Source organism: Niallia sp. FSL M8-0099, from assembly GCF_038006945.1.
GTDB lineage: Bacteria > Bacillota > Bacilli > Bacillales > Cytobacillaceae > Niallia > Niallia circulans.
The window spans coordinates 1,441,788-1,903,160 of record NZ_JBBOWF010000001.1 but is presented as its reverse complement, the minus strand read 5'-3'; the positions used below and the strand labels follow the sequence as shown (position 1 = coordinate 1,903,160).

Sequence of the window (461,373 nt, the reverse complement as noted above, 5' to 3'; positions counted from 1 at the left end):
TCCTCAGCAGTTATTGTAGAAACATCTGCATCTATTCCTTGTTCCAATTGTTCAGATAATCGTAAAGCCTGTAATTGAACTGCTTCATCGATTAAATTAGTTGCAAATCGTCCATTTCCGTCTGTAGAAACAGTCGGCAGCATATTTTGCAGTAATTGGATTGCATCAGTTGATAATAAATAATCGTATTTACCCGCATATAACTGCATGATTTCAACTAATTCTGCTGCAGAATAATCTTCAAAATGGATAAACTTTTTAAACCTTGACGTTAATCCTGGATTGCTTTGTAATAGAGTATTTGTTTCATTCGGATATCCTGCGAGAATAACAACTAAATTCTCATTGTGCTTTGTCATTTCCATGACTAATGTATCAACGACCTCTTTACCAAAATCCTGACCGCCATTTCCTACTAAGGAATATGCTTCATCGATAAATAGCACCCCGCCAAGCGCTTCTCTTATTTTTTTTCTTGTCTTGATAGCTGATTGACCAACATAGCCGGCAACAAAGTCAGCTCTACTTGTAACAACTAAGTGACCTCTTTTTAATATTCCGCAATCCTTAAGAAACTGGGCGTATAATTTAGCAACAGTAGTTTTACCGGTACCTGGATTTCCCGTGAAGACAGCGTGCAATTGAATAGGCAGATTCTTTTTGGCTTTAGCCTGTCTTAATTGCTGCACTTTAACAAGCGCAATAATTTTTTTTATTTCCTCTTTTACTTTTGATAAACCAATCAATTCATTAAGCTCTTTTGCAGGATCAATTTGTTTGTCCTCTTCTTCACAAACAAAATCAGCTTCTTGCAATAGTGTATATTTAAATATTTCTTGTTCGTTTGCTTTTCGAGAGCCTTTGCTGAATATTGCATCCAGCACAATATTACGAACAGCTCGAGCATTTCCAAAGCTCTCATCAACTTGTTCTCTCTCAAGCCTTTTTAGCAATGCCTTTTTTCCGTCCTCTGTCATGACATAGTCATTCGCAGAAGCAATTCTTTCTCCAATCACCAATAATTCCGATGGTGTATAATCAGGCAAATGAATCATATTAGAAGCAGGAAACCGACTTCTTAAACCATGATTCCCGTCCAAAAATTGGCGCATTTCTTCAGGATATCCCGCTAAAATGACAGCAAATTTACCACCAAATTCTGAACCTGTCATTAAAGATACAAGAGTATCTATTGCTGTTTGGCCATAATCATTTCCAGACTGACCCTCTCTTTTTAGACTATAAGCTTCATCGATAAATAAGACACCGCCAACCGCTTGTTTTACAACAGAACGGACATTTTCCTCTGTTTGGCCCATAAAGCCGCCGATTAATTGAGAACGGTCAGTTTCCACTACTTCAGCGCTTGGCAGTACGCCTAATTCATGATAAATTTTTGCCATCAACCTTGCCAAAGTAGTTTTCCCAGTACCTGGATTTCCAGTAAAGATCATATTCAAGCTTAATTCATCTTGAATATTATAGCCTAGCTTTTTCCGAGATTTTTGATAATGTAAAAATTGATAAAAATCATGAACTCTTTTTTTTACAGCATCTAACCCAATCATTTGCTGCAGTTCTTCTAAAGAGGAAAGAGTCTTGTTGTCTTCCTCATCCTCTTCTACAAATAGGCTTGTCCATTCATCTTTTAATTCAGTCAGTTCTTCAATTAATTTTTTTACACTCTCATAATAAATCGATGTGTGAAAAACACCACTAATAGACTCTTCATACTCTTCAGCTGATTTTAATAACTGAGAAGTTTTCTCCATTACCTTTTGTAATAACTCTTCAATTGCTTCATATTTAGCAACAGCTCCCACATTTTCATATAGGGAGGCATTTTTTTTCTGATTTTGCAGATGGGCAGCTTCCTCATCCATCTGTTCTAAAAACGAGCGGCAATTATTAATATATTGCTCAGCGATTTTTCGTTTGGCGGTCCGATTATCCGTTTCGCGAATATTAGGAAAGACCAGTGAATCCAGTAAGCCGCTGAAATTTTTCCAATCGAATTGGGAAAGGTATTTTTGAGCTGTTTTATTCTCTTCATCCAGCTCAATCGCTTTATTTAGCCAGGCAACTGCGATCGTATCTTCTTGATTGATGTGCATTCTTGATAAGGCAGCAATCGTTAATAACTGAGAGATTTCTTTTCCATTCTCAGCCTCAGTTAATTTTTGTATTTCATTTAAAATTTTCTTTTCATCCTGTACAAATCCATGTTCTTCAAATTCCTTTTCTATCAGGAAAATTTCTGGATATTTTCTATTTGTAATTATTTTCTCGTTATTCAATACATTCACATCTCTTAATAAATTTAATTCCTTATTAATACTAACATATTCCTTCTTTTTCGTTAATGATTATGTACTTTTCACACTGTGTTAATCTAATAACCATTAATATATGCAGGCTGCAATATACTATCCCTGAAAATGTGTAACTCAATTATAAAAAACAAAAAAGCAATAGCCTCAATTAAAAAAGAAGCCATTGCTTTTTATTCTTCTTCCTTTATTCCATTGGAAGGATTTATTCGCCCTTTGTTTGTATTACTTGAGCATGTTGTCCTGATTTATCCTGCATTTGCTTTCCTTTGTTCCCGCCGAAGCTTCTAGATTTAGTTCCAATATGACTCGGTACAAAGTGTTTGCTGTCTTTTTTAGGATTACTCATCATATCATCTCCTTCTACCATAGTTTGTTCAAAAGAACAAGTAGAATTGATGGTAATTTCTACATTAACGAGCTTTTTTCAAATGCTTTCTTTCTAACCGTTCCTCAATTTTTTCAATCGCTTCTCTATCCTTTAGTAATTGCATTTTATTTTCTAATACAAGTTCCTGAAATGAACGTTTACGAGGTTTTCTCATCTTTATTCTCCTTTAATAAGTATTTTGTATTTCCATATTTCCCAAAAAATTAGATAATTATTACAATAAAAAGAAATAATCTTTAAATCTATTTGAAAAGTTTATTTTTTCAGAAAATAAACAAGGCGTGCACTCCTTTGTTACATTTGTAATTATAGTATATGTTATACCCGTTGTAAAGCGCTTACAATGTTAATTTTTTGTGAACTTTACTCTGTTAGTCTTTTGTCATTTCCATCATTTGTTGAAGTGTTAACATAGTGAAGCCCTTTTTAATAATAATTCCATCTTCATTAAGAAAAAACGTTGTGGGAATACTTAGAATGTCATACTGATTTGAAACCATATCGTTATTATCTATTAAGATCGGGAATGTTAAATTTCTTTCCTTCACAAACTGTCTAACTCCCTTTTCATTTCCACCATCCACATTCACCGCTAGAACAAACCAGTGATCTTGCTTTTTTTTAGAAAAAGTTTCTATATCAAGCATTTCTTTTTTACAAGGTGGACACCAAGTTGCCCAAAAATTTATCATGACTGATTTTCCTCTATAATCAGATAAGCGCACTGTCTTTCCATTTAAATCTTTCAGTTTAAAATCTGGTGCTTCCTCCCCAATATTTAAACCAGTGTTTGCTTCTACATTAGTGGACATAATAAAGAAAAAGCTAGAAAAAACCATGAATATAATAATAGTTGTTTTTAGTGACACTATGCCCTCCTCCTCTTATTTGATAAAGTATTTTTTCTAAATTCTATTGTAAACTTACTTATAGATTAACCAATTTATTTATATTTATTAGTTTGAGTGCGTAAAATTAGTTGAATTTATAACAGAAAGATGATTTGCACTCTAGTTATAGTGGCAGTTTTTTTCCCTTAGTAGCTGAGACACAAGAAACCCAACCAAATATAAACCCGAACAATCATATGTAGACCAATAAAAAAGACAGATCCATTCACCATGCGAACAGACCTGCCTCTTATCCTCTATTTCAATTGTTTGCTTTCCAAATCAGTACCATGTGTTAAAAAGATTATTTAAACAAGTAATTATAGCGCTTCAAAAGTCTCTGTTAAAACTGGTACGATTTGTTTTTTACGAGATACGACACCTTTTAATAATGCGCTATTATTTTCTAATGATACATTAAATGCCTTCTCTACTGTTTCTGCTTTATTGCCTAAAGCAACACCAACAGAATCGTTATTTAAAATATCCGTTACGACAAGCAAGAATAAATCTAATCCTTTTTTGTCGATGATTGCTTGAATAGACGTTTCTAATTCAGCTTGTTTGGAAATGACATCATTTGTATCAACTGCATTCACTTGTGCAATTTCTACTTTATATGTACCCATTGTAAATTCTTTTGCATCGATGCTTAGTAATTGTTCAACTGTTTTATCACTTAAATCAGCACCAGCTTTCAGCATGTCTAATCCGTACTGTTCTGCATTTACACCAGCAATTTCTGCTAATTCCTTGGCAGCTTGTACATCTTGGTCTGTGCAAGTTGGTGATTTAAATAATAAGGAATCAGAAATAATAGCTGAAAGCATTAATCCAGCAACTTCTTTCTTGATTTCTACATTATTTTCTTTATACATTTTATTTAATATAGTTGCCGTACAGCCCACTGGTTCCGCTCGGTAATATAAAGGATCACTTGTCTCGAAATTAGCGATACGATGGTGATCAATTACCTCTAAAATCGTTACATCTTTAATGTCTTCCACACTTTGCTGGAATTCATTATGGTCTACCAAGATAACTGAATTAGCTTCTGAAGCTGCCTTTTCAATAAAACGAGGAGCTTCTGTTTTAAAATAATCTAATGCAAACTTTGTTTCTCCACTAACGTCACCAAGACGAACAGCTTCTGCTTCTACTCCAAGTGCCTTTTTTAATTCTGCATACGCAATCGCAGAACAAATAGTATCCGTATCCGGATTTTTATGACCAAATATCAATACTTTTTCCATTTAGCAAATCTCCTTATTACAATAATCTGATGACGTATCCATTCTGTTTCATACATCCTTCTTTATTTTATCATAACTTACCGGAATTTAAAGAAAAGAACATAAAAAAGAATAGGCAATTCCCCTATAGACATTATGAATATTACCCTTAATGCTTGAATAAAAAGAAAAACTGCAAATCAACAACCCGAAAAGGAGGTTATTTGCAGTTTTGGAATCTTCTATTTAACTTGTAAATTAGAATTTATATTGATAGTTTTCAATTTCCCAAGTATGGATTGTTGTTCGGTAGCTATCCCACTCTTCTTTCTTAGCAGCAACATACTCAGTGAATACATGCTCTCCAAGTGTTTTAAGACCAATTTCTCCTGCTTCGAGTTCAGCAATTGCAGCTTCTAATCCACCAGGTAAACTGTCAATTCCAAGTTCTTCACGACGCTCATCTGTCATATGGAAGATATCTTCGTTAATTGGTGCTGGTGCTCTTAAACCTCTTTCCACTCCATCTAAACCTGCTGCAGCAATAACAGCAAATGTTAAATATGGATTAGATGATGGGTCTGGACAACGAAGCTCCACACGAGTAGCCATTCCGCGTTTTGCAGGAATACGAATTAAAGCAGAACGATTAGAGGCAGACCATGCTAAGTAGCAAGGTGCTTCATATCCTGGTACTAAACGCTTATAAGAGTTTACTAGTGGATTGGTAACAGCTACGAAACTCTTAACATTTTCTAAAACACCTGCAATAAATGAATAAGCTGTTTCAGATAATTCTAAATCATCGTTCGCATCATAGAAGCAATTTTCTCCATCTTTAAAGAATGACATATTAACATGCATTCCTGAACCATTAATTCCGAATACTGGTTTTGGCATAAACGTTGCGTGTAAACCATATTGAGAAGCGATTGTTTTCACAACCCATTTATATGTTGTCGCCAAGTCAGCTGCAGTTAATGCATCTGCATATTTGAAGTTAATCTCATGTTGACCTTCTGCTACTTCATGGTGAAGTGCTTCGATAGTGAAGCCCATTGCTCTTAATGTTTTGAAAATTTCAACACGGACTTTTTCTCCTAAATCCTTTGGTGATGGTTCAAAATAGCCGCCTCTATCCCCTAATTCTGTAGTTGGATATCCATTTTCGTCGGTTGCAAATAGGAAGAATTCTAACTCTGGTCCGACAGAAATACTATATCCATTTTCAGCAGCACGCTCCACTGTTTTCTTCAGAACATTACGAGTATCACCTTCAAATAAAGAACCATCAGGATTTGTTACAGAACAAAGGAACCGTGCTTCTGAATATCCTTCTGTTTCAGTCCAAGGCAAAACTGCAAATGTGTTTAAGTCTGGTAATAAATAAGAATCTGATTTGTTAATAGGAGAAAATCCTTTAATGGATGAACCGTCAATCATGATTTTTCCTTCTACAGCATCATCTAATTGTTGAGCAGTAATTGTAATATTTTTTAAAATGCCCTCAATATCCACAAATTGTAGATGTAATAATTCTACATTTTTTTCTTTTACAATACTTTCAATTTTCTCTAATGTAATTCCACTCATGTTAACTTACCTCACAATTCATGTTCTATTATCTAACTTGATTTCATTATAAGAAAAAAAATCTGTTAAAACAATGTTTTTTTTAAATTTTTTAAAAATTTTATTAGGTAGCGTTTACATTTATTTCTTTGTGAATTTTCCTTTTTTCACATATATCATGTTAGATAGTTGCTGTAATTTTTGTCGAATGATGGTCTAATGTAAGATTATTGACCGAAACAGATATTTGCCAATATGGATAGCGATAAGAGAAACTTATTATAAAAATAACAAAATTCCGAATATTCGTTATTTAACTATGTTTTTATCAATCTATCTCTTGTTTTCTCTTATTTTTAGGCATTTTTAATATTTCCCATCACGAAATAAATAGCTTATATTCATAAATAAAGCTTTTAATTAATTTTTGGACGGTGATATGCATGCAATTATTAAAACCTTTTTCCTATAGTAGAAGATTTCCTAACATCGAGGTAATTGGTTCCGCCTTTGTGGGTAATCAGGATAATCTGATCCCCTTATCATTTGGATTTCCGGCACCTGAATCACTTCCGGTTGATAAAATGACCGCTGCTACAGAAGCTGCCATGCAAACACAAGGAAGATATGCATTAGCTTATAGTGGTGGAGCAGGAGTGAATGATATAATTAACTGGATTAAAGAAAGATCAAAGTTACGCGAGATAAAAGCCAAGGAGAATGAAATACTTGTAACTGCAGGCAGTTCACAGGCAATAGATTTAGTCACAAGAACCTTAACCGACCCTGGTGATGAAATATGGGTAGAAGCACCTACATTCTTCGGCGCACTGAAAACATTTCAGTTGGCAGAAACGAAATTAACTTCTTTCCCTATTGATGAAAATGGCTTAAGAGTCGATTTAGTGGAACAGGAATTAAGCGAAAGAGTTAAAAATAATTTACCACTCCCTAAATTAATGTATGTTATACCGAATTTTCAAAATCCCGGAGGAGTTAATCTATCAGTAGACAGAAGAAAACGCCTTGCCGAATTAGCATACGAGTATAATTTCTTTATTATCGAAGATGATGCCTATGTTGAGCTTTCTTTTGATGGAACATTTTCTCCAGCTATTTATTCGTACGGGCCAGAGAGAGTTGTTTACTTAAGTACTTTTTCCAAAATAATCGCCCCTGGTTTACGACTCGGCTGGGCTATTGGCTTAACGGAAATCATCGAAAAGATGCGGATTTTAAAAATCGATGGGTTAACAAGCGTTTATGTTCAAGAGGTAACAAAAAATTTACTTGATCAAATCGATATGGATGAACATATTAGCTATTTAAATTCCCTTTATTTATCGCGTAAAAATGCTATGGTTTCAGCGATAAAACAATATTTTGGTAATGATGTTACCTTTCATGAAGCAAATGGCGGATTTTTCCTTTGGATTACCTTCCCTTGCCATATTGATACAAGTGAATTTATTGATGCTGCAGCATCAGCCGGAGTTTCCTATATCGCTGGTAAGCATTTCTTCTTAAAAGATGAAGGATATAATCATATGCGATTAAGCTTTACATTCTGTCAGGAGGACATCATTGAAGAAGCCATTAAACGACTCGCAAACATTTATTATGAGTATGTAAATAGCAAACAAATAATTGAGGGAGTAAATTAATGATTAAAAGGAAATTAATTCCGAAAATTTATATCCGGAGAACTATTCCACAAAAGTATTTAGATAAAATAAAATCCACTGGAGGAGAATATATAGTAGATCCATGGCAATATGGGGAGCCCGAACCGCCAATAAGCCAAGATATTAGTGATTGCAATATTGTCTTGACTTTGGGATTAACAGATTCATTAGCCATCACTAAACAAGCGCCCTATCTTAAATGGGTGCAGTCTTTAAGTGTTGGCTTAGATGCAATTTTAACAGAGGAAATCAAAAAGAATGATATCGTCATTACGAATACAAAGGGATGTACTTCTGTTCCTATAGCAGAGCATACAATTGCAATGATGACTAGTTTAGCGAGGGGAATTTCTTATATGATTCGGAATCAGTTAAATCGAAGGTGGACATCTACCCCTATAACTGATCTTTCAGGGGCAACCGTTGCGATTATTGGTTATGGGGAGATTGGCAAGCAAATCGCAAAACGTGCTAAAGCACTTGATATGTTTGTGATCGGCTGCAAAAAAAGACCGTCCATACATGCAACTGACGATCCTGCCGATAAAATTGTTGGGCTTGATCAGCTAGAATCAGTGATGGCAGAAGCTGATTTTTTAATTCTAGCTTTACCTTCAACGCCAGAAACGTACCATCTTATTAATAAAGAAAAATTAGAAAGCATGAAAAAAACTAGTTTTTTAATTAATATCGGAAGAGGAAATACAATTGTGGAAGAAGAGCTCATTAATCACTTAAAAGAAAAGAAAATTGCAGGTGCAGCTCTTGATGTCTTCGAAACAGAACCTTTACCACCGCAACATCCTATTTGGCAACTGGAGAATCTGATTATATCACCACATAATGCATATTTTTCTCCCAATACTCTTGAGCGCTACATGGATTTATTCTTGGAAAATATCGAGCGCTTCAAAGAAGGCAAAGAACTTTTGAACGTCGTCGATAAAGAATTAGGTTATTAAAAAATAAGGAAATACAATTACTGCCGATAAACATTTGTTTACCGGCAGATTTAACCAAATATCTTATATTATACTGTTTCAAAGCCCTCTTTTTTCCAAGCGGTAGTTCCACCCTCAATGAAGACTACATCTGTGAAGCCCATTTGCTTTAATAGGTAGGCACCAAGTGACGCTTGTCCTCCAAGACCACATGTAACAATAACTGGACGGTTGCGATCCGCTAATTCTGGATCTCTCAATTCTTCTGGTAATTCCAAATCTGCGCGAATTGGCAGCATTCCTAAAGAGATGTTAACGGAACTAGGAATTAAACCACAAGCACCGGCATCTGCAGCATCTTGAACATCAATTATGTAAGTATTAGGATTTTCTTCGATTTTCTTTTTCGCCTCAACGGAAGAAATACCTTGAACATTTTTTCTAGCCTCTTCTACCATTTTTCCAAAAGTTAATGCCATATCTTCATCACTCCTTTATTATCTAACATATACATAGTAACAAAGTTTATTCTAAATTACTAATGAATCGTTTTCCATACCTTTAGGAGAAAAATCGAGACATTATAATGGTAGAATAATATTCTCCGTTAGTTAATCGTTTATCTTTTTTTAAGACTCCTTCTATTTCAAAGCCAAATCGTTTATATAGTTTAATCGCTTTTTCATTTAATTCTATAACCGATAATGTCATTTTTGTAATATCATTTTCCGCTCCCCAATTTATGGAAGCTTCTAATAAATGGCTACCTATTTGAAATCCCCAATATTCCTTTAAGACAGCAATACCGAATTCCACTTTATGCTTAAGACGCCGCAAGTTAGAACCCTCACAGCGAGAAAAGCCAATAATTTGCCCATCTTCTCTCTCTGCAATTAAAAACAAATGATTTGGCTCTTCGCAATCTGAGCGGATTAAGTGTATAAATTCTTTTTCAGTAAGTACTCCCTCTCCAGGTTCGCGATCTAGAAAAGTTGTTTCTCCATCTATCTGTAACCTAACACTAGCAAGCTGTTCTGCATCACTTTCCTCCGCACTTCTTATTATATAAGGAAGCTTATTCACATCATAGCGTACAGGAATTATTTTCATAAAATAGCTTTCTCCTTAAGTTATAGTTTTTGATTAAGTAAAATGGACTATTAGAGAGAATGACAAAAACTCTCTCTATAAAGAGACTTTTTTACTAACTTGTGAGCAAAGAAATTTACCCAAAGATTAGAAAAATAATGTCAACATTAAATAGAGAGAGTTTTTCTCTTAATCTATTAGTTTTTTAATTTATCACGTAATACCATTGGTAAAATACCACCATGGCGATAATAATCAATCTCTACTTCTGAATCGAAACGTACTAATGCTTCAAATGTGATTTTCTTACCATCTTCCGTAGTAGCTGTAACTTCTAGGAAATCACGTGGTTTAACTGTTTCATCTACATAAACATTGAATGTTTCTTTTCCAGTTAATCCTAAGCTTTCCGCATTCTCGCCTTCTTTAAACTGTAATGGAAGTACTCCCATTAACACTAAGTTAGAACGATGAATTCTTTCGAAGCTTTCTGCGATAACCGTCTTAATGCCTAACAGATTTGTTCCTTTTGCAGCCCAGTCACGAGATGATCCCATTCCGTAATCTTTTCCTGCAATAACCATTAAGCCAGTTCCTTCGTCTTTATACTTCATACATGCATCATAAATGGAGGTAACTTCCCCAGTTGGCCAGTGCGTAGTGAAACCACCCTCTGTACCTGGAGCAATTTGGTTACGAATACGGATATTCGCAAATGTCCCTCTCATCATTACTTCGTGGTTACCACGACGAGAGCCATATGAGTTGAAATCACGTGGCTGTACACCATTATCTTTTAGGTACTTACCTGCAGGAGTATTTACACCAATGGCACCAGCTGGAGAAATATGGTCAGTCGTTACAGAATCACCGAATTTCCCTACAACTCTTAAGCCTTTTAATGGTAATACTTGCTCTGGATCAGGTTTTAAGCCCTCGAAGAATGGCGGGTTTTGAATATAAGTAGAAGTATCATCAAAGCTATATAAAGAATCGCTGCTTGTTTGAATTTCATTCCAGCGTTCGTTATCATCAAATACTCTTTCATATTCTTTATTAAATAGTTCAGGTGTAACTGTACGATGAACTACTTCATTTACTTCTTCTGTAGATGGCCAAATATCCTTGAAGAATACATCATTACCATCCTTATCTTTTCCAATTGGTTCTTTTTGCAAGTCAATATCAACAGTACCAGCAAGAGCATATGCAACAACTAATGGCGGTGAAGCTAAATAGTTTGCTTTTACTAGTGGGTGGATACGTCCTTCAAAGTTACGATTACCAGATAGCACACTTGTTACAAGTAAATCAGAATCCGCAATAGCCTTCTCGATTTCCTCGCGAAGCGGACCAGAGTTACCAATACATGTAGTACATCCATATCCTACAAGGTTGAAACCAATTTGTTCTAAATAAGGAAGAAGACCAGAATCTCTTAAATAGCCAGTAACTACCTTTGAACCTGGTGCTAGAGATGTTTTCACAAACTTCGGTACTTCCATTCCTTTTTCGACTGCTTTTTTCGCAACTAAGCCTGCACCAACTAATACATATGGATTCGATGTATTTGTACAGCTTGTAATTGCGGCGATAGCAACAGAACCTGTTTTCATTGTAGTAGAATCCCCATTTGCAAAGTTCACTACTACTTCTTTATCAAATTCGTCTGCTTTTAAGCCAAACCCTTGGTTTCCTTCTGGAGCTGTTACAGACGCATTGAATACCTCTTTCAATTTAGAAAGTGGAATTAAATCTTGAGGACGCTTTGGACCAGAAAGATTTGGCTCAATTTCTGCTAAGTCAATTTCTACAACATCCGTATAAACCGGTTCTAAGTTTGGATCAAAGAATAAACCGTTTTCCTTACAGTAAGCTTCAACCACATTAATTTGCTCTTCAGAACGCCCAGTTAGTCTCATATAAGCTAAAGATTCATTATCAACTGGGAAGAAACCGCATGTTGCTCCATATTCTGGTGCCATATTCGCAATAGTTGCCCGATCAGCAAGTGGTAATTGCGGCACACCAGGTCCGTAGAATTCAACAAACTTTCCAACTACTCCTTTTGCACGAAGTACTTGCGTTACCTTTAAGGCTAAGTCTGTTGCAGTAGAGCCATTTGGCATTTCGCCAACAAGTTTTACCCCTACAACTTCTGGAACTGGAAAATAAGAAGGTTGTCCTAACATACCTGCTTCCGCTTCGATACCACCAACACCCCAGCCAAGAACACCGATACCATTAATCATCGTTGTATGAGAATCAGTACCTACTAATGTATCAGGGAATGTTTCATACTCGCCTTCAGCTGTTTCATTTACATGTACTACATTTGCTAAATATTCTAAATTCACTTGGTGAACAATACCAGTTGCAGGCGGAACAGCACGATAGTTATCAAATGCCTTTTGCGCCCAGCTTAAAAATTGATATCTTTCTGCATTTCTTTCAAATTCTAATTCCATATTTGCTTTTAATGCATCCGGAGTTCCATATTTATCAACCTGAACACTATGGTCGATAACTAAATCAACTGGTTTCTCTGGATTAATCTTACTAGGATCTCCCCCTAGGTCAGCCATTGCTTTACGTAAAGATGCAAGGTCAACCACCGCTGGAACTCCTGTGAAATCCTGGAGGATTACCCTCGAAGGTTTGAATGGAACATCAATTTCCTTTACCTCATCTGTTCCCCATTTTGCGAGGTTTTCTACATGCTCTTGTTTAATAACAAAATCATCCATTTGTCGCAAAACTGATTCTAGTAATACCTTGATAGAGTACGGTAATTTCGATACTTTACCGATCCCAGCTTTTTCTAATGCTGCTAATTGATAGTAGTGATAACGCTTCCCACCCACTTCAAACGTTTGGCGGGCATTATAAAAATCTTTTGCCATATGTATTACCCCCTCATTGTAATCATATACCAAAAATAGAAAAATAGTCGAACAATTTGATCTCTATTATCTATTTACCATTTATAATTTTAATACAAGGATTGTCATAAGTAAATAATAAGAAAGTTATCAAATACGATAAGTTTATCTTATGGTATTTTTTTCATAGCAAAAAAGTAGACCATCGAAAAAGCTGCAAACTTTCTGATGGTCTACCTTTTTAAATTTCATTTACTTCATCCACAATGCTTTTTAAGTCTCTTTGAAAGCTTTCTAATTGCTGTCTTTGATGCTCAGATGCTACTTCTAGAGCATTCTCTATTTGTTGATAGGTCTCATTAATTTCTTGTTTTAGATGCTTTAGCTGATGTCCATAGTTTGCAGAATCTTTTACGATATCTTGATAAAGATTTTGTGTTTCAAGTAAATTCCGTTGAGCATCTTGAAAAGCTTCTTGTTTATTACTATGATAAGGCATATTCCTATCCTCCTGCTAGTTATATTCGTGGTGCTTACCAATAAGTTGTGCAGTGAATCGTGAAAATATGCGGTATAAATATGTGTATAAAAAAACATCCTATAAAGGATAGTGATGCATTACCTCTTCATGATAATAGAAAGGAGAGAAAAAAAGTGAACAAAAATGACAGCAAAGATATGCACAGAAATGCTCCTAAAGGAAATCAATCTGGTCAGCCAGAGCCACTTAGCGGGAGCAAAAAGGTGAAGAACCGTAACCATTCTAGACAAAAACATAATAATCATCACGATATGTAAGAAAAGTACACTAATTCACTCTACAACATTCTAGTTAACAAAGTAGGTTATTTTAAAAGGTTTTTCAAGTATTTACCCTAATTGATGTATATGTGTGGTCAAATGTGTGGTCAATATGCGGCCACTCATTTGGCCTTTTTAATTAAATAGCCTAACCAACATCAGTCAATAAGGATAAAAATAATGGTAATAAATTTACAAGAACTATCCTAAACTACAATACATCATTAGTCTCTAACCTATTTCTTTTTGGTCGATCATAATCATTAATGTATACTGTTCTTTCAGCAGAAGCAATATTTCAAAGTCCGTTTTTTATCCCTCCTTTTTTTTATTTAAGCAGATATTCCTGATAGTTCATGAAATAGACAAAAAACATCCAAAAAAAATAAAACCCTGCCATTGGCAAGATTTTATTTATATTAGTTATTTAAAGATTGTACATCATACGAATTTTTTCTATTTGCTTAAGTTCATAGTCATACTTTACAAGGTTTAATTCATAAACTAAGATATTAAAAAATTCTTCAGCTCTTTTTAAGACCTCTTGAATAAAAGTTTTATAACCAACAATAAAACCTTTATTTTCAATTTTAAAATCTAACTTGCTTTTATCATTCTTGTAAATGTCCAAGGTGACGTTGATAGGTTGGCTAGGAAAATAAAATTCAGATTTTTCTTCCTCTACTAACTCTTCTATAGAGTTTAACAAATATGCCCATAAAGTAGGTAAGTCATCCCAGTTACTAACCTCAGAAATTATTCTGTAATTATAAGTAATAATTATGCCGCCATCTAATGTAAGTATTCCATCCTCTACTTTCATTTGACTTTTGATATAATTTATAAAATTTTTCTGATCGTCTAATTTTACAATGTATTTTTCTTCATTACTAACTAAATCTTGAAGGTCCGTAACAACTTTTTTTAAAATAAATGAGATTATTAATAATTTTTCCATGTTTTTTCATCCTTTTATTCTTTTGGGATAAAGTTGTTTGATATGACCTTTTGTAATTCCCTTGGTATATTTTACTCCATTAACTTTACCCTCGACTTGAAACATTGTGTTAGCCCCCTTTTTTCCCATGTAGTTCTATTTTGTTTTGCGATAGTTGGTGCTAAGGGGATTTTCTTTATAAGCCTTCCTAAAAGCACAATAAGTGGGCGAATTAAAAATAATAGAATAATGCAAAACTGCCAGTTATGCCAACTAGAGTAGTCATACCAATAAGAACTTATTTAAGAAGATACTTTCGCACTTGCATGATTTATTTCCCTCCAATATTCCTGAACTGCACATCCTTCCTCTCCATCTATTTAAATTGACTGATTTTCAGTAATTAATCCATGAAATAGTTTTATACTAGTAATAAGAATACATATACAAATTTACAATCCTTTTATGTATGATGAATGAGCATCTTAAGAAAAAAGAGACCGAATCCTTGAGGAAACGATCACTCTATATTTGAGAGTACTATTTAGCTAACCCAACACTAGTTTCCGTTGTAAAATTCGGCAGCCAGTCACCATGCGCTTCTATTAACTCGTCACATAAGGAGATGATATCGTCCGTCGATAACTCAGAAGCTGTATGTGGATCAAGCATTGCCGCCTGGTAAATATATTCCTTTTTCAATGTCATTGCTGCTTCAATTGTCAGCAATTGTGTGTTAATATTTGTCCTGTTTAAAGCTGCAAGCTGTTCAGGGAGATCTCCTACATAGGTTGGAGTAATCCCGCTTCGATCAGCAATACAAGGAACCTCTACACATGCTTTTTCCGGCAGATTGCTGATCAATCTTCCTGTATTAAGCACATTGCCACCAAATTTAAAGGGGATATCTGTTTCAATTGCTTCTATAATACGTGATCCATATTCCCGGGAACGAACATGTTCCAAGGCTTTATTGTTAACTAGATCCTCTCTCATTGCAACCCAATCATTAATTTGCTTTTCACAACGACGAGGATATTCATCTAATGGAATATTGAAACGGTCAATTAACTCAGGATAACGCGATTTAATAAAGTACGGATGATATTCAGCATTGTGTTCTGATGACTCTGTTACATAATAACCAAACTTATCCATCAACTCAAACCGAACCATATCACCATGCTTAGTTTTTTGCAATTCACGAGCTCTCCGCTTAATTTCTGGATATAAATCAATTCCATCCTTGCTTATTTCAAGAAGCCAGGCCATATGATTTATACCCGCAATCTTTTCTTTCACTCCTGTTCGGTCCATCCCCAATGCTTCAAATAATTCTTTTGTACAAATTTGCACACTGTGACACAGACCAATTGTTTTAATTGGTGTGAAACGATTCATAACCCCAGTTAACACAGCCATCGGGTTTGTGTAATTTAAGAATAACGCATCAGGACAAACTTCTTCCATGTCTTTTGCAAAATCGAGCATAACTGGAATAGTTCTTAAATTCCTGAATATTCCCCCGATGCCGACTGTATCTGCAATCGTTTGTCGTAAGCCATATTTTTTGGGGATTTCAAAGTCAATTACCGTACTTGGTTTATAGCCGCCTACCTGAACCGCATTGATTACATATTTAGCTCCTCTCAAAGACTCTTTTCGATCCGTATACCCTTTTACTATAATGTTTTTCCCTAGACTTTCCTTCAAATTAGTAAGCATTTGTTCCGAATCCTGCAAACGCTGTTTATCAATATCATATAACGCAAATTCATACCCATCTAAAGCATCAACGAACATACAATCTCCAAGAACATTTTTAGCAAACACGGTACTTCCTGCACCTAGAAATGTAATTTTAGTCATAGTAATCCTATCCTCCCAGCTTTCTTTGATTTATCCTTTTACTGAACCAGATGCTAACCCTTTCACAAAATGCTTTTGTAATAATAGGAACAAGACTACCATTGGCAGAACAGCCATTATCGCTGCTGCCGCTACGAGATTCATTCGATTGGCATTTTCCCCAAAGAATCCAGCTAACGCAACAGTAATTGTCTTTACTTCCTCTGCTTGCAGGAAGAAGATGGCGAATTGATAATCATTCCATATAAAAACACAGGCAATAATTAAAATAGATGCAGTAACTGGCTTTAACAACGGAAAGACAATTCGAAAAAATATGCCAGATGTACTTGCTCCATCTATTCTTGCAGCTTCTTCTAATTCTTTCGGAATAGTGGAGCGAATAAAGCCGGAATACAAGAAAATAGTTAATGGCAGAAAGGATGCAACATTATTCAAGATGGCAATTTCAAGTGTATTCATCATTCCAATGTCTACCACCAGCTTATAAAGTGGTACTAAAGCGGTTAATGGCGGAATTACCATTACAGCGATAAAAAACATAAATACAAACTGATTTAGCTTAGTTCGCCTTCTGGCTAATGGATAAGCTGCTAAAGATCCAAATATAATCAACAATAAAGCACTTACAAAAGTAATAACCGTAGTATTCCAAAGGGCATTTCCGAGACTTGCCATTTCCCAAGCCTCTGAAAAGTTCTCAAAGCTCCACTCCTTTGGGAAAACCCATTTTGAGCTAAAATCCCCCTTCGCCTTGAGCGCTGTTGTAATTAAAATATAGAAAGGGATTAGGTGAAAGGCTGCGACTAGAAGTGCTACTATAGAGAAAAGCCATTTTTGCTTTTTATTTATATAGTCCATTACGCCTCAATCTCCTTCCGCTTGAAGTATATAAGCGCTGTCAAGCTTAAAATTAAAATGATGATCGCCATAAACACTCCTTGTGTTGCTGCATAACCTGCATCTTGACGATTGAAATAGAGATCGTACATAAAAGTAGACATCGATTGTGAAGCATATCCTGGTCCGCCACCAGTTAATGAGATTATTACATCAAACAGCTTCAATCCACCGATGATGTTAATAACTATATTAATAGTTATAGAAGGCATTAACATCGGCAAAGTTATACTTTTAAATTGTTGAAAGCTAGATGCCCCATCCATTTGAGCTGCTTCGTAATAGTCTTTTGATATACTTTGTAATCCAGCAAGATAAATAATCATCGCAATTCCAACAAACTGAAATGTATTAACGAAAACTATCAACCAAATATTAATTTTCGGATCTGCTAATGCATTAATTTTATCAAAACCGAGAAAAACAAGAAGATCATTTAGCGCACCGCCTTGAAAAGCAAAGAAGAAATAAAAGATATATCCCATAATTAGCGGGCTGATTATGACCGGCAAGTAAACGACTGTCCTAGTAAAATTCTTAAAGTGAATACTTCGATTCAGCATAAGTGCGTAACCTAGGCCAATGATATTCTGAAATACAGTACTCCCGACACCATAAAGAAGAGTATTTTTTACAACAAGCCACGTATCCGGATCCTTCAGCATACGTATATACTGGCTGAAGCCAACATAGTCATAGTGTTGAGAAAATCCGTTCCAATTTGTAAAAGAAATCTTGATTCCGTTTAAAAAAGGATAAAAGATAAAAAAACAGATGGCAGCAAGTGCTGGAAGATACATCCACCAAATGGAAGATTCCCGCTTCTTTCTACGGTTCCTTTTCACTTCAATTGAAGAGTTGGTATTCGACTGCCCTTTAGTCTCTACTTTTATCAAAGTAACCATCTCCTAAATTTTAAATTGAGAGGCGAGACGGATAACTGCATTCCCTCCTACCGTATAAACTATTTCTTTTGTTCTAATAGTCTCTTATATTCTACAGCCATCTTTTTTGAAACTTCCTCAGGTGTCATTGTCCCAGATAGTAATTCTTGACCAGCTGCCCCCATTGGATCCCACATGCCACTTGGTAAATACACTCGATCAAAGTAAGGCTCCACTTTATTATCCTTATACTTCTCGTAATCATCAGAGTAATAGTTTTTTGATTCCGTATTTGTCAGCCCTGCCGGAAGCGAAGTACCTTCTGCAATCTCTTTGACAATCTCTGGCTGGGAAATGAAATCTAAGAATTGCTTCGCTTCCTCTTTCACTTTAGAATCTTTCCATACAGCTAATGTATGACGCTCGCCGCCAATCCAACTTGGCTTGTCTCCTTCCTCCATTACTGGCATTGGAATAATACCAAGCTTAACATCTGGATTTAATTCTTCCACCGAAGGTCCAAGCATCCCACCACCAACAATAAAAGCAATTTTATTTTGAGCCATTAAGTCTACCATTTGATGATTTTGAGCCGTTAAGACATCTTCATTTAGGAGACCTTTATCCTGCATTTCCTTTAGTTTTTCGGGTAAAAAAGTATAGTTTGACCAATCAAAGGTGCCGTCCAGCAGCTCTTCCTTATAGTTTTTCTCACCTGTAATTAATAAAGGTGTAGCAAATTGATCAAAAAACTGACCGAATGCAGATTTATCCGCTCCAGCAAACCATAGTGGAGTAACTTCTCCTTTTCCTTTTTCCTTGATTGTTTCAAGTGCTGACATAAATTCATCAAAAGTACTTGGAGGAGTGATTCCATACTTTTCTAAAAGAGTGGCATTGTATGTAAGTCCATCCTTTGCTTGATTAAGAGGATAAGCATATACTTTGCCGGTTTCATCTAGCAAAATTTGATTAAGCGCTGGATCAAGATCTTTCACCCAGTCCATATCTTTCAAATCTTCTACATACTCCCCATAACGATGGAGCGCCCATCCATGAGTGTCGAATAGGTCTGGCATGTCATTAGCAGCCATCTTAACCCTAAGCATGCCCTCATAACCATCCGCAGGATAATTTTCTTTAATATCTATATCTGGATTTTCCTTTTCGAATTTTTCTACAACATTTTGAAGGGTAATTTTATCAGCTTCATTAGTCACTGTTGAATACAGCGTAACGACTGTCCTATCCCCATTTTCTTCGTTTCCACCTGAAGCTTTGCTGCATCCTGCAACAATCATGGTTAAAGCAACCGCAATGACCATCGTTTTCAAAAGCTTATTCAATAAAAACGCCCCCTAAAAAATTCATCTCGATAGCTCCAGGTATATTCACCTAAGTTTCGAGTTTGTTCTCTTGCTGGTTTATAGGAGCATCGATATAATAGAATTATGCTCCCTTTCCTAATTGGAGTTAACTGTTATTTGCCCGTAAAAAAAGTGACTGCCATCACTTTTAAACCTGGCATCAAGCCTTTGGCGCCAGGAGGGCTAATCATCAAAATAAGTTCATTTTCACATCACACACCACCTCCTATAAAGGATAATTCTTTTTTCCGCCACAACTTTCCCTAATTACTAATTCAGTGGGAAGAGTAATGGTTATTGGGAGTTCTCTACCCTTTAAACGATCAAGTAAAAGCCTTACCCCCGTTCTTCCCATTTCCATTGTATGTACTCTAATTGTAGTCAATGGGGTACTCGCAAATTTAGCAGCTTCAATATCGTCAAAACTAATAATTGCTACATCAGAAGGAACGTTAAGATTAACTTCTTGCAAGGCTCTTAAAGCTCCAATCGCCATTGGATCACTGCCGATAAAAAAGGCTTCTGGCAGCTCAGATGTTTGAATAGCCTTTTGCATTAATTCATATCCCTGCGCCATAGTATACTCACCGATAAAGACTGAATCTTCTTCAAATAAGTTTTGTTCCTTCATAAAGCGTTCAAAGGTGGTAAGTCGTTTATCTTCAATAATAAGCTTCTGATTTTTTAAATGTTCTCTTTCCTTTCCCCCAATATAACCAATCCGTTTGTAACCAATATTCACTAGATGCTTTAACGCCTTTTCTGTTGCTCGTTCAAAATTAATACCAACCGAATCATAGAGATCTTCATTAGGCGAATGATTTATATAAACGATATTTTCGACCTGACTAATAGCCTTTAGCGCTGTCTCTTTTACTCTTCCGACAACAATAAGTCCATCTAACTCTTCTATCATCTGGTTGCTTTCTGTTTCATGTAAGCGAAAAGTAACTGTATTGATTCTATTAGATGCAAGTTCCATTTCAATCCCTTGACGGATAGATAGGAAATATGGATCACTAATTTCTTCATCTAATGATTGGGTTAAGATTATTCCGACGCGTTTGAAAGTAGATTTTCTTTGCTTCAATCTTCTTTCTAAGATTGTTTCATAACCAAGCTCTTTGGCAACCCGAATAATTCGTTCTCTTGTTTCCGCTTGAACAGTAAGCGTTCGATCATTATTTAATACTCGTGAAACGGTTGATGCGGATACATTTGACTTATCTGCAATTTCCTTAATAGTTGCCATTTTAAAACCCTCTTTTTGTTCTTATTAGGTCAGTAAAATTTTCTTATAAAATCACTAATAAAATTACCTGCTATATACGAATAATAACACCATATGTAAAGGCTTTCAATAAGAAATTTAACTTTTCTAAAAATTATTTTACTAATCAGCCTATAGAATTATTTATATTTTAAATACACCATTACGTTATTTATTATTTTTTTCAGTAAATATTTTAGTAAAATATCCTTTGCATAGAGATGCTCTTGCTATCCTTTCTATTTCTTTGTTTTATATTTGCAACTTCTCCTAAAAACAACAAAAAAGGAACTGTTCACACAAACGAGTTCCTTTTTTATCTTAAAGTATAGGTAAGTTTAAAGCAGTATGAATGTTTTGCAAATTAAGGTTCACTTGTTCCTTTGGATCCCATGCACGGTACCACCCTTTTTCAGTCATGTATTGGGATAGTTGTTCATGTAAGTCAAGTGCTTCATTTAGATGGCGGACAAGGATTTCTTTTATCTCTGGATGTCCCGTTTCTGTGATGGCCATGGAATAATTTCTAATTCCGCTTTTTGCAGAAATCAATAGATCTGTTGCAATCATTTGATCAGTTAAAGCATCCATGCCTGTAAAATATTCTATAATGGAATTCATCCGTTCTCTCCCCCCATTCTCGGCATTTCTTGCGCTTTCGATAAAATAGTTGAAAATTCCTGTAGCTGCCTTGTTGATATATCCACATCTTGCAGCATTAATTCTTTTAATTGTGGATCGGAAACAAGTGCGCGCATCGTTTTAGCTTTTGTTATGCAAATCGTTTTAAACGTAGCCAGTTCTTGAACTTCTAATACTTCATGTAATACATAATCCATTACATAATCCTGCCTTTCTTATGGTTTTAAGACAACTTTTATACAATTATCCATTTTCGTATCAAAAATTTCATACCCTCGTTTTGCTTCACTCAATGGTAATACATGACTTACGACATCACTCGGATCAATTTTTCCAGTAGAAACTAATTCAAACATATATGGCATGTAATGAATAACAGGAGCTTGTCCAGAACGAATATTGACATTGCGCTGCATGATATCTCCTAAAGGAAAAGCATTATATCTGCCGCCATAAACGCCAGTAATTTGGATGGTACCACATTTACGAACCGCTTGGGCAGCCATCACAAGAGCGCTCATTGTGCCGCCTTGCAGCTTCATGCCGCTCGCTAGGAATTCCATATCGCTCATTTTTCCATCCATGCCAACAGCATCAATCACCACATCGGCACCGCCTTTTGTGAGTTCTTTTAAGTAAGCTCCCACATTTTCAACCTGTTCAAAATTAACAATTTCTACCTTATTTGTACGTTTGGCATGCTGCAGACGATAATCAACATAATCGACAGCAATGACGCGTTTTGCCCCTTTCAGCCATGCGAATTTTTGTGCAAATAATCCAATTGGTCCACACCCAAATACTATGACTGTATCTCCAGCTTTTACACCCGCATTATCTACACTCCAAAATCCAGTTGTCATTGCATCGGCAATAACCGTCAATTTTTCATCAGGTTCTTCACAAGTTTCTGGAATCTTAAAGTGAGTGAAATTTGCAAAAGGAACTCTTAAATACTCTGCTTGCCCGCCTGGATAACCTCCCGCATTCCCTGAATAACCAAAATAGGCACCAACATCTCCATTATCGTTGGAATTGTCACATTGACTTTCTAAATTACTTTTGCAGTACTGGCATTCTCCACAGGCAATATTGAAAGGAATAATAACCCGGTCACCTTTTTTGACTTTCGTCACTTCTGGTCCAACCTCTTCAACTATCCCCATCGGTTCATGGCCAATCACATAATTTTCTTGTAAGTTTGGCATCATTCCATGGATTAAATGTAAATCAGATCCGCATATCGCAGTACTTGTCACTTTAATAATCATATCATCAGGTTTTAAAATCTTTGGATCTTCCACTTCTTTTACTTCCACATTTTTAATCCCTTGGTAAGTTACTGCTTTCATTCTATCTAACCTCCCTATTTAATGCTGATCAGGCGTCCGATCAAACATTCCTTTTCGATTCGTTTCACCAGTAAACAAATGCATATTTCCAATCATAATAGTATTCTTTGCCGAAAGTTGATCTAACTTATATTGTTCACTCATATCATGAGGATGGAACCATTTTTTTTCTATCATTAAATCTGTTATTTCTTGGTGCATCTGGATTGCCTGATTAAGTTGTTTTCGTAACAGTACTCTTAAGTCTGGTGAAGCTGTTTCAGTTAAAGCTGTTGCTATATTTCTCACCCCTTCTTTTGCGCGAATAAGAAAATCAACCGCAAATGTCATATCAGCAAGCTCTGGCATATTTAACGCATTAATGGGATCTAAGTAGTCATTATTCAATGGATAACACCTTCCTCTCCACCTATAATTGGCGTTGGACGCATTTGAGGGATTTCTGTTGCGAATGGCACATTCTTATATACTTCTTGTAGTTCCCTAAGCGCCTGAATAGACTGATTTACATCTTTCTGCATTAAATTCTTAAGCTCTTCATCAAAAACAAGACCTTGCATTAACTTTGATTTTGCTACACAGAGTGTTTTAAAATTTATCACTTCATGTAAATCTAATGATTCATGCGGAGCTAAGCTGTTCCTTTCCATGACCAATTACCTCCTGTCCTAATTTAATTACTTCGCTATTTTCCCCAACTTCTTTTCTTAATTTACTAGCAATTTTTAACGATTTATTTTTTGGAAAAAAACATCTTTATTTACATAAAATTTGAATTATGTACATATTTCCTTTAATGTTATCGTTTCTTTTGCTCATACTAATAAAGCAAACGACTTCTTGAAAGGATTAGGTTATTATGCTAAATAAACAACAAATGTCCCATTTTCAAAAAGTATTAAATGAACAAAAACGTGATTTGGAAATTAGATTTGAACATAATGATAACTTAGATTTGAAAGATGGACATTACCATGAGTCTCTTGGAGAGCTATCCAGTTATGATAATCATCCAGGAGATGAAGGAACGGAGCTTTATGAACGCGAAAAGGATATTGCCCTTGCAGAACATTACCATCATGAATATATGGGGGTGTTAAATGCTTTAAAGGCAATTGATGAAGGAACATACGGAAAATGTGCGGAATGCTCTCAAGATATCCCGATAGAAAGATTGGAAGTTATTCCTACAACGCTTTATTGTAAGGAGCATTCTCCTGATCAGAAAATCTCTGAGAAACGGCCAGTGGAAGAAGAAATATTAATGCCTCCTTTCGGAAAATTCGATATGGATAATAAAGATGAATCTGTCGTATATGATGCCGAGGATTCTTGGCAGGAAGTATCTAGCTGGGGAACATCGGAAACGCCGTCTGATTTTGCTCATCCTGTTTATGACCATTATAATGACGTCTACACAGAAAGTGATGAGAATATTGGCTATGTGGAAGATTACGAGAACTTTGTCGGTGTGGATATAGATGGAAGAAATATAACGGTTTACCCTAATGAACAGCATAAACGCTATGAACAAAGCTTGGATGAAGAAGGAATTATGACTACGTTTGGTGACTTGCCTGCTTACGAGCATGAGCCTTATGTGGAAAATGATGAGTAAAAAATGGGTTGTCTTAAGAAGGTGTAATGCCTTTAGACAACCTTTTTATATTTTCGTCACGCTTTCCTCCTTATAAGAATATATTAAATATACTAAGGAGGATTTTTATGAATGATGATAACTGGTTAAGTTTAATGGATGAATGGCTGAAAAACCATTTTCTTGATCCGTTGACTTCCGTATTAGATGAAACTGAGTTTCGAATTGATGTGTACGAAACGGAGAAAGAATTTATCGTGGAAGCATTATTAGCGAATTGTCACGATAACAGCATCCATCTTTCTGTAACTAAAAATTTGCTTACTATTAAGGCAATAATGCAAGATTCTAATCTCCTCAAAGAAAAACAAAGATTAATTGAATTTCCGGTTTCAATTGATCAAAATCCAGTTTATGCTGTATGCACAAATGAAATTCTGGAAATTTTTATTCAGAAGAAAAAACAGCAAGACAAGAAACTAACATCTACGATTGACATTCAGTTTTTATAAGTTGAATTCTCTTTCATATGTCTTTTTTAAAACATAATATTGGATTCCTTTCGTATGCTTTAAAGCACTTTTGGCATGCTTTTTCGCTACATCCTTTTCCTCTTTTTTTATAGCGATTTCCGCTAATAGTGCTTCTTTCATCCATTTCTTATTTACCCTTGTTATCCATTGCTGGGCATCAGGAAATTGTTGCTCTTCTATATTGATTAAGGCTAAATAATAGGACTTCATTTCCGAATGTTTTATTTTCTCAGCTTCTTCTCTAAGTCCAAGCGTTTTTCCAAAATAAAGAGAAAATAATATCGTGAATATTGGATAATGAGCTTGATATTTTTTTCGTTTCATTAGTTTCCGGTAGCTTACAATTACCCTTTTATCCTCTTTCACACTTAAAGCATGAACAAAGCTATAATAGGGATGCTTGTTATTCTTACTAAAAAGTTTTTCCAATTTCTCAATATTTCTAGTTGCATGAATACGATACCATGTTGTTATTAACATCGTTACAAATACAAGTACATAACAAATAAAGATGTTTAGAAATAGAGGAGATGTAAAATTGTCGAGTACAAAGAAAGTAATAATAGCTACAGCTACTCCGATTATAAATGTTCCAAAAGATACCAAAAATATTCCTCCTCTACATAAACCATGCGTCTGCTAGGTTTATGATTCCTTCTTCTATTTCCTTTTCTTTCAATCCTCCAAACCCTAATAACAGAGGGTAACTCGCCCTTTCCTCGGCAAAATATGGTTTTGTGGAATAAACGTTAATCCCTATTTTTTCTGCTTCTGATAGCAGGATAGCTTCATTTTTCAAAGCTATACGAATAAGCAAATGTAAACCTGCTTTTTCACCAATTATTTCCACCTTATTTCCCATATACCGCTTGATACATTGAATCAAAAAGGTATATTTTCTTTCATATACTTTTCTCATACGCTTAATATGCCGTTCAAATTCTCCTTTTTGGATAAATTTCCCTAAAGCTTGCTGTAATAGCGGAGAGCACGGTTGAGTCTCGTTATACCTTTTCTTTTTCCATTTTTCTAGTAAAACATTAGGTAATACCATATAGCTTATTCTTAATGATGGTAAGAATGATTTAGAAAAAGTCCCCATATATATTACTCGATCATGCTGGTCAATTGCTTTCATACTTGGAATTGGCGAACCTTGAAAACGAAATTCGCTGTCATAATCATCTTCTACTATATACCCGTTCTCCCTTTCTGCCCACTCTAATAGCTCAATCCGCTTTGAAATAGGCATAATTTTCCCGGTTGGAAACTGATGGGAAGGGGTAATATAGACCAAATTACAAGAACTATTTAATAAAGAAGATAAGTCATGTCCATCTGTTTCTGATACTGGAATAGAAGATATAGAAAGCCCTTTTTCCTGGAATACATTGCGCACATCATTATAACCTGGCTCCTCCATCCCTATATGTAATGGGCAATCATTTAAAAGTGATAATACAACTTGGATTAGCTGCTCCGTGCCCGCTGTAATAACAAGCTGATCTGCTGTCGTCTGAATTCCACGTGACCTGTATAAGTATCCAGCCACTTCTTCTCTTAATTCTAATTCTCCCTGCTTATCTCCATAATTCATCCACCCATTTTGCTTGTCCTCCATTATTTCTTTCAGGGTCTTTTTCCAAGCATTTGTTGGAAAATTAGTCTGATCAATATCCCCATAATGAAAATCAACGGAATACTGTCCTGTTTGCTTTAAACTATTTTTATGGTTCCATTGGTTTTGTTCATTTTTATATTCATAACTAGGTAAGGAAACAACCGTATACCCACTTTTCTCTTTACTTTCCACATACCCTTCCAGCCATAATTGCTGGTATGCATCAATAACAGTATTTTTACTTATGTACAAATAACTGGCTAAATATCGAATGGATGGCAATTTTGTGCCCGCTTCTATCTTCCCTGTTAAAATTTCCGCTTTAAAATAATTATATAATTGCATATATACTGGCTCTGTACTTTCTTTATGCAAATGAATAGCCATATTCATACCCTAATTCTCCTTTTTCTCTCTGTTTTGTACCCTTAAAATTTCTGTAAACTGTGCCTATGTAATATACTCATTTCATTTTAAAATGAAGGAACAAGAAATGGAAGGGAATGATTTTGTAGTGCGACAATTATTTTTGGTGGAGGTAGGAGCAAAATGAACATATTCCAAGCAACAAAGAAAGACATCGGAGAAGTAGCTCGCTTATTTAATGAATATCGCATGTTTTATAAACGAGAAGATGATATCGTGAGTGCAGCAAGTTATATAAAGGAACGAATCGAAAACAACGAATCTGTAATCTTCGTTGTTCAAGACGGTGATGATTACATAGGTTTTACTCAACTTTATCCTAGCTATTCCTCTTTATCGATGAAAAGAACGTGGATATTAAATGATTTATATGTTGAAAAAAGAGCAAGAAAAAAAGGAATTGGAGAAATGTTATTACAACAAGTAAAAGAATACGCAAAGAATAGCGGAGCCAAGAGTCTAAGTCTTAGTACAGCTATAGATAATTTATCTGCGCAAAGATTATATGAGAAGAATGGCTATAAAAAAGATACGAAATTTTTTCATTACGAGTTAAATTTGAATAGTTAATCGTTCTTCCGTTTACTTTAGTCTAATAATTATTTTATGCAGAAGCTGTCTAACCAGGTTTCTGCATTTCTATTAGTTGTAGTTTGGCTGATTCCTCCCCTCTTTGGCTGATATTTTTCTGCTTTGGCTGATTTCCTACCCACTTTGGCTGATATTTTTTTACTTTGGCTGATTCCCTACCCACTTTGGCTGATATTTTCCGGTTTTGTCCAGAATCCTCCCCCTTTTGTCCAATAATCTTGCACCACTAAAAAAAATCGTCCTAATTTCCAAAATCTCTTTTAATATTCACGTATTTTTTTCATAAATTAACAAACAATACCAATATAATGATGGTGGAGGTTTGTCTAATGAAAAAAGTACTTTTTACTTTTTTTCTTTTTTGTGGTTTATCTCTTCAAGCATCGCCTGTTGCCGCATCTCCAAGTGAAAAGGAAGTTGAGAGCTTAGCCGATAATTTGGGATGGACAACGGAAGACTTAGAAGAATATTTATCATTTAAAGGATTAAAAATAAGTGATTTTGATAATATACGTGTTTTAAAAAAACAACTTGGAACCCCAATCACGCCGTCTAATCTCAATAAATTACTTGTACAAAATTCGATGACACAGGAAGAATTAGATATTTTATTGGCGGGATTTCATGAAAGTATAGAAGATTTCTGGTTTTTAGAAGACTTAGAAGTAGCGATTGATTTTTATAAAAACCATGAAGATAAGATGCTGCAATTAGAAAAATTTCTCGAGAATATTGGCTTTGATGATAAGGAAAAACAACAATTTTATGGGCATCTAAATAAATTGGACCCTGCTTTTTTAGCTACAAAAGTGGAGGATTGGAAACAGCAATTATCAACTTTTCAAGCTATGGACCAAGAAAGTGAAATAAGCGCAGAAAGAAACCAGGCATTAACGGATTTTTGGAAAGATTTTTTTACAGCAACCTCTTTAAAGCCAGTCATTATTAGCATAGACGATAACGGAAAAAGAAACGCACTTTCCTTGAATGATCTAAATCATAAACAGATGGATGCGACGGTGGCGATTGAATTATACGATCATGAGCAATTTTTAATTGGGGATGCAGTTGTGACATCTGATTTGGTTGCTTCTGTAGATGTTATCGACAAAGTGGTTGAATTGACGGAAGTGACAGAAGGTTTAGCCAATTTATATGCTGCTCAGCTTCCTAATACAGCATCTTCTCTTCCTATTATCCTTTGCATCGGTTATATGCTAGTATTACTAGGGTTGTTGATAACATTTAGGAAAGCTCCCTATGAAAATTAGAAAAAAAATGGGGATTCTCTCTATCTTGATAGGATTGGGAATGATTCTCTATACTTTGTCTTGTTATTTAAAAGTGGAAACTATTACAAAACAACCGTTCCTTGCTAAAGATAGTCATGTAGTTTTCTCTCCAACTCAATTTTTAAAAGAAGGAGAAAAAATGGGAGTCATTCTCATGCCGAAATTAGAGAAAACGATTCCTATTTATGAAGGGGTAAGTGCTGAGGTTTTAACTGAGGGAGCAGGTCATTATCCAAAGAGTGCCTTACCCGGTGAAAACAACAATGTTGTATTGTCAGGACATCGCGACACCTTTTTCCGTTTCCTGAGAGATTTAAAAAAGAATGATTCCCTTATAATCCAAACAATGGAAAAAGAATATGAATATAAAATTACGAAATTCTCCATTGTCTCACCTAATGACCGAACCATTCTTACTCCTAAATCAAGAGCTGTCCTTACACTAACTACCTGTTATCCCTTCTCCTTTATAGGACATGCACCAAAAAGATATGTAGTAACTGCTGCGTTAATACATTCAGAAGAATTCGGAAAAAATAATCGATCAGAATAATTCTCAAACTGGTTAGAGCGATTTTTACATATGAATGTGCCACAAGCTTATTATATCCCAAACAAATCACACGAAGGTTAAAGTGAACCTTCGTGTGATCATGCGGAAATTCCAGGCTATTTCCAAGTCTTTAAAAACACCCTTATTCTATTTTTCCATAAAAGGATTTTTGTAAATATTTTTGGTTGTTTTCCTTGCTTTTGCATTTCATACATACTTGCAATGGTAATTAGAATTGTTCCAGCAATTAATAAATATACCCACCAAGGAAAATTACCCCAATATGGTCTAGTTTGCAATAATACATTTAATATTAATACACCAATGCCAACAAAGAAATAAGATTTATAGCGGAAATAAAATCCTGATAAAATGGATATTACTGCAAGCACACCCAAAATGATGGCATCATAGATAGTATGAGAAAGATAGCCATCCATCGCTAAAAGCAAGGCCGAAATGGTTACGACACCCCATTCAATCTTCCTTAATAGTCCCGACGCATGCTTGACGATTTTCTTTGCGGCAACCATAACGACAAGTACTGGTAACACCTTTAGCTCTGTCTCGATATATTTCTGGATAGAAATAATTGATAGCATAGAATAATATGGCAACATGAGTGTAACCAAGCCGATAAGTTGAGGTACCCATTGAATTTCTTTCCCCACCCTATTTTTCTGGATAAAAACTAGCAATGCGAGTAACACTCCCGGAATAACAATATCCCACTTTAAATTTGTTTCTATTGCGTATAAAGAGAAAATGGTAAGAAAACTTGCTAGGAAATAAAAATCAATCCACTTTTCTCCTTCTTCCTGCCACTTTGTAATGACTGGATATACAATAGTGCTAATAAGCATAAATATAAGACCCCAAACCAGCGTAAAAAGATACCGGTCGATTGGCAGAAAGTCATGCATGAATACTTCATTATTCATAAATAGGAAAACTATTCCAATAAACGAGACAAGATATAGTTTTTCTAGATGGATAACAAGTAGCAGGAGTACAATATATAGAAGGATGACGATGTAAGTAATAATGGTAAAAGGTGAGGCAAACATCCAATATATTATCCCAACTGAACTAAATGGTAAGAAAAAGAAAACAAGTTCTTTCTTTTCTTTTTTCAGAAAATATATCCCGAACAACGCCATCGACATTACCATAAATGCGAGACTATAAGCGTTCCCTCCTGCAAAGCCAAAAGGAAGAGCGGCCGCTAAAAAGAAATAACTAGATAGATAGCTCCCATATCGAAATACCATTTTCACATATTTATTAGCAACTAAATAGACACTTATACTATAAGCAATAAATAAATAGATAAACGGAAGAAAGGAATCATTTTCTATCATTAACCGATCAATGATAATACTTCCGAGAATATAAATATGGGAAATCGTGAGAAATGGAAGCTTGAAAGATGTGTTTTTTAATCCTAAACCCATCATAAACATACCCATCCAGCCATACTTCATAAGTAGTTCAAAAGAAAGCGTATCTGTGTTCCAAATAGAACCTACAAGACTGAAATAGCTAATCAAACTAACGATCCCAATTAACCAGGCAATAAGGATATTTTTTATTTTTCGATACAAATCATAAAAAATAATAATTGATGCTAAATATACACCAGTAGTCACCCATTTATTTAGTGTGAAATATTCCAAAATTAATAGCAACCCAAATCCGTACATGATTTGCCCAATGAAATAGCCGTTTCTTCCCATATTCTTATCCGCTTTTTCATATAAATTACCTGTTAAGATGGTAAAGACACTTCCTAATGCAATCGACAATGGATGGCCTTGCTCTTGGATAAAACGGAAGGATTCTGCTGTTGTAAAATAAACACCAAAAACAGTAAACGGAATTATATAGGAAAGAAGTTGCTGCTGCGTTTTATTTTTTATGAAACGACTGCCGCTATATAGACTTAGGGCAATTCCTGCTATCATAAAAGGTATATACCATTTCCCTAAAAAGATTGCTGTTGATAAAAAGGCTATTAGTACCATCCAGGCAATATTATAAATGGCAGATGGCTTTCTAATATCCTGTAATGGATGCCATTTATTAAAAATACCTAACAAAAATAAAAGCCCTATATTAATCCCGTAGCTAACAAGGAAAAAACTGTCGGGATCTTTTATTAATGGAATTAACAGAGCAGCATTCCATAACGCCAGGTTGATAAAGAGAACTGGCAAATAACGAATAATTACATATGTCAGCCTTTTTGCTAAAAGGATGAATTCTACAGCCAGTAAGAGATACGCAAACACTAAATACAAACTTCCAGCGAGAAACAGTTCCCAATAAAAAAGAATGGTTACGAAAAATGTAGCTAAAGCAATGACAAAGCTTGTAAACTCCCAAACTTTCCCCCACTCTATCTTTCCTTTTAAGATAAAAACAAAAGAAAGAAGGAAAATACTAAAGCAAGCAAAGGCTATTGGCAATAAGTCTTCTAGAATTGGATAGGTAAAAATTCGATAAAGCCCAAAGGCTATAGCGATAGTTATGTAAAAATGATCATGCTTTCGTTTCGTTAATGCTACGGTCATCATAAATAGACTGCTGATTATCAAATAGTAAAAGCCATTTATCACACTGCTCTCAAACAAAAAAGTCATAAATAAAGCAGTTAAGATTAATTGAACTTGAACAATGGGTGTGAGTTCCTTCTGAAAATATTGAATCCATTTCATGTGCTGATACTTTAATAAAACATAGATGGTTATAAATTGATAGATGATCATAAAGAAGAAGAATCCATCTAGTGCTAATGGTAAAAAAGCAAGCAGAAAGGCAATCGTTCCAGTGATGGTCCCAATCGTTAGTATTTTATAAAGACGGGACTTTAAATAAATCGCTAGAGCTGCATATATAGGGAATAATACGAAACCAGCTATTACTCCTAATAAGAAACGTCCCTTGCCATACATAGAAAGATAGTCCCCTGCTAGCTGAAAAAAGCTTATTGACAAAAATCCTATTGGAAGAAAAAGACTCCCCAGGAGAAAGAAAGCAAAGGCTGTATGGTCGATCTTTATTATTTTTTTCGATAACATGGCAAAACCAAAAAATAAGATCGAAACAAAGAAAATAGATACTGCCTTCAACCAACCGGGCATAGAGTCCCAATTACTAGTTGCAACCACTAATCCACCTATTAATAATAGAAAAACTCCTAAATAAAGTAACACCCCTATATTTCGTTCGCGCAGCTGTTCTGGAGTATGTTGTTTCTTTCGTATGGAAGGCTGCTTTTTCTTTTCTTTTTTCTCCATTACTTTTACTTTTACTTTTTCTTCTTTTTCTCCATTTTCTTTTATCGCCTCGTCCTCTAAATACTTTTGGAAACCAGACTTAATATCGGTATAACTCGTTTCTGTTATATATTCCTTCGAATACAATGATTCTACCATCCGATTAAAAAAAATAATCATATTTTTTTGCATTGTATGCATCCTTTCTATAAACACATGCGTTTCATACCTTTTAAACTAATAGTGTAATTTTACAATGAAGTTATTTATTTTTCAATATATTTTATTTTCAAAAAAAGAGGATATTCTTCTTATATAAGCGAATTTATTTTCCATATCGAAATAATTGGAGGAATGGATAGAATGGATGTTATTCAACAATATTTAAAAGAAAAAAGAAAAGACCACTTAGAGGAATTATTCTCCTTTTTATCATTAGAAAGTATTAGTGCCCTTCCAGAACATAAAAAAGATATAGATAGAACCGCAGAATGGTTAGTGAACGCTTTAACAAAAGCTGGATTAGAGAATGCTGCCATTCATCAAACAAGCGGCAATCCTGTCGTTTATGCAGATTGGCTGCATGAGGAAGGGAAGCCGATCGTGTTGGTGTATGGACATTATGATGTTCAGCCAGTTGATCCCCTAGAATTATGGGAATCTCCTCCTTTCGCACCTGAAATTCGCAACGAAAAGCTTTATGCTAGAGGAGCCAGTGATGATAAAGGCCAAGTTTTTATGCATATTAAAGCAATCGAAGCAATTCTTAAAACGACAGGTTCATTACCAGTAAATATTAAATTCTGCATCGAAGGAGAAGAGGAAATTGGCAGTCCAGCTTTGCCGTCTTTTGTAGAAGCAAATAAGAAGTTATTAAGTGCCGATGTCATCGTTATTTCAGATACAGGGATGATGGAAGAAGGAAAACCAACGATTTGCTATGGTTTAAGAGGATTATGCGGGATGGAAATCCATGTGAAAGGCCCAAAAAGCGATCTGCATTCTGGGTTATTTGGAGGAGCAATTCACAATCCTATTACTGCTTTAAGCCACCTCTTAGCAAGTTTTCATGACGATAATGGAGTCATTTCTGTGGAAGGCTTTTATGATCGGGTAATTTCTTTAACAAGGGAGGAAAAAGATGCTTTTGCAGCATTGGAAATCACAGATGAATCAATTATCGAACAAACCGGCTCTCCTTCCCTATTTGGAGAAACAGAGTTCACTACTTTAGAAAGACTTTGGGTACGCCCAACCCTTGAGATAAATGGAATTAAAGGTGGATTTCAAGGAACTGGCGTCAAAACAGTTATCCCTTCTGAAGCGAGTGCAAAAATAACATGTAGACTAGTTCCAGCGCAAGATCCAGATGAAATCGTTGCTTTATTAAAGAAACATATTGAAAAGCATAAGCCAAAAGGAGTGGATGTAACAGTTCAATTATTTGACAAAGGCAATCCCTATGTTACTCCCTTTGATCACAAAGCTATTCAGGCCGCTGGAAGAGCGTATGAAAAAGTATATAAAGTACCTACTTCCTATACACGAGGCGGAGGATCTATTCCTATCGTAGCAGCTTTTGATCAAATTTTACATTTACCAGTTGTCTTAATGGGATTCGGCTTACCAGATGAAAACTTCCATGCTCCAAATGAACATTTTCATCTCAAAAACTATGACAAAGGATTAGAAACAATCTGTCATTACTGGTTCGATCTGGCAGAGGTGTGGTGAAAATAGCGAACTAACACTAAATATCAAAACAGCTCCCATCCCCTTGCTTTTTTAAAGGATAATCCTCCACTAGCATGGATAATGGGAGCTGCTTTATTTAAACTACCAATTTAGCTAATTAATTTCCAACCCTTCGTAGGTTGTATGGTCTATTTTCTCAAAATACTCATTTTGTTTTCCGTTTTCGATATACATAGTCAGTTCATGCATTGCTCTTGTACAAGCTGTGTAAAATAATTCTTTCTCTAATTCGCCTTCATAACTAGAAGCATTATAAAGGATAACTCCATCAAACTCAATTCCTTTTGCTAAATAGGCCGGTATGACAGATACACCTTTTTCATAAGAAGTTGTTCCTTTTTGAATAAAACGAACATCCACTTTTGCTTTAAGTCGTTTATATACTTCCTTACTTTCTTCAATTGTTTTGCAAATGATCGCAATTGTTTTATGGCCTTTTTCCTTCCACTCTTCCATTCGCTTTTGGATGTCCTTTATTTTCTTATCCCCATTTGCCACATTTACGACTGTAGGTTTTTCACCATGGCGATTAAATGGTTCAATTAAATCTCCATTTACAGTCAAGCCTCTTGTAAACTCTATTATTTCCTTTGTTGAACGATAACTTTTCATTAACTCTATTCGTTCTACTTCTCCGCTCTCTTCATTCCTAACAATCTCATTGTGATGATGCGCATAAATAGCTTGGTTAATATCCCCTAAAAGAGTCATTTTACTATATGGAAATAGTTCCTTCAAATAGTTAATTTGGAAATCAGAATAGTCTTGTGCTTCATCAATAAATACTTGGCGAATACCAGACGTAGATTTTTTCCCTTCTAGTTTATCTTTTAGGTAGGCAAAAGGAGTTCCATCTTCATACGCCAGAAAGCTTCGATTGAGATTAGCAATCGTTTGTGTTCCTATCGTTTGCCACTCTTTCTCTGTTAACTCTTTAGGACAAGGTAAATGAAAAATGTTTTTGTAGATTGATGCAATATCAATAAATCGCATTTTTTTTATGGAAGCATAAATTGATTTAAAATATCGATTTACAATAAACTTACGTAAAAACTTTTCCTCTTCCTCGAAATAAGCAAACTCTTGCTCTTTCCCATTTTTCATTTCAGATGCATGGTATGCTTCTAAATATTCCTCTTTATCTAGCAGCTGAATTTCTTCCTCCACCCAAGGCTGCTTTCTTTCTACTTTAGCATGTTTTTTCATTTCTTTTTGTGCCCATTCAATTAATAATTGCATTCGATTGGGAATCGTGATAGTGCTATCCATTTCGTAAAATTTCCTCGTCAGTTCTTCACTAGAGATAAATACTTTTTTCCGAAACATAATATCCTTAAATACAATCCCATCATTCTGAAGATGTTGAAGATATTCATCGATTAGCTCTTTAAATGCAACACTACTTTTATATTGAATACTTATTAATCTTTGCGCTTTTTTTGCCTTGTCTGTTTCTGTTAACAAATACTCTAATTGAGAAAAGGAGTCTTCCACTTGATAAGGTTTGCCAATCCTTGATTGCAAATACTCATAAAAGGTGGACTGACGCATATTCTCTTCTCCCAGCTCTGGCAGTACGGTGGAAACATAACTATTAAATAATGGGTTGGGCGAAAATAGCATAATATTATCCGATTTTAATGTATCTCGGTGTTTATATAATAAATAGGCAACTCGTTGCAAAGCAGCGGAAGTTTTCCCACTTCCAGCAACTCCTTGGACAAGCAAGTATTTACTTTTATCATTTCGAATAATTTGATTTTGTTCCTTTTGGATAGTAGCAACAATTGATTTCATCATGGAGCTGGCATTATTACCAAGCACCTCTAGTAATAACTCATCTCCAATAGTAACACCAGTATCAAATAAGCTAATTAGCTTTCCATCACGGATAATAAATTGTCTTTTTAATAATAATTCCCCATCAACTTTACCACCTGGTGTTTGATAAGACGCTGGTCCTGGTGAATAATCATAATAAACACTAGAAATTGGGGCCCTCCAATCATATATGTAAAACTCTTCATTCTTTTTATCCATGAACGAACGTATGCCAATATATACCGGTTCAGTTTCCTCCCCCTCTTCCTTAAAATCTATCCTACCAAAGTAAGGAGAATCCTTTAATTTATGAAGAACCTTTTGCTGTTTATGGATCTGTCCATATGTTCGCTCACGCTCACCAAGTAGCTCTGCTTGCTGCTTAATACTTGTAAATGTTTCAATGACATCATCTGGTTCATCTAAGTTTACAGTAACATCTTCCCAGAAACTAGAACGCAGCTGGCTTACATCACCGCCAATATGGTTAATATCAGTTTCTAATACTGTTAGCTTCTCTTCAATTTGTTGACGAACAAAATCTATTCGCTTTTGTTCCTGGTCTTTTTCTAGTTCTTCTTTATTGTTCATAGTGTCTCCACCCCTAATCAATTATCTTGACAAGCAGAATCATTTTGTGATATCATTAATATAGAAATAATATAATCTTTTCTAAAAATGAATTCACTAACAGATTCATTTATTTTAACATATCTATCAACAAATTACCATTATTATAAGAATAGACATCCCATATCCTTTACGGATATGGGATTTATTATGTGTTTAGTTATATTTTTGCCATGTTCTTTTTGATTGAAACCTAATCCCTTCTCTCATTTTTAAACAGTGAGAGAAAATGACCTCCTGCATGGTCACAAAATCTAGATAGGCCATAATCCGAATGATGATAAATAGCCTCTCCAGCATAAAGAAAATATTTCTTCCTCTAATGCCAGATAACAAGATATAGCTAAAATAATATAAAATGTCGCTATTTTATTAACAATAAAAAAGTCCCTTCCCACATACTGGAAAGAGACTTTTTAAATGCTTATTCTTCCGGTGATTCTTCTGAATCAGTCTTACTAGTATTACCTTTTATATAATTATAATCCTCACGGTTTATTGGGGTAAATCCATCTGGTTTATGGAATCGCAATAAATCCTTCATCACAATGCTATCAGATGCTTGTAGTTCAGCAGCAGCTGCTTCCGCTTGTTCTTTTCCTTTTTCTGCATCCACTAACTCGCCGTTAGCATCATAATAGTTATCACCTATTTTTGTTAGTGTAGGAGAAACAAAGTCACCGTTTCTAAATGGAACTGTTTCACGATGCTGCTCAGAAAGTAAATCAGAACCAACTTGTAAATAGTCCTTTGTATCAATACCAAGAAGATGCATTAACGTTGGCATTACATCTACTTCGCCGCCGTATTTGCTTACGACATTCCCTTCAACACCTGGTACATGAATAAATAATGGTACACGTTGTAACTGCGTGTTCATAAATGGTGTGATTTCCTCTTCACCAAGTACTTGGGCCATTGCTTTATTATGATTTTCAGAAATTCCATAATGGTCACCATACATAACAATTACTGAATTATCATATAATCCTGATTCTTTAAGTTCTTTAAAGAATAAACGGATTGATTCATCTAAATAATGAGCAGATTGGAAGTAATGGTTAACAGCATTGTCACCAAAGTCACCTGCTGGGAAGTCCGTATCTCCCTCATCCATTTCAAATGGATGGTGATTAGATAGCGTAATGAACTTTGTATAGAATGGTTGCTTTAACCCTTCAAGCAGAGGCATACTCTGTTCAAAGAACGGTATATCCTTCATACCATAGTTTTTTGTATTTTCTTCTGACATATCATAATACTCTGCGTCAAAGAATTTATCATATCCAATCGTTTTATACATTTCATTACGATTCCAGAATGTTTTATAATTCCCATGAAATGCAGCGGATGTATAACCTTCCCCTTTTAGAATAGCTGGTGCTGATTGTAATGTATTTTGCGCTTTGTTTACAAAAACAGCTCCTTGGGACATTCCGTATAGAGAATTTTCCATCATAAATTCCGCATCAGATGTTTTTCCTTGTCCTGTTTGGTGGAAGAAATTATCAAAATAAAATGTATTGTCATCTTTAATGAGTGAATTTAAAAATGGTGTTACTTCTTCTCCATTTAATTTGTAATTAATAATAAAGCTTTGTAGGGACTCTAATGAAACGTAAATAACGTTTTTGCCCTTTGCAACTCCGAAGTATTTGTCATTTGGTTCTGCATAATTAGCACTAATAAAGTTTTGTACTTCCGTAATGTCGCTGCTGTCTGCCAATGCTCTTTGACTTTCCGAACGAGCATTTTGGACGATATCATATATAGTGAAGTTATATGCACCTAAATATTTCACTAAATAGTTTCTATCAAATGAACGACTTAATAATTGCGGGCGGTCTGCCTCCGCTAAACCTAAATTAATAACAAATGTCAAAATAGCTAGTGCAAAAACTGATTTTGCTGCTTTTCTATTTTTTTGTATCGTAGGTTTATATGCTTTTGTTGCAAGTAATACGATTAAAATAATAACATCAAGGAAATAAAGTATATCATAAGGTTTAAGTAACGATAAAATACTGTCACTTAATTGACCACCATTTACTTTCACCTGCATTACTACTGGAACTGTTATAAAGTCAGTAAAGAAGCGATAATAGACTATGTTTGCATATAATAAAGCTGACATTAATGCCGTATTTATCGTAATATAAATAGGCTGTGCTTTCCCTTTAACAAATAAAGCAAGTCCAATAAAGAGCAACGCAGAGCTCAATGGATTAATAAATAGTAGAAATTCCTGCATAGGCCCTTGGACACCAATGCTAAACTCTACCTTATAACCAATATACGTTTTCAACCAAAATAAAATTATGGCGATTAAAAAGAAAGAAGAATGTTTTGTTAAAAATTTGCGAAATAATTCTACTGTACCTTTCAATCCCGTTCACCTCAATTCAAATAATTAACAATTTTTAATATAATGTTTATTTTCCCTTAATAAGTGCTACCTTATCTACATATGATACTGCTCTTCCTTTTGTTCATCTCTTTATGAAGTAGCAGATGATGAAATGACGTAATCCATTATAACACATCATTTTTATAATGGTCATTTCTTTTTCTTCCTATTAATGTAAATTTCATTAATTGGATTTCAAATCAACCCCATCTTACATTAAATGAATGAATATTGCCAGCGATATCTATATTTATACGAAAAAAAGAAAGAAAAGCACATGTTTTGTGTTTTTTCGACAAGAATGTATATTAACATTTCTTTTACAAAAAGAAAATGGTAAATACTCACAACTCTTTCTTACTACCCTAAGATTGAGTCAGTTAAACAGCGGATAAGCATATTTAATCTTTCTATTATTAATAGTATAATGATTAGGATATTAAAAGGAGGAATTCTACTTGGTACAAATTAATCAAAAAGAGTATTTCGATTTATTAGAGCAAATATTGAATGTTACAAGTCCTTCAGGTAACACAGAAACCATTATTCAATTAATGGAAAAATACTTACATAGCACAAATATTTCAACTTATCGAAATAATAAAGGGGGATTAATTGCAACTATTCCAGGCAAAATCTCAGAAAAGCAGCGGATGCTGACTGCCCATGTTGATACACTTGGTGCTATGGTAAAAGAAATTAAAGCAAATGGTCGACTTCGCTTAGATTTAATTGGCGGATTTACGTATAACAGCATTGAAGGAGAAAATTGTGTAATTGAAACTTCTTCTGGCAAGACATATACAGGCACTATTCTCCTTCATCAAGCATCTGTTCATGTATATAAGGAAGCAAGAACTGCTGAGCGTAATCAAGCCAATATGGAAGTTAGAATTGATGAAATCGTAAAAAACCAAGAAGATGTAAAAAAACTAGGCATTTCTGTTGGCGATTTTGTTTCTTTTTATCCACGTGTGGAGATTACCCCATCTGGATTCATTAAATCAAGGCATTTAGATGATAAAGCTAGTGTGGCAATTCTGTTATTACTAATGAAAAAAATGACAGAGAATAATATCGAACTTCCGTATACAACTAATTTCCTTCTTTCCAATAATGAGGAAATTGGCTATGGAGGCAATTCCAATATTCCAACCGAAACAATCGAATATATGGCTGTTGATATGGGAGCAATGGGAGACGGACAATCTACAGACGAATATACTGTCTCCATCTGTGTGAAAGATGGTAGCGGACCATATCATTATGCCTTACGAAAACATCTTGTTCAATTAGCTGAAAAACACGAGGTTCCCTATCAACTAGATATTTATCCATATTATGGATCAGATGCATCTGCAGCAATACGATCTGGTCATGATATTAAACATGCATTAATCGGACCAGGTATCGATTCCTCTCATGCATACGAACGTACTCACTTTTCGTCTATTAAGGCAACAGGTCAATTGATTTATCATTATCTGTTAAGTGATTTAGTCTAATTTTCTATCCAACTATCAATGGGCTGTAAGACGTTCACGTTATGAGATTGTAAGGCGTCCAGATAGATAGCAGTAGTGCAACTATCCATACATAGTGGTTTCTTAATAGAAAAAAGAGGATGACATCTTTTATTATGAGTCACCCTCTTTTTTGTTATTCAGGCCTTTTCCCTTTTTGCAATTCCTCTATTGTTAAACCAAAATCCATTTGTAAATGGGGATAATCTTTAAAGTTTGCCCAATCGCCACCCCATTGAAAACCTAAAGATTTTGCTATTTCTACCACTTCTGACCAATCACTTTTGCCATTACCGTTTCCATCATATTTCATATCCCAAATAACAACTCCATTAATATCCATAAGGGCAAAATCAATAGCTAGTCCATAATTATGATATGACTGTCCCCCCTTTGCATTTGTGACAATAGAACCTTCGCTCGTTCTACCCTGCTCATATAAGCGATCCTGTTCCTCTACACTTCTGAAGTCCTCTGTGATAACTACCCGAATTCCAATATCACCAGCTTTTTTAACAAGAATATCCTTCTTCTCATTTACAACCGGGTTTAATTCAACAGGCATTGGAACATCCCTATAATCAGGCTGGTTTAATTTCCAATATAATAGAAGAATAGAGAAAAAAATCAATATAATAAATAAGCTTCTTCCATGCTTCTTTCTTTTTTTTCTCAAAATACCGCTCCCAGCTTCAAAAGTTATTATTAGGTTTTACACCAAAATGTATTTCTTTATCGTAAATATTCAAATCGCGTAGTACTTCCCGTTTGCCCAGCGATTACCTCGAGCCTGATTTCCATTCGATCTTTCAATTCTGGAACATGGGAAATCACCCCAACTAATCGACCTGAATTTTGAATGTCCATCAATGTTTCAATTGCTTGATCCAAGGATTCTGGGTCTAATGTACCGAAACCTTCGTCAATAAACATTGTTTCAAGGGAAATACCGCCAGCAAAGTTTTGCACAACATCACACAATCCTAATGCTAGGGCTAGTGAAGCTTTAAAACTTTCTCCGCCTGACAGTGTTTTTACATGTCTTTCTTGACCAGTATATTGGTCAAATACGAGTAACTCTAAACCACTTTGGACATTTCCTTTTGATCGGTCACTCTTGCGGACAAGCTGATATCGACCGCTCGTCATTTTATTTAACCTGCTATTTGCTTGAAGCAATATTTCATCCAGGAAAGAAGCTAGTACATAGCGTTCAAAAGTAATTCGCTGAGCATTTTGTCCTCGGGAAATATCATATAAGTGGCCGACAAGTTTATACTGATTTTCTAGATCCTTTACTTGTCGATTTATTTCAATCACCTGATTATATATTTCTTTATTTTCTTTCTGCTTTATTAACATATTTGTATGTTCTTCCTGCAATTTATCTGCTTCTTCAATAATTGTCTTAAGTTTGTTTTGAAGATCTTCCGTGTTCGGAATGGTAATATCTTTAAGCGTCTCTTCTAAATCCCTTAATCGATCGGAAACAGACCGACATTCTTCTCGGTAAGCTTGGACTGATGCTTTTAACTTTTCCACTTCCTTTTCCAACAATTTACTATCTGAATAAGAGCGATAGGTTGAAAATCCTTGCTTTGTCATGCTTTCTAAAAAAATCTCTCTTTCTGTCTGCAAGCTATCAGTTAGCTGTTTGATTTGTTTTTGTACGCTTTCAAACCGAACGGATTCTTTTTGCCAATTTTCTTTCGTCATCTGTACTTTTTCTTGCGCTAACTTAAATTGAGCTTCTAACTTCTCTAACTGAAGCGAACTTTCCTTCCATACTGTTTTATACTGTGATAGAACACGCAGTTCAGCTGGAATGACATCTTTCATATTTTTCCATGTCGTATTATGTTCCGTATATTGGATAGTAGTATCTCGCATCGCCACTGCAATTTTTTCAAGCTCAGATTGCAATTCCTGATACTCGCGCTCAGCACTAACAAGAGATTGTTCCATCTTATCTCTTTCTGTCAATTGTTCCTCAAGTCTCTTCTGTTCGGTCTCAATTCTGTGAAGTTCGCTTTTAATCGTATTTACTGCTATCGTACTCTCTTCATTAGTAAAAGCTGGGTAAACATCTTTCACTTTCATTAGCTTATTTTGGGCATCTTCCGCTAATAATTTCCATTGCGTATTTGCTTCAAGCCAAGCCGCTTCTGCTTTTGCTTTTTCCTTTTCTATTGCTTCAAAATCCTTTTTCGCATTCTTACGGTCTTCCTCCGTCGCATTATCATCGTGATTCCTATTTATTGCCGGATCAGGATGATGTACACTTCCACATACCGGACAAGCCTCATCTTGCTTTAAGCTGCTCGCTAAAATAGATGATTGATTAATAAGCCATTTTTTTTCTAGCTCTTCTACTAATCCTTTTGCATCTTCTACTCTTCTTAATGTATTATCTAGCAATTTTTTCTTTGCTTCTGCATCTGCCTTTTGTCTCATCCCGCGATTAAGTACTTCTAAATAATCATTCATTTTCTCTAAAATAGATTGTAAATTCCGAAGCTTGTCTTTGTTTTCTAGCAGCATTTCCTTTATCCCGTCTAACTGCTTTAAACGTTCTTTCATATTTTGTATCCTTACTTCTTTCTCTTTTCGTTGAGTTTGAAGTAATTTTTCCTTGTCACCTATACTATCTAAATCTTTTTTTATCGTTCTTAGTTTTCCTTCTACTTCCGCGAAACGAAAGACATCCTTCTCCATATTTTTTAAATCGACAAGATAGTCAGCTAACTGTTTACGTTCTACTTCTTTGTCAACCTCTTGTTTAAGTTGTTTTTCTGCCTCCGTTAATTGAATATTAAGCTTTTCCAAGTTGAATTGAATTGTTTTCTCTTCCAAATTTCTGTCATCGATTTGTTTTTTTAAATGGTGGCAAATTTCTTCCTGCTGGGCAAGAAGTGCTGCTTTTTGCGCCTTATTAATTTTATTTTCTTTTTCTGTATATTCCTTCTGTTGACTATTTAGTTCATTTAAACGAGCAGCAAGCTCTTCTTTAAGCTTTATTTGTTTTAATATAGATTCCGCTTCATATAAATGTTGCTTCAAACTATCTCGTTCTTTGTTTTTTCGGTCCAATTTTTTCTGTATTTTTTCTATCTCTGCTCCCATTAATACAATTTCCTGTTCTAACAGGGGAAGAATCGCTACATCATTTTCTCGATCTGATTCCAATTGAGTGATGAGATCCTGATGATAAACTGCCGTTATTTTCGATAAAGCATTAGTACGTAACAGGACTTTTTGTTCCACTTCTTTTTTTAGTGCTTGTGCTTGTTCCCTTAATTTCTCTTCAATCCGCTTATACATTTCCGTATGGAATAATCGCTGTAATATATTTTCTTTTTCTTTGCTATCGGAAGTAAGTAATCTACGAAATTCTCCTTGCGGGATCATGAGAATTTGCCGAAACTGATTGCTGTCAATTTGCATAATCTCCTTAACTTTTTCATCGACATCACGGATAGAGGAGGCAACAAGTTGTTCATTTCCCTCTGCATCAAACGTATATAATTCTGCCTTAGCACCGATAGTTGTATATCCATCTCCTCTTTCCTTTTTCTTCTCTTGCTGAGGTGATCTTGTAATTAAATATCGCTTTTCTTTTAACTTAAATTCAAAACTGACTTCTGTTAACAAGGAGTCTTCAGCAAACTGGCTTCTTAATTCTGGACCATTGCGGTCTTCTCCACTTGCTTTCCCGTATATCGCATAACTAATTCCGTCAAAAATCGTTGTTTTCCCAGATCCAGTTTTTCCAGAAATAACAAACATAGTACGATTTCCTAAAACAGTAAAATCAATGACTTCTTTTCGTGCATATGGTCCAAATGCTTGCATCGTTAGCTTTAACGGTCTCATTTAGCACCCTCCTCTCTTAGAACCTGATTAATAACCGAAGTCATCCATTCCTGTTTTTCTTGCGTAAAATCAGCTGTTGTCATTTCTTCATAAAAAGAAGCAAATAACTCTAGTTCGTTTTTTTGAACTTCTTTTTGAACTTGTAAAATACTCTTTTCTTTCCGGTCTTTGTTTTCTATTTTTCTTTCTAAATGAAGGACATTCGGATAGACTTGTCGTAATTTTTGTATCGGATCAAGAATTGCCCCTTCATCAAGTAATGTAATTTTTAGATAATCATCTACTTTTTGCTGCTGATAATAGGAAACGTCTAGCAATTCTTCTAAGTGGCCTTCTAATTCTCGCATATCTCTTTTCGGCATAAGCGTTTGATAATTTTGTGTGAAATTCCCTTTTTCATCTATTTCAATAATAGATACTGACTTCTTTTGATTTGCCTCGGAAAAAGAGTATTTCATTAGTGATCCTGAGTACTTTACAGTTGGATGATGAATAGCATCTGGACTATGTAAATGACCCAATGCTGTATAAGAGAAGGGCGCAAATAATTCCGCACCGACACATCCAGATCCGCCTACAGATAATATTCTCTCAGAATCTGTTGTTTTTCCGCCAAGTACAAAACTATGCCCTATGAATACATTTGGCTCATTTACATTTAAATTACTTTCAATCTTGCCGATGATTGCTTTCATAGCATCATGATGATTAAGGATAGTATCGTCCGCTAATAATTTTCTTACCACTACTGGCTCACAGTATGGCACTAAATAAAAATTCACTCCTGAAAATGAAATCGGAATAAAGCTATTTTCTATTTTACCGTTTAAATAAAAACGATTCTTCTGATACCAAGAGCTACCAAAAGATAATCTTTCTGCACTATCATGATTACCGGAAATAGCAAGAATCGGAGTATTTAACTCGACATTAATAAAATATAATACTTCATCCAATAGATTCACTGCATCAGTCGGAGGAATCGAGCGATCATATAAATCACCAGCAATAATAACTGCATCTGGTTTTTCTTTCTCCACTAGTTCCATAAATTGTGCTAGCATAAATCTTTGGTCCTCTGTCATGTATAAACCATGCACTAATTTTCCTAAATGCCAATCGGCTGTATGAATAAATTTCATCACATTCACCTCTATGTTTGAAAAAACTACTTACACTTTTTTTGTATATTCATTATAAATAAAAGAATATATTCTTTTATTATAACAAACTATGAAAAGATGAGGATGTGGGAGAAGGAGTAAATCAATTATTTCTATAAAAGGAGTCATTATTCGTTTGACAGATTATCAAAAGAAAAAGGCCAAACCAATTTTTTGGTTTGACCTTTTATATATGAAGAATAGCTATCCTTATATTTTAGTAACGTTAGCTGCTTGAGGTCCACGAGCACCTTCAACAACTTCAAATGATACGTCTTGGCCTTCTTCTAGAGATTTAAAGCCTTCTACTTGAATCGCTGAGTAGTGTACAAATACGTCATTGCCATCTTCAGCTTCAATGAATCCAAACCCTTTTTCTGCATTAAACCATTTTACTTTACCGTTTTTCATGTAAAAAAATCCTCCTAAAAAAGCTTGCTAGCTTCATCTTTAAATTACCATTTTCACGCATAAGCATTTGGCTATTAATCTCTCATTTTAAGTTGTTGATTGAATAAATAACATACTAAATACGTCAATAACGGTTAATGTAAATTTAACATTTTTAACTATTATTGTCAATAGAAAACCCTTTCATTTTTCGGATAATTATAATTTCGGGTCATTTTTTAAGCGATTTACTACTTTTTGATTAATTCTGGTAAACTCTGAATAGATTTTATCATTATATCTAGCTTTGTTTCGATACGATTCAGCAGATAAAAGCTGATAACTATCGGAAACCCTACTTGGCTTATAAATGATATAACCTCATCCACTCTAAACGCCTCCCAATAAAGTTACCTATTACGTTTTAGGTGTATCAATTATTCCCAGCGTAATAGGTAAACTGTTAACTTGCTATTTATACGTTAAATTTCATAATCTGTAATCTTTCTTTCCACTAGTCGAATTCCTTTTACCGCCGTTAAATCACCGTTATTTGAAGTAAAAACTTTGGATGCAATAATACTTTGCATGACAGATAATATTTCTTCAGACTTAACTGGTTCAATCGGACTTTCAAGGGATAATTTTGAACTTTTACCATTATTCGTTTCAAATGTTATCTCTAGTGTTTTTGCCATTATGATTTCTCCTTTCTATTTTTTTCTCTAATGTGTAAATCACTAAGCTTCTACTTCTACAATTTCTGAAATATCATTTCGTTCAACTGAATATAAAGAATAGGTCACTAATGATGTCAGTCCTTGTGCAGCTGCGTAAATTTGTTCTGGAGTAGCTGTTTCATTTAAATTTCTAAACGTCTTTATTACAAGATTCGGATCCCCATTTTCTTTCATCCCATTTAGAAAAGCCAACTTTAAACTTGCTTCATTCCAAAGTGCCTGTGCCATTGCCTCTCACCTCCTTTCAACTATTACATAGAGAGAAAAAGACAAAAAAGACAGTTGTTTTTTTACAAGCATGCTAATAGTACTTTCTGAAATGAGAATGGTTATGTAAACAATCAGATTTTCTCATCAGTGCATATGATAATCATGTAAAATAAAGGAGGGAAGATACTTTGGAATGGTTACAGGGTTTTCTACTAGAACATTATTATATATTAGTACCTGTCCTATGGATTATTGGCTATGCGCTTAAACAAACCCCCATTATCTCTGATTGGTTGATCATTTGGATTCTTCTTCTAACCTCCATTTCCTTAGCTGCTTTTGCTTATGGAATGACATTTGAAGCTATAACAAATGGAATTATCGCAACAGGCGTATCTGTATTTGGACACCAGCTTGTAAAACAGACGATTTTTAAGGATAAATCCAAATAGTAATGATGACAAATTAAAGTAGGACTGCTCGATGAAGGGATCTATCACGATAAGAGTCGATTTCCTTTTGGCTACTGCAAAAGAATAATCGACTCTATCATTTAAATTTTTGAATCGTTGAATCCACTTATTGTGTTATAAAAAATTAATATAAATTTACATATTATAATTGGAGTGGTCTAGTCTAGTTGAAGAAAGTTTATATTATAAGACATTGTGAGGCTGAAGGCCAGCTGTCAGAAGCACACCTTACGGATAAAGGATTTAAACAAGCAATAGAAATATCTAATTTTTTTGCTGAAATTAATATCGACCGTATTATTTCGAGTCCTTATAAGCGTGCTATTCAATCGATACAGCCACTTGCAACGCGATTAAATCTGGAGATAGAGATTAATAGAAAATTAACAGAACGTGTATTAAGCACTGAAAGTCTTTCTGACTGGTTAGATAAATTAAAAGCAACATTTGAAGATATTGAGTTAACATTTGAAGGTGGAGAGTCCAGTCAGGAAGCAATGAAACGAATAGTAAATATTGTAGAAGACGTTTTTAACAGTGAATCTGAAAATACACTTATTGTTACACATGGGAATCTAATGTCATTACTTTTAAATTTTTATAATAAAAATTTCGGGTTTGAGGATTGGCAAAATCTTAGTAATCCTGACATATACCTTTTAAAAAATGTCGGTAATAAAGTAATTTATGAACGTTTATGGAAATAAAAAATAGCATAAGTTCAGGTAGATTATGAATCTTATCATCTGCTTTTGATTAGCCCAAAACCGCGACAAATGTAAGAAACTTGCTGCTGTCTATTAATTCAATCACCTTTATTATTTCTAATCTTTGTATATGTATTGACCTCTTTCTCCATCTCTTTTAGCTAAAAAACTAGCTGGATATGTAATCATCCAGCTAGTTTTTGTGTATATGTTAATTAGTTGTACTTAAATTCTTTGTTAATTTTTTATAGTTAATAAACATGGCAATTCTCCATGGAACAATCATACAAAAAGCAAGCATCCAAAACATGCCTCCTAATGGGCCAACATCGATGGAACTACTTAGAATAAACTTGGCCACAATTCTAATTGCTAAAAGTCCAAATAATATATAGATAAATGCTTTTGAATTAATTAAATATATATCATTATCTTTTATTTCAAATTTTGTTGTTTTAATTAATAAAAAAGAAAACAAGATTCCAGCAATGGCTGCTTCTAAAATTTCTTGTCCACTAATACGAAAGTATGGAAAAATAAACATTAAAGCTCCAGTACTCATAAAAAAAGGCGGCAATATAATTTTCTTTGGTGAAACTGGCTTTTTAGCCGCTTTCATTCTCATAACCATAAAAAAGACGCCCATAAACACTGCGATACATGTTGAAATTATGACAGAAGTCATAGAAAAACCCCTTTACTAACCTTTTATCAATGCTTTAGAATACTTTTAATCTTACCATTAAGATAAGTACGCTGTCTATTTATATAAGTAGACACAAAGAAAAACGGATACGATTATATCATATCCTCTAAAAGCATTTACTATATTTGTTATTTTAAAACTCGATTTATTGCATCTAATACTCGGGTATCATCAAAAGGCTTCACGATAAAATCCTTCGCACCAGCTTCAATTGCTTCTACCACCATTTTTTGCTGGCCCATTGCTGAACACATAATAATTTTTGCCTGGGGAAATTCTTTCTTAATTTCTTTAACTGCGTCTAATCCGTTCATCTCTGGCATTGTAATATCCATTGTGACCAAATCTGGATCCAATTCACGGTATAATCTTATTGCTTCCTTCCCGTTTTCCCCTTCTCCAACAACTTCATGATTCGCTCTAGTTAAAATGTTTGAGAGTGTTAATCTCATAAACTTTGCATCATCCACAATCAATATTCGAGCCATCTTACTTCCTCCTCAACAACCGAAAACACCATATCTAATAGGTAAATAAATTAATAATACCTATCCAATATAGCGAATCTTTATCATAATTTCAATGTATTTCGGCATTATTCTTTACAAATCATGGGATAAAATTATGTAATTCATCCTATTATAAATATCATACTATTGTGCTTATAGAGTATTATAGCGTGGAAAAATGATTAAAAACCTTGAAAATCACCAAAAATTGGTGAGATAACACGTGTTAACCATTTCATTCCGTCTACAAACAATAATATTCCCATCACAATCATAAAAAAACCGCCAATTTTCGTCCACTGCACACTATACTTTTTAAGCATATTCCAATGAGAAATAAAAAAGGATAAAAAAATAAATGGGAGTGCAAATCCGATAATATATGCACCTAAATAAAGTAAGCTTGTTTCTGGATGCAGGCTTGCTAAAGATAGAACTGCTGCTAGAATCGGTCCGTTGCAGGGAGTCCACCCTGCCGCAAAACTTAATCCAATCAAAATAGATCCTAGATAACCAGTTGGTCTTGTCTTAAAAGAAAACCGATATTCTTTCATTAACCATTTAGGCTTTATTAATCCAATGATAGTAAGACCAAAGAATATGATGATAAGTGAACCAATTTTTCTTATCTCTTCTTGATATACTTTAAAATATTCTCCGATCAAGGAGGAACCAAAACCAAGGGCGATAAAAATAATCGAAAACCCTAAAAGAAATAGAATTGTATGTAGAAAACTAGCATTATTAAGTATTTTCCCCTCCTTTAACTCCCCGCTAGACATTCCGGTAATATAGGATAAATAGGCAGGATATAATGGTAAACAGCATGGAGAAATAAAACTCAAAAAACCTGCGCCTAATGCAATAAAAAAATTTATATCTACCACTATTTATCGCTCCTCTCTCCAATTCCTATAACTATATGCTTGTACAGTCTATTTATGTATCTTTGCGATATTTTTGCATTTACTTCCAAAAATAGATATAATTAAGTAAATTAATTTCCACTATTAACATTTATTAAATAACAGAATTTAGACGGAAAGGAAAATTAACCATGCTAAAAAAGCAATTGCTTACTCAAATTGAATTAAAGCGTACAGAGCTTATTGAGATTGCTATGAAACATGGTTTTTCATCTTCCTCAGCCATTATATGCAGTCAAGAATTAGATGTATTACTAAATAAATATAATGAAATAAATCTCAAAAATGAGTTTCCTGCTTTCCGAGAATCAAAAAAACAATGGAATATGTAAAAGAGAAAGAAACAAAAAAACCGAAGTTCACTGCTAAATTAGCGAACTTCGGTTTAATTTTGTACTGCTAAAGCGAAACCAAATATCTATGTTAGTTCCACTTTATCTTCTACTGTCTCTTCAATAGAATCGGCAGCTCCATTTTGTAGTAGATACATTTTATAATACAATCCTTTTTGTTGCAGAAGTTGTTGATGGTTACCCTTTTCCACAATGTTTCCTTTGTGAAGCACTAAGATTAAATCTGCATCTTGAATGGTAGAAAGGCGATGAGCGATGGCGATGGTTGTTCTGCCTTTACGCATTTTCGATAATGCAAGTTGAATAGCTTCTTCCGTTTCTGTATCAATATTGGCTGTTGCTTCATCCAATATTAGTACTTTCGGATTTGTCAAAATGGTTCTCGCAAATGCAATAAGCTGGCGCTGTCCACTTGAAAAAGCAGAACCTCTTTCTACCACTTTATGATTATATTGATCTTCTAGCTTTTCAATGAATTGATTAGCTTGCACAAACTTAGCTGCTTCGATAACTTCTTTCTCCGTTACTTCCTTATTATATAAACGAATATTATCTGTTACTGTTCCATAAAATAGGAATGGATCTTGAAGTACTAACCCCATTTTTTCCCTAAGTTCTCTTTTACTGAAAGACTTTAATGATTTGCCGTCAATCAGAATTTCCCCTTTTCCAAAATCGTAAAACCGCATAAGTAGATTGACAATAGAACTCTTTCCACTTCCTGTATGTCCTACTAATGCAACAGTTTCCCCTTCTTTAGCCGTAAATGAAATGTTTTTCAACACATCTTGTTTCCCATCATAAGAAAAGGTGACATCCTTAAATTCTATCACACCATTTTCAATTTTATTTTTGCTATCAGAAACGAGAGTTGGCTCCATATCTTCTTCATCTAATACGGTAAATACGCGAAAGGCAGATACAATTGCTTGTTGATAAAGTGATAGGCGCATCATCATATTATTGACTGGCTCAAAAAAACGATCTAAATAACTTACAAAGGCATATAATACCCCAATTTCAATCGGATTGTTAAAAGAAGATATTCCAAAATAGCTTAAAACAAGAATAAGCCCAAGTACGTAAACAAGGTCAATGGCAGGTCTGAGGAGTAACCCTTCTAACTTGATATTACGCATTCCTGCTTGATAGTGCTTAGTATTAATATCATCGAACTCATTTTTCAATCTTCTTTCTTGTCTAAATACTTGGATTATATTCATTCCTTGTAAAGATTCACTAAGTTTTGCATTTAATTGGCTTAATCGTTCTCTTATATCTTGGTAGAAGCTTGAGCTATATTTCCGATACGTATAAATAATAAATCCTAAGATTGGCAGTAAAATTAAACAGATTGCCCCAAGCTTAACATTCAAAACAAACATAGCAATAATAATACCGAAAATCATAAATCCGCTTTGAATAAAAGTCGCAAGGACACTGACAAACATATCTTTAATTGCTTCTGTATCATTTGTTACTCTGGAGACGATACTTCCAGCGGGTATTTTGTCAAAATAGCGGAGTCCAAGTGTATGAATCTTCGAAAATATATCAACTCGAAGCTGTTGAATAATATATAAAGCAATTTCTTGAAACTTATATAATTGAAAATACATAATGACTACATTCATTATTTGGATAAAAATATAGGTAATTCCCAAAACAGTTAATGGCTGAACCGCTAAATTTCTTGGTGTTAAGTAATCATCTATAAAGACTTTAATTAAGTAGGGGCCTGCTAATTCGCCCAATGTCGATAAAATTAAGAGGCCGAATGCAATCATAACCGCTTTTTTATGTGGTTTTATATAACCTAGTAATCGAAATAATACTTTTCTTTGCTGTTCACTTGTGAGTTTAATTGTTTTATCCATTTGTATCCCCCATGCTTACCATTACTTCTAAAGCCTGGCGATGGTACATTTCTTTATACCAGCCGCTTTCCTTTACAAGCTGTTGATGGTTCCCGCTTTGAATAATTTCCCCTTCATCTAATACGATAATAAGGTCGGCATGTTCAATAGCGCTTAGTCGATGGGAAGTGATAATCGTTGTTTTGCCTTCCCTATTTTCCTTTAGGGCTGTCAAAATATTTTCTTCCGTTTTTGCATCCACTGCTGATAAAGAATCATCTAAAATAAGTATTTCCGGATTCATCAGGAGTGCTCTCGCAATCGAAATACGTTGTTTCTGCCCCCCAGATAAAGATACTCCTCTTTCACCAACTACCGTATTATAACCGTCTGTGAATCCAAGAATATCATCATGAATATTTGCTAATACAGCGGCCTGATGGATTTCTTCCTCTGAAATATTGGGATTAGTAAAGGCAATATTCTCGCGGATACTGGCAGAAAATAGAAAGTGTTCCTGTGGTACATATCCAATGGACACTCGCAATGCATCCAAATCTATTTCTTTTATTTCTGTTCCATTAATCATAATTCTTCCGTCATAATGATCATATTCTCGAAATAACAATTTTAAAAGCGTCGTTTTTCCAGCTCCTGTTTTGCCGACAATCCCTAATGTCTGCCCTCTTTTTAAACAAAAGTGAATATTTTTCAGAACATCGATTTTATGGTTATAAGAGAAAGATTTTAAATCATACACAATATCCCCAGCTGGCGCCGTTGTGATAGCTGTAGGCTTATTGATAATATCGACCTTGGTTTCCAATAATGCCGTAACTCGGTCATATGAAGCTCTCCCTCTCTCCATAATATTAAAAAGCCATCCAAACGCAAGCATTGGCCATATTAACAGACCAAGATAAGTAGTAAAAGAAACGAGCTGTCCTAAACTAAGTTCTCCAGTAATAACATACCGGGATCCAAATACAATTGCCAAAAAGAAAGAAATACTGACAATAATAGATATTGTAGGATCGTATAGGGCATCGACCCTAGCTACTTTAATATTTTTATCAACTACCTCAAGTGAGGACCTGCGAAAGTCTTCGACATCTTCTTTGTCTTGCCCAAAGGTTTTTAGGACTTTTATTCCAGAAATGCTTTCTTGCGTTTTATCATTTAACGATGAAAAAGCAGCCTGGGCTTGATGAAAGTACTTATGTATTAAAGAACCATAATAGCTTGTTAATACAGCCATTAACGGCATTGGCAATAAACATATAAGGGTAAGCTTCCAGCTGATCGTTGTAGCCATTGCAATAATAACAAAGCCACCTGTTGCCAATGAATCTACTAAAGTGAGCACCCCTTGCCCTGCTGTCTGTTGAATCGCCTGTATATCATTTGTTGCATGTGCCATTAAATCTCCAGTACGATTTCGCTGATAGAAAGACTGAGACATTTTTGTAAAATGACTATACAGCTGATTTCTCAATAATCTTCCTAGCTTTACAGCGGACCCGAATATCATTACCCGCCAATAATAACGAAGTACATACATTGCTAATGCCGAAACAATTAAAACGCCTATCCACTGTAAGAAATTGCTCCAATTTAATGTTCTGCCTTGAATATGATCAACGACTATCCCAACTATTTTCGGAGGTATCAACTGAAGGATTGCAACTAAAATCAACAGAAAGACCCCACCAACATAGGATTTCTTCTCCTGTATAAAATACCATTTTAAATTTAAAAAAACTTTCAAACCATACACACCCTCTTATCTATTGGCAACTAAATATGTAAAAATACCCTTCACTAGTTTAGCAAAATATTTAGGAACTGGAAAGAAATTTTATTATATTTTCAAAATATTTAATGGAGTGAAAATATTAGTTCATCTTCCCAGCATTTATTGGTGTTGCTGACATAACACCTCTTATTTTGCTTGAATGGCTTTCTTCTAAATTATTCGCCTCCTTCCCCCCTTTGCGAATATACGTTCGTATACATCTTAAGTTTAATATCGTCATAAGTTATCTGTCAACTATAACAGAACTTTCGTTCGAATATTTCGAAACTGATCTACTGAATTTTTTATTTCCCTGACGGAAATTTCAGAATTTATGATATAATTTAAAGGATATTGTTTTAGATTGATTTTTCAAATTGTATAAAAGGTGGCGTTCATTATGATGAATAGAAAATTGATGATAGTTAACAAAATCCAAGGGGAAACGCCTAATTAATAATAGGATGGATTCCCGATTTTGAGAGGGGAAAAGAATTGAATCCTGTAGATGTAAAGCTTGTTAGCTTAAATGAAAATAATTGGTATAGATGTTGTGAATTGAAAGTTTCCGAGGAACAAGAAAAATATATCGAACCAAATGCTATTTCCATCGCCCAGTCCAAGTTTGAACCTACTTTACAACCATATGCCATCTATTTTGCGGAGAAAATAGTAGGTTTCTTAATGTTTAACACTGTAAAAGAGGAACTAGATGGTCATTGGATATACAGAATAATGGTTGACAGAGAATATCAAGGAAAAGGCATTGGCCAAGCAGCTACTCTATTAATGATAGATGAAATGAAGAAACTAGTCACTGTAGAAAAAATTGCCGTTGGCTACCATCCTGAAAATAAATCTGCACATCACTTATATTCCCGTTTAGGTTTTCAAGATTTAGGGAACAGATTCGGCAAAGAAATGGCTGTTATCAAAAATATTGTGATTAAATGAAGGCATAGCTGATATATATGTAATCCCACAGAATTAAAGCCGAACAATTACAATTTTTTTGTGATTGTTCGGCATATTTAATCACTTAAAAAGCGCAATTTCCAGCTGCAATAGAGCAAGGCTGTCTTCATTAGGTATCTTTCACATGATTGATGAATCTACTGAACTTTTTGTCATATTTTGCGGTTTCCGGGGAAATGATAAGTTGATTCCATCATGTCTTGTCGTCCTCTGCCTTGAAATTTTGTCTTCTTTTTATTGAATTTTTATCAAAATACAAATAAACCACTTTCTTCATATTTAATCAGAAAAAAGTGGTTTAGAAATTTTGAAGAGAATTACCATTTATTTATAAATAATGACAGAATCCTCTCTTCTCAAAACAGAAAAATAGGCTTGCTTTAAAGCTTGTCCTATTATTTCCCTTGTTGTTTGTTCATTGCTGCCATCATTTGGTTGATCTTCTTTTGCGAAGGTTTCATAAAAAATCAATTATAATCTATAAAAATGTTGATATACCAAGGTTTTATTATCTATTCAATTCTACTAATCTATTATGAAAAATATACCACGATTAATATAGCTTGCCCATAGAGACCTTAAAAAACTGACTAACTTTTATTTATTTTTCTTTTTAACAAGAAATAGACGGTATTGTAATTTTGATAACATCTTCAGAATTTTATTCTCGTGTCCTTAAAAAGCATTCCCTATATCTTTTAACATATTCAATATTAACGGACTGATTTGAATCAATACATAACCTAATCCAACATTCATTATCAAACTCCATCCCTTCTCACTCTTTCCAAGCATAAAAAAGAAACATCCACCTACAATAATTACTGAAGCAACTGAAATAGATAGCGCAACTAGGACATCAACTAACGGATCTAAAGCATGTGCTAGTGCTTCCATTGCAGTATGACCAGCAAAGGCAGATTTAGCTAATAATAAAAGGATTGAGATGGAAGTGCCTACTCGCCTAACTACCTTCCTAAATCACTTTTTTCACTACTTTTTTTGGATGCGTAGTATTTATCTTTTTTTGTAATTTCTACTCATAAAGTCGCTAAAAGCGATAGTCTCCATTATAATCTTTCCCTTTAAGTAACCTCGATTCAAAATTGAATCCGGCTGATTTCTAATAGTTACTTTTATAATTATAAGTTGACATCTTTTTTTGTTAAGTGTCCATATTAACATTTAAAACATACTTTATCCTTAGTTTTTTTTTTACATTATTTTCAAAATAAAAAGCCCTTAATGGGCTAAAAGGTTAAAATCCCTGTTTAATTGCAATCTTCCTATTTTATAAATTAACATATAAATTAATAGTCTTCTTCCTCAGCGTCATTAGAGTACATTTCTCTATCAGCTTGTATCCACTTAATAATATCTTTCTTGTTTTTCGGGTAAGACTTCTCTAGCTCCTTGTATTCCTCTAGAATATCATGTCCCTTTTTGGTTAATCTCGCTGGCTTCAAAGAGAAAAACGTATCCATTCTAAGTACTCTTTCAACATATCCTCCTTTTTCCAAATCAAATATAAAATTTTCAAATTCTCTCTGCTTAAAACCATAGTCTTCTGCAGTCGGTAAAGATGCACCTTTATCAATTTCTCTTAATACACTATAAATAACTCTCATAGAATATCCCTCCTATATTTAAAATACCCCTCACAATTTAAGAAAATATCTACTAGTATTTTACAATATATGTTAATATAATTACAAAAGTTTCTTAGTAAATATTACCAATTTCGGAGGACGTAATGAAGAATAAAAGTATAAAATTCCTTTTAGTAACCATATCTATAGTTTTTTAATGTTTCTCTTTATTACCATCAAGTATTTCCGCAAACGAAAATCAAATCCGGAATAATACGGTTCCAGTTAGCAATCAATTAAAAATTACTTTTGGAACTATTGACAAAGAAACATCCTCTTTAATCTTAGGAGAACAAATTACTCCACTCTCATTGAATGGCTATTTAGATGATTTGATATTATCAAGTGATGATATTAACGCATCTTATGAATTAGTTTCTCTTGAGCCAAGTGAATTACAAGAAATAAAAAATCTCAATCCTAAATTTAAACCAACCAATGGTTTACTATTAAACTATACTGATTTGGAAGGCAATATCCAACAAGTAAAATACTATCTATCTACTTAGTTAATAGAAGCTCCAATTAATTCTGATGTCAGTTTGTTCGCAGTAGATACAATTTTTGATATTGCTAGTTTTCTTTATCTTTAAAAGAATACAAGAAGAACAAAACTTTTTGGAATGGTTTTTGGGTAGTTGCTGATGGAGCCGCTGTTGTATTCCCAGGTATACCTGCTGTAAGTGGCGTTAAGAGAATGATAGAAGGTAGCACTACTGTACTTAAACCTGCGCTATCTAAAGGTATAAGAAAATATAGCACTCTACAAAATATTTCTGCTCCTAAAAATTATAAAGGAAAAGGATGGGAAAGACATCATATTTTTGAAAAGAGATTTGCTAGTAAATTAGGTACAAGTAGTGGTAAAATGTTAGCTATTTTCATACCAAAATACAATTATCACTACCAAATCACTCAAAGAATGAGTAAGAAGATTCCTTGGTATACCGCTCCACGAAAGACTAAAAAGCAAATTATACAAGCACATATTGACGCTTACGGTGAATTATGGGCAGAAAGTGGTTTTGCTGATGAATATTGGGAATTCTTATATAAATTTTCTAAGTATAAACAATATGATTAATTAATATTTTCAAGCTGACTTTAGAGTGAATAAAATTCTAAAGTCAGCCATTTCAATATAAGATAAAAGTCTATTGACGATTAATAAAAGACAATGAAATTCAATTGTCTTAAATAGTGTATTAAAATCATCATGCATCTTTAGGTTGAGCATCTAATTTGTTATTCATAGAGATAAGTAAATTAACTAATGTACTTGCAGTGATATATATACTCATTCAAAACATCTACCAAAAACAAAATAAAACCACCTCTCTGCTGTGAACTGCACCCCAATTGTTAGACACAAACTAACAGTTGGAGGTGCAGTTTTTATATGTCTAAATTTAATATAGAGGAAAAAATAGAAGCAGTTATTCGTTATCTACAGGGAACGGAGGGGGTAAAATTTATTGCGAAATCCATAGGGGTACATCATACAGTCTTATTAAATTGGATAAAACAATATGAATATCATGGTGCCGATGCTTTAATAAAACCCTATACATCTTATACAACACAGTTTAAACTAGACGTACTGAATTATATGAGAGAGACAGGGACGTCTATAAGGGAAACTGCTGCAATATTTAACATTGCAACACATAGTACCATTCTAAAATGGCAAAAAGGTTTTGAATTACATGGAATTGACGCCCTGAAACCAACACAAAAGGGGCGCCCACCAATGAAAAAGGAAACGAATAAACCTCAACCAGTAGAAGGGTCTGAAGAAGCATTACGAGCTGAAAATGAACGTTTACGGATGGAGAATGCTTACTTAAAAAAGTTACATGCCTTAATTCAAGAAAAGGAAAAACTACAGAACAGGACAAAGCGCAAATAATTTATGAATTAAGGCAAGAATTTAAAGTGATTGATCTAGTAAAGGTCGCTGGTATTGCGCGTAGTACGTATTACTATTGGGTAAAACAAATGGATCGCCCAGATAAATATAAGGAAGTTAAAGAGTTAATTCAGGAGATTTTTGATGAACATCAGGGACGATATGGATATCGTCGGATCACATTAGAATTACATAACCGAGGCATCAAAATAAATCATAAAACAGTCCGCCGTCTTATGAATGAGATGGGATTAAAGTGTCTTGTGCGTATGAAAAAATATCGTTCCTACCGTGGGCAAGTAGGGAAAATAGCCCCAAATATTTTGGAACGTGATTTTAAAGCATCGAAACCAAACGAAAAGTGGGTAACGGATGTAACAGAATTCCATCTACACGGGGAGAAGCTATATTTGTCCCCCGTTCTAGATTTATTCAACGGAGAAATCATCGCTTATAACATAGAAAAGCGTCCTGTTTATCTACTTGTTTCGAAAATGCTGGACAAAGCTTTTGAGCATTTGAAAGAGGGTGACACCCCTATCCTCCATTCGGATCAAGGTTGGCAGTATCAAATGAAGAAGTACCAACATGCTTTAAAGAAACATGAGATTACTCAAAGTATGTCACGTAAGGGGAATTGTTTAGATAACGCAGTCATGGAGAATTTCTTTGGCTTATTAAAGTCTGAATTACTCTATTTAAAAGAATTTGAGAGTATGGAGCATTTTAAAGAAGAATTAGAGAATTACATTCACTACTATAACCACAAACGGATTAAGACAAAATTAAAAGGCATGAGTCCGGTGCAATATCGAACTCATGCCCTAGTAGCTGCCTAAATCCCGTGTCTAACTTTTTGGGTTCAGATCACTGAAGTTTTCATACAGATTAGTGGTTTCGAATAGATAATAAGAAAAATCAACCACTTCCATTCAAATTGATAGATGAAAAATTCACTCTACAACCTTGGAATCAGAAAAAAGTGGTTTAGAAATTTTGATGAGAATTACCATTTATTTATAAATAATGACAGAATCCTCTCTTCTCAAAACAGAAAAATAGGCTTGCTTTAAAGCTTGTCCTATTATTTCCCTTGTTGTTTGTTCATTGCTGTCATCATTTGATTGATTTTCTTTTGAGAAGGTTTCATTCCCATTTGCATCATCATCATTTTTAACATTTGTTCATTAATTGGTGGGTTTTTCTTTAAGTAGTTCATCATGTATTTACGCGCAATAAAAAATCCGATAACGATACCGGCGATTAGTGCTACGACAATACTTAACCAAGCGTACCAAGGCATATCTTTTTTCCTCCTTCATGTTGTCTATACTTTAGTGTACTAGACCAGATAATATTATACAATATCTGTTACAGAATTTCTCCATTTTAGACAAAATTTCTTTCCTTAATTGGTTTTAACCAGCCAAATCGGCCATTTTCCACATCAATTGCTAAGAAAGAAGGTTCGTATTTCCGAATAATTTCAAAGAAAATGGATTCCGCATCATAGTAACCCTTTGCTTCTATAAATAAAGAATTATCTTTTATCGTTAATGTTGCACTGCTTAAATTTCCGTTTTCAATATAAAAAGTACCATCTTTATATTGGAAGCTCTTGTTTCTCTGTAAAGCGGAGTATAGTTGATTTTCGATCATCCATCTAGAAATAGGAAGCGTAATAAAATCCACTTGTTTTTGCAGTATCTCCTTTAATGGTCCATCGTTTGTTTTAGTATGGTCCGAAAATAAATTGTAAAACAAACGTTCTCTACCATTATAGTGAATAGCGATTTTTTCTTTAATTAAATACAATTGATATCTTCTCATACTGAATCTTCACCAACCTGTCCACTTCTTTTCCTTCTATTATAAAGAAGGATATCTCCAAGATGTGTCTCAAGGTGTTAAAAAAACAGACTTATTTTGTCGAACGAAGAAAATAGGATGGAATGGAAAATGCAATCCCCCCATTGGTTGGTGAAGAATCCTTTTCCAGCCATCCTTGACGAGTTAACTTTCTAGTAATGATTTTAACCGTTTGACCACATTGGACACTGTAAATCCATATTCCTCTAGTACTTTATTTCCTGGCGCAGATGCTCCAAATGTTTCGATTGAAAGAACATCTCCTTCCTCTCCAACATATTTATGCCAGCCGAGAGAACTTCCCATTTCGATTGCTAATCTTTTCTTTACGTTTTTTGGAATAACGGCCTCTTTATATTCTTTAGATTGCTGTTCAAAGCGGTCCCATGCTGGTAAACTGACAACAGAAATATTGATTCCGTCTTTTTCTAATTCTTTTTGTGCTTCAACTGCTAAGCCAACTTCTGAACCTGCTGCTATTAATAATGCATCAGGGGTTTCCGTTTTAGAAGGAGAAATAATATATCCACCTTTCGATACACCTTCGTATGCATTATCTTTTGTCCCTTTAATAGTCGGTAAATTTTGTCTAGTTAAGACTAAAGCAGTTGGCTTATTTGTAGACTCAAGTGCAATTTTCCAAGCAGCAGCTGTTTCGTTTCCATCCGCTGGACGAATGACAGAAAGATTAGGCATTGCTCTTAAAGAAGCTAATTGCTCAACAGGTTCATGAGTTGGTCCATCTTCACCTACCGCAATACTATCATGTGTGAAAACATACGTTACTGGTAGTCCCATCAAAGCAGCGAGACGGATCGCAGGTCTTAAATAATCAGAGAATACAAAGAAAGTACCACCAAATATTTTTAATCCCCCATGAAGGGCAATTCCATTCAAAGCTGCGCCCATCGCAAATTCTCTAACGCCAAACCATATGTTTCTTCCTTCAGGCGTTTCAGGAGTAAAATCCTTTCCTCCCTTAATCATTGTATTATTACTTCCAGCTAAATCGGCAGATCCTCCAAGTAAAAATGGCAGCTCTTTTGAAATGCTATTGATTACTTCTCCGGAAGAGGCACGACTTGCTAGACTGCTGCCTTCCTCATATACAGGTATTTGACGATCCCAACCTTGTGGTAAAGTATCTGCTAGAGCAGTTTTTAATTGTTCAGCTAGTTCCGGAAATTCCTTTTCATAATTTGCAAAAAGTTCTTTCCATTCCTGTTCTTTTTTCTCACCATTCATTAAGACTTTTTCTTTAAAATGATTATAAACTTCCTCTGGTACATAAAAGTCTTCATCAAACGTCCAATTATAGGCTTCCTTCGTTAATTTTAACTCCTCAGCACCAAGTGGAGCTCCATGAACTAATGATTTTCCAGCTTTATTTGGTGCACCAAAACCAATAATCGTTTTCACTTCAATTAATGTAGGTTTTGATTGATCTTTCTTTGCTTCTTCTATTGCTTTTGCAATTTGGTCAGTATCATTACCATCATCGACACGAATATATTGCCATCCATACGCTTTAAATCGCTGTTCTACACTTTCGGAAAACGATTTGTCCAAATCACCATCTAAAGAAATATCGTTGGAATCATATAGCACAACTAATTTCCCTAACTGTAAATGTCCAGCTAGAGAAGCCGCTTCTGCAGATACTCCTTCCATTAAGTCCCCATCACCACAAATACTGTATGTAAAGTGATCGACAATTGGATAATTATTTTTATTATATACACCTGCCAAATGTTTTTCTGCAAGTGCCATACCAACGGCCATCGCAATTCCTTGTCCTAAGGGTCCAGTTGTAGCATCCACTCCTGCGGTATGTCCATACTCTGGATGTCCTGGTGTTTTGCTTCCCCACTGTCTAAACCCCTTTAAATCATCAAGGGATAAATCATAGCCTGATAAATGTAATAAGCTATATAGTAAAGCAGAGCCATGTCCTGCAGATAAAACAAAGCGGTCTCGATTAAACCACTCTGGATTTTTAGGGTTATGATTCATAAAAGATGTCCATAAAGTATAAGCCATCGGTGCTGCACCCATCGGCATTCCTGGATGGCCTGATTTAGCTTTTTCGATTGTGTCAATAGAAAGTGTTCTAATTGAAGCAATAGATAAATGATCTAATTTTGTATTCAATGTTCAACATCCTCTCATTTTCTTGATTTTAGTAGCCAATATGATTCTTTTTCTATATATGTACACTAGAAAGAAGCACCACTATATAATTTCGACATTTATTTTGTATTTTACCCATAAATTCCTTTAGAAAACATAAAAAAACCTTAACATATAAATGTTAAGGCTAGAGTTAAAGGGAAAAATTAGTGTAATTTCTTTTTATTTTGAATATCTTTAATCTTTTGAGGTGTTACATCCGTTCCATTTGGATCAAGAATTTTTACATTTTCAATTGTATTTACCATAGTTGAACGAAAATTTTTTAAATAATCTGCGCGTAATTTTGTTTGTTCTTTTGCTTCTTCAAGCGTTAAGCCTGTTTCCTTTTTCTTTTTTGCAAGTTCATTTATACGATCAAGTTTATTTTTAGGATACATATTATACTCCTTTTATTAAATTTTTCATGATTGTGTGATAAGATAACTTGTCTTACCATAGTCAATAACGCACTAACTGTGTGTTTTAATTTAAGCTGTAATAAAATAAAAAAGCCCAGTTTACTTGTAACTGGCTTGATGAAATCCATTATAACATAAATAAAAGCAGTTTCCTATTGAAAAGACTGACATGAAGATTTCTGCATTACTTTTCTTTTCTTTGCTCTATATAGTCTTGATATCTCCTATGAATAGTAGCTTTAGAAAAGCTATAGCCTAATCCTTTTAATGTAGAAGTTATTTCTGCAAAAGTTAACCCATTTTGCTTTAATTTCACCACTTCTTCAATAGGAACATCTATCTTCTGCCTTCCTGAATGATCTCCTAAGTTTTTTAAGTTTCTATCTGGGCGATATCCATTTTCTACAGCTCTTTTCATTCCTCTTTTTATTTTTAAATTATGTATCTTTCGCTGATATTCTTCTACAATACTTACAATTTTTAATACCATTTCATCTGCTTCAGAAAGTGTAAGTTCTCCAGAAGAGGAAACACTATAAACTTTAATATTTTCCTTTAATATACAATGTAAAATCGCTATTCTAGCATTTCCCCTGCCTAATCTTGTCTCATCTTGTATAAGAATAGACGAAATATCCTTTTCCTTTATCCGCGATAAAAGGTCCAATAATCCTTCTCTATCTAAATCGTATCCACTTGCTCTTTCGGAGATTATTTCTTTCACTTCAAAGCCCATTTTACTTGCCAATTGTAATAATTCCTCTTCCTGTCGCTCAAGAGAAGTAGTCTGTTCTTCTTTATCTGTACTTACTCGACAATAGATAATCGCATTCTTTTCCTTATTCATTACTATTATTAGTCCTTTTCTATTATTCTGATGCCAACATTAGTTGATGATCCTCTTCACGTACTGGGATGAGTATTTCTTTTCCTGCCGAAATACTATTTGCAGAGATATTGTTTTGTTGTTCTACCCATTTAATAAATTGTTTTTTTGACATATTATAAGAGCCTGCATATTCATTAGATATTTCCCAGAGAGTTTCCCCATTTTTCACAGTAACGGATACATATTTGCTAGAATCTGCTTCACCCGTATTAATTACAATTATAATACACGCTATAAAACCACAAATTAAAAGAATAATAGTATATGAATATTTTTCCCACAATTTAGACATCTATAATTCCACCTTTTTTTAGAATGTATGTTCGTTTATGAATCTAGTTTAATACGAACAAACGTTTCCTGTCAACAATAAAATAGAACTTATGTTTGTATCCTATTCTTAAACATGCTATAATTATGACAAGAATAAAATAACGAGGTGCATATAATGCAGAAGCTTTCAAAGAGGCAATTAGACATACTAGAATACATAAAAGAAGAAGTAAAGCTAAAAGGATATCCCCCTTCTGTACGTGAGATTGCAGAAGCTGTTGGTCTTGCATCGAGCTCTACGGTTCATGGCCACTTGGCAAGATTAGAAAGTAAAGGATTAATTCGTCGAGATCCAACGAAACCTAGAGCGATTGAGATTTTGGATCTTGAAGAAAGCAATATACCAAAATATAATATTATTAATGTGCCTGTGGTCGGAAAAGTAACAGCGGGTATGCCTATTACAGCAATTGAAAATGTAGAAGAATATTTTCCACTGCCTGAAAGATTAGCACCTAGTGACGAACAAATATTCATGCTCGAAGTTATGGGAGAAAGTATGATTGAGGCTGGAATCTTAGATGGTGATTATGTAATTGTAAGGCAGCAGCATTCAGCTAATAACGGAGATATAGTAGTGGCAATGACAGAGGAAGATGAAGCTACTGTTAAAAGATTCTTTAAAGAACGCGATTTTATTCGCCTTCAGCCAGAGAATAGCACAATGGAACCGATTATCCTGCGAAATGTAAGCATTCTTGGAAAAGTAATTGGTGTATATCGTCATATTCAATAATATTTAAAAGTAGAATGGAAGACTGGAAATAGAGAAGGTTTATCACTATGTGGTAAGCCTTCTTTAACTATGTAATTCCCTTAAAAGCTACTAAATCCTTCTCATATTAAAATTCTAAAACATGTTATTGTGATTATATTGCGCGATTATCCTTTTAGCTAATAAATAAAAGAAATTTGCATCTATTATCCCTACTTTATGTTCAAATAATTTATTTTTGTTCTATCACTCCCAATCTTTACATACATCCACCCACTCCACTGCATTTCCGTAGATATAAAGTTCTTCATTGGTTAATTCAATAGCTGAATTGCTGCTGCCGCAAGCTGGAAAGACCGTACTAAATCGCTTCAATGATTCATCCAAATAGACAGGTAAATCTTCCGTTAAACCAAAAGGACAAACACCGCCTACAGCATGACCAGTTTTTTCTAAAACTTCTTCTGGTGAGAGCATCCTTGGTTTTTCCGAAAAAGCTTGTTTAAATTTTTTATTATCAATTTTGGCATCACCTGCTGCAACAATTAATATCGCATTATTGTCCTTACGAAATGACAATGTTTTTGCAATTCTTTGTGGTTCTACCCCTAATGTTTCAGCAGCCTCTAAAACAGTTGCACTAGATGTTGTAAATATTCGTATATCTTTCTCTCTATTCCATTTACTTAAATATGCTTGTACATTTTCTAACGACAATGATGGCCACCCCTTAAAATTTTCTTAATATTATAAATATATCACTTAACTGTTCTCAGCTCAAATACTGTCACCCTTATAAAATAAAAAAGAGTCCTCTAACTAACAAAGGACACTTTATATATTGTGTGGCCACAATATAATATAAATGGATTAGAAAGTAATTAGTTTTTTTAATTCCTTAAACCCAATAATATAGCTTGCTGCAATTAGCGCATTAATAAAGAGGATATAAAATAACCCAATAATATAGACTTTGTATTTTTTCCACTTTTTTTTCACGTCTTACCCCACCTTTATAGCTATTAATATCCTCTTTATTGGTAAATTTATGTATACAAAAATAATACTAATAAAAATTTTTCCTATACTCATACTAATTTTATAAATTCTACTTTAAATCAAGGATAAAAAGTGGTGACATACATGTTTAGTTTTATCTTACACTATCCCAGCAATATTGAAATCGAACAAGAAAAAGAAAAATTAACCCACCTTTCCATCGATCATTGGTTGCAGCATGACTTTTTATCGCCGAACTGGTGGATTCTATTTCTCGCAACCATTATTCCTTATTTTATTTGGTGGAAACTCGTGGATAAAAATCGTTTTTTTGAAATTTTTTCTTATGGAATGGTGTGTGCCACTTTTTGCATGCTCCTTGATGTTATTGGTACTGAGTTTATGCTATGGAGCTATCCAGACAAAATTATCCCCATTATCACCCCTCTAATTCCTGCTAATTTGGTCATCATTCCGATATCAGCTATGATTGTCTATCAATATTTTAGTAATTGGAAACACTTTATGTTAGCAACTTTAGGTTGGTCGATTCTATTTTCTTATATTATTGAACCATTATTTATACTGCGAAAAATGTTTGAATTAGGAGAACATTGGTCCCATACAAGATCCTTTATTGGTTTTATCATACTTGGATTTATCTTGAAAAGTATTTTTGAAAAAATAAAGAAGACACTTCCTAATTAGCCTTTTCTTTTTCATCACATATAATTTTCATTTTTTCGCAAACTAACAAAAGTAATAACCCAAAAAGGAGTGAACAATGATGAAAGATCCTAATGGAAAAGATACAAACCTGCAAGATCGATTAGGTCTAGATGAAGATGAACAAGAAATGAATGGTTTATATGGTATGGCGGAAACAAAAGAAGAAGACGTGCGTCATAACTCGAATACTCAATTAAAACAATAAGTAAAAATGCCCCTGCAGCATACATATTAGGACTACAGGGGTATTTAAACTTATGTTTTCTTTCTTTCTATCGCTTTTAACATTGCAGTTTCAATTTCTTCATAACTTGTACAGCGACATATATTCGATTCTAGCCATTCTTTTATTTTTTCTTTATTAGGATTTTTTTCATTTAGTAGCAGTGCATGGCCGTTCATAATAAAACCTGATGTACAATACCCGCATTGGAAAGCAAATTCCTCGATAAATGTTTGCTGAAGAGGACTATTCTCTAACCCTTCGATTGTTACTACTTCCTTTCCGACTGCTTCCATTGCAAGCATTAAACACGATTTCATCGCCATTTGATCGACCATAATAGTACAAGCTCCACAATCTCCATTGAAACAGCCAGGCTTAGATCCAGTTAAAAATAGATCTTCCCTTAATACAGCTAGCAAAGTTTTATTTGGAGGAATGACTACTAAATGATTTTGCCTGTTGACACGCAGCTTCATCGTCTGCAAATTAGGTTCTTTCTCTCCCATCAATCTACCTCCAGTCGTGCTATTACTTTTTCTAAAAGATCTGTAAGAACAAATATACGGTACTCCTCTGATCCTTCCACATCATTTAAAATGGGAGCAGGCAGATGATTTACGATTTGATCGATACGTTCTTGCCGACTAAGCATTCGATTATTCATTATGTTTTCTAATGTAATGGAACGGAACGGATATGGGCATAAGCCACTAAAGGCCATTCGAATTTCACCATCTATTTCTAAAGCAGCAATTGTAATTAACGGATAACCGGTTTCCCATTGCTGTCTCACTTTAATGGCAATATACTCACGAGATATGTACCTTTTTTCAATAAATGCCTGCACAAATAATTCTCCATTTTTAAGCTGTAATTGCTCATGAAAAACATCATGAATATATTCTGTTCTCAATCCATTTTTGCCAGCAAGCACTAGAATGCTGTCTGTCAAAAGGAACGGTAAAACAGCCTCTCGATAAAAAATAGCACCGCAAATATTCCCCCCGACTGTTATCTTATTTCTCGCTGTATGATCGGCAATTTCTTTGCAGATATCTGTTAATAATGGAAAATGATTTTGATCCTCTATTTCAGTTAGAGTGAGACAGGAACCATAAACAAGATAGTCTTCTTTCAGCTGATGAACAAGGCAAGCTGGAATATCTTTAATATCAATGGCTACATCAATACTTAACTGTTGAATTCTTTGTAATGTAAGGATTTCTGTACCACCAGCGTAATAAGCAGGTTGTCGATTTTCCATCTTGGTTTTGGCAAATTGCGCTAATGCTTGATCGATAGTTGAAGTCTTCCAAAATTCAAAACCCATGTGCTCCCTCCTTTGTCTGTCGCCAGATGGATTCTGGAGTCAAAGGCAACCGGGTCAATTCATGATTAACTGCTTTGGAAAGCGCATTTGCTATTGCTGCAGGAATACCAATCAAACCATGTTCTCCTGCCCCTCTTGCTCCAAAGGGCCCTTCTAAATGAGGAGTTTTAATGATTGCTACCTCATAATTGGGATGTTCGCCAAACCTTAGTGGTCGATAGGTTCGTAATTGCAGATTAAGAAGCCTGCCATTCTTATCAAAGTAAAATGCCTCCCTTCCTGCCCATGCAATCCCCATACTCATTGCTCCTTTTATTTGTCCCAGCGCTCCTTTGTAGTTCAATACTTCGCCTATATCCATAACGGTTATCGCTTTAAGAATTTTGTAGCGAAATGTTTTTGTGTCTATCTCTATTACGACACCTTGTGCTGCGACCGCCCATTCAGGACCAGGATTCCCTGCACCAGTTTCAGGGTCTAAATTCGTTAATCCAGTAAGTGAATAGCTTCCATTTGCAATAATTTGCCCACCTATAGAATTGCCATCTGGATAGGTGTATCCATATACTATATCTTTAAACGGCACTAATTTTTGGGGATTATCTCGTAGATATACTGTTTCATTAGCAACCTCTATGTCATCTTCTGAAGCCCTTAATACAATTGCGCCCATTTTTTTCAGTTGGCGAATAGCATCATCTGCTGCAGCCATTACTGCTCTGCCGGCCATTAACGTACCTCTGCTTGCTACTGTCTTCCAATGTTCTGGTTCTGTTTGTGTATCTACGGTCATTCTTACATGAATTCTCTCCACCTTCATTTTCATCTTCTCTGCTAAAATTTGTGCCAAGACCGTTTTTGTTCCCGTACCTATTTCCACTAATCCGGACATAAGATTGATGCTCCCATCGGAATTAAAGGTAAGAATAACACCTGAACTGACGCTAGGACCAATAGTTGAATTTTTCCAGGTGCATGCGATTCCTTTTGCACGTACTTTATTAGGGGAAATTTCTTCTAATTGTCCTTTTTCCCAATCCATTAATTCATGTAATCGATCAATGCATTTTTCAATATTTCCAACTTTACTGCTTGTTAATAACACTTGTGTTGGTGTGGTATCACCAGGGCGGATTGCATTTATTCTGCGAAACCGAAGAGGATCCATCCTCACTTTTTTTGCCAGCATATCCATTGCTCTTTCAAAAGCAAAATGTACCTCTCCATGACTGAAGCCTCTATAAGGAGCAGGATAAGGATGATTGGTATATACACATAAAGCATCACACCAAACATTCTCTATGTTATAAGGTCCTGTACAATCAACTGCCCCAGCTGTACTAAGGTGTGGTGATTTATCAGCATACGCTCCCCCATCAAATACATATTTCAGTTTTGCAGCGGTTAGTTTTCCGTCCTCTGTACAAGCGAGTTGTATGGTTGCTTCTAGACCGATATGTACTGGTGAAACTGCAAAATCTTCTTCTCTTGTATTAAATAGACGTACTTTTCGCCCGCCGACTGCTCTTGATGCAATAAAAGCAAATATTTCAAGCTGTACAGATGCTTTGCCACCATAGCCACCACCAACAAAGGGAGTTTCTACAACGACCTTTCCTGTTTCCACCTTGAAATCCCTGCTGATAATCTTTTTCACCATATAAGGGGCTTGAGAGCTGGTTACAATTCGGACAATCCCGCTTTCCAAAATTTCACAGAGAGCGGCCCTTGTCTCCATTGCGGCATGATCTGATAAAGGAATGGAAAAATGAGATTCTATTTTGACTTCCCCTTCCTGCAGACCAGCCTGAATATCCCCTTTTCTGATTTTAGTATGATTGATAATATTCGTTCCTTCTACCGGGTATATTCCTTCGTCTTTTGTATAATCAAGCAAATTTTCATGAACAAGTGGCGCGTTTTCTTCTAAACCCTGTAACGGAGAATTTACCACTGGAAGAGGGTCGTATTCAATGTGGATAAGCTGTGCTGCTTTTTTGGCAATAGAAATATTTTCCGCTACAACTAGCGCAATGACTTCCCCGTAATAACGTACTTTATTGAATGCAAGGGCAGGTCGATCAATTACTTCCTCCCCAATTAAAGGAAGATTATCTCCGAGAATAATCGCTCGTACGCCATCTAGCCTTTGTGCTTTCTCTATTTCAATAGAGCGAATATTTGCATGAGCATACGAGCTTTTCACCATTTCCACATGTAAAGCATCACTCGCTAGGTAATCAGCGGTATACCTTGCTCTCCCTGTTACTTTTTCGAGGGATTCTTTTCGAAAAACACTTTTTCCAATATACGTCACAGTGCCCCTCCTCTTCTTTTCCCCGATATTATTCTAGAATAGATTTTATGAGATCATTCAAACAAAAAAAGACACGGTCAATTATATACAAATCTCTATATGTATATGATTTTATTTTCAAAATATAGATGGTGTAAGCAAAAAACAGGAAATTTTTATGAAGGGTTGAGGTAAATCCGTTAACCATCCCTCTTGTCTACTGAAGAAAATAAACAAATAGAGAACAGTCTATAAATTTAGTAATGGTTAATGAGGAGATAGCTACTATATAATAGTTAAGTGGTTCAAACAATATAATTGAGTACTTTTTTATTCTGTAAGAAAATTTCATCATAAATGAAAGAATAAACAAAGTAACCGGAATACACATAAAAAAATTGCCCAACAAGACGTAAGAGCCTGCAAGCATAAAGCAATCGTGGCTGACACGATCCTTCTGTATTCCGGCTGCGAATCACACCGCCATTATCTTTGCAAAATCTATTTAAGCAGATAAATGAAATTAAATTCGTCCTTTTCGGAAAACTATTTAGATTCAAAGAATCCCTTGTTTACAGAGTGTAAGCTTTCCTACTATCTTCTTAATCCCACCCCATCTTTTTACATAAATTGATAATGTGAGCAAGATGGTGACGACCATGCCAGGCGTACGTTCCCACTAATAATTCAATCGACTGCTTTCCATTTTCAGGATGAAAAAATTCTTTTTTCCTGTCTTCTGTAGAAAGAATGGCTCGCAGTAAATATGTCCATCTTTCATGAAGGGAAGAAAGTAATTGGAGCGAGATAGAAATAGGTAGTGCAGAATCGGAGAGCTCTGCCCATTGTGCTTCTTCATACGGTTTAATCGTTGGCTCTTTTTCTGTTAAAGTTAACTTTGTTCTGATATATGCATTCATATGGCTATCTGCTACATGGTGTACCACTTGACGAATTGTCCAGCCACCATCTCGATATGGAGTATCTAACTGCTCCTCCTTTAAAGACTCAACTGCATTTGCAAGTTTATCAGGATACTCCTCCAATTCTGAAAGCCATTGTTGTAAGACTTCTTCGGTAATTTCATCTTGCCATTCAAATAAGCCAATTGGATATTTTTCATCCATATTTTATTCCTCCTCATCGACGTTTTAATTTTGGAATAGCTTATTTCTCCAAAAATAGTAAGATAGAATCTATCTTTGGCTCATATCCAATTTCCATGTAAATCTTATTGGACGTAGGATTTGTTATATCCGTATAGAGACTCGTAGAGGAAAACCCAGAGGATAATAATCGTTGTGTAAGCTCTGCAACACAATTTGATGCATACCCTCTTTTTCGGAATTCCTTTGGTGTATAAACAAAATTTATCGTTATATTATTTTTCGTCGGTCTGCTTGCATTAGCCATGCTGACTACCTGATTATCTACTTCCCAGAAAGCAAGCCGGTTGCTTTCAATTAGTTCTTCTGCCCGTTTAGCAGCTTGGTCGATTTCCAGCGGCTGATTGACCGAAGCTGCGAAATCGTAAACCCATTGCTGGATGATGGCCTGATCACTTTTATCCGCCCATCTAAAAATACCAGTTTGATCTGCCTTTTTCTTTAATTCCTTCAATTGATAAATACGTTGATCCATCCCAAGGACAACTTTTAAGCTGCGCAAAGAGGCAATATGCATCGCTATTTCTTCTACAATTGCTTTATCTCCAATTAACCCTGGAATTTCGGTGATGCTTTCATGAATCAACTTGCTGATAAGTGGTAAATCATTAGGCGAGATCCTTTCAAACACAGCGACTATGATTTGTTTTGGATGTGTCTGCAATAACATAAGAATAGGTTGTTCATTATCATATAAGCCGGCCATTACAGTTGGCTTCATATCCTGATTAGCATTCATTAAAATTCCAAGAGGCAACCCATTTACTGCTTCATCTTTTTCTAAATGAGGAATCATCACTTTCTTGAAATCTTCTAAATCATAAAACTTCTGTACTAGATACATAGCTGTTCTACTCCTATCATGAATATTTTAAGGGATAAAAAATTACGACTGACTTACTTCAATGAACGTTTTAATGGCTGGCGGGGTGTATGTAGTGAATTGATCAAGTAATTGTTTTGGATTAGCATCCACTATCGCTATGGAACGGTATTGCTCTTGCAAAAATTCCGCATCCGCCATATGATTAATTAATCCCACAAGAGGATCATAATAATGATTAATATTCAAAATCCCTAAAGGTTTTTTATGTAATCCAAGCTGAGCCCAAGTAAATATCTCAAAAAATTCTTCCATTGTTCCTGCCCCGCCAGGAAGAGTAATAAAGCCATCTGCAAGCTCTGTCATTTTCGCTTTTCGTTCATGCATGGACTTAACAATAATCAACTCACTTAAAGCTGGATGTGCTATCTCTTTTTCTTGCAAAAAGTCTGGAAGCACACCAATTACTTTTCCTCCTGCTTCCACCACACTGTCTGCAATGGCTCCCATTAAACCTACGCATGATCCACCATATACAAGTTCTAATTTTCTTCTTGCTAATTCCTTCCCTAACGCAATTGCTTCTTCCATATATATTGGAGAAGCACCTGTACTTGAACCACAGAACACAGCAATTCTTTTCATCTTGATCCCTCCATTTTGAGAATCGTGCAATTTTCTATTCACTACCTTAGTTCAACTAATTGATAAGAATGTTGAAAATGGAAAATTTTTCTCCTTCCTATTATTCTAACTGGATTATCGGCTTAAAAGAAGTCTTATTTTTACTAATTTCCTAATATATTTTTATGATTTTACTTAGATTCATAGCACAGAATAAACAGAAACCTAGTTTTTCAAAAAAAAAAATGAAAAAATAAGTTTATTTGCTTTCAAAATTGGGTAAGTGGAAAAGAAACCATATATAAGTATACCTAATATCAAGGAGGTTTATAATGGCAGAAGGGAAGGTTTTGTATAAAGGCAGAGTGTTCAAAGTTTTATTTTGCTATGATACAGGTTATTGGGAAATTAGGGATATTTATAATGTTTTTAAAGTTGAACTTGTACATAATTCACAGCTTACAAAGTTAGAAGATGTCTGCACACAATAGTTTAATTTTTTTTGATGAAATTAGTACAGTTTTATATTTAGATATAATAGTAAGCGCTATCTAGTTATCTCCCCCTAGATAAATCCCTTTTTAGGGTTATTGATCATTTTACATATTTAACGTTTTTTAATGAACTTGTCCACACCATAGTCGGTTACTTTCATATCATATAGTAAATCTATAGATGGAGGTGACTGATATGTCTGAATATGGAGGCGGATCTGGAAGAAACTTTGCTTTAATCGTCGTATTATTTATTTTATTAATTATCATCGGTGCATCTTATGTAGGCGGTTATTAATAAAGATTGCGAAAGGGCTCAAGAATTGGTATATGTGTGCATGGATATGGCCTTTTTCTTCAATTAAGCAATATATGACTAACACAGCCTTCCATAACCACATAATGTTAGCCTCTTCTTGAGGCTTTTTTGCTTTTATGGAGAATATCTATTCTATTATTTATCAGCTGCAAGTTCTTTAATGAAAATGCCTTTTGTTTTTCCTATGTGATTCTTGTCCATTCACTCTTATACATGCTTACATAATATATATTGTAACTAGTAGAAGGAGGTGGCATAAATGTCAGAATATTACGGCGGTGGCAGCGGTTACGGAAGTAACTTCGCTTTAATAGTTGTCTTGTTCATCTTGTTAATTATCGTTGGAGCTTCCTTTTTAGGAAGTTATTAATCCGTAAAAAGAAAGCACGCTTTGTGCTTTCTTTTTCTATGTTCTTCTTTTTGAAATACAAACCCTCTATATACAAAAAGAGCACCTATTTTCAACAGGTGCCCTTTTCTCCTTACCATTAGAAGAATCTTCTTCTTGGTCTGCAATTATTTGAGTTATTGATATCAGATCCACAATCAAAATCTTGTACTACTGTTTCGTTTACTTGTCTTTCTGTTACAGGGAAAAAGTTTTCATTACGGACTACCGTTCTATTTACATTGATGATTTCTGTTGGATGAATATTACGGATTCTGCGTTTATTTGTTGTTGTACGTACAACCGTTTTAGTTGGATGGATGATATCTTCTACTGGGGAAACACGATTAGAACATTTATTGCAATGTTTGTTATGAGCTGAACCACCAACATTATTATTATGACGACCCATTCTCTATCACTCCTTTCAATTATTGAATTTCACTTACAATATATACTATGGAAGGAAACAATGCTTGTTCGAGCTTTTATACTATTCTTTGTCAAAATATGCAGAACTACTAAGAATAAAGTCTATTACTAGAAACGCGGATAATATGTATAGTAAATATGAATATTTTTAATAAAGCCAAACACATAGAAATCGGAGCATTTTATAATATTAGCAAACAAAGCTTATGATCCACTAATTAGAGCAAAAGCTTATAGTTTCACAATCTAATATAATAGATACCCATTTTTATAGACAGAACGATACAAAGCTGAAATATCTTTACTGGCTCCTACATCCATGCCCAAAATTCATTTTTATCTAGTTCATAAAATAAAAAGCAATCTCCTCAAGAGAAAGCTTCTAAGCATACAATGGATATGTCTTTTTAACAAAGGAGGCTGCTAAGATGGAATCCAACTTGAAAATGCGTGGCTGCTTCTTTTTTAGACAATAGGCCTTTATGTATGTGTCTGTGACTCCATACACCAGAATCGTACGCTGGGAGACAGCATTATCCTTTTTCACATAGATAATCTCAATTGGTCTTTTTTCTTTCCGCGCTTTTTCTAATTGCTTTACCATCGTTAACTCCTCCTTCTTTCTTATTATACAAGAACATTTGTTCTTAATCAAGTTATTTACGAACGAATGTTCTTATTAATAAACTTTTTACTCTTCCAGCGAACATTGTATTATCTTTACTGTTAGAAACTCATTTTAATGAAGACAACCAACTTTCCACATAACAAAGAATAAGATAAAGCAAAATCATGTTGTATGTTTTTTATATTTTTCAAAATGAAGGCGCTTAATATTTATTAATAAACTCCCAAAGAATTTACCCTTCTTTCTTAAGAAGTTAATTTACATCGAACGCTTATTCCATAAAATATAGCTTATTTTCCAATATAATGTAAGACTGTCGGAATACTAAATGAGAACAAAATAATTAAGCAAAAAAGTGTGCTGATTAACAAATAGCTATTTGCAAACTTCCCAGACAAAGTAACCCCTTTCAGTTTTGAAAATAGGACAACTATTAAAAAGATTAAGATAGGTAAAAATGAAAATATTACTGCTGCTAATAATGCAGCAGCTAATTGAAAAAACACTAATCCACTCATATATGTAAAAAGCACCTCCTCTTTTTCCATGATTACACTCGTACTATATGATAGATAATACGATTTATTACTTGTTTTCATGAGAACAAGGTTTTCTAACAAAGAAAAGAATAGCCGTTTCTCTTCCCTCTGATACCGTTTACAAAACTAATTATATAATTTCTAATTTCCTCTTATTTACTTATTATCTATCTAATTTATTATACCATTGTACTAAAGAAATTTTTGAAACTTACTCCCTTTTATAATGGAATAATAAACGCCTATTTCTAATATTTAGAGGTTTGTCTAGAGCCGGAAATAATTATTATGATTTTATTGTCATGAGACTACCTCTAGTTAAAATAGCTTTAATTAGGAGGTGTTTCCATTGATTAAATTATTTAGAAAACGATGGATGCTCTTTGATCAAGTAGTGAAACCTTATAAACCTTATGTTACGGTTGATTATGGTGTCATATCTGTATCTCCAAATGACATTATCGGACTTTCTACACCCGTTAACCAAGTAAAGAACAGCGATAAAATTAAAGATCTTCGAAATTCACTGGAACAAAAGGGCTGGCATGATGAATGTCCTGCCGATTTACATTTATATAGGCTTCCGAATGGGAAATATACTGTTGCTTCAGACGGGAATCACCGTACCTATTTAGCCAATCAACTGGAAATACCAAAAATAAAAGCACTGGTTTCACTCCTTATTCCAGAAGGCTATATCCCAGAAAATATCAAAGCAAAAATCGAGGAATATGAACAGAAGGAAAAGGCATACCGTATAGAAGCGGAAAAGCTTCGTAAATCATTGCAAAGTCTTGGAGAAAAACAGAAAAAAGCAAAAGAAGAATTCGCTTATAAAAACTTCTGCAAACTAATAGATGATATGTATAGTAAACGACAATATACGCTCCTTGCATTTGCCCGTTTTTTAAATTTAGTACCAAATGAAGCAGCGGACTAATCCGCTGCTCTTGTGATTACTTCCCTTTGTACTCTTCTTGGTAGACAAAGAGACTATACACAGACCATATTAATAGTCTCCTTAAACTATTATGCTTTTACAGCATCATGATGATGATGGTGATGTTTTTCTTTGTGGTGTTTACCAATAGTGATACTATATTCTGCATTAAAAGGAATATTTAAAATAGTAACAGTTAAATCAACACCGAAAATTGTAAATGGCATAAATTTCACCCCTTTATTAAAAAAATACCTCCAAGCAATCAATTATTTTAATTGCTTGTCCTTTCCCTATATAATATGAAAAGGTGAGACAAATGATTGTGCTATTAATAATTTTTCTATAAAGTAAACCATAAAAAAGACAACTTTATAAAGAAATCAGCAGAACCGCCTTTACTTAAATGTAGTTTCTTGATTTCCCTTATAATTAGTTTATATTGCTCTAATTCGGATGAATATACAAAAATTACCAATTAAAGGAGATTGCAAGGATGGAACCGTTAAGAAAATGAAGTAAGGATAACTTATTTACTGCATACTATTCTGCTGTAAAACTTAAATTATCAAATGAATTTGTAAAAATATTAAAAAATGAAATCACAAAAAGAGACCTCTCTATACATTAAAAAAGATGAATGGTACTTACTTTAATAAGAAGTATCATTTTTTATTATCTTCCTTTCTCTCCAATCTTAATTTGTAAAGATTTGTGTATTTAATAAAATGAAGCAAATATCGGATAAAATAACAGAATAATGTGATAATAATAAAAAGGAGGGATATAACGGCAAATAAGGGGCTCTCCCTTGAGACTGGCACAAGGATTTCAACCATACAAAAGAGAAAGTGGGTTGAAATCATCCGCTGGCTGAATACACAACGCTACCATGAAAATACTTTGGAACCGTAGCCCTCTTCCGCTTTTGTCCAAGCTCTTTTTTCTCTTTCATTGCAGTATTACCATTCATCAAATGATAACTTATTCAGCTGTTAACCCTATCAGCCTCCACCCTCATTAACGTCTTATCCTTTTCCAAATACCAATGTACTTTTTTCAAGAAATATAGTTTTTATACTTTTATTTCTTTCTCATAACAGACTTGTTATAATAAAAAAAGATTCATATGAAGGGACTGAATTATGCACAGATATCAATATATAACCCCAAACTAAACTTTATAAAATGGAGGGAAAAATATTGATTACAGAATTACACACTACAAGACTATTATTAAGAAAAATGAGAGCCTCAGATTCAACTAGTTTATTTCCGATTTGGTCGGATCCTGAAGTGACAAAATTTATGAATATCGACAGTTACACAGAGGAAAGTCAAGCTAAAGAAATGATTTTTTTCTTAGATGAGCTATCAAAGGAAGATAAAGCAATTCGCTACGCCATCATTGAGCTGGAATCAAACCAAATTATCGGCTCTTGCGGCTTTAATTCTATTGATTTTGAGAATGAGAAAGCGGAAATAGGATACGAATTAAGCAAACTCTATTGGGGACAAGGATATGCCAAAGAAGCAATTTCATGTTTAATTCAATCTGCTTTTACTGATTTACACCTAAATAGAATAGAAGCTAAAATTGAACCTGATAATATTAATTCAATCAAACTTATAGAAAAATTATCTTTCACTTACGAAGGAACTTTAAGAAAAGCGGAAAAGGCTAAGAATCGTTTTATTGATCTTAGGTTGTATTCACTTTTAGCTACAGATTAATCAAATTCCTTCAAAAGCAGAGTGATATATCATGCTCAGCTTTTGAAGGATCATTTATGTTTCTTCTGCTTTCAAACTTCTTTTAGCCAATAAGCAATGGCCCCTAAAAAGAGGCTTACTTTATTTTCTTCCCATATTATTACTGTAACAACCGTTATATATCCCTTGAACTTTTATTTTTTGAAGAAAATTTCCTAGTAAGCCATTGTTCCACATCCTCATAATAGGCTAAAAATTGATTAGTCAACTTTAATTTTGGTAAAGTCACATATACTAAAACGGATGACATTGCCGCAATGATTGCCCCTACCAAAACATCCATTGGATAATGAACACCTACCCATATACGCGATACCCCGACAATAAAAGCAAGCATAACCCATATCAACCAAAGCCCTCTTTTAAATAAATAAAAGGATAGACAAATGGAAAAAAATAAAATTGTATGATCGCTTGGAAAAGAATTATCCACAGCCTTTTCAATCAATTTATTTACATGTAATAACTCTTCAAAAGGTTGATAATTTGAATGTAGTATTCCAGCTATTTTCCCTCCAATTTCTGCAAATATGAAACTAACCATGGCGCAAAATACCATCATCCTATTTTTCTTCTTGCTATTGAACCAAAGCATCAAAGTTACAATAGCTAAGCAATACACCATATACTCGGCAATGAATATCATCGGTATATTCAAAAAAGTGTATTGCTTTCCTAAATCATTAATGTACCTAAATAAATGAATATTAACCTCTAAAAAAATCATATCTACCATAATCCTCTCTTTTGATATACTATGACTTTAATTTAAGGTAATATATAAATTTTCTCCTTCAAATTAGATAACATTGTGCTTTATAAACGAACAGTACTGTAATTTAAGTGTGACAATTATGTTAGATTTATACTGAATTATTCAAAAGAGAGTAAACAAAGGACATTATTTTCCAGCTGCAGATTGATCTTTTTCCTCCTTTGAATGAAACACAGCAAGTATTACATATAATAAAAAAGACTTGATTATAAAAATACCAAGTCATAAAGGATCGAATATAAGCATATAGACACCAAGGTGATTTGTCTCATGAGAAGACAACAGAAAAGCTACATATTTTTATTGATGACTGAAATTGTCCTCAATCCACATGGAGGAACTGCAAAAATCTTGAAAGTGGTATAAAATCCTCTTTGGAGTTTCTTTGCATGTAAAAAGCATCCCCTGGATGCTTTTTATACTTTAAATCCTATTTACTATTTCTGAATATTTTTTAAATAATTCTTCAATTTCTTCTGGCCTTACATCATCTCCAAAAAAATCTGCCTGTTTCACATGTAAGGCTATTAACTCCATAATCATATCGTACTTATTTCTTCCAGTAGTTTTTAACTCCATCTTTGCACCTCCCTCCCTTTCATTATTAAAGAAAAGAAATTAATGGACAATCTATATATTTCGTCATTTTTCGACATAAATCTTCTTACCTATTTTTTAAGGTTGATTCCAAAAGGTGCTCGCAATTAATGGGGAAGCTGCAGTATGTTACGATTAAAAAGATAGTGGGGAATTGATACGATTTCTTGTATAAAACAATTATATATGCATTTCACATTTTTATTTTTCTTTGCTACCTCATTCGGTTATCTTATGTAATACTGGGAAAGTAGCTGTCTTTGTATACTCTAATCTTTTTTTATGTTAGGGTAAAGCTATCATTAAAACTAAATTTCATATATCAATTATTTAATTAAGGACATGAATTTATTTTTTTTGAAATAAAAAACAAAGGATGATTTGTTGAATAAAATAATAACGTTCCGCCAAAAGGTAATATACAATGGTAGAATTCACTTTTGCTTTTCAGATTTTGATGAAAATGGGCTCATAGAAATAATTGATCCTAAAACGAAATCCATTTTCTTAACACAACTTGAATGTCTTATATATAGGGTAAAATAAGCTATCCATTTAACTTGATTGTTTTTTCATGCTCTTACACTTCCTTTTCCTTGCTAACATTTTTCAAATGTACTGTTTCCCTTGCCTTTTTTCTAATATTAATGTTTTTGCTGAAAGTGAATCTTGGCTTGTAGTATTTGCTGCTACTTCCTTTACAAGTCAGCATCATCATTCAGATTATTAGATATAGGAAAAATAAAGAAGTATTATATGGATAAGAGGATACTGAATTTCCTAACTGAATCTATTTCACTTCTTCTTTTTCCACAAAGAAGGATGTGTTCCTAAACAAATTCTAGCTTTCTCCGACCTTACTAATAATACTTATAAATGGACAGTAAGACAAGTTAAGGTAGTAAACTAACAAACAAAAGCCCTAACGAAAGGTTGCTTGCTTATCTAATTCTTTATTTTCTAATAAATTAATACATTGATGCTTATTAATCTCATAAATAGCCTCTTTTTGTTCTGCTTCTGTCTGACAAAACCCATTTTCATTTTAGACAAACATTTTCTGGAACAAATTAACATAAGATATCTAAAAGTAAAAGGAGGTAAACTATGTCTTCTGAAGTTATTACAGGGCTTGACGGTCCAATATATCACGGCACTACATTTTTTCAAGCTGGTCCTTGGAATCAGCCTTTGCATTGCCAGAATAATATGTGTCATGTTCACTATTCCCACGGAGTTATCAATTTGAAATATCCCCCTTATCATTCAACTACTTATCCTTATCCACAATTTCTAGGATCTTACGTTCCAGGTGTACCAGGTTTTACTTCGCCTTTTCATGCTCATTCTAGAAATAATATTTATTCATTCATTGAGAAGGCAATTGATGGTGAGTATTCTGCCATTTCTTGTTATCAGCATCTGATTAACCTAGCACCATCTAAAGAAATCAAGGAAAGAATTACGGAAATTAGAAATGATGAAATGCGACACTTCAGAACTTTTTCGAATTTATATACACAATTGACGGGGAAGAACCATCAACCTAAAATGATTGAAAATTGCCCAAATCAGTTTAACGCTGGAATAGACTTTGCATTTAAAGATGAACAAGAGACCGTTGATTTTTACTTAGAGACTGCCTCCAAAACTGATAATCTAAAAATTAAAGAAGCATTTATCAGAGCAGCCCATGATGAACAAAATCATGCAGTTTGGTTTCTTTATTTTTTAAATAAACGCGTAAGCTAGGATAATCACCTAGCTTTTTTATTGGATTGGCAAACTATCCTTTTAATTTTCCGTCTTAATAAAATTTCGTCTATTCCATCTAAAAAAGCCTTGGTATAAAAATACCAAGGCTTTTATCATTAATACATTTCCATATACTGGTCGCGCTCCCATGGGTGCACTTGGACACGGAACATATACTATCTCATAATAGTGGGCAAAAGTTCATATAAATACAGAAGTTTTACGCTTTCCTTTTTATCTCATAATAGATAATATAAAAGATGTTAAAAGTGAAGTAGATAGAGTAATCGTGGAAAATAACCATTATCGTTATCCGTGGGGATTAAATAAAATGACCCCGGTACAATACCGGGACCATCTAATTGCTGCTTAGCACTTTTTTAAACTGTCTATAAAATGGGGACAGTTCAATTAGGAACGCTTTTATATTTTTATTTTAGTTTCATATTAGCCAAAACAAAATAATTGTCATACCAAACTGCCTTACTATCTGTTTTAATTTCAAGCTTTTTAACACCTTTAACGGATATAGACATATTAATTGGTAAGTCACCCGCATTAAAGTTATACTCTTTGATTAATTTACCATCACCATAAAATGCAATATGGCCAGGAATTTGACCACCATCTTGTAAACCTAGCATACCAGAGATAGATGAGTACTTCCCTTGAAGGTTAAAGTCATATACGTTGCTCTCGTTATCGTTTGCAACATAGAATGCATAACCTTTGGAATATTTATTCCCTCCTGTTTTTAAAGCCCAATCTTCATTGGTATATGAGCTACCAGTTTGATGATATGGTTCCTCAAAAACATCAGACATATAAACTCCATTTGTACCTTCACCTAAGTACCAAGTTTTCACTTTACTATTATAAGAAGTACCAACATTATACATTGAACCTAATAGTTGAACAGGAGCGTAAGGTACACCATTGTAGTTAACTAAGACAGGAACCGATTTACTTGATATTGTTGTATTACCGCTTTTGGTATTACCAAGATAACTTAACTTAGCGTCAAGAGGTTGAATTACTTTAGCCTTTAGGCTTTTAATTTCTTTATCACGAGATGCTACCTTATCTTTTTGGCTTTTTATTTCTTTATCTTTACTTGATATAGTTGATTTTAACCTTTTTATTTCTTTATCCTTAGAAGCTACATTACCCTTTTGTTTTTTTATTTCTTTATCCCTGCTGGAAACTTTTGATTTTAAATCCTTTATTTCTTTGTCTTTTGAAGAGACTTGTTTTTTCAACTTGCTATTTTCCGCTTTTAAATCTTTAACTTGCTTTTCTAATGATGACTTTGAAGCTGCATCTACAGTGCTACTAAATGTAACAAATGTACCCAATGTGAGTACAAATGCCATTAGAAACATTAATACTTTTCTGTTTTTCACTAATTCTCCCCCTTTATGTATATATACCTATGACTAAAGTATTATATTATATCCATTCTATAAAATCAACCATATTTTTCTATAAAAATACATATCCTAGCAAGCTAAAAAAACCCCCTAATGAGGAACGCTTCTCTTTGAATATTTACTTAATGATATAAATTTAATATGTATAAATGCAAACAATTTAAACTTAATAGAAAATAATTGTTTGTATTTTTTTAATTTTATTGAAACATTTTTTCATCTTTCGTATTTATCACTATCTTACATAAAAGGATGGTTAAGAATACTTATGTCATATTTACAATTTAGTGAGGTTTTTATAAAAAATATTCGAGAGCAATTGAATGCAGACTTCTTTGTCTCAAAGGACTTCGTGATAGAAACTAATTATTTTTCACCTAAAGCAAAACATCTTTACATAATTTATAAGTATCAGAAAAATTATGAATTTACGCTACGCTATTTTTTGGGTAATGATTCATTTTCCATCACAATGCAGCTTGGTGATATTATCTTGAAAGCATATTGAGAAGAGCCGAGTTACCTCAAATACCGATTCATGCCCTTAGGGATACTCATGCAGTTTTATTATTAGAAGCTGGGGCAACTATTGAATATGTACAAAAAAGACTTGGTCATAAAAACTACCAAGTCACTGTTGATACCTATTCACATATATCTAAAAAGATTGAAGAAAATTCTTTATCCAAGTTTGAAAATCATATGAATAATGTCCTCGGAAAAATTTAATTTCATGGGCGTTTTATGGGCGCTAGTTATTCTTCCCAATAACTAACCATTTCCACCCATGAAATAATCTAGCTAAATCCCTTATGAATAAAGGTTTTTCCCAATTAATACATTTCCATATACTGGTCGCGCTCCCATGGGTGCACTTGGACACGGAACATATCCCATTCAATCTCTTTTGCTTCTACAAAGTGATCAAAGATATGCTCTCCTAGAGCGTCAATCATTGTTTCATTTTGCTTTAGCTCATCTAATGCTTGCGCTAATGTTGATGGTAAATCAACAATGCCTTCCGCAATTCTTTCTTCTTTGCTCATAATGTAGATATTTCGATCTACTGGAGCAGGAGGAGTCATTTGGTTTTCGATTCCGTCTAAACCTGCTTTTAATAAAGCTGCCATTGCTAAGTATGGGTTAGCAGCTGGATCTACACTACGTACTTCTACACGAGTGCTTAAGCCACGTGAAGCTGGAATACGCATTAGTGGAGAACGGTTTCTAGCAGACCATGCAACATAGCAAGGTGCTTCGTAACCAGGCACTAGACGCTTATATGAGTTTACAGTCGGGTTAGTAATGGCGGTAAAGCTAGTAGCATGTTTACCAATACCAGCGATAAATTGCAATGCTGTTTCGCTTAATTCTAATTCACCTTTTGGATCATAGAAAACATTTTCGCCATTTTTGAATAGAGAAAGGTTGCAGTGCATACCTGAACCATTCACACCAAATAATGGTTTTGGCATAAATGTCGCATGAAGACCATGCTTACGAGCAATGGTTTTAACAACTAATTTAAATGTTTGAATTTGATCACAAGCTGTAATTGCATCCGCGTATTTAAAGTCAATTTCATGCTGTCCTGGTGCTACTTCATGGTGAGATGCTTCAATTTCAAAGCCCATCTCTTCCAATTCTAACACGATATCACGACGACAGTTTTCGCCTAAGTCTGTTGGTGCTAAATCGAAGTAACCACCATTATCATTAAGTTCTAAAGAAGGTGCGCCTTTTTCATCCAATTTGAATAAGAAAAATTCCGGCTCAGGCCCAAGATTGAAATCAGTGAATCCCAGCTCTTCCATCTCTTTCAAGACTCTTCTAAGATTATTACGAGGATCTCCTTCAAATGGTGTTCCATCTGGATTATAAATATCACAAATCAAACGTGCCACTTTTCCTTTTTCTGCAGTCCATGGGAATACAACCCAAGTGTTTAGATCAGGATACAGGTACATATCGGATTCTTCTATACGTACAAAACCTTCGATAGAAGAACCATCAAACATCATTTTATTATCCAAAGCCTTATCTAACTGACTAATTGGAATTTCCACGTTTTTGATTGTTCCTAGGATATCCGTGAACTGTAAACGGATAAATTTCACATTACTTTCACTTGCAAACCTTTTGATATCTTCTTTAGTGTAATTTTTAGCCACGACTATTCCTCCACTCCCTACTTTTCTTCTTATCTATTTTTGAAAATAACGAGACATGTCTCCTTGTCTCATAGAGGGACGATGAGTATCATTAAAGCGACCTGCATTTAATAATTCTTTGCGCAATAATTTACGCAAATCCTCATCCGATAATTCTCTGCGTGCTTTTTCTGCTTCTTTCTTTACTTCATCTGTCAGCACTTGTTTTTCTTGAACAGAGAATATTTGTTTAATTCCAGCAAGGTTTACTCCTTGATCAATTAGATCTTTAATCTCCAATAACTTATCAATATCCGATAATGAAAAAAGTCTTCTATTGCCATCCGATCTTGCTGGAGCCACTAATTCGTGTTCTTCATAGTAACGAATTTGTCGAGCGGATAGCTCTGTTAATTGCATGACAATACTTATTGGAAAAAGAGGCATCGATCGACGAATTTGACTACCAGACATGGCATTCGGCTCCTTTAAAATGATTTAATCCCCTTCATTATATGATTGGGGAAAAAAGATGTCAACTAATGTTACAATTTCTTCCCAACCGATGTAACGGATTGTTATACTCAAATAGTAATCAGTTTTTGTTCTAATAATCGATTAATGGCAATACATATAGCAATTTTAACATGCGAGTATGTTAATCCCCCTTGAACGTAAGCAACATATGGAGGCCGGATAGGTCCATCTGCCGTTAATTCAATACTTGCACCTTGAATAAAAGTCCCAGCTGCCATGATGACATCATCTTCATATCCTGGCATGTAATTAGGATATGCCGTTACGTGGGAGTTTATCGGCGAAGCATATTGAATCGCTTGGCAAAAAGCAATCATTTTGTCTTTATCATCAAATTGAACAGATTGAATAAGGTCTGTTCTTTTGGCATTCCAGCTGGGCGAAGAATTCATCCCCAATTTCTCCAGCATAGCTGCTGTGAAAATTGCTCCTTTTAAGCTTTGCCCAACAACATGTGGGGCAAGAAAGAAACCTTGATACATTTCTTGTAAACTGTAAAGAGAAGCTCCTGCCTCTGCACCAATACCTGGAGATGTCATGCGATAAGAACAAGCTTTAACGAATTCCTCTTTTCCGACAATGTAACCACCTGTTTTAGCAATTCCCCCACCAGGGTTTTTGATTAAAGAACCTGCCATTAAATCAGCGCCGACATGGCACGGCTCCATATCTTCCACAAATTCCCCGTAGCAATTATCAACAAATACAACCACATCACTTTTTATTTCTTTAACAAAAGCAATCATCTTTTCAATTTCTTCAATGGCAAAGGAAGGTCTCGTTGCATAGCCCTTTGAACGCTGTATACCAATCATTTTCGTATTTGCATGAATAGACGCAGCGATTTTTTCATAATATGGCTGTCCATCTGGAAGTAAATCAACACTGTTGTAGTCGATATTAAACTCACGCAGTGACCCTGTCCCTTCCCCTCTTAACCCAACAATTTCTTCTAATGTGTCATACGGTTTCCCTGTAATATATAGAAGCTCATCGCCTGGTCGAAGGATTCCAAATAGCGCTGTACTGATAGCATGTGTTCCTGAAATAATTTGCGGTCTCACTAAACCAGCTTCCCCGCCAAATACTTCTGCATAAATACTTTCCAATGTATCACGGCCAATATCATCATATCCATACCCAGTGGACGGAATAAAATGTGATTCACTTACCTTGTGATTTTGAAAGCTTGCTAAGACACGAAATTGATTGGAATCAATTCTTTTATCGATTGATTGATGTACTTCCTTTATTTGTTGTTCCACTTCCATTACTAATGATTCTAGCTGTGTTCCATATGTTAACTGCATATACATTTATTTCTCCCATTCCTCTTTTTCTATCGACTTTTTATAGTTTAAAATAGCATGTTCTTTAAACGCATACCCTTTACACAAATAGTTTTGCGTTTCTTCATCAAAAATTAAGCTGCGCAGGACTGTTTCATTTTTTAGCTGCGACAATAATTTCCCATTATTACTTTCAACCGTTGTTTCATAATATTCCATGTTTTCCATCATCATTTGTTCAATTGTCTGCTTCAGCTGTTCCCGATCTTCTTTATTAAAAGCACTGATTAAAATACTTTCTGTTTTGGATGTAGGGACAAATTTTGGATGCACTAAATCTTTTTTATTATAGACCGTTAAATGCGGAATTGCGGGTATTTCCAAATCTTCAAGTAATTTATGTACGGTTTCCTCATGCTGATAATATTCCTCATTAGAGCTATCCACAACGTGAAGCAATAAATCTGCTTCTCGTACCTCTTCTAAAGTAGAACGGAAAGCAGCAACTAATGTTGTTGGCAAATCTTGAATAAATCCTACTGTATCCGTAATCAGTGCTGAAAATCCGCTTGGCAGTATAATTTTGCGTGTCATTGGATCTAAAGTTGCAAACAAAATATCTTCTTCAAATGAATCTGCTTCCGAAAGGCGATTAAATAGTGTCGATTTCCCGGCATTTGTATATCCAACTAAAGCAATTTGGAATGCTCGGTTTTTCTTTCTTCTCTCCCGATAGCGATCGCGATGCTCGACAATCACACTTAATTGCGTTTTAATATCGTCAATTCTTCGTCTAATGTGCCTTCTATCTGACTCAAGCTTTGTTTCACCTGGACCTCTTGTCCCAATCCCCGCTCCTAGTCTTGATAATTGCAGACCTTGTCCGCCCAAACGCGGTAATAAGTATTGTAATTGAGCAAGCTCTACTTGAAGCTTTCCTTCTTTCGATCTTGCTCGGGATGCGAAAATATCTAAAATAAGTTGTGTGCGATCAATAATTCTAGCGTCCAAATTTTTAGATACATTGCGCACCTGACTTGGCGATAACTCATCATTAAAAATGATTAAGTCTGCTTCTAACTCCTCTGCAAGCATTTCTAGCTCTTCTACTTTTCCTTTGCCAATATATGTAGAAGGATGAATTCGTTCTCGCATTTGCGTCAGCGTTGCGACAACTACTCCGTTTGCTGTTTTCGTTAAATTCGCAAGTTCTTCCATCGAATATGCAAATCTGGCAGCGTCATTTTGTGTCTCGCAGCCGACCAGGATTACTTTTTCTTTTTCTATTTTAGTTTCTTTCAAGTATGTAAACCTTCTTTCCATGTCGAACTTTATCTATTATAGCAAACAAACTGCGTTTCTTCTATTTGCTCCTTATAAGGTTACCCAAAAGATGTCTTAGTAAAAATGCCTTTTTGAAAAAACACAGAAAAAAGGCTATTCTACGAGAATTTCTACTTTGTAGAATAACCGGCTATCCTTATTTTTCATGGGAGCTTAACATTAAATCATTACTTCTTAGTGTCATAAGTTCGTATTTATCATAATTGCTTTCTAATAGCAGCCTCATCGCTTGCGCTCTTATCGATTTTTCGATGATATTACGAATATAGCGGCCATTCGAAAAGCTTTTTGGATGCTGGACGTTTCGTACATATGAAAGATGTTCTTTTAGTTTTTTTTCTGCCTCATGACTTAAGGCATATTCCCTTTCTTTTAACATTCGATCAGCAATTTCCATTAATTGATCTGTCGTATAATCGGGAAAGTCAATGACTAGCGGGAACCTGGAGTGAAGGCCAGGATTTAACGAGAGAAAAAAATCCATCTCTCTAGAATAGCCTGCTAATATTAATATAAAGTCATGCTGTTTATCCTCCATATGCTTGACTAATGTATCAATTGCTTCTTTTCCGAAATCCTTCTCTCCACCTCGACCTAAAGAATAGGCTTCATCAATAAATAAAATACCGCCCATCGCTTTTTTTACGAGATCCCTTGTTTTTTGTGCTGTATGTCCGATATATTCACCAACTAAATCAGCACGCTCGGCTTCAATTAAATGCCCTTTTGATAAGACATTCATTTTTTGAAAAAGCTTGCCAATCAACCTCGCAACCGTTGTTTTTCCAGTCCCTGGATTACCTTTAAACATCATATGCAATGCTTGTTTGCCTGTTTTCAGGCCACTTTCTTCTCTTTTTTTATTTACATAAATCCATGCGTATATCTCTTTTATCATTTTTTTCATTTCATCCATGCCAACAAGGCTTCCTAATTCCGCTTCAATTTCCCTAAGTGCTTCATGTTCACTCGGAACATTTCTGGGGATTGACTCAGCTTCTGGCTTTTCCTTTGGAAGAACCTTCTTTTTCTGTGAATTGATTACTACGCTGATCTGTCCATTATTCTTCATCCGGATTGGATGCTCCAAAAGCCACACCTCCTCTTAAAACAAAACGCTCAAACACTTGCCCATCAAAAGCATTATTTATGACTATTTATAAGCATTTACATCGATTCATACTGTTTGCTACTATTCCCCATTGTTAATGTATATTCAGAACCTTTGCTATTCATTAAACTATTTTAGATTATTTTTTAAGTCCTTTCGAGGAGACTTCTGGTGAGTCCATATATGGAGAAGGTTATTATGCTAAAATAAAGAAATATTTCAAATATTATGTTAAATGATAAAGGAGATTAAATGGCTAGCATATTTTTAACTTCAAACGGTTTTTTTACCGATACAATTAAAGCTGAATTCTTATCCGTACAAAATCAGAGCAGTTATTTTAGGACCTTGTATCAAGAGGTGCATCATTTCTCACCAGAATTATATAGAATGAAATGGAGTAACTTCAGGGCTTGGGGGTTAACTGATAGAGCTATCTTTCCTCATTATGTTCGAGAAGATATTTATAGAGACAATAGTGGTAAGAGCATGGAGGATCGTTTGAAGGAATTTGAAAGAGATACAAACAGCACTATTACTAGGTTAAAAGACAACCAATATATTCTTTTTCATATATAAGCAAAATCTCCATCAGCGGGCGCTTCCTTCCTTTCCACTGATGGTGACTTTTACAATGGATTCAGCCTATCTTTAATCTTCCATAACCTCGATTAATTCACGGTATATATCCACAAAATAATTCTCTAATAAATCTTCTAGTTTACCAGAAAGCTGATTATATTCCTCATCAGCCTTTGTATTTAACGAATAGAATGCTTCTTCAGGTATTTCTCCATTTTCTAATGCTTGAAAAAGATTCCATAATTTCTCTCCATACTTTTCTTCGATTAACGCATAAGCATCAGCGTTTATGTCTTTCAATATTCTTATCAGTTCTGCAAAGTATTGGTGTCCACCGACCTCTTCTATATACCAAGAAAACCAATGGAATAATCCTTCATGTCCTCCGCTTTCCATTTCCGAATAATAATTGTAAACCATATATACCTTATTGGCCGTTTCATTTTCTGCTGGAAAATTATATTCTGCCATTATAGACACCATTACATTCCAAATATCATGATTATTCATTAATTCAGTTTTTTTTATTTTCTGTAACAATGATATCTCTCCCTTTAGTCATATATTATAGATACATCAATAAAAAACAGACTAAACCTATATTTGATCTAGTCTGTTTCTCATTAAGCTATTCCATATTCATTTCCTTGTAAATGCCTATGTATTCCTATCTTTGACTTGAATGAAACAATAGGAATTTGAATTGTTCTATAATATCTTTTTTACTGAACTTGTGTGCCTTCTAAATCAATCTGTACATTTTTTTGTGGGGCAAACGTAGAAATCGCATGCTTATAAACTAACTGCTGCTTACCTTCTGATTCAAATAATACAGTGAAATTATCGAAACCTTTTATAAATCCACGTATTTGGAATCCGTTTAATAAGAATACCGTTACGTTTGTGCCATCCTTACGTAATTGATTTAAAAATTGATCTTGAATATTAACTGATTGCTTCATGAAAATCCTCCTCTTTTCTCTCTACTATTATGTATTCGATTTAATCTCTAGCATTCCTTCTAAATAAGACGAAATTTCCTGTATTTTTTTTGTAATGTCATTTGTTTTGACGGTATCTGTCATATCATACCATTGTACATTCATTTTATTGCGAAACCAAGTTAATTGCCTTTTGGCATATCTTCTTGAATTTTGTTTTAACTCTTCAATCGATTCATTTAAGCTTAGAAGTCCATCGTAATACTTATAGATTTCCTTATAGCCGATTGCCTGAATGGACTGACAGTCTCTTATGCCCTGATGATAAAAATGCTCCACTTCCTCTAACAATCCATTATCAAGCATTTGATCGACTCTTTTGTTAATTCGCTCATAAAGAATTTCTCTATCCATTGTCAGACCAATTAATGCAGCATCATAGAGCGCCTCTTGCTTCTGCTCTTTTTGGATTTCAGACATTTTTCTGCCAGTAACATGAAAGACCTCGAGTGCTCTAATTACACGTCGTACATTATGGTGGTGGATAGCAGCTGCAGCCTCAGGATCTATTTCCTTCAATCTGTCATGAATCCTTAAGCTTCCTTCTCTCTGTGCCATTTCTTCCAGTTTCATCCGAAAAGCTGGATCTGAAGCTGTTTCCTGAAACTGATAATCATATAAAACCGCTTGAATATACAACCCAGTTCCGCCAACAATAAACGGCAACTTTCCTCTTGCTGTAATCTCTGTTATTTTTTTGCGCACAAGCTCCTGAAATTGGGCGACGGAAAAACTCTCGTCTGGTTCTACAATATCAATTAAATGGTGCGGAACCCCCTGCATTTCTTCGGGAGAAATTTTTGCTGTCGCAATATCCATCCCCTTATATATTTGCATGGAATCTCCGCTAATGATTTCTCCGTCGTATTTTTTCGCCAGTTTAACGCTAAGATTGGTCTTTCCTACAGCAGTAGGTCCAATTAGCACCACAACTTTTTCCTTAATTGTCAAATGATTCAACTGCCTTTTGCCAACATTTAGCCATATCATATATAAGCTATTATTATTATTTTATCACATTCCTCCGTGCAGTTTAACCTGTAAGCATTATTACCAATCCTTTATGAAATATACAGAATTTTATCAATCAATCTTTATTTTTTTCTTCTCTTCTAAATAAACAGTTATATTATATGGATTGTTATGTATCATTTGGTTTATTTCTTCGCTATGAAAAAATTGATTGATGGAACGTATAATCTCTTGAGCAGCATCTTTCTTAATTCTTTATCCTCCACTACAAAAAATGTATATATTTCAATAGCTATTTTCTTTCTCTGAGGAATCGATACTACATCTTTCTATATGAAAATTTACTCCTCATAAGAATCCTTCCTCCAAACAAGGAGTTATATTTAACCATCTTTTATTACGTTCGACTCTTTCTTTATGATAATTGGAAACTGTCAAAGGAACTCTATAATTATACTTTTTTAAGATTGACTATACTCTCTTTATATCAGTCTGTTCTGTTACAAGTTCAATGGTGTTGGGAAAAGATATAATCAGATTCTGTTAATTCCCATTTTCAGAAAAATTCTCTGGAAAAAGTTTTATCCTTTTATTTGGCTTCTGTAAATACTTAATAAGCTTCTTCCTCCTCCCCAATTGAACGATGTAGGATATCTTGTTTTTTCATTCTTACATGCTTCGTCCAATACACCAACATAAACTTCCAATTCTACAAAATTAATTGCTTAAAGTTTCTCAATTTATTCAATAAGATCCCCTCCCTAACTATTTTGTGTCAAGCATCTAATTCTACTTCTTTTCTATTATCTCCATAGATTTTTATAATATAGGGAGCATGGTTAAAGAGTTTCTGAATGTCTTCATGTTGGAAAAAGATTTGTATAGATCTTTTTAACTCTTTGGCAGTTTCGATGTTTTTCGCTCGATCTTCATCTGTTGTGAAGGCTAATTCTGTAAATATATCGAATTTCAATTGCTCATCTTCATATGTTGGATACACATCATATACTTTATATTTTTCCTCCTTAAATATATAGGCTTCCAAAAGAGCTGGAGCAATATCCCACATTGCTTTTTCGATTTTTACAACGTCTGCACTAACCTTTCCAATTGAGAAATTCCATTCACTATCAAATTTTTTCATAATATTTTTGATTTCTTCCTTTATCATTGCTTCTTCTTCTTTTGGAATAGATTCAGATAAAAGGATTTCCGTTGATTCGCCAGATGAATAGGTTTGTTTATAATAATAGGTATTTGATGCAAGTAATTCGAATATTTCTTGTTCCATTTCCATCTGTTTATTCTCTGCCTTTTGTTCATCTGTTTGTTCTAGTTCTACTTCATTCAATTGGTTCATCTCTTCATACTTTATTTCGTAATCTAGGTCCCTATCCTTTAAATAAGATTCGATGAACATTGTTACCTCTTCTTTCTTTTCTAAACTCTCTGCTGTGCTAAATTGGACATATAAAATATTAGTTTCCCTTTCTGGATTGGTATAAATATCGGTATAGCCTTTTTGTTGAATCTCCCTTCCTAGCTGTAACACTCCTCCCTCCTTATAAATTTTATAAATATCCGGTCCGAGACTGACTCTCGTCTTTCCTAACGTTTTTTGATTAATGGATCCATTAGCAAGTAAAATAAATATCATAAGGATTAGGAATAGTGTCTTTCGCTTACCATTAATGCTTGATTCTATGTATTGGTTTTTCTCTTCAAAACGGAAAGAATCCAGTAAGTTTTTATTCACGAGTTTTATATCTTCTTTTATAACTGCTTCCACTTGTTCAATCGGTATTAACTTGCCATTATTTGTCCATACAAGTATGGCATCATAAATAATTACTTTCACTTTTCTCTCAGAGATATGTAGATTTCGCGCTATTTTTTTATAAGAAAAACCGTAGTAATACTTTAGTAAAAAAGCAACTCGGGCATTTACCTCAAGCAAACCTAATCGATTTAAGAGAGTACTAAAATCTAAGAATTTCTCATAAAATTGATTAGTGCGATTGTATTTAATATATTCCTTGATTATTGGTTTTGCCCATAAACGCTCAAAATGGTGAAAGGACCACTTACCCTTCACTTGATCTACCGCTCTATTTAACAATTGTTCTGCTAGTGCTCTATTTCCAGTTAATAAAAATGCTAGAAGATACCATTCATTTATATAGGCTTGTATATATTTCTTCCATTGTCTATGGCGTCTATTCAGGGTATGTTCCACCTTTCGTCATTCTCCATATATTACCTATATTTTAAAGGAAGATAGAATGCTTGTCATTAACAACTGTTTGAAAATTCAACTTACTTGGATTTGTTATTGAGATATGTAAAGGCATCTAAACTTAAGCACCAAAAAACTGCCTTTATTTTACAAAGCAGTTTTTTGCGTAAAACTTAGGATAATTCCAACATTCTATCCAATGCTATTTTTGCGTTAGACGCTGTAGGCTCTTCGACAATAATTCGATTCCTTTCAAAATTGTCTTCAATTGATTCTAAGCACCATACGAAATGAGGCAAATCAATCCGATTCATTGTTAAACAAGCACACATATATGGATTAAGGGAAATAATTTCTTTATCCGGGTGCTCTTTCATAATCCGATTAACTAAGTTCATTTCCGTACCAATAGCAAAAGCACTTCCAGGTTCTGCATTTTCGATTACATCAATAATATAATTGGTTGAACCAGCTAAGTCAGCTGCCGCGACAACTTCTCTGCTGCACTCTGGATGGACAATAATTTTCATGTAAGGATATTGTTTTCTAACTTGCTTGACATTGTTTACGGTAAAATTTTCATGCACAGAACAATGACCTTTCCAGAGTATTACTTTAATATCTTCTATCACGCCTTCATAAACAAGTTCATTTTTGGCCGGATCCCAAATGGCCATCTGTTCTAAAGGAACCCCTAAATTATAGGCAGTATTTCTTCCAAGATGCTGATCTGGTAAAAATAGTAATTTTTCCTTTTTTGTAAAGGCCCAGGATACCATTTTTTCAGCATTAGAAGAGGTTACGGTTGCTCCCCCATTTTCTCCGACAAAGGCTTTAATGGCTGCTGTTGAATTTACATAGGTTAGTGGTATGATCGTGTCTCCGAATAATTCCTGCAGCTTGGTCCATGCTCGATTAGTCTGATAAATATCGGCCATATCCGCCATCGAGCAGCCCGCCCGCATATCTGGCAAGTAGACTTTCTGCTTCACTGTAGTAAGGATATCAGCTGTTTCTGCCATGAAATGAACCCCACAAAAGACAATAAACTCTGCTTCAGTATTTTCAGCCGCAACTTGCGCTAGCTTTAAGCTATCCCCTGTAGCATCGGAAAATTGAATGACTTCATCCTTTTGATAATGATGACCTGGAATAAATAGTTTTTTGCCTAATCGATTCTTTACACAAACAGCTCTCTCTTCTAATTCCGCGTTTGTCATGGCTAAGTATTTCTTTGGTATTGTATTCGATGCTTGCAGCCCCTCTAAAAGATTCATTTTCCTCTCCCCTTTTTATCTTTAATCAAAGCTTACTTTCACACTAATATCTAACGCTTTCACCGAATGGGTTAAAAATCCTAATGAAATATAATCCACTCCACACTCTCGATAGGAAGCAAGATTTTCTAACGTAATTCCTCCAGATGCTTCTGTTGTGACAGTTTCTGGTACATGAGTAATCCACTCCACGATTTCTTCAGGCTTTCGATTGTCAAACATAATCACATCAGCGCCAGCAGCTAAAGCTTCAAACATTTGTTCCTTTGTTTCCGTTTCAACTTCTACCTTCACCATATGGCCAATTGACTGTTTAACCGCTTTTACAGCATTAGCGATCGAACCGGCAAAGGCAATATGATTATCTTTAATCAACACCGCATCATACAATCCAAAGCGATGATTATGTCCTCCGCCAACTGTTACTGCATATTTTTCTAACATTCTTAATCCTGGGGTCGTTTTTCTTGTATCACTTATTTTTGTATAGCCACTATTTAATGTTTCTACTGCTTCACGTGTTTTTGTGGCGATACCACTCATTCTTTGGACAAGATTTAAAGTAACTCGCTCTCCTTTTAATAAATCACGAATCTTTCCTTTTACTGTCGCCAATTTTTGACCTGCTTCCATTCGGTCGCCATCATGGATAAGCATTCTGACTTCTGTGGCAGGATTTAAAACCTGGAATCCTGCCTGAATAATCTCTTCCCCGCAAAAAACTCCATTATCTTTCGCTAAAAATACGATTTCTCCTTGCTGCTCTTGTGGAAAAATCGCATCTGTTGTCACATCACGTTCACCGATATCTTCTATAAAAAATGCTTCCAGTAGTTTCTGCAATTTTAATTGGTTCATTTTGATTCTCCTTTGTTTGTTCTCGATTCATACAGACCTTTTTCTTCATCCATTCATTCTTTTCCATAGGATAATCAGAACGAAAGTGGCCCCCTCTGCTTTCTTTTCTTTCCAACGCAGATTTTGTAATTAGAAAAGCAGTTAAAAGCATAAAGTACTTTTCTATCTCCTCGACTGACTTATTTTCTAAAGAGATCTGTTCCAGATTGGTTATTCCGAAACCTTCAAGCCATTCAAGATGCATCTGTAAGTGGATTCCATTACGGACAATGCCTGCATACTCCATCATTCGATTCTGAATCTCTCCTCTTTCTGGCAAAATCGGAAAGAAATTTGCCTTCTTTTCTTCGGTTTTGCATTGAAACATTTTCGCTTTTATTTTTGTTTTTTTTTGAAGGAGTGTCGCAAGGCTTTTCCCCATATATAAACCCTCTAAGAGAGAATTGCTGGCTAAACGGTTCGCTCCATGAAAACCTGTACAAGCTGCCTCACCAATTGCATAAAGATTATTGATATTTGTTCTTCCATGCAGGTCTGTATCAATTCCTCCCATTAAAAAATGACTCCCTGGCGCAACCGGAAGCAACCCTTTCTGCAAATCAATGCCCGCTTCTCGACACATATTTGCAATCGTAGGAAATCTTTCTTGGAAATTTGCAATCATTGAAATATCTAAATAAACTGGTTCCCCACTTGATAAATACTGATAAATTGTTTGGGAGACGATATGCCGTGGCGCTAAGTCTTTATATGGATGGACATGTTCCATCACGTACTCACCAGAAGCTGTAACTAATCTTGCTCCATCTCCTCTGACAGCTTCTGAAATCAGTCCAATCGTTTTTCCGTTGACATAAAGCAGGGTAGGATGAAATTGTATAAACTCCATATCGCTAATATTTGCCCCAGCTAAATAAGCAAGCGCAATTCCATCTCCCATAATGGTGGAAGCACTACTCGCATAGGTGTAAAGATTTCCACAGCCTCCTGTTGCAATAACAGTATGAGCGCTATAAAATTCTGTTCGCGTGCCATCTGCTAAAATCCCTTTTGCGCCAAAGCATTGTTTAGTATTAGTATTTACCATTAATTCATAGACAAAAACATTTTCAATGATTTTAATATTATTAGTCTTCGTTTTCACTAAATACTGCATCAGTTGTTTTCCCGTAGTATCGCCGCCACTGTGAACTATTCTGTTTTCCGAATGAGCACCCTCCATTCCTAATGCAAGATTTCCTGCCATATCCTCATCAAATGCGCATCCACCCTGCCGTAAATCATTTATTAAGAAGGGTGCTGCATTTGTAATTTCCGCTACTACTTCAGGATTATTGTGAAAGCGTCCAGCTTCTAAAGTATCAAGTGCGTGCTTTCTATAATCATCTGAATCTCCCATGCTTGCAGCAATTCCACCTTGAGCTAAATAAGAATTGCTGATTTCGATATTAGATTTTGTGAGAATAATCACATTGAAGTCAGTTGAAAGCTTTTTAGCTAGCTGCAAGCTAGCGATTCCACTACCGATAATCAATACATCTATGGCCATTTTTCACCATCCTATTTTACAAGTGTCTTGACACCTATATTTACATAGATTTAAAATTATGGCAAGGGTTTTTTGGAAAGACTTTTAGCTTTGAATCTGAATCCTGTAAACTACTGATCTTTTTGGAGGAATTTTTGATGAAATATTTTGACTATGCAGCAACTACTTCTTTAGATCCCGATGCTGCTTCTACTTATGTCGAGGTTGCTTGTAAATACTTTGGGAATTCGAATAGTCTTCATGATATGGGAGATACAGCTAGTAGAATCGTAGAGAATTGCCGTGATGAATGGGGAAGATTAATAAACGTAGATAAAAATGGCATATACTTCACAAGCGGCGGTACAGAAAGTAATTTTCTTATTTTGCACAGCTTACTAATGGGAACAAAAAAGGAAGGAAAACACCTAATTACATCAACAGCAGAGCATGCTTCTATACATAGTGCGATGCATGTCTTAGCTGACAAAGGCTATGAAATTACATATTTGCCATTATCAAAAACTGGCTTAATCGATACTCGGTTACTAGAAGAAACAATTCGTCCTGATACCGTGCTTGTTTCTATCCAACATGTAAATTCTGAGATTGGTGCAATCCAGCCTATAAAAGAAATCAGCACGATTTGTAAAAGATACCACATCCTTTTTCATAGTGATATGGTGCAAAGTTTTGGAAAAATAGAGGTTAAAGAAGTAACCCCTTATGTCGATGCATTATCCCTCTCAAGCCATAAATTTTATGGACCAAAAGGCGTCGGTATTGCCTATATTAATCCGAATGTTCCTTGGATTCCAATAGTATTAAATGGCAGCCACGAAAATGGCTTTCGCTCTGGCACAGTTAACACAGCTGGGATTGCAAGTATGACTGTCGCTGCCCAAAAGGCATGTTCTACAATTTCGAAAAACGAAACGAAGCTTTCTAAGTTCCGAAAATTATTTACGAAGATGATTCCGAAAGAATCCGTTACTATTTTTGAATGCACGGATCAATATCCAGGAATTATCGGATTACGAGCTAAAGGGATAGAAGGTCAATGGCTAATGCTTGAATGCAATCGTCGTGGATTTGCCATTTCAACTGGGAGTGCGTGCCAGGTCGGAAAACAAGCCCCTTCCAAAACAATGGAGGCATTTGGATTAGCAGTTCAAGAGGCAAAAGAGTTTGTTCGGATATCGATGGGCAAAGACACCAAGGAAGATGATGTAAGGGATTTGGCCAATACGATTAAACAACTTGCAATAAAGAGTTCACTTCCTAAGTAACCTTTTAATGGAAAGCCATACCCCCTGATATGTTAGGCTTTCCATTGCTTAACGAAATTATTTCTTCAGAATTAAGAAAGAATCTTTGTCATGATATAGTCAGATTGTTCTTCATTCCCCATATAAAAAGAGTGAGCACCAGTCTGAACAAAACCAAACTTTTGATAGAATCTAATGGCTTTTTTATTTTTTTCCCATACACCAAGCCAGATTTTTTTTTTGGATTCCTTCTTAGCAATATCAATAGCTTTATTCATTAGAACTTGTCCAAGACCATGTTTTTGAAATTTCCCTTTTATATAGATTCTTTCTATTTCTAGTGAGTCTTCTCCCATTTGTTCAGATTGTGCGTCCATCCTATTTATCTTTAAATATCCAGCTAGTTCTTTATTTAAATAGACAAAATAGAATTGTGAAGAGAGATTGGACAATTCCTTTTTCAGTTGCTCTAAGTTAAAAGCTTTTTCCAAATAATCTTTCATATTTTCTGGTGAATTTTGATTCCTGAAAGTCTCATCAAAAGTTTCCAAGCTAATATCTTGCAGTTTATGTATATCAGCGATTGTACATTTTTCAATATAAGTCTCCATAGAATACCTGCTCTCCTTCCGTCTTAATAATTGCGCTTATTGCCTTTTTTTACATATTCCCAGTCTTTTTCTATATTTTTTCTTACTCTTAGAAGGAGGGTGAACAAGATATCCACCTCCTCTTTAGACAATCCAGCTAATGCTATTTCATTTGAATAATCATTTTCGCTTTTGATATATGGATACACTTTTTCTCCTTTTTCTGTTGGAAATAGTCTTTTTATTTTCTTGTTATGTGGATCATCTTCTTTTGTAATGAATCCATTAATCTCCAATTTTTTAATTGCTCTTGCAGCCGTTGTTCGATCTACTTTAATCATTTCAGCTAACTTCTCTTGAATGATACCGGGATTTTCAAAAATTCTTACAAGGTATAAATATTGCCCCCTTGTAAGATTATATTCTTTAAATTCGATATTACTAATTGAATCTAGCGCTCTTCCAATCATTCCAATCTCTCGAAGAATTTCTTTCACCTTTCCAACCCTCAATCCTTTTTGTTGTATTTACAATAAAAATAATTAAGTTTATTTTAATCCTTTTTTGCTGTATTTGCAATAAAATAATTAAGAATTAATTACTTTTTATGCACTTTATATAAAGATGCTTATGCAAAAAATCAGTTGGCTCTATAGAGTCAACTGATTTTTAGACTTTAGACAAATTTTTGTATTTTAGAAATAGAATGATAAATTAGCATAGTTATCATTCTCCTTGAATGGTGGAATATTGCTTGCAGCGGGCCTAGTCCATAAATTAAACACTCTCAAGGAATACATGCAATATCAATTCTGCTTTCAAATATATTTTTGTTGAAAACTTTCCTTTATTCATTAATAGTTAAAAAGTAGATTCTGGATGATTAGGTTTCTCCTCAAATACATTATTATTAAGATATTTATGAAAAAACCACTCTCCTATTCCTATTACTACAGCTGATAGAATTGCTGCAACACTCAGGTTATTATCATCTGCAAACATGGATTTACCCATTAAATAAATGATAAGAACCGTCAATATTGCATCTGAAACTGTCGCTATTATGTTACGCTTTACAAATGCTGCATCATCGCCGATTTTTCTAAAGATGAACAAATCACCAATAATGTAAGCAGCAATCGTCAGAACAATGCTGATCCAAAGCGTATTGCCAAATTCCCCATCAAAGATTCCAGTAAGAATAATCCCTAATACTAAGAGGATCATTATTAGCTTAATAACAATCGCCTTCAAATGATTCATCTACATCCCTCCGTGATTTTTATACCTAATAAATACCACGGAAATTTTATGTTAATCCTCTAAGAAAAGAATTTATTATGGTAAATTCTAGAACAGTCTATTAACTTTATCCTATTTATCGCTTCTTTAACATTTTTTTAATTCTTACATAAAAATGGCGCAACTATGAAATATTAATATAATATCAAAAAAATAAAATTGTATTTGATATATGCACTTGTTGGAGGAGTTTTTATGAAGAAAATCAGTCATGATGTAGAACTAACCACAGCTGAAATAGCGAACCTTTGGACTCAATACATAAATGATTCTTTATCCATATGTATTCTTACCCATTCAATTGAAAAGGCAAAAGACAAAGACATTAAAGAAGTACTTAACTTTTCCCTTAGTCTTGCTGAATCCCATATTACTAAAATTACTGATTTCTTTACTAAAGAGAACTTTCCCATTCCCAAAGGTTTTTCAGTGGAGGAAGATGTTAATTTAAATGCTCCTTCTATCTTTACTGACGCTTTTATTATAGCGTATTTACATGTTATGACCTTACTGGGATTAACTGGATATGCAGGTGCCGTTTCTACATCATCAAGAGATGACCAGTTAGATTACTTTATTCAATGCAACAAGGAAACGATGGAGTTACATAAACGAATCGTTTCCATCATGTTAAATAAAGGATTCTATAGTAAAACCGCTAGAATTAATACACCAGAGCAAGTCAAATTTGTCGATGACCAGAGTTATTTAGCTGGATGGTTTGGGAAAAAACGACCATTAAATGCGATTGAAATAAGTGGTATGAGTTTTAACATGAAAAAAGACATAGTAAAAACCGTTTTAGAATTAGGATTTGCTCAAGTTTGCCAAACAAAAGAAATTCAAAAATATTTTGAAAGAGGTAAAAAAATTTGTTTGAACCACTTCACTACTTTTAATACTATCCTTAGAAAGGAAGACTTATCTTCTCCGAAAACATGGGTGTCGGAAGTAACAAATTCCACCGTTCCCCCTTTTTCTGATAAATTAATGTTATACCATATTGTTACATTGGTTTCTTCTGCAGTTGGCTATTATGGTGCTGGCTTATCTGTTTCTCAAAGGAGAGATATCGCCGCAGAATATACGAAATTCATGGCTGAAGTGGGTTTATACGCCGAAGATGGATGTGAATTATTAATAAAGTATGGATGGCTAGAGCAACCTCCGTTAGCTGATAACAGACAGACTTTAGCAAATAATAAAGAATAATTCTTACTGCTAGATTTACTAGTTAGGAAAAAAATATATGGAGCATAGTCTCACAGGCTTTGCTCTATTTTTAAGATCCATTTGAAGATTGCTCTTTATTTCATTTCCTCTTTAATACTTTGAGTCAAGCATTTACTAATATTATCTATTTACATAGATATATCTTTCATCAATGTTTACTTACTCCTTTTCAAATCCTGTTTTTCTATTAATTGTAGAAATTTATTCTTCGTTTCTGGATGATAAGTAATAATTTCACCATTATATATAACTGTAAATACGCCGAAGGGTGTTGGAGACTGATGTTGTACCATTTCATTATCGTTCATTTCAAGTACTGTTACATTTAAGCCGTGCTCATCTGCTGCAGCTTGTAAATTATCAACTGCATCCTGCGTGAACGGACATTGGTTTGATTTGAACACCGTAATCCCATTATCATATTCGTTTGCTAGTTGCGGCCAATCAATAAAGCTAGGTTTCCGATCATTTTGAAAAGCATAAGCCATTAATTCAAAATCCCCTTTTTTATCCACTTGATTGAAGCCTTTTTTTTCAAAGATAGTTTTGTCTGGTAACCAGCTTTTCTTACTAGTGACTATTGTAATACCATCTAAATGTAATTCTCTCGCATCCGTTATACATTCCTCTAAGAGCTTGCTACCATAGCCCTTTCCTTTGCTCTTGCCAACGATCCAGAAGCAATGAATCACCATATATTTCTTGGCATTTATCGCTCGCCAAGTAAATTCACCGGGAATATATTCAATAAACCCTCTTTGTCGACCGTCTTCTAGAAGGATTTTTACTTTTAACCCATCTTTAAACCGTTCCTTCAGCCATGCTAGTTTATTTTGATACCCTTTTGATTTTGGTTTGCTTCTCATACAAAAAAATCCGTATTCATCCACGTTTTCAGCATTTACATTCAAGATTTCAAACATCGTCTCTCCTCCGTATCTTTTAAATGGAATGTTCATCAACTATAGACATTCTCCTACAGATTGCTTAATGCTTCTTATAATCCATTTTTCTTCCCTAATACTTTCCCCATAATCATAAAAGGATCCTCAGTCTTATTCAGTATGAATGCATTCTTAATAACAGTCCATCCTAAGCCAGTGTATAAACTTTGTGCCGCTGTATTCGTTACTTGTGTCGTTAATACAGCTGTTTTATTGTCTACACCAAGCAACAAATCTCTTATTAATTTACTTCCAAATCCTCTTTTTCGATGCAAGGGATGAATAACTAATTCAACTACTTCAAAGCAATCTTTCAACCAAAAATCGTATTCTTCCTGACTGAGCTCATTAGAAAGCAGTGTATGATAGTATTGTTCTGGTAAAGATATATATCCATATACAAACCCTATTAGTCTCCCTTCTGCTGAAATTATCCTATTCCCCCTAAATCCTTTATACTTAATGTGTCTTACTAAAGGTTCCTTAATAGATTTATTCCATACACTTTTATACAGCTCTTCCATTTGTTCTATTATGATGTTATCTTTCTCTATTGATAACACCCGAACCATTTTGTCGCACCTCCCTCCTTGCTATAGTTTCATTTTCAGCCCTTCATGTGTTGCTTGAAAGCCTAATCGTTCATAAAAACGCAAGGCATCTGGTCTTTGTTTGTCAGTCGTAAGCTGAATTAAATGACAGCCTCTTTCTTTGGCACGCTCGATTGCCCAGTTAATTAGTTGAGTACCTACCCCTTTTCCTCTTACAGAAGAGGCAGTTCTTACCCCTTCAATAGTCGCTCGCCATCCTCCTTGATGGGTAATATATGGAGTAAATGTAATTTGTTGAACCCCAACTACTTCATTTCCAAAACATGCTACCACTAATTCATTATTGGGATCTTCTGCAATAGCTTGAAACGCTTGCAGATAACTGGCAGGTAGTGGCTGTTCATAACGCTCTCGCTTACTGCCTAAAACATCATCAGCAAGCATAGCTACAATCTGATCTAAATCTTGTAATACTGCTAACCTAAACTCTAATGACTCCGTCACTTTATTTCCCCCTTTAGTAAAAAACTATTTCGATAGTTCTCAATTGTTTATCCAGTCGTTTGAAAAGCTAATAGACCTAACGACTATAATATAAAGGACAGTAATTTACTTTTCAGCTCCTATTTTAGATTAAAGCCACTCTGCAAACCAAGCCACATAGTATGCTGCTGGTAAAAAGATTATTTGTGCTACTATGGTACCGATAAATTTAGAACTAACCATTGTTAATGAGTAACTTTTCAAATAGATGTAGTCCGTTTGTTTTTTCATGACGCGATCGGCTAACACAGACGCCTTTGGATCAATAAATAAGGTCAGAATGATGGTGGCAATCCCGTTTATTACCCCTGAGGACATTAAAGCTGCCTGAGAAACTTTTGCAGGAACTAACATGGAAGCATATATGGAGGATATGACACCCGTCGTAAATATAGCTGAAATAATGACATTTAATACAAATAAACGCTTTGGAACTGTGTTTAAGGTAATTCCTCTAAAATAGGAAATTCTCGGTAATTTGAGACATTTTACAAGCTTTTTCCAATTGTTTTTCTTGAATAATTTAGAAAAAAGAGCTAGCATGGACCCTCTTTCATTTGCTAATTGAACAATGGCTCGTGAAAAAATATTAATAAATGTTGGAAACAACAGGATTCCAAATAATACTCCCAATGATGTTACTCCTATCAAAATTCGATATTGCGCCGCAATAAAAGTTAATTTGTCTGCCCCTTTGGGAACTTCTGCTATCAATTTTGCTGTTAATGGCTGTTGAAACATAGTGGAAAATCGCGAAACAATAACCATTGTGCTAAATAACGATATAGCAGTAGCAATTAACCTTACTCTCGTACCAGATATTCTTGTTGAATAGGCCAATGTTTCTACCATTGTAATCACTAATAGTAAAATAGAAATAATGATGACCTTTGACGTTATTAATTCCATAAAAACTCCTTTAATTTTTATTCTAGCTACATTATAACTCTTTTTCTGAAATTAACTAGAAATATTTACTAAAGTTGATTTTACATTAAGTAGATGTTGTTATTGCAATAAAAGGACACCAATAGAAGTGTCCTTTTCTTTATATGTATTTATTTTAAAGGCTATTTTGCTGTAACTTTACGATATACAATATAATTCGCAGTGTTCAAAATAATTGTTACAGAAAGTAGAACTGCAGTCGCAACCACTACCCCACCTGTTGTGTCCATCATTGCACTCCAATCCTCCATTTTTACAAGATAATAGCTATAGATAATCTGAAAAGAGATAGAAATCGCACAAGCACTCATGCTAAGAAAACAAATCATTAGCCCATTTCTCTGAACTTTCTCTTTATTTCCCATTAAGTTTGTAGCCGGCAATATCCAAGCAATTAAACCAAGCACCAGGCTCCCAATATTCAGTAAACCCATTATATTTTAGTGCCTCCTTATTATATACTTTTCATATTTAAAAGCCCTAGAAGTATATTCCTTTATTCAGTGTATAGATAACTCTTTATCCTAAAACTAAATTACTTCCTTATTTGATATCATTTTTTAACCATTTAAACCATCTTCCATGTCCGTCTGTTTCTGCAATGGTATTTTCACTCTTCTTACCGGCCATATAATAATCTAAGTGTAAGTATCTATCTTGAATATTATTATAAAGATGAAATACTTCTCTGTGCTTCCCGATTTCTTCCACGCTTTGTAACAGAAGCTCCTTCCCTTCTCTTGGTATTTGATTCGCTACATGGGTATGAAAGATGCAAATGGCACTGCCCTCTGGAATAGTTTCGGCATAATATGGCAGCATGCTTACTCCATCACCGCTCACTACGTTCAAAGCACCTTCTCTTCTGTAATCTGCCGCTTTTTCAAATAAGAATAATCTCTCTCTATGTTCTGGCCATATCAATGCTTTTAGCCATAATTCTTCGTCTTTGTCATGTAAATCTATCGTATGTAAATCAAAACCAATCCTTGCCGTAACAGGAGGAGAAGTTTTCAATAAGAATGGCATATTTTCTCCTATTACAGTCGCAGTAATTGGCAGTTCTGACTCTGAATTTCCATACCATTCTTTACCGTATGAATAGGCATACTTATCCCACTGAAGCTGAAATCCTGCACTAGTGCCTATTTCGATTAACGCTAGCGGTTTCTTTGCTAGATTATATATCATACAAAAAGCAGGATAAAGGTAAGAACATCTTCTCACCTCATTCGTTTGGACTAACTTCGTTTGGAGAATCCATATAATCTCCTTTTGATATTTGAGGCAGAAATCTTTAAAAATAGGAAACGCAGCCTTAGCTGTTTTGGGATTCTCTGTGATACTAGGGTAATAATCTTTTAGCGAGTGATTGGTCCCCTTTAACAGTAGGTAGTGAACTGCACCAAATAATAGATTTGGGACAGGCTGCCCCTCTCTAGCACATTTAGCAATATTAAGAAGCGTTTTATCCATTGCAATTTGTTTTGACAAAAGTTCGTAAATGAAGCTTGATCCCTTACATTCCTTTTCTGCAAAGGTTAAAAATGTTTGAGTCAGCATTTCATTAGTTTGCATTCTCCTAATCATCCCCTCATATGAATTGTACTCTCCCCTGTTTAATGCTGTATGTGCTTAAATGCTTAAAAATTTTCTCTACTTATTATATGTAGTTTGGCTGATTTCCACCTTGCTTTGGCTGATAAATTCGGTGTTTGGCTGATTTCCCTCTTACTTTGGCTGATAATTTCGGCGTTTGGCTGATTTCCTTCATACTTTGGCTGATAATTTCGGCGTTTGGCTGATTTCCCTCTTACTTTGGCTGATAATTTCCTAGTTTGGCTGATTCTCCTTTTACTTTGGCTGATAATTTCGGCGTTTGGCTGATTTCCCTCTTACTTTGGCTGATAATTTCCCAATTGGGCTGATTCTCCTCTTACTTTGGCTGATAATTTCCTAGTTTGGCTGATTCTCCTCTTACTTTGGCTGATAATTTCGGCGTTTGGCTGATTCTCCTTTTACTTTGGCTGATAATTTCCTAGTTTGGCTGATTTCCCTCTTACTTCGGCTGATAATTTCCCAGTTTGGCTGATTCTCCTCTTACTTTGGCTGATAATTTCCTAGTTTGGCTGATTCCCCTCTTACTTTGGCTGATAATTTCCTAGTTTGGCTGATTCTCCTCTTACTTTGGCTGATAATTTCCTAGTTTGGCTGATTTTCCTCTTACTTTGGCTGATAATTTCCTAGTTTGGCTGATTTCTTTCATACTTTGGCTGATAATTTCGGCGTTTGGCTGATTCTCCTCTTACTTTGGCTGATAATTTCCTAGTTTGGCTGATTTCCCTCTTATTTTGGCTGATAATTTCGTTATTCAGCTGATTCCCTTCATATTATGGCTGATATTATATACTTCTCTATTTAATTGAGAGCCTATTAATTTATTCAACATAACTCCCCATTATAATTTCAACTCCAAATATCTAGAATTCTCATATTAAATAGAAATAAAGCATAGTAGACTGCTTATCGCCACCAATTAAAAAGATTTATTGATATTCAACTTCTTTATTACTCGTATTGCTCGTTCCCCAAAGAGATGAATAATTAAATTAGACTTAACACTTAGACAAAAATAAATACTTATTCCCACAACCATACAAACAATCACTATAATACATGCGTCTAACTTAGCTTGAGTTGATAAAAATAAAGTTAATAGCATATAGGTAATTAGTGTTCCAATAAACATAACGAGTGTAAAGAATCCGATTTGCAGTACTCTATTGATTACTAATTTTAAAGAATAGCCAGCAAACTTTTTTATTGCATAAAAATTAATAATAATTGCCACTAAATATCCTATGCTTGTTGCTATTACTGCCCCACTTGTTGCAAAAATTTTGATAAGTGGTATGTTCAGACATAATTTCACAATCAAACCTACCAACAAACTTATAATAGTATATTTTTGCTTATTTATTCCTTGAAGGACCGCTGCTGTAATAGAGAAAAGGGAAAAGAGAATAGCTACCGGAGCATATATTCTTAATATGTCTGTACCAAGTTCTTTATGATGATAAAATAAGGTATAGACCGGTTCGGCAAGCAGCGAAAGACCTACAACAGCAGGTAATGTAAAGAATAGAACAATCTGAATTGTTTGATTCACTTGTTGAACTAAACTGACATGATCTTTTTCTGTATATGCTTTCGTAATAGCAGGCACTAACGTTAATGAAAAAGCAGTTGCTAAAGAGACTGGAATAATGACAAGTTTATGAGTATTTAAAGTCAAAACACCAAATGCAGTTACTACTTGATCTTTTAAGCCAATAGATTCCATTGCACCTTTGAAAGTAAGTTCATCAATAAACTGGAATAATGGATTTGCAAGACCTACAAAAATAAAAGGGATCGCATATACGATAATCTCTTTGTATATTTCCTTAAGGGAAACATCAATAGCTCCTTTATTTTCTAAAAGAAGCTTATTAAGATGGGGTTTTCTTTTGGACCAATACCATAATAAGACTACTAAACTTCCAACTGCCCCTATAAATGCCGCAAAGGTTGCTACACTGACAGCAGTAACTAAACTTCCTTTTAAGAGATTTAATATAATATAGGCACCAGAAAGCATAAAAATAACTCGCACAATCTGCTCAACTACTTGAGAAACTGCCGAAGGTCCCATTGATTGATGCCCTTGAAAAAAACCTCTAATCAAACTCATAAATGGAACAATCAGTAATCCAAAGCTAACCGCACGAATAACAGTTGTCCCATCTTGAACACTTACATCGGCGTTATCTGGAATGCTAGCTGCTGCTAAAATGGGCGCAAAGAAATATAAAATAACAAATGCGACAATTCCAGTACAACTCATCATAATAAGCCCAGATTTAAATAATTTTCTCCCTACTGCATACTCCTCTAGAGAATTATATTTAGAAACAAACTTTGCCACTGCTAATGGCAAGCCAGCAGTGGCTATACTGATAAAAATAGAATAAGGGATATAAGCCATTGAGTATAAAGCATTTCCTTTTTCCCCTACTATATGATAAAAAGGAATAACATAGAGCATGCCAAGAACTTTTGAGATAATTGTTCCTAGCGTTAAAAGAAATGTTCCTCTTAGAAGTTTTGATGATTCCATTAAATCCATCCTTTTAAATATCTTTTCAAATAAATAAACCTTTAAAATTAAGTTTAAGTGGCATTAACCCCACTATAATTCTTATTTTTCTGAAATTCCATTTGCCAACAACAAAAAATATGTCCAAATGGTTATTGGAATCATCAAAATAATATTAGATAGAATACTAAAAATTTTTATGCTTTTATTATTAGATTGTATACCTATAATAAGTGAAACAAGTAGACCTAAGTCAATTAATAAATATAAGGATATTGGTATCCACAGAGTTAAATTAGACCCCCTTACAAAAAGAAAAACTGCAATTGAGGCTAAGAATAAGAATAATGTTAAAATAAGGGATATAAATTCTTTCTTATTTTTTTGTGACAAGTTTTCCCCTCCTTTATTAATAGATTATAAAGTACTCATTGAAAAAAGACCAATATATGGTAATAAAATATGATGCAAATTAAATAAGATATAGAGCGTTTAAAAAGTGATGGAATTAATCGCCCTTAGAAGAACTCCTCTTGGTGCTGCAATAACTATGAAGTAAAAAATGTCTAGAAGATTGAGCTTAATAATTGCTTCGTTTTTTTATCCTATCATATTACCTGCAGGATATAATTTTTCGATTGTCTTACGAAAACTGTTTATTACTTCTCTCCCAGATGCTAAAATATGGTAACAACTATGTAGTGCTTTCAACAAATATCCGGCATGATGCTGAGTTTATAAAATTAGCAGATTAATAAGTACATCTTCTATATCCTCATACATAACAAGAGATTAACTTATTGCATTTGAAGGGAGTATATATGAATAAATGGGCTAGAAAACTATTAAATACCTCTAGGGGAAAATTCGAAATTTTTATTAAAGGGCAAGGTGAACCTCTTTGTATAACCCATCACTATGCAGAATTTAATGAGACAGGAGATTATTTTGCAGAATCCTTTGTCGATACGCATGAAGTATTTCTTGTTAATCTCAGAGAAGCAGGTAGCTCCGATAAGGCTACTCAACCGTATGAACTAGGGTTACTAGAGTCTATCTTCGACTTAGAAGCAATACGGGAAGCATTAGGATTTAAAAAATGGAACTTGGCAGGACATTCCACTGGGGGTATTCTAGGAGTTATTTATGGGATATATTGCTCTAACAGTTTGAGAAAACTTGTTTTAGTAGGAGCTGCTGCAAGAGAATCCTGACTGTATATACAATGATAAACATCCATCCTTTAAGAAAATGCAAGATTTGATGGAAAAGATAAAACAATCTGATTTATCAATTACAGAAAAGATGAGAATTACGAAAGAACGAACAAAGTTATCCTTATATACTCCTGAAAACTATGGAGAGTATTTTTCCCTTCCCATTCAAAAGAAAATATCCTCGATTAGACTGAACTATTTTAGCCGGGAAGTGCAACTTTTTGATGTTACTAGGAAGCTTAAGCTGATTTCAACTCCAACATTAATCATATGTGGAAAATTCGATGTTCAGTGCCCTCTTTCCTATTCGCTTGAAATGAATGAGTGCATTCCTCATTCGAAATTATTGATATTTAATCAAAGCAATCATTATCCGTTTCTAGAAGAAGCTTCACGATTTAAGGATGAAATAGATGCATTTATGGGGGGAATTTCATGCAATTAAAGAAGATAGATATTGATATGATCGCTCGCTCGTTGCTTACTTCTCTGATCTCCGCTATTTGCGTTAGTACGATTTACCTTATTAGTTCTTCTTATTTTAGTTTGTTGGGAATACTAATATTTAGTTTTATTTTCTTTTGCTTTTATTTGGTTATCGCGTCGCCGCTGCAAATTTTGCTAAATCAAAGACCAAAGAAATTTAGTATTCTCTACCTCGCGATCTATAATATTTTTTCTGGGGTTGTCACATGGATTGTTGCCATGTTTTTTGATATGAAAGATCCTTTCCATTCTTCCATCTTTTATTTTCTATTTATTTTGTGTGCATCTCTTTTTTGGATAGTTGATTCTCTGTTACTTCAGAAAAAAGCGGAATAAATATTGAAATCTGGTGTAAGAAATAAGGAGGAAACCGATGAAAAACTCATTACAAATAATAGCAGAAGCTTCTTATTCATTAAATTTTTTGGTTTATGTTCAAAATATCTTTCTCAACCAAAATAAAAATAAGGATAATTGGAAATTCCCCTATCTCCTAACAACTTGTGAGTTTCGAAAGGATTTTTTATTACAGTATCGCGGCTTATGGACTAAGATAACGAAAAGTATTTCTGAGAATAGAGATATTGACCAGGATATTTTCTATAATGAAAAACACTTATTTTATCATGAATTGTGTGATGTTACTGTCGATAATCTAACTGCTTTTAATCAAATATATGATTCCTTTTTCACTTGGTGGACAAGTCTAGCAGGTGGATTTTCCATTGAAAGGGCTATGGGCGAAACAATAGAGCATATCTATCATGATGTTTCAACTAAACTATTAGAAGAAAAAATCATCCCCAAAAAACCATTACATATTAACTTTATTTATGATAATTCTATAATAGAAGATTTAACCGCTTTTTCCTATTTCGCTGTATTATCAATAAATGATTGTATACTTCATTATAAAGAGGCCGTTGCTCGAATTAAGATTTGTGTAGATTAATTAGCTTCTATAATGGATTCAAAGTTATTTTTCATTTATAGAAGCCTTAACTTAATAACAAACTACCTACTTCTTCCCAGTCCTTCACTCTCGTTATTCGTTCGTGCTTACACATTTGATTGTATGGCTTATCAAGTAGCAATACATCTATTCCACTATTTGCAATAGAAAATGCATGGGCAGGGTTGTCTTCAATAAATAGAGTGACATTATGAATTAAAGCACATTCAGGCTTACCATTTATATATTCTGAAGCGCATACTATATCATCTATGGGCAACTTATTTTTAACAACCCAAAGTTCCGCTGAATTCATCCAAGCTTTTGACCTGCCCGTCATGATTGATAGTTTTGAAGTTTTGCTTAGTTCACTAAGTACATCAATTAAAAATGGATATGGTTTAGCTGAATGCAGTTCCTTTTGATTGTTTGTAAAAAAATCTACAAATGCTTCAAAGGAATATCCATATAAATCCGAAACTCCGTACTCTACCATTTCTTCGTAATCCAAATTTTTGTTATGTATTTTATTTAAAAGTTTTACAATCGATTTTCTCATATCAACAAGTGTATCATCAAAATCTATTCCAATATGGTTCATATAGCCCCTCGCTTTTTATGTCTTTCTCTTAAAATATTTTTTAGAACACCTAGTATATATTGCTTTATTTTTAGCACTAAACCCCCAAAAAACGCGGAACTTTTACTCTTTCTCTATATAGTTCTTGGACCATTTTCTGTTTTTTTAATTTCTCTTCCTTGTCTCGCTTCATCCCTTTTATAACTTATACGCTTCTCGACTTAAAATATCATTCCATTTAGCGTGGTTCTATTCTTTCATTAACTTTTCTATAATGAAAGGCAATTCTCCTAAATCATCTACAATTAAATCTGCTTCGGCATTTCTCCAATGCAAATCCTTCTTCCAAATCCCTTTCATCCCTACTTTTTTCGCAGCAAGCACATCATTTTCTGGATGGTCTCCTACAAATATAGCTTCGTTTGCCTGCACATTCAGTATGTTTAAAGCTTTATTAAATATCCTAGGATCCGGCTTTTTTATCCCTTCCCATTCGGAAACCAAAATGACATCAAAATATTTTTCTATCTGCAAAGACTTCAAATTATCCATTTGAAATTGTCCAAAGCCATTGGTTATCATTCCTAAAAGAAGATTCTGGCTCTTTAATCCCTCCAACATCTTCTTAAGATTGGGAAAAGGCATGCAGTGATTTTTAAATTGGCTAAGATAATCTTGTAAGAGCTCTTCCCATGTTATCTCCTTAACCTCAAATTCAGCTGCTAATTGTTGATATACCTTATCCTTCCAAACATAGCCGCGTTGATCCAATTCAATAAATCTCTTTATATATGTATCTTTGGGAATATGGCCAAGCTCTATATTTAATCTATCATATTGACAATCCACAAACATTTCTATTGATGCATCTCTATTTAATAAGGTACCATCTAAATCAAATATAATCGCTTTAATCATGGTTAATTGTCGATCCCCCTCCCTAATGTTAAAATTTTTTCTCTGTACTAAATTCATTTTTTTAAACGATTCTCCTTTTCAATTACATTATTTGTTAAAATAAAGAAAGTGAAGAGATTGGAGGAAGACAACATGCTTAAAAGAAAAGTAGTATCAGCTATTCTGACTTTATTTTTATCCACTTTTGTATTACTGTTTTTCTTCCATTAGACCTATTTTTTACTGAACCGGTTAATCAAGATATTGATTTAAAAGAAAATCTTATAAGCTATACTCTCTTTTTCAGCTTAGGTTTACTTCTATATGGCCTTCCGATCTCCATCTTAATAGAGAAAATAACAAGCAAACTTCCTCAAGGCAGGCTCGCATTTAGCTTTATATTATATGTTTTCTTTGGTTTTCTACCTTTCTTTTTTCTTTGGATTTTCACTATTTACTCCTTAAGTATATCTATTATGTTCTTGCTTATGGATGAATTAATAAGACGATTTAGAGAAGAAAAAAATCGTATCATAAACAATGTTTATTAGTTATCGATAAATCCTTTAAAAGGAGGAGCAAACACTTGAAGAAAAAAGCGCTTATTTTCTTTACAACCGTGACTTGGTTAATGATACTATGCCCTTTTGCTCTATTAGGATATATCAACTATCAAAAATATCAAGAAGAGGACATACTAGAAATTGATACTACCTTGACAAAAGCAAGCTATCACTTTACCACTTTTGTGACTTTTAGAGATGAACCGAACCAAAAATATGAATATATACGTATTGATAAGGAAATTAGACAAGCTTCCCCCAATCCTAATGAAGAGGAGGAACATTTATATAAATACCTTGATTTTAACAAATATAATTAGTTAAAATTCAAATTTTCCCATCTCTTACACTGTTTTGCTGGAGAATGTTTTGTATTAGAGTAAAAGGGATTAGTTCGATATGTAACTTCCATTATTGATAATGTTCGTTGTATTTTCCTTCTTCATAAATTTCTCTTGCGCCAAGAGCTGTCCATTCTTGGGGTGTTAAATCTGGATGTAAATCTAAATAGGATCTCATCATTTGATAACCCACATTGTAACCATAATTATAAGGCAATCCATTCCCGCCCGATATTATTTCTGCTGCCCTGTAGGGATCTTCTTGGAATAAATCTGGTTCAATTTGATTCCAATCATCCTTATTAAAATTGTAATTAATAGTAGTTAGAGAAATATCTGGATATACAAGCTTTTCAAATATTACTGCTTTCCCTTCAAGAATTAAGTTATCCAATACGGTATGAGAGTGAGAATTATTAAAGTACATTTCCGTCCACACACTATGATGATATTCGTGAGCAATTCCTGCTTTAAGAGTTTCCTCATTAAAAAGTTCATTGTATAATACACTGATTTTTCCTGCTCCCTCTGTAAACATTAAAGTTGTACTCTTAGTTGCCTCTGTAGGATAAATACATATATTCGTTTTTTGATTTGATGGTATATAATTAGAAGATTTTATTAAACTTTCCTCAATGGCTGAATTTATAGCCTTCACATCCATTGTTTGAATGATATTATTAACTTCTTCTCTATTTTCTGGTGCTTTAACAGTCTCTGTGAAATACTCTGCATCCTGATAACATGCCTCATAAATAGGATTAATTACTTCCTCTTCAAACACCTGACTTTCTGACATATTTACATCCTCTTTTATTCTTTTTTCGAAGTTCTCATATAGTTTATATACGTGAATTATATGGTACGATTGACCAGTTTCAGGATGTTGAAATGAGTATGTAAGTCCTTCTTTTACCTTTTTTTCTTGTTCTACTATCTCATTTTGTTGACATGACGATAATAAGAAAATAGTAAACATCAAATAATATTTAATTCCCCGCAAAGTTACACCTTGCCTCCCATAGATTTTTCATAATTTATACGTTCTAAGCACGTAAAAGTTCCCGAACATTCTAATAATTCTTCATAGAAAAGGAGAAGAAAATAGAAAGGACTACCGAGAAGAGAAATAGAAGATAATTTTTTAAACCCTCCTCTACTTATTTTGATAGAATATACTACTAAGCAGTTAGATACTTATATAGGAGTAAAACTATTTGTCCAATGTAAAAACGAATTCAAGACCAGTTGGCTTTCTTTTGAGAGGCTCATTGTATTCCTTGAATATTAATTTAATGTTTGACATATTATCAGGTAAGGGCGGTGTTACAATGAATTCAAATGATATATGCCCACCGGAAGCTCCACCATGATCGTTTCGACAGTCGTAATCAATATGAGTGCCATCGATGGAAAGTTCTATAAATATAAAATGGTGCATATCTCCAGGCTTCTCTTCGGAGACGTCCTTATCAATATTCAAGTGAACTACACTGGCATTTTCATATTGACGAATAAATGGTACTGAATAGAAAACGTTATTATCTTCATACGATTTTAAAACTGGTTTATTTTTCAGAAATCCTTTAGGTACTTCTATTGGTTTATACATATCCTCTCTTGGTAAGTGGCTAAAAACATCATTTAAAAAATCCCCATTCAAATTATATTTTTTAGACCAAATAGCAATATGCTGCGAAGTTGGATCTCCAGGATCACTTGATATTATTTTTCTTTGACTTATTAATTCACATATTTTTTCATCAATTGACTCCACACGTTTATCATAATAGTTACCATAGGATTCAAGTGTCATTTTGTACTCTCCTATACTCACGTTTTTATTTCCAATATAACACATTATAGGAAATATTTTAAATTGAATAACAAATCACTTATAGTGTCAATTTTATTAGTCTTTCATTTTTTTTATTTTTTTGTTAGCAAAAAGCAACCGAATTATATAACCCAAAGATGGGAGAATAGAATAAGAATAATTTGTCCTAGAAATTATAAGAGAGAACTATAGAATCACCTAAAATTCTGCAGCAATTCTATTAAGTTCAGCAGGATTCTTTATAATAAGTCAATGGCCACAATTTACAATCTCCATTAATCTAGCATGTGGAATAAAACCTAGAAGCAGCTGCTTTATTTTAATTGGTGTTAATAATTATCTAAATAATTTCAAATACCCTTTTAAAAGGGTTCTTATAATAGGAGACACAGTTATTGATTGTTTTACAACGTGATTCTTATTCTGTAAATAGTTTTTAATTTGTTTTCTTCTATTAGGAACCATATTTAATGGTAAATGATGTATATTTACCCATGCAACTTTTTCTGTTTCTGGTCCTTCTTCTATTAGATTTCCTCCTTTCACTTCCCCCAAGAATAAATACTGCATATCATTGAATTGCGGTTGGAAATATTCCCCGATTTTCCGTTTAATTTGAATAATGTATCCAGTTTCTTCTTCTGTTTCTCGAATGGCACAGTCTTCTAATGTTTCGTCCTTTTCCCATCTACCTCCAGGCAAATCCCAAATTGGAACATCCTTCCGTTTCGTCAATAAGACTTGTCCCTTGTCATTTATTACTATCGTAAAGCAACCTGATGTTTTTGCCATTTTCCTATCCTCTCAACCTTTTTCTTTTAAATAATTTTAACAGATTTTTCTAAAAATACGAACTACGAGTCTATATAAATAGGAAAAGGATAATAATAGTTTCCCAAGAAGTTTTAGGATTCAAATTATTTAGATAGCTTTCTTTTTGAGCCTAGTTATTTATTTCATAAAAACAAAAGCCATTAATCATTGTGTTTCAACAATGATTAATGACTTCCTGGTAGAATACTTAGTGATGTACTATAAATGTAAAATATAAGCGAGTATTATTTCTGTACAATAGGAAAAGTAACGGTAACTTCTGTTCCTTTTCCTTCCTCACTCTTAAAATGAATGGTTCCATCATACTTTTCGATAATATTATAGCAAATCATTAAACCAAGCCCAGTTCCTTTCGCTTTTAAGGAATAGAAAGGCGTTCCTATCTGCTCTAATTGTTCTTCGTTCATCCCTGTACCGTTATCGATAATTACAATTTTTAATTCGTCTAATTCCCCTATTAATTTTACATGGATGGTATCACCAGGCTGGGAGGCTTCAATCGCATTTTTCAATAAATTTACGAATAGTTGTTTAAATTCCATGATATTACATTGAATCTTATAGTCTGTTTCACTTTCTAATTCAATATGTATCGTATCATTCATTGCATATGAATTCAGTAAGTCCATAACTGTATGAAGAGCTAGTTTAACGGAAATAATCTCTGTCTTCGTTTCGCTTGGTTTAGCTAATGATAAAAAATCTGAAATAACTGTCTCAGCTGCTTCTAGCTCATCTAACATCAGCTTATATTGTTTTTTTATATGTTCAGGTATTTCCTTATCCTTTTCATGAAGCTGGATAAATCCTTTTACTACCGTAATAGGATTGCGAATTTCATGTGCAACAGCTGCCGCAAGCTGTCCAGTTGTCCGCAGCTTTTCAGCTTGCTTAACTTGAACATAATATAGCTCTTGATCCTTCATTCTTTTTTGAAAAAGCAGGAAAAGAAATAGCAGCAAAAGCTGTGTCCCCAAGAAATTAGTGATAACTCCTATAAAATCCAAATAGCTATAACTATGTATGCCAGGGGTATTATTCATCATCAAATAAATAATTACGCATAACATAATAGTAATGTTCCCTAACAATGTAATATAAAATAATCTTATATGTAAAAATAAGACAGGAATAACTGGGATAAAACAAATCAGCAATATCAAAGCAAATCTGTCAGGAAACCGTAAATACATAAAGAAAAAGTAGGCAGACATCAAAAAAATAATCGTTGCTCTAAAATTTAATGTATCTTTTTTGGGAAAAATGACTAGTAGAATAGAAATACTTACAACGAATAAACATTGCAAGATTAAAGACATCGAAATAATTTGATCATCCTCTATGTAAACTATCACTATCCCTGCGCTCATTAATATGATGAATAAGCCAATAATCATACGATAAAGCTTTATACTAGGTAAAAATTCATTGTCAATCATTAAAACAGTCCTCACATTAATATTAAATTGTAGGTTATTTAAATGCTCCTGAAAAATGGTACATCATAATCATAACTGAAGTTTTTATAGTACACAATTTGTAATCTTTATTCACTAAGACGTTCAATTTCTTGTCAAACGAAGGGCAAGCTTTTTATACTCACTACTATGTAAAAGTCTATTTTACCTTATTGTTCCAACTTTTTGTAGTCTAATCTGACTATTCCTTTTTGTTAATTCTATATTATTGCCGTGATTATCATTTATTTAAAAATTCCCATGGTTCATTTATTAGCATAATTCGATCATTGTTTCCATTTAAAAGAATTCAAAAGACCACCTAAGAAATCACATTAGATGGTCTACTAAAATACATATGGAAAAATGTGTACATTTATAGTTAATTACTTTCTGCTTTTAAATTACTCGACAATATCGCAAGGAAGTGTAACTCTCTCCTTCTACATTGCCGTATGTATCTTGTTCTTTCTTAAAAATAAATCCTTTCGCTTCATAGAATGGGATTCCTTTTTGATTACCTTTCGCTACTGACACCCATTGCTCACTTGCTGCGAACTCTTCCTTCTGCTGTTTTGTGAGAACATCTAATAATTTTGTACCAATGCCTTCATTCCGTCTATCCGGACTGATGTAAAAAACAAACACTTCGCCAGCGGTATCATTTATCATGCCACCACCGATGGCACCAACTACTTCATCATTATCAATGGCAACAAAATAGCCTCCCCATTCTCTACTTGTTTCCGTAACTTCCCTGTGAATTCTTTCCCGATTATAAAACGTTGAAATAATTCTAGTAATATATTCTTTTGAACAGAGATCTTCATATGTTGCCCAGTAGCCATCCCTGCAAACCTTCGCAATTCCTTCTACATCTTTCGGTTCCGCTTTTCTAACTTCAATCACAATCTCACCCCCTGTTATTTATATTATGTAACACCCATTAACACAAAGGTCGGGAAATTGTATTTTCTATCCATCTGGATCTGCCTCAACAACTTCACATTCACGATTAATAGGTCCTTGGACAATTCTACAGTCTGCTTTCTTAATGGCAGACACAGAAAGTTCTATAGTATCAACCTGTAACTAAATGATTTTCCTCTATTACTTTATATTTTCATATTTCTTTCCATATTAGGATTATAAACTTGCAGCCATTTTTCCGTGATACTTATCATCCATTCTCCCAATTCATTTAAAAAATTTATAATAACTTCTGAATTACTTATTGGATTAACAGCATACTCCAGTGCTTGTTTCATTTCGGATTCTTTGCTTGGAAAATGTTCAGAAAATAGTTTATATGCCGGGTACAGATCCCTTGTGTATTTGTTTTCTTCCACTAGAACCAGTGCTAGTCCTGCCCTAACAATGATTTTCATTATCCATCTGCAGCAATCCAATACATCTTCAACATCTTCGTTCCCAGTAAGTTCTTCTTTTGCTTGTTGAATTTGACTTCTTAAATTCACAAGATGTTCATTGGCAAGTGTTTTGTCTGCTTTATAGTTAGGTAAAAAAACACTTATATCTTTTCCGTAAACACAAATGCTATGAGTTTTTATCATAAACGGGATTATTGAAAAGTTAGTAGTCTCTAAAATATTTTCAATAAAATAGAAACTAAGTTCAACGCCATCAACTTCTTTAAAGTTTTCATTTAAAGCTTGTTCTGCCTTATCCACCCAATTTAAGTCAATGGCATCAATATTTTTATTGGTAATAGCTATCGTATCCAAATCTGATACATTATCTATTCCTAATCCGCGAGGAATAGAACCCCTAATATACACACTATGTAAATGTTCTCCTAAATAAGATTGATATGTTTCTATTACCGCATCTATAATATATTTAAATTCAGGTTTTATGGCATTTATACTCGAATCATTTATGATATGGCCTCTTGAATCTGTCCGACAAAAATGCCCAATATTTTTAATTTCTATCAATAATCTCTCCTTTAAAAGAATTTCATGATTCTTCCAATTAAATTATGATACTATTATATTAACAGATTTTTCTAAACTCGGACTAGGAGTATTGCTTATGAAAATTATCATATTAGGGTCAACTGGATTTTTAGGATTTTCCTTATTTGCACTTGCCTCATCCATCTCTGATTTTTCTGTTTACGGAACTTCCCGTTTTCCAAATGCCCATTCACATATTTTACAACTGGACATAAATAACAAACATCAAGTAACACAACTAATGAACCATATTGATCCTGATGTTGTTATTTGGTCTTTGATGGATGGAGAAAATGAAATGCAGCTTATTGAAATTGGGCTCAACAATATATTAACTGCCATTCCCCCAAAAACAAAATTAATATATTTGTCAACAGATGCTGTTTTTGTCGACGGCAAAGGTAACTATTCTGAAACAGATCTACCAGGATTTTTACCTAACGAAGCACCGTTATCTACATATATAAATGCCAAACACGTAGGGGAAGAATTGCTCCTGACAAATCATACAAACCATATAATTATTCGTACAGGTCCTATTTATGGAAAAAATGCTAATCAAGATATTGAAGCCAGAACAAAACGTCTCATTCATGAGATTAAAAAGTATGGATATGCGAATACCCCTGCCAATACGTTCAAAACGTTTGTTCATATTGATGATTTATCAAAAGCAATAATCGAAATCATCAATATGAATTTAACAGGCGTTTTACACGTTGGTCCAATACAGAAAGAAAGCTATTATTCTTTTTATGTCAAAAGATTATCGCAACTTGGATTTGCAACTACCAATCTTCTGCCCTTTTCCATTAACAAGTACGAAAAAGCTTTTCATGCTTTTGATACTTCTTTAAATACCCAAAAAGCCGCTAGCTTACTGAAAACATACTTTCGCAATGTTGAGGAGCAAAGCGGTATAGAATAGAAAGGAAGACAAATTAAAAAATAATCTTTTTAAAAATTATTAGATAAACTGTCATTTATTTTTTATAGAATAAAGTCCAACAATTTCTAGAAAATAATGGAGGTTTTATAAAATGAAATTTTTCTTAAAGTTACATGTTATTAGTATGCTATATGCTCTTATATTTTTTGTTCCGATCGAACTAATGTTAAATGTTTACAGGATAAACAGACTGACCAATTGGGAATTTGGAACGATAAATATGATAACTGGTACTGCCATTATTGTTGAATTTGTTATTGGTACAATACTAATCATTCTTTTAACGAAAAAGTGGTTGGATGGGCGAAAGGCAAGTTTTTGGACTATCCTTCTTTGGCTGCCATATCTTGTACTTTTGGTTTATCTATTTGCTGTTTTATTTCCAATGACTCATGGTGAAGATGAGCCTAACCCAGTTACTGGTCTTTTAGCAATAGGAGGATTGATGATTTATCCTTTTTATATATTAATACTTAATTTTTCACTTTATAAAAGGTGAAAACAACAATTAGACTCTTTAGTTCAAAATGCACCATTGTATTTCAACAAAGCGTATAAATGAAAAAATAGCAATTATTCATTTAAGTCAATGGATGTTCAAAATAAGCGATTTCCTTGCTATTAGCATATTATCTCCAACTTTTTTGCAGCTTCCGAATGTAAACAATTTGTCCAATGTGGTAGGCGTTATGAGTAGACAAATTTCCTAGAACTTGCCACCACTTTGCCTTCTCCGGGAAACCAATTACATCATTATCTACCTTTTCTTGCGTCAGTAGGTCTTGCCATTGAAGCAGAACAGCTAAGAGGGACTTTTTTAAGTCAGCAAACGTTTTATTTTCTGGAATAATAAAGCTTTCATTATTATCATTTATGGAAGCAACAGCATTTACATGAGATTCTTTGTATCTCGTTTGCCAAGTTTCATTCCAGTAAAGAAGATGTTGGACAATTTCTGCAATACTATTACTTTCTTCATTAGGTTTCCAAAACGCTTCTTCCTCTGTTAAATTTACAACTGATTCAGAAAACGGTACATACCAGCTAGGATCGTTCGCATTTGCTAACAATTGATCTTCCAAAACGTCTTTAGCAAGAGACATAACCAATCACACTCCTTCTTATTATAAATATTCTATTTCGACGACCTTCTGAAAACTCCTGTATTATTACATTATATATACAATTTTATTCCAATAAATTACGAGTACATTTGCTCCCATTTACTCAAATACATTTTTTCTGATTGATCAATTTCTTTTGGTAATCTTGTGATAAACTCCAAATGGTTCCCATCTGGGTCATCAAAGTAAATCATAGCGTGAGCTTGGCTCGGTACAACTACAGGTTCTTCTGTACCTTGATGAAATTCATCTCTTACTTCAATTCCTCGTTCCTTTAACCAAACTTTTGCTTTTTTCATATCGTCTAAATCAACATAAAAAGCAATATGCCTCAATGAAACGTGATATGGTATTTTTGATTCCGGTCCCTCCCATAAACCAATCCAACTTTTTCCTTCCTCAATCCAAAAGAATGCTGCTTTTTCATATCTCTTATATAATTTTAAACCTAATTTTTTATAAAATTCGATTGAAATTTTTAAATCTTTGACAGGTAGATGTGCTTCATATAATCCTTTTATCAATTTCTTTCCCCTTTAATGTTTTTGTTTAATATTTCATCTATCATTTTATTTTCTTCCACTTTGCCCCATTGTATTTCTAGGTCTTTGTTCCTGAATCACATTACAACCGTTCTATATTTTTAGATTATGCATCCAAACTAGTTATCTAAGTCCATAATTTGGGTCAAAGTCCACTACATACTTATCCGTTTCAGCATTAATTTATTGGTTTTGTTCCTCCGAACAGTTAATTATTGTACAATTTATACCTATTCTTAATTCCTACAATGAATTATTATAAGCAGTAAGACATAATAAAGGAGAGAATAATGACTACTATACAAAAGATAAATCAAATCGGAGTACCAGTTAAAGACATTAATAGAGCAGTAAAGTTTTACAAGGCTCTTGATCTTCCCTTACTTTTTTCAACAGATACAATGGCATTTTTCGATTGTAATGGAACAAGAATTCTACTCAGTTTACCTGAAAAAGAAGAGTTTGCTTATCCAAGTTCTGTCCTTTACTTTCAAGTCGAAAACATAAAGAAAACCTATGAAAAATTTACAAATGAGGGAATATCCTTTGTCGACGAACCACATATTGTGGCAAAGATAAGTGGAATGGAAACTTGGATGACTTTCTTTAAAGATACAGAAGGCAATACGCATGCATTTATTAGTGAAGTGGAAGCTAAATAAATTAGCTTCAATGGATACCAAATTTTTTCGGTATCCATTATTCATTTATAATAAAGTTTTTTATTAGCTAAGCTGTCCCTTTTGTGACATAGAGCAGTCCTCTCCTTATTTGAGGAAGGGACGCAAAACTTAGTTGAATATATAAATTACTTCCAAGTTTCATCTAATTTATCTGAATAGAAATTTATAGCTCTTTTATAACTTAGTAATTCAGTGTCATTTGTCGTATTAATTAAACACTTTAGTATCAGCTCCATCGCTTTACTATGTTCTTTTAAATTGTATAAGGTCATGGAATAAAATACTTGAATTGCATGATTATCTGGGAATAATTCCATTCCTTTTAGGAATACGTCTTTTGAATTTTCATATTCTCCTAAAGCTCTATATGTACTCCCTAATCCCAATATAGCACCTTCCATATCCTTAGAAGGTAATCCTATTTTTATAGCATTTTCGTAATATGGCACCGCCTTTTCTTCTTCTCCCAATATATCAAAGCTCCAGGCATATTGATAATTATATATAGCATCCTCTGGGAAATCCCTTACCAATTCACTAAGCACTTCGTTAGATTCTTTAAAATTACCATTCTTCCGTAGATCTAAAGCTTTATTAAGTTTGATATTCATCACATACATCTCCAATTCTTTTCCTCTACGTCTTTTATCCTAACGCAGTTCTATTAGTAATTCTATTTGAATCATTAAATTCCTTCCTTCGCTACACCATTTGTTCTATGAAGAAAAATAAACTGAAATGGAGTATTCAACAAGAAAAATCATTCTAAGGAGTACTTGAAATGGCCTTTATTGAAAGAGAAAAATGGATATTGCTTGATGGTAATTCTAGTATTAAAAGTACTAGGTCTCAAAAAGGTCCACTTCCCACCTATAGGAAGGATTAATGAGAAGAAATATTGATTTAATTTATGTGGGTTAGGAGAATGTACTACGGATGTGTTTAGACATGGAAAAGGAAAAAATATCATTACATTCGTTTATGATATAGAAAATCTACTAAAATTGGGAAAATAGAACTTTTTCATGATGGAATGTTATTTATATTTAACTAAACAAAATTTCAAGTTAAATACAACAGATAATTTTAGCTTGCATAGAAACTTTTGCACTAATAATCATATAGTTTAAGAGCAGATTTTATTTGTTTAAAATGATGTAGATCGTGTTCCATTAATCCTTTTAAGTACTCATAAAGTGTTAGTTTAGATTGATTAATCTGTAATTCAATTAACCAATTATCATCAGATATGTTGCTTAACTGATTAATTAACTCGTATCGAATATGTATGCATTTTTTAAAGGTACTCTCTATATCTTCGGTTCTAGCAATTAATGCAGATTGAGAGTTTAAATCATCAGCTTTAGAACCTTTTGGCAAATCTTTAGCTGATAATAAATATGGAATTCTGTATTGAAAAACAAATTCATCCCAAGCATAAAAGTGGCCTATGATTTCTATGACAGACCATTTTCCTTCTCCAATTGGTTTTCTAAGCAGATTTTCATTAAAATTTTCTAATTTTTGTATAAATCCTATAAATTTCTGTTGATGCTCTAAAATTTCTAATTTCTGTTTTAGCAATTGTACCACCCCATATATTTATTCGCATTTATTTGCGAGAACCTCGAATAAATATTTCAAAGTCCCAAAATCTTCTTTTGGTAACATTTCATAAAAGAATGCTATTTAAAAATAAGGCTCGATTATTGAATAACCGATAAAAATCCTTCATGAACTTGCCCCTTTAGATGAATATCAACATTGTTTAATAAATCAATGTTTCTTTAAGAAGTTTAGCATTTCATTGAAAGCTTGTTGGGATGATTTCTCATTAAATTTTATAGAGTATGGGTCGCTAAATCCGTGATGTCCAATATATTTATGTACTTCTATATTCTTTTTATCTAAATTTAAAATTAACTCATCCACATTAAATGATTGCTCCTCTTGAGGAAAGAATAAAATTATAGGACATAGTGGTACTATTTTCGTGAAATTCCTTATTCTCGAACCATAGTATCCCACAACCCCATCAAGACAATCTTCCTCGCTGCACAACCAAGCAATCGTTGCCCCTACACTAAATCCAATAATATATATTTTTTGATATTTATTTTTAACACCTGCTAATAAATTCTTTATTTTATCTGCAGCATCGGAGAATCCTACAGTCTCCATAAAATTGTGATAGGCAATTTTCTCCTCAGAATAATCAAATGGTTGTTCTCGTTCTAATAAGTTTGGGCAGATTACATCAAAATCCTGTTTTGATAATATATCACAAAAATTCTTTATATGTTGATTAATGCCATAGATTTCATGTATGACAATAATTAAATTATCTGATTTTCTCAGTATTTGAAGCATTTTTATTTCTCCTCAAAGGTAATCTTCAATTATATAACCAATAGAGATTAAATCATTTCTTATTCAACTATCCTCCCTCAATAAACAAACACTTATCTCTTAATACGCAGCTATTCTCACTAATACTATATAACTTATTTAGCCTGATAAATTGGGGTTATTAAGGTTCTCGGAAACCATACAGAGCAACAAATGTTACAAATAGACTAGTTAATATCATTGAAATACTAAAAAGAAATAATAAAATTCTATACTTATTCTTTTCTGCGAAAATAGCAAACAAGAAACCTATAATATTGTATAGATTTAGTAAAACAATAAAGGGATATCCCTTAGTTCCAAAAGATAAAGCGGTAAGAAGCTTTTCATCATTTTGTGACAACGAAATAAACAGAAGAAATCCTAATAATGTGGAAATTACAGACAAAATCGAAAAGAATTTTCTCATTTTCCTCCTCCAAATATTTCTCTTAATGACTAAAAGTAAATTTTTTACATAGGTTATATTTAGTATAACATACTGCCATTATTTCCAAAGACACTATGTTTGCTTCTATTTAATCTAACTCTGCGGTAAGTTCTTCTACCAGTGCTTTTTAATGAAAAAATGATTGAAAGTCTGAGTTTTATCTTTTGTTGTAAATATAATTAGCATATATGCCAGTAAGATATTCAAACTCAACAGTTAACTATCTCTATCCCTCACATAAGTCACGTCAAGTGGTCTTTCTTAAATTTGTTCAAAAGTTTTGATATGTTTTTCTAATAAACATTCATTGGTTCCATTTTTGATTTAAATTTATCAAAGGCTCTGTCATCTGTTGAAAAAATATCATTCTTCTTGCAGATATAAACAATTGCAAGGAGTGAATTAGCCAAATTGTAAATTTATCAGCCAAAACTAGGAGCTTATCAGCCAAACTTTAATTTTATCAGCCAAAGCTAGGGGCTTATCAGCCAAACTTCATTTTTTTCAGCCAAAACTAGGAGCTTATCAGCCAAACTTTAATTTTATCAGCCAAAACTGGGGGCTTATCAGCCAAACTTCATTTTTTTCAGCCAAAGTTAAGTGGGAATCAGCCAAACTTTAATTTTATCAGCCAAAATTAGGAGCTTATCAAGCCAAACTTTAATTTTATCAGCCAAAACTAGGGGCTTATCAGCCAAACTTTGATTTTATCAGCCAAAAATGGGGGCTTATCAGCCAAACTACATATATCCTGAACTTATTTCTTCCACACCTCGTTATTACTATATAAATATCCTCACCTTTAGTTTCTACATAGTTTAAGAGAATGATCTATGTTACTATTTATTGGTAAACACCATTAAATGGAGATGAGGTAAGTATGATTACTGTTAGAGATATGAATAGATTAGATATAGATTCCATCCGGGAAATTGCTGCTGTCACTTGGAAAAATACATATAGTGAAATCATTCCAGAAGGAATACAAGCGAAAGTTTTAAATGATGCTTATTCAGATGGTGAAATGGATAAACGACTTAACTCTTCTCTAACGCTTGTTGCAGAAAGTAAGGATGAAATTACAGGATATGCATTTTTTTCAGGAGATTTATACAAGAAGGATATATACTTAGAGTCCCTCTATATCCATCCAAATTTCCAAGGGCAAGGAATCGGCAGACAATTATTGAACATAGGAGTTAATAAATTCTCTGATCCTTGGACTCTCTCGTTAACGGTTTATAAAGGAAATCCTAATATATCATTTTATGAAAAAGAAGGATTTAAGATTACCAAGGAAAATAATGGGGATTTCTACGGGCATCCAATGATTTTCACTGTAATGACAAAAGATTTAAAAAATCATTGTTCTTAATAAGAGTAGAGGAAGGTCTTTTAACTTGTTCTTTTGTTTTTGCTTTAGATGGTACAAAAAAGTTAAAATCAATGCTAAAACTACCAAAATAGTTATGAAAAATACGCTTACCTGAGCATAAAAGGGCTAATTTATAATAACTTTCTAAAAATTATGCAACATTTAAATTTATTGGTAATAACCCTCGTTTTTGTTTGAATATATTGTAAAATATATTACTGCGATAAGTGACTGGTGACTAAAAATGGATGGTTGTCCCTGCTTATGGTAGGTATTTGTATTATATTATCCTTATTTCTCAACACCAAAAATGCAGGGATTTTCTTCTTGCTTTTCCTTATTTTATCTCTAACAGGCATTATCTTGGCTATTTTTTCAAAAAAATGGAGCAATATTATCCTTGGAGTGCTTCTAAATGGGGCAGCAGGTGTTTTTTTTACATTAGTAGCATTTGCAGTAGGATTTGGTGAGGCTTAAAACCTCCATTCCATTTTTTACTCCAATAGATAGCTTTCAATTAAAGCATCTTTTGGACTTACACTTTTGATAAAGGATATTTCCTGTTCCGTAACATTGGGAACAAAAATCTCTGTTCCCCAATGACTGGAATGTAATACCCTCGTTTTACCATTCATTAAATTTACAGTAAACCATTTTAACGCTCCAGCTTTATTTGAAATATATTGAGTGAAAGCAGCTGTGTTCTTCCCGTGGAAAATCGTTAATTTATCCTCTTGAATTATGTCCGTATCAAGATAAAATTGGGATTTAATTTCTTCTATTGTGGTTGTTTCTTCATTCCAACAATGAATTTCAATACTATCTGCTTTTTGTAAAAAGTACTTCATTATTTGGCGCCAATAACTATTTGGTTCTAAGGAGCTATTTTGTTCTGTATTTAATGGGAAATGCATGATAATGTTTTTTTGCAATAATTTCCCCTCCTTTCTTATTTAACTGGAAACACCCTTCCAAAAAACTTCCCATAAAGCTTCTAGCTTATCATCTACTCTTTTTTCCGAATTAAAATAAACTATTTCTACCATAATTGCCATGATGATTCCTGTAAATGCTAGGTTAAATGTGTTAGTATCTTTTACATAAATTTGGCTATGTTCGATCCATTTGCTGCTTTTTTGAGCAATTAGTTCTTCTTGAAATTGCTCTGCTTCAAAAACCTCTTTTTGGATGACATCATATAAATGTAAGGGTGGGAAAAATCCCATTCTTAGCCAAAACTTCAACATTTCATTCTCTTGGAACAATTCTTTTGTGTATAGTAAATATTCGTAAAGAAAAGTTTCAGGATTATGACAGTCTTCTTTTTCGAAATAATACGCTTTGCGTGTTATTTCTTCTGCTTTTGCTTCCCTTAATACTTCAAGAAATAATTCATCTTTCCCTTTAAAATGAGAATAAATAGAGGCTTTCTTTATCCCAGCTTCCTCTGCAATTTCTGAAAGAGAAGCTCCTTCAAACCCATTTTGCAAAAAGAACTTAATTGCCGCTTTTTTTATTTCTTCTTTTTTCATCGGACTCTCTCCTTTACGAGATTAGTTTTAAACCAACAGCTGCAACAAGTATCATAGAAATAAATAAAATTCTTTTGCCATCCTTTGGTTCTCCATATACAAACATCCCTAATAGAGCAGAACCAACTGTACCAATTCCAGTCCATACGCCATATGCCGTTCCCATTGATATAGTTTTCATCGCATAGGATAACAACGCAAAGCTACACATAAATCCAATGACTAAATAAAGAAGTGCATCCCATTTTTTCATCGTTAACCGTTTAATATTAATAACGCCAATTATCTCACAACAACCTGCTGCAATTAAAGCTAACCATGCCATTTATTATTCAAGCCTCCTCCTGATTTGCTGCTTCATCTGTAACCATTTTCAAGCCAATTACCCCAATTAATAATACAAGCATCAAAATTATTTTTGCTATATTAATCGGTTCATTAAATAAAACTATTTCTGCGATCACTGTCCCTGCAGTTCCCAATCCTGTAAATACAGCGTAAACTGTTCCAATTGGCAAATATCTTGTCGTATATATCATTAGATAAAAACTAATGACAATTGCTATTATGGTTCCACTCCATTCCCAAAAACTTGATGCATGTTTTAAGCCAGAAACCCACGCAACCTCCACGATTCCAGCACTAAAAACCATCATCCAATATTTATTCAAATTAATTACCTCCCTTATACATAACTACCAACCGTTCGGTAGTTAATTTTGTCACACATTAGTCTCTACGTCAAGACAACACCTGAAAAAGTTTTCTCCAGTAAGGATTCAGTTGTAATTTGCTAAACTGTCAAATTGATTAACATAAAAGGAAGATGGGTGTTAGATTATATTTCTTTCATAGTTTCATGTGGGAAGATCTATTTGTTAATCCAAACAAAAAAGAGAAATTATGTGTGCTAATTTCTCTTTCGGGGTTTTTCACTTAGTATTATGCATTATCTTATCCAATTCACTTACTAATAATTTTTTTCAATGCAGATAGTTCTTCATCATTTACTTTCAAATTCTCAGCATACATTTGCTCTCTAGGTGTCCACACCATACTGGGTGAGTTGGATTAGGTTTTTGTTCGCTGCTTGGGAAAATGTGCCAGTGCATGTGAGGATCGCCATTTCCTAAAAGCTCATAATTATATACTGCTTCTGATACTCTACTCATTTCGGCAAGAAACTTATCTTTAAAATCACTATTCAACTCATTCTTATGTTCTTTACAAAGGAACAATATATCGGCCTAATCACCAATAACTATATAACCTGTTTCCAGTTCTTTGACGAAATACTTATTGGTTCCTTTTTTAATCATTTCTATCCGGTTACCTATTAAACAACTTCCACTAAAGTACCTCCGTTTAATTACAAAAAAAATCATAATTGTTGATAGTAAACTTGATTTCTTTATCTCTATGTGGATAATTGCTTTCTCTTCCAGTAAATATAATTATATTTAGCTACTTCGTTTTTTAATGGTATATAACAAGGTTCCTATCAACATTCCCAAAGATACTCCTGCTCCGTAGCTGCCTATTGCTATAAATACATGCCCTGCAATCATAGCAAATGTACCTAATAAGGAACCAGCTAATAATCCAAAAATCATTCCATATATTAAATAGTTTTCCAATTTGGGATGTTTATTCCCTTTGTTAGTAGGCATATTTGTCCCCTTTGTCAAAGGCATTTTCTTCTTGAATGTTCACCTTTTTCGAGCTCTATTTTTACTATCTTTTAGTCATTTTGGTGGTTGGCTATTTTTTGTATTTATTAGAAAATATGAGCTTCCGCCCGTAATAATGCCACCTCCAACAGTGAACGCTGTACCAATCATCACCCAATTTGCGGATAGAAAAGCAGATACGTAAATTCCAGTCATAAATAGGAATATGCCAATGATTATCAAGATCGTAACTTTATTCATTTCATCCCCCCTATTAGTTAACTTAGTTTCTTTGTTTGAAATCCATTCAAAACATGATTTTTACTATATTTATACATACGTTTATGGGGCCATTTAGTTTCGCTAAGTTATATATGTATAAATATTTATTAATTAGGAATGCGGCCTTCCTTCAAATTCCTATTTAATGCATCATAATCCTTCTTTTTAAAAGAAACAGCTATGCTAGCTACTCTCCTCGAGTTCGGAAAGAGCATTAATTGTTGATGAAACTTTATTCCCAATGGTCCTATTATTTGGTATATCAAGTTCAATATGAAAAAACAGTCGGAATCTACGCCATCTTTTAAATGATTTTTAATATTTATCACAACAAAGTTGTCTATGATTTCAAATCTCGGTTTTCGGGGAGAAATATTATTTAGTTTGCAGAGCTTCTTTATTGCTAATTTAAAAATGTCTGTTTGTTCTTCATTTTCTATCATTAAAGATTCTCCTTAACGTTTACTATATATAGTAAACAATGAAAGATTTTAATACAGATAACTTTCTTGCAGCTTAACACTGTAATACCGCATGGCTTTAGGAACCCCTTCTAGTTCAAATATCCCTTTTAATACTAATCGGATTAATCGATATTCGAAGTAAATATCTCCGATTCTTTGATTGAGATTTCCAATAATCTCTCCCTATATGCCGCGCAGATTTTATAAAATCTGCGTTATTCTGTTCTTTATGTAATATTTTAGCTGTTTTTATTATATAATTATCGTAATAGTCTTCTGCAACATTATCAATTTTCTTATCCGCCCAGATTCTTAAATTTTTATTCTGTTGGGATATTTGCTTCCACTCATTTATGTACTTAACTCGTGTACTCATTGTAAGTGGCTGTTTCTGGTTATTTTTTTGATAAATGGCTTGTAACTCCTCAGATGAAAACAAGCCAGTATGTATTGCATAGTCCTTTGCATCCGATTTGAAAGCTATCTCTTCATAAGATTCCAGAGGATTAATTAAGAAAATATCATTCGTTTTATTTTGTAATAAAGAAATAACAAAGCGTTGTGCCGTTTGTTCATCAGCATTTTCGCCTGCCCAAATGAAGATATGGGCATGTTCTTTAATATTCTTTACTTCTAAAATTGTTTTATAGAATCTTCTCTTATAGCTTAATAAGTAATTCTCATCATAATTAATATGGTTTATTAACCATTTGTGCCTAAGTGCGAGCCCCATTTCCTCCTCTATCTTCCATAAAGGTCCAAAGGAAAAATCATCTGAAAAACAGATAACTTTTTCCTCATCCTGCACTCCCATTTCTTTAAGTGCCATTCTTAAACTGCCAGCAGCAGACTCACCAAAAGCAATATGTACAACCTTATAATCCCTTTTATTTTCAATCTTTGGTTGAATTGTTTTAGCCTGTAAATAATTTTGATAAGTTCTTCTTAAACTTTTCGCAAGTTCCTCATCTGGCTGTTCTTCCACACTTATTTGTAGCAGAATAAGAAATAACAATGACCTTACTTCTTCTTCACTTGTATTCTCAACGTATTCTTTTAATTTATGAATCATAATTTTTCCCCTTTTGACTAGTTAAAATAGTTTTGTATTTTCAGTTACTTCTCTTCCCTTTTTCATCAACAGATAAGATATTAATATTAGCCTCTCCAAAACCCCTAAAAGGATATCTCTATTGGAGAAACTACTGTTTTTTACAATATCATAAAGCCTGTCCACTCTATCATTAGTCATTTGCACTGCGCCCCACTTATCGGGCGCGTATACTTTTTAATTTCTAATATACTTTATTATTATCTTTCTATACCAATAATAACATAATATTCCAACTATTGAATTATTTATAAACAAAAAATATGGCAAGTTAGAGCTTAATCAAACATCTATTATATTCACTAAGGAAATGAGGAAAAGGGATTATACTTGCTTTATGCTGGTTATTAAAATCAATGGAGAATTATTAAAAATACAGTATTAGGATCTATTTATTTACTTTGGCTGCAAGCCTAGTGGGGCATGTACGTTACAGTAAAAGTAAAGGTACGGTCATTCCCCCACTTAACCTTATATGGACTTGGCTTTAAATTTCTATTGTTTCATTGCATGATTATTCCTATTTGTCACAAATAAAAATGTAAAAACAATTTGACATTTACAGAACGAATGATAAAATGAAAATGTCAAATACTTTTTACTTTTTTAAAAAAAGGAGATTGAATGATGAATTGGATAGTTGCTTTATCACTTATTATTTTTGCAATCTGTACTCTATTAATTGTGACGAATCTGGTGTCATTACCAAAATTAGGAGACGAAAGAGCAATTTACATTAAAATGAGAGCACAATCATACACTTTTGTAGTTGTAATCGGTATTTTATTGTTAGAGATTATTGAGTCTATCTATGTAACAACTTGGACGAACAGCCATTATGAGGGGATGAAACCATTTAGTTTACTTGTTACAATTTCAGTTATATATTTAATTTCATTACTATTATCTAAGAGGAAATATGGTGGATAAATGAAAAATCGTATTAGAGAATTAAGAAAATCGTCAAAATTATCTCAAGAAGAATTAGCAAAACTATGTAATGTGACAAGACAAACGATAAATGCAATTGAAAATGATAAATATGATCCCACTTTACAATTAGCATTTAGCCTAGCCTCTGCATTGGCTACCACGGTAGACGAACTTTTTATATACGACACTGTTAGCAAATAATGAGGCAGTTATAAAGAATAAAAACCCAAATTGATATTATGATATGCTCCCCTTTAGGTAGACAATGTTAAAAAAACTACAGTACGCTGTAGATAAACATTTACTTAAAGGGGATTTTTCTATGTCTAGAAAAAATAATACGTATTCAAATGATTTGAAATTAGAAATTGTACAAGCCTATTTAACAGGCAATGAGAGTATGCAAAAAATTGCGGATCGTTATGAAATTCGTAATGTTTCTCAAGTGAAGGCTTGGGTTAAGAAATTCAAAGAAGTAGGCTCAATTGAAGCCTTTGAACGCCTTCCATCGGTAGGTTCTGGCGCAAAAGGTGTGAAGAATCCACTAAAAGGTAAAAGAATTCATTTTAAGCATGTAGAAGAAGAACGTGATTATTATAAGGCTCAGGTTGAATACCTAAAAAAGCAGTATCCAAATCTGTAAACGGAGGAATGCCTACTTTCCCAGATCGTTATCACATTATCGAAGAAATGAAAGATCGTTATCCAATTACTTGGCTCACTGAAATGGCAAAAGTAGAACGTTCAGGCTATTATAAGTGGCTCAAAAATGGCAAGGTATCATTACGTAAACAGGATGATATCCTTTTAAAGGAGCTCATTTTAGCGATTCATCAAACGCATAAAATGTATGGTTACCCCCATATGAAAATCGCTTTACGAGATAAAGGATTTCATGTAAATCATAAGAAAGTTTATCGGTTAATGACTGAGCTGGGTATTCAATCGATTATCCGTAAAAAGCGTAGAGTATGGGGAAATCGTATATCGCGTGTATTTGATAATGTGTTAGAGCGCCAATTTAAAGAGCGTGTAGAAAATGAGGTACTCGTGACAGATATTACGTATCTACCAACGAAAGGTGGTTTTCTCTACTTATCGGCTGTGCAAGATTTATATAACAACGAAATTGTTGCTTGGAAGATTAGCGAACGTAACGATTTAGAACTAGTCATGGATACGCTACAGGAATTGACGGCAAAAAGAAATGTGTATCGAAGCATCATTCACTCCGACCAAGGCTTTCAATACACATCAATTAAATATCATCAAACAGTAGAACAACTTGGCATGATAGGCAGTCATTCTCGTAAAGGAAACTGCCACGATAATGCTTGTATAGAGTCATTCTTCTCTCACTTTAAAAGTGAGTGTTTGTATCTGTTACACGATAATTCGGAAGTAGCAGTGAGACAAGCTGTTGAACAATACATCTATTTCTATAACTTCCAACGCTTCCAAAAACGACTCAACCACCTGGCACCGATAGAATATCGACACCAGATGGCTGCTTAGTCTTTTTAAAGCTGTCTACTTGACAGGGGTAAGTCCAATTCGGGTTTTTATTCTTTAAATGAAAGAAGATAAATAGAAGTTATGCGCAGTCTGATTAAGTGTCTTTATTTTCTTTTATAAAAAATTGATAATAACCTTTTACGCAAAGAGATTTTCTACATTATTATATAATTTAAATACCATCACTCGTTCACCTGTACGTGAGCTTAAGTCTGTATGAAAGCTTTTTACTTCCTCTCCAGTAATGGTTAATATACATTTTTTTAGTTCTTCAACACCTGATTCCACTAATTCGGAGCGTGTTTTCTTAATGGTTAATAGTCCTTCTTTTGTTTCACACACCGTATATTCCGCTGGTGTTAGAATGCCCTGCAAATTCACTATGATCATATCGCGTAATATATCAGTTTTAACAGATAAGGATCCCCGACCAAGAAAATCCTTTTCCCATTGTGTTATTGCTTTACTTATTTCTGCTTCACAAGCACCTTTTGTTAATTTCATTTTATTATGCATCCCCTATTAAACAGATAAAAACTTATTTTTCTATATTTGTCTTTCAAGATGATTTAACACTTGTATATCATTAAGCTAAATACAAATCGGTTTAAACCTCTTTCATATAAAAGAATATATACTAATCTGATTTGCAGCACCATCAGCATTAGCATATTTTAACCTTTTTAAGCAGTTTTATTTGTATTTATTTCCACAACAGAAGACTTTCCATCTTGATGATTAATCAGTAGACCTCTCACTTTTACTGTTGGCGGCACTAATGGATGATGACAAATCATCTTAACACAATTTTTGATATTGTCACCAGTATTTTGTTTTCCATTTAGCCATTCATTAATCGTTTCACCAGTAAATTCAGGCATGCTATTTTGAAGAAGATAATCCAATGTCTGGATTCTTGACTTAAATTGTCCTTCTAGAGAAATAAAACGATTGACCTCATTGCTTGTTCCGACAACAAAAATTTCTTCTACATTTTCCTGAAAGACAGCAATAATAATTGACCTCATTATATCTCCAAAAGGATTAGAGATAACAGGACCAAAGCATTTTATAGTCAGCATGTTTTCTGGCTGTATATTGGTTTCCTCTTTTATAATAGATTCCAATCCATCTCCAACATCCATCAAAAATAACACTTTTTTTGTTTTATCTAAAATCATCTCGTACCCTCCTTTGTTATGGAAACCGTTCTTTACCAATTCTCCCAATGGCCTTCTGGGCTAATACTTGCTAAACGGACCCAGCCATTCTGAACTTTTTCTTGAAATGCAGCATTATTTTGCAATAATCGCTCAACATAATTTTTGGGTGCCTGAATTATAATCAGTAAGCGAAGCGGTGAATGATATGCAGCTTGATCTGATTGCATAACAGACTGCCACGGTAAGCCCGTTAACAAGTCACTCGCATTCCCCTGCATAACACCAAGACCTGCTGTTACGGTTTGTGTTGCCTTATTGCCACTTCCATAATAATGAGGAGCTACCGTTGATGCGTAATATTCTAGATTTATCCATTGTGTGACCGTTCCTGGACCTGAAATAATATTATCTAAGATTTCTCCGCTTTCATCCTTCTGCCATTTATAATTATGAAGAAAGACTCTGCCTTCCAAGTCACAGCCATTTGTTAAATCACGTTGACCAATTATAAAAGCTGCATTACCAGCTAAGCCCCATTCAGGACGAATCACACTCCAATCCTCTGCTAGTTGATGGGCCTCAGACTGAGGATTTTTGCGTTGGGATGAGAAATGCGGTATTTTAGCTAAACGCTCTGTATTTGCCTGTTTGCTTACTCTTGGCAAAATGGCTTTAATCCGATGAAAAGCTTCTTGTGCTGATTTAGAAAGTTCTGGAATGTAAATCCAGTCTAATTCATCAACGGTTGTATTATGCTCAGCAGCTGCGAAAACCGTTTCTTTAGGAATGTCTATTCCTTCTAAGGACAATGCTTTTCTTACTTCAGGCAGGTTACACAAAGTTGCTAAGACTCTCGCGTTGAATCCACCTGAAGCCCCGCCACAGGCACCACAATCAAGAGAAGATGCATAAGGGTTATTTGTACTATGGCTTCCATGTCCACATATAACAACTAATGGGCTGAAATTCTCTGTTATCCCCATCATTTTTAATGCTTGTCGGGCATAATTAACTTTCTCTTCCTCGGTAAACCCAATTGGAATCCCGTTCTCTGTTTGATGAACATGATTAAGAACCAGTTTTGTATTTGGTTTACGTACCCAATTTTTGCGTAGATTATGAATGAAGCGATCGGCACTTTTTGGGACAAAACTGCGTGCTGCCATTTGGAGACTTAGCCAAGGACCACTTAATTCTGGTAATAGTAAGTTTGCAAGTAAATTCTGTTTCATCGATTTGAAAGTATCGCTAAAGGAATGAACGGTCTGCTGACGGTGTTGAAAGGCTTTAAGTTCATTCTCATCTGTACTCTCCATGATTTTATGCAATGGCTTTTGCATAATTGGCAAGGATGGGTGACTGTGTTCGCTTCCTAATTTATTCGTGGCTATCGGTACTCCAAAGAAACCAGCCATTCCTATTGTTTCAAATGGTCCCTCTTTTTCAAGCTGACGACGAAATGGCTCGGAGCGAACATCTATACAGAATACAAATTGTGCTAATGTTGTTGCTTTATCGTTTGTACTAAATTGTTTCGCACTAATTTTTTGACTTAATTGTTCAGCATGTGTTTGCTCCCAAGCTTCCAGCCAGAGTTTTCTGCAAAGCTTCTCATCAAATTTTGCTGCAAATAACAAGTATTCTTGTTGTTGTGCACTAGACAACTGAGACCATTCCTCTAATGAAAGACTGCCCCAATGAATCAACGCTGCTAAAAGACCATCTATGGACTGATTATTTTCGTAGCTTTTCGGAATAAAAGGAAGCTGTGGATTGATAAGCACCCATTCTAAGGAAATTCTTACTGCTAAATATTCGGTTAGCAGGCTATTTTCCTCACTCGATTGTTTAGAACGCCAGAGCATCATTCCTGCCCATCCAGGCAAAGATAGTAAATGTGCTTCAAGATATTTCTGTTTTTCTGGTTCAGGAATAGAAAGAGCATTTAAGCCTTTATTCAAGGCTATTTCTGCCTCTTTTGGCCACTTTTTTAAACTTTCACGTTGTTTTTTTGTAAGGGCAGGATCATAACTAATCAGCCGGCGCCAAGAACGATAAAAACCTTCCTCTCGATGGGGCATTGTCCAGGCAGCCTGCGACTCATCAAGATATAATTTACACCACTTAATAACATGGTAATCGAGTATATTGATTAAACTTTCCTTATCTTTACTTTCTAGATGAGAACTGATTGGCTGCACAGAAGAATAATGGAATGAATCTGAATGTTGCTCCCTATATTCTTCTGCTTTTTTCTTTAATTCATGAGATGAGAGCAGGCTGGATGGAATGGGTTCCAAATTTAATGCCGCATGGCAAAAACGCTCTGCCACATCTTGTGGGATATTAAAGGAATTGGATGCAAGCCATTGCTTTAGCTTCTGCTTAACAAATGCTTCCTTAATTTCTCCCTTTTTTTTCGCTGAAAGGATCATAGAGGCACTAGGATAAATATCAACATCACGAGTCTGTTTTAACCAATCTGCCACTTGATCAAAAGTTTTTTTTTCAAGACCCATCCACGGATGACGGGCTGCAAACGTAGAAATTGGCCACAGCGGTGCAATTACTTTGCTGGCAGCTTCAACATAACTCTTAATATCACCTTCTACAAAATCATCTGGCATATTTTTTTTATTTGAACTAGCTTTTGTTAATACAGATGGAATACTCAACGCTCATTACCTCCTTTATGGTAATTGTTGTTTTAGATAGCTCGGATGACTTTCTACTGCTTTTGGCTTTGCTTCTCCTAATCGCACTAACCAAAGATATAGGACAGTACAAAAGATGGACGAACGATTTCTAGAAGCGATCGCCCCTATCGCAGCGCCAACTAATAAAAGACAACCAACGATAATGACAACAGCTAATGGCGGCTGAGAACCTTTGAAAACAGCAGTCTGTAATATGTCATAGAAAAAATGATGGATAAAAGAATAAATAGCAGCGGTTCCCCCTACAAAAATTAAACCAACAATCCGGCCGATGCGCCCTTCTCCAAAAGCAACAAGCTGTCGCCAAGAAATAGAAACAGACCAAACTAAAATTAACGAACTAATTATTTGATAGCCTTCTCTTGGTGCTTGGAGCCAAAAAACTAGCCCCACAGTAATGCTTAAAATCCACCCTGCTATCGTCCATAAAAAAGCAGGCTGTTTTTTTCTGTAATTAGACTCTTCCTTACGTCGCACTGCTGAACCCGACTGTAAAAATAGTGTCGCTTTGAATAAACCATGTAAAATAAGATGGATAATGGCAGCAACATATGCGCCTAAGGCACACTGAATGAGCATGAAGCCCATTTGCCCAATCGTCGAACCAACTAACTGACGTTTATAGTCAACTTGTACTAAACTAATTCCAGTACCAACCAAGACAGATATCCCGGCAAATAATAGTAATAGAAGAGTTGGAGCTAAATCACCATTAAATAATGGGGAAAAACGAGTAAGCATGATTCCGCCTGCATTGACAATTCCTGCATGCATTATCGCTGAAACAGGTGTTGGTGCCACAACAGACTCTACTAACCATCTTTGGAATGGCCATTGAGCTGCTGGAATGATAACCGCTAGGACAATCAATAAATTAATTCCAGTTCTTTCCCATGCTGAAATTCCAACTGAATTTTCAATCGATAGAGCGGTTGATAATTGCCAAGAACCAGTACTGTGAGACAGCCAGATTGCTGCCAATAACAAGGACACCCAACCGATTAAAAAATGATAACCAGATACTTTAGAAGCCTCAGCAGCCACTTTCCAGCCATTATTTAATCTTATAAGCAAGGTTAATCCTGCAAGCGTTGCTCCCCAGAATAGAACCAGCAGTCGAAGATCTCCACTTAGCCAAGCAATGGAAGCGGCAGTTGTGGTAAAAGTGAAAAGGGTAAAATATTTGCGATAAGATCGATCTCCCATTAAATAGCGGATTGAAAAACGTTGAACAATTAAACCGATGGCAAGGACAAAAAAAGTCATCAGCCAAGCCAAGGAATCCATATGAAAAGGACCTGCATTTTCTATTCCATTCGGATTCATAAGTGCGATTAATGCGATCAAAGGCGGAAAAGACACTATCCAGATATGAACCCTTACATAGCTTAATGGCACTTTTGGATGCAAAAATAATAGTCCACTCAGCATCGAAACAATAATCATCATAAAAAACACTAACAGTAATGATGGCATACTGTGCAAAAGAAACATTTTAAAAACTCCTTTAACTAACTTACTTCAAAAAACCTTTAATTTTGCCAATAAAAAAGCCGACAATCTTTTAAATTCACCATGATCTGCAATCATGAGAAAGTAAAAAATTGTCGGCTTCCCTTCAACTAATTACATCGAATTGTTTGAAGAGCTACCTCTATATGGTTTTATATTTTCATTTAATTTATAAAAGACATTCATACAATAATTTAGGTTACTTATTTATCAAATCACTTTTGCTTATTTTATTAAGTTACTTTTTCATTCAGTCAATATCATTATTAAAAGAATGCTAAAGTCTTAATTTTTAAGCGAAAATTAACTTATAACTAAGTACGAAACTAACTATAAGATATGCTAAATTTTTATATTTGTCAATAAGAAAGCCTAATCTCCAAAGAAAAATCAAATTAGTTTATAGCAGATGGGAAAAAATTTTTTCAATCACTAAAAATGACTTCTCATTCAAATGGCCATTTATTATCTTCTACCAGCTAAATAATACTTAACACTTTCATTCATTAGTAATTTGATACATAATTAGTATAGTCTATAATTTCCCGAAAGGATCGGTATCATGCTCCGAATCGAACTTATTTGTCACGAAATCAAACGTTTAATGGATGATTATTATAAATGTGAAAATGCCCAACTTAAAAAGCAAATACATAGTGATATTAAACTTTTAAGCAACGTTCTCTATCTTAGCGACCTGCCAGATGAGTATCATGAAGCAGTGCAGGAAAAGAGAGAAACCATTTAGCCTATGCCTACATATTTTGAAATTCACTTTATACTGCTGGAAATAAACAAAGAAGCATCTTGATTCATAAAAATATGATTACCTTGATAAAATGTTTTCCTTTTCATTGAATGAAAACCAACTTCCGACAATATTTCATTTAATTCTTCTTCTGTAAAACCGTTATGTACTTTAGGATGGTTTATTTTATCATTTTTATCAAAGTCGATGATAATTAATTTGCCATCCTGATTTAATATTTGGAATAACGCTTGTAATATCTTCTTTGTATTTGGGATATGAAGAAGAACTAAAGACATTAAAATAACATCTGCCTTAAAATTCGGGGTGTCTTGCGTAAAATCAGAATATAGTATATCTGCATTCGTAATTCCTCTATTAGCTATTTTTGCTTGGGCAGCCTCCAGCATCTGTTCGGATGAATCCACTAACAAAATCGAAGCTACCAAATCCGTTAACTCTAGACTAACGAGACCAGTGCCGCTCCCATAGTCCATTAAAGATTGAGGTGTACTGTTTGCTAATTCTCTTCTTACTTCCTTCACAATCACATTAGCTAGGTTTCTTCGATCTTCTGTATCATATCTTTTGGCCAGCTGTTCAAAAACATTCGCTTCCATTTTCCACTCTCCTAATTTGAGATTAGCTATTATATCAACTATCTAATATCTAATGTCTATTATTTAATTTAACTCGTACGATAAGAATGCTCAATCTTCTTTACTTCTACTCGTTAAAGAGATTGACGATGAAGAAATTTTATCCTTAAAAATTGGCACATTTACCATAAGCAGCAGGCGAATATAGAGGAATTACAAACTATATAACCTTGAGAATTTTCCAAAGTTTGTAAGCATAGTGACTTATTTATTTGATGGTTTAGCATATTTATTTGTTTTAACATCTATTATAATGATGATTGCTTTTTAATAAAAGAAATAGGGATAAATTCACCCTATTTCTATGTTTCCTATTATTTATTTTCATGGCAGCTTTTTTGTCCTATAAATCTTTCTGATCCACATTCAGCTCAATTAAATTACCATCTGGATCAGCACAGAATATTTGAGCAAATCCGCTTATTCCATAAGGTTTTTCTAAAAATTCCACATTATGTTTCTTTAACCAACTACGGGTATCATAATAATTTTCAACTCGGAGAGCAAAATGCCCTTCCCGACTGTTTAGCGATTTATCTTTGCGAATCGTCTGCGATGTTGGATAAACAATTAAATGAAGTTGCTGATCCTGTATTTTGTACCATGCACCAGGAAAATCAAAATTTGGACGGGGAAGTTCTTCTAGACACAATATTTCCCCATAAAAATGTTTGGCTTTTACTAAATCGGTTACGGTAAGACTTACATGATGAAGGGATTTGTATTTAATCAAGCAGTTCACTTCCTTTTTGTTATTTATAAAACGAAATGATGGTTCATTCTTATCTAATGCTTTGTTCGATAATTGATTTCATTCATAATTATATATCAACTAAAAAAGGACTGCGACACGATTCCTCTAAATAAGTATATACCGGAAAGAATAAAAGTTAGAATAGAAATTACTAAATTATTTAACTACATAATTCTATGCTCCTATTCATTAAACCCATTTTAAAAATCCACTGTAAACATCACGTTGTTATTCATCAGATATTATCAGCTTCTTTGTATTCACATTATATATTTTATAGCCAATCTCCCACTTCTTGTCTTTCGTTACAGTCAAAGTACAGTAATACGGCACATTCTTGCCATATGCATCAAGGTCTGGAATATTGTCAAAGCTATACACTTCGCCTGTATCTTGCATTTCGAATCTAGCTTCGGCATAACGGCGTGTGCCATCTATTTCAATAGTACATTCCCCAATTACTTCAACGTATTCTTTTAACAATATGTATTTTAAACTTGGAAAAGTTATCAATAAAAGAAAGACACCAACTGATAAAACCACTAACGTCTTCCCCATTATTATTAAAGAATAATTTCTATCCTTGTACATTTGTACGATATAAATAACTGAAATCAATAGAAAGATGATTCCTAACGATAGCATCAAGAAATACATAATCATTCACTAACCCCTCACTTTATATCCTTATACGAAAATAAAGAGGTATAGTTTCATCCATTTATTTTTCCACTAAACAAAAAAGATCAGACCTCATTATGAGTATCTGATACTTTTGTTCAGCCTTATTTCGCTTTTTGCTTTACTTCCAAATGGAAAGAATAAATTTCACTTGGTCCAATTAAACGAAAGCCTTTCCCCTGTACATAGTCAAACTTTAAGTCTTCATTAATATGCTTAATCGTTAATGGATCTAAATAAATCGTTAAACCATTATCCTCAAATGCCTTATCCTCTTCGTGTGGAAAATCAACTGCTAAGTCAAAATTGTAAACATAGCTGCAGCCGCCACTAAAAATGGTACTTAATCGATAAACTGCACCCTCAGGAACTTCATAGCTGCGGAATTTCTCAACAGCTGCATCGGTGATTGTGACCTTCATCATGCCATCTCCTGCCTTTTGTTACTTTCCTATATATACTATTCCTATATAAGAATGGAAATAAACTTACTTTCAGCTTAACGGATGACAAGGTTTCTTGCAAAAATTCTGCTTTCCGCAGCTAGAAATGAACGGAGAAGAATCGTATTAAAAATACTTCTTTATCCTTTTTACAATCCGTAAATGATACATGGGCAGACACTATTCTGCACAGGTTAAATGGATACTTGCGAATTATCATTATCTAGACAAATCGTACAGGTCAGCCAATTGTCATTACATATGAAGAGATAGGCCATCTACTGCCAAAGCAGCTTCTCCTAATACTTCTGATAAAGTTGGATGGGCATGAACGGTATGGGCAATTTCCCAAGGCGTTGCTTCGAGCATTTGACCTAATGCAGCCTCGCCAATTAAATCAGTAGCATGTGGACCAATAATCGTTATCCCAAGAATATCATCTGTATTCTTATCGGCAATTATCTTTGTGAACCCTTCTTTTTCTCCATGAACAAGTGCTTTTCCAATTGCTTGGAACGGAAAATATCCAACTTTGACTTCATATCCTCTTGCTTTAGCTGCTGCTTCAGATATCCCTACACTTGCAATTTCAGGTGCGGTATAAATACATCGAGGTATTTGTTCATATGAAATCAAATATGTTTCTTCCCCAACAATTGTATCTACTGCAAGAATACCCTCATGCATGGCAACATGGGCTAATTGAAGTGTTGGGATACAATCTCCAATCGCAAATATTTTATGATCATGTGTACGACAATTTTTATCTACAACGATTGCGCCTTTTTCCAGTTTAACTGCAGTATTTTCTAAACCAATTCCCTCCACTACAGGACTTCTTCCAACGGAGACAAGCAGTTTTTCTGCAGAAAAGATATCTTTTTTTCCATTTACTTCGGCACTGATTTGCACCCCTTTTTCTGTTAATCGACAGCCTTTTGCATCAACTAAAGCATTGGTTACAATCTGTACTTTTTTCTTCGTATAAATTTTTTGTAATTCTTGTGAAATGTCCTCATCTTCTGTTGGGACAATTCGCGGGCTATATTCTAAAACTGTAACTTTTACACCGAAATCATTTAGTAAAGAGGCCCATTCCATGCCAATGACCCCTCCACCAACGATGATGATACTCTTAGGTAATTCTTTTAGTGACAGCGCCCCGTCTGATGAAAGAATTTGCTTCTCATCAAAGGGTAAGCCTGGCAGGGATCTTGGCTTTGAACCTGTTGCGATAATAGTACTTTTTGCTTCAATACTTGTTTCTTTTCCTCCTCGATCAGTGATCTTTAAAATGGAATTAGAATGAAAGAAACCGGTCCCTTCATAGACATCAATTTTTCCTTTTTGCATCAATCCTTTTATTCCAGCTTCTAATTGGCGCACAATCATTTCTTTTCTTTTTTGCGCTTTTGGAAAATTCACCGCTATATTTCCACTTACGTCTACCCCGAAGCTTGCAGCATTTTTAAATGTAGAAAATACTTCTGCTGTACGCAATAATGCTTTACTTGGAATACATCCACGGTGAAGACAAGTTCCACCAAGCTTATCCTTTTCTATTACTGCAACTGTCTTTCCTTTTTGGGAGGCACGTATTGCTGCTACATACCCTCCCGTACCTCCACCTAGGACTACGACATCATATTTTTTCATTCTTGATTCCCTTCCTTCTACAGAGAGGCAACAGAAAAATGGTGAGCTATTGCCGACGTTTAGTATCCATGCTTCGAACCAAAGCAATCATATTGAATTTGTCTTTTAAGTTAGCAGCACGATCACAGAAAAAAATCGCACTGCTCCGCTTCTTAAATTTTCTCAAACACTCAATAAATGGTGCTATCTAACATGGAATAGAGCTACATTCATTTTTCATTTGCACGCCTATCTACTTTTTACACTCTTTTCATCTATAAAACTAGTAAATATGGATGCTCTAGATAATAAATAACACGGTTCAAGAAATCTCCTGCTGGTGCTCCATCAAGCACTTGGTGATCAAAGGTTAAGCTTAAAGGCAATTTTTTCACTGTTTTTACGGTTTCATTTTCTAGTGTTACTTCCTCAATAAATGTTCCTACACCAAGAATACCTGTTTCAGGGGTATTTAGGACTGGGGTAAAATATTCAATTCCCTGTTGGCCTAAATTAGAAATAGTAAAAGTTGATCCCGTTAATTCATTTCCTGCTAATTGTCCATTTCTTGCTTTTTTCGTTACTGAAGATATAGCTTTTGCTAATTCCCCAAGCGGAAGCCGTTCTGCATTTTTTACTACTGGAACGACTAAACCGGCATCTAATGAGGTTGCAATCCCTAAATGCACCTCATCAAATAAATATAATTGATCATCAATCAAATGTGTATTCATAAAGGACTTATCACGCAAGCTTAATGTAACAGCTCTGGCAATAAGCACCGTTAAAGTTAATCGGACATCTAGTTCGCTTTCCGTTACTTGTTTCTTAATATCCTTTTGAAAATCTAGCAGGGCATTAATTTCTGCTTTTCGATGTAATGTTAATTGAGCAGTTGTAGACAAGCTTTGCTGCATTCGTTTTGCAATTGTTTGACGCATAACAGATAACTTTTCGCTTTTTACGCCTGTTGTTTGTACATCTGGTTGTACAATAGTTTTAGTTTCTTGCTCCACTTTTGGTTTTGTTGGTACTTTTTCTTCTCCACGCTTGTCAGCAAATGCTTGAATATCTCTTCGCGTGATTCGATTATTTGGTCCTGTTCCTTTAACATTTTGTGTATACACTCGCAGTTGTTGGGCAAGTTTTCTTGCAGCAGGAGATATCCGAATTCGCTTATTTGTATCTTTCCCTTTTACTTCCGCCTCTTGTCGCGCCGGCGCATTCTCCTCTAATGCTGCATCTTTTCCTTCCCTAACATCTTGACTACTTTCACTTTCCGCTTCCTTTTCATTACCTATTATTCCAATTGGCTTTCCAACTTCTACTTCATTATCGACTTCTTCAATGATTGTAAGAAGTACTCCATCTGTTGGCGCCTCTACTTCACTTGTTAGTTTTTCTGAGCTAATAACAGCCACACCTTCTCCTTCCGAGACGGATTCTCCAGGCTGTTTTAACCACTCCACAATGGTTCCTTCTTTCATGGTCATTCCTAATTTCGGCATCACAATAGCAGTTGACATATTTTCACCTCCACTTATCGAGCTAAAGTTAATTCATTAATTAATTCGTATGCCGTATTAATAACTTTTTCTGCGTTTGGTATATATAATTGCTCTAAATTAGTTGCAAATGGAACTGGAGTATGTGGGGCCGTTATTGTTTTAATTGGAGCATCTAAATAATCAAACCCTTTATTAGCGACAAGTGCTGCGATATCGGCTGCTACACTACAGCGTGGATTTGCTTCATCTACAATAATTAGCCTTCCTGTTTTTTCGACAGACTCCAAAATTGGTTCTTCTTCAAGTGGAGATAATGAACGAGGATCGATTACTTCCACTTCCACTCCTTTACTCGCTAATCTATCAGCTGCTTCCATCGCAACATGGACCATTTTTCCGATTGCCACAATGGTAAGATCAGTTCCCACTCTCTTCACTTCTGCTTTACCAAGCGGAATGGTATAGTATCCCTCCGGAACTTCCCCTTTCATGCTATACAGGGTTTTATCTTCAAAAAATACAACTAAATCATCGTCTTCAATTGCAGAAAGTAATAAACCTTTTGCATCATACGGATTAGATGGCACAACTACCTTCAAACCTGGGATAGCGGTAAACATACCATATAAAGTCTGGGAATGCTGTGCGGCCGCACTCGCTCCTGCGCCATGGTTTGTACGTATGGTTAAAGGCACTCTTGCTTTTCCGCCAAACATATAACGCATTTTCGCTCCCTGATTAAGCACTTCATCTAAACAGCTTCCAATAAAGTCATTAAACATTAATTCTGAGATTGGACGTAATCCAGTAACTGCTGCTGCTACAGCTGCTCCCATATATCCCGCTTCTGCGATCGGCATATCGATAACTCGTTTACGACCATATTTATTTGCTAATCCCTTGGTTACACCAAAAACTCCGCCCCATGCTTCTTCGTCTTGTAAGTGGTCAACGGTCGCACCACCTGCAACATCTTCTCCCATTAAGATAACTTTATTATCTCTCTCCATGGCAATATCCATTGCTTCATTGATAGCTTGTGAAAATGTAATCTTTCTTCCCATTCTTCCTTCACCTCATTCTTTTATTATTTGTAGTTGACATACACATCTTCTAGTAACATGGATGGGTCAGGCTGTTTACTATTTTTTGCAAATTCTACTGCATTGTCCACTGCCTTTTCCACTTCGTTCTCAATTTGTTCCACTTCTATTTCCGTTAACAAGTCATTGGCAAAAGCATATGCTTTAAAGATTTCAATACAATCTTCATCTACTGGCCACTTCTCACGATCTGTTTCTGATTTATATTTTTGTGCATCTCCTTCAAAGTGACCATAATTTCGATACGTAACCGCTTCAATAAGAGTTGGACCTTCTCCATTTCTGGCTCGTTCCACTGCATCTTTAGCAGCATTATAAACAGCTACTAAGTCTTTTCCATCTACTCTCACTCCTGGAATACTATAGCCTGGTGCACGATCAATAATTTGTTTACAGGAAGTAGAATAATGATATGGAGTGGCTTCCCCGAAACCGTTATTTTCTACTACAAAAACAACAGGCAGCTTTAAGATTGAAGCGATGTTAATTGCTTCATGAAATGTTCCATGATTATTGGAACCATCTCCAGAAAAACAGACAGTTACGTTGTCTGTTCCCTCTACATAAGCTGTTAAAGCCGCACCAGCTGCAAGCGGAAATCCTCCACCGACAATGCCATTAGCCCCTAACATGCCAACGTCAAGGTCAGCAATATGCATAGAACCTCCTTTGCCTTTGCATATCCCTGTTTCTTTTCCAAAAATCTCTGCCATCATACTATTTAAGTCACAGCCTTTAGCCAGACAATGACCATGACCTCTATGTGTACTCGTTATATAATCTTTATTCGTTAAATGTGCACATACACCTACAGCAATCGCTTCTTCTCCTGCATATAAGTGAACAAAACCTGGGATTGCCCCAGTTGAAAAGATCTTATGAACTTGATCTTCAAACTTCCTAATTTCATTCATTTTCGTATAGGCCCAATAAGCAGTTTCTTTCTTCATTTTCTTTCCTCCATTCTATATTCCAGTATTAACACACTTCGATGATACAACATATTTTCTATTTTTGAAAGCGCTTAAAACGTTGATAAATCAACATTTCTAACCTTTGTTATCGATTGAAACGAGACAGATTTTCTCATTATTTCTCACTTTTCTCACCATCATTTTATTAAAAAATACGCATACTTTCTTAAGCAATAATTTCTTTGAAGAAAACTATTTATTATTAAACGAAAAAAAGATTGGAGAATGTGCAAGACCACCATTTCGGTTGTCTTATTTATTCTCCAATCATATAAATTTGTCTCATTTTTGTCTCACTATCTTCCAAACTGAGAATGTGAACATTTATAAAAAATTTTTTATTTGATATTTTTTTATTTTTCTATAAAGAGTCGCACGAGACATATTTAGTTCTTTTGTTGCTTCTGACACATTTCCATGGTGTTTTTTTAATGCGTTTGTAATTGCCTGAATTTCAAATTTAGTCTTCGGATCCTTTCTATGGTATGATTTTTGCATATGTTTTTCCGCAATCATTACTTGCTCATACAACTGTTCTTCAGTTGGCGCAACCTCTTTATATAAAATTCTGCATCGATCTAAAGTATTATATAATTCTCGCACATTTCCATACCATTGTCCCTTTGAAAATAGTAATTTCCAATTTATTCTCCACTCTGGATGCCAATTGTTCTTGTCACAATAGTAATCAATCAGAGCAAGTATATCTTCGTTTCGTTCACGCAAAGGAGTAAGATAGATGGGATAGGCATAAATATAGTAGAATAAATCTTGATCTATTATCCCTTGCTCTACTAGATCACGGATATCTTTCGTGGAAGATGTGATAAAACGATAGGATTTGTGATGTTGTCTTTCCTTTTCCTGTAAGATGGTTAAAAGCATTTGCTGGGAGGAAATCGAAAGTTCTCCAATCTCTTCCAAAAAAATCGTTGCTTCCTCGACCACTTGATGCCTTTTCTTAGTCAAACGCTGCAGATCTGTAGAAAGAAACCTTTGAAGAATATCCTTAGTAAGCATCGAACAGTGTAATTTATAAAAAGGGGCCGTTGACTTTGGGCTATTTTCATGAATACAACTAGCAAGAAACTTTTTGCCAACACCAGTTTCTCCTACTAAATGTACCGTAGTATCCGTGGGGGCGACATTTTTAATAGATTCCAGCACTTGTTTGTAACTTTTGCTTAAACCTCTACTTCCATTCCAAACAAAGCTTGTTTCCGCACGGAGAGGTATTCGATATCCAATGAGTCGATGGTGGTGCATAATCGGAATATGTACGGCAGATACTGCACCAGTCTCTTGCGCGAATCGACTTAATGATGTGCCAATCCAATTTTGATATTTTTGCTGAAGATTTTTTGGAAGGGCACAAATGTATTTATCAATGGTACAAACAATGTATTGTCCACTGCTTTGGAAAGTTGTTCGCAGCAAAAACTCCATATCCTCGTGCATCTTTTTTTTCCAATCTAGTGAAATGGAATCAGCAATAAGCTTAACACATGCTAACACATATGGCTGGTTAATAGATTGATAGAGACTAGATACATTCAAAACTCCTATCATTTCTTTATGCTGGTTAAAAATTGGCGCGGCAGAACAATTCCATTGTTGAGATGCTTTCGAAAAATGTTCATACCCTCTAACCATCATGGGTTTTTTATATCTTGCCGCGAGACCAATTGCATTAGTTCCCACTTCTATTTCTCCCCATTTTGCTCCTTCTTTAAATCGGATCGTTTCTGCTGCAATGCTAATAGAATTTTCCCCTTCTTTATATAATATGTACCCATCTTTATCTGTTAAAATAATGACAAAACGCCAGCCTCGTAAAAATTTTTGTAAACGCTTAACATTTTGCTTAGCTAAAGTAATTAATAATTCATTTTCTGCCAATCTTTCTTCGAATTCCTCTGGGGTCAAGATACAATCAGTTATGCCATCATGTGGGTTTAAGCCTTTTTGCCGGCAAAGATGCCAAGATTCTTCAATCTCTGGAGTTAAATTTGCTGGTTCTAAAGATCCTTCTTGAATAAATCGTGTCCACACTTCCTTTGTATCTACTTTACCAGTCATTAGTATCCCCCTTATTCTCGTTATTACATCGAATCTTTATTTGTATTATAACAGGAGTACTTTTTTAGTAAAAGGTTTCCGTTCTTACTCTTTGTAACTTATTTACATTAAAAAAGGGATTTGTTACAAAAAAATATTCTTATTTTAAGAATGATCTCTGGGCCAATTGTTATTAAAACGTAATTTCCTTTCAAGCTTCTAATCCACAAGTTTTGGAACCTTGCAGAACATCAGCTTGTATGTATAGAGCAATCTATATTAAAAAAAAGAGAGAAAGTTCCCATCAATGGAGACTTTCGTTTCCCCCACTGATGGATAACTTCTCTTTTACTTACTGTCTTCTCCAGTTTTTCATTCTGTACCTACATCTTTTGTTGGATATTAAAGATATTTATATTAAAATACTTTTCGCTGGTAAATCACTGTCGCAACTCCCCATGAGGCTAAATAGACAACAAGAATAAAAATGGTCGCTCCTGTATATAAAGTTGGAAGGGATAAATTGATAATAAAATCTGTTATACTGGTTAAATGTTCCGCTAGAAAGGTAACGACTCTAGGCCCTATGGCTGATAAAACAAGAAAACTGATAATAACAACTGTTGTAATATAGCCAGGCTTAAGCATATAGAACAATGGAAAGGTGAAAGCAGCAAACAGCAAGAAAAAACCACTCCCAACGGCAATATCTGTAAGTGTAAATGGTTTATTAAAAAGAAACAAGGCTGCACTTGTCAGTAGAATAGACGCTAACATATACACAACTGCTCCAATATAGCGTGATGCAATGATTTCCTTTCGTGTATAAGGTAAGGAATTTAATAATATATTTGTCTCTGCTTTTTCATCATATGCATATGCATTAAACGGGATAAAAATACTAGCGACGAGAAAAATGAAAACAGAGTCTATATTCATCACAATAAAAAATACGATAAAAGGGATAAATACTAAGAGTTGCCTTTTCTGAAGGATTGCATCACGTCTTATTAAATTAAACATATTGCATTCCTCCTTTTGTGTAGTACATAATATCTTCTAATGTCGCATGTTCGATCACAACACTATCACCAAATACCTGATCCACTTCTTTTCGATTATCTGTTAATGCCACAAACCCCGTCGGACCACGATTTAGATGAACAAAGCTTTTTTCTGTGTCTCTATCCAGTAAATCTAGTCCTCCCTTAACAACTGCATAGTTCTCTGCGATATCTAGTATTGATTGATTAAAAATCAATTCTCCTCTTTGTATGAAGGCAATATAATCGGCAATACGATCTAAATCAGTTGTAATATGAGTGGAGAAAAACAAAGTTCGATTACCATCGACCATTAACTCTTGTAACAGATTCAACAGTTCTCTCCTAAAGATAGGATCCAAGCCTGCTGTAGGTTCGTCCATAATGATTAATTCGGCATGATGGGATAAAGCTATTGCTAAAGATGCTTTCATCTGCATTCCTTTTGAAAAAGTCTTAATAGCCTTTTTTTGTGGTAACTCAAATTTTTCTACATAATGATAAAATAATTTATCATCCCATTGTTTGTATGCAGGTCCCACAATGCGTTTTATATCGATTAAGTTCAGCCCTTCAAAAAATACATTACCATCATATACAAAGCCAATCCGTTCCTTTATTGCCTTTTCATGTGTTTGATAATCCAACCCAAAGAGTTTCACTTGGCCAGCATCTGGTTTTAATAAATTCATCATCATCTTAATTGTAGTTGATTTCCCAGCTCCATTTTCGCCAATAAAACCCGTTATAAAGCCTTTTTTCACTTCTAAATTTATATTATTAACAGAAAAACCCTTGAATTTCTTCGTGGCATTCCTTAACTCCACCACATTTTCCATCCTTCTCACTCCTCATACAAAATATTGAATAACTGCAGTAAATCCTCATATGGCAAGCCGATTTCTTTACTATTGGCGATAACAGCACTTAGCTGTTCTTCAATAACCTTTAATTTCTTCTCTCTGATTACATCTAAATTCTGCTCGGCTACAAACGATCCTTTACCAACAATCGAGTAAATAAAACCAGCTTTCTCTAATTCTTCATATGCTCGTTTTGTTGTAATCACACTTATTTGCAAGTCTTTAGCTAAGTTGCGTATGGAAGGCAGCGCTGTTCCTTCCTTTAGTTCCCCTGCTAAGATAGACGATTTAATTTGATTGGTAATTTGTTCATAAATCGGCTCCTTTGAACTGTTCGAAATAATTATTTGCATGCTTATCCCTCTTTTTTTATCTTTCATACTTAATATAATGTATATATACTATATATACATTATATACAAAATCACCTTATAGTGCAACCGCCATTTACATTATTTATGTTATATGGCCACTTACTAAGAATTAACGAATTTTTAAACACCTACATTTAGGCTAATCCAAAAATGAATTTTCTTGTTATCTAAGTGAATAAAGGAAAAAAAGAGCTTATGCGATCATTAGATTATCAACATAAGCTCTTTGTAAGAAATTGTTTGCTTTTGATTACCGAACCTTCCCGTTCAATTTTTAGTTTTCGGCAAATATTTTGTGAAATAAGCTGCCAGTAATAACAAAACACCATTAATGAGCCAAACAGCCAGTCCCCCATACTTAAACCAAATAGCTAATAAGCAGTTTATACTTATAAGAAAAAAGCAAATTGGTGTTAACACACTTTTAAATCCAGTTACACCTGCTTTTTTTCTTTGTTTAATCACACTAATTATAGAAAAAACAAGAATAATTACAAATACAACTGATAAAATTTGCTCCACCATAATCACGCTCCTGTCTTCCACTTGTTATCTTTTAGTACGATGCAGAATGGAATTAGTTTCACTCAAAAAGAGAATAAACCCCTGTTAGTACTAAGTGGATTCCTCACATATAAATAATATTTTAGACAAGACACATACTATAAACGGAGGTGAAATACATGAAAACTAAGGATAATTTTCTAGAAGGTGCCAAAATTACGGATGATGCTCATACATATGGGCCGCCAAATGGTGGAAGTGAAAAACATCATTCGCCTCAGTCTGTTCCAAATAGAGAAGCAGCTAAAACCAGCAAGGAACAGAAATAGGATAGGGAAGTTTCTTTTTTTACAGAAAAATAAATTATATCTAAATGACAGACCAACTAACAAAGTATGGTCTGTCTTTTTGCTGTTAAAGGAAGAGTTATTTCCTTTCCTACTGTTTATTCCTTTTTAGAAAAGGCTATATATTAGTAACTAATAAATAACTTTTATTGGCTTTACTGTTATTATAAGAATTAGTTGAGGAGGTGCAGTATGACTAATCACATAAAATTTCAGTGGCGTGTGACAAAATACAATCCAGCGTTTCGGGATGAAAATGGCTATTTTACTTTAACGGAGGAATGGACTTCCCCTACCCAGATTGGAGAGATCATTAACGGTAAAAAATTCACTTTAGATGAATATCTTCAAGTCGAGAATGCTTATGTTGAGGCTGTTATGAAATTCTTGGAAGAAAGCGGGGTTCATTCATTAAGAATTTTAAACGCAACAAAACAGGGAATCTCAGAAGAGGACTTGACCGCTTCCTTATATGAAGATGCATTTGATCAGTTAGTACTGCAAGAAGACATGCGTGTAGAGAGGAAGGAAATTCGCCTTATTTGCAAAATGGTTTTGCGAAATTTCCTTGGATGTCAGTTATATGCTAAAGATAAATTCTTTGTGCATTTTGGATGGGATTACTATATGTACATAGGTTCTTACGTTAATTGCCCATCTGCTATCGATTATGCGACAAGTAACGGACTTTTTGTTGAGACATTTCAATCCCCTTACTATTTTTCCGAGGAAGAAACGATCAGGCAAGTACAATGGTATGAAATCGACGATCCCTCCATGATAATTGCAGGAGAAGAACAACTTCCAGCTATCCCACTTGATGAGTATCGAAGCCTTTTTAATTTATCAAGCGAACATCCCGTTATTGGAACTTTTGCTATTAACGAAGGCCAATTGGATTTTTTCCAAAAACATTTGCAACACAACATGGACATAAACAAATATGCCTATAGCCTTTGGGCTGGCTATTAAGCCATTAGAAAGAGGAATTTATTGTTTTCCTCTTTTTAATGGCTGCTTCTTTTCTTATAATTTCTTCTCCTTTTCAGGCTCCGTTATTCTATAATAAATCCAGCGTCATTTTTAACTTGGAAAAACATCATAAAAAGCACATCCATATTAGCTTCTCTATTCATAACAGTTCGTGTTAAATACTTTTTTTATAATTCCCTTTATCCTTTTTTTCCATTATAATTCTACTTACAAATATATACATAAGGAGAGTGGGGAAAATGGGAAGCTATCAAAGTGAATCCGATAATTGGAATGCAGATTTATATGATAATAAACATTCTTTTGTTTCAAAATTCGGTAATAATTTAGTCGAGCTATTAGCTCCAAAGCAAGGCGAAAAAATTCTTGACCTTGGCTGTGGGACAGGTGATTTAACGAATACCATCCACAAATATGGTGTAGAAATATTAGGTATCGACAAATCGGAAAATATGATAAACCAAGCCCTTAATAAATACCCTAGTCTACCTTTTATGGTTCAAGATGCTACAAGCTTGGATTATCTAAATGAATTCGATGCTGTATTCTCTAATGCTACTCTCCATTGGGTACACCCTCCTATCCAAGCATTAAAAGGTATCTACCAATGTTTAAAACAAGGTGGAAGATTTGTAGCTGAATTTGGCGGAAAAGGCAATGTTCAAACAATAACAAATGAAGTGATACAGCAAATAAAGCAAGCAGGATTTCCGTTCGGCGCAGAGCATTTCCCTTGGTTTTACCCAAGTGTCGGGGAGTACTCAAATTTAATGGAAAAAGTCGGATTCCGGGTTACCTTTGCACAACACTTTGATCGACCAACTCCCTTAATTGGGGAAAATGGCTTAAGAAATTGGATTGACATGTTTGGAAGCCAACTGTTTCATGATATTCCATCAGAAGCTAAGAACGAAATTATTGCGAAGGCTGAAAAAAATGTAAAGGATACTTTATATATTGATGGAAAATGGATGGCTGACTATAAAAGGATTCGAGTAATTGGCGTAAAAGAATAATAGAGCCTAGCGAGGAGACAGTAAGTTTTCCTCGCTCTCTTTGAATAGCTGGCTGCCAAAGTCCTTCTAATCTTCTCTCTATTAGGTGTAGAGATATTATTTTCACAACTATGCTTTTATATAAATAGCGTATTTTTTAGGATTGATAAACCCAAATTTATTAGCTAAATTTACGGACGCACGATTATCAACATCACAATCCCATCGCGGCTGAATATTGATAGAAAGACAATAATCGATAAATCGTTGCGAAACAAGACTTGCAACCCCTTTTTCTCTGTACGCTGGGTCTGTTATTATATCTATTTCTGCATAGTTATTAGATTTAAAAATAGAAACTGCTTCCCCAATTATCCGATTTTTATCTTTCACACAAAAACCAATTCCGTTTTGAAGAAAATTCTCTTTAGAATCCCAATACTCCTCATAATATCTTTCATTGAATTCTAAACTATTTTCAATTAAGCAAGAATTAATTCGATAAACATCATACGGACTAGCTATTGTTGTCCTATTACTATATGTTTTTAAATCAAAGGAATAAGCAATACGGTCGATTCTTCTTACTCGCTTATTTAGAAACTTCTCTATTGCCTGCTCCCATACGATTCCATTGGAAAATAACGTAAATCTATTACCCTTTAAAACTGTTTTCTCAAAAATATCAATTAAATGCTCCATAAATAGCTCGTTCGAAGGACAACCTGTCACAAAAAACAAGCCTGAAGCTGTTTGAAAAAGCAATGAATGATAATTCGTACAGTCACTATATACAGTCCCCTCTATCATGAAATCTAATATACTATGGGCAAATGTTGGAGCTTCCCTAATCTCTTTTTTTATTATAGAATACTGATCTATTGGTACCTTAATCATATTACAACACCTTTTGCAAAATAATTATCTCTATGTCATCATAATGATGAATTCTTTAATCATATGTGAAATCTATATCTTCCTTCCTATCATTTCTTTCATTTAAGAAAGAGGTTTTGCTAAATCCATCATATTATGGAACCCAAGCTGTTCATAAACAGATCGGCCAGATGAACTGGACCATAACCTTGCTCGTTTAGCCCCTTTTTGTTTTAGCCATAAACATATTTCCTCAACTAATTGAGAAGCTAACCCATTCTTACGGTGGTTTTCCACCGTATATACAGCTATGATCCACCCAAAGAGACTTTGTTCTTCCGCTAGTGGAAAAGCATACTCTGTTCTAATTAACCCTCCAGCACAAGCAACAATCTTTTCATCACTGTCTAAAGCAACTTGAAACATTAAATTTCCTAATTTAAATTCTTTCCGAAATAGATTTTTCACTTCTTCCAGCCGCTGAAGACTTGGTTTTGGAATACTGTCTATTTCTCCCATTTCACAAGCCATTTGATACCAGCATTCTGCCACAATACTCAGTTCGTTATAAGTTGCCCATCTAGTTTCATACATTATTTAAGTCTCCTAATTATTAAAAAATTAATGATTCTATAACGGTAATGACGAAAAACACCCAATCCCATTACATTTGTCTTTTGTTAAGATTACTTAGTATTAAAGCAAGCTTCACAAATTAATTTCTCTTCATTTTGGATAAAAGCCTTTATTTCGGTCATCCCTTTTCGCTCTGGATAGCGCATTTTGACAAAAACTACTTCATTTCTTTCAATATGTTTACCGCAATTAGAACATTGGGGTTTTACTTTAATCATAGTTCCCCTCCAAAACTACATATTTAATAACTATAGCTTAAAGTTCCTGACTTCTTTTAATTAAAGTTTTTCTATGTATCAATTTTATAACTTTGTCTAGCACTTTGAATTAATTATGCCGAATATGGTTTGATTTGAAACTGTCTACAGATGATAAACATCCGTGTTTTTGAAAGCAGCTCTATTTCATGTGAAAACATCTTATCTTCTGTTATTAAAATTTCGTCATAACCCCAATCATCAATCCCACTTCTTCCATTATCCACTATTTCCTTTGTATTAACGACAATATTTCGTGTAATATCATAATCAAAGTAAAATCTTTTCACTTTATCCCAAACCAATTCATATATAGAACCATTCCAGTGCTCTATGACCACTCTAATTGATGTTGGATCATCCTTTGTTTCATCTATATCTCCTTCACAATGATTGATTAACTCCATTTTTTTAAACCTTCCATCATGGAATGAATTTGTCACAAGGAATTCGCCCGTATACGGATCAAAGACATGCTGGATAGATTTTAAATATTCACAATACCTGTCATTATCCCAATTATCATCTCGTAAAAATTTCATAAAAAACATCTCTCCTCTTTAATTTCCTCTTATTACACTCATTAACTTTTTAAGAAACAATTTTGGTCCTGCAAAAAATATTTTTTAAGAAAACTAACTTATACATTTTTTTACTTTTTATACAACCAGGGAATCTCAGGTGGATTCCCTGCTTCTCCTAATAGATATACAAATACAAAATAAAAACAGATTAGTAAACTGAAAAGGAAAACAAAGAGTGAAAGACCATTAACCTCTTTCTTTATTAGCCCCACTAATGCACAAATTAGACTTATAACTCCTAAAAGCAACTCAAATAATGCTACAGGATAAACGGAGTATTGATTCATTACATAAACTCGAATTGGATTAAAGATAGTTATTGTGAAAATAAATATTAATTGAAAAATTAATCCTATGACAGAATACTTCAATCTTTCCATTCTCTCCTTCCTCTGAATTCTATTTATTAAATCTATTAAACTTTACAATAGTACAAAGATAATCTATGTATATAGTAAAACTATGTATAATAGTAAGCTATTTCAAATCATTTGTAAATAGTACCAAGCATCTTACTTCTTTCTAAACCCTTATTATTCACAGCCTGTTCAGGACATGAATCCATTAACTCCTTCCATCCATGGATTTATATTAAATGTCTTTTTCCATCAATACATTTGTAGTCTCATATCCTAATTTTTCATATAATCCTCTAGCTACTTTATTATGGCCAAAAACATGGAGACCTATTTTTTTCAATCCTAGTTTCTGGCCAACACTTTCTATACCCTTTAAAGCCTCCTTAGCATAGCCTTGCCCTTGGTATTTTTCTAGTATATAAATGTCATAAATAAACCCTAGTTCTTCAGACTTTTGCGCAAGCCATATAACGCCAACTGCCTCGTCATCCCTTCGAATGGTGTATAAAAAATTCTTCTCTGTCTTCTCGCCTTGTGGCAAAAGTCTTGTATATTCCTCCTCTGCTTTCTTAAGCGCCTCTTCTTCTTTCCAATTTCCTGCGATAACCTTTTCTTCCGCATACGTTTTAATCGCACTAGACAGATATCTTTGATATTCATCTGCATTCATTAAAGTTAAATTAATCACTGTTAATACTCCCCCTTTTCGCTCAAGTTTCTTTTCTTACGACTGATTCCAGCTTTCATTATTATATTTTCTTAACTAATATAGAAAAGTGCGGTCTCCCATTATATGTGTGGGAGAGCCTTATTGAAAGAAGGCAGCATAAATGATTACCCCCACAATTATGATAAGGATGAGTATTCCAGTACCTTTCCACCCTAACCCGCCCACTAAATCAGCAAGATTGCTGCCGTGCATACTACTAGATGGATGTTTCAATTCTTCTTGTCGCATTTTTTCCCTTCTTATTTCAGGAGCATCTTTTTCTTTTTTCATTTCAAGCCCTCCTATAAAATTAACAAATAAATAATAAGAATATGCCATTAATAGATGTAATGTATTTTTTGCAAACAATACATTTTCCCTTTATGAAACCCTCTTTATTTTTTCCTTAATACGTTTGCCGTCCACGAAGGTTACTAAAACATTCTTCTATCAAATTTTTACGACTTACTTTCATCTAAATATTCATGAATAATCTCCATTACTTCTATTCTTCCATTTATCAAAAGCTCTGGAAGTTCATTTTTTACATTCCCCTTCCAATACTCCCGCGCTTGTTCCATTTTTTTATGGAAAGGAACAGCCTCTAAATTAGGCAGAAGCTCTCCGTCTCCTTCAAAATAATTTCCAGACACATGAAGTTTCACAATTTGTAATACTTTGCGCTTATAGGAATCAAAAAGTGCTTTCCATTTTAAGACATCCTCATAGCTTTTCGCAGCATACAGACAGGATAATCTAGACGGATGATTGGGGAAATCCTGGAGTCTCACCATTTCTGCTATTACTTCTCTAATTGCTCTCATGGTGTGCCCTGCATACTGAACAACCACATCGGCGTTCTCTTTATTTAAGTGCAAACCTTCATCTGTATAATGATTATCTAAAATCCCCATATAATCTTCGCCCTGTGCATTAAGGTGTTCCTTTTCCAAAAAAAAGCGATATAATGTGTTCATCTTTTTTTCTTCAAAGTGAATAACCTGTCCACGAGACATTCTTTGATTAGTAACTAGATGATAAGCAGTAAACTCTTTCATTCTTTCCTCTCCTGTATATATAAAATGGAACGATTTACTATAAATATTGAATTGAAATCTATATATTTATTGAAATGTTCATCTTGTAAATTCAATCGTTCTAGCAATTCTTTTTGCAACGAGTCTCCTAATAATTGCTCGACAAGATATAATCCCATATTGATTCCAGAAGACACTCCACCACATGAAATAATGTTGACATCATGGACAACTTTTTCCTGAGATATCCCATGTGTATCTGGATACTTATCCTGGAGCAATTTTAATGCTAGGTGATGAGTTGTCACCTTCTTTCCAGCTAATAAGCCAGCTTCTCCTAATAAATAGGCACCGGTACTAACAGAACATATATACTCTATACTTTTCTGACTCTTAATCCATTCAATAATCTTTTTATTCTTGCTAATTGATTGTATTGCTCTTAATGGGCCACCAGGAACAAGCAATATATCAAATGTTGGACTATCATTTATACTATAATCCGGTGTCACTTTTGTCCCAATATGTGTTTTTATTGTCTTCCCTGATTCCGAAATCATATATACTTCAAAAGGTCTCGTTGGCATTAGCTTTCTTTTTATAAAGAGTTAACCCTTTTTCTGCTTTACTTTCAGTTGTTAACGAGAAAACCTCCGCAGGACCGGCAAAATCTAAAGATCAACATAGTCATATAATCAAATTCCAATCTTGCGTTTACACATTTTACTATCTCCTTAAATTAAAAAATATCATGTTAGGGCATATAATTAAGAACAGTTCTCCTCCTGATTCCTTTTTGAAAAAATCCCTCTATTTAGAAGTGGTCTTTTTATCACAAAAATACGTCGCTAAAACAAAAGTACAATAGCTACAAAAACGCTTCTACTAAACAGATTATTTTTCCTTTTTCCTTTTCAACAATTCTAAAATTTCCTTGTTTTGTTCCGTTAATTTTCTTAGCTTTACTTCTATAGATAAACACGTAATGGCTAATATTATCAGCCCCATCGCTATAATAAACTCCATAAATACACCACTACTCTCTTTTTATTATCTAAATGGATATTTTTACTTAACATCAAGATTCTAAAAAAAGTTATCTAAACTGATGACATAACGTCTCTTCTTAATACGCTTCCAATTCTTTATTTCTTTCAATGAAGAAACGTTTATCTCCATACAAATTACTTACTGGTAGTTCTCTATGTAATTTCCCTCTTCATATATTTCTTTACTAGTAAGTCCAGTCCATTCTTCTGGTGTTATGTCAGAATGCTTATTTAAATATGTTCTTACCATATTATAGCCCTCACTATAACCATAGTTGTATGGTAATCCGTTTCCACCAATCAATATTTCCTGCGCTCTCTTTAAATCGTACGTTTGCAAATCTGGTTCAATTTCATTCCAAAAATCTAGTTTAAAGTTGTAATATAAATTATCTACATCAATATCTGGGTAGACTAATTTCTGAAACATAACTGCTTTTCCTTCCAAAATTAATCGATCTAGAACTGTTTCTTCCTCTTCTTTTTTATAATATTTCTCAAACCATACACTGTGATTATATTCATGAGCAATCGTTGTCTTGATAAACTGTTCGGTATAAAACTTATTATTATAGTAAAAACTTATCTTTCCAGCGCCCCAAGTATCCATACTTTGGGTATTGTGGTCTTCTTCTATAGGGAAAATACATATATTCGTCTTCTTTTCTGATGGGATGTAATCTGATGATTTAAGGAGTGCCTCTTGAATTGCCTTATTAAGCTGCTTCTCATCCATTGTTTTAATAATATTATTAACTTCCTCCATATTTTCTGGTGCTTTTACAGTAAGGTCAAAATTACCTACAAAAAATTCTGCATTTTTATAGCACGCATCTACAACTGGTTCTATCACCTCCTCATCAAACAGCAAAAAGTTCGGCGTAGCTGAATCTTCTTTCATTCTCTTCTCATATTTTTTATAAAGTTTATAAGCATGCACAATCTCATATTCTTGGTCTGTTTCAGGATGTTTAAAAGTAAAATAAATATTATCTGATTCACTCTCTTCTTTTATCGTCTCTTTCAGTTCACAAGAGATTAATAGAAGGAAAGAAAACAGAATAACAACAGCTCCAAGTTTTTGCATATATTCCCCTCCCCTTTTGATTAATTACGAATGTAACACCACAAAGGTTTCAGAAAATTTAAAATCCAATACATATCAGCAATCCATAATCTCTAATAGGAGCGTACAGGAGAAATCAAATGCATATATGAATTGTTTCCAACTGGTTCCATCAATATTGGTCTCATTGTACCTCCGAAACTGATTTTTATTTCTTCTTCCTTAATTGCCTTTAATGCATCAATAAGGAAGCTTCCATCTAGAGAAATGCTTAAATCTGTTTCTCCAGCAAGCTTATTGATCGGTTGCGTTTCTTCTATTTTTCCTATTTCTGAAGAATTAGAGGTGATTTTTAATTTCAAACCATCTTTTATTTCCATATGGACATTGTTATTCTTCCACTCACTTGCAAAAAGACAAGCTCGATCTACTCCTTTTAACAGCTGTTTTGTATTAACAGTAATCATAGTCCTTGCATTTTTGGCGAATAATCCAGCAACATTTGGATAATTCCCTTCGATTAATCGAGAATAAAGAGTAGTTGAATTCGTTTTAAATACAATATAGCGATCTGTAGCAAATATTTTAATCATTCCCGTTGTATTCTGCATTAACTTACTAAGCTCATGGAGGCTTGTACTTGGGACGATGAATGCACCACTTACACCAGATTCAATCGGAAGCTCTCTCCATGCTAATCGATGAGAATTAGTAGCTACACATGTAAGTTTTGTTTCTTCGAATAACATATTAACGCCAGTCAAAACGGCTCTCGCTTCACTTTTTTGATACAGCAAAAGCTGTCTGGTTGATCATCTCGATTAAATCGGTGCTTTGCATTCTAATATGTGTTGTTTCTTCCATACTTGGAAGCATGGGATATTCTTCTGCATGAAAACCATTAAGTGTTGTCACGATTTCATCCGCTTTAAGCGTAGCTATTTGCTTTTCGTTTACTGTTAGATGAATTTTCCCTGGCAATTTTCTCACAAGTTCACTTAAATATTTTGCTGATAGTACAACACTGCCTACCTCCTTTACTTCTAGCACTTGTACTCCATCTATTTCCATCGGAATTACTTGTTCAATAATGATATCAGCATTACTTCCTATAACAATTAATGATTCTTTAGTAGCCATTATTTTGATACCTGAAAGAATAGGAAATGGCGTTTTCTGAGATACTGCTTTGCTCACATCTGTTATCGCTCTATTAAAGTACTCACTTTCAACAAGAAATTCCATTATATGCAACACTCCAAAATAAAATTATACGTATTAAATTCGACATTTTTTGCCAATTCCCTTGTCATTATTGTTTAATAAATTAATTTTTAAAAAAATGCATAAAAAAACTACTAAAGTGGCAGCAGCAAATGGCTTAGCCCTTTAATAGCTTTTTATAAATTTGTAAAAATATATTTTATTTTTTAGTTAAAACATCTAGTTGAAGTGGATAGGTGCTATATGCAACCATTTTATTTTTGTACTTTTTCACAATATCTACATGGTCTTGATAACTATTCAAAAATAAGTTTATGTTCTTATTCCCTTTTTTGGTATGAATAACAAGAGAATACTCCGCATTTTTAGCATTAAGATATGCTTCTTCACTTCCTGGATATAAACTATACTTTTCTCTAACAATCGCTTCGTTGAATATCTTAATAATTGCTTCTTTATTCTCTCCATCTATTTTCATTTCATTGTAGATTATTTCTGTTTCCATGTTATTAAGTTTTAAATGCAATTTATATTTATCCAGCAGCCAATCCACTACTCCTGTTGGCAAACAGGTCATTAAAATTTTTATTATACAAAAGAACACTAATGCTATAATAGTAATCCAAGTCAATTCCATTCACTCCATTGCTTATTCAATTAATATTTCTACATTATTAATAGTACTAAATTTCCTTTCTAAATAGACCATCCAATTCTCATATAAGTTGACCATCCACTTTTTAGCTCATGCGATAAAAATAAGATGCACGTTTTATCCTTGCATCCTTCCCTCATTATTCTCTACTGGATTTAAGCGCTGAAGCAAATCTCCTTATCCCCTCATCAATATTTTTTTCTATTTCTTTCGCATACGTAAAACGAACATAGTTAGCGTTTGATCCCATTGTAGATCCAGGCGCATAAATAACACCATTTTTTAACGACTCTTCTAATAAGCGATTTTCATTGACTGCGTTTTTTATTTTACACCACAGATGAATCCCACCATTTGGTGTTAGAAATTCCATTTCTCCTTTTAAGTAGGTATTCAAGCTTTCGATGATTTGATTTCTTCTGCTTTCAAGTTGTTTAACTAAATTATCTAAATGGACTGCAAAGGAGGGTGATTCTAAGAAGTCGTTTGCTACCCATTGAGAATAACTAGAATGGCCAAAATCAATCTGCTGCTTAGCGTCGGATAACCTTTCTATCACTGGCTTAGGTCCTATAATCCAGCCAATTCGCAGACCAGAGGCGACAATTTTGGAGAGAGAGCTTATATATAATACATTGCCATTTTGATCCATCGATTTTAGCGGAAGCAATGGCTTTCCGCTAAAAGAAGTTAAGCTATATGGATCATCCTCTACAACGGGAATACCATATTGAGAAGAAATTTCTAAAATCTCTCTTCTTCTTTTTTGACCGAGAGATACGCCAGATGGATTTTGGAAAGCTGGGTTTAGAAATATCATCTTAATTCGGTGTTTTCTGTATAATAAGATTAAATCGTCAGGTTTTATGCCATTTTCATCTGCAGTCAAATAATAAGGTTTAACTCCGGCTGATTCAAATAGCGGAAGACTATAATGATAAGATGGATCTTCCATTGCTACCGCATCGCCAGGTTTCAGCAAGCATTGAATAACCAAATGTAAAGCCTGCTGGGCTCCAGATGTAATCAATATAGAAGAAGGCGTTGTTTGTAAACCACGATATTTCTCCATATGATTTGCAATGGTCTTTCTTAGCACTTCACTTCCTTGTGGATGATCGTATCCCAATGATCCTATGTAAGCTCGGTCAGAAGTAATTTTCCGCAATGAACTTAAGGGGAAAAGATCTTCCGAAAGTTCCCCGCTTGCTAAATTAATCAGGTCATGTTCCGTCATTTCTTTTCGTATCCGCTGCATGACAGGTAGATTAGGAAGAAAAGATCCCGCTTCTATATAACGATTCCAGCTAGGTACACGTTTTTTGGTTATTCCCCATATATCTTTACTTATCATTGTTCCGCTGCCGCGTTTTCTTTCAATTAATCCATTTGACTCTAACTCATCATATGCTGCAACTACTGTACTTCTATTTAATTCTAACAATTTTGCTAGCTTTCTTTCCGATGGCAGCGGCTTATCTAAGGGAAAGGATCCATCTGCAATACCATTTTCTATATACTCCGCCAGCTGCTTATATATTGCTTTTCTTACTTGTCGATCAGGTTTCCACTCCATTGTTTCCACACTTCTTTACTATATTTTGTCTCCATAAAGACAGCTGTCTCATTTTTATGTTGTTTCATTATAGCTTAATTTCTCATCTTTAAACAACATTGAACCTTTTAGAAACGGCATACCCTTTTTATCTTATCATTCATTGAATTCACTAAATCCAACTGTTTTTACTAATAAAATCGAGAATATCTCATAGGCTCTGGATAGCATCGGATAATTTGATCTAGTTCCACTAATATTTATGATAGCAACCTTTTTGTAAATTTGATATTTTTCAGGAAGGAATTTACTATGTTACAATGAAAATATAGAGACAACATTAACAAGGAGGACTCTCGTATGAAAAAAATGATATATGCCCGAAATGCAACAGCGATGAAATAAAAAAAAGGGGTAATGGCAGCTACTGTTGGTCAAGTTCATATGTATCCCGAAAAAACCTTGGAAAGAAACCTTCTCCAATATCGGCAGAATATTGTTGTCACTGCGGTTACATTGCAGCCTTATATGTGGACAATCCTGAAAATTTAGGATAAGCGTATATATGAGCCCTTTTGAAACAGGCATACATCCATTTTCTAATACCGGTAATAATAATTCATAGTTTTTATTCTCCCTATTTGCAAGGGAAAAAAGAAACCTAATAAAATCACGATTGGGCATAGTATGGTGCTTAATATCCCCATAGAGAATAACCGTAAATTGCTGTACAGTAAACATAAAAAAAGCACGGCCTCGAAGCAAAAATATATTATAGTCTTTCAGATAGGTTAATTACGACCAGAAAACAAATTCTTTCCGTTGTAAAAGTACTAATAACATATATAAACCTAATGGTAATAAGAAATAATAGTATTGTATTGTGCTGCTATACCGTTTTACTATTTTAATGTATGAATTTGTATGTATGATTACATTAATTATGTGAAGTATGAACACATACAGCGGCACATCAAGCACCGTTAACAGGACGCTATTCCACGCATTTCTTTTTTCCTGTAATTATTTCAACGTGAGCAATTAAGCCAACTGATACAAGTACTAAATATACACTAGATATAAATCGTAATGGATTTTGCATAATCATTCCTTTTTTCTATTTCGTAATGTACTATTTATTTTGTGGAATATAAATAATACTGTGGTTAATCACTCCCTACCTATTTCGCTAAATTCTCATAAGCTTGTAGTGGAATAATTTACTATAGAGTAAAAAGAAAAAGTCCATTCCTTGAAGTTAATCTCTTCCTTAGGAATGAACTCTTTAGCTAGTTCTTATTTTTTCTTATAAAAGTTATTACAATCGCAGCTAGTGATAAAACAATAGCGATAATCGATAAAATCGTATTTATATTAGTACCTTCATTTGCATGCTCGGCATCTTTGTCTTCCTGTTGATCATCTGCTGCATCATCCGTTTTTGTGCTATGTCCATGACTGTCAACCGTTTCATTGGATTGAGCAATACTAGTGATAGAATGAGGTAGTTCTGCATCACTGTCTCCAGTCCATTCCACAATGCTGCCATCTGCATAGTACTGGAATGCATCCCATGCAATATCGCCAGGCTCTTTGGGATTTTGTGCTCTAAAGGTAAAGTCGCGGTATTGACCAGCCTTAATCGCTGTCTCTTCTGATTCAGCCTCCCAAGTTACAGTTGCCACTTTATCATTATCATCGGTAGTTGTAGTCGTTTTCCAGCCATCGACAGGTTCATACATTTTAAACTCCACATTATCTGGAATTTTAATCGTCACTTTTGTTGTATCCACATCTTTTTCAACTGGAATTCTTACAGTATACGTTTCCCAAGCCTCTGTAGTAGATTGGGATGGATTCACGGTAACATGGGCGCTGACTGGTAATGCTATAAAGAAGACAGCCGCTAATGCTACTAATCCAGATAAAAATTTCTTTTTATGTATCATTTCAAATCTCCTTTCCTTATTTCTGCAGTTTTGCAAAAAGAGAGGTTAACACTACTTTGAATGTGTTAACCTCTTTCATCATATCAAATAGAGATACTTCGTTCAAAGAAAAAACAGCTTGGATTATGTCTATTCTGTGAACATTTTATGACAAATGTACTTTTAAATGACCTATTCCCCATTTTAGCCAAAATAATTCATCTTTAATCAAAGGGGTTTATCTTTCTATTACATTGCCTCTGGTGCGGCAATTCCTAGTAATCTTAAACCTTCTTTCAAAACAAGTGTTACAGCATATACGAGAGAAAGTCTCGCTTCTTTTCCGCTATTTTCCTCTAAAATTTGAACATGCGCATAATACTTATTAAATGTTTTTGCTAAATCAATAACGTACTTTGCCACTTCAGAAGGATCATATTGCACAATCGCCTTTTCCACAATTGTCGGAAAGTCCATTAAAAGCTTTACAATTGGAAAACTTAGCTGATCCCATTGTAATTGGTCTATATTAGCTGGTGGGTAGAAATTACCTTTCCGCAGTAAGGAACAGGCTCTTGCATGTGTGTATTGGATATATGGTCCTGTTTCTCCTTCAAACTTCAACATATCTTCTAGAGAAAACTCAATATCTGTTAGGCGATAATGCTTTAAGTCATGAAAGATAATTGCTCCTGTTCCTACTTGTTTTGCCACTTCTTCTTTATTTTCAAGAGAAGGGTTTTTTTCTTCGATATTTTTCTCCGCTAATTGAATAGCTGCTTGAAGCACTTCTTCTAATAAAACAACTTTCCCTTTTCTCGTTGACATCTTCTTGCCGTCTTTCAGCATCATACCAAATGGAATATGAGCCATCCCTTCTGCCCAATCATAGCCCATTTTCTCTAACACTTGAAATAGCTGCTTAAAATGGAGAGTTTGTTCATTTCCTACTACGTATAAACTTTTCACAAAATGATAGTTTTCTTGACGATAGATCGCTGCAGCTAAATCCCGTGTGGCATAAAGTGTCGCACCGTCTCTCTTTTTGATTAAACACGGTGGGAAGTCTTCAAGCTCTACTACTTGTGCCCCTTCTGATTCTACTAAAAGCTGCTTCTCCTTTAATAACTCGACAACCCTTCCCATCTTGTCATTAAAAAAAGCTTCGCCATCATTTGAATCAAATGTAATTCCTAATAGTTGATAGATTTTATTAAACTCTTCTAACGATTCTTTTCGAAACCATTTCCAAAGATTAATGGCTTCTTCATTTCCCTGTTCTAGATAGTTAAACCATTTTCTCCCTTCTTCATTTAGCGAGGGGTCTTCATCTGCTTTTTCATGAAACTTCACGTACAGCTTTAATAATTCTTTAATAGGATTCTTCTGCACTTCCTCTTCGTTTCCCCATCGTTTATAGGCGACGATTAATTTACCAAACTGGGTCCCCCAATCACCAAGATGATTAATGCGAATCGGTGTGTAGCCATTTTTCTCGGCAATAAGGCCAAGAGCATTGCCGATAACAGTGGAACGCAAATGCCCCATGGAAAACGGCTTTGCAATATTAGGTGAAGACAAATCAATTGTCATGACTCCTTTATTCGTAGGTAAATCCCCATAATGCTCCTTTTGTTCGAGAACCTCCTTGATTACTTTAGAGGCAATTAATTGCTGATTTAAAAAAATATTAATATAAGCTCCTACCACTTCGACATGATCAATCAGCGGAGATTCTATCTTTTGAGAAAACTCTTCCGCAATTAACGTAGGTGCTTTCCGCAATTTTTTGGCAAGTGTAAAACAAGGAAAAGCGAGATCTCCTAAATGATCATATTTCGGTTTTTCCAATAACTGTTCAATCGTTTCTGGTGATAATTCTACATCTAATTGTGTTGCTAATACGTTTGCTAGTTCTGATTTGATGTTCATCTATATTCTCCTTTTCTATATTAGATATTTTAATAAAATAAAAAAACTCCCGCCCCTTCATACGAAGAGGCGAGAGCTTATAATTCCCGCGGTACCACTCTAATTGTTATTTTCATAACCACTTAAATCAGTTAACGGCCTGTTACCGATCATGCCTACTCCTTTTCAGCATGATATCTCCAAAGTGCGTTTCACTGCTTGCTCCACATTAGGCTTCCACCATCCCTAATTCGCTATTGCTTTACAACCAGCTACTCTCTTTTTCTACGATTTCCTATATTTTTTTCTTATTATACACACTCTTTTCGGAAGAATCCAATACTTTTTTATTTTTATAAAAGAAAGACAAGCGCCAATCATTTCCGTTTACATATAGTAATGGAGGAGGTGAAACATTTATGAATACTCAAAATCGAGCTTTGGATAGACATATTGGGGCTGTTGGTCCTATTGGTGCAGTTGGTCCAGTTGGAGCCGGTGGTTTTGCAGGCGTGGGGCATGGCGCAGTGGGAATCGGGGCTATCCCCCTTGGTGCAGTTACACCATCAGCTAGCTTTGCTGGAGGCAACCCTCTATTTTATACGCCTTTTCATCATAGCCCTGCTATTCAACACCATTGGAATTATGGTCAGCATTTCCCAGCATACTCACAACCATATGGCTATAATCCCGCTTATTCTACTTACGGATATTATCCCTATTATTGATTTCAGAAAAAAGGCAGCAACTAGATTCCATCCATTTAGAGAAATTCTAGTTGCTGCCTTTTTATGCTGTTGATATTATTCCGCTATGCTTATTTGTTTATTTTTTCGCCAGATTGCGAAGGTTACTGCTAATCCATCATGGGAAAGAATCTTATAGAGACGCTCCTACCGAGAAAAGAGCTTTGTTAGGACAAGCTCCTACTAATGCCAGTGCATCAGCAGATACAGATACTGGCGGCAATCATCAGCAAATAATAGTTTTACAACAGATAACGAGTAGTGCATGGAGGCAAAGGGAAATGCACCTATCGGGAACAATGGAGGTGCATCTAGTTTTGTCGGCTAAACTACTGTGCTTTTGAACGCTACTTTTCCCTTGGTTCCTTTGAATAATGGTGTTCATCCCCTTTATGAACGCAACTTTTTCCTTGGTTCCTCTAAATAATGGCTTTCATCTTCTTTATGAACACCTTTTTTCCCCGGTTTCTTTAAATAATGGTGTTCATTCCCTTTATGAACGCATTTTTTCCCTTGCTTCCTCAAAATTATGGGGTTCATCCCCTTTATGAACACCACTTTCCCCTAGGTTCCTCTATAAAATGGTTTTCAATCTATTAAAATACTGAATCTCCTTGCTATACTCCAAGTCTAGCATCCCTCTCTCTTAACTGACATATCCCCCCCTATAACAATCATCCTTAAATATCAAAAAAACGATGGAATTTGACACTATGCCCGCATAGTCATTCCATCGCTTTTTGTTATTTAACTGGAATCCATATTTCAGAGTAGCAATTTTCGCTTGACGGATCATCATCTGTATAGCGTTCAAAGGAAATAAATCCTGCTTGTTGATAACCACTGGACGGCATCCATTCCGAATATATTTGCTTCCAAACCTTCTGCATACTTTGCGGCATTGGTCCATGCACCTCAAAAACTGCCCACTTGGATGCTGAAATAACGAGCTGATCATATTTTTCAGATTTATCCTCTGTTGCAACCGCTATCCAGTAATCCATATCCTTACCCGCTGCTTCTGACTCCTCTACACAAACGCCAAGAACACCTGGAATTTCTCCCCTAGTCAGCATCAGAAGCTCGTTCACTGTTCCATTCTTATTAACTTCATCCCAGAGTTTTGGAATCTCACGGAGATTTTCATCTTCCTTAAAAGTATAAGATTTTTTCATCCCGACAATCGTAAATGCCTCTTTCTCCACTACTTTTACTTTCATTGGTTCTGCCCCTTTCAGCTGTACTTGAATGACTAGTGGATTGTATATTTTTAGACTACCAATTCCTCGTCTCGTTTCACTTGGTGTAACTCCATGCTGTCTGCGATATGCTTTCGTAAATGCTTCTGGTGTATCATATCCATATCTTAATGCAATATCGATTATCTTTTCTCTTGAATGAAGCAAGCTTTGACCAGCCATTGATAGTCTGCGTCGCCTAATATACTCTCCCACTGGTATTTCCGTAAGGATTGTAAATGTTCGTTGAAAGTGAAATATTGAAACATTTGCGACACGCGCAATCGCTTCTATTTCAAGCTTTTCTTCCAAATTATTTTCGATATATATTAATGCCTTTTGTAACCCTTCCAACCATGTCACATTCATCACATCCTTAAAAATAGCATACATGGATTACTGTTGGTTTTCCTGTTCATTTATGCTTGCTTTTGACAGATATATCCTTGGTTTTCTTCTCATCAATATATCGGATTAAAGAAAGGATAGACCGCCCTAAGTAAATACAAAAAAAGGCACCAAAAATAATAAGTGCTGCTAAGTAATTGGCAAATAGCTTCTTACTGGCAATAAATAGTATTAAAAACACTAGTGTGATCAACAAATTGAATATTGGATGATTTTTCATTCATTTCCCTTCCTTTTTTATAGATAAAATATGTATCGTCACGATAAAATAGGCTGTCTATCCCTAGCTCTAGGTTTAGACAACCTTATTCGACCCTAATAGAAAACGTATAATTGGGATTTCCTTGATCCCATTTAGCATAAATCATATAAACATATGTTCCTTTTTTGGCTGGCACTGTCATTTTATTTTTATCTACTTTAATAAATTCCTCTTCTCCATCTTCAAACACTTCTGCAACCTGTAAAGATCCAGCTAATGGCTTTTTATTAAAATCGATGGTAATCGTTGAATTCGGTTCCACTTTCACGGAACCATTTTGTAACCCCATATCCCATGGAGATGCATAGACATAATCAACACAAGATCCTTTTAATGAACCTTGCCAGCAATTAGAACCAATTGTTGTCGGAATTCTATTATTCTTCCATAATACCTCAGGTTTTGGTGGCTTGGAAAAATAAATCGTATCCATTAGAACCCAAATACAGGCAAAAATAAAAGCAATTATTGTTACCACCATAAACATGTGAACCTTTTTGTCCCCTTTCATTCCTCTTTTATATATTGGACGATTGATATTGCAGAAAAGTTTCGATTTTTCTTTATAAATAGAAAATTCCAGCGATATTATACTTATTCTCCCCCACAGCTTCCTCCACTATCAAACGAGGATCCACAGTCATTTCCTCCATCAAAGAAAGACGCTTGTGAGCTATCTCCTGGATTTCCCTGAAAAGGCGGATAATGATGGTTATTTATATTGTTTGTCTTTTCTTTGCGGGAAAAAAATTGAGCCACGACGATTGCCACAAATACCAACATAATAATTCCCAACATACTTCATTCCTCCCTCACTTGCTGTTCTATTTTATATACGTAGGCTGATTGGAAATAGTTTCATATTTTTTCAATTAAAAAAGCCGAAAAGTAGCAAACTACCTTTCGGATAGATTAATTTATGCTCTTTTCCTTATTTCCTTTACTCTTTCCATAACGGAAGGCTTCTTTTTACTGAAATAATAGAAAATCCCTGTTATCAGTAGAATAATTACAATTAATGCTAATGGATTAATATCTGTAGAGAATACACCATAAGGAATTAACGCAAGGATAAAAAAGTAAAAGAAATTACCTATTGCTGTACCGATAGTAAAAGGACGTATCGATATTTTGCTTATACCAGCAATGATATTTAAAATACTTGTCGGAAAAAACGGAAAAACCCTTCCATAGAACACATAGCGCATCCCTTTTTGTTCGATTTTATCTAACATTTCTTGGTGATTTTGCACCTTTTTGATCACAAAATCTTGGAACCAAAAACGAATGGCTAAGAAGATAATGATTGCAGAAATGATGCTAGAAAACCAGCTCCATAGAAAGCCATAAATGAAGCCAAATGAGTAAAAATTGAGGGTAATTACTAAAATTAAAGGAATAACGGTAAAGCTATTTTGAATAATCATAAGGAATAAACTGACAATAAGTGCATAAGAAATATTCTCTTTAAATGCATATGTGACTGAATTTAACTCCCCTTCACGAATCGCCTGAAAAATATCAGTGTATCGGAAAAAGATAATAAAGAGGCTGATTGTCACAAAAAACGTAAATGGCTTCCAAAAATGTTTTATATAAATCACCTTTTTCATAAATTATATGTCATATTCTAAAGAGTGGTACACTTAGAGTATCATTTTCTACAGATTTCTTCCTTTTGTTTTTTTATATTATCTGTTTTTCTACCCGTTTCTACTATTTTTCAATCAGGGGGGGATTATTTCTTACCTAAAAAAAATAAGTAAGTACATAAAAAGCAGTTAAGTTTTACATAAACATAACTACTTTTTTTACTATACTTTATTTCCATTCTATCAAACTATTTTTTCCTACATGTCCTCTTCTACCCTATCTAACCATTCATTCATAAGCGCAGTAAATAACTTTGCCTGTTCAATCTGCAAGTTATGCCCGGCTCGATCTAAAATTGCAAATGTTGCTCGGGGATAATTCCCTAAAATTGCAAACGCATCTTGATATCCGACTACCGAATCTTGTTTTCCTAGTAAGAAGACAGTTGGTTTTTGAAATAGGACATCATCGACTGGAAAGGAAAATCCGTAGTTCTTTTGAATTTTATTCAAAAATGCTGTATTCGCTATATTGCATCCTGATAAAATTTCATCCTTATATCGTATCCAATTGTATTCATCTAAAACTACTTGATTGGTTTTGAAATCGTTACGTTCTTCTTCTACTAAGTTTGATAAAAATTCATTATCTGCATAAACAATCGTGTGTGCTGGAAGTGTTCTCTTTTCTTTATCGGGCAAATGAATGCTGCGCCTAATATTTGCTCTTTATAAAGCTTGATGATTCCTCTAGTTAAGTAGCCGCCATAGGATTCTCCTATAATCAGAAAAGGTTGATTAGCAATCTTTGTCTCTATAAAGCTTGCTACTGCTTTTAACATTTCATCGGAATTACTTATTAAGTCATAATCCATGGTTTTCCCCATGCCAGGTAAATCCAAATATATCCGTCTCCATCCATCTTTCTCTCTAAAAACAGGCTCCATACACCCACTCATGAGTCTATGATCTAGCGTAAATCCATGTAGCATGATAATGGGAATTCCAGTTCCTATATCTTCGTAATATATGTTTGCATTTTTCACTTTGCAGTATGGCATCTTTCTTCCTCCCTATTAATAAAATGTATGTATCTATGGAAGTTCCTTACTCAAATAATGATATATTCAGGTTTTTCCCATAACAGTAGACAAGCAGTGTGTGTAATTGAGCTCTATGATGATAGATATGTGCGACTATTTCTAACAACCACTCGTACCTTGTATAGGTCGCTCCCCAATAAGCTGTAGTCCTTTCTTGTAACTCTATTTCTGTAAGATTCATATAAATATCTTTTAAAGTTTTATAATTTTCTGCAATAGCACTCTTGACATCCTGTATGCTTAATAATGCAACACTCGAATAATATTGATTCATCTCTTTTTGTGTTGCACCGTTCGATATCATTAAATCAGCCTTACAAATAACGGCTATGTGCTCTAAAAGCTCACCTATCGAGCGCTTATTACTTGCTGGCTTTTTCTGTAAGTCCGCCTCTTCAATAACTTCAACCATTTGGATTGTTGTTTTTAAAGCTATTTCTATTTGATTTAGTGCACTATTTATATAGGTATTCACTACTAACTCCCTCCTTGCAACGAATATATGTTCGCTTTTATATTATAGACGAATCTATCATAAGTTCAATATAAATATTCGTTAATTCCGACTTTTTGATCAAGAAAAAATTCAAACCATCCAAAGTTTTAAGTCTATTAGATCGCTTCCATCTTAAATGTCCTTGTCCAGCTCCTTTTCGATTTGCTATACTTTAAAAGAAACGAACAGGAAGTGTAATTATATGAGACAGGCACTTATTATCATCGACATGCAAGAAATTTTCTTTAACCATCGTGAAAATTATTTATTCGATAGAATTCAACTAGTAAAAAACATCAATATACTAATCAATCAAGCACACGAAAAAGATATTCAGGTTATCTTTATCCAACATACAGATCCAAATGAACAGTCCGAGCTTTATGAGGGGAAGGACGATTGGAACCTCCATCATAATCTATTGTTATCCACTACTGATAAGATAATTAGAAAATCTAAATGGGATGCATTTTACCAAACAGAACTTTTGGATTATTTAAAAAGCAAGAAAATCGAACAGCTTATTTTTGCTGGTGCACAAACGGAGTTTTGTCTTGATACTACTATCAGAGCAGCCTATAGCTTGGGATTTCAGCAGAATCTCCTTTATCAAAACACTCATAGCACCATTAACAGCTCCATTTTAAATGCAGTTGATATTATTAACCACCATGAATCTATTTGGAATAATCGGTTTTTAACAATCATAAATGAAGAACTGAAATTATAAATATCTTCTGGCGTAATACACTATGTTATTTTTTTATTACTCTAGATCGTAGTATTAGGATAAGATTAAATAAATTACACCTGATTGATGGATTTGGCGCATCACCTGAAATAAATTGGCTTTCTGATCTTGAAATGTTATTACTTTAGATTCAAGTTAATTAACAACAAATGAGTATTAAATAATTATTGTTTACAAAATCAGAAGAATCAAGAAAATCTTATCAAATAACCAAATAAAATAAGAACTATACTGGACTTTCACTTTATATTTAGATAATTATTAACATTTCGGAAATTTTGTATACTAAGCAAACTTCAACTTAAAAAAAGCCGAATTCCCGAACTCTAAGGAATCGACTTTTTTATTTTTGATTCTTAAACTAAAAATTCCGATGGTTAAAGAGCGAAAACCCTCTAACGGAAAACCCCAGAAAAGCTGTGAAAATATCTTCTTGGGTTGTTCTATCTTTCTTAACTTTTATTTAGGGAACGTTATTAATATAAATCTATAAAATATATATACAATGTTTAAAGATTTTTAATTACCCTGTACCTACAATTTGGATTTCAAGTCCCCTTGTAGTAAAAAGTTGTTTGGACTATATGACTTATCTTACACAGAGAATATTTTCAAGAAAGTATACGTTTTTGAACGTCTGTTGCTGAAATTGCTAAAAGAGTGTACCAATTTCTGCTGGTTTAGGTACAGCTTTTTGTTCAGAATCAGTCTATTAAACAATGCTCTATTTCTTTCTGCCATATTGAAGAAATGCTGAGCCTTCTACACATGCTTTTTAATATACATTGAAGCTTTGTTTAACACTTCGGTAAAGAATGGAACGGCTTCACTAAGAATTGGCACTTCAATTCCATTAAGATCAATTATTCCTTGGAAAAGTTATATCTTTATTAAATTAATTACCTGATTATTTAACATTATCATATATTTTTCTCTAAAAAGTACTTCTAATTACATTACCACAACGTGAGGCACTAGATACAACCGGGCAGCTGTCTCACTTCACAAATTTATTCTACAAGTCAAAAATGTTAATATTAGACTAAACGGTCAATAATAAACGCAATGTAAGAAGCCTTATTAGCTTCACCCTAGTCCAATGTTGATAATACAATGGAAACAAAATCATCTAAAACCTTTGGATCAGATGATAATTTAGAAACTTGTGTAAGTGAATATCGAGAATGGTTCAAATACTTAGCCAGAGCTTCTATATCTTTTTGCAACTCAATTTCCCCATTTTCTTGACCACGTATTAGTGATTTATAAAAAGCTTCTTCTAACCTTCTTATATCCATTTTGAAAAACTCCGCAATTTCCCTATCATGAGGTACTTGAGAGATTGCACTATCCAAAATAAAGCACTCTTTACGTTTTTCATCATCCTTTAAAACGTATACCACTTCATAAAAAACTTTACTTATTGCTTCTTTAACTGATCCTGGATGTTCCAAATAAGATATTACCGTAGCGGTTTTTTCATTAATATAATGTTTTACTGCAGAAATAAAAAGATCCCTTTTGGTACCATAAGTATCATAAAGACTTTGCCGTGCAATCCCAAGTCCTTTAATTAGTAGTGGCAGTGAAGTCCCTTCATATCCATAATGACCGAATACCTCCATGGCTTTATGCAATACTTGGGTAGTATCAAATTCCTTGTTTCTTGCCAAAGTGATAACCCCTTTTTTCTATCATACTAACTTTTTTAGAACGTACAGTCAAGAAATAGATAGGTTTAGAAATTATGCGTATCTAATTTGGGATTGAGTTACTTAGGGAATGGAACAAATTCATTTTAACTTCCAATTGAATCAATGAACACTAGTGGATTCCAGTAATCCTTATAACGAGTAATAAATCCATCTTTTGTTTCCACTACACTAATATATTTTTGGTTGTATGGTTTGCCTGTTTCACGTTGCTTACCAATAGAATTGAGCTCTGCAATAACTAGTTCAGGATCTTCTGTTATATGAAAAATAGGATCTGTAAACTCTACTTCAAAGTTTTCAGGGAAACTTTGCATATAATCATAAATATCCTCTTTCCCTACCAGCATATCTGGATAGCCTTTCGGAGCATATGGAAATTCTAATACCCCGCCTTCTGCCCAAAGATTGATCCATGATTTAATATCTCCACTAGATAGATGTTTTAGATGTTTATTAAATATCTCCTGTGCTCTTTCGCGGATTTCTTCTACTGATAATGCTTGATTATCCATTATTATCTTCCTCTCTTTTTATTATTGACTATTCAGTCTAGAAATATCAAAAAAATAAGGTTCTGTAATAAATAATTACAGTTCCCCTTCCTGACAAATCCATCTTATCACTTTCTGGACTGTCCAGTCAATAATTATTTTGGTTTCTTTTTGGACATTCTACTTTTTATTCTTATCTACTAATTCTCTAATAGCAATTACGAATTGAATCCCGCCTTTTAATCTTAGAGTATACATACAAATTGTAACATCCAGCAAAGTTTGCAGTTGCTAAGTTAGTATTCTTTGTGATATTCCCGATATTAATCGTTTAAGTTCATTAAATCTGATTGTTTTTTCGGATAATATATCGATTTTGATACCTTTCCATTTTCACCTACAATCTGTAAAGCCGTCTCAATTGGATAAGCTCTTATAACCTCTTCACTGTATTCTCCATTATTTTTTTAACCTATATCCCATAATGCCACCCCATTCATTAAGTTACAAAAATGAGCATATTTACATGTACCAATCATTTTCACTATATTTAATATATCAGAAATGAAAGAGTTCATATCATGATCACATGTTAATAGTCGAGACGAGACATGAATACATTTTGCAGGAACAGATTAAGAAAATGATTAAGGGTGGATATTTTATGGATTAATCCAAAATAGTATTAATAACTGGCGATAACAAAGGAATTGGTTTTGAGACAGATAGACAATTAGGGAAAATAGGAATGAGATTTTAATAGGATTGAGAAATGGAAAAAGGGGCTTGAGGCATTAGCATTATTAGAAAAGGAAGATATTAAAGCTAAAACAGTGGGTATTGAGGTTTCATACCCCACTCCCATATTCTCCGTTGTAGAAAACATTGAACAAGAAAATGGTTTGCTTGATATATTGATTAACAATGCAGGCGTGTTTTTGGAAGGTAATATCACTCAGAATAACTTCCCCCCTCTTTCTTTTTGTTTTTCACTACTTTATCTTAGATTTAAAAAACGCCTTTAATATCAAATAGTGGACTATACGGATGGCACCCATCGCAAATGTTACGCAATGGGATCTCGACTTAGATAGAGCTATCAAAGAACCGAAAGATGCTTATTTTATTTGCCACAGTTTAGGCTTTATTACGTTTTTAAGATACCTTTCACGTAATAATGTACTAATTAAAGGGGCTATTTTTGTTTCTGGATTTGCAGAACCCATTACAGCGTTCCCACAATTTGATCCCTATATGCACGAATTAAATTTGGATAGAATCAAGCATTTCCTGGGAGCATCCTTTTTAATTTCATCCAGAACTGATAGCATCATCGATTGGCAAATCTCAAATTCCTTAGCAAATAAACTTGAAATTCCTTTTATTTTATTACCTTTTGGCGGACATTTTACTTCTGAAGAAGGAATTATTGAGATGCTATCCGTCAAACATATTATTAAAGCAAAATGGTTATAACATTTCCAATAGAGAACTTTCTTGGACAAGAAAACAAAGCGATCCTTCCTAAGGGAAGCATCGCTACTTTATCTATTCAGTAAAAAATTCTTAATATGGAGATTAGTTATTTTTTTCGGTTGAAGCAGGATTGCTAGTATTTTCTGCATTTTTACGATTCTTAACCCCTTTGCTTTTATAAGGCTTGTTACTCTTTGCTTTATTAGCACTAGCCTGCCAACGATTCCAGCCTTTTTTATCTGTTCCTCTGCCTGTACCGCCTTTACCTTTAGCCTTTGCTTTACTCATAAAATCAACTCCGATTTTTCTAATATATTACGTAACATTAATTAGTCTTATCCTTTTATTCTGGTAAAAAACGTACATAATGAACTATTAGTATATAACAGTCTGCTATTGTTTGAAACATTAACCTTTTCAAGAGTTTATTTCTGGTGCTTTCTCTTCCCTACAACTTACACGTTTTCCCAATAGCCGAGCATGACACTAAAAAATGAAACCTTTTTTCTATCAAATCCGTAGAACATGGTGGGGATGACTTTTATGAAGACGAGAATGGTCTAAACGTAATAAGCTGTATAAAAGACAGTCATCTCTTCTACGAATGATAAATTATATAATAAAAAACTATCTTGGGGAGTGAAAAATATGAATAGTACCGTTATCCTGATTATAGCATTAGCAGCAATAGCTATATGGTCTATACAAATATATGAGTTTTTGAAGCCATCGAAAGAACAAAACAATCGCAAAATCGTTTTATTAACATCTGCTGGTTCTATATTCACGATAATTCTTACCGTTTCATTTTTCCAAAATATCCCATTTTTTTAAATAATGGGGATTTAACTAATTAATTATCCATTACGATGAAAAGAAAAAAGCATATAAAAATCAACCCCGAACTGTAGACAAACTCCTGTATTTTGGAAATGAAAGTTTGAGTAAAGTATATTTATTAATCTCTTTGAATCTGAATGACCCCGATTTGCCTGCTAAACTGCAGGGTCTCAGACTGAAACTCCCTTTTCCCATAGGGAGTCTTCCCTCTTCACTCCAAGCAATACATAAAAATGCAATTCTACTTCCCCAATATCTTTTTGTCTACTAACTGGTAAATGAACCTTGCTCTTTTTATTTCAAAAATAACAATTCTTTAACAATTTTATTAAATATTCTATTATTGGAAAAAAACGTCGAAAAAAAGGAGTATAATGGAAATAAAAATAGGGGGAGGTTGTTGAAATGATTACTTTATTAGAAGATATTGCCCAACATGGACTAAAAGATACGAAATTATACATCATGAAAACAACTGATTCGTTTGTTATTTCCATCCCTAAAATTAATTGGTCTACCGAAATAAGCAATGCAGAATCTCCACACAATCAATTCGACCATTTACTACATTCCTTAACTTTTCACATGTTTGAAGGTGACTGTTCCCAACTAGCTGAAAGTATCACAAGTTCTATTAGTAAATATGAAACTTCATAATAAATCAAAACTTCCATCAAGTGGAAGTTCATCGCCCACTTGATGGTTTGGTTGTAACTTTCTGATTTAACAGCAAATTTCCCATCTAATTCCCTCCAATAGTTTGATGCTTGCTAACCGTTAAAAGAAGGATAAAATTCCTTTCCCCATTCTATCTTTCTAATTGTATATAATCTGTTATCCTCGTGACTTTTCCTATCCTCTATTTTTCCTTCAATGATATCTTCACTTGTGCGGTCTTCTGGTATTTTTATTTACTTTTGCATGAATTGGTTCCCATACGCTAAAATGATTATAATGACAATAGAATTTTTTAAAGGAGTTTTTATAGTGGATTTACTTTTTACAAGTGAGCGATTAGGTTTTCGTTTATTAACAAAAGAAGATATAGATGCATGTGAACAATTTTGGGGAAATGAGGAAGTAATGAAATATTGTGGCGGCAGCACTTCCTCTGCATTACTGCCTCAAGTTATTGACTTTTATCAGCAATGCCAAGAAGATTTTGGACTCTCCGTTTATGGTGTTATTGATTTGGCAACCAATCAAGTTATTGGAGCAGCAGGCTTTAATATGGAAGATTCCGTTGATCAAGCTGAGCTTATTTTCCATTTCTCCAAACCTAATTGGAATAAAGGGTACGCTACAGAAGCTGGCATTGCCTGTTTAACCTTCGCAAAAGAGCAAGGGAATATCCAAAAAATAAATGCTTCTGCAAGTATTGCGAACAAGGCTTCCTTAGATGTACTTGGCAAAATTGGTTTTCAATATATGGGCATTAAATATTTCGAGGATACCGAGCAAGAAGAAGCTTATTTTGTGTTTGTTTTATAGGTAAATAGATAATAGTTTATTGTAAATACAGTATAGAAAAAGGGAAATCATCAATTCCCCTTTTTCCATACCTGATGGTTCAACTTTTTTTAAATATCCGCTTATTCAAGCAGGTTCACTCAAAAAATGTGTGTGAATCCTTATGTAAGTAAACGTCTACTTCTAATTTCTGAAATAACGATTATTATCTTATGGAAAATAACTCAATAAACGATCAAAAGAATGAATTTCGGCAAATGGTTTAATCTCGGTGGGATTTCTTGATCCTGCGAGGAGTAAACCATCCACCTTTTAAATGGGCATTTTGACACCATTTATATCTATTTCGATGTCATTCTCAAAATTCCACATAAAAAGGCTGGCTCTTCTCATCCAAACAGTATTCTATTCTTTGTCTAAAATTCTTATATTTCACCATGTTGAGCGCTTCCTCAATAGGGAAAAATCCTACTTCTAAACTTTCTGGTGATGTAGTAAATTCCCCGCCAACCGGTTTAGCTAAGAATAATGTATTGCATATAGAACCATTGACATTTTGAAAGATTCCACAAAATTTTATTACTTCAATATCAATTCCTGATTCCTCTTTTGTTTCTCTTATCGCAGCAGCTTTCAGTGACTCTCCCTCTTCCACTTGGCCACCTGGCATTTCCCAGCCTCTTTTGGGTCCTTTGATTAATAAAATTTCCTTTTGTTCATTGATGACTATCGAAGCAGCCGAAACAATATGTTTAGGCGGCGCATATTGCGGTTGTGTATTTTGAGTCAATTGCTTTCCCCCATCCCTTCTTTTTGCGATTTTTTGCAATCTTTCCATTATTTTATCATAAATTTCTCCTACGAAAAAATACCTCCTTTTCTAGTTGAAAAGAAAGTACTTTTTCGTATTTATTTTTTCACCATTTCAATGGCTCTATTAACTGCTTTGCGGGCTAATTCTTTCTCTCCTAGGTTATCATCGGCCTGAAGCATTTCCATTACTATTTTTGTTGCTGTCTTTTTATTGCGAGTAATCGGAAATATTAAGGCATACAGCTTGGCTGCTTGTTTTTTATTCATACTTCTTTTCACTACAAATCGCTTAGATTTAATGCGAGCGTAACCTTAAATAGATCGCCATCTGTCTCGATTTTCATCATGCCTTGGTGTAGATCCATGATTGATTTCGCAATCGCAAGTCCAAGACCAGATCCTTCTGTATGCCTCGATGTATCCCCGCGTTTAAAACGCTCATATAATTCATCAAGATTATCGTCAAGCTCATACTTAGATATATTTTTAAACTGCAAAATAGCTTGGTCTTTTTCTAGTTTAATGGAAATATAGACACGTGAATGCTCTAAAGAATATTTCAAAATATTGCCTATTAAATTATCAAATACTCTCCAAAGCTTCTGCCCATCTACAGTTGCATAAATCGACGGTTCTTGATTGGTTACACGAAAATCAAGTGTTGTCGCTTTAATTGTTTCATCATATTCACCTAACGCTTGCTGTAAAAGCTGCACTAAGTCTATTTTTTCCTTCTTTAATTCCACATTGCCGCTGACCATTTTCGAAACCTCGAATAAATCATCAATTAGTACTTTTAATCGTTGGGATTTCCGATCGATAATACCTAGATAGCCCTCTTTTTCTTCCTCAGATAGATTTTTATTCTTCAATAATTCCGTGTAATTGATGATTGATGTTAAAGGTGTTCGCAAATCATGACTAACATTCGTAATTAACTCTGTTTTTAGGCGTTCGCTTTTTTCTTGAGCATTTTGGGAATAAATCACTCCATTTTTTAGTGTATTGATTGTCTCTGCTAATGCTGAAAGTTCACTAGATGCTTTTATATCTAAGTCACTTACTTTTCGACCGCTCCTGATTTCCTTTGTATATAGAACTAACTGACCTAGAGACTTTGCATTTTTCACTAAATAATGGATGGCTGGTATGCCGATAATTATGACCGCAATAAGAAAGAACAACACAAAAAATGGTTCCACAATCACTGCCATTAAACAAAATCCTAGCGCGAAAACTATCATTAAACAAAGGATTAATTTAGTCAATGGACTTCTACTTGAAAATAATAGCAGCATTGGTTTTCCGATTGTTTTAACACATTTTCCAACAAATGTTTTTGTCCAAATTGATTTATCGCCTTTTACTATTTCCTTATATAATAGAGACATTTGGATAAAGAACAAGGATATAAACAGCCAAGCTAAACAGCCAAATAAAATAATTTCCTTCCAATAGGAGCCGTCATTATATAAATTTAATTCTATTTGATCATTTACTCCCCATACAACTATAATAGCAACAGCTAAACTTATAAGGAGAAAAATTATACCGATATCAATTGGAATTTTCTTATAAAATGGGTATTCCCATTGTGTTAAAATACTTCTTTTAGTTAAAAGGAGAATACAGCTGGCAACTAGGCTGATGATACTAATAACACTAAAGTAGATCACTTGCTTTTGTTGCGTTTTATAATTATCCATGTCTTTATGCAGCATACTCTTAGTACTTAAATTGTCAGGAACAGCAATAACTCCTTCAAAGCTGCCGATGTTTTTCTTGATGTTATTTAGAATAGACACTTCTATAGCAACCGCATCGGGATCGCCAAACTCATACCACGGAGAATCTAAAGAAATATAATGCTGTTCCCACTCATCCTTTGGATTTATATGGATATCGCCAAGAAATTTTGTATTTTTCTGATTCAGCTTACTCTCAATTGTTTCGCCCGGAGCAAGATTAACATTTGTTACTTTTTCTCCTGTTTTGTTATTTTCAAAATAATAAAGGAAGGAATCAGTCCAGTCTTTATACTCATATTCTCTATTCTGTAATTCTTGATAGTATTCATCTAATTGTCTTGCTTTTTCTTTCTTAATCTTATCTTCTACGTATTCATCACTTTGGAAATTTTTCGTAATATCAGCGATTTTCTTATCTCTTTCTTCTGTATATAGCTGTTCTGCTTCTGAGCTTCCTGTTTCTTTAGCGGTCTGAATTTGCTCTTCATACTGACTTTTTATGTTTTGAATTTGTTCATTTAAATCACCATAATAATAACGGTATTCATTTATTTCTTTAGCTGATACGGTTATTTTTTTCTTTGCCTCTTCAATCGGAATATAATATAACTCATTTTCACTTAGAAGATCCTTATAATATTGCATTCTTTCTTGAAATATCGATGTTTGATAAAAATCCGTGTGTAAATAACGGTTAAACCACATATCTACAGATACAATTCCACTCAGCGCGAGTGTAATAAGCAGTGTCCAGACAATAAAAAGGCCTTTACTTCTCGATTTTGTAGCCAATGCCCCACACCACCTTTAAGAAGCGAGGATTTTTTGGATCCACTTCAATTTTTTCACGTATTTTTCGTATATGTACTGCTACCGTATTTTCGGCATTGTATCCAGGTTCTTTCCAAACACTTTCATAAATTTCCGCAATAGAGAATACTCTGCCAGCGTTTTTCATCAACAAAACAACAATCTTATATTCAATCGGAGTCAGCTTTACACTTTCTCCATTTACGGCGACTTCTTTCGCCTCCTGGTCTAATGTTAATCCATGAAGGTCTATTTTTTTCTTCACCCCATCAAAGGTGCCAAGTGTTACATATCTTCGCAACTGCGATTTCACTCGGGCAACTAGCTCCATTGGATTAAATGGCTTGGTGATATAATCATCTGCCCCTATTTGTAATCCCAATATTTTATCTGTATCCTCGCTTTTAGCTGTCAGCATAATAATCGGAATATTTTTTTGCTCACGAATTTTATAAGTAGCCGAAATTCCATCTAAATTAGGCATCATAATATCCATTAAAATTAAATGAACTGTCTCTCCCACTAAAATCTCCAACGCCTCTATTCCATCACTGGCTTTTAACACCGTAATTCCTTCGTTTTTAAGATATATTTCAATAGCATCTCTTATTTCTTTTTCATCATCCACCACGAGCACATTGACATTCTCCACCTTAAAACCACCTGCTTTCTCTCTCTTCGCTGTCTCTATCATAGAAAAAATTTCTTAACATCTGCCAAGCAAAATTCTTAAGAATTTCTTAATATTTTATCTACCAATTCGATTCTCTTATTCTATCAAAGGAATATGCTGATCACATCCACATTTTTCTGCTTTTTAATAAAAAAATTTAAAAAGGTTTTCATCAGCGACGATGAAAACCTTTTTTTCTATTGCTTTGCCTTTATTTGTTCCCGAATCTTCTCCAATTCTTCAAGGGACAATTCCCCTAATGACTCTTTAATTTCTTTTTCCATGCGCTTGCGGTTTTTCTCCCGGTATTGATTCCACCAGTCGCGAAGTCCTTCTGTTTGATCCAATATGTATTCAATGTCGATTTCTTCCACTTCATCATCGGAAATATACTCCATTACTGCTGCCAGCATCCGGTTTAATTTATCTTCTTCTCCTTCCTCCTTTTTCATATTCGTCGGTTCTTTTTTTTCTACTTCTTCACTAATCTCTACATCCTTGCGAGGCATTGTTCTCCTCCTGACTGTAATTCTATTTTTTCTATTATTTCCGTTAGACAGATCTCTATTCTTTCAGTGCAGGAAAAAGACAAATATATAGCGAATGTTTATAGTAATTTAATGTTTAAAGGAGTGGATAAAATGGAACCACGTCAGGAAGTTTTGTTTAAACAATTAGAAACCTATCGAAAGGAACTTTTAGGGGCCGTTGAATCGTTGACAGAAGAACAGGCAGAAATCATTCCAGCGAGGTTTAGGAATAATATCCGCTGGAATCTTGGTCACCTATATCTTGATCAGTTATTATGGATTGAGGCATTGACTAAAGTACCCACTGCTATCTCAAAACAATTCAATCAATGGTTTGGTTTCGGTACTACACCAGCCAACTTTACAGAAGAAACACCTTCTTTTACGGAATTAAAAGTACTTTTGCAGTCACAACCACAAGCCATATTAGAGAAGTACGGCGCTGATCTGGAAAAAGAATATCCCCCAATTGATATGGGAATGCAGACAATCGAACAAGTGCTGATTCGTACGATTTTTCACGAAGGCATGCATTTACAGGCGATTAATGATTTGAAAAAATTTATTTAGCTAAAAAGGCATTTGGTAATAGACGTTCTGCAGGCAAGCAAAAGATAAATGATAATATGCTCCTGAGTTAGCATTTTTTGCTAATACTGCCCGAAGTTAGGATATTGACTCTAACTTCGGTGTATGGAAATTATAGTTCAACTTGAAGACTTTCATTAGTTTCAATTTATTTAGTACAAATAGAACATTTTAATTGTTTATTTTTAAACACAAAATCACTATGTATGATTATTAAGTTGCAAAATAATATTAGTATGCAGTTGTTCGCTTTAATAGTAAAAGAGTAATCTACTGTAAACAACGCTTAGCAGAAAAAGAAAACGCACACTCGTCATTTCGACAAAGATTTGTTTATTGAAAGAATTTTTACTTACTCTGAGAGATGAGTAAAGGAAAAAGTGCTAGTAAATAGTCGGTACCATGCCTCCATCCATGCGGATCGGAGAACCTTTAAAAGCGGATGCATAAGGGCTGCATATAAAGGCAGCTAATCTACCTATCTCAGCTGGTCTGATAAATCGCTGGATTTCAGACTGAGGTAGATTTGTGGTCATAAATTTTTTCTCTTTTTCTGAAAATGTCATATCTTCATTAGGATACATCCCCTCAATTATTTGATGAACATTTTCGGAGAGTGTTGGACCTGGCATAATCGTATTAACAGTGACTTCTTTTCCTATTGTTAATTTAGATAGACTTTTTGACAATGATAATAGCATTGTTTTTGTCATACAATATTGCGGCATTTGTCCCGAAGGCATAACTGCTTCTTCACTCGCAATAAAAATAATTCTACCAAAATTATTTTTTATCATTTTCGGTAAGTAAAATTTAGATAATCCATTTGCGGCAAGAACATTGGTATGGATATACTTTTCCCATACTTCATCGTTGACGTCCTCGTATTTCATTATTTCATAAATCCCCGTATTGTTAACTAAAATATCAATTTGAGGATGCTTTTTAAATAATGCTTCCCTTTGTTGAATATCTACTATATCAGCAGTGGCATTTTGAGGGAAGGTATCAGGGAACTCTAGTTTAATTTCATTTACGGTTTGTTCCACCTCCTCGTAATTTCGGCCATTAATTAGTACATTAACACCTTCTTTTGCTAGTTCAATGGCAATTCCTTTGCCAATCCCTCTTGATGATCCAGTGACTAAAGCTGTTTTATTTTTTAAATCTAGCTGCATAATCCATTGCTCCTTTTCGTTTGAAGTAAATTCTAGTTATTATTAAAATTATCCGACTGATAATACAGTTCCAAAAGTAAACGGTCAATTAATCAAGTTTAAATCGAGATATTCAGTACGCCATTTTAAAGGAGTAGTACCTTCCCAAAGATGAAAGGCTCGATAGAACGAGCTTTGATCTTCATATCCAATTAAAAAGGCGACCTCTTTAATATCAAGTGAGGGGTCTGCCAGGTACTCTTTTGCCTGCTCATGTCGAACTTTTGTTAACAAATGCTTGAAGCTCGTGCCTTCTTCCGTAAGCCGCCGCTGCAAAGTACGATCGCTTACCCCTAACTCGCTCGCAATAGCCGGAATATCAGGGCGACCTCCTGTTAGGCTGCGTTTCATGATCCACTTGACTGTCTCAGTAATAGAAGGTCTTTGTGCCTGCTCATTCAACGACTGTTCCAGTACGGGAGTCAATATTTCTAGCAATTCTGCATTGTATGAGACAAAGGGACGATCCAGATCTGCTCGATGTATAGTTAACCTGTTACAATTTGTACCGAGCTGAATTCGGCAGCCAAAGTAATCTTCAAGTAACTGCAGTTCGCCAATTGAATGGGTAGAAAATTCTACGAATCTTGCTGTCAAGGGTTGACCTGTACCCCGACGTCCCAGTTCGAGAAGAAATGCCATCGTAATACCAATTAATATGGTCAGACCGGGTTGTTCACTATGCAATGATTTTATTTCAATTGTACAGTGTTCCCCTTCCTCGGTAATATGTAAGCTTTCAGGAGGGCACAGTTGTTTGTACCTAGCCATCCGCTTTAAGGCATCACGGTAGTCACGAGCATGGTAAGTTGCTAAGACAGTCGGAGGGAAATGATCTGTTTCAAAGGATGTCGCAAGCTTGATGATTCCTTTCGCAGTGTCGTCAACGAGATCGGAATAAGCCTGCCAAATCGCAAAATATTGGGCTGTGGTGACAACTGGATCAGAAACAATGGTGATTGGCAATTGTGCTTTTCCAACCATGTCGATGGCGTCTATCCCCAATTGACGTAATCCTGTCCAAAATCCTGCCGGAATTTTAATACGGTCAGAGGCATAAAACGTCATATATATGGTCCTCCTTTCTCTATTTACATTACTAATTTTAAATGTAATTATGTCCTTTTTTACAAATGGTACTGTTTAATAATACCTCTCCAATAGAGTCTTGTAACTAGCGAACTGCGACAAACCACTTGCAAAATACGCCAATATTATAAGCAGAAAGAATGGTCATAAAGTTTTTTATTAGTCGTTACTATACGATTTTTATTTCTTATGATTGGTGTATTTACTTTAAGAAATAAGATATGAAAAACGGCCAGACAAAAATCTGGTCGTTTTTCATGTTAATTACATATCTAATTGGATTGTTTTCTCTATACTCCAAAAAAGAACCCGTTATAATCCACCAGCAACCTTTTAAAAACTTTCCATTTAGTATTAACAACTTAGAGAGAAACCTATTATACTTGAAATCTTTTGTTCCTTTTACCTTGTTTTCAACTATTTATGTAAGTTGCCACGAGAAGACTTTAATACCATAAAAATAGCTATAGCTAATCCAAGTACTCCTACCCAGGTGATGGAACCTAGCGATACCTTTTCTACAAATATCCCACCAATTCCTGCCCCTGCAGCCATTGATAATTGCATCATTGACTGGTTTAGTCCTAAAAGTACTCCGGATGATTCTGGTTTTATGGTTGCCAAATTGAACTGTTGTGCTGGCGCTGATGTCCACGCTGCAAAGGACCACAATATTAGTATGATTACAACACCAACATATGTGTGAGTGATTAATGATAAAAGAATAAGCATGACAATGTGTAGAAGCATCGAACCTATTAATGTATGTGACACACCCCATTTGTCTGTGCTAAAACCACCGAATTTTGAGCCGAATAAACTAGCAACACCGAATATAAGCAGAACTCCACTTAATAATTTTTCATGGATACCTGAGATGTTCAAAAGATAAGGAGATAAGTATGTGTAAGCAACTGAATACCCGCCAAGCCAGAAAAAGGTGATGGATAAACCAATCGCTACTTTTCGATCCTTTAGGAGAGCAAGTTGTTGTCTCAACGGAACCGGTTCATCTCCTTTTGTTGACGGTATTACGAATGAGATGATGATCATCGCTAATAACCCAAGGAACGCAATTCCGCCAAATACTGCTTTCCAGTTGAATGCATCTGTAATAATTCGTCCTAGAGGAACACCAATGATTAAAGATGCTGTAAATCCCATCACTACAGTAGCTATTGCACTACCTTGTTTACCTTCAGGTGCTATTTTTGCCGCGATAGTCAGAGCTGTAACGACGACCATTCCAGCGCCTAGTGCCATTATAATTCTTGAGAAAACAAATAAGGTGTAACCTGGCAATAAGAATGCAAATATGTTTGCTATCACAAACAAGCCCAGTGATACAATCATAAGCTTTCGTCTATCCATGCCTGATGTTAGTGCCATAAGAATGGGTGTAAAGATTGCATAAACAAGCGAGAATATCGTTATTAATTGTCCTGCAGCCGCCAAAGTGATTCCTAGTGAATCTGCAATGTTATCCAATACACCAGAGATAATATACTCCGATGTTCCAACTAAAAAACTAATAAGTGCTAAAATATAAATTTTAAATATGTTAGACAAAATAATCTCTCCTTCGCATATTATATTTACATATCTAGAAAAGACGATATGTAAATGATAAATATAAACATATCGTGATATATCGATATGTCAGGTGTAAATAAAGCTGAATTCTTAGAGAGAATTCAGTTACATTTACTTTAGATCTCTTGCTCCAAAATAGCTGCAATATTTTTTATTGCTTCTTCATCTCTTTTGTAATACGTATACTTTCCAATACGCTCTGTCTTAATCAGCCCAGCTCGCAAAAGTATATTTAGGTATTGAGAAGCTGTTGATTGCGTCATTTTTAATTGCTCTGTTATTTGACTAACGCATACCCCTGTTTTTCTCATATCAATCCCTTCATGAGGTACAAAATGACGTTCAGGTTCTTTTAGCCAGTGTAAAATTTGCAGCCTTGATTCATTTGATAAGGCTTTAAAGATTTCAATAGGTTTCATGGTTTTTATTATATCTAAAAAATACGATATGTCAATTTGTATTTAATTGAATTTTACAGATGAGGGAAGTGTTATAAATATCAACATCTATTTTTTCGTTAATAAAACAACTGCCAGTCTCCCGAAAATTGCTTTGTAGAGCTATTTATTCTTTTTATACGACTTATCATATCAACTAATTTTTTTGTTAATGATAATTCCGTTGTTATCCATCTGACAAAACATTTGTATAATAGGTATCTTCCTTTAGTTTCTTTTCTCTTTCTAAGACTATATTTCTCCTTTCCACAAAAATATCCCCAGAGAATAAGACATACACTAAATATGGTCTAATTCTCGGGGGATTTCTTCTTCGTTACATTTTTATCTTAAAATCTCAGTAATACAGATTATTTTTTATTATCTTTTGCAATCTTCTTAATCAAAGCTGGCAGCCAATCATCCAGATTCGTAAACGTAAATCCTGCTTTTTCTGCCTTTTCCGTATTCATATACCATGATGCAGGAATGGCATACGGAGAGAAATCTTCTTCATCTCCGTCAAGGGTAATTTTTGCAGTATGTCCTGTAATCTTTTCGATTATTTGGATTAATTTTTTCATTGTAATTTTCCCATTTGCTGTCGCATTAAATGGCCCTTCCACCTCTGAAAAACCTGCCCACTTTAAAAATGCGGCCGCTTCCGAAGCAAGAATAAAGGACATTTCTGCCTCCATATTAACAAAGCCGATCGTTCTATCCTGTTGAATTCGCTCAACGTGAAAATGCAGCCGACGCGTGTAATCATCTTCCCCTAACACAATTGGAAATCTTACTGCTACAACGGGGAAATCTGCATACTGGAAAAATGCTGCTTCTGCCTGCCGCTTTCCTTCATCATAAACAAATTCGCTCTTATCTAGTTGTATTGGATAGTTGTATGGATAAAAATCTGCCTCTCTTTTTTCGTTTCCATCAACAGGATAAGTAGATAAAGAGGAAGTAAACACAAGCTTTCCTATTTTCCCATTAAATACATCACAAAAGTCTTTTGCTTCATTAGGTGTATAACAGATATTGTCATAAACAATATCAAAGGTTTGACCTGCGAAATGATGTTGTAATTGTTCCTTTTTAGAACGATCAGCGATAATATGTTTCACTTCGTTGTCAAATGGATGACTTACAGTCCCTCGAGTCATAATCGTAACACGGTGTCCCTCTTTTAGCAGCAATTCCACAAGCTTCCTTCCAAAAAAACGCGTGCCGCCTAGCACTAATATATTTTTCATCTTTTTTCTCCTAATCTATGACATTATTTTAAAAATTCCATAGAAAGGAGCTAATTCCTCTTTTTCATTCACGATATTATTTCAATAAATCTATTATTTTGCAATAAAATATTCTATATTTACAATCTGTTCTTTTTGAATTATAGGTGTCACCCCTTGAACTATTTGATCCCCGTTATTCCATATTTCTGAATTACGCAATTTTGCTAAATCGAAAATTCTTTCCCAGCTTTGCTCCTTTGTAATAGTTAATTTACCATCGTCGAATAAAGTATCTTCCTCCTCAGTCATAGGGCAAAAACCGTTATTTAGCACACAATGCCAAGCAGAAAAATCAGAAAACAGGATTTGGTTTTCTGGTATCTCGACTGTTAAACATACAGCTTTTGTTCCTTTATTAAAATGTCCTTCCGACTGTAAATTTGGTTTTGTCGTCCACAGCCAAATAGGATAGGAGCCATTATGATTCAGCCTCTTACCCATTTGTTCTATCATCCATCTATAAGAAGGGAGAAAGTCTATATCCACAAATTCTGCTTTTCCAGTTAAATAGCCAGTTTTATTTAATTGGTTTACCACTTCGATTGCTTGGTTGGTGAAGTAAATAGGCATTTAACTATCAAACTCCTTTTCTTTATTATAAAAGCTGTAAATACAGCCATCGAATAAAGGGCATTTCATTTCTTCTATTTCTGAAAAAGCTGCAATATGGTAATATTAAACAAAAAAGGATAAGAGATTATGTAAAACGAAATATTTTTGGTGTTGGATCTTTTGTTATATTGCTGATGGCTTTTATCCTTGTATTTTTTTGCATGTCTCTTTTCCCAATACTCTTTCTATCATACTCCGATGGCTTCTTCCTCTCATTGGGACTATCTCTGGTTTCTTAGGAAAAGAGGATTTATTCATATTAGCGGCCTTATCGGCAATGTCCTTATCTTTTTCTTAAAGGTATAGTACCCTTACTTCGTTCTTTTGGAATGAACCTTAATTTCCCTTAGTTTCCTTATATACTTTCTATTTAAGGCATTGATAACAGATAAAGCGGATTTTTTTCTATAGGAGAATTCTACTTTGATTTATTTTTAGCTCTTTATGTTTTTTCTTTGATAGAGTTTTTACTATTAATTTGTTTGAATGGGGTTACGTTTATTTAAAAAATGGTTAGGAGTGTTTCATGATGAATAAGTTACATGTATTGATAAAAATTTTGATTACTGGTTTAGGTCTTCTATTAATCTTTACAAACATTGATACTCTTTGGTATAACGTTTTTATTGCATTCGTCATTGTCTATCTTATGTGTGACTTGCTTTTAAATATGTATCGCAAAAAGGATAATGGTCGAAAGCAATAAATTATTGCACTCTTCTATCATTATAGATACAATGCTTGAAAAAATGTCCCAAAATCATTAGTTAACATAATAATATTATTATAAATTATTCTAATGACCTATCTCATCAAGATTCTTTCTTTACTCTTTTCTTGGCCATATAAAAATAGAATAATGGAAAGCTGGTGAAAGAATTGAACGAATTACCACTAAAGCAGTTAGAGAAACTTATTGGATCGCTTCCATCTATTTCACTTGTTGCTGAACAAGGCAGTACCTCTACCGTTTATCAAGTGCTGGCCAGAAGTGGCACCTACATACTAAAAAGCGCTTTTGATGAAAAATATCGAGATTGACTTCAGACAGAAGCATGTGTTTTAGAAAAATTAATAGGGAAAGAATTTATTCCTGTTCCGTATTACTATGGATTTATAAAGGAACAAGCCAGCAGTCATTTGATCATGTCCTATGAACAAGGGATTACCTTAACAGCTGCTTTAAACCAAGCAAAAACAGACACAGAGAAATGTGCTTTAATCCAAAGCTTTGGTCAACTTTTACATAATCTGCATACTACAGAAATAATGGATCCATTTCATCATGTAGGTGAATGGCTATCTGAACGTCTCCTAAAAGCGGAGTATTATGTTAAAAAAGGATGGACAGAAGGATCCAATGACCTTCTCACTTTGTTGAAAAATAATAAGCCAGCGCCAATAAACCAAACGATTATACATGGAGATTGCACAACAGACAATGTTCTTGTTGTGAATGGCGCTGCAACAAAGTTCATTGATGTCGCTGGCATGACAGTTGGTGATCCCCGCTATGATGAAGCATTAGCCATTAGAAGCTTTGTTCATAATAACAGGTTTAAAGAAGCCTTTTATGCAGGCTATAAACATTATCAGATTACCATGGATGAATTTCGATATTTTGACGAAGGGTTGTATGAATTTTTTTAATTTGTAAACAAATTGATTGATTAGTTGCACACTAAATAAAGGGATTAAAATGTACTCTCAGCAAGGACATTTTAATCCCTTTTGTCTTTTTGTGGTGCCAGGCACTCTTAATGGACACTTTTAATAATTCGTTGCTCAAACCCTTTTGTAAGTGGCACGACGATGATGCCGGCGATGACAAGTTGCATGATATTACCTGGCACGGAGCCGAATGGCTGGATCCAGTTGCCATAAAGGATTACTTCTGTAAAATAGTAGCCGACAACTTTGATGATCATGGCAACAGCAACTGCCATTATATATACAAAAGACTTTTTGCCAGGCATCTTTTCCGCAATAAGTCCTGCTATATATCCCATAGTACCAACAATTACAAATGTAAATGGAGCCCATAATGTCCAGCCTGACATAATATCAAATAAAGCCATTCCAAAAGCGCCTACAATCGCACCAGATTTCTTGCCAAAAAGAAATGCAGCAATCAAAAACGGCACGTTACCCAAATGGATTAGTCCCCCATTTCCCATCAGTGGCAGCCTGATGTTGATAAACATTGTAGCAAGAAACGTTAAAGTAATAAAAAGTGCATTGAGAACTAGGATTCTCGTTTTGTTTTGTTTTGTCGTAAACATGCAAAATTCTCCTCTTCCTTCAAGTATTTGTTTTTCAGTTTAAAAAAAGAATATCCTCTTCTTCATGATTACTAGTATAATAAAATCTGACAATATAAAAAGTGTCAATTTTTATAAAAATAACGTGGTCAGAAAGGATACTTCCCGAATGGATATGCTTATGTTTGAATTGAATAAAAACACAACTAAACCCTTATATGAGCAGCTATATATGGGAATCAAATCTGCTATTTTAAGCCAACAAATTGAAGTTGGAACGCAACTCCCCTCCAAAAAAAAATTGGCCGATTTTTTAAACATCAGCCAAACAACTATCGAAGTGGCATATGCTCAACTGGTTGCAGAGGGATTTATTGTCTCAAAACCACGGATTGGTTTTTTTGTAGAGGATATAAACGAATTACCTTATATTGAAACAGAAAATGTTGAGTTGCCTATGGAGGATATAGAGAAAGAAATGATCCGAATTGACTTTCATCCTGGAAAAATCGACACAGATTCCTTTCCTTTTTCCCAGTGGAGAAAGTATGCAAAAAATTTATATGATACACCGTCAAAGGAGTTGCTACAGATTGGAGAACCACAAGGGGAATACACTTTACGGGCGGAAATAGCCAAATACCTATATCAATCGCGTGGGATAATATGTAAACCAGAGCAAATTGTGATTGGGTCAGGAACAGAACAACTCTTTCCTATGATTTTAAAGTTGCTTGAAAAAGATTCAACCTTAGCCCTTGAAAATCCTGGCTATTCAGCAAGCCCTAGAATTCAACTGCAAAATAAAGCCATCCCTATTCCAGTTGATGAAGACGGATTGATGGTGGATCAACTGGAAAAAACAAAGGCGAATGTGGTCTATATTACACCTTCTCACCAATTTCCGACAGGTGCCGTTCTTTCCGCCACAAGAAGAACACAGTTAATGCAGTGGGCAGCCAAAAGTAAAAATCGCTACATTATTGAAGACGATTACGACAGCGAGTTTCGTTACACTGGTAAACCCATTCCCGCCTTACACGGGATGGACCAAAACAATAAGGTGATTTATCTAAGTACGTTCACCAAGTCATTAATGCCTTCATTGCGATTGGCCTATTTTCTTTTGCCTTCTACATTGTTGAAGAAATATAAGGAAACATTCAGTTATTATTCGGCAACTGTACCAAGGTTTGACCAGCATATAGTAGCCAGCTTCATGAGAGACGGTTATTTTTCAAAACACTTAAATCGTATGCGGAAAATTTATCGTAAAAAACTTGATAAACTGATCCATATCTTTAAAACAGATTATCCAGAAGTCATCATCACTGGAGATCAAGCCGGGATGCATATTTTAATTTCCCTACCCTTGCCCAAAAGTGAAAATGAGCTAAAAGCTATCGCAGCAAAAAGCCATATCTCCATTTATCCATTAAGCGATTATCTTATAAAACCAATTGAATATAAGTATCCAACATTCCTGTTAGGGTTTGGAGGCATTCCATTAGAAAAAATCGAGGAAAGCATACACCAATTAATGCAATGCTGGAAAATGGAAAAATAATTCAGCTTGTACTAACTCTAGCTAGAATCTCTATTTAATTTAAACTATTGCACAGTATTATATAAGAAGTAGTGTTCATTTTTCTATTAACTAGATTATTGAATAATAAAGAAAACGTCTAATCCTTATTTAGCAAGGTTTAGACGTTTAATGATTTAAGCATTAATACAATAAGTACAATCCAACGAACGATACATTAGCTGCCATGACTAGAAAGGCGTCTGTAATATGTATTTTTGAAATCCAGCTTTATGAAAGTAGGATCTAATTTCAAGCTTTAAAGCACATGTTATTTTAAGTGAATAACCTCACAATCTTTTGTTTAGAGTATAAAAAAGACAACTTCTTACATTAGAAACGAGCCAGTTTATTTAATAAGCAATACGTACTTTTTTTCATATTTCATTGACAAAAGTTAAAGTATTGAATATAGTTTTATTAAATTAGTTTTAAGAAAACTATAGAAGGGAGCTTGATAATGAATGTATGAACTTCTTGTACTTTCGTTATTAATGAAATTTCCATTACATGCATATCTTATCTCAAAAATATCAAATGACACCATTGGTCCATGGGAGCAGGTGAGCAGAGGAACTCTTTCAACATTGCTTAATAAATTAGAGAAAGCTGGTCTGATTCAAGAATCTGATCCAGCCACTGTCCCTTTTCCTACCGATCGGCCAAGTCGTACTTTCGAAATAACGAATAAAGGTAAATCACGTTTTTTTGAGTTGATGATGGATACAAAAAAAAATCTTGGAAATTACCAAAAAATTTTTCACATAAAGGCCATTTACTTTGAATTTCTAAACGAAGAAGATCAACTCTATTTGGTTCATCACTATATAAAATATTGTCAAACAGCAATTGATCATATCAAGGCCCAGCAATTAGAATTTGATGAAAATCCTGAGCATGTTAAGTCAATGCATCGTACCTCATTTTATACGACCATAGAAAGTTTAATGCACCTAAATGCAGAGCAATGGAATCTAGAAAAACAATGGGCAACTAATTTTAAAGAACAGATTAAGATGAGCATAAAAAACGATAAGAGAAAGGAACATTCAAATGACACAAAAATGGAAAACAGATAAAGAAGCCATACACTTTTTATTTAATGAAATGTTTTCGGCATGGAGTCATGGAGATGGCGAAGCATTTGCGAATTGCTTTACGGAAGATGTTGACTATGTTACTTTTTTCGGACAGCATTTAAAAGGAAAAAAAGAAGTAGAGAGATCACATCAGGATTTATTTAATGGTGTCTTAAAGGGATCACAAATGCAAGGACGAATTACGAGCATTCGTTTCCTAAATGATGAACTAGCAATTGTTCACTGTATAGGAAATACAAAAATGTCAAACCAAAAAAATTATAATAAGAAAAGAGAATCTATCAATACTAATGTAATAGCCAAACAAAATGGGGAATGGAAGATCTCTGCTTTTCACAACTGTCGAATCAAAGAGCCAAACTTTTTTATTAAATGGCTTTTGAAAAAAGGTAAAAAAAAGAGTGAAAAAAGCTAAGTTGAATGTATGTTTAAAGACGGTTTTCCTGGTATCTAAAATTGTTATCCATTATGACTAGTTATAAACTCATTATGCCTAAACCGGTTCTATCCTAAACAAAAGGGGAGCGCCGGTTTCGTCTCTCTTGAATAATATCTGGCTCTAAAAAAAGCTATGAACGATTAAACTGCAAGTTAGCACAAGAAGTAAACGGGAGCGCCACAGCCATTCCATCTTTAACGAAAGCATTCGTTGAATAAGGGTGTTACTGTTTATTCATCATTTTCTTCAGATATTTAATTAATAAACTCCTCTAAACTAGCTGCATATTCGTCTAATTCCCTTGTTTCGTGATTCCAGAGAAAAATGGTATCTTCAATTTTTCTGTTCACTTTTTTAAAGCACAGTAGATCTCCCGAACCATCATCACCAATTGCAATAAGGTCTTCAGACATTCTTTCATCTCTTGCTTCCTTATTTTGTCTAACAACATTGTCCCATGTTTTTTTAGAATTTATTTGGGTTTTAATAGGATAGAGAATCCATTCATCGATTTCTACATTATTTACTAACTTAAAAAGTTCTTTGTACTTCTTTAGAGGCCCATTTGACTGCTTGTACCTCTTCAGTCTGTATTGTCAATTCATTCAAGTCTAATTCATATTCAATTAAATAATAATCATCAAAGCCATGTTCAAAGTTAATAGTAAATTGTAGACGAATCTTTTCAAAGTTATTATGAATTCCCCAATTCCTCGAATAGCTCGCTTGAAGCAGTCTGTATCACCTGCAACAGCACTACCACCACAAGTGATATTCCAAAGGTTCGACCACCCTTGCTTAAAGGGCTGACGTTGCTGAATCTTTTGAATTAAATATACATATGTGTACTATTAAATAGAACTCTTCTGGTTTCATTTCATCCCCCCTGAGTTATTTGTTTCTCTATTTTATTACGATGCTTATCAAATAAATCCCACTTTTCCATTGCAAAAATCCTTATGTATATTATTGTAATAGGATTCTCAGTATACTATATAATCAGATTATCATAATGAATTTCACAATAGATATTTAAAGATTTGGAATAAAATTGAGTAACTTTCCCATAACGACGATTAGGAACATTTTTTACTTAGAGTTGAAAGTCCGCAAAAAACTGACCATCGTTTTAATCGAGCTAAAATCCCCTTTAGTTGATGTTGAAGTATATTTGTTTACAAACTTGGTTGCCTTTTTAAATAAAATTTGTTTATTTATTAAGGAAATGCATCCCTGACAACTATACCGCTCTTTAGCAATCCATAACATTCTTAATTATTGTTACAACATCTTTTAAATATGAACCAGAGTGGGGTACGAAATCTTCTTTTGTAACACTTTTTGTAATTTCTAACTTTTCATCATACGTATTAATTATGAAACCATTTACAGTAATTTCAGTTCTCTTCTCAAAAACAAAATCATAAAAATTTTTGAATTTGGTTCTTACAATGCCAGATACTTCTTCTTTTTGAAGTTTATATACAGGTTCTTCATTTACTCTATACATATATACATTGCCAAATTCTTTATCAATAAAATTTTCAGTAATAATACAATCCTTTATAACACCTATTAATTCTAAATCTTCCATTGATACATCCATGCCTAATTCTTCTTTTATTTCCCTAATACCCTCTCCGACAGTTTCATCGGCCAAGATATGACCAGCAGCCGTAATATCCAATAAATTAGGAAAATCATTTTTCACCTTACTACGTAATTGAAAATATATATAATCTATATTATTTTCATTTTTTAAAAACCAACAATGAAAGGTATCGTGCCAGTAACCTTTTTGGTGAACGATATCACGACTAGTTATGCCTAATGGATTTTTTTGTTCATCGTAAATTTTTATCATTTCAATACTCATAAATTATCCCCTATTAACTCAATAATCATTTTATTTTCTTATAAAATGCAGAATAAACCAATATTTATAACTAATCTGCCATTATAGCAAGATCAAGAAAGAGTGCCGTTGCTTCATAGTATCTATTAGTCATTAAAAAAAGGCTTCCTCTTTTTCATTGACTCCTTTGTCAATAAATCGTAGCATTCCTTTTCCAACAGATATAACATCTTCTTGATTAAAAATAATACAAGCTGTTCCTCCAACATACTTCTCACATTCAAACTCACCAAGAACTGTCACGTACCCCTTTTCAAAATGATAAATGAGTTCACCGTCATGTTCCTCTATAGCACTTAATTCGTTGTGTAAATATGCTCTAATCGGTTTATCGTATAATTTCATATGGATCACACCTTTTTTGTATTTATAAGTTTAATACCAAGCAGCCTGCAGCTTCAGTACCATAATGGATAAAAAAGCATTCATCCGTCTTGGATCAATGCCCCTAGTCTAAGTACAATTCTTCCCTTACTTTAGTTTATTCCAATCATGCTGCCTCTTTTTTCCTATATTAAGCAAGTTACCCTTTGAGCAAACTATATATTGATATAATTATAATCCTGATCTATATGCTTTCTTGTAACAATTTCATTTTCATCTAAGCCATTACATATTGCAAAAAAACCTTCATTAGTTTCAAAACCGACGCCAATCAATTGTTCCATCCATTGAATAATTTCAACAGTATTTATTTCTTTCTTTAAAAATTTATTAAGCTCTACCAATTTGTTCTTTTTCCAAACTAGTTTTCTACCAAAGTAATTAATCTCTTGTAACAGGTCAATGTGGTCAAAAGTTACAGCATATTGATTAGTCTTGTATGCACATAGTTCTAACTGGCAAGTTTTAAATTTTAATATTACTGGCAGGTCATTAAACCATTCATCATTAATACTATCCCAGGACACCCATAGTTCTTCTATTGTTTGCCCTTTCAGAGATTCCAGCTTACATTTATATTCAGCTATGATTCCAAACGATTCTTCATACAATTTGGGATTGTAATTTTTTATTCCGAAAATAACAATTCCCTCCTTCTCCATTTTCCTTTATAACTAAATTTCCTAAGTTAATCCCGTTTGTCACATAATACATTTATTATAGAAATACAGCTCCTGATAATAACAAAAAGAAAAAAATGTGCCTGATAGTTCAAGAAAAATGAACAAATTTTAGATCTCTGCCAACAAAACTAGAAGACGGAGGTTGTAGTCCCAATTCTCTCGACCAAACTGAAAGTTGTCCGATATGATGAATTTCGTGTGCAATAATATGGTGAATTATATCATTTACAGCGTATTTCTTTTCATCCCAAGGGACACTGACACTCTGTTCCTTCAAGTCATCTATGTTTCTCAAATATTCAGCGATTTCCTTCCGTAATTTATCTGAAAGAGCTTTAACCTTTTCAAGTGTATTATAGTCATCAAACTGAAATACTACATCCTCTTTCCCTTGAATACCACGAATCCAACTATATTCCACATCAATTATATGGAAAAGTGTAAATAAAATATTTCCTACTCCGCCAATACGATTTTTTAATAACTCTTTAATTGTTAATTGATTACACCAGTCAAACCATTCATCTCTTACTTGCCAGTTATATTCAAAGAATTTTATCAATATTTTGAACACCCCTAATTTAGTTTAATACAATACCTTTCGCTATAAAGTATTTATTTCCTTCTTCCACCAAACTAACATCCTACTTTAGAAAGAAATCAATACCTTTTTGGAAAAGTATCGCACCAAATAGTTTAAGTGTACTACTTCACAAGTGAACAGCTAATCTTATATTTTTTGTATGCTAATGGTGTCATGTTCATAGACTTTCGGAATTTATCGATGAAATAACTTGTGCTGTTAAACCCTACTTGATAGGTAACATCTGTAACATTGGAATCTGGATGTTGTAATAAAATTAAACTTTTTTGAATTCGATAATCGTTTACGTAATTTAAAGGTGTTTTCTTTAAAATTCGTTTAAAATATCGACAGCATTCGGAACGGCTTAATTGACCAGCTCGTGCAATATCGTCTAAAAGGATTTTCTCAGCATAATGCAGGTGTATCCAATTTAGCATTTGTTTCATTCGATTATTCTTTAACATTTCCGTCTCTTCGGACTCTAATTGAATACCATTTATTATTAGGTTCTTCCAAATTAAAGTAAGATGTACGGTAATGTCAATTTCATAGCATGGTGGATTTTGTTGTATCAACTGATTGATTTTCATGATAGAGGCTAAAATATTTTTCGCCCAAAGCTCCGTTGGATTCAATAATAAATAAGGTATATTAGTTGCTTGAATATAGGGATTTACATAGGTTGTATAAAGTTCCTGAGATAAAATGAAGTGTGGTGAAACATTCAAACAAATATAGACACAACCCGACTCATTCTTATCTTTTGCCATGTGAAGGCAGCCACTATTTATAAATAGCCCCTCACTTTCTTGCACTGTAATATTCTCCTCATTTATTTGAAAAGTTGCTTCTCCTTTTACAATGAAGATAAACTGAAATTCATCATGCCAATGAAGTGGTACATATCCATTTATATTTTGGTTAATGATAGTTTCATAACAAGCAATAGGTAACTCAACTGTACGGTGTTCAGTTAATTCTTTTAAACTTTCATCAACCATAAACTTTTTTATTTGCATATATATCACCTCAATATACTTATATTTTTTTATTCGATTCAGATATTATTTTAGAGGTTTTCCACTTATTATTTAAATATTATAACACTATTTTTATATTTAAAGGTGGAGGATCTATGATGAATAGACGAAAGGGCATATTTCTTGTTATAACGGGAGCAGTATTTTGGGGGATCGGTGGTACAGTTGCAAAAAAGCTTTTTCAACAGTATCAAATCGATCTAGATTGGTTGGTAATAATCCGATTGCTTATAGCTGGATTTTTACTCTTAGCAGTTCAGTTTTTCAGAAAAGATCGTTCCCAAATACTTGGTGTTTGGAAATCTCGAAGGACAGCTATTCATTTAATTATCTTCGGGTTACTCGGTATGCTTGCGGTTCAATACACATATATGGCTTCCATTAAATATGGAAATGCTGCTGTTGCAACACTATTACAGTATTTAGCGCCTGTTATGATTATCGTATACTTAATTTTCCGCAAACAATTGGTTTTAACACGAAGTGATTTGTTGGCTGTTTCTTTGGCCTTATTGGGTTGTTTTTTCTTATTAACAAACGGCTCAATCTCTCAATTATCTGTACCTGCACTTTCAATCATTTGGGGTGTTTTATCAGGAATAGCATTAGCATTTTATACTCTTTATGCAGTTCCATTACTGAAGCAATATCATTCACTTGTCATTGTAGGATGGGCTATGATTATCGGTGGTTTTGCATTAAGTTTTATCCATCCTCCCTGGCAAATGGACCTTAAAAGCTTAACGATAGAAGCTTATTTATATATAGTCTTCGTTATCATATTTGGTACCATGATTGCATTTTGGTTCTATATAGAAAGTTTACAAAGTCTGCTACCTAAAGAATCAAGTCTTCTTGGAAGCATAGAGCCACTAGCTGCTGTTTTGACAACGGTCTTTTGGTTAAAAGAAGCCTTTGGTTTATTTCAATGGGTAGGTACAGCTTGTATCATTGGAATGATATTATTGTTGGCTTTGAATAAAGAGTCTTCTCCAAGAACTGGTCAACCTCCTAAAAATGAAGAGCCCCTCAAAGTTAGTTGATTAGAGGGGCTTTCTTAAACTAACGCACTATTTTAAGGACCATACTTCACATCATCTTTTTGTATTCTCACCAGATCTTTATATGTTTTTATCCTTTACACGTTTCATTTAAAGACGAACAGAGCCATAATGATGTCGCCCCTCAAAAAGAAAAGCAATGATACTCTCATAATAGGGTATAAATTTTTTTAATTCGATTAGCTCTAAGATTTCTTCTTTAGAGGCCCATTTGACTGCTTGTACCTCTTCAGTCTGTAATGTCAATTCATTCAAATCTAATTCATATTCAATTAAATAATAATCATCAAAGCCTCTTTCAAAATTAATAGTAAATCGTGGGCGTATCCGTTCAAAGTTATAAAGAATCCCCAGCTCCTCGAATAACTCTCTTGAAGCAGCCTGCTGACTTGTTTCGTCTGCAACCGCACTACCACCACAAGTGATATCCCAAAGGTTCGACCATCCTTGCTTAAAGGGCTGACGCTGCTGAATGAGCATCTCTCCTTTTGGGTTAAATATACATACGTGTACTACTAAATGAAACTCATCTGAAGTCATTTCGTCGCCACGAGCTATTTGTTTATCAATTTTATTACGGTGCTTATCATACAAATCCCACTTTTCCATCGCCTAACTCCTATGTATATTTTTTGTAACAAGATTCTCAGTATACTATTGATTAAATTTATAATAATGATTTTTACAAAATATATCCAACACTTCGTAATAAAATGATAACGATCCAAAAAATCGTGGGAGAACATTTTATACTAAAAGTTAAAAGTCCCGTAAAACTGACGATACTCCTTATTAAACCAAACTACCTCTTTAGAAAGAAAGGCGATACCTTTTTGTAAAAGTATCGCTCCCGTTTGTTTAAGTACATGTCTTCACAAACAACGTCTTTTCCGTTCATTCTACTTTAAATTTCTTGGGTTATTTCTCTTAAAAATTGTTTTCTCTTCTCATCTGTTGTTAAGTTGGCTCTAGAAAAATGAATCCATTTAGTGTATTCATTTTTAATTCCCAGGTCAGCTAAAGTTCGATTAATGAAAACTCCTTGAATAGCATTGCCTCCTTCAGATTCAATATATTCTTTATCCGTTGTAGAAGTTGAAATCACAGTTGTTTTTTCTATATTTGTCAATAGCCCTTTGAGAGTACTTGTTGTTTTATCCTCTAGGAATGCGAATCCACTCAACATCACTTTATCAATAAATCCTTTTAGAATAGCAGGTAAGTCCCACCACCAGACAGGAAATATAAAAATCAACTCGGTTGTCTGACTTAATTTTTTTTGATAGTCCTTAACTAATTCGTAAGGTGTTTCTCCTCTATTAAATTGCGCCAATTCTTCTGCTGTAAATACGGGATTAAATCCATCTTTATATAGATCGATCACTTGAAATGTTTCTTTCTTAGCTTCTAAGTGTTTCGTGATAGAAGTTAAAATTGCATGATTATAGCTTCCTTCCCATGGATGTGCATAGACAATGGTTTTCATTACTAGTTCACCCTTCTCCCTTATTTTCATTATTTTGATGTACATTCATCTTATTGTATGCTATATATTTTTACAAGTACGGTAATTAAAGTACGATACTAACCTAAAGGAGAGTGCTAAATGAAAAAAGAATCTTATCTATTTGAAGGGAATTTGAAGGATACTGGTTTTGGATATACTTTGTCATTAATTGGCGGAAAATACAAAATGACAGTTTTATATGCGTTATATTTAAACAATAACCCTATACGATATAATCAGTTGAAACGGAAGCTTGGCAATATTTCTTTTAAAACATTAACCAATACACTAAAGGAACTTGAGAGTGATCAACTAATTATTCGAATGGAATATCCTCAAGTACCGCCAAAAGTAGAATATAGTTTATCAGAAAAGGGGTTGTCACTGATTCCTGTATTAGATGCAATTTGCTATTGGGGAGAAGAACAATTGGATAAAAGGAAGGAAGTCACGATTAAAGAAAATAATAACTAAATAAAGCTGCCTTGTCAGCAGCTGTAGATTCATTTTCCATATTATTATTCAATAAACATACCCCGATTATGAAAAAAGATTGGTTATTGACATGCTGGCGACTATATTCAATAACAAGCATAATCAAGCAAATGACAGTAATTTTTACTATAGGATGAATAAATTGAATATATGAAGTTATTTTAGGTGAAAATACCAGTGATTATCATGTAGATCGTATATTTTCGGAGGTTGTTTATGAAAGGAAACTGGAAAATGTATTTATTATTGGTATTGCCTTGGTTAACTATAAGAAAACTTGGTAAATTTAGCTTTCTTCGCTTTCTCCCCACTATTATTTTTAGCGACTTGGTTATTGCATTAATAAGTGAGCTATCCCGAAATTTAAAATGGTGGAAAGTAAGAAAACCTATATTCCCCAAATTAGCAACGGATGTCTCTTTTGTATTTGGACCTTTTACAATCCTAAACTTTTGGATTTTTAAATTAACTTACAAAAGATTTTGGCTATATCTATTTTCTAATGTCATTGCTGACTATTTATTTGCATATCCATTAACTTCAATAGCCGAGAAGCTTAGAGTATATAAAATGGTAAGAATGAGCCGAAAACAACTTTTCTTTTTAAGCATTGCAGTAGCAATAATTAATTACTTGTATCAATCATTATTTGTCGAACCTTTAAGAAGGAAGCATAAAGAATGTAAATGAGAATTTATATCTATACCAAAGAACCCCTAGTTTATGTGTTGTTCAAACCAGGGTTCTTCTATTGTTTCATCTACACCAAGAATGCAAATTTTGTTAGTCGAGTAGAAGAGAGCCTTTCTACCTTATGGTAAATTGTACTCTCCCCCCTCACAGAACCGTGCTTGCGCAATTAACGCACACGGCTCCTCCTAATTATCTTTTACAGAATATAGCTAATCTCTTTTCTTAATTCATATATGTTTACTTTAATTCTTGGAGTTGGAAGTGGAAACTTCTGTAGAAAGAGTCTAAATTTATCCCAGGTAAAGGATTTCCTCTGACTTCTTCTATTTAGCCATTTATATAGTAGTTCTTCAATCTTCTCTTTAAAACCATTTACAGTTTGCGTATTGTCTGTAATGCAGTAATAGTTGTAATAACCTATAAGTGACCTTTTAAATCTATCCATGATTAAATGAATAGATTTATTCCTATTAGTCTTCAACCATTCTTTAGTCTCTCTGAGTTTACCTTGGACTTTCTTCCTGCTCGACTTCCGTTTTACACGAAATTTCCCTTGTTTACTTTTGCTGCAATAATGGGTAAATCCAAGAAAATCAAAGGTTGCTGGTTTGCTATTTCCTATTCTTTTTGCGTTATGTTCCGCAAACCTCCCGAAGGGAATGACCTTCGTTTTATCCTCTGCTATCTCCAAATTAAATTTCTTTAATCTCGACTTTAAAGACTCATAAAATTGTTGAGCTTCTCTTTTGTGTTGAAAACAACATACAAAGTCATCTGCATACCTTACTATATAAGCCTGTCCTTCACATTGCTTCCTAACCACTTTCTCAAACCATAAGTCGAGAACATAATGGAGATAAATATTTGCTAAGATAGGCGATACTACTCCACCTTGAGGTGTACCAGTTTCCGTTTTGTATCTCCTACCTTCTTCCATATATCCACCTTTTAGAAACCTACTGATTATTCTCAGAAGGTTTGGGTCGGCTATTCTATGTTTCAAGAACTCCATCATCCATTTGTGATCAACATTATCAAAGAAACCTTTAATATCTACATCTACTACATAGCTTACTGCTCTCTTTTCAATATAAAAGTTTAGTATTTTCAACGCATCGTGGCAGTTTCTATTTGGCCGAAACCCAAATGAACAATTTAGAAAGTCATTCTCATAAATCGCATTAAGTACTTTGGCAATACCTTTTTGTACGATTTTGTCCTCGTGTTCGGGTATCCCCAATGGTCTTTTCTTGTCAGAATTAAGCTTTGGGATATACATTCGTCTAACTGGGACAGGGCGATAACTTTTGCTTTTCAGTCTACTTGCCAAGTCCATTATGTTTTCTTCCAGATTCTCGGTGTACTGTTCTTTAGTTGTACCATGCACACCGGTTGCCTTCTTGTTCGGCAGCTCAAAATGACAATGAGTGAGTGATTGTTCGTTTAATAGATGCGCAAGAGATGTAAATTTCATTTTGGTATTAGATTTTGCTAATTCTGCTATCCTTAGTAGTTTTGTTTCCATTTCTTATCCCTACCTCTGTGTGTAGTAAATGTTTCCCTAATAAGAGTGATAACTGGTAGCTAGCCTTTCCTCCATCGGTATTACCCAACTTCATTGGTACTACGCTGCTATCCGACTCCCTAAACAGCATTTGGTTTCCTTGCTTATTATCGCTTGTACACCATACTCTTCTATAAAGAAGAGACCGATAGGGTCTCCCGAGTTGCCGTATCATATCGATGTATAACGTGCCAAGGTCTCTGACTCCAAAGAGGTTTTATCCTTCTTGCCTTTAACAAAGGATAAAATGTTGCTTTCTGCACGCAGGTAAGGCATCAGCCCTCTCGGTTTACTAACGTTTATGGAGCTCAATCCCTTCAACCATATGGCTTTCGGCCCGCTACCTCACTGTCTACGCTTAAAGATTAAAGTTACCTTTAATCCTCCAAGACTCGCTACGAGCGAATGGCTAATTCTTACTCGGCGGGAATCCCACCCGCTATATGATACGACCTAGGCTCGGCCGCACACCTGCCCCGTTAATACCAAGTCTAAAAGCAGCAATAATACCTATTGGATTAACAACCGGAAATGAAATAAGTTAGTCTCTTATAACTGTAAACTCATAGTAATAGTCCTGGTGTTAAATCCCAATTTCTCATACAGTTTAATTGCATGATTCTCTGCAAATGCACTTAGACGGATTTCTGAATATCCATCTTGTTTTAGATGGTCAATACCTGCTCTCATTAACAGTTTGGAGATCCCTTTCCCTCTAAATTCTTCTATAACAAATAGTTCGTAAATAAATCCAATTACCCTATCAGTAAATTGGTCTTTACTTGTCCCTATAAGAATCCAGCCCATTATTTTGTTGTTTTTTGTTGCTATTAAATAATAGCTTCCGTTTTCCAAAAGTGGTTTAACAAGCTGGTCAATTTTTTCCTTCGTAGGTTCCACTTGTCCTAAAGTACCATCAAAAACAGCTTGTGGTGAAAGAGATAATACCTTTTTTAGTTCAAAATCATTAGGTTTTCTAATATCCATTAATTGAATCAGTCCTTTGATTTACTTTTATTCAAGTTTAGCATATATTTTGAAGGCGATTATGCCAAACTTGAATTCTATTTGCGCCAACCTGCCCTGCCCCTATAGCGACACAAGAATATCGCTAAGATATTGCATAAACTCCAGTAAATTCAATATGAAAATAGCCACTAGAGGATGTATGGAATTATTAAATTTACCTACCATTTTATAGGTTCATCAAATTAACCACAGCGATTTCCACTATAGCAACACAGAATATGGCCCTCTTTCTTTAAAGAAAGCCTCGGCTAAAAATTATGTATAATTATATTCACTCTAGATCAACTATCCTACTTTAGTAAGAAATGCGATACCTCTTTGTTGAAGTATCTCACCCTATAGTTTAAGTGAATACATTCACAATCATTCCATCTCTTAAGAAAAAAGAGCTGACAATAAGCAGCTCTTTGATCTAAAAATTAAAATTATTTTCTTAAAACTGGAATCCAAATTTCGCTTTTCACAGATGGTGAAGTTAAATCTTGGGTTTTAATCGACAAGATCTCGGGTCCTTCTGTTACTTGATAATTGGAAGATGGAAACCACTCAGAAAAAATCCTACCCCAAGTTTCCTGTAAAGTACTAGGAAAAGATCCCGTTGATTCAAATATCGCCCAGGTTAAAGCAGGAACTTCAAGTTTTGAAAAGTTTTCAGGACATTCTTCTGTTGTTGCCACTCCTATATACTGATCAAGCTCTCCTTTTTCTTCCATACGTCCATCAGAAAAGTTTGTAGATGCTTGAATCATCCCTTTAGGTTCAACATTAGAGAGTTTTTTTAATTGATCTATTTTTCCCATATCCAAAGATTTCCACATTGCTGTAATTTCTGGGTTTTCCCCTTCAAAAATAATTGGAACTCTTTTCATAATACCAACTATGTTAAATGCCTTTTTTTGTTCAATTCGGTAATTCATTTCATTTCCTCCTCTAATTGATAATTGGAAGGTCATTGGTGGAAAGGCCTTTAATTGCTGTCCGTTGTTTCTTGCTTCTGATGGTGTTACACCATGTAAATTTTGAAAAGCTCTAGTAAAAGAGTCTGGAGAATTGTATCCATATTTAACCGCAATATCAATTATCTTTAAAATACTATTTGTAAGCTCAAATGCTGCCAAACTCAGTCGTCTACGGCGAATGTATTCTGATAATGTTATACCTGCCAGAAACGAAAACATTCTTTTAAAATGATATTCAGAGCAATGAGCAATTCTTGCCACTATTTTAAAGTCTATTTCGTTCGTGAGGTTATCCTCAATATACCTCATTGCATAATTCATGTTCTTAAGCAAATCCATTAAATGACCCCCTTTCATCAATAGAATAACAGGAGTTGAATGTATCCGTCCGACATTATGTGCACCATTTTGTCGGTTTAATCCTATCTTTTACTAAACTGACCTTTTCTACCATAAGAAAGATCTTACATATTACAGTTTACTGCCACTTTAGCACCACATGAAAAAGGCCTCCCTTTATATAAGAAATGCACCCTTTTGTTTAAGTACATACTTTCACAAACAGAACCCATAATCTCCATAGTAAGAAAGCTGCCCAGTTTGGATTAGATTTAGATATTCCCATCCTTCATTAGCAGCACTTTAGTTCCACCTTCTTTAATTCCCACTACTTTCATATCTTCGGTACCAAAGGTCTCATTGACTTACAAAAGTGAAGTATTCAGCCCCTCTGCCTTCAACTCTTCTTCAGATTGGCCAATGCCATTTTGAATATTGGAGGGCGATGCATTTCCGATTCCAATAGGACTGGCCGTATTTTCAGCAAACAAGCTATTGTAAAAAAGAGTATCTGCATGTGCAAGTGGAGATTTATTAGAGACCAAGGCAATTTCACTTAGAAAATGTGAACCTTCGTCTGGTTCGATGAGATTATGTAACACTTCTTGTCCCTTTGCGGCATAATAGTCGGTAATCCGTCCATCTTTAAAAATTAGATAAAATTCATCGATCAATTGAAGTTCCAGAAGATCTAAATTGCAATCTATAGAAAACAGAAAAAAATATATCTGTTCTCTTGGCTAAAATCTTCATCTGATCTGATCTTCTCCTCCTCATCTTTACAATTCTCCATCAAGATACTTTATTAGGTACAATTCAGGCTGCGCGAAGAACTCTGTAAAGCTGCATAAATCCAGATACGTCTGATGCTCTACATCATAACATCCTATCAGGCCATTATTCTTTGGGTTCCAAACCAACTGTAGGTCAGAGTAATTGTCGATATCAGCTGAAAGACGCAGCAGCTTTTGTCCACCGATTTTCATCTCAATTGTATCGTTCAACGTAAAAAAATCTATATACTCGATTTCATATTCATTTTGCGCTAGCTCAAGGCGTAGCTGATCTCCTGTAAGGAAGCAGACCAGTTCATCAGGTAATTTATATTTTTTAAGCTCATTTTTCTTGTTCGCTGGATCATGAAATTCAGCCGGCTCCAACGATTTCAAATAATTAGCCATAACCGTATCCTTATTGCTGACCGCAATCGTATATGGCCGATCGCCGTCTTTTTCCGCTTTAGTAACATCTGCACCATGTTCAATTAAAAATTTAACCATGCCCATATTCCCCATACGAGCAGCCACTGTTAATGGAGTCGCTTGATAAGGATAGACCATATCAGGTTGATTATAATTGATGTCCACTCCATGATTGAGCAAATACTTGAGTGTCTTCAGGTCATGGTCCGATGCAGCTTCACGCATGATGGCACCGCCGTGCAGCTTGATATCTAATCCCAGCTCATGAATAAGCGGAATGTTTTTTTTGTTGCCATAATAGGCTTCTGAATAGGCACCCGCCCCCATTTGATTAAGCTTGTCCATATCGGCTCCTTGCGCTGCAATGTAACGGACGATATCCTCCCCGCAATAACGTACAGCTCTCAAAAAAGCTGGATTATGATGAACATTCAGGTTAACGCCATGCTCTACCAGCAGCTTTAGAACCTCCATTTTCTGCAATACGAGCGCCAGATCTAACGGACTAAGAGAAATACGCTTACTAAGTACGATACCCTCCTCAATATCCCAGCCTGCTGCGATTTCCGCCTCTAAAGCCGAAATATTTCCTTCATAAATATGCATCGCAATTTCCGGCAGCTCCTGAAATCTTCCAATATCTCTCAAGACGATCAACCTTATCACTCCTTAATTCAAAATTTTATGACTCACCTTAACGTCTCTTTTTTTATAATTGTAAAACTAAAACATAGTTAAATTGGGTTATTTTTTTGATTATAACAATCCTTGTAGTATATATAAGAGGGATCAATAAAAATACTAGTGACATTATGTTTTGATTTACTATAAAACCATAAATAAAAATTACTGTACAAATAGATAAGATAATAAGAGTGATTCTTTCTAATAAAGATAACTTCATAGTGTTCACGCCCTTGTCTATTTTTGATTTAGCTGTGGTGCAATAGGATAAATATATATTCTTAGTATTACTACGATTAGTTTTAGAAAAAGTTCCCGTTATTTAACAAACCTTTACCAATAGCAAGATTTCACTTATTGCAGGAATGCTTCCCCTTTAATAACTTAATAGACAAAAGTGCGTTCATCCGTCTTGGATCAATGCAACAGTTAGCTGAAGAACTAGCGTATTATCTTTATCTCCTTAAAGCCCCTATCCAAACATCACCTTTGTCGAGACTATATTGCAGGAAACTCCCATCTTCATCTTTAATTCTTACGGCATCATAGGCTTTTTCTTTTATTCTTGATACTTCTTTTTCAGTTAAAGCTCCTTCTTCTAACCATTCATTTAAGTCGTTTTCATCGTAATAATCACTCTCTATATGCAAATCCCATTCAAATTGTTCTAACTTGTCTCTCAAAGAATGAAATTTATCAAATGGAAATCTCTTATTTTCTTGCCTTCTTTTGAAGGTTTCATCATAAAAATCAAGACAATTTCTATATGCGACGACAATTTGTGAATTAATAAAATGGGGGTCATAAAGCCAGAGTTTCAAATAAAAGTCTTCATCTTCTTTTTTCATTTTTTGATGCCACTTTAGGTAAACTTCGATCATTGCATCAAGTAAAAGGCAATTATACCAATTAGGAGGGGTTCTTCGTTCTAATCCATAAAAAGGGTGAATCCATAATTTTTCGTATTGTCTTTGGTAATTCCTTAAGTAGTCCATATCTAAATTCATTGCATTTTGCTTCCATCTTTCGATTTTTCTTTTATGCCTTTTCCAACCTCGTATTTTCTTCTTTTTTGAAAAATAAAACACTTGTACACTTCCTTTATTGATTTATATAACTCAATGATACCTTATCTTCTTATTTAACTCCCTGCACCTTTAGCTACATGAGAGAAAAACTTCCCTTCTATTTAAGAAAAGCCCCCCATAGTTTAAGTACCTTCACAAAGTGATATTTAGAATATACCAAAAAGATGAATCAAAAAGAATGAGTAGCAACTTTCATTTCATGCTGTCCATAAATCAAATCAGGTGACGTTAGAGATGTTTAAAAGGATAAAAAAAATGCAACTAATAATATCAGCTGCATTTTTTTAATATATTCTTTGGACTTTTTATCTGTTATTTATGGTCATGGATTGAAATTCTAGCGGCTTACTCCCCTACCATACCGTCGTTATCATTATCGCGCATATATTTGTACAACCAATGATCACTTGTTATTGGCATGCTATATCCTGCTGCTTTTGCTTCTTTAATTGTTACTTGACCATCACCGTTTGTATCCACAGTAGAAATATCCTCTTTCTTCTTTGAACTAGCTGACTCAGAAGACTTACTGCCAGTTAATCCAAGTGATTTATTTACTTCATCAGGGTTCACATTGTCGAATTCATCCTTAATGACATTTCCTTTTATTGTATAGGTATACTGATATCTAGAAGGAATCTGCGTTTCTGTATTAGGATAGGTGATGATTGCTTCAAAGTTCGTTGCACCACCTGCCTTACGGATTGCGTCTTCCATATAAGCTTGATCACCATGGCGGTTAAGCGTACTATCTTGTGGGGTAATATTATAAGCATTCGACACTCCACCAAGTGAATCTGCAACGATATGTCCTTCATCTAAATCTGCTCTCTCGACACCAGGAACCTTTGCTTCATCAGAGTAGTATCTGCCAGACGATGTTACTGGTTCCTTATTGTCATCTTGTAGAATGATTTCCTCAGCAATAACACGGACTAGCTGCCCATGCTTATTCGTAAATGCCCAATATTCACGATCCCCGTATCCAATATCAACAACAACATTCGGTTCACGATGACCAGATAAATCACCGCCATCCACTTCAATAAGTTTGTATCCTTTGAACAGTTCATTTTTTGATTGGGCTGCTGCTTCCTCTACTACTTGTTTTTCAGTCGATGTTTTTTCTGTTTCACTATTTTTGGTAGTTACTTCTTGTGAATCAGCTTTCCCATCTGTATTCGATACATCTTCTACGTTGGAACAACCAACTATAAAGATAGCAGTTAAAAGTAAGATTAAATAGTTCATTTTCTTTTTCATGTTAAGACTCCTCATGATGTTTTCTTATTATTCATTCTAGAAATTTTCAACTTATACAGAATTAACAATGTTAACCTGTTTAAAATAGTATATTACAATTTTAATATTATTACAGTAAATACTTAGATTATGTAGTATTAAATTCAATAAAAGATTTGGAGAGATATTACATTATTTTTTTCTAATTAGAAGTTTCACTAGTATTTGCTTTTCGATTCAACAAAAGATGCTATTTGATTAATTTTAGTACTGAAATAGGCACTATTCCAAGTCAGAAATTGTCCCCTTTAATATTACCTAGCATCTACAGTAGAAAATTTCTTTTTGTTTACTTTAACCAAGGTAAAAGATAATAAAGCAGAAATAAAGATTAGGATGGAGGCAAATATATAAACGGCTCTTATTCCAACAAAGTCGGCAATGAAACCTATTAGAAAAATGGATAAACCTGTAACAGTTGATAATAGAATACTCTGTGATGCAAATACCTTGGGTAAGTCTATGGTTTGAATATTTATTTGAAATGCAGTTTGTTGAGCCACATCTCTTATTTGGTAGGCTGGACCCATTGCAATACAAAGCAGAAGAGCCAATATAGGACTACTGGTCAGCCCATAAATTAAAGTAAAAATACTAAATACTAACGAACCAACTGCCATACTAAGTATCAAGTGCTTCTGAATTATTTTAGCTATGAATATGGTGATTATCCCCCCTAAAATAGCACCAACATAATAGCTTGCATTAATAAAACCCCACCATTGCTCTCCTTGGTTTAGGGCTTCTTTTACATACACCAATGTTATTGCCCCAACCCAAATGGAACCTGCCATTCCCTCAATAACATCCATTAAAGTAACCATTCTAAGCGTCTGATTATGCCATAAAATCTTCCATCCTTCATTCATCAGCGCCCACTTGGATTTATTTTCGACAGGAACTTCCATATTAGAAACGAAATGTTTTGATGTAATATATAAAGCCAATACAGAAAGCCAAAGCAATACTACATTAAACGCCAAAGTAGAATTATGTCCCCAATTTATTACTGCAAAACCTGTAAAGCTGTAACCCGCTATTTGAACAGATTGAGTTGTGATGGATAGTGAACTGTTAGCTCTCACAAGATTTTCCTTTGGTACAATTTTAGGTGTAACAGAGTTAAGTAATGGGTTTCCCCATCCTTCCATAAAAGATATAACTAAAATAAATAGAAGCAAAACATAAATATGATTCGTTATCGGCATAAAACCGAGTAGTAAAAAAGAAAGTAATAATGCTTTCAACCCCTGAAGCTTTAACATTAATTTAGCGAAAGCAAACTTTCTATAAATTAATGGGGATGTTAGACCTGCAGTTAAATTAGCCAAAGCCTTGAATAAAGGAAACAATGAGGACATTAATGCAGATTCCGTTTTTTGATATATGTAGGTGGTAATGACCATAATGTAAATGACATCCGCTAAGGCTATGCTTGTCTTAGCAAACCAGAAACTATAAAAACGTATACTATTCATACTATTTCCTCTCTTGATTAATCGAAAACAACCCTATGATTATATCATTAAAATACAAGTTTTTCCTTCTTCTTTTTGTTTATTGCGCACATACCAAACGATTATATATCCATTCCACCGCATAAAAACGCAGCTTTTATACAACCTGAAAGTTAACTTAAACAAGTAGTCAACTTTTTTAGTTACCTTATAAAATTACGCTCTTACTTCATTACTTTTTTAAAGTGGAAAAATTCATATTCTGTATCTGGTTTCGTTTCATCCACTTCAAAGTCTGGGCCAGGGTTACCTCTATGCAAAAATTCCACAATATGAAAACCACATTTATTCACATAAAAGTGAATATTGCGTTTTTCAAAATAGGGTGTATATAGCTCCCAAACTTTTGTTTCTGGGTATGCTGCCTCTATTGCTTGCCACGCTTTTGTCCCGATTCCTTTACCATGGGCATTCGCATTCATATATAAAAATACAACTTCATTATGCTGTGTGTCTTCATCAATCTTTAACACTGCTCCACCCAGATTTTCTCCGCTCATTACGAGATGATAGATCGCTGCATCTGGTTCTGCGAGCATTTGCTCAACATCCTTTTCAGATGGAACCGGTGCTATTTCAGCTGGATTATCATGCTCTGGAAAACTATCCTTTAACCCTTTTAAGAAAGCTTTGTGTAATTCCTGCTTAAAATCGGCCAGCATATACTTGTTTACCGGAAGAAGTGTAACGTTTTGTTCCATATTACCTATCATCCTGCCACGTCCTTTCCACACTTCTTTGTACTTTACCTTATTCATTATTCTCCAAGTACAGAGCAGAACTGTAGTAAATGGTATATAAATACCTAATCTACTTCCCGTTCACTTCATGTTTACTATATAAAAGGAAGTCATCTTAAAATGGCTGTTGAAGTGATCAATATTAGATCTTATCCTAGTAATCAGCCCACGCCCCCTTATGCAAAAATCTTTTGCCCGATCTTGTCTCCTTATTTATGTAATCGGTACTTTTCCTTTAAACTTGAAACACCATATTTGCTCGTTCTTTTGGATATTCTGTGTTTACATAATAATCCTCTGCCTTCCAGTATCTATGCTTAAATTTATTTAGATTCTGCTGCGTTTCCTTGCTTTCTCGTGCAAATCTAGTTTCCTTTGAACAATCTAAATAGAGGATAAAATCGAAAAACTCTCTCCATTCTTTCCGTTGTAAGAAAACTCCTTCTATTATGATTAAGTCAGTATGCGATAAGGAAATCGTTTCTATTTGGTGGGTATCATCGTCTGAATTATATTTACGCAGCTGTAATTCTGTTGTCTCTTTTAGTTTTTTTAAAAGTGATTCTCGTAACGTATGGACATCCCATTGTAAATGATAGTATTCATACCATTCCTCATAGCCGGTATGATAACGCCGATTTTTTTCTACAATATAATCATCTATGTGTAAAACTGTTACAGAAAATCCTTTTTCATGGAGACTTGCTTGTAGTTTTTTCACTATAGTTGTTTTTCCAGACCGGCTTAGCCCGTCTATCCCAACTACAACTCTTTTCCCACTTGTGGGTGTTGGAATGCTTGCTGCTATAGCATTTATATGATCTTGCACATTAGTCCCTCTTTTCCTTTAGAGCTGTTTCACTAAATTTGTTATCATTCTCTCATTCTTCTTTATCATTAGATTTTAACAGACCAGTCTGATTACATCCAGTTTTTTGGAAAATTCCTCACCTATTAGGTATCTCTTTTTTCAATCTAGAAATCAATTATTTTTCTCTTTTTATCAGCTGACCTCTCCTACTTCAATTAAATAAGCGTTTTAAATTTCCTAATCTAAAGCAATGGAGACCAAAACTTTTTGGTCTCACTTTCTCTTTTACTAAAAGGGGATGCTTGCTGCTTTTCTTTTGTAAAATTCTATTAAACTTTTTTCGTTAATGGAAACAGTACACAATCTTTAATTGTCTCACTGTCTGTTAATATCATTAAAAGGCGTTCAATCCCAAATCCCCAACCAGAAATTGGCGGCATTCCATATTCCATTGCCAATAAGTAGTCTTCATCCATTTCCATTGCCTCTAAATCACCGCCGCTTTTCAAAACAGCCTGTGCCTCTAATCTTCTTCTTTGCTCAAGAGGATCCACTAATTCAGAATATGCATTGATAATTTCAGCTCCATTTACTACTAATTGAAAGCGATCCGTAATTGCGGGATTATCATCATTTGCTCTTGCCAAAGGTGACAAATCAATAGGATGATTGATTAAAAACGTTGGCTCTATTAGTTGCGGACGGCACATTTTTTTATATAACAAATCGATAAAGTTCCCTCTTCCTAAGGTCTCGATATTGTCTTGTTCTAAATAGATACTTCTCCGCTTTGTTTCTTCATACAAGTCATCTACATTGGGAAATAAATCAATATCAATGCCTGTATCTTTTAGAATTAAATCCCTAAAGGAGACGACTTTCCAGTCTAAAGAAAAATCAATGGTTTTTCCTTGGATGGAAATAACGGTTGTATGAAAAACCTCATTCAGCACATATAGAAGTAAATCACGCATGAGTGCCATTGTATCCTCATAGCTCCAATAAGCCGCATAGCCTTCTACCATCGTAAATTCTTGAAGATGCTGAGGACTGACTCCTTCATTTCGAAAGCACTTTGCAAGCTCAAATATTTTAGTAAAGCCTCCTACTATTAATCTTTTTAAGTAAGTCTCTGGTGCAATTCGTAAATTTAATTCCGAATCCAATGCATTATGATACGTTCTAAATGGACGAGCTAATGCCCCGGAAGAAGTATGCTGTAATACAGGTGTCTCCACTTCTAGGAAACCTCTTTCTTCTAAAAATCTCCGAATTGCACGCACTAACTTTGTTCGTGTTAACATTCGTTCTTTTGTTTCCTTTGTCATCATCAGGTCTAAATAACGTTGTCGATAACGGGTCTCTACATTGTTTAATCCATGCCATTTTTCTGGCAGAGGATGCAGAGCCTTTCCTAGTAAAACATATTTTTCGATCCGCAGCGTTTTTTCCTTTGTTTTTGTCGAATACATTTTTCCTTCCACACCAATAAAATCTCCTACATCAAAATAGTTAGCGAAAACATTGGCTGACTGCTCTCCGACCTCTTCTTTTTTCAAAAGCAGCTGCAGACTTCCTTGAATATCTGAAATCGTCAGGAAGCTAAATTTACTAAACTGGCGAATCCCCATGATTCTTCCTGCCACTCGCACTCCTTCTGTGCCATCCTCCAGTAAAGCTGCTTCATAAAGTTCATAATTTGTCTCATATCTTTCTGGATATACGAAAACTCCCTCTGATCTTAATGCCGCTAATTTTTCTATTCTCCGTATTGTTTGTTCTTGGCTCATTCTATGGCCCTCCAGTCCTTTTATTGGATTTTTTATTTATTCTATATAAAATAAAAAAACTCCCACCCCCAAGATTATTCATCTTGAGGACGAGAGTTATTATTAACTTCGTGGTACCACCCCAGTTTATTGATATGTTGCCATATCAACCTCTTCGGGTACGGCAATTAAAAAATTGGTTATACCCTATCTCTATAACGGGAGATCCCGGTCGCAGTATCACAAAGAGTGTTTCTTTGATCCGTGCGAAAGCTCCAAGTCTTTTTTCATTAAGATTCTTATTACTCCTTTTCACCAGCTGGAGCTCTCTTTAAATAATAAATCAAAATTACTCTTCTCTTCTTAGCCAACTATTCCGTATTTATTTTAGAAAATATTACCTTAAATTAGATTTATAGTCAATAGTTACAACTAAAGGTTACTTGTATACTAGTTTTTTTATTTTCATTATAACTGGCTCTAAAGCAGTTATACTATTTGGCCGAGATATCTCACTTATAAATTTCGTGAATTCTTCCCCACATTTTAGTAATTCTTTTAAAAACAATTGCTCTTCAAATGCGAATTTTTTCTGCTTGTTTCTTATACTGAACAATATTTGATTTTCTGGCTTTGTGTTGATTCTTTCCATTTTCCAAGTCTGATTGTTCATAAAATAATTCGTTTCTCCGCTGCCATTTTCCAAGTATTCTAATGTCATTCGCAGCAAACCAATCCACATTAATTCTACATCATCGCTGTTTTCCTCTGATGTTATATTATGATTATAATATGTGATATGGATGAAGCCGTCTATATAACCATTGTTTCGCACTTGATAGTCATTTGCTATGCTTATTGCTTTCTCTTCTGTAATAGCAATTTTTTCCCTTTGCGAATTAAATATATATGTATGTATATTTATCACACTCTCTCCTCCTTAAACGTTAAAAGAGAATATCCACCACTTGAATATTCTCTTTTATTTCCCTATTTAAAAAGTAGGCAAATTATCTAAGTTATTTTCTTTAATCCCATCTGGTTCACTACGAATAATATCCCTGCCATATTTATGAAAAACATCCACATGCGCTAATTTCCCTGCTTTAGCTTCATCAATGGCAGTAATATAATCTAATTCTCTACCACTGCTCGTTTTAAAAGCAATAATATCATCATCCTCATTTTTACGAACAGCGACAATTTGTTCTACATTAGGATCTATTTCTTCGGCCGCTTCTTTTTGAGCTTGGCCACTTGCTTGCTGCAAGTAATTATCGTATATTTTTTGATAGTCTTTTTCATCCATTATAGCCACCTCCAAACCATTAGTATGCTCTGGAGTTTTCAAGTTATGTATCATCTATCTTTCATCATGGTTAATCAAGTATTTTTCTTTAAAGCTCGGGCTTAACTGACTCCACACATCAAATTTATTTCCATCAAGATCGTAAAAAACAAAATTGTTGCCTGGATGTCCTCTATCCTCAATATCGTCAACCGTAACACCTTTTTCTTTTAAGGAGGAATGAAGTTTCTTTAATTGGTCTATCCCATCAACTTCAAATGTCAGGAAGAAATGCTCATTTCCTGCATCATCTTGAAAGGCTGCTTTTTCTCCTTTTTCCGCTTTAACAAGAAAGAAACTTTGATTCGCAAAGTCTAGAATAGCTTTATCTCCATTTCTGAAATTTTCTCTTGCTCCTAATTTTTCTTGATACCAGTTTGAGGCTAATTCTGGATTTTCAACTGGCAGATAAATCGTTCCCACTCTGTGGATGATTGTATTCATTATTTTTCTCCTTTTCGATAGAATAGCTTGCTTTTATATTCGACGAAAAGGAAAATATATCCTCTTCTTTGTATGTGGTTTGGCTGATATTTTGTTGCTTTGGCTGATTTTCCCGCTGGTTTGGCTGATATTTTTTTAGTTTGGCTGATTCCCTCGCTGATTTGGCTGATATTTGGTTACTTTGGCTGATATTTTTTTACTTTGGCTGATTCCCCTGCTAGTTTGGCTGATAAATTTTTATTTTGGCTGATTTCCCCGCTGGTTTGGCTGATATTTTTTTATTTTGGCTGATTCCCCTGCTAGTTTGGCTGATAAATTTTTATTTTGGCTGATTCCCCTGCTAGTTTGGCTGATATTTTTTTATTTTGGCTGATTCCCCTGCTAGTTTGGCTGATAAATTTTTAGTTTGGCTGATTCCCCTGCTAGTTTGGCTGATAAATTTTTAGTTTGGCTGATTTCTCCGCTGCTTTGAATAATATTTCACTATTCTGCCCCATTGCAACGTAAAAAAAGCTTCCCTTTTATTTAAAGGAAAGCACCTAAATGTTAAATCCATTTAGTTATTTTATCGTGGACAAGATTACTAGTTAATACTGTTTCTATTGCTGCGGATAACTCAATTGGAAAATTAATCTTTTCCTTACTATTTACAAACCTGATTCCTTTTATTTTATCCATTTCATTCATCGAAGGTATTCCGCTAACAGACTCTGCAAAATAGAAATAGCCCTTCCATTTAGTATGTCCGAAATAAAAATCTCCTTGGAAAACCTCTGTAAGTTGATGAATATAAAGACCGATTTCTTCTTGTATTTCTCGTTTTGCACACTCTACAGGTGTCTCTCCTAATTCTTGTTTGCCTCCTGGAAAATTCGAAATGTTTGCTCTATCTTGAATTACTAACATATGATGGTCCTCATCTTTTATAAGGACACGAGAAAATACCTTTTCCATATAATCGCCTCTTTTTACACAATATCCCTCTCTATCTTTTTCTCTCCATTAGACTATTTTGCTTTATACTGCTTGTTATTTGCCCATACTGCACTTAGTACCAAAGAGTCCTAAAACTTAGGAATATTAATTAATGAATAGAACGATTAGCATTAAGCTTCCCTTGAGATAGAATTAAACTTCAAATATCACTAAAGAACATTTCCACATAATATTCTATTTCCTTGTCGTCACGTATAATAGATATCATATTCTCAATACCTTCAGAAGAGATTATCCCCATTTCATTGAAATGATTAGCATAATTTGCGGCTATTTCCTTTATTTCAAGCACTGAGCTCTGTAGAAGATTTATTAACTTCTGCTCAATAAAGCCTTCATTCCCTTTCATATTTATACAGAGATAGTCTAAAGCTAACATCACTTGCGGTATGTCGTAAGTTGACAAGGCTGATTCAACATTATTTAGGTTCCAATTGATTGTCTCTAGCTGAAGATAAGTTTCTTCATCTTCTACATTCTCTATTTCTGCTTCGACAGAGTATAACTCACTTAAGAATGTGGAAAAATCAGGAGCCAGGTTAATAATCTGTTCCATTTCTACATCAACAAAGATAATGGGTGGTTCTTCTCTTACGTTCCTGTAATCAAATGCAATCCAAGAGTGCCCATCTCCACTAAATAAGACAATATTATCCGGCAAACCCCACTCTTTAATAAGGTATTCACTATTTAATATGCCCTCTTCTTCTGCTATACCGAAAATATGGTCTACATTGATATGGTCTTCTGCCCATGAATTAGGGACTTTCGAGGGAAAGGCATTGAATTTAATAGATCCACCATTCTGTTTCTGCAGTAAATTAAGATAAGATAATGGCAGCTTAATATTTAATTGTTCTTCGGCCTTTTTTATAAGTTTATCTGTTAATGGAGCTAGCCTATAGTAATCATCATCTTCTTGCCATATATTATTTAACATTGATTCTCTCCCAATATCATTTTTTAATTTCCATAATTTTAGATATCCTTTTCACACTACTACGTAGCCACTAACTTGTATTCTCTAACCAGAGTGAGAAACCCTGCTTCTGCCAAAAAAGTCCTAAAACATAAACAATACTATTCTTTTTAAAATAACCAAATTTCTTTATCCCAGCTAATAATTTACTTCACAAATAACTTCCCTTTTCGCAATGCTTGTGCTTCTAACTTATTTTCTTCCATAAGACATCCAAACGAAAAAGACATTAATCTTTTTTAGATCAATGTCCTTTATGTTTAGAATAACCTTCGAAATTTCTTATGGTAAATCCTTGCTTTCGGGCATATTCATTAATGGCTCGAAGTAATTTATTTTTAGCGATAGAAAAAGACCCGTGAATTTCTCTCTTATCATCTATAACATACTCTACATAAACGATGAAATTTAAAAGATCCATTTTCCGAATGACAAATTCATTGCATTCATATTCTCCACATCTTATATTGCCATTATAAATAAAATCAATAATGCCGTCATAAAACTCTTGATCTGAAATTTCTACTTCTAAAAATGATTGCAGTATCCCTTCCATCGTATATCATCCCCTTGCAAATTCTCCTCTTTTATATTCTTTGTTCTCTCGTTATACTCCTTCTTCAACATAAGTCATTTAAGTAAATATTGGACAACTTTTGTTTTCCAAACACCATATCCTATCCATGCACCTAACATATTTAAGATAAAATCATCAATATCGAAACTCCCTAATCTTGTAACTACTTGAACTACTTCAATAACTATTAGCAAGAAACTCATCGAAATAGTAAATCTGCTAAACTTGTTTAAATGCTTGAATAAATAAGGTAAGTATATACCCATTGGCATAAACATCATAAAATTACCAAATAGATTTTCAATAGGTATATACATATTCATACTTCCGTCAAATATTGCTAGAATATAGGTAGTTATCGTTTTAAATGGAACAAAATTGGATGAGTTTTTTATATATTCTATCCATGATATATCTGACCAGAAGATCGCTCTTGTGCCTAAGAATAATAAATATACTAGTGCTAATAAATAAAACACGAAACTTATCTTTAGAGCTACTTTTCCTATTTTCTTCATTTTCCCTTCCATTACTTTTCAATGTTTTGTAAGCTGCTACCTTTATTTACTCTCTTTCAATGATTAGACGATCCTCAATCAAGGTAAGTTTTACCTCTACTAATATTTGTTTATCCCAGCATAAAAAAAGGCTTCCCTTTTAACTAAGGAAAGACCTGTTAAATCCTACAAACGTGCCCTTTTAATGGTTTATCTCTTTGAACTTCAAGGGTTATCTGCCTATTCTAGTTCTTCTTGCTTCATATAAAATGCCATTGCTTGGTTAAACCATTGTTGTTCTTCTTCCGTAAAAGGAGATGGTGTCATATTTTCAATTTCTTGAATATCAAGTTCTTCCATATTAGTATCAGCCAGCTTTTGCATCAAATCCTCCCCAAGAAATGCCAAGGATGCTTCTATATAGGTCTTTATCATTTCTTGGACTTCTGGATCCTCTACTGGTTTACCATATAATCGTTTTACTTTTTTAGACATCTGAATATATGTTTTATCTAAAGTGATTTTATCTTCTTCCGATTTCTTTGATAGCTCTTCAACAACATCTGTTAACATATGACGCTCCATCCACTCTTCTTGGATATATTCGGTACGCATGCTATGAATGAGGCTAAATAAAACAGCACTATCTACTTCTCCTTCTTCCTTGACTAGCTTAATTACTCTTTTAATCGATTTTATGGATTGTTCAATTTGTTCTTGTTCTTTTTCTAACACTTGCAATTGGAGAGACAGACTTTCATTCAAATCAGTAGTAAAACTTGATTCATATAACAAATTAGCGATATTATCTAGACTATATCCTAGAAATTTTAGGCTAAGAATTTTCTGTAAGGTTACAATATCCTGATATTTGTAAATTCGGTGACCGGATGATGGATTCTTTTCGGGTCGTAATATACCAATCTCATCATAGTAATGTAAAGTAGGAATTGATACTCCTGTCTTTTCTGAGAATTCCCCAATCGAAAACTTGTTATTTTTGTCCATTAAAATTCCCCCTATTCAAAGTTTAATTTCATTATAACTCCTCAAGTAACTGGAGGTTCAAGGGAGAATTGGAAAAATTCTACCTAATGGTTGGCGATTGCCGAATAAGTTAAAAATTCCCCAACTTATAGACTGGGGATTTACTTCTTCTAACAACAAAATAACCCCACTTTCTGGATGGCTCTCATCCATCCAATAAGTGGGGTTTTATCATTTATTCTTATCCAGCTTACTCGCCTAAATCCACATTGTGGTATACTTGCTGCACGTCATCTAAATCTTCGATTGCATCAATCATTTTCTCAAATTGCGCCTGTGCCTCTGGTTCTAATGTTACATCGTTTTGAGCAAGCATTGTTAACTCGGCTACAGTGAATTCTGTTACACCAGCTTGTTTAAATGCTTCTTGGACAGCGTGGAATTGATCTGGCTCTGCGTATATAATAACAGAATCTTCTTCTTCCATGATATCACGGACATCTACATCTGCTTCCATTAGTAGCTCTAATGCTTCTTCTTCTGTTTTTCCTTCTACACCGATAACAGCTGTTGCATCAAACATATAAGAAACAGATCCACTTACTCCCATGTTTCCGCCATTTTTGCCAAATGCCGCACGAACATCTGAAGCAGTTCTGTTTACGTTATTTGTTAAAGCATCAACGATTACCATCGAACCGTTAGGGCCAAAGCCTTCATAGCGAAGCTCGTCATATGTTTCTTCGGAACCGCCTTTTGCTTTTTCAATCGCACGATCAATAATGTGTTTTGGTACACTATATGTTTTTGCACGCTCTAGTACAACTTTTAATGCTTGGTTAGATTCTGGATCTGGTTCCCCTTGTTTAGCCGCTACATAAATTTCACGTCCGAATTTTGCATAAATCCGACTAGTATTTGCATCTTTTGAAGCTTTTTTGTCTTTAATATTGTTCCATTTACGACCCATTATGAACACTCTCTTTCTGCTTATACATTCAACTTATTTATTATAGATAAAAACACGGTACTTCTTCAACTTTTAGTTACTGTATTTAGGCGCTTATCTATCTGTCATTACTTAAAGCCACTAATATTATACATGAAATGACCATTTTATTCAGCTTTTTGAAAAAAACTTTGTGGCAAACCTTGGACATTTTTAATGGGAATGCAAAAAAACTTGCAACCAAGGTTACAAGTTTTTACGATCAATTACTGTTTTTGCACAAATAGCTTTTCTCTGGTTTCTTTCGCTGCCTCTACCATTACTTCAAGTGCACGAATCGTTTCTTCTTCATTTCTAGTCTTCAAGCCGCAATCAGGATTAATCCAGAATAATTGTGGATCCAAAACACCTAAGGAGTTTCCGATTGTTTGCGTTATTTCTTCTTTTGTTGGCACTCTAGGACTATGTATATCATATACACCAAGGCCAATTCCTTTCTCATATGTTTTATTTGCAAATGTTTGAATAAATTCACCGTGACTTCTCGAAGTTTCAATAGAAATGACATCCACATCGAGGGCATCAATAGCATCGATAATGTCTTCAAAATTCGAATAACACATATGGGTATGAATTTGTGTTTCCTTTTCCACAAAAGTGGTAGCAAGTTTAAAAGAATAGACGGCAGTATTTAAATAGCCCTGCCACTTTTCTTTTTTCAATGGCAGCCCTTCACGAAGTGCCGGTTCATCTACTTGGATCATGCGTATATCGTTTTTCTCCAGCTCCTCTACTTCATTCTTAAGGCTGAAGGCAATTTGTTTGGCAACTTCTGCTCGTGAAATATCATCTCTTACAAAAGACCAGTTTAAAATCGTAATGGGCCCTGTCAGCATTCCTTTCACAGGCTTATTCGTCAGGCTTTGGGCATAAACCGTTTCTTTCACCGTCATTGGATTCACATAAGCAACATCTCCATATATAATAGGCGGCTTCACACAGCGGGAACCATAGGATTGAACCCAGCCAAATGTTGTAAACTGAAAACCAGCTAGTTTTTCGCCAAAATATTCAACCATATCGGTTCGTTCGAATTCTCCATGTACCAATACATCTAATCCCAAGTCTTCTTGTATTTCCATCCATTTTTTTATTTCTGCTTGAATAAAAGTCTCGTACTCCTCATTCGTTATTTCTCCTTTTCGCCATCTCAAGCGTTCTTTCCGTACTTCCTTTGTCTGCGGAAAACTTCCGATTGTGGTGGTTGGAAGAATTGGGAGTTTAAAAGCTTCTTGTTGTGCTTGCTGTCTGATTTTTGCATTTTCACTTCTTTCCACTTTATCAGGAAGCCATTTTAATTCTTCTTGAAGGTGTTGATTATTTCTTGCTGAGGAGGCATTCAATTGACCGATTGCTTCTACGCTTTTATTGATTTCTGCTTGAATGACTGCTTTTCCATTTCTAATTCCTTTTGTTAATGCATTTAATTCTTGCAGTTTTTCATCTGCAAAAGAAAGTGCCTCTTTTAAAATGGGAGCAATTTGCTCTTCCTTCACTGTTACCGGTACATGAAGTAAGCTTGATGACGGCTGAATAATTAACTTATCACTTCCGACCGCTTTCTGTATCTCTGTAAGCAGATTCCATTTTTCCTCTAAATTAGCTCTCCATACATTTCTACCATCAATAATGCCTGCCGCTAGGATTTTATCTTGGGGAAATCCGTATTGCTGGATAGATGCTAAATTCTCTCCATCATCATGAACGAAATCTAAACCGATTCCCGCAACAGGCAACGAAACAATTGTTTTATAATCTGTTACAGAATCAAAATAGGTTTGTAGAATTATTTTTAAGTTTGGAGCCGCTTCTCGCAATGTTTGATATATTTGCTGCGTAATCTCCCATTCTCTTGCTGTGACATCTGTTACTAAATATGGTTCATCAATTTGAAGCCATTGTACCCCTTCTGCTTCTAGCTCTTTTAAAACCTGCGCATATAAAGGAAGATAGGATGCCACTGTTTCTGCAAGCTTATCTTCTTCATAGCCTTTTGCTAATTTCACAAAGGTCAGCGGTCCTAATAATACTGGTTTCCCCTCGATTCCTAATGCTTCTTTTGCTTCTCGATAAAAAAACAGCGGGCGATTCTCCGTTAATGTTGGTGTTCTCTCCCCAAGCTCTGGCACGATATAGTGATAATTTGTGTTAAACCATTTTTTCATGGCTGCTGCTACAGCAGTCGGATTTCCGCGAGCTATCTGAAAATAAGTTTGTAACGGGACCCTGCCCCCATCATAAGCAAATCTAGCTGGCACTTGCCCAAACATTGCAGCCGTATCTAATACATGGTCATAGAAACTAAAATCACCAACTGGAATCAAGTCAATTCCTTGAAGCTTTTGCTTTTGTAAGTTTTTCAATCGAAGGTTTTTCGTTTCTTGTAAAAGCTCTTCTTCGGAACACTCTCCCTTCCAATAACGTTCCAATGCTTTTTTCCATTCTCGCTTTTCTCCAATTCTCGGATAGCCTAAATTAGAACTTTTGTACATTTCTTTTCCCCATTTCTTATTTTTTCTCAGCCAAAAGTTAGTAAAAAAAGAGTCTGACATCCACATTCTCTTCAGAAGCTTCCTACTTTCTTGCTTCTTGGATAAACAGTGGAGTCAGACTCTTATGAGATTTTCTCTCATTTTAGTCCAGCACTAACTAGAGTTGAGATACGCTTTATCCCAACACATGGTCTCCCTCCTCTATATCCACGTAGAGTAGCTTACTTACAAAATAGGCAGGTCTCCTGACTTAGAATCATCACTCTTTCTCCCCTTCCCATCTAAAAAAGACAGTGGATATTGAGAAATTGCTCCTCCTTACAGTGGCGGGACCGTGCCGGATTCTAACCGGTCTTCCCTTTTAAGCTATGAATACTTCATTCACAGCACCTATTTGCGCTATTCAATTGTCCTGTGCAAAAATAAAAAACCTCCCTTTAAAAAAAAGAGAGGTTTCACCTTGTATCCTTATCCCCCTCTTATCTTTCAAAGCATAATAGCTTTGCTGGAATTAGCACCTTTTCTTTAAAAAGAATGGTTGCTGAGGCTTCGACGGGCCAGTCCCTCCACCTCTCTATATAAGAGTTTTTATTCGATTTTGAATTAACAAAATATTAGCACGATAATTTCTTGTTGTCAATTCTTGTTTTATAGACGTTGAAAGTTTTTTTACTTATTTTGGATACGTAAAATTTTTATTCTCTAATATTTCATTTCCTTCTTTTACCTCTTATTTTTCTTGTTCCCTTCCTTGTTTACGAACGTTTGTTCTGATATGATGAAACCATTAAGGAGATGATGAATACGCAATCGAGGCTCGATTAAATGGACATCGCTGCTGCCGCCGGAGCATGTTTCAAAGTATAAAAGAGATTTTAGAGTAACCGGAAAAAATAACAATTCTCATTTTAGAAAAAGATAAAATGCAGAAATGGAGCTACTCTTACTAGAAGGACTCGAAAATAAGCTTTTGCTTCACTACGATATTTTTAACAATGGAACGATTGATCGTTTAAATGGCAAAACCACCTAAAACAAGAGTTTCGTATTCAAGGATAAGAATAATCATATGCACTCTATTCCTTTTCACAGCTTAGTAAACATACAAAATGATTAAAAAAAGGAGCATTACCGTGTTTGATTATGACCAATTGCCCAATAGAGCGATTCTTTGCGTCGATATGAAAAGTTTTTATGCGAGTATTATAGCGGTCACTAAAGGTTTAGACCCTCTAACCTGTCATCTAGTTGTTGTCGGCAATACCGATCAAAAGGGCAGTGTCGTACTTGCGGCATCTCCAGCTATGAAGAAGGATTTTAAGATAAAGACTGGCTCCCGCCTTTTTGAAATACCAGATGATCCAAGAATTCTCGTAAGTAATCCCAAAATGGAACTATTTATTCGGGTGTCAACGGAAATAACGAAATTATTTTTTCGATATGTCCCTGTTACTGCTGTCCATACCTATTCTGTCGATGAAAGCTTTCTGGATGTCAGTGGAATGGAAAAAAGCTTGGGCACACCTTTCCAAATAGCACAAAAAATAAAAGCCGATATTATGCGTGAGTTTGGGCTGCCTTCAACGATCGGCATCGGCCCAAATATGCTTATGGCAAAGCTTTGTCTCGATTTAGAAGCCAAAAAGGCAGAAGGTGGTATAAGCAGATGGACTTATGAAGACATTCCAGATAAATTATGGCCTATCTCCCCTTTACGCGATATGTGGGGGATTGGGAAGCGAACGGAAAAGACATTAAATAATATGGGAATATTCTCTGTTGGTCAACTTGCACACTATGATTTAGGCTTACTAGAGAAAAAATTGGGAATTATGGGCAATCAACTTTACCATCATGCTTGGGGCATTGATTTATCGGAAATTGGCGCACCTATTATGCAGGGACAAATCAGCTATGGGAAAAGTCAAATTTTATTACGGGATTATAAAGAGATTGATGAAATCAAATCGGTTCTTCTTGAAATGTGCGAAGATGTTGCCAAAAGAGCACGAAGTAATCACCATGCAGGACGCACGGTTACATTAGGCATTTCTTACAGCAAAGATGAATTCGGCGGCGGTTTCCAGCGCTCACGAACAATCGAAAATCCGACTAATGTAACCATGATTATTTATCAAGTTTGTCTTGAATTGTTTCATGAAAATCACCGAGGACAAACCGTTAGACAAATTTCTGTTTCTATTACAAAATTAGAGAATGATGATGAAATGCAATTAGATTTATTTGATACAGGCGGCTGGAAAAAAAGAAAGCTTGGATATGTTGTCGATACTATTCGAAATCGCTATGGATCAACTGCCCTCTTACGTGCTGTTTCCTACACTTCTGGCGGTACAGCCTTGCAGCGCGCACAGCTGCTTGGCGGTCATAAAAAATAAACAAAAATGAGGTGCATCAAATGTTAAAGCAAATTCGCTTAAAAAAAGAAAATATCCCATCAAAAAGTGGCTATCCTTTTACCATCCCTGCTATTAGCCATTTCAGCTCCCTTGATTTTCAAAATAAAGTGACTTTTTTTGTAGGGGAAAATGGTTCTGGAAAGTCGACCTTGCTTGAGGCAATTGCCTATCAATGTCAATTTAACACAGCAGGCGGCGGAAGAAATAACAGTTATGATATTCATGCTTCTCAATCGGATTTAGGAGAATATCTGCAGCTATCTTGGTCTCCGACTAAGCTCACCAATGGATTCTTTCTGCGGGCTGAATCCTTTTATCAATTTGCCACCCATATTGATCAACTAGAAAGTGAAAAAAAGTATGTGAGCTATGGTGGAAAGTCCTTATTGCAGCAATCTCATGGCGAATCCTTCTTATCCCTCTTTCTCCATCGTTTTAGAGGGGAAGCCATTTACTTGCTGGATGAGCCCGAGGCTGCGCTATCCCCGCAGCGGCAATTAAGCTTTCTCCGCATCCTCCATGATTTAGCTGAAACGGAAGAATGCCAATTTATTATTGCCACCCATTCTCCAATTCTATTAGGGTATCCAAGTGCAACAATTCTAAGCATCGACGGGGACCAAATCGAAGAAATAGCATACGAGGATACAGAACATTATCAGATTACTAAATACTTTTTGCAATATCGGGAGAAAATGTTAAAAGATATATTTACAGAAGAAGAAATGTAAAAAAACATATATAGGATAATCTAATCAAAGTAAGTAAATAGTATAACTATCTAATTACTTCCAGGAGGATGTTATGCTTGGATTATTACTCTCTGTCTTTTTATTTAACTTGATTGCTTATAAAACAAATAAAAAGTTAACAGTAAATCAAATCTTACATATATGGATCTTCACGATTGCATTTCAGCAGCTATTTGACTTATATATTGATATTGGATATCATGCCTACTGGTACTTCAGCAAAACCGAAGTAGATTGGGAATCCATCATTCATATTCTATTTTTAGTACCGCCTGTAAATATTATTTTCTTAAACCTTTATCCGATGAAAAAGCGGATTCTAAATAAAATTTTGTTTATTTTCCTATGGAATTTTATCATTGTGGGATACGAGTGGCTTACTTTACTCCCTTCTCCATGGGGATTCTTTCATTACGGCTGGTGGAAACTCGCCTACTCCTTTCTTATTAACCCGTTCTTATTATTTATTTTAATTAAATATTATAAGCTAATAAATAAGCTCGAGAAGAAATCCTTTTTGGAGTAATTATAAAGAAAGCGCGTCCTGGTTGGGTTGCTACTCGGCTTTTTGTTGGGGTTTTATTTGGTTTGGCTGATATACCCTGCAGGTTGGCTGATTTCCTCTCCACTTTGGCTGATATATCCTGCAGGTTGGCTGATTTCCTCTCCGCTTTGGCTGATATATCCTGCAGGTTGGCTGATTTCCTCTCCGCTTTGGCTGATATATCCTGCAGGTTGGCTGATTTCCCCTCCACTTTGGCTGATATTTCTGCAGGTTGGCTGATTTCCTCTCCACTTTGGCTGATATTTCTGCAGGTTGGCTGATTTCCCCTCTACTTTGGCTGATATTTCTGCAGGTTGGCTGATTTCCTCTCCACTTTGGCTGATATTTCTGCAGGTTGGCTGATTTCCCCTCTACTTTGGCTGATATACCCTGCAGGTTGGCTGATTTCCCCTCCACTTTGGCTGATATTTCTGCAGGTTGGCTGATTTCCTCTCCACTTTGGCTGATATAGCGGCAATTCATCCCGTTCCCTGCCGCTTTTGGCGGTATACCCAAAAATTCATCTCTTTTTTCCTGCCACATTCACGAATATAATCGAATATATATCTGAAATTAGTATTGACGCTCGTCTATATTTCCTTATTTGACAATAAATAGGTCTATAAACTCATTTTTTTTACAAAAATATTAAAAAATCATGACTTTATACCTTGAATTAACAGAGGAACATGGTAGAATTAAATTTGGGCAAATTTTACGAAAGTAAAAGACGCAAAGCCACGGGCCTAAAGCAAAAATGCTATGGTAGCCGGGTTGCCAAGATTATCGTATATCTTGTTAATAAATCTTCCTGTCTAATTTGCCTTATAAAATTAGAAAAGAGGAATGTTAATGTTTTACCCAACTGTAGTAACGGATGAAAAGCCTTGTCTTAGACATGTTGTAAAGGACAAAAATTATTGTATGTGTGGATCAAAGTATAAATCATACTCCACCTTTAAAAAATCAGACTTTAAACGAATTGAATTTAAACAGTTAACTGATATCACCTGTCCTTACTGCCAATCCATCATTAATTAATGATGGATTTTTTATTGTCTACTGTTCCTTTCCATTCCCTTTGCCAAATTAGACTTTATTCTCCAAATTTCCCGACTCTACTGAGAATAAAATTATTAAATAGACGAAAACTAAAAATGATTCATATTTAGGAAAATTTCAAAATGGGGATGGAATCCAATGTCGATTGTTATTTTAAGAATTTGTATGGTTCTGATTAGTTGGGGAAGCTTGTTTTTTCTTCCTAAATCAGCAGTTAAAAAATTTCTTCCGGTTACTTTTTTCTCTGCTTCTATCCTTTTAGTTGAAACGCTCTTATCACTTATCTTTAAATGGTGGGAGGTAAAAGGCGGATTAAAATCATTGGTCGCAGACGCATTAGGGTTTATATTCGGACCTTTCGCCGCCATTAATATTGGGATATTTCATTTCACATATAAAAGATTCCTTGTGTACACACTAGTAAACTTAATCATGGATCTTATTTTTGCGTTTCCACTAAATTCCTTTTTTCAAAAAGCAGGCTTTTATAAATTAAAAAAATTCACATCCATTCATTTATTCTTAATTGCATATGGCCTCTCTTTTCTTAATTACTGGTTTCAAAAATTTATCATCTCCGATAAAAAGATAAGGACTGCTTCTTAACGAGCAGTCCTTATCTTTTTAGTTATTATTTTCCCATTCGGCAATTTCTTTACGGACAATTGGGGCAACTTCTGTTCCAAGCAATTCGATTGAACGCATCACTTGGTCGTGTGGCATGCTGCCAACAGGAACATGAAGCATAAAACGTGTGATTCCTACATTTTTGCGCAGAGCAATAATTTTATCTGCGACTGTACGCGGATCTCCGACATATAAAGCACCAGTTTCACTACGAGCTGCATCAAAAGTTTCTCGCGTATATGGTTCCCATCCTCTTTCTTTTCCAAGCACATTCATTGCATATTGAGTGGATGGGAAGAATGCATCTGCTGCAAGCAGTGTATCTTCTCCTACAAATCCATGAGAATGAGACGCGACTGTTAACTTTTTCGGATCATGACCGGCATGCTCCACTGCACGGTAATACAGGTCGACAAGCGGGGCAAAGTTTGCTGGGTTCCCTCCGATTATTGCTAACACTAGTGGCAATCCAAGAATCCCAGCACGTACAACAGACTCACTATTTCCTCCACTTCCAATCCATATTGGCAGTGGATCTTGTACTGGCCGTGGATAAACACCACGATTCTGAATAGCTGCGCGATGCTTTCCACTCCAGGTTACTTTCTCGGATGCTTGCAATTTTAAAAGCAAATCTAATTTTTCATCAAATAATTCATTATAATCATTTAAATCATAGCCAAAGAGCGGAAATGATTCAATGAAAGAACCACGGCCGGCCATAATTTCGGCACGTCCATTTGATAGCCCGTCCAATGTTGCAAAATCTTGAAACACGCGAACCGGATCATCAGAAGAAAGAACCGTCACCGCACTTGTTAACCGAATCTTACTTGTCTGTGTGGCAGCTGCTGCTAAAATAAGCGCAGGTGCGGACGCGGCATAATCTTTTCGATGATGTTCTCCTACGCCAAAAACATCTAATCCAACTTTATCTGCTAAAATAATTTCCTCCACTACTTGGCGAATTCGCTCTGCATGACTTACTACCTTCCCTGTATGCGGGTCTGGAGTTGTCTCTACAAATGTACTTATTCCTATCTCCACTATATATATATCCTCCTTAATAATGACAAAAATCATCCCTTCTTCTCTATTAAAACAGGAGATGTCTCGAATTACAACTATTGTGTTAGCGAAGAAAAAAGAATGAACTTCTGACTCACTTCCCTTACAATGAAAGAATATACATAATCTAACCGCGGAGGGATACATATGTTTGAACATACAATTGACGAAAATTTAGCACTACGAGTGTTCCGTTTAGACGATGCCGAAGAATTTTTTCAATTAACAATGAAAAATAAAGCTTATTTAAAGAAATGGCTCGGCTGGCTTGATTATACGCGAACAGTGGAAGACACAAAAGAAAATATTCGGCAAAGACTTCAAGGAATGCTGGAAACTGGTGGCTATCCAAAATCCACCGCCATTCTCTATAAAGGAAAAATTGCTGGAACCATCGGCTTCAATGAGATTAACCGTACGAGTAAGATTGGCGAAATTGGCTATTGGTTAGGAGAAGAATATCAGGGAAAGGGAATTATGACAAAAGCATGCCAAGCGATCATCCATTATGGCTTCACTGAATTAAAGCTTAATCGTATTCAAATTGCAGCAGCAAGCGAAAACAAAAAAAGCAGAGCACTTCCAGAAAGACTTGGATTTACAGAAGAAGGCATTATCAGACAAGCAGAATGGCTTTATGACCATTATGTTGACCATGTTATCTATGGTTTGCTGCGTGAAGAATGGGAAAACTCAAAATAAAGGACGGGATACCATGTTTTATAAATTAACTAGAGAACAGCAAAATGCGATGATTGCAGACATTCAATACTTCTTTTCTCAAGAGCGAGAAGAAGAAATCTCGGAATTTGCTGCCGAACGGTTGTTAGACTTTGTGAAAGAGTCTCTGGCTCCCCATTTTTATAATGCTGGAGTAAAAGATGCAAGAAAAATCGTGGAAGAAAGAGCCAGCTCTCTTGAAGACGAATTATTGACACTTGAAAGACCTATTAAATAAAAAGGAAAAGGGGTGGCTCACTGCCTTCCCCTTCTTTTCTTTCTTTTTCAAAAACTACCTCCATTGTTAAAGACTACTCCACCGTTTCTTGCATATTCATGAACAAATTGGTTGATAATCCATTTGGAGTATTCCACTCAATCCTTTAACGGGAATGGAAACAAATTGATAGGCAAACATATAATCAGCTCCTCCACGTTTTTTAGCGAATCACCGAAAACCCCCTTCTCTCTTCGATCTCCCTCGCTTTATACGTATTCACCTCATCAGTGGTTTTCTATACGCTACGATTTTTTTCCCTAACTTCACATATATATCATCATTATGCGCATATTATAAAACGAACAAATGTTCTCAAAAAAGTATTGAAAAGAACGTCTGTTCGTTTTATTATAATAATATAAGGAGTGTGTTTGCATGATTAAAGACCGTGGAACAAAAAAATGGGTAGCAATGATGCTGCCAGAACATGTTGCTGCTGTGAAAGAAGAGCTATTAAATGAGAAAAAAATAAAAAAACCAGAATTGGATCAAGAAAAATTAAATGATATCGATTTGCTTATTCACGAGGGAATGGAATACCATTTATTCCTGCAATTTTCATTATTTAAAAATGGATTTATCGAAACACTCATTGGCAGAACTGTTTTTATTGACTACTTAAAAAAAGAACTTCGGATAGAGGACGAAACCAATGTTATTCACTACATTCCATTCCATCTATTAATCGATGTGGAACGCCTATAATTTAAAGGAAATCACCATGAATAGACTATCAAAGGAAGACATAAAAATACTGGAACATCTCATATATTTGCCTCTCTTACTAACTGTTTTAGAAAGAGATTACCAGCAAGCAAAAACAACTCCCTTTAAACTTAATCAAGTCTATCTAAACTTAATCGAACATACGATGAAAAAAGTCCAAGATGATTTAAAAGGCTTCAAAGAAAAAATGTATAGAAAGAAAATAAAACTACTAAAAGGCAATGTGGATAAAAACTTTACCGAGTATCATTACTATGTAGCCAACTATCACGAAGTTCACCGATTTGCCAATACAGAATTAAAAGCAAATACAGAAAAGCTATTATCTTACTATTTATTTAAGGAAAATGCCATTTTTTAAGTTGCCTTAAATAAAATCCTGAGATTAATGGTCATGAAAAATGGACTCCATTTATCTCAGGAATCAATTTTTTAGCCTACTTAAATATACTAACAATCAAATCCCTTATAACTGGGATATCTGCTTCCTGCTTTACTCTAAATAAATGATCCGCTTCCCCTTCTGCTGGATCTCCCCCTGTTTGTTTATGCTGACGCTCAAGAACCTCTTCGTAAGTGGCCGCTGTTCTTAAACGTAATTTATCCCGCTTACTTTTAACTATTCTCTCCTTTAGCAGCTCTATCGGCAGATCAAAATGGACAAGAATCGTCGTGAAACCAAGTGTTTTATAATATGGAAGCAGTTCTGCCCGACTTTCACGATCGCGATTGCTATTACTCAAAATAAGATGGCAGTCAGAGTGATGGACGGCATAATCAACAATTGTTTTTGTGAGGGCATGCTTAATAAGATTAGGCCCCTTTTTTGGCAAAAGCTTTTCATAATAGGTCTGCAAAAATTCTGCATGATTATCTTGATCAATGACAATCGCGTTTTCAAGTCTGCTTTTTAACGTTTGCGCAAAAGTGGACTTTCCGCTATGTGTCATGCCCACTGTCATAATGACTAATCTTTTCATATTCCCCCTCCATTAGCTAATGCTTCCTTCACTCTAACAAAAATCATCAGCTTTTCCTATCAAAAAATTTCCAACTCTCCCTAGTTCAGAATAGATTCAGCTACTTTTGGAATCATAAAAGCGATATGCAGATTATCAAAAAGGAGCTAGATGATGTATGTATTTTTATAAAGAAGATTTAATCAATATGATCGTCCCTGACAAACCAGATCCAAATGCAGCAAAAGTATTGCAGGAGGCATTAGGCGGACAGTTTGGAGAAATGAGAACACTAATGCAGTTCTCTTTTCAAAGCGCTAACTTCCGTGGAAAAGCAAAACAGTATCGTGATCTTATCCGCGGTGTATTCTTGGAAGAGCTTAGCCATGTAGAGCTTGTACAATCCACTATCAATCAGCTTCTAAACGATTCTGGTGGTAGCATGCCAGGAAATATGGCAAGTGATGGAGCTCCTTTAGATGATGTCATTAAAGGCGGGGCAAACCCTCACCATTATATAATTGGTGCAAAAGCTTCTCTTCCTGTCGATGCAGGCGGAAATCCATGGAATGGTTCTTGGGTGTACGACCATGGAAACCTCGTTGCTAATCTTCTCAATAATGTGATGTTAGAATCAACAGGTGTACTTCAAAAATCAAGAATTTATGAAATGAGCGATAATAAGACATTAAGAGAAACGATTGCCTTTTTAATCGTTCGTGATAATGCTCATCAAAATGCTTTTGCCAAAGCATTAGAAACATTAGGAGTAAATTGGGGGAAAATTCTGCCTGTTCCAAACTACGATATTAATAAATATCCTGAATGTCGCAAATATGTAGAGATGGGCTTCCATAATGCCCAATTTAATTTCCGCCTAGACGACACGAGAATCGGTGAGATTTTTCAAGGCACAACCCCTAGCCGAAATAATGGCGATTTAAATGTTGTTCCACCACCGCAAGGCTATCCAGTTCCAGAACTGCCAGATATGCCAAATGAGCATGCATCAGGCCTTATGGATTTAAATAATTAAGCCTGAAAAATGGGAGAAGCCTATTATGGCATCTTCCATTTTTTCTTCCTCTTTTCTTTCTCTCCTTAACACCATCGTCATTCCATGTGCATATTAAAAAATAGGATCTATTCCTTAAAATTATGTATTGGAGGAAAACACATGTCAAAGTCAGGCTATATTCCTGATAACACGAATATTCATTCATCGAGTGGCACTCCTAATCTTATTTATAACACTCGTGATAATGTATTTTTTGAAAGAAATCCTGAAAACATTGCCTATAAAGTTACGTCTACACAATTACCAGCCATGATTGGCGGAGCCTTTGTCGATTTATTTTTAACAAAAGGACATATGCGAGAGCCGCATTGGCATCCAAACGCTTGGGAATTAGATGTCATTGTATCCGGTGAAGCAATGATTTCGATTGTCGATCCAGATACAAGAAAACTTCATCATTACCATGCAAAGGTTGGGGATGTCGTATTTATTCCAATGGCATGGTGGCATTGGATTCAGCCGACGACAGAGAAATTGCATTTACATCTCTTCTTTAATAATGACCAGTTTGAAAGTGCGGAAGGCTCCGATACATTACGCTTAACTCCACCAGAAGTTTTTGAAGCAGCATATGGAGTGGATTCAGAAAAGGTTGCCAATGCTTTTTCTGCGCTGAAGGAATCTGTTGTCATTGGTCCACCAGATTCCCATCGCCTCCAAACTTCCTCCGTCTCCAATCTGGAACAAACAAAAAAAGAAGTTCCAGATAAAATATCTATCCAAATTAATCATAAACAGATTGCTTATTAATTTTTTGCTAAAAAAACTCTGCTCAGGATGAAATGAGCAGAGTTTTTCGCGTTCCTAGCTGGCAAGTTATTGGTTGTCCATCCACTTTATCATATGCAATCTTGACAATTTGGCTATAGAAAAAACAGCATTTTTTCAATTCTTGGGGAAAGTTTCATAACGAAAGGAAACTTTCTCATCCACTAGCGCGTATATGTATAAACAAAACTATTTGGAGTGATACAAATGAACATAAATAAGAAGTATTGGCTATTAATGCCTCCTTTTTTGATACTAGGAATTGTGCTTATTCTCTTTCTTCCACCAGAAAAGAATTTTATTCCCTTATCATTGCCGATTGTATTTTGGTGCATTTATTATGTTTGGAAGCATTATGAGCAAGACAGAGAACGTAAGCAATAAATTTGTTGCTGCTATTCTCCCTTCCCGCACTTCTCTATCTGCCAGTGGACAATTGCTCTCCACCTGCCTGCATTTGTTAATAGGAAGAATATCTAGGAATCTTCCTTTATATTTTTCTGGATAAATTCAGTCCCAGCGGCAATACTATGGATAACTATCTATTTGAGCAGGTGAAATTCCCATGAATATGGAAAGATGGATTTTAGTAGGAATTATTGTAATCAGTATCCTTGCCATTTTCTTACTTGTTCCCAAACAGAAAACGAGAGAAGCGTGGGTGATATTTTTATCTCTGCAGATTATCACCTGGCCTGCCGGATTACTTGCTGTGGAATGGAATATGATTGACTACCCTGTTCAACTTTTCTCCTCCGCAAACAAATTTAACCGGTCTAGCTTTACGTTTGAATTCTTTCTTTTCCCAGTGACAGCGATTATGTTTAGTTTATATTTCCCCAAAAAATTTAAAAAAACAGGCAAATTCTTATATTATTTTCTCTTTGCTGGATTCTTCACTTGTCTTGAAGTAGTGATAGAGCGCTACACCGAACTCGTGGACTATCTTAGTTGGCACGGATCTTATACGCTACTAAGTGTTATGGTCACATTGTATATTAACCATACTTACTATAGTTGGTTTAAGAAGGAACTGAAAAAGAATGAATAAGGAACTAATTATTTTAATTATTTCATGGGTTGTCTGTTTGATTTTACTCATTCGCATTATTCCAAAAGAGAGAAAAAGATATTTTCAAATTGTTTTTTTATTTGCCCATGCAACAGCTTGGATTTTTACACATATACAAGTATCTATGGACTTGGTGAGATTTCCATATAGAGAATTTTCGCATGCAACAAAAATGAGTTTCTCCCTCTACTACATTGTATTGCCAACTTTCGCTGTTCTATTTCTTCTCTATTATCCGGAAAAGAAACATTGGCTAAAAATTTTCCTCTATTACTTAATCTTTAGCAATGGCATACATCTTTTTATGTTTTTAGTAGAGAAAAATAGCAATCTTATACATGATCTAAACTGGCATTGGTGGCTTGCTGTCAGCATCGACTTTCTCGTTTTATATATGACTAAGAAATTTGCCTTCTGGTTTAGAAAAGGTTTTGCATGATTACAAAGAGCTACAACATAAGGCCAAATTCCCTGTGTGCATGAAGGAATTTGGCCTTTTTCTTAACATCTTACATATTTCCTTTTAAATCCTAGCATTCCACTGTCCAGCTCTTTTTGAATTCTGTCTGAAACAATTGAGGTCGTGCTTTTTTTCTTGCCTTTCTTGATTTCCACTGGGCCTACTGCTCTAGCCGTTTTTACTGCCATTTCATGTAAGGAAACATAGGAAATGGCTACAGTAGCGATAAAATTATTCATAGATGATTTTACAATATCTGGAGCTTGATGAATCGTATTTTCTACTTGATTCAGCATACTCGCCAGCTTAGTTTCACTAAAATCCTCGTCCTTGCGGTTTCCTAACAGCCAGCAATAACAGCTCCATCCGGCTGACATGCGAAATTCTTCTCCGCTTTCGATCCACTTATCAGCAACATCTTGGGCAAAGTCAGTTTCCGCTAAAGAAACGGCTACTATAAAATCGGAAATCATGTAAAAATAGGCTGCATCAATCCACCGCTCAAAATCTTCCTCTGTCATGCTCTTTGGATCACAAATAACCCCTGCAAAATACATGGCATCATAGTTACCCGTTGCATATAGCTCTTCTGCCAAGGCTTGATCCTTCTTAATCATCCTAGAAAGTGGCTTCATCGCACCTGTTGCAACCCCAAAAACCGGCTCTTGTGCCCCATTGCCCATATAAATCTTTTTCGTTCTCTCCTTCCCTAGTGCTTCTAGTTCCTGCATAACTGTTTCCAAATCCATTGTTTCACTTCCTCTTCTATATGTGATTCTAAAATGTATTCTGCCGGACTTCTTCCCTTCTTTATAAGACAAATGAAGGAATTATCTGTTCCTTGTTGAAGTATATACCTATCCATTGTATTTAGAAAAAAGGAGTATTGTCAATGAAGCAGCCATTCCCCATCATAGAAACAGAGCGTTTGCATTTAAGACAGGCAAGAGATGAAGATGCAAAAGATATGTTTATCTACTTATCGAATCAAGAGGTAGTGCAGCATATGGGGCTTGAACCTTACAAGTCAGCAGAAGATGTATTAGAAGAAATAAATTGGTACAAATCAATCTGGGAAAAAGGCACTGGCATACGCTGGTGCATCACATTGAAAAAGGAAAACATCGTTATAGGAAGCTGCGGCTTTCTGAATAGACAGCCAAAGCATTATAAAGCAGAAATTGGCTATGAATTAAGCAGCAGCTATTGGGGACAAGGAATCGCAGGTGAAGCCCTCAACGCTGTTCTCGCCTATGGATTTCAACAGCTTAGCTTGGAAAGAGTCGAAGCCTTAATCGAACCAGCCAATACAGCCTCGCAAAAATTAGTCGAAAAACACGGCTTCTTAAAAGAAGGCCTATTAAGGCACTATGAGTATACACGCGGAAAGTTTGATGATTTATATATGTATTCGATCCTTAAAGGAGATTTTGAAAAAAGCTCTGTGTAAGAAGCAGAGCTTTTCTAATTTCTATCTTGCTTATTCATCCATCCTCATATTCCCATTAAAAAAAGCAGAGGAAATCTTTCTTCTTTGGTTAAACTAAAAGAAAAGCAAAGGAAAGGGCGAACTACTGTGAAGAAACGCAAGCAAGAAAAGCTCCTGTTACGGGTCCTATTTGTAATTGGAATAGGTTCGTTTTTAAATTTACTGCGAAAGCCGCCACTAAAAGATTGGCTCATTATTTTCTTATTGAAAAGTTATATCGCCTCTATTTTAGATAATCTGTTAGTAAAAAAGGGCTATCTAACTTATCCTGTAAAATTTTTAAAGACATTTGATGTCAGTGTGATTTTCAGTTATCTTCTCTTTCCTGTCACTTGTATCTATTATAATCAAGTAACAAGAAATTCAAGTATAGTGGGAATTTGGGTTAAATGCTTATTGTTTAGCCTTCCAATAGCGATTGCCGAACATTGGATCGAAAAAAAAACCAATTTAATTAAATACAAAAAATCCTGGACCTCTTTCTATAGCCTGGGTTCCATCGCAACAACTTTTTTATTTGTTCGATTTATGATGATACTGATTAGAAAAGCAGCTATTAGGCAGCCAGCTAAAAACTGATTGACTTTTTCAGTCCTTTTAACATGAGCAAAAAAAGCTACTAAATCTTTCGAATCTTAAAGGAATATTTTCCCCTTATATAGAATCTTTATCATACATTCTATATAAAGGTGGAAAATAAATGAACTCACTCTCTTCTCCTATTGCTTGTAAAGTAAATAATGTTTTTATTCATGTTGATAATCTTGAAAAGGCAGCTGAATGGTATAGTGAATTACTCGGACTTCCTTTCAATAAAAATAATGTTGAATCGCCTGTATACAATATTCCAGTTACTTCAGAAACGGGGATTACTTTGGACGACCATACTTTCGATTCAGGCTTTAAGTTAAATCCCTCTGAGCATGTTTTGTTTAACTTTTTTGTTCAAGATATTGATGAAGCATATCAGTTTATCAAAAACAAAGGGATTACTATTGTGAAAGAGATAGAACGAATTGGTGATTTTGCTTATTTTAACTTTAAAGACTTAGATGGAAATGTATTAATGATTTGCAATAACTAATACATTTCCATTCATCCATACAGCTTCTTTTTGCTGTAATTCTTTATTCTAGGCTTCTAAGTCCATTATTGTTCGTTTCCTTGTAAGTCTGCAATCACCTGTAAGCTTATACTAACTCTTCTATTAATAAAACTCTTCCTTTTCAATGAAAAACAGCCTTCTTATAAGCGGCTGTTTTTCTAAAAGTTACTTGGATGGTTTAGGAATAATGGGCACCCAGAGTTCATGGCGCGGCTTATGTCCTGGGCCATAATAACATTCTATGCATGGTAAATTGGCAAGCTCATATCCAGAGGTAGGAACCCATTCGGAATATAATCGTTTCCAAGCTTCTACGATATTGGGAAAAACAGCCCATGTTGCTGGAGGAATAAAGATGCTTTCCATCCCATTCTTTGCTTCTCCCTCATATCGGACACCCGTAAAATAATTGAATTCCTCGTCCATTATGGCGGCTTCTTTTCCACATATACCTAAAATCCCTTCCAATGAGCACTTTGGATTTTCCCATGACAGGTCAATCAATTCCTGCATAAATCCATCTTTTTTCGCTTTGCTCCAGATGGTCGGAATCGTTTTAAAGGCTCTGCTTGTTTGAACCGAATTGCTTTTCCCAACAATCTTTACTTCAAAGTCTATATTTTCGATTCGATATTCCATTTCTGTGTCTCCTTTCATAGTGATTTGAAAGGAGATTTTTGGAAAGGCCTTTAGCTGTGTTCCTTGATGACGGCATTCTGAAGGCTTTATTCCATGTAGTTTTTTAAAAGCACGAGAAAAAGAATCAGCCGATTCATAACCATATAATTGAGCAATTTCAATAATCCGCCTATCGCTTTTTTGTAATTCAAAAGCAGCAAGCGTTAAACGTCTTCGTCTTATATATTCAGATAGAGTAAATCCTGATATAGATGCAAACATTCTCGAAAAATGAAACTCAGAACAGTACGCAATTTTGGCTAATTCTTTGTAGTCTATCTCTCCTTCTAGATTTGCTTCTATGTAGTCTAGTACATGATTCATTCTATCCAGCCAGTCCATAGAATCCCTCCTTTCACTTCCTATCTTATAAAAATTAGAGACATTTCGTCCGACATATTCTGCCTATAAATGTCGTATCCAGATGGAATGATAAAGACCGCTAATCTGCCATATACTCATTCACTAATTCATAGCATCTCTTCTTAGTGGATTCGTATAAAGAAATATAATTAGCAACATTTTCAAACGTACCGCCACTATATTTTGATCTCTCTTCCTTTGCTGCCGCTTCCTTTTGTTCAATCCACTTCACTTGATCTGTTTTCAAATTATTCATTACTTCTGGTGATAACTCTGCCTTTAAAATGCTATAAATCTCGTTCAGAGCCTCATCATACTTCTCATAGGATACGCCATAGTAGTTAATCATCGCGTTTGTTACCCCTTTATCTGAATCTTTCTTATCAGGCATAGCATCTACTTCTTTTTGGATGTTATCTAACTTTGCGATAAACTCTGCTTTTCTTCCTTCTACTTTATCAACTGCTTGCGATTTATCTTCGCTCGCCGGTTTGTCCATCTTGCTATTCTTACTATTTACAGCAGTTTCTGTCCTATCTGCAGATGCTTCATTAGACGGAGAAGAAACGTCTGTGTTTTCTGCTTTCTGATCAGTTTCTGACTGCTTATTATTAGTGTTATTCGATGAATCACTTTCTGACTGATTATTATTAGTGTTGTTCGATGAATCACTTTCTGACTGATTATTATTTGAGTTGTTCGATGAATCACTTTCTGATGCATTGCTGCATGCAGACATACCTGCTAATAAAAGAACAAGCAAGGTTGCTGCAAAAAATATACTGCTTTTTTTCATTTTGTAAAACTCCAATCTCTTTATGTCTTGTCCGAAAAGTTTAACCTTCCATATCTATTTTAACATAGATTCCCAAATTTCTTCCTTTTTCGCTAATAAATAACTGTGTAAATGATAGAAAAGGATTTTTATCCAATTCTTAGATATAATTTGGGAGCTTTAGTTCATAAAACAATGTTTTACTATGACAATGGCTTGGGATACTGAAGAAAAAAGCTTATTCTTAGATTTAATTCACTTCTTCTCCTGATAAAGGTACTGAAAACTCATATTAAATAAAGTGACTGTTGATTGAATCTTTCTAGTAATAAGAAAATACGGATACAAAAAAATAATTGGTGGATTGGCTTTTTTTGAGCTAAATTCTTTTTCTCCTAATCTATTTTGTATTTGTAATAGAAAGCGAGATAAAATGAAGATTTTATTTGGGGATAAAGGAACGGTTTTTGGCTCTATTAGCGTTATCTAGAAAGGCGCCAATAGACTATTTCCTGTTTTGCTGATATTTAGAATGTAGACAACCGTTTGAAAGTTGGTTTGAAAAGAATGGTATCAATAATAACAAGCGTAGAAACAACAAAGAATAAGTAGAAAGCAGCTAAAAAATGAATTTGAAAGCTGCAGTCTGCATTTACAGACACAGCAGCCTCCAATAAACTTTAGAAAATTAACGATAAACTAAGCCACCATCTGTTAAGATTGCTTGTCCTGTAATATAATCGGCATCATCAGAAGCTAAAAATGATACTAAGTTCGCTACATCTCTTGGTGTTTGATAACGCTGTAACGCAATATCTGCACTATACTGAGCAAATGCTTCACCTGGTTGTAAAGCACCATTACTATAACGTACCATTTCTTCATCAATTCGATCCCACATTTTTGTTTTCGCAATCCCTGGACAATAAGCATTAACAGTAATTTGATATTTGGCAAGCTCTTTCGCAGCAGAATGTGTAAATGAACGTACTGCATGTTTTGTAGCAGAATAAGTACCTAACATTTCAAAAGATTCATGACCTGCTATACTGCAAGCGTTTATGACTTTACCTTTTGAGCCTTGCGCTATAAATTGTTTAGCAGCAGCTTGTGTACCAAAAACTACACCATTTACATTGATGTTAAATAGGCGGTTTAATTCATTTTCTTCAATTTCCAAGAAAGGTTTAACTGCATCAACACCTGCATTGTTAACAAATACATCTAAACGTCCAAATGCGTCTACTGCTTTTTGGACAAGATTAAACTGATCTTCTCGCTTTGAAACATCTCCCACAACACCAATTACATCAGCATTTTGAGATTTCATTTCTTCTAGAGTGGCATTCAATAACTCTTGATTGATATCATGTATTACTACTTTGAAACCATCTTTAAGTAAACGTTCTGCAATACCACGACCTAAACCACCGGCTGAACCTGTAATAACTGCAACTTTACTCATTGAATAAACACCTCTTGTAATAAATTATTACAGAAAAATCAGTTTTCTGTCACTTTAATTATATAAATTACCTATAAAATAAAAATCAAAACATTTGAATTCAAGCAATTTTTAATTTTGGTCTCCAAGACCCTCAAAAAATCATGTTTCAGTGGATGTATTATGAGAGTTTGTTTGTATGATTGATGTTGGAATTTGTTAATCATCTATATATGCTCTACCTTTATCACTAAATCAATCAGCCGAACGTTTAACGAAAAAAACAACAGGGTACAAATTAAACATAACATAAAATGAGGAGTGATCAATCATGGCAGAAAATAAACATAGTATCGCAGATAAAGTAAAAAGTGGTGTATCAAAAGTAAAAGGCGAAGTAAAGGATCAGATTGGTAACGCGAAAGGCGATACGAGTATGCAAGCTGATGGTAAAAAAGATAAGCTGAAAGGAAAAATGCAGGAAACAGCAGGAAAATTTAAAGAAGATGCCGACCGTAAATAATGAAAACAAAAAGGGACGTCTTATTACCAGACAAAAAGTCTTGTTAAAGGAAAAAAGCGTAATCTCTTTTGGTGATTACACTTTTTTCCTTTATTTTATAGTTGGTTGGCAAGATATTATCCAAAACTGGATCCATATCAATCTTACGTTAACGGTAAAATTTTTAGTCGACACGAAACTGAGTATGACGAAGTCTAGTGTATGTCCCTCCTATTTGAATTAATTCTTTATAAGTTCCCTGTTTCTGTATGCCTGCTTCCGGAATCACTAGAATACAATCAGCAATTTTTATGTCGCAAACCAGCTGGCGATGACTAAGATAGTTCTTCTTTGTGACAATTCAGTGGATGCTCTTTGTATAGCTGCTTCGGTTTCAGTATCTCAAGCTGAAGTAGCTTGATCAAGAATTAATATAGATGGATTTAAATTTCTCCCTTTCGGATATATATCAATAGTTGTTCATAAAATAGTGAAGTTGATTATTAATTTATTTCGCAAAATTCTAAGTTAATAATATAGTAGTTTAAGTTATTTAAATAATCCTCAACTAAAGTACCTTTGTTGGAGGATTCATTCATTATTTATGATATGGTTCTCAGTGGTGTATCTCATTGAAGTTCAAAGTGCATTACTTTCCTAATAAAGTACGATGTTCAAGTAATAACCGAAGCCATTGCAAAGGTTTATGATTAGAATCAGATTTATCTTGTCTATTTGGTGTGATATATAAATGCCAGCTTAGCGCTCTTTGAATACATGCTAGCTCATCAGAAATCCGAAGAGTTTTATCAATCTCTTTCATTGACCCAAATCTGGCCCAAGGTTCCAGGTAATATGGACGAAATTCTTCTACCATACCCAACCATTCAGTTTCTGATGAAATTAAGTTATCAAGCGCATGCCAGAAAACTCGGGTACTGAAGAAGGGATGTGAAATTGATGCGTCACCCCAGTCAAAGAATACAAATTTATTTTCCACAATTCTAATATTGTTTGTATGAAGGTCCCCATGTTCAATTGAAGCTGGTATATTGGATGCCATTTCATCACACATCTCAAGTAATATTGGCAAGAGTGAAAGTATCTGATTAGTTTCTTCCTTGCTTAACCCTGTTAGACACATTTCTTCTAAATACTGGTTGATTTCCTCTTTAAGAATAGGCATTCTTCGATCAGGAACCCCAATCTGTAAAAACTTATCCACGTTACCGATTTGTGAAATTTGAAGTTCAGCATAATCCCCTATAGCTTTTTGCCAAAGTTTTTTATCTTTTTGTATCCGTAAGGGCTGGCCTTTAAAATCCTTCATCAATAGCCATCCTTCTGTTTCATTTATAGCTAGTATATCACCTGTTCTTTCAGGGCATTTCCTATATAATTCCTTGCTTAGGGCTGCCTCAAACTTTAGTACTGAACCAACTGCCTTAAAATAATAATTATCCTCGTTTGTTGGCACACGAAGTAGGAGTGTCAGATCGGTTTCTTTTATATGCTTTATATTACCTTGTACTCGTAAATTTACTTTGTCTAGTTCTTCCACAATCCAATCAATTATTCTTCCGTAATAGTTCTCTTGGGACCACGGAATAGTTCCTTTTTTTTTCGACATGTAGATATTCCCCTCAACAATTTCCTATAAATAATTGATATATAAATTATAATCAAAATTTCCATTTTTTTTAAATGAAGTATATTGTAACATGTTATTACTAAAAAACGGGAGATTTTCCACTAGATTTTCCATTTTAAATTCTTTGTTTTCATATAACGTTTGCTTCCTGTAGATAAATAGCGGTGATCCAATGACAAATATAATGATTCCTATAGGCAATTCAACATTATGTATTAATGTTCTTTGGTAGAATATCCGCTCAAATTAAAAGCAAGCCTCCTACTAGAAATGTTCCTAGCATTAACGTTTATAATCTTCCCCAAAAACACTTCTACATATATGGGGAATAATAAGCCCAACAAAACCAAACATTCCTGCATATGCAACCAATGTTCCTGTAACCAGAGCAGTAGCAATCATGTAAGATTTACGGAAAACGCTTAAATCAATTCCCAAAGTAATAGTAGATTCATCCCAAAGTAGCCTTGTGTTTAACACGCGATATTGAAAAAGAAACAAAATGCACCCTAGCATAATGACTACTGCCATAATAGGGACTTTTGTCCAACTAGATGATGCTAAGCTTCCCATAGACCCAAAAATAACTGTTTTGATACCATCACATTTATTAGAAAAATAAATAATGAGGCTAGAGAAGGAACCACATAATGTAGTAATCATAGCTCCAACAAAAGCACCAAACGCGACACCAAATTGGGATAAAATCGTACCACTGCTAACCCCAAATTTAATTTTTCCATAATAAAAGAGCCCTTCCATGCTTATACTAAACATCGAAGGGCTCTTTATTATTCTTATCTTAATTGGTGTTTTTTCCCCCACCATTTAAAGCTTCTTTAATTAACTCATTTACCTTACTATTTACTACTAATCCTAAATGGCCAACACCGCTTATTTGTATGTTTTTAGCGCCTTCCAATTTTGAGAGCATATTAGGAACTAAATAATCATTTTTGCTGTAAATAGAAGTATAAAGGATTTTATGATTAGGATCTTTTCCCACAGGTGCTTTTGACGTAATGAATTTGTTTGGAGATCCCAATGTAATCACATCATTTACCTTCGTTCCGCCCGTATTTTGGATATACTTAAGGGTATTGATTCCACCAGCACTGTGACCGATAATATCTACTTTGTTTTTTCCCGTTTCCTTTAACACTTTATCTACATATGATTCAAGCTGCTTAGCATTCGTCAAGCTGTTGCCTGTTTTATCAATTAATTCAATTGCGAATAATTCATCAGAAGACCAGCCTTGCTTAAGCAAATAATTTTTTATCGCAAGAAAGTTTGTACTGCTGCCGCCAGTTCCATGAACATAGATTACTGGATCATGTCCAGTTGTCTGAGCTTTTAAAACAGTTGGTTTCATCCCCATAACAGAAATGATTATCGCGATACTCATAGTTAGTGATAATAATAGTTTAGTTTTTCTCATGATGTTCCTCCCTGTTTGGTTGACTGCTATCTTGCTATATCATTGTTATATATTTTAAGAGCAGAAACAACCGGTAACTTTTTCTAGTCTGTTTAAAGATTATATGAATATGCCTTTTGGATCCACAACTTTACTCAAAAATACATGATACAAAACTCCTTTTCTTTTTCATTATTGTAATAAACCTTTTTTATTCATTTCCTCCTCTTCAACAAAAGTAAACAAAACAGAGACTAAGTTATTAAACAATACTATCTTTTATGTACATACATCCTCTCATCGACCCCAGCGTCAATTCGTGAATAGCTTGTTAGCTAGAAAATAAAAAAACACGGCTAGTACTAACCGTGTTTGAGAATTAACAATCACCATGTTTATTAAGATGTAATGGCGGTGGAATAAGCCAGCCTTTTTCTTTATTTAAGCGAAGAACTTTTGCTCCAAGAGCTGCCTTTTTGGTATGAAATTGACCATACATAGCAGCAACGTCTTCTCTGATGGATTTTCCAATTATTTGGCTGCAGGTAACTAAGCCCGCAGCAATATCAGCAGAAAGTGTAGCTGCTATTGCAGGATCTGGAATTTTTGCTCCAACTGGAATATCCTCTAAACATGCTTCAGGAGGTTCGGGAGCAGCTGGTGGTGTAGCGACACCATTTTCTTTCAGAATTTCTTCTAGCTGTTTTTTTTCTTCCTGACAAGTTTCAATAGCTTCGACTAATAACTTCTTTAAATCCCCATCACCAGCATGATTCAACATCGTTTGGTAACCTGCTGTCATACTGTTTCCGGCCAATAGGGAAGCCCAAATATCAAAAACTTCCCCATAGTGTAAGGGCTCTTCCTTTGGATTTCCAGATAAAATCCCCATTATAATCCTCCTTCATGTTAAGTAATTCTCTAGTTAGTGCATCTGTTCGCACTTCCATAGCTTTTCCAACAATAGAGAAGATTATTGATATTACGGTCGTTTTTTTCAAATAATATAAGCTATCACAACAATGATTAATATTATGCTAATAGACAACACCCGATTTTTAGTCTTTTTAAGGAAATAGATGCTGAAATCACTTAATATGTTGACTCACAGCAATAAACTAAAAGTCTGAAAGTACAATGAAGGAAAAAAACTTGTTAAAAATAAACGATGATGGGACAGAAATATTTCGATCCCAATAAGTTAAAGAGAACACATTTTCCTATTAATTCATCACGATTTGATCCCATCGGGGGCTGTTCCAGCCAACCATGTACTATCATAAGTAACCCCCAAGTAGAGATAATACAGTAACCATCCCCCTAAGTTACCTCTAATATGTACTAATCGGTTTATTATCCGAGAAAATCAACTAACACTATAGCTAATTTCTTTGTTCTTGTCGTTTATTACTTTAAAATGGTCATTTTCCTTCATAAATAGCTGAACTATTTAACGATATTGCTTTCAATACTAAGTAGTGATGTCTTTAATGTAGTCACAAAAAGGCTTTGTTCTACTAACAATACGTTAGCATCTAGCCATTAGACAAGAGTGTTATCACTATTTTTTTTTTAATGATTTTCTTTCCTTTACAAACTGAAAGCCATATAAAAGTAAGGATTTAAAAAAGAATAACAATGATAGTTGATACTTTTTTAATCGAACTAACGAAGCAATTCCTAATTTTTTTAACCAATCTACCAAGAAATAGACGAAGATCGAATCAACCACTAAATTTATAAAAATGTATCTGAAGTATTTGCCGTAAATCCATTTTAAAATCCACAAGGAACCAATAAAAAATGGGCCCCATAAAAAAGGAACAATGCCAGATAGCTTTGGATGAATTTTTTCGTACCACCACCACCATTTTCGCTTTTTTGCAATTATATCTTCTATGGTGACAATCAAAGCTATAAACAACCCTGCTGGCAAAAATCTTTTTACAGCATCTTTCCCTATTAAAGGAAGGAAAAACCAAGACAGAAACATCATCAATACTAGTAATCCCCTTGAATGCCTCATCAACTTCATTAACAATCCTCCTATTCATCCATTGGGAATAATATTCCCAATAACAGGAAAAATATAAAAAGTATTTTATATAAAGAATGGGCTAATTAAGGCAATCACTTTTCCCAGTTCATATTAGACTTATTCTATTGTTTATTTAGCGTAATCTGTATTTTTTACACTCCATTCTTTTTACCAGGAAAAAATTTTTCTATTAAGTCTTAAATGGTATATAAGTTACTTGTTCCCTTAGGTAATGTTTCCCCTTCCTTGAAAATCTGTTAATATTTTTTTATACTTCTCTTTACACATGTTTATATATTAGGACTTATATGGGTACAGCCTAAATACGTATGAAAATAGGTCATAAATTCACTTTTATTCCCCTTTATAAACGATACAGTTTTCCAAACTAAGTTTATCCTTCTAGCAAATGGAAATAATAATGGTATAAACTATTATATGGAGGAGTTAAAGTGGCCGACAACGCTAATTACAATGAAAAATTACCACCTAACACCGAATCTTATTGGACAAACACTATTCATTTACCAGAGTACCCATGCCTTGAGGATAACATGCAAGTTGATGTAGCTATTGTAGGTGGTGGCATTACAGGCATTACTTCCGCCTATCTGTTGGTGAATGAAGGTCTGAAAGTTGCTATTATCGAAGCAGACAAATTACTGAATGGGACAACGGGACATACCACAGCTAAAATCACTGCCCAGCACGATTTAATTTATGAGGAACTAATTCGCTATGCCGGGAAAGACACGGCAAGATTATATTACGAGGCGAACACCGATGCTTTAAAATTTATTCAAGAAACGGTCAATAAGCATCAAATTGATTGTGATTTCACTCATCAAGATGCCTATGTATATACCACAACAGAAGAATATGCACGGAAACTAGAAAAAGAAGCAAAAGCCTATGAGGAGCTTCATATTGAAGGAAAACTCGTAAACAAACTTCCTTTCGATTTAGAAATATATAATGCACTTGTTATGAAAAATCAAGCTCAATTCCATCCACTTAAGTACTTAGCTCATCTTACCAAAATAATCACCGAAAAAGGAGGATACATCTTTGAAAATACAACAGCTGTAAATATCGAGACTGGCGAACACCCCACAGTTCTTACCCGTGGGGGAGCACGAATTACAGCGAAATATGTTCTTTCCTGTTCTCATTTTCCCTTTTATGAGGGGGCTGGACTTTATTCTACAAGAATGCATGCAGACCGTTCCTATATTATTGCTGCAAAAGTAAAAACAGCCTATCCAGGTGGTATGTATATTAGTGCAGATGAGCCGAAAAGGTCTCTCCGGTATGCAACAATTAATGGGGAAGAAATGATTCTCATTTCTGGGGAAAGTCATAAAACAGGACAAGGCGGAGAAACACTGAAGCATTACGAAGCCTTAGAAGCGTTCGGTCAACAAGTATTCGGAATTGAAAATATTATCTACCGCTGGTCAGCACAAGATCTAACTACTCTGGATAAAATTCCATACATTGGCGAAATTACTTCCGGCCAAAAAAATATATTAATCGCTACTGGATACCGGAAATGGGGAATGACAAATGGAACTGCAGCTGCGCTTTTATTCCGAGATACCATACTCGGTAAAAAGAGCAAGTACCAGGAATTGTATTCTCCTTCCCGTTTCAATTTGAATCCAAGTCTAAAAAATTTCTTAACGCAAAATGCGAACGTTGTTAGTCACCTAATTAAAGGGAAATTAGAAATACCTCAAAACGATATCCATAACCTATCCCCTGATGAGGGAGCTGTTATTGACATTAATGGACAAAGAAAAGGAGCTTATAGAGATAAGGAAGGTACGCTTCATATTGTCGATACAACTTGTACTCACATGGGGTGTGAAGTTGCATGGAATGATGGTGAACGATCTTGGGATTGCCCGTGCCATGGTTCTAGGTTCTCGTATACAGGAGAAGTGCTTGAAGGACCAGCTGAAAAGCCATTACAAAAATATGATTATAAAATGATCGATAACCTTACCTCAGAAGACTCCGGTTATTAACTAAAATTAAGTAGGTAAAAACAGCTGAACCATATACAGCTGTTTTTACCTACTTTTTTATTAAAACGAAAGCACCCGTATTAATTTAAGTGGGATTATTCCTTTATTATTGAATAAATACAAATGTCAGTTAGCTTGCTGCCATCTGCGGATAAATCATCATTTCTTAAAATTCCTTCTAATTCAAAACCTAGTTTTTCTGGAATCGAACGACTTTTAACATTTGTTGATTCACATCTTATTCCAATCCTGCTAAAATTGAGTTGTTGAAAACCATGGTTAACTAACGCTCTTACTGCTTCTGTCATATATCCTTTGCCAGTATATTTTGTATTAATCCAGTATCCAATTTCACATTTAGCAATCTTCCAATTAATTCCGTGAAGGCTAGCAGTTCCAATAAATTCGTTAGTTGCCTTATGAAAGATAAGATAACGAAAGCTTTCTCTTTTCAAAAAATCAATATGGGCATTTCTCAAGATAATTTCTATTTCTTCAACAGTAGGCATTGTTTGAAATAAGCTTAACCATTGCTTTAACTCATGAAATGAATCCTTTATAGCTTGGCATACGACATCGCCGTCACCAGCTTGAAGCGGTGCTCGAAGAATCAGTCTATCTGTTTCGATTTGTAACGGAATATCTAATAAAATAGGATTCATTTAAAATTCCCCCTCTAATACTTAAATTATGATTGTATTTATTATATTCTCTGGGTAACTAACTATCCCTGTTAGTAGCAGAACAAAAAACAAAAAAGAAGCATAAACAATTTAAGAAGAGTTTGTGTTTATAAATCCTTTCTTTGGTTCAAAACACCACTCAATATTTTCATTTAAACTCTTACCATCAAAATTTTCGTAAAATACCCAATTTTTATACTTCAATGATTCCCCTCCTATTAAATCAAACCTTACAATTACATAAACCAAATTTTATTTGTTCTTAACTAGATCTATCACGTATTTATTTAGTTTCTTTTTTTGCCTATAACTATAATACTCTTATAACTACTAAGTCCATTTACATTATGATAGGAATGGAAAGAGATAATTTAACGAAGGAGCAAACACTTCAACAAGTAAAGACCATTCAGCAGCAATTGGATAATGAGTCGATTGATTTTTAATTAGCTAAAGTTGGCTACTATAGTATTGTTAATGGCGAGAGAATGTTATGAATATGCTAGTTTTACTTCACATCAATAAAATAAGCATAAAAGATGTAGATTAAATATCGTACACTTTTTAGGCTTCCTTTCGGGCAATTAATGAAAGTTCTGTTCTAAGTTATCGGGCAACTTTATAACAGAGGTTATTAGGAATGCAAAAGTTAAAAAATTATATTTTTAGATTAGACTGACCTAGCCAAATGGGGCAGTAATAAAATACCAACATATGCTGCCTGTTGCCAATCTCTATTGGTAACAGGCAGCATATGTTTACTCGCTATGATCCTCATAAACTGTTCTACATGTTCTGTTACTTCTTTTGAACCCTCTCTAATTTTACATTCGAATGAAAAGGCTCAATGACTGTGTTTTCTCAATAGTTTCCTCGGCGTGACATACTACTGACTAAATTTTTTCTTTAATCATATTTTTTGATATGTATAAGAAGCGTAGACGCTGCATTGATCAGAATGGATGATTATGCCTTTATGGTTTCCTCATTTTGCTAAGACTTCACCAAGGGGCAATCACCAAAATTGATGATATAGCTTATAAGCTACGATTTATTTATTAAACAAGTCTATAATTATTGAAAACCCACTGTTATTTCCTGCCTGTCCAATTACTATTTCTACACAGAGAGAATCTAATCACTTTTCTTTTTGATAAAATCGGCGGGCTTTAGCTCGATTGCCGCAATCAGCCATTGAACACCAGCGACGGCTCCTATTCCGACTCGTATCAAAAAATAACCATCCACAAGAGTCGCCCTCACATTTTTTGACTCGTTCTAAATCGTTTTTAGAAACAAGTAAATCAACAGCAGATTGCAAAATTGGAGGCAGCATAGTGTCCAAGTTTTCCTCGTTATCCATGAACTTCAACGTGTAATGATCCTTTTCATGGATTACACGCAAAGTTTGGTAGAAGTTACTTACAAAACCATTGAAACATTCAAGGTCTAGCGGATGTGGCGATGTCCCCTTTGAAACGGACTTGAAGATTTGATACATGACCTCCCGCATTTCGATAATCCGCTTTAGAACTTCTCCCGCTTCAGACGGTTTCTCCTCGGCCTTTAAAAGAAGTACTTTTGCTTTTTGTTTGGTCAAGACGTCAGCATGGATGCACCAGTCGACTATTTTAGCGTAACTCGTAAACCAATCCCGCCTTTTCTCATCACTTTCCCGCCAACTGACAGTATTGATAAAATCCATACACAAACGTTCTCCGACCATCATATAAGAGTTCATTTCCGACATATTCAAAGCTCCTTTACTATAACTATCATAATACAAATTGACAGTTAGAATCAACCTAGCTATAATTTAACCATCAAAAGTATTTTTGATGGTTAAACACTGAATTTAGGAGGTACTGAGATGGACAATCCGATGTTGGTGGCTGTTAGAACATTGTTGAAGGAAACATATGCTGGACCTGAAGAAAACGCAAGCTGGTACACAGAAGCGAAACCTGGTAGTGGTTTATTCGGAACACTTGAAAAGATATCGGCAGAAGATGCTTCAATACCTGTCAACGGTACGACAATCGCCGCACAAACAGATCATACCCGCTATTACTTATGGGTTGCGAACTCTTACTTAAATGGGGAAGTACCCAGTAAGGACTGGGGAGCATCATGGAAAATCACAACCGTTGATAAAATCACATGGGCTCAATTTACTGACGAACTTCAACAAGAATACACAAAACTAATAAAAAAGATTGATTCTCTTGGCTCCTTAGATAAACAAACATCGCATGGTTTGTTAGGGGCGCTCGCTCACTCCGCCTACCATCTCGGATCAATACGACAGATGATAAAATCGATTAAAGTTCCAAACCAAACATAATTCAGAAAAAAGCCTGTCACTAAGAACATACGTATCCCTTAGTGACAGACTCTTCCAATAAAGTGAAGGTATTTAATTTAAACCATATCATTTAAAATAATTTTTTTATCAACTAGTATTAAATTCTCCTAATCTAGTCATCTTTAAAATTTCATGTATCATACTAGGTTTATTTAGAAAATATTTTTGTCATGTAATATTCGCTTTGCGATATTAGCCGCCTTTTTTCCATTGGCTTTTCCAGTTTTATTTTGAATATTTATCGAAAAATAATAACTATAGCCATCTTTTTTCACAAAGCCAACAAACCAACCATTTATTTCTTTCCCATTAATTGTACCAGTTCCTGTTTTTCCATATAGCTGTGCCTGCTTTTGTTCATCTATGAAAATAGCATTATTTACTGAACGAATATTTTCCTCTTTAAAGCCCAATTTATTTTCTTCTAATGCAGATAATAATTGAACTTGCTCAATTGGAGAAATTTTCAAAGAGGATTCCATCCAATAGCGATCTATATTACCTGACAAATTTTCATTCCCGTAGTTTAGTTTGTGAAAATAACTTTGCAGCTTTTTCTTCCCAACTTCACGATCAAGGTGTTGGAAATACCAGTTAACAGAACTCTCCATAGCAGTTGACAAATTCTGATTGGTATTCCATTTTTCAAAAGGATATGCCGTTCCATCCCACAACTGCTCGTTGCTTGTAGTGGAAATTACATTCGTTTCTAAAGCGAATAATGCAGAATAAATTTTATAGGTGCTATTGGGGGAAACCCTCTGTTCACTCATTTCACGATTATATATTTGATATTGTTTTTTGATAGCATCATATAGAACAAAACTACCCATATCCCCATTAAAATAAGAACTAAGATCTTCATAGATAACATTTTTCTCATTAAAATGATACACATCGTCTGAACTAGCGAGTACAGAAGAAAGCGAAGTAAAGAGTAACACAACAATTGCCAATATAGTATAAATAACTTTACTCTTCCATTTTAGTAATGGAGAATCCACTCTATAGTTAGCTATACTCTGAATTCGTCGTTTGAGTTGTTCCTTCGTTCCTCCCATTCCAGTGGAAAACTGTTTATATGGTCGGTTAAACTGTTTATCCGCAAACTGAATGATTGTATAGCCATATTCGGTGTATCTACTTTCATCCAAAAGATTTAGAACAGAAGCATCACATGCCAACTCACGGTCGATTCGCATTTTTTTTAAAGCCAACCATACTAATGGATTAAACCAATAAATAATTTGAAGCAACCACATTAGGTAATTAACGAAACTATCTTTACTTTTTTGATGGCATAGTTCATGTAAAAAGACATATTTTATTTTACTTAACGAGAATTCTTCTTTGGTTTTTTGGGGTAAAAATACATATGGCTTCCACAATCCTAATGTAATAGGAGAGGTAATAAGTGCGGTCTCCAGTAAAATTATTTTTCTTTTTACCCCGACAACCTCCTTGCACTCTTCTAACATTTCATTTATTTTTTGATCTTTAATACTCGTAGATGACTTTTTAATTTGCCTAATTTGATAATTTGCATAAATAGCACTCCCAATGAAAAACATGATTCCAGTGATCCAAATTACCAAAAAGAACTGTTGAAAAAATTCTGTATTTGTTTTGTTCACAGAAATAGAGAAATCATTCAATAAATCATAATTGGATGTCTGTGAAATGCCCAAACCACTGAACCTTTCATTGCCCTTAGTTATATCTTTCTCAATGAATAGGAAGTTTTGCATATATTGAAATATTTCTCGAAACTGTAAAAAATCCCATGGAATCACGTAAGTAATTATTGGAGCGAAAAGAAAATACCAAATTTTATAATGTGTTTGCTGAGATAAATGGTTGTAAAATACTTTTTTGATTAACAGGATTATTAAAATAAGGAGGGATACAACAAGTGTACTTAATAATAACCGGGTTACAACCATTATTTTTTCCCTTCTTTCTTATCCCTCTCAGCTAAAATACTCTTGAGTTCTGAAATATCTTCCTTTGATAGCTGCTCATTTTCAATAAAATTTAATACCATTGAGTTTAATGTACCACCAAAAAATTGTTTCAGGAAAGATTTACTTTTCTGTTCCACATATTCGTTCTCTTTAACAAGTGATGTATAAATAAATGCTCTGCCATCTTTTCTTGTTTGTAATACTTTTTTCTTCACTAGACGTACAAGCATTGTATGAATTGTATTCGGTTTCCAATCGCTATTTTTTAATACTTTCTCCACAATTTCAGGAGTGGAAATCGGCTCATAGTTCCAGACTACCTTCATCACTTCATATTCACCTTCAGAAATTTGCGGAATTTCTTTCATCATGACCCTCCTGCTTTTACATTTGTAGTATTTATTATAGCAGGTTGGGCCAAATTATTAAAGCATCACAAGGAATTAAAATATTTATACAACTCATCGATGAATGATTTATTTAATTGAGTAGCCGAACCGCCTTTTGAATAGTGTTCCACTAATGAAAGTAAAAGAAACTGATCATTCCCTGTATCAAAAGCTAATAAAAAGCTATTTTCATCCCCCTTCTCTCCTTGGTGCATTTTTAATTCAGCGGTACCCGTTTTGGCTGCTAACTGATACTGTTGATTATAGAGAAGATGGGCCGTTCCATTTGGGTTGCTCACAACAGCTTCTAAAAAGGTTCTCATTTCATTTGCTGTTGAAGGGGTAATAGCTGATTTAGTTTTCGGCCCGCTTTTATCCTCTAGCAATCTCGGATAAACGATTTTTCCTTCGTTTTGAAAAATAGAATACATGGCAGCTTGTTGAATAGGTGAAAGTAATAATTCTCCTTGTCCATATCCTGTATCAGCAAGAAGGATATCTGAATTAAATGACTTGTGATTTGAAATTTGCGCTGGCTTCATTGCGATTGGTAAATCCAATTCCTCGCCAAAGATAAATTTATCCAGCCCATTTCGAAACGTTTTTTCTCCCATTTCTAACGTTTCTTGAGCAAAATAAATATTATCGGAATAAACAAGTGCCTTTCTCATATCGACATGTTGCACATTAGAAACACGTGTAACGGAATACCCTCCCCAGGATTTATCCTTTTGCCAACTTAACCCATTTATTATTCTTCGCTTTTCTGGATATGTCACACCCGCATCAAGCCCGATACTAGCTGTAATCGTTTTAAAAGTGGAGCCTGGAGCATAAGCTGAAGCAAACCTTGAAAGAAATGGCTTGTTTTCATCCATAGCATATTTATTATATTCTTTCTGTGATATGCCACGAACCATTTTGTTCGGATCGTATGAAGGAGAGCTAACTACAGCATAAAGACCACCTTCTTTCGGATTCATGACTACAGTAGAACCTGGATTTTCTTTCAAATGATTGTATGCCTCCATTTGAATATAAGCATCAATGGTTAGTTTAATATCTCTTCCATCTATTTTTTCGGTTTTTTGAATTGCTTGCTTGTTTTTTCCATTTTCATCGACAATCAGAATTTCTCCACCATCTTTTCCACGCAACTCTTTATCAAGAGCTCTTTCTAATCCGGCTTTGCCTATCATGTCTCCTTCTTTCAAATCAGAATTTTTATCTAAATCTTCCCTTGTTACTTCTCCGATATATCCAATTAAATGTGCCGCAGCTTCTTTTAAAGGGTAATATCGGAGGTTAGTATTTTGATAGGAAATCCCAGATATGACTTCCGCTTTATTGGCTTCGATAATTTTAAGAGGAACAAATAGGTCATCCTTTACCCATCCTTGTTTCAGTTTTTGTTGAATCTCTTCTATAGATATATTTAATTGTTTGCTAATGTTTTGCAGTTGCTTCGTTTTTTCATTTCCCTTGAGTAAGTCTTTCGGAACAACCCCTGCCTCCTTAAAGTTTTCATTCACTGCGATGCCATTGCCAAGACGATCTATAATTTCTCCACGTTCTGCTCTCCATTGATGAAAAGCTACCTTATCTTTTCCCTCCATATTAGGAAAAATTAATGAAGGGTCCCATTTTATCAAATACTGATCTCCTGATTTGATAATCCTTGCTTGATAATTAATTTTATCTAATCTACCTAAAGGAGTTATTATGCTTAATTGATAGGATAACTCTTGCACATTGTGATTGAGTTTTTTTAATTCAATATTGGACGCGTGAATCCCATGAATATTAATTCCATTAAATATATGATCATATTTGTCGATCACTTCCTCCAACGTATATCCTAATGAATCGTATGAGTCTTTTTCGAGAACTTCTCCTAATTTTTCATACTCTTTGTTCACTAATATTTGAATAAAGGCATCTGCAGCTTTTTGTCCTTGGCTACTATTACTATTATTCATGATCATATAAAGACTTAAGCCAATAATCCCAGCTAAAGTGACAAATATCATTATGATATAGGGTTTGATTCTTCTCTTTTTTCTTTCTACTCTGCTAGTCAACTCTCTTCCCCTCATTTCCTTTCACTTAATTACTACATTTGTAGTAATTAAGGCGAATTAAACACAATGATTATTCAGAATCTTGCCTCTTTTCCTTTAGTTCAAAGTACGCTTTAAACACATCATTCGCTATTTCTAAATTAACGTGTGATTGGTCTGTTCGTAACCAAGGGACAGTGACAGAAACAGCAATTTCTGGGTGATCATAAGGTGCATACCCTCCAAATGTAATATTCCAGAGCATTAGACCTGGGCTATGTGGTAATGGGCCATTATATAACGCCTGTGCAGTCCCTGTTTTCCCAGCAATCTTATATTCTTTGTTCTTTATTCCATATCCGGTTCCAAGTGGCTCATTCACTACTTGCTTAAAGCCAAGCTGGACACGTTTAATCCACTCTTCCTTCATGTCAATTTTATTGTACACCTTTGGTTCAAATTCCTGAATAATAGGTCCCAATTCATTTGCTTGGTTAGGTTCACGTACTTCCTTGGCAATATGCGGCTGGATTCGATAACCCCCATTTGCAATAGTGGAAATATATTGGACAATTTGTAATGGCGTATATGTATCATATTGCCCAATCGCATAGTCTAATACTTTTCCAGATTCAGAAGGGATTTGACCTCCACCATAACCAATTTGTTCACCAGGTAAATCAATTCCTGTTCTCACTCCTAGCCCAAATTGAGAGAAATTGTATCTGAATGTTTCAATCGCGAACACTTTATCAATACTTAATAGTCCATTGGGAATATAGGTTTGCTGTCCACCTAATTTCATGGCCGTTAAAAACATATATCCATTAGAAGATCGTTTCAATGCATAAAGATCATTAATTGGACCGAATCCTGTCTTATTCCAAGATTTTTTTGCATTCGTTCCTAAAAACTTTAAAGGTCGATCATTAAGTACCTCACCTGGAACAATTGCACCTGTTTGATAGCCCGTTAATACGGTAGCTCCTTTCACAACTGATCCCATTTCATATGAGGTCGTTATATTTCCTAATGCAAAATCATTTACTTCCGTTTTACCTGTTTTTTTATTTTGCTCAAATTGTTTTCCCGCCATGGAAAGAACTTCACCGGAATACGGATTCATAACAGTAACAAATGTTCGATCGAGATAAGGCTCACCAATTCTAGCTTTACCTATTTTTTCTTCAATTATCTTTTCTATCTCACGCTGTAAATCGATATCAATTGAAAGGATTAAATCATCACCTCGTTTTCCTTCTTGCACAACTTCCGACTCTAATATATTTCCGTTTTTATCGATTATGTTTTTGATTTTTTCTTTTTGGCCTTGCAATACATCCTCATATTGATTTTCAATATAACTTTTTCCTACTCGATCATTTCTGCTATAGCCTCTTGCTAAATAATAATCAATAGAATCTTTAGGCAAGCCTTCTTTAGAAGAGGATACTTTACCAATGACCGAGGCTAAAGTTTCATTCCCTTCTGTATCTTTATAAAGATTATAGCGATCCCAATCTATCGTTGTATCAACCCCAGGCAGGGAATCTAGATTTTCACTAATCATTGCAACTTCTTTAGTTGTAGCCTCTTTTTTGATGATCTGTGGTGTCAACGGATATCCGCTACTCATTTCACGATAAATAGCTAATACTTCTAGTTCTTGCTTAGTAAATGAGTTTACTTCTTTACTTGTTATACGGTCTAGGGTTAGCTGATAAATTTTTGCATCGTAATTTTTATCATCTTTAAGCTTTTTCTTGTCAGCTACAGTAATTTTCGCTTCTGCTTCATTTGAGTGTTTTATAATCCAGTAATCTTTTTTATCTCTTTCTGTTATTGCTTTTAAATCCTCTTTAGAATCCTTTTTAATAAATATCGCTAGCTTTTCTGCAATTTTCAACATTTCTTCAGTTTTACTATTTTGTGCTCTTGTGAACGTTATTGCGTTAGACGGCTTATTCCCTACGATTAACTTTCCATTTCGATCTAATATTTCCCCACGCGGCATAGCAATTTTTACAGTTACATTCTCCTTTCTGTCAACTTCCCGCTTATAGTCCTCTCCATTTACTATTTGCACAATCCCAAGCCTTAAAATAAGAAGCGAGAACAGCAAAAAAACAATTAAAAATAATATGTTTATTCGGAAGGAGAAAACAAATGGCTTTGTCCTCTCTTTTTTTTTCTTCAACGGCACCCTCCCTTTCATAACAATAAATATACGTATTTTGACATTTATTCTTCCATATTGGATATAGATTCTCTTTTCTCAAAATACTACATTTGTAGTTTTTCAACCAAAAAAAAATTATTTAAAATAATTCGTTAACCATTTAATGATTGTAAAATTCTATAAATAGCTTATTTTCTATATTTAGATTTTCTAAAATTACATTCATCACGCCCCAACTTTTACATTTGTAGTATTTACTATAACATGACTCGTCAAATGATTAAAGTACTTTAATCTATAAAATTTTCGTTAGCTGTATGCTTATTATTTAAAAGGAAGTAAGTCTGTTCATCCATATGAACAGCATTTAAACGACATTTAGCTCTTTAAGCTAAGTATCCACTTGTTGACGTAAATCCGCAATGGTTTTATCTATTTACAAGTAGGTTTTCTCCTTTCTATACTACAATTAACTCCGTTTTACTACTCTAGATTGCTTTAAATCATCCTTCTTGGGCTATACTCCCCCCCGTTAGTATAAGAACAAAAAAGAAGCATTATCCCTTATTGGATCAATGCGCCATAGTAATTCTTTTATCTAATCTAAATTAAATACTTGCAATTTATAGTAAATATCGTTGACTTACAAATATGCAGTTGCCGGGTCATTATTTAGCTCTTCGATTGTTATAAAATCAAAACGAACTTCTTGTTCTCTTCCTTGAGGACTGCAAGCATAGACTCCTGCTAAAACAGTTGAACTATCTGCCACATCTAAGTGGGCAATTCTAATTTGATTCCATACCTCTCCGTCCCACGAAAAATCCATATAACAATTTTGCCCAATTTTGGATATACGGTAATATATTTGCACTTCTTTACAGTCTACATATTGAGTAGACCAATCGGAATAACCTCTATTGGTGACAACTGCACCCAGCTTGCTTAACCCATCTGGTATGTACTCTAGAGACGTTTTCACCCATGTCTCTTCGGAAAATCGAATCATCAGTCCAGCTTGGTCATATTTAGATTTGGGAATAGCTTTAACTCTTGTTGTCATTCTGAAATTCTTGTTCGTTTTGGTAAAGAGAAAATGGCCATTATCAACCTCAAAACCGTAGTGAGTTTTTTGCCAATAGTCGGTTTCTTGATCTGTTTCTAAAACTAGTTGAGAAGATTTCGTGTCTACAAACCATTTCTTTGGTTCACAACGCCACACAAGATTTTCCGTTAAACTCTTACCATCAAAATTCTCGTATAATATCCAATTTTTATTCTTCAATGAATCTCCTCCTAAATAAAATCAAATCTTCCAATTACATAAATCAAATGTTATTTATTCTTAACTATATCACAAATTTATTTAGGTTCTCTATTGGCCTATTGCTACATTACTTCTTTAATCCACTATATATAATAGTAGCGAAAAGCATTTGTTTCTCATTCCAATTAATTAATTAATCAGGCTTCCTAAAATAAATGGAAGCCTGCACAAAGCTTATAAAAAATGTACTATCTTAAATATCCTCCGTTATTAATATCAAATGTGGCACCAGTATAATGTTTAGCTTTATCTGATAATAAAAAAACAACCGTATCAGCCACATCTTCCGGTAAGACAGGCTTATCAATAAGCTGGTGGCTTTGATACTCCTCTTTTCTCCAATCGGGTATTGTATCCATCATAGATGTATCCACCATCGTGGGCGCAACAGCATTAACTCGAATATACGGTGAGAAATTGATGGCACAGCTTTTAGTTAAACCAATTATGGCAGCTTTTGAGAGCCCGTAAATTGCATCTGAACTGCCTTCAACGCCTGACACGGAAGACATATTTACGATTACTCCATTTGACTTACTTTGCATCAATTTTCTACCAAACATTTGCGAAAAATAAATAAATCCCTTTATGTTTACATCTAGAACTTTATCAATTTCATTTACTTGATAATCCAAGATATTTTTAGCCAAATAAATTCCCGCATTATTAACCAAACCATCTATATCAGCATGGTCTTCATCAATATATACAAAAAATTTATGAACCTCTTCGTAGTTACTTATATCCAAATGATATGTATGTAGATCATAACAGTCACCCATTGACTGTTTTAAACTATGTAAGGACTGTTTATTAATATCGCAAGCAATAACGGAAGCACCTTCATGTAAACATCTTCTGACGCTCTCCTTTCCAATACCGGAGGCTGCACCTGTTATAATAACTTTTCTATTTTCGAGCACTTTGTAAGACTCCTTTCTTTTATTATTTTTCTTATTATCATATATTTCATTGTATTTACTACTATCATAAACTATTTTGTTATTAAGTTATACTGCCAGAGCTAGGTAGAAACATTTCTTTTAAAGCAAATCATCTACGTTTATGTTTTATAAGCTGTATAAAGCATATTCTCCTTTATTGACGTAATCTCCATAAAAAAGTCCCTCCAATAAACTTCTGCTTGGAGGGATCCATCTAAGAATATTAATTTCACTGAGAGTTAGCTCAATTTAAAGACTATAGAATCCATTTAGTGATGAAACCCATTGTTAGACTTCGAATCATGTGGCATGGGTCCGTCTAGAGAATCCAAAAAAGCAACGGTCTGTTTGAGATTCATCAAAAACAGATGCGCGAGATCCATAGAAAATCCATTTCGAACCACAATGCGCATTATCGTCACTTCTTCCATATCTGGAGGTAAAGGATAGGCGGGTACTTGCCAGCCGAATACACGTAATTGTCGAGATAAATCATAAAGATTCCAATTTAATGTGTAACCATCCTTAAGCCGCCAAGCGAAAACCGGAATATCCGAACCATCGGACAAAAGTTCGAACGGTCCCATCTTTTGAATCGCCTCGCTAAGAAAAAGAGCGACTTTCTGAGAAGCTCTTTGAACATCATAGTAGCCACTTTTCCCCAAACGCAGGTAATTGTAATATTGAAGGAGCACCTGTGCGCCAGGACGAGAGAAATTCAAAGCGAAAGTCGGCATGTTCCCGCCTAAATAGGAAACACGGAAGATGAGATCCTCAGGGAGATCTGCAGCTTCCCGCCAAATTATCCAGCCCAGCCCGGGGTATACTAACCCATATTTATGTCCAGATACGTTGATGGATTTCACTCTCGGTAATTGAAAATCCCAGACTAAATCTGGTTGAAGAAATGGTGCTATAAATCCCCCAGAAGCCGCATCTACATGAATCGGAATGTCAATACCTGTCCTCTTCTGCAAATCGTCCAACGCTTTTGCAATAGCAGCAACCGGTTCATAAAGCCCTCTGTAAGTCTCACCGAGAATTGGTACCACACCAATTGTATTTTCATCCACTACAGCGAGAACCCCTTGAGGATCCAATAGAGGATGATCAGGGCTAACCTTCACATAGCGTGGTTCAACCTCCCAATAGTTCGCGAATTTTTCCCAAACGACTTGAACAGCAGAACTAAACACAATATTGGGGCGATCTACCGACTTTCCTGTGCTTTTGCGTGTGTTCTGCCAGCGTCTCTTTAACGCAAGCCCCGCGAGCATACATGCTTCCGACGAACCAGTTGTAGAAACACCCATAGTCGTGAGAGGGTTGGGCGAATGCCAGAGGTTGGCTAAAATGCGGACACATCGCTCTTCAATTTCAGCTGTCTGTGGATATTCATCCTTGTCAATCATGTTCTTATCGAATGATTTAGTATATAAATGCTCTGCGGCTGGTTCCATCCATGTGCTAACAAATGTAGCAAGATTCAAGCGAGCATTGCCATCAAGAGCAATTTCATCATGGACGATTTGATATGCTGTTTCTGGTAACATGCCTTTATCAGCCATGTGAAAACGCGGAACGTCCGATTCCCCTTCACGGGCAAATAAAGGATTTACCGATAATTCTTGCGGCAGCTCCTTTTGCACATGATGAGGTAGACTTTGTGAATTATCTGAAATCATCTCTTTTTCTTCGTATGTATCATTTTGAAGTTCTGCTTTTCGATGGTGTGGCATAGATGTCCCCCCCTTAAATAAAATGGTTTAACCATTATATTATTTACTAAAAAGCATTTATTTTATTCTAATTAAAGGTTCTTCCACCACTCGGATAAAAGATTATTAACGTAAATCATTTAACTTAAATAACAACACAGTCCTTTTCTAGCAAAAGTAAGGTTTTACTTAATAAAACCAGAAGTTACCCAAGAATCTTCTTTTCCTTCAACTGAAATAAAAAACGTCTAATTCCTTATATATCAAGGTTTTAGACGTTTTTATTAAAAATCTTTGAAGCATTAATATGTATTATACAAATGCACTCTATTTGTGAATATAAAATTATACTGGATAATTTAAAGATCTATATTCCCCTTCGTACAACTATTTATCCGCTAAATAAACCACCCTATAGTTGAACACGAATATCACCTATTTAAAGGCTAAATATCTTTCTACTAAACTTTTAGCAAGAATTTTTGATGAATCGAAGAAATTTAAAGAAGTATAAGATCCACAAAAATATAGATCAGTACATACACAAACTACATCTGTTACACCATTTTCTACAAGCTCCATTTCTATGTTTTTCCATTTTTGAATAAGCTCTTCCATTTCGTGATTCTGTTTAACATCATAAATTAATTGATCAACCTGGCTTTGAATACGTTCTGTCCAATAAATATCTTTATTATTATTGTGTAGGTAAGGCTGGTATAGCTGATTTTCTACTGTGCTTCTGGTACCAATTAAACCAACTTTTGAACTTTGGACACCAATAGCATTTATTGTTTCTTGGATAATATTAAGAATAGGTATATTGGTCATCTTTGTCATATCTTCATAAAATTGATGGACTACATTACAAGGAACAGCAATAAAATCGCAATTAGCTTCTGTTAAAGATTTTATTCCTATTTGTAAAGATTTCACCATATCTTCTTTAATAATAGGTTCTTTTGGATGAAAGGGTGTAGGTAATGAATAAATAATCATATGGGGAAAATCTATGTCATTTTTTGCACCATATTGTCGCTCGCATTCATCTAAAACCGACTCAATAAATGGAGCGGTCGAACGTGGACCCATCCCCGCCAAAATACCGATTCTACAAAATTTATTGCTTAGCATTATGAATCTCCTCCTTATTACTTGTCCATTATATATCATGAGATAGCGTTTTTTTCATACACCTATTGTTCAATTAAAATACGATACTTCATTATTAAGTATCGCACAGTGTGTATGATAAAGGCTTAATATCTCCTATTAACTATTAGAACATAAAGCAAAAAAAGTTAAATAAGAAATGACATGAATTAAGTTATTGTAAGGCTAGATTTTATTTTCATAGTACCCTCTATATTAATTATACCATACAAAAAATGGTTATTATAGACTATTTATTCTCCTTTATTACTGCTAAAATCAATAGAACATTAATGGTTAGGAGCGATGCGGATGAGTTCTTTGGTACTCGATCTAAAGAAAGTTGGAAAAACAGAACGTATGCTTGTTGGTGGGAAAGGAGTCCATTTAGGGGAATTATCAAAAATTCAAGTAATACAAGTACCCGATGGATTTTGTGTGACAACAGTAGGCTATCAAAAAAGCATCGAACAAAACGAAATGTTTAAAGCATTAATAGAAAAGCTTACATGCTTAAAAGTAGAAAATCAAAAGCAAATAAGTCAGATTTCTAGGGAGATTCGACAAATCATCATGGAAACGGATATTCCCTCCGATGTTGTTAGTGAAGTTGTCACTTATCTCGCCCGTTTTGGTGAAAAACATGCATATGCAGTACGTTCTAGTGCAACTGCTGAGGATTTGCCGCATGCGTCTTTTGCCGGCCAGCAAGACACTTATTTAAATATCATCGGCAAAGAAGCCATCTTGGAGCATATCAAGAAATGTTGGGCTTCTCTATTTACAGATCGCGCTGTAATCTACCGAATGCAAAATGGATTCGCCCACCAGCAAGTTTATTTATCTGTGATTATTCAAAGGATGGTTTTTCCACAGGCTTCTGGGATTTTATTTACAGCTGATCCCCTTACCTCCAACCGAAAAATACTATCGATTGATGCCAGTTTTGGACTTGGAGAAGCGCTAGTCTCTGGCTTGGTATCAGCCGATAATTATAAGATTCAAGAAAATGAAATTGCCCATAAAAAGATCGCTGCCAAAAAGTTGGCTGTAACTGCTGTTAAAGATGGCGGAACAAAGACGCAAGCGATTAATCCTGAGCAGCAAAAGACACAATCACTGACTGATATGCAAATCTTGCAACTGGCACGCATCGGAAGAAAGATTGAAGATTATTTTGGCTGTCCTCAAGATATTGAGTGGTGTTTAGTTGATGATAAATTTTATATAGTTCAGAGTCGTCCTATTACAACGCTTTTCCCAATCCCCGAGGCGAATGATCAAGAAAACCATGTCTATATCTCTGTCGGTCATCAGCAAATGATGACCGACGCAATTAAACCGCTGGGATTGTCTTTTTTTCTGTTAACCACTAACGCACCTATGCGTAAAGCAGGTGGAAGGTTGTTTGTTGATGTCACACAGCAGCTTGCTTTACCTGCTAGCAGAAACATGTTATTAAATGGCATGGGACAACACGATCCACTTCTAAAAGATGCACTCATGACCATCTTGGAGCGGGAAAATTTTATCAAGTTATTACCTGATGATAATCAAGCTCCCAATCATGTAAAAGGCAATACAGCTATACAGGCACAATTAGAAAATAATAACCCATCCATCGTTTCTGATTTCATAAAGCGCAGCCAAATATCCATTGAAGAGTTAAAACAAAACATTAAAACTAAATCCGGATCAGAGTTATTTGATTTTATTCTAGAAGATATTCAGGAATTAAAGAGGATATTATTTGACCCGCAAAGTACAGCTGTATTTATGGCTGCCATGAATGCAGCAACATGGCTCAATGAAAAGATGAACGAGTGGCTGGGAGAAAAAAACGCAGCGGACACCATTTCCCAATCTGTATCGAATAATATTACTTCAGAAATGGGTTTAGCTCTCTTGGATGTCGCAGATGCGATTCGACCTTTTCCAAAAGTAATTGATTATTTGCAAAGTGTAAAAGATGATAACTTTTTGAATGAAATGGTCAAGTTACATGGTGGGCAGGAAGCAAGCAATGCCATAATTGCCTTTCTTACCAAATACGGAATGCGATGTGCTGGTGAAATTGATATTACGAGAATACGCTGGAGTGAAAAACCACTTACACTTGTTCCCATGATTCTTGGTAACATCAAAAACTTTGAACCCCACGCTAGTAAGCGGATATTTGAACAAGGACTTCATGAAGCTTTGCAAAAAGAAAAAGAGTTATTGGAGCGCTTGAAATATTTACCGGATGGTGAACAAAAGGCAAACGAAACAAAACAGATGATTGACCTAATCCGAAATTTCATCGGTTATCGTGAATATCCGAAATTTGGGATGATCAGCCGTTACTTCGTTTACAAGCAGGCCATATTGAATGAAGCTACCCAGCTCGTGCAAGCGGGAGTTATTCATGAAAAAGAAGATATATTCTATCTCACTTTCGAAGAACTCCATAAAATAGTACGCACAAATAAGCTGGATTATCAAATTATCAGCAAGAGAAAGGAAGATTACAACATATATGAAAAGCTGACTCCCCCGCGTGTGATCACATCTGATGGCGAAATCATTGAAGGTAAGTATAAACGTGAAAATCTCCCAGAAGAAGCAATTCCAGGTCTGCCAGTTTCTTCAGGAATTATGGAGGGCCGCGCTCGCGTTATCTTAAACTTGGAAGACGCAGATTTAGAAGATGGAGATATACTAGTCACAACCTTTACGGACCCTAGCTGGACACCATTGTTTGTATCAATAAAGGGTCTCATCACCGAAGTGGGTGGACTTATGACGCATGGAGCCGTTATTGCACGGGAGTACGGATTACCAGCTGTGGTTGGAGTAGAAAATGCCACGAAACTAATAAAAGACGGACAAAGAATCAGGGTGAATGGAACAGAAGGATATGTAGAAATATTATAACTCATTACCTTCAAGCATTCAAACTAGGAGAATGCTTGATATTATGGCTCTTTGCCGCCTATGATAAAAACCTCGTTACTTGGACATATAGCGGGATAGCAACTGATGATTGTTATTAGTATGTTAAGATAGATAAGTTTTTCCCAAAGAAAGAAGCCATGTTATTTAATCTCTATTCAAAATGGCTTCTTTTGATTTTAAGGTGAAATCGTTTTGTGTGGTGTTTTCGGCCAAACTTTATCTTTATGCTCCATTTCACTTATTACAGGAATATGCCCCATAGATTAGAGAAGTGCATATTCCTGTTAAATTACATACAAATGTTTACTAGACATTATAACAATCTTTAATTTTGAAAGGTATCAGCAACTAAATTACTAAATTCCTTTAAATAATAAAGGTAGTTTTCACCTCCATAGTTATAACGTTTATTGTACATCTTCGCAACGACCACATTGTATTTAGGAATAACCAAAAGTGTTGGTCCTGTTATTCCCAATATTTGATAAGAACCTTTTGGAACTCTATGACCAAGTTCACTGTAAACTGCAGGATCACCTTGCACATACCAAAACAATCCATTTAATGGTAGTTTATTATCTCTATAAATAGGACTATGGATTTGAGTCGCAATCTCGATAACTTCTTTGGGCACAATCTGCTTTCCGTTTGCAAAACCTTTATTTAAATGAAGATTTCCCCACTGTGCAAACTCCCGTGCAGTGGTATGTAAGTTTGACTCCATTCCATCAGCAGAATTCCCTAGTTTGAAGGCTCCTTCATCTTCACGATTAATGATTTGTTTTACTAATAATTCACTCTCTTTCGTTTGCCAAGCTGTTTCCCTAAAGCCCAATTTTGAAAATACTCTTTCTTCCAAAAAATCTGGAAAACTTATTTTAAATAGACGATTTACTAGTTCTGTCATCATTGACACATTAATCCCTCTATAAGCCCAATTTTGCCCAGGTTCAAACTCTCGAAAAATAGTACCATCCTCTTTTTGGTGTAACCCGTGCGAGTGGGTAACTAAATGACGTAAAGTTGTTTTACCTAATAATCCTTCATCCATATCTCCAAAGTAATCACTGGCATAATCATTAATACTATTAATTTTCCCCTCATATATTGCATAGGCCACTACTAATCCAAGGTAGCTCTTTCTAGCAGATGCTACATTAAATTGAGAAGATGCAGTGATCGGATTTGCTTTAGTGGAATTGGAATGAAGGCCATTATAATGTTCAAGTATTACTTCATTATCCTTTAAAATATATAATGCTGAGCTACTACTTCCATTTTTTTCTCTAATATTCTCTACCCACGTAATCAATTTATCAAGATGCTCCATGCTACTACTCCTTCTAAATCCATAAACTGTATAATTCCTTTATTAATATTCTCTACAAATTATAGAAGCCCTTTTCCCCTAAACTCCGATAGTTACATAAGAGTCCCCTTCTTTGTAATTAAGCTACGCTTCAACTTCTAGCGTGATGTTAATCCTTCTAAAAAACGTCTAATCCCTTTGTATCAAGGTTTTAGACGTTTTTTAAAAAGGATTGAAGCTAATTAATTGTCTCGATATAACCTGTCATCTTTTTGCTGGCAAGATCTGCTCCATTTGTCCAATTATGAAAATTAAAATCGAGAACTTCCTTTCCTTGCGCTAGAGAAGTAAGAATTCTTGATTCTTGGAAAGAGTAGGAAAATGTGTGTAGTGTTCCGAATAGTTGGTCATAATTCTGAAAGAATACGGGAGAATTTTTCTTTGCGAATATGCTAAACATCTCTTGCTGTGTTCGTTTCTTCCCTTGGAATGATTGTAAATAATTATTTCTTTTGACGGAACCATTAATAGCAGATCTGTTTTTGTCTTGGAGTTCAGAAGTTTGAAAATGATTAACACATGATAAGAGCTTCTCATCCTTTCTAATGCACACTTTTTCTGGAGTTGCTTCTATTACCGCGATGTTTCCTTTTTTATCTCCCACCGAAAAATTATAGCAGGCTGAATGAGGGATTTCTTTTAGCAGAGCAGATGCGTCATCGACCGAAGAACAAGTATCCAAAGCCATCCGTATTGCAGCCCATGGGGAAACACCCTTTGTATATCCACTATAACTAACAAAATGGAAGCCCATCACTAACCCTTTCTCATTAACTCCATCATGTCTCCCTAAAATTTGCAAATTATAGCCTGCGGTGGCCAGCGTATTCTCCGCTTGGATACAACTAAAAATACCATCATAGAGATTGGGAGAAAAATCGTAGTTCCGAACATAAATTTCATCTGTAAGAATAGCCGTGCATCCCATCACATCTATCTTGGGAACGTGATAACCGCTAAACATGGATGCAGCTCTGATAGACGAAATCCCCAAACCATGGGCCAGTCCTTCTAATTCCTCTAATAGATGTGGAGCATATGTGGAATAGATGGAGTGCATATTTTCATAATCAATGTCCTGTTCGAAAAACTCACTCCACATCTTAACAATCGAACGATCCAATATTCTCTCCGCTGTTTTTAAACCAATATGAAAAGAACGATCCCTAATTTGAATAATATCCACCTCAAAATTCTTCATGAAATCCCCTCCATTATTGTTTCTAAATCTGACTATACTTAAAAAGAAAAATAATTTCCTGTCTTTTTATGCTCTTTTTAGACTGTTATGAAATATATCCTTTTTTTAATCCAATAGGACCTCTAAGTAAAAATGTTGTTATTTATTGGCAGCGCCATTTAGTTTATAATATTAGGCGAGGAGGTAATAGGATGTATTGCAAATAGCTTTATCTTTAAAGGAGGGAAAAATATGTTAAATTTCAACTGGATTAACGAAAGCACTATCGTGGAAGAAGACGGCAGAATAGAAATATACGCTCCAAAAGAAACTGATTTTTTCTGTAACAATGGCGCACTTGGAGCAGAAGGTATCACGCCTCAATCATTGTGTAACGCGCCCTTTTATTATACAGAGGTGGCCGGCGATTTTATCATGAAAGTAAAGGTTTCTCATGATTTTAAGGACACTTATGATTCTGCTTCCATAATGGTTATGAAGGATATGACATATTGGGCAAAGGCTTGTTTTGAATTAACTGATTTTGATACTCATGCAGTTGTAAGCGTTGTAACGAAGGAAGAGTCGGATGATGCGAACGGTTGCAATATTGATGATAATGCTGTATGGCTACAAGTTTGCAGAAGTGGGCATTCTTTTGCATTCCACTACTCCACAGACGGTCAAAATTATTATATGATGAGATTTTTCAGCTTGCCTGTTGATGAGATTGTAAAAGTTGGACTATTAGCACAAGCTCCCTTAGGAAATGGCGGAAAGAGAATTTATGAAAACTTGAGTATTGAAAAGAAGACCGTAAAGAATATTCGTATGGGTAAATAGCATAATTCCAAATTTCTTCTGCGATTGGTGTAACAGTCAATCGTTTTTTTTACGTTCACCGACTTTGAATATCCACTACAGAGATGAATCCATCATTATAATAGCCATTTTCCATTTTAGCTCCCCCAAAATTGAAACATTAATAAATGCGTGTACTTAACCTTTATATTCTTTAAATTAGAAAGAAAATGGCAATTTTTATGCATAATAAATAATCTTAATAAGAATCCTATAAAAAACAGGGAGGATTCTCGGATGTCATTAAAACTACAACAGTTATACAATATCTTAATAATTGTCCTATCGTGGTTATCATTAACTCTTATAGGCGTTCGTGATATAAAAAGATTTTTTCCAGCGACACTCATAATCGGTGTCATAGAAATTTCAACAGCAAGAATTGGAAAAAAACGAAAGTGGTGGACTTTAAACACTCACTCGTTTACTCCCCATTACTAGTTTACCGAAAAAAATAGCTTTTATCTTTCTTACCGCCTTATTGTTTAGATTAGAAATAAACTTTAATATATCTATAAAAACTATCTTATTATACCTATCCACTAACCAAAAAAGGCAAGACAAACCCTTTACATTTCAATACCTAGGATATTATATAACTTTTCTTTTCCTTCTATGGTAATTTTCACTGCTCGATCAGGCAGCTTTTCAATCCAATTAAGTTCTAATAATTTTAATAAAACTGCATGACCTAATGATCCTGCTAGATGATAACGCCTTTCGCTCCAGTCTAGACACTTTCTAGCGAAATGTCTTCTTTTATTTCTCAAAGTGTCAAGATCAATTCCAAAATCACGAAAAAACGTTTCTCCCTCTTCCGTTACGTTAAAATTATCCTCTTCCTCAATCATATATCCCTTTACAATAAAGGCTTCGGTTAACTTTACACCAAGTCTCCCTGCCAAATGATCATAACAAGTTCGAGCGATTTTAATCTTTTCTGCTCGTGAAGAATCTTTTAATGAGCGAATGCGCACAGGTGGGGCAATAACGATCAATGTCTCTATTGCTTTAGCAACATCGGTATTTGCTAGACTATAATAGCGGTGTCTGCCATGTTTTTCTACACGGATCAATTTTCCTTCAACCATTTTAGAAAGATGGCTGCTTGCTGTTTGTAGGGTAACGTCTGCTTTTCTTGCTAGTTCATTCGCTGGAAGTCCATCAAGTCCGAGAAGAGCCTCCAACATAGCCGCTCTTGATGAATCAGCCATTAGTTTTGCAACATATGAAAAATCGGGGCTAATAGCCATGACCATCCTCCCTTTACATTGATAGTTCGATTATAACCGAAGTTTTTATATGCTACTATTATAAATATCAATTTGAAAGGAGATTCACCTAATGGGTAAAACAGATTTATTAATCTTAAATTTTAAAGAGGTACGACGTAGAAGTATAAAAGTTTGGAAAGCAATACCTCCTCAGCTGCTAAAATGGAAGCCAGACGAAGAGGCCCTTTCATGTGCTGACATGATTAGACATGTTGTTGAAGGAGAATATCTTTATCATCAAATGCTTATTAACAAAGGCAGTATCGAGCCCAATTCTTTTCACAATCCATTCGAGCAGAAGGAATTTACAACCGTTGAGGAAGAATTAAAATTCTCTCAACCATATCGTGAGGAATTTTTGACATATATTAAATCAATTAGTAATGATGACCTTGAAAATGGAATGATTGACCGTTCAGATGTTGGTTATATTAGAACACTTGAGGATATGCTTTTACGTATTGCTTATCACGAATCAGTACATACAGGTCAGTTATTGGGCTATATGAGGACAATGGGGATTGAACGACCGCAAATTTGGGATTAATATTCTATTATTTTTATATTGTAATTTGATATCTATGTTAAATAGATAAAAATAGAAACAGCGAGAATGCAAGTTTGTAAGTTTAGAAAAAAATTATTCATTCCAACATAAGCGCGATAGGAAGCAACTAATTTACTGATATGGATACGGTGTTGAACCAGACTTAGTTCGTAAATTTTTTGCTTGATGCGCGCTTATTATTATTCTCATTCTTATCTTTCAAATCCACAGGTAATTTTCTCTTCATGCTTTCTTTCCGATAAAATAATTAAAGTCTTCTTTTTTAAAATATCGTTAACAACTTTTGTTTCTTTTTAAAGCTTTTATTCCCTCGATTCATCATCTTTACTTTCTTCCTCTTCCGGTTCTCCATTTAGTTGATTAATTTCTTTTGCTAATTGATCTAAAAATTCATCTGAAATAATAAATTTGTTTTCTTTGCTCATAAAATTCCTCCTTATTAATTAACTTTTATTATGTAAGTGAAAAGGAAAATAGCTATTTCTATTAGCTTTTCCAGCTTCACAATTATTACACAAAATAACTATTTACATTTCCCAAGTACGAGAGTAAGATAATATCGTTGTTTCAAATTTCTAGATCGCTGAAACCATACGGTACGGGGGAACCATTCTTTGCTGGGCGTTTATTATGCCCATGGGGTGAATCCTTTTTAAGGTAGGGCTACTCAAGGCCCGAATCCGACAGCTAACCTCGTAAGCGTTAATATGAGAAGGAAGGTGGAACTTGTGACACAAGAAAATTAACGTGCCTACAAGTCTATTAATAATGGCTTGTAGGCTTTTTTATTTAATTACGTAAATGAGTAAAAACATTATTTGAGGTAGTTATTAATAACACATATAATCAGGCGGTGAATTCGCATGTTAGGTTCCATTAAAAGATTATTAATTGGACGTCCATTGAAATCCTATGAACTAGGTGAACAAAAACTCAACAAAACAAAAGCTTTAGCGATTTTATCTTCCGATGCTCTGTCTTCGGTTGCTTATGGTCCTGAACAAATTTTGATCGTTTTAATAACGATAGGTGCGACTGCGTTTTGGTATTCCATCCCAATCGCGATAGGAGTATTAATTCTTTTAAGCGCCCTTATCTTATCCTATAGACAAATTATCTTTGCCTACCCAAATGGCGGCGGTGCTTATATGGTGTCTAAAAGCAATTTAGGGGTAACTCCTGGATTAATTGCTGGAGGTTCCTTATTAGTAGATTATATCTTAACGGTTGCAGTAAGTGTCTCTGCTGGTACAGATGCCATTACATCTGCTTTTCCTGCTTTACATGGTTATAATGCAGAGATTGCCATTGCATTTGTATTTCTTCTCACTGTTTTAAATTTGAGAGGAGTGACGGAATCTGCTTCTATATTAGCCTATCCCGTTTATTTATTTGTCTTAGCATTATTTATTTTAATTGGCGTTGGTATCTATAATATATTGACCGGAAATGTTCCATCTGAATTGCATACGCCAATCGGTACTCCTGTAGCGGGAATCAGCTTATTTATTATATTAAAAGCATTTGCTTCAGGAAGCTCTGCATTAACAGGAGTCGAAGCAATTTCAAATGCGATTCCTAATTTCAAAAAACCAGCGCCTAACAATGCTGCTAAAACACTAGTCATGATGGGAGCTTTACTAGCGGTATTATTTGCAGGGATTGTTACTCTCGCCTATTTTTACGGAATCACACCGAAAGCAGAAGTGACAGTTGTTTCTCAAATTGCTGAGGGAGTCTTTGGGCGTAATTTTATGTATTTCTTTATTCAAGTAACTACAGCCTTGATTTTAATTCTTGCTGCTAATACTGGATATTCTGCTTTTCCTTTACTTGCAGTTAATCTTGCAAAAGATAAATTTGTTCCTAGGATGTTTCTCATTCGAGGAGACCGTCTAGGTTATTCCAATGGGATAATCATTCTTGGTCTAGCTTCCATCCTATTAATATTAGTATTTAACGCAAAAACAGAGCATTTAATTCCACTCTATGCTGTTGGTGTTTTCCTCCCATTCACATTGTCTCAAAGTGGCATGATGGTTAAATGGCTTAGAGAAAAACCAAAAGGCTGGGTACCGAAATTTATTATTAATACCATTGGTGCAACGATCAGTTTCATCGTTACAATGGTATTCTTTATAACAAAATTCTCCCAAATATGGTCGATTTTAATTTTCTTGCCTATCATCGTGTTTATCTTTTATAAAATAAATAAGCACTATTTAGCAGTTGGTGATCAGCTTAGACTTACTACTTCTGAACCGCCATTGACTATTCAAGGAAATGTGATGATTGTACCTATAGCAGGAATGACACATGTCGTGGAAAATACGTTAAATTACGTTAAATCACTTAAACCAGAACAAATTATTGCTGTTTATGTTTCTTTTGAGAGAGAAGAAGAAAAAGTATTCGAAGCGAAATGGAATAAATGGCAGCCCGAAATTAGGCTTGTAACACTTCATTCGTATTATCGAAGTATCATTAACCCGCTTAGAAAATTTGTTGATACAATTGAACATAAAACAAAAGAAGGAAACTATCAGGTAACAGTGGTGATTCCGCAATTTATACCGAAGAAAGGCTGGCACAATATCCTTCATAATCAATCTAGTTTATTGATTAGAACATTTTTATTGTACCGAAGAAATGTAGTAATAACAACCGTACCTTATCATTTTAAAAAATAAAATAGCAAAATTGGTCCTATTCAAGCTAAAAGGAGTTTCTTTTTCATTATAAAAGAGACTCCTTTCTTATTATTATATGGAATGTAATAGAAAAAAAAGAGCCTGTTAGATCGCGCATGATTATTTGTATTTACCTTACATCTCCTACCTATATCATTTTACAATAACCGTAATGCTTAAAACGCTTGTTCCTTTTTCTCATTTGTATAAACTTATCCTCTTATTAAATGAAATACCGCTTTAATAAACCGAAAGAGATTAACCAACTCTGCTTAAGGCCTGATACACTGCCCAACAATGATGTTCATGAAAAAGCTGGCCTTTCACACTATCAATATCTATCCACTTTATAAAGTGGTCATCTTCGATAGGGTCTTGTATTTTTTCTAACAGTTTTGCCAAGTAAAAATATCCCTCGTTTATTAATGGTTCATTCTTAGTCGATTGAAAATATCTCTTTGCATCACCGATAAAAGTCCCTATGGATATTCTATATCCCGTTTCTTCCAGCATTTCTCTTTCTAGACATGCTTGATAGCTTTCATCATTTTCCATTCCCCCACCAGGTAAAAAATAATGCCCTCTGGAATTCTGCACAGTTAATACCTTATCCCTCGCAATAGTAAAAATAACAGCATACACACTCTTTCTCTTTTTATAATCAAGACCAGCAACTTTTTCTCCAAAAACCTTATACACTTTCTCTCCTCCTCGCTCTAACATTCATTTTATTCTTCAAGTAATCTGCTCTGATGCATATATAAAGATTTTTTAATACGAACACTATTAGAGAGAACTTCATTATTCTCTTAAGAACTTTCCATATCAAAAAGCTTTTATAAGAAATGATTAACCATCCATATAAATAGAAATTATTAATTCTACTGTAACTCGGTCCTTCTTTAAATCTTCCTATAAATGTATCTAGCTCTCTCTTAAATCGTCCATCATATTTATAAATTTAATTAAGGAGGAAGGCAAATACTTATCCTCTCTATATATGAATAGTGTTTTAACTTTACTGAATGAACTTGGAATTTGATGCTGTCTAAGCGTACCTTCTGTTATTTGTTTTGCTACAACACTTTGTGGCAGCATACTAATACCTAAGCCAGCTGTTACACAGCCAATAATCCCATCAAGGGTTCCAAATTCCATCATCTTTTTCGGACATGCTCCCTCTGTACGAAACCATTGTTCAAGTCTTTCTCGATAAGAACATCCTGGACGAAATACGAGCAATGTTTCGTCTTGTATATCTTCAATTGTAAATATGGGAGAGTGAACTGGATTTGTTACAAGTATCAATTCCTCCTCAAAGACATCTTTTTGAATTAGTTCCGTATTTGCAATTGGTCCAGCAACAAATGCACCGTCTAGTTTATAGTTAAGTACACCAAGAATATTTTCTTTCGTAGAACCAGTTTTTAAGGTTAAATCAACATCGGGGTAATTTTTAAGATACTTTGAAAATAGGACTGGCAACCGCACTGCTGCCGTTGTTTCCATGGAGCCGATCATTAATGGACCTTTTGGTGATTGATCATCATTCATCACACTTTTCGTTTCCTCGATAAGATGAAATATCTTTTCAGCGTATGTTAACAGCATCCTTCCTTTAGCTGTCAAAGCAGTCCCGCGATTATGTCGATAAAATAAGGTTGTTTGCAGTTCTGCTTCTAATTGTTGTATTTTCATCGTGATATTAGATTGAGCATATTGCAGTTCTCTTGCTGCCTGTGAAATACTACCTAGCTTCGCAATCGTCTGGAAAACTTTTAATGTTTGCAAATCCATCAAAATCCCCCCTCTTTTTTGTTATCTAAATAACTGATGACAAATATCAGTATTATGTATTATTCAATATAGCAGATAAGCGTTATGATGGAAATATAATCAATTTAGCGGCAGCTATTTAAAGCAGAGATCTTACATAATAAGGGAGGAAGATACATGTTAAATAATGAAATGACAAAAATATTAAAAATTAAATATCCAATTATACAAGCTCCCATGGCAGGTGGAATCACAACTTCTGAATTAGTATCTGCGGTTTCAAACAGTGGGGGTTTAGGTATGATTGGAGCAGGATATATGACTCCTCTTCAAATGAGAGACCAAATAAGAAAGGTAAAGACCCTAACATCCAATCATTTTGGCATAAATCTATTTGTACCTAATAAGTTTGCGATTAGACAAGATACTATTCAATCAGCTAATCAATTGCTAAATCCTTTTCGAGAACAGTTGAATTTACCCCCAAAAGACAGCATTGATATTCCTGATTTCCACCATGTCTATGAAACGTTTATCGAACAAATAAAGGTAGCAATGGAGGAAAATGTCCCAGTCTGTTCTTTTACATTTGGCATCCCACCTGCAAAAGTGGTTTCTGAGTTAAAAACCGCGAATACTATTCTAATAGGAACTGCAACTACTGTGAGAGAAGCAGTCGAAAATGAAAAAGCAGGAATGGATATGGTCGTTATCCAAGGCAGTGAAGCGGGGGGACACCGCGGGAACTTTATTGATGATAAGAACAGAAGCTTAGTGGGTTCCATGTCATTAATTCCACAGGCAGCGGACAATGTTCGTATTCCAGTAATAGCTGCTGGAGGCATAATGGATGGCCGCGGGTTATTAGCTTCTATCTGCTTAGGAGCAAAAGGTATCCAAATGGGCACAGCTTTCTTGACCTGTATAGAGAGCGGGGCACAGCCAATTCATAAAGATATTATTACTAATAGTACAGAGGAAGATACAGTACTAACCCGATCATTTTCAGGTAAATGGGCAAGAGGAATAAAAAATACGTTTATTACGTGTATGAAGAACAAAGAATGGAATTTACCAGACTTCCCGATTCAAAACACATTAACCCAGGATATTAGAAAAAACGCAGTCTCTAAAAATAACAAAGAATTTATGTCACTTTGGTGTGGTCAAAGCCCAAGATTAGCTAAACAACAAACTGCAAAAATATTAATCCAGAGCATAATGGCAGAAGCAGAAAAAATAAAATCAACTATGTGATAAGGAGCAGAATTGCTCCTTCTAGTCTTTCAAGCTATCTAATGCTGGATACTGTAACAATAATTTTTCATTTGCTGATTCCAGTTGCTGACAATATGCTGCATAAGAAGCACTCAGCTTTTTCATAGCAGGAATAAATACATCATAATAGCCACTTGTATTATTAAACTCTTTGAAAATTTGTTGGATTTTATTAATGGGAGAATTTTTGTATTCCTCAGATTTTATGTACTCCAAGTATCGCTCTATAAAATCCTTACTTACAGTTAAAAACTGATCAGGATCTTCAATAGACTGCTTTATATTCGCCAGCATGTCCTGCATACTTTCTGTGTTCATATTGTTTGTACTTTCTATTAAGAATAATTGTAAGTCCTCCGCTAATTGAAGTGGCGGAACATTATCTAAAAACGCAATGATCTCTTCATATGCCGAGTCCTGCACGGGAGTAGTAATAGGCTCTTTTAAAAATCGTGCAAAATGCAGGCAAATAAAACGACCATAGTAATCTGGAAAAGCTTCTAATATTTTTTCCGTTACAGTTTCATGCTGTTCTATCATTCTCAGCTTCTTACTTATTTCAGCATAATCTTTACTAATGCCCAGTTCGTTCAGTAAGGATTTTTTCTCTTGCTCCCTCTGTAACGTCAATTCTTTCTGGGTGGATATCCTTTGCAGTGTGTTGCTTGTTCTATCAACAAGCACGGACCTAATTTCTTCTGTACTCAGTCCCAGTTTCCGAAGTACATAAATTTTCTTTAAACATTCAATATCCTTTTCACTAAAATCACGATAGCCATTTTCTAACGTATTCGGAATGAGTAATTTTTGTTCGATGTAATACTCAATCGCTTTTTTCGTTAAATTTGTTGTCTGACTTGCTTCACTAATTAACATGCTATCACCTCTCAACTAAAGCTTAAGCTACCCCCTAAGGTGATAGTCAATCATTTATTTCTAAAATTCCTTCTAATTCATTCACAAGAGCAGCTCCAATTACGGCTTTAATATATCATTATTCGGCTGTAGTTGAAAGGAATAGAAAAAAGCACTCCTTATTTGTTGGAAGGAATGCATACCACTTCATATATATGTTCTGTTTTTTAGGTCAGGCCAATTGCTCCTTCCCCTGTCTCTCTCGATTTAGTAGTTCTTCTCCTTGATGGCAAGGAACAAAGACGATGTTACCATTCATCAGAACCGTCTATCAACTAGGTGTCACTACCATCCTTTTTAGGGGAAAACTTTATTATATCTTAAAGAAAAAGCTACATCATAATTAGAAGCAAATAAATGCTCCTACAATAATCAATAGGATAAACAATACAACAATTAAAACAAAGTCATTTCTTGGACAGGCTGGTGCGCAATAACCGTAAGCGGGTGCTGTATAAGCTGGTGCTGTATAGGTAGGAAAAGATGGCGCACTTGGAAAAAATTCAGGTGATACATTCGGCTGAGGAGCAGCATTCGCACCAAAAGTTGGAGGTGCATTTACGTTAGCATACATTTTCATTCATCCTTTCTTCTAGTAAGGCTATCCCTACATCATACTCTCAAAAATGAAAATGGAGCCCGTCTATTGAAAAATGGGTATGTACCCAGCAGCCACCAGGCAGAATAAAAACAAATTACCCTTTGTACATATATCCAAGCTGCACTAGATAGTTCTGATACCTTAAAGTTGATATAGAACTGCGGTTATGATGTACAACAGGTAGTTGTCGTTTGAACGTCGTGCTTCTTGTCTGCTGCCGTGTCAATCTTGATAAATGGGTAAATGATGGTCTCGTTACCAAGCTTGACAGAAATGCGGATCGATTACTAGCTGGTATTCTTATCTCATTAAGATTTTGAATAATTTCCTGATCAGTTCTTATGGAAAAGCCATGTCCGAAAAACCTCCCATCATCCAGAAGTATGGCATTTAGCCCTCTAAACCATGGGGCTGCTAAGTCAAAATCGGGATTTTCAAAGTAGATAATGTCACCAGGCAAAAAACTATTGGAATTAAACGTAACAAGGCCGAGGTCTGTGTCAACATGCCAGCTGTATAGATAAAGATTGCGAAAATGAGTATCGAATGCACGTTTCCCGATCGTCTGTAGTGTAGCATGATAAATGATAATAACAGCAGCAGTTGCACATTCAAATGCATAAAGCGAACTGTTCGAATAAATATCCATAATGGCATCAGAAGGCTGCACATCCGGGCTCAGCGAGAACCCCCCGGCCGAGGTTAGTTGCCAGTAAGCAGGGTTGCACCGAGATTGCTCGAAAACAGTAAACTGTGCCTCTGTTTCATTCATTGCTCTTGCACTATTAATGATATTTTTGCGCATTGTCAATTCGAACTGCAATTCCTCTAATGAAGGATAAGAATACATGTTATGATCATCTTGCATGTACTGCAAAATACTTCTTTCGATTTGATCCAATGGCCAATTTTCTGGAAGCTGAAAGGTTGTTCCTGCTATTTGTAACATTTGCTCCTCCATTCAACACTTTTCTTGCTGGGTATAATTTAAGATATTCTCCTTCCCGCTCAAAAATGTACTTAATTCTCATTGGCTATTAAGAAGCAAATAGTCTGTCACCGATATTTCTCGCCCAATCTTTTTTGCTATTGGCATTGTAAAAGTATAAATAGCATGTATGCTTAAACAAAACAAAGAGCAATGCTTGGAAGCATCACCCTAAAAAATCATTTAAAAACATGTAAACGAAACAATTCTTCTTGTATCAATACCAAAAATCATCCAAAACCTGCCGTTCCATCTAAAACCAGCTACAGATCTTGGTCCTATGAAAACAGGAAAAAACCAAAAGCTATCTCCATTACTTAGCCATATATAAGTATTTCGAAACATGCACAAGCTAATGGCACCTGGATCAATCGCAAATGGTGAAGCCGCTGCTTGCTGCGGAATAAACGGTGGAGGAGGTGCTGTTGGAGCTTGTGAAGGTTGTAATCCAGGTATACCTGATGGTCCTCCGAATCCAGGTATACCTCCAGGGCCTCCAACTCCAGGACCTGGGATACCTGGAGTTCCTATAGGTCCTGGCGCTGATGGGAATAGAAGATTCAGTCTCTCTGATTGTTGATAGGCATTCACAGCAGGATATACTTCTTGATTATACATACAAACATAACCACCTTATTTTTTATCAATGTCTAAAGTATTGTATGTTTTCTTGATTTTTAGGTAGCTTATCCGTTGTATAAATGCATGCCTATTTTCTTCCATAACTAGTTTGGCAGCTTAAAATATGGGGTATATTTAAATCTTTCCCTCTAAAAAAAGCCAAAAATATGCAAATAACATGCATATTTTCAGCTTATTTATAAATGTTCATCCTCTATAAACACTTTCACAAGTTCCGGCCTTTGGTTCATAAAAACAATGTTGTTTAAATTGACCAGTAAAAGGCTGATCATACCATGTGGATGGACAAGGACCATATGGATTAAAGTACCACAAAGCAAATTTTGCGGGATGATCTCTCCAGTATTTCACATTTTGAAGCGCTAACCGTCTTTCCGATTCTCTTGCTCTTTGATAAAAGACATTTCCTTTTTGAACAGCTTCAAAAGAGTAATTTCCCCCTTGAACATGAAAAATAACTTGTTCAACGGTACGTAAATCTTTAAAATCTAAACAATCTCCAACAACACGGTTTACAATTACATTTCCGACATAGAGCATTCCTTGGTTTCCTTCACCTTCCGCTTCCGCTCTCATCATTCTTGCCATTAAATCAATATCAGCATCCCTGTATGCTATTCTTGCCATTTTTTCACCTCCAAAATATTTTATGAGAAAAAAATATCTTATAGACCTTAAGCAGGAAATATTGATTCCCCCTTTTAACTGGCACAGGATGCTGTAAGTCATAGTTATAATTTACATTTTTCTATTTCTTTTTCTTGCCTATCATATATTGTCACTTTATCGTTGATTTTTTAACATTTTATTTATTATCTTTTTTCGAAGATATCGAAGTTTATTTTCATCATAAGTGAATAAGGCTTTCGGAATTATGTATAGGTGGATGACGCTATATTGTTTCCCAACATCTATTCACTATATAAATCACTCAATATTAAAATTTTCCTTTTTATTTCAGCCTTTAGTTCTACGGGTTCAACGACTTTTGCATGGTTCCCCATTTGTATGAAATAGTCAGATAAAAAGTCTATTTCTGTTTCACTTATTGAACCATTCATGACTCCATACCCTTTACTGTCAATTGTAAGTTTATAATAAAGCGAAACATTCGATTTATATTTTTCTACTCCTATCGGTGTTAATTCCACCTTAAGGTCATACTTTTTCTTTGTTTGTAACATTGTAATCATCTCATGTAAGCTGGTTTCTTTTAGATTTAAATTATCCCTTCTGTCACTTAATTCAACTTCCGAAATACGATCACACCGAAAAAGTCTAAAATCTTTCCTAAGATAACAATACGAAGGACAATACCATCTTCCATATTGAGAAAATAACCCAACTGGTTGAATCTCTCTTTTAACACCCAAGTAAGAAATCCAGAGCGACTCATTTTCGATTGCTGCCATAAATAGCTCTTTTAATAAAGGACTTTCTTTACTCTGATTATCTATTTTAAAATCAATCTTATTTTTGATTAAATCTATTTCCTCTTTCATCTTTCCGTTTAAATTCAGATAAAACTTTCTTATGATTGACTGATATTCTGATTCAAAAGGTAGGCTGATAAAATGTTTTAAAGACAAAAGAGCAAAAAAAATAGAGAGAGTTTCCTCTTTTGTAAAAGAGACAGCAAGTAAATTTCTCTCTTCTAAAACTCGATATCCTCCGTTAGCCCCTACCTCTGAAATTAATGGTACCCCTAAAATACTTAATTCTTCTAAATCCCTTAGAATCGTTCTTCTTGAAACATTAAATTCCTTTGCTAAATCGTCTACCTTAAACTTTTTGACTCGATTAATATACAATCTTAATTCATTTAACCTAATTGCCTTGCTCAAAATTTTTCACCTCTTTTGCTAATTGTGTCATCATTTGTCACTATTACATTATATACTGAAGAAAGTATCATAATTGAATTTTTAGGAGGAATTAAGCATGAACCAAACCGAAAAAAAAGAGATTTTAATTGTTATTTTGAACGAATTTGCTGATTGGGAAATATCTTATGTAGCATCTTTCTTAAATAATACAGATAAGTATATCTCTAAGATTGTTAGTGTAAGTGAGGGTGTTATAACATCAATCGGCGGATTAAACGTTCTTCCAGATTACACCTTAGAAAGTGCACCCGAAGATTTTTACGGTTTAATACTAATTGGAGGAAACTCTTGGCGTAAACCAGTAAGCAATAAAGTCATTCCCATAATAGAAAAGGCACTTACAATGGATATTCCAGTAGGGGCAATATGTGATGCGACAGTTTTTATGGGAGTCAATGGTTGGTTAAATGAAGTAAAGCATACAAGCAATGAACTTCATGATTTGAAAACTTATGCACAAGACAACTACACCAATGAGAAGAATTATCTATTAGAACAAGCAGTTACTGACAGAAAAATTGTGACAGCAAATGGAACAGCTTCATTAGAATTTGCAAGAGAAATTCTTGAATTATTAGAAGCATATCCTAAGGATTATATTAATCAACTTTATCAATTTCATAAATTAGGTTATTACGAGGCAAAAAAGATTAGTTTGTAAATATCAACTATTCACAATGATTATAATTATCAAGATGGAAAATTATGGACATTGCGTTTTGGCAACCTTTACTTTCCAACTTCTTTGTATAAGAAAATCATGGAAATCTGATGCTCCTTTAAATTTTCATCTTCCTTTTCCCCCCGCTGCGTTAACTTAATAGCTTCAATGCAAGCTGTTTTATCCTTCTTAGACCAATGTACTCGTTTGTTCAAGAAGAAAAAGATAAACCTTTCAGATCGAATTGGCTATACAGCCAATCTATTGCATCCTTAATATCCTCAGCGATATATTCAATTTCTATGTCTTTTATTTTTTCGTAGTGTTCGTTTAATGCTGAATGACCTGCACCTGTTTTTACCAGTATCTTGATACTATTCGTTTTAGAAGCAGCTAACATATCACTCCATCTATCACCTATAACCACACAATTTTTTAAGTTTAATTTGTATTTTTCAGCACCATTGATAAGCATACCTGTATTGGGTTTTCTGCAATTGCACCCTTCGCTCTGACTATGTGGACAAATAAATATATCATCAAAGCCAAATTTAGTAAGTTCCTCCATAAATTCTTGTGAAGTTGCTTTTCCCTCTGATATTCCTGGTTGATTTGTAAAGGAGAGTACTTTTATTCCATCTTCCTTCAATTTACTTATTTGTTGCTGAGAATCAGAAAACAAGGTAAATGTACCAGGATAGTGTACAGTGTCATCTCCACCAATTGTTCCATCTCTATCTAAAAATACTGCCTCTATTTTACGATTATGATTCATGTAAAACAATCTCCTTACCCCGATATTAATTAAATAATTATTTTAAACTACTTCCCTTAAAGTTGGGGAAGATACATAAGTTCATTTTCCAATGTAGAAATCTTCAAGAATGTCTGTTAGACAATACTTTTATACTACTCCTAGGTTTTTTATTATCACTATAGCAGAACGTATGTTTCGCAGCAATCAAATATTTGTTATTTTACCAAACATTCGATTAAAAATCCCTTTAGAAATATCAAAAACTTCCCTTTTCTTTAAAAGCATCTGTTTATGTAAGTGTTATCCTTCGCAACTATGAAAAAGCATTAATCCTTTTGGATTAACACCCGAATTTTTAGTAGAAAATAATCCCTTACATTAAAATTATTTAAATGAAAAATAAATGCATAATTTGGCATGCTAATTTATCAACATCAGCTAAGTTATGTATGCAATGAAATGTTAAAGTATTCACAAATATATTCTAATTAAGTATCCATACATAATACAGACACCTCCTATCCTTGGTTTGATGGAGGCGCCCGAATTTTTCAAACTTATTCTTCTATAGTACTTTGGCTTATTATTAATTATTCCTCACCCAAGATAGCTAAAGGGCTGAAGGATTCAAAGTGAATGTAACTTCTGGGTACTCCTATTTTGTCTAAGATTGAGACGATAGCTTCCATGAAAGGAACAGATCCGCATAAATAAACTTCTGTATCTTTATTCTTTACAACTGAATTAAGTAAATCCTGATTCACATAGCCTTTTAGATAAAAGTCAAGCCCTTGTTTGTCTTCCGTTGTTGGCGAATCATAACAAACTAGCGTTTTTAAGTTGGTATGACGTTTTTCTAACTGCTTTAAATGCTCTTTAAAAGGATGATACTTACTGTTTTTGGTAGCATATATTAATGTAACTTCACGATTAGGTTGTTCAGAAACAACTGAGTTTAACATACTCAAAATAGGAGTAATTCCAATTCCCCCACTAACTAAAACTAATGAATTATCTTTGGTATCTAAAACAAAATCACCCGCAGGGGCGGAAAATAGTAAAGTATCTCCTTCCTTTATTTCATTATGTAAATAGTTCGAAACAATTCCCTCAGGAGTGCTTCGATCATCATCCTCTCTTTTAACGCTGATTCGGTAATAATCCTTACCAGGTGCTTCCGATATGCTGTAATGCCGAATGTGTGTATATTTCTCACCAGGTATTGTAGCTTTAAGTGTTAAATATTGACCTGGTTTGTAGATCGCCATTTCCTTGCCATCTTTAGGCTTTAAATAATAAGAGGTTACATCTTCACTTTCCTTTATTTTTTTTTCAACATAAAAATCTTTATATCCTTCCCACCCGCCAGCTTGTTTTTTTGTTTCTTCATATAATTTTTCTTCCAAACTTATAAAAGCATCGGAAATGTAGCTATATGCCTTTTCCCAAGCATTAATAATTTCATCTGTAGCAGCGTCACCCAGTACATCCTTAACTGCTTGCAATAATGTTTCTCCCACTACCGGATACTGTTCTGCTTTAATTCCGATAGCACGGTGCTTTTGAGATATTCTCTCGATAACAGGTTTAATAGCATCCAAATTTGTAATATACTCTCCAGCAGCATAAACAGTGTAACCTAATGCCTCTTGTTGAATTCCTCTTTTTTGATTTGTCTGGTTGAAGATATTATACAAGTCAGGTGCTTTTTCAAAGAGTAGTTTATAGAATCTTAAACCAATTTCCTTGCTGTGCTCCTTTAGTATGGGAGCAGTTGATTGAACAATTAATATCGTTTTTTCTTCTAACATGCTATACACCTCTTTAGATAAGTTCATTATTCTTGCAGCAGCTAAATAGTTTAGCTAAAAATCAAACTATCTCTTCCTTTTATAATAGAATAGGCAGACGTCTAAATAAAAAAGAGCTTCACGCTAGTTTCTCCCAAAAGTCGGTCTTTTACCCTAGCCTTTTGGTGACAGTACCCAATCTGCTGAGATCAAATTGCTCTATTTTCCATGTGCTTCTTTACTAGAAATATTCTTCTTAGATATATACAAATTATTAGTATTATCTACTCCCGCATAGAAAATCTCTGAACAACTCTTAAGTTTTTGCTTCCTAAATTCAGCTGTCAACCATTCCTTATCTAAACCAGCAGTTGTTAAGTTTTCCTCCAATAATTCTCCATCAATGATAATATCTTTTTTGATAATTGAACTTGTTGTTTGAATGTGTATATCAAAAGGCGTAAGTGGTCGCTTATTTGAATTGAGCAATACAGATAAACTACCGTCAGTTTCCAGTATGGCAAATTCTACATCGGCAATATGAAAAACATCTTTCGACCTTAATTTCATCATTAATTCATTTATCGTTAACTTCATTTGCTTCATATTCTCATACACAATTATCCCGTTTTTAACCAATGTAACTGATTCAGAATTGATTAATTTCCTTAACTTCCAACTTTTCAAGCCTAAATAACTAGATAATACTGTTAAGATAGCAAACATTATAAAAGCAGTGGTGGCTGATAGTGTAGGAAAATCTTCATTAATAAAATCATTTGCAATTAATGACCCCATTGAAACTGCCATAACAAAATCAACAAAATTCATCTGTGATATAAATCTGGTACCGATTTTTCGACTGAGAAATAATGCTAAAATATATATTACAATACTCTTCAGTATAGTAATAAAAAAAATATCTCCCATTTATGCATTACCATCCTTAAATTTATTATTCTTTAAGTAGTTTGTAGAGAAATTAATAAGCTATTCACTTTTCTTAATAAATCTAGTTCTCTATGTATGAATGTTTTTTATTCAACTTAAATTAAGCTAAGTCCACTTTTTTAGAATTCACTCCCTAGGTGCAAAAAACAAAATTTTATTCTTTTACGCTTGATTTTTTAAAAATTATCTATTATATTTTAGTTAGTAATTGATTAATCACTAACTAAAAGGTGGGAGTTTTTTGAAAGAAAAGCAAAATATGAGTAATCGCCGAGATGAAATTTTATCTGCTGCCATTGAAGTGTTTGCGCAAGAAGGATATTACCGGGCAACAACAATGAAGGTTGCAAATAAAGCAGAGATTTCTCAGCCCTATATATTCCGTTTTTTTTCTTCAAAAGAACTATTACTAGAAGAAGCCTTAAAATTATCGTGGTCTAGAATTCAAGCTGCTTTTTCACAAGTTATCCAATCTGCTTCTGTAGAAAATCTAGAAATAGAACTTATTCAGGCTTATGAAGAAATTATGAGGAATTATGAAAATGAAATCTTGCTGCAAATGCAGGCTCAAACAATAAGAGAAACTAATATCGTTACGCTTATGCAAGAGGAGTTTTTAAAGATACAATCCATCGTATATACAGCCTTTCAAACAGCTGGTGTCTCTAACCCCTCTGAAAAAACTTTATTATTTTTAGCCCGTGGAATGCTGTGTAACATATCCCTAGCTTTAAATTTGCCAAAATTAATGGAAATAGACGACTAACTATCGTCTATTTTATTAAAAAATAGTTATTGATCAATCACTAAATAAAATAGAAAGGCTGAACTTATTATGAAAAATGTTATTGTATTAGGTGCAACCGGCGGTACTGGAGCTGCCATTACAGAGGAATTACTAAATAGAGGAATTAAAACGATAGCTTTTGGTAGATCTATGGAAAAACTTCATAGCTTAAAAGAAAAATTGGGTAATAGCCATTTATTGACATTGGAATCAGGAAATGCCTTTGACTATAACAGTATTTATGATGCTGCTAAAGATGCTGATGTAATTTTTCAATGTGCAGCTGTTCCATATGTGGAAATGCATCATTCTCAAATTCCTTTAGGAAAGGCTGTCATGACTGCTGCAGATAAACTTAGCAAAAAAATCGTATTTATTGATGGAATATATCCCTATGGAAAAGCCAGAACCCCATTAGTCGATGAGGAACATCCTAAAAACCCCCATACAAAGAAGGGAAAAGTTAAACTTGAATTAGAAAAACTAATTTTCAGTAATGAGTGGATAAAGGCCGAAACAATGATTATAAGACTTCCAGATTATTATGGCCCTACAGCAAATTTCAACTCCTATTTAGGGATGACGTTAGTAAATATAGCGAAAGGAAAAATATCTTCTTATATTGGTTCTCTTTCTATTCCAAGAGAGTATGTATATCTACCAGATGCGGCAAAAATGATAATAGAACTTGCTATGAATAATGATGCATACGGACAAAACTGGAATATCCCAGGAAACACTATAACCGGCAAGAGACTTATCCAGATAGCACAATCTACAGCAGGAAAATCTGCTCCGGTAATCCCCTTAACAAGATACATGTTAAAGCTGATTGGAATATTCAGCCCTGTCATGAAAGAGCTGGTTGAAATGTCTTATTTAACAAAAACTCCTGTTTACTTAGATGGCAGCAAGTATAAAAAGACAATTGGTTCCTTAATCCAAACTTCATTTGAAGTAGGTATAGCCGAAACAATTCGCTCCATTCAAAAAGACACTCAGTCAGCCAAATAATATATTCAGATATTGAGCGAATTTAGGATATAATTATTCTAGCTTCTAAATAAATTCCAATAATTAAACAGAAATACTAAAGAAAGATTCTTATATTCATTCTCATTTTTTAAGGCTGCAGTTTCATGAAGGTTTATTTCTAATACCAACAGCGTGAATACACGTATCTTACTACTAAATCAATGCTAAACCCTCGTGTAGTTCACGCTGTTGCCCTGATACCAATAGGAATTATCTTGTCTTCAAGCTGCTTTATTTTTTGGAACTAATTAATTTTATGAACGATTATTCATCTTCACAATTTGGCTATTTCTTACTGCAATATAAGCCCCAGCTTTATCCTTTATTTCAATAAGCTTTAGCTTCCTCTTCCAGTGCCTTTATTTGTAGTAATCATGGAACTCATTAAGATGTGCTAATACAATCTTTCCAGTAATAATAGGCCGATCAGCCGTAACGTAGAAAGTAGCAGTAAATCAATAACGAATACAAAAATCCATCAGCCTCCATTAAAATCTAAATTAATTGGCTCTAGTGGTAAAGTATCTCGTATCAGCATATTAGTCGATGGCACAGAAAGATTTACTTCTTCAAATTTAAAACCATCAGCCCATACTTTGCCTGTTCCTGTTAGCAGGACTCCGAAGTGGATCGATTTACTTTCTTTCGGAACATCTAAAACTATCGTATAAAAGTTCCAATCTGTTGTACCTTCTATCGGCCGATCGTCCATATTATCAAATTGGATTACATCGCCTAAAGCATTGTCTACTCGACACCATACTCCACACTTTCTAACTTCTTCTGTCTTTATAAAGCAAGACATTTTAATACGTTTTCCTTTCCAATTATCTGCAGAAAAACTTTGCATCATTGTTCCAAATTGTCCTTCTCCTATATCTGCTTTTGAAGTCAGCAAGCCTGATTTCGTACCTGTATGAAATACTTGTTCATCTGTTCTCATTTCATATAATGCTGGGTTTGAACCGCTTAAATTCCATCCTTTAATTATTGTATGATCACTCATCACTTTTTCCTCCATTCCTTGAAGTATTCGCATTACTCTGCGGTATTTTCCTGGCGGCATAGTATATAGCTCTTTAAAAGAACGTGTGAAAGCTTCTTGTGACTGAAAATGTAATTTAAACGCAATGTCAATTAGCGATTCATCTGAAGATAATAATTGCATTGCTGCTGTTGCCAGTCTTCGTTTTCGAATATATTCACTTATCGTCAATCCAGTTTCCTCTTTAAAGATTCGTGATAAGTGAAATTTTGAATAACCGATTTTTGATGCATAATCCTCTAAATGCCAATCTTCTAACAAATAGTCTTCTAGAAAACAAATTACATCTTGAGCTACTTTGCGATACACTTTACTCACCTCACTTATAATATTAGAGGATAACCGATTATATTTTTTGATATTATTTGCTAGCTTTATTATGTTTTTAATCGGTAGAGATTTTCTCTTGTGGATAGGTTGGTTTACAATTAGAACAATCGTTCCTATTATACCGATTTAAAGGCGAATATGAAAAAGGGAACAAGTAACTGTAAGGTTCTTGGGAATAATATTCCAACCAAATAAAAAAACGAACAATTATACGAAGTATTTTCGTATAACTGTTCGGGGTAATTTATTTTAAGAAAGAAAACTGGTGGTAATCCCTGCAGATTGGATACACTTCGCTTTTATAGGTTTTAAAGTTTTAAGACACGGTCTTTCTTCACCTGCAGGCTCTAAAACAGCTTCCAAGGAATCCATGTGTATTCTGCCTGCTCCATTTTTCCTACTAACAATGTTTAAGGGTTGAAAAAATATGGAACTAATGAAACGAATTGGTTTCACTACTAAATTAGCGCTTGTTCTCTTTACCCATTATCTATTTTATTTCCACCCTCTTCTATTGAAATCCACTATTATTATCTCTTTATGGAACATAAATCTTTTAATTGTATGTATTGAACCATTTTCGCAATTGATTAATATGTGCTTGATGATATCTGTTATGGTCCGCCAGATGCCAAATCCCCCATTGAATGGTTGCATCGTTTCCATCTTCATATTCCACTGTTTGAAGTAAATCTTTATCCGTTAGCTGGCGGCATACAGATTTAAGCAAAGATAAAACATAATCATATTCGTTTAGAAGTACTTCTAATGAAATATCTGTAACTTGCGGTAATTGATTATTTTTATCTAACATTGGTCCATATCTATCTTCAAGTTCTATGGGAATTACCTTTCCTCTTATTCGATAGACCCAATTTAAGTCAACATACATTAAATGTCTCAGCAATTGAGCCGTACTATTGTCATTTTGACTTGGACCTTTATATTCTAGCTCCTCTTGATCCATACCAGCCACAATTGATTTGAGTCTTTGATAATTATTTTCTACCATGGAATATAGCATACCCACGATAGGATCCATTTGCGAATCTCCCTTTAAATCTAATATCAACCTCATTCTCCTCTTTATATACCAATATAATCCATAATTGTATTTCCTGTTAAATTTTTCCTATGGAACTGACATACTCCGTTGTACACCATAAGAAACTATCTTCCAAACACTCTAAGGAAAGCATCATTAGTTCAAATAATATCTAAGTTTTTTAAAACCCTTTGTTTTAAATAATTATACTGTTTCTCATTTGTATCCATATATGCTTCTTCTCTGTTTGAAGGACTATCTAAGTATACGATAGCTTCTCTAAATTGAGATGCTGTAAAATCGTATCGTTTTCCATTCAAAACATTATAAAAATGCCATCCATCAGGAAGTTTAGTTTTTTTAATTTCTCCACCTAATATATCATTTACCACTAATGTGGTTACACCACAATGTCCCTTTGCTGGATTGTCCTCACTCCATTTTGAACTTGATTCTAAAGACCAAGATTTATGCAGAGCTTCTTCTATCTGTTTTATTTTTAATGAGTTATTCTCCATATAATTCAGTTCCCCCTTTTACAAGAGCGTATTTTTCCTTATTGGCATTATTCCATTAATCAATCCATCTATTGTTTTCAAAGCAATCTTGCCTGTTACTTTCAAAAGAATTTTGCAAAAAGAAAATGATGGGAAACCTCCTTAGATTAATGAATAACAAATTCGCAGATTTTAACAATATTGAAATAGAATGTCTATTCATGTTGATCATTCTTATACTTTAACCATTCATCAATTTCCGATTTCATAAATCTTTTTTGATTATCGATTTTTAAGTAGGGAATAAATTGATATGTATCATAACTACTTAATTTAGCCCTTTCCAAATCATCTTCCTTTATGATTTTTCCTATCGCTTCCTCACTTATCTGAAGATATTCGGAAAGTTGAGAGATTGTCATTAAAACAGGGATAGCTTGCTTATTAGTGGTTTTATTCTCTAAATTTTTAAAATTATCACTTAAAATAAATGCAGCTAATACTATTGATATTCCCAATATTAATACACCAACTATATAGGTTTTCTGTTTCAAGCTTCAACCCTCCATAACGTAATTTTCCTTATTAAATAATGTATATCAACCATTTCTCTCTACTCCATACTCTACTAGAGAAGGCTCATTATAAATCTTTTAATCCACTAAAATCCTATCTCCTTTACTTGTCGGTTGAGAAGTCACCAAAAACTCTACTTCATTATTTGATTTATTAAACATCTGGTGTGGCACTAAAGGTGGAACCTCTAATCCCTCGTGCGGTTTTAACGTTATTTCTTTGCCGTCAACTTCAATCGTTGCTACTCCTGATAAAACATAGAAAAACTGGCGCGCGTGTTGATGATAATGTCTTACTTCTGATGTATGAGCAGGCATACGTTCATGAATTATACTCAAATCTTGATTCTTCACTAAATGCCATCCATCACAATTATCTCCCCATAGGTAATGTTCCGCATTGCTTTTATTTTTTTTCACTCTTTTTCTCTCCCCCCTTATATTATTAATAACATAACTCCATCCATCCTTCTTCCTCTTTAACTGCGAGTTAATTATTCTCGTCATTCATAACCATTTGGATGAAATGTTGGGCAGGCATTGAAAGTTCATCTTCTCTTCTCCTGCAGATGGAGATAGGGTTTTTTAACTCAATCCCTTCTACATTCACTTTTGCTAAATCTCCACGAGCAATATATTCTTTAACTTCTAGAGACGAGGCAAAAGTAACCCCATAACCTTCCATGACAACCCTAATCGCTTCATTTAATCCATTAATTTGTAAGCCGACGGTTGGTTGATTAATGCTGTTTATTGTACATAGCGAAACCAACTTTTCACGTGCAGAACTGCCCTTTTCTCTAAATACAAATGGCTCGCACATAATTTGATCTAATGTAACCTTTTTTAAAGCAAACTTATGGTGTTTGTGCACTACAAACCACATTTCATCTTCAAATAATTCTCTTCTGGTTAGAAATGGATGGAATTCTCTTTTCCCACCGATGAAAGCTATTTCTGCCTGATAATTAATTAATTGATCCATCGCTTTAAGCGAATTAGTAGTAGTTAATTCTACTTCAACCTCAGGATATCTTCGCTTATATTTTGCAAGCCATTTAGGCAGCAGGAAATTTGCTGGAAGATAGGTTGCAACAATGCGCAGCTTTCCGATCGACCCATTTTTATATTGTTCAAGATATACTTCCATTTCTCCTTCAAGAGAAAACACTCTTTTAGCGTGTTTGGCAAGTTCAATCCCTGCTTCCGTTAATAAAATCCCCCTCCCTTTTGGAGCTAATAAAGTCATCCCTATCTCTTGTTCTAACTTTTTTATTTGTGCTGTTACAGCAGGTTGACTTATATTCAGCTCCTCTGCAGCACGAGTAACATTTCCTTTTTCAGCAACAATGTGAAATAGCTTCAAAGCGTGAAGATTCATATTACACCTCTAGATTCATAGATAAAAGTTATCAATGACAAATAAATATATATTAGATTTATTTATTATTTTCTTTTATTCTAAAATTACAAAAACTAATTCGCAATAAAAATTTTCTTTTAAAGAGGTGAATGGGATCTACAAGATACCCAAATAATGATGAAATTTGTATGTATTGACTGTAAGAAAGAATCTACTTCAAACGAGTTTGTATATCATTGTTCATGCGGCGGTCTGCTTGATATTGTGCATGACTTTCAACATTATGATGCTGACTTATTAAAGCATTTATTTAAAGAACGTCTTTCTGAGCGGATGACACCTTATGCAAGTGGTGTATGGAGATACAAAGAGTTAATCTTTCCTGAGTTGCCTGATAACTTTATTGTCACAAAATATGAAGGGAATACAGGATTATATGCGTCAGAATTACTACAAACTTATACAGGGCTTAAACAAGTTTATATCAAGGCACAAAGTGAGAACCCTAGTGGTTCATTTAAAGATAACGGCATGACTGTTGCTGTTTCTCATGGCAACTCCTTAGGATATAAGAAGTTCACTTGTACGTCAACCGGGAATACTTCTTCTTCTTTAGCGATGTACGCATCCATTGCTAGCGCAGATTCTTATGTGTTCGTTCCAGATAAAGATATCTCTTTAAATAAGGTTCTGCAGACAGTTTCTTATGGTGCAAAAGTGTTTAGTTTTCCGGGGACTTATGATGACGGCATTCATTTTTTAGAAAAATATAGCAGCGAGCTTGAATTATATGTTTGTAATTCTATCAATCCATTTAGAATAGAAGGACAAAAAAGTATTATTTATGAAATCGCACAGTATTTAAACTGGGAACTACCTGAATGGATAATCGTTCCTGGTGGTGCTTTAAGCAATGCAACAGCATTAGGAAAAGGATTATCTGATTTATATACGCTGGGATTAATAAAGAAAATGCCGCGAGTGGCAGTTGTACAAGCAGAAGGTGCTAGCCCATTTCATAAAATGGTGTCTCAACAACAAAAGGAACTTATTCCTGAGCCTGTTCCTTACACTCGTGCTTCTGCGTTGAATATCGGTAATCCACCAAGCTGGAAAAAAGCGCTGCAAACTCTATTGCAAACACAGGGAGTTACTATATCTGTAACGGATGAGGAAATACTTGATGCTAAAGCTATGATTGATAAAAGTGGGATTGGCTGTGAGCCTGCTTCAGCGGCAACACTTGCCGGACTGCGCAATTTAGTTTCTAAGCAGGTAATTGATAAAGAAGAATCCGCATTATGTATTCTGACTGGAAATATTCTCAAGGACACGGATGTTTTAAAATACTACCATCATGAAGAAAATACCAATGCCACCTATAAAAATACCATCCATCATACCAATCTATCACGAAACAGCATAACTAATAGCATGAACGGTGAAAAATGAAAGTCGAAAGAACTTGACGGCTGATCGAAATTCTTTTTATGAATCTACTTTAACAAAAACGTTCCTACCTCTACAGGAACGTTTTTATTACTACATTTGTATATCCTATTTAATTTTTTTAAATAACGCTCGATAAATAGTTGACTTAAGCAAGCATTTTGACTAGAATAAGAAAATAATGACATTATACTATTAAATGAGGTGTTAAAAATGATAGATGTGCAGAGTAAGTTTGGATTTGAATTCAGAAAATTCAATAGATTTTACACAGATGTTTTAGGGTTCCTAAATGAACATATCTATAATAGCCCTTTTTCATTAACAGAAACTCGTATTCTCTTTGAAATTTATAATACAGAAAATTGTACAGCCAAAAATATTCAAGAAAGATTAGATTTAGATGGCGGTTATGTAAGTAGAATTATCAAAAAATTCGAAAAAGAGAAAATGGTTTATAAGCAAAAATGTAAAGATGATGGCCGTAATCATCTTTTATATGTTACCAGTCATGGGGAATTGATTTACAAAGAGTTGGAGAAAAAAGCTAATCAGCAAGTAGAATACATACGTGAAGCTTTGAGCCCTGAACAGCAGCAAAAGCTGATAGCCTCCATGTGTACAATCCAAGAAATTCTTTCTGCCTCATTTAACGAAAAAAACGAGGAAGCCGTTTCTATTAGAAGTTATTATACTTTAGAAGATATTAACAACATGATTAAACAACAATGGTTATTTTATAATCAAGTCCATAAATGGGATTATAGTTTTTTAGCCTATCTTGAGGAGACATTTCATGCTGATATCGAAAGAATCTGGATTGTAGAAATAAATCGTGAATTTGCAGGCTGTATTGGCTTAGTAAATGATGGCAATAAAGTAGGACAGTTAAGATGGTTTTTAGTAAATCCATCCTTTCACAAAAAAGGAATCGGCACCCAACTTATTAACGCTCTTATCCAATACTGTAAAGATCATGATTATGAACGAATTTTTCTTTGGACCGTTAGTGATATGGTGACAGCTAGACCACTATATAAAAAATTCGGATTTGAAATAATGGAAATACAAGAGAAAAAGTCTTTGTGGGGAGCCAATTTAATAGAAGAACGCTGGGATTTAGATCTTAAAAAAAGCTAATCACTATTATTTGAGGGGTAAATATGCAAAGAACATTTCATTACGCATGGATTATTGTTTTTGTTACATTTTTGACTTTTTTAGCCGTTCAAGGTGTTCGCCTTTCATTTGGAGCTTTTGTTGAGCCATGGGAAACAGATTTTTCCATGGATAGAGGAACCATTTCTCTTATCTCCACTTTGAGTTTTGTCATCTATGGGCTGTCTCAACCACTTATTGGGAGACTAGTAGATAAATGGGGGGCTCGTCTCATTTTATCCTTTAGTACTTTCCTAGTAGGAATAAGTATTTTTCTTACAGCTTTCGTAACACATCCCTGGCAGTTATTCTTTCTCTATGGAATTATGGTTTCTCTCGGTGTGGGAGGAGCATCCAATGTAGCTGCCACAGTAGTTATAACCAATTGGTTTAACGAAAAACGTGGACTTGCGTTTGGAATTATGGAGGCTGGCTTTGGTGCAGGACAAATGCTTCTCGTCCCTGGATCTCTTTTGCTGATCCATTTACTAAATTGGAAAATGACCGTAGTTATCTTAGGCGTCTTTTTAGTGCTTTTTGTCTTTCCTATCGTTCTTTTATTTTTGCGAAATCATCCTAGAGAAAAAGGGGTAGTTCCTATTGGCGGCGAAATTGCCGAAGACGATACAGTTCCAAAAAAGACTCTAGACACAAACGCTTCCATAGGTAATGTCTTTCTAAAAAGACAATTTTGGTTTTTAATTTTACCTTTTGCAATCTGTGGTTTTACTACCACAGGATTAATGGATACACATCTTATACCATTTTCGCATGATCATGGTTTTTCAACAAGTGTTACTAGCGCTGCCGTAAGTATACTTGCTGGGTTTAATATTATTGGTATCTTACTATCTGGTATAATAGCTGACCGCTGGAGCAGCCGCAAAATGCTATTTCTATTATATGTAATGAGGGCAATATCTATTGGGATTCTCTTGTCTAGTCACAATCCTGCATTATTACTTATATTTGCAGTAATCTTTGGATTGGTCGACTTTGCTACTGTTGCTCCAACTCAATTGCTGGCAACGCAGTATTTTGAGGAATATTCCATTGGATTCATTTTAGGGTGGCTATTTCTTAGTCATCAAATAGGATCGGCATTGGGCGCCTATTTACCAGGCTTCTTTTATAACGAAACAGGTAGTTATACTATTTCTTTTTATTTTTCCATAATAATCTTAGTAGGAGCAGCCATCTTAAACATATTCCTTCCTGAACCTCATAAGATTACACAAAAAGAAAAATAGCCGTTCAAAAATAGCTACAAGATTAAAGGTAAGCCTAATAAACTGGCTTACCTTTCTATTAATTTACCCTGTTATGTTGACTAAATTTATTCGAAATTAATCAAGATATTACTTTATCCAATTTTCCTAATAATCTTTTATACTTTGATAAAGTTTCTTGATCTTCTATCTTAATACCTGATTGGAAAAATGTAACGTCGCCAGTTCCCTCTTTATTTATTAGATTCTTTTCTTCAAGAATTCTTTTTAAATTCTTTGCTGTTCCCATACTTCCAGAAATTATATTCGTATTATCAGGGAAAATTGCTCTTATGCTGTTTTCAAAATATGGGAAATGGGTACATCCAAGCACAATTGTTCCATATTGCGTGATATCGAACGAAGCCAATTGTTCTTTTAAATAAGGAATTACTTTCTCTTTCCTGAATTCAAAGTTCTCAGCAAATTGGACAAGACCAGGAAGAGCTAAACTGTCAACAATATCATGTTGGTCCAAACTTCTGACAAGATTATGAAATTTTTCTTCTTGAAGAGTTAAATTAGTTGCCAATACTAATACCTTTTTTTGTTTTCCTTCACAACTTTGAATTGCTGGTTTTACGGCAGGTTCAATTCCCAAAATAGGAAAATCATATTTATGGCGAAGATCGTCTACGGCGATACTCGTTGCCGTATTACAGGCAATCACTAATGCTTTAATACCTTGATCAGCTAAGAAGTCTGCTGCACTAAAAATATAATCTCTTACTTCTTCTTTCGATTTTTCACCATACGGAACATGTAAGGTATCTGCATAAAATAAGTAATCCTCATTTGGAAGCAACCGCAATGCTTGGTGAAGAACACTTATTCCACCAATTCCAGAATCAAAAAATCCTATTCTCACTACTTTTCAACCTTCTTCTTATGTATTTATATCAATTATTAAGAATACCATTTTTTCTAAACGTTTTTAAGTTCTAACTTTTGTTTAGGTAAACGCTATCTAATGAATTAGGAGTCCCTCAAGTGTATAATATTATGAATTTTCCTATCAGAGCAGCAATGCTAAACAGGCATTGCTACCCAATGTCCGGCTGAAACCTCTTTAAGGAGTGTATTCTCCACCTCATATTTAACTTGTCGATTATCTATTGGATCCATTTTTTTCTTATTTTTTTCTATCTTAGGATCAGGGATTGGGATGGCGGAAAGTAATGCCTTCGTATAATCGTGTAAAGGATTGGAATAAAGCTCTTCGCTTTCGGCAATTTCTACTATTTTCCCTGCATACATGACAGCAACTCTGTCACAAATATGTTTCACCATAGCTAAGTCATGAGCAATAAACAAATACGTAAGACCCAGTTTTTGTTGCAATTCTTCTAGGAGCTTTACTATCTGTGCTTGAATGGACACATCCAACGCAGATAACGGTTCGTCACAAACGATGAAAGATGGCTCCACTGCCAGTGCTCTTGCAATGCCGATTCTTTGCCTTTGCCCGCCTGAAAATTCATGTGGATAACGGTAAGCGTGACTAGCTTCCAACCCTACCATTTCTAATAACGCTTCTACCCTTTTTAAACGGTGATGGGGATCTTTATATAGCTGATGAATATCTAGCGCCTGGCCAATAATATCAAGAACTTTGAACCTTGGATTAAGACTTGCATATGGATCTTGAAAAATAATTTGCATATGACGTCGAAGCATTTTCAACTCTTTCTTATTTAGTCGATTAACAGGAATTCCCTGAAATAGGGTTTCGCCACTAGTTGGCTCATGCAAGCGTAAAATCGATCTTCCTGTCGTTGATTTACCAGATCCTGATTCTCCCACAAGCCCTAATGTTTCACCAGCATGGATATGAAAACTAATGTCATCTACTGCTTTTAATATTTTCCCCTTGCCAAGATCAAAATGCTTGTTTAATGAATTAACCTCAAGGATTGGATGAAGACGCGCTTCTGAAGTTATACTGACTTTTCGTTTCACCTTCTTCTTCTCATCAAGTCTTGGTAAAGCATTTAGCAGCTTTTTTGTATAGGCATGCTTGGGCTGCTCAAATATGTCCTCTGTTGTGCCAGTCTCTACTATTTCTCCTTCTTTCATCACTACAACACGATCACACATTCCTGCCACTACTCCGAGATCGTGTGTAATTAGAATGATAGAAGTGCCGAATCGCTGCTGCATCTCCTTCATCAAAGCAAGAATCTGAGCCTGAATGGTAACATCTAATGCCGTAGTTGGCTCATCTGCAATTAGAAGAGTTGGCCGGCAAGCCAATGCCATTGCGATTACTACTCTCTGCCTCATCCCGCCTGAAAATTCATGTGGATACTGATTAAATCTTTCTTCGGGATTCCTTATACCAACAAGCCGCAGTAATTCCATTGCCTGATTTTTCGCTTGTGATTTTGACAGACGTTGATGCTTAGAAATCCCTTCTGCAATTTGCTTCCCAACTTTAATCGTAGGATTTAAAGAAGTCATTGGATCTTGAAATATCATTCCAATATCTTTTCCGCGAATTCCTTCCATTTCTTTTTCCGTTTTTTCTGCTAGATTTTCTCCCAAAAATGTTATATCGCCACTTTTCAAGTGAGATGGCGGGGATGGTAGTAGTCGCATAATAGAACGAGCTGTTACGCTCTTTCCACTACCGGACTCCCCAACTATACCTAATGTCTCTCCCTTTTTAATATCAAAACTAACTCCCTTTACCGCTTCAAGCTCTTGTTCATTTGAAGTAAATGAGACTCTCAGATTATCAACCTTTAATACTACTTCCATAATCTCCCCCACTATCTTTTTTCTTATTTCTCGTTTTCTTTCAAACTATGTATTGATTTTTCTGATATCTACAAATAAAATATACTATACAGGTCGGAATAATGCAATTTAAAGAAAAAGGGGGGAAACAATACTTTGGAACCTGTTCATGTAAAAAGCACCAACGTTAGTAATCGTACTAGAGCATTCTGTAATCTTGTACAAGAAAGCTTTATAAAGCTTCAAAAAAGACCTGTTTATCGCTGGGCAATCTATATTTTGGGCTTGCCTCTCACACTCTTCGCCTTGTTCCTGTATTTGTTCAAGAAACAGAATGATCCTTCAAAAAAATCTATGGAAGAAATAGAAGAACAATTACGTAAAGAAGGGCATTGGGAAAGCTTACATAAAAAATTTCGCTTACAACTAGAAAAGAAGGTACAATTTTTCAATCAAGCACATACACCCTCTGAACTAGATAAAGAAGCAAGAAAATGGGCGAATGAGCAATTTCAAACGGACATAATGGAAAGAAGCAAGGAAAAAATGCTTGCGTTAGGAAACAAGAAGGTATCCTTTTCAGAAACCTTCCTAGCTTTCATCACAAACAAAAAGATAATTTCCCTTTTGTTTTTACCTGGTTTACTGATGTATGTATTTTTGCTGATCTGTATTAATCCCTATCTAAAGTTCATCCTAGAGCGATTAATAATGAGCATTTTTGTCATTTTTGGCGTAACACTTCTTGTCTTTACTATTTTATATTTTTCACCATTTGATCCGGCAGTTAATATCCTTGGGGAAACAGCAACGAAAGATCAGATTGCCAACTTTAATCATATCTATGGTCTTGATCAGTCTTATTTTCACCAATTGATACAAGCCTTTAAAGGAATTTTCACCTTTGATTTAGGCAATTCCTACACAGGAAATGAGGAAGTCGCAAACAGTATTGCAAGAAAGTTTCCAATCACATTTACACTTGCTTTTATTTCGCTTATTATGGCAATCCTTATTGCGATTCCTATAGGCATTATTTCAGCAACTAAACCTAACTCTATTTTTGATTATAGTTTTATGTTTATTGCTTTAATCGGTTTATCTATTCCAAATTTTTGGCAAGGGTTAATCTTTATTCTTAATTTTTCGATTAAATTAAAATGGTTTCCAGCTACATACGTACCTGATAATTGGATTTCCATTATCATGCCTGCAGTCGTTCTTGGAACTGGTCTTACTGCTTCTATTGCCAGGATGATGCGTTCTTCTACCCTTGAGATTATTAATGAAGATTATATTATCACCGCAAAGGCAAAGGGATTAAGCAAGTCAACTGTAATATGGAGGCACGCTGTCACTAATGCCATGATTCCCGTCATTACCGTCATCGGTCTATTGTTTGGCGGAATGCTTGGTGGAGCAGCTGTGACAGAAAAAGTTTTTAATATTAGCGGAATAGGAAGCTTTATTGTTGATAAGCAATTCATACCTGATATTCCGAGTATTTTGGGCGGAGTGGTTTATATTGCCATAACGATTTCCCTAGTAAATTTATTAATTGACGTATTGTATGCATTCTTTGACCCACGTATACGTACGAAAATGAACCAATATTAAAGCAGGTGTTACGATGTCTAATACTACGGTAGATACACCACATTACCGAAGAAAACAAGCACAGAAAGTACCTTTAGAATATTCACAAGCAGTTTTTTCCTTAATCGTTTCTCTTATTCTGACCATCATTTTCTTAATTAATGGCTTTGATTATTCATCAGCTGTGATTAAACCATTTTTCTTAAGTGCATTTGCTGCCTATCTATTCGTATCAATCATACAGGTATTGATTACATGGAAGATTAAACAAAACCTGAAGCAGTTTGGCTCTATTCAAAAATCAACAAGAAAATGGGGATATTTTCAGTTATTAAGTGTACTGGTTGGGAATGTATTTACTGCTTCATCCGGACTATTACTAATTAAAGAAAACAAATCAATTGACTATATATTTGCTGTTTACATGCTACTAACACAGTTTTTTGTGATTGCTGTTTCTGCTTTAAATTTGTTTAAACCATATGTTGCAGATACGTTTTTACTAGGCATGTATATTCTCATTGCGATTTCTTTTTTTTATCTTTACGTCTTTTATTTTCTATTCAAAAAAGACAGAAGTACTTTAAACGCTACAAAAGTTATCGTACTTTCTTTAATCTTGTTCCTTACTGCACTATCAGGGAACTTATTTGCCCTTCTTTTAGGAATAAATTTCTTGCGTGATTTAAGAAAAGAAAAACAATCTGGGAAAGCTGGATGGAATACAACGTGGAGGAAAATAACCAATAATGCTTCTGCCATGCTTGGCCTATTCTTTATTATTTTTCTGTTTGCTTTATCTATATGCAGTTATCTGACATTCGATAAAGATATGGCAATGGAGAATAATTACGGTGCCATCCTTCAGACACCCAGTCTTGCCTATCCTTTAGGTACAGATGATTTTGGTAGAGACCTTTTTTCTAGAATTATTTTTGGAGCAAGAATTTCATTAACTGTAGGGTTTCTATCTACTATTATTCCATTATTTGTCGGTGGGTTCTTAGGTGCCTTAGCTGGTTATTATGGTAATCGAGCAGATAACGTAATCATGAGACTATTGGATGTATTGTACGCTATTCCTGGTATTTTACTTGCAATTGTCATTATTGCCGCATTCGGTTCGAACACTATTACCCTCATTATCGCTTTAAGTGTTGGATCTATCCCAACATATGCACGCACGATGAGAGCAAATATTCTCATGATTACGAATCTCGAATATATTGAATCCGCAAGAGCATTGGGAGCAAATAATTTTACCATCCTGTTTAGGCACGCAGTTCCAAACTCGCTTGCACCGATGATTGTTAAGTCAACCCTTACTATTGGCAGTGCTGTGATAGCTACAAGCAGTTTAAGCTATCTTGGATTAGGGGTTGAACCGCATATTCCAGAATGGGGGAATATTCTAAAAATCGGGAGTGCCTATCTTGAATCCCATTCCTATCTTGCCATTTATCCTGGATTATGCATCATAGCCTTAGTCCTTTCCTTCAATTTTTTGGGAGACGGTCTTCGAGATGCATTGGATCCTAAGTTAGATTAATAAAAAAATATATTTAGGGGGAATTTTGCATGAAAAAGAGTTTATTAGCCTTCTTGCTTGTCTTTGTTTTAGTCGCGGCAGGATGTGTCAATACGAAATCAAGTGTTGAGGAAGACAAAAGGAATGATGGGAAAACAAGTGCAAAACCTACCATTGAAATCTTGGGCAGCAGCACAAGTGAGTCTGACATCAATATTTTAAGAGATCAATTAATAAAAAATGGATTTGATGTTAAATTAAATCTTCAACCAGACTATGCGAGCTTCAAAGCGCAACAAGATGCTGGAAATTATGATGTTGCGGTATCTAGCTGGACGACTGTAACAGGTAACCCAGATTATGCAGTACGCTCCCTCTTTAAAACAGGCGGAGATTATAGTATTTTAGCAGATGAAGACATTGATACTTTAATTGATAAGGCAAGTACGCAATCACCGGATCAATATAAAGAAACATATAAGGAATTAGAACAAAAACTAGTATTTGATAAAGCTTATATCGCTCCTTTATACATTTCTTATAAAGCCCAAGGAGTAAATAAAGAAGTCTTGGATCCAGCAACTGTTCGACTTGCAAAATCTAGAGCAATCGCTTGGGAAACAATTGACTTTAAAGATACTTCCAAACGAAATACAGATCCATTAATTGTTCAACAGGCTATTTCTACACTGACCTCTCTTGATCCGATTAAAGGAAATGATGGATCTATTAATACATTAAACACAAATATGTATGTCCGTTTAATTAATTTAACAGATGACGACCAAGTCACTGCGGAAGGATCTCTATCTCATAATTACAGTATCGCTGATGGAAATTCTGAATATTACTTCTTACTAAGAGATGATATTAACTTTGCACAAATCAAAGACAAGAAAGCTGTTGATACTGGAGAAAGAGTTGGTGCAGACGATGTTATCTTCTCACTTGACCGCGCCAAAGACAAAAATTCTGTTCCTGATCACCGTACATACAGCCTTCATGAACATATAAAAACAACGGAGCTTGTGACAGATTTAGCAGAATTAAATGCGAAAGAAGCTGGAAGCGGCACAACCATAAAAGCAGCACTAGAAAAAAATCTTGACAAGGAAATTACGGAATTAGTCTCTGATAAAAAAGATGCAAATAATAAGGAAGGCAAATATCAAGTAGTTAAAGTCACTACTACTGAGCCATTCCCCCAAGTTTTAAATTATTTAGCCCATCAATCTGCAGGTATCGTTTCGAAGAAACAAGTAGAAAGTATTAATACGTATGATGTAGCTTCCTTTGACATTAATAAAGACATTCCTTATGGGGATCAAAATACAGTAACTGAAGGCGACAAATATAATAATACATTATTTGCTAGCGGTCCCTATATTCTTTCTTATAAAAATGATTACGAAGCAGTATTCTTAAAGAATCCAGCATACCAAAAAGGTACCGATTTTGAGCCGAAAATTTCTACTGTTCAAGTACGCTTTATAGCAGATGCTGATAGCGCCCTTTCTTCTTTACGAAATGGGGAAATTCACCTTTTCAATGGAGTACCTGAAACGAAATATAATCTAGTGGAAGAAGATAGCAAGCTTACCCTGCAACGCCAAGAAAGTAACGGTGTAACCTACTTATTATTCAATACGAAAAATAGAGAAGTAGCGAATAGTGATGATTTAAGAAAAGCAGTATTGTATTCTATTAATCAAGACGATTTTATTAACTATTATCAAGGCAATAAAATTAAAGCAGTTTCAACCGTAAGTCCATTAGTAGAGACTGGCAATGAGTTAAACGCCGATGCTGATAAAGTAAAAGAGTATTTAAAAAAGTACAACGAAGGTAAATAACTATTCCTCTCTCTATCCTATCTTTTAGTTAGGATGGAGAGAGTTTCCCACCAAAAACCAAATTCTCATCCATTTTTTCTATAGATATTCTTCTAATTAACTTTAGATGGTGTTCTCTCCTATTTATGAGTAAAAATGCTCCCCCTAACCTTTTTTGCAAAGGTATTGTGAATCAAGAAGCTTAGCATATTATCCATCACCATTTTTTGATTAAAGAATTACTTCCTTTATTTTTTCAAAAGTATTACTAATAATCTCTCTTGAGAATTCTTAAATTCGTTAATAATAATGAAATAATCAAAATAAGAATAGCCAATGCCCACCAGAAGGCATTAATGGGCGCATCATGCTCCACAATAATTAATCTTACTATAGCTGTAATACCAATATAAATGAGATAGCGTAATGGAAAATGAAAATGCGAATCAAAATACTTGATTATTAAAGCTATAAATTCGAAGTATAAGAAGAAAGTAAGCAGTTCCTCAGTAAATAAATAATAATCTCTTTCATCCTCTGTTACAAAAGCGACATAGGAAAAGATAAACCATGTTTCTTTTATAAGAAGAAAACTCAATGTTATCCCTATAAGAAACAAACAGCTATTCAATAATGCTTGTAAAAATATAGGCAGTTGCGTAAAAAACTTGATTAGATTAGCTCTAACACTTTGCATCCATCTAGCTCCTTTTATTAGGTATGTTATCTATTTAATATGAGCCATATTTTTATTATTAACCATTAAAAAGGAGGGTTTTTAATACTTCTCATTTACATCATCTTATTCCAAATCTATGCTCCTAAACAGGCTATCGCTAATATAAATCCCCTTTCTTAATGACGTATTATGCTGTAAATCTTTCCTCTCACCATACCTCTGTCTTCGGACCTTTCGTTAAAACTTTATTTTTTGACATTAACAATAGCAATTTTGAGATAACTGTTTCTCACTCTTCTTTGCTATGTTAAATCCCATTCGACAGGTTTACAATTGTATAGTATAATTTTCCTTTATTGGTATGAAAACAATAACACTTAATCTATAACGTAAAGGACTTACTTTCGCCTTACATATAAAGATATAGTCTGAATTCTGCGTTATCATAAATAATAGGAGGAGATTTCCATAGAAGACTTGATTTTACAAATGATAGAGGCCTTTAAAGGACTTTCGTATTTTGGTATTATGCTTGCATTAACTTTTGAATTTGTTCCAGCAGAACTGGTACTACCTTTAGCTGGCTATTGGGTATATGAAGGAGATATGAATTTATATGGGGCTATTTTTGCAGGTTCGATCGGCGGTGTATTGGGACCACTCACTTTATATGCATTAGGCCGTTATGGCGGAAGAGCAGCAATTATGAAGTTCAAGAAATTTTTTCTCTTAAAGGATGAACATATTACTAAATCGGATCAATTTTTTGAAAAATATGGTGGAAGTATCGCCTTTTTAGGACGATTCATTCCGTTAGTCCGAACGGCTATTTCGATTCCTTGTGGAATGGCCAAAATGAATATATGGAAATTTATCATATATACTTATTTAGCCATGCTTCCCATTACAGCGATGTATGTCTATTTGGGCTATAAATTAGGACCTCAATGGAAAAAAGCGGGCGAAGTATTTGGTCAATATACGAACTATTTATTAATCCCTATCGCAATATTTATTATTATTTGGCTGTTTGTAAAAAGGAAAAAGATGAAGGTGAAGGTACAGTAGTTGAAAAGAGACTAGCCCCAGCATGTATTTAAAACATACTGGAGCTAGTTTCTTTTTTCCTGTAATAATAGATAAAGTGAATAGTAGCAATACCTCTTTGCTCGCTATCGAGATTACTGCTAAAATCGGAAATGGAAAATTTACCTGTCATTGGATTTTTATTTTTACCCATCCTATTAAATGGAGGTGGTAAAGATGAAAAAGGAAATTCCAGTTGAGTTTACGGGAAAGGTTCTCGATCAACGAAATAATCTTACTGGTCCAGATGATTCAGGAAAAGCTTCCTATCCAAAAAGGCCAAAACATGTATCCATCCAAGAATCGAAAAGAAAATAATTCAAAATCTGCCCTCTGTCCCATCAAGGGGGCTTTTCTATTGCCTCTCCTCCCCTATATTTCTAACTGTCCAGCGATTTAGCTTATCCTTTCCAATATTCTCCGTTTTTGATAAAGCATATTTGCAACTTCTCCTACCTCTTTTATGGCCGCTTTATTCGTATAGGCACCAAAAATCATTCCGGCTACTGGTATCATTTGAAAAAGTTTTTTCCATCCAAAATTATCCCGATAAGAAGCAAACACCTCTCTCCACCCTTGCAGCTGTGCGAAACCTTCCTCCTTAGAGGCATTGGTCAATTCATTTAAAATGGCTCTTTTTCCAACTATATCAGAAGACGTAAATTGCATACATTTAATCATAAATATTCGCTCTTCCTTATCTGAAGGGTCGTAACCATATGCTAATGCTACTTCTTGGATGGTTTTTAATGTAATTCCAAAGATAAGGGGGATATCAATAGCTAGTGTAAAAATACCGCCAAAACCAGTAGTAGCCCCTTGAAGTTGGGCATTTTTCGCACGATTTTTGATAAAGGCTTCTGCTGTCTGTTCCATAGAATCAATCGGAAAATATTTTATATCTTCCAATTTCACATCTTCCTTTAACGATAATTCTTTTTTAACTTTATACAATGTTTTCTCATTATCCACTAGATACTGTCCGCCATTATCAATATATACGGCAATTTCATCTAATAGTATATGTATTTTCTCTTGGATGTATGTCGGTGTCAATTTATCCAACAGCACAAATGGGAGTCTTCCAATTTTTTCCCAAAAGAACAAACCTTTTTGGTTTTTCTCCCACTTTTCTATATTCTTTAATTTCTTTCTAAGCAGCTTTTGATTTTCCATTTCTTTATTTTTGTTTAACTGTTCCATTTTTTTCTCCCATTTTTCGAATTATCTTTAAATGCTTAATGAATTGAAATGACGAGATATGATTCCACTCGATTTTTAAGATACTCATTTATACGAGTTTTCATATAAAAAAGATTCATTAAAAAGGCCGTTATTCTACTCGCTGCTCATGCACTCTTCTATCGTACTAGGGAGTCTATTGCTCACTATATGAATCAATAATGCTAGCGCATATAGAGATTGGCATAGATATAAAATAGTATACCAACGATTCCATTCATTATAATTAACATATCCCCAATATAAAGTTAATGTCGTATTAGCAACGAAAAAACACCCAGAATATAAAATAAATCATAAATTTGTTTTTTTCTATTGGCATAAAATTCACATACACAATGTCAATAGAAGCAGGCAGTGTTATTTGTATGATTAAATCATACAATATTACTTTATAGCAAGACGATCGTCCAATTCGAATTTAATCTTTTTTCTATCCTTTGGTATTCCCTATTCCGTAATCACTTCAATATCCTCATGCGTAGGTTTTTCCGTTGTATAAGTAATCCAATAGGTATATTCTCTTGAAAAATCATCAGTAAAATGCTCTAGATAGGTTACTGCTTTGGCCGATTCACCCAGCACCTTTACCTCTTTAACAGTTGTATTTCCTGTTGGCATCGTAAGAGTAACAGATGGTCCATCCTCGCGTTCAAATATCATAGAGCTATCAACAGATACTGTACGGTCCTCTGGTCCCGCTGCCCATTTTACTTTCCCTTCCTTATTCTTCAAAATGACTAAATCAGGATGATGCGTATTGCCGCTTTCATGTTTGTTTTTAAAAATAACATAAATGAAATCATCTTTGAGATCATAATCAATAACTTCTTTATCCCTTAAATGATGTTCTGCCATCACAGTAGTAATTTGTTCTTCAAGAGAACCAATATTAGCAGATTTCACATCAGTCTGTTTCCCTTCATTCGAACAACCGACCAAAATAACCAATATAAAAAAAGTTGCAAGGATTTTTTTCATAATTAAACAGCTCCAGACCTTTTTAATCGGGTTTGTATAAGAAAAAAGCTGCTCAATCACAACTCTTCCCTTATTATTTTTTATTAGTATCTGTGTAATTATCCATTAATTCAAGACAGGATCTAAACATTTAATTATCGCTTTTTTTAAATTCATCTTTCAGATTTTCTATAAATTCCTCGTTTAAATTATATCCTGAAATAATCATACATCTCCATTATGCCTTCTTTTTCCTTTATCCCTAATAGATGCTCTATTAAAATATAATCCTCACCTTCCCATCGATTTTGGGATATCGGTAATGCATGGAATTGCAGCTCTCCCTCGTTCTTCTTTAGAATTTCCATCTATGCTTTCAGCAATTTCACTTGGAAGTGTTTTTCTGCCAACTCTATATCTCTATTAGTTAAATTACTTAACGTATAGCTGCTCTCTTCTTCACTCCAAACATTCATCATAAATCCCCTTTTTAAAATTCGATTATTACAAGAAATTAAATATAATAGATAGGCATTATTATTGACGCTAAAAAAGCAAAATAACTTCTCCCCACTTTTCATGACAAGAAAAGCATCCCAGAAAGGATGCATTATTCGTAATCTTATGCTTTATATAAAATAACGGCTGTATAAATGCCCTCTTCTGTTATTGGTTCATTGTTCACAGCGAACTTAATATCGATTACTTCATGATTTCCCAATTCCTTTAACGCTTTATTTAAATGGTTCTCAAAATTTTTATCGTTCTCCGAAATAACTTTTGTCTGAATCATAAGATAGTACCTTCCTATTCCTAATTATTTCTTATATCCCTAGATAAATTACTATCCTCATCAATAATAAACGCAACAATCTTTCCGCTTCCCGAAAAATTCACTTGCCCCTTAACCTCATATTTTTCTATTGGAGAGCCATCGTCCTTTTTATAATCAATAATAGCCGTGTAATCATAGATATTTTGCTGTTTTTCCTTTTGGGCTACTTGAACGTCCTTTATCTTCATTTCACTGTTTTCTGGACTAGCTGCTATATAGCTTAATGCGTAGGTTCCTGTATACTTATCATACATTTCTTCGGTAAAAGATTCCTGATACTTCTTCTTTAAGTAAGAATCCAGGTCACTTGATGAGCTTGTATTTTCGTCATTCCCGATCATCGTGTAATTATTTGGATCTTCTAAAATGTCCCGAAGTTCTTTATTAGGCACTGTAAATGTTTCATTCAATACAGTTTCAAGTGTACTAATGTTTTTGTCTTTTGATTCCGCTTCAACCGAACAGCCCGCTAATGCTGCCACCATGACTATTAATAAAATAGAAGCACATTTACTAAAAAATTTATTCATTTTCTTCCTCCTCTCTCTAAAGGGATACGTTTGAATAATCAAAAAGTTTCAAATTAAAATAAAAGGTCTATACAAAAAACAGACTTTGCTGGTTTTTGAAATAGAGCTGGCCATTCAATTATAGTTAAAACCACGTCTACTTCTCTCTCTATATCCACATTAAGAGAACCATAATAGAAGATTCATACTTACATAATAACCCTATTAGGATTTGGAAAAGCTGAAATATTGGGCATAAAAATACCCTGCTTATTGAGCAGGGCGAAGGTGAGGGGAGTAACAGAACATCCCGCCACTCACTATAACGAACCATTTTTTTATCTGTATATTCATCGTTATTTGTTAAAACGAACTTTTACCACCAAAGAGGGAAGAATGGACCAAATCTTCTTATTCCAAAAAATGGGAATCCAATTAATCCAAACCTTCTAAATGGGAATATTAACCGACTATCCTCGCTTGTATGATGACCACTTACCAATAAGTATACATTTTCATCATCGTAACTATGCAGAATACCTTGGTGAACTTCTCCATCTCTTGTTTCTATTTGAATAAATTCAAATAAGTGCTTGTGACATTTAGGATGAAACTTGTGTTTATAATGATCATGATCCTTTTTATGGTGATGATGATGGTGATGGCTGGATAAATGATGACTTGAAGATTCCATTAAATCTCTATTATTTTCCATGGCATTAGCCTCCTCTTATAGATTCACTGTAGTGTATGCTCAAGTGAAAATAAGGTTCAACTTTTAGTTTGACCATTTAATAGATATTTAGAACCATATTACATAGCATCCGTTTTTTTATCTTTTGTAAAGAAAAATACAAATATTGTTATCGCCAAGGCAATTAAGAACTTACTGCCCATGGAATCATTTTTTATCGTTGGTAAATCTGTTAAGGCCATTTTTCTTCCCCCTATTTCATCCTTTTTAAAGCTTTTATAAATTCGTCATCTAAGAAATAATTATCGGAAACTATTGCATTAAACTCTTTCTGATTTTTCTTTAGAAATTTCGTAACTGGAACCACCTTTTCTCTCCCGAATAAAGGACCGCTTATACTTAAGGAAAACCGAGCATCAGAAGCCACAAAAAGACCTACAAGATTAATCTCGTCTTTTAAGATTAAGACAGCTATTATAATGTCGATTATATCCAATGTAAAATTACCAAGCGGGTTATCATTAATACTTTCCAACCTATTAGCTCCCGTTAACGGCCCGCCAACAGTTACCCCAAAATAGCCGGGGCCAAAATAAACCCGAGTTAAAGTTATTTGTCCTGTTAACAATAAAAAAGCTATGACAATATCAATCTCTCGTTGAATTTCCCTTATTGCATTTTCTTCCATAAAATCACATCCATTAGGGGGATTCCCCTATACATATATATGTATCAAACAAAAAAATGGGAATAGGAGATACTATAGAATCTAATTTGAATTTGAAATCTCACCCTGAATCAAATTTCAGCTCCATTTATATTACAGAGGATCATTTCTCGATAATATAAAAAGGGGGACGAATTTACGCTTAACTAAAAATACCCTACTCCGAAGAATAGGGCTTATAACAAAGATTTTATATTTAGCTGACTTTTATATCTTTTATTAGTCTATAGTGAAAAGGTAAGAAAAAATAATAAATGATTATATATACAGGTATGCTATAAAGTAAACTCCATCCATTGTATCCCATAAATCCTGATATATGGCATGTCCACTCAATGAACAAAGACAATAACACAAATAATAGAGTTCGTTTCATACGATTATCTCTGTGCAATTTATTTAAAAACCATATCGCTAATGATGAGGGAATGATTGCGTATGTTAGCAGCTCCCCAATACCAGTAGATTCTGCTCTCCCAAAATCTACCCAATCTAAATATATTCCAAATACACTATTTGCAATCCAAGTAATAGCACCAATTACGCCATAAGTACAATAAATTTGCAGCCCATTCATTTTTTCCTTTGGCATAAATAATACAACCATTAATAATATTACTGCCCAAACAATAGGAACCCATATCCCTTTAGCATGAATGTCGAGGTTTTCAATAATTTTGTTCAAAACAATCACCACTTTTTTTGAATAGTTTAACTTACATTTATTTATTTTATACACATAGAAACTAAAAAATCCCCTGCTCAAATGAGCGGGGGACAGTAATATGGTAGTGCTTTTGGAATAGCTTACTCTGAAAAATAGGATTTGCAGGTAAACATTTTGTAAAACCAATTATTATATGTATATAATCCTGTGTTTACGAAATGGAGAAAACAAGTAATTTACTGTTCATAATGAGTGGAATTCTAATTTCGTTTTGGACATTGAACATCTTTTAGTTCAGTTTGATTCTCGAATTATTATTACTTCCTAGTAATAAATCGAAAACATCATAATACTTGTAATCTCCAGTGGCTAGACCATTAACTATTTCCCAAAAAGGTTTATTATTAAGCTCATCATTATTTTTGTAATGTATATTTATTAATGATTCTTCCGACGTTTCAAAAGGAACAAAACATACTTTCTTCTTATATGGTAATTCTATAAATTTATTTACTTCCTCCTCGTTTGTAGTATACATCATAACAAAAATGTTATCCCAATTAATTTTATTTTTACGACTCCTCCACTTACTAACTGCATGTTCCGTTGATGTATAATGATTAAAATGCAATATTACATCATTTAAATAAAAAACTGGATATTGTATTTTTAATTTTTCATCAAAGTTATATCTAGCAAATTCCAATTCAAAATTCAAATACTCTTTTGGATTATTTATTATTTTCAAATAATCTGTAGTACTTTCAAACATATTTATAAATGGAGATAAAAATTCCAATCCTAATCTATTATATGTTAGGCCGCCCCAACAGTTATTTGAAAAAATGGACAACTTTGATTTTTTTATTTGTACATATTTATTAATATCTAAATTTGCTAATCCAAATATTTTAATATTTATAATTTTATCCTCATTAATACCTATTGAAATGGCATCCCTTTTGATTGTGTTAAATGAAGACAAGCTAGCAACAATTAATAGGTCAAATTCTAAAGTTAGAAGTTCATCTGTAGATATGAATTTATAGCCATCTAGATATTGATATATAGACTGATTAGATGTTACACCCAAGATTTCAACATTTCCCAATAATTCATGATATCTAATAGAATTGATATATAAATCATATTCTATTCCTGTTCCCCATACTATACATTTATACTTTGACATAATAACCTTCCTTTTGTAATAATCATTCATTATTATATCAGGTTTAACTTCTAAATAACTCAAAAAACGCATTTCTAAGAACAGATAACCAAAAGAACCATAATCAAGCGTGCTATTCGACCTTCACCATGTCTATATTTGGCATTTCCTCTTTCGTTGTTATCTCCCCTTTTCTCTATTCATAGGGTTACAGCTCATTAAACAATAATAAAAAAAGACTCCTCCTTATGGAAGAATCCTTTAAAATACTACATGTCCTTATAAATTGGGTGTAAAAAAGGAACTTAAATCATCTCGTCTAACTAAATAACAACAGCATTTACGTACTTGTTTGATATTATAATAGCCGAAAATAAAAGAATTAGATACCATGGACTTATGTGACACTAATATGCGAGAATCACAAATTGAAATTACACAAATCCATTCTTTATATCTATATCAGACAAGTAAAAGTGTTCAGAATGTGATCAATCTCACCATAACCAGTCTATAAATAAAAGGTTTCTTCTACTAAATAATTACATCACACGCTTAAACATTTTCTCCATCTCATAAGTAGAATAATGCACAATAATCGGTCTACCATGTGGACAGGTAAATGGATCGGATGTTGTCCGAAGTTCGTCCAATAAACTTTGAATCTCGTCGTTTCGTAAATGGCGATTTGCTTTAATCGATCCTTTACAGCTCATCATAATGGCAGCTTCTTCTCGTAAAAGCTTGATATCTACTTTTCTCATGGAGAGTACTTGTTCAATCATTTCCTCGATTGTTTCTTTTTCTTCTCCTTTTGGAAACCATTGTGGATGGGAGCGGACTAGATAGCTTTGCTGGCCAAATGGTTCAAGAAATACGCCTACCTTTTCGAGCTCGGCTTTATTTTCTTCTATTTTTATCCATTCATCTAAGGAATAGTCTAATGTTAATGGGATAAGCATTTCTTGTAATTCCTTATGGACCTCGCCAACTTTTTCCCGAAAAAATTCGTATTTAATTCGTTCTTGGGCTGCATGCTGATCGATAATATAAAGTCCTCTTTCGTTTTGTGCAAAAATATAGGTTCCATGCATTTGCCCAATTGGATAAAGGGGCGGAACTCTCGGCCCCTCTTCCACGTCAGCTATTTCTTCCTCTTCCCATGCTTCCTCTATCTCTTCTTCTGTTGCAGGCGCGGTAGTACTATTCCCTTCCTGTCCAAAGAAAAAGGCTGTGGCATCTGTTATAGTTGATTCTTCATCACTTTCTCCAGATTGCCGACTGCTTGGTGTGTCTTCAAGAGGTTCGCTCCAACTCGGCTTTTCTACTTGCTCTGTTGTTGGATTGGCAAAAACAGAATCCATTTTTGGAACTGATACTGGCATTGCCGATTCGCGAATCGTATCAAAGCTGAAGGCCGCTTGCTCTTCTTTTGGAGCAGGCTTTTTCTCGCGGATAAGTCCTGCTGGAATAAGCTCTTTTTTCTTAAATGCTGCTTTAATCGTATTGCTGACAAGTTCGTATAGCTCTTGTTCTTTACTAAAGCGCACTTCCATTTTTGATGGATGAACATTTACATCAACAAGAATTGGATCCATTTCTACATTTAAAAGAACAATGGGATATCTGCCAATAGGCAATAACGTATGATAGCCTTCCTGAATACTGCGTACAAGAGAATAGTTTTTAATAAAGCGGCCATTAATCATGGTGGAAATATAGTTCCGTGACGCACGCGTAATTTCTGGCAGAGCCATATAGCCACTTAGTTTAAAATCAAGGGTACTTGCTGAAATTGGTATCATTTTTTTTGCTATATTTAGGCCATAAATGCCCGCAAGCACTTGTCTTACATCCCCATTGCCATTTGTATGAAGGAGCTTGCGCTCGTTATGCACTAGGCGAAAGCTAATATCAGGGTGAGCAAGGGCTAGGCGGTTGACGATATCGGTAATATTACCAAGCTCCGTATGAATCGATTTCATATATTTCAATCTTGCTGGCGTATTAAAGAACAAATCGCTGACGATTATCTCTGTTCCCCTTCTTCCCGGCGCGCCTTCCTGTTTCACTAAATGTCCGCCGTTAAGCTCTACTGTTGTCCCTTTTTCTCCAGTAGAAGTGGTTAAAGTGACATGAGAGACAGAGGCAATACTTGGCAGTGCCTCACCTCTAAATCCAAGGGTGCGGATTCGGAATAAGTCATTTTCATCTTTTATTTTACTTGTCGCATGTCTGGAAAAAGCAGTTAAAACATCCTCTTCGTCAATTCCTTGTCCATTATCAAGGATACGAATGCTTTGTAAACCAGCTTCCTCGATAAAAATTTCAATTGAAGTACTTTTTGCGTCGATACTATTTTCTACTAACTCTTTTACAACAGAGGCTGGCCGCTCAACAACTTCACCTGCAGCAATTTTATTCGAAAGTGCATCATCCAGTTGAATAATCTTTGCCATTGTTTCTCCTCTTTTCTTTCTTACTTTTTTCGATCAGGGATAGGGCAGTGTATCAGCTGAAATAGTTGAATTTGCAGCTTTCATCGTTCCTATGAACACCACTTTTTCTAACGCAATTTCATTTCTATGCGTTCATACCACTGGCTTTACACTCTATCACCCTAACCCACTTTATCTATCATTACGGACTTTTTTATGAAGTTCGTACAATGTATTTAATGCCTGCATTGGCGTCATTTCTAATATATCTAAGTCTTTCAGTTTATTAACAATTTGCTTTTCTTTCGTAGAAATCACTTTTTGCGGTTTTTTCTCTTCTGTTTCAAAGAATGATAATTGTGCCTCTTCTTCAGCTATTTCAGCTTTCATAACCGGTTTTTCGATTACTGCCACGGCTGCTTCTCCAGCAAATTGATCCTTTTGCTCAAGGCTTGTTAATAGTTCTTGTGCTCGTTCAATCAATGCTTCTGGCAATTCAGCAAGCTGTGCAACGTGAATTCCGTAACTCTTGTCAGCTGCTCCCTCTTTTATTTTATGAAGGAAAATAACTTTTCCGTTTTGCTCCATTGCGCTGACGTGAACATTGCTTAATGATGGAAGCTCTTCTGCAAGCACAGTCAGCTCATGATAGTGGGTAGAGAATAAAGTCTTCGCACCAACTTCATGATGAATGTACTCAATGATGGCTTGTGCCAATGCCATTCCATCATATGTGCTTGTGCCTCGACCAATTTCATCGAATAGAATTAAACTATTATTAGTGGCATGCAGGAGTGCGTTTCTTGCTTCCAGCATCTCTACCATAAACGTACTTTGCCCGGAAATAAGATCATCGGCCGCTCCTATTCTCGTAAATACTTGGTCAAATAACGGCAGCACTGCTTCATCTGCTGGCACAAAGCAGCCGATTTGCGCCAAAATGCTTGTTAAGGCAATCTGGCGCATATACGTACTCTTACCAGACATATTTGGCCCAGTAATTAACAGCAATTCTCTGTCTTTATGCATGGTGCAGTCATTTGCTACATAGCTTTGTGCATTCATTACCTTTTCTACTACAGGATGACGGCCGTTTTTAATAGAAAGCGTACGATCACTTGAAAACACAGGCTTCACATAGCGGCGATCCTCACTTACTGTGGCGAAACATTGAAGCACATCTAGTGTGCTTACAGTTTTTGCAAGATTTTGTAAGCGTGGAATATATTCTTTAATGGTTTCCCGGATGGTTGTAAAAATCTCATATTCTAATTCCACCATTTTTTCTTCGGCTTGCAGGATTAAACTTTCTTTTTCTTTTAATTCTGGCGTTATATAACGTTCCGCATTAGCAAGGGTTTGTTTACGTTCATACTGTCCTTCTTGTAATAGATGGACGTTTGCTCTTGTTACTTCTATATAGTAGCCAAATACACGATTATAGCCGATTTTCAGCGATTTAATGCCTGTTTTTTCCCGTTCTTCTCTTTCTAGCTGGGCAATCCATGTTTTGCCGTTTCGGCTTGCATCACGGTAACTGTCTAATTCAGGATGGTAGCCGTCTAAAATAATATTTCCTTCTTTAATGGATAACGGCGGGTTTTCAACAATTGCTCGCTCCAGTAAATCAGTAATATCTTCACAAGGATCTAGGTCTTCAGCCAATCTCATTGCTTCCTTTGAACCAAACGATGCAATAATTTGCTGAATGATTGGTACTTGTTGTAACGATTTTTTTAGCTGGACAAGATCCCTTGCATTAACATTTCCAAAAGCCACTCGTCCTGCTAAACGTTCTAAATCATATACTTCCTTTAATTTTTCCCGCAAATCTTGGCGTTCAAAGTAATGTCCAATCATTGTCTCGACTAGATTTTGACGATATTCAATCTCTTCCTTATTTAATAGTGGACGATCGATCCACTGTTTTAAAAGTCTTCCCCCCATCGCGGTTTTCGTTTCATCTAATAACCAAAGAAGAGATCCTTTTTTTCCTTTTGAGCGAATTGTTTCCGTTAATTCTAAATTCCGCTTAGAAAAATAATCAATCTTCATAAATTGATCAATAACATAAGTAGAAACCGGCTGTAAGTGATCCAAGCTTCTCTTTTGTGTGCGATATAGATAATTAAACAAGCGGACAACGGTGCTTCTTAACTGTTGTTCTTGAATACCTTGCAATAATGGTACATGCACATCTTTTTCATCCAGATCATTTTCAATCGAAAGGGTCAATGTACCTCTTTCCTGTAATCGCTTCTGATACTCTTTTGAGAAATCGTCAGAAATTACGACTTCCTTTGCACCTGATAAGGATAATTCATTTAATAGAGAGTCGATTCCCTTAAGAAGAGTTGCTTTGCTTTCCCCTGTCGATAAATCGCTATAAGCAAAGCCAAATTGCTCATCTGCAAACAAAGAGATAGTGGCAATGTAGTTATTTTCTTTATCGGAAAGATTTTTCCCTTCCATCATCGTTCCAGGGGTAATCAGCTGAACGACCTCTCTTTTCACAACTCCCTTTGCCTGTTTCGGGTCTTCGGTTTGTTCACAAATTGCCACTTTATAGCCGCGTTCGACTAGCTGTTCAATATAATTTGCAGCAGAATGATGTGGGACACCGCACATGGGAATTCGCTCTGCTCCCCCTCCTTCTCTGCTTGTTAAAGTGATTTCAAGTTCCTGTGATGCTTTGATGGCATCATCAAAGAACATTTCATAAAAGTCTCCTAAACGAAAAAATAAAAAGGCATCCTGATAATCTGCCTTCACTTGTAAGTATTGTTGTATCATGGGCGTATATGTTGTCATAACTTCCTCCAAAATCCTGTCCAAATCTATTATTCTCCCATTATAACATAAAGAAATAGAATATTTCAGTGGGGGGTGTTGGGAAAAGAACATGAATATCTCTTAAAAATAATTGCTTTTTTTGTGTGAAGTTAAAGGTGATAACTAGTTCATTCCATTTTGCTCCATTCCAGTATTATTTTTAAAAATAATACTAGTAATTCGCGAACAAATCTTTTATAATTTAGCTTGAAATAAAAGTTAATTTTAGGAAAAGGAGCAATTATCTTGAAACGTATTCTATCTATTCTTTTAACGATTGTTCTTATGCTAAGTTTTATGCCACATTCAAGTGCAGAAGCAAAAACAAAAGTTAAAAAGTACAAAAATTGTACAGCCCTTAACAAGGATTATAAGGGTGGCGTTGCTAAATCAAAAAGCACCAAAAATAAAGGTGGAAAAACAAAATACAAACCTTATGTATCTAAAGCCTTATATGACGCAAACAAAAAAATGGACCGTGATAAAGACGGAATTGCTTGTGAAAGATAATCTTCCTGCCTTTTTCTTACGCAAATAGGAAAAAGGCTTTTCTATTATTGATTATGAGGAATCATTAATAGAAAAAAAGACTAGGAAAAGCTCCTAGCCTTTACTCTTCTTCCCCGCCTACAAGGAAGTCTGGATTTAATTCCTCAAATTCTTCATCTTCTACTTCATCTTTAAACCATTCATCGTCATCTTCTTTGCCACATTCGTCTGTGCAAACCTCTACACAGATTTTTGTTTCTCCGATAACTTCAACGATAAATTCTTTTTCTACATGGACAATTATTTTATTGCCATTTGGCGAAATCACTGCTTCAATGCAGTTTGGTTGTTGCAAGACGCGTGCAATTACATCGTGGTCTTCTAAGCAGTCAGGATCACGATATTTTAATTTAATGACATCTGTATATTTTACACGCTCTGTTACTACTTCCGTTTGTGTATTGTCATTATAAGAATACCAAACGTTAATATCAAAGTATCCACTAATTTCTACTGTTTTACCAACCTTTTCTGCTTCATACGTATGGTTGATAATCCAGCAGCCCAAGATACTTGATGGGCTGTTGTCTGGGCAGATGGTATGATTGGATTTTGTAAATTTACGTCCTTTCGCTACGACTGCCTTTGTAATAATCTCTCTATATTCTCCCATGTTCGAGCGAAACCTCCTCATTCATTTTCATTTCATCCTATGCGGGATAGGAGTCTAGTGTGCGATAATTTTTAAAGACGATAAGTAATGCTTAAATCTACTTCATTGTATGTAAAACTTGGGTAAGTGTGCCGATATTAGCGTTTTTTCTAGACATCTATCCTACTTTTTATCGATTCTTAAAAAAACTTTCCAATATTTCTTTTTTTTATGAAAGAACCTTACCATTCAGCTCTTTTTTAAGCTTTTAAAAAAAATATGCGTTTGTATTAATACATTCGCGGATACAGCTTGTTCTAATCTCTATATACTGTAGTATACGGTAAGGGGGTGAGGAAGTTGGCAGGGTTATTTAATAAAAACGATCAGTTTGATTTTAAATTCAATGTTAATGGTAAAGAGGTTACTGGTGAGGACGGAGCTAAATACGCACAAGAATTAATTACTAAATTATCTTCAGAAATGGGTGGATTAGTCCAAAAGTTAACCAAAGGTGTTTCTGAGAATGTAGCTGGAACTACAATGGATGCGATGAAGGAGAAAGTTGCAAGTGCGGTTGATTTAGATTCAATTAAAGAAAAAGTAAAACCACATCTTAATCCCGAAACGCTAAAAAGTATAGTAAGTGAAGACACCCTAAGCAAGCTGCAAGAGAAATTACCTGTCATTGATGCTTCAAATGATGATGGGAACCTTAAATTAAATGTTAACGGCAAGCCTATTTTTTCACTAGATCTTTCAGATTTCATCAAAAAATAAGTAAAGAATCTTTTCTTGAAAGGAGGTGAAGTCAAATGTTGTCTAAATGCACATCTGATTGTCACGAAGGTAAGGGTACTGGCCTTGCTGGTACTGATGTTACTGCTAAAGGTAAAGGCATTGGAAACAAAGGAGCAGAACTTCGCGGATTCACTAATGCTACTCAAGGAAACGGTAACCTAGCTAACCAATTTTCTGCTGCTGGTGCTGCTGGTGGTGCTGCTGTAGGTGTTAACTTATTAAACTTCTTTGTTGGTGGTATTTTAGTTAATGCTAACGTTGCTGGTGCTGCTACTGCTGTATCTTACAACGAAAATAGCCCTGAAATGGTGAATGAAGGTTAATCACCTTTAAGATAATCACTCCTATAAGAGATAAGCATATAATAAAGGGCAACATCTTCTTGATGATTGCCCTTTTCTTTTTACATACCTAATAAAAGGAGGCTAAAGAATGGCTAAAGAAAAAAATATTGGGTTAACTGCCGAGAAATTAAAGGAGCTTGGAGTACCAGAGGAGCTTATCGATAAAATTCTAGAAACAGGGGGGCCTTCTGTTAACACACATGCGGAAGGAGGAAATGGCGGAAGTGCCGTCAGTCTAACTTATGTAGACAATTACTCTGTCTTATTTCTTGTGTATACATTTCTATTGCAAACAGTTAATAACGGAAATGCAAAAGACAAAGAAACGAAACAGCTTAATAAAGCATTGCTTTCAACCTTGCAAACAGCTATGAAGGAACAACAGGAATATCGGAAAGCATTCTTACGGGCGATCAATATTTTAAATAATCAAAACAAGTAAAAACCAAGCAAAAATATGCTTGGTTTTTATTTATATGTTTACATTGTATACCAAAACTGCCAGCGGTACTCTTGAGGATGTTTTTACCCTCTTTCCGCTTGTTTCGGAGAATCTCAGTGTTTTATTGTTCTTTCGTCTTCTCATTAGAAGAAAGAATTTCTGTTTCTACTGTTTCCGCGATCGTTTTTGTTACCATTTGCAGCATATCATTGACAATTTCTTGTGATTCTTTAAATTCACTGACGATTGGCAGTTCATCAATTTCTTTTTGTAAGGCATCAATTTTTGCTTCAGTATCTTTTAAAGCAGCAATTTTGCCATAGTGCTGAAGATTAACTGCTTGTTTTTGCAGCTTTTTAATCTGGGCAATTCGATCATTTACTTTTTGGTTTTGATTGATTTGTTTTTCGGCACGTTGGTAAAATTCCACTTCTTCTGTCTCACGAATCATTTTGGCAAGCTGCTCTGTTCGTTCAATAATTTCTTCTCGTGTGAATTTCGCCATTAGTTTGCCTCAACAGCTTCTGCTTCTAATACCTCAATCATTTCTCCGTTTAATGACCATGTTTTTGCATCGGTAATTTTCACAGAAACAAGTTTGCCAATTGCCGATTTTGGTCCAACAAAGTTTACTAGCTTGTTTTTACGTGTATAACCAGCAAGCACATCTGGGTTATTCTTGCTTTCTCCTTCTACAAGAACCTCTACCGTTTGGCCTTGATAATTCTTCATGGAATTAGCAGAATACTCATTAACTAAAGCATTTAGGCGCTGTAGGCGTTCCTTTTTAACTTCCATCGGAACATTATCTTTCATTCGTGCTGCAGGTGTTCCTTCACGTGGAGAATAGATGAATGTATAAGCCGCTTCAAAACCAACCTCTTTATAAAGAGATAATGTTTCTTCAAATTGCTCATCTGTTTCATTTGGATAACCAACAATAATATCTGTTGTAAGAGTTAAATTAGGAATAGCCGCTTTCATTTTGCGAACTAATTCTAAATATTGCTCTCTTGTATATTTACGTGCCATAATTTTTAACACATCAGATGAACCAGACTGAACTGGTAAGTGAATATGTTCCACTAGGTTACCGCCTTTAGCAAGCACTTCAATTAAATGATCATCGAAATCACGTGGGTGACTTGTTGTAAAACGAACACGCGGAATATCAATTTTGCGCATTTCTTCCATTAAATCTCCGAAACGGAAATCGATATCTGTGAAATCTTTTCCATAGGCGTTTACGTTTTGACCAAGCAAAGTAATTTCTTTATACCCTTGTGCAGCTAAATGACGCACTTCTTGAATAATATCCTCTGGACGGCGGCTTCGCTCTTTTCCGCGAGTATATGGAACAATACAATAGGTACAAAATTTGTCGCAGCCATACATAATGTTTACCCATGCTTTAATTTTTCCATTACGTACTTTAGGAAGGTTCTCGATTACATCCCCTTCTTTAGACCAAACTTCTACGACCATTTCTTTTGACATATATGCTTCATGAAGAATATTTGGTAAACGGTGAATATTATGTGTACCAAATATCATATCTACTTGTGTGTATGTTTTTAAGATTTTGTTTACGACAGATTCTTCTTGTGACATACATCCACAAACACCTATTAAAAGGTCCGGCTTTTCCGTTTTTAAATGTTTTAAATGCCCTAATTCACCAAATACTTTATTTTCGGCATTTTCACGAATCGCACAAGTATTAAGAAGAATAACATTGGCGTCATTGACTGAATCTGTTGCTTCATAGCCTAAAGCTAAGAAAATCCCTGCCATTACTTCTGTGTCATGTTCATTCATTTGACAGCCATATGTACGAATGTAGAATTTACGTCCTTCACCCATTCCGCGGAATTGTTCGGAAATAGAGAAATCCTTTTCATAACGAACTTCTTCTTTTCCTCGTCTTTTTGCATCTTTTAAGGAAGGCGCTTTATATACTGTTTCGAAATATTTGCTATAATCCTTTTCGGATTTTTTGTCCGAAGAATTATTGCTTCCGATTTGTTGTCCTTCTAAACGTTGGTTTTCGTTCATTTCATCTACTCCTCTCTTATCGATGATTTTTATTTCATCCATAAGTTTGTTAAAATACATGTTTAGGCTTCTTATTGATTGGTGTTTCCTTCTCTCCACCCATCAGAGTGAATTGATTAAAGCTGCTTAGACAAGAAAAACATCCATCCATATAATAGCTGCTGTTTCATATGTACTATTCTTTATAGACATATTTTCATTATTCTAGTATAAGCCTTTCATCTTTTGAAAACAATAGCAACGTTTTAAAGATATCATTCTACTATTTTCTTATTGTTTAACTAGAAAGAGACTTTCACCCTCCTCCTCAAAAAGAAGCGGAATGATTTCCTTTATTTCGGAAATCTTTTTGCCATATTCGTATATAAGAATTTTTCTACTTGCGTACTTGTATAATATCTTGTTAGCTCATTTATTAGATTAGGATAATCAGCAGTAGAGGCTAGACCTTTTACCGTTTGGTCGATTCCATCGAAATCGGAACCAAAACCGACATGATCCTCTCCTCCAAGCGAACAAATATAATCAAGATGGCGCAGAATATCTGTAATAGTGGCTGAATTTGTTCCACTTAAAAACTGCGGTACAAAAGTAATTCCGATTACACTGTCTGCTTCTACCATTGCTTTAATTTGATCGTCACGTAAATTACGAGGATGTGGACAAAGATTATATGTATTCGAATGTGATGCATATGGATGATCAGCATGCTCCATAATATCCCAGAAAGCATTTTCCGATAAATGGGAAACATCTACCCAAATCGATTGTTTATTCAAAAGCTTCACTGTTTCTCTCCCGAATAAAGATAAACCTGCACCTCTGGGTTCTAGTGCTCCATCCGCAACAGCATTCGCATAGTTCCAAGTAAGCCCTACTGCTGAAACACCTAATCGAAGCAATGTTTTTAATTTTAGCAGATCTCCTCCAATTGCATCACAGCCTTCCAATGTTAGGAGTGCACCAATTTCTCCATCTTTTAATTCATTTATATCTTTTTGTGAGCGTATAAATTTTAAATCTGAATTCGGCTGTAAGATTTTTTCATAAAAGATATTTGTCATCGATAAAGCTGCTTCAAACCGCATATCAGGATGGACAGATTCTGGAACATAAATAGCAAAGCATTGAATTTTTGCTCCCCCTTTTTGTAAATCTCTCTTCGTCACATGAAGTTTGTTACTATTCTGAAAATTTATTGTTTTATCCATAAACATTTTAAATAATACGTCACAATGTCCATCAAAGTAATTCAAACCATTCACTCCCATACAAAGATGTTCTTTTTATGTAAATCTTGATGGCTATTCCTATCCCTCAAGATATCAATTGACTATAGTTATAAAAAAAGGATGCCTCACTCATTTGGTTTACTCTCCACAGTTTCAAGTAATAGCTTAGGAAAAAGTTTATTCTTCAACTTAATCCTTACTGCGGGGCCTAAACCGTATTGAGGAGACATCCCCCTTCCTTTTTGAAGGTTGCTCTATTCAGGTCCAAAAAGATCAGAGAACACAAACAAGCATACCAATCAGAGAAGGGTTACAGCGAAACTATGATCAGAGAAGATTTTTTCTTCTCCAACTCATCATAGTTAATCATTCAGTACTAAATAGACAGCTGACTTCAAACCTGCTTCTGCGAATATCAAGAAGTTCTGCAAGTTCTGCCGCTTTCCTCTTACTGTCCATTAAGATCAGAATAAATGGAAAAGCATGTAATTACATGCTTTTCTACTTTTTATCAAATCTTGTTTTCTCTTTATCTAGGCTCCACAATGAGCTTGATGGCTGTTCGTTCCTCACCGTCAATGACGATATCAGTGAAGGCAGGGATACAGATTAAATCCACTCCGCTAGGTGCTACAAACCCTCTTGCGATAGCAACTGCTTTAACCGCTTGATTTAATGCACCTGCACCAATAGCTTGGATTTCTGCTCCACCTCTTTCACGTAGAACACCTGCAAGCGCACCAGCTACAGAATTGGGACTAGACTTTGCTGAAACCTTTAATATCTCCATTTCTAGCTCCTCCTTGTTTAACCCCCCCGCATGTTACATTAAGTAATAATGAACATATCAGGATATATATCATTCCAATGTTACTATATTCCAAGTTTCATACACATATTCCAGCTTGGACATAAAAAATTAGAAAATATTTGTTAATGCAAGAAGAGCTAGTTCTCCTAATCATCATCCATTTATTACGAGAAAAATGGATGATCATCATTGATCAATATACGTTCTATTTTCTTTGCTTTCCCAGTCTTTTTATCTACTTCGATTAGACAGCCGCTTAATTGTGCTCTCCCACTCTTCGGCGGCTCGAAGCGTGTTGGCAAATTGGTTAAGAAACGATTCAATACTAATTCCTTCTGCATCCCAAGAATCGCGTCATATGGTCCTGTCATTCCAACATCTGCCATAAAGGCTGTTCCATTTGGAAGAATACGGTTATCTGCAGTTTGCACATGCGTATGTGTTCCCACAACCGCTGTTACTTTCCCATCTAAATACCATCCCATTGCTTGCTTTTCACTTGTCGCCTCTCCGTGGAAATCAACAAAAATAATATCGGTGCGTTTTTTTGCTTCCTCAACTAAGCCATCAATCACGATAAATGGATCATCACTCGGATTCATAAATGTTCGGCCTTGTAAATTGATAACAGCTACTTCAATATCATTAATTTTAACAAATACCATGCCTTTTCCTGGATTATTTTCGGGAAAATTGGCAGGTCGTACTAAATATTTTGCCTGATCGATGAATTCAAATATTTCACGGTTATCCCATGTATGGTTTCCCATTGTTATTGCTTGAGCACCAATTTCCAGAAAGCTTCGATAGATTTTCTCGGTGATTCCTTTTCCGCCAGCAGCATTTTCGCCATTTATAATCGTCATCTGAGGACGGTATTTCTCCTTCAGCTTTGGTACGTACTCTTTAATCATATCTCGGCCCATAGAGCCTACGACATCCCCAATAAATAAAATATGCATGTCTTTTTTCCTACTTTCTAATCTTCACTATGTAACAGTGTAACATATTATTGCTTGCGTTCCTAACTCGATTTTCCTTCTAAAAGCTTTTTGAAAATAATGTTGCCAAGCAATAAAAAAAACGGTGCAAACGCACCGTTTTTATTTTGCATATTCAACCGCTCTTGTTTCACGAATGACGGTTACTTTGATATGACCTGGATAATCTAATTCCTCTTCGATTTTCTTACGAATATCACGTGCTAATCGATGGGATTCTAAATCATCCACAAGATCAGGTTTCACCATGATTCGAATCTCACGACCTGCTTGAATAGCGAATGATTTCTCTACTCCATCATAAGACTCTGAAATTTCTTCAAGCTTCTCAAGTCGGCGAATATAGTTTTCTAATGTTTCTCTTCGCGCTCCTGGTCTTGCAGCTGAAAGTGCGTCAGCAGCAGCTACTAGTACAGCGATAATTGAAGTTGGTTCCGTATCACCATGATGGGATGCGATACTATTGATCACAACTGGATGTTCTTTATACTTGGTAGCAAGTTCGACACCAATTTCCACATGGCTTCCTTCTACTTCATGATCAATTGCTTTCCCTATATCATGAAGTAAGCCAGCTCTGCGGGCAAGAGTTTGATCCTCACCAAGTTCAGCAGCTAAAATTCCTGATAATTGTGCCACTTCCATACTGTGCTTTAATACATTTTGTCCATAGCTTGTACGGAATTTTAGACGGCCGAGAATTTTAATTAAATCTGGATGTAATCCATGAACTCCGACCTCAAACGTAGTTTGTTCTCCGATCTCACGAATATGTTCATCCACTTCTCGGCGAGCTTTATCAACCATTTCTTCAATACGAGCTGGATGAATACGTCCATCTTGGACGAGCTTATCTAACGCAAGTCTAGCAGTTTCACGTCTTATTGGATCAAAACCAGATAAAATTACTGCTTCTGGTGTATCATCAATAATTAAGTCAATTCCTGTTAATGTTTCAAGCGTTCGAATATTTCGTCCTTCACGGCCGATAATTCGCCCTTTCATTTCATCATTTGGAAGGTTAACAACGGAAACTGTAGTTTCTGCAACATGATCAGCTGCACAACGTTGGATTGCAAGTGACAAAATTTCTTTAGCCTTTTTATCTGCTTCTTCTTTCGCTCTAGTGTCACTTTCTTTAATCATTATCGCAATATCATGAGCAACTTCTTGCTCTGTACGCTCTAAAATGATGGACTTCGCCTCTTCTCGGGTTAATCCAGAAATGCGCTCTAGTTCTGTTTGCTGCTTGCGAACCATCTCGTCCACTTTGCTTTCCATCTCTTCCATATGCTGTTGTCTTTTATTAAGAGAATCGTCCCTCTTTTCTAACACTGATTCACGTTTATCTAACGCTTCTCCCTTGCGATCAAGATTTTCCTCTTTTTGCAATAAACGATTTTCTTGTTTTTGTAGTTCATTTCTTCGATCACGAACTTCTAGTTCTGCTTCACTACGAAGCTTGTGAATCTCATCCTTTGCTTCTAACAAAGCTTCTTTTTTCAATGCGTCTGCTTCACGCTTTGCATTCTCCATAATTTGTTCAGCAGTCAACGTTGCATTGCTAATTTTTGCATTAGCATTGGACTTTCGAATAAAATATACAACAAAGCCAACAACGGCAATAACGATTAGAATAAGCAAAATGGAGATGATTTTTATTAAATCCATCATTTTCACCTCCTCTTGCTATCAAATTGTGTTTGTTACGATTTTAAAAGTATTGGCTTAAAATGTTCCTTTTTTCAATCGAAATTTTCCCTAGTCTTATAAAAATGTTTTCTAGGTTTTCATACTTATAAAAATGTAAAATATACAATTCAATTGTATAGTTGTACCAATTTATTGTCAAGACTTTGAACTAGTAGGATTAACCTAATTCTCATTGGCTATCTCGTTATCATTTTCCTCTAACAATTGCTCTTTACTTCCTATATATGTATGAATTTCACCTTATTTAAAGCTAAATCTAACCTATCATCCGTATTATAGTCAGAAACTAAGCTTATTAAACCTGTGGAGACCTATATCCCACAGCCTCTTTAAAAATGCCTAAGTCGATTACAGAGTTTTTTTTACTTTTCAGCTTACAAGATGGCCAATAATTGCGTGTTTTTGGATTAGTTAGCTTCAAGCACACGAATGGTATCGAAACATATACTTTTATAGAATAGTAACAAAAAAGATGGCAAACGGAAAAACCGTCTCCCATCTTTCTTAATGATTAATCGATTAATTCGAATTGTTCTTGGTCGTCATTATCAGGCTGTAATGTTACTTCTTTATCCAGCCCATAATGATCACGAATTTTCTTTTGAATCTCTAAGCGCATTTCTGGATTTTCTTTTAAGAATTGCTTCGCATTTTCACGGCCTTGGCCTAATCTTTCGTCATTGTAAGAATACCAAGCTCCACTTTTTTGAACAATATCAAGTTCTGAACCAAGGTCAATAATTTCTCCTTCTTTAGAGATACCTTCTCCATACATGATATCAACTTCCGCTACTTTGAAAGGTGGTGCTACTTTATTTTTTACCACTTTGATTTTTGTTTTGTTTCCTACCATATCTGTTCCTTGTTTTAACGTTTCAGCACGACGAACTTCTAGTCGGACAGATGAATAGAATTTTAGCGCACGACCACCAGGAGTTGTTTCAGGATTTCCGAACATTACTCCAACTTTTTCACGAATTTGGTTAATGAAAATAGCAATTGTTTTGGATTTATTAATAGCCCCAGATAACTTACGAAGCGCCTGTGACATTAAACGTGCTTGAAGTCCAACGTGAGAATCTCCCATTTCGCCTTCAATTTCTGCTTTTGGTACAAGTGCGGCTACAGAGTCAATAACTAAAATATCCACTGCCCCGCTTCGTACTAAGGCCTCCGCGATTTCTAATGCTTGTTCTCCGGTATCTGGTTGAGAAAGTAATAATTCATCAATATTAACGCCAAGCTTTTGTGCATAAACTGGATCCAATGCATGCTCTGCATCAATAAATGCTGCTTGTCCGCCATTTGCCTGAACCTCAGCAATAGCATGTAGCGCTACTGTTGTTTTACCTGAACTTTCAGGACCATAAATTTCCACAATACGACCTCTTGGATATCCACCAACACCTAGGGCTGCATCTAAAGCTAAAGATCCACTTGGACTAGTAGAAATGACTCTATCTGCTTGCTCTCCCAGCTTCATAATACTACCTTTACCAAATTGCTTTTCTATTTGTTTTAACGCCATTTCTAATGCAGCTTGACGATCACTCAAATACGTTCTCCTCCTTATATAAAAAATGAATCTCACTAATCATGATTCATTCGTTGTTTAAAAGATTATATACTTAATATACCTTTTTTCCTTTCATTTGTACAGTAAAAAATCGAACATTCATTCGTTTTTTTATTTTCCAGCTGAAAGGAAGCTTTTAAGTAAAAGACACCCTACTATTTATCTTCTAACATTTTCAATAAGAAATATTGACCGTATCTCACACTTCGAACTCGATTACTTGCTCTTGTTCCACTTAATGCTAACTTCTCTACTTTTGTCGGCTCCCCGCTTTTAGCAATCCCAATATAAACGGTACCTACTGGGTTTCCTTCTAATTCATTTGGGCCTGCAACACCTGTGAAGCTTATCCCAATATCGGCATTTAATAAACGTGCCACATTCTCTGCAAGCTCTTTCGCACATTGCTCGCTTACCACACCATGTTCTTTAATCGTCGACTCTTTTACTTGCAGGATTTGATGCTTTACTTCATTTGTATAGCAAACAATTCCCCCTTTAAAAATATTCCCAGCACCTGGAATTCCTGTTATCTCCTTCTGAAACAGTCCTCCTGTCAGACTCTCTGCTGCTGCTACTGTTAAATTTTTCTTTAATAAAATATGGGAAAGCTCATTCATTAATGTAGTGTCCTCATATCCATAGAAAAATTCTCCTACGCGTGCGAATATTTCTTCTTCTGTTTTGGCAATCAATTTATCTGCTTCTTCTACAGAATCATGTTTACATGTGATACGTAATGTTACCTCTCCATCTCCTGCGAGCGGGGCAATAGTCGGATTAGTCTGGGCATCAATTAAGTCTTCTATTTTTGTTTCCAGCAGCGATTCTCCAATGCCGAAGAAGCGAAGCACGCGCGAAACGATGACATCTTTGCTTGTCATTTGCTTTTGTATAGCTGGAAATCCATATTTGACAAACATTGGCTGAATTTCTTTCGGTGGTCCTGGTAAAAGCATATAAAAACGATTGTCTTTTTTTAAAAACATCCCCGGTGCCATCCCATGGTCATTTGGAAGAACGTCGCTTCCCTCTAATACCAATGCTTGTTTTTTATTGTTTTCCGTCATAGTGCGTTTCGTTTTGACAAAATAGTCTTCAATGGAAGCTAAAGCTGTTTTATCAAAAACCAACTCTTTCCCTATATGCTTGGCAATCGTTTCTTTCGTTAAATCATCCTTTGTTGGACCTAATCCGCCGGAGAAAATAAGCAATTGCGCTCGATTTTCAGCGATTTTTATCGCTTCCTCTAAACGAGCTGCATTATCTCCAACTACTGTATGATAATAAACATTTACTCCTAAGTCGGCTAAATGCTTGGATATAAATTGAGCATTTGTATTAGCAATTTGTCCAAGTAATAATTCTGAGCCAACAGCAATAATCTCTGCATTCATGTAGTGCTCCCCCTTTTTGTCTGTTCATAAAGAAAGGACGTCTCTTTATAAAGCAATATTCGCTTGTCATAAATAGATGTCCTTATTTTTATTCCTCTATTTTATTTGGATGAAACAAAAGCCTGTTTGTTTTTTGCAAAATAATCCCAGCCAGACCAAATTGTAAAGATCAAAGCAACCCATAGTGCAAGCTTATCAAACGGCAGTGAGACAAGTTCAAAAATCATATTATGTAGTAAAAGGGCTGAAATCGCAACTATTTGAGCCCAAGTTTTAATTTTCCCAAGCATATTTGCTGCGACTACCTCTCCGCCGCCAGCTAATATTAAACGTAAACCGGTTACTGCGAATTCTCTGCTGATAATAACAATCGTAATCCATGCAGGTGCCATCTGCAATCCTACTAAAACAATTAATGCAGACGAAACTAATAATTTATCTGCTAAAGGATCTAAAAACTTCCCTAAATCGGTTACTAGATTATACTTTCTCGCAAAGTGTCCATCAATCCAATCCGTTGTCGATGCTAGAATAAAAATCAAGGCTCCGATAAAATGTGTCATCGGTAAGGTAACACCTAAAAATGTTAGTTCTCCCCATTGAAAGTCCACTAGCATGATGACTAGAAAGACGGGAATTAATAAAATTCTTGCTACGGTAATCTTATTTGGCAAATTCATCTTACATCCTCCATTACCATGACGTTAATCGTCACTTTCATTAAAAATAAATTAAAAACATTAGTATTATAACCTAATTACGATATAATAGCGAAAAATAGTCATCGAATCGATGACTATTCTTCTTTTATATTTTTAATAACAAGATCTTGTCTAGAGGATGAATCACCAAGCTCTAATTTTTCATCATTGACAAAAACATCAACTTGACTATTTCCAATTACAATACGTGCTTCTGTCTCTTTTGATAAATCTTCTTCGTGTGATTCAGCTCCACCCTTTTCAAGGATACCTTGGAAAAAAGAATAGTTTTTGCCATTTTGGATATCAACCCAAACTTTTCCTGTTGCTACAAGCTTAACAACAAACTTCTCAGCATTTTTCACTTCATATGTTGTCGTTCTTCCCGCTGTTTCTTTTTTGGTAATCTCTTGTTTTGGTGCCTCTTCTTCTACTTTCTTCTCTTCTTCTTCAACTACTTGTTCTTCCTCTTTATTAGCATCCTCATCAATTGCTTTTTCTTTTTCCTTTTTATTTAATGCATCTGATTTCATATAAACAGAATTCGGTTCCGTATCACTACTAGACTGTTTTTCTGGATTTGAATCTTTTGCATACACAAAATACCAAACCAGGAAAGCAACAGCCAATACAAGAATAGCAATAAGAATAGTTGGCAAGATATCAAATACTTTAGAAGTGGCTCCGTCTATTGCGCTTCTTGAATTTACTCTCGATAAATTTTGCGGTAACTCATCATTTACCGTTGTTGGTACCTCGGCTTTATACTCTTCAAATATTTCTTCTGGAACCAAATCTACTGCTTCTGCATATTGTTTGATAAATGCCCGTGTATAAAATTTACCTGGCATCATACTATAGTTACCTTCTTCAATGCCAACTAAATAACGGACTTGAATTTTGGTAATCTCTTGTAATTCTTCTAACGTTAGTCCTTTAGCTTCTCTAGCTTCTTTTAATCGATTTCCTAATTCACTCACAAGATAACACCTTCCAACTACTAAAAATCAAAACCCTCGAATTCACTTTCTAAGGCAAGAGTATTTTTTTTATGAACATCATAAAGAATCTCCTCGCCTGGCTCATGTCTTAGCTCAATAATATAATCAAAATCATCTAAAGTGTATTCTGTATTATGTACAAAGGCATCAGGATGTTCTACTACTTTTATACATGGCAGGCGCATCACTTCTCGAACAACCGCCCAATGTCGCTCATTAATCTGTTTAGAAGAAACAATTCCATCAATGATAAATAAATTGTTTTCATTATATTCTCCCTGCATTAAGGAATGGCGGATAGTCTGCTTTAGCAAAGTAGAACTTACTAAAAGCCATCTCTTATTTGCACAAACGCTTGCAGCTACTATGGACTCCGTTTTACCTACCCGCGGCATCCCTCTAATACCTATTAATTTATGGCCTTCTGTCTTAAATAATTCGGCCATAAAATCTACTAACAATCCTAGCTCATAACGAACAAAGCGAAATGTTTTTTTGTCATCTGCATCTCTCTGAATATAACGACCATGTCTAACTGCAAGTTTATCTCTTAAAGAAGGTTCTCTAAGCTTGATTACTTTTATTGTGTCCATTGTATAGAGAATAGATTCTAACCTTTTTATTTGTTCCTTATTTTTGGCTAACATTAATAAGCCACGCCGTCCATCGTCTACCCCATTAATGGTGATAATATTGATTGAAAGCATCCCTAGTAATGAGGAAATCTCCCCTAGTAGGCCAGGTCGGTTTTTTTGAATTTCGTATTCTAGATACCATTCCTTCTGTTCCAAAAAAATCCTCCTACAACTAGCAAGTGAAATTTTCTAGTCTTTTAACTTCTATCATATAGCAATAGTATAAATAATCAAGAAAAAAGGGGTCAAAATAGAAAAAAAGATGGACTTTTTATAGAAAGGGTGCATTCTAGGAAAATAAGGTATTCTTTTTTATCTAAAATCATTGGTTTCTGCTATTGTTACTTGATTTATTTGCAGGCAATTGCTTCTATTTGTTTCTTCCTTTATTTAAATGAACAGTGTGGAGATATACCTTTTTAATAGAGGAGCTTTTCTCCCTATTTCCTTTTCTATTTTGCTTTCTTGCTTTTGGTCAGACAGGATTCCCATCTATTAAGCATATCATCTTGATTAGAATATTTTTACATAACAAAAGAAAGAAGCTCGATAAATAGCTTTTCTATTTATCGAGCTTCTATGATTGCCACTAATAATTATTTTGTTCCGTTATTATGCACTAATTTTACCATCATATTTGCAATCGCATGCTGTTCTTTTTCATCTGCAACTGACCATAAATCGGATAAAATCTTTTCTTGTTCATTCTTAGGTTGAACTTGATTAGACAGATAATCTCCAATTTGAAAAGCAAGATCTCCTATTGCTTCCTGATTCATTCCCTCATTTTCAGCATGATGAAGACGATCTGCTAAAAAGTCTTTCCATTGATCCCAATTTTCTAAAATAGACATCATGAATTACTCCTTCCATTGCTTAAGTGAATTACATCATTATTTTGGTTTGTTCGATGAAATAATATGCATGAAAATCTTTTGGAAAAGCTATCTATACATGCCATCCCCCATTAAGTGAAAGGACTTGTCCTGTCATATAAGAAGATTTTTCCGATAATAGAAAGGCTACGCTTTCTGCTACTTCTTGCGGACTTCCTAATCTCCCCATCGGGATTTCCTCTGCCATCAACTGCATTTCTTCAGGCGAAAAAGATTGAAGCATGTTCGTTTCAATAGCGCCAGGAGCTACTGCATTCACTCGAATACCATTAAAGGCAACCTCTTTACTTAATGCCTTCACAAAGCTAATCTGGGCGCCCTTTACAGTTGAATAAGCAACTTCCATTGCTGCTCCTACTTGGCCCCATATACTGGTGATCACGATAATATTACCATATTGTCTAGAAAGCATTTTCGGTAATAATGCTTTTGTTATACACATTAATGAATGAACATGGACATTCCATAGGGCTTTCATTTCCCCTTCTTCCAAATCCGTCAATAAACCATATGTACTTATACCACTTGCGTGAACGATTCCATCTATTGTGAAAATACTTTCGAGAATTTTTTGATAGTCATTTTCTTGTTGTAAATCTGCTTGTATAGGTAAGTATTCTCCGCCATTCACTGCTAGAACTTCTAATAATTCCTTTATTGCTTTTTCATTTTGATGATAATGTAAGTAAAGAGAATAGCCTTCTTTTGCTAATTGTTTTGCAATTGCTTGTCCAATCCCACCAGATGCACCGGTAATTAAAATCCATTTCCCCATTTTTTTCTCACTCCATATACTTTTACCTATAAATCTAAACAGCAACAGACACAAAGAAATAAATTTCTTTGTGTCTGCCATCATTATTTCGGCACTACTTGGCAAGATGTTAGTCTTTCTTCTGCTAAAAATTTATTAGCCGCATTTTTTATATCCTCTACTGTTATTTCTTCGACAGCAGGCACCACATCAAATAAATTCATTTCATTGAAAGCATAGCGTGTAAATTGGTTAGCGATATATTCTGGTGAATTAATCGCACGTAAGAAAGCGCCAATTTTCTTTTTCTTCGTTCTTTCTAACGTCTCGCTGGCGAAATCCATTGTTTTAGCTTTCATTAAAATTTCTTTAATTGCAGCTTCTAACCGATCAGGATCACTCGTATCCCCACCAATCATCGCAAATCCAAATCCGTGCTCCTGTGTGTAATCATAAGAAAAAGTATCATCAATTAAGCCTTCTTGGAAAAGATTTTGGTAGTTTTCAGAGCTTTCACTAAATAGGAAATCTAATAATAAATTGATGCTCCACTCTTGTTTCATCATTTCTTTTCCGGACTGCTCTACATTGATTCCTTTTATCCCAACAAGACATTTAGAAGTGTGGACGTTCATTTTTAAAACTTGCTTGTCCTTATTAACATGTGCAGGCTCTTCTTTAAATTTACGTTGAATTTCACTATGATTTGTATAGTCTTTTTTACTTTGATTTTCTCTTATCTGAGCCATATATTCCTCTGGATCAACAGGTCCTACAATGAAAAGAAGCATATTGCTTGGGTGGTAGAACGTATTATAGCACTCATACAACATATCTTTTGTGATATGTGAGATGGATTCAATCGTTCCAGCAATATCAATTTTCACAGGATGATGGACATACATATTTTCAATTAATCCAAAGTAAAGGCGCCAATCTGGATTATCATCATACATCGTAATTTCTTGTCCGATAATTCCTTTTTCTTTTTCTACCGTTTTCTCCGTAAAGTATGGCTCCTGTACAAAATTAATAAGCGTTTCCAGATTATTCGCTACATTAGAGGTACTAGAAAACAAATAGGCTGTTCTTGTAAAAGACGTAAAAGCGTTAGCACTTGCCCCCTGTTTACTAAAATCTTGAAAAACGTCACCTTCTTCTTTTTCAAAAAGCTTATGCTCTAAGAAATGAGCAATTCCATCAGGAACTTGAGTGAATTCGGATCCCTCAAGAGGAATAAAGGTGTTATCTACAGAACCATAGTTTGTTGTGAATGTACAAAACGTCTTATTAAACCCTTTTTTCGGCAAAATATATACCTTTAAGCCATTTGCTAATTTTTCATAATATAGCTCTTCTTGCAATTGAGCAAATTCTATTTTTTCCATTATGCATTTCCCTCCGATCCCGTTAAGAAATAAATGGTGTCTAGTTCGATCTTTTTAGCGGCAGCAATGATTTCCTCTCTGGAAACTTTACTCATATATTGAAGCCAATCGCCCATCTCTACATAATTATCACTTACACTATTATGGTAGAACAGTTCAATCATGCCACGGGAAGTATCCAATGTTTCCAGCATTTGATTATGAATCACCGCTTTTGTCTGCATTATTTCTTGATCGGAAAATTCGCCTTTTTTCATTAACTCCATTTGTTCCTTAATAATCTTTACTGCCTTATCATAATTGTTATTATCTATTCCTGACATTACTAAAAGCAATCCTTTATGACTTTCTAAACGACTTGCTGCATAATAGGCAAGACTTTCTTTTTCCCTGACATTAATAAATAGCTTAGAATGCGAGAACCCGCCATAAATACCATTAAGTACTTGAAGGGCAAAATATTCTGGATCTCCATAAACTATATTTGTGCGGAATCCCATATTTAGTTTTCCTTGTTTAATATCTTGAACTTCACGAACCTCTTTTACTTCCCTAGTTTCATACGTTTTTCTACGATCAATTGATTGTGCAGTTCTTTCTTTAAATGGAAATAAATCCTCAATATATGCTCCTATCTCTTCTTCTTTAATATCGCCGACCATATACAAATCAATCTGATCCTCTGCTAACGCTTTTGTATAATAGGCGTAAAGGGATTGTGGGGTAATGCTGTCAACCTCATCCTTTTCACCGTACACACTTAATGCATAAGGCTCATTTTCACACATAACATCAATTACCCGTTGATTCGAATATCGCATTTTATCGTCATAGATGGATTGAATTCTTTGCTTTAATGCACGTTTTTCATTCTCTATAACATTTTGGTCAAAACCACTTTCTGATACATTTGGCTGAAAGATTACCTCAGATAAAAATTCCAAGCCTTTTTTTAATAAAGGAGCTGGGTCTGAGAGAAACTTTTCATTTGCAATTTCTAAGGAGAAAGAAACAATGTGGTATTCCCCTTTTTTAGCAAGATCGATAAAAAAAGTAGCTCCGTACAATTCTTCTATAAAGGAACGAAGCTTTGCCGTTGTCGGATATTTCTTTGTACTATTTTGCATCACATAAGGAAGAAGGGCCCTGAGTGTGGAATTTTCTTTTGTAATAGGGGTCCGCCATTTCACCACAATCGTATTCGTTTTAAATTTTTCAGTCTTGACTGTATGTAATTGAAAGCCGCTATATTTTGTAATTTTTTCCGTTGCTATGCTCATAACATACCTCCTCATATACTTACACTAATCATACACTACTTACTAGTATTAACTCTATTTATATGGTTATTCTCATAAAGTCTAGATTAGGATGATTTTCCTCTAAACTTATATCTTTCTCCTTTGCTTATTTCTATTCCTTCTTTATCATATAGCTTAAACTTATAATAATAGGATTTTGCCTCTATTTCTGAAAGTCTTTCATCGACGTTCCCATTGAAAAATTGCCTAAAGATACCTTTTTCTCTCCTTCCACTCATTATGAATGATTAAGTCAATCGAACGAACACTTGCCCCACCCCATCTGATAATAAAAAGAAAGAGTGGTGTTCGTTCACCCTCGATTGAAATCGTGTAGCTAGTTACTCCTTTACTCAGCTCTCTATCAAAGCTCTTACCAAGCTAGGTATAGTTGCCTTTGGAATGTTTTTCAAACTTAATAGCTCCCTAGCCCTCCCCATTTGTAAAACCAGCGATTCTAGTCTTTTCTGTATCGAAAATATCAATAAATTTCAGATTAGTTCCTTAATCAACCTTCTTAATAGAACTTCATCATTACCATAAATTGGTCCATTCCATAATAGTCCGATTACAAGGATAAGCAATATACTACTAAATAAAAATAATAGATTTTTTACGCTCATATATTTTCCTAACTTTATAAAAAATTAATTAAATCAATTATCAATCAAAAAAAGTTTATTCAATAATAGCGAAGAAAATAATTCTAAATTATACTTTTTCCTTTAAAAGGACGATTATTTCCATGAAAACAGGAAAAAAATAAAGAAAAGAAGAAAGGGAGAGATGCACAATGCCAAAGCTTGTTTTGATTCGCCATGGAGAAAGTCTTTGGAATGTGGAAAATCGCTTTACTGGTTGGACAGATATTGAACTATCAGAAAAAGGGTTAACAGAAGCAAGGGAAGCTGGAATTATTCTCAATCATAACGGATACACATTTGATATTGCATATACATCCTATTTAAAAAGAGCTATTCGGACATTATGGATTATTCTCGATGAAATGGATAGCATGTGGATTCCTATACATAAAACGTGGAAATTAAATGAACGGCATTATGGTGCTTTGCAAGGATTAAATAAAAAAGAAACAGCTGATCAATATGGGCTTGACCAAGTTCAAAAATGGAGAAGATCCATGGATATCAGACCACCAGCTTTAAATAAGGATGATCCCCGCTACAATATCGACGATCCAAGGTATCAACAGCTCGAAGAAGGCGAATTTCCTTTAACAGAAAGTCTTGCCGATACGGAGAAAAGAGTCCTAACTTTCTGGGATCAAGAAATTGCACCCATGCTACACAATAATAAAAAAGTAATAATTGCAGCTCATGGTAATACAATTCGCGCTATTATTCAGTATTTAGATAACGTTTCACCTGACGGAATTGCGTCTTTAAACATTCCAACAAGCATTCCATTAGTATATGAATTAGATGATAATTCCTTAAAACCTATTCGCCATTATTATTTAGATATGAACGGCGAAGTTCCTGCAGATGTGATTCCTAAACATATTCCAATTGATTTATTGGATAAAGAAATTAAAACCAAGGCAATTAATACACATGAGGAATAAAAAACGTCAGGAAAATTAGTCAGTGAAATGATTAAATAAAAAACACCCCAAAAGTTAGAATTGGTTCGTCTAACTTTTGGGGTGCACATCATTAGAAGTCTCTTTTTTATTTTCCCAAAGGATTATCTGCTACCTTTAATATAAGGAACACCAGAAGCTTTTGGTGCATCTGCACGACCGATAAAGCCTGTTAATGCAATAATAGTTAATACATATGGTGCAATTAACAAGTAAACGCTCGGGATGTTTTCTAAAAACGGTAAGCTGCTTCCAACAATACTTAAGCTTTGAGCAAAACCAAAGAAAATCGCAGCTCCCATTGCTCCAAGCGGATTCCATTTTCCGAAGATCAGGGCGGCAAGTGCCATGAATCCTTGTCCGCTAATGGTCGCATGGGTAAAATCATTTGTAATCGACTGCGCAAATACGCCGCCGCCGATTCCACCAAATGCACCAGAAAGAATAACCGCAATATAACGCATTTTGGTTACGTTAATGCCCATTGTATCTGCAGCCATCGGATGCTCTCCAACAGAACGAAGACGCAAGCCGAATGGCGTTTTATACATAACGAACCAAACAATAACAGCAACAACAATTGCTAAGTAAGAAGTCCAATATGTATTAGAGAAAAATAAGTCTCCAATCACAGGGATGTCCTTTAATAGCGGAATATCAATTTTCTTAAAGCTATAACGAATGGTACCTGTTTGTCCCTTTCCATCATAGATTAATTTTACTAAGAACATAGCAAGACCAGCTGCTAGTAGATTAATCGCTACACCAGAAACCGTTTGGTCGGCACGGAATGTAATACTTGCCACTGCATGAAGTATCGAGAATAGAGCACCGACAACCATTGCGACAAGCAAAGAAACCCATGGTGTCCAAGCGCCAAGACTATCAGCAAATGTTAAATTAAAAACAATGGAGGAGAAAGCTCCCATTACCATTAAACCCTCTAGTCCAATATTAACTACCCCTGCTCTTTCAGAAAAATTCCCGCCAAGCGCAGTAAAAATTAGTGGAGCAGCAAACAATAGCGAAGAAGGTATGACAATTAATAATACGTCCATTAATCCCATTTACTTCTCCCCCTTTTTACTTTTATTTTTACTCAATCGTTCTAAGAATAAGCGAATCATATAGCTTGAAGCAACAAAGAAAACGATTAAAGCAATAATGATATCAACCATCTCATTCGGTACTCCAGCTTCAAGCGGCATATTTAGCGCCCCTACTTTTAAGAAACCGAACAAGCATGCAGCAAGCAAGATTCCGACTGGGCCATTTGCTCCAAGTAAAGCAACGGCAATCCCATCAAATCCAACCCCTGTAAATCCACCTTTATTACTCACATATTCAAATGTTCCTAAACCTTCCATTGCTCCTGCAAGACCTGCAAAAGCACCAGAAATGACCATAGAAAGAATGATATTACGGTTAACATTCATACCAGCATATTGGGAGGCATTCTGATTAAAACCAACAGACTTTAATTCATATCCTTTTACTGTTTTCTCTAAGATAATCCACATAAGTATAGCGCATCCAACCGCAATTAAAATTCCCCAGTGCATACGGGAATAGTCTGTTAAGCTTTCTAAGAACCCAGAACGCAGACTAGCAGTTGGCGCAATATTTTCTGTACGGTCTGCTTTATCTGTAAGCACGTTTCGGATTAAATAGTTGGATACATGTAATGCGACATAGTTCATCATAATACTTACGATAACTTCATGAACTCTAAATCGTGCCTTTAAAAAGCCTGGTACAAATGCCCACAGCGCACCAGCAGCAGCAGCAGCTAATACAGCAAGTGGTAAATGAATAATTTTTGGTAAATCAAAGGAAATCCCTACCCAAACTGCAGCAAGCCAGCCAACAATTAATTGCCCTTCAACCCCAATATTGAATAATCCGGTGCGAAAAGCGAAGGCAACTGCAAGACCTGCAAGAATCAACGGAGTGATTTGGCGCACTACTTCTCCAGTGAAATAAATATCTCCAAACGCTCCATTCCAAAGGGCTGTATATGCATCCGCAGGATTATAACCTGTTGCAAACATGATAATCGTCCCAACAATAACCCCTAACAATACGGCAATAATTGGAATACTAATTTTCTTTATTGTATTAGACATTATTCTCCACACCCACTTTTTTAGCTTTCGATCCTGCCATTAATAAACCTAGCTCTTGTTCTGTTGTTGTTTTTGGATCCACTGTTGCAATAATTTCTCCATCAAAAATAACAGCAATGCGGTCACTGACATTTAAAATTTCATCTAATTCAAAGGATATTAATAATACCGCTTTTCCTTTATCTCTTTGTTCGATTAATCGTCGATGAATAAATTCAATTGCACCTACATCCAGTCCCCTAGTTGGCTGGGCAGCAATAAGCAAATCAGGGTCACGATCTACTTCTCTACCAATGATTGCCTTCTGCTGGTTACCCCCAGAGAGAGCTCTCGCTGGTGTGTGTATACTTGGTGTACGGACATCAAATTCTTCAATTAACTTGCTCGCTTTTTTCTCGATTTCACCTTGATTTAAAAAGCCATATTTAGAAAATGGGCTTTTGTAATAGGTCTGTAAAGCCATATTTTGTCCAATCGAAAAGTCAAGTACTAAACCGTGTTTATGTCGATCCTGCGGAATATGACCAATCCCACTTTCTGTAATTTTCCGTGGAGAAAGTACACTGATTTCTTTGCCGTTAAGGGTAATACTTCCACTGTTTTTCTTCATTAAGCCAGTAATCGCCTCAATCAACTCTGATTGACCATTGCCATCTACCCCAGCAATCCCCACAATCTCACCTGCTTTAACATCTAGGTTAAGAGAGTTGACTACATGGACACCACGACTATCTTTTACAGTTAAATCAGAAATTTTTAATACTGTTTCTTTCGGATTTGGTGCTTTTTTTTCTGTTTTAAAGGAAACTTCACGGCCAACCATTAAGTTTGCAAGCTCATTTGGGTTTGTATCTTTTACATTATAAGTGCCAATGCCTTCCCCTTTTCTGATAACCGTAACACGGTCACATACTTCCATAATTTCTTTTAATTTATGGGTAATGAGGATAATGGACTTGCCCTCTTGAATTAACTTACGGAAGATACCAATTAATTCGGCAATTTCCTGCGGAGTTAAAACAGCTGTCGGCTCATCAAAAATCAAAATTTCAGCTCCGCGATATAACGTTTTTAAGATTTCTACTCTTTGTTGCATTCCAACAGAAATATTAGCAATCTTCGCTTTCGGATCAACTGCCAATCCATAACGCTCTGAAATTTCCTGTACTTCTCTTTCTGCTTTTTTTAAATCGATTTTTCCTTTGCTGACTGTTTCTTTTCCTAAAATAATATTTTCCGTCACCGTAAAGGTGTCAATCAACATAAAATGCTGATGAACCATTCCGATTCCTAAATCATTCGCAATATTTGGATTAGAAATATTTACGACTTTCCCACGCGCACGAATTTCCCCTTTTTCTGGCTGATATAGACCAAAAAGAACATTCATTAGCGTAGATTTTCCTGCACCATTTTCCCCTAAAAGTGCGTGAATCTCACCTTTTTTTACTTGAAGGGTAATATTGTTGTTTGCAACAATACCAGGGAATTCTTTACGAATATTTAACATCTCGATTACATATTCCATCTAATCCACTCCTTCTTACTTACCTTACAAGATAAATGTTATAAAGCTTAAAATACACGTATGATGTCAAAGAATTTTATTTTCTAAAACAATCCACAAAGGAAATTATGTAATTTTTATATTACGATAATTTCGACATATAAAATTTTTAATAAAGACTAGAATTAAACTTCTACTCTTTAGTTAAAATTCTATTTTTTGTCGTAAAAAAGGAATAAGTGTTTGCCATGCAAACCACTTATTCCTGGAAAATTAGCAATTGCTATTTACTTAACAGTATCAGGAACAGTGTACTCACCGTTTTTAATTTTAGCAGTCCATTCTTCAACAGCTGCATCAATTTCAGCTTTCTTTTTAACTTCTTCATTAATTGGTGCAAGACCAACACCATCTTCTTTTAAGCCATAAACAGTAGTTTCGCCACCTGGGAATTTACCGTCTTTTGCTTTAGTTGAAATATCTTGTACCGCTGTGGAAACACCTTTTAATGCAGAAGTTAACACAATGTTGTGGTCTCCTACAACACCTTCTGCTGCTTGATCAGAGTCAACACCGATTGCCCAAATATATTTTGAAGGGTCTTTTTCTTTTAAATCACGAGCTTCAGAGAATAATCCAGCACCAGTACCACCAGAAGCATGGAATACTACATCTGCGCCTGAAGAGTACATCTTACTTGCAATTGTTTTACCAAGTTCAGGTTTATCAAATGCACCAGCATATTGTACGTCTACCTTAATATTAGGGTCTACTGCTTTAACGCCATCAACGAATCCAGCTTCGAAGCGTCCAATTACATCTCCTTCTACCCCGCCAATAAATCCAATCTTTTTAGATTCGGTTGCATGAGCTGCTGCAACACCAGCTAAGAAAGAAGCTTCTTGTTCTTTAAAAGTAATGCTTGCTACATTAGGTTGGTTAACTACAGCATCAACAATTGCAAAATGTGCATCTTTTTGTTGTTGAGAAATTTCTGAAATTGCACCTTCCATTAAAAATCCGATTCCAAATACCAAATTATAGCCTTGACGAGATAAATTATTTAAATTAGTAGCATAATCTGAATCTGACTGTGATTGTTGGTAATCAATACCATTACCTTTTGATAAGCCATTCTCTTTACCAAATGCTTGTAAACCTTCCCAAGCTGATTGGTTAAATGATTTATCATCAACACCACCGACATCTGTTACCATTGCAACTTTAAATGAGTCTTTCTCTTTATCCCCATCTGCTGCTTTATCGTTACCTTTGTCATTACTTCCGCAAGCACTTAATACAGTTCCAGCAGCTAGTACTAAAGATAGTGCTAAGCCAAATTTACGCTTCTTCAAAGCTTGTACCCCCTAGACTTTTTATTGTTATTTAGTCAAATTTTATACGATTAGTCTGTTCAGCTTCTACGAGTATATTCGTTTTCTTAATACTTGAAAGCTAAACTTATCGGATCGAAAATAATTTACTGAATAAAGAATCGGTTCATCCTTCTCATCATAATGCATCTGTTTTAATACAAGCAGTGCAGTTTCTGGTTCACATTGCAGAATGGGAGATACCTTATCGTGATATCCTATCGGCTCGATTTGTGCAACAGCGTATGTAATATGTCTTTGACTATCCGATTCCAAGAACTGAAAAATCGATTCTTGATCGTATGAAAATCGCTCAGGCAAAAATTTCTGTGGCAATTTATCTATACAATAAACAACCGGTTCGCCATTAGCTGTTCGAACTCTTTCGATAACGAGCAGTTCATCTCCTTGTAATGCAGAGAAGCGTGTCGAGTCTTCTTCAGTAGCGAACATCGTGTTTGAGCTTAGAAATATAGTGCCTGGATTCATACCTGCCTGCTTAATCATATTCGTGACACTATTCAATTGTTCTATGCCAGAATTAAACAATGGTTTACAGTTAACAAAAGTGCCAACACCATGTCTTCTGACAATGACATTTTCTTCTTCCAATGTACGCAGTGCCTCTCTTAAAGTGGCCCGGCTCACACCTAAAGTTTTTGCAAGCTCGAATTCTGAGGGGAATTTTTCTTTTTCTTTATAAATTCCTAACTCAATATCTTTTTTTAGACGATCTACTACTTGCAAATATAAATGTCTCGTATCCGATTTAATTAGCATATGATGTTCCTCCAAACATTTCTAAGACATCAGACCTCTGATGTTCAATCATTCCTACTAATCGAAAATACTATAACACTTTTTTCCTAATAAATAAATAGACTTTTAAGAATTTCGTCGAAAAAATACAGAAATGAGTAATTGTTCGGAAATCAACCGTTTTCTTTTGTATATTATTGTAAAAATAATGCATTGTTTTGTTATTTTTTCTTACATATCTTGAATGAATGTTCAGAATATACGCTAAAAAAGGACTTGAAATAGGTTATACTATTTCAAGTCCTTTTCTAAAAAATATGATTGTTTCTCTCATAACCGGTTCATTTTTTGTCCTATATGTTGGTTGAATTCAATTCATCTGCTATTATTACTGCATATTTATTTCTTCGGAACTTTTAGGCACAAGAACTGTTCTTGGTTTACTGCCCTCATATGGTCCAACTACCCCACGGGCTTCCATTTCATCGATTAATCTAGCTGCTCTCGTATAGCCAATCCGGAACCTTCTTTGTAACATACTAACAGAAGCTGTTTGCATTTCAACAATTAGTTCAACTGCTTCATGATATAGTTCGTCTTCTACAGCTCCTGTAACTTCCACAATTTCATCTGGAATCATTTCCTCTTGATATTGTGCTTTTTGCTGACCAATCACAAAATCAACCACTTCTTCCACCTCTTCATCGGACAAGAACGCTCCTTGTACTCGCACAGGTTTGCTTGCCCCATAAGGGAAGAATAGCATATCTCCTCTTCCTAATAGCTTTTCGGCTCCTCCCATATCTAATATGGTACGAGAATCCGTCTGAGAGGAAACAGCGAACGCAATTCGCGATGGAATATTTGCTTTAATAACTCCTGTAATAACATCAACTGAAGGTCGCTGAGTGGCAATAATTAGATGAATTCCGGCTGCACGGGCCATTTGTGCAAGTCGTGTAATGGCATCCTCTACATCAGATGATGCTACCATCATTAAGTCAGCAAGCTCGTCTACAATCACCACGATAAATGGCAATAGTGGCTGCTTTTCTTGTTCCTCTGCATTTATTCGTTTAATATACTCATTATAGCCTTCTATATTTCTTGTCCCTGTATGGGAGAATAAGTCGTATCTTCTCTCCATTTCACTAACAACCTTCATTAATGCCTGTGATGCCTTTTTTGGATTTGTCACAACAGGGGCCAGCAAATGAGGGACTCCATTATATACATTTAATTCAACCATTTTCGGATCAATCATCATTAGCTTTACTTCATGAGGTTTTGCTCTCATCAATATACTTGTAATAATCCCGTTAATACAGACAGATTTACCACTTCCTGTTGCTCCGGCAACAAGTAAATGGGGCATTTTATTTAATTCCGCGCATACGGCTTCCCCTGTGATATCTCGTCCAAAAGCAATCATCAGCTTCGAATCAGGCTTATCATTTTTACTTGATTCCAATACTTCTCTTAGTGACACAACAGCAACTTCAGAGTTGGGAACTTCAATCCCGATTGCTGATTTTCCAGGAATAGGTGCTTCAATGCGAATATCCTTTGCTGCAAGAGCTAAAGCTAAATCATCGCTTAAATTAACAATTTTACTTACTTTTACCCCTTCGCTTGGATGAACTTCATACTTCGTTACCGCAGGTCCTAAATGAACCTCTGTTACTCTAGCTTTTACGCCAAAGCTATGAAAGGTTCTTTCTAATTTAGCAGCGTTTGCGTGAATTTGCTCATATTCCCCACTCTGATCTGCCTTTCTCGGCAACTTTAATAGTTTTAAAGGCGGGAGTTCATAATCCTTATTTTCTACTTCTGTAAAAGTTATTGGTACGACATCACCTAAATCGGTTTGTTCTTCTGGCGAATCTGCCAACAAGTCTTCCTGAATGACTTCTTCCTGATAGGCTCTTTCGGCAAAGGTATTAATAATTGGCTCTTGTATGTATGGCTCTTCCTCTTGAGGCGGAGTGTTCACAATAATAGAAGCATTCGTATTTTCCTTAGACTGCTGATTTTCGCGTCTTGCTTGTTTTTCTGCCTTCCGCTTTTCTTTATTTTTTTGAATCGATTCTTTCCAGTCTTTCATATCTTGCTTAAACGCTTCCCATTGATCTTGGAAAAAATTCCAGATACTTGATATAACTTTTTTAAAAGCACCACTTAACGTTTTACCAGTAAGCAGGATAAAACCGATCACAATCACGATAAAGCTGATAATCTGCGTACCTACCGTGTCGAATAAATAATGAAATAATGCAAATAAAACGGCACCAATCATACCACCGCCTAAATCGACATTAGTAGCCTCTTTATTCACTTCCATCCAAAATAATTCCCATGTATTGAATATTACACTTGGGTTTTGAAAAGCGCCTTGGCTTGCTAGCAACTTAAATAATGTTACATGGCTAAGTAATAAAATTGCACTGACAATTAAATAAATTCCATTTAATTTCGTATGAAACATATAAGGCTTTTCTCTTTTCCACATTAAATAACCACTGTATACGATAAGGCCTATTAGGCAAAGCATATACCACTCTCCAAAAAAGAAACGGAAAAAAGAAACCATTGTTTTCCCAACCGCACCGAGTTGTAAAATAGAGATAAAACTCAACGCCATAAGAAGCAGGGCTGCAAGTTCATATTGTATCGTTAATTTAAGATGTTGTTTTTTTCTTGTTTTTCTTTTTTTCCTTTTTGCCATTTGATCACCTAATATTTAAAAAGTATCTTTCTCTTTTGTAGTAAAGAAGCAGCCTTAGGCTGCTTCTTTGTTGTTCCTATATTATAACATAGTTTATAAAGGGAAACTTCTTTCCGAAGGTTTTTTTATCCTTTGCTGTTTTTATAGAAAAAGGTATGCTTTTTGGTTTGGCTGATTTGTTGTGTGCTTTGGCTGATATTTCGCTCGTTTGGCTGATTTCACGCCTGTTTTGGCTGATATTTTGCTCGTTTGGCTGATTTGCTGCCTGTTTTGGCTGATATTTTGCTCATTTGGCTGATTTGCCGCCTGCTTCAGCTGATATCCTGCCAACTCTAGCTAAAAAAGCAAAATACTAGATAAGTTTTTCCCCCTATCATTCCCTATTATCAACTTTTTTAATAAAAAAGCAATTAAATGGTTGGAATTTTTGCTCCTGGCTGCATTTCTGTCTGCAGAAAATGATTGGGATCGGTGCTAAGTATTCTTATGACTTCATATTCATTTGACTCATTTCTAGCTACTAATAAAGGAATGCCATTATAATGAATAACTTGGTGTTTTTCATAGATATCTTGGCTCATTGGAAAAATCAATTCTTCTGGCATCATTGTATACATAATCATTGGATAATCCCTTCATTCTGTTCTTTATTGACATCAATCAACTCATTGAGCTTTTTCATCGCATCCCCGACTCCGCCAACAGAGTCAATAAGTCCAGAAGTAACAGCATCATTTCCAATTACATTTGTTCCAATATCTCTCGTTAAATTTCCTTTTGCAAACATCAGGTCTTTAAAATTTTCTTCTGTAATTTTAGAATGCTTGGTCACAAAATTAACCACTCTCTCTTGCATTTTATCTAAGTATTCAAAGGTCTGTGGTACTCCAATAACCAGACCTGTTAAACGAATAGGATGGATTGTCATCGTTGCTGTTTCTGCAATATACGAATAATCACAGGAAACAGCAATTGGAACACCAATTGAGTGCCCACCTCCTAAAACAAGGGAAACAGTTGGTTTAGACAGAGAAGCAAGCATTTCAGAAATAGCTAATCCTGCTTCTACATCCCCTCCTACTGTATTCAAAATGACAAGAACCCCTTCAATCTTAGGATTTTGTTCGATTGCTACAATTTGTGGAATCAGGTGCTCATATTTCGTTGTTTTATTTTGAGGCGGTAATTGTAAATGACCTTCGATTTGACCAACAATGGTTAAACAATGTATTTTTGAATCTTGAGAAAGCTGTGGTACATTAGTTTGTCCCAGCTGTTGAATTTTTTCCATTAAGCTTGATGGTTTATCCTCATTTGGCTTTTCATCAGGCTGATTATTATTGTTAACTGAAACCATAAAGTTCTCCCTTCCTAAAACCATAATAATCTTAGTATGAAGCGAGAAACACTATTTCATGCGGGCGAAATCGAAAAGTCAATAAGTCGCTTTTACTTCTGGAATAAATTTTAAGTGAAAGCTTTTCAGAAAAATTCTTGTTAGAAGTCTTTTCCGACCTTTGGCTAAGCAGCGGTCCCCACGGTTCATCTAAATCCCAAGGAAGCTTCTCCTTTTTCAATTCAAACTCTTCTTAGATTTAAGCACGGCTAGTCCCAAACAAACTAAAAGCCCCCTTATCTTAAGGAGGCTCTCACTTTTATCTTCTAACTGGCTTAACTTCCATAATAATTGGCAAGATCATTGGTCTACGTCTTGTTTTTTCATATAAGAACTGGTTTAGCGTATCTCTAATATCTTGCTTAATTCCAGTCCAGTCGAAGCTGTCCTTACTAATACTTTTTTCTACAATATCTCTTACACGGTCTGCAGCTTCTTCTAGCAACTTCTCTGATTCGCGAACATACACAAAACCTCTTGTAATGATTTCAGGACCAGCAGAGATTTTTCTTTCCGCTTTATTTAAAGTTACAACAACCGTTAAAATTCCGTCTTGTGATAACAGCTTGCGGTCTCTTAAAACAATATTCCCAACATCGCCAACACCGCTGCCATCAATTAATACATTTCCAGCTGGAATTTTTCCGCCTACACGAAGAGTATCTTCTTTAAATTCAAGCACCTCTCCTTGTTCCGGAAGGAAAATATTTTGCGGTGGTACACCACATTCAATCGCAATTTTTTCATGTGCCTTTAATACGCGATACTCCCCATGGATAGGCAAAAAGAATTTAGGCTTCATCATATTAATCATAAATTTTAATTCTTCTTGGCTGCCATGATTAGAGCTGTTAAATGTTTTGTAGCCTGCAAGAAGTGTTGCACCTGCTCTGTATAATTTATCGATTGTTTTTCCGACAAAAACTTCACTGCCTAGGAAAGAGGATGCTGCAAATAAAACGGTATCCCCTTCCATGATGCTTACCTGCTTATGATTTTTCTTAATCATTTTTTGCAGTGCTTCAATTGGTTCCCCTTTTGTACCAGTAGTGATGATTACCATTTGGTCTTGTGTATATCCTTGAAGCTCGTTATAGGTAACGATCGTTTCTTCATCTACTACTAAATAGTTGTGTTTTAAAGCAATTTGCAACACTCTTTGTAAATTCTTGCCGATAATCGCAACTTTTCGATTTGTTTTTTCAGCTGCATCAATAATATGTTGAATTCTATTTAAGTCAGTTGCAAAACAAGCTGCAATAATCCGACCATTTGTGTGTAAAAATGCCTCAATTAAGCTTTGAGTTACAACAAAATCTGTTGTGGAATAGCCTGGTTTATCTGCATTCGTACTATCAGATAATAAAGCTAATACTCCCTCTTCTCCTATTTTGGCCATCTCGCCATAATCTGGCTTGTAAAGATCACTTGCTGTTTGATCGAATTTGAAATCACCAGTATGTACGATTGCACCTTCTGATGTATGAATAACAATCCCAATGCTATCAGGGATACTATGATTCGTTTTAAAGAATGACACTTTTGAGGAAGCAAATGTTAGAACAGTTTTCGATGTCACAATTTCGAATTGTGCTTGTCCTTTGAAATCTTGCTCTTTCATCTTTTCCTTTGTTAGTTCAGCTGTTAATAAAGTCGTATAAACCGGTACATCTAAATCTCTTAAAATATAAGATAAGCCTCCGATATGATCTTCATGTGCATGTGTTAAGAAAATTCCTTTTACTTTTTCTTTATTTTGCTTTAAATACGCGATATCTGGAATAACAATATCGATCCCGAGCATTTCATTTTGCGGGTACATTAAGCCAGCATCAATTACAAATATATCTTCGTCTACTTCGACTACAAACATATTTTTACCGTTCTCGCCCACTCCGCCGAGTGCGACAAGCTTTATTTTTTCATTTTTCATCAATTTTTGTTTCCTCCTATGTTGAGTTAAGCCGACCATTGATCAGTTATGATTATTATACTTGATGTTTAAAATTGTTTACAACCAATTTTATGAAATCTTCCTTTTTCAGGTTCATTTCATAACAATATCAGGAGGTATTTTTCTATAGTTCGCCTAGCATTCCAACGCTTTTTCCTAAAATAAAATTTTTTACCGTTTATTCAATTTAAACTTAAATATAGAAATAGCTGTCACAGCAAAAAAACAAATTAAACATGCTAGTATACTAATTCGATTCGCCTCATCAAATAAGAAACTAATGCTTATGATGCCTAAGCAGATTACAGTAAATATCGGAATATATGGATATCCCCATATTTTAAAACTTGGCTGAAATGGATATTGTTTTCTAAGCTTTAACTGCGCTAGACAAATCATAATCCAAACAATCGATACAACAAAGCCTGGGAATGCCATAAGTAAAGAAAATACTTGATCTTGTTTAAATAAAGCAATCATTGATCCAGCAATTAAGATAATACCTGTAACCATTAAACTATAAGTCGGCACTCCATTGTGGTTTACTTTGCTAAAGGCTTTCGGTCCTTCTCCCTCCGTTGAAAGAGAGTACATCATTCTTGTACATCCATATATACCCGAATTTGCTGCAGATAACACAGCAATAATTAAGACAAAATTCATAATGTGGGCTGCACCAGATAATCCAGAAATCGAAAGTACTTGTACAAAAGGGCTGGATTCTTCTGTTAACTCATTCCAAGGAATTAGTCCACAAATAATTAAAATAGGCAATGTGTAAAATAAAACAATGCGAAGAATAAAGCTTTTAATAACTTTTGGCAGTACTTTTTCTGCATCTTTCGCTTCCGTTACGGTTACGCCAATGAGCTCGGAGCCTCCATAAGAAAACATAACAATTAAAAGAGCAGAAAAAACAGATGTCCATCCATTTGGGAAAAAGCCGCCATGCTCTGTATAATTTTGCAGATAGTTTGTTTGCCCTGATGGAATAAGCCCAAATAAAACAGCAGCTCCTAATATAATAAATATAATAATCATGCCAATTTTAATTCCAGCAAACCAAAATTCAAATTCCCCATAATTTTTCACATTCATTGTATTAACGACAATTAAACCTATTGCGCAAAGAATGCTTAATATCCACAGTGGCACATCTGGCAGCCAAAACTGCAGAAAGCTTCCTGCTACAACTACCTCAATCACACATACAGCAAGCCATAAAATGCAGTACATCCAGCCAATAACGAATGCCGTCTGGTTGCCAAAGGCCTTCCCAATAAAGCCCTTCATGTTTGTATTTGGATAAATAATAGCCATTTCCGCAATACTGCCCATCACTACTAATAATAAAAGTCCTGCAAATATGTATGTAAAAATAACACCTGGACCTGCGATTGAAACTGTTTCTCCACTACCTTTAAATATCCCTGTCCCAATAGCTCCTCCCATGGCCATTAAACTTATATGTCTTGGCAGTAAGTTTTTTTGCAACTGATTATTCGCCATGACTTCTCCTCCTTATATATAACCTTATCTAAATACTCTTGTGTTCTTACTAGCCGTTGTCCAAACCGCAGTTTTTTCGATAGAGGAAACTAAGAAGACAGTTTGCGTCTTCACATGTGGACTTCCGCCAAACAAAAAATTCGCAAGACAATATAGCTAAACACTCATCTACTGCAAAAACTTCTAGTTTCTTATATATGAGAAACTTATGATTGCGCTATTTAAAAATATGATGATGTATCCAATCATAATCAAAAACTAGTTTAGAAACAAGTCTTTCTTAATAAAGATATCTAATAAAAAAGACAGAAGAGCTAGTTATCTCAGGAGGAATAAACCATTTTTGCTTTGGTTTATCCGTCGTAATAAGAGATAGCTAAGCTCTTCTGACACGTAAACATTTATAAAACTAGCAAAAAAGAATCAAATAAACTGTTATCAATAGTCCTCGTAAATATACGATATCCTTCTAATTCCTTAAATAAATTTCGCTAATTCGATTCGCTCTTCCTCTGTTAATGGCACTAAAGGTAAACGAACAGAACCCACATCAAATCCTTTTAATTGTAATGCTGTTTTTACTGGAACAGGGTTAGGTGCTTTAAATAAAACTAACATAAGAGGAAGTAATTGTTGATGCATTTTAGATGCTTCCTCTACCTTTCCATCTAAAAAGGAAGTCACCATTTCTTTCATTTCTTTGCCAATAATATGCGAAGCTACAGAAATTACTCCCGTTCCTCCTACAGATAAAATTGGTAAAGTTAAGCTGTCATCACCACTGTATACATTAAAATCAGCTGGTGTTGATGCAATAATTTTTGTGATGTTATTTAGATTTCCACTAGCCTCTTTTACAGCTACAATATTATCAATTTCTGACAAACGAATAATAGTTTCTGGTTCAATATTAACAACAGAACGACCTGGAATATTATATATCATAACGGGTAGTTTTGTAGATTCTGCAACTGCTTTAATATGTTGATACAACCCCTCTTGGTTCGGCTTGTTATAGTATGGTCCAACTACCATAACAGCGTCCACACCTGCGAGTTCTGCTTGTTTCGTTAATTCGATGGACTCATATGTGTTATAACTACCTGTTCCTGCAATGATTGGAACTCTCTTTTCCACTACCTTTACCACATGTTTAAATAAAGCAATCTTCTCTTGTTTGGATAATGTGGGCGATTCTCCAGTAGTACCAGCTACCACTAAAGAATCTGTTCCGTTTTCAAGTAAATGATTAATTAACTGTGTTGTTTTTGGAAAATCTATATGTCCCTTGGCATCAAATGGTGTAATCATGGCCGTTGACACCCTACCAAATAAACCCATCGTTCCACTCCTATTCTCATTTCGATCTCGTTGTATCTATTATTTTCTATTCTATTTCTTTTTCTAACTCAAACGCATCATGTAATACATTAACTGCACTTACTAAATCATCCTGCTTCACAAGCACCCAAATCGTTGCATGGCTATCCGCTGATTGGAGGATGCGAATTCCCTTATTTGAAAGTGCAGTAACAATTTTAAATGTCACCCCAGGTACACCGGCCATTCCAGCACCAACCACGGATACTTTTGCACATTCTTTTTCGATAACTGGTTCATATCCCATATTTTCAAGAACGGCAATTGCTTTGTTTGTCATTTCGTTTGTTACAGTATATACGACACTGTTAGGTGAAATATTGATAAAGTCTACGCTGATTTCTTCATTTGCCATTGCTTTAAAGACTTGCGATTGTAAGTCATACTGATCTTTTTTTGCAAAAACTTTAATTTGGGTTACGTTTGCCACATGAGCAATTCCTGTGACTGGTCTTTCCTTTATGTCACTGCCTCGACTCTCCGCATTACTAGAGGTGACAAGTGTACCAGTCCCCTTTGAATACGTGGACCGTATTCTAATCGGTACTTTTGCTTGCATTGCTATTTCCACTGCTCGTGGGTGAATAACTTTTGCTCCTTGATAAGCCATATTGCAAACTTCCGAATAGGTAACAACAGATAGCGGACGAGCATTTTCTGCAATTCTTGGATCTGCAGTCATAATACCTTCTACATCTGTAAAAATGTCAATATATTCTGCTTGAAGTGCTGATCCTAAAGCAGCCGCAGATGTATCACTTCCGCCTCTGCCTAAAGTAGTTGTATCCCCATTGGGCGCTGCCCCTTGGAAACCAGCTACTACTACAACATCATGATTTTTTAATTCTTCAAGAACACGGCTGCAATCCATTTCCATAATTCTTGCATTCGTAAAATCATTATTTGTCTTAAATCCAGCTTGAGCACCTGTTAATGCAGTTGCCGAAACTTGATTTTCTAGTAATAGTTGCGTAAACACAACACTTGAAATAATTTCGCCGCATGACATTAATAAGTCGTTTTCTCTTCTGCTGATACTTGATTCTGATCCGCCGACTAAAGACAACAATGTATCTGTTGCATAAGGTTCTCCTTTTCGTCCCATCGCAGAAACAATTACTACTACTTTATATCCTTCATTTAATGCATCCTTAATATGATCTTTTGCTTGAATTCGGCTTTTTTCATCTCTAACGGATGTTCCGCCAAATTTTTGAACCATGATTTTCACAATAAACACCTCTGAACACTTTCTTAAAGAGTGTAATATAAGGGTGCCTTTTCTAAAACAAATTTGGGGAATCTACTTTTAAAAAGATTTCCCCTTCCATCATTTTACTAGGAGGATCCCTTGTTGTTTTAACTTTGATGATTTTTTTCCATCCAAAATGAGCACACTTATTTAAATGATTCCCTAAATAGAATTCTATTTAAGGAATCATTTAATAATAAGAAAGACAAGATTTTGGCACCATTATTTAGGCTTGTGTCCAAACTTGTACTTCCTGTATGTAGAATAAAATAGAAATCTACTTACAGGTAATTTTCCTGCATACTAAACCTCTACAGCCTTGTCTTTCTTCACTAGTCCATTAAACTAGCCCTAATTTAATTAGACTTTCAGCAATTTGTACAGAGTTCCATGCGGCACCTTTTAATAGATTATCGGAAACAACCCACATATGGAAACCGTTTTTCACATCTAAATCTTGACGAATACGACCGACAAATACATCATTGCTTCCTACGCAATCTGCAGGCATCGGATATACTTGATTACTTGGATCGTCTTGAAGCACGATGCCAGGAGCATCAGCTAACAAGGATTTAATTTCTTCTACTGTTACTTGATCATTGTCTAATTCAAAGTAAACAGATTCAGAATGACCTGTTGCTACTGGAATGCGGACACATGTTGCTGCAACCTTTAAGTCATCTGCATGCATTATTTTCTTTGTTTCATTGATCATTTTCATTTCTTCATATGTGAATCCATTATCAGTAAATACATCAATTTGCGGTACTGCATTGAATGCGATTTGGTAGTGCTTTTTATCACTCTTAACTGGTAGAATCTTCGGCTCAAACTCTTCTTTATTAAGAATTGCTTGTGTCTGGCTGTTCAACTCTTCGACAGCAGCAGCACCTGATCCAGATACAGCTTGATAAGTGGATACTAATACTTTCGAAAGACCAAATTTTTCTTTTAACGGCTGTAAGGCTACGACCATTTGAATCGTAGAGCAGTTTGGATTTGCAATAATTCCATTGTGCTTGCGAAGATCCTCTTCGTTTACTTCAGGAACTACTAATGGCACGTCTTTGTCCATACGGAATGCGCTTGTATTATCAACAACAATTGCCCCATGTCTTACTGCATGTGGTGCAAGTTCTTTCGATACACCACCGCCAGCGCTGAATAATGCGATATCAATTCCTTTAAAGCTATCTGGTGTTGCTTCTTGTACGATAATTTCTTTATCTTTATACTGAACCTTTGTTCCTGCTGAACGTTTAGAGGACAAAAGTGTTAAAGTCGAAATCGGAAAATCTCTGCTCTCTAATGTTTTAATCATTTGTTGACCAACAGCCCCTGTTGCTCCCACTACTGCTACGTTAAATCCTTTTAATTGCTCCATTTAAGGTTCTCCTTCCAAAGGCTTTCTCTTAATAATAATAGGCAAGCATTACGCTCCGCCTTAAATAATATTATCTATTTTAACATATTCAAGCAGCAATAAAAGAAACTTTTATCAGATTCTTTCAAAAAACACCGATTGGCGCTATAAAGTTCCTTGTGGAAGTCGACAAGCGCCTTTTTACGGTACGTCTTATTATCAGTCTACCATTCTTTTTCAAAGAACGTGATTTATATGCCTTTTTTAAATAATCATGTACTTTCCTGTTAATCTAAATATTTTTCCACTATTACTGGTTGAATCTGTTTATATTCTAATGCTGCTTCAATAGTTTCTGCAAGCATAGACATTCTTGCAACCATAGAATTTGGCTTTTTCTCAGGATCATCTTGACCGAATGGAATAAAGAAAATATTCTTCGTTGCCATTAATCGCATCAGATTAATCCCATTTAATCCTAACGCATCATTAGTAGAGATTCCCAATACCACAGGCTTTTGGTTTCTTAATGTCGCTTTTGCTGCCATCAAAACTGCATTATCTGTCATCGCATTTGCAAATTTACTCATACTATTTCCAGTTAATGGGGCAATTACCATACAATCAAGAGGTGCTTTCGGTCCTAGCGGCTCTGCTGCTACAATACTATCGATTATTTTCTGTCCTGTTATTTCTTCTATTTTACTAACCCAATCTTTCCCTTTTCCAAAACGAGTATCCGTATTTTTTACATTTCCTGTTACAACTGGTACAACTTCAGCTCCTTGTGCCACTAACTTTTCTACTTGTGGTACTACTTCCTCATACGTACAGTGAGAACCTGAAATTCCAAACCCTATTCTTTTTCCTTGTAAACTCATGATTCTATTCTCCTCTCATTGCCTGCTATTGTTCATCCAGTAATTGAGCTAAGACATCTGCCAATATATTTCCCGCTGTTTTCGGAGCTACAATACCTGGTAAGCTCGGCGCAAGTAATGCCTTAACTCCTCTTTTTTCTGCGTATTGAAAATCTGTTCCGCCTGGTTTAGATGCCAAATCAATCACCAATGTATGCAATGGCATTTTTTCAATGACATCAGAAGTTACGACAAGATGGGGAATTGTATTTATACAAATATCAATATCATCAACCGCAATCTGTAAATCATCTAAATGTACTGGGGTTAATCCCATTTCGATAATGCGAGCAATATGTTCACTTTGACTTGCTGCGACCTTTACTTTCGCTCCTAGGGCATGAAAAGCACGTGCAACACTCATGCCTACACGACCCAGCCCGAGAACAATAACATTCGAGCCATGAATCGTTGTGTCTGTATGTTGAATTGCCATCATTATTGTACCTTCGACAGTTGGAATAGAATTTAAAATTGCTACATCATCTCGGTTAAATAATTGAACTAATGATCGATTCGTTTCTTTAATAAGCAAATTTAAATAATCATTCGTTATTCCTGAATATATGATGCAATGCTCAGGGGTTTTTTCTACTATTTTTTTCGTTAAAAAAACCTTCTCATTCGAAAAGATTGTATCAACTTGCCCATTTAGGTCTGTTCCTCGAACGGGTAAGATAATAGCATCTATTTTCGAAAAATCTACGTTATCGATTTTTTCTTTTGTAGCACCAGTGAATGCATGGTCCAATTGCTCGAAGCCAATTAATGAAAGGATTGCTTGTAGTTCTGTTAATTTGCGAACAATTTCAAGCTGCCTTGCATCACCGCCGATAACCGCGATTTTCATCCCTTTCAGCATGAATATTTCACCTTCTTTTTTAAAGATCCTGTTTTTCATAGCTCGCTACTTCAACATCTTATGTGATTATCTAATATTAGGTGAGTTGTTTACCGCAATTCCTTAAAAAGATGGTTACTTTCCTTATCTATTATAGATAACGATGAGAATGTATGATTTGGTTGGTATCTCCTTTTAGTGGACAGGTATTTTAAGAAGAGAGTTATTGCAACTCCTTTATAATGGGAGTAGCAAAAAAATGGTTTTATTAGTGGTCATACATAAAAAAACTAGGATTCAGAAGGGAATTCTGTTTCCTAGTTCTTTATTTATATAATATGTAGCTTTTTATTGCAGTGCTTTTGGTAATTGTCCGTCTGGGCTGATTAAAGAGACAGAAAAGGTGTCAGTGAATATATCATTTGCCATTTGATCAACTTCTTCTTTTGTGACACGATCGATATCGGCAATGATATCATCTAAGGAACGGTGTTTACCTAATAAAAGTTCATTTTTACCATTTCTGCTCATGCGGCTATTAGTGCTCTCTAAGCTTAGCATCAAGCTGCCTTTTAACTGCTCTTTACTATTAAGAAGTTCCTTTTCGGTAATTCCTTCTTGTTTCAAGATAGCAAGCGTATTTTGAATGGTATCAAATAATTCATCTAGCTGCTTAGCTCCTGTACCTCCATAAATTGTTACTATTCCACTGTCTTGGTATGCGGAATGATAAGAAAATACAGAATAAGCTAAACCTTTTTGTTCACGTACATCTTGGAATAATCGACTACTCATACTGCCCCCAAGAATATTATTCAAAGAAACAAGTGTATACATTTTCTCATGCCCCACCTGCAACCCATTAAAACCTAAGCATAGATGTGCTTGCTCTGTTTCCTTTTTGCGTGAAAAATTATTGGCATGGAAAGAAGGCTTTACTATTTCTACTTCGGATTTACCGGCTTCATATGCCCCAAAGTATTTTTCTACTTCTGAAATAAACGATTCGGTAATATTCCCTGCGATCGAAATAACCGTATTCTCTGGTGTATAATGATTAAACATATACTCTCTTAGCGTATCTCCATTAAACGTAGCAAGTGTCTCTTCTGTTCCTAAAATCGGATAGCCAAGTGGATGTTTATCATAAATTGCCTGACTCAATAAATCATGAACAATATCATCAGGTGTATCATCATACATTTTAATCTCTTCACAGACAACATTTTTCTCTTTCTTTAATTCTTCCTCATCAAATGTCGAGTTAAAATACATATCTGCTAACACTTCTAACGCCATATCAGCATGTGTATCTAACACCTTTGCGTAATAACAAGTATATTCTTTTGAAGTAAAAGCATTTACCTGGCCGCCAATACTATCAAATGATTCTGCTATTTCTCTCGCACTACGTGTTTTTGTTCCTTTAAAAAACATATGCTCTAAAAAGTGAGATACCCCATTGTTTTTTTCATCTTCTTTGCGAGATCCTGTACCAATCCATACGCCAATAGCAACGGAACGTACTGTTGGAATATTTTCCAATACAATTCTTACTCCATTTTGGCAAGTATATCTTTTGATCAATTATGTTCCTCCTGTTCTTCTACCAAGTTGCAAAAAATAGCTGCGACTGCTAGTATATCTTATTCCTCTTATTTTTTCCAAAATATTGTTTTAATATAATGATAACATATCTCCGTTTTAAAAATGAAATAGCGAATAGTTCCTTTTAAAAGGACGGACAGCCTTTATTTTCCATTTTCTTTCATGTAGATGTTGTTTTTCTTCTATAAGAAGTAGCATCTAATAAAACGTTTTCTCCTTATAGAATACTATAAGATGAACCGAACTACTATTTTTTTGTTTTTATGCTTTCTCGCTCTTCACTAAGCATGTCGCTAACTGTATCGATTTTATATCCTTTATTTTTGATTTCGGTAATTAAACGTTCAAGGCTATTTGTAGTAACTTCCGTTGGATGCATAAGGATTAGAGCCCCATTATGGACCTTTCCTGTAACTCTTTTAAGCAATGTATCAGGACTTGGTTTTTGCCAATCAATCGTATCCACAGACCATATTACTGTTTTAAGCTTTTGTTGAGCGGCAATTTTCACTACTTCATTATTAAAATATCCACTTGGCGGTGCTAATAATGTGATTTGCTTACCAGTTGTAGCTTCAATGACATCATTTGTTTTTACGATTTCCTCATGAATTTTACTACTGCTAATTTTACTCATATCTGGATGGGTATAGGAATGATTTCCGAGTTCATGTCCTGCTTCTGCAATCATTTTAGCAAGATCTGGATTTTTCTGAACCCATCTGCCTTCCAAGAAAAAACTCGCCTTGACATGATGCTTTTTTAAGGTTGCTAGTATGTCAGGTAAAAATTCATTTCCCCATGCTACATTTATAATAAAGCTTACCATTTCTTTATCTGGATTTCCTTTATAAATAGGAGCAGGTGGCAAATCATTTAGTGTAACTTCTGGTTTCACTTGCTTAAAAATTAGTTTTTGTTCATTGAATTTCTTCTCTTTTTTCATATTCTTGTAAGAAGCATCAATATCCACAGTCAGCCCATTTAATCCAGGAATAGCTTTCCATACAGGATCTAGCTTGGCATCAATCGGCTTCTTTTCGTAGTCTTTTGCTTTCTCGCTTATCGTCGTATATAAAGAGTTATTTGCTGTCACTGAGACAGCGTTTTCTTGTAAAGTACTAACATATGTATCAGCCAACGGATTATTAACTAAAAACCAAGAGATGACCAGAATTCCTATAAGTGAAACTGTTTTTTTCATCACCTTTCCCTCCCTAGTTACTACCATATGATAGGAAAGGACAAGGTAGAACGCCGAATGACGGAGTTAGCTTATCCTTTTCCCCTATTATTTTGTTCAAAATGTTCCTTTTCATTCCATAAAAAAATACCCGCTAAAAAACATGAGTCTTTTTTGGCGGGTACCCTTTATTATACTTTTATTAGTTTTTTGCATTCTCAGCTTGTTCTTTTTGTTCTTTCAAAACAGCTTTACGAGATAAATTTACTCTTCCTTGTTTATCAATTTCTGTTACTTTCACAAGGATTTCATCACCGATTGCTACTACATCTTCTACTTTGCCAATTCTTTCTTCAGCAAGCTCTGAAATATGAACAAGTCCATCTTTTCCATTGAAGATTTCAACGAACGCACCGAATTTCTCGATTCGTTTTACTTTACCAAGATACATTTGTCCAACAACAACTTCACGAACGATATCTTCGATAATTTGTTTTGCTTTGTTATTCATTTCATCATCGACAGAAGAAATGAATACTGTGCCATCTTGCTCAATATCAATTTTAACGCCAGTTTCTTCAATGATTTTATTGATTTGTTTACCACTTGGTCCAATAACATCACGAATTTTGTCTGGGTTGATGGACATCATTAAGATTTTTGGCGCATAAGAAGATAGTGATTCTCTAGGTGTATTGATTGTTGCCAGCATCGATTCAAGAATTTGCATGCGGCCAATCTTAGCTTGCTGTAATGCTTCTTCTAAAATTTCACGAGACAATCCATCAATTTTAATATCCATTTGAAGTGCCGTTACCCCTTTAGAAGTACCAGCTACTTTAAAGTCCATATCTCCTAGATGATCTTCCATCCCTTGAATATCTGTTAAAATACTGTAATGTTCACCAGATTTAATCAGTCCCATTGCAATACCAGCAACCGGTGCTTTAATTGGAACCCCAGCATCCATCATAGCAAGGGTACTTGCACAAATACTAGCCTGTGAAGTTGAACCATTGGATTCTAATACTTCTGATACAAGGCGAATCGTATATGGGAAATCTTTTTCAGAAGGGATAATTGGTTCTAATGCTCTTTCCCCTAGTGCACCATGACCGATTTCTCTTCGTCCAGGTCCACGCATTGGTCCTGTTTCACCAACACTGAAATTAGGGAAATTATAGTGATGCATGAATCTTTTTTCTTCTTCTACCCCAAGACCATCCAGTATTTGCACATCTCCTAAAGCACCTAATGTACAAATACTTAATGCTTGAGTTTGTCCACGAGTAAATAGACCTGAACCGTGTGTTCTCGGTAATAAATGCACTTCAGAAGATAGTGGACGAATTTCTTCCAAGCCACGTCCATCTGGACGAACCTTGTCTTCTGTAATAAGACGACGAACTTCATTTTTCACTAATTTATCTAAAATAGCTTTCACTTGTTTTAAATCTTCTTCTTCTGTTTCTTCTGCTTCATATTTTGCAATGACAGAATCTTTTACTTCTTTAATAGCTGCTTCACGAGCATGCTTTTCTTGTACACGAATAGCATCTAGCATTTCGCTTTCACATAATGCGCGCACATCTGCTTCGATGTCTTTATTTAATTCGTATAGTACAACTTCCATTTTTTCTTTGCCAATCTCTTCTGCAATTTTTTCTTGGAATGCAATTAGGCGTTTAATCTCATCATGTCCAAACATAATTGCTTCAAGCATTACTTCTTCTGGAACTTCATCGGCACCAGCTTCAACCATGTTGATTGCATCTTTTGTACCTGCAACAGCAAGGTTAATATCACTTTTTTCTGCTTGCTCAACCGTTGGATTGATGACAAATTCTCCATCGATTCTTCCAACATAAACACCAGCAATTGGTCCCCCAAATGGAATATCAGAAACAGATAATGCTAATGACGATCCAAACATTGCGGCCATTTCTGATGTACAATCTTGATCCACGCTCATTACTAAGCTGACTACCTGCACTTCATTACGGAAGCCATCTGCAAATAATGGCCGAATTGGTCGATCGATTAAGCGGCTTGCAAGGATTGCTCTTTCACTTGGGCGGCCTTCTCTTTTAATGAAACCGCCGGGAATTTTACCAACCGCATATAGACGCTCTTCATAATTTACTGTTAATGGAAAGAAGTCTAAGTTCTTTGGTTCTTTTGAAGCAGTTGCTGTGCTTAATACAGCCGTATCACCGTATCGTACAAGTACTGCACCATTTGCCTGTTTTGCTAATTGTCCAATTTCAACTGTGAGCTTTCTTCCAGCCCAGTCAATGGAATAGACATGCTTATCTTGTCCCATTCATAAACCCCTCTCTACTCATTCACTTCATGGAGGTTTCCGGTTAAGAACTACCTAAAACCTGCGTTATTTTATAAAATAAAAAATATTATCCTTAAATTTCTCTTCTACTAGTATACACATTTTATATAACTAAAAAACGAAATTAATTTATGTAATCTATACTAATCATATGTTAAATTCGCATTTATTTACAATAAAAAAGCGGGAAAAATATCCCGCTTTTTTTAACTATCTACGTAGACCAAGTTTGTTAATTAAAACACGGTAACGTTGAACGTCTTTATTACGTAGGTAAGTTAAAAGATTACGACGTCTACCTACCATTTTCAAAAGACCACGACGTGAGTGATGATCCTTTTTATGTGTACGTAAATGTTCATTCAAATTATTGATTGACTCAGTAAGGACAGCGATTTGAACTTCTGGAGATCCAGTATCGTTCTCATGCGTTTTGTACTCATTGATAAGTTCGTTTTTACGTTCTTGAGTGATTGCCATCCTGTTTCACCTCCTAATTCTATTACACTAATCCCCAATTACCGAGCAAAACGTTGGTGATTCGATTTTGCCAAGCAAAGGTTGTTTTTAGTACGTCTTTAAGAATAACTGTTTTCTTTGGAAAAATCAAGACATAACCTTTTATTTTTTTATAAACAAAGAACATAAAAATAGAATCTGAAAAAACTTCATCTTATTGTATTTCTAGCCAGTCCTGCTATTCATTAGTTTCTTTCCATTTTTTATTAGGATATATTTTTTAGTATATCCTAATCTTTTTAGAAATATTCAGGTTACTTTTCTTTTTTCTTATCATGCCTTTTCATAAAAATATTGTAAGGCGGTTTGCTTGTCTTTTTCAATTTGGGCTACTAGTTCATCTATGCCATTGAATTTTTGTTCGCTTCTAATTCGTTTATGCCATTCAACGATTACGGAATGACCATAAATATCTTGATGAAAGTCAAAAATATGGACTTCGATACTAATTTTTTTTTCATCAGGCTGGAAGGTTGGTTTTGTACCGAGGTTACATACACCCTCATACCATTGATCATTGACAAAGAATCGTACTGCATATACACCTAACGGCGGCAAAATGACATCGCTAGTTGATTTCACATTTGCAGTAGGAAAACCAATCGTTCTACCACGTTTGTCGCCATGGATGACCGTACCATTTACTGAATAGTATCTACCTAAAAGAGCAGGTACCTTTTCCATTTCGCCATTATTTATAAGAGAGCGAATTAAAGTAGAACTTACTTTCTCACCTCCAAAGGTCTCTTTCCCAATAATTGTTGTTTTGTATTTACCTCGTGAATGTATAGAAAGAGTCTCAGCTGTTCCTTGAGCTTTCTTTCCATAAGTGTAATCAAAACCAGCTACTACATGTTTCACATTTAAACCAATTAAATACAAATCAACGAATTCTTGAGGAGGTAAGCTAGCAAACTCAATCGTAAAATCGACAATAAATAAATAATCGATTCCCAAGTTTGCTAATTGTTCTACTTTCGCTTCAAAAGATGTTAAGTAATCTACTTTTTTTGTTTTTCCACCTAATACGATAGAAGGATGGGGGTCAAATGTCATCACCGCACTGCTCCATCCATTTTCATCTGCCACTCTTTTCGCTTCGCCAATGACCTTTTGATGGCCAAGATGAACTCCGTCAAAGGAACCTAATGCTATAGAAATTGGCGGATTATCATGCTCTTTATTTCGTTCTGAATGGTTTATTCTTACTATCTTCACTGTGCTACTCACCTTTTCTAACAAATTTCTTTTTTTCTCATTTGTCGTTAAACTTTCTTTCAAGGTGAACGAGAGCATCAATGGTTACTCCAAGATTTTTAATATTTTGGACGGTTTGATTAATCCTTGTTTTGCTGGATGCTGAACATATATAGCTAACGCTTCACCTGTTGTTGTTTGAATGACAATTGGTTCCTGTTCATTTAGTAGATGAGCAGGAGTTTCTAATACCGTTCCGTTTCGTACCTTCATTGCTAATGTATCATTTATTTCATATTTCGGCAAATGTAAAAGCGCGTCTTCAAGCGGATAAATAAAGTTTTTCAGCTTCCCATTTTCTACATATTCCTCTAGTTCTTCAAATGTTACACACTCTTGTTTCGTAAAGGCTGCAGAACGTGTCCGGCACAAGTCTGACATATGGGCAGGATACCCTAATTTTTCTCCAATCATAACAGCAAGTGTGCGAATATAGGTACCTTTACTACAGCTTACTTTAAAACGAAAAGATACGGTATCTCCCTGTAACACTTGCCATTCTTCGATTAATTCTAAGGAGTAAATGTTTACTTGCCTAGAAGGACGGTCAATCACAATCCCTTGTCTAGCATATTCATAAAGCCTTTTCCCATTTACTTTAACAGCAGAATACATGGGTGGTGTTTGTGTGATTTCTCCTGTTAGCTCTCGTAAAATCGCTTCTATTCTATCTCGCGTAATAATTTCCGCTACTTTTTTCTCCTCGACCTTTTCGCCAGAACGATCTTCTGTTGTTGTAGAGTACCCTATCGTTACCTCTCCTACATATTCTTTTCCTGCGTCTGTTATATATTCAGCTACTTTTGTTGCTCTTCCTAAACAAATTGGTAATACACCCGTTACATCCGGATCCAATGTTCCAGTATGACCGACTCGTTTCATATGTAAAATCTTCCGCAAACGAAAAACACAATCATGGGAAGTAAGCCCCTTAGGCTTCCATAACGGTAAAATCCCTTCCATATACCTCATCCTTTATTCATTTTATGGAAAAAAACGCTTAATCTTGAGTCCTCAATTGTAATATAATTTAAAAGTCTTTTGACTCCTGCTGGAATTGAGGGAAATCCACAGGCATAGCCGAGGAGACTCCTATCTGTCCAGCAGAAAAGCAAGTTCCTGGAGCGGAATTCAACGGGCTCCATTTCCACCGCTTATAAAAAAACTCCTATCGCCCATCCATAAGTATCATGGAAAAAGTCCGATAGGAGCAAGTTTATGTTACATCATTATCTTTCGTCATCACTGGACGGATTTTCTTTTGCGATTTGATGCAATAATGTATCAATTCTATTTCCGTAATCTATCGACTCATCAAATTCAAACGTAATTTCAGGCGTTTTGCGTAAACGAATTCTTTGTCCAATTTCAGAACGGATAAATCCTTTCGCTTTTGCCAGCCCTTTTAGTGTATTTTCCCGTTGCTCTTGGTCGCCAAGTACAGAAATATACACAGTTGCTTGTTGAAGGTCACCAGTAACATTAACATCTGTAACTGTTACGAAACCAATGCGAGGATCCTTTATCTTACGGCTAATAATCTCGCCTAGTTCCTTCTTCATTTGTTCACCAACACGATTTGGTCTTAGACTCATCGCGCAATTCACCTCATTTTTTTTAAAGCCATTCTATATCTGTTATGGTTCTCTCTATTTCAGGAAAAGAATCAATAAACTGCTGTGTCTGCTGCAGTACACCTTCAGCTGAAACTCGCGCAGAAGCAACGGTAACAACAGCAATTTTTGTTCTTTGCCAAGTATCTTGATACCCGACTTCTGAAATAGAGATATTAAATCTTTGCTTTAAGCGGGTCATAATTCTTTGCAGAACCGCCCGCTTTTCTTTTAATGAGTGGGCATCATAAATAATGCATTCCACTGACATTAATCCAACAATCATTTGCGCTCAATTTCTTCCATTACATATGCTTCGATAATATCGCCTTCTTTAACATCGTTAAAGTTTTTGATGGTAATACCACATTCGTAACCTTGAGCCACTTCTTTTGCATCGTCCTTGAAACGTTTTAATGCATCGATTTCCCCTTCGAAAATAACAACACCATCACGAATCAAACGAATACCGCTGTCTCTTGTAATTTTCCCGTCCGTTACATAAGAACCTGCAATGGTACCGATTTTAGAAACCTTGAATGTTTGACGAATTTCCGCTTGACCAATAATCTTTTCTTGGAACTCAGGATCAAGCATCCCTTTCATCGCTGCTTCAATTTCTTCAATAACCTTATAGATAATACGGTGTAAGCGTACATCTACTTCTTCAGCATCTGCGGCTCTTTTTGCGTTTACGTCTGGACGTACGTTAAATCCAATTACAATCGCATTTGATGCTGCAGCAAGGGTAATATCGGATTCGTTAATCGCCCCTACACCTGTATGGATGATTTTTACGTTTACGCCTTCTACTTCGATTTTATAAAGAGCAGCTGCTAACGCTTCTGCTGAACCTTGAACATCGGCTTTAAGAACGATATTAATATCTTTCATTTCCCCTTGTTTCATATGTTCAAACAGGTTGTCTAAGCTGATTCTTGTTTTTTCAGATCTTTGCGCTTGAATCGCTTGCGTGGAACGAGCTTCCCCGATTTGTCTTGCGGTTTTCTCGTCTTTGAAAACAACAAAACGATCACCAGCTTGAGGAACATCGTTTAACCCAGTGATTTCAACTGGTGTTGATGGTCCTGCAGTTTTAACTCGGCGGCCAAGATCATTAACCATTGCACGAACACGACCAAATGTGTTCCCAACTACAATCGGATCCCCAATATGCAATGTACCATTTTGTACAAGCAATGTTGCTACCGAACCTTTTCCTTTATCTAATTGTGCTTCAATAACAGTACCAACTGCATTACGGTCTGGATTTGCTTTATACTCTTCTACTTCTCCTACTAAAAGAATCATTTCAAGCAGAGAGTCAATACCTTCACCTGTTAAAGCGGAAAGTGGAACAAAGATAGTATCCCCACCCCAAGCTTCAGGTACTAATCCATGTTCTGTTAATTCTTGCATTACGCGATCTGGATTAGCGGTTGGTTTATCCATTTTATTAACAGCAACGATAATTGGAACCTCAGCTGCTTTGGCATGGTTGATTGCTTCAATTGTTTGTGGCATAACACCATCATCAGCAGCAACAACAAGGATAGTGATATCAGTGATTTTCGCACCACGTGCACGCATTGTAGTAAAAGCTGCGTGTCCAGGTGTATCAAGGAAAGTAATTTTCTTGCCATTCTCCTCAATTTGGTATGCACCAATATGCTGGGTAATACCACCAGCTTCTCCTGCTGTTACTTTCGTATTACGTATGCTGTCAAGCAATGTTGTTTTCCCGTGGTCAACGTGTCCCATAATGGTCACAACAGATGGACGCTCTACTAATTCTGCGCCTTCTTCATCTGCAAAGTATACTTCTAGGTCTGTCGTATCGATTTGGATTTCCTCTTCGACCTCTACACCATAATCTGTACAGATTAATTCAATTGCATCTTTATCTAATTCTTGGTTGATTGTTGCCATCACACCAAGAAGGAATAATTTTTTGATGATTTCAGATGGTTCACGATGCAATTTCTTTGCTAATTCAGCAACGGTTAAAGACTCACTGAATGTAATTTTCTCTGGTAATTCTTTTTCCTTTTTCGGAGCTGGCGGTGCAGCTGGAGCAGTATTCTGCTTCCCTTTACGATTGTTGTTTCTATTTTTATTGTTGTTATTATTATTATTTTTTGGTTTGTTAAAACCTGGCTTATTATCTTTAGTATTTTTCACAGATTGATTTACTTTCCCCTTTTCAGCCATTTCATCGCTTTCTTTTTCATACTCGTCCGCGATATTTTTAGCAGCCACTTTTGCAGCTGGCGCTTTTGGCTTATTTTCTTCGTTCTTTTTATTATATATGCTATCTAATTTTTTTACTGCGTCCTCTTCCAGTGTAGTCATATGGTTTGAGACTTCTATGTTCATCTCTTTTAATTTTGCAATAACATCCTTGCTTGAAATGTTATATTTTTTTGCGTATTCGTATACTCGCACTTTACTCATCATTTCACCCCCGCTAGAATTAATCGAGCAGCGTTAAAAGTTTTTTTGCAAATCCATTATCCAAAACAGCGACAACCACTCGTTGTTCTTTCCCTATTGCTTTACCTAGGATTTCCCGATTTGAAACAAGCTTCACTGGTACTTTATAGGAACGACATTTATCAGTGATTTTCTTTGTCGTGTTTTGTGACGCATCTTCCGACAATAATATTAGCTTTGCATTACCGCTTCTAATTTCTTTAACGGTCAATTCCTCACCTGAGGTTATTTTCCGTGCTCGATTTGCTAAGCCAAGTAATGACATCCACTTGTTATCGTTCATTTGGATTGTCTTTGCTCCTTATCTATTAGTTCTAACAGCTCGTCATAAACTGTATCATCTACAGTAACTTCAAGCTGGCTAGAAAGAATATTCTTCTTCTTGGCTAATAGTACTGCTTCTTTATCCAATGAGAGATATGCTCCTCGACCAGATTTTTTTCCTGTTAAATCGATGGATACAACCCCTTCTTTGGAACGAACGATGCGAACTAGTTCTTTCTTCGGCTTCATTTCACCAGTAGCAACACACTTACGCATTGGTACTTTTCTTGGTTTGTTCACACACATTCACCTCTATCACTCGAAATCTTCTGTGTTTAAGCGGAAATCATCCTCTTCTTCTACTTCATCATCAAACTTAATCAATGAATTTTCAGTAGGATAAATTCCAGCTTCTCTTGCTTCTGACTCGGATTTGATATCAATTTTCCAGCCTGTCAGCTTTGCTGCCAGACGTGCATTTTGACCTCGCTTTCCGATAGCCAGCGACAACTGATAATCAGGAACAATAACCGTTGTTGCTTTATCTTCTTCGTTTACAATAACTTCTAAGACCTTTGAAGGACTAAGAGCATTTGCAACGAAAACAGTAGGGTCACTTGACCACTTAACAATATCAATCTTTTCCCCTTTTAGCTCATTAACAATCGTCTGTACACGAGTTCCTTTTGGCCCTACACATGAACCTACTGGATCTACCTCTTCGTTCTCAGAATGAACGGAAATCTTAGAACGATCTCCCGCTTCACGGGCAACTGATTTTATTTCAACTGTACCATCATAAATTTCCGGTACTTCCATCTCGAATAATCTTTTAAGTAGCCCAGGATGTGTTCTAGACACAAAGATTTGGGGACCTTTTGTTGTCTTTTCCACTTTTGTCAGGAAAACTTTGATGCGATCATGCGGTTTATAATGCTCATTCGGCATTTGTTCATTTGTAGGTAAAATCGCTTCAATTTTGCCTAAGCTGACGTAAATAAATTTACTGTCTTGGCGTTGAACAATGCCTGTCATGATATCTTCTTCGCGATCAATAAATTCAGAATAAATAATTCCTCTTTCTGCTTCGCGAACTCTTTGTGTTACTACTTGTTTAGCAGTTTGTGCCGCAATTCTGCCAAAGTCTTTTGGCGTTACTTCCAACTCTACTACATCTTCCACTTCATAGTTCGGATTAATTCTTTGTGCATCTTCTAAAGAAATTTCAAGACGTGGGTCAAACACCTCATCTACTACTTCTTTTCTAGCAAATACACGCATAGACCCAGCACCTAGATTCAAATCAATTCGTACATTTTGTGCTTGGTTAAAATTACGACGGTAAGCAGAAATCAAAGCTGCTTCCATGGCATCCATGATCACTTCACGTGATATTCCTTTTTCTTTTTCAAGTAACACTAGAGCATCAACTAATTCACTGCTCATGAGCGTGTATCCCCCTTTATTCTCTTTTATGAAAAATTATAATGATCGATTACAAAAGACATTTCATCGATTCTTTATACATTATGAAAAACTAACTGCGAGTCTTGCTTTTGCCACTTTTTCGTACGGTATCACAATTGTTTTCTTTCTAGTTTTAATTTTCACTTCAACTGTTACTGTTTTACCATCAAAAGCTGTTAAAACTCCTTCGAATGTTTTTTCCTTTTCAATCGGTTCATATGTTTTAATATAGACATTTTTCCCAATCGCTTTTTCGAAGTCTTTGTCTTTTTTTAATGGTCGCTCTGCTCCAGGTGAAGAAACCTCAAGAAAATAGTTTTCTGAAATCGGATCGACTTCATCTAACTTCTCACTAAGTTTTTCACTAACGACTGCACATTCATCAATATCTACACCTGTATCTTTGTCAATATATACCCGTAAAAACCAGTTTGGTCCCTCTTTTACATATTCGACATCTACTAATTCTAAGTGTAGTTCATCTAAAATAGGATGTACCATTTCTTCGACTATTTCTGTTACTTTGCTCAAAATTTTTCCCTCCTTAAGCAAGGAACCTTATTATGTTTTTAGAGTCAACTTAGCAGCCTGAAATATGTACTCTTTGTTGCTCATCCATCAAATCAGCGATACCCTTTCCTTTGATTTTAGGAAAAAAACCCTAATACAAACAGGAAAGAGTGGGTTGCCCCACTCTCCATTCGCGAAAGTTATCCTTAGTATTTCCAAATAAACTATACCATAACCACTTCATTTATGCAAATGAAAGTCCGTAGTTTCAAGGTTTCTTCTCTTATTAAGAAAGAGTTTTAGAATAAAGAAAGCTGGTTTTGATCTGGCATATCAGCTAAGCAACCATGATTCTCTAGATATTGCATAATTGTTTTTGATACTTTTCCACGTTGCTGTAAATCCTCTTTTGATAAGAATTCACCATCTTTTCTTGCTTCTACAATATTAATGGCAGCATTTGTCCCAAGTCCAGGAATACTGTTAAATGGCGGGATAAGAGAGTTTCCTTCAATAATAAATTCAGTAGCACTTGATTTATATAAGTCCACTTTCTTAAATGTGTATCCTCTTTCTACCATTTCAAAAGCAAGCTCCATTACCGTTAATAAGTTTTTCTCTTTCGTTGATGCATCTAACCCTTTTGCCGTAATATCATCGATTACTGCTTTAATACTATGGGATCCTTTTACCATTGCATCAATATCAAAATCATCGGCGCGAACGGTAAAATAAGCTGCATAATATAATAGGGCATGATGCACTTTAAAATAAGCAATTCTTACTGCCATTAAGACGTATGCCGCAGCATGGGCTTTAGGAAACATGTATTTTATTTTTTTACAAGAATCAATATACCATTCTGGTACTTCATTCTTTCTCATTTCCTCTTCCATTTCATCTGTAAGGCCTTTTCCTTTACGCACGCTTTCCATAATCTTGAAAGCGAAACTTGGATCAAGGCCTTGATATATCAAATAAACCATAATATCATCACGACATCCGATTACTTCACTTAAGTTACAAATATTATTATGAATAAGTTCTTGTGCATTTCCTAGCCATACATCTGTACCATGGGACAAACCAGAAATCTGTACTAATTCAGAAAAAGTTGTCGGCTTTGTATCTTCTAACATTTGTCGAACAAATTTTGTTCCAAATTCAGGGATACCAAATGTTCCCGTTTTGCAATAAATTTGTTCTGGTGTTACTCCAAGGGACTCGGTACCACTGAATATTTTCATTACTTCAGGATCATCTGTTGGAATGGTCTTTGGATCAATTCCACTTAAATCTTGAAGCATTCTAATAACAGTTGGATCATCGTGCCCTAGAATATCAAGCTTTAGAACATTGTCATGGATGGAATGGAAATCAAAATGGGTTGTTTTCCATTCAGAATTCCGATCATCTGCCGGAAATTGAATTGGCGTAAAATCGTAGACATCCATATAGTCTGGTATTACAATGATCCCCCCTGGATGCTGCCCGGTTGTACGTTTAACCCCAGTACATCCAGATGCTAATCGATCAATTTCTGCTCCGCGAATTTGTAAATTATTATCATTTTGATATGCCTTTACATAGCCGTATGCTGTTTTATCCGCAACTGTACCAATTGTACCTGCGCGATACACATACTCTTCACCAAAGAGCACTTTTGTATAGTTATGCGCTTTTGGCTGATATTCACCAGAAAAGTTCAAATCAATATCGGGAACCTTATCTCCTTTAAATCCTAGGAAAGTTTCAAATGGAATATCGTGACCATCTTTCTTCAAGCGAGCCCCACAGTTAGGACAATTTTTATCTGGCAAGTCAAAGCCAGATCCAACCGAACCATCGTTAAAAAACTCCGAGTATTTACATTCCGCACAAATATAATGTGGCGGCAATGGATTAACCTCGGTAATCTCTGTCATAGTAGCAACAAAGGAAGAACCAACAGATCCACGCGAACCTACTAGGTATCCATCATCTAACGACTTTTTCACGAGCTTATGGGAAATCAAATAAATTACGGCAAATCCATGACCGATGATACTTTTTAGTTCCTTTTCTAAGCGTGCTTCTACGATTTCAGGTAATTCATCACCATAAATACGCCTAGCCATGCCATAGCTCATTTCCCGCATCTCTTCTTCCGATCCTTCAATTTTCGGTGTATAAAGATCATCTTTGATTGGTTTAATAACATCAATCATATCGGCAATTTTATTAGTATTTGTTACAACTATCTCTTTTGCCTTTTCTTTTCCAAGGAAGCCGAAGCAGTCCAGCATTTCATTTGTTGTACGGAAATGGACATCTGGAAGCTTATGGCGATTAAGCGGATTCGCTCCACCTTGTGAACCGACTAGAATTTCTCGATAGATTTTATCGTTAGGATTCAGATAATGAACATTCCCGGTCGCAACCACTGGTATATCTAATTTATCCCCAAGTTTTACGATATTACCAATTATTTCTTCTAAGGCTTTTTCATCTTGTACTAACTCCATTTCAATTAAATGAGCGTACACCTCTTTTGGCATTACTTCTAAATAATCATAAAATGGCGCAATATCTTCTACTTCTTCTGGAGCCTTCTGCATCATTGCTTCAAAGACTTCCCCTTTATCACAAGCTGATCCTACTAACAAACCTTCCCGGTATTTTTGCAAGACTGATCTCGGAATACGAGGAACCCGATAGAAATAATTAATATGTGCAATCGAAACGAGTTTAAAGAGATTTTTAAGCCCTACCTCATTTTGCGCTAGCACTGTACAATGATATGGTCTTGCCCTTTGATAGGCATTTCCTTGTCCCATATTATCATTTAATTGATTATGATTGGTGATGCCCCTTTCAGCAGCATCTTTCAACATTTTTAAAGCGAGATATCCAGTCGCCTCAGCATCATAAATGGCGCGGTGATGCTGAGTTAATTCGATATCAAATTTTTTCGCGAGTGTATTTAAACGATGATTTTTCATTTCTGGATATAAAAATCTACCCAGTTCCAATGTATCAATGACCGCATTTGTCGATTTAGGCAGTCCTGCCTTCTGATAGCCGACATTCAAAAAGCCGACATCAAAGGATGCATTATGAGCAACTAAAATACTATCGCCTGTCCAATCCGCAAACTTGCGTAAGACAATATCAATTTCTGGTGCGCTTTCTACCATATCATCAGTAATACCTGTTAAATTAATGGTTGTCGCAGAAAGACGATGATGTGGATTGGCAAAAGATTCAAATCGATCGATAATTTCTCCATTATGGATTTTCACTGCCGCCAGTTCAATAATCGTGTTATATACAGCCGAAAGTCCAGTTGTTTCTACGTCGAATACTACATAAGTCGCATCCTCTAAATCGATATCCTTTGGATTATAAGCTATTGGTACACCGTCATCTACTAGATTCATTTCTACGCCGTAAAGAATTTTAACGTCATTTTTCTTTCCAGCACCAAAAGCTTCCGGGAATGATTGCGCAACAGCATGATCCGTGATAGCAATTGCTTTATGTCCCCATTTTTTCGCTTGGCCGACAAGAGTTGCGACAGATGAAACTGCATCCATTTGACTCATTGGTGTATGAAGATGCAACTCAACTCGTTTTTCATCCTCTTTAGCGGTATCCTTCCGCTCAACAGGCTTAATTTCATTTAAGTCATTTCCTATCATCACTAAATCGCGAACGAATGTATCATTTTGAATGCTTCCGCGCGCTCTAAGCCACATACCTTTTTTTACCAATTGGAAAAGAGCTGCATCCTCTTTGTCACGAGAGAACATTTTGACAAGGATAGAGCTTGTATAATCTGTTATTTTAAAGGTTAATAGCGTTCGTCCACTGCGCAGCTCTTTTGTTTCTGCAAAGAAGACATATCCTTGAATCGTAACACGTCTTTCTTCATCGACAATCTCTTCCATACGACGATAATCGCTATCATCCTTGATCGTTAAGCCAATTGTTAATGGACCACTTGGGATTGGCGAATCACCAGCTTCTTTTTCAGCTTCCATCTTCTGAATATCTAATAAAGCTTGTTTTCCTCTTTCCTCATCCTCTTTTTGCTTCGCAAGCAAGAATTGCTCATAATCTGAATTTGATTTTTCTGCTGCTATCTCTGTGTCTAAACTCATTGCAGGAAAACCAAAATATTGATAAGCGTCTGTAATTAAGTTCGCGTATTTACGCTTAATCGCTAAGCCTTCCATTTCATTTCTAACCTGAATTGTCAGCTTATTGCCATTTAATTGCGGCACTTGTTCATTTAATAGTTTTAATAACGGTGGAGAAATTCCTTGCATCTCCTCTATACACGCAGACCAATAGTCTCGAATTAATACATCTGTAACAATTCCATTTCTTACTCGAATATCATACGTAATAGTAGCAATATGAGAAAAACTACTTTTTAACTTGGCAGTAAATAATTGATAGACTTGAAATGGAATGATATCATCAAACAAAAAATGAAAATGCCACTTTTTGGACCGTTTTTCGACAACAATTTTTTCTATACTTGCGTTGCGAAAATGGGAAATATATGAATCATCCGTTAATTGCAATTGTTGCAGCAAAATCTGGAAACGATCTACTTTCCCCTGTATATCACTCATTTATGTCGCTCCTTCCAATCTTGCTTAATTTCTATAAAAAATATTATATCACAGAAATAAATTGTTCTTTTCCTTAATGCAGTTTAGCATACAATCTAAGCTACAAAAAGAAAAAGATTTAGCCGATTGCTAAACCTTTTTCTTTTATCCTGTTTTCGCTTATCCTGCTACTTGTGTTAAGCGGAGAATCGTAGCAGCAAGCTCACTTTCATGTACTTCCAGCATTTCTCCTGTACTTCTGACTTTCACTTCTACGATGCCTTCTCCTGCTTTTTTCCCGACAGTGACGCGAATTGGTAAACCAATTAAATCAGAATCAGCAAATTTCACGCCTGCACGCTCAGCACGGTCATCTACTAATACATCAAAACGATTAGCCTTTAATGCTGCATATAATTTTTCGGATAACTCATTTTGTGTGTCATCTTTTGTATTTACAGTAATTAAATGAATATCAAATGGCGCTACAGCATTTGGCCATACAATCCCTCTGTCATCATTAAATTGCTCCACTATCGCTGCCATCGTTCTTGACACACCAATTCCATAGCAACCCATAATAAGTGCTTGACTTCTGCCGTTTTCATCTAAATAGGTCGCACCCATTGCTTCACTATATCGAGTACCAAGCTTAAAGACATGGCCTACTTCAATGCCCTTAGCAAAAGTAATCGTGCCTTTTCCATCTGGTGAAAGGTCACCTTCTTGAATAAATCGAATATCCGCATATTGATCGACAGTAAAATCACGATCAGGATTCACATTCACATAGTGGTAATTTTCTTGGTTTGCTCCACAAACACCGTTTACAATTGCTTTCACAGCATGATCTGCAATTACTTCAACATCTTTCACGTTAATTGGACCGATTGAGCCAACCTTGCTTCCTAGCACTTCTTCCGTATCTGCATGATCTGCTAATTCTACTACATTTGCTTCTAAAAGGTTCTTCACCTTAATATCATTTACTTCGTGGTCTCCTCGAACTAATACTAGAACAAACTTCTCATCAACTTTAAATAAAAGAGATTTGATACATTTTTCTGCTGCTACGTTTAAGAAAGAAGAAACTTCTTCAATTGTTTTTTGTTCTTTTGTTTCTACTTTTTCTAATTCTTTAGCAGGCTCGTCCGTTTTATCATAGGAATTAATAACTGGAGCCATTTCAATATTTGCAGCATAATTGGATTCCGTTGAGTACGCAATCGTATCTTCTCCAACATCAGATAATACCATGAATTCATGCGTATCCTTTCCGCCCATTGCGCCACTATCTGCAATAACTGCCCGATAGTTTAAGCCGCAGCGCTCAAATATATTGCAATAAGCTTGGAAAATTGAGTCATAAACTTCTCCTAAGCTTTCATGCGAAGAATGGAAGCTGTAGGCATCTTTCATAATAAACTCTCTGCCGCGCAAAATTCCAAAACGTGGTCTTTTCTCATCTCTGAATTTCGTTTGGATTTGATAAAGCGTTAATGGCAAGCGTTTATAAGATTTCACTTCATCACGAACTAAACTAGTTATCACTTCTTCATGTGTGGCCCCAAGAGCAAATTCTCGACTATTACGGTCTTTTAAACGCATTAATTCGGGTCCATAAGTAAACCATCTGCCGGATTCTTGCCATAATTCCGCTTGCTGCAATGCAGGCATTAATAACTCCACTCCACCAGCTGCATCCATTTCTTCACGAATAATTTGTTCAATTTTCTTTATTACTTTGTTTGCTAGTGGCAAATAAGAATAGATACCACTTGCATTTTGTCTAATATATCCAGCTCTTAATAAGAGCTGATGGCTTTTAATATCTGCATCTGCTGGTACTTCTCTTAATGTTGGAATTAACATTTTACTTTGCTTCATCTATCATTGCACCTCTATTATTTATGTTGTTATTAAGTTGTTATGGTGAGATATGTTTTACATCTTTGAGTTGAGTGTCTTGTGCTGCCGCCAACTGCCTCATGCCTATTATCAAAAAAGAGTTTCCTGACAAAACAACATTCCCCTTACAATAAGGGGAATGAAAAGTATCCTACTGTATAAAAAATCGTTGGATATCATTCCAAGTGACGACAATCATCAATAACATGAGTAAGGCAAATCCAATAAAATGAACGATGCCCTCTTTTTGCCGGTCAATTGGTTTACCGCGAACCGCTTCAATAGCAAAAAACAATAGTCGCCCACCGTCTAATGCAGGTAACGGAAGAAGATTCATAATACCTAAGTTAATACTTAAAACAGCCGCCCAATTCATTAAGGAATAGACACCTGATTGAGCAACCGTATCGGTTGATTGATAAATGGCAACAGGACCACCTAAAGCATCAATCGAAAATTGACCGGTTACTAGTTTACCAACTGCTCCAAAAATTTCCTTTGTCCAATTATAGGTTTGTGCTGCACCAAATTGGATAGACTTTAATGGCGATTTTTCCATTGGGCTGTATACACCAACTAACCCAATTGTTTTTCCATCTACTTCTGTTTCCTTTGGTGTTACGTCAATTGTCATTTCTTGTCCATTACGATCGATTAAAAATTCTAGGTTCTCTCCCGGACTTTTTTGAATAATGGAAACAACTTCTTCCCAAGAACCTACAGATTGTCCGTCAATGCTGATGACATTATCGCCTTCATGCAGGCCTGCACTAATTGCAACTCCATCATCTGTTAACTTACCAAGCTTTGCTTCATTTGAAGGAATTCCTTGTATTAACGCAATCACAATAAAAATAAGAAAAGCTAACACAAAGTTCATGGCCGGACCTGCAAAAATAGCAAGTGTGCGCTGCCATAGTGACTTACTGGCAAATTGTCGATCATATGGTGCAATTTGCGTTTCGATTCCATTTTCAACAAAAACAGCATCTTTTCTTACAGAAAAAACGAGGAGATTATCTTCATTGTCTTCCTCTACATATCCTTTTACAAAAAGCTTATGTTCTAAATCAGCATCCTCTACATTAATAACACGAGCATTCGGATACTTTTCTTTATTGTTAATGATAATTTTCGTTACTTCTTCTTTATCATTAAGGATTAAGCCGATGCGATGACCAGGTTTAATATCAACCATTTCTGGATCTTCTCCAGCCATCCGCACATAACCGCCAATTGGCAGAAGACGAATCGTATAAACAGTTTCTCCCTTTTTTAAAGAAAGAACTTTAGGCCCCATTCCAATGGCGAATTCACGACATAAAATGCCCGCACGCTTAGCTAATACGAAATGCCCTAATTCGTGGAAAAAAACTAACGCACCAAAAATGATGATAAAAGCTATAACTGTATACAAAATTTTTAACCACCTTTTTATAGAAGTGTGCTTACTCTTTTTCTTGTTTCTAAGTCAATCTCTTGGATCACTTCAAGACTAGGGTTTAGTATATTCTGATGACTATTTAGTGCTTTTTCGATTAAATCTTCAATTTGTAGAAAGCTAATTTCTTGATTTAAGAATTTTTGTACTGCCACTTCATTCGCTGCATTTAATACTGTTGGTAAAGTTCCACCTGCTTTTCCAGCCTCAAAAGCAAAATGAAGACATCTAAATCTCTCTAAGTCCATAGGCTGAAAATGCAATTTTCCAATCGCAGCTAAATCTAATTTTTTCCCATTTGCTGCAGCTAGACGCTCTGGAAACGAAAGAGCATATTGAATGGGTATTCGCATATCTGGAGTACCTAATTGAGCGATTACACTACTATCATGGAATTCTACCATTGAATGAATGATACTTTCTTTATGTAGTAATACATCTATTTTCTCATATGGAAGCCCAAATAACCAGTGCGCTTCAATTACTTCTAAACCCTTATTCATCATTGTCGCCGAATCAATCGTAATTTTCGCACCCATTGACCAATTTGGATGATTTAAAGCGTCATCCACTGTCACCTGCTCTAACTCTTTTCTACTAAGATCGCGGAAACTTCCTCCAGAGGCAGTAATAATAAGGCGCTCAATATTTTTCGGGTTTTCCCCTTGTAAACATTGAAAAATAGCAGAATGCTCACTATCAACTGGTAATACAGGAACATTATATTTTGCAGCTGCATCCATTACAATATGTCCTGCAGTAACTAATGTTTCCTTATTTGCAATCGCTATAACCTTTCCCGCTTCAATTGCTTGTAACGTTGGATGTAAACCAACACTACCGATTACTGCATTTACCAGAATATCAGCTTTATCAAAAACGGCTGCTTCTATTAATCCATCCAATCCATAGCTAAAACATATATCTGGGAAGATTTGTTTTAATTGCTCATAATCTTTTTTTTCTGCAACAGATACAAGCTGCGGTCTAAATTCTTGAATGATCTTTCTGGTTAATTCTATATTTTTTCCTGATGAAAAGGCAACTAATTCAAACATATCTGGATGACTTTTAATAACATCCAAAGTTTGCATTCCAATCGATCCTGTCGCCCCTAGCAAACTAATATACTTCACTACCTCACTCCTACACCCAATATTTCCTACTATTTATTTTAAATTAAATGAAGAAAACGTTCAAAGATAAAATAAAGCAGCGGCCAGACAAAAATAAGACTGTCAAACCGATCCAGAATTCCGCCATGTCCTGGTAATAACTTTCCTGAGTCCTTCACATCATAGTGACGTTTTAACGCAGATTCTGTTAAATCACCAATTTGTCCAAAAATAGATAAGATAATGGTAGTAAAAGCAAAGCCTATAGACCATTCTATGTATCCAAACACACTAAATAGAACTCCTACTACTAAAGCACTTACTATCCCGCCAATAAATCCTTCGACTGTTTTATTTGGACTTATTTCTGGCCATAATTTTCGTTTTCCAATTGCTCTTCCGATGAAGTATGCACCAGAATCAGTGGCCCAAATGATAAATAGTGAATAAATAAGAAAAGCTAAATCCGTTTCTCTAATTTCAATAAAGAAATGGAATCCTGTTCCAATATAGATGACAGCTAGTATCGTAAAAGCAACATCATCAAATGTAAATTTATTTTTAGAAAAAACCATATAAGTTAAATAAAATAAAACAGCGATTAAGCCCAATTCTATTTTATTCATATTCCACGAACTTATATAATGATTCGGCAGAACAATCATCCATACGGTAATTAATGAAATAAATCCCGGAATAGAAAAAAATGAAATTTTTCTCATTCTAAACATTTCAAATACACCAATTCCAACTAATAGAAAAGTAAAAAGAACTAATGGTAGTTTTCCAATTAATACAAATGGTAAAAATACGGCTATTGCAATAATTGCTGTTATGATTCTTTGCTTCATCTCTAAACCAACTCTCTTCAGACTCCACCAAAACGGCGTTGTCTGTTTTGAAATTCTTCTATTGCTTCGAATAAATGTAATTCACTAAAATCTGGCCATAGTACATTCGTAAAGTATAGTTCGGAATAAGCTATTTGCCAAAGCATGAAGTTGCTTATTCTTATTTCTCCACTTGTACGAATTAATAAATCTGGCTCGATTATATCTTCTGTCATCAAATAAGAGGAAAATACTTCTTCTGTTAAGTTATCTATTTCTATTTTTCCCGTTTGACTGTCTTTTACAACATTTTTAACAGCATCTATGATTTCGGCCCTAGAACCATAATTTAAGGCAAAGTTTAAATGAAGACCTGTATTATGCTTTGTTTGTTCTACTGCTCGATTTAGGGCATTCAAAGTAGATTCTGGTAATCCTTCTGTATAGCCAATGGCTGTTACGCGAACATTTTTTTCAATTAATTCAGGTAAAAATGTACTAAGAAATTGTTCTGGAAGGGACAGAATGTAATCAACTTCCGATTTCGGCCTTTTCCAATTTTCTGTGGAAAAAGCATATAAAGTTAACACTTTGATTCCAAGATCATTTGCAATAGCTGTAATTCGTTTTACACATTTCATTCCTTCATGATGGCCTGCAATTCTAGGCAACGTTCTCTTTTTTGCCCATCTTCCATTTCCATCCATGATAATTGCAACATGCTCTGGAATTTGTCGCATTTTAAGTGCTGATATTCGGTCTTGGAAATTAGAAGAAACAGGTTTCTTCTTCCATAACCTTATTTTGTTAAACATAAAATAGCTCCTCCAAAATAGATCCCTTTTGTAACTCTCTATTCACAGTGATTATGTACGGTAAATACTATTATCTATATCTGTTTATATTATCTACTATTCAGGATAATCATTATGATAACGATATTGCCTAAACTACTAATGGTAAGGATCCACTTTTCTAATAAATTCTTTTCCATAACCTATCCAATAAAAGGATAATCAAATAAGTTCCCTTTCTATATTATAGGAAAATAGTCAACCTAAGCAACTATCAATTAAAAAACTCGTTAGTTTTCACTATTTTATGTACAAAGAATGAATATTTCAGGCTATATTTTTTATCCTTATTTTTACTAACATGAAGAAAAAAACCCCCTATAAAGTAGAGGGTTTAACTCAAGAACAATAAACTTCCTATTCAATTGAAATGTTGAAATATCCACTAAATACGTTTAGGTTATACTTCTAAAATTTCTTTTTCTTTCTCTTTTGTTAAAGCATCGACTTTATTGATGTATTCATCTGTTAATTTTTGAATGTCATCATTGTAGCCGCGAAGATCATCTTCTGTGATTTCTCCATTTTTCTCTAGCTTTTTCAAATCATCATTGCCGTCACGGCGAATATTGCGAATAGCAATTTTTGCTTCTTCTGATTCTTTTTTCACATTCTTCACTAATTCCTTACGACGCTCTTCTGTTAACATTGGAATAGAAAGACGGATAACACTACCATCATTAGAAGGATTTAAACCTATATCAGATTTAAGAATAGCTTTCTCAATATCTCCAAGAACAGTTTTATCATACGGCTGAATAACAAGTAATCTAGCCTCTGGTACACTGATACCTGCAAGTTGATTAACTGGTGTTGGAGCACCATAATAATCAACTGTAATACGATCTAATAAGGAAGCATTTGCTCTTCCAGCACGAATACTTGCAAGCTCGCGCGAATAGCTTTGAATTGCTTTATCCATTCTGTCTTTAGTATTAGCGATAACTTGTTTAGGCATTATTTTTCCCCCTCACTATTGTTCCAATTGTTTCTCCCATTACAGCTCTCTTAATATTGCCATTTTCCGTAATAGAGAATACAATTAACGGAATGTCATTGTCCATACATAATGATGAAGCGGTTGAATCCATTACAGCAAGACCATCTTTAATCACATCAAAATAAGTAAGTTCCTCGTATTTCGTAGCAGTGTTATCCACTTTCGGATCTGCAGAATATACGCCATCTACATTATTCTTCGCCATTAATATAACGTCTGCTTCAATTTCAGCAGCTCGTAAGGCAGCTGTTGTATCTGTTGAGAAATAAGGGTTTCCTGTTCCTGCTGCAAAAATCACAACACGTTTCTTCTCAAGATGTCGAATTGCACGTCTTCTAATATATGGCTCAGCTACCTGTCTCATTTCGATAGAAGATTGAACACGTGTTTCAATGCCCATTTGCTCTAAACTATCTTGAAGGGCTAATGAATTCATTACTGTAGCGAGCATTCCCATGTAATCAGCGTTGGCACGGTCCATTCCCATTTCTTCCCCAATTTTACCACGCCAAATATTTCCACCGCCGACTACTACAGCTGCTTCCACACCAAGATCAGCAACTTCCTTTACTTGCTGTGCTACGTTTTTAATGATACTTGGATTTATACCAAATCCAGCTTCACCAGCTAATGCTTCGCCACTTAATTTCAGAACAACACGTTTATATTTTGGATTACTACTCATGGAAACCTCCGCTTTATTTGTAATATCTTGAAAAATAGGGAACACCATGGTGCCCCCTATGAAAACATTAATCGATCATTTATTATTTCTTGTTAACTTGGTTCATAACTTCTTCAGCAAAGTTATCTTCACGTTTTTCGATTCCTTCTCCTACTTCGTAACGAACGAATTCACGTAAAGTTGCACCCTTAGATTCTACGAATTGGCGAACTTTTTGATCTGGGTTTTTAACAAATGATTGATCAAGTGCACAAACATCTTCAAAATATTTACCTAAGCGGCCTTCAACCATTTTTTCAACGATGTTAGCTGGTTTACCTTCGTTAAGTGCTTGTTGTGTTAATACTTCTCTCTCATGTGCCACTTCTTCTTGAGAAACTTGGTCACGAGAAACATATTTAGGGTTTAATGCAGCAATGTGCATTGCAACATCTTTAGCAGCTGATTCATCAGTAGTACCTTCTAATACAGTTAAAACACCAATGCGTCCACCCATATGAAGATAAGCACCGAAAGCATCATTATCAGTTTTTGTTTTGATTTCAAAACGACGTAAAGATAATTTTTCACCAATTTTAGCAATTGCAGCATTGATGTGTGCTTCAACAGTAGTTCCTTCTGTAATGTTGGAAGTATGTGCTTCTTCAACAGTTGCAGGTTTAGTAGCTAAGATATGGGAAGCAAGTTCTTTAACCAAAGTTTGGAAACCTTCGTTTTTCGCAACGAAATCTGTTTCAGAGTTAACCTCAAGAATTACTGCTTCATTACCTTCTACCGCGATAAAAGTTGAACCTTCAGCTGCTACACGATCTGCTTTTTTCGCAGCACTTGAAATCCCTTTTTCACGTAAGAAGTCAATCGCTTTATCTAAATCACCATTTGTTTCAGTAAGTGCTTTTTTACAATCCATCATTCCAGCACCAGTTTTTTCACGTAGTTCTTTTACCATTTGAGCTGTAACAGCCATAGTAATTTGCCTCCTTAAGGTTTATGTATTATTTTTTTATCCAATTTATCTCACTTTTAAGCAGGACGCTTGAAAAAAAGGTGATAAGAGGGATGCTCTTTATCACCTTTTCCACAAGTCCCTAACAATTACTTATTATCCATTTTAGTTTATCGATTGATCCAAAACTATTTTGTATAACAAGTCATTCGGTTCTAATTAAGCAGTTGTTACTTCTTCGCCTTGTTTAGCTTCAAGAATAGCATCTGCCATTTTTGCAGTTAATAATTTAACAGCACGGATTGCATCATCATTCGCAGGAATAACAACGTCAATTTCGTCTGGATCACAGTTAGTATCAACAATACCAACGATTGGAATATTTAATTTATGAGCTTCTGCTACTGCAATACGTTCTTTACGTGGATCTACGATGAATAGGCAGTCAGGAATTTTTTTCATATCTTTAATTCCGCCTAGGAATTTTTCTAAACGCTCAAGCTCTTTGTTTAATTGAACTACTTCTTTTTTAGGAAGTACGTCGAATGTACCGTCTTCAGCCATTCTTTCAATATCTTTCAAACGAGCAATACGTTTTTGAATTGTTTCAAAGTTAGTTAAAGTTCCACCTAACCAGCGTTGGTTAACATAGTATTGACCAGAACGGATAGCTTCCTCTTTAACTGAATCTTGTGCTTGCTTTTTAGTACCAACGAAAAGAACTGTACCGCCGTTTCCAGCTAATTCTTTCACATAGTTATAAGCTTCTTCAACCTTTTTAACTGTTTTTTGAAGGTCGATGATGTAGATGCCGTTACGCTCTGTGAAAATATATTTTTTCATTTTTGGGTTCCAACGGCGAGTTTGGTGACCGAAATGTACACCAGCTTCAAGTAATTGTTTCATTGAAATAACTGACATGTTTTTTCCTCCTAATGGTTTTGATTTCCTCCGCTTTTATCATTTTTAATCAAAACTGTAAAAATTACAGCACCAATGATTAAATCCAAAAGCGTGTGTATTAACACCATTTGTTAATATAGCATATGTATTGTGTACAATCAAGTACATTTACGAATTTTGTCTAAATTTAAGTAATAGTTCCATCTCTGTCTTTCCTTTATTTAATGCTTTTGCTATTTCTTCGATGCTCTTCCCTTCCGCCTGCATCTCTTTTGCTACTTCTACTATTGACTTTTCTTTCTGTTTTTTTTCTGGTGGCAAGATTAAATTTAATAGTTCATTGACATCTTCCTTCTCCAACCGATCCTCTTTTAGGCTATTTTCTTGTACAGAAGCAGTCACATTTTTATAAGCATCCAGCATCGCTTTATTGCCTTTTATCTCTCTTGGCTTATATTCCATCCTTTCAGCTTTATCCTTACTGTCTTCTTTTTTATCTAGTGGATTCTCATCAGCTTCAAAGCTAGTAAGTCTATTTAAAAACTGTTCATTTTCTTCTTTTATTTCTGTAATAAAAGTGGCAATCACTTCTTCCATTTCTTCTAAATTCTCTCTCTGTTCCTTTTCTAAATTTACAACGCGATTTTGTCTAACATACAAAATCACAATGCAAAGTATTGCGATTAAATTTAAAGTAATACTTAAAAAAAGTAAAAAATTAACCATTTCATCCCTCTATCCACTATAGTCGATACTTAGGCCTTTATAAGGGTGTATCGTTTGTATTCTCTCTAAATCTTCTAATTCCTTTTCTTCTTTCCTCATCTCTTGTTCAAAAAACTGCTTATCCCTTTTTTTCTTGGTAGTAACTTTACCGTTCCCTTCCCCCTTAATAACCGTTGTTCGCTTTCGTTCTTCTTCCTTACCGGTTTCTTGAGCAGCGAAGGTGTACATTTGCTGATGTTTTTGGTCCTGTTGTTCTTGAAGCTTCCCTGCATCATAAGTTCGTGGTAATGCAACTTGCATTTCTAATGCTTTTAAACTCATGTGCACTCATCCTTTTCGTTATATTACTTTTTCTAATGAATGTCTTAATTTAAAAATAGCTTTGGAGTGAATTTGCGATATGCGAGAAGTAGATAAATTCATAACTTGTCCAATTTCCGTTAATGTTAATTCTTCCTTATAAAACAAACTAATCACCAGCTGTTCCTTATCATTAAGCTCCTTAATTTTTGCGGCCATCTCTTGAACCAATTCATCCCTTACGACTTTTTCCTCTGGAATAACCGTTTTATCATCACGAATCGAGAAACTTTGTGCTTCTTTCTCTTCCCCTTCATTCATCTGCTCATCAATAGATAGTATATTTGCAAAAAAATGTTCATTCATTGTTGCATATACTTCGTCAACACTAGTCTCTAGCTCATCAGCAATTTCTTGAACAGTAATATTTCTCATTAATTTTTGTTCGAGTTTTTCAATGGCCGCCTCAATTTTTTTTGACTTTTCCCTCGTGCCTCTAGATAACCAGTCTTCTTTACGAAGTCCATCAATAATACTGCCTCTAATCCGAAAGGAAGCATATGTATCAAACTTTAAATCCCTATTTGGATCAAAACGTTGTAAGGCATCATATAGTCCCATCATTCCAAGACTTGTTAGCTCATCTCGGGAAACACTTTTTGGTAACCCTATCGAAATTCTTTGAACATGAAAACTTACTAAGGGCATATATTTTTTAATTAATTGATTACCTGCTTCTTGATCTCTCGTACTAGTCCACATTTCCCATACTTGCTTCTCTTCTGTAGTTGATTCCTTTGCCATTAAATAATTTCCCTCCTCTATAAACAATGAACACCATACACGCATATAACTAGTTCTATCTATATAAGTAACAACTTGAAAAGGATATAAGTACATTTCTTCCCTATCTATATCCCTTAAATTCAGCAAAAAAATCAATATTTTTGTATTCGTGCAATGATACATAAGTATATTATTTATAATTACTATAATAAGGAGCTTGTCTGCATATTTTATTTTTATCATTTATAATCTTATCCATTCCATTTAAAAATAGAATGAATAGGAAAGGAAGATATACCTATCATTTGTTTATGTATATATTTCACTATTGATTTTAGCAGAAGACGTGAATTATTAGCTATCCTTTCTAAATATCCCATTTAAAATTAGGTAATAAGAACTAACAACTATAATTATCAGTTCTTTTTTTGCTGAAATTTCCGAGAAAATGAAAATAAAAAGACTATCTCCTAATAAAAGAATACATTCCAAAGTCCAAACCATGGATTCTTTAAATTAGAGGTAGTCTTATTTCTCTGCTTTTAAAAGTATTACTATACACTATATAATATGAATCCCTTTATTCACCGTTCGAATTGTTAATTCATGGGTAGCAGGACAAAACTCAATTGTTCTACCACTATTTCCACCAACATCTTCACTAACCAATTTAATTCTTAACGATTGTAGTGTATTCTTAACCGCTTCAACATTTCGAGGTCCTATTCTCATAACATCGCTTGTTCCAGTAAACTGAAACATTTGTGCCCCTCCGGCAATTTTCGCTAACAACGTACTTCTTTTTAATCCTAATCCTTCTAAACGCTCTACTAGTTCTACAATGGCTGTATCTGCGAATTTAGCTTTATTGAGCGTTCCGGATTTAGATATGGATGCTTCTGGTAGCATAATATGTGCTAAGCCAGCAATTGGTTTTAGGGAGCTATATAATACAATACCCACACATGAACCAAGTCCAGAAGTACGAATTGTATTAGGAGACTCTACCACATTCATATCAGCAATTCCTACTTTTATTACTGTAATTTGGTCAGTCACCATCCTTCACTCCCAAAGACTGAAATAAAGGGGCAAAAGAATCAGGATCAGGCAGCAAAAAGAAATGGCCATTTACAGTGTCAGCTAATGTGATTTCTTCTCCATTTAACTCCGTATTGATGACAATTGCATAATCACTTACTTGAGAATGTTCAACTAATCCATATGTAACAATTGCACCAACCATATCAATTGCAAGTGCTGGTACGGAAGGATATAAAGATAACTTCGTAAAATCAGATAAAGAGGACAAATAAGAACCGGATAATATATTGCCTAGTTCTTGTAATGCAGACATAGATAACTCATCATATGGCGGTTTAGCTAAGGTAATAGAAGGGTCACCAATCATATCTTGAACCAATTTAGCTGCTTGTTCTAAAGGAAGTATAAAAAACATACTTCCTGGAACATCTCCTTCAATTCGTAAAAACACCCCTGCAACAATATTGTCAGCACCGCCTGCCATTTCCATCATCTCATCAAATGTCACAATTTGAACATCTGGAACCTTCATATCAATCTTTTTATTAAGAAGCTTTGATAAAGAGGTGGCAGCATGTCCCGCTCCGATATTACCAATTTCTCTTAGTACATCAAGCTTTAAGGAATTTATATCATTAATATACCCCATACTTACTCATCACTTTTACCATTAGAATAATTTCTTAAAATATTTCGATCAAACACTTTTTCTAAATCAACAAGAATTAATAAACGTTTATCAAGCTTTACTACACCTTTTATATAATCGACTTCATCGCCATTGATTGTCTCTGGAGCAGGCTCATAAAGAGCAGTATCGACATCTACGACATCATTAGCAGAATCAACAATTATACCTACTTCCATATCTTCAAGCATAATAATGATAATTCTTGTGCTATCCGTGTATGGAATTTCTTCCAAATTAAAACGAAGTCGTAAATCAATTATGGGAGTTACTACTCCTCTAAGGTTAATCACACCTTTAACAAAAGGAGCGATATTTGGAATTCTTGTAATATGCATGTTTTTCTCTATCGACATTACTTCATTGACGGAAATAGCATACTCTTTTCCCTTCAATTCAAATATTATTAATTTTTGTTCTGTTGAAACTGCATCGCTCATTCCCTTTTCATCCCTCTCACATAACCTATCTGCAATTCATAAAGCGCAAGATCATTATTCCTCGGTTTGTTCTAAACAAAATTACGACAAGTAGTTATTATACTTAACGAATTCATTCCTAAGTAAAGCCACTTGCGCTAACATCTATTAATCCTTGTACAGGTGATTACTTAATTAAAGCATTACAATCCATAATTAAAGCCACTTGTCCGTCTCCTAAGATAGTTGCTCCAGATATAGCATACGCACTAGAAAGGTAAGTACCTAGTGATTTTAAAACCACTTCTTGCTGACCGATAAATCCATCCACAACAAGACCAGCTAATTTATCCCCTTTTCTTACGATAACGACAGAATAATAGTCACTCTCGATTCCTGCTGATGGCACATCAAAAATATCCTTTAGGAATAATAATGGCACCACTTTGCCACGGAAATCGATAACGGTTTGATTATGAGCATGCATTAAATCATTCTTATTGACAATAGCTGTCTCAATAATAGATGACAATGGAATAGCATACTTTTCTGCTTGAATTTCAACTAGCATCACAGAAATAATCGATAAAGTTAATGGTAATTGGATAGAAAATAACGATCCTTTTCCTTCCTCTGATTCGATTGTAATCGAACCACCTAGTGATTCAATTGTATTTTTCACTACATCCAGCCCTACTCCACGTCCTGAAATATCAGAAATTTGATCAGCAGTAGAAAAACCAGAAGCAAAAATAAGTTCAGCAATTTGATTATTCGTTAATGTTTTAGCAACTTCTTTTGAAATAATTCCTTTATTAATTGCTTTAGAAAGGACTTTTTCTTTATTAATTCCTGCTCCATCATCTTCCAACTCAATAAAAACATGGTTTCCGCTATGATATGCACGAAGAACAACTGTTCCTTCTTCGCTTTTATTATTCGCTCGTCTTACTTCTGGTGTTTCGACTCCATGGTCAAGTGCATTGCGAATTAAATGAACTAATGGATCACCAATCTCATCTATAACTGTGCGATCAAGCTCTGTTTCTGCACCAACAATTTGCAAATCAATTTTCTTATTTAAATCACGCGCGAGCTGTCTGACCATTCTTGGGAAACGATTAAATACTGTCTCAACAGGAACCATGCGCATATTTAGGATAATATTTTGAAGATCACCAGTAACTCTTGACATTCTTTCTACCGTTTCATGAAGCTCTTGATCTTTAAGCGTGGAAGAAATTTGTTCCAATCTTCCTCTGTCGATAACAAGTTCCTCAAATAGATTCATAAGAATATCTAAACGCTCAATATTAACACGAATTGTTTTATTAGATACTTTAGTCCCTGTTTGCTTCTCAGGCTGTTTAGTTTCAGCCGGAGTACTATTTTCTGTAACAGATGTATTATCCGTTTTTGCTTGTACTTCTTCTGCAACAGGAGTTTCTGCTATCGTTTGCTGCTTAGGAGATTGACTATTTGCAAAGAACTCTCGTACAGCTACCTTTTCAACCTCTGAAACTTTCATAACAGACGCTTCAATTTTATCTGCTTCCTCTTTAGATATAAGAGTTACCATAAAGTCATAGTCGAACTTTTCTTCTTCAAGCTCTTCCACCGGTGGAAGAGACTTAACAACCTCTCCTAAAGATTCTAAAGCTTCAAATATCATATAAACTCTCGCTGCTTTTAATAAACAGTCACTTTTTAATGTAATATTGATTTCATAAGTAAAAAAGCCTTGATCAGATGATTGCTGTAATACAGTTGTTTCAAATTCATCATATTGATTTTGCTTTACAGGAGCATCTTGTATGGCTGTTGCTGCAACCTCAGCTTCTGCAGTTTTTTGATTTAAAGGAAGTCCTTTTTCGATTTGTACAAGCTTCTCAACTACTGCTTCTACATTTCTTTTCCCATCGCCGCCGCTTGCGATTGACTCTACCATGGCATCAAGATCATCAACAGCTAAGAAAATGACATCCAATATTTCTGGAGAAAAAATAATTTTCTTATTTCTTATAGCATCAAGTACATTTTCCATTTGATGGGTGAGACTAGCTAAATCTTCATAGCCCATTGTTGCAGACATACCTTTTAAAGTATGAGCTGCACGGAAAATCTCATTTACTATTTGTAAATTTTCAGGATCCTTTTCTAACTCTAATAAATGTTCGTTACATGCTTGTAAATGTTCTTTACTCTCTTCAATAAATACTTCTAAATACTGACTCATTTCCACTTGCTTCACATCCCTTGACGTTATACATATTTCATAATAGTTTCAGCAATATGATCTACCTTTTGAATTTCATCAATATAATTCGTGGCAATAGCTGTTTTAGGCATTCCGTAAACAATACATGTCTCCTGTGACTCAGCAATAGCTTTTACGTTACCTTTTTTTGCTAATTTTAATAAACCATCTGTGCCATCTGATCCCATCCCAGTCATAATAACTGCTATTTTTGCATAGGCTTTCAAATCGCTGACAGATTCAAACATAATATCAACAGATGGCCTATGACCATTTATAGGGGCAGTTTGATCCAGATCAATTGCTGTATGGACACCAACTGTTTTCACCTTTAAATGCTGACCTCCTGGAGCAATATAGGCAACTCCATTGCGGATAATCTCCCCATGCTCCGCTTCCTTTACGGTAATGGCGGATAACGTGTTAAGACGATTTGCAAGGGATCGGGTAAATCCTGCTGGCATATGTTGAACGATTAAAATAGGCGCTTCTATATCACTTGGTAAATTAGTTAGGACTTTCTGTAATGCCCTTGGACCACCAGTTGAAGTTCCAATTATGACAATCTTTTTCATGGTGTTCATCCAATTACTGATTGATCCAGCCTTTTGTACTATTCTTTCATTTTCTTCTCTTGGTTCTATTTTACTATAAGAAGATTGTGAAGTAATAGTCTTTTTTCCTTCATTTGAAAGATTTAATAATGTTTTCGGTTTTACTTTACTTGCTAGAATAACTTTTTCTACCAATTCCTGCTTAACCTTATATAAATCTAGTGAAATAGACCCAGAAGGCTTTGTAATAAAGTCAATTGCCCCTGCTTGCATTGCCTGAATTGTGCTTTCTGCTCCAACCCTTGTTATGCTTGACAGCATGAGAACTGGTACAGGATGCTCTAACATAATTCTCTTTAAAGCACTTAAACCGTCTAAGACTGGCATTTCGACATCAAGCGTTACCACATCAGGAGTTAATTGCTTAATTTTCTTTATTCCGTCTTCACCATTTCTGGCTGTACCAATAACGGTTATTCTCGAGTCTTCAGAGAGAAAATCTGTAATTAGCTTACGCATAAATGCAGAATCATCAATAACAAGAACCTTTATTTTCTCCACTTTAAACTCAACTACCTTTCAAACAAAAACCTTTTTAATTTAGACACGAAATTGTGTCTATTAACTGGATAGGGTTCTGTAAACTGTTGTTTACCATATCTATCGGCAATTTCGCGCAAAGCTTTAGCCGCTTCTGATTTTTCATTAAAAAAAACAAAAGGAATTTGTTTTCGTACAGCTTGTGCTACATTTGTGTCATCTGGTATATAGCCAAGATTAATAAGATCCCGCTGCAAAAATTTTTTTACAACTTGCTGAAGTTTTTGTAACGTTTCTGCCCCATCTTTTTTCTCCATTGTTCGATTAACGACAAGATATAACGGAAGTACTGCATTTCTTGTATGAATAAATTTCATTGCAGCATACGCATCTGTTATAGAAGTAGGTTCAGGTGTTGTGATGACGATACAATCATCAACAGATAGAATAAACTTTAAAGAATCCGTACTAATTCCAGCTCCCATATCAAATAAAATATAGTCATAGTGATTTAATATCCCTTGAAAATGATGGAAAAAGCTCTCTAGTTTCTCTTCTTCCATATCGACAAAATCACTTAGTCCAGAACCACCTGCAATATAGTCTAATCCATCAAATCCTTTCGAAATAATATACTCAAAATTAATATCATTTCTAAAAAAGTCAACGATCGTATAGCGAGACTGTGTCCCCATTAGAATATCAATATTCCCCATACCAATATCCATATCAATCAGTAAAGTACGATAACCTCTTTTTTGAAGAGTGAGTGCAAAGTTAAGCGAAAAATTCGACTTTCCCACACCGCCTTTTCCACTGATAATCGCCAATGTTTTGTGATTGGAGTGCCTTTTGTTTGCATTTAATTGTTCAATTTTTTTTCGTAAGATAGAAGCTTGATCGTTCATTCTTCAACTACCTCAAATAGTTTATTTACTAACTCCTCTGGGGTTGCTGGAACTATATCATCTGGGACATTCTGACCTGTTGTAATATAAGCAGCACCTTTTTTACAAGCAACAATTAAATTAATCATTGCCCCATACGAAGATGTTTCATCTAATTTTGTGAACACGAAAGCATCAATCTTGATTGCGGAAAATTGTTGATAAATCTCTTCTAAGTCATCTTGCTTTGCTGTCATAGATAAAACAAGTAACGTTTCCATTTCTCTTTTATAATCGACCACTTGCATTAAATCTTCTACATATTTTTTATTTCTGAAATTTCTTCCTGCTGTATCAATTAAAATAACATCGCATTCTTCCAGTTTTTTCGTAGCATGCTCAAAATCTTCCAGTGAATAACAAACCTCTAAGGGAACATCTAAAATATTCGCATATGTTTTAAGTTGTTCGATTGCCCCAATCCTATATGTATCTGTTGTAATAAATCCTACTGATTTTTGCTGTCTTAAAATGATATTGGCAGCAATTTTGGCTAAAGTTGTTGTTTTACCCACACCTGTTGGCCCAATGACATTAATATATTTTTTGGCTAAAGAGATTTCCCCAAACGAAAAAGGGGAAATCTCCGCTAATAGAAATTGCCGTGCCCACTCAGTAACCTGAGACTCTAAGACGTCTTCGCCTGCTGCATACCATTTAGCTACTAAATCTTTCACTAATCCTGTCTTAATTTCTTCGTCTATCCCTTGTTTATCTAATTGATTTACTATTTTAGTTATAGGAGCAGGAATAGAAAATGTCATACTTCTATTCGCTTTTACATTTTGATTAATTTCATTTAAATGCTTTACTATCTCTGGATAATCAGATATTTTCTCTCCCTCTTTTAAACTTATATTATTAGCTGAATTATCTGCATCAGCCCTAAAAGCCGGTTCTTTAATTAAAACAGGACTGCGTATTTCTCGCTTTTTTGTTTGCTTAGAAATTGTTGTCTCTGAAATACTCGGATCAATGGCTGCGAGTACTTCAATATTTCTTTTTTTAAATAAGCCTAAGAAGCCGCCTGTATAAATTACTTTTGAATGAAGAATGACGGCATCATTCCCTAATTCCGCTCGAATCTTTTTCATTGCTTCTGGCATATCCCGTGCTACGTATTTTTGGATTTTCATTCGATATTCACAACTCCCACACTTTGAACTTCTACATTTGCTTCTAATTCATTGTACGATAATACTGGAACTTGTGGAAAATAACGTTCTGTCAATTGTCTTACATACATACGAACAGCTGGCGAACATAAAAGAATTGGCATCTGTTCCATTACAGATAATTGTTCAATTTGCCCAGCAATACTCTCTAAAATTGATTGGGAAATATTTGGATCTAACGCTAAGAAGTTTCCATGCTCTGTTTGCTGAATATTATCTGCGATTAGTTTTTCCACTTTTCCTGACAAAGTTACTACTTTTAAAGAATCATTTTGATTCGTGTATTGGGTAGTTATTTGACGTGCTAAAGATTGTCTAACATATTCAACTAATAAATCTGTATCAGCTGTCATTTTTCCAAAATCAGCTAATGTTTCGAAAATGACTGGTAAATTGCGAATAGAAACATTTTCCCTTAAAAGTTTTGCTAAAACCTTTTGAATTTCTCCAATCGACAACGGACTTGGTGTTACTTCTTCGATTAAAATCGGATAGCTTTCTTTTACATGATCCACTAATTGTTTCGTTTCTTGTCTTCCTAATAACTCATGGGCATTTGCCTTAATTACCTCTGTAATATGTGTAGAAACAACGGATGGAGGATCAACAACGGTATAACCAAAGATTTCGGCTTGTTCCTTCGTACTTTCTGTTATCCATTTAGCCGGCAGGCCAAAAGATGGTTCAATCGTATCAATTCCCTCAATGGAATCATCGTCCATCCCAGGACTCATCGCTAAGTAATGATCCAGAAGCAGTTCCCCGCTTGCTCTCTCATTTCCCTTTATCTTTAATCGGTATTCATTTGGCTGTAATTGAATATTATCGCGAATCCGAACAACAGGAATGACAAGACCTAACTCTATCGCTAGCTGCCTTCTAATCATGACCACCCTATCTAATAGGTCCCCTCCTTGATTGGCATCGGCTAAAGGAATAAGACCATAACCAAACTCAAATTCAATTGGATCCACACTTAGTAAACTAACTACACTTTCAGGACTTTTTAGCTCATCTGTTTGGATCTCTTCCTCAAGCTCCTGCATTTGTTCTAAATTTTGCTTTGGCTTTTTCGATAAGTAATAAGCTCCAAATATTAAAAGTCCTGCAATAGGAATCGTCAAAAAGTCATCAATTGGTGTAAACAGTCCTAATAAAAAGATTGTTCCTCCTGCTACATAAAGCATTTTTGGATATGCCAATAACTGAGAAGTGATATCAGAACCAAGATTTCCTTCTGAAGCAGCTCTTGTTACAACAATCCCTGTTGCTGTTGAAATTAGTAATGCAGGTATTTGACTGACAATCCCGTCTCCAACGGATAGTAAGGAAAAATGCTGAGCAGCATCCCCAGCTGCCATACCAAGCTGAGTCATCCCGATGACGATACCAAAAATCAAGTTAATAAAAACAATAATGATTCCAGCTATGGCATCTCCTTTGACAAATTTACTTGCCCCATCCATCGAACCATAAAAGTCTGCTTCTCTACCAACTTTTTCACGACGTTGTCTTGCCTCTTGCTCGGAAATAATCCCAGCATTTAAATCAGCATCAATACTCATCTGCTTACCTGGCATTGCATCTAATGTAAAACGTGCAGCAACCTCTGATACACGCTCAGACCCTTTGGTGATAACAATAAATTGAATGATGACAAGAATTAAAAAGACAACTAACCCAACAACAATATTGCCGCCAATTACGAATGTTCCAAAGGTATGTACTACCCCTCCTGCATCCCCTTTTGATAATATAGCTCTAGTGGTGGATACATTGAGACCAAGGCGAAATAGGGTCGTTAACAACAAAAGTGAAGGGAAAATAGAGAACTCCAAAGCCTCACTCATATTCATAGTTAATAATAAGATAAGTAATGCCAACGTAATATTAAGTAAAATTAACACACTTAATAACCATGTTGGAAATGGGATAATCAACATTGCAATAATGAGGATTACCCCAATCACTACGATTAAGTCTCTCCTTGCCATTTCTTCCGCTCCTTAAAAAACACATTTATGTCTATAATATTTACAATAATTCCTTTACGAGTAATGCTATTATTTATCTCTAGTTTGGTAGACGAAAGCTAGAATTTCTGCAACAGCCTTATAAAATTCTTCTGGAACTAAATCGCCTATTTCTACTTGGCTGTACATTGCCCTTGCCAATGGTCGATTCTCTACCATGACAACATTATTTTCTTTTGCTACTAATTTTATTTTTTGGGCAACAAAATCGACCCCTTTTGCGACAACATAAGGTGCGTCATACTTATCTTCATCATATTTCAGACAAATCGCATAATGAGTTGGATTCGTAATGACAACATCAGCGGTAGGCACATCCTGCATCATTCTGTGCATTGCCATTTCTCTCTGCTTCTGCTTAATTTTGGACTTTATTAAGGGGTCACCTTCCATGTTTTTATATTCGTCTTTAATATCTTGTTTTGACATCCGAATATTCTTTTCATAGTCATATCGCTGATACATATAATCCATGAGTGCTATCACTAACAGCACAATAGAAGCATAAAGCCCCATCTGCACGGTTAACTTAGCAATTGTAACAGCAATAGAACCAATAGATTTATGAGAGAGGATTAGAATTTCATCCATTTTTCCCCATAGAACGGAAAATACAACAATACCAATCACTGTAATTTTCAACAATGACTTCAGCAATTCTACAATCGAACGAAGTGAAAACAATCTCTTAAATCCCGAAATTGGATTTATTTTTTCTAATTTAAATTTAATTGCTTCCGGAGAGAACAAAACACCGACCTGCATATAATTGGCAATTAGTCCCCCGGCAAGAGCAGCAATTAAAATAGGACTTAATAAAAGTGCTACTTCCTTTACAATATCTAAAAACAAACCTTGTATCGTATTGATTGACAGATTAATGTTTATAAAATCACTAAAGGTATAGGTGAAAAGAGACAGTAACCCATCTAAAAGGTATTCCCCTGTGAAACTTAATACACCAAAAACAACTAAAAGAACAAGCGCTGTATTAACATCCTGACTTTTTGCCACTTGTCCTTTTTTTCTCGTGTCTTGTCTTTTCTTTGGAGTAGCCTTTTCCGTTTTTTCTCCTGCAAAAAACTGAATATCTAATGATAGGAGCTTCATTTAACCAATCCCCCCTATAATGTTCATCATCCCTCTCATCGTTGTAACAATGGAAGAGAACAAATGGGATACAGTGGTCATTAGTACACCCATAACTATAAAGAGAATAATTAGTCCTGCAATAATTTTGATAGGAACACCAACAACAAAAATATTTAATTGAGGGACAGTTCTTGCTACAATCCCTAATCCGACATCTACTAAAAAGATGCTTCCCACAATAGGAATAGACATCTGAAAAGCAATCATAAACATTAAACTGAATGTTTTAATAAGAAACTCTGCTAACTCACCATTTCCAAACTTAATCCAAGGCTGTTCGAGCGGTATAAACTGATAGCTATAATAAATACCGTCTAATAGTAAATGATGACCATTAGATGCTAATAAAAAAAACATAGCGATAATTGTCAAATATTGACCCGTCAGCGGACTTTGAGTTCCTGTTTGAGGATCGATCACATTCGCAATGGCAAATCCCATTTGAAAATCAATAAATCCCCCTGCAATTTGAATAGCAGAAAATAACATATATGCGACAAATCCAATCGAAAGCCCAACTAAAGCTTCTTTAAGAATAAGAAAATAGTAACCTGTATCAATGGTTAATGCAGGTACATCCATTCCCCAAAACATAACTAGCGATAAAAAAAAGCCTAAACCCACTTTAAAAGTCGTAGGTATCGTCCGATAAGAAAAGAAAGGCAGCATTAAAAAGAACGAAGTAACTCGAACAAGGATTAACAAAAATGCTGGAAAATTTGATAAAAGTTCATTCATCATCCTTCTATCCAATAAACCTTGTTAGATTTGAAAATATATCTTTCGTATAAGAAAGCATATGACTCAGCATCCATGATCCAAAAAAAATAAGACCTACAAGAACCGCTACAATTTTTGGGACAAACGCCAAAGTCTGCTCTTGGATTTGTGTTGTTGCTTGAAAAATACTGATGATTAGTCCAACTGCCAACGCAATAATTAACAGTGGACCGCTGATAATTAATACTGTAAGTACGCCTTTCTCAGCTATGGAAATAACCATTTCCTGTGACATTCTTTCACCTTCTTAAAAACTTTCTAACAGTGATTTTACAACTAAATACCAACCATCTACCATAATGAATAATAAAATCTTAAATGGTAAAGAAATCATTACTGGCGGCAGCATCATCATCCCCATCGACATTAAAATACTTGCAACAACCATATCAATAACTAAAAACGGAATAAAGATCATAAATCCGATTTGAAAAGCTGTTTTTAATTCACTAATTGCAAAAGCAGGTACTAACGTCGTTAATGGGATATCCTCAATTGATTCTGGAGTTTCTGCTTTTGAATAATTCAAAAATAATGCTAAATCCTTCTGCCTCGTATGTTTGCTCATGAATTCTTTCAGTGGCAGAGAGGCATTATCATAGGCTTCTTCTAATGTGATTTCTTCATTAAATAATGGTGTTAAAGCTTTATCGTTTACTTCCTGAAAAGTAGGAGCCATAATAAAAAATGTTAAAAATAATGCTAGCCCTACAATGACTTGGTTAGGGGGCATTTGTTGGGTTGCAAGCGCTGTTCTGACAAAGGAAAGAACAATCACTATTCTTGTAAAGCTAGTTAGTAATATGATGATACTAGGTGCTAAAGAAAGGACGGTTAATAATAATAACAATTGAACAGAAGTAGAAACATTACCTGGGTCATTGTTATTAAAAAACTGTATAAACTCATTCATTTTTTTCTGACGATCCTTTCTTTTTCTTCTCTAGTACGTCCATCTTTTCCTTACGTTCACTTGATATTCTTTCTAATTCTTTTGATAAACGGATAGAAAAAGATTCTTTTGTCTTCGGAGCAGAATGACTAGAAGATATTACATTCTTCACCTTTGTCACAATATCGCTTGGTTGTACTAGTTGATCTAATTTTCGATTATATTCTTCTAATATTTCTTTATATTCTTGTTCATCCTCAATCTCTTTGATTAATTGAATACTATCTCCCACACCTACTATTAATAACCGCTTCCCTACTTTTATTAATTGAATGGAGCGATTTGCACCTAACGCTGTACCACCAATATTTTCAATAATTTGCGAGTTTTTATAACCATGATTTCTTTTGTTTATAAAGCGCAAGATAAAATATATTAAGAAAACAACAAATATGGTTGCAAAAATCATCTTAACGAAATCCCAAATAGTAACCCCGAGGGAACGTGATTCATCTGAATTTGTTTCTTCCAAAAGTAAATCAGATTGTTCCTTAGTTTGATTGTCATTTTTAGAATTCTGCTCTGTTTTCATATCTTTCTTCGTATCATCTTCTGCTTTATTCTTTTCTGATTGGTTCTGTAAGATATTATCATATACACTTTTATCAATTTGTTCTGCATAGGCTTGATTTCCAAAGCCTAGCAGAACAATGATGAGCAGTGAACAACGAATTAATAAATTTACTTTATTCACATTCGGCACCCTCTAATTTAATTTTTAGCCTAATGTTTTACTGATAGCTTCCAACACGCGATCTGCCTGGAATGGCTTAACAATAAAATCTTTTGCACCAGCTTGGATTGCATCAATAACCATTGCTTGTTGTCCCATTGCTGAACACATAATAACTTTCGCATTTGGATTAATATTTTTAATTTCTTTTAAGGCAGTAATTCCATCCATTTCTGGCATGGTAATATCCATTGTTACTAGATCTGGTTGTGTTTCTTTATATTTTTCAATTGCTTGCATACCATCGGCAGCTTCTCCTACGATTTCATACCCATTCTTCGATAAAATATCCTTAATCATCATTCGCATAAAAGCGGCGTCATCAACGATTAATATTTTCTGTGCCATATTCCTCAAAACCCCCAAAAATTATTTTAAATTCTTTAATCGATCCTTTTGACTAACAATATCAGTTACACGCACACCGAAATTCTCATCAATTACCACTACTTCCCCTTGTGCAACCAATCGGTTATTTACAAGAATATCAACAGGTTCTCCTGCTAACTTGTCTAATTCAATAATAGAGCCTGAAGACAACTCTAGAATTTCCTTAACAGATCGCTTCGTTCTGCCAAGCTCAACCGTTACTTGTAATGGTATGTCTAGTAGCATTTCCAAGTTCTTTGTTTCTGTAACTGTTGAAGTCGGTGTATCAAAACTAGAAAAACCTGCAGGCTGCACATTCGGTGGCGGGCCCTGTGTATGATTTCCTGAACCAAAATATTGCTGCTGAGTCACATTTGCTGGATGAGAACTAGTATTAACAGGATTATTTGCCATTGGATTTGAAACTGTTTGATAATTAGCTGTCGCTTGTGACTCTTGCATTGGTTCTTTTGGCTCATATACTGAATTATAATCCACTTCGGAAATATTGGAAACTTCTTCTTCATTATTATTAGGATTTATTAATCCTTCTACTAACTTTTTCGCAAAAGAAAGCTGTAATACTTGCATAATCTTCGAATCTATTAAATCCCCGATTTTAATTCGAAAAGAAATTTTAGCTAAGACGTCTTCATCCGGAATTGACTCAGTTCCTTCTCCATCATGAATGTTTAAAATATCGATACTTGGTGGAGAAATATCTACTTTTTTGCTAAAAATAGTAGACATGGAAGTTGCAGCAGAGCCCATCATTTGGTTCATCGCTTCTTGCACTGCGCTTAGCTGGATTTCTCCTAACATTTCAGGATTGGCATTTAATCCATCTCCCCCAAGCATCAAATCAGCAATAACAGCTGCATCTGTTTGTTCAATAACAAGTAAATTCATACCCGAAAATCCTTCTGTATAATTAACTCTTATTGCGACATAAGGTTGGGGAAACTCGTCAGACAGCATATTCTTGGATATTACGCTTACGGTAGGTGTCGTAATATCTACTTTCTGATTTAATAACGTAGACAGAGCTGTCGCAGAGCTACCAAAGGATATATTTCCGATTTCTCCTAACGTATCTTTCTCTATATCTGATAAATACTTTTCTACATCCATTTCAGGACTATCATTTGTATCACTATCTCCCCTTAAGAGAGCATCAATTTCATCTTGTGAAAGCATATCCTTACTCACCATCTTCCTTCCCCTCCTCTAAAGTTCCTAAGACTTGAACAGCCATTTTTTTATTTAATTTACCAGGTTGTCCAATAAATTTAGGGATCTCTCCAACTTTAATGATTAGGGGCTGTTGTATCGTTTGATTCATTTCAATAACATCTCCAATGTCCAACATTAAAAAATCCTGGATGGAAATATCAGAAGTACCAAGTTCAGCGACAACCGGCACAATCGATTGCTGAATATTTTCTTCTAAACGAGCAGTAAATTCAGGTAACCTTTCCTTTTTCTCTGCCTGCATCCAGTAATGCCCGGATAGCTTCGGAATAATCGGCTCTAGCACCACATGCGGAATACAAATATTTATCATTCCACTTGTTTCCCCAATCGTAGTACTTAAGGAAATTACTACAACCGTTTCATTAGGAGAAACCATTTGTAAAAACTGTGGATTTACTTCGAATTCAGCAAGACTTGGTTCAATATCCACTAAATCTTCCATTGCCTCTCTAAAATGATCAAAGGCACTTTCGAATGTATTTGACATAATTTTCGTTTCAATTTCTGTCAAATTTTCCACTTTATTTATACTGCTGCCTCTTCCGCCCATCATTCGATCCATCATGGCATAGGCAATATTAGGATTTACTTCCATCAAGATTCTGCCTTCAAGTGGCGGAACATCGAATACATTTAAAATAGTCATTTTCGGAATCGAACGAATGAACTCTTCGTATGGAATTTGATCTGCTGATGTAACAGATATTTGCACATATGTCCTTAATTGTGCTGAGAAAAAAGTTGTTAATAATCTAGCATAATTTTCATGAATTCTTGTTAAACTTCGAATTTGATCCTTCGAAAACCGTAATGCTCTTTTAAAATCATATACCTTAATCTTTTTTTCCTGTTGCTCTTTTTTCAGCTCATCTGCATCCATTTCACCAGATGATAAAGCCGAAAGCAGGGCATCTATTTCATTTTGGGATAAAATATCAGCTGACAAAATTACTCACCTCCATCTATTCTCTTTTATTTTATTGGAGTAGAGAGTTTACAATATAAACTTGGACTACTTTGCCTTCTTGCATCAGTTCATTAATTTTATCCTTAAGATCGTTCTCTAATTTAATTTGACCAGCTTTCCCTTTTAAATCTTCTGTTTTTTTCTCAGATAATTCTTGAATAATAATATTCTTCACTTGAAAATCTCTTTTTTCCAATTCTTCCTTCGCTTCCTTACTATCTGTTTGAATTTTGAAGGATATTCGAATGAAATTATTAGACGCTAAATTTGTCGTCATCTCTTCAATATCCACAGAAGATTCCAAGATTTCATCAATCGAAGGTTCATTTGCCTTTTGCTCGCCAGTAAATTTCCAAATATAAATAAAAGCTCCTGCACCTGCTAGTGTAATAACTAGTAATAAAACGAGCATTATAATAATAACTTTATTATTCTTCATCGCCTTTGTCTCCCACATGTGGTAATCCGAAGAGGTTTACTTTTTGAAAAAAATGATTCATTTTCTCTAATACATCCTCTTCACTTTCTTTAACAACAAATTTATTGCCATTTGTTAAAGTTATCGTTGTATCAGGAAAAGATTCGACTGTTTCAATAAATAAAGCATTAAGTAAAAACGTTTTTCCATTTAGTCGAGTTAACTGTATCATTTTTTTATTAGGGGCTAGCCTCACGAATAACCCCTATTCCTCCAATTAAATTATCGTTTTAAGTTAACTAATTCTTGAAGAATTTCATCAGAAGTTGTAATGATTTTTGTATTTGCCTGAAATCCTCTTTGAGAAACAATCATATCCGTGAATTCTTCTGATAAATCAACGTTTGACATTTCTAAGTAACTACTATTCACTGAACCAGTACCTGCTTGACCAGGAGTAGATAAAATAGGAGCTCCAGAGTTATTAGAAACCTGAAATATATTCCCGCCTACTTTCTCTAAACCTTCTGGGTTATTAAACTTCGCAAGTACGATTTGTCCAGCATTCTGTGTTTCTCCGTTTTCATCAACATAAGTAATCGTTCCATCCGTACCTATGCTATAACTTTTTGCTGACGCTGGAATAGTACCTACACCAGATACTTTTAGTCCACTTGACGTAACAATATTTCTATTTTCATCAAAGTAAAAGTTTCCTGCTCTGGTATAAAATGGATTCCCCTCTCCATCTTCTACAACAAAATACCCCTCACCAGAAATCGCCAAATCAAGCCCTCTTCCTGTATATTGTGTAGGTCCTTGCGTATGAACCGTATCGATTGAAGCAAGCTGAGATCCTAGCCCGATTTGCTTTGAATTCGTACCACCATTTCCATTTGCAGGAGCTGTTGCACCAGAAACCGTTTGACTAATCAAATCACTGAATGTTGTTCGACCTTTTTTAAAACCATAAGTATTTACATTTGCGATATTATTCCCAATAACATCTAATTTTGTTTGAAAGTTTTTCATTCCACTTATCCCTGAATATAATGAACGTAACATTTATTATTATCTCCCTTCGAATGAACTGCCTCTATCGCTCAGCAGTTGTCGGCCTCCATTTTTGGTCCAGCCTCTTAATTCATAATGATTGTTCCATTAATATTGGTAAAGATATGGTCTGTCGCTTCTTCACGATCCATTGCCGTGATTACTGTATTATTTTTTGCACTAACAATTAAGGCAGCATTATTTAAAAGTACTAGAGATTCCTTAATGCCCATTTTCTTTGCCTCGGTAACTTTTTCCTCAATCGCCTTCCATTTAGCATCATCTATCTCAATCCCTCGTTGTTGAAGTCTTTCATTAGCATGTTTACTAATACTCAACGTATTTAAAGAAGAAATAGATTGCTGTAAATGAGTAGAAAATGATGGAATGTTCTGGGCTTTATGCAAAGTTGATTTAGATTTTATCGCCTCAATACCGTTCTTAATAGCAGCTTGTGATTTTATGGAAGGATAAATAGGCTTATCCATTTAATCACTTCCTATTCAATTTTTGTAATTTGTCCAGAAGTAATTTGCGTTTCTGCCTCATCACCTAATGTTAATTGAATTTGTCCATTTTTTAATGATACAGAGAGAACTCTATTACTTACTTCTTCCTTATTCTCGTTCAAATAAGAAACATTTTTTCCAATTAATTGACTTGCTAGCACAAGATTATTTTCCGAAGTATTATTACTCATACTTGATATGTCAGCAGGCGTAATTTTTGTTCCATCATCCAATGTAAAAATGACACTGTCCTCCGAATAAGCAACTGAGCTCACTTTTCCGGTACCTGAAGATGTTGTTTTGTTTCCAGCATTATCAGTTTCTACTTTGTTCCAATTCACTTCTTGACCAATAAATTGTCCGTATGAGATAAGGTTTGACTGAGTTTGTAGTGAAATTAAATTAGTCATGGCTGTATTCAAATTTTGCATTTGTTCCAAGCTTGAGAACTGTGCCATTTGTGCGATAAACTCTTTATCATCCATCGGACTCGTTGGATCTTGGTTTTGCAGTTGTGTAATTAAAATTTTCAAAAAATCGTCTTTCCCTAAAGCTGAACCGCCTGTGGAAGTATTTGATTTCTGATAGTCTGATAAATAGAGAGAAGAGTCATTTATTGTATTTGTCATTATTACTTGCTCCTCTATACTTCAATATTTAATAACTCCTCAAAAAAAGAAGCTTTTCGTTGATTCTCTTCATCATCTGCATCTTTTTTGTTTCTTTGTGGATGTGACTGCTGTTGTTCTTGCTGTTGTTGCTGTTCTCTTTGCAGCCTCTCTTGCGGTTGTGAAGAAACAACAATATCCATTTTATCTACTTGCAGATTCTGTGCGCTTAACCCATGTTTCAAACTAGTAAGTTGTTTTTCTAACACGTCTTTTGCCTCAGAATTTGCAGTAATAATGCGGGCAATCATATTCCCTTCATTCTGAGTAATCTCAATTCGAATTGATCCTAAATGATCTGGCGCCAGTCGTATAGATAGCTTTTGCATATCACCTGTTTTGGTAAATGTACTATTCGCTAAAAGTTTTGCAAATTGCTCTTCTACCTTTTTCGGATGGATCATTTCTCCTGAATTACTTAGGAGCATGAGCGGGTCTTGCTTCATAAAAGTAGTTGAGATAGATGTAAATACTTTAGCGTCTGCATCTGCTTCACCTACTTTAACGTTTCCCTTTGTTTCTGCAGTTGACGTTAATAACTCTCCTGACTTTCTTAAGGAACTAACCATAATTGGATTAACCATTTTTGGTACAACAATCATATTCTTTTCCACTAATTGCTTATCTAATTTCGCAAGAATAGAAGATATAATTGTCTTCAGCTCAGTTGTGGCTGCCGTTACATGATTGTCTGCTTCAGCTACTTGGTTAAAGTTAGATTGTGTTGTTCTTTTCGATTCATTATCAATTACATTTTTGTTTTCTTGCAACAAACTATTTTGCAATGCCAAAAGTTTCGTATCGACTCTGGAAAAGACGTTTGGAAAATCTTCCTTATTATGATTAAATATGCTTTCAAGATTTATGGTTTTTGCTATATCCTCAGAAAGGGAGTTCATTGTACTATTTTTTAAAATTCCATTATTCACTTTTTGATTTTCTATCTCTTTGGCAATGGAAGCAAACAAATCTCCAGATGCCAAGTTTTCCTTACCATAGATAGCCTCATTTGTAATCATAGAATTAGTAGGATTAGCAATTTTTTGATTGAAAGCTACTATCTCTAGTTCACTCTCACCTATTCCAAAAGATTCCACGTTCTGTTCAGCGTTTTGTGCTGTATTCTTTACTATAGATGGTAGGATATTGTCCTTACTTGATAAGACATTATGATGTTTACTCTCTATAGCTTGATCTGTAGTTCCCATGCTTTGATTCGTGTACGCAGCTTTTTCCGAATTTTTCATAGGATTAGAAACATTTAATTCTAAGTAATTATTCAAGGAAAAAATAAGCCTCTGTAAATCTTGTACAGTTTCAGCAATTTTTTCATTGATAGTAAGATCAGGTAGATTTTTTACTGTTTTCTCAAGCAGCTTTAAATCAGCAAGTAAATCTGGTAACTCTGTTTGATTAAACATCTCTGGAGCTATCCGCGAATTTTCCCCTTCTTTTAATACTTGAGTAATCCTGTTTTCTATCTTAACAAATGTTTCAGCTATTAGACCTTCCATATCGGCCGATTCAAAATCTTTGACATTGCCTTGATCTGATATATCAAAGTAAGTGTTCCAAAGCTTTTCTAGACTCATAGAAATCTCTTCATCGGAAATTTCTTCAGGTGAACGAGACAACAATTTTAAAAGCTGATTTAAATCTTCTTTCTGTTGATCTTGTGTAACTATTTGACTTGGGTTCTCTTGTTGATTAGTGGTTTGTAAAGAATTTATCATGGATAAAAACTGGCCAACAGGTTTTTCCTTTACCATCCTGTTGTTTCCACTAGCTATTTCCATTTTTCGCAATGAATTAATCAGCTCTAGCTGCAATTTTTCACCCCCTTTCATTCGAATTTAACTTTATGGATTTGCTGTTGTCGATTTTGATAGCAGCTCTGTATACTTTGAAGCAACAGATGGTTCCATTTTCTCTAATACTGAAGCAAGTTTTGCTGGTTTAAGTTCTACCAGAATTTTCAACGCTTCATTTTCGCTCATTTCTGATAAGATAGCCGCTGCATTCTTGGGAGACATTGTTTCATATGTTTTGACAATCTCATCTACCGCTTTCTTTGTTTCCTCTTGGGCTGATTGGAGCGACTGTAGCTCGCTCTGCAGCTTTTCTTTTTCTGAATTAGCAGATTGAAATCTATTTTCACTATTTTCTAATTGTGACTCCAGTGCCTTTATTTCTTTATCTCGTTCTTTTAGTTTTGTTTGTAAAGAGCTAATCGTATTTTTATTATTTTCTAGTAATTTATCGGTAGATTTTTTTTCTTCGCTCAGAAAAGGAATTGTATTTAATAACTCTTTTCCTTTCTCAGCAACATCTGCTCCGGAATACATAAGTAAAAGGACGAGAACAATGATTGCAAATATTGTCGGAATGACTGCAACCATAAGAATGCGCTGAAAAAAATTAAATGGCTTCTTTTTTTCTTCCAATGAATTTTCCATTTAGCCACCTACCTTTTCATGTTGCATGTATTGTTGAAGAGAAATATCATCCATTTGTTTAGTCTCTTCAGCTCTTACTATTGCCAAATAATTCGAATGGTCTTTTTCCTTTATTTTCACAAACTTTTTTACTTCAAGGTTTTTTTCCAGCATTTTTTCTTGAAAATAAACCATTGAGTTTCGTGCATTTTGTACCATTTTTTGTGCATGTTCAATTGTTTTTGCTAAATTGCTCACAAATTGCTGATGGTGTCTAATTTCTTGAACCGATAATCCGGACATCATTTTTTCTGCCTGATATGCTTCCATATCTTCTTTTCTTTTCAGTAGTTCATAGAGTTTTTCAGCTGCCTCTTCAAATCTGTTTACTGATTGATTATAAGCAGAGCTTGCTTCTTCTTTTTCTCTTTCGCGAATCGTTAAAATCTTTTCGAATTTAAATTGATAGCTCATCTTTTATCCCTCTGTTCCAACTAAAGTTAATAAGGAATGAAGACTCTCCTCAATTGAAACCTTTTCGTCTGTTTCCTGCTTTATATAAGATAGGATGCTAGGATATAACCTCATTGCTGTATCAATCTCTTTAGAAGAACCCTTTTTATAAGCACCTATATTGATTAAATCTTCCGAATTCATATAAGTACTCAAAAGATCTCGTAATCGCTCGGCTGCTTTTACATGTTCTTTTGAGACAATATGATTCATCACACGGCTTACACTTTTTAAGACATTCACAGCAGGATATTGCCCTTTATTGGCAAGTGCTCGGTCTAAGACATAATGCCCATCTAAAATCCCGCGTACGGTATCTGCAATCGGTTCATTCATATCATCCCCATCAACCAACACGGTATAAAAGGCTGTTATACTTCCAAATTCGTTCGTTCCCGTTCTTTCTAGGAGTTTTGGTAAGATAGCAAATACAGAAGGGGTATATCCTTTTGTCGTCGGCGGTTCGCCAATAGCTAGTCCTACTTCTCTTTGTGCCATTGCAACCCGAGTAACAGAATCCATCATTAACATGACATTTAATCCTTTGTCTCGAAAATATTCGGCAATAGCAGTAGCTGTATATGCACCCTTGATTCTCATTAAAGCTGGCTGATCAGATGTTGCAACAACAACTATCGATCGCTTCAGCCCCTCTGGCCCTAAGTCCCGTTCAATAAATTCTCGTACTTCTCTACCACGTTCCCCTATCAGGGCAATCACATTTAAATCTGCTTTCGTATTTCTTGCAATCATCCCTAGCAATGTACTTTTCCCAACACCACTACCTGCAAAAATCCCAAGTCTTTGTCCAGTGCCAACTGTTAAGAGTCCATCAATTAATCGAACTCCTACTTCCATCGACTGAGAAATTGGTGGTCTTGTCATTGGATTAGGAGGCTCTTGGTCAATTGGAACAGACTTTAACCCTTTTGGTAACATCGATCCGTCTAAAGGCATTCCTAATGCATCCACAGCAGTGCCTATTAATCCTGGACCCACCTTAATTTCTAATGGCTCAGAAGACGCTTCTACTAAACAGCCTGGTGATATATCTTGGACAGTTGTATATGGCATTAAAATGATATTTCCCTCGTTAAATCCTACAACTTCTGCCTTGATAATTCGTTTATGCTTTGTACCAATGTGGATATTACATACATCACCGATAGAGCTCTCAGGTCCTTGTGATTCAATCATTAACCCTACAACTTTTTTCACACGGCCATATTGCTTATAAGTGTCAATGGACGAAATCGAGCTTAGTAACTCTAGTGCTTTCACCCTTCTTCACTCTCCAATATTTCAAGTAACTTACTTTTAATCATAAGCAATTGCGTATCAACACTTGCATCTAAACGCCCATTTGCCGTTTCGATAATACAAGCATTTTCATCAATCGTTTCATCAGGAAAAATGAAAAGATTTGGCTTTATCGGGAATAGTTGTAACAATTCCTCTTTTTCTGCTACTAGCATTTCATAATGGATAGGACTAACATGTAACTGTATTTCCTTCTGTTTCCTTACTTCTTTTAAAGCATTTTGTACAAGATAAAGGAAATTTTCTTCCTCTTCCTTTATCTTGTTATTCATAATTTTTTCAGCAACTTCAATCGCGAGCTCCAAAATAGTAGTTTCGGCAGATTGTAAGTATTTTTCATAATCCTCTTTTGATGCTGTTACTGTGTCTTTCGCTTGTTGAATAAAACTTAGCATTTCGTTATATCCAACATTTTGACCTTCTTCGTAACCTGCTTGAAAACCATTTTTCCTCGCTTCTTCTATTAAACTTGCTTTTTCTATATCCCAGTTCTGTCTTTCTTCCGAAAGCTGTATTCGTATAAGTTCGGCTTCTTCCAATGCTTGGGCTTTCAACTCTTCTGCTTCTTCCCATGCTGACTCTACTATCCTGTTGTACTCGGCTTGTGTAACTTCCCTAGAAAGATCCATCTCCGTATTGAAGGTATCTATATATTTAATCGAAATAACCTTCTCTGTAGCAGTCTCTGGCTTTGAGTATCTTGACTTTATTAATCTAGACAATGATATCATCTCCTCCGCCACGGGCAACTACGATTTCGCCAGCGTCCTCAAGACGTCTGATAATCCCAACAATTCTTGATTGTGCTTCTTCTACATCCTTCAAGCGTACAGGTCCCATAAATTCCATCTCTTCTTTAAAGGACTCAGCCATTCTAGTAGACATGTTGCCATAAACAATCTCTTTCACTTCATCTCCAGATACCTTAAGTGCAAGCATAAGATCTTCATTTTCACAATCACGAATAATTCTTTGAATTGCTCTATTATCCAATGTAACGATATCTTCAAAGACAAACATTCTCTTTTTAATTTCTTCTGCTAATTCTGGATCTTGGATTTCGAGTGCGTCTAAAATAGTGCGTTCTGTTGCTCTATCGACTCCATTTAGTACTTCAACTACTGCTTCAATACCACCAGTTTGTGTATAATCTTGCGTAACAGTGCTCGATAATTTTCTTTCTAATATTTGCTCGACTTCGTTAATAATTTCTGGTGAAGTACTGTCCATTACAGCAATTCTTCTTGCAATATCAGCTTGCACTTCCTGTGGAAGCTCAGACAAGATGAGACCTGCCTGAGTGGGATCCAAGTAAGATAAAATTAGCGCAATTGTCTGTGGATGTTCATTTTGAATAAAATTTAATATTTGGTTCGGCTCTGCTTTTCTGGCAAAATCAAAAGGTCTTACTTGCAGAGAAGAAGTAAGCCTATTTAAAATAATGGATGCTTGTTCTGCTCCAAGAGCCTTTTCTAAGACCGTTTTTGCATATCCTATACCACCTTGAGAAATATAGTCTTGAGCAAGTGCGATATTATGAAATTCTTCTAAAACACTTTCTTTAGAAGTATTCTCTACCTTTCTAACTCCTGATATTTCTAAAGATAGTTTCTCAATTTCTTCCTCACTTAAATGCTTATAAACCGAAGCTGCAACATCAGGACCTAGCGATATAAGGAGAATGGCAGCTTTCTGTTTTCCAGTTAACTCATTTGATTCTTTTCTTGCCATCTACATCACCCCTTAATCTTCCGTAATCCATGTACGAAGTAATTTTGCAAATTCCTCTGGTTTTTCTTTAGCCATTTTTTCAAGCTGTTTTCGTCTTATTGTTCCTTCTGATTCTTGTTGTTCCTCATTAATATCTGCTACTGAAGTAACTGGCTGAATAATTTCTTCTACTTCTTCTTCCTGTTTTTTCTTTCTCGCTCTCATAACGAAGAAGATTAATAGAATAATAACTGCAAGTAAACCTCCTCCAACGGCATAAATCCACCACGGGATTGATGTTTGAGCAACCTCTGTTGCTTGTTTTTTACCTTTAAATGGTTGAACAGACACAGCAATCTTACTTTGGATATCCTCATCTGTTAGTTCTCCGCCTGTTGATGTTTTATCTATCGAAGTTCTAACAATTGTCCCCAATATGTTAGAGATATCATCAATACTTTCCTGTGGTAAGGAAGTAGTATCATTTGCATCAGGCGGCTCTACCATTACTTGAATACCTAAATCACGAATTTTATAGGGACTTTCCACAATTTGTTTTTTTATACGATTAACTTCACTATTAACGGTTTGTTCGACTTTTTCATAGTCGCCATTTCCCGATCCTGTTTCTGTATTATAAGTAGTTACATCGGCATCGTCTTCTGCCTGTACAACTCCACCGGCAGCATTTTCACCGGTATATGTTTCTGTAATATTTTGTGCACTTATTTCAATTCCCGCCATATTTTCTTCATCAACTGGCGTAACTAGGTTTTCTTCTCGGTTTTCTTGGGTAAAGTCTATATCAGCAGTAACTGACACTACAACTTTATCTGGTCCCATTAACGTTCCTAGCATTGTTTGAACCTGTCTTTGAATATCACGTTCAATCTGCTTTTTCACATTGTTTTGCGCAGTAAAAGTATCTGTCGCAGAATTATCTGAAGAATTTAAGTCAAAATACTCAAAATCTTGATTAGTAATGACGATATTATCTGTAGGAAGGTTTGGTACACTTTTGGACACGAGTGTATATAACCCTTTTATTTGATTTTCAGAGAAGTTATAGCCAGGCTTTGTATTTAATACAATCGAAGCTGTAGCTTCTCCCCCTTGATCTGAAACAAATACACTTTCTTCTGGTAATGTAATAACAACATTGGCATCATTAATTCCTTCAACACTCTTTATTAAATTAGCAATTTCTGTCTGCAGGGCATCTAATTTTAAGACATTAAATTCGTTATCTGTCATACCAAAGCTCGCATTCTGACTAAAAAAGGAATAATCAATGCTACCGGACTTAGGAATTCCTTCTGCTGCAAGTTGTACTTTTAATGTATCGACTACTTCCTCTGGAACACTAATCACGGTACCGCCACCTGATATTTCAGAAGTTACCCCTTTACTATCTAGACTCTCTTTAATAGCTCCCGTTTCAGAAGGTGTTAAATTACTGTATAGCGGCACTAACGTTACTCTTGTGAAAAAATAAGTCGCAAACACAGCAAATAGAATAAGCAAAAGTCCGCTGCCCGTTATAACAGTCTTTTGCTTTTTAGAACGACTTTGCCAAAACTCTTTTAAAGGATTAAATATTTTATTTAGATTCTCTTTCATTTTCTTCCCCCGGCTACCGTAATTTGTTTAGGTATAAACCGCCCATCTTTTATATTAACTGTCTTCTCTTTAACGGCATGGACACTTAATTGCCTAAAGCAGAGAAGGACCTTCGTTTTCCTGTAAAAAGTAACCATTATAGAAAACAGCCTTACATTAAACTGGCATTCGCATAATTTCCTGATAAGCTTCTACTGCCTTATTTCGGATTTCTAACGTAGCTTGCATGGTAATGCTTGCTTTTTGCGAGGCAATCATCACCTGAGATAAATCAACGTTTTCTCCTCTTGCTAACTTATTTGTTAGCACATCTGATTCATTTTGCGCTTGATTCACATTGTTAATTGATTCTTTTAGAAACGAAGCAAAACTTTTTTGCGTATCTGCTGCAGAGGTCTTATTACTTGTTGCCGTATTTGTTAACGGTAATGCAGATGATACAGGTGAAAAATTAATTGGTTCCATTTAAGTACTCCTTTTTGTTTTATTTACCGATTTCTAATGTTTTCATTAACATACTTTTTGATGCATTTAAAACAGTCACATTAGCTTCATACGATCTTGAAGCACTCATTAAATCAACCGTCTCTCGTAAAGGGTCCACATTGGGCATACGAACATATCCTGTTGCGTCCGCTTCTGGGTTCTCCGGATCATACACCATTTCAAACGGTGTATCATCTTCTACAATACGTGATACCTTCACACCACCTGCAGGGTTCCCGCTATTCCCTCTTGCAGCATTTAAATGAGAGGCAAATGATCCTTCTTGTTCTTGAAACACTACTTGTTTTCTTTTATATGGCTCCCACTCACCATTTACTAATCTGCCTCTTGTTGTATCAACATTTGCCATATTAGATGAAATAACATCCATTCTTAGCCGTTGAGCGGTTAAAGCAGAGGCAGTAGTATTTATACTAGCAAAAATGGTCATTTTTATTACTTACCTCCTCTAATTACATTTTCAAGGGAACTAAATTTTCCGCTAATTCGATCTATTAATGCGTTGTAATAGATTTGGTTTGTCGCAAGGTCTGCCATCTCTTTTTCCATATCGACACTATTCCCACTGTTATTGTAAGTAACTCCATTCTTTGTAACGACAGCTGATGAAGCAGTATTAGTAGCAGAAAAAGGAATATGCTTACTATTCGTTACATTAGCATTCAATGCACTAGATAACGAATCTTTAAAAGTTACAGTCTTTGCTTTATAATTAGGCGTGTCAACATTTGCAATATTTTGTGAGATTACTTTTTGCTTTTGATTCGAATAATTAATTGCATTTTCTAAAGTAGTTATTGTATTTGAGAAAAGTTTCACTTCATCACACCTCGAGCAATCATTTTGAGAAAAAATTGTTGAATTTTGTTTTTTGATGACGTTTTTTTTACATGATAGCTTTTATTTTAATTAATTTGTAATAATATGTCCATGGAAAAGAGGAGAATTTTAGTGATTCTTTTTACCTATTTTAGTTAATATTTGGTTTTAATCATCTTAAAAAAGGATAAAAAGCGATTTTTCACTGCGTCATTGTTACTATTTTCATAGTCATAACTTACTAAACGTTACCCTTTTTCTTCTATCTGATTTAATATACCTTTTGTCATACTGTAATGTAAATGAAAAATAAATGGAAAATATGCGGTTTATGTCGAATAATATGTACATAACTTATTAGCTATCGATTGATGGTTAAAAAAAACTCTCATTTTTCGTCACGTAAAAAAAACCTTTTCTATAAAAGGAAAAGGTTTTTTACAATGGATAATAATTTATCCTTACTTATTTGTTTTTAACTTTTCAAGTTCTAATAAGAATTTATCGTTAAGTACTTTAATATAAGTACCTTTCATTCCTAATGAACGAGACTCAATAACACCAGCACTTTCTAATTTACGTAATGCGTTAACAATTACAGATCTTGTAATTCCAACTCGGTCTGCAATTTTAGAAGCGACTAGCAAGCCTTCACTTCCGTTTAATTCTTCAAAAATATGCTCAATAGCTTCTAATTCACTATAGGATAGTGAACTGATTGCCATTTGAACAACCGCTTTACTTCTTGCTTCTTCTTCAATTTCTTCTGCTTTTTCTCGAAGAATTTCCATTCCAACAACAGTAGCACCATATTCAGCAAGAATCAAATCATCATCGTGGAATTGTTCTTGTAATCTTGCAAGAATTAATGTTCCTAATCTTTCTCCTCCACCAATAATTGGTACGATAGTTGTTAACCCTTTTGCAAATAATTCTTTATTTTCAACTGGGAAAGCAGTATATTCACTTTCAATTTCTAAATTACTAGAAGTTGTTTGAATATTAAACAAGCTATTTGTGTATTCCTCAGGGAATTGACGATCTTCAAGCATTTTTTTCATACGATCATTTTCAATTTGCTGGTTAACTGCAAAACCTAATAATTTTCCTCTTCTGCTAACAACAAAGATATTTGCTTCGATAACATCGCTTAAAGTTTCAGACATTTCTTTGAAATTAACTGGTTTTCCAGCAGCTCTTTGTAACATTGCGTTTATTTTTCTCGTTTTTGTTAATAAATCCATTTTTTATTCCTCCTGTTAACTAAAACCAACACTTGAAATAAATCTATGTCTACTTATACCTTTCAATGCAGGAGTTTAAATTCCAATTGGCTTTCATTAGAGTATAAATTGACTTAAATCCTTATTTCTTGAGATGGCTCCTAACTTCTCCTCCACATACTTTGGAGTAATCGTTATTTTTTCCATTGTTATTTCTGGTGCTTCGAAAGAAAGATCTTCCAATAATTTTTCGAGAATAGTATGCAGTCTTCGCGCACCGATATTGTCTGTATTTTGATTGACTTCATAAGCCACTTCAGCTATCTTACGAATAGCTTCGTCAGAAAATTCAATTTCTATACCTTCTGTATGCAATAATGCTTGATATTGCTTAATCAACGCATTATCTGGTTCCACAAGAATGCGATAAAAATCATCTACTGTTAATTTAGTAAGTTCTACACGAATCGGAAATCTTCCTTGTAGCTCTGGTATTAAATCAGAAGGCTTAGACATATGAAATGCTCCAGCAGCAATAAACAATACATGGTCTGTTTTAACTGATCCATATTTTGTCACAACCGTAGATCCTTCTACTACAGGTAAAATATCTCGCTGCACCCCTTCTCTAGAAACATCCGCTGAAGAGCTGCTGTTTGATTTGCTGGCAATTTTATCAATTTCATCGATAAATATCATTCCCATTTGCTCAGCACGAACGACTGCTTCTTGGGTAACCTCATCCATATCGATTAATTTTTGAGCTTCCTCGTTCGTTAATATTGTACGTGCTTCCCTAACTGTTAATTTGCGCTTTTTCTTTTTTTTCGGCATAAAACTACTTAAAGCATCCTGCATATTCATACCCATTTGTTCCATACCAGAACCTTGGAGCATGTCAAACATAGAAGGCTGTTGTTCTTCCACTTCTACAGAAACCACTTCATCTTCCAGTTCACCTAGAGCAAGCTTTTCTTTTACTATTTTTCTCTTTTCTGATTTACTAGTTTCTTCTACAGTAGGCTCATCTTCCTCTGTGTCTGCCCCACCGCCGCCAAAAAGCATTTCCAGAGGATTTTTATAACTGGATGATTTCTTTGCAGCAGACGGAACTAACAATTCAACGAGACGATTATTTGCCGCAACTTCCGCTCTTTCTCTTACTTGAAACATCTTCTCTTCCTTTACTAAGCGTACAGATGTTTCGACAAGATCACGAACCATTGATTCTACATCGCGGCCAACATATCCTACCTCTGTGAATTTAGTAGCTTCTACCTTAACAAATGGCGCATTAACAATTTTCGCAATTCTTCTAGCTATTTCTGTTTTTCCGACACCAGTAGGACCAATCATCAAAATATTTTTCGGACTAATCTCATCTCTTAGCTTTTCATCAAGAAGGCTTCTGCGAAAACGGTTTCTTAATGCAACAGCCACCGCTTTTTTTGCATCTTTTTGTCCGACTATATATTGATCAAGTCGTTCTACAATTTGCCGAGGTGTTAAACTAGCACTTTTTTGCATATTAAAAATCCTCCCCTATAATTCTTCTACGATGATATTATTATTTGTATAGACACAAATCTCACCAGCAATCTCTAGAGCTGCTTTAGCGATATCGTATGCAGAAAGATTATCTCCTGAGTAAGTTTTTAGTGCTCTGCCAGCTGCTAAAGCATAGTTTCCGCCAGATCCAATTGCAAGTATACCATCATCTGGTTCAATTACTTCTCCTGTTCCAGATACCAATAATAGATCCGTTTCATTCATTACGATCAGCATCGCTTCAAGTTTTCTAAGAACTTTATCACTGCGCCACAGCTTCGCAAGCTCTACTGAAGCGCGCTGTAGGTTCCCATTATACTCATCTAATTTCCCTTCAAATAGTTCAAAAAGAGTAAAGGCATCCGCAACTGATCCCGCAAATCCTGCAATTACTTTCCCGTTAAAAAGCTTTCTAACCTTACGGGCTGTATGTTTCATCACAACAGCATTTCCAAGTGTGACTTGCCCATCACCGGACATTGCTGATTTCCCTTTATGTTTAACTGCAAAAATAGTTGTTGCATGAAATTGTGGCATTTCAGACATGTTACTTCCTCCTTCTACCAATTGACTATGCCCTAGGATGATAAGACATATACGTCTTTTTTAGATACTCATTTGTGACATGTGTATATATTTGTGTTGATGTTAAAAATGCATGACCTAATAATTCCTGAACCGTTCTCATATCTGCACCATTTGCCAGTAAATGTGTGGCAAATGAATGTCTCAATTTATGGGGATGAATTTTTCCTTGTGAGGATGAAGTATTCATCATTTTATTTAAGATATCACGAACTCCGTTATCTGTTAACATTCCTCCGCGATAATTAACAAACAGATAAGAATGATCTATTGAATTTTTCATCAACTGATTCCTACCCGCTTTTATGTACGCTTCAAGAGCATTATGAGCAAAACTACCAAACGGAACATATCTTTCCTTCTGGCCCTTCCCCCTAACTAACACAGTAGAGACACTGAAATCAATATCGCTCAACTGAATTTTTGTACATTCACCAACACGGATGCCGGTTGCATACAATAATTCCAGCAATGCTTTATTTCTTAGTCCTAGGGGCGTGTTCGTATCACATGATAAAAAGAGTTGCTGCAATTCTTCCTCGTAGAAAAAATCAGGTAATCTCTTTTCTAGCTTTGGGATCGATACAGCAGAAAATGGGTTATTTTCTACTATTTTTTCCCTAAGCAAAAAACGATAAAAACTTCTCAAACTAGAGATTTTCCGAGCAATTGTTTTTCTTGCTAATTGCTTTGAAAACAGCTCTGTTAAGTATATTCTTACATCAGATGGACTTACGTCTTCTAACTTGTCTATTACTTGATCTTTCATAAAGTGAAAGAATTGGTTAATATCTTGTGTATAAAATTCTATTGTATATGGTGAGTAATTTTTTTCAATCTGCAAATAGGCAATAAATGCGTGAACATGATTGTTTAATTCCTGTTTCATAACCTCACCTCACAATGGCTTCATCATATTATCATACTTTTTAGCTACAATCAATCAATTTACATATTTTTCACAAAGTTCCGAATTGTTCGCATCATTTCTTTCGCAACCTATTGTTTCTACACTCTTCCCTTTTGAGATTAAGATAATCCTAAATGATTATGGAACTTTCCTTCTAGAGTATATCGCTTTAAACACAGAAGAATTAGAATCAGCTACAAATGTAAAAAAATTGTCATTTTTTATTTCTGCTAAAATGTATGGATGATGTTCACTCATAGCATTTTACTATACGATTGAAAGAATGAAAAGTTTCTACTTTAAGCGAATTAATAATTTTTTCGCAAAATATCTATTTTTCTTCCATTATATATCTAATTTAGGGGATACTTGAAAAAGAATACTTGGGCAGTAACGTGACAAGAGAGTGAGCTTTTGCTCACCCTCAAATAAATTTATTTATTCTAGCTATTTTAACTTTGTGGTTCTTCTTTATAGTCGCAGTTTACGCACTGTACTTGAACACCTTTTTTTAATTTTTTCTCCACTAACATATTTTCACATTTTGGACATGGTCTTTGTAGTGGTTTATCCCATGAAATGAAGTCACATTCTGGGAATCGATCACAGCCATAAAAAATTCTGCGTTTTTTACTTTTTCTTTCAATTATATTCCCTTCATGACACTTCGGACATTTCACACCAATATCCTTGACGATTGCTTTCGTATTTCTGCATTCTGGAAAATTACTACATGCCATAAATTTTCCATAACGTCCCATTTTAAATACCATCGGATGACCACATTCTTCGCAGTCCTCTCCAGCTGGCTCATCTTTGATTTCAATAGTTTGCATCTCTTGTTCTGCAACTTCAAGTCTTTTCTCAAACGTTTTATAAAAATCGTCGATAACCTTTACCCAATTGACCTTGCCCGCCTCAATATTATCCAAGTCTTGTTCCATATTGGCTGTAAACTCAATATTTAATATTTCTGGGAAAAATTCTAAAATTAACTCTAAAACAATTTCCCCAAGCTCCGTTGGAATAAATCGTTTGTTATCAAGAGCCACATAACCTCTTTTTTGAATTGTATCTAAAGTTGGTGCGAATGTAGATGGTCTTCCTATCCCCAATTCCTCTAGTGTTCTAACTAATCTTGCTTCTGTATAACGTGGAGGCGGCTGAGTGAAATGCTGTTTTGTATCAATATCCTTATTTAAGACAACATCTCCTTCTTTTAAATCTGGGAGCTGTCGATCTTTCTCATCAACGTTGTCATCTGTGCCCTCCACATATACCTTCATAAAACCTGGGAACTTAATTTTTGAACCATTAGCACGAAAAAGGACGTTACCATTTGATAAATCCACACTCATCGTATCCATAACAGCTGGCGCCATTTGGCTGGCAATAAATCTTTCCCACACAAGCTTATACAATCTAAATTGATCTCGGGATAAATATTCCTTCATCTTGCTAGGCTCACGACCTATACTAGTTGGACGTACTGCTTCATGGGCATCTTGAACCTTTGGATTTTTCTTCTCTTGTTTCTTCTCTTCACGTGTATACTCTTTGCCATATTGACTGTTTATATAGTCATATGCTTCACTTTGTGCAACCTCTGATATTCTAGTGGAATCCGTTCTCATATAGGTTATCAAACCCACTGTTCCTTCTTTTCCAAGATCTATTCCTTCATATAATTGCTGTGCTAACATCATTGTTTTCTTTGCTCGGAAATTCAATTTGCGGGCAGCTTCCTGTTGTAAAGAAGATGTTGTAAATGGAACAGCAGGATTTCTCTTCCGCTCTTTTTTACTCACTTTATCGACAGTAAACTTATTATCTTTTAACTGACTAGTAATTTTTTTTACTTCATCTTCTGAATGCAACTCAACTTTTTTTCCATTTACACCGTAAAAGGATGCTTCGAAATTATTTTTTCCTTTTATAAAACTTCCTTCAATGGACCAGTATTCTTCTGGTACAAATTCTTTAATTTCTTGTTCTCTTTCAATAATGAGACGTACTGCAACTGATTGTACTCTTCCTGCACTAAGCCCTTTTTTTACTTTTTTCCATAATAATGGACTGATATTATAACCCACTAAACGGTCTAAAACTCTTCTAGCCTGCTGAGAATCTACTAAATCCATATTAATCGCACGAGGATGCTTAAATGATTCTTTGATAGCATCTTTTGTTATCTCATTGAAAACAACGCGACAATCTGATTCGATATCAACATTTAAGCTATTTGCCAAATGCCAGGCAATTGCCTCTCCTTCGCGATCCGGGTCAGCTGCTAAATAGATTTTTTTGGCTTTTTTTGCTGCTGTTTTAAGTTCTTTTAATACTGGACCTTTTCCACGGATAGTTATGTACTTCGGCTCAAATTGTTTTTCTATATCAACACCCATTTGGCTTTTAGGCAAATCCCTAATATGCCCCATCGATGCTTTCACTTTATATTTTTTTCCTAAATATCGTTCTATTGTCTTTGCTTTAGCTGGTGACTCAACGATTACTAAAAAATCTGACATCAACTGTCCTCCTTAAGAGGGATTTAAATATTCACTATTATTGTATACTATGTTTTGATTTGTCAAACATTCCGATAACTAGCAAACGTTTTCACTCTCTTTATTTACATAATTTTATCTTTGAAATATCTATACGTTGCAAAATGTATAACAAAATGATAAAAATAGCAACACTTTTTTTGAATTTTCATGAAAAACTCCAAATTTATGGAAACAACTTTTCTTGCTCATTGGTTTGGAATAGCGTTTTTACTTTCTTAACTGCAGCTAAATCCCCTCCGGTGAATTCTCATTGGCAGAGATGTTAGTCACACTGACCGAACTAAAAAAAGATAATTCCTTAAATAATTTGCTGCTTATAGCGTATCACTTTCCTTTTGTATTGCAAACTATTTTCATTTTACTATCTGTGAAAATGATTATTTTATTTAATAAATTTGTATGCAAAGCTATTTCCAGTTATTTTTTCCTACTTCGATAAATGCTTCCATTCTTCTAGTATATCTTTTGCTTCAAGCACCGGCTTTGCTCCTTGTTGAATTAATTCATTTGGACCGTCTGAATAAGGACTAAATATATTGCCAGGAACAGCAAATACATCCCGCCCTTCATTTACAGCGAAATTAGCAGTTATTAAGGAGCCGCTTTTTTTCTTTGCTTCTACGACAAGTGTTCCATTGCTTAAACCGCTTATAATTCGATTTCTCATTGGAAATTGCCATTTTAGAGGCTTAGTTAACGGAGGATATTCGGAAATGACTAAATGATGTTTCATCATTTCTCCTGCTAACTCTATGCTTTCTTTTGGATAGATATGAAAAATACCTCCAGCAATAACACCGATGGTTTTGCCGCCATTTTCGATTGCCAGCTTATGGGCAATCGAATCAACCCCATGTGCAAGTCCACTTACTATGGTGATTTTCTCCTCTACTAGTTCTTTCATCAACCTTGTTATTACTTTGGTACTATAATTGGTAGCTAAGCGCGAACCTACAATTGCAAGCTTTCTCTTCGATTGCAGCAGCTCAAGATCTCCTTTTGCATAAAGAACCCAAGGTGGTTGATATATTTCTTTTAAAAACGGCGGATATAACGGATCAAAAAATGTAATTGGATGAATTTGATTATACCAATATTGGTTTAATTGTTCTTCTACATGATGAGAATGGATTGTTTCTACTATTTCCTTTTCCATAGTAGGTGACATCGAGGATATAAAGGAAGGGATTTTCTCCAACTGAAGAGTGGGATCTTCTTTTAGAAGACGATCGATCATTTTCCAGCTGATTCCTTGACAATGATGTAATTTCACTAATAATTTATTTATTATTTCCATCTTTTCTTCCTTTCGCTTTCTACTTTTCACAAAGAAATCAGCTAAAAATACAAAAGAAAGAGAAACATAAATTAAATAAGGATTATCTTCCTTCATTATAATTAGTTTTTCTGAAAATTCCTAGTATTGAGGTACTGTTTCTATTGTAAATTAATAGATTAGCTACATATGCCATCCTCTTTAAAAAAATCAAGAAAAAACCTAGCCTTATTTAGTGGAATAAGGCTAGATTAAGCTTTTCTCTATTTTGCTACCACTTCATGTGTCTTACATTTTTCGTATAACGACTGCTCTTTTAACACCTCAATAAGTGTTGCCCCCATATCAGATGGTGTTGGGGCTACTTTAATGCCACATTCCGTTAGAACACTAATTTTCTCATCTGCTGTTCCTTTACCGCCAGAGATTATCGCCCCCGCATGGCCCATACGCTTTCCTGGAGGAGCTGTACGACCGCCGATAAATCCAACAACTGGCTTCGTCATGTTTTCTTTCACCCAGCGGGCTGCTTCTTCTTCAGCCGTCCCACCAATTTCCCCAATCATGATAACTGCATACGTATCTTCATCTTCATTAAATGCTTTTAGTGTATCAATAAAATCTGTTCCATTAACTGGATCTCCACCAATTCCTACAGCTGTTGACTGACCAATCCCAGCTTGAGAAAGCTGATGAACAGCCTCATATGTTAAAGTACCAGAACGAGAAACAACGCCTACATGCCCTTTCTTATGGATATAACCTGGCATAATGCCAATTTTACATTCTTCTGGGGTAATTACACCTGGACAGTTTGGTCCTATTAATCTAGTCTTTTTCCCTTCCAAATAGCGCTTAACTTTCACCATGTCCAGAACAGGAATATGTTCGGTAATACAGATTACTAAGTCTAATTCGGCATCAACAGCTTCTAAAATAGCGTCTGCTGCAAATGGAGCTGGTACATAAATTACGGATGCATTTGCTTCGGTTACATCCACTGCATCTTTAACGGTATTAAATACCGGCACTCCTTCTACCGTTGTACCACCTTTCCCTGGTGTTACCCCGCCAACTATTTTAGTTCCATATTCAAGCATTTGTTTAGTATGAAATAGTGCTGTTGCACCTGTGATTCCTTGGACAAGGACTTTTGTATCTTTATTAATAAAAACACTCATTATGCATTCCCTCCTTGTTCTACTAGGGTTACAATTTTCTCAGCACCATCAGCCATTGATTCTGCTGCGACAATATCTACTCCAGATTCACGAAGAATTTTTTTGCCAAGCTCCACATTTGTTCCTTCCAAGCGAACAACTAATGGTACATGAAGACTAACTTGCTTTGCGGCTTCTACAATTCCAGTCGCAATAACATCACATTTCATGATGCCTCCAAAAATATTGACAAAAATCCCCTTCACATTAGAGTCAGATAGAATGATTTTAAATGCTTCCGTTACTTTTTCTGCTGTCGCACCGCCCCCAACATCTAAGAAATTGGCCGGTTCTCCGCCATAATGCTTAACAATATCCATTGTTGCCATAGCAAGTCCAGCACCATTGACCATACAGCCAATATTTCCATTTAAGGCAATATAGCTTAAATCATATTTAGAAGCTTCTAATTCTTTTTCGTTTTCTTCATCTAAATCTCTATAGGCAACAATATCTTTATGTCTATACAATGCATTTGAATCAAAATTTAATTTTGCATCCAATGCAATAATATTTCCATCTTCCGTTAAAACTAAGGGATTAATTTCAGCAATAGAGCAGTCTTTTTCAACAAATACTTTATATAATCCAGTCATAAAGGCAACCGCTTTATTAACTTGCTTGCTCGGAATGTTAATAGAGAAAGCAACTCGACGTGCTTGAAATGGTGTTAAGCCAGTCACTGGATCAATAACTTCTTTTACAATCTTCTCTGGGTACTTTTCTGCAATTTCCTCAATTTCTGTACCGCCTTCTTCAGAAGCCATCAATACGATTCTAGATGTTGCTCGATCCACAACAAAACCTATGTAATATTCCTTCTTGATCCGGCAACCTTCTTCAATTAATAATCGTTTTACAACTTTTCCTTCGGGACCTGTTTGGTGAGTTACTAATGTGCTCCCTAGAATGTCAGAAGCATATGTTTGTACTTCATCTAAGCTTTTGGCAACTTTTACTCCTCCAGCCTTACCGCGACCACCTGCATGGATTTGCGCTTTCACTACCCATACATCACTATTTAATGTTTCTGCAGCTCGCACTGCCTCTTCTACTGTAAAAGCTACTTTTCCTTTTGGTACTGCGACGCCATTTAATTCTAAAATCTCTTTCCCCTGATATTCATGAATATTCAAGCTTCCACACCCCTTATTTTCCCTTTTTGTGTAAAATTGGAGACAACTGCATGATGACTTTCGTGAATGAATAACTTTTTCCCATCCATTCATTTGTTTTTTCCAAAACATAAGTATCGTTATCACTGTATTAATATTCTTTTCGAGAGCAAATTACGATTATTTTATGTATTTAGAAAAGACAAAAATATGTTCACGCTTTCATTTTAAAGGAAAAAACCTTTCTTTGTCTATAAAAAAGGCTTTTATCTTTAAATATTTTACAATTAAAAATATTTTTTCTTTCTTATTTTCCTTTTTCCCCCTCTTTTTCCCCCTCTTTTTCCGTTACTTCCTTCTCTAAAGCATAAATAAATGCAAACACTTCTGCCACTGTCATGTATAAATCTTCAGGAATTTGTTCATTTATATTTAATTTACTTAAAAGCTCTACAAGAGAGGGATCTTCTTGAATTGGAATGTTCTCTTTTTTGGCACGTTCCAGAATTTGTTCTGCGATCACGCCTTTGCCTTTTGCAATAACGGTAGGGGAAGCGTGTTTTTGCTGTTCATAAGTTAATGCTATTGCTTCTTTCCTTTTTAAAGAATGGTGTTTATTCATATTTTTATATCCACCCCTCTGTAGGCATTTCCTTTCACTGCTTGTTGGGAACTCCTTATGGGTTTGTTTTCTTTTGACAAGTCTTTCACATGAATAGACAGTAAGGTATAATCTAATTCCCGTAGTTTTTCTTTTAAGGGCTCCTCTGCCTGTTTAATTAAGGGCATTATTTTTGTTGACTGATCATTTAATATAATCATGTTCATGATTCTATTTTGAATATGGATATCAATAACTGTATCTTTTAAATTAGCCAGTTCTAAGTAAAAAAGAATGCGACAATAATTACTATCGACTTTTCCATCTGCTGTTTTTCTGCCATTATATTGCATTGTCACATCCACTTGTTGATTAAAAAAACGAAGAGGAATTTCTGTTATCATTTGCATCATTGGACCTGTTTGCTGACTGATAAGCTGATACCCTGTCACTTTATCAATTAATTGACCTGCAGTTTCTTTCACAACATCAGGGATATCTTTTCCCATCAATCCTAGCAGCAATGGTTTTAATATTTCTTTAGTTGTTTGCTCCTCTATTTGCGTATGCTGTAACAATCCCGCTTCAAACGAATAGCCCATTTTATGCAGAACAGCTTTTAGTGAAGCAACGATATTATCTTGAGCAACCTTTCCACTCTCACTAATCCCCGAAAGGACATCCGCTACCTTTGGTTCTTTAATATGATAGGTAGACAACTGCTGCTGAAGTTCATTTAGCAGCACACTAACTCCTTTATTGGATTGCAAGGCGGAAATACTTGCAAATACTTCCTTTGTCAGAGGGAGCTCTCTTTCCATCATAAGACCGATAGTAGCAAGCTCCTGTTTCCCTATTGATTTTGGCAGCCATTCACCTATAGATCTTATCGCTTCTTTCGAAATTGGTAGATTATTAGATAGTAAAAAATGAAGAAGCAGTTTATTTTCTTTCGTATCGGTAAGATGCAGCTGCTGAAGTAATCCATTGATATTCCCCTTTGCAGCTGGAACTTCTGATGACTGCGGCAATACTTTTAGAACTGGTTTGTTATCTGTAATGGAAACTTGAAACCAATAACTTTTATCAAGAGTTAACGGAATCGTTAGGTTTGCAAGCATTTTTTGTGAGCCTATTTGTACCTCTGCCATTTGTTGAGGAAAAAGTTTCGTTAATTTCCCATAAACTAGTTGTCCATCTCGTAATTCCAGACTTTTATTACTCATAAGGTTTTCTTGAAATAAAGTTTGGACAATATGGTTCACATTCATCTTTCTCTTCCTCCTTCCTTACAGATTCAGCTAGTTATTTTCTACCATCTCTTTCACAGGGGAAAAACTTTTACGATGATGAATGGTAATTCCGTACTCTTTAAGAGCAGCTAAATGTTCCTGTGTCCCATAGCCCATGTTTGTCGCAAAATGGTATTCTGGATATTCTTGATGCAGCTCTTTCATCATACGATCTCTTGTCACTTTTGCTATTATACTTGCTGCAGCAATAGAGACACTTTTACTGTCTCCTTTAATAAGAGATTGACTTGGATATGGTGTCGTTAATTTCATTGCGTCAATTAGTAAGTAGTCTGGCGTTTGTGAAAGTTCATTAATTGCTAGAAGCATCCCTTTTTTTGTTGCTTGATAAATATTTATACGATCAATTTCAGCAGGTGAAATAATTCCCACGCCAATGGCAATTGCTTCTTTTTGGATTACCTCGTAAAATAATTCTCTTTTTTTCTCAGATAATTTTTTTGAGTCATCGATACCTGGTAAATAGAAATCTTCTGGCAGGATGACAGCTGCTGTAACAACAGGCCCTGCAAGCGGTCCTCTGCCAACCTCATCGATTCCTGCTATATATGTATAACCTTGCTTTCTGATAATTTGTTCATAGTGGTTCATCGATAGAAAGTGATGATGGAGCTTTTCTTCCTTCTCTATCCGCTTCTTCCACGCTTCTAAAAGCTTCTGAGCCCCTTTCCTCTCGTCTTTTTCTAATTCAAGGATAAATGGGTCATTTACTTCCCTTATTGCTTCTAGCGCCTCTTTGATATCTTTCATTGTTGCTAATTTCATTGTCTACACCTCAGTAGTTATATCGGTTCAATCGCTTCCTTTTTTATAGCCCCGATCACATTCCCTTCCAAGAGACCGGTCCTATAAATGTTCCTATTATTCCGTGTGGGATGCTTCATATCATTTCTTATCTCCCATATGATTCAAAGCGCTGGACCTAATCATTTATAGGTAAATATTTACATAAAAAAGAGAAGTGTCTGTTTTTAGTCACTTCTCCTTGCAGTTTTTCCCTTACATTTCGTCTGCTCTTTCAAAAGTTAGCGGACCAAACTTTTCACCTCTAATGTCACGAATAATTAGTTCCGTTACTTTATCATAGTTAACGATACCCCCACCCGACAGAGCTCCTCTTATCTCACCGATACGATCAAACAGCTCTACTGTATCTTCTGGAATTATTTCTAATTGGTACCTTTCTTTTAAACGTTGCGGATACTCTTTTTCCAAAAAACGAAGTCCGAATATGGCAATGTCCTGCAAATTCAAAATTGTATCCTTTATCGCACCTGTTAATGCAAGCTTTAAGCCTACTTCCTGATCTTCAAATTTCGGCCATAGTATTCCTGGTGTATCTAATAACTCCAGTTCTTTCCCTACTTTAATCCATTGCTGCGCTTTCGTCACACCAGGTGTATTCCCCGTTTTGGCAATGTTTTTCTTTGCCAACCGATTAATTAAAGTAGATTTACCTGCATTAGGAATTCCAACAATCATCGCTCGAATCGCTCGAGGTCTAATCCCTTTCGCTTTCATCCGATCAAATTTTTCTGCTAGTACTTCTTTTGCTAAAGCAGTAATTTCTTTCATTCCAACACCTGCTTGAGAGTTAATCGCAAGTGCTCTTATTCCTTGACTTTGAAAATAACGAATCCATTCTTTCGTTCGTTCTTTATCTGCCATATCTGCTTTATTTAACAAAACAATTCTTGGCTTATGCTGGATAATTTCATCAATCATTGGATTTCGTGAAGATTGCGGAATTCTCGCATCCACTAATTCAAAAATAATATCAACTAGCTTTAATTTTTCCGTTACTTGCCTTCTGGCTTTTGCCATATGCCCTGGAAACCATTGTATAGTCATGCATGCACCTCTATTTCTCCCACTAACATTATTCTACTATTTTCCAATCAGCTATTGGCCAATATACCACACTCGTAGTACCAATAATTTTATCAAAGCCAATTGTACCGATATGACGACTGTCTTTACTATTGCGACGGTTATCTCCCATCACAAATAATTCTCCTTTTGGCACAGTTGCTGTAAAGTCTTCTGTTAGAGGGCCTATTACGCCTTCTTTATTATGTTCTAAATAAGGTTCTTCATAAGCTTGTCCGTTCACATATAAAACATCATCGCGATATTCAATTGTATCTCCGGGTAGACCAATTACTCTTTTTATATAGTCCTTACCTTCTGGAGCGTGGAACACAACAATATCAAAACGCTTCGGTTCACTTACTTTGTAATTTATCTTATTGACAATCATTCGATCTTGATCTAGCAATGTAGACTGCATGGACTCACCATCAACTACAATTGGAGCAAATAAAAAATAGCGAATAACAACAGCAAGTAAAACAGCAATTATTAATGCTTTACTCCATTCCCAAATTTCATTTTTCTTCTTCTTTTCAGTTGCCATACCTTTCACCAATCCTTAACTGAACAATATAGGTATTTTTTTATGTATGGTTAAAAGTTCTCTACCATGATAATATTTTAGCGGAATTTCCGGATGAAGTAAAATTGGAAAGATTGCAGTTGGACTTTTGTTCCAGATTACTCCAATTATTCGCATAAAGATTAGAAATAGATTTGCTAAGTTGTGATTCCATTTAAAGACCACTTCAGTTTCCTTTCTCAGCATCCCCCTCATTTTTGGATGAATTATAGGACTATTATTTCTAATATGCGAGTTTTCTATAAGCAGCATTTAAGGATATAAAAAAGAGCTTGTTACAAGAACAGGCTCTTTTTTGGTAACAATTATCGAATTTCTTTAATACGAGCTTTTTTACCACGCAGGTTACGTAGGTAGTAAAGTTTCGCACGGCGTACTTTACCGCGACGGATAACTTCTAGCTTCGCAATTTTAGGTGTGTGAACAGGGAATGTACGCTCAACGCCAACTCCGTAAGAAACTTTACGTACTGTAAAAGTTTCGCTGATTCCACCACCACGACGCTTAATTACAACACCTTCAAATAACTGAATACGCTCACGAGTACCCTCAACAACTTTCACATGTACACGTACAGTGTCACCAGGACGGAACGCAGGAAGATCAGAACGAAGTTGTTCTTTTGTAATTTCTTCTATTAATTTTTGCATCGTTTTCAACTCCTTCCAACAGACGCTCTTGCACTCATAGATAGAGACCACTTGCAGCGGAACATCGTTATAAGACCCTTCACAGAAATTCATCTGTTTAAGTCACAAGTGTTATCTTAACATAAAAGGAGCATAACAGCAATATTTTTTCTGAAAATAATAGTATTACCTTGCTCCTTAATAGATTCCTTCATCAAATCATCAACAATTCCATCCCCCATTAGCTTGGATGATGCTGATTTGTTAGCTCTTTTACCAACTTTTTCTGCTTCTCAGTCAGCGGATAATTTTCGAGTAAATCTGGTCGTCTTTCAATCGTTCTTCGGAAGGATTCCCTTTCTCTCCATTCATCAATATGTGCATGATTTCCAGAAAGCAGCGTGTCTGGTACCTTCATTCCTCGGAAATCGGCTGGACGAGTGTAATGAGGATGCTCCAACAAACCAGTGCTAAAAGAGTCATTAACATGGGATGCTTCTTTTCCAAGCACGCCTGGTAATAAACGTACTACACTATCAATAACGACCATAGCCCCTAATTCGCCGCCTGTAAGGACATAATCACCAATGGAGATTTCATCTGTCACTAAATGTTCTCTAATTCTCTCATCATAGCCTTCATAATGTCCGCAAATGAAAATCAAATGCTCTTCTTGTGCTAATTCCTCTGCTTTTGCTTGACTGTATCTTTCGCCTTGAGGGCACATCAAGATGACACGAGGCTTTCTGTTATCTTTTGGTTTTAGAGCGTCCACAGCGTCAAATATAGGCTGTGGCTTCAACACCATTCCCGCACCTCCTCCATATGGATAATCATCAACGGTTTGATGTTTATTATCGGCATAATCGCGAAAATTGACGATCTTATAAGCTACTTTTTCCGCTTCTTGTGCTTTTTTTAAAATGGAGCTATGAAGGACGCCTTCAAACATCTCAGGAAATAAAGTCAATACGTCAATTTTCATTAAGACAACAGCCCTTCCATCGGCTCTATGACAACTACTTTTTCTTCTACATCTACTTTCATGACTACCTCTTCAATATAAGGAATTAAAATTTCACTCTTATCTTTACCCTTTACCACCCAAACATCATTTGCACCTGGTGTTAAAATTTCTGTGATTTCTCCAAGTTCTTCTCCTTTAACTGTCACTACTTTACAGCCAATAATTTCATGGAAGTAATATTCATTCTCCGCAAGCTCACCTAAAAAACTCTCTGGAACCTTCAGGAGACCACCCTTCATAAATTCTACATCATTTACATTATCATAGCCTTCAAATGTAAGTAGATTGAAGTTCTTATGCTCACGATGACTTTTAATTTTCAGTTCTAGGGGATTTGCTTTATCGTTTTGAAAAAAATAAATGGTGTTTCCAATTTTATATCGTTCTTCTGGAAAATCAGTACGAGAAATGACGCGGATTTCTCCTCTTATCCCATGGGTATTTACAACTTTTCCAACATTAAACCATTTTTCCATTACCTTCACCTCTATCGAATGTCAACCACTATTCCATCTTTGACAACAATCGTCTTCTTAGTACTTTCCCAAGCCTGTCCCACTTGAACATCAACAAGTCCCATTACTTCCTGTTCTTTAATCTCTGTCCCTAACGGTAGTATATGTAATTGCTTTAATTGAAACTCTATCGTTTTTTGTTTCTCTAATTTATTTGTAACTTCCTTACGAAAAAAAGTTTTTATTTCCGAAATAGAAGGATTATTTTTCAATTGTTTTCTTTCTTCAAATTGAAGCTGCTGTATTTCTTTTTCTAACTGCTGTATTTCTTGCCTATATCGATCGGAAATCGACTTTTTGATAGTTTCGGTTAATACTTGTTTTACTGTTACAGACTGAAGAATCTTCATTCACTTCCTCCTAACAGATGACAACTTTAGTCCTTACTACTAACAAAGTAACACAGATTACTGTTTTCGTCTAAAAACAAAGGGGGGAATCAATTTTCCGAACGTAATTACAACTATTTTTCAGAAAAGCTGCCGTTTGTTTCTGCCTTTTAGGGTAATGAAGTTATATTAGCTATTTATAGTGCGATCATCAGCCCAAAATCTCGATTTATCAGCCAATCCTGCTTTCTTATCAGCCAAATTTCCGATTTATCAGCCAAACACGCTCTCTTTTCAGCCAAATTTCCATTTTATCAGCCAAAGCTACTATTTCCCCTAAAAAATAAAGGAAGGAGGGTTCCCCCTCCTTCCTTTTCATTTAATCTCTAATATCAACAATAATTTTCTTTTGTTGTAATGATCCTGCTGCATAAACAATCGTTCGAATTGCTCTAGCAACTCGCCCTTGCTTCCCTATTACCTTTCCAATGTCATTCTCGTTGACAGAAAGCAAGTAAGTGATACGATTATCCTCTTCTGTTACAGTTACAGCAACTTCCTCTGGAAAATCAACAAGGGGCTTAACAATCGTTTCTATAAGCTCTTTCATTGCATCAAATATTATTTACCGTTTTTGATATTGTGGAATTTCTCCATAATACCTTGGTTAGAGAATAGGTTACGTACTGTATCAGATGGTTTTGCACCATTTTGTAACCATTGTAGAGCTTTATCTTCGTTGATTTCCACGATAGCAGGGTTTGCTACTGGATTGTAAGTTCCTACTGTTTCAATGAAACGTCCATCACGTGGTGAACGAGAATCTGCTACTACGATACGATAAAAAGGAGATTTTTTTGCTCCCATTCTTTTTAAACGAATTTTTACTGCCATTTAATATTGCACCTCCGAATAGTTTCACACAAGATAGTATATTATCAGATACTCCAACACTTTGTAAAGTGTTTTTTCTTGTCAGTGTTAAAAATCTTTATTTAAGCCCTCTCACAGGCAGTCTCCGCGCCATTCCAATGGACAAACAGATCCTCTTTTTTACAAATAATCGCTGTTAAAAAGGGTTAAATGGTAATTTAAATTTACCTTTTTTCTTGCCTTTTTGACCCATATTGGTCATTTGCTTCATCATTTTTTTCATATCATCAAACTGTTTTAAAAGTCGATTTACTTCTGGAACCGTTCTTCCGCTTCCTTTCGCAATACGCTTTCTTCTGCCAGAATTGATAATTTCAGGATGCTCTTTTTCTTGCTTTGTCATGGACTTAATGATTGCCTCAACATGGGCAATTTGCTTTTCATCCACCTTCATATTATTTAAGCCTTTGATTTTGTTCGCACCTGGCATCATTTTTAATAATTCGTCCAGCGGCCCCATACTTCTAACTTGGCTTAAGGAATCAAGAAAATCATCAAAGGTAAATGAATCAGACTTCATTTTCTTTTCTAACTCTCTTGCTTTTTCTTCATCTACATTAATTTGTGCTTTTTCGATTAAGCTTAGGACATCGCCCATTCCTAAGATTCTGGAAGCCATTCTCTCAGGGTGAAACGCTTCAAGCGCATCCATTTTTTCTCCCAAACCAACAAATTTAATTGGTGTATTTGTAACAGAACGAATAGAAAGTGCTGCTCCCCCGCGTGTATCCCCATCAAGTTTTGTTAAAACAACTCCCGTTAATCCTAACTGCTCGTTAAAACTGCCAGCTACGTTAACAGCATCCTGCCCTGTCATTGCATCGACAACGAGTAATATTTCTTCTGGGTTTGCAAGTTCTTTGATCTGCTTTAATTCATCCATTAGTGCTTCGTCTACATGAAGGCGACCAGCTGTATCAATTAAAACATAATCATGATGATCTTCTTTTGCTTTTTCAATTGCTTGTTTTGCAATTTCAACTGGACTAACTTGATCTCCTAGTGAAAATACCGGAAAATCAAGCTGCTTTCCTAAAGTTTGCAATTGCTTAATCGCAGCAGGACGATAAATATCTGCAGCTACCAATAACGGATTACGATTATGTTTTTTACGCAATAAATTCGCAAGCTTACCAGTAGTTGTTGTTTTACCTGCCCCTTGTAGTCCGACCATCATAACAACAGTTGGAGGGCGCTTACTAACGCCAATTTTACTTTCTTCTCCACCCATTAATTCAGTAAGTTCTTCTTTTACTACTTTAATAACTTGTTGTCCAGGAGTTAAGCTTTTTAGCACTTCCTGTCCAACTGCACGCTCACTTACTTTTTTGACAAAGTCTTTTACCACTTTAAAGTTAACGTCCGCTTCAAGGAGTGCAAGACGAACTTCACGCATCATTTCTTTAACATCCGCTTCATTTACTTTCCCTTTTCCGCGGATTTTTTGCATCGTGTTCTGCAGTCGGTCAGCTAAACCTTCAAATGCCATACGTCAGCCTCCTTAATCTAATTTCTCTAGTTCCTCTACTGCTTCTCGCAACGCAGATATAGATAAGGTATCATGTTCTAGCATTTTTTTCATCTTTTCAAAAAGAACTTGACGTTCCTGAAATTTCTGAAGTAACACTAACTTATTCTCATATTCTTCTAGCATTGCTTCCGTACGTTTAATGTTGTCATACACCGCTTGACGGCTTACATTGTACTCCGCAGCAATCTCCCCAAGAGAGTAATCATCCAAATAGTAAAGAGACATATAGCTTCGTTGCTTCGGTGTTAACAACGACTGATAGAAATCAAATAAATAATTCATTCTCGTTGTTTTCTCAAGCATCGAATAATACCCCCGTGTTAAGTCAAAAGCCTTTACATCGACTATTTTACACACCCCCAAAAAAGATGTCAAGAAAATATCTTTACAAATCGAAAAGCGGAAGCGCCTTGGTTATCGTTGTACAAACTGGTAAGTGTCTTACTGAGATAAAGGAAACACGGTGAACGGTAGGGAAGCGGCGGGAAGCCCATCATCCCTGGACACTCGGAGCCGGACAAATCGAAAAGCGGAAGCGCCTTAGTTATCGTTATACAAACTGGTAGGCGTCTTACTGAGCATCTATAAATGAGATAAGTTTTTTTGACATAAAATACACATAGGTTTTACTAAGCTTCTCTGTTACCTTTTTCTCCTCTTTCCCGATTAAGTCCATATAATTGTGTAAAAAGAATCCGTAATTAATTTTGATATAGAAGCGATTACAAAATCTTCTATCGTTTTAGTATTAAATGAACTTATGAAAAAAAAGCGTGACCTGTATCTAAATGCCAATTCTTATGAACGTTCTGCCGACCGACGTGATTACCGTAAAGGCTATTATGAGCCAGAAAAAAGACACCTTATAAAAGCTGCCTAATCAAACGTTTCATATATCTCTTTTCTAGAGGACTCTATCTTTGAATATTAAAATTAATATTTCTAAAAAATTGCTAGATTCATAATTCTAGAATTTCAATTATCTCGTAGCCTCTTTTGCATCTGTTTTATCAGCAGTTTGTGTGCATTTCAGTTCTGTTTTCTATCCCATACATTAGTTTGTTTTTATTAACTACACTATATAAATCGCCTATACCAATTGCATTTCCTAGTTCATGTGTAGCCGTTACGGTGTTTTTTTGCAGTAGTTCTACCATTATTTTTACTTCCGCTATCAAATCTGCTCCATCAATAGCCTCTTCGAAGGAATAAGTTAGATAACTCCAAATAAACTATAGTAGTTTGTTGCTCATGTCTCTCTCCTTTTTTTGACCATTTCCTCTATTCCAAAATATTACAATATTAGTTTATTATACCCTAGAATTAAAAGAATCTAAATTAAGTTTGTAACATTGTAGTTAAGGAATTTACACATTATTTCGGACTTGACTTCTTGCCCCTTGCTCGGTCACAGATGGTACTTCTCTATTACCTTTTCCACCTCAAAAAACTGCAGACAATCAATAAAGTTTGTCTGCAGTTTCATACCAATCTGATTCATCGCTTTTTCTTCCGCTTCATTTGTAATAATTGTTCCAAATGATTTTCGCTGTCTACCTTTTCCGTCTTTATCTTCTCTCGCGGTTTTTCTTGCTTTTGTTTCGGTTCTCTGCTTGAAACATCTTTCTTTAAAGCAACTGGTCTTTCTTTAGGTGCTGCACTTTTTTTCTTCTCTATAGAAGATACTCGATTATTTTGACGCTTACCTCTTTTTCTCTTTTCAAAGACAGGGAAAAATTTCACTGGTAATCCAAGTCTTCTAATAGCAATTTCGAAAAATAGAAGCAGGAAGCTAATCAGCAGCAAGATTTCAGTAATTTCCTGCTTTTGTTTAACTGGATCCTTTAACGGACGAAACGCTTGTGATTCTTTCTCCAGCTGAGATCCGTTAGTTATCGCCAGAAGCTCAGCAAGCTTTTCTTTATTTGCTCCGGTAATTAAATATTCGTCTGAATAGGGAACGGTAAATCCTGATTGGTAAACAGTAACGTTTCCGTCCTCATCTGTTTGTTTAACATGAATAAAATAAAGACCTGGATCATCGTCAACATCCACTTCATATTTTCCTGGAGCAATCATTTTTGTATTTCCTTCCACCGTATCTCCTCTTTCGGAAATAATGGTTGTTTCAATCGGAAGCATCGATAAATGATCAGCGGTTATCGATAGATAGGTTCGGTCTTTCGCTTTTTCAACGGATAAAGAATATGCTTCCGAATCGTACTGTGGCAGGGTATTTGCGACCATTTTTGTCATAAAACTACTCCATTGGTTCCAACGCGCCCAATCTCCTGCCCACATACCATTTACATCAGAAGTGAAAGCTATTGCCTTACCTAAACCGTATTGCCATTCCGCTAGAACAGGATCTTTTTTTGTACTCTCAATTGGAACGGTGCTTTCTGATTTTGGCGTTGTTGCGATATAGGCATTCATTTTTGGTACCCCTTTACTAAACAAGGAATCCCATCCGTAGCCAGACTTTATTTGAGGATAAAACGGATTATCCTCAATATAAGTTCTTGTCGCCATAACAGTTTCTCTTGATAGAATCGAAGGAATTACCGAAGAATCCTGTACATCATAAAAACGTCCAGCTCCCATTTCCGCTAATTCTTCTAATAAATTCCGATCTGCATCCGCCCCCAAAGCCACTGTTGAAATTGTAACGTTTTTCTTGCTGCCATTATTAATTAACTCTTCATAATTATTATTCGTTGCAGATTGTCCATCTGTTAGCAAAATAATATGTTTTCTTTTTACATCTAAATCACTGATTTGCTCATAGGCTTCCAGTAATGACCCATAAATTTCGGTTCCGCCGCCAACTGGGACAGAACGAATCTTATCTACAACTTCCTCTTTATTTTTCAAAGGTTCAGGTTCTACAATAACCCACGGTTTATCATCAAAAGCTATAAATCCTAATGTATCAGTCTCTTGAAGCAATTCTACAGTCCGAGCTGCTGCTTCTTTTGCTAACGAAAATTTCGATCCGTCCATACTTCCCGAACGGTCCAAAACAATCATTAATGCCAGTGAGGGCATTTCCTTTTTCCCTTTTATATCCATATCTACAGGCAATAATTTTTCGATAGGGGTTTGGAAATATCCTCCTAACCCGAAACTGTTTTCTCCACCCGTCATGAGAAAACCGACGCCAAAGTCTTTAACGCTTTTTTCAATAAGACTCATTTGCTTTTCCGTAATATCTGTTGCTGCAATATTATTAAAAATAATCGACTGATAGTTTAAATAGCCAGAAAGCACAGTAGGAAGCTGAATAGAGGAACGAACCTCTACTTTATACCCAGCAGCTTCTAATGCTTGAACAAATGCTTCATTGGGACTATTTTGCACTACTAAAATTTTCGGAATGGTTTTAACCATATTGACAACCTGAAGCTTGTTATTTTCAGCATAGGCATCATTCATAAGTTCAACTTCTGCTTTATATGTTACCAAGCCAGTCTGTTTTACAGGAAACTGAATAGGGATTACATTTGTACCTTCTTTCACTTTGATAGACTTTGAGACAATTTTATGATTATTTTCATAAAAATGAAGTAATCCCGTTTTCGCCTTATTACTTTCAATTGTTACAGAAACATTTGCTTGTTCCCCTTCAAATAAAGTGGACGGCACTTCTACATCTGTAACAGCAGTATCTTCATATAAAGAGGGCTCAAGCAGCACAGTGTCTAATTCAATGGAGCGGTTTTTTAATAATTTTGCCGCTTCAGTAAGATTTCCCATCGTTTCGTTCCCGTCGGTAAACAGTATAATCCTACCGCCGCTATTATTGGAAAAAACACTGCTGGCAAGGTTAAGCGCCCCTTCAATATTTGTGTGGTCTTTGCCTAACTCCTCATTCCATTTCGGAAAACGAAGTTCATCTTTGCCCATCATTTGCTCTATAGTTGTTTTTTCTCCGAAGGAAAGAACACTATAGAGATCTTTTTCTTTTTTATATCGCAAGCTTTTTTCCAGCCATTCAAGCTGCTGCTCTCCTGCCTCTTGTACACTTGCACTGCGATCCATCAGAAAAACAACTTGGTTTTCTTTTTGTGGCAGAACTATTTGTGGAATGGCAAGCGCAAGAATTAATAGAGAAAAAATCAAGCTTCTTAAAAAGAGAATAACTTGTCTTTCTTTTCTATTTGACATCATCCTTGATTGTTTCCAGTACCGATAAAGAAGAAAGACAATAGGAAGAGAAATTAATAGAATGAATGGGTATTTAAACTCTATCTGCACGTCGATACACCTCCCATTCCATACATAAAATGATCAGCGCAAGCAAGCATAAAATATACCATAACCAATCATTCTGCGTTTTTGTCATTTCATTGCCTATTAGTTTATCTTCATTTAGAACAAACGACTTTTGCGTAGCAGTCGTCTTCTCTCGATCATCTAGATTTACTGAAAAATAAAGAATTTCAGAGCCATTTGTCAATTGATAAACACCAGGCAGCTTTGGTGCTTGGAAACCATCATCCAATGAGAAGGTTCTCACTAATTGGTCGCTTTCATTATAAATATCCCACTCTGTTTCTTTGCTTGTTAAATGAATGGTCCGCGATTCTAATGGCTGAAAATCACCAACATAATTGGATTGAGAAGAAAGCCATTGATACATATTATATAAAAAGATCGGAAAACTTGGATGTAATGGCCAATCACTATCTTTTAAGTCAAATTGAATAGCTATAGCGGGCTGATTATTCCATTCACCTTTTTGAATTAACGGCAGTTCTCCACTTTTAACAATGGGTTTCATCGTTTTCATTGTCTGCTTCGTTGCACTTGCGATAAAAACATCCTTCATATCGACATGTAAAAGTAGTTCATCCTCACTTGTTTCTATCACTGTTTGCACTTCTTCTTTTTTTCCACCTGTAAAGAAGAAAACAAATGGGCCTTCGATATGTTCGGGTAACGCAGAACCAGATAATAGGAAAATACCATCCTGTTTTGTGAGAAAATCTTCTTTATTCTCCATTTGGATAACTTGAAGACCGATCGCCTCAAATCCTTTTACCAAAAAAGGATTCATTTCATTATCAGTATACATAGTTGTTGCCTGTTTATTTAATACAGCGGTTTGCATATTATCAACTAAAAAATCATCTGTTACATTAAGTTGGGCACTGTAATAAGATTTCTCAGGAAGATCGTTTATCGCAATTACTTTTCTTTCCTTTGGCTCTAATTCAATATCTTGTTGATAAAGCACTGTTTTTTCACTTTCAACTTGAAAAGGTATTGTTTTTTGGGAATCTGTTTGGTTTTCCACCATCGCAATTCCCGCTATTTTATCGGCATTTTTTGATACTCCAAAAGATAAAATTGAAACATTTTCTGCTTTTTCCTGCTCTTGATTATGTACTTTTACATAAAAAGAATCGATATTTTTTATTCTTTCCTTCTCTACCCCATCCGAAAAAATATGAATGGCCGTTTTACCCTCTTTCGCTAGACTTGCCGTCAGCTCTGTTGCACTTTGCCAGTCTTCATGTGTATAGGAAAGTTCTAGCCCTTTGATTGCGGCACTTATTTTATCTCGCTCTGACTCATTATGCAGAAGTATTTGAGGACGATCATTTACCTCTAAAATCGTAACGGCTTGATTTTTCTGAAGACCTTTCATCATTTCGAGTGCTTCTTTTTTACTATCTTCTAAACGGTTAGAGCTACTACCATTCGCGGCCATCGAAGCCGAGGTATCAAATAAGAATATGATTTGCTCCCCTTTCATCGTTACTTTAGCAAAATATGGTCCTACTAATGCAAACATCAAGAGTAGCAAGCATAGAAGCTGCAGCCAGAATAGAACATTATTTTGCCATTTATGAAACCAGGAGGATGCCCTCATTTCCTTAAGAACTTCCTCCCAAAGTAAATTGGAGGGGATAGTTTGTTTTGTATATTTTTTGCGAAAAAAATATATTAGGATGAATAATCCAATAAAAATTAGCAGCAAAAAATAATAGGGTTGTGCTAAATGCATTTTGTCTCTCCTTTTGGCTCGTAATGAAAAAGAATTATTGAACCAATCCAGCAAACGCCAGTTCTCGTAAAATAATCGTTTGGATATCCAGTTTATCGCTGATTTGGCAATAACGGATACCATTTGTAGCACAAAGAACTTCTAGTTCTTGATTATGCTGATCGAGTCTTTTTCTATAAAGTGTTTTAATCGAGCTATTTAGACTTACATCCACGGTTTTTCCATTTTCACTATCGACTAATTGTATGTCACCAGATAGATTCGGATGAATCTCGCTCTCACTTAGTAATTGAATCAGCCATATTTGCTGATTGCGGTATTTTAATCGTTTAAAACTTTCCTCAAATAATGGCAAAGCCTCTAAACCGTCTGTTATCAAAATAATCATTTGTGTCGGCGCTTTTATAGAACTGCTTAATGATTGTGTGAAGCTTTCATTAATCGTCTGCTCCTTTACATCAACAATCTCATAAAAGGTTCGTTTATTATGAACTGAACCTTTGCGATGAAAGGAATGCTTTGTAGAAACAACAGAAAAACTCAGTCTATCTTCATGGGATAATGTGATATAAGCTAAGCTTGCTGCTAATTCTCTTGCTAGCTCCCACTTGGAAGGTATTTGTTTCATTGAGGCAGTCCCATCAAGGAAGATACTAACTGATATCTCCTTTTCATCTTGAAATCTTTTAATATATGGCTTATTAGTTCGGCCATATACATTCCAATCGATTTGGCGAATATCATCACCAGGATGATAGATTTTATAATCAGCAAAATCCAAGGAGGTTCCGTGAATATGAGATTTTCTTCGACCATTCTGCATTCCTGCACCCTTCGTCGAAACTTGCAGTCTTTTTCGGTTCATTCTTGCTAATAAGGAATGATAGTTCTTCATCGTCCCTTCCCTGCTTCAATGCGTAATGTTTTTTCCAAAATATCTTCCATAATTTGATCAGTCGTAATGCCCGCAATTTCCCCTTCAAAATTAAGCAAAATTCGATGTCTAAACACTGGTAGTGCCGCATAACGCAAATCTGCCATGGAGACATGCAATCTTCCAGAAGCTAATGCTCTTGCTTTTGCCATGTTTACTAAGGACTGCAGTCCCCTCGGACCGCTCCCTGCCTGAATATACTTATTTCCTAATTCTGTCGCATCCTCCGAACCAGGATGAGTGGCAGAAACAATATTGACAGCAATATCTAAAATATCATCCGCAACGAGAATTTGTTTGACAAGACTTTGTAAATGAAGAATATCCTCTACAGAGGCAACACGCGTTAATACAGTTGACTCCGTTCCAGTAGTCTTTTTAATAATGGCTTTTAGTTCTTCTTTTGACGGATAAGTAACATGCAATTTACATAGAAACCGATCTAACTGAGCTTCCGGCAATGGATAAGTTCCCTCCATATCAAGGGGATTTTGTGTTGCCAATACAAAAAATGGCGCTGCTAATTTTTTCGTTTCCCCCATAATGGTGACTGTTTTCTCCCCCATCGCTTCCAATAAAGCACTTTGCGTTTTCGGTGTTGCACGGTTAATTTCATCTGCAAGAACAATATGCTTAAATAAAGGTCCTTCATGAAAATGAAATTGTTGTTTTCCTTTATTATCAGGCTGCAGCACCATCGTACCAGTAATATCTGCTGGCATTAAATCTGGCGTAAACTGAATTCGCGCGAAGGATAAGTCCATGACTTCCGAAATAGTGCGAATCATCATCGTCTTTCCAAGACCTGGAAGTCCTTCTAAAAGTACATGTCCACCTGCCAGCATACTCCAAAGTACCTCATCAGTAATTTTTTCCTGTCCGACAATGAATTTGCCAATCTCCTCTTTCACCTTTTTAAGCAAAGCCTCTGCTTGGATAAAATCCTGTTCCACTAGTTCTTTTTCCATCTTTTCCCCTACTTTTCATTTGGTTTGATATCAGTAAAATAGTTCTTTACAATATTTTCTAAGTCATTTGGCAATTTATATCTTGAAGTACTTTCCCTGTAAGAAGCTTCATATTCTGAAAATACCTGTTCATACGGACGAATATTCCCTTTTAGAACGGGACCTTCCCCTTCTGTCATCTGACCTTGCTTGCCATTGCCTAATTTACCTGAATCCACTTCGACATTATCTTTTCCATCTGTTTTTTCCGGTACTGTTAATAATTCTCTGCTTCCGCTTCCGAATCCAGCTCCTGGGCCATTCCCATTCCCTGATCCACCAGCACCATTGCCTGAACCGGAGCCATTTCCTGAGCCTGATCCTGATCCATTGCTATTACCTGCACCATTACCCGAGCTGGAAGAACCATTATTTCCATTTGTTGAGTTGCCCTTATCATTCTGCCCTTGCTGACTACTGGTAGTTGTTTCTCCTGAAGAAGTTGTTTCATTATTACTTGAGCCATTGGCAACCGTACGAGACTTAGGGATTGTTATTCCATTTGCTAGACTTTCATCCTCCAGCTTTTTCCCTACCTGGTCAAGTTCTGCTTGCACAGTTTCTATTTGTTGCAGCAATTCCTCATTATTCAGCAATTCATCCATTTGTTTTAATAGCTGTTGAAGCTGTTCTTCTGATAATTGCTTATTTGCACCTGTCAATTGATTGAGAGCATCTTTTTGTTGATCTGTTAATTGTTTATATTGTTCGTTTGCTTTTTGTAATTCTTTCTGTACTCCTTCCTTATCTTTCCCTGAGATAGCCTTAGCGAGAGATTTCAAACCTGCCTCATTCAGCATGGATTCTGTCTGTTGGCGTTCCTTGCTTTTCTCTTGAATCTTTCTCTTTTGCAGTTGGAGCTCTTTCGCCTGTTTTTCCAATTCTGCAAAGGTTTTTTCGACCGTGTCCTTCTTTTCTAATTGCTTTTGGATTTGTTTTAGCTCTTTTCTCACCTGTTTATCTGTTTCTTTTTTTATCGCTTTTTCTAATTCCTTTTCCGCTTTAGCGATTGTTTTTATCTCATTCTCTTTTTTCTTGGCAGCTTCCATATTCGCTGATGGAAAAAACTGTAACAATAGACAAATGATGAAACATACCATTCCTGAAAGAATAAATTTCGGATAAATATATCTTTTCTTTCGGCTTAATACAGCTAGTTGTTTCTCTGTCATTTGCGCTATCGCTTGCTTTACAACTACTTGTTCGACCGCACCTTCACTATGTAGATAGGAAAAGGCCGTCGTTGCATAATCATCGGCAACAAACTGATTATATAGTTTTACCGCTTGTTTTTCTGTTGGCCATTTTCTCCATAAACGGAGGAGAGAAATGGAAACACCAAGACCCAGCACGGCGAAGAGATAGTATAACAAAAAAGGCAGAATAAAAAGATACGCCATTATGGAAAGGAGGAGAAATCCTCCTCCTATAAGTGCTAGTAATAGGCATAGCTCTTTTGCAAGCAACTCTCTCACAATAGATTTTCTTACTGGTTTGAGCAATTCCTTATACTGCTGAAGATTTTCCATAGACTTATCAACTTCCCTTTTTCATATTGGCACGTAAATTACGAACACTAATTGTTAGTGACAGTGCAATCACAATACAATAAGTAATAAGGTGGGCAGCCCAAATCGGAAACTTAATGCCTGTCAATTCTTTAATTTGTTCCGAAACAGTTGGTTCAAATATATCTGCAAGCACAATACCAGGATTAAACATGGCACTAAAGTATACAGATGGAACTTTTGCCGGAGTCGCAGAAGCATGAATATTCGCTATTTGAAAAAGGATAAGAGAAATAACTGCCGTTCCAGCCACAATAAATAACGCAACACTATAGGTTGTCACCATACTAACAATTGTTTTGCGTATGAGGGTTGAAAATAAAACACCAAAGCTGCCAATGACAAGCATCGTAAATAAGCTGAAGAAAAATACTTGTGTTAACTGCGTTGGCGAAATCCCACCATATAAAAACACAAAACTATATATCGGAAGACTTGCTAAAATTAATAGTACTAAGTACGAAATGGACGAAAGCAATTTGCCGAGAATAATCGTAAAGCTGCTTTGGGTGGTTGTTAAAAGAATACTTAAGGTTTGTCTTTCCCTTTCACTACTAATCACCCCACCTGTCAGTCCTGGTGTAATAAATAAAACTAATCCTAATTGAACAAACGCCAAAAACATAAACATCAAGCGACTTTCCTGTGGTTTAAAAAATCCATTTGGGCTCGAGGTTCTGAGTACATACATTAAAGCAACCATCAGCAAGGTAAGTGCAAGCAGATAAAACAGAATTCCGACAAATGTTTTTCCTGAACGAAAACGTAGCTTTAGCTCTTTATTTAATACTGGATTCATGAAATAAGCTTTCAAGAGAATTCAACCTCCTTTGTAATCTCCATAAAGACATCCTCTAAATTGCTCTCCATCTCTGAAAAACTAATAATCGGAATTTCTTTTTGAATCGCTGTTTTTAATAATTCTAGCTGCTCTTTATCTCCACCTTTAAAGAGGAACTGAACTGCTTTGCCATCTTCCAGCACTTCTATCTTTGTAATTCGTGGACTTTCTTCCAAAAATGCAATCGTTTTTTGTACATCAAATGTTTTGACATTAATGATTTTTTCACTCTGTAATTGCTGTTGAATAGCTGAAACCGTTCCTTGCGCTACTAATTTTCCTTGATCCAAAATACCAATGACATCACACATTTCTGCTAGTTCTGGCAAGATATGTGAAGAAATCAGAATGGTCTTTCCCATATTCTTTAATTCTTTTAAAATCTCCCGCATTTCTATTCGTGCACGTGGATCCAATCCAGATGCAGGCTCATCTAGAATAAGAACTGCTGGATCATGAATTAAACTTCTGGCAAGACAAAGTCTCTGTTTCATCCCTCGCGACAAAAGATCAACATATTCTTTTCTCTTATGAGAAAGATTTACTAGCTCTAACAGCTGCGGAATTAACTTTTCTCTTTGTGCAGCTGAAATTCCATAGCTAGCACCATAAAAATCTAAGTATTCTTCTGCTTTTAACTGATCATAAACACCAAAGAAATCAGGCATATACCCTAACTGTTTTCTAACCTCTTTCGGCTGTTTGATAATATCTGCACCATTTATCGTTGCTGTTCCAGAAGTAGGTGCTAATAAGGTAGCAAGAATGGAGAAGGTCGTAGATTTACCAGCTCCGTTCTGGCCGACAAACCCAAACACACATCCAGCTTCAATTTGTAAATCTAATGGTTCAAGTGCTGTAAACTTTCCATACTTCTTGGAAAGACCTTTAATTTCTATCATTCTTTTATCTCTCCTTTCACCTTAACAGTTGGCAATTGCATGTATGGGTCTCCATTTGTTGCTTTATTCACCTTCAGCGTAATTTTTCTATTTTCATCCAAATAGTTGGCAATCTTTTGTTTCTCCAATTTGAAAAGATTTTTTACTTCTTCATAATTTCCTGTGCGTTTATTATAAATACTGTATTTCACACCTGGAGTTCCGCTTGCTTGTATCGTAATAGATTCAAAAGCAATCAAGCTATCTTCATAAGATTTCGGAATTCCAAGTGTATAGAGATACTCCCCATCTTCTAACGTAAAATCATTTTCTTGGAAATTCTGATTATAGACAGTTCCTTTAATTACTGCTAGTTTCTGGTACATATCTCCTTCATTCAAGGTAAAAGGCCCAGGAAAATTATTGGCTATTGTAAGAGGCTCCATTATTAAATTAGTGCTGTTCTTTGTTACCTTTCCACTTGTTAAACCAACCTTGATGATATCCTCATTTGTAATTCCAATTAATAATGGATCTCCAGTTGTCACAGTCTGAAAATACTCCGTATTCAACACCAAGCCTGAAGCAACTAATTCTCTATATTCATTTAAATCATTTCCATTGTAATCATAAACATAGGAACCTTGATTCGAATCAGATGGTTTAGAAAAATACTTATGCTTACGAGAAACCTTAATTTTTTTTGTTTCTCCAGCAGCAAGAGAACCTAATTCGATTTTTTCCGTTCCCGACCATATAAATAGGTTGGAGAAATCATATGGAAAATGATTTGTTATGGAACCAGTAATCTCTTTTTCTGTTGTTTCAAACTTATGACTGAATCCACCTTCTACTGGGATACTGGACTTGCCGTACATAGTACGACTGGACCAATACTCTACATCCGGAAAAATCACTTCATTCTTTTTAATTTTTTCCTTTGTAACGGCCTTCGTTTGTAATTCTCCATATCCAGTAAAAGGAATAGGAGTATACAAATTTTTATCATACATAAATGTAAAATCACCAGATTTATTCGATAAAAGAGTTGTAGCTTGATATCCAGATAAATAGTTATTGCTATATTGATAGACACCCATTTCATTAAATTGCGGATTTCTTATTTTATCCTTTGCACCCGTTAGGAACACCGCAATCGATAAAAGAATCGATAAGCTCGGTATAATCCACCAAGCATGCTCCCGTTTGTCGATTCTTTTTAACACAACGTATAAAATCGGCACAATAACAAGCAAATAACCTGTCAAAATAATTAATAATATACTAGTGGAAATAGTGGAGCTCTCGAAATATTCATTTGCTTGCACAAAACTATTATAGAGATCACCAATTGGGTTACTGTTATATTGAGAATTATTGGCATGCTGCGAACTTTCAGCTAATAGTATTTTTTCTATCCAACTATTAAATCCGGACCAGCCAAGAAAACTGGAATCACTAAGTGAAAAGGAAGCTTGAATAATTTTTCCTTCACCGAGCTCCTTTTTCGCAATAATCGGCTGGTCATTATGTAAAACAATTGCTTCTGCGCCCTCTATTAAGGTAGATTGATAACCATCTATTTTCGCTTGCTGTTTATTTTTTGTGTCTAGAACCGTCAAGGAAAAAGGTTCTTTTTTGCCAAGTGCTAGCGGCATCGATGTTTCTAAATGACCGTATGCTTGCTTTCCATTTGGTTGTGCACCAGTAATCAAAATACCTCCATTTTCAATCCATTTTTTTATTGCTTGCTGCTGCTCATCCGTTAATTCACTCAGTGAAAATTGATCAACCAGCAGATAGCTCATTGTTTCAAGCGCTAATGCCTGATCAGGTATTTCTTCTTTGATCATTTCCGTTGTATAAATGGAATTACTAGGCAGCTTTCTTAAATCTTTAAATTTATCATATTGATCAGTAAGAATACCTAAAGTCTGTTCAGGGATAAGATTTACCCTTACTTCTTTTACTCCAGTAAAAGTTACTTCATCTCCATTCTGCCAGCTTCCGCGATATAATTTCATCTTTTTGTTAGCATAATCTGTATCAGAAGAAATCCCAGGGATTGTGACCATATAGGTCTTCTTACTATTTGCCGGGATATCGACAGAAACTAATGTTTGTCCTCCAGCTTCATAGCTTGGAGAATAGGGAATTAATAAATCTCCTTTAAAGTCTTCTCCTGTATTTTCCATTGTAACTTTTAATTGAAATCCTCTTCCATCCATTACCTTACCAGCTAATCCAGCTTCTGTTGTGATTTTTATTGTGTCAGTAGAAGCAGCATTTGCTTCTTTGACAATAAAAGTAGTGGCCAAGAACAAGATAAAACATATAATTATCACTTTCTTTACTTTTCGCAAACTATGTTTCCCCCATTTTCTATTTTTTGGTTCTAATTAATAAACGATTGACAGTTGTTTCCTCCCTACAGTAAATGACAAAAATATTATAATGTAATTTTACACTAATACAAACTTTTTATACATATATATTTTTGAATATTACAAAATAAATGTCTCTCCTTCATTAGACGAAGAGACTGTTGCAAATGTTTTATGTATTAGAAACTATTTTTGGGAAGCATTTAAAAAAACTTCTGTAACCTTTTAACAGAAGTTTGATTTTAATATTGTTCTATAATTATCGGTGCTAGTATTTTTTTGTAAAATACTCATTTCGCCTTCATTCAATCTTTAAAGGCAATTCAACTAACTTTGAACACAAGCTAGTTTAAATGGAAAAGGATAAGGATACTAGTTGGTATTGCTATTAGAATGGCACCAATTATTTTCATGCGCAGGCCAGATAAGCTGCTTAAAAAAAGATTTTCCTCTTCTAGCGTAAGGAAATTTTCTCCTTCTGCTCCTTTCAATTTTTTGGCTGGTAAGGAATCACCTAGTTGAGCATAAGCATGATGTTGAACAAGATGACCTTTTACTGTTAAGACAACGCCTCCAATAAGAATAAGCAATACAACGCTTTGAATAATCAAACGTTTTCCCTCCAAAAAAAGATATTACTTTTATTATTATTCTTATCCTTATTTTTATTACGTTTTTGCAATAATTTAACATTCAGTTAAAAAAAGATGTCGTAAGTTTCCTTTACGACATCTTTCCAACCTAACTCTCTTTTACTCTTCACTTTGCTCTACTAAGTTTGAAAATAAACCATAGACATATTTTTCTGGATCGAAGCTTTGGAGATCGTCCATTTTTTCACCTAATCCAACAAATTTAACTGGAATATGTAGTTCGTTTCGAATTGCTAACACAATTCCACCTTTTGCTGTTCCATCTAATTTTGTTAGTACAATGCCACTTACATTTGTTGTTTCTTTAAATGTTTTAGCCTGTACTAAAGCATTTTGCCCAGTTGTGGCATCTAGCACGAGTAAAACTTCATGTGGTGCACCTGGGACCTCTCGTTCAATTACTCGCTTAACTTTTTCTAATTCCTTCATTAAATTCACTTTATTCTGCAATCTTCCAGCTGTATCACAAAGAAGAATATCTGCTTGACGAGACTTAGCAGCCTGTACAGCATCAAACATAACTGCTGCTGGATCAGAGCCTTCTGTATGTTTAATGACATCCACACCGACACGCTCTCCCCATACTTCCAACTGTTCGATTGCTCCAGCACGGAAGGTATCACCTGCAGCAAGCAAAACTTTTTTCCCTTCCTCTTTATACTTATGAGCAAGCTTACCAATTGTCGTAGTTTTCCCTACTCCATTTACGCCAACAAACAAGATCACAGTTAAGCCTTCTGCTTGCATATTAATCGTAGAGGATTGGTCTTCCCCATTCTGATAAATAGCAACTAACTTTTCGGAAATTACATCTTGTACTTCTTTTGGATCTTGAATATTTTTTCTTTTCACTTCTTTTTTTAGCTCATCAATTAGTTCCATGACTGTTTCGAAACCAACATCTGCTCCAATTAAGATTTCTTCCAGCTCTTCGAAGAAATCTTCGTCTACTTTTCGATAACGTGACACAAGTTCATTTACTTTTTCGGAAAAGTTATTTCTTGTTTTCGATAAGCCTTCTTTAAACTTCTCCGTTACGGTTGTAGTCTGCTGAGACATTTTTTCTTTTAACTTTTTAAAAAAGCTCATTATTATCCCTTCTTTCATTACAAAATATGGTTATGTACATGTAAACTGCTTTTCGTAAACATTAAAAGTTTCCAAGGCCGCTATCTTGACAGAGCAACAGGCCTCGGAAGTGAAATTAGAAATGTTTATTAAAGCGAATTAAGCTTCTAACTAACTATAAAAAAATTATCCATTTGCAACTAATTCCTTTGTTTCACTTAATCGAACGGAAACTAGCTTTGAAACGCCTGACTCTTGCATAGTTACCCCATAAAGAACATCTGCTTCTTCCATTGTCCCTTTGCGGTGAGTAATGACAATAAATTGTGTTTCATGGCTATAACGTTTTAAATAGGAACTAAATCGGAATACATTTGCTTCATCCAATGCCGCTTCCACCTCATCCAAAATACAGAAAGGAACTGGTCTTACTTTTAGAATGGAGAATAATAAAGCGATTGCTGTTAGCGCTCTTTCTCCCCCAGATAAAAGACTTAAATTTTGAAGTTTTTTCCCTGGTGGCTGGGCTACAATCTCTACTCCTGTATTTAAAAGATCTTCTGGATTTGTTAATACTAAATCAGCACTTCCTCCACCAAATAAACTTTGGAATACCGTTTCAAAATGAGCCTTTATCCCTTCAAATGTCTGCTCAAATCGATTTTTCATTTCCTCATCCATTTCATCGATTACTTGGTAAAGGGTATCCTTCGCTTCTTCTAAATCTGTTTTTTGTTCGAGCAGGAATTCGTATCTTTCCGAGATTCGCTCATATTCCTCTATGGCCCCAAGATTTACAGTTCCTAGTTCTTCCATAGCTAATTTAATGAGCTTTACCTTTTTACGGGCTTCTTCAACTTCTAATGTTAAAGGATAATCAAGCTTAGCCCCTTCATACGTTAATAAATATTCCTCGCGTAGATTCGTTAATCGTGTATCTAATTCCACGTCTACACGGTTTAATTTAACTTCTTCATCCTTTAGTGCTTGAACAATCCCTCTATGAAGCCTGCGCTGCTCCTTTGTTTCCAGCTCCAGCTCTTCTAAGCGCATTTGTTTTTGCAATCTTTCCTCTCTGCGTAAAGAAATAAGCTGGATCGTTTCTTGTTTTTCTTGCAGTTTTTGTTCTGCTGCTTCTTCTAATGTCGCTTCCCCTGAATGAGAATTACTCATTTCAGAAGAAAGCAAGCGTAAGTCCTCTTTGACAAGCTCCCACTTTTCTTCTGTTGATTCATGTTCTTGAATGATAGCTGCTAACTTGTCCTTTTCATGGCGGAGCTGTTCCTTTTTAGCTGCCGACTGAATTCGTAAATCACTAATTGTATTTACGACTGATTCTTTGGAAACTGTTTGTTTATTTTTTTGCTCGGTAACTAAAGCAATCTCTTTATCTAATTCAGATAACTTTTTACTTTGCTGTTCCAGTTTTTCTTGCAAAACAGTTCTTCTTTGCTGCAGAAGCTCTTGCTCTTGATGTGAATCGGCCTTATTGCGGTCATATAGAGACAATTTATCATTCATTGCTCTTTCTTCGAATTCCACCTCTTTTAAGTCATCTTTCCATGTCTGAATTTGGAAACGAAGATCTTCCACCTTTAAGCGCGCTTCTTCTATCGATGATTCTTCTGCTTGCAATGCTGCTTTTCCTTTTTTCAGCTGTTCCTCAAGCTTTAAAGATGTTTTATCCATTTCAAAAATCTTTTTCTTAAGCTCTTCTAATTCTCCTTTTCTGGTGATGATTGAAGCTTGTTTCTGCTTCATCGCTCCACCAGTCATCGACCCACCAGGATTAACTATCTCCCCTTCTAACGTTACAAAACGGGAACGATATTGAAGAATTTTCGCCATCTCATTGGCGCCCTTTAAATCCTTCGTAATCACAACATTTCCTAATAAACTACGGATAATTTCCCGATATTGACTGTCATAATTAATCAAATCTGCAGCAACCCCAATAAAGGATGGATGCCCTTGAATTAATCGTAGTTGGGAATCAGCAAGCGTTTTTCCCTTAATAA

At 35.0% G+C, this 461,373-nt stretch carries 475 protein-coding genes, 8 pseudogenes, 4 riboswitches and 2 other annotated features (2 of these 489 running past the window's edge); of the genes and pseudogenes, 106 read left to right on the top strand and 377 right to left on the bottom strand.

What is annotated here, in order from left to right; translation table 11 throughout:
- From NSQ92_RS09090 to glnA (NSQ92_RS09065), 6 genes are all read right to left on the bottom strand, one after another.
- Positions 1–2,297 carry the 5' portion of an AAA family ATPase gene (locus NSQ92_RS09090; RefSeq protein ID WP_341152593.1) on the bottom strand. 43 nt of this gene lie to the left of the window's left edge, so 2,297 of the gene's 2,340 nt are visible here — the first part of the coding sequence; it begins with the start codon at positions 2,295–2,297; its stop codon lies off the left edge, out of view.
- Positions 2,298–2,535: 238 nt separating this feature from the next.
- Positions 2,536–2,679: an acid-soluble spore protein N gene (locus tag NSQ92_RS09085; protein WP_016205356.1), complete on the bottom strand. Its 144-nt coding sequence runs from the start codon at positions 2,677–2,679 to the stop codon at positions 2,536–2,538.
- A gap of 64 nt (positions 2,680–2,743) precedes the next feature.
- Complete coding sequence (locus tag NSQ92_RS09080) at positions 2,744–2,875, bottom strand: FbpB family small basic protein (protein ID WP_031540139.1); 132 nt, start codon at positions 2,873–2,875, stop codon at positions 2,744–2,746.
- Between the two features lie 217 nt (positions 2,876–3,092).
- Positions 3,093–3,590, bottom strand: coding sequence for a redoxin domain-containing protein (locus NSQ92_RS09075; RefSeq protein ID WP_341152592.1), 498 nt, complete (start codon positions 3,588–3,590; stop codon positions 3,093–3,095).
- Positions 3,591–3,931: 341 nt separating this feature from the next.
- Entirely contained in the window at positions 3,932–4,864 is a 933-nt protein-coding gene (locus tag NSQ92_RS09070) for a manganese-dependent inorganic pyrophosphatase (RefSeq protein ID WP_047943514.1), read from the bottom strand.
- Positions 4,865–5,101: 237 nt separating this feature from the next.
- Complete coding sequence (glnA, locus tag NSQ92_RS09065; protein ID WP_341152591.1) at positions 5,102–6,436, bottom strand: type I glutamate--ammonia ligase; 1,335 nt, start codon at positions 6,434–6,436, stop codon at positions 5,102–5,104.
- 422 nt (positions 6,437–6,858) lie between these two features.
- Between glnA (NSQ92_RS09065) and NSQ92_RS09060 the strand changes: the two genes are divergently transcribed.
- Both NSQ92_RS09060 and NSQ92_RS09055 read left to right on the top strand, forming a co-directional pair.
- Positions 6,859–8,079 carry an aminotransferase-like domain-containing protein gene (locus NSQ92_RS09060; RefSeq protein ID WP_341151360.1) on the top strand — a complete coding sequence of 407 codons (1,221 nt, stop codon included), beginning with the start codon at positions 6,859–6,861 and terminating at the stop codon, positions 8,077–8,079.
- Complete coding sequence (locus NSQ92_RS09055; RefSeq protein WP_341152590.1) at positions 8,079–9,062, top strand: D-2-hydroxyacid dehydrogenase; 984 nt, start codon at positions 8,079–8,081, stop codon at positions 9,060–9,062. Before NSQ92_RS09060 ends, NSQ92_RS09055 begins: the two co-directional genes overlap by 1 nt.
- A gap of 68 nt (positions 9,063–9,130) precedes the next feature.
- Here the strand turns inward: NSQ92_RS09055 and NSQ92_RS09050 are convergent, their stop codons facing one another.
- The 4 genes from NSQ92_RS09050 to NSQ92_RS09035 form a co-directional block, all read right to left on the bottom strand.
- Positions 9,131–9,520 (bottom strand): rhodanese-like domain-containing protein, encoded by a 390-nt coding sequence (locus tag NSQ92_RS09050; RefSeq protein WP_047943510.1) that lies wholly within the window; start codon positions 9,518–9,520, stop codon positions 9,131–9,133.
- Between the two features lie 82 nt (positions 9,521–9,602).
- A complete protein-coding gene (locus tag NSQ92_RS09045; protein WP_341152589.1) occupies positions 9,603–10,151 on the bottom strand; it encodes a GNAT family N-acetyltransferase in 549 nt (182 codons plus the stop codon).
- A 176-nt stretch (positions 10,152–10,327) separates the two neighbouring features.
- On the bottom strand, positions 10,328–13,033 hold the full coding sequence (gene acnA, locus NSQ92_RS09040; protein ID WP_061798917.1) for an aconitate hydratase AcnA: 2,706 nt from the start codon (positions 13,031–13,033) through the stop codon (positions 10,328–10,330).
- A 220-nt stretch (positions 13,034–13,253) separates the two neighbouring features.
- Complete coding sequence (locus NSQ92_RS09035; RefSeq protein WP_047943508.1) at positions 13,254–13,511, bottom strand: hypothetical protein; 258 nt, start codon at positions 13,509–13,511, stop codon at positions 13,254–13,256.
- 155 nt (positions 13,512–13,666) lie between these two features.
- On the opposite strand from NSQ92_RS09035, the gene NSQ92_RS09030 reads away from it, so the two are divergent.
- Positions 13,667–13,810, top strand: a complete 144-nt coding sequence (locus NSQ92_RS09030) for a small acid-soluble spore protein P (protein WP_082138385.1) — start codon at positions 13,667–13,669, stop codon at positions 13,808–13,810.
- Positions 13,811–14,240: 430 nt separating this feature from the next.
- On the opposite strand, the gene NSQ92_RS09025 is transcribed toward NSQ92_RS09030, so the two are convergent.
- The 11 genes from NSQ92_RS09025 to NSQ92_RS08975 form a co-directional block, all read right to left on the bottom strand.
- Entirely contained in the window at positions 14,241–14,771 is a 531-nt protein-coding gene (locus NSQ92_RS09025) for a hypothetical protein (protein WP_341151358.1), read from the bottom strand.
- A 519-nt stretch (positions 14,772–15,290) separates the two neighbouring features.
- Entirely contained in the window at positions 15,291–16,619 is a 1,329-nt protein-coding gene (locus NSQ92_RS09020) for an alpha-glucosidase/alpha-galactosidase (protein WP_341152588.1), read from the bottom strand.
- A 30-nt stretch (positions 16,620–16,649) separates the two neighbouring features.
- On the bottom strand, positions 16,650–17,480 hold the full coding sequence (locus NSQ92_RS09015) for a carbohydrate ABC transporter permease (RefSeq protein ID WP_341152587.1): 831 nt from the start codon (positions 17,478–17,480) through the stop codon (positions 16,650–16,652).
- The gene (locus NSQ92_RS09010; protein ID WP_341152916.1) at positions 17,480–18,319 is read right to left on the bottom strand and encodes a carbohydrate ABC transporter permease; all 840 of its coding nucleotides are present in this window, start codon (positions 18,317–18,319) and stop codon (positions 17,480–17,482) included. Before NSQ92_RS09010 ends, NSQ92_RS09015 begins: the two co-directional genes overlap by 1 nt.
- A 164-nt stretch (positions 18,320–18,483) precedes the next feature.
- Positions 18,484–19,749, bottom strand: coding sequence for an ABC transporter substrate-binding protein (locus tag NSQ92_RS09005; RefSeq protein ID WP_061798927.1), 1,266 nt, complete (start codon positions 19,747–19,749; stop codon positions 18,484–18,486).
- A gap of 247 nt (positions 19,750–19,996) precedes the next feature.
- Entirely contained in the window at positions 19,997–21,022 is a 1,026-nt protein-coding gene (locus tag NSQ92_RS09000) for a LacI family DNA-binding transcriptional regulator (protein ID WP_061798929.1), read from the bottom strand.
- Positions 21,023–21,361: 339 nt separating this feature from the next.
- A complete protein-coding gene (locus NSQ92_RS08995) occupies positions 21,362–21,661 on the bottom strand; it encodes a spore coat protein (protein WP_341152586.1) in 300 nt (99 codons plus the stop codon).
- Complete coding sequence (locus NSQ92_RS08990) at positions 21,658–21,879, bottom strand: hypothetical protein (protein WP_047943505.1); 222 nt, start codon at positions 21,877–21,879, stop codon at positions 21,658–21,660. The genes NSQ92_RS08995 and NSQ92_RS08990 overlap by 4 nt, the downstream gene beginning before the upstream one ends.
- A gap of 18 nt (positions 21,880–21,897) precedes the next feature.
- Positions 21,898–23,034: a zinc-dependent alcohol dehydrogenase gene (locus NSQ92_RS08985; RefSeq protein ID WP_047943504.1), complete on the bottom strand. Its 1,137-nt coding sequence runs from the start codon at positions 23,032–23,034 to the stop codon at positions 21,898–21,900.
- Between the two features lie 18 nt (positions 23,035–23,052).
- Positions 23,053–23,421: a spore coat protein gene (locus NSQ92_RS08980; protein WP_047943503.1), complete on the bottom strand. Its 369-nt coding sequence runs from the start codon at positions 23,419–23,421 to the stop codon at positions 23,053–23,055.
- Positions 23,418–23,684: a hypothetical protein gene (locus NSQ92_RS08975; RefSeq protein WP_047943502.1), complete on the bottom strand. Its 267-nt coding sequence runs from the start codon at positions 23,682–23,684 to the stop codon at positions 23,418–23,420. Before NSQ92_RS08975 ends, NSQ92_RS08980 begins: the two co-directional genes overlap by 4 nt.
- A gap of 209 nt (positions 23,685–23,893) precedes the next feature.
- Here NSQ92_RS08975 and NSQ92_RS08970 point away from each other — a divergent pair, with 209 nt between their 5' ends.
- Together NSQ92_RS08970 and NSQ92_RS08965 are read left to right on the top strand one after the other, a co-directional pair.
- On the top strand, positions 23,894–24,652 hold the full coding sequence (locus tag NSQ92_RS08970) for a TraR/DksA C4-type zinc finger protein (RefSeq protein ID WP_047943501.1): 759 nt from the start codon (positions 23,894–23,896) through the stop codon (positions 24,650–24,652).
- 107 nt (positions 24,653–24,759) lie between these two features.
- A complete protein-coding gene (locus tag NSQ92_RS08965; RefSeq protein WP_047943500.1) occupies positions 24,760–25,143 on the top strand; it encodes an Hsp20 family protein in 384 nt (127 codons plus the stop codon).
- Here NSQ92_RS08965 and NSQ92_RS08960 read toward each other — a convergent pair.
- Together NSQ92_RS08960 and pdxR (NSQ92_RS08955) are read right to left on the bottom strand one after the other, a co-directional pair.
- Positions 25,138–25,770: a hypothetical protein gene (locus NSQ92_RS08960; RefSeq protein ID WP_061798933.1), complete on the bottom strand. Its 633-nt coding sequence runs from the start codon at positions 25,768–25,770 to the stop codon at positions 25,138–25,140. The two genes, NSQ92_RS08965 and NSQ92_RS08960, sit on opposite strands and share 6 nt — an antisense overlap.
- A gap of 13 nt (positions 25,771–25,783) precedes the next feature.
- Complete coding sequence (gene pdxR, locus NSQ92_RS08955; RefSeq protein ID WP_061798936.1) at positions 25,784–27,178, bottom strand: MocR-like pyridoxine biosynthesis transcription factor PdxR; 1,395 nt, start codon at positions 27,176–27,178, stop codon at positions 25,784–25,786.
- 156 nt (positions 27,179–27,334) lie between these two features.
- Between pdxR (NSQ92_RS08955) and NSQ92_RS08950 the strand changes: the two genes are divergently transcribed.
- Complete coding sequence (locus NSQ92_RS08950) at positions 27,335–27,781, top strand: GNAT family N-acetyltransferase (RefSeq protein WP_251687208.1); 447 nt, start codon at positions 27,335–27,337, stop codon at positions 27,779–27,781.
- 49 nt (positions 27,782–27,830) lie between these two features.
- On the opposite strand, the gene NSQ92_RS08945 is transcribed toward NSQ92_RS08950, so the two are convergent.
- Positions 27,831–27,965 (bottom strand): hypothetical protein, encoded by a 135-nt coding sequence (locus tag NSQ92_RS08945; RefSeq protein ID WP_336045315.1) that lies wholly within the window; start codon positions 27,963–27,965, stop codon positions 27,831–27,833.
- Between the two features lie 166 nt (positions 27,966–28,131).
- Between NSQ92_RS08945 and NSQ92_RS08940 the strand changes: the two genes are divergently transcribed.
- Positions 28,132–29,073 carry a processed acidic surface protein gene (locus NSQ92_RS08940; RefSeq protein WP_341152585.1) on the top strand — a complete coding sequence of 314 codons (942 nt, stop codon included), beginning with the start codon at positions 28,132–28,134 and terminating at the stop codon, positions 29,071–29,073.
- Complete coding sequence (locus tag NSQ92_RS08935) at positions 29,063–29,647, top strand: class D sortase (RefSeq protein ID WP_047943496.1); 585 nt, start codon at positions 29,063–29,065, stop codon at positions 29,645–29,647. The genes NSQ92_RS08940 and NSQ92_RS08935 overlap by 11 nt, the downstream gene beginning before the upstream one ends.
- Positions 29,648–29,763: 116 nt before the next feature.
- On the opposite strand, the gene NSQ92_RS08930 is transcribed toward NSQ92_RS08935, so the two are convergent.
- Positions 29,764–33,117, bottom strand: coding sequence for an SCO7613 C-terminal domain-containing membrane protein (locus NSQ92_RS08930; protein ID WP_341152584.1), 3,354 nt, complete (start codon positions 33,115–33,117; stop codon positions 29,764–29,766).
- A 162-nt stretch (positions 33,118–33,279) separates the two neighbouring features.
- Here NSQ92_RS08930 and NSQ92_RS08925 point away from each other — a divergent pair, with 162 nt between their 5' ends.
- Entirely contained in the window at positions 33,280–34,659 is a 1,380-nt protein-coding gene (locus NSQ92_RS08925; protein ID WP_445669261.1) for a dipeptidase, read from the top strand.
- A gap of 114 nt (positions 34,660–34,773) precedes the next feature.
- On the opposite strand, the gene helD is transcribed toward NSQ92_RS08925, so the two are convergent.
- Complete coding sequence (gene helD, locus NSQ92_RS08920; RefSeq protein ID WP_341152582.1) at positions 34,774–37,092, bottom strand: RNA polymerase recycling motor HelD; 2,319 nt, start codon at positions 37,090–37,092, stop codon at positions 34,774–34,776.
- 463 nt (positions 37,093–37,555) lie between these two features.
- The gene (locus NSQ92_RS08915; RefSeq protein WP_047943492.1) at positions 37,556–39,517 is read right to left on the bottom strand and encodes an LTA synthase family protein; all 1,962 of its coding nucleotides are present in this window, start codon (positions 39,515–39,517) and stop codon (positions 37,556–37,558) included.
- 479 nt (positions 39,518–39,996) lie between these two features.
- Between NSQ92_RS08915 and NSQ92_RS08910 the strand changes: the two genes are divergently transcribed.
- The gene (locus NSQ92_RS08910; protein WP_095320063.1) at positions 39,997–41,043 is read left to right on the top strand and encodes a M42 family metallopeptidase; all 1,047 of its coding nucleotides are present in this window, start codon (positions 39,997–39,999) and stop codon (positions 41,041–41,043) included.
- Positions 41,044–41,197: 154 nt separating this feature from the next.
- Here the strand turns inward: NSQ92_RS08910 and NSQ92_RS08905 are convergent, their stop codons facing one another.
- From NSQ92_RS08905 to NSQ92_RS08875, 7 genes are all read right to left on the bottom strand, one after another.
- Complete coding sequence (locus NSQ92_RS08905) at positions 41,198–41,737, bottom strand: M15 family metallopeptidase (protein WP_061798962.1); 540 nt, start codon at positions 41,735–41,737, stop codon at positions 41,198–41,200.
- A gap of 56 nt (positions 41,738–41,793) precedes the next feature.
- The gene (locus NSQ92_RS08900; protein ID WP_341152581.1) at positions 41,794–44,934 is read right to left on the bottom strand and encodes an SMC family ATPase; all 3,141 of its coding nucleotides are present in this window, start codon (positions 44,932–44,934) and stop codon (positions 41,794–41,796) included.
- Positions 44,931–46,076 carry an exonuclease SbcCD subunit D gene (locus NSQ92_RS08895; RefSeq protein WP_047943488.1) on the bottom strand — a complete coding sequence of 382 codons (1,146 nt, stop codon included), beginning with the start codon at positions 46,074–46,076 and terminating at the stop codon, positions 44,931–44,933. The genes NSQ92_RS08900 and NSQ92_RS08895 overlap by 4 nt, the downstream gene beginning before the upstream one ends.
- A 231-nt stretch (positions 46,077–46,307) precedes the next feature.
- On the bottom strand, positions 46,308–46,508 hold the full coding sequence (locus tag NSQ92_RS08890) for a cold-shock protein (protein WP_031537602.1): 201 nt from the start codon (positions 46,506–46,508) through the stop codon (positions 46,308–46,310).
- Positions 46,509–46,738: 230 nt separating this feature from the next.
- The gene (locus NSQ92_RS08885; RefSeq protein ID WP_047943487.1) at positions 46,739–46,876 is read right to left on the bottom strand and encodes a YvrJ family protein; all 138 of its coding nucleotides are present in this window, start codon (positions 46,874–46,876) and stop codon (positions 46,739–46,741) included.
- A gap of 93 nt (positions 46,877–46,969) precedes the next feature.
- Positions 46,970–47,185: a DUF2922 domain-containing protein gene (locus NSQ92_RS08880; protein ID WP_047943486.1), complete on the bottom strand. Its 216-nt coding sequence runs from the start codon at positions 47,183–47,185 to the stop codon at positions 46,970–46,972.
- A gap of 42 nt (positions 47,186–47,227) precedes the next feature.
- Entirely contained in the window at positions 47,228–47,455 is a 228-nt protein-coding gene (locus NSQ92_RS08875; RefSeq protein WP_328283663.1) for a DUF1659 domain-containing protein, read from the bottom strand.
- 170 nt (positions 47,456–47,625) lie between these two features.
- Here NSQ92_RS08875 and NSQ92_RS08870 point away from each other — a divergent pair, with 170 nt between their 5' ends.
- Positions 47,626–47,889 carry a phage holin family protein gene (locus NSQ92_RS08870; protein ID WP_047943484.1) on the top strand — a complete coding sequence of 88 codons (264 nt, stop codon included), beginning with the start codon at positions 47,626–47,628 and terminating at the stop codon, positions 47,887–47,889.
- A gap of 188 nt (positions 47,890–48,077) precedes the next feature.
- Positions 48,078–48,617 carry a histidine phosphatase family protein gene (locus tag NSQ92_RS08865; protein WP_047943483.1) on the top strand — a complete coding sequence of 180 codons (540 nt, stop codon included), beginning with the start codon at positions 48,078–48,080 and terminating at the stop codon, positions 48,615–48,617.
- A 211-nt stretch (positions 48,618–48,828) separates the two neighbouring features.
- Here the strand turns inward: NSQ92_RS08865 and NSQ92_RS08860 are convergent, their stop codons facing one another.
- The 3 genes from NSQ92_RS08860 to NSQ92_RS08850 form a co-directional block, all read right to left on the bottom strand.
- A complete protein-coding gene (locus NSQ92_RS08860) occupies positions 48,829–49,302 on the bottom strand; it encodes a CcdC family protein (protein WP_047943482.1) in 474 nt (157 codons plus the stop codon).
- Positions 49,303–49,451: 149 nt separating this feature from the next.
- The gene (locus NSQ92_RS08855; RefSeq protein WP_047943481.1) at positions 49,452–49,811 is read right to left on the bottom strand and encodes a response regulator; all 360 of its coding nucleotides are present in this window, start codon (positions 49,809–49,811) and stop codon (positions 49,452–49,454) included.
- 203 nt (positions 49,812–50,014) lie between these two features.
- The gene (locus NSQ92_RS08850; protein ID WP_047943480.1) at positions 50,015–50,719 is read right to left on the bottom strand and encodes a cytochrome c biogenesis CcdA family protein; all 705 of its coding nucleotides are present in this window, start codon (positions 50,717–50,719) and stop codon (positions 50,015–50,017) included.
- 170 nt (positions 50,720–50,889) lie between these two features.
- Between NSQ92_RS08850 and NSQ92_RS08845 the strand changes: the two genes are divergently transcribed.
- Positions 50,890–51,090: an aspartyl-phosphate phosphatase Spo0E family protein gene (locus tag NSQ92_RS08845; protein WP_047943479.1), complete on the top strand. Its 201-nt coding sequence runs from the start codon at positions 50,890–50,892 to the stop codon at positions 51,088–51,090.
- Positions 51,091–51,176: 86 nt separating this feature from the next.
- Here NSQ92_RS08845 and NSQ92_RS08840 read toward each other — a convergent pair whose 3' ends face one another.
- Together NSQ92_RS08840 and NSQ92_RS08835 are read right to left on the bottom strand one after the other, a co-directional pair.
- Positions 51,177–52,988 carry an ABC transporter ATP-binding protein gene (locus NSQ92_RS08840; RefSeq protein WP_144546023.1) on the bottom strand — a complete coding sequence of 604 codons (1,812 nt, stop codon included), beginning with the start codon at positions 52,986–52,988 and terminating at the stop codon, positions 51,177–51,179.
- Positions 52,981–54,735 (bottom strand): ABC transporter ATP-binding protein, encoded by a 1,755-nt coding sequence (locus NSQ92_RS08835; RefSeq protein WP_144546025.1) that lies wholly within the window; start codon positions 54,733–54,735, stop codon positions 52,981–52,983. Before NSQ92_RS08835 ends, NSQ92_RS08840 begins: the two co-directional genes overlap by 8 nt.
- Before the next feature lie 522 nt (positions 54,736–55,257).
- Between NSQ92_RS08835 and NSQ92_RS08830 the strand changes: the two genes are divergently transcribed.
- Positions 55,258–55,716: a GNAT family N-acetyltransferase gene (locus tag NSQ92_RS08830; protein WP_095320057.1), complete on the top strand. Its 459-nt coding sequence runs from the start codon at positions 55,258–55,260 to the stop codon at positions 55,714–55,716.
- A 345-nt stretch (positions 55,717–56,061) separates the two neighbouring features.
- Here the strand turns inward: NSQ92_RS08830 and NSQ92_RS08825 are convergent, their stop codons facing one another.
- From NSQ92_RS08825 to NSQ92_RS08815, 3 genes are all read right to left on the bottom strand, one after another.
- Entirely contained in the window at positions 56,062–56,208 is a 147-nt protein-coding gene (locus NSQ92_RS08825) for a hypothetical protein (RefSeq protein WP_341132496.1), read from the bottom strand.
- Between the two features lie 204 nt (positions 56,209–56,412).
- A complete protein-coding gene (locus NSQ92_RS08820) occupies positions 56,413–56,634 on the bottom strand; it encodes a hypothetical protein (protein WP_053215739.1) in 222 nt (73 codons plus the stop codon).
- Positions 56,635–57,047: 413 nt separating this feature from the next.
- On the bottom strand, positions 57,048–57,365 hold the full coding sequence (locus NSQ92_RS08815; RefSeq protein ID WP_336045381.1) for a hypothetical protein: 318 nt from the start codon (positions 57,363–57,365) through the stop codon (positions 57,048–57,050).
- A 718-nt stretch (positions 57,366–58,083) separates the two neighbouring features.
- On the opposite strand from NSQ92_RS08815, the gene NSQ92_RS08810 reads away from it, so the two are divergent.
- Positions 58,084–58,470 carry a hypothetical protein gene (locus tag NSQ92_RS08810; protein ID WP_341152580.1) on the top strand — a complete coding sequence of 129 codons (387 nt, stop codon included), beginning with the start codon at positions 58,084–58,086 and terminating at the stop codon, positions 58,468–58,470.
- A 315-nt stretch (positions 58,471–58,785) separates the two neighbouring features.
- Positions 58,786–60,134 (top strand): IS3 family transposase gene (locus NSQ92_RS08805; RefSeq protein WP_341152345.1). Its coding sequence is split into 2 segments (ribosomal slippage): positions 58,786–59,242 and positions 59,242–60,134, totalling 1,350 coding nucleotides; the frame shifts between segments, so codons are not numbered across the junction.
- A 245-nt stretch (positions 60,135–60,379) separates the two neighbouring features.
- On the opposite strand, the gene NSQ92_RS08800 is transcribed toward NSQ92_RS08805, so the two are convergent.
- The 6 genes from NSQ92_RS08800 to yneA form a co-directional block, all read right to left on the bottom strand.
- Positions 60,380–60,598 carry a YneF family protein gene (locus NSQ92_RS08800; RefSeq protein ID WP_016205025.1) on the bottom strand — a complete coding sequence of 73 codons (219 nt, stop codon included), beginning with the start codon at positions 60,596–60,598 and terminating at the stop codon, positions 60,380–60,382.
- A gap of 86 nt (positions 60,599–60,684) precedes the next feature.
- Positions 60,685–61,125 (bottom strand): sporulation inhibitor of replication protein SirA, encoded by a 441-nt coding sequence (gene sirA, locus NSQ92_RS08795; protein ID WP_047944816.1) that lies wholly within the window; start codon positions 61,123–61,125, stop codon positions 60,685–60,687.
- Between the two features lie 183 nt (positions 61,126–61,308).
- Positions 61,309–63,315, bottom strand: coding sequence for a transketolase (tkt, locus tag NSQ92_RS08790; protein WP_047944817.1), 2,007 nt, complete (start codon positions 63,313–63,315; stop codon positions 61,309–61,311).
- A 185-nt stretch (positions 63,316–63,500) separates the two neighbouring features.
- Positions 63,501–63,734 (bottom strand): DUF896 domain-containing protein, encoded by a 234-nt coding sequence (locus tag NSQ92_RS08785; protein ID WP_047944818.1) that lies wholly within the window; start codon positions 63,732–63,734, stop codon positions 63,501–63,503.
- A 205-nt stretch (positions 63,735–63,939) separates the two neighbouring features.
- Complete coding sequence (locus NSQ92_RS08780; protein WP_047944819.1) at positions 63,940–64,602, bottom strand: YneB family resolvase-like protein; 663 nt, start codon at positions 64,600–64,602, stop codon at positions 63,940–63,942.
- A 22-nt stretch (positions 64,603–64,624) separates the two neighbouring features.
- Positions 64,625–64,936: a cell division suppressor protein YneA gene (gene yneA, locus NSQ92_RS08775; protein ID WP_047944820.1), complete on the bottom strand. Its 312-nt coding sequence runs from the start codon at positions 64,934–64,936 to the stop codon at positions 64,625–64,627.
- Positions 64,937–65,092: 156 nt separating this feature from the next.
- Between yneA and lexA the strand changes: the two genes are divergently transcribed.
- Positions 65,093–65,713, top strand: a complete 621-nt coding sequence (gene lexA, locus NSQ92_RS08770) for a transcriptional repressor LexA (protein WP_047944821.1) — start codon at positions 65,093–65,095, stop codon at positions 65,711–65,713.
- A 225-nt stretch (positions 65,714–65,938) separates the two neighbouring features.
- Here the strand turns inward: lexA and NSQ92_RS08765 are convergent, their stop codons facing one another.
- Together NSQ92_RS08765 and NSQ92_RS08760 are read right to left on the bottom strand one after the other, a co-directional pair.
- Positions 65,939–66,409: a YbaK/EbsC family protein gene (locus tag NSQ92_RS08765; RefSeq protein ID WP_047944822.1), complete on the bottom strand. Its 471-nt coding sequence runs from the start codon at positions 66,407–66,409 to the stop codon at positions 65,939–65,941.
- 153 nt (positions 66,410–66,562) lie between these two features.
- Positions 66,563–66,691, bottom strand: a complete 129-nt coding sequence (locus NSQ92_RS08760; RefSeq protein WP_268874835.1) for a hypothetical protein — start codon at positions 66,689–66,691, stop codon at positions 66,563–66,565.
- A gap of 144 nt (positions 66,692–66,835) precedes the next feature.
- Here NSQ92_RS08760 and NSQ92_RS08755 point away from each other — a divergent pair, with 144 nt between their 5' ends.
- Together NSQ92_RS08755 and NSQ92_RS08750 are read left to right on the top strand one after the other, a co-directional pair.
- The gene (locus NSQ92_RS08755) at positions 66,836–67,399 is read left to right on the top strand and encodes a CBO0543 family protein (RefSeq protein WP_047944823.1); all 564 of its coding nucleotides are present in this window, start codon (positions 66,836–66,838) and stop codon (positions 67,397–67,399) included.
- A gap of 76 nt (positions 67,400–67,475) precedes the next feature.
- Positions 67,476–67,625: a DUF4021 domain-containing protein gene (locus NSQ92_RS08750; protein ID WP_082138457.1), complete on the top strand. Its 150-nt coding sequence runs from the start codon at positions 67,476–67,478 to the stop codon at positions 67,623–67,625.
- A 50-nt stretch (positions 67,626–67,675) separates the two neighbouring features.
- Here NSQ92_RS08750 and NSQ92_RS08745 read toward each other — a convergent pair whose 3' ends face one another.
- From NSQ92_RS08745 to NSQ92_RS08720, 6 genes are all read right to left on the bottom strand, one after another.
- On the bottom strand, positions 67,676–68,152 hold the full coding sequence (locus NSQ92_RS08745; RefSeq protein WP_047944824.1) for a (2Fe-2S)-binding protein: 477 nt from the start codon (positions 68,150–68,152) through the stop codon (positions 67,676–67,678).
- Positions 68,152–68,976 carry an FAD binding domain-containing protein gene (locus NSQ92_RS08740; RefSeq protein WP_061798972.1) on the bottom strand — a complete coding sequence of 275 codons (825 nt, stop codon included), beginning with the start codon at positions 68,974–68,976 and terminating at the stop codon, positions 68,152–68,154. Before NSQ92_RS08740 ends, NSQ92_RS08745 begins: the two co-directional genes overlap by 1 nt.
- Positions 68,966–71,293: a xanthine dehydrogenase family protein molybdopterin-binding subunit gene (locus NSQ92_RS08735; RefSeq protein WP_341152579.1), complete on the bottom strand. Its 2,328-nt coding sequence runs from the start codon at positions 71,291–71,293 to the stop codon at positions 68,966–68,968. Before NSQ92_RS08735 ends, NSQ92_RS08740 begins: the two co-directional genes overlap by 11 nt.
- 581 nt (positions 71,294–71,874) lie before the next feature.
- Entirely contained in the window at positions 71,875–72,399 is a 525-nt protein-coding gene (locus NSQ92_RS08730; protein WP_251687188.1) for a YfiT family bacillithiol transferase, read from the bottom strand.
- 40 nt (positions 72,400–72,439) lie between these two features.
- Positions 72,440–73,282 (bottom strand): GNAT family N-acetyltransferase, encoded by an 843-nt coding sequence (locus NSQ92_RS08725; RefSeq protein ID WP_251687186.1) that lies wholly within the window; start codon positions 73,280–73,282, stop codon positions 72,440–72,442.
- A 42-nt stretch (positions 73,283–73,324) separates the two neighbouring features.
- A complete protein-coding gene (locus NSQ92_RS08720) occupies positions 73,325–73,906 on the bottom strand; it encodes an LOG family protein (protein WP_047944829.1) in 582 nt (193 codons plus the stop codon).
- A 311-nt stretch (positions 73,907–74,217) separates the two neighbouring features.
- On the opposite strand from NSQ92_RS08720, the gene NSQ92_RS08715 reads away from it, so the two are divergent.
- The 3 genes from NSQ92_RS08715 (at position 74,218) to NSQ92_RS08705 (ending at position 75,068) form a co-directional block, all read left to right on the top strand.
- Positions 74,218–74,376 (top strand): hypothetical protein, encoded by a 159-nt coding sequence (locus NSQ92_RS08715; protein ID WP_167555731.1) that lies wholly within the window; start codon positions 74,218–74,220, stop codon positions 74,374–74,376.
- A 199-nt stretch (positions 74,377–74,575) separates the two neighbouring features.
- Complete coding sequence (locus NSQ92_RS08710; RefSeq protein WP_141231624.1) at positions 74,576–74,677, top strand: YjcZ family sporulation protein; 102 nt, start codon at positions 74,576–74,578, stop codon at positions 74,675–74,677.
- Positions 74,678–74,957: 280 nt separating this feature from the next.
- Complete coding sequence (locus NSQ92_RS08705) at positions 74,958–75,068, top strand: YjcZ family sporulation protein (protein ID WP_061798981.1); 111 nt, start codon at positions 74,958–74,960, stop codon at positions 75,066–75,068.
- 118 nt (positions 75,069–75,186) lie between these two features.
- Here the strand turns inward: NSQ92_RS08705 and NSQ92_RS08700 are convergent, their stop codons facing one another.
- From NSQ92_RS08700 to NSQ92_RS08690, 3 genes are all read right to left on the bottom strand, one after another.
- Positions 75,187–75,498 carry a CotD family spore coat protein gene (locus NSQ92_RS08700; RefSeq protein WP_047944831.1) on the bottom strand — a complete coding sequence of 104 codons (312 nt, stop codon included), beginning with the start codon at positions 75,496–75,498 and terminating at the stop codon, positions 75,187–75,189.
- A 402-nt stretch (positions 75,499–75,900) separates the two neighbouring features.
- The gene (locus NSQ92_RS08695; RefSeq protein ID WP_047944832.1) at positions 75,901–76,122 is read right to left on the bottom strand and encodes a WYL domain-containing protein; all 222 of its coding nucleotides are present in this window, start codon (positions 76,120–76,122) and stop codon (positions 75,901–75,903) included.
- A 314-nt stretch (positions 76,123–76,436) separates the two neighbouring features.
- Positions 76,437–76,664: a hypothetical protein gene (locus tag NSQ92_RS08690; RefSeq protein ID WP_047944833.1), complete on the bottom strand. Its 228-nt coding sequence runs from the start codon at positions 76,662–76,664 to the stop codon at positions 76,437–76,439.
- A gap of 370 nt (positions 76,665–77,034) precedes the next feature.
- On the opposite strand from NSQ92_RS08690, the gene NSQ92_RS08685 reads away from it, so the two are divergent.
- Positions 77,035–77,625 carry a hypothetical protein gene (locus NSQ92_RS08685; protein WP_341152578.1) on the top strand — a complete coding sequence of 197 codons (591 nt, stop codon included), beginning with the start codon at positions 77,035–77,037 and terminating at the stop codon, positions 77,623–77,625.
- Positions 77,626–77,714: 89 nt separating this feature from the next.
- On the opposite strand, the gene NSQ92_RS08680 is transcribed toward NSQ92_RS08685, so the two are convergent.
- On the bottom strand, positions 77,715–77,852 hold the full coding sequence (locus NSQ92_RS08680) for a hypothetical protein (RefSeq protein WP_156485423.1): 138 nt from the start codon (positions 77,850–77,852) through the stop codon (positions 77,715–77,717).
- 302 nt (positions 77,853–78,154) lie between these two features.
- Here NSQ92_RS08680 and sda point away from each other — a divergent pair.
- Positions 78,155–78,256 (top strand): annotated as a pseudogene (gene sda / locus NSQ92_RS26820) (sporulation histidine kinase inhibitor Sda); the annotation flags it as partial.
- Positions 78,257–78,828: 572 nt separating this feature from the next.
- Entirely contained in the window at positions 78,829–79,359 is a 531-nt protein-coding gene (locus tag NSQ92_RS08675) for a GNAT family N-acetyltransferase (RefSeq protein ID WP_341152577.1), read from the top strand.
- A gap of 154 nt (positions 79,360–79,513) precedes the next feature.
- Here NSQ92_RS08675 and NSQ92_RS08670 read toward each other — a convergent pair whose 3' ends face one another.
- Positions 79,514–80,125 (bottom strand): phosphatase PAP2 family protein, encoded by a 612-nt coding sequence (locus tag NSQ92_RS08670; RefSeq protein WP_144581693.1) that lies wholly within the window; start codon positions 80,123–80,125, stop codon positions 79,514–79,516.
- 471 nt (positions 80,126–80,596) lie between these two features.
- Entirely contained in the window at positions 80,597–80,752 is a 156-nt protein-coding gene (locus NSQ92_RS08665; RefSeq protein ID WP_161798419.1) for a hypothetical protein, read from the bottom strand.
- A gap of 1,227 nt (positions 80,753–81,979) precedes the next feature.
- Here NSQ92_RS08665 and NSQ92_RS08660 point away from each other — a divergent pair.
- The gene (locus tag NSQ92_RS08660; RefSeq protein WP_142300775.1) at positions 81,980–82,522 is read left to right on the top strand and encodes a ferritin family protein; all 543 of its coding nucleotides are present in this window, start codon (positions 81,980–81,982) and stop codon (positions 82,520–82,522) included.
- Between the two features lie 434 nt (positions 82,523–82,956).
- On the opposite strand, the gene NSQ92_RS08655 is transcribed toward NSQ92_RS08660, so the two are convergent.
- The gene (locus NSQ92_RS08655) at positions 82,957–83,928 is read right to left on the bottom strand and encodes a coiled-coil domain-containing protein (RefSeq protein WP_061798987.1); all 972 of its coding nucleotides are present in this window, start codon (positions 83,926–83,928) and stop codon (positions 82,957–82,959) included.
- 531 nt (positions 83,929–84,459) lie between these two features.
- Between NSQ92_RS08655 and NSQ92_RS08650 the strand changes: the two genes are divergently transcribed.
- A complete protein-coding gene (locus NSQ92_RS08650) occupies positions 84,460–84,684 on the top strand; it encodes a tyrosine-type recombinase/integrase (RefSeq protein WP_341152576.1) in 225 nt (74 codons plus the stop codon).
- 104 nt (positions 84,685–84,788) lie between these two features.
- Here NSQ92_RS08650 and glnA (NSQ92_RS08645) read toward each other — a convergent pair whose 3' ends face one another.
- The 5 genes from glnA (NSQ92_RS08645) to spoVK all read right to left on the bottom strand — a co-directional run bounded on the left by glnA (NSQ92_RS08645) (position 84,789) and on the right by spoVK (position 90,365).
- Positions 84,789–86,126, bottom strand: a complete 1,338-nt coding sequence (gene glnA / locus NSQ92_RS08645; protein ID WP_047944753.1) for a type I glutamate--ammonia ligase — start codon at positions 86,124–86,126, stop codon at positions 84,789–84,791.
- Between the two features lie 33 nt (positions 86,127–86,159).
- Positions 86,160–86,579, bottom strand: coding sequence for a MerR family transcriptional regulator (locus NSQ92_RS08640; protein ID WP_016204997.1), 420 nt, complete (start codon positions 86,577–86,579; stop codon positions 86,160–86,162).
- Positions 86,580–86,689: 110 nt separating this feature from the next.
- Positions 86,690–87,958, bottom strand: a complete 1,269-nt coding sequence (locus NSQ92_RS08635) for a methionine gamma-lyase family protein (RefSeq protein ID WP_341152575.1) — start codon at positions 87,956–87,958, stop codon at positions 86,690–86,692.
- Entirely contained in the window at positions 87,959–89,254 is a 1,296-nt protein-coding gene (gene hflX / locus NSQ92_RS08630; RefSeq protein ID WP_047944751.1) for a GTPase HflX, read from the bottom strand.
- Positions 89,255–89,411: 157 nt separating this feature from the next.
- A complete protein-coding gene (gene spoVK, locus NSQ92_RS08625; RefSeq protein WP_047944749.1) occupies positions 89,412–90,365 on the bottom strand; it encodes a stage V sporulation protein K in 954 nt (317 codons plus the stop codon).
- A 273-nt stretch (positions 90,366–90,638) separates the two neighbouring features.
- Between spoVK and NSQ92_RS08620 the strand changes: the two genes are divergently transcribed.
- Positions 90,639–90,965: a hypothetical protein gene (locus NSQ92_RS08620; RefSeq protein WP_047944747.1), complete on the top strand. Its 327-nt coding sequence runs from the start codon at positions 90,639–90,641 to the stop codon at positions 90,963–90,965.
- A 72-nt stretch (positions 90,966–91,037) separates the two neighbouring features.
- On the opposite strand, the gene NSQ92_RS08615 is transcribed toward NSQ92_RS08620, so the two are convergent.
- The 7 genes from NSQ92_RS08615 to nadB form a co-directional block, all read right to left on the bottom strand.
- The gene (locus tag NSQ92_RS08615; RefSeq protein ID WP_167555750.1) at positions 91,038–91,508 is read right to left on the bottom strand and encodes a DMP19 family protein; all 471 of its coding nucleotides are present in this window, start codon (positions 91,506–91,508) and stop codon (positions 91,038–91,040) included.
- Positions 91,509–91,690: 182 nt separating this feature from the next.
- On the bottom strand, positions 91,691–91,930 hold the full coding sequence (gene hfq, locus NSQ92_RS08610; RefSeq protein ID WP_031538267.1) for an RNA chaperone Hfq: 240 nt from the start codon (positions 91,928–91,930) through the stop codon (positions 91,691–91,693).
- Between the two features lie 27 nt (positions 91,931–91,957).
- Positions 91,958–92,920, bottom strand: a complete 963-nt coding sequence (miaA, locus tag NSQ92_RS08605; protein ID WP_285850552.1) for a tRNA (adenosine(37)-N6)-dimethylallyltransferase MiaA — start codon at positions 92,918–92,920, stop codon at positions 91,958–91,960.
- Between the two features lie 796 nt (positions 92,921–93,716).
- Entirely contained in the window at positions 93,717–95,177 is a 1,461-nt protein-coding gene (locus tag NSQ92_RS08600) for an RNA polymerase sigma factor (RefSeq protein WP_341152574.1), read from the bottom strand.
- Positions 95,178–95,350: 173 nt separating this feature from the next.
- Positions 95,351–96,454 carry a quinolinate synthase NadA gene (nadA, locus tag NSQ92_RS08595; RefSeq protein ID WP_336045337.1) on the bottom strand — a complete coding sequence of 368 codons (1,104 nt, stop codon included), beginning with the start codon at positions 96,452–96,454 and terminating at the stop codon, positions 95,351–95,353.
- 21 nt (positions 96,455–96,475) lie between these two features.
- The gene (nadC, locus tag NSQ92_RS08590; RefSeq protein WP_095257384.1) at positions 96,476–97,312 is read right to left on the bottom strand and encodes a carboxylating nicotinate-nucleotide diphosphorylase; all 837 of its coding nucleotides are present in this window, start codon (positions 97,310–97,312) and stop codon (positions 96,476–96,478) included.
- On the bottom strand, positions 97,254–98,861 hold the full coding sequence (gene nadB, locus NSQ92_RS08585) for an L-aspartate oxidase (protein ID WP_095257385.1): 1,608 nt from the start codon (positions 98,859–98,861) through the stop codon (positions 97,254–97,256). Before nadB ends, nadC begins: the two co-directional genes overlap by 59 nt.
- A 137-nt stretch (positions 98,862–98,998) precedes the next feature.
- Here nadB and NSQ92_RS08580 point away from each other — a divergent pair, with 137 nt between their 5' ends.
- On the top strand, positions 98,999–100,129 hold the full coding sequence (locus NSQ92_RS08580) for an IscS subfamily cysteine desulfurase (RefSeq protein WP_144581364.1): 1,131 nt from the start codon (positions 98,999–99,001) through the stop codon (positions 100,127–100,129).
- 71 nt (positions 100,130–100,200) lie between these two features.
- Here NSQ92_RS08580 and NSQ92_RS08575 read toward each other — a convergent pair whose 3' ends face one another.
- From NSQ92_RS08575 to NSQ92_RS08565, 3 genes are all read right to left on the bottom strand, one after another.
- Positions 100,201–100,719, bottom strand: coding sequence for a GNAT family N-acetyltransferase (locus tag NSQ92_RS08575; RefSeq protein WP_095257387.1), 519 nt, complete (start codon positions 100,717–100,719; stop codon positions 100,201–100,203).
- 23 nt (positions 100,720–100,742) lie between these two features.
- On the bottom strand, positions 100,743–101,195 hold the full coding sequence (locus NSQ92_RS08570) for a MarR family winged helix-turn-helix transcriptional regulator (RefSeq protein WP_095257388.1): 453 nt from the start codon (positions 101,193–101,195) through the stop codon (positions 100,743–100,745).
- 364 nt (positions 101,196–101,559) lie between these two features.
- Complete coding sequence (locus NSQ92_RS08565) at positions 101,560–101,961, bottom strand: DUF2512 family protein (RefSeq protein WP_144581363.1); 402 nt, start codon at positions 101,959–101,961, stop codon at positions 101,560–101,562.
- A 234-nt stretch (positions 101,962–102,195) separates the two neighbouring features.
- Here NSQ92_RS08565 and NSQ92_RS08560 point away from each other — a divergent pair, with 234 nt between their 5' ends.
- Positions 102,196–103,212 carry a DUF3231 family protein gene (locus NSQ92_RS08560; RefSeq protein ID WP_341152573.1) on the top strand — a complete coding sequence of 339 codons (1,017 nt, stop codon included), beginning with the start codon at positions 102,196–102,198 and terminating at the stop codon, positions 103,210–103,212.
- A gap of 176 nt (positions 103,213–103,388) precedes the next feature.
- On the opposite strand, the gene NSQ92_RS08555 is transcribed toward NSQ92_RS08560, so the two are convergent.
- The 8 genes from NSQ92_RS08555 to NSQ92_RS08520 form a co-directional block, all read right to left on the bottom strand.
- Positions 103,389–104,156, bottom strand: coding sequence for a GNAT family N-acetyltransferase (locus tag NSQ92_RS08555; RefSeq protein ID WP_047944759.1), 768 nt, complete (start codon positions 104,154–104,156; stop codon positions 103,389–103,391).
- A gap of 74 nt (positions 104,157–104,230) precedes the next feature.
- Positions 104,231–104,749: a GNAT family N-acetyltransferase gene (locus NSQ92_RS08550; protein ID WP_341152572.1), complete on the bottom strand. Its 519-nt coding sequence runs from the start codon at positions 104,747–104,749 to the stop codon at positions 104,231–104,233.
- Positions 104,750–104,770: 21 nt separating this feature from the next.
- Positions 104,771–105,232 carry a GNAT family N-acetyltransferase gene (locus tag NSQ92_RS08545; RefSeq protein WP_047944731.1) on the bottom strand — a complete coding sequence of 154 codons (462 nt, stop codon included), beginning with the start codon at positions 105,230–105,232 and terminating at the stop codon, positions 104,771–104,773.
- A gap of 129 nt (positions 105,233–105,361) precedes the next feature.
- Positions 105,362–106,180 carry a lipid II flippase Amj family protein gene (locus NSQ92_RS08540; RefSeq protein ID WP_047944730.1) on the bottom strand — a complete coding sequence of 273 codons (819 nt, stop codon included), beginning with the start codon at positions 106,178–106,180 and terminating at the stop codon, positions 105,362–105,364.
- Between the two features lie 161 nt (positions 106,181–106,341).
- Positions 106,342–106,653 (bottom strand): hypothetical protein, encoded by a 312-nt coding sequence (locus tag NSQ92_RS08535; RefSeq protein ID WP_217275696.1) that lies wholly within the window; start codon positions 106,651–106,653, stop codon positions 106,342–106,344.
- Positions 106,654–106,762: 109 nt separating this feature from the next.
- Positions 106,763–107,797 carry a DUF2332 domain-containing protein gene (locus tag NSQ92_RS08530; protein ID WP_341152571.1) on the bottom strand — a complete coding sequence of 345 codons (1,035 nt, stop codon included), beginning with the start codon at positions 107,795–107,797 and terminating at the stop codon, positions 106,763–106,765.
- A 958-nt stretch (positions 107,798–108,755) separates the two neighbouring features.
- Positions 108,756–110,378, bottom strand: coding sequence for a putative polysaccharide biosynthesis protein (locus NSQ92_RS08525; protein ID WP_341152570.1), 1,623 nt, complete (start codon positions 110,376–110,378; stop codon positions 108,756–108,758).
- 81 nt (positions 110,379–110,459) lie between these two features.
- A complete protein-coding gene (locus NSQ92_RS08520) occupies positions 110,460–110,750 on the bottom strand; it encodes a hypothetical protein (protein ID WP_047944934.1) in 291 nt (96 codons plus the stop codon).
- Between the two features lie 428 nt (positions 110,751–111,178).
- Between NSQ92_RS08520 and NSQ92_RS08515 the strand changes: the two are divergent.
- From NSQ92_RS08515 to NSQ92_RS08505, 3 genes and pseudogenes are all read left to right on the top strand, one after another.
- Positions 111,179–112,019 (top strand): annotated as a pseudogene (locus tag NSQ92_RS08515) (alpha/beta fold hydrolase).
- On the top strand, positions 112,010–112,396 hold the full coding sequence (locus tag NSQ92_RS08510; protein ID WP_144581356.1) for a UPF0715 family protein: 387 nt from the start codon (positions 112,010–112,012) through the stop codon (positions 112,394–112,396). Before NSQ92_RS08515 ends, NSQ92_RS08510 begins: the two are co-directional and overlap by 10 nt.
- A gap of 37 nt (positions 112,397–112,433) precedes the next feature.
- Positions 112,434–113,012, top strand: coding sequence for a hypothetical protein (locus NSQ92_RS08505; RefSeq protein WP_061800431.1), 579 nt, complete (start codon positions 112,434–112,436; stop codon positions 113,010–113,012).
- A gap of 46 nt (positions 113,013–113,058) precedes the next feature.
- On the opposite strand, the gene NSQ92_RS08500 is transcribed toward NSQ92_RS08505, so the two are convergent.
- Positions 113,059–113,613 (bottom strand): 5' nucleotidase, NT5C type, encoded by a 555-nt coding sequence (locus NSQ92_RS08500; protein WP_047944939.1) that lies wholly within the window; start codon positions 113,611–113,613, stop codon positions 113,059–113,061.
- Between the two features lie 228 nt (positions 113,614–113,841).
- Positions 113,842–114,510, bottom strand: coding sequence for an HAD family hydrolase (locus tag NSQ92_RS08495; protein ID WP_144545940.1), 669 nt, complete (start codon positions 114,508–114,510; stop codon positions 113,842–113,844).
- 565 nt (positions 114,511–115,075) lie between these two features.
- On the opposite strand from NSQ92_RS08495, the gene NSQ92_RS08490 reads away from it, so the two are divergent.
- Positions 115,076–115,372 carry a hypothetical protein gene (locus tag NSQ92_RS08490; RefSeq protein ID WP_341152569.1) on the top strand — a complete coding sequence of 99 codons (297 nt, stop codon included), beginning with the start codon at positions 115,076–115,078 and terminating at the stop codon, positions 115,370–115,372.
- A 91-nt stretch (positions 115,373–115,463) separates the two neighbouring features.
- Here NSQ92_RS08490 and NSQ92_RS08485 read toward each other — a convergent pair whose 3' ends face one another.
- From NSQ92_RS08485 to NSQ92_RS08460, 6 genes are all read right to left on the bottom strand, one after another.
- Positions 115,464–116,192 carry a DUF2268 domain-containing putative Zn-dependent protease gene (locus tag NSQ92_RS08485; protein WP_161798421.1) on the bottom strand — a complete coding sequence of 243 codons (729 nt, stop codon included), beginning with the start codon at positions 116,190–116,192 and terminating at the stop codon, positions 115,464–115,466.
- Between the two features lie 414 nt (positions 116,193–116,606).
- Positions 116,607–117,209, bottom strand: a complete 603-nt coding sequence (locus tag NSQ92_RS08480) for a hypothetical protein (RefSeq protein WP_341152568.1) — start codon at positions 117,207–117,209, stop codon at positions 116,607–116,609.
- A gap of 357 nt (positions 117,210–117,566) precedes the next feature.
- A complete protein-coding gene (locus NSQ92_RS08475) occupies positions 117,567–118,022 on the bottom strand; it encodes an NUDIX hydrolase (protein WP_336045544.1) in 456 nt (151 codons plus the stop codon).
- 266 nt (positions 118,023–118,288) lie between these two features.
- Positions 118,289–119,503, bottom strand: coding sequence for a HAMP domain-containing sensor histidine kinase (locus NSQ92_RS08470; RefSeq protein WP_341152567.1), 1,215 nt, complete (start codon positions 119,501–119,503; stop codon positions 118,289–118,291).
- A 417-nt stretch (positions 119,504–119,920) separates the two neighbouring features.
- A complete protein-coding gene (locus tag NSQ92_RS08465) occupies positions 119,921–120,430 on the bottom strand; it encodes a GNAT family N-acetyltransferase (RefSeq protein ID WP_047944948.1) in 510 nt (169 codons plus the stop codon).
- A 206-nt stretch (positions 120,431–120,636) separates the two neighbouring features.
- Entirely contained in the window at positions 120,637–121,479 is an 843-nt protein-coding gene (locus NSQ92_RS08460) for a nucleotidyltransferase (RefSeq protein ID WP_341152566.1), read from the bottom strand.
- A gap of 97 nt (positions 121,480–121,576) precedes the next feature.
- Between NSQ92_RS08460 and NSQ92_RS08455 the strand changes: the two genes are divergently transcribed.
- Together NSQ92_RS08455 and NSQ92_RS08450 are read left to right on the top strand one after the other, a co-directional pair.
- Entirely contained in the window at positions 121,577–122,428 is an 852-nt protein-coding gene (locus NSQ92_RS08455) for a sugar nucleotide-binding protein (protein WP_341152565.1), read from the top strand.
- 112 nt (positions 122,429–122,540) lie between these two features.
- On the top strand, positions 122,541–122,948 hold the full coding sequence (locus tag NSQ92_RS08450) for a hypothetical protein (protein ID WP_095320033.1): 408 nt from the start codon (positions 122,541–122,543) through the stop codon (positions 122,946–122,948).
- Between the two features lie 130 nt (positions 122,949–123,078).
- On the opposite strand, the gene NSQ92_RS08445 is transcribed toward NSQ92_RS08450, so the two are convergent.
- Positions 123,079–123,552, bottom strand: a complete 474-nt coding sequence (locus NSQ92_RS08445; RefSeq protein ID WP_251687155.1) for a DinB family protein — start codon at positions 123,550–123,552, stop codon at positions 123,079–123,081.
- 98 nt (positions 123,553–123,650) lie between these two features.
- A complete protein-coding gene (locus NSQ92_RS08440) occupies positions 123,651–124,097 on the bottom strand; it encodes a VOC family protein (RefSeq protein ID WP_172866909.1) in 447 nt (148 codons plus the stop codon).
- Positions 124,098–124,405: 308 nt separating this feature from the next.
- On the opposite strand from NSQ92_RS08440, the gene NSQ92_RS08435 reads away from it, so the two are divergent.
- Positions 124,406–124,777 (top strand): VOC family protein, encoded by a 372-nt coding sequence (locus NSQ92_RS08435; protein WP_341152564.1) that lies wholly within the window; start codon positions 124,406–124,408, stop codon positions 124,775–124,777.
- Positions 124,778–124,923: 146 nt separating this feature from the next.
- Here the strand turns inward: NSQ92_RS08435 and NSQ92_RS08430 are convergent, their stop codons facing one another.
- The 4 genes from NSQ92_RS08430 to NSQ92_RS08415 all read right to left on the bottom strand — a co-directional run bounded on the left by NSQ92_RS08430 (position 124,924) and on the right by NSQ92_RS08415 (position 127,616).
- Positions 124,924–125,409, bottom strand: a complete 486-nt coding sequence (locus NSQ92_RS08430; protein ID WP_061800451.1) for a tetratricopeptide repeat protein — start codon at positions 125,407–125,409, stop codon at positions 124,924–124,926.
- Positions 125,410–125,908: 499 nt separating this feature from the next.
- On the bottom strand, positions 125,909–126,382 hold the full coding sequence (locus NSQ92_RS08425; RefSeq protein WP_341152563.1) for a DinB family protein: 474 nt from the start codon (positions 126,380–126,382) through the stop codon (positions 125,909–125,911).
- Between the two features lie 192 nt (positions 126,383–126,574).
- Positions 126,575–127,168: a dienelactone hydrolase family protein gene (locus tag NSQ92_RS08420; RefSeq protein WP_341152562.1), complete on the bottom strand. Its 594-nt coding sequence runs from the start codon at positions 127,166–127,168 to the stop codon at positions 126,575–126,577.
- A 160-nt stretch (positions 127,169–127,328) separates the two neighbouring features.
- Positions 127,329–127,616, bottom strand: coding sequence for a hypothetical protein (locus NSQ92_RS08415; RefSeq protein ID WP_047940257.1), 288 nt, complete (start codon positions 127,614–127,616; stop codon positions 127,329–127,331).
- A 901-nt stretch (positions 127,617–128,517) separates the two neighbouring features.
- On the opposite strand from NSQ92_RS08415, the gene NSQ92_RS08410 reads away from it, so the two are divergent.
- Entirely contained in the window at positions 128,518–129,012 is a 495-nt protein-coding gene (locus NSQ92_RS08410; protein ID WP_053215554.1) for a GNAT family N-acetyltransferase, read from the top strand.
- A 264-nt stretch (positions 129,013–129,276) separates the two neighbouring features.
- Positions 129,277–129,489, top strand: coding sequence for a hypothetical protein (locus tag NSQ92_RS08405; protein WP_341152561.1), 213 nt, complete (start codon positions 129,277–129,279; stop codon positions 129,487–129,489).
- 17 nt (positions 129,490–129,506) lie between these two features.
- On the opposite strand, the gene NSQ92_RS08400 is transcribed toward NSQ92_RS08405, so the two are convergent.
- The 10 genes and pseudogenes from NSQ92_RS08400 to NSQ92_RS08360 all read right to left on the bottom strand — a co-directional run.
- Positions 129,507–129,944 carry a hypothetical protein gene (locus tag NSQ92_RS08400; protein WP_047940255.1) on the bottom strand — a complete coding sequence of 146 codons (438 nt, stop codon included), beginning with the start codon at positions 129,942–129,944 and terminating at the stop codon, positions 129,507–129,509.
- Between the two features lie 21 nt (positions 129,945–129,965).
- Complete coding sequence (locus NSQ92_RS08395; RefSeq protein ID WP_341152560.1) at positions 129,966–130,544, bottom strand: TetR/AcrR family transcriptional regulator; 579 nt, start codon at positions 130,542–130,544, stop codon at positions 129,966–129,968.
- Between the two features lie 13 nt (positions 130,545–130,557).
- Entirely contained in the window at positions 130,558–130,869 is a 312-nt protein-coding gene (locus NSQ92_RS08390) for a DMT family transporter (RefSeq protein ID WP_047940253.1), read from the bottom strand.
- Positions 130,870–130,876: 7 nt separating this feature from the next.
- Positions 130,877–131,215: a DMT family transporter gene (locus tag NSQ92_RS08385; protein ID WP_061800467.1), complete on the bottom strand. Its 339-nt coding sequence runs from the start codon at positions 131,213–131,215 to the stop codon at positions 130,877–130,879.
- 789 nt (positions 131,216–132,004) lie between these two features.
- A complete protein-coding gene (locus NSQ92_RS08380; protein ID WP_061800469.1) occupies positions 132,005–132,214 on the bottom strand; it encodes a hypothetical protein in 210 nt (69 codons plus the stop codon).
- A gap of 75 nt (positions 132,215–132,289) precedes the next feature.
- Positions 132,290–132,475 (bottom strand): hypothetical protein, encoded by a 186-nt coding sequence (locus NSQ92_RS08375; RefSeq protein WP_172866901.1) that lies wholly within the window; start codon positions 132,473–132,475, stop codon positions 132,290–132,292.
- A gap of 128 nt (positions 132,476–132,603) precedes the next feature.
- Positions 132,604–132,939 carry a hypothetical protein gene (locus NSQ92_RS08370; protein ID WP_095257414.1) on the bottom strand — a complete coding sequence of 112 codons (336 nt, stop codon included), beginning with the start codon at positions 132,937–132,939 and terminating at the stop codon, positions 132,604–132,606.
- 48 nt (positions 132,940–132,987) lie between these two features.
- Positions 132,988–133,083 carry a hypothetical protein gene (locus tag NSQ92_RS26815; protein WP_445669268.1) on the bottom strand — a complete coding sequence of 32 codons (96 nt, stop codon included), beginning with the start codon at positions 133,081–133,083 and terminating at the stop codon, positions 132,988–132,990.
- Positions 133,055–134,032, bottom strand: coding sequence for a DUF1835 domain-containing protein (locus NSQ92_RS08365; protein WP_341152559.1), 978 nt, complete (start codon positions 134,030–134,032; stop codon positions 133,055–133,057). Before NSQ92_RS08365 ends, NSQ92_RS26815 begins: the two co-directional genes overlap by 29 nt.
- A 21-nt stretch (positions 134,033–134,053) precedes the next feature.
- Positions 134,054–134,236 (bottom strand): annotated as a pseudogene (locus tag NSQ92_RS08360) (DUF6241 domain-containing protein); the annotation flags it as partial.
- Positions 134,237–134,695: 459 nt separating this feature from the next.
- Here NSQ92_RS08360 and NSQ92_RS08355 point away from each other — a divergent pair.
- From NSQ92_RS08355 to NSQ92_RS08340, 4 genes are all read left to right on the top strand, one after another.
- Positions 134,696–135,001 carry a hypothetical protein gene (locus NSQ92_RS08355; protein WP_141232309.1) on the top strand — a complete coding sequence of 102 codons (306 nt, stop codon included), beginning with the start codon at positions 134,696–134,698 and terminating at the stop codon, positions 134,999–135,001.
- Positions 135,002–135,205, top strand: coding sequence for a helix-turn-helix transcriptional regulator (locus tag NSQ92_RS08350; RefSeq protein ID WP_047940247.1), 204 nt, complete (start codon positions 135,002–135,004; stop codon positions 135,203–135,205).
- A gap of 121 nt (positions 135,206–135,326) precedes the next feature.
- Positions 135,327–135,647, top strand: coding sequence for a helix-turn-helix domain-containing protein (locus NSQ92_RS08345; protein WP_061800473.1), 321 nt, complete (start codon positions 135,327–135,329; stop codon positions 135,645–135,647).
- 8 nt (positions 135,648–135,655) lie between these two features.
- Positions 135,656–136,519, top strand: coding sequence for an IS3 family transposase (locus tag NSQ92_RS08340; protein WP_341152558.1), 864 nt, complete (start codon positions 135,656–135,658; stop codon positions 136,517–136,519).
- A 138-nt stretch (positions 136,520–136,657) separates the two neighbouring features.
- Here the strand turns inward: NSQ92_RS08340 and NSQ92_RS08335 are convergent, their stop codons facing one another.
- The 4 genes from NSQ92_RS08335 to NSQ92_RS08320 form a co-directional block, all read right to left on the bottom strand.
- Positions 136,658–137,023, bottom strand: a complete 366-nt coding sequence (locus tag NSQ92_RS08335) for a DUF2294 domain-containing protein (RefSeq protein ID WP_047940244.1) — start codon at positions 137,021–137,023, stop codon at positions 136,658–136,660.
- Positions 137,024–137,202: 179 nt separating this feature from the next.
- A complete protein-coding gene (locus tag NSQ92_RS08330; RefSeq protein WP_047940243.1) occupies positions 137,203–137,700 on the bottom strand; it encodes a carbonic anhydrase in 498 nt (165 codons plus the stop codon).
- A 32-nt stretch (positions 137,701–137,732) separates the two neighbouring features.
- A complete protein-coding gene (locus NSQ92_RS08325) occupies positions 137,733–140,357 on the bottom strand; it encodes a DUF2309 domain-containing protein (RefSeq protein ID WP_095257417.1) in 2,625 nt (874 codons plus the stop codon).
- 15 nt (positions 140,358–140,372) lie between these two features.
- A complete protein-coding gene (locus NSQ92_RS08320) occupies positions 140,373–141,893 on the bottom strand; it encodes an NADH dehydrogenase subunit 5 (RefSeq protein ID WP_095257418.1) in 1,521 nt (506 codons plus the stop codon).
- Between the two features lie 580 nt (positions 141,894–142,473).
- Between NSQ92_RS08320 and NSQ92_RS08315 the strand changes: the two genes are divergently transcribed.
- Complete coding sequence (locus NSQ92_RS08315; protein ID WP_095321409.1) at positions 142,474–142,659, top strand: hypothetical protein; 186 nt, start codon at positions 142,474–142,476, stop codon at positions 142,657–142,659.
- A 23-nt stretch (positions 142,660–142,682) separates the two neighbouring features.
- On the opposite strand, the gene NSQ92_RS08310 is transcribed toward NSQ92_RS08315, so the two are convergent.
- From NSQ92_RS08310 to NSQ92_RS08250, 13 genes are all read right to left on the bottom strand, one after another.
- Positions 142,683–143,279, bottom strand: coding sequence for a class I SAM-dependent methyltransferase (locus tag NSQ92_RS08310; RefSeq protein ID WP_095320020.1), 597 nt, complete (start codon positions 143,277–143,279; stop codon positions 142,683–142,685).
- A gap of 382 nt (positions 143,280–143,661) precedes the next feature.
- The gene (locus tag NSQ92_RS08305) at positions 143,662–144,051 is read right to left on the bottom strand and encodes a VOC family protein (RefSeq protein WP_095320019.1); all 390 of its coding nucleotides are present in this window, start codon (positions 144,049–144,051) and stop codon (positions 143,662–143,664) included.
- A gap of 249 nt (positions 144,052–144,300) precedes the next feature.
- Positions 144,301–144,735: a hypothetical protein gene (locus NSQ92_RS08300; RefSeq protein WP_341152557.1), complete on the bottom strand. Its 435-nt coding sequence runs from the start codon at positions 144,733–144,735 to the stop codon at positions 144,301–144,303.
- 122 nt (positions 144,736–144,857) lie between these two features.
- Positions 144,858–145,178 carry a HesB/IscA family protein gene (locus NSQ92_RS08295; protein WP_095257421.1) on the bottom strand — a complete coding sequence of 107 codons (321 nt, stop codon included), beginning with the start codon at positions 145,176–145,178 and terminating at the stop codon, positions 144,858–144,860.
- A 273-nt stretch (positions 145,179–145,451) separates the two neighbouring features.
- A complete protein-coding gene (gene lpdA, locus NSQ92_RS08290) occupies positions 145,452–146,852 on the bottom strand; it encodes a dihydrolipoyl dehydrogenase (protein ID WP_341152556.1) in 1,401 nt (466 codons plus the stop codon).
- Between the two features lie 254 nt (positions 146,853–147,106).
- The gene (locus tag NSQ92_RS08285) at positions 147,107–148,357 is read right to left on the bottom strand and encodes a dihydrolipoamide acetyltransferase family protein (RefSeq protein WP_341152555.1); all 1,251 of its coding nucleotides are present in this window, start codon (positions 148,355–148,357) and stop codon (positions 147,107–147,109) included.
- A 14-nt stretch (positions 148,358–148,371) separates the two neighbouring features.
- Entirely contained in the window at positions 148,372–149,403 is a 1,032-nt protein-coding gene (locus NSQ92_RS08280; RefSeq protein WP_095320014.1) for an alpha-ketoacid dehydrogenase subunit beta, read from the bottom strand.
- Between the two features lie 23 nt (positions 149,404–149,426).
- Complete coding sequence (locus NSQ92_RS08275) at positions 149,427–150,392, bottom strand: thiamine pyrophosphate-dependent dehydrogenase E1 component subunit alpha (RefSeq protein WP_341132464.1); 966 nt, start codon at positions 150,390–150,392, stop codon at positions 149,427–149,429.
- A gap of 348 nt (positions 150,393–150,740) precedes the next feature.
- Complete coding sequence (locus NSQ92_RS08270) at positions 150,741–152,495, bottom strand: sigma-54-dependent Fis family transcriptional regulator (protein WP_341152554.1); 1,755 nt, start codon at positions 152,493–152,495, stop codon at positions 150,741–150,743.
- Between the two features lie 396 nt (positions 152,496–152,891).
- Positions 152,892–153,497 (bottom strand): ABC-2 transporter permease, encoded by a 606-nt coding sequence (locus NSQ92_RS08265; RefSeq protein WP_025908694.1) that lies wholly within the window; start codon positions 153,495–153,497, stop codon positions 152,892–152,894.
- Positions 153,490–154,356 (bottom strand): ABC transporter ATP-binding protein, encoded by an 867-nt coding sequence (locus tag NSQ92_RS08260; RefSeq protein WP_047940230.1) that lies wholly within the window; start codon positions 154,354–154,356, stop codon positions 153,490–153,492. Before NSQ92_RS08260 ends, NSQ92_RS08265 begins: the two co-directional genes overlap by 8 nt.
- A 5-nt stretch (positions 154,357–154,361) precedes the next feature.
- Complete coding sequence (locus NSQ92_RS08255) at positions 154,362–154,733, bottom strand: GntR family transcriptional regulator (protein ID WP_047940229.1); 372 nt, start codon at positions 154,731–154,733, stop codon at positions 154,362–154,364.
- A gap of 288 nt (positions 154,734–155,021) precedes the next feature.
- The gene (locus NSQ92_RS08250) at positions 155,022–155,279 is read right to left on the bottom strand and encodes a hypothetical protein (protein ID WP_047940228.1); all 258 of its coding nucleotides are present in this window, start codon (positions 155,277–155,279) and stop codon (positions 155,022–155,024) included.
- Positions 155,280–155,437: 158 nt separating this feature from the next.
- Here NSQ92_RS08250 and NSQ92_RS08245 point away from each other — a divergent pair, with 158 nt between their 5' ends.
- The 3 genes from NSQ92_RS08245 (at position 155,438) to NSQ92_RS08235 (ending at position 157,614) form a co-directional block, all read left to right on the top strand.
- Positions 155,438–155,587, top strand: a complete 150-nt coding sequence (locus tag NSQ92_RS08245; RefSeq protein ID WP_156485457.1) for a hypothetical protein — start codon at positions 155,438–155,440, stop codon at positions 155,585–155,587.
- Positions 155,588–155,797: 210 nt separating this feature from the next.
- Entirely contained in the window at positions 155,798–156,577 is a 780-nt protein-coding gene (locus tag NSQ92_RS08240) for a DUF7683 domain-containing protein (RefSeq protein ID WP_053215553.1), read from the top strand.
- A 260-nt stretch (positions 156,578–156,837) separates the two neighbouring features.
- The gene (locus NSQ92_RS08235; RefSeq protein ID WP_047940227.1) at positions 156,838–157,614 is read left to right on the top strand and encodes a class I SAM-dependent methyltransferase; all 777 of its coding nucleotides are present in this window, start codon (positions 156,838–156,840) and stop codon (positions 157,612–157,614) included.
- Positions 157,615–157,722: 108 nt separating this feature from the next.
- Here the strand turns inward: NSQ92_RS08235 and NSQ92_RS08230 are convergent, their stop codons facing one another.
- The 17 genes from NSQ92_RS08230 to argS form a co-directional block, all read right to left on the bottom strand.
- A complete protein-coding gene (locus tag NSQ92_RS08230) occupies positions 157,723–158,490 on the bottom strand; it encodes a GNAT family N-acetyltransferase (RefSeq protein WP_047940226.1) in 768 nt (255 codons plus the stop codon).
- 102 nt (positions 158,491–158,592) lie between these two features.
- Positions 158,593–159,063, bottom strand: coding sequence for a GNAT family N-acetyltransferase (locus tag NSQ92_RS08225; RefSeq protein WP_047940225.1), 471 nt, complete (start codon positions 159,061–159,063; stop codon positions 158,593–158,595).
- 92 nt (positions 159,064–159,155) lie between these two features.
- Positions 159,156–159,323, bottom strand: a complete 168-nt coding sequence (locus tag NSQ92_RS08220) for a hypothetical protein (protein ID WP_047940224.1) — start codon at positions 159,321–159,323, stop codon at positions 159,156–159,158.
- Positions 159,324–159,436: 113 nt separating this feature from the next.
- The gene (locus NSQ92_RS08215) at positions 159,437–159,904 is read right to left on the bottom strand and encodes a hypothetical protein (RefSeq protein ID WP_341152553.1); all 468 of its coding nucleotides are present in this window, start codon (positions 159,902–159,904) and stop codon (positions 159,437–159,439) included.
- Positions 159,905–160,014: 110 nt separating this feature from the next.
- Complete coding sequence (locus tag NSQ92_RS08210) at positions 160,015–160,326, bottom strand: hypothetical protein (RefSeq protein ID WP_235850401.1); 312 nt, start codon at positions 160,324–160,326, stop codon at positions 160,015–160,017.
- 211 nt (positions 160,327–160,537) lie between these two features.
- The gene (locus NSQ92_RS08205) at positions 160,538–160,993 is read right to left on the bottom strand and encodes a GNAT family N-acetyltransferase (RefSeq protein ID WP_047940221.1); all 456 of its coding nucleotides are present in this window, start codon (positions 160,991–160,993) and stop codon (positions 160,538–160,540) included.
- Between the two features lie 120 nt (positions 160,994–161,113).
- Positions 161,114–161,305, bottom strand: a complete 192-nt coding sequence (locus tag NSQ92_RS08200) for a DUF6366 family protein (RefSeq protein WP_095321397.1) — start codon at positions 161,303–161,305, stop codon at positions 161,114–161,116.
- A gap of 167 nt (positions 161,306–161,472) precedes the next feature.
- A complete protein-coding gene (locus NSQ92_RS08195) occupies positions 161,473–162,072 on the bottom strand; it encodes a DUF2441 domain-containing protein (RefSeq protein ID WP_061800501.1) in 600 nt (199 codons plus the stop codon).
- Positions 162,069–162,611 carry a DJ-1/PfpI family protein gene (locus NSQ92_RS08190; RefSeq protein ID WP_341152552.1) on the bottom strand — a complete coding sequence of 181 codons (543 nt, stop codon included), beginning with the start codon at positions 162,609–162,611 and terminating at the stop codon, positions 162,069–162,071. Before NSQ92_RS08190 ends, NSQ92_RS08195 begins: the two co-directional genes overlap by 4 nt.
- 334 nt (positions 162,612–162,945) lie before the next feature.
- Positions 162,946–163,077 carry a hypothetical protein gene (locus tag NSQ92_RS08185; protein ID WP_268874867.1) on the bottom strand — a complete coding sequence of 44 codons (132 nt, stop codon included), beginning with the start codon at positions 163,075–163,077 and terminating at the stop codon, positions 162,946–162,948.
- 162 nt (positions 163,078–163,239) lie between these two features.
- Positions 163,240–164,187 (bottom strand): DUF2268 domain-containing putative Zn-dependent protease, encoded by a 948-nt coding sequence (locus NSQ92_RS08180; protein ID WP_341152551.1) that lies wholly within the window; start codon positions 164,185–164,187, stop codon positions 163,240–163,242.
- Positions 164,188–164,279: 92 nt separating this feature from the next.
- Positions 164,280–164,930: a DNA polymerase III subunit beta gene (gene dnaN / locus NSQ92_RS08175; RefSeq protein WP_341152550.1), complete on the bottom strand. Its 651-nt coding sequence runs from the start codon at positions 164,928–164,930 to the stop codon at positions 164,280–164,282.
- 13 nt (positions 164,931–164,943) lie between these two features.
- Positions 164,944–165,411 carry a hypothetical protein gene (locus NSQ92_RS08170; protein ID WP_341152549.1) on the bottom strand — a complete coding sequence of 156 codons (468 nt, stop codon included), beginning with the start codon at positions 165,409–165,411 and terminating at the stop codon, positions 164,944–164,946.
- 178 nt (positions 165,412–165,589) lie between these two features.
- Positions 165,590–166,027 (bottom strand): YfmQ family protein, encoded by a 438-nt coding sequence (locus tag NSQ92_RS08165; protein ID WP_328282871.1) that lies wholly within the window; start codon positions 166,025–166,027, stop codon positions 165,590–165,592.
- A 157-nt stretch (positions 166,028–166,184) separates the two neighbouring features.
- The gene (gene pdxR, locus NSQ92_RS08160) at positions 166,185–167,621 is read right to left on the bottom strand and encodes a MocR-like pyridoxine biosynthesis transcription factor PdxR (protein ID WP_341152548.1); all 1,437 of its coding nucleotides are present in this window, start codon (positions 167,619–167,621) and stop codon (positions 166,185–166,187) included.
- Positions 167,622–168,889: 1,268 nt separating this feature from the next.
- On the bottom strand, positions 168,890–169,549 hold the full coding sequence (locus NSQ92_RS08155) for a YcnI family copper-binding membrane protein (RefSeq protein WP_341152547.1): 660 nt from the start codon (positions 169,547–169,549) through the stop codon (positions 168,890–168,892).
- A gap of 228 nt (positions 169,550–169,777) precedes the next feature.
- Positions 169,778–171,460: an arginine--tRNA ligase gene (gene argS / locus NSQ92_RS08150; protein WP_095257446.1), complete on the bottom strand. Its 1,683-nt coding sequence runs from the start codon at positions 171,458–171,460 to the stop codon at positions 169,778–169,780.
- Positions 171,461–171,522: 62 nt separating this feature from the next.
- Positions 171,523–171,736: a binding site (T-box leader), on the bottom strand.
- Between the two features lie 122 nt (positions 171,737–171,858).
- Here argS and NSQ92_RS08145 point away from each other — a divergent pair.
- Entirely contained in the window at positions 171,859–172,167 is a 309-nt protein-coding gene (locus NSQ92_RS08145; RefSeq protein WP_251687087.1) for a hypothetical protein, read from the top strand.
- A gap of 761 nt (positions 172,168–172,928) precedes the next feature.
- On the opposite strand, the gene NSQ92_RS08140 is transcribed toward NSQ92_RS08145, so the two are convergent.
- The 7 genes and pseudogenes from NSQ92_RS08140 to NSQ92_RS08110 form a co-directional block, all read right to left on the bottom strand.
- Positions 172,929–173,792, bottom strand: a complete 864-nt coding sequence (locus tag NSQ92_RS08140; protein ID WP_328587746.1) for an AraC family transcriptional regulator — start codon at positions 173,790–173,792, stop codon at positions 172,929–172,931.
- A 46-nt stretch (positions 173,793–173,838) separates the two neighbouring features.
- A complete protein-coding gene (locus NSQ92_RS08135; protein WP_047940209.1) occupies positions 173,839–174,051 on the bottom strand; it encodes a hypothetical protein in 213 nt (70 codons plus the stop codon).
- A gap of 85 nt (positions 174,052–174,136) precedes the next feature.
- A complete protein-coding gene (locus tag NSQ92_RS08130; RefSeq protein WP_142300779.1) occupies positions 174,137–174,604 on the bottom strand; it encodes a hypothetical protein in 468 nt (155 codons plus the stop codon).
- An 83-nt stretch (positions 174,605–174,687) separates the two neighbouring features.
- The gene (locus tag NSQ92_RS08125; protein ID WP_095257448.1) at positions 174,688–174,891 is read right to left on the bottom strand and encodes a hypothetical protein; all 204 of its coding nucleotides are present in this window, start codon (positions 174,889–174,891) and stop codon (positions 174,688–174,690) included.
- Positions 174,892–175,010: 119 nt separating this feature from the next.
- Positions 175,011–175,706 (bottom strand): TVP38/TMEM64 family protein, encoded by a 696-nt coding sequence (locus NSQ92_RS08120; protein ID WP_341152546.1) that lies wholly within the window; start codon positions 175,704–175,706, stop codon positions 175,011–175,013.
- 237 nt (positions 175,707–175,943) lie between these two features.
- Positions 175,944–176,746, bottom strand: a pseudogene (locus NSQ92_RS08115) (alpha/beta fold hydrolase).
- A 46-nt stretch (positions 176,747–176,792) separates the two neighbouring features.
- On the bottom strand, positions 176,793–177,263 hold the full coding sequence (locus NSQ92_RS08110; protein WP_047940204.1) for a DinB family protein: 471 nt from the start codon (positions 177,261–177,263) through the stop codon (positions 176,793–176,795).
- Positions 177,264–177,486: 223 nt separating this feature from the next.
- On the opposite strand from NSQ92_RS08110, the gene NSQ92_RS08105 reads away from it, so the two are divergent.
- Positions 177,487–178,014, top strand: a complete 528-nt coding sequence (locus NSQ92_RS08105; protein ID WP_251687081.1) for an isochorismatase family protein — start codon at positions 177,487–177,489, stop codon at positions 178,012–178,014.
- A gap of 1,112 nt (positions 178,015–179,126) precedes the next feature.
- On the opposite strand, the gene NSQ92_RS08100 is transcribed toward NSQ92_RS08105, so the two are convergent.
- The 3 genes from NSQ92_RS08100 to NSQ92_RS08090 form a co-directional block, all read right to left on the bottom strand.
- On the bottom strand, positions 179,127–179,708 hold the full coding sequence (locus NSQ92_RS08100) for a TetR/AcrR family transcriptional regulator (RefSeq protein WP_095321385.1): 582 nt from the start codon (positions 179,706–179,708) through the stop codon (positions 179,127–179,129).
- Positions 179,709–179,833: 125 nt separating this feature from the next.
- Entirely contained in the window at positions 179,834–180,262 is a 429-nt protein-coding gene (locus NSQ92_RS08095) for a nuclear transport factor 2 family protein (protein WP_095321384.1), read from the bottom strand.
- 270 nt (positions 180,263–180,532) lie between these two features.
- Positions 180,533–180,592, bottom strand: coding sequence for a hypothetical protein (locus tag NSQ92_RS08090; protein ID WP_235850400.1), 60 nt, complete (start codon positions 180,590–180,592; stop codon positions 180,533–180,535).
- 696 nt (positions 180,593–181,288) lie between these two features.
- Here NSQ92_RS08090 and NSQ92_RS08085 point away from each other — a divergent pair.
- On the top strand, positions 181,289–181,717 hold the full coding sequence (locus NSQ92_RS08085; protein ID WP_341132449.1) for an RBBP9/YdeN family alpha/beta hydrolase: 429 nt from the start codon (positions 181,289–181,291) through the stop codon (positions 181,715–181,717).
- A 102-nt stretch (positions 181,718–181,819) separates the two neighbouring features.
- Here NSQ92_RS08085 and NSQ92_RS08080 read toward each other — a convergent pair whose 3' ends face one another.
- The gene (locus NSQ92_RS08080; RefSeq protein WP_047940202.1) at positions 181,820–182,005 is read right to left on the bottom strand and encodes a DUF3934 family protein; all 186 of its coding nucleotides are present in this window, start codon (positions 182,003–182,005) and stop codon (positions 181,820–181,822) included.
- A 360-nt stretch (positions 182,006–182,365) separates the two neighbouring features.
- Between NSQ92_RS08080 and NSQ92_RS08075 the strand changes: the two genes are divergently transcribed.
- The 3 genes from NSQ92_RS08075 (at position 182,366) to NSQ92_RS08065 (ending at position 184,048) form a co-directional block, all read left to right on the top strand.
- On the top strand, positions 182,366–182,551 hold the full coding sequence (locus NSQ92_RS08075) for a hypothetical protein (RefSeq protein ID WP_341152545.1): 186 nt from the start codon (positions 182,366–182,368) through the stop codon (positions 182,549–182,551).
- 411 nt (positions 182,552–182,962) lie between these two features.
- On the top strand, positions 182,963–183,214 hold the full coding sequence (locus tag NSQ92_RS08070; protein ID WP_047940201.1) for a YueH family protein: 252 nt from the start codon (positions 182,963–182,965) through the stop codon (positions 183,212–183,214).
- Positions 183,215–183,544: 330 nt separating this feature from the next.
- Positions 183,545–184,048: a GNAT family N-acetyltransferase gene (locus tag NSQ92_RS08065; protein WP_061800545.1), complete on the top strand. Its 504-nt coding sequence runs from the start codon at positions 183,545–183,547 to the stop codon at positions 184,046–184,048.
- A 337-nt stretch (positions 184,049–184,385) separates the two neighbouring features.
- Here the strand turns inward: NSQ92_RS08065 and NSQ92_RS08060 are convergent, their stop codons facing one another.
- The 5 genes from NSQ92_RS08060 to NSQ92_RS08040 all read right to left on the bottom strand — a co-directional run bounded on the left by NSQ92_RS08060 (position 184,386) and on the right by NSQ92_RS08040 (position 188,580).
- On the bottom strand, positions 184,386–184,817 hold the full coding sequence (locus NSQ92_RS08060; RefSeq protein WP_251687079.1) for an NUDIX hydrolase: 432 nt from the start codon (positions 184,815–184,817) through the stop codon (positions 184,386–184,388).
- A gap of 119 nt (positions 184,818–184,936) precedes the next feature.
- On the bottom strand, positions 184,937–185,107 hold the full coding sequence (locus NSQ92_RS08055; RefSeq protein WP_156485459.1) for a hypothetical protein: 171 nt from the start codon (positions 185,105–185,107) through the stop codon (positions 184,937–184,939).
- 11 nt (positions 185,108–185,118) lie between these two features.
- Positions 185,119–187,380: a histidine kinase dimerization/phospho-acceptor domain-containing protein gene (locus NSQ92_RS08050; protein WP_341151329.1), complete on the bottom strand. Its 2,262-nt coding sequence runs from the start codon at positions 187,378–187,380 to the stop codon at positions 185,119–185,121.
- Complete coding sequence (locus NSQ92_RS08045) at positions 187,358–188,050, bottom strand: response regulator transcription factor (protein ID WP_047940291.1); 693 nt, start codon at positions 188,048–188,050, stop codon at positions 187,358–187,360. Before NSQ92_RS08045 ends, NSQ92_RS08050 begins: the two co-directional genes overlap by 23 nt.
- A 218-nt stretch (positions 188,051–188,268) precedes the next feature.
- Entirely contained in the window at positions 188,269–188,580 is a 312-nt protein-coding gene (locus tag NSQ92_RS08040; RefSeq protein ID WP_047940197.1) for a hypothetical protein, read from the bottom strand.
- A 132-nt stretch (positions 188,581–188,712) separates the two neighbouring features.
- Between NSQ92_RS08040 and NSQ92_RS08035 the strand changes: the two genes are divergently transcribed.
- On the top strand, positions 188,713–189,171 hold the full coding sequence (locus NSQ92_RS08035; protein WP_047940196.1) for a DinB family protein: 459 nt from the start codon (positions 188,713–188,715) through the stop codon (positions 189,169–189,171).
- Positions 189,172–189,572: 401 nt separating this feature from the next.
- Here the strand turns inward: NSQ92_RS08035 and NSQ92_RS08030 are convergent, their stop codons facing one another.
- The 6 genes from NSQ92_RS08030 to NSQ92_RS08005 form a co-directional block, all read right to left on the bottom strand.
- A complete protein-coding gene (locus tag NSQ92_RS08030; protein WP_047940195.1) occupies positions 189,573–190,367 on the bottom strand; it encodes an SDR family NAD(P)-dependent oxidoreductase in 795 nt (264 codons plus the stop codon).
- A gap of 84 nt (positions 190,368–190,451) precedes the next feature.
- Positions 190,452–191,474 (bottom strand): helix-turn-helix transcriptional regulator, encoded by a 1,023-nt coding sequence (locus NSQ92_RS08025; protein ID WP_341152544.1) that lies wholly within the window; start codon positions 191,472–191,474, stop codon positions 190,452–190,454.
- A gap of 438 nt (positions 191,475–191,912) precedes the next feature.
- A complete protein-coding gene (locus NSQ92_RS08020) occupies positions 191,913–193,064 on the bottom strand; it encodes an MFS transporter (RefSeq protein WP_341152543.1) in 1,152 nt (383 codons plus the stop codon).
- Between the two features lie 140 nt (positions 193,065–193,204).
- Positions 193,205–193,507, bottom strand: a complete 303-nt coding sequence (locus NSQ92_RS08015; RefSeq protein WP_047940192.1) for an ArsR/SmtB family transcription factor — start codon at positions 193,505–193,507, stop codon at positions 193,205–193,207.
- A 389-nt stretch (positions 193,508–193,896) separates the two neighbouring features.
- Positions 193,897–194,778 (bottom strand): NAD-dependent epimerase/dehydratase family protein, encoded by an 882-nt coding sequence (locus NSQ92_RS08010; protein WP_336045432.1) that lies wholly within the window; start codon positions 194,776–194,778, stop codon positions 193,897–193,899.
- A gap of 93 nt (positions 194,779–194,871) precedes the next feature.
- A complete protein-coding gene (locus NSQ92_RS08005; protein WP_095321375.1) occupies positions 194,872–195,390 on the bottom strand; it encodes a DUF3841 domain-containing protein in 519 nt (172 codons plus the stop codon).
- A gap of 568 nt (positions 195,391–195,958) precedes the next feature.
- Between NSQ92_RS08005 and NSQ92_RS08000 the strand changes: the two genes are divergently transcribed.
- The 3 genes from NSQ92_RS08000 to NSQ92_RS07990 all read left to right on the top strand — a co-directional run bounded on the left by NSQ92_RS08000 (position 195,959) and on the right by NSQ92_RS07990 (position 197,082).
- A complete protein-coding gene (locus tag NSQ92_RS08000; protein WP_141232307.1) occupies positions 195,959–196,138 on the top strand; it encodes a hypothetical protein in 180 nt (59 codons plus the stop codon).
- 173 nt (positions 196,139–196,311) lie between these two features.
- A complete protein-coding gene (locus tag NSQ92_RS07995; RefSeq protein ID WP_341152542.1) occupies positions 196,312–196,473 on the top strand; it encodes a hypothetical protein in 162 nt (53 codons plus the stop codon).
- 33 nt (positions 196,474–196,506) lie between these two features.
- A complete protein-coding gene (locus NSQ92_RS07990; protein ID WP_341152915.1) occupies positions 196,507–197,082 on the top strand; it encodes a phosphotransferase in 576 nt (191 codons plus the stop codon).
- 107 nt (positions 197,083–197,189) lie between these two features.
- Here NSQ92_RS07990 and NSQ92_RS07985 read toward each other — a convergent pair whose 3' ends face one another.
- The gene (locus tag NSQ92_RS07985) at positions 197,190–197,714 is read right to left on the bottom strand and encodes an ECF transporter S component (protein ID WP_144545913.1); all 525 of its coding nucleotides are present in this window, start codon (positions 197,712–197,714) and stop codon (positions 197,190–197,192) included.
- 148 nt (positions 197,715–197,862) lie between these two features.
- On the opposite strand from NSQ92_RS07985, the gene pdxR (NSQ92_RS07980) reads away from it, so the two are divergent.
- The 3 genes from pdxR (NSQ92_RS07980) (at position 197,863) to NSQ92_RS07970 (ending at position 200,793) form a co-directional block, all read left to right on the top strand.
- Positions 197,863–199,260, top strand: coding sequence for a MocR-like pyridoxine biosynthesis transcription factor PdxR (gene pdxR, locus NSQ92_RS07980; protein WP_172885233.1), 1,398 nt, complete (start codon positions 197,863–197,865; stop codon positions 199,258–199,260).
- A 482-nt stretch (positions 199,261–199,742) separates the two neighbouring features.
- Positions 199,743–200,357, top strand: a complete 615-nt coding sequence (locus NSQ92_RS07975) for a PadR family transcriptional regulator (protein ID WP_053215551.1) — start codon at positions 199,743–199,745, stop codon at positions 200,355–200,357.
- Positions 200,332–200,793, top strand: a complete 462-nt coding sequence (locus tag NSQ92_RS07970) for an SgcJ/EcaC family oxidoreductase (RefSeq protein WP_047940188.1) — start codon at positions 200,332–200,334, stop codon at positions 200,791–200,793. Before NSQ92_RS07975 ends, NSQ92_RS07970 begins: the two co-directional genes overlap by 26 nt.
- A gap of 278 nt (positions 200,794–201,071) precedes the next feature.
- Here the strand turns inward: NSQ92_RS07970 and NSQ92_RS07965 are convergent.
- The 6 genes and pseudogenes from NSQ92_RS07965 to NSQ92_RS07940 form a co-directional block, all read right to left on the bottom strand.
- Positions 201,072–201,368, bottom strand: a pseudogene (locus NSQ92_RS07965) (SMI1/KNR4 family protein); the annotation flags it as partial.
- Between the two features lie 701 nt (positions 201,369–202,069).
- Entirely contained in the window at positions 202,070–202,693 is a 624-nt protein-coding gene (locus tag NSQ92_RS07960) for an NUDIX hydrolase (protein ID WP_341152541.1), read from the bottom strand.
- Between the two features lie 132 nt (positions 202,694–202,825).
- Positions 202,826–203,077, bottom strand: coding sequence for a hypothetical protein (locus NSQ92_RS07955; RefSeq protein WP_341152540.1), 252 nt, complete (start codon positions 203,075–203,077; stop codon positions 202,826–202,828).
- A 194-nt stretch (positions 203,078–203,271) separates the two neighbouring features.
- Entirely contained in the window at positions 203,272–203,778 is a 507-nt protein-coding gene (locus NSQ92_RS07950) for a hypothetical protein (RefSeq protein ID WP_061800561.1), read from the bottom strand.
- A gap of 109 nt (positions 203,779–203,887) precedes the next feature.
- Positions 203,888–204,361, bottom strand: coding sequence for a DinB family protein (locus tag NSQ92_RS07945; RefSeq protein WP_095257465.1), 474 nt, complete (start codon positions 204,359–204,361; stop codon positions 203,888–203,890).
- Positions 204,362–204,504: 143 nt separating this feature from the next.
- On the bottom strand, positions 204,505–205,404 hold the full coding sequence (locus NSQ92_RS07940) for an AraC family transcriptional regulator (protein WP_341152539.1): 900 nt from the start codon (positions 205,402–205,404) through the stop codon (positions 204,505–204,507).
- Positions 205,405–205,523: 119 nt separating this feature from the next.
- Between NSQ92_RS07940 and NSQ92_RS07935 the strand changes: the two genes are divergently transcribed.
- Positions 205,524–206,468: an EamA family transporter gene (locus NSQ92_RS07935; protein ID WP_341152913.1), complete on the top strand. Its 945-nt coding sequence runs from the start codon at positions 205,524–205,526 to the stop codon at positions 206,466–206,468.
- 108 nt (positions 206,469–206,576) lie between these two features.
- On the opposite strand, the gene NSQ92_RS07930 is transcribed toward NSQ92_RS07935, so the two are convergent.
- Together NSQ92_RS07930 and NSQ92_RS07925 are read right to left on the bottom strand one after the other, a co-directional pair.
- On the bottom strand, positions 206,577–207,095 hold the full coding sequence (locus NSQ92_RS07930; RefSeq protein WP_341152538.1) for an NUDIX hydrolase: 519 nt from the start codon (positions 207,093–207,095) through the stop codon (positions 206,577–206,579).
- Between the two features lie 295 nt (positions 207,096–207,390).
- Entirely contained in the window at positions 207,391–207,972 is a 582-nt protein-coding gene (locus tag NSQ92_RS07925) for an NAD(P)H-dependent oxidoreductase (RefSeq protein ID WP_095321366.1), read from the bottom strand.
- Between the two features lie 120 nt (positions 207,973–208,092).
- Here NSQ92_RS07925 and NSQ92_RS07920 point away from each other — a divergent pair, with 120 nt between their 5' ends.
- Positions 208,093–208,467: a winged helix-turn-helix transcriptional regulator gene (locus NSQ92_RS07920; RefSeq protein ID WP_061800967.1), complete on the top strand. Its 375-nt coding sequence runs from the start codon at positions 208,093–208,095 to the stop codon at positions 208,465–208,467.
- A 237-nt stretch (positions 208,468–208,704) separates the two neighbouring features.
- Positions 208,705–209,178: a hypothetical protein gene (locus tag NSQ92_RS07915; protein ID WP_061800968.1), complete on the top strand. Its 474-nt coding sequence runs from the start codon at positions 208,705–208,707 to the stop codon at positions 209,176–209,178.
- 199 nt (positions 209,179–209,377) lie between these two features.
- Here NSQ92_RS07915 and ltrA read toward each other — a convergent pair whose 3' ends face one another.
- From ltrA to metE, 21 genes and pseudogenes are all read right to left on the bottom strand, one after another.
- Positions 209,378–210,706, bottom strand: coding sequence for a group II intron reverse transcriptase/maturase (gene ltrA / locus NSQ92_RS07910; protein WP_341132227.1), 1,329 nt, complete (start codon positions 210,704–210,706; stop codon positions 209,378–209,380).
- 588 nt (positions 210,707–211,294) lie between these two features.
- Positions 211,295–211,732: a GNAT family N-acetyltransferase gene (locus tag NSQ92_RS07905; protein WP_047940177.1), complete on the bottom strand. Its 438-nt coding sequence runs from the start codon at positions 211,730–211,732 to the stop codon at positions 211,295–211,297.
- 467 nt (positions 211,733–212,199) lie between these two features.
- The gene (locus NSQ92_RS07900) at positions 212,200–213,072 is read right to left on the bottom strand and encodes an AraC family transcriptional regulator (protein ID WP_341152537.1); all 873 of its coding nucleotides are present in this window, start codon (positions 213,070–213,072) and stop codon (positions 212,200–212,202) included.
- Positions 213,073–213,437: 365 nt separating this feature from the next.
- Positions 213,438–213,746 carry an aminopeptidase gene (locus tag NSQ92_RS07895; RefSeq protein WP_341151321.1) on the bottom strand — a complete coding sequence of 103 codons (309 nt, stop codon included), beginning with the start codon at positions 213,744–213,746 and terminating at the stop codon, positions 213,438–213,440.
- A 105-nt stretch (positions 213,747–213,851) separates the two neighbouring features.
- Positions 213,852–214,931 carry an ankyrin repeat domain-containing protein gene (locus NSQ92_RS07890; RefSeq protein ID WP_341152536.1) on the bottom strand — a complete coding sequence of 360 codons (1,080 nt, stop codon included), beginning with the start codon at positions 214,929–214,931 and terminating at the stop codon, positions 213,852–213,854.
- 482 nt (positions 214,932–215,413) lie between these two features.
- Positions 215,414–215,965 (bottom strand): hypothetical protein, encoded by a 552-nt coding sequence (locus NSQ92_RS07885; protein ID WP_176473254.1) that lies wholly within the window; start codon positions 215,963–215,965, stop codon positions 215,414–215,416.
- Between the two features lie 426 nt (positions 215,966–216,391).
- Positions 216,392–217,309, bottom strand: coding sequence for a DNA/RNA non-specific endonuclease (locus tag NSQ92_RS07880; protein ID WP_047940172.1), 918 nt, complete (start codon positions 217,307–217,309; stop codon positions 216,392–216,394).
- Between the two features lie 293 nt (positions 217,310–217,602).
- Positions 217,603–218,826, bottom strand: coding sequence for an MFS transporter (locus NSQ92_RS07875; RefSeq protein WP_047940171.1), 1,224 nt, complete (start codon positions 218,824–218,826; stop codon positions 217,603–217,605).
- Between the two features lie 203 nt (positions 218,827–219,029).
- The gene (locus NSQ92_RS07870; protein WP_053215556.1) at positions 219,030–219,566 is read right to left on the bottom strand and encodes a GNAT family N-acetyltransferase; all 537 of its coding nucleotides are present in this window, start codon (positions 219,564–219,566) and stop codon (positions 219,030–219,032) included.
- Positions 219,567–219,840: 274 nt separating this feature from the next.
- Complete coding sequence (locus NSQ92_RS07865) at positions 219,841–220,434, bottom strand: kinase (protein ID WP_082138204.1); 594 nt, start codon at positions 220,432–220,434, stop codon at positions 219,841–219,843.
- Between the two features lie 311 nt (positions 220,435–220,745).
- Positions 220,746–222,206: a lysine--tRNA ligase gene (lysS, locus tag NSQ92_RS07860; RefSeq protein ID WP_341152535.1), complete on the bottom strand. Its 1,461-nt coding sequence runs from the start codon at positions 222,204–222,206 to the stop codon at positions 220,746–220,748.
- Between the two features lie 82 nt (positions 222,207–222,288).
- Positions 222,289–222,559 (bottom strand) — a binding site (T-box leader).
- A 65-nt stretch (positions 222,560–222,624) separates the two neighbouring features.
- Positions 222,625–223,113 (bottom strand): hypothetical protein, encoded by a 489-nt coding sequence (locus NSQ92_RS07855; RefSeq protein ID WP_341152534.1) that lies wholly within the window; start codon positions 223,111–223,113, stop codon positions 222,625–222,627.
- Between the two features lie 66 nt (positions 223,114–223,179).
- Positions 223,180–223,494: a DUF3892 domain-containing protein gene (locus tag NSQ92_RS07850; RefSeq protein WP_061800976.1), complete on the bottom strand. Its 315-nt coding sequence runs from the start codon at positions 223,492–223,494 to the stop codon at positions 223,180–223,182.
- 54 nt (positions 223,495–223,548) lie between these two features.
- Positions 223,549–223,977: a VOC family protein gene (locus NSQ92_RS07845; RefSeq protein WP_061800977.1), complete on the bottom strand. Its 429-nt coding sequence runs from the start codon at positions 223,975–223,977 to the stop codon at positions 223,549–223,551.
- A gap of 546 nt (positions 223,978–224,523) precedes the next feature.
- Positions 224,524–224,931 (bottom strand): NUDIX hydrolase, encoded by a 408-nt coding sequence (locus NSQ92_RS07840; protein ID WP_095321360.1) that lies wholly within the window; start codon positions 224,929–224,931, stop codon positions 224,524–224,526.
- A gap of 520 nt (positions 224,932–225,451) precedes the next feature.
- A pseudogene (locus NSQ92_RS07835) lies at positions 225,452–225,913 on the bottom strand (SMI1/KNR4 family protein); the annotation flags it as partial.
- A gap of 283 nt (positions 225,914–226,196) precedes the next feature.
- Complete coding sequence (locus NSQ92_RS07830; RefSeq protein WP_095319991.1) at positions 226,197–226,508, bottom strand: hypothetical protein; 312 nt, start codon at positions 226,506–226,508, stop codon at positions 226,197–226,199.
- Positions 226,509–226,582: 74 nt separating this feature from the next.
- Positions 226,583–227,047 carry a VanZ family protein gene (locus tag NSQ92_RS07825; RefSeq protein ID WP_341151312.1) on the bottom strand — a complete coding sequence of 155 codons (465 nt, stop codon included), beginning with the start codon at positions 227,045–227,047 and terminating at the stop codon, positions 226,583–226,585.
- A 219-nt stretch (positions 227,048–227,266) separates the two neighbouring features.
- Positions 227,267–228,034 (bottom strand): MerR family transcriptional regulator, encoded by a 768-nt coding sequence (locus NSQ92_RS07820; protein ID WP_047940163.1) that lies wholly within the window; start codon positions 228,032–228,034, stop codon positions 227,267–227,269.
- A 229-nt stretch (positions 228,035–228,263) separates the two neighbouring features.
- Positions 228,264–228,983, bottom strand: coding sequence for a YebC/PmpR family DNA-binding transcriptional regulator (locus NSQ92_RS07815; protein ID WP_341152533.1), 720 nt, complete (start codon positions 228,981–228,983; stop codon positions 228,264–228,266).
- Between the two features lie 245 nt (positions 228,984–229,228).
- On the bottom strand, positions 229,229–231,514 hold the full coding sequence (gene metE, locus NSQ92_RS07810; protein WP_047940284.1) for a 5-methyltetrahydropteroyltriglutamate--homocysteine S-methyltransferase: 2,286 nt from the start codon (positions 231,512–231,514) through the stop codon (positions 229,229–229,231).
- Positions 231,515–231,732: 218 nt separating this feature from the next.
- A riboswitch (cobalamin riboswitch) is annotated at positions 231,733–231,923 on the bottom strand.
- A gap of 67 nt (positions 231,924–231,990) precedes the next feature.
- Positions 231,991–232,099, bottom strand: a riboswitch (SAM riboswitch).
- Positions 232,100–232,695: 596 nt separating this feature from the next.
- Here metE and NSQ92_RS07805 point away from each other — a divergent pair.
- From NSQ92_RS07805 to NSQ92_RS07795, 3 genes are all read left to right on the top strand, one after another.
- Entirely contained in the window at positions 232,696–233,913 is a 1,218-nt protein-coding gene (locus NSQ92_RS07805) for a Y-family DNA polymerase (protein WP_369988621.1), read from the top strand.
- A gap of 20 nt (positions 233,914–233,933) precedes the next feature.
- Positions 233,934–234,665: an AAA family ATPase gene (locus tag NSQ92_RS07800; protein WP_341152532.1), complete on the top strand. Its 732-nt coding sequence runs from the start codon at positions 233,934–233,936 to the stop codon at positions 234,663–234,665.
- A 73-nt stretch (positions 234,666–234,738) separates the two neighbouring features.
- Entirely contained in the window at positions 234,739–235,212 is a 474-nt protein-coding gene (locus NSQ92_RS07795) for a hypothetical protein (RefSeq protein WP_341152531.1), read from the top strand.
- Positions 235,213–235,242: 30 nt separating this feature from the next.
- On the opposite strand, the gene NSQ92_RS07790 is transcribed toward NSQ92_RS07795, so the two are convergent.
- On the bottom strand, positions 235,243–235,746 hold the full coding sequence (locus NSQ92_RS07790) for a hypothetical protein (RefSeq protein WP_341152530.1): 504 nt from the start codon (positions 235,744–235,746) through the stop codon (positions 235,243–235,245).
- 181 nt (positions 235,747–235,927) lie between these two features.
- A riboswitch (cyclic di-GMP riboswitch) is annotated at positions 235,928–236,012 on the top strand.
- 70 nt (positions 236,013–236,082) lie between these two features.
- Between NSQ92_RS07790 and NSQ92_RS07785 the strand changes: the two genes are divergently transcribed.
- Entirely contained in the window at positions 236,083–236,271 is a 189-nt protein-coding gene (locus NSQ92_RS07785; RefSeq protein ID WP_141231309.1) for a hypothetical protein, read from the top strand.
- 159 nt (positions 236,272–236,430) lie between these two features.
- Positions 236,431–236,898, top strand: coding sequence for a hypothetical protein (locus NSQ92_RS07780; RefSeq protein ID WP_047940157.1), 468 nt, complete (start codon positions 236,431–236,433; stop codon positions 236,896–236,898).
- An 18-nt stretch (positions 236,899–236,916) separates the two neighbouring features.
- On the opposite strand, the gene NSQ92_RS07775 is transcribed toward NSQ92_RS07780, so the two are convergent.
- On the bottom strand, positions 236,917–237,966 hold the full coding sequence (locus tag NSQ92_RS07775; RefSeq protein WP_047940156.1) for an LLM class flavin-dependent oxidoreductase: 1,050 nt from the start codon (positions 237,964–237,966) through the stop codon (positions 236,917–236,919).
- A 168-nt stretch (positions 237,967–238,134) separates the two neighbouring features.
- On the opposite strand from NSQ92_RS07775, the gene NSQ92_RS07770 reads away from it, so the two are divergent.
- From NSQ92_RS07770 to NSQ92_RS07755, 4 genes are all read left to right on the top strand, one after another.
- Positions 238,135–238,689, top strand: a complete 555-nt coding sequence (locus NSQ92_RS07770; RefSeq protein WP_047940155.1) for a GNAT family N-acetyltransferase — start codon at positions 238,135–238,137, stop codon at positions 238,687–238,689.
- A 13-nt stretch (positions 238,690–238,702) separates the two neighbouring features.
- On the top strand, positions 238,703–238,945 hold the full coding sequence (locus tag NSQ92_RS07765) for a DUF2164 domain-containing protein (protein WP_047940154.1): 243 nt from the start codon (positions 238,703–238,705) through the stop codon (positions 238,943–238,945).
- 417 nt (positions 238,946–239,362) lie between these two features.
- Positions 239,363–239,692, top strand: coding sequence for a YolD-like family protein (locus NSQ92_RS07760; protein ID WP_047940153.1), 330 nt, complete (start codon positions 239,363–239,365; stop codon positions 239,690–239,692).
- Between the two features lie 16 nt (positions 239,693–239,708).
- Positions 239,709–240,074, top strand: coding sequence for a hypothetical protein (locus NSQ92_RS07755; protein WP_144546244.1), 366 nt, complete (start codon positions 239,709–239,711; stop codon positions 240,072–240,074).
- A gap of 76 nt (positions 240,075–240,150) precedes the next feature.
- On the opposite strand, the gene NSQ92_RS07750 is transcribed toward NSQ92_RS07755, so the two are convergent.
- Positions 240,151–240,693 (bottom strand): ATP-binding protein, encoded by a 543-nt coding sequence (locus NSQ92_RS07750; protein ID WP_251687011.1) that lies wholly within the window; start codon positions 240,691–240,693, stop codon positions 240,151–240,153.
- A 157-nt stretch (positions 240,694–240,850) separates the two neighbouring features.
- Between NSQ92_RS07750 and NSQ92_RS07745 the strand changes: the two genes are divergently transcribed.
- The 5 genes from NSQ92_RS07745 to NSQ92_RS07725 all read left to right on the top strand — a co-directional run bounded on the left by NSQ92_RS07745 (position 240,851) and on the right by NSQ92_RS07725 (position 244,029).
- Entirely contained in the window at positions 240,851–241,708 is an 858-nt protein-coding gene (locus NSQ92_RS07745; protein WP_047940151.1) for a manganese catalase family protein, read from the top strand.
- A 141-nt stretch (positions 241,709–241,849) separates the two neighbouring features.
- Positions 241,850–242,500, top strand: a complete 651-nt coding sequence (locus NSQ92_RS07740; protein WP_047940150.1) for a cupin domain-containing protein — start codon at positions 241,850–241,852, stop codon at positions 242,498–242,500.
- A 225-nt stretch (positions 242,501–242,725) separates the two neighbouring features.
- Positions 242,726–242,902: a hypothetical protein gene (locus NSQ92_RS07735; RefSeq protein ID WP_172866534.1), complete on the top strand. Its 177-nt coding sequence runs from the start codon at positions 242,726–242,728 to the stop codon at positions 242,900–242,902.
- Positions 242,903–243,083: 181 nt separating this feature from the next.
- Positions 243,084–243,569: a CBO0543 family protein gene (locus tag NSQ92_RS07730; protein WP_095319985.1), complete on the top strand. Its 486-nt coding sequence runs from the start codon at positions 243,084–243,086 to the stop codon at positions 243,567–243,569.
- Positions 243,562–244,029 (top strand): CBO0543 family protein, encoded by a 468-nt coding sequence (locus NSQ92_RS07725; RefSeq protein WP_047940148.1) that lies wholly within the window; start codon positions 243,562–243,564, stop codon positions 244,027–244,029. The genes NSQ92_RS07730 and NSQ92_RS07725 overlap by 8 nt, the downstream gene beginning before the upstream one ends.
- A gap of 62 nt (positions 244,030–244,091) precedes the next feature.
- Here NSQ92_RS07725 and NSQ92_RS07720 read toward each other — a convergent pair whose 3' ends face one another.
- Positions 244,092–244,799 (bottom strand): DNA alkylation repair protein, encoded by a 708-nt coding sequence (locus tag NSQ92_RS07720; protein ID WP_341152529.1) that lies wholly within the window; start codon positions 244,797–244,799, stop codon positions 244,092–244,094.
- Between the two features lie 143 nt (positions 244,800–244,942).
- On the opposite strand from NSQ92_RS07720, the gene NSQ92_RS07715 reads away from it, so the two are divergent.
- The 3 genes from NSQ92_RS07715 to NSQ92_RS07705 all read left to right on the top strand — a co-directional run bounded on the left by NSQ92_RS07715 (position 244,943) and on the right by NSQ92_RS07705 (position 246,623).
- Entirely contained in the window at positions 244,943–245,500 is a 558-nt protein-coding gene (locus NSQ92_RS07715; RefSeq protein ID WP_047940146.1) for a GNAT family N-acetyltransferase, read from the top strand.
- A gap of 126 nt (positions 245,501–245,626) precedes the next feature.
- Positions 245,627–246,118, top strand: coding sequence for a CBO0543 family protein (locus NSQ92_RS07710; protein WP_341152528.1), 492 nt, complete (start codon positions 245,627–245,629; stop codon positions 246,116–246,118).
- 121 nt (positions 246,119–246,239) lie between these two features.
- Positions 246,240–246,623 (top strand): VOC family protein, encoded by a 384-nt coding sequence (locus NSQ92_RS07705; RefSeq protein ID WP_341152527.1) that lies wholly within the window; start codon positions 246,240–246,242, stop codon positions 246,621–246,623.
- Positions 246,624–246,809: 186 nt separating this feature from the next.
- On the opposite strand, the gene NSQ92_RS07700 is transcribed toward NSQ92_RS07705, so the two are convergent.
- The 4 genes from NSQ92_RS07700 to NSQ92_RS07685 all read right to left on the bottom strand — a co-directional run bounded on the left by NSQ92_RS07700 (position 246,810) and on the right by NSQ92_RS07685 (position 249,925).
- Positions 246,810–247,664, bottom strand: a complete 855-nt coding sequence (locus tag NSQ92_RS07700) for an AraC family transcriptional regulator (RefSeq protein WP_328283571.1) — start codon at positions 247,662–247,664, stop codon at positions 246,810–246,812.
- Positions 247,665–247,764: 100 nt separating this feature from the next.
- Positions 247,765–248,481 carry a lysozyme inhibitor LprI family protein gene (locus tag NSQ92_RS07695; protein ID WP_341152526.1) on the bottom strand — a complete coding sequence of 239 codons (717 nt, stop codon included), beginning with the start codon at positions 248,479–248,481 and terminating at the stop codon, positions 247,765–247,767.
- Positions 248,482–248,987: 506 nt separating this feature from the next.
- Positions 248,988–249,122 (bottom strand): hypothetical protein, encoded by a 135-nt coding sequence (locus NSQ92_RS07690; RefSeq protein WP_268874878.1) that lies wholly within the window; start codon positions 249,120–249,122, stop codon positions 248,988–248,990.
- Positions 249,123–249,148: 26 nt separating this feature from the next.
- Positions 249,149–249,925 carry an acetoin reductase gene (locus tag NSQ92_RS07685; RefSeq protein ID WP_047940142.1) on the bottom strand — a complete coding sequence of 259 codons (777 nt, stop codon included), beginning with the start codon at positions 249,923–249,925 and terminating at the stop codon, positions 249,149–249,151.
- Positions 249,926–250,235: 310 nt separating this feature from the next.
- Between NSQ92_RS07685 and NSQ92_RS07680 the strand changes: the two genes are divergently transcribed.
- Positions 250,236–250,427: a CsbD family protein gene (locus NSQ92_RS07680; protein WP_047940141.1), complete on the top strand. Its 192-nt coding sequence runs from the start codon at positions 250,236–250,238 to the stop codon at positions 250,425–250,427.
- A gap of 163 nt (positions 250,428–250,590) precedes the next feature.
- Here the strand turns inward: NSQ92_RS07680 and NSQ92_RS26810 are convergent.
- The 6 genes and pseudogenes from NSQ92_RS26810 to NSQ92_RS07655 all read right to left on the bottom strand — a co-directional run.
- Positions 250,591–250,850: pseudogene (locus NSQ92_RS26810) on the bottom strand (multidrug ABC transporter ATP-binding protein); the annotation flags it as partial.
- Between the two features lie 205 nt (positions 250,851–251,055).
- On the bottom strand, positions 251,056–252,036 hold the full coding sequence (locus NSQ92_RS07675; RefSeq protein WP_341152525.1) for a phosphotransferase: 981 nt from the start codon (positions 252,034–252,036) through the stop codon (positions 251,056–251,058).
- A gap of 303 nt (positions 252,037–252,339) precedes the next feature.
- Positions 252,340–252,834: an iron chelate uptake ABC transporter family permease subunit gene (locus tag NSQ92_RS07670; protein ID WP_369988543.1), complete on the bottom strand. Its 495-nt coding sequence runs from the start codon at positions 252,832–252,834 to the stop codon at positions 252,340–252,342.
- A gap of 25 nt (positions 252,835–252,859) precedes the next feature.
- Positions 252,860–253,498 carry an esterase/lipase family protein gene (locus tag NSQ92_RS07665; RefSeq protein ID WP_047940139.1) on the bottom strand — a complete coding sequence of 213 codons (639 nt, stop codon included), beginning with the start codon at positions 253,496–253,498 and terminating at the stop codon, positions 252,860–252,862.
- A 358-nt stretch (positions 253,499–253,856) separates the two neighbouring features.
- A complete protein-coding gene (locus NSQ92_RS07660; protein ID WP_328283573.1) occupies positions 253,857–254,369 on the bottom strand; it encodes a DUF3231 family protein in 513 nt (170 codons plus the stop codon).
- A gap of 669 nt (positions 254,370–255,038) precedes the next feature.
- Entirely contained in the window at positions 255,039–255,512 is a 474-nt protein-coding gene (locus tag NSQ92_RS07655) for a hypothetical protein (RefSeq protein ID WP_341152524.1), read from the bottom strand.
- A 455-nt stretch (positions 255,513–255,967) separates the two neighbouring features.
- Between NSQ92_RS07655 and NSQ92_RS07650 the strand changes: the two genes are divergently transcribed.
- Positions 255,968–257,545 (top strand): FAD-dependent oxidoreductase, encoded by a 1,578-nt coding sequence (locus NSQ92_RS07650; protein ID WP_095321349.1) that lies wholly within the window; start codon positions 255,968–255,970, stop codon positions 257,543–257,545.
- A gap of 95 nt (positions 257,546–257,640) precedes the next feature.
- Here the strand turns inward: NSQ92_RS07650 and NSQ92_RS07645 are convergent, their stop codons facing one another.
- The gene (locus NSQ92_RS07645) at positions 257,641–258,207 is read right to left on the bottom strand and encodes a GNAT family N-acetyltransferase (protein ID WP_095257488.1); all 567 of its coding nucleotides are present in this window, start codon (positions 258,205–258,207) and stop codon (positions 257,641–257,643) included.
- Positions 258,208–258,509: 302 nt separating this feature from the next.
- Here NSQ92_RS07645 and NSQ92_RS26805 point away from each other — a divergent pair, with 302 nt between their 5' ends.
- Complete coding sequence (locus NSQ92_RS26805) at positions 258,510–258,674, top strand: hypothetical protein (RefSeq protein WP_438825713.1); 165 nt, start codon at positions 258,510–258,512, stop codon at positions 258,672–258,674.
- Positions 258,675–259,366: 692 nt separating this feature from the next.
- Here the strand turns inward: NSQ92_RS26805 and NSQ92_RS07640 are convergent.
- Positions 259,367–259,978, bottom strand: a complete 612-nt coding sequence (locus NSQ92_RS07640) for a CGNR zinc finger domain-containing protein (RefSeq protein ID WP_047940134.1) — start codon at positions 259,976–259,978, stop codon at positions 259,367–259,369.
- Between the two features lie 120 nt (positions 259,979–260,098).
- On the opposite strand from NSQ92_RS07640, the gene NSQ92_RS07635 reads away from it, so the two are divergent.
- Complete coding sequence (locus NSQ92_RS07635; protein ID WP_047940133.1) at positions 260,099–260,572, top strand: hypothetical protein; 474 nt, start codon at positions 260,099–260,101, stop codon at positions 260,570–260,572.
- Positions 260,573–260,745: 173 nt separating this feature from the next.
- On the opposite strand, the gene NSQ92_RS07630 is transcribed toward NSQ92_RS07635, so the two are convergent.
- The 8 genes from NSQ92_RS07630 to NSQ92_RS07595 all read right to left on the bottom strand — a co-directional run bounded on the left by NSQ92_RS07630 (position 260,746) and on the right by NSQ92_RS07595 (position 272,308).
- Positions 260,746–262,536, bottom strand: coding sequence for a BlaR1 family beta-lactam sensor/signal transducer (locus NSQ92_RS07630; protein WP_047940132.1), 1,791 nt, complete (start codon positions 262,534–262,536; stop codon positions 260,746–260,748).
- On the bottom strand, positions 262,536–262,925 hold the full coding sequence (locus NSQ92_RS07625) for a BlaI/MecI/CopY family transcriptional regulator (RefSeq protein WP_047940131.1): 390 nt from the start codon (positions 262,923–262,925) through the stop codon (positions 262,536–262,538). The genes NSQ92_RS07630 and NSQ92_RS07625 overlap by 1 nt, the downstream gene beginning before the upstream one ends.
- Positions 262,926–262,990: 65 nt before the next feature.
- A complete protein-coding gene (pbp4, locus tag NSQ92_RS07620) occupies positions 262,991–265,027 on the bottom strand; it encodes a penicillin-binding protein PBP4(5) (RefSeq protein WP_341152523.1) in 2,037 nt (678 codons plus the stop codon).
- 70 nt (positions 265,028–265,097) lie between these two features.
- On the bottom strand, positions 265,098–267,203 hold the full coding sequence (locus NSQ92_RS07615; protein WP_438825712.1) for a peptidoglycan D,D-transpeptidase FtsI family protein: 2,106 nt from the start codon (positions 267,201–267,203) through the stop codon (positions 265,098–265,100).
- A 625-nt stretch (positions 267,204–267,828) separates the two neighbouring features.
- Positions 267,829–268,470 carry a DUF1349 domain-containing protein gene (locus tag NSQ92_RS07610; protein WP_053215549.1) on the bottom strand — a complete coding sequence of 214 codons (642 nt, stop codon included), beginning with the start codon at positions 268,468–268,470 and terminating at the stop codon, positions 267,829–267,831.
- A gap of 230 nt (positions 268,471–268,700) precedes the next feature.
- Positions 268,701–269,435, bottom strand: coding sequence for an SDR family NAD(P)-dependent oxidoreductase (locus tag NSQ92_RS07605; RefSeq protein ID WP_341132424.1), 735 nt, complete (start codon positions 269,433–269,435; stop codon positions 268,701–268,703).
- 290 nt (positions 269,436–269,725) lie between these two features.
- The gene (locus NSQ92_RS07600; protein WP_341132423.1) at positions 269,726–271,195 is read right to left on the bottom strand and encodes a glutamate decarboxylase; all 1,470 of its coding nucleotides are present in this window, start codon (positions 271,193–271,195) and stop codon (positions 269,726–269,728) included.
- A gap of 414 nt (positions 271,196–271,609) precedes the next feature.
- On the bottom strand, positions 271,610–272,308 hold the full coding sequence (locus NSQ92_RS07595; protein ID WP_341132422.1) for an aspartate/glutamate racemase family protein: 699 nt from the start codon (positions 272,306–272,308) through the stop codon (positions 271,610–271,612).
- 330 nt (positions 272,309–272,638) lie between these two features.
- Between NSQ92_RS07595 and ppsA the strand changes: the two genes are divergently transcribed.
- Positions 272,639–275,242, top strand: coding sequence for a phosphoenolpyruvate synthase (gene ppsA, locus NSQ92_RS07590; protein ID WP_341152522.1), 2,604 nt, complete (start codon positions 272,639–272,641; stop codon positions 275,240–275,242).
- Between the two features lie 346 nt (positions 275,243–275,588).
- Here ppsA and NSQ92_RS07585 read toward each other — a convergent pair whose 3' ends face one another.
- Together NSQ92_RS07585 and NSQ92_RS07580 are read right to left on the bottom strand one after the other, a co-directional pair.
- Positions 275,589–276,593: a serine hydrolase domain-containing protein gene (locus NSQ92_RS07585; RefSeq protein WP_047940124.1), complete on the bottom strand. Its 1,005-nt coding sequence runs from the start codon at positions 276,591–276,593 to the stop codon at positions 275,589–275,591.
- A gap of 217 nt (positions 276,594–276,810) precedes the next feature.
- Positions 276,811–277,833, bottom strand: a complete 1,023-nt coding sequence (locus NSQ92_RS07580; RefSeq protein ID WP_341152521.1) for a C45 family peptidase — start codon at positions 277,831–277,833, stop codon at positions 276,811–276,813.
- Between the two features lie 231 nt (positions 277,834–278,064).
- On the opposite strand from NSQ92_RS07580, the gene NSQ92_RS07575 reads away from it, so the two are divergent.
- Complete coding sequence (locus NSQ92_RS07575) at positions 278,065–278,655, top strand: DUF1349 domain-containing protein (protein WP_341152520.1); 591 nt, start codon at positions 278,065–278,067, stop codon at positions 278,653–278,655.
- A gap of 587 nt (positions 278,656–279,242) precedes the next feature.
- Here the strand turns inward: NSQ92_RS07575 and NSQ92_RS07570 are convergent.
- Entirely contained in the window at positions 279,243–279,926 is a 684-nt protein-coding gene (locus tag NSQ92_RS07570; protein ID WP_144546267.1) for a helix-turn-helix domain-containing protein, read from the bottom strand.
- Positions 279,927–280,017: 91 nt separating this feature from the next.
- Between NSQ92_RS07570 and NSQ92_RS07565 the strand changes: the two genes are divergently transcribed.
- On the top strand, positions 280,018–280,494 hold the full coding sequence (locus tag NSQ92_RS07565) for a DinB family protein (protein ID WP_047940120.1): 477 nt from the start codon (positions 280,018–280,020) through the stop codon (positions 280,492–280,494).
- A 323-nt stretch (positions 280,495–280,817) separates the two neighbouring features.
- Here NSQ92_RS07565 and NSQ92_RS07560 read toward each other — a convergent pair whose 3' ends face one another.
- Positions 280,818–280,940, bottom strand: a complete 123-nt coding sequence (locus tag NSQ92_RS07560) for a hypothetical protein (protein ID WP_047940119.1) — start codon at positions 280,938–280,940, stop codon at positions 280,818–280,820.
- Positions 280,941–281,086: 146 nt separating this feature from the next.
- Positions 281,087–281,232: riboswitch (cyclic di-AMP (ydaO/yuaA leader) on the top strand.
- Between the two features lie 146 nt (positions 281,233–281,378).
- On the opposite strand from NSQ92_RS07560, the gene NSQ92_RS07555 reads away from it, so the two are divergent.
- Positions 281,379–283,205 (top strand): APC family permease, encoded by a 1,827-nt coding sequence (locus NSQ92_RS07555; RefSeq protein ID WP_341152519.1) that lies wholly within the window; start codon positions 281,379–281,381, stop codon positions 283,203–283,205.
- Positions 283,206–283,463: 258 nt separating this feature from the next.
- On the opposite strand, the gene NSQ92_RS07550 is transcribed toward NSQ92_RS07555, so the two are convergent.
- Complete coding sequence (locus NSQ92_RS07550; protein ID WP_235844429.1) at positions 283,464–283,904, bottom strand: NUDIX hydrolase; 441 nt, start codon at positions 283,902–283,904, stop codon at positions 283,464–283,466.
- A 225-nt stretch (positions 283,905–284,129) separates the two neighbouring features.
- Positions 284,130–285,002 carry a LysR family transcriptional regulator gene (locus NSQ92_RS07545; RefSeq protein ID WP_061796590.1) on the bottom strand — a complete coding sequence of 291 codons (873 nt, stop codon included), beginning with the start codon at positions 285,000–285,002 and terminating at the stop codon, positions 284,130–284,132.
- Positions 285,003–285,158: 156 nt separating this feature from the next.
- Between NSQ92_RS07545 and NSQ92_RS07540 the strand changes: the two genes are divergently transcribed.
- Positions 285,159–286,238, top strand: coding sequence for an NAD(P)H-dependent flavin oxidoreductase (locus tag NSQ92_RS07540; protein WP_061796592.1), 1,080 nt, complete (start codon positions 285,159–285,161; stop codon positions 286,236–286,238).
- Between the two features lie 21 nt (positions 286,239–286,259).
- Here the strand turns inward: NSQ92_RS07540 and NSQ92_RS07535 are convergent, their stop codons facing one another.
- The 6 genes from NSQ92_RS07535 to NSQ92_RS07510 form a co-directional block, all read right to left on the bottom strand.
- A complete protein-coding gene (locus tag NSQ92_RS07535; protein ID WP_047940114.1) occupies positions 286,260–287,135 on the bottom strand; it encodes a MerR family transcriptional regulator in 876 nt (291 codons plus the stop codon).
- 382 nt (positions 287,136–287,517) lie between these two features.
- Positions 287,518–287,748: a YjcZ family sporulation protein gene (locus NSQ92_RS07530; protein ID WP_047940111.1), complete on the bottom strand. Its 231-nt coding sequence runs from the start codon at positions 287,746–287,748 to the stop codon at positions 287,518–287,520.
- A gap of 121 nt (positions 287,749–287,869) precedes the next feature.
- Positions 287,870–288,724 carry a protein-glutamine gamma-glutamyltransferase gene (locus tag NSQ92_RS07525; protein ID WP_095319961.1) on the bottom strand — a complete coding sequence of 285 codons (855 nt, stop codon included), beginning with the start codon at positions 288,722–288,724 and terminating at the stop codon, positions 287,870–287,872.
- A 222-nt stretch (positions 288,725–288,946) separates the two neighbouring features.
- A complete protein-coding gene (locus NSQ92_RS07520; protein WP_186325691.1) occupies positions 288,947–289,381 on the bottom strand; it encodes a collagen-like protein in 435 nt (144 codons plus the stop codon).
- A 210-nt stretch (positions 289,382–289,591) separates the two neighbouring features.
- A complete protein-coding gene (locus NSQ92_RS07515; protein WP_047940108.1) occupies positions 289,592–290,032 on the bottom strand; it encodes a cell wall hydrolase in 441 nt (146 codons plus the stop codon).
- 284 nt (positions 290,033–290,316) lie between these two features.
- Positions 290,317–291,249, bottom strand: a complete 933-nt coding sequence (locus NSQ92_RS07510; protein ID WP_061796597.1) for a helix-turn-helix transcriptional regulator — start codon at positions 291,247–291,249, stop codon at positions 290,317–290,319.
- Between the two features lie 97 nt (positions 291,250–291,346).
- Between NSQ92_RS07510 and NSQ92_RS07505 the strand changes: the two genes are divergently transcribed.
- Positions 291,347–291,952: a DJ-1/PfpI family protein gene (locus NSQ92_RS07505; protein WP_061796598.1), complete on the top strand. Its 606-nt coding sequence runs from the start codon at positions 291,347–291,349 to the stop codon at positions 291,950–291,952.
- 211 nt (positions 291,953–292,163) lie between these two features.
- On the opposite strand, the gene NSQ92_RS07500 is transcribed toward NSQ92_RS07505, so the two are convergent.
- From NSQ92_RS07500 to NSQ92_RS07490, 3 genes are all read right to left on the bottom strand, one after another.
- A complete protein-coding gene (locus NSQ92_RS07500; protein ID WP_047940105.1) occupies positions 292,164–292,727 on the bottom strand; it encodes an HAD-IIIA family hydrolase in 564 nt (187 codons plus the stop codon).
- A 572-nt stretch (positions 292,728–293,299) separates the two neighbouring features.
- Complete coding sequence (gene hmpA, locus NSQ92_RS07495; protein ID WP_341152518.1) at positions 293,300–294,520, bottom strand: NO-inducible flavohemoprotein; 1,221 nt, start codon at positions 294,518–294,520, stop codon at positions 293,300–293,302.
- A gap of 198 nt (positions 294,521–294,718) precedes the next feature.
- Positions 294,719–295,309: a DUF421 domain-containing protein gene (locus NSQ92_RS07490; RefSeq protein ID WP_341152517.1), complete on the bottom strand. Its 591-nt coding sequence runs from the start codon at positions 295,307–295,309 to the stop codon at positions 294,719–294,721.
- Positions 295,310–295,709: 400 nt separating this feature from the next.
- Here NSQ92_RS07490 and NSQ92_RS07485 point away from each other — a divergent pair, with 400 nt between their 5' ends.
- The gene (locus NSQ92_RS07485; RefSeq protein ID WP_061796851.1) at positions 295,710–296,216 is read left to right on the top strand and encodes a TetR/AcrR family transcriptional regulator; all 507 of its coding nucleotides are present in this window, start codon (positions 295,710–295,712) and stop codon (positions 296,214–296,216) included.
- 69 nt (positions 296,217–296,285) lie between these two features.
- Entirely contained in the window at positions 296,286–297,251 is a 966-nt protein-coding gene (locus NSQ92_RS07480; protein ID WP_341132415.1) for an NAD-dependent epimerase/dehydratase family protein, read from the top strand.
- Between the two features lie 499 nt (positions 297,252–297,750).
- Here NSQ92_RS07480 and NSQ92_RS07475 read toward each other — a convergent pair whose 3' ends face one another.
- From NSQ92_RS07475 to NSQ92_RS07450, 6 genes are all read right to left on the bottom strand, one after another.
- On the bottom strand, positions 297,751–298,626 hold the full coding sequence (locus NSQ92_RS07475) for a helix-turn-helix transcriptional regulator (RefSeq protein WP_341132414.1): 876 nt from the start codon (positions 298,624–298,626) through the stop codon (positions 297,751–297,753).
- 577 nt (positions 298,627–299,203) lie between these two features.
- Entirely contained in the window at positions 299,204–299,689 is a 486-nt protein-coding gene (locus NSQ92_RS07470; RefSeq protein WP_144579736.1) for a DinB family protein, read from the bottom strand.
- 164 nt (positions 299,690–299,853) lie between these two features.
- Entirely contained in the window at positions 299,854–300,210 is a 357-nt protein-coding gene (locus NSQ92_RS07465; RefSeq protein ID WP_061796612.1) for a YunG family protein, read from the bottom strand.
- 194 nt (positions 300,211–300,404) lie between these two features.
- On the bottom strand, positions 300,405–300,743 hold the full coding sequence (locus tag NSQ92_RS07460; protein WP_095321324.1) for a helix-turn-helix domain-containing protein: 339 nt from the start codon (positions 300,741–300,743) through the stop codon (positions 300,405–300,407).
- Positions 300,744–300,842: 99 nt separating this feature from the next.
- The gene (locus tag NSQ92_RS07455; RefSeq protein ID WP_047940097.1) at positions 300,843–301,184 is read right to left on the bottom strand and encodes a cupin domain-containing protein; all 342 of its coding nucleotides are present in this window, start codon (positions 301,182–301,184) and stop codon (positions 300,843–300,845) included.
- A 70-nt stretch (positions 301,185–301,254) separates the two neighbouring features.
- The gene (locus NSQ92_RS07450; protein WP_047940096.1) at positions 301,255–302,145 is read right to left on the bottom strand and encodes a LysR family transcriptional regulator; all 891 of its coding nucleotides are present in this window, start codon (positions 302,143–302,145) and stop codon (positions 301,255–301,257) included.
- 159 nt (positions 302,146–302,304) lie between these two features.
- Between NSQ92_RS07450 and thrC the strand changes: the two genes are divergently transcribed.
- The 3 genes from thrC (at position 302,305) to NSQ92_RS07435 (ending at position 305,984) form a co-directional block, all read left to right on the top strand.
- Positions 302,305–303,579: a threonine synthase gene (gene thrC, locus NSQ92_RS07445; protein WP_095321332.1), complete on the top strand. Its 1,275-nt coding sequence runs from the start codon at positions 302,305–302,307 to the stop codon at positions 303,577–303,579.
- A 210-nt stretch (positions 303,580–303,789) separates the two neighbouring features.
- Positions 303,790–304,716 carry a bifunctional helix-turn-helix transcriptional regulator/GNAT family N-acetyltransferase gene (locus NSQ92_RS07440; protein WP_341152516.1) on the top strand — a complete coding sequence of 309 codons (927 nt, stop codon included), beginning with the start codon at positions 303,790–303,792 and terminating at the stop codon, positions 304,714–304,716.
- 23 nt (positions 304,717–304,739) lie between these two features.
- Positions 304,740–305,984: an MFS transporter gene (locus tag NSQ92_RS07435; RefSeq protein WP_341152515.1), complete on the top strand. Its 1,245-nt coding sequence runs from the start codon at positions 304,740–304,742 to the stop codon at positions 305,982–305,984.
- A 100-nt stretch (positions 305,985–306,084) separates the two neighbouring features.
- Here the strand turns inward: NSQ92_RS07435 and murI are convergent, their stop codons facing one another.
- Both murI and NSQ92_RS07425 read right to left on the bottom strand, forming a co-directional pair.
- Complete coding sequence (gene murI / locus NSQ92_RS07430; RefSeq protein ID WP_341152514.1) at positions 306,085–306,870, bottom strand: glutamate racemase; 786 nt, start codon at positions 306,868–306,870, stop codon at positions 306,085–306,087.
- Positions 306,871–307,031: 161 nt separating this feature from the next.
- Entirely contained in the window at positions 307,032–308,762 is a 1,731-nt protein-coding gene (locus NSQ92_RS07425; RefSeq protein WP_328283412.1) for an ABC transporter ATP-binding protein, read from the bottom strand.
- Positions 308,763–308,897: 135 nt separating this feature from the next.
- Between NSQ92_RS07425 and NSQ92_RS07420 the strand changes: the two genes are divergently transcribed.
- From NSQ92_RS07420 to NSQ92_RS07410, 3 genes are read left to right on the top strand one after another with little or no spacing between them, the layout of a single operon-like run.
- Positions 308,898–310,358 (top strand): ABC transporter permease, encoded by a 1,461-nt coding sequence (locus NSQ92_RS07420; RefSeq protein WP_445669260.1) that lies wholly within the window; start codon positions 308,898–308,900, stop codon positions 310,356–310,358.
- A gap of 13 nt (positions 310,359–310,371) precedes the next feature.
- Positions 310,372–311,886, top strand: coding sequence for an ABC transporter permease (locus NSQ92_RS07415; RefSeq protein WP_095257527.1), 1,515 nt, complete (start codon positions 310,372–310,374; stop codon positions 311,884–311,886).
- Between the two features lie 29 nt (positions 311,887–311,915).
- Positions 311,916–313,718, top strand: coding sequence for an ABC transporter substrate-binding protein (locus NSQ92_RS07410; protein ID WP_341152513.1), 1,803 nt, complete (start codon positions 311,916–311,918; stop codon positions 313,716–313,718).
- A 247-nt stretch (positions 313,719–313,965) separates the two neighbouring features.
- Here the strand turns inward: NSQ92_RS07410 and psiE are convergent, their stop codons facing one another.
- Positions 313,966–314,394 (bottom strand): phosphate-starvation-inducible protein PsiE, encoded by a 429-nt coding sequence (gene psiE / locus NSQ92_RS07405; protein WP_047940088.1) that lies wholly within the window; start codon positions 314,392–314,394, stop codon positions 313,966–313,968.
- A gap of 450 nt (positions 314,395–314,844) precedes the next feature.
- Between psiE and NSQ92_RS07400 the strand changes: the two genes are divergently transcribed.
- Together NSQ92_RS07400 and NSQ92_RS07395 are read left to right on the top strand one after the other, a co-directional pair.
- Positions 314,845–315,444: a DedA family protein gene (locus NSQ92_RS07400; protein ID WP_047940087.1), complete on the top strand. Its 600-nt coding sequence runs from the start codon at positions 314,845–314,847 to the stop codon at positions 315,442–315,444.
- Positions 315,445–315,639: 195 nt separating this feature from the next.
- Entirely contained in the window at positions 315,640–315,780 is a 141-nt protein-coding gene (locus NSQ92_RS07395) for a hypothetical protein (protein ID WP_156485381.1), read from the top strand.
- A gap of 78 nt (positions 315,781–315,858) precedes the next feature.
- Here the strand turns inward: NSQ92_RS07395 and NSQ92_RS07390 are convergent, their stop codons facing one another.
- From NSQ92_RS07390 to mutS, 11 genes are all read right to left on the bottom strand, one after another.
- A complete protein-coding gene (locus tag NSQ92_RS07390) occupies positions 315,859–316,638 on the bottom strand; it encodes an EcsC family protein (RefSeq protein WP_047940280.1) in 780 nt (259 codons plus the stop codon).
- Between the two features lie 516 nt (positions 316,639–317,154).
- Positions 317,155–317,685 carry a hypothetical protein gene (locus tag NSQ92_RS07385; protein ID WP_082138210.1) on the bottom strand — a complete coding sequence of 177 codons (531 nt, stop codon included), beginning with the start codon at positions 317,683–317,685 and terminating at the stop codon, positions 317,155–317,157.
- A gap of 601 nt (positions 317,686–318,286) precedes the next feature.
- Complete coding sequence (locus NSQ92_RS07380) at positions 318,287–318,457, bottom strand: sporulation protein Cse60 (protein ID WP_082138201.1); 171 nt, start codon at positions 318,455–318,457, stop codon at positions 318,287–318,289.
- 20 nt (positions 318,458–318,477) lie between these two features.
- Positions 318,478–319,029, bottom strand: a complete 552-nt coding sequence (locus NSQ92_RS07375; protein ID WP_341152512.1) for a hypothetical protein — start codon at positions 319,027–319,029, stop codon at positions 318,478–318,480.
- A gap of 355 nt (positions 319,030–319,384) precedes the next feature.
- Positions 319,385–319,723, bottom strand: a complete 339-nt coding sequence (locus tag NSQ92_RS07370; RefSeq protein ID WP_047940084.1) for a hypothetical protein — start codon at positions 319,721–319,723, stop codon at positions 319,385–319,387.
- Between the two features lie 98 nt (positions 319,724–319,821).
- On the bottom strand, positions 319,822–319,944 hold the full coding sequence (locus NSQ92_RS07365; protein ID WP_268874790.1) for a hypothetical protein: 123 nt from the start codon (positions 319,942–319,944) through the stop codon (positions 319,822–319,824).
- 11 nt (positions 319,945–319,955) lie between these two features.
- Positions 319,956–320,390, bottom strand: coding sequence for a hypothetical protein (locus tag NSQ92_RS07360; protein WP_047940083.1), 435 nt, complete (start codon positions 320,388–320,390; stop codon positions 319,956–319,958).
- Positions 320,391–320,625: 235 nt separating this feature from the next.
- The gene (locus NSQ92_RS07355; RefSeq protein ID WP_061796629.1) at positions 320,626–321,114 is read right to left on the bottom strand and encodes a hypothetical protein; all 489 of its coding nucleotides are present in this window, start codon (positions 321,112–321,114) and stop codon (positions 320,626–320,628) included.
- A gap of 271 nt (positions 321,115–321,385) precedes the next feature.
- Positions 321,386–322,288, bottom strand: coding sequence for a DUF1919 domain-containing protein (locus tag NSQ92_RS07350; RefSeq protein ID WP_047940082.1), 903 nt, complete (start codon positions 322,286–322,288; stop codon positions 321,386–321,388).
- A 521-nt stretch (positions 322,289–322,809) separates the two neighbouring features.
- The gene (mutL, locus tag NSQ92_RS07345; protein ID WP_328283417.1) at positions 322,810–324,726 is read right to left on the bottom strand and encodes a DNA mismatch repair endonuclease MutL; all 1,917 of its coding nucleotides are present in this window, start codon (positions 324,724–324,726) and stop codon (positions 322,810–322,812) included.
- A gap of 171 nt (positions 324,727–324,897) precedes the next feature.
- Positions 324,898–327,516, bottom strand: a complete 2,619-nt coding sequence (gene mutS, locus NSQ92_RS07340; protein ID WP_341152511.1) for a DNA mismatch repair protein MutS — start codon at positions 327,514–327,516, stop codon at positions 324,898–324,900.
- Positions 327,517–327,822: 306 nt separating this feature from the next.
- Here mutS and NSQ92_RS07335 point away from each other — a divergent pair, with 306 nt between their 5' ends.
- Positions 327,823–328,047, top strand: a complete 225-nt coding sequence (locus NSQ92_RS07335; protein WP_095257593.1) for an excalibur calcium-binding domain-containing protein — start codon at positions 327,823–327,825, stop codon at positions 328,045–328,047.
- 100 nt (positions 328,048–328,147) lie between these two features.
- Here NSQ92_RS07335 and NSQ92_RS07330 read toward each other — a convergent pair whose 3' ends face one another.
- Positions 328,148–328,699 (bottom strand): outer spore coat protein CotE, encoded by a 552-nt coding sequence (locus tag NSQ92_RS07330; RefSeq protein ID WP_047940078.1) that lies wholly within the window; start codon positions 328,697–328,699, stop codon positions 328,148–328,150.
- A gap of 339 nt (positions 328,700–329,038) precedes the next feature.
- Here NSQ92_RS07330 and NSQ92_RS07325 point away from each other — a divergent pair, with 339 nt between their 5' ends.
- The 3 genes from NSQ92_RS07325 to NSQ92_RS07315 all read left to right on the top strand — a co-directional run bounded on the left by NSQ92_RS07325 (position 329,039) and on the right by NSQ92_RS07315 (position 330,265).
- Positions 329,039–329,458 carry a hypothetical protein gene (locus NSQ92_RS07325; RefSeq protein WP_047940077.1) on the top strand — a complete coding sequence of 140 codons (420 nt, stop codon included), beginning with the start codon at positions 329,039–329,041 and terminating at the stop codon, positions 329,456–329,458.
- 35 nt (positions 329,459–329,493) lie between these two features.
- A complete protein-coding gene (locus NSQ92_RS07320; RefSeq protein WP_047940076.1) occupies positions 329,494–329,802 on the top strand; it encodes a hypothetical protein in 309 nt (102 codons plus the stop codon).
- Between the two features lie 109 nt (positions 329,803–329,911).
- A complete protein-coding gene (locus NSQ92_RS07315; RefSeq protein WP_047940075.1) occupies positions 329,912–330,265 on the top strand; it encodes a hypothetical protein in 354 nt (117 codons plus the stop codon).
- Between the two features lie 121 nt (positions 330,266–330,386).
- On the opposite strand, the gene NSQ92_RS07310 is transcribed toward NSQ92_RS07315, so the two are convergent.
- The 15 genes from NSQ92_RS07310 to yfmF form a co-directional block, all read right to left on the bottom strand.
- Complete coding sequence (locus NSQ92_RS07310; protein ID WP_047940074.1) at positions 330,387–330,770, bottom strand: RicAFT regulatory complex protein RicA family protein; 384 nt, start codon at positions 330,768–330,770, stop codon at positions 330,387–330,389.
- Entirely contained in the window at positions 330,770–332,320 is a 1,551-nt protein-coding gene (miaB, locus tag NSQ92_RS07305; protein ID WP_047940278.1) for a tRNA (N6-isopentenyl adenosine(37)-C2)-methylthiotransferase MiaB, read from the bottom strand. The genes NSQ92_RS07310 and miaB overlap by 1 nt, the downstream gene beginning before the upstream one ends.
- Before the next feature lie 332 nt (positions 332,321–332,652).
- Complete coding sequence (locus NSQ92_RS07300) at positions 332,653–333,576, bottom strand: dipeptidase (RefSeq protein ID WP_095257531.1); 924 nt, start codon at positions 333,574–333,576, stop codon at positions 332,653–332,655.
- 505 nt (positions 333,577–334,081) lie between these two features.
- Positions 334,082–334,342: a stage V sporulation protein SpoVS gene (spoVS, locus tag NSQ92_RS07295; RefSeq protein ID WP_016201204.1), complete on the bottom strand. Its 261-nt coding sequence runs from the start codon at positions 334,340–334,342 to the stop codon at positions 334,082–334,084.
- 185 nt (positions 334,343–334,527) lie between these two features.
- Positions 334,528–335,325 (bottom strand): TIGR00282 family metallophosphoesterase, encoded by a 798-nt coding sequence (locus NSQ92_RS07290; RefSeq protein WP_047940072.1) that lies wholly within the window; start codon positions 335,323–335,325, stop codon positions 334,528–334,530.
- A 141-nt stretch (positions 335,326–335,466) separates the two neighbouring features.
- Complete coding sequence (rny, locus tag NSQ92_RS07285; protein WP_047940071.1) at positions 335,467–337,035, bottom strand: ribonuclease Y; 1,569 nt, start codon at positions 337,033–337,035, stop codon at positions 335,467–335,469.
- Between the two features lie 553 nt (positions 337,036–337,588).
- Positions 337,589–338,632 carry a recombinase RecA gene (gene recA, locus NSQ92_RS07280; RefSeq protein ID WP_047940070.1) on the bottom strand — a complete coding sequence of 348 codons (1,044 nt, stop codon included), beginning with the start codon at positions 338,630–338,632 and terminating at the stop codon, positions 337,589–337,591.
- A 176-nt stretch (positions 338,633–338,808) separates the two neighbouring features.
- Positions 338,809–340,050, bottom strand: a complete 1,242-nt coding sequence (locus NSQ92_RS07275; RefSeq protein ID WP_341152510.1) for a competence/damage-inducible protein A — start codon at positions 340,048–340,050, stop codon at positions 338,809–338,811.
- 101 nt (positions 340,051–340,151) lie between these two features.
- Positions 340,152–340,730 carry a CDP-diacylglycerol--glycerol-3-phosphate 3-phosphatidyltransferase gene (gene pgsA / locus NSQ92_RS07270; protein ID WP_047940068.1) on the bottom strand — a complete coding sequence of 193 codons (579 nt, stop codon included), beginning with the start codon at positions 340,728–340,730 and terminating at the stop codon, positions 340,152–340,154.
- Positions 340,731–340,846: 116 nt separating this feature from the next.
- The gene (locus tag NSQ92_RS07265) at positions 340,847–341,731 is read right to left on the bottom strand and encodes a helix-turn-helix domain-containing protein (protein WP_047940067.1); all 885 of its coding nucleotides are present in this window, start codon (positions 341,729–341,731) and stop codon (positions 340,847–340,849) included.
- Positions 341,732–341,751: 20 nt separating this feature from the next.
- Positions 341,752–342,543, bottom strand: a complete 792-nt coding sequence (locus NSQ92_RS07260; RefSeq protein WP_047940066.1) for a YmfK family protein — start codon at positions 342,541–342,543, stop codon at positions 341,752–341,754.
- 440 nt (positions 342,544–342,983) lie between these two features.
- Entirely contained in the window at positions 342,984–343,241 is a 258-nt protein-coding gene (locus NSQ92_RS07255) for a DUF3243 domain-containing protein (RefSeq protein WP_047940065.1), read from the bottom strand.
- A 94-nt stretch (positions 343,242–343,335) separates the two neighbouring features.
- Positions 343,336–344,058 carry an elongation factor P 5-aminopentanone reductase gene (gene ymfI, locus NSQ92_RS07250; protein ID WP_047940064.1) on the bottom strand — a complete coding sequence of 241 codons (723 nt, stop codon included), beginning with the start codon at positions 344,056–344,058 and terminating at the stop codon, positions 343,336–343,338.
- A gap of 83 nt (positions 344,059–344,141) precedes the next feature.
- Positions 344,142–345,425: an EF-P 5-aminopentanol modification-associated protein YfmH gene (gene yfmH, locus NSQ92_RS07245; RefSeq protein ID WP_047940063.1), complete on the bottom strand. Its 1,284-nt coding sequence runs from the start codon at positions 345,423–345,425 to the stop codon at positions 344,142–344,144.
- Entirely contained in the window at positions 345,425–346,705 is a 1,281-nt protein-coding gene (gene yfmF, locus NSQ92_RS07240; protein WP_047940062.1) for an EF-P 5-aminopentanol modification-associated protein YfmF, read from the bottom strand. The genes yfmH and yfmF overlap by 1 nt, the downstream gene beginning before the upstream one ends.
- 814 nt (positions 346,706–347,519) lie before the next feature.
- Here yfmF and gpmA point away from each other — a divergent pair.
- Complete coding sequence (gene gpmA, locus NSQ92_RS07235) at positions 347,520–348,311, top strand: 2,3-diphosphoglycerate-dependent phosphoglycerate mutase (protein WP_047940061.1); 792 nt, start codon at positions 347,520–347,522, stop codon at positions 348,309–348,311.
- A 122-nt stretch (positions 348,312–348,433) separates the two neighbouring features.
- On the opposite strand, the gene NSQ92_RS07230 is transcribed toward gpmA, so the two are convergent.
- The 94 genes from NSQ92_RS07230 to NSQ92_RS06765 all read right to left on the bottom strand — a co-directional run bounded on the left by NSQ92_RS07230 (position 348,434) and on the right by NSQ92_RS06765 (position 444,309).
- Positions 348,434–349,396, bottom strand: a complete 963-nt coding sequence (locus NSQ92_RS07230; protein ID WP_061796649.1) for an ABC transporter permease — start codon at positions 349,394–349,396, stop codon at positions 348,434–348,436.
- Positions 349,397–350,455, bottom strand: a complete 1,059-nt coding sequence (locus tag NSQ92_RS07225; protein WP_047940058.1) for an ABC transporter permease — start codon at positions 350,453–350,455, stop codon at positions 349,397–349,399.
- Positions 350,448–351,983, bottom strand: a complete 1,536-nt coding sequence (locus NSQ92_RS07220) for an ABC transporter ATP-binding protein (RefSeq protein ID WP_095257536.1) — start codon at positions 351,981–351,983, stop codon at positions 350,448–350,450. The genes NSQ92_RS07225 and NSQ92_RS07220 overlap by 8 nt, the downstream gene beginning before the upstream one ends.
- 266 nt (positions 351,984–352,249) lie before the next feature.
- Positions 352,250–353,317, bottom strand: a complete 1,068-nt coding sequence (locus NSQ92_RS07215) for a BMP family lipoprotein (RefSeq protein WP_061796650.1) — start codon at positions 353,315–353,317, stop codon at positions 352,250–352,252.
- 66 nt (positions 353,318–353,383) lie between these two features.
- A complete protein-coding gene (locus NSQ92_RS07210; RefSeq protein ID WP_047940055.1) occupies positions 353,384–354,115 on the bottom strand; it encodes a GntR family transcriptional regulator in 732 nt (243 codons plus the stop codon).
- A 367-nt stretch (positions 354,116–354,482) separates the two neighbouring features.
- Positions 354,483–356,819: a DNA translocase FtsK gene (locus NSQ92_RS07205; protein ID WP_095257537.1), complete on the bottom strand. Its 2,337-nt coding sequence runs from the start codon at positions 356,817–356,819 to the stop codon at positions 354,483–354,485.
- 141 nt (positions 356,820–356,960) lie between these two features.
- Positions 356,961–357,149, bottom strand: a complete 189-nt coding sequence (locus tag NSQ92_RS07200; protein WP_341152509.1) for a hypothetical protein — start codon at positions 357,147–357,149, stop codon at positions 356,961–356,963.
- Between the two features lie 80 nt (positions 357,150–357,229).
- Positions 357,230–357,442 carry a YlzJ-like family protein gene (locus NSQ92_RS07195; protein WP_047940053.1) on the bottom strand — a complete coding sequence of 71 codons (213 nt, stop codon included), beginning with the start codon at positions 357,440–357,442 and terminating at the stop codon, positions 357,230–357,232.
- The gene (locus NSQ92_RS07190; protein ID WP_047940052.1) at positions 357,439–358,176 is read right to left on the bottom strand and encodes a ClpP family protease; all 738 of its coding nucleotides are present in this window, start codon (positions 358,174–358,176) and stop codon (positions 357,439–357,441) included. The genes NSQ92_RS07195 and NSQ92_RS07190 overlap by 4 nt, the downstream gene beginning before the upstream one ends.
- A 298-nt stretch (positions 358,177–358,474) precedes the next feature.
- Positions 358,475–360,148, bottom strand: coding sequence for a ribonuclease J (locus NSQ92_RS07185; RefSeq protein WP_341152911.1), 1,674 nt, complete (start codon positions 360,146–360,148; stop codon positions 358,475–358,477).
- 192 nt (positions 360,149–360,340) lie between these two features.
- On the bottom strand, positions 360,341–361,678 hold the full coding sequence (locus NSQ92_RS07180; protein WP_047940051.1) for an amino acid permease: 1,338 nt from the start codon (positions 361,676–361,678) through the stop codon (positions 360,341–360,343).
- Positions 361,679–362,155: 477 nt separating this feature from the next.
- Positions 362,156–363,019: a 4-hydroxy-tetrahydrodipicolinate synthase gene (dapA, locus tag NSQ92_RS07175; RefSeq protein WP_047940050.1), complete on the bottom strand. Its 864-nt coding sequence runs from the start codon at positions 363,017–363,019 to the stop codon at positions 362,156–362,158.
- A gap of 46 nt (positions 363,020–363,065) precedes the next feature.
- Positions 363,066–364,289: an aspartate kinase gene (gene dapG, locus NSQ92_RS07170; RefSeq protein ID WP_095321306.1), complete on the bottom strand. Its 1,224-nt coding sequence runs from the start codon at positions 364,287–364,289 to the stop codon at positions 363,066–363,068.
- A gap of 361 nt (positions 364,290–364,650) precedes the next feature.
- On the bottom strand, positions 364,651–365,697 hold the full coding sequence (gene asd / locus NSQ92_RS07165) for an aspartate-semialdehyde dehydrogenase (protein WP_341152508.1): 1,047 nt from the start codon (positions 365,695–365,697) through the stop codon (positions 364,651–364,653).
- 266 nt (positions 365,698–365,963) lie between these two features.
- A complete protein-coding gene (locus NSQ92_RS07160; RefSeq protein WP_047940047.1) occupies positions 365,964–366,557 on the bottom strand; it encodes a dipicolinate synthase subunit B in 594 nt (197 codons plus the stop codon).
- 25 nt (positions 366,558–366,582) lie between these two features.
- A complete protein-coding gene (gene dpaA, locus NSQ92_RS07155; RefSeq protein ID WP_047940046.1) occupies positions 366,583–367,458 on the bottom strand; it encodes a dipicolinic acid synthetase subunit A in 876 nt (291 codons plus the stop codon).
- Between the two features lie 327 nt (positions 367,459–367,785).
- Positions 367,786–369,024 carry a M16 family metallopeptidase gene (locus NSQ92_RS07150; RefSeq protein ID WP_341152507.1) on the bottom strand — a complete coding sequence of 413 codons (1,239 nt, stop codon included), beginning with the start codon at positions 369,022–369,024 and terminating at the stop codon, positions 367,786–367,788.
- A 268-nt stretch (positions 369,025–369,292) separates the two neighbouring features.
- Positions 369,293–370,249: a polysaccharide deacetylase family protein gene (locus tag NSQ92_RS07145; RefSeq protein ID WP_047940044.1), complete on the bottom strand. Its 957-nt coding sequence runs from the start codon at positions 370,247–370,249 to the stop codon at positions 369,293–369,295.
- A gap of 181 nt (positions 370,250–370,430) precedes the next feature.
- Entirely contained in the window at positions 370,431–372,551 is a 2,121-nt protein-coding gene (gene pnp / locus NSQ92_RS07140) for a polyribonucleotide nucleotidyltransferase (protein ID WP_047940043.1), read from the bottom strand.
- A gap of 231 nt (positions 372,552–372,782) precedes the next feature.
- On the bottom strand, positions 372,783–373,052 hold the full coding sequence (gene rpsO, locus NSQ92_RS07135; protein WP_016201171.1) for a 30S ribosomal protein S15: 270 nt from the start codon (positions 373,050–373,052) through the stop codon (positions 372,783–372,785).
- A gap of 312 nt (positions 373,053–373,364) precedes the next feature.
- Entirely contained in the window at positions 373,365–374,309 is a 945-nt protein-coding gene (gene ribF / locus NSQ92_RS07130; protein ID WP_445669259.1) for a bifunctional riboflavin kinase/FAD synthetase, read from the bottom strand.
- A gap of 84 nt (positions 374,310–374,393) precedes the next feature.
- Complete coding sequence (truB, locus tag NSQ92_RS07125) at positions 374,394–375,311, bottom strand: tRNA pseudouridine(55) synthase TruB (protein WP_047940042.1); 918 nt, start codon at positions 375,309–375,311, stop codon at positions 374,394–374,396.
- Positions 375,312–375,577: 266 nt separating this feature from the next.
- Entirely contained in the window at positions 375,578–375,943 is a 366-nt protein-coding gene (rbfA, locus tag NSQ92_RS07120; RefSeq protein WP_047940040.1) for a 30S ribosome-binding factor RbfA, read from the bottom strand.
- 22 nt (positions 375,944–375,965) lie between these two features.
- The gene (locus NSQ92_RS07115) at positions 375,966–376,247 is read right to left on the bottom strand and encodes a DUF503 domain-containing protein (protein WP_047940039.1); all 282 of its coding nucleotides are present in this window, start codon (positions 376,245–376,247) and stop codon (positions 375,966–375,968) included.
- Complete coding sequence (gene infB / locus NSQ92_RS07110; RefSeq protein WP_095319948.1) at positions 376,244–378,415, bottom strand: translation initiation factor IF-2; 2,172 nt, start codon at positions 378,413–378,415, stop codon at positions 376,244–376,246. The genes NSQ92_RS07115 and infB overlap by 4 nt, the downstream gene beginning before the upstream one ends.
- Before the next feature lie 19 nt (positions 378,416–378,434).
- Complete coding sequence (locus tag NSQ92_RS07105) at positions 378,435–378,737, bottom strand: YlxQ family RNA-binding protein (RefSeq protein WP_016201165.1); 303 nt, start codon at positions 378,735–378,737, stop codon at positions 378,435–378,437.
- Positions 378,734–379,018 carry an RNase P modulator RnpM gene (gene rnpM, locus NSQ92_RS07100; RefSeq protein WP_341152506.1) on the bottom strand — a complete coding sequence of 95 codons (285 nt, stop codon included), beginning with the start codon at positions 379,016–379,018 and terminating at the stop codon, positions 378,734–378,736. Before rnpM ends, NSQ92_RS07105 begins: the two co-directional genes overlap by 4 nt.
- A gap of 15 nt (positions 379,019–379,033) precedes the next feature.
- Entirely contained in the window at positions 379,034–380,164 is a 1,131-nt protein-coding gene (gene nusA, locus NSQ92_RS07095) for a transcription termination factor NusA (protein WP_047940036.1), read from the bottom strand.
- An 81-nt stretch (positions 380,165–380,245) separates the two neighbouring features.
- On the bottom strand, positions 380,246–380,719 hold the full coding sequence (gene rimP / locus NSQ92_RS07090) for a ribosome maturation factor RimP (RefSeq protein WP_172866010.1): 474 nt from the start codon (positions 380,717–380,719) through the stop codon (positions 380,246–380,248).
- A 275-nt stretch (positions 380,720–380,994) separates the two neighbouring features.
- Positions 380,995–385,317, bottom strand: coding sequence for a PolC-type DNA polymerase III (locus tag NSQ92_RS07085; protein WP_047940034.1), 4,323 nt, complete (start codon positions 385,315–385,317; stop codon positions 380,995–380,997).
- A gap of 159 nt (positions 385,318–385,476) precedes the next feature.
- Positions 385,477–387,183, bottom strand: coding sequence for a proline--tRNA ligase (locus NSQ92_RS07080; RefSeq protein WP_095257539.1), 1,707 nt, complete (start codon positions 387,181–387,183; stop codon positions 385,477–385,479).
- A 172-nt stretch (positions 387,184–387,355) separates the two neighbouring features.
- Positions 387,356–388,621 (bottom strand): RIP metalloprotease RseP, encoded by a 1,266-nt coding sequence (gene rseP / locus NSQ92_RS07075; RefSeq protein ID WP_047940032.1) that lies wholly within the window; start codon positions 388,619–388,621, stop codon positions 387,356–387,358.
- 17 nt (positions 388,622–388,638) lie between these two features.
- The gene (gene dxr / locus NSQ92_RS07070) at positions 388,639–389,781 is read right to left on the bottom strand and encodes a 1-deoxy-D-xylulose-5-phosphate reductoisomerase (protein WP_047940031.1); all 1,143 of its coding nucleotides are present in this window, start codon (positions 389,779–389,781) and stop codon (positions 388,639–388,641) included.
- A 38-nt stretch (positions 389,782–389,819) separates the two neighbouring features.
- A complete protein-coding gene (locus tag NSQ92_RS07065; protein WP_047940030.1) occupies positions 389,820–390,611 on the bottom strand; it encodes a phosphatidate cytidylyltransferase in 792 nt (263 codons plus the stop codon).
- A 17-nt stretch (positions 390,612–390,628) separates the two neighbouring features.
- Positions 390,629–391,405 (bottom strand): isoprenyl transferase, encoded by a 777-nt coding sequence (locus NSQ92_RS07060; protein ID WP_047940029.1) that lies wholly within the window; start codon positions 391,403–391,405, stop codon positions 390,629–390,631.
- Between the two features lie 439 nt (positions 391,406–391,844).
- The gene (frr, locus tag NSQ92_RS07055) at positions 391,845–392,402 is read right to left on the bottom strand and encodes a ribosome recycling factor (protein WP_047940028.1); all 558 of its coding nucleotides are present in this window, start codon (positions 392,400–392,402) and stop codon (positions 391,845–391,847) included.
- Positions 392,395–393,129: a UMP kinase gene (gene pyrH / locus NSQ92_RS07050; RefSeq protein WP_047940275.1), complete on the bottom strand. Its 735-nt coding sequence runs from the start codon at positions 393,127–393,129 to the stop codon at positions 392,395–392,397. The genes frr and pyrH overlap by 8 nt, the downstream gene beginning before the upstream one ends.
- A gap of 82 nt (positions 393,130–393,211) precedes the next feature.
- On the bottom strand, positions 393,212–394,096 hold the full coding sequence (gene tsf, locus NSQ92_RS07045) for a translation elongation factor Ts (RefSeq protein WP_047940027.1): 885 nt from the start codon (positions 394,094–394,096) through the stop codon (positions 393,212–393,214).
- Positions 394,097–394,294: 198 nt separating this feature from the next.
- Positions 394,295–394,996: a 30S ribosomal protein S2 gene (gene rpsB / locus NSQ92_RS07040; protein ID WP_016201151.1), complete on the bottom strand. Its 702-nt coding sequence runs from the start codon at positions 394,994–394,996 to the stop codon at positions 394,295–394,297.
- A 150-nt stretch (positions 394,997–395,146) separates the two neighbouring features.
- On the bottom strand, positions 395,147–395,704 hold the full coding sequence (locus tag NSQ92_RS07035) for a hypothetical protein (RefSeq protein ID WP_061796665.1): 558 nt from the start codon (positions 395,702–395,704) through the stop codon (positions 395,147–395,149).
- Positions 395,705–395,713: 9 nt separating this feature from the next.
- Positions 395,714–396,025, bottom strand: a complete 312-nt coding sequence (locus tag NSQ92_RS07030; RefSeq protein WP_061796667.1) for a hypothetical protein — start codon at positions 396,023–396,025, stop codon at positions 395,714–395,716.
- 18 nt (positions 396,026–396,043) lie between these two features.
- Positions 396,044–396,808: a FliA/WhiG family RNA polymerase sigma factor gene (locus tag NSQ92_RS07025; protein WP_047940024.1), complete on the bottom strand. Its 765-nt coding sequence runs from the start codon at positions 396,806–396,808 to the stop codon at positions 396,044–396,046.
- Between the two features lie 543 nt (positions 396,809–397,351).
- Positions 397,352–397,849 carry a chemotaxis protein CheD gene (locus NSQ92_RS07020; RefSeq protein WP_047940274.1) on the bottom strand — a complete coding sequence of 166 codons (498 nt, stop codon included), beginning with the start codon at positions 397,847–397,849 and terminating at the stop codon, positions 397,352–397,354.
- On the bottom strand, positions 397,842–398,483 hold the full coding sequence (locus NSQ92_RS07015; protein ID WP_047940023.1) for a chemotaxis protein CheC: 642 nt from the start codon (positions 398,481–398,483) through the stop codon (positions 397,842–397,844). The genes NSQ92_RS07020 and NSQ92_RS07015 overlap by 8 nt, the downstream gene beginning before the upstream one ends.
- A 2-nt stretch (positions 398,484–398,485) precedes the next feature.
- Positions 398,486–398,962 carry a chemotaxis protein CheW gene (locus tag NSQ92_RS07010; protein ID WP_047940022.1) on the bottom strand — a complete coding sequence of 159 codons (477 nt, stop codon included), beginning with the start codon at positions 398,960–398,962 and terminating at the stop codon, positions 398,486–398,488.
- Between the two features lie 166 nt (positions 398,963–399,128).
- Positions 399,129–401,183 (bottom strand): chemotaxis protein CheA, encoded by a 2,055-nt coding sequence (locus tag NSQ92_RS07005; RefSeq protein WP_336044823.1) that lies wholly within the window; start codon positions 401,181–401,183, stop codon positions 399,129–399,131.
- Positions 401,184–401,203: 20 nt separating this feature from the next.
- On the bottom strand, positions 401,204–402,313 hold the full coding sequence (locus NSQ92_RS07000) for a protein-glutamate methylesterase/protein-glutamine glutaminase (protein WP_095321299.1): 1,110 nt from the start codon (positions 402,311–402,313) through the stop codon (positions 401,204–401,206).
- An 11-nt stretch (positions 402,314–402,324) separates the two neighbouring features.
- Complete coding sequence (locus tag NSQ92_RS06995) at positions 402,325–403,200, bottom strand: MinD/ParA family protein (protein WP_341152505.1); 876 nt, start codon at positions 403,198–403,200, stop codon at positions 402,325–402,327.
- Positions 403,197–404,375 carry a flagellar biosynthesis protein FlhF gene (gene flhF, locus NSQ92_RS06990; RefSeq protein WP_341152504.1) on the bottom strand — a complete coding sequence of 393 codons (1,179 nt, stop codon included), beginning with the start codon at positions 404,373–404,375 and terminating at the stop codon, positions 403,197–403,199. The genes NSQ92_RS06995 and flhF overlap by 4 nt, the downstream gene beginning before the upstream one ends.
- The gene (gene flhA / locus NSQ92_RS06985) at positions 404,372–406,408 is read right to left on the bottom strand and encodes a flagellar biosynthesis protein FlhA (protein ID WP_061796680.1); all 2,037 of its coding nucleotides are present in this window, start codon (positions 406,406–406,408) and stop codon (positions 404,372–404,374) included. The genes flhF and flhA overlap by 4 nt, the downstream gene beginning before the upstream one ends.
- A 69-nt stretch (positions 406,409–406,477) precedes the next feature.
- On the bottom strand, positions 406,478–407,557 hold the full coding sequence (flhB, locus tag NSQ92_RS06980) for a flagellar biosynthesis protein FlhB (protein WP_047940016.1): 1,080 nt from the start codon (positions 407,555–407,557) through the stop codon (positions 406,478–406,480).
- Positions 407,558–408,337, bottom strand: coding sequence for a flagellar biosynthetic protein FliR (fliR, locus tag NSQ92_RS06975; RefSeq protein WP_047940015.1), 780 nt, complete (start codon positions 408,335–408,337; stop codon positions 407,558–407,560).
- Between the two features lie 7 nt (positions 408,338–408,344).
- Positions 408,345–408,614, bottom strand: a complete 270-nt coding sequence (gene fliQ, locus NSQ92_RS06970; protein ID WP_047940014.1) for a flagellar biosynthesis protein FliQ — start codon at positions 408,612–408,614, stop codon at positions 408,345–408,347.
- A gap of 12 nt (positions 408,615–408,626) precedes the next feature.
- On the bottom strand, positions 408,627–409,292 hold the full coding sequence (fliP, locus tag NSQ92_RS06965; protein ID WP_047940013.1) for a flagellar type III secretion system pore protein FliP: 666 nt from the start codon (positions 409,290–409,292) through the stop codon (positions 408,627–408,629).
- The gene (locus tag NSQ92_RS06960; protein WP_053215546.1) at positions 409,285–410,025 is read right to left on the bottom strand and encodes a flagellar biosynthetic protein FliO; all 741 of its coding nucleotides are present in this window, start codon (positions 410,023–410,025) and stop codon (positions 409,285–409,287) included. The genes fliP and NSQ92_RS06960 overlap by 8 nt, the downstream gene beginning before the upstream one ends.
- Positions 410,026–410,049: 24 nt before the next feature.
- On the bottom strand, positions 410,050–410,412 hold the full coding sequence (locus tag NSQ92_RS06955; RefSeq protein ID WP_016201134.1) for a response regulator: 363 nt from the start codon (positions 410,410–410,412) through the stop codon (positions 410,050–410,052).
- 21 nt (positions 410,413–410,433) lie between these two features.
- Positions 410,434–411,645: a flagellar motor switch phosphatase FliY gene (fliY, locus tag NSQ92_RS06950; protein ID WP_095257545.1), complete on the bottom strand. Its 1,212-nt coding sequence runs from the start codon at positions 411,643–411,645 to the stop codon at positions 410,434–410,436.
- Entirely contained in the window at positions 411,635–412,633 is a 999-nt protein-coding gene (fliM, locus tag NSQ92_RS06945; RefSeq protein WP_047940011.1) for a flagellar motor switch protein FliM, read from the bottom strand. Before fliM ends, fliY begins: the two co-directional genes overlap by 11 nt.
- Positions 412,634–412,664: 31 nt before the next feature.
- Positions 412,665–413,093 (bottom strand): flagellar basal body-associated protein FliL, encoded by a 429-nt coding sequence (gene fliL / locus NSQ92_RS06940; RefSeq protein WP_144544217.1) that lies wholly within the window; start codon positions 413,091–413,093, stop codon positions 412,665–412,667.
- Complete coding sequence (locus NSQ92_RS06935; protein ID WP_144544382.1) at positions 413,083–413,304, bottom strand: flagellar FlbD family protein; 222 nt, start codon at positions 413,302–413,304, stop codon at positions 413,083–413,085. The genes fliL and NSQ92_RS06935 overlap by 11 nt, the downstream gene beginning before the upstream one ends.
- A gap of 50 nt (positions 413,305–413,354) precedes the next feature.
- On the bottom strand, positions 413,355–414,137 hold the full coding sequence (gene flgG, locus NSQ92_RS06930) for a flagellar basal body rod protein FlgG (protein WP_341152503.1): 783 nt from the start codon (positions 414,135–414,137) through the stop codon (positions 413,355–413,357).
- A 74-nt stretch (positions 414,138–414,211) separates the two neighbouring features.
- Positions 414,212–414,613, bottom strand: a complete 402-nt coding sequence (locus NSQ92_RS06925; RefSeq protein ID WP_144544215.1) for a TIGR02530 family flagellar biosynthesis protein — start codon at positions 414,611–414,613, stop codon at positions 414,212–414,214.
- 11 nt (positions 414,614–414,624) lie between these two features.
- Positions 414,625–415,263 (bottom strand): flagellar hook assembly protein FlgD, encoded by a 639-nt coding sequence (gene flgD / locus NSQ92_RS06920; RefSeq protein WP_144544214.1) that lies wholly within the window; start codon positions 415,261–415,263, stop codon positions 414,625–414,627.
- Positions 415,264–415,277: 14 nt separating this feature from the next.
- Entirely contained in the window at positions 415,278–417,131 is a 1,854-nt protein-coding gene (locus NSQ92_RS06915; protein WP_186325611.1) for a flagellar hook-length control protein FliK, read from the bottom strand.
- Positions 417,132–417,161: 30 nt separating this feature from the next.
- On the bottom strand, positions 417,162–417,758 hold the full coding sequence (locus NSQ92_RS06910; protein ID WP_144544212.1) for a magnesium transporter MgtE N-terminal domain-containing protein: 597 nt from the start codon (positions 417,756–417,758) through the stop codon (positions 417,162–417,164).
- Positions 417,759–418,211 (bottom strand): flagellar export protein FliJ, encoded by a 453-nt coding sequence (gene fliJ, locus NSQ92_RS06905; RefSeq protein ID WP_341152502.1) that lies wholly within the window; start codon positions 418,209–418,211, stop codon positions 417,759–417,761. It abuts the gene before it with no gap.
- Positions 418,212–418,214: 3 nt separating this feature from the next.
- Positions 418,215–419,531 carry a flagellar protein export ATPase FliI gene (gene fliI, locus NSQ92_RS06900; RefSeq protein WP_047940003.1) on the bottom strand — a complete coding sequence of 439 codons (1,317 nt, stop codon included), beginning with the start codon at positions 419,529–419,531 and terminating at the stop codon, positions 418,215–418,217.
- The gene (gene fliH, locus NSQ92_RS06895; RefSeq protein ID WP_047940002.1) at positions 419,528–420,292 is read right to left on the bottom strand and encodes a flagellar assembly protein FliH; all 765 of its coding nucleotides are present in this window, start codon (positions 420,290–420,292) and stop codon (positions 419,528–419,530) included. Before fliH ends, fliI begins: the two co-directional genes overlap by 4 nt.
- Positions 420,285–421,301 (bottom strand): flagellar motor switch protein FliG, encoded by a 1,017-nt coding sequence (fliG, locus tag NSQ92_RS06890; protein ID WP_047940001.1) that lies wholly within the window; start codon positions 421,299–421,301, stop codon positions 420,285–420,287. Before fliG ends, fliH begins: the two co-directional genes overlap by 8 nt.
- A gap of 12 nt (positions 421,302–421,313) precedes the next feature.
- Entirely contained in the window at positions 421,314–422,900 is a 1,587-nt protein-coding gene (fliF, locus tag NSQ92_RS06885; RefSeq protein ID WP_047940000.1) for a flagellar basal-body MS-ring/collar protein FliF, read from the bottom strand.
- Between the two features lie 156 nt (positions 422,901–423,056).
- Entirely contained in the window at positions 423,057–423,365 is a 309-nt protein-coding gene (gene fliE, locus NSQ92_RS06880; protein ID WP_047939999.1) for a flagellar hook-basal body complex protein FliE, read from the bottom strand.
- Between the two features lie 19 nt (positions 423,366–423,384).
- Complete coding sequence (gene flgC, locus NSQ92_RS06875; protein WP_047939998.1) at positions 423,385–423,837, bottom strand: flagellar basal body rod protein FlgC; 453 nt, start codon at positions 423,835–423,837, stop codon at positions 423,385–423,387.
- Positions 423,838–423,842: 5 nt separating this feature from the next.
- Positions 423,843–424,226 (bottom strand): flagellar basal body rod protein FlgB, encoded by a 384-nt coding sequence (gene flgB, locus NSQ92_RS06870; protein WP_047939997.1) that lies wholly within the window; start codon positions 424,224–424,226, stop codon positions 423,843–423,845.
- A gap of 461 nt (positions 424,227–424,687) precedes the next feature.
- Positions 424,688–425,470, bottom strand: a complete 783-nt coding sequence (codY, locus tag NSQ92_RS06865; RefSeq protein ID WP_047939996.1) for a GTP-sensing pleiotropic transcriptional regulator CodY — start codon at positions 425,468–425,470, stop codon at positions 424,688–424,690.
- Between the two features lie 96 nt (positions 425,471–425,566).
- Positions 425,567–426,976, bottom strand: a complete 1,410-nt coding sequence (gene hslU, locus NSQ92_RS06860) for an HslU--HslV peptidase ATPase subunit (protein WP_047939995.1) — start codon at positions 426,974–426,976, stop codon at positions 425,567–425,569.
- Positions 426,977–426,991: 15 nt separating this feature from the next.
- Positions 426,992–427,534: an ATP-dependent protease subunit HslV gene (gene hslV, locus NSQ92_RS06855; protein WP_016201113.1), complete on the bottom strand. Its 543-nt coding sequence runs from the start codon at positions 427,532–427,534 to the stop codon at positions 426,992–426,994.
- Positions 427,535–427,568: 34 nt separating this feature from the next.
- Entirely contained in the window at positions 427,569–428,471 is a 903-nt protein-coding gene (gene xerC / locus NSQ92_RS06850; protein WP_341152501.1) for a tyrosine recombinase XerC, read from the bottom strand.
- Positions 428,472–428,944: 473 nt separating this feature from the next.
- Complete coding sequence (topA, locus tag NSQ92_RS06845) at positions 428,945–431,020, bottom strand: type I DNA topoisomerase (protein WP_095257550.1); 2,076 nt, start codon at positions 431,018–431,020, stop codon at positions 428,945–428,947.
- Between the two features lie 469 nt (positions 431,021–431,489).
- On the bottom strand, positions 431,490–432,359 hold the full coding sequence (gene dprA / locus NSQ92_RS06840) for a DNA-processing protein DprA (protein ID WP_047940271.1): 870 nt from the start codon (positions 432,357–432,359) through the stop codon (positions 431,490–431,492).
- Positions 432,360–432,601: 242 nt separating this feature from the next.
- Positions 432,602–433,519 (bottom strand): succinate--CoA ligase subunit alpha, encoded by a 918-nt coding sequence (gene sucD / locus NSQ92_RS06835; RefSeq protein ID WP_047939992.1) that lies wholly within the window; start codon positions 433,517–433,519, stop codon positions 432,602–432,604.
- A complete protein-coding gene (sucC, locus tag NSQ92_RS06830; RefSeq protein WP_047939991.1) occupies positions 433,519–434,694 on the bottom strand; it encodes an ADP-forming succinate--CoA ligase subunit beta in 1,176 nt (391 codons plus the stop codon). Before sucC ends, sucD begins: the two co-directional genes overlap by 1 nt.
- 286 nt (positions 434,695–434,980) lie before the next feature.
- Positions 434,981–435,295 carry an EscU/YscU/HrcU family type III secretion system export apparatus switch protein gene (locus NSQ92_RS06825; protein ID WP_341151295.1) on the bottom strand — a complete coding sequence of 105 codons (315 nt, stop codon included), beginning with the start codon at positions 435,293–435,295 and terminating at the stop codon, positions 434,981–434,983.
- A complete protein-coding gene (locus NSQ92_RS06820; RefSeq protein ID WP_341152500.1) occupies positions 435,292–436,545 on the bottom strand; it encodes a hypothetical protein in 1,254 nt (417 codons plus the stop codon). The genes NSQ92_RS06825 and NSQ92_RS06820 overlap by 4 nt, the downstream gene beginning before the upstream one ends.
- Positions 436,546–436,575: 30 nt before the next feature.
- Positions 436,576–437,352 carry a ribonuclease HII gene (locus NSQ92_RS06815; RefSeq protein WP_144544202.1) on the bottom strand — a complete coding sequence of 259 codons (777 nt, stop codon included), beginning with the start codon at positions 437,350–437,352 and terminating at the stop codon, positions 436,576–436,578.
- 234 nt (positions 437,353–437,586) lie between these two features.
- Positions 437,587–438,438, bottom strand: coding sequence for a ribosome biogenesis GTPase YlqF (gene ylqF, locus NSQ92_RS06810; protein WP_047939987.1), 852 nt, complete (start codon positions 438,436–438,438; stop codon positions 437,587–437,589).
- A gap of 28 nt (positions 438,439–438,466) precedes the next feature.
- Positions 438,467–439,003 carry a signal peptidase I gene (lepB, locus tag NSQ92_RS06805; protein WP_047939986.1) on the bottom strand — a complete coding sequence of 179 codons (537 nt, stop codon included), beginning with the start codon at positions 439,001–439,003 and terminating at the stop codon, positions 438,467–438,469.
- 344 nt (positions 439,004–439,347) lie between these two features.
- Positions 439,348–439,692: a 50S ribosomal protein L19 gene (gene rplS / locus NSQ92_RS06800; RefSeq protein ID WP_047939984.1), complete on the bottom strand. Its 345-nt coding sequence runs from the start codon at positions 439,690–439,692 to the stop codon at positions 439,348–439,350.
- A gap of 220 nt (positions 439,693–439,912) precedes the next feature.
- A complete protein-coding gene (gene trmD, locus NSQ92_RS06795; protein ID WP_047939983.1) occupies positions 439,913–440,656 on the bottom strand; it encodes a tRNA (guanosine(37)-N1)-methyltransferase TrmD in 744 nt (247 codons plus the stop codon).
- On the bottom strand, positions 440,656–441,174 hold the full coding sequence (gene rimM, locus NSQ92_RS06790) for a ribosome maturation factor RimM (RefSeq protein WP_144579777.1): 519 nt from the start codon (positions 441,172–441,174) through the stop codon (positions 440,656–440,658). The genes trmD and rimM overlap by 1 nt, the downstream gene beginning before the upstream one ends.
- 11 nt (positions 441,175–441,185) lie before the next feature.
- Entirely contained in the window at positions 441,186–441,563 is a 378-nt protein-coding gene (locus tag NSQ92_RS06785) for a YlqD family protein (protein WP_341152499.1), read from the bottom strand.
- Positions 441,564–441,921: 358 nt separating this feature from the next.
- The gene (locus NSQ92_RS06780) at positions 441,922–442,152 is read right to left on the bottom strand and encodes a KH domain-containing protein (RefSeq protein ID WP_031534442.1); all 231 of its coding nucleotides are present in this window, start codon (positions 442,150–442,152) and stop codon (positions 441,922–441,924) included.
- An 11-nt stretch (positions 442,153–442,163) separates the two neighbouring features.
- Positions 442,164–442,436 (bottom strand): 30S ribosomal protein S16, encoded by a 273-nt coding sequence (rpsP, locus tag NSQ92_RS06775; protein WP_016201097.1) that lies wholly within the window; start codon positions 442,434–442,436, stop codon positions 442,164–442,166.
- 175 nt (positions 442,437–442,611) lie between these two features.
- Positions 442,612–443,964: a signal recognition particle protein gene (gene ffh, locus NSQ92_RS06770; RefSeq protein WP_047939980.1), complete on the bottom strand. Its 1,353-nt coding sequence runs from the start codon at positions 443,962–443,964 to the stop codon at positions 442,612–442,614.
- 12 nt (positions 443,965–443,976) lie between these two features.
- A complete protein-coding gene (locus NSQ92_RS06765) occupies positions 443,977–444,309 on the bottom strand; it encodes a putative DNA-binding protein (protein WP_047939979.1) in 333 nt (110 codons plus the stop codon).
- 397 nt (positions 444,310–444,706) lie between these two features.
- Between NSQ92_RS06765 and NSQ92_RS06760 the strand changes: the two are divergent.
- A pseudogene (locus NSQ92_RS06760) lies at positions 444,707–444,859 on the top strand (transposase); the annotation flags it as partial.
- A gap of 157 nt (positions 444,860–445,016) precedes the next feature.
- Here the strand turns inward: NSQ92_RS06760 and NSQ92_RS06755 are convergent.
- From NSQ92_RS06755 to smc, 12 genes are all read right to left on the bottom strand, one after another.
- Complete coding sequence (locus NSQ92_RS06755; protein WP_161798377.1) at positions 445,017–445,163, bottom strand: hypothetical protein; 147 nt, start codon at positions 445,161–445,163, stop codon at positions 445,017–445,019.
- A 340-nt stretch (positions 445,164–445,503) separates the two neighbouring features.
- A complete protein-coding gene (locus NSQ92_RS06750) occupies positions 445,504–448,263 on the bottom strand; it encodes a VWA domain-containing protein (RefSeq protein WP_341152498.1) in 2,760 nt (919 codons plus the stop codon).
- Positions 448,247–450,019 (bottom strand): vWA domain-containing protein, encoded by a 1,773-nt coding sequence (locus NSQ92_RS06745; protein WP_341152497.1) that lies wholly within the window; start codon positions 450,017–450,019, stop codon positions 448,247–448,249. The genes NSQ92_RS06750 and NSQ92_RS06745 overlap by 17 nt, the downstream gene beginning before the upstream one ends.
- Before the next feature lie 34 nt (positions 450,020–450,053).
- The gene (locus NSQ92_RS06740) at positions 450,054–450,914 is read right to left on the bottom strand and encodes a DUF58 domain-containing protein (RefSeq protein WP_047939976.1); all 861 of its coding nucleotides are present in this window, start codon (positions 450,912–450,914) and stop codon (positions 450,054–450,056) included.
- Complete coding sequence (locus NSQ92_RS06735; protein WP_061796720.1) at positions 450,911–451,921, bottom strand: AAA family ATPase; 1,011 nt, start codon at positions 451,919–451,921, stop codon at positions 450,911–450,913. The genes NSQ92_RS06740 and NSQ92_RS06735 overlap by 4 nt, the downstream gene beginning before the upstream one ends.
- 8 nt (positions 451,922–451,929) lie before the next feature.
- Positions 451,930–453,489, bottom strand: a complete 1,560-nt coding sequence (locus NSQ92_RS06730) for a hypothetical protein (RefSeq protein WP_341152496.1) — start codon at positions 453,487–453,489, stop codon at positions 451,930–451,932.
- A 7-nt stretch (positions 453,490–453,496) separates the two neighbouring features.
- Positions 453,497–454,342 carry an ABC transporter permease gene (locus NSQ92_RS06725; RefSeq protein WP_095319945.1) on the bottom strand — a complete coding sequence of 282 codons (846 nt, stop codon included), beginning with the start codon at positions 454,340–454,342 and terminating at the stop codon, positions 453,497–453,499.
- The gene (locus NSQ92_RS06720; RefSeq protein ID WP_095257560.1) at positions 454,339–455,271 is read right to left on the bottom strand and encodes an ABC transporter ATP-binding protein; all 933 of its coding nucleotides are present in this window, start codon (positions 455,269–455,271) and stop codon (positions 454,339–454,341) included. Before NSQ92_RS06720 ends, NSQ92_RS06725 begins: the two co-directional genes overlap by 4 nt.
- Positions 455,268–457,613, bottom strand: coding sequence for a hypothetical protein (locus tag NSQ92_RS06715; RefSeq protein WP_341152495.1), 2,346 nt, complete (start codon positions 457,611–457,613; stop codon positions 455,268–455,270). The genes NSQ92_RS06720 and NSQ92_RS06715 overlap by 4 nt, the downstream gene beginning before the upstream one ends.
- A gap of 365 nt (positions 457,614–457,978) precedes the next feature.
- The gene (locus NSQ92_RS06710) at positions 457,979–458,245 is read right to left on the bottom strand and encodes a hypothetical protein (protein WP_061796729.1); all 267 of its coding nucleotides are present in this window, start codon (positions 458,243–458,245) and stop codon (positions 457,979–457,981) included.
- Between the two features lie 141 nt (positions 458,246–458,386).
- Positions 458,387–459,376, bottom strand: coding sequence for a signal recognition particle-docking protein FtsY (ftsY, locus tag NSQ92_RS06705; RefSeq protein WP_047939970.1), 990 nt, complete (start codon positions 459,374–459,376; stop codon positions 458,387–458,389).
- Between the two features lie 165 nt (positions 459,377–459,541).
- A protein-coding gene (smc, locus tag NSQ92_RS06700) for a chromosome segregation protein SMC (RefSeq protein ID WP_095257562.1) crosses the window boundary here: on the bottom strand, positions 459,542–461,373 show its 3' portion. Its footprint extends 1,738 nt past the window's final position; only the last 1,832 of its 3,570 coding nucleotides appear in the window; its start codon lies off the right edge, out of view — the gene reads right to left on this strand; its stop codon occupies positions 459,542–459,544.

Excerpts from the sequence above, each read along its gene's own strand:
- NSQ92_RS07415 (WP_095257527.1), top strand. The coding sequence starts at position 310,372 with ATGTCTAATACTACGGTAGATACACCACATTACCGAAGAAAACAAGCA.
- ftsY (WP_047939970.1), bottom strand. The coding sequence starts at position 459,376 with ATGAGCTTTTTTAAAAAGTTAAAAGAAAAAATGTCTCAGCAGACTACA.
- NSQ92_RS08670 (WP_144581693.1), bottom strand. The coding sequence starts at position 80,125 with ATGATTTTTTTAGAGGTTAATATTCATTTATTTAGGTACATTAATGAT.
- NSQ92_RS08190 (WP_341152552.1), bottom strand. The coding sequence starts at position 162,611 with ATGATTTCGGAATCAGGGAAGACAATAAAAACACATATTGGGACAAAA.
- NSQ92_RS07315 (WP_047940075.1), top strand. The coding sequence starts at position 329,912 with ATGGCTAAAGAAAAAAATATTGGGTTAACTGCCGAGAAATTAAAGGAG.
- NSQ92_RS08525 (WP_341152570.1), bottom strand. The coding sequence starts at position 110,378 with ATGGAATCATCAAAACTTCTAAGAGGAACATTTCTTTTAACGCTAGGA.
- NSQ92_RS07715 (WP_047940146.1), top strand. The coding sequence starts at position 244,943 with ATGAAGCAGCCATTCCCCATCATAGAAACAGAGCGTTTGCATTTAAGA.
- NSQ92_RS07225 (WP_047940058.1), bottom strand. The coding sequence starts at position 350,455 with ATGTCTAATACAATAAAGAAAATTAGTATTCCAATTATTGCCGTATTG.
- NSQ92_RS06935 (WP_144544382.1), bottom strand. The coding sequence starts at position 413,304 with ATGATACAGTTAACTCGACTAAATGGAAAAACGTTTTTACTTAATGCT.
- NSQ92_RS07730 (WP_095319985.1), top strand. The coding sequence starts at position 243,084 with ATGAATATGGAAAGATGGATTTTAGTAGGAATTATTGTAATCAGTATC.
- NSQ92_RS08475 (WP_336045544.1), bottom strand. The coding sequence starts at position 118,022 with ATGGCAAAAACATCAGGTTGCTTTACGATAGTAATAAATGACAAGGGA.
- NSQ92_RS08375 (WP_172866901.1), bottom strand. The coding sequence starts at position 132,475 with ATGAATAAAGTTACGATCTTGATAATCATTGGCATATTCCTATTTATG.
- NSQ92_RS06730 (WP_341152496.1), bottom strand. The coding sequence starts at position 453,489 with ATGGAAAATCTTCAGCAGTATAAGGAATTGCTCAAACCAGTAAGAAAA.
- trmD (WP_047939983.1), bottom strand. The coding sequence starts at position 440,656 with ATGAAAATTGACGTATTGACTTTATTTCCTGAGATGTTTGAAGGCGTC.
- truB (WP_047940042.1), bottom strand. The coding sequence starts at position 375,311 with ATGGAAGGGATTTTACCGTTATGGAAGCCTAAGGGGCTTACTTCCCAT.
- NSQ92_RS07870 (WP_053215556.1), bottom strand. The coding sequence starts at position 219,566 with ATGGAACAAAACGTTACACTTCTTCCGGTAAACAAGTATATGCTGGCC.
- NSQ92_RS07105 (WP_016201165.1), bottom strand. The coding sequence starts at position 378,737 with ATGAACGATAACAAGTGGATGTCATTACTTGGCTTAGCAAATCGAGCA.
- NSQ92_RS08245 (WP_156485457.1), top strand. The coding sequence starts at position 155,438 with ATGAAAACTAAGGATAATTTTCTAGAAGGTGCCAAAATTACGGATGAT.
- NSQ92_RS08510 (WP_144581356.1), top strand. The coding sequence starts at position 112,010 with ATGCAATTAAAGAAGATAGATATTGATATGATCGCTCGCTCGTTGCTT.
- NSQ92_RS07900 (WP_341152537.1), bottom strand. The coding sequence starts at position 213,072 with ATGGATTTGCTTAAGAACATGAATTATGCAATGAGGTATATTGAGGAT.
- NSQ92_RS08140 (WP_328587746.1), bottom strand. The coding sequence starts at position 173,792 with ATGAATGTGACATGGTTGGAAGGGTTACAAAAGGCATTAATATATATC.
- NSQ92_RS07180 (WP_047940051.1), bottom strand. The coding sequence starts at position 361,678 with ATGGCGAATAATCAGTTGCAAAAAAACTTACTGCCAAGACATATAAGT.
- NSQ92_RS07360 (WP_047940083.1), bottom strand. The coding sequence starts at position 320,390 with ATGGAAGAAAATGCAATAAGGGAAATTCAACGAGAGATTGATATTGTC.
- lysS (WP_341152535.1), bottom strand. The coding sequence starts at position 222,206 with ATGAGCCAAGAACAAACAATACGGAGAATAGAAAAATTAGCGGCATTA.
- NSQ92_RS08965 (WP_047943500.1), top strand. The coding sequence starts at position 24,760 with ATGAATGATGATAACTGGTTAAGTTTAATGGATGAATGGCTGAAAAAC.
- NSQ92_RS08505 (WP_061800431.1), top strand. The coding sequence starts at position 112,434 with ATGAAAAACTCATTACAAATAATAGCAGAAGCTTCTTATTCATTAAAT.
- NSQ92_RS08200 (WP_095321397.1), bottom strand. The coding sequence starts at position 161,305 with ATGAAAAAAGAAAAAGATGCTCCTGAAATAAGAAGGGAAAAAATGCGA.
- NSQ92_RS08395 (WP_341152560.1), bottom strand. The coding sequence starts at position 130,544 with ATGAAAAAAGAAGAAATAAAAAAAGCGGCAATTAAGTTCTTTTTGCAA.
- NSQ92_RS07525 (WP_095319961.1), bottom strand. The coding sequence starts at position 288,724 with ATGTTACAAATAGCAGGAACAACCTTTCAGCTTCCAGAAAATTGGCCA.
- NSQ92_RS07375 (WP_341152512.1), bottom strand. The coding sequence starts at position 319,029 with ATGAATAAATTTTTTAGTAAATGTGCTTCTATTTTATTAATAGTCATG.
- NSQ92_RS09070 (WP_047943514.1), bottom strand. The coding sequence starts at position 4,864 with ATGGAAAAAGTATTGATATTTGGTCATAAAAATCCGGATACGGATACT.
- yfmH (WP_047940063.1), bottom strand. The coding sequence starts at position 345,425 with ATGGAAAAAATAGAATTTGCTCAATTGCAAGAAGAGCTATATTATGAA.
- fliF (WP_047940000.1), bottom strand. The coding sequence starts at position 422,900 with ATGAAAGAGAATCTAAATAAAATATTTAATCCTTTAAAAGAGTTTTGG.
- mutL (WP_328283417.1), bottom strand. The coding sequence starts at position 324,726 with ATGGCAAAGATTATTCAACTGGATGATGCACTTTCGAATAAAATTGCT.
- NSQ92_RS08070 (WP_047940201.1), top strand. The coding sequence starts at position 182,963 with ATGATTACTTTATTAGAAGATATTGCCCAACATGGACTAAAAGATACG.
- NSQ92_RS07680 (WP_047940141.1), top strand. The coding sequence starts at position 250,236 with ATGGCAGAAAATAAACATAGTATCGCAGATAAAGTAAAAAGTGGTGTA.
- NSQ92_RS08345 (WP_061800473.1), top strand. The coding sequence starts at position 135,327 with ATGTCTAGAAAAAATAATACGTATTCAAATGATTTGAAATTAGAAATT.
- NSQ92_RS08750 (WP_082138457.1), top strand. The coding sequence starts at position 67,476 with ATGATGAAAGATCCTAATGGAAAAGATACAAACCTGCAAGATCGATTA.
- NSQ92_RS08530 (WP_341152571.1), bottom strand. The coding sequence starts at position 107,797 with ATGCAAACTAATGAAATGCTGACTCAAACATTTTTAACCTTTGCAGAA.
- lexA (WP_047944821.1), top strand. The coding sequence starts at position 65,093 with ATGCAGAAGCTTTCAAAGAGGCAATTAGACATACTAGAATACATAAAA.
- NSQ92_RS07255 (WP_047940065.1), bottom strand. The coding sequence starts at position 343,241 with ATGTCTATTTTAGAAAATTGGGATCAATGGAAAGACTTTTTAGCAGAT.
- NSQ92_RS08365 (WP_341152559.1), bottom strand. The coding sequence starts at position 134,032 with ATGATTCATAAATTAAAAGAATACGTTGAGAATACAAGTGAAGAAGAA.
- nadC (WP_095257384.1), bottom strand. The coding sequence starts at position 97,312 with ATGAACCAATTAAAATTGCAGAAACTACTGGAAGCATTTTTTATAGAA.
- NSQ92_RS08215 (WP_341152553.1), bottom strand. The coding sequence starts at position 159,904 with ATGAAATTTTTACGAGATGATAATTGGGATAATGACAGGTATTGTGAA.
- NSQ92_RS07785 (WP_141231309.1), top strand. The coding sequence starts at position 236,083 with ATGTTTTACCCAACTGTAGTAACGGATGAAAAGCCTTGTCTTAGACAT.
- NSQ92_RS06925 (WP_144544215.1), bottom strand. The coding sequence starts at position 414,613 with ATGGATAAGCCTATTTATCCTTCCATAAAATCACAAGCTGCTATTAAG.
- NSQ92_RS08435 (WP_341152564.1), top strand. The coding sequence starts at position 124,406 with ATGACTACTATACAAAAGATAAATCAAATCGGAGTACCAGTTAAAGAC.
- NSQ92_RS08030 (WP_047940195.1), bottom strand. The coding sequence starts at position 190,367 with ATGCAGCTAGATTTAAAAAATAAAACAGCTTTAGTCACTGGATCATCA.
- NSQ92_RS08420 (WP_341152562.1), bottom strand. The coding sequence starts at position 127,168 with ATGCTTCAAATACTGAGAAAATCAGATAATTTAATTATTGTCATACAT.
- NSQ92_RS08390 (WP_047940253.1), bottom strand. The coding sequence starts at position 130,869 with ATGGCATGGTTAGCTTTAATTGCAGCAGGTTGTTGTGAGATAATTGGC.
- NSQ92_RS08780 (WP_047944819.1), bottom strand. The coding sequence starts at position 64,602 with ATGAATAAGGAAAAGAATGCGATTATCTATTGTCGAGTAAGTACAGAT.
- NSQ92_RS07030 (WP_061796667.1), bottom strand. The coding sequence starts at position 396,025 with ATGAGTTTAAAAGCATTAGAAATGCAAGTTGCATTACCACGAACTTAT.
- NSQ92_RS07470 (WP_144579736.1), bottom strand. The coding sequence starts at position 299,689 with ATGGATCCTATCGTGGGTATGCTATATTCCATGGTAGAAAATAATTAT.
- NSQ92_RS07720 (WP_341152529.1), bottom strand. The coding sequence starts at position 244,799 with ATGGATTTGGAAACAGTTATGCAGGAACTAGAAGCACTAGGGAAGGAG.
- NSQ92_RS07160 (WP_047940047.1), bottom strand. The coding sequence starts at position 366,557 with ATGAGTTTACAAGGAAAAAGAATAGGGTTTGGAATTTCAGGTTCTCAC.
- NSQ92_RS08165 (WP_328282871.1), bottom strand. The coding sequence starts at position 166,027 with ATGGAATTGACTTGGATTACTATTATAGCATTAGTGTTCTTTTGTATA.
- NSQ92_RS07015 (WP_047940023.1), bottom strand. The coding sequence starts at position 398,483 with ATGGGGTATATTAATGATATAAATTCCTTAAAGCTTGATGTACTAAGA.
- mutS (WP_341152511.1), bottom strand. The coding sequence starts at position 327,516 with ATGACAACATATACGCCCATGATACAACAATACTTACAAGTGAAGGCA.
- NSQ92_RS08855 (WP_047943481.1), bottom strand. The coding sequence starts at position 49,811 with ATGGCTCGAATATTGATTGTGGATGATGCAAAGTTTATGAGATTAACA.
- NSQ92_RS06825 (WP_341151295.1), bottom strand. The coding sequence starts at position 435,295 with ATGAATAAACACCATTCTTTAAAAAGGAAAGAAGCAATAGCATTAACT.
- rplS (WP_047939984.1), bottom strand. The coding sequence starts at position 439,692 with ATGCAAAAATTAATAGAAGAAATTACAAAAGAACAACTTCGTTCTGAT.
- NSQ92_RS07930 (WP_341152538.1), bottom strand. The coding sequence starts at position 207,095 with ATGGAAAAGTGGGATTTGTATGATAAGCACCGTAATAAAATTGATAAA.
- ffh (WP_047939980.1), bottom strand. The coding sequence starts at position 443,964 with ATGGCATTTGAAGGTTTAGCTGACCGACTGCAGAACACGATGCAAAAA.
- NSQ92_RS08355 (WP_141232309.1), top strand. The coding sequence starts at position 134,696 with ATGATGAATTGGATAGTTGCTTTATCACTTATTATTTTTGCAATCTGT.
- NSQ92_RS06780 (WP_031534442.1), bottom strand. The coding sequence starts at position 442,152 with ATGAAAGAGCTTATAGAAACGATTGTTAAGCCCCTTGTTGATTTTCCA.
- gpmA (WP_047940061.1), top strand. The coding sequence starts at position 347,520 with ATGCCAAAGCTTGTTTTGATTCGCCATGGAGAAAGTCTTTGGAATGTG.
- hflX (WP_047944751.1), bottom strand. The coding sequence starts at position 89,254 with ATGGAAAGAAGGTTTACATACTTGAAAGAAACTAAAATAGAAAAAGAA.
- xerC (WP_341152501.1), bottom strand. The coding sequence starts at position 428,471 with ATGAAACAGGAATTAAACAATCATGTTCACGCATTTATTGCCTATTTG.
- NSQ92_RS07310 (WP_047940074.1), bottom strand. The coding sequence starts at position 330,770 with ATGGCGAAATTCACACGAGAAGAAATTATTGAACGAACAGAGCAGCTT.
- pdxR (WP_341152548.1), bottom strand. The coding sequence starts at position 167,621 with ATGGAGTGGAAACCTGATCGACAAGTAAGAAAAGCAATATATAAGCAG.
- NSQ92_RS08035 (WP_047940196.1), top strand. The coding sequence starts at position 188,713 with ATGGAACCACGTCAGGAAGTTTTGTTTAAACAATTAGAAACCTATCGA.
- NSQ92_RS08705 (WP_061798981.1), top strand. The coding sequence starts at position 74,958 with ATGTCAGAATATTACGGCGGTGGCAGCGGTTACGGAAGTAACTTCGCT.
- NSQ92_RS08500 (WP_047944939.1), bottom strand. The coding sequence starts at position 113,613 with ATGAACCATATTGGAATAGATTTTGATGATACACTTGTTGATATGAGA.
- NSQ92_RS07330 (WP_047940078.1), bottom strand. The coding sequence starts at position 328,699 with ATGGGAGAATATAGAGAGATTATTACAAAGGCAGTCGTAGCGAAAGGA.
- NSQ92_RS07770 (WP_047940155.1), top strand. The coding sequence starts at position 238,135 with ATGTTTGAACATACAATTGACGAAAATTTAGCACTACGAGTGTTCCGT.
- fliP (WP_047940013.1), bottom strand. The coding sequence starts at position 409,292 with ATGAATGAGTTTATACAGTTTTTTAATAACAATGACCCAGGTAATGTT.
- NSQ92_RS07645 (WP_095257488.1), bottom strand. The coding sequence starts at position 258,207 with ATGAATCCTATTTTATTAGATATTCCGTTACAAATCGAAACAGATAGA.
- NSQ92_RS07795 (WP_341152531.1), top strand. The coding sequence starts at position 234,739 with ATGCTTGGATTATTACTCTCTGTCTTTTTATTTAACTTGATTGCTTAT.
- pyrH (WP_047940275.1), bottom strand. The coding sequence starts at position 393,129 with ATGAGTAGTAATCCAAAATATAAACGTGTTGTTCTGAAATTAAGTGGC.
- NSQ92_RS08310 (WP_095320020.1), bottom strand. The coding sequence starts at position 143,279 with ATGGAAGCGAATGTTTTTGAACAGCTGGCCAAAAGATATGATACAGAA.
- NSQ92_RS08820 (WP_053215739.1), bottom strand. The coding sequence starts at position 56,634 with ATGGAAGCACTAGCACATGCTTTAGATCCGTTAGTTGATGTCCTAGTT.
- NSQ92_RS08040 (WP_047940197.1), bottom strand. The coding sequence starts at position 188,580 with ATGCCTCGCAAGGATGTAGAGATTAGTGAAGAAGTAGAAAAAAAAGAA.
- NSQ92_RS08210 (WP_235850401.1), bottom strand. The coding sequence starts at position 160,326 with ATGGAAAGATTGAAGTATTCTGTCATAGGATTAATTTTTCAATTAATA.
- codY (WP_047939996.1), bottom strand. The coding sequence starts at position 425,470 with ATGGATTTATTAACAAAAACGAGAAAAATAAACGCAATGTTACAAAGA.
- NSQ92_RS07685 (WP_047940142.1), bottom strand. The coding sequence starts at position 249,925 with ATGAGTAAAGTTGCAGTTATTACAGGTTCAGCCGGTGGTTTAGGTCGT.
- NSQ92_RS06910 (WP_144544212.1), bottom strand. The coding sequence starts at position 417,758 with ATGGAAAATTCATTGGAAGAAAAAAAGAAGCCATTTAATTTTTTTCAG.
- NSQ92_RS07880 (WP_047940172.1), bottom strand. The coding sequence starts at position 217,309 with ATGAAAAAGAAAATGAACTATTTAATCTTACTTTTAACTGCTATCTTT.
- NSQ92_RS07450 (WP_047940096.1), bottom strand. The coding sequence starts at position 302,145 with ATGAATCTTCACGCTTTGAAGCTATTTCACATTGTTGCTGAAAAAGGA.
- NSQ92_RS07850 (WP_061800976.1), bottom strand. The coding sequence starts at position 223,494 with ATGGATGAAAAAGACTATCAAAAAATATACGATAATTACTTGCAGCAA.
- NSQ92_RS07670 (WP_369988543.1), bottom strand. The coding sequence starts at position 252,834 with ATGTTTAGTATAAGCATGGAAGGGCTCTTTTATTATGGAAAAATTAAA.
- NSQ92_RS08785 (WP_047944818.1), bottom strand. The coding sequence starts at position 63,734 with ATGTATCCTAAAAATAAACTTGATCGTATAAATGAACTTGCAAAAAAG.
- NSQ92_RS08450 (WP_095320033.1), top strand. The coding sequence starts at position 122,541 with ATGAAATTTTTCTTAAAGTTACATGTTATTAGTATGCTATATGCTCTT.
- NSQ92_RS08715 (WP_167555731.1), top strand. The coding sequence starts at position 74,218 with ATGGCAGAAGGGAAGGTTTTGTATAAAGGCAGAGTGTTCAAAGTTTTA.
- yneA (WP_047944820.1), bottom strand. The coding sequence starts at position 64,936 with ATGTCTAAATTGTGGGAAAAATATTCATATACTATTATTCTTTTAATT.
- fliR (WP_047940015.1), bottom strand. The coding sequence starts at position 408,337 with ATGAATGAACTTTTATCAAATTTTCCAGCATTTTTGTTAATCCTTGTT.
- NSQ92_RS07655 (WP_341152524.1), bottom strand. The coding sequence starts at position 255,512 with ATGAAGTTGATGAGGCATTCAAGGGGATTACTAGTATTGATGATGTTT.
- NSQ92_RS07500 (WP_047940105.1), bottom strand. The coding sequence starts at position 292,727 with ATGAATCATAATCGTAAAATAGAGGCAGTATTTTTAGATAGAGATGGA.
- NSQ92_RS07630 (WP_047940132.1), bottom strand. The coding sequence starts at position 262,536 with ATGGTTGTAACCCGGTTATTATTAAGTACACTTGTTGTATCCCTCCTT.
- NSQ92_RS08540 (WP_047944730.1), bottom strand. The coding sequence starts at position 106,180 with ATGGAATTAATAACGTCAAAGGTCATCATTATTTCTATTTTACTATTA.
- rpsO (WP_016201171.1), bottom strand. The coding sequence starts at position 373,052 with ATGGCAATCACTCAAGAACGTAAAAACGAACTTATCAATGAGTACAAA.
- NSQ92_RS08710 (WP_141231624.1), top strand. The coding sequence starts at position 74,576 with ATGTCTGAATATGGAGGCGGATCTGGAAGAAACTTTGCTTTAATCGTC.
- hslV (WP_016201113.1), bottom strand. The coding sequence starts at position 427,534 with ATGCCACAATTTCATGCAACAACTATTTTTGCAGTTAAACATAAAGGG.
- NSQ92_RS09050 (WP_047943510.1), bottom strand. The coding sequence starts at position 9,520 with ATGGCATTAACTTTTGGAAAAATGGTAGAAGAGGCTAGAAAAAATGTT.
- flgG (WP_341152503.1), bottom strand. The coding sequence starts at position 414,137 with ATGTTACGTTCATTATATTCAGGGATAAGTGGAATGAAAAACTTTCAA.
- NSQ92_RS09020 (WP_341152588.1), bottom strand. The coding sequence starts at position 16,619 with ATGACTAAAATTACATTTCTAGGTGCAGGAAGTACCGTGTTTGCTAAA.
- NSQ92_RS09015 (WP_341152587.1), bottom strand. The coding sequence starts at position 17,480 with ATGGACTATATAAATAAAAAGCAAAAATGGCTTTTCTCTATAGTAGCA.
- NSQ92_RS07540 (WP_061796592.1), top strand. The coding sequence starts at position 285,159 with ATGTTAAATAATGAAATGACAAAAATATTAAAAATTAAATATCCAATT.
- NSQ92_RS07390 (WP_047940280.1), bottom strand. The coding sequence starts at position 316,638 with ATGGAAAATCAAAAGCTGCTTAGAAAGAAATTAAAGAATATAGAAAAG.
- NSQ92_RS07820 (WP_047940163.1), bottom strand. The coding sequence starts at position 228,034 with ATGGACAAAAATAACAAGTTTTCGATTGGGGAATTCTCAGAAAAGACA.
- NSQ92_RS08665 (WP_161798419.1), bottom strand. The coding sequence starts at position 80,752 with ATGGAGTTAAAAACTACTGGAAGAAATAAGTACGATATGATTATGGAG.
- NSQ92_RS08320 (WP_095257418.1), bottom strand. The coding sequence starts at position 141,893 with ATGTTTCTTTTGCACAGTATGCCATCATTACTGTTAGTGTTTTTTATG.
- NSQ92_RS07800 (WP_341152532.1), top strand. The coding sequence starts at position 233,934 with ATGTTAAAGCAAATTCGCTTAAAAAAAGAAAATATCCCATCAAAAAGT.
- dprA (WP_047940271.1), bottom strand. The coding sequence starts at position 432,359 with ATGGAAATAATAAATAAATTATTAGTGAAATTACATCATTGTCAAGGA.
- rny (WP_047940071.1), bottom strand. The coding sequence starts at position 337,035 with ATGGATTTAATAAAAATCATCTCCATTTTGCTTATTCTAATCGTTATT.
- NSQ92_RS07010 (WP_047940022.1), bottom strand. The coding sequence starts at position 398,962 with ATGAGCGATGCAGTTTCAACAGAACAAAAATTAATAATATTTGAATTG.
- flhA (WP_061796680.1), bottom strand. The coding sequence starts at position 406,408 with ATGGCAAGGAGAGACTTAATCGTAGTGATTGGGGTAATCCTCATTATT.
- NSQ92_RS09060 (WP_341151360.1), top strand. The coding sequence starts at position 6,859 with ATGCAATTATTAAAACCTTTTTCCTATAGTAGAAGATTTCCTAACATC.
- NSQ92_RS07755 (WP_144546244.1), top strand. The coding sequence starts at position 239,709 with ATGAATAGACTATCAAAGGAAGACATAAAAATACTGGAACATCTCATA.
- NSQ92_RS07780 (WP_047940157.1), top strand. The coding sequence starts at position 236,431 with ATGTCGATTGTTATTTTAAGAATTTGTATGGTTCTGATTAGTTGGGGA.
- lepB (WP_047939986.1), bottom strand. The coding sequence starts at position 439,003 with ATGGCAACTGAAAAGAAGAAGAAAAATGAAATTTGGGAATGGAGTAAA.
- NSQ92_RS08485 (WP_161798421.1), bottom strand. The coding sequence starts at position 116,192 with ATGTCAGAAAGTCAGGTGTTTGAAGAGGAAGTAATTAATCCTATTTAT.
- NSQ92_RS07600 (WP_341132423.1), bottom strand. The coding sequence starts at position 271,195 with ATGCCACACCATCGAAAAGCAGAACTTCAAAATGATACATACGAAGAA.
- NSQ92_RS08690 (WP_047944833.1), bottom strand. The coding sequence starts at position 76,664 with ATGAGTGGATTAGTGTTTTTTCAATTAGCTGCTGCATTATTAGCAGCA.
- hfq (WP_031538267.1), bottom strand. The coding sequence starts at position 91,930 with ATGAAGCAATCAGTTAATATTCAAGATCAATTTTTAAATCAATTACGT.
- lpdA (WP_341152556.1), bottom strand. The coding sequence starts at position 146,852 with ATGAAAAAATATGATGTCGTAGTCCTAGGTGGAGGTACGGGAGGGTAT.
- NSQ92_RS08925 (WP_445669261.1), top strand. The coding sequence starts at position 33,280 with ATGGATAGAATGGATGTTATTCAACAATATTTAAAAGAAAAAAGAAAA.
- NSQ92_RS07970 (WP_047940188.1), top strand. The coding sequence starts at position 200,332 with ATGACACAAAAATGGAAAACAGATAAAGAAGCCATACACTTTTTATTT.
- NSQ92_RS09045 (WP_341152589.1), bottom strand. The coding sequence starts at position 10,151 with ATGAAAATAATTCCTGTACGCTATGATGTGAATAAGCTTCCTTATATA.
- NSQ92_RS09055 (WP_341152590.1), top strand. The coding sequence starts at position 8,079 with ATGATTAAAAGGAAATTAATTCCGAAAATTTATATCCGGAGAACTATT.
- NSQ92_RS07210 (WP_047940055.1), bottom strand. The coding sequence starts at position 354,115 with ATGCTAATTAAATCGGATACGAGACATTTATATTTGCAAGTAGTAGAT.
- NSQ92_RS06735 (WP_061796720.1), bottom strand. The coding sequence starts at position 451,921 with ATGGAAAAAGAACTAGTGGAACAGGATTTTATCCAAGCAGAGGCTTTG.
- NSQ92_RS08075 (WP_341152545.1), top strand. The coding sequence starts at position 182,366 with ATGAATAGTACCGTTATCCTGATTATAGCATTAGCAGCAATAGCTATA.
- NSQ92_RS08800 (WP_016205025.1), bottom strand. The coding sequence starts at position 60,598 with ATGCCTTGGTACGCTTGGTTAAGTATTGTCGTAGCACTAATCGCCGGT.
- NSQ92_RS08975 (WP_047943502.1), bottom strand. The coding sequence starts at position 23,684 with ATGGAAAGGAACAGCTTAGCTCCGCATGAATCATTAGATTTACATGAA.
- NSQ92_RS08725 (WP_251687186.1), bottom strand. The coding sequence starts at position 73,282 with ATGTATCTAGTACAGAAGTTTTATGATTTAGAAGATTTCAAGAAAGTG.
- NSQ92_RS08990 (WP_047943505.1), bottom strand. The coding sequence starts at position 21,879 with ATGGATTATGTATTACATGAAGTATTAGAAGTTCAAGAACTGGCTACG.
- glnA (WP_341152591.1), bottom strand. The coding sequence starts at position 6,436 with ATGAGTGGAATTACATTAGAGAAAATTGAAAGTATTGTAAAAGAAAAA.
- fliL (WP_144544217.1), bottom strand. The coding sequence starts at position 413,093 with ATGAAGAATAATAAAGTTATTATTATAATGCTCGTTTTATTACTAGTT.
- NSQ92_RS07230 (WP_061796649.1), bottom strand. The coding sequence starts at position 349,396 with ATGGGATTAATGGACGTATTATTAATTGTCATACCTTCTTCGCTATTG.
- NSQ92_RS06995 (WP_341152505.1), bottom strand. The coding sequence starts at position 403,200 with ATGAACGATCAAGCTTCTATCTTACGAAAAAAAATTGAACAATTAAAT.
- NSQ92_RS07635 (WP_047940133.1), top strand. The coding sequence starts at position 260,099 with ATGGACAATCCGATGTTGGTGGCTGTTAGAACATTGTTGAAGGAAACA.
- NSQ92_RS07275 (WP_341152510.1), bottom strand. The coding sequence starts at position 340,050 with ATGAATGCAGAGATTATTGCTGTTGGCTCAGAATTATTACTTGGACAA.
- NSQ92_RS07705 (WP_341152527.1), top strand. The coding sequence starts at position 246,240 with ATGAACTCACTCTCTTCTCCTATTGCTTGTAAAGTAAATAATGTTTTT.
- NSQ92_RS07815 (WP_341152533.1), bottom strand. The coding sequence starts at position 228,983 with ATGGGTCGTAAATGGAACAATATTAAAGACAAAAAAGCTTCAAAAGAT.
- NSQ92_RS07035 (WP_061796665.1), bottom strand. The coding sequence starts at position 395,704 with ATGGTTAATTTTTTACTTTTTTTAAGTATTACTTTAAATTTAATCGCA.
- NSQ92_RS08255 (WP_047940229.1), bottom strand. The coding sequence starts at position 154,733 with ATGCAAATAATTATTTCGAACAGTTCAAAGGAGCCGATTTATGAACAA.
- pgsA (WP_047940068.1), bottom strand. The coding sequence starts at position 340,730 with ATGAATTTGCCAAATAAGATTACCGTAGCAAGAATTTTATTAATTCCC.
- flgC (WP_047939998.1), bottom strand. The coding sequence starts at position 423,837 with ATGACCATTTTTGCTAGTATAAATACTACTGCCTCTGCTTTAACCGCT.
- NSQ92_RS08235 (WP_047940227.1), top strand. The coding sequence starts at position 156,838 with ATGGGAAGCTATCAAAGTGAATCCGATAATTGGAATGCAGATTTATAT.
- NSQ92_RS08445 (WP_251687155.1), bottom strand. The coding sequence starts at position 123,552 with ATGTCTCTTGCTAAAGACGTTTTGGAAGATCAATTGTTAGCAAATGCG.
- NSQ92_RS08415 (WP_047940257.1), bottom strand. The coding sequence starts at position 127,616 with ATGAGAAAATTCTTTTCGATTTTGTCTGTAATTTCCACATTATTAGGA.
- NSQ92_RS07750 (WP_251687011.1), bottom strand. The coding sequence starts at position 240,693 with ATGAAAAGATTAGTCATTATGACAGTGGGCATGACACATAGCGGAAAG.
- NSQ92_RS08350 (WP_047940247.1), top strand. The coding sequence starts at position 135,002 with ATGAAAAATCGTATTAGAGAATTAAGAAAATCGTCAAAATTATCTCAA.
- NSQ92_RS07695 (WP_341152526.1), bottom strand. The coding sequence starts at position 248,481 with ATGAAAAAAAGCAGTATATTTTTTGCAGCAACCTTGCTTGTTCTTTTA.
- NSQ92_RS07765 (WP_047940154.1), top strand. The coding sequence starts at position 238,703 with ATGTTTTATAAATTAACTAGAGAACAGCAAAATGCGATGATTGCAGAC.
- NSQ92_RS08230 (WP_047940226.1), bottom strand. The coding sequence starts at position 158,490 with ATGATTAAGGTACCAATAGATCAGTATTCTATAATAAAAAAAGAGATT.
- rbfA (WP_047940040.1), bottom strand. The coding sequence starts at position 375,943 with ATGAGTCTAAGACCAAATCGTGTTGGTGAACAAATGAAGAAGGAACTA.
- NSQ92_RS07425 (WP_328283412.1), bottom strand. The coding sequence starts at position 308,762 with ATGGAAGTAGTATTAAAGGTTGATAATCTGAGAGTCTCATTTACTTCA.
- NSQ92_RS08335 (WP_047940244.1), bottom strand. The coding sequence starts at position 137,023 with ATGAAATTAACAAAAGGTGCTTGTGAAGCAGAAATAAGTAAAGCAATA.
- NSQ92_RS07570 (WP_144546267.1), bottom strand. The coding sequence starts at position 279,926 with ATGGCTATTAGCCCCGATTTTTCATATGTTGCAAAACTAATGGCTGAT.
- NSQ92_RS08930 (WP_341152584.1), bottom strand. The coding sequence starts at position 33,117 with ATGCAAAAAAATATGATTATTTTTTTTAATCGGATGGTAGAATCATTG.
- NSQ92_RS08840 (WP_144546023.1), bottom strand. The coding sequence starts at position 52,988 with ATGGATAAAACAATTAAACTCACAAGTGAACAGCAAAGAAAAGTATTA.
- NSQ92_RS08660 (WP_142300775.1), top strand. The coding sequence starts at position 81,980 with ATGTGTCATGTTCACTATTCCCACGGAGTTATCAATTTGAAATATCCC.
- NSQ92_RS07575 (WP_341152520.1), top strand. The coding sequence starts at position 278,065 with ATGTTAAATTTCAACTGGATTAACGAAAGCACTATCGTGGAAGAAGAC.
- NSQ92_RS08170 (WP_341152549.1), bottom strand. The coding sequence starts at position 165,411 with ATGGAATTTCTTGTTGAAAGTGAGTACTTTAATAGAGCGATAACAGAT.
- NSQ92_RS08085 (WP_341132449.1), top strand. The coding sequence starts at position 181,289 with ATGGCACCCATCGCAAATGTTACGCAATGGGATCTCGACTTAGATAGA.
- NSQ92_RS08740 (WP_061798972.1), bottom strand. The coding sequence starts at position 68,976 with ATGGGTTTTGAATTTTGGAAGACTTCAACTATCGATCAAGCATTAGCG.
- NSQ92_RS08745 (WP_047944824.1), bottom strand. The coding sequence starts at position 68,152 with ATGGGAGAGAAAGAACCTAATTTGCAGACGATGAAGCTGCGTGTCAAC.
- fliE (WP_047939999.1), bottom strand. The coding sequence starts at position 423,365 with ATGGAACCAATTAATTTTTCACCTGTATCATCTGCATTACCGTTAACA.
- NSQ92_RS06720 (WP_095257560.1), bottom strand. The coding sequence starts at position 455,271 with ATGATAGAAATTAAAGGTCTTTCCAAGAAGTATGGAAAGTTTACAGCA.
- NSQ92_RS07840 (WP_095321360.1), bottom strand. The coding sequence starts at position 224,931 with ATGGAAAAGGTATTTTCTCGTGTCCTTATAAAAGATGAGGACCATCAT.
- NSQ92_RS07080 (WP_095257539.1), bottom strand. The coding sequence starts at position 387,183 with ATGAAGCAAAGTAAAATGTTAATTCCAACATTAAGAGAAGTACCAGCA.
- nusA (WP_047940036.1), bottom strand. The coding sequence starts at position 380,164 with ATGAGCAGTGAATTAGTTGATGCTCTAGTGTTACTTGAAAAAGAAAAA.
- NSQ92_RS07925 (WP_095321366.1), bottom strand. The coding sequence starts at position 207,972 with ATGAAAACCATTGTCTATGCACATCCATGGGAAGGAAGCTATAATCAT.
- NSQ92_RS08125 (WP_095257448.1), bottom strand. The coding sequence starts at position 174,891 with ATGTTGGGAATTATTATGTTGGTATTTGTGGCAATCGTCGTGGCTCAA.
- NSQ92_RS07145 (WP_047940044.1), bottom strand. The coding sequence starts at position 370,249 with ATGAAAAAAACAGTTTCACTTATAGGAATTCTGGTCATCTCTTGGTTT.
- NSQ92_RS08055 (WP_156485459.1), bottom strand. The coding sequence starts at position 185,107 with ATGAATAAAAAACAAGCAGCCAAGCTGTATGCCTTAATATTTCCGATT.
- NSQ92_RS07465 (WP_061796612.1), bottom strand. The coding sequence starts at position 300,210 with ATGGAGAATAACTCATTAAAAATAAAACAGATAGAAGAAGCTCTGCAT.
- NSQ92_RS07975 (WP_053215551.1), top strand. The coding sequence starts at position 199,743 with ATGTATGAACTTCTTGTACTTTCGTTATTAATGAAATTTCCATTACAT.
- NSQ92_RS07440 (WP_341152516.1), top strand. The coding sequence starts at position 303,790 with ATGATAGATGTGCAGAGTAAGTTTGGATTTGAATTCAGAAAATTCAAT.
- NSQ92_RS08080 (WP_047940202.1), bottom strand. The coding sequence starts at position 182,005 with ATGAGTAAAGCAAAGGCTAAAGGTAAAGGCGGTACAGGCAGAGGAACA.
- NSQ92_RS09000 (WP_061798929.1), bottom strand. The coding sequence starts at position 21,022 with ATGGCAACTATTAAGGAAATTGCAGATAAGTCAAATGTATCCGCATCA.
- NSQ92_RS08700 (WP_047944831.1), bottom strand. The coding sequence starts at position 75,498 with ATGGGTCGTCATAATAATAATGTTGGTGGTTCAGCTCATAACAAACAT.
- NSQ92_RS07580 (WP_341152521.1), bottom strand. The coding sequence starts at position 277,833 with ATGAAGAATTTTGAGGTGGATATTATTCAAATTAGGGATCGTTCTTTT.
- NSQ92_RS07115 (WP_047940039.1), bottom strand. The coding sequence starts at position 376,247 with ATGATTGTTGGATTAATGTCAGTGGAATGCATTATTTATGATGCCCAC.
- NSQ92_RS07565 (WP_047940120.1), top strand. The coding sequence starts at position 280,018 with ATGGGTAAAACAGATTTATTAATCTTAAATTTTAAAGAGGTACGACGT.
- NSQ92_RS08565 (WP_144581363.1), bottom strand. The coding sequence starts at position 101,961 with ATGAATCATTTGAAGGCGATTGTTATTAAGCTAATAATGATCCTCTTA.
- NSQ92_RS07435 (WP_341152515.1), top strand. The coding sequence starts at position 304,740 with ATGCAAAGAACATTTCATTACGCATGGATTATTGTTTTTGTTACATTT.
- NSQ92_RS06955 (WP_016201134.1), bottom strand. The coding sequence starts at position 410,412 with ATGGCACAGAAAATATTAATCGTTGATGACGCCGCTTTTATGCGAATG.
- sucD (WP_047939992.1), bottom strand. The coding sequence starts at position 433,519 with ATGAGTGTTTTTATTAATAAAGATACAAAAGTCCTTGTCCAAGGAATC.
- NSQ92_RS08130 (WP_142300779.1), bottom strand. The coding sequence starts at position 174,604 with ATGAAAGGGGACAAAAAGGTTCACATGTTTATGGTGGTAACAATAATT.
- NSQ92_RS07660 (WP_328283573.1), bottom strand. The coding sequence starts at position 254,369 with ATGGGGATTTTATCTGGAAATCCAAAGGAAGAGCCCTTACACTATGGG.
- NSQ92_RS06740 (WP_047939976.1), bottom strand. The coding sequence starts at position 450,914 with ATGAAGAACTATCATTCCTTATTAGCAAGAATGAACCGAAAAAGACTG.
- fliG (WP_047940001.1), bottom strand. The coding sequence starts at position 421,301 with ATGGCAAGAAAAGAATCAAATGAGTTAACTGGAAAACAGAAAGCTGCC.
- NSQ92_RS08195 (WP_061800501.1), bottom strand. The coding sequence starts at position 162,072 with ATGAAAGAGTTTACTGCTTATCATCTAGTTACTAATCAAAGAATGTCT.
- asd (WP_341152508.1), bottom strand. The coding sequence starts at position 365,697 with ATGGAGCAATTAAAAGGATTTAACGTAGCAGTAGTGGGAGCAACAGGG.
- NSQ92_RS07555 (WP_341152519.1), top strand. The coding sequence starts at position 281,379 with ATGTTAGGTTCCATTAAAAGATTATTAATTGGACGTCCATTGAAATCC.
- NSQ92_RS09085 (WP_016205356.1), bottom strand. The coding sequence starts at position 2,679 with ATGAGTAATCCTAAAAAAGACAGCAAACACTTTGTACCGAGTCATATT.
- NSQ92_RS08875 (WP_328283663.1), bottom strand. The coding sequence starts at position 47,455 with ATGGCACAGGCACTTTGGAATGAAGCAAGTTTAAAGTTGGCTTTTCTA.
- NSQ92_RS06815 (WP_144544202.1), bottom strand. The coding sequence starts at position 437,352 with ATGAAATTAGCAACAATGAAAGATATCAAAGAGGCGCTAGAAGCAATA.
- psiE (WP_047940088.1), bottom strand. The coding sequence starts at position 314,394 with ATGCAAAGTGTTAGAGCTAATCTAATCAAGTTTTTTACGCAACTGCCT.
- NSQ92_RS07675 (WP_341152525.1), bottom strand. The coding sequence starts at position 252,036 with ATGTCGAAAAAAAAAGGAACTATTCCGTGGTCCCAAGAGAACTATTAC.
- NSQ92_RS07335 (WP_095257593.1), top strand. The coding sequence starts at position 327,823 with ATGCTAAGTTTTATGCCACATTCAAGTGCAGAAGCAAAAACAAAAGTT.
- NSQ92_RS07545 (WP_061796590.1), bottom strand. The coding sequence starts at position 285,002 with ATGGATTTGCAAACATTAAAAGTTTTCCAGACGATTGCGAAGCTAGGT.
- NSQ92_RS08940 (WP_341152585.1), top strand. The coding sequence starts at position 28,132 with ATGAAAAAAGTACTTTTTACTTTTTTTCTTTTTTGTGGTTTATCTCTT.
- NSQ92_RS08300 (WP_341152557.1), bottom strand. The coding sequence starts at position 144,735 with ATGATTATGTATTTCTTGATGCTATCGTTAGGAATCATCTTTCTATTG.
- NSQ92_RS08225 (WP_047940225.1), bottom strand. The coding sequence starts at position 159,063 with ATGTATGAAACTAGATGGGCAACTTATAACGAACTGAGTATTGTGGCA.
- NSQ92_RS09010 (WP_341152916.1), bottom strand. The coding sequence starts at position 18,319 with ATGTATCTTCCAGCACTTGCTGCCATCTGTTTTTTTATCTTTTATCCT.
- NSQ92_RS07485 (WP_061796851.1), top strand. The coding sequence starts at position 295,710 with ATGAGTAATCGCCGAGATGAAATTTTATCTGCTGCCATTGAAGTGTTT.
- NSQ92_RS07935 (WP_341152913.1), top strand. The coding sequence starts at position 205,524 with ATGAATAGACGAAAGGGCATATTTCTTGTTATAACGGGAGCAGTATTT.
- NSQ92_RS07350 (WP_047940082.1), bottom strand. The coding sequence starts at position 322,288 with ATGTCAAAGTATAAATGTATAGTATGGGGAACAGGAATAGAATATGAT.
- NSQ92_RS08095 (WP_095321384.1), bottom strand. The coding sequence starts at position 180,262 with ATGGATAATCAAGCATTATCAGTAGAAGAAATCCGCGAAAGAGCACAG.
- rpsB (WP_016201151.1), bottom strand. The coding sequence starts at position 394,996 with ATGTCAGTTATTTCAATGAAACAATTACTTGAAGCTGGTGTACATTTC.
- NSQ92_RS08970 (WP_047943501.1), top strand. The coding sequence starts at position 23,894 with ATGCTAAATAAACAACAAATGTCCCATTTTCAAAAAGTATTAAATGAA.
- fliY (WP_095257545.1), bottom strand. The coding sequence starts at position 411,645 with ATGGTGAGTAAGGATATGCTTTCACAAGATGAAATTGATGCTCTCTTA.
- nadA (WP_336045337.1), bottom strand. The coding sequence starts at position 96,454 with ATGAATCTTTTAGAGGGGCTGCAAGCATCGAATACAATACCAAAGAAA.
- dpaA (WP_047940046.1), bottom strand. The coding sequence starts at position 367,458 with ATGCTGAAAGGGATGAAAATCGCGGTTATCGGCGGTGATGCAAGGCAG.
- NSQ92_RS06755 (WP_161798377.1), bottom strand. The coding sequence starts at position 445,163 with ATGGTAGAACTACTGCAAAAAAACACCGTAACGGCTACACATGAACTA.
- NSQ92_RS07985 (WP_144545913.1), bottom strand. The coding sequence starts at position 197,714 with ATGTTTACGACAAAACAAAACAAAACGAGAATCCTAGTTCTCAATGCA.
- helD (WP_341152582.1), bottom strand. The coding sequence starts at position 37,092 with ATGAACAATAAAGAAGAACTAGAAAAAGACCAGGAACAAAAGCGAATA.
- hmpA (WP_341152518.1), bottom strand. The coding sequence starts at position 294,520 with ATGTTAGAAGAAAAAACGATATTAATTGTTCAATCAACTGCTCCCATA.
- NSQ92_RS07735 (WP_172866534.1), top strand. The coding sequence starts at position 242,726 with ATGAACATAAATAAGAAGTATTGGCTATTAATGCCTCCTTTTTTGATA.
- NSQ92_RS08900 (WP_341152581.1), bottom strand. The coding sequence starts at position 44,934 with ATGAGACCGTTAAAGCTAACGATGCAAGCATTTGGACCATATGCACGA.
- NSQ92_RS08680 (WP_156485423.1), bottom strand. The coding sequence starts at position 77,852 with ATGCCATTTACAATTTTCGGTGTTGATTTAACTGTTACTATTTTAAAT.
- pdxR (WP_061798936.1), bottom strand. The coding sequence starts at position 27,178 with ATGAATATGGCTATTCATTTGCATAAAGAAAGTACAGAGCCAGTATAT.
- NSQ92_RS07960 (WP_341152541.1), bottom strand. The coding sequence starts at position 202,693 with ATGAGTATTGAAATGATAAAAATTTACGATGAACAAAAAAATCCATTA.
- NSQ92_RS07825 (WP_341151312.1), bottom strand. The coding sequence starts at position 227,047 with ATGAAGAAAATAGGAAAAGTAGCTCTAAAGATAAGTTTCGTGTTTTAT.
- NSQ92_RS07520 (WP_186325691.1), bottom strand. The coding sequence starts at position 289,381 with ATGTATAATCAAGAAGTATATCCTGCTGTGAATGCCTATCAACAATCA.
- NSQ92_RS08580 (WP_144581364.1), top strand. The coding sequence starts at position 98,999 with ATGAAATATTTTGACTATGCAGCAACTACTTCTTTAGATCCCGATGCT.
- topA (WP_095257550.1), bottom strand. The coding sequence starts at position 431,020 with ATGTCAGATTTTTTAGTAATCGTTGAGTCACCAGCTAAAGCAAAGACA.
- NSQ92_RS08145 (WP_251687087.1), top strand. The coding sequence starts at position 171,859 with ATGAATACTCAAAATCGAGCTTTGGATAGACATATTGGGGCTGTTGGT.
- NSQ92_RS08560 (WP_341152573.1), top strand. The coding sequence starts at position 102,196 with ATGAAGAAAATCAGTCATGATGTAGAACTAACCACAGCTGAAATAGCG.
- NSQ92_RS08180 (WP_341152551.1), bottom strand. The coding sequence starts at position 164,187 with ATGCAAAAACTTGGAGCTGTTGTTATTCTGTTTTCTTTCCTTCTATTA.
- NSQ92_RS08135 (WP_047940209.1), bottom strand. The coding sequence starts at position 174,051 with ATGAAAAATCATCCAATATTCAATTTGTTGATCACACTAGTGTTTTTA.
- NSQ92_RS08270 (WP_341152554.1), bottom strand. The coding sequence starts at position 152,495 with ATGACTGGTAAAGTAGATACAAAGGAAGTGTGGACACGATTTATTCAA.
- NSQ92_RS08730 (WP_251687188.1), bottom strand. The coding sequence starts at position 72,399 with ATGGATGAAAAATATCCAATTGGCTTATTTGAATGGCAAGATGAAATT.
- NSQ92_RS08880 (WP_047943486.1), bottom strand. The coding sequence starts at position 47,185 with ATGGCAAAAACACTAGAGATAACATTTGAAACGAATAATGGTAAAAGT.
- NSQ92_RS08380 (WP_061800469.1), bottom strand. The coding sequence starts at position 132,214 with ATGCCTACTAACAAAGGGAATAAACATCCCAAATTGGAAAACTATTTA.
- NSQ92_RS08575 (WP_095257387.1), bottom strand. The coding sequence starts at position 100,719 with ATGGAGACTTATATTGAAAAATGTACAATCGCTGATATACATAAACTG.
- argS (WP_095257446.1), bottom strand. The coding sequence starts at position 171,460 with ATGAACATCAAATCAGAACTAGCAAACGTATTAGCAACACAATTAGAT.
- NSQ92_RS08470 (WP_341152567.1), bottom strand. The coding sequence starts at position 119,503 with ATGATTGACAATGAATTTTTACCTAGTATAAAGCTTTATCGTATGATT.
- NSQ92_RS07805 (WP_369988621.1), top strand. The coding sequence starts at position 232,696 with ATGAAAAGTTTTTATGCGAGTATTATAGCGGTCACTAAAGGTTTAGAC.
- NSQ92_RS07915 (WP_061800968.1), top strand. The coding sequence starts at position 208,705 with ATGAAAGGAAACTGGAAAATGTATTTATTATTGGTATTGCCTTGGTTA.
- NSQ92_RS08535 (WP_217275696.1), bottom strand. The coding sequence starts at position 106,653 with ATGGGTTTACTGAATATTGGGAGCCTGGTGCTTGGTTTAATTGCTTGG.
- NSQ92_RS08275 (WP_341132464.1), bottom strand. The coding sequence starts at position 150,392 with ATGAAGAAAGAAACTGCTTATTGGGCCTATACGAAAATGAATGAAATT.
- flhB (WP_047940016.1), bottom strand. The coding sequence starts at position 407,557 with ATGAAGCTCCTATCATTAGATATTCAGTTTTTTGCAGGAGAAAAAACG.
- NSQ92_RS08480 (WP_341152568.1), bottom strand. The coding sequence starts at position 117,209 with ATGACACTTGAATCCTATGGTAACTATTATGATAAACGTGTGGAGTCA.
- NSQ92_RS07185 (WP_341152911.1), bottom strand. The coding sequence starts at position 360,148 with ATGAAAAATGAAAAAATAAAGCTTGTCGCACTCGGCGGAGTGGGCGAG.
- ymfI (WP_047940064.1), bottom strand. The coding sequence starts at position 344,058 with ATGGGGAAATGGATTTTAATTACCGGTGCATCTGGTGGGATTGGACAA.
- NSQ92_RS08695 (WP_047944832.1), bottom strand. The coding sequence starts at position 76,122 with ATGGTAAAGCAATTAGAAAAAGCGCGGAAAGAAAAAAGACCAATTGAG.
- hslU (WP_047939995.1), bottom strand. The coding sequence starts at position 426,976 with ATGCAAAAAAGTGCTAGTTTAACACCTCGGCAAATTGTAGAACGACTT.
- ppsA (WP_341152522.1), top strand. The coding sequence starts at position 272,639 with ATGAGTTCTTTGGTACTCGATCTAAAGAAAGTTGGAAAAACAGAACGT.
- NSQ92_RS06785 (WP_341152499.1), bottom strand. The coding sequence starts at position 441,563 with ATGAAGATTCTTCAGTCTGTAACAGTAAAACAAGTATTAACCGAAACT.
- NSQ92_RS08985 (WP_047943504.1), bottom strand. The coding sequence starts at position 23,034 with ATGAAAGCAGTAACTTACCAAGGGATTAAAAATGTGGAAGTAAAAGAA.
- NSQ92_RS08935 (WP_047943496.1), top strand. The coding sequence starts at position 29,063 with ATGAAAATTAGAAAAAAAATGGGGATTCTCTCTATCTTGATAGGATTG.
- NSQ92_RS08455 (WP_341152565.1), top strand. The coding sequence starts at position 121,577 with ATGAAAATTATCATATTAGGGTCAACTGGATTTTTAGGATTTTCCTTA.
- NSQ92_RS08895 (WP_047943488.1), bottom strand. The coding sequence starts at position 46,076 with ATGAAATTTATTCATACAGCCGATTGGCATTTAGGAAAATTAGTGCAT.
- pnp (WP_047940043.1), bottom strand. The coding sequence starts at position 372,551 with ATGGGACAAGATAAGCATGTCTATTCCATTGACTGGGCTGGAAGAAAG.
- NSQ92_RS07640 (WP_047940134.1), bottom strand. The coding sequence starts at position 259,978 with ATGTCGGAAATGAACTCTTATATGATGGTCGGAGAACGTTTGTGTATG.
- NSQ92_RS07190 (WP_047940052.1), bottom strand. The coding sequence starts at position 358,176 with ATGGTTTCAGTTAACAATAATAATCAGCCTGATGAAAAGCCAAATGAG.
- NSQ92_RS08635 (WP_341152575.1), bottom strand. The coding sequence starts at position 87,958 with ATGTATATGCAGTTAACATATGGAACACAGCTAGAATCATTAGTAATG.
- pdxR (WP_172885233.1), top strand. The coding sequence starts at position 197,863 with ATGGATATGCTTATGTTTGAATTGAATAAAAACACAACTAAACCCTTA.
- NSQ92_RS08250 (WP_047940228.1), bottom strand. The coding sequence starts at position 155,279 with ATGGTGGAGCAAATTTTATCAGTTGTATTTGTAATTATTCTTGTTTTT.
- NSQ92_RS08120 (WP_341152546.1), bottom strand. The coding sequence starts at position 175,706 with ATGAAAAAGGTGATTTATATAAAACATTTTTGGAAGCCATTTACGTTT.
- tsf (WP_047940027.1), bottom strand. The coding sequence starts at position 394,096 with ATGGCTGTTACAGCTCAAATGGTAAAAGAACTACGTGAAAAAACTGGT.
- NSQ92_RS08330 (WP_047940243.1), bottom strand. The coding sequence starts at position 137,700 with ATGATTTTAGATAAAACAAAAAAAGTGTTATTTTTGATGGATGTTGGA.
- NSQ92_RS08550 (WP_341152572.1), bottom strand. The coding sequence starts at position 104,749 with ATGGTTCGGGTGTTATCAATAGAGAAAGATAACATCATAATAGAACAA.
- NSQ92_RS07950 (WP_061800561.1), bottom strand. The coding sequence starts at position 203,778 with ATGGAGAAGGAGGGAATTGTTATTTTCGGAATAAAAAATTACAATCCC.
- NSQ92_RS07410 (WP_341152513.1), top strand. The coding sequence starts at position 311,916 with ATGAAAAAGAGTTTATTAGCCTTCTTGCTTGTCTTTGTTTTAGTCGCG.
- NSQ92_RS07480 (WP_341132415.1), top strand. The coding sequence starts at position 296,286 with ATGAAAAATGTTATTGTATTAGGTGCAACCGGCGGTACTGGAGCTGCC.
- metE (WP_047940284.1), bottom strand. The coding sequence starts at position 231,514 with ATGTACAAAAGTTCTAATTTAGGCTATCCGAGAATTGGAGAAAAGCGA.
- NSQ92_RS08000 (WP_141232307.1), top strand. The coding sequence starts at position 195,959 with ATGATGAATAAGTTACATGTATTGATAAAAATTTTGATTACTGGTTTA.
- NSQ92_RS07845 (WP_061800977.1), bottom strand. The coding sequence starts at position 223,977 with ATGAATACAATCATCCACAGAGTGGGAACGATTTATCTGCCAGTTGAA.
- nadB (WP_095257385.1), bottom strand. The coding sequence starts at position 98,861 with ATGGCCATAGATGTATTGATTATCGGTAGTGGAATCGCTAGCTTGCAG.
- NSQ92_RS07205 (WP_095257537.1), bottom strand. The coding sequence starts at position 356,819 with ATGGCAAAAAGGAAAAAAAGAAAAACAAGAAAAAAACAACATCTTAAA.
- NSQ92_RS07745 (WP_047940151.1), top strand. The coding sequence starts at position 240,851 with ATGTATTTTTATAAAGAAGATTTAATCAATATGATCGTCCCTGACAAA.
- NSQ92_RS08410 (WP_053215554.1), top strand. The coding sequence starts at position 128,518 with ATGATTACTGTTAGAGATATGAATAGATTAGATATAGATTCCATCCGG.
- NSQ92_RS07535 (WP_047940114.1), bottom strand. The coding sequence starts at position 287,135 with ATGTTAATTAGTGAAGCAAGTCAGACAACAAATTTAACGAAAAAAGCG.
- flgD (WP_144544214.1), bottom strand. The coding sequence starts at position 415,263 with ATGACAAATACAATAAATGACTCTTCTCTCTATTTATCAGACTATCAG.
- NSQ92_RS07195 (WP_047940053.1), bottom strand. The coding sequence starts at position 357,442 with ATGATTATGTATACAATGATGCCAGAAGAATTGATTTTTCCAATGAGC.
- NSQ92_RS08025 (WP_341152544.1), bottom strand. The coding sequence starts at position 191,474 with ATGACGTTTTATGCCTCTGACCGTATTAAAATTCCGGCAGGATTTTGG.
- NSQ92_RS07530 (WP_047940111.1), bottom strand. The coding sequence starts at position 287,748 with ATGTATGCTAACGTAAATGCACCTCCAACTTTTGGTGCGAATGCTGCT.
- NSQ92_RS08280 (WP_095320014.1), bottom strand. The coding sequence starts at position 149,403 with ATGGGAAGAAAGATTACATTTTCACAAGCTATCAATGAAGCAATGGAT.
- NSQ92_RS09080 (WP_031540139.1), bottom strand. The coding sequence starts at position 2,875 with ATGAGAAAACCTCGTAAACGTTCATTTCAGGAACTTGTATTAGAAAAT.
- thrC (WP_095321332.1), top strand. The coding sequence starts at position 302,305 with ATGAAATTTGTATGTATTGACTGTAAGAAAGAATCTACTTCAAACGAG.
- ltrA (WP_341132227.1), bottom strand. The coding sequence starts at position 210,706 with ATGGAAACAAAACTACTAAGGATAGCAGAATTAGCAAAATCTAATACC.
- NSQ92_RS08950 (WP_251687208.1), top strand. The coding sequence starts at position 27,335 with ATGAACATATTCCAAGCAACAAAGAAAGACATCGGAGAAGTAGCTCGC.
- NSQ92_RS07885 (WP_176473254.1), bottom strand. The coding sequence starts at position 215,965 with ATGAATTTAGATATGGACTACTTAAGGAATTACCAAAGACAATACGAA.
- NSQ92_RS08995 (WP_341152586.1), bottom strand. The coding sequence starts at position 21,661 with ATGAATTCCATTATAGAATATTTTACAGGCATGGATGCTTTAACTGAT.
- NSQ92_RS08240 (WP_053215553.1), top strand. The coding sequence starts at position 155,798 with ATGACTAATCACATAAAATTTCAGTGGCGTGTGACAAAATACAATCCA.
- NSQ92_RS07320 (WP_047940076.1), top strand. The coding sequence starts at position 329,494 with ATGTTGTCTAAATGCACATCTGATTGTCACGAAGGTAAGGGTACTGGC.
- spoVS (WP_016201204.1), bottom strand. The coding sequence starts at position 334,342 with ATGGAGATATTAAAGGTTTCAGCAAAGTCTAGTCCCAATTCTGTAGCT.
- rimM (WP_144579777.1), bottom strand. The coding sequence starts at position 441,174 with ATGGAAAAATGGTTTAATGTTGGAAAAGTTGTAAATACCCATGGGATA.
- NSQ92_RS08890 (WP_031537602.1), bottom strand. The coding sequence starts at position 46,508 with ATGAAAAACGGTAAAGTAAAATGGTTTAATGCAGAAAAAGGGTTTGGA.
- NSQ92_RS09035 (WP_047943508.1), bottom strand. The coding sequence starts at position 13,511 with ATGCCTTATCATAGTAATAAACAAGAAGCTTTTCAAGATGCTCAACGG.
- NSQ92_RS08220 (WP_047940224.1), bottom strand. The coding sequence starts at position 159,323 with ATGATTAAAGTAAAACCCCAATGTTCTAATTGCGGTAAACATATTGAA.
- NSQ92_RS07905 (WP_047940177.1), bottom strand. The coding sequence starts at position 211,732 with ATGGATATTAGAAAACCTAATGATTTTGAACTAAAAAAGGTATTATCT.
- NSQ92_RS06765 (WP_047939979.1), bottom strand. The coding sequence starts at position 444,309 with ATGCTTGAGAAAACAACGAGAATGAATTATTTATTTGATTTCTATCAG.
- fliJ (WP_341152502.1), bottom strand. The coding sequence starts at position 418,211 with ATGAGCTATCAATTTAAATTCGAAAAGATTTTAACGATTCGCGAAAGA.
- NSQ92_RS07830 (WP_095319991.1), bottom strand. The coding sequence starts at position 226,508 with ATGGAAGGGATACTGCAATCATTTTTAGAAGTAGAAATTTCAGATCAA.
- NSQ92_RS08265 (WP_025908694.1), bottom strand. The coding sequence starts at position 153,497 with ATGTTTAATTTAATAAGACGTGATGCAATCCTTCAGAAAAGGCAACTC.
- NSQ92_RS06745 (WP_341152497.1), bottom strand. The coding sequence starts at position 450,019 with ATGCATTTAGCACAACCCTATTATTTTTTGCTGCTAATTTTTATTGGA.
- frr (WP_047940028.1), bottom strand. The coding sequence starts at position 392,402 with ATGCCTAAACAAGTTATCGCTAATACTAAAGACAGAATGGATAAAGCA.
- NSQ92_RS08005 (WP_095321375.1), bottom strand. The coding sequence starts at position 195,390 with ATGCCTATTTACTTCACCAACCAAGCAATCGAAGTGGTAAACCAATTA.
- ylqF (WP_047939987.1), bottom strand. The coding sequence starts at position 438,438 with ATGACTATACAATGGTTTCCAGGGCATATGGCAAAAGCCAGAAGGCAA.
- NSQ92_RS08260 (WP_047940230.1), bottom strand. The coding sequence starts at position 154,356 with ATGGAAAATGTGGTGGAGTTAAGGAATGCCACGAAGAAATTCAAGGGT.
- NSQ92_RS07595 (WP_341132422.1), bottom strand. The coding sequence starts at position 272,308 with ATGCTAAGCAATAAATTTTGTAGAATCGGTATTTTGGCGGGGATGGGT.
- NSQ92_RS07725 (WP_047940148.1), top strand. The coding sequence starts at position 243,562 with ATGAATAAGGAACTAATTATTTTAATTATTTCATGGGTTGTCTGTTTG.
- NSQ92_RS07290 (WP_047940072.1), bottom strand. The coding sequence starts at position 335,325 with ATGCATATTTTATTTATTGGGGATGTCGTAGGCTCTATGGGCCGAGAT.
- NSQ92_RS08370 (WP_095257414.1), bottom strand. The coding sequence starts at position 132,939 with ATGATAGAAAATGAAGAACAAACAGACATTTTTAAATTAGCAATAAAG.
- NSQ92_RS09025 (WP_341151358.1), bottom strand. The coding sequence starts at position 14,771 with ATGGAAAAATTATTAATAATCTCATTTATTTTAAAAAAAGTTGTTACG.
- NSQ92_RS08155 (WP_341152547.1), bottom strand. The coding sequence starts at position 169,549 with ATGATACATAAAAAGAAATTTTTATCTGGATTAGTAGCATTAGCGGCT.
- NSQ92_RS07370 (WP_047940084.1), bottom strand. The coding sequence starts at position 319,723 with ATGGAAAATAATAGAGATTTAATGGAATCTTCAAGTCATCATTTATCC.
- NSQ92_RS07585 (WP_047940124.1), bottom strand. The coding sequence starts at position 276,593 with ATGGAGCATCTTGATAAATTGATTACGTGGGTAGAGAATATTAGAGAA.
- NSQ92_RS08845 (WP_047943479.1), top strand. The coding sequence starts at position 50,890 with ATGCTAAAAAAGCAATTGCTTACTCAAATTGAATTAAAGCGTACAGAG.
- NSQ92_RS08015 (WP_047940192.1), bottom strand. The coding sequence starts at position 193,507 with ATGAAACCTATTGAAATCTTTAAAGCCTTATCAAATGAATCAAGGCTG.
- flhF (WP_341152504.1), bottom strand. The coding sequence starts at position 404,375 with ATGAAAATCCAAAAATACGTAGCACGGGATATGCCAGAAGCAATGAAA.
- rpsP (WP_016201097.1), bottom strand. The coding sequence starts at position 442,436 with ATGGCAGTAAAAATTCGTTTAAAAAGAATGGGAGCAAAAAAATCTCCT.
- NSQ92_RS08105 (WP_251687081.1), top strand. The coding sequence starts at position 177,487 with ATGAGACAGGCACTTATTATCATCGACATGCAAGAAATTTTCTTTAAC.
- acnA (WP_061798917.1), bottom strand. The coding sequence starts at position 13,033 with ATGGCAAAAGATTTTTATAATGCCCGCCAAACGTTTGAAGTGGGTGGG.
- NSQ92_RS08620 (WP_047944747.1), top strand. The coding sequence starts at position 90,639 with ATGGCTAGCATATTTTTAACTTCAAACGGTTTTTTTACCGATACAATT.
- NSQ92_RS07220 (WP_095257536.1), bottom strand. The coding sequence starts at position 351,983 with ATGGAATATGTAATCGAGATGTTAAATATTCGTAAAGAATTCCCTGGT.
- infB (WP_095319948.1), bottom strand. The coding sequence starts at position 378,415 with ATGAGTAAAGTGCGAGTATACGAATACGCAAAAAAATATAACATTTCA.
- NSQ92_RS08810 (WP_341152580.1), top strand. The coding sequence starts at position 58,084 with ATGATAGAAGGTAGCACTACTGTACTTAAACCTGCGCTATCTAAAGGT.
- NSQ92_RS08315 (WP_095321409.1), top strand. The coding sequence starts at position 142,474 with ATGCTCCGAATCGAACTTATTTGTCACGAAATCAAACGTTTAATGGAT.
- NSQ92_RS08185 (WP_268874867.1), bottom strand. The coding sequence starts at position 163,077 with ATGGAGTTTATTATAGCGATGGGGCTGATAATATTAGCCATTACGTGT.
- yfmF (WP_047940062.1), bottom strand. The coding sequence starts at position 346,705 with ATGAGCATAGCAACGGAAAAAATTACAAAATATAGCGGCTTTCAATTA.
- NSQ92_RS08495 (WP_144545940.1), bottom strand. The coding sequence starts at position 114,510 with ATGATTAAAGCGATTATATTTGATTTAGATGGTACCTTATTAAATAGA.
- NSQ92_RS08640 (WP_016204997.1), bottom strand. The coding sequence starts at position 86,579 with ATGTCTGGTAGTCAAATTCGTCGATCGATGCCTCTTTTTCCAATAAGT.
- NSQ92_RS07625 (WP_047940131.1), bottom strand. The coding sequence starts at position 262,925 with ATGAAAGAAATTCCGCAAATTTCTGAAGGTGAATATGAAGTGATGAAG.
- NSQ92_RS07060 (WP_047940029.1), bottom strand. The coding sequence starts at position 391,405 with ATGTTTAACAAAATAAGGTTATGGAAGAAGAAACCTGTTTCTTCTAAT.
- NSQ92_RS07560 (WP_047940119.1), bottom strand. The coding sequence starts at position 280,940 with ATGAGCAAAGAAAACAAATTTATTATTTCAGATGAATTTTTAGATCAA.
- NSQ92_RS08405 (WP_341152561.1), top strand. The coding sequence starts at position 129,277 with ATGGTAGGTATTTGTATTATATTATCCTTATTTCTCAACACCAAAAAT.
- NSQ92_RS07955 (WP_341152540.1), bottom strand. The coding sequence starts at position 203,077 with ATGAAATTATACGATAAACCGATTAGAGCATATTTACACAACGAATTA.
- NSQ92_RS08555 (WP_047944759.1), bottom strand. The coding sequence starts at position 104,156 with ATGTTTGAAATCTTGAATGTAAATGCTGAAAACGTGGATGAATACGGA.
- fliQ (WP_047940014.1), bottom strand. The coding sequence starts at position 408,614 with ATGTCACAGGAAATGGTTATTTCCATAGCTGAGAAAGGCGTACTTACA.
- NSQ92_RS08340 (WP_341152558.1), top strand. The coding sequence starts at position 135,656 with ATGCCTACTTTCCCAGATCGTTATCACATTATCGAAGAAATGAAAGAT.
- NSQ92_RS07365 (WP_268874790.1), bottom strand. The coding sequence starts at position 319,944 with ATGGCCTTAACAGATTTACCAACGATAAAAAATGATTCCATGGGCAGT.
- NSQ92_RS08010 (WP_336045432.1), bottom strand. The coding sequence starts at position 194,778 with ATGAAAAATATATTAGTGCTAGGCGGCACGCGTTTTTTTGGAAGGAAG.
- NSQ92_RS08295 (WP_095257421.1), bottom strand. The coding sequence starts at position 145,178 with ATGATGAAGGTCACAATCACCGATGCAGCTGTTGAGAAATTCCGCAGC.
- NSQ92_RS07490 (WP_341152517.1), bottom strand. The coding sequence starts at position 295,309 with ATGGCAGTTTCAATGGGGTCATTAATTGCAAATGATTTTATTAATGAA.
- NSQ92_RS08430 (WP_061800451.1), bottom strand. The coding sequence starts at position 125,409 with ATGAATATCAAACTTAATAAAGCTTTAGATCTACGGAAGAATGGTAAT.
- NSQ92_RS07085 (WP_047940034.1), bottom strand. The coding sequence starts at position 385,317 with ATGAGTGATATACAGGGGAAAGTAGATCGTTTCCAGATTTTGCTGCAA.
- NSQ92_RS07920 (WP_061800967.1), top strand. The coding sequence starts at position 208,093 with ATGAAAAAAGAATCTTATCTATTTGAAGGGAATTTGAAGGATACTGGT.
- NSQ92_RS06820 (WP_341152500.1), bottom strand. The coding sequence starts at position 436,545 with ATGAATGTGAACCATATTGTCCAAACTTTATTTCAAGAAAACCTTATG.
- NSQ92_RS08720 (WP_047944829.1), bottom strand. The coding sequence starts at position 73,906 with ATGAAAAGAATTGCTGTGTTCTGTGGTTCAAGTACAGGTGCTTCTCCA.
- NSQ92_RS07395 (WP_156485381.1), top strand. The coding sequence starts at position 315,640 with ATGAAAAAGGAAATTCCAGTTGAGTTTACGGGAAAGGTTCTCGATCAA.
- NSQ92_RS07760 (WP_047940153.1), top strand. The coding sequence starts at position 239,363 with ATGATTAAAGACCGTGGAACAAAAAAATGGGTAGCAATGATGCTGCCA.
- NSQ92_RS07385 (WP_082138210.1), bottom strand. The coding sequence starts at position 317,685 with ATGAAAAAAATCCTTGCAACTTTTTTTATATTGGTTATTTTGGTCGGT.
- NSQ92_RS08815 (WP_336045381.1), bottom strand. The coding sequence starts at position 57,365 with ATGAGAGTTATTTATAGTGTATTAAGAGAAATTGATAAAGGTGCATCT.
- NSQ92_RS07700 (WP_328283571.1), bottom strand. The coding sequence starts at position 247,664 with ATGGACTGGCTGGATAGAATGAATCATGTACTAGACTACATAGAAGCA.
- NSQ92_RS07025 (WP_047940024.1), bottom strand. The coding sequence starts at position 396,808 with ATGGCAAAGGAATCAACTACAGAAGAGAAGCAAGTATGGGAAATGTGG.
- NSQ92_RS07065 (WP_047940030.1), bottom strand. The coding sequence starts at position 390,611 with ATGAAGCAAAGAATCATAACAGCAATTATTGCAATAGCCGTATTTTTA.
- NSQ92_RS08285 (WP_341152555.1), bottom strand. The coding sequence starts at position 148,357 with ATGTCAACTGCTATTGTGATGCCGAAATTAGGAATGACCATGAAAGAA.
- NSQ92_RS07505 (WP_061796598.1), top strand. The coding sequence starts at position 291,347 with ATGAACCAAACCGAAAAAAAAGAGATTTTAATTGTTATTTTGAACGAA.
- NSQ92_RS07940 (WP_341152539.1), bottom strand. The coding sequence starts at position 205,404 with ATGCAAATAAAAAAGTTTATGGTTGATGAAAGTTTAAAAGAATTAACT.
- NSQ92_RS07515 (WP_047940108.1), bottom strand. The coding sequence starts at position 290,032 with ATGGCAAGAATAGCATACAGGGATGCTGATATTGATTTAATGGCAAGA.
- NSQ92_RS07740 (WP_047940150.1), top strand. The coding sequence starts at position 241,850 with ATGTCAAAGTCAGGCTATATTCCTGATAACACGAATATTCATTCATCG.
- NSQ92_RS07665 (WP_047940139.1), bottom strand. The coding sequence starts at position 253,498 with ATGAGAAAAACTAAACTATTATTATCACTAACTATGAGTATCGCGATA.
- miaB (WP_047940278.1), bottom strand. The coding sequence starts at position 332,320 with ATGAACGAAAACCAACGTTTAGAAGGACAACAAATCGGAAGCAATAAT.
- NSQ92_RS08755 (WP_047944823.1), top strand. The coding sequence starts at position 66,836 with ATGTTTAGTTTTATCTTACACTATCCCAGCAATATTGAAATCGAACAA.
- NSQ92_RS08860 (WP_047943482.1), bottom strand. The coding sequence starts at position 49,302 with ATGACTTCTGTCATAATTTCAACATGTATCGCAGTGTTTATGGGCGTC.
- dapA (WP_047940050.1), bottom strand. The coding sequence starts at position 363,019 with ATGGGTTTATTTGGTAGGGTGTCAACGGCCATGATTACACCATTTGAT.
- NSQ92_RS07875 (WP_047940171.1), bottom strand. The coding sequence starts at position 218,826 with ATGAATAGTATACGTTTTTATAGTTTCTGGTTTGCTAAGACAAGCATA.
- NSQ92_RS07380 (WP_082138201.1), bottom strand. The coding sequence starts at position 318,457 with ATGATTCAGACAAAAGTTATTTCGGAGAACGATAAAAATTTTGAGAAC.
- sirA (WP_047944816.1), bottom strand. The coding sequence starts at position 61,125 with ATGAGAAGATATCAATTGTATTTAATTAAAGAAAAAATCGCTATTCAC.